The sequence below is a fragment of the Shewanella sp. W3-18-1 genome (assembly GCF_000015185.1).
GTDB lineage: Bacteria > Pseudomonadota > Gammaproteobacteria > Enterobacterales > Shewanellaceae > Shewanella > Shewanella putrefaciens.
This window is the reverse complement of record NC_008750.1, coordinates 1-461,373: the sequence shown is the minus strand read 5'-3', so window position 1 is coordinate 461,373 and position 461,373 is coordinate 1. Positions and strand designations below refer to the sequence as shown.

Here is a 461,373-nt window from a genome sequence, read left to right as displayed (position 1 = left end):
GCTGGCCTCAGCTATGCCAGCGTTATTCACTGGCACGATTGCTGGGTTTTACTGGAAAAGCAGACGCTGATTACCGCCCTCGCCCGGGAAGTAATGGAAAGACAGAACATCAAACTAATATGGCAGGAGTAATGCAATGCAACTGGCGAAAGTCGTAGGGTCAGTGGTGTCGACGCAAAAATCTGCGTCCCTGACAGGTAAAAAATTGATGGTCGTTACTTTAGTTAATCTGGACGGCTCCACACCGCTTTTCCAGGAAAACACCCTGGAGGTTGCTGTGGATTCTATGGGAGCAGGTGAAGGTGAGCTGGTTCTGGTCAGCCGTGGCTCTTCAGCCAGAAAGATCTTTCCGGAACCAAATCAGGCCATTGATCTTGCCATCGTCGGCATCGTCGATACCATCGACCGGTTTTAGCCCCGGTCGGCTGTTACAGGAGAAACAGAGCTATGCCAGAACAGGATATAGCATCCCTTATCAGCGAGCATCGCATATTGCTGGAGGAGGCCGTCCGCGAAGTTATCCGTCGGTACCCGCAGTCACTTTCGCCATCGGAAAACTTCAGTAAGCACATTTTCAGTTCAGAGCAGTTGAAAAACATTATCGATACTGTTCTGGCAGAGGCGTGGCAGCAAAGCGCCATGGTAGTTATCACCTTGTGTGACGAAAAAGGCGAATGTGTTCTGACTTACCGCATGCCAGGTACATCGGCAGAAGATATTGCTGTCGCCGGGCGTGCAGCCGAAGCCGCGGTAAGTTTCGCTAAAGAAAATAAACAGATCATTGACCCCACACTACATAACGTTATTGGCGGGATTGATACCTCCCGCGGAGGCTGTGTCGTGTATTGTGCGGGGAAAGTGATCGGCGGGATCGGAATTAGCGGCGCATCCGCTGAAAAAAATCATCTTATTGCATTACGGGCTGTCGACAGCCTTAAATCAGGGAGTCAAAAATGAATACCACTGAACTGGAGAATATGATCCGCAATATTCTTGCTGATAATCTGAAAGGGACCGCTACTGCCCCTGGAAACATTCAGCACACTATCTTCGCTCGTGTGGAAGATGCTATCACTGCCAGCTACGATGCCTATAAAAAATACATGGCAGAACCTCTGGCACTTCGAACCAGGATCATTACAGCCCTGAAGGAAGAGCTGGCACCCTGGATCAAAGAGATGTCCGAACGCGCCGCAGAAGAAACCGGCATGGGTAATGCACCCGACAAAATCAGTAAAAACACTGCGGCACTGAATAATACTCCGGGGATTGAGGATTTGACCACAAGCGCCCTGACTGGTGATGGTGGCATGGTTTTATTCGAACTATCTCCCTTCGGAGTCATTGGCGCTATCGCCCCCAGCACCAATCCGACCGAAACTATCATTAACAACACCATCAGTATGCTGGCCGCTGGTAATGCTGTCTACTTCAGCCCCCATCCGGGCGCAAAAAAGGTATCCTTGTGGCTTATTGAAAAAATCGAAGACATCATTTATCGGGTAAGCGGGATCCGCAATCTGGTTACCACCGTAGCAGAGCCCACCTTTGACGCTACTCGCGAAATGATGTCAGATCCGCGCATTGCTCTGCTTGCGGTTACAGGTGGTCCGGCAATTGTCAATATGGCCATGAAAACCGGTAAAAAAGTTATCGGTGCTGGCCCTGGTAACCCCCCTGTACTGGTGGATGAGACTGCCTGTCCGGTCAAGGCTGCCAAAGATATCGTTGATGGTGCCTCTTTCGATCATAACGTCCTTTGTATCGCCGAAAAATGCGTCATCGTAGTAGATAGCATCGCCGATCGCCTCATGGATAATATGCAGAAAAACGATGCCTTTCTGGTAAAAACGCCCGGTGATATTGCCAGACTGCGCAAGGTCGTTATCAATGACAAAGGAGAAGCAAACAAGAAACTGGTAGGTAAAAGTCCGGCAGTGATCCTGCAGGCTGCTGATCTGAACACATCAACAGCACCGCGACTGATTATTGTAGAAGTGGAGCAGGACGATCCGCTGGTGATGGTCGAACAATTAATGCCAGTTCTGCCTGTTGTACGGGTCAGTGATTTCGAGACAGGACTGGCACTGGCTCTGAAGGTGGAAAACGAGCAGCACCATACCGCCATAATGCATTCTCAGAATGTTACCCGTCTGAACCTGGCTGCGAAGACCATGCAGACTTCAATATTTGTGAAAAATGGCCCTTCCTATGCCGGACTGGGCATAGGTGCCGAGGGTTTTACCACCTTTACTATTGCGACACCCACTGGCGAAGGGACAACATCAGCACGGAGCTTCGCCCGTAAACGCCGTTGTGTGCTGACCAATGGATTTTCCATTCGCTAAGTGGAGGATGTGAAGATGTCCCTGTTCACGGTAAAAACGCGGGTATATAGCGGAGCCGACAGTTTAACCTGGCTCAGAACGCTCCACGGTAAAAAGATCTGGATTGTCTGCGATGGTTTTCTGGCTGGCAGCCCCAATCTGAAAATGGTCACCGACAATATCCACGAGGACAACACTGTCGGTCTGTTTAGCGATATCATCCCCGATCCGCCTGTCGCTACAGTGGCGGCTGGTATTGAGGCTATGAGTGCGATACAGCCGGATGTAGTGATCGGTTTCGGCGGTGGGTCGGCACTGGATTCAGCAAAGGCGATAATTTTCTTTGGCCGCAAGCTTGGCATTATGGTTGAGAACTTCGTTGCAATCCCCACTACCAGTGGTACGGGTTCTGAAGTCACCAGCGCCAGTGTTATCAGCGATCCGGCCAGCAGAATAAAATACCCGTTGTTTGATGACAGTCTTTACCCTGATATAGCGCTTCTTGAACCGCGACTGGTGCTAAGCGTACCACCGGCAGTAACAGCCAATACCGGGCTTGACGTACTGACGCATGCACTTGAGGCATATGTGGCCAAAGGCGCAACGGACTTTACTGATGCACTGGCAGAAAAAGCAGCACAACTGGTCATCAGTTTCCTGCCCGTCGTATATCGGGACGGTAATGAACTGGAAGCTCGAACCCGGATGCATAATGCTTCCACGCTGGCCGGTATCGCCTTCAGCCAGGCCGGGCTGGGAATGAACCATGCCATTGCTCATCAACTGGGTGGTCAACTGCACATACCCCATGGACTTGCCAACGCGCTGTTGCTGTGCCACGTGATCCGGTTCAACAGTCGTGATTTAGCCGTTCGTGCAAAATATGCACGGTTAAGTAAACTGTGTGGCCTGGCAAACTTCCAGTCGGCGGATGAGTATTGTGTCGCGAGTCTAATCACCCATCTGCACAATCTCATGAAGCAGGTTAATGTCGCAGACAACCTTAGCGCATTAAACATCACTCGCGAACAGGTAACGACTGCTGAAAATGCCATGATTACAGCCGCTTTACAAGATGCCTGTCTATCCACCAATCCGGTAACCGTATCGGATACGGATATACGTGCTATTCTTAGAGCGATTATATAGAGTCAGGATCAGAAAATTTAAGCCGGAAAAAACTGTTAAGTTACGTGATTTTTTCCGGCTTCTTTTTTAATTTTCAATCCCCCGAACATGTTATATAAATCATATCCGTTTCCTGGATACTGGATTACCATTACAGAATAATCCCCTTTAAATCAATCCAACCAAATGATGGTCATTCAATGAAAATGACTCAGATCAAGAAATTAATACTTTAGGGTATACGGATTTAATGGTTGATGGGGCACCTTCACCCCATCAATCTGATACCACCCTCAGATGGTTGATAGATCGACTCCGTAGTTGAGTTCCTCTGCGAAGTCCGGCAGTCCGTAACCGATGGTTTTCTTGTAGAAAGGAGAGACCTTCGCAGTCGGTGCCTTCTTCTTGTGCTTCGTGGTGTAGAGCATTCGTGCCCGCATCACCTCGAAGGAGTAACCGCGCCCTTCACGGTTCTTGTCCTTGGCCAGTCGGTTGATGGACTCCGTGTAAGCGTTGGTGACGGGCATGTCCGTCTCGAAGTAGGTCATGGTCTCTTCGCGCCAGTTTCCCACTGCCCTGACCAGATCGCTCCAGACTTCCTTTTGGCCCTTCGGGATGGTGGCTATCCACTCGTCCAGGGCGGCTTCTGCCTGGAGCCGTGTGGTGGCGTCCCAGATGCCGTAGAAGCGCTCCTTGTGCTCGTAGGCGGCCAGCAGTTGCGGGAACGCGCCTGTCCAGGTCTCCATGATGAGGCGCTCCCGGTCTGAGACTTCGTGAGCGCGTTTCAGCAGGATTTTCCGGTCTCCCTTGAGAGTCCGGCTCTGGGACGGTTTCAGCTCCTTTCTGAGGCCCTTGCGCACTCTCTCTAGGGCATCGTTGGCCATGCGCACCACATGGAACTTATCGACCACGATACGGGCCTGGGGCAGCACAGCCTTGACCGCTGCCCGGTAGGGGTTCCACATGTCCATGCTGACGATCTCGACCTTCTGCCGGTCTTTCAGCTTCATCAGGTAGTTGGTCACCACGTTCTGGCGGCGGGTGGCCAGCAGGTCGAGCAGGGTTCGCTCCTCAATGTTGGTCAGAATGCAGCGGTAGCGCTTGTTCAGGTATAGCTCGTCAATGCCCAGGATGCGGGGCGTCTCGAAGCGGTGCCAGCGCCCCAGGAACTCGGCGCGGGCGTTGAAGATGTCGCGCACCGTCTTCTCGTCCAGGCCGGTCTGTGCCGCCACAAAGGTGTAGGGGTGGTTGAAGGATTCCTTCTCCACGTACTCATGCAGCCGCAGTGTCATACGGAATCCGTCCACCATCTCCGGTAGCTGGGGCCTGAATGTTGTCTTGCAGGCCCGGCAGGTGTATCGGCGGCGGACCACCCAGAGAGTGACCCGCTTGCCGTGGATGGGCAGATCACGATAGGGAACGTCACGCTTGCCGAACCGTACGAACTCACCCTGCACGCCGCATTCCTCGCAGGCGATGGGATCGGGCACGTCCACCTGGAAGTGCATTTCGTCGTCGGTTGATTTGCAGCCCAGTACTTGGTATTGCGGCAGGTGAAGGATGTTGTCGGGAAGTTCGGTCATGGTGTTGTATAGGCGTAGGTGTCAGTCAGATCCATCCGGCTCGGCATTGGTGTTTGCTTTTTTACCCAACAAGCTGCTGGAAACTAAAAGTAAGGCACCGAGGACAATTGCAATATCAGCCAGGTTGAAGGCCGGCCAATGCCAGTCTCGCCAATAGAAATCAAAGGAATCCACAACATAGCCGCGAAAGACCCGGTCAATCAGGTTGCCCATGGCGCCACCGAGGATAAGACTGCAAGCGATGGCTTCTCCTTTATGACGATTTTCAAGGATCAGCTTGATCAGAAAAATCGAGACCACTACCGCGATTCCGATAAAAAAGTAGCGCTGCCAGCCTCCACCATTCGCAAAAAGACTGAATGCGGCACCGGTATTCCATACGTGTACCCAGTTAAAGAATGAGGTCACTGAAATAGACTCGCCATATGCCATTGATTGTTGCACCAGCCATTTTACGGCCTGATCAGACGCTGCCAGCAGGCCGGAGATGGACAACAGAGCGTACGGTGACAGATGTTTGCCAAAAATGGACATTGCTTAATCCTTGAGCGCCAGAATGCGTCTAGCACCGTTAAGTACAATTACCCCCGCGATGGTGCCGATAATCAGATCCGGATAATTGGACCCGGTCCACGCGACCAGAGCGCCGGAGGTGATGACCCCCAGGTTGATCACCACGTCGTTGGCCGAGAATATCCAGCTTGCCTTCATGTGCGCCCCGCCCTCCCGATGTTTGGATATGAGCAGCAGACAACTGGTATTGGCAATCAATGCGACGAATGCGATAGCCATCATCACCAGCGATTCAGGCTCACTACCGAATACAAAGCGTCTCACCACCTCTACGAGCACGCCCACAGCCAAGATCAGTTGCAGTACACCAGCAAGATGCGCGGCACGTACCTGCATTTTCACGCTATGTCCAACCGCATAAAGGGCAAGCCCGTACACCGCCGCATCGGCAAAATTGTCCAGGGATTCTCCAATCAGGCCGGTGGACTGGGCGATCAGACCGGCAGTCATTTCCACCACGAACAGAAGTGCATTGATGCCGAGCAACCAGCGCAGGGTCCCGGATTCTTGCTTAGCAGAAGCTGCCGAAAACTCGGCGGCCTTGATGGTCTCCGGATTTGCAGCGACGGTTTCCTGAAGCGAGGCGCCTAGCCCCAAGGTCTTCAGTTTCGAGGTGACGGGCTCGACCTCGCCGTCATGCACGACCTTCAGCCGGCGGTTCGACAAGTCGAAGGACAGCGCCCGAATCTCCTCAAAGCCGTTCAGGGCTAGGCGAATCATTCGTTCTTCTGATGGACAGTCCATCTTCGGCACGGCATAAACACTGACCCATCTCCCTGGCGCCTCGGAGGAGGCCTGTATATCGGTATCCGCTGCGGACGTTGCATCACCGCCACAGGCGCCACCACAGGATTTGCTCATGATACGACTCCACTTGAACAATGTTGTGGTACCATTTAAAACTATAAAGTCACTATAAGGTCAATAGAGTAAAGAATCCGTTGGGGAGGAGGCTGATGCGCATTGGTCAGTTGGCGCAGTTGGTAGGGGTCGAAACACAGACGATCCGCTTCTATGAACAGCAGGGCTTGTTGCCGCCGCCTGATCGGCAGGACAACGGTTACCGTGTCTATACCGAGAAGCATGGTGAGGGGCTGGCCTTCATCCGTCGCTGCAGAATCCTGGGCCTGTCACTGGCTGAGATTCACGAACTACAGAGCTATCAGGACGACCCTCATCAGCCTTGTACCGCCGTCAACGCCTTGCTCGATGATCACATCTCTCATGTGCGGTCGCAGATAACCGCTCTGCAAGCGCTTGAGAAACAACTCGTTTCACTGAGAGCGAGTTGCAACGATGACCGGGAAGTTGAGGCGTGTGGGGTTCTTGCTGGAATTAGCGAAGGAAACATGCACCAGCAGTAGGTGAAGCATCAACCAGATAATCCGATGAGATGCCGGTCTGTCTCACTCTCATGCAAAGGTAAGATCAACCATTTAATCCGCTTACCCCTGATAAATAGGTCTTCGACTGAGTCGTTCCCCATTGGGCTAACGTAAAGCGGTGAATACCTATCAGATCAGATTGTGCATCGGGCGTTAAATGATAAGTTACCGGCATTAGTCATACTGCCCTGCGGCCAGCTCATCAAAAAAGGTATTACCATCAACCAAATTGCCCATTTTGATGTCAGTTATGGCTTTCACCGCTTTGGATTGAAGCAAATGTAATTTTAGTGTCTCGATACTTTGGTATGCATCAGCTGAAATAACAACGGCCACAGGCTTGCCATTTTTATTAATTTGGATTGGAGCTTGTTGAGCTTTGAGCAACAAATCTCCAAAGTGAATTTTTGCTTCATTGGCTGAAAGAGTGTTCATTTATCACCTTTAAACGAATCGTTCGATTCGCTCAATTTACACCAGTTGGGCGATAAAAGTCAAAAATGCACCCTATCAAAATGTATACTATTTGATAGCTCTGGTTATTACCTATCAAAACTACTATCATAAGTGCATTATCAAAACCTTTAAAGAGATATGGTGATTTATGTCCAAAGTTGGTTATGCTCGAGTGAGTTCCACGGGTCAAAGCTTAGAAGTGCAACTGGGCAAGTTACATCGAGCTGAGTGCAATAAGATATATCAAGAAAAACGCAGTGGGAGGACGGCTGAACGGTCTGAATTTCAATCTTGCATGAGTTATTTACGTGAAGGGGATACCCTAGTGGTAACCCGACTCGATCGTCTTGCTCGCTCAGTCGTCCACTTAGCCCAGATTGCTTCGCGTTTTCAAAGTGAAGGTATTGATTTGCTCGTTATCGATCAGAACATTGATACGAGCACTTCGACTGGGAGACTCATGTTCAATATGTTGGCTGCTATTGCTGAGTTTGAAAATGACTTGCGGACAGAGAGGCAAGCTGAAGGTATCGCAAAAGCACATGAAAATGGAGTTAAATTTGGTAGGCCTGTAAAACTTACGGACACCTTAAAACAAGCAATTTATGATAAAAGAGCTGAGGGGGCCACTATTGGTCAGCTTGCCAAGGAGTATCACCTTGGAGAAGCTTCTATTTATCGGGCAATAAATTCAGTTAAGCAATCAATTGTTTCCCCCTACTCGATAGATGTTAAAGAGCTGCGAGATTATGGAAAATATAAAACGTGATTGATACTGACTATTGTATGTATTGACGTTTAAAATTAGCCTTACTGTATTAACGTAACATCAATAGGTATGATAAATTTTCCTTATCTAAAGAGCCTTAGCCTAACATTAATATTTCTACGAACAGTTAATGCAGCGAGTCACGGTAGGATCAAACATAAGCCGATTCAAATCGATATCTTCACCACAGACAAAACAGCTGCCATATTCATCGCTATTTATGCGCAATAATGCACCTTCAATAACTTGTAACTGATGCTGCTTGCGTCTCGCAGTTTCTAATTCCATTTGCTGTCCTTGCAATGCATCTATACGTGAAAGACGTCCGAGTCGTGATTGGTCAAGTTCGACAACTTGCACATCACTCGTTTGTGCTGCAATCTGCGCTAACAAACTTTCCAGCATTTGCTGTAACTGTAAATGCAGTTGTTGCTTTAGCTGCTCGTTCATTTCACCTCCAAACTTAAGCGTCAGAACCTATCTCTATTACTATGCACTAACCAGCGTCTTGGATACTGATTAGTGCAATATCAATAGCTGTTAGCGCAATAATAATAATGGGATATGGCTTTTACTGATCATCTTTGTGGTATTGCTTCCCACAAAAAACTCTCTTATCCGCGAATGGCCGTAGGCCCCCATCACCATAAGATCGATGTGATGCTCAAGTTGATAGATCTCAAGAGCCGTTTGAACTTCTCCCTGACAAACAGCGGTAACCACATTGAAATTCGCCGCCATCAGAGATTCGGTCACCAACGCCAGTTCTGCTGTCGCCTGTGATTGAGCATCAGACACCATCACCAAATGACATTCAAGCCCTTTTAAGAGTGGACTTGTTAGCACTTGATTAAGGGCTTTTTTCGCAGTAATGCTGCCATCGTAGGCAATCATAAATCGTTTCGGTGCTTCAAACTCTGTCATCACCACTAAAATAGGCTGCTTAACTGTGCGAATGACGTTTTCTAGATGGCTGCCAATCGCCTGCGCTTGATCTTGATGTTGCTCCCCTTGACGCCCCATCACCACCAATCTGGCATGGGATTCTTGCTCTAACAGGGTTTCGACTAAATCGCCGTGACGCTGCAAGGTTTTAACCACGACTGCAGGTTGTGCCTCCACGATGCGCGTTTGCGCATCTTGCAACATATACTTACCCTGCTCGAGTGCCAGCTTGCCCCGGCGCGCTTCGAGCTCAACCATTTCATTGAGCAAGTGCTCCCGTGTACCTAGGCCAATATTTCCCGACAGATCTGACTCTATCGGATAGGCTGACTTATCCAATACATGTAATAGGATTACAGGGGCATTCAGTTGAAAGGCGGCCCAGCCACTGGCATCACATACAGCGGATGTCACATTTGAACCGTCAATACAAGCAATCACATTTGTCATCGTTTTATTCCTTTGTTGTTGTGTTGCTAATGGCTTAGTGACCAGACATCATTTTTTCAACTTCTTCTGGCTTATCGTGTACCCCAAATTTATCGACTATGGTGGCACTGGCTTCGTTAAGGCCAATCAACTCAACCTCAGTCCCCTCGCGGCGGAATTTAATCACTACCTTGTCGAGGGCCGATACCGCGGTAATATCCCAAAAATGTGCTTGAGATAAGTCGATAGTCACTTTATCAACCACTTCCCTAAAATCGAATGAATTACTGAACTTATCTGATGAAGCAAAAAAGACTTGTCCAATAACCTGATAATGGCGACCAGTGTCAGCAGCAGTCGTTGTACTCTTAACCACCATAAAACGTCCCACTTTATTAGCAAAAAATAGGGACGCGAGTAATACACCTACAAATACCCCAATTGCTAAGTTATGGGTAGCGACCACGACCACAACCGTCGCCACCATCACAAGGTTGGTTGACATAGGATGATGCTTAAGATTACGGATTGAATCCCAAGAGAATGTACCGATAGCCACCATGATCATCACGGCAACCAGTGCCGCCATAGGAATAAGCTTTAACCACTCTCCTAAAAACACCACCATCACAAGTAAAAAAACGCCTGCAGCGAAGGATGATAAACGTCCGCGACCACCCGATTTAACGTTGATGATCGACTGACCAATCATAGCGCAACCAGCCATACCGCCCATTAAACCCGCGCCGATATTGGCAATACCTTGGCCCTTACACTCGCGATTCTTATCGCTTTGGGTATCGGTTAAGTCATCAACTATGGTGGCGGTCATCATAGATTCCAGCAAGCCCACCACGGCAAGGCCGGCCGAGTAAGGGAAGATGATCATCAGAGTTTCAAGGGTCAAGGGCACTTCAGGCCAGAGGAAAATAGGTAAAGTATCAGGCAGTTGTCCCATGTCGCCGACAGTACGAATATCTAACCCCATATAAACCGCAAAAAGCGTTAATCCGACAATACACACGAGAGGCGAAGGTACGGATTTACCAATCACAGGGATGAGTGGGAATAGGTAAATGATACCGAGGCCAGCTACCGTCATCGCATATACGTGCCAAGTCACATTGGTCAGTTCGGGCAACTGGGCCATAAAGATCAGAATCGCCAGTGCATTCACAAAACCCGTCACCACAGAGCGGGAGACGAAACGCATCAAGCTACCGAGTTTTAAGTAACCCGCAGCAATTTGCAGCACACCGGTTAATAAGGTCGCCGCGAGTAAATACTCAAGGCCATGTTCCTTTACTAAGGTCACCATTAACAGTGCCATCGCGCCTGTTGCGGCAGAGATCATGCCAGGACGGCCACCAGTAAAGGCAATAACCACAGCGATACAGAATGAAGCATATAGGCCGACCTTAGGATCGACACCTGCAATAATAGAAAAGGCAATTGCCTCAGGGATTAACGCCAGCGCTACCACAATACCGGCTAACAGATCTCCGCGTATATTGGAGAACCACTCTTTTTTCATGGTTTGAATCATGTTACTCACTCTGATTAAAATTAAATCAATAACAAAAGCTAACGCTAGCCATATACACAGATGTGCAAAGACAAGAGCTTTTTCGTCAACGTGACGAATCAATATTAGATTTATGGAGGTACAACAAAAGCTACCGAAGGGTAGATACTACGAACGGATCTGAGCGATCCAAAATGAAGGGGGTTAAACTAATGCGGCTTAAAGCTCATTACAGAAATTATCCTTACAACAGGTAAAATGAGTAAAATTTTGATTTTTAGCTATATACAGAAACACAATATAGAGTTAGGTAAGGATACCGTTCAGGTCGTTGAAAGTCAAAGGACCAAAATCAGATTAACTATGATCCGGTAAGCTGTAACGACTTAAATTCAGTGTTAATGAGCGTAACCAGATAAATTCCACATTAAAAACAAAAAAAACAGTGGCTTAATTTAGCTCAAGAGCTTAGTTATAAAGCTAACTTTACATTTTCGGCGCGTTGGGCAAATTTAGCCTACATGATATGTCGCCCTACTGGGTGGCCGTGTGGCGCGCCTTGCCAGCGGGGATATTAATGTTAATGCTGCGTCCTCGTTTGCCAACGCTGGTGTGGTCAAAGCTTGGTTTGCTCGCTTTTTGTAATATCGGCGCTTTCTTCGCTTTGCTATTTATCGGAGCTTATCGTTTGCCGGGCGCAGTGGCGGGAACCTTAGGGGCGACGCTGCCACTCATCTTCTTAATGCTGGCTTGGCTTATTGATAAAAAAAGGCCAGGAATAAAGTGGTTACTCTTAGGTTTGATGGGATTAGGTGGGGTCATTTTACTGCTTAACCCGTCGGCGGATCTCGATCCTATCGGTGTACTTTGCATGCTGAGTGCCACCACTTTAATCGCTTTTTCTTCTCGCTGGATGCAAAAGTGGGATGTGGGTGACTTTTTAGTACTGACCGCGTGGCAGCTATTATTGGGCGGCTTGATGCTGATCCCACTGGCTTGGTTTATGGCAGGGCCACCGCAGCTACCGAGTATGACTTTGGTGCCGTCGCTGATATGGTTAGTGATTGCTAACACCGCCGTTGCCTATTGGGCTTGGCTGTGGTCGATGCGAAACTTAGGTCCAGAAATCATGGGAATGGTCGCTTTAGTCAATCCAGTAGTTGCCGTATCATTAGGCGTATTAATTGTGGGTGAAACTTTAGATATGCGCCAATGGATGGGAATAGCGGTGATTTTATTGTCACTGTTATTGATGAAGTTGCCGCAGAATTTAAGGTTAAATCCATTTAAAAAAGTGCAACCCTAGTCATTATTTTGGTACGAATGAGGCATAAATGCTAAAACGTTTGGATCTGAATTTACTGCCCGTACTCGAAATCCTACTTGAGGAACAAAGCGTGACCGCCGCTGCGGCGCGGTTGCATTTGAGCCAGTCGGCGGTGAGTAAACAGCTCACACGTTTGAGAGAAGTGTTTGACGATCCTTTATTTGAGCGTACCGCCTATGGCCTAAAACCGACGCCCAAGGCCTTGTCACTCGCGCCTGAGTTGCGCCAATGCTTACAGCAGCTGGCGCAATTTACTCGCCCCAACACCTTTGAACCGGTCTTGAGCCAACGTCAATTTAGAATGCATTTGGTTGAAACCACCTATTCGCTGACCTTTCCCCATTTTATGCCCACGTTGCTTACCCAAGCGCCCGGTGTGAGTCTCAATTGTCAAACATGGCGACTCGATACTATGGACAAATTACTGCGCTGCGACATCGACTTAGCCATAGGTTGTCGCGAGTGGGACGAGCGCTCGCCCATGCATGTGAATAATATTCCCGATGACTTATGTCATGCTGAGTTAGTGCAGGATTATCCAGTGTGTTTGATGCGCCGTGATCATCCGGCGTTAACGCAAGAGTGGAATTTAGATACCTTCTTGAGTTATCGTCATCTGCAAGTGGCTTTTGGTGGTTTAGAGCATTGGTTGCTGGATGATGTGTTGCAACTCGAGGGCCGTAAACGGGATATTGCCGTGAATATGACCGACTTTCAGAGTGCTCTCACCCTGTGTGAACAGAGCGATTTGATCCTCTGTGCACCTTCGCGGTATGCCTTGGCTGTGATGAAGTCTTTTGAGCTTCAGTCTTTACCATCACCCATCAAGCTGATCCCCGGTGCGTATTTATTGATGTGGCACAAACACTTCGAACACGACTTAAGCCATAAATGGCTGCGAGAGTTGATTATCAATCGAGTGCATCAATCACACTCGCCTCAAACTTAGCCACCTTCAGGCTTCACTAGCCAAGTAAGCAAGGTGGGCAGAATAGCATTCCCATCGGTAAGCCCTTGCTGATAAACAGCGGTCACTTTATCAATATTACGATCAAGTCTTGATAAATTAAGTGGCTTGTCGGGACGGATCACAAAGGCTTTACCTGCGATAACGGCTTGGTCGATATCGAGTAACGCGCGGTTGTAAACTCGATGGCGCTCGCTTAATGCATGGGCAACTGCGGGATAGCGTTTATAGGTTTTGCGCGCTAACCAATTCATTTTCATGGGTGATTTTTGGTAGTGCTGATCTTGAGTCAAGATCACTACTTGGCGAGAATAACCGTCTTTTTGAGCCTGCAGCACAGGTATAGGTTCAGCAATCCCACCATCAAGGTAAGGATTGTGGTTGATTACGCAGGGTTTAGACATAAAAGGCAGGCTAGAGGAGGCAATAAGTACATCCAATAATTTATCATGGCAGCTAAAATCTACTCTGCTAAAGTAATCCGTTTTGCCTGTGTTGCAGTTAAAAGCCCCTACTTTAAATTCAGTGTCACTCTTTAAAAATGTCTCAAAATCAAATGGCAGCAACTCATAAGCCATACGACGGTAGGTAAAGTCAGTGTTGACATAGTTGCCTGTCGCCAGCCAATGACGAACGCCCATATAGCGTTTGTCATTAAGATATTGCTGCTGGATTTGGAGATTACGGCCAAACTGACGTGACACATAGGATGCAGGATAAATCGCTCCCGCCGACACACCAATCACATAACTAAAGTTGAGTGACTGCTGTAGAAACGCGTCTAATACACCTGCGGTATAAATGGCTCTGAGGCCGCCACCTTCTAATACTAAGGCCACATCTTTCATCTATTGGGTACATCTTTTTATTGATTCATATCAGCAGAATACCCCAGCTTGAGTAAGAAATGAATGTGCAAACTCTACACCTTCGCTGGCAACATAGTGACAAAACTTACACTCTCATCATAACGAGTAGGCTAAGTGCCTAACCTGTGCTCTTTACCACTTTTAATATGCTCTGTTTGATAACTCCCACCTTTCAATTGATCGGCATGGTTAAAATCAGTTTGACTAAAATATTGGCTGAGCGCGTTTAAGGCTTCTTTGACTTTAGCAGGCTGCCTATCCCGTGCAGATGTCACACTGTAAACACTGTAAGTATTGAATGACCATTCGGGTAACAAGGGGACTAATACACCTTTATCAAGATAATCAAGCACTTCAGGTTCTGGTAAGGCGGCATATCCTAACCCATCAAGCGTAAGCTGGATTAAGGTCTGCATATTGTTAACGCTGATCCGCTGCCCCGTGAGCTCAAAACACTCAAGACTAGGATGATGGGTTAAAAGTTCGCCTTTAGTGTAATTGTGATTGATTCGATTAAATGCCGCTAATTCAGATGGATGCTTGATATTATGATGCATAGGCAAGTAATCAGGTGAGGTACAGAGCAACATACGCCAATCGGCTAAGTGACGGGCAATTAAGTTTGAGTCTGAGAGTGGACCAATGCAAATCGCCAGATCGATACCGTCGTTGACTATATCTATGGGCCCATCCTGCATAACGAGGTTCAAACTTATTTGTGGATGAGTTGCAAGTAAATACTGAAAAGGTTCACTTAATAAACCACCACCAAATCCTACAGGCGCCGCAATCTTCAATTCTCCAGAAGGAATACCTTTTAAGTTATTAAGTTTTTGCTCTGTGCTATCAACGATACTGATCACTTTGCGGCAATTCTCATAGAACAAACTGCCTGCCTCGGTGAGCGTGAGGTTGCGGGTATTTCGGTGAAATAGACTTATCCCCATATCCATTTCGAGCTTGGTCACTTGCTGACTTACCGCAGACGAGCTGAGATTTAATTGCTGCGCAGCGGCACTCATCGATCCCTTTTCCGCAATAGTCGCAAAAACGATCATCCCCTTGATCATGTTTTTATTCATTCTTAAGTAACTCTTAAAAGTGATTACCCAAATTCTAACTTGAGTCAATTGTAACATAGGAATACATTTCCGTATTGAAAATTGTTCTCATTTGCAAAATGTTCTCTATGGAGACTTGTTGGTTATGTTGTTGAGTCGTAAGAAGTATCTCGCCCAAGTAATTAGTGTTTTATGTTTGTTACCCACAATACCTGTGACAAATGCCCTTGCGGATACCGCGCCTGATAAAGAAAAGATGATGGAAAGAATCGTGGTGACCGCCTCGGGATTTGAACAGCAAATTCGCGATGCGCCAGCTTCTATCAGCGTGATCACCCGTGAGGATCTGGATAACCGCTTCTACCGCGACTTAACCGATGCCATGTTAGAAGTGCCTGGCGTGGTAATTACGGGCGGTGCGGATCGTCAGGATATCAGTCTGCGTGGCATGGGTAGTCAATACACGTTAATTTTAGTGGATGGTAAACGTCAATCCTCGCGCGAGACACGGACTAACAGCGATGGTCCTGGTGTTGAAGGCGCTTGGACACCACCATTGGCTGCTATTGATAGAATTGAGATCGTTCGTGGGCCTATGTCGTCACTTTATGGTTCGGATGCCATTGGTGGGGTAATTAACATTATCACTCGCAAAGTGCCGAACGAGTGGCAAGGTGAACTGCGACTCGACACAACTCTGCAGGAAAAATCAGACTCGGGAAATGTGTATCAAGGTAACTTTTTTGTTAACGGTGGCTTGATCAAAGATCTGCTAGGGATGCAACTTTATGGTCAATATACTCAGCGTGAAGAAGATAATATTTACGGAGGTTATCGTGGCCGCGATGCGACTAACTTGACCGCGAGATTTGCGCTCACGCCCAATGAAAATCACGATATCATGTTCGAAGTTGGTACCTCTAACCAAGAACTCGACAGTAGCTTAGGCAAAACCGTTGCACCTTTAGCACCAGGTGCAAGCTGTGGCCGTAATGGTTGCCCAGCCTCCTCTACCACTGAATATGAAAATAGCACTTTCTCACTTTCCCATACTGGTCGTTGGGACTTTGGTACTTCCGATACTTATATAAAGCATGAGGAATATGACAATAAATCCCGCAAGATGAAAATCACTAACACGGATGCGCAATCTAGCCTAATCACAACCTTAGGCCAAAGCCATACAGCGACCTTTGGCGCAGCATTCAATCATCAAGATCTGACTGACGAAACAGGTAACCAAGTGAGTGACTTAACCGATATTAGTCGCAAACAGTGGTCGGTATTTTCTGAGGATGAATGGCGCATTGTCGATAACTTTGCTCTGACCATGGGTCTGCGTTTGGATGACGATGAAAACTTTGGTAATCATGTCAGTCCGCGCGTTTATGGGGTGTGGGGATTAACCGACAGCACCACCTTAAAGGGCGGTGTGTCAACGGGCTTTAGGGCGCCGAGTTTGCGCCAGACAGTACCCGACTGGGGACAAGTCAGCCGTGGCGGCAATATGTACGGTAATCCGGATCTTGAACCAGAGACCTCCGTCAACTATGAGCTTGGTTTATATTCAGATCTGACCGAAAGCATTACCGCCAGTGCAGGTGTATTCTATAACGAGTTTAAGGACAAAATAACCCGCGTAGCCTGCCCTGCGACTCAATGTACCGCTGGCCCAAATCAATTTGGTTCCGATCCTACAACCTATGTGAATATTGACGAAGCAGTGACCCAAGGGATTGAACTAAGTATCGACTATCGCATTCGCTCGAACTTAAGCTTAACAGGTAACTATACCTATACGGACTCAGAGCAAAAGACAGGTGTTTATAAAGGTAGCCCATTGAATCAATTGCCTAAGCATTTGATCCAAGCATCTTTCCACTACGAACCTATTGATAATTTAAGCACTTGGCTGAGAGTGAACTACCGTGGCGAAGAGAGCCAACCGACGACAGGCCCCTCATCGAGCAGTTTAATCGCACCTTCTTACACTCTGCTGGATTTGGGGGCTAACTATCAGTTGAACGATAGCCTGAAATTTAGCGCGGGTATCTATAACGCCTTCGATAAGGAAATTACCCAAGAAGAATACGGTTATATTGAAGATGGCCGCCGTTATTGGTTAGGTATGACCTATAGTTTTTAAATTGAAAATAGTGAGTTATAAAGAAGCCAGCTACATGCTGGCTTCTTTTTTGATTATTCAAAATTCGGTTTACGAATAAACAGGATGCTAAGATCTTGCTTTGGCGTGAACTGTTTTTGCTGGAATTCAAAGGTGAGTGGATCGGTTTTTTTGAGCTCACCATCAAAACACAAGCTAATGAGATCTGTGGGCTGGGATTTTTTTAGGATGAGTTTGAAGTCCTTAATCGGCCCTTGCCAGTTATTAGCCGTGACCAAAATATAGCTAAGGTGGCTCCATTCCACGCCAATCTCCTGATCTTCACCGTCTTGTTTAACGATAAGGTTGCGCTTCCTAATGCCTTGCTTTGCACTTTCATCTAAACAGGCCAGTTCAGTGTAAGTATCAATAATACTACTGGCAGTATCGGGGATACCTGTTGAGAGGCTTGGCGTGTAGCTATGGCTGATAGCGACAGATTTACCCGCGGGAAAAGTTTGTTCCCACACAAAGTAATCACTTAGGGTAAAGGCGATTTGTTGGTTCTCATCCAACCATTGCTTGGGGAGCGCGGATTTACCCTTGGGGACTTCGGCATATTCGGCAAAGTAAGCGACTTCATCTACACCCCAGCCAAGCTGTTTCAACTCGGTTGAAATATCGGTTTTATCGGCAAGTTGGGCAACAAGCCTGTGCTGAGTTGGCTGGGTTTTGCCATTCACTTTAAGGGTGAAGTTATCAATGCTGCTGTGATCGGCGGAGCCAAAAAACATCGGTGGCATGGGGAAGGCGATGGGGACGATAAGATCCTGCGAACTGGTGTTGGTAAACATATAATCGACCCTGACTTCGGTCTCGCTGATAAAGAGAGACTCTTTATCCATACTGATATTAGGCTGATATTTCAAGGTAATAGAGCCATTAGCATCGCCAAAACTGCTGTCGTTGGCAGAGGCTGTTTCTCCGTAGACGAGTAAAACTATAGCAAAAAGGGGTATGGCTAAGTGTGCTGACATAAACTTCTTAACTCTAGTTGGATGTTTTAGTATCAATGGGGAACGATTATTGCGCGCGGGCGAGGTCGATGGCCGCACTTATCGCATTTCGCGCTTGTGGGCTATTTTTCCAGCAAGTGGTTCGCAGCATACTGGCGACTAAGTTAGCAATATCATCCACTTCGTGTTGGGCAAGTTGTTGCAGCGAGCTGATACCAATTTCTTCGAAGCGTTTAATTACCGTCGGGCCAACGCCTTTGAGTGCTAATAAGGCTTGTTTTTCTTGTTCATTAAAACCCATAACGAATACTCCTTTATTACTGGGTAAGTGGCTCATGCGAGAGTTGTGGCAAGAATAAACTGAAATCACACTAACAAAAAGGCCCATAAAGGGCCTTTAGTGGTTAACTGTGCTTACATATCGCAAGGTTTGAGTGGTTTACGCAATTGAGCGCGTACGTTATCCATACCTGCGTAGAACTCTTTCATCATCAATAGCCCCATCATCTTGCCGTTATCGGTTACGATCAGATTATCGGGATCCGTTGGGTCATTTTTAATCGCACCAATGAGTTTCATTGACGTCATTTCTTTAAATAATGCGGTATCTAAATTGACGCCAAAGGTTTCGCGGAAATATTTACGCGATAAACGGCCTGAGAACATGCCCAGCAAAAAGCGATATTGCATCACGTCTTTTTTACTGTAGTTCTTTTGTTGCTCGACACCCATTTGACCCGCTGCAATACGCTCTTGGTACTTACGTAGTGAGAAAGTGTTCACATAAAGCGTGTCATTCAAAAAGCTAAATGAACCTGAGCCGACCCCTAAATACTCATCGTAGTCGATCACATACTCATCAAAACCTTCGTCATTCGCTTTACCAAATGCCCATGCAGATAACTGATTATATTGACCATTGAGGCTGTTTAAGATCTGGCGATATTGGTTTGCCATATCCGCTTGCGGCGCCGCTAATTTGCCTTTAACGCTCTTACGGGTTTGATGAGTGATCATCAGCGGATAGGTGGTAATTTGTCTTGGATCTAAGCGCGATGCCATGTCGAGATCGTGTTGGATCACTTCATCAGTTTGGCCGCGGAAACCAAAAATCAGGTCGACATTGATAATAGGGAACAACTCTTTGGCGCCCATGATCTTGTCGAAGGTTTGCTGACCTGTACCGAATTTATCAAGTCGGTCGGTCATTTTTAAAATATCGTCATTAAAGCTTTGCACGCCGATAGACATGCGATCCACTAAGCCTTTGAGTTGCTTAAAGCCTGGGCTGTCTAAATGCTGCGGATCGGACTCACATGAGACTTCTTTAATGCTAGGAAATAGGGTTTTAGCGTGTTCTATAGTGCGGGCTAATTCGTCTTCTAATACTGTGGTGGTTCCGCCACCAATGTACATAGATTCAAAGTCATAGCCGAGGGATTTGACCATTTCCATCTCTTTCCGTAATGAGATGAAGTAAGCACGCGCCTTGTCTTCCTTGAACATAAAACGGTGGAAGGTGCAGTAGGAACAAAGCGTATGGCAAAATGGAACATGAGCATACAACATGTATTTTTTGCCCTCAACAGGTGCAGGCATCATCTCTGCCGACAAGGTATCTAAGCGAAGATTCTTATCGACATAGTACTGCATGACCCGTTCCATCGAGCCGAGCATCCAGTTAGGGACGGTAATATTCGCTTGATAAGGCGTTGCGATAGCGCCGTTGAGCGTTTGAATAACTGATGACATAACGATTCCTATCTGAGAGTGCTAACCGTAAACACCGAAATAGCTTTAGGTAATTCACGACCACCTAGCGCAATTAGACTACCCTGTATGAAAAAGATAAAACGTGAACTGGTTATAAGTTACGGTTTCCTAACAAGGAAATCACGGTTTTTTTGTTAAGCAGATCATGTTTTAGTAATCTTAAATACATTTATCGCAAAGCCGCTTTCACAAAATTGGTAGAAGTTTTGAATAGTTAAAACCAGACGTCAGTCGAAATACTGAAAATAATTTATTCAACCATATATCCGTATCTGATTTGCCCTTGTCTATCGGTAAGTGGACTGTCATTATCCAGCACAATAAAAATAACTTATTATTTTTAAAGGCTTACTATGCTATCTAATATGAACAGATTCTTCCCACTACTTGCACTATTAGGGGCATTCGTGGCATATCTGATGCCACATTGGTTTACTGATCTTAGATCCTCCATAGTTCCCCTGCTGATGATGATTATGTTATCTATGGGGCTTACCCTAAATCTGCAGGATTTTACTAATGCATTCAAACAGAAACGTGCCGTAGTCACGGGGCTTATATTACAATTCTCTGTGATGCCACTAAGTGCACTACTGATAAGTTTTTTATTAGGATTAGACAGAGATCTCACCATAGGCATGGTGTTAGTAGGTAGCGTTGCAGGTGGCACCGCCTCTAATGTGGTCTGTTACTTAGCAAAAGGGGATGTGGCTTTATCGATAACCATGACGGCATTGTCAACATTAGCGGGCGTGGTGTTAACACCACTGATTATTAAGCTGTTGGTTGGCGAAATGATCGATATACCCTTCGCAGATATGCTGCTGAGTTTAGTGAAAATGGTGCTAATCCCTGTCAGCGTTGGCGTGATTATCAATCATTTTTTTAAATCGCTGGTGGCTAAAGTCGCTCCTGCATTGCCATTGATTTCTATCTTGGCAATTGTGATGGCGATAACCATTATCGTAGCGTTAAATGCCAATCAGTTTGATAAAGTTGGCCCGTTTATTCTACTGGCCGTGTTCTTACATAATGGCCTTGGTCTCGCCTTAGGCTATTTCTGTTGCCGTTTATTAGGCTTTAACCACACTGTTTGTAAAACTATCTCCATCGAAGTTGGCCTACAAAACTCCGGTCTCGCCACTGCTTTATGTATCAAATTCTTTAGCCCAATCTCAGCCATCCCCAGCGCTATTTTTTCTATATGGCATAACCTGTCAGGCGCTATTCTGGCAAGTTATTGGGCCAATTTAAAAGAGAGCACAAAATCAAATCTATAGCCCGTAACCTATTGAGAAATTAGTGTTATACCAATCTAGAAGCGTAGATCGCTGGACGCTTACAGATAACTCGCGAATTGAGAGCAAACTAGACGTAATCTAACAAATCACAGACGCAAAAAAGCCAGCTTATTCAGCTGGCTTGGTTACATCTTTACAAGATAATTAGGCGCTTGGCGATGACCTACTCTCACATGGGGAGACCCCACACTACCATCGGCGCGATTGCGTTTCACTTCTGAGTTCGGGATGGGATCAGGTGGTTCCACAATGCTATTGTCACCAAGCATATTCGATTTTAAACAAGACTCGAGAGCGCACTGCGTGCTGCTAGATTCTAGGTTCTAGGTACTAAAACCTGCTCTTATCTTATTTAATAATTCGGAAAACTGATTGTTTTTTGAGTTCAAGTACACGGATGTACTGTGTGTCATAAATGCAGGAGCATTTTATGACCACACTTCATTAAGTGTTTATATTCTGTCTAAGGCTTCTTTGTAAAACCCATCTGGGTTGTATGGTTAAGCCTCTCGAGTCATTAGTACATGTTAGCTCAACGCCTCACAACGCTTACACACCATGCCTATCAACGTCCTAGTCTCGAACGGCTCTTTAGTGGACTTATAGTCCAAGGGATGACTCATCTTGGGGCTCGCTTCCCGCTTAGATGCTTTCAGCGGTTATCGATTCCGAACGTAGCTACCGGGCAATGCCATTGGCATGACAACCCGAACACCAGCGGTTCGTTCACTCCGGTCCTCTCGTACTAGGAGCAACTCCCCTCAATCATCCAACGCCCACGGCAGATAGGGACCGAACTGTCTCACGACGTTCTGAACCCAGCTCGCGTACCACTTTAAATGGCGAACAGCCATACCCTTGGGACCGACTTCAGCCCCAGGATGTGATGAGCCGACATCGAGGTGCCAAACACCGCCGTCGATATGAACTCTTGGGCGGTATCAGCCTGTTATCCCCGGAGTACCTTTTATCCGTTGAGCGATGGCCCTTCCATTCAGAACCACCGGATCACTATGACCTACTTTCGTACCTGCTCGACGTGTATGTCTCGCAGTTAAGCTGGCTTATGCCATTGCACTAACCGTACGATGTCCGACCGTACTTAGCCAACCTTCGTGCTCCTCCGTTACTCTTTGGGAGGAGACCGCCCCAGTCAAACTACCCACCAGGCACTGTCCCTAACCCCGATTAGGGGTCTAGGTTAGAACATCAAAACTACAAGGGTGGTATTTCAAGGACGACTCCATCAGGACTAGCGTCCCAACTTCATAGTCTCCCACCTATCCTACACATGTAGGTTCAATGTTCAGTGCCAAGCTATAGTAAAGGTTCACGGGGTCTTTCCGTCTAGCCGCGGGTATACGGCATCTTCACCGCAATTTCAACTTCACTGAGTCTCGGCTGGAGACAGCGTGGCCATCATTACGCCATTCGTGCAGGTCGGAACTTACCCGACAAGGAATTTCGCTACCTTAGGACCGTTATAGTTACGGCCGCCGTTTACCGGGGCTTCGATCATGAGCTTCTCTTGCGATAACCCAATCAATTAACCTTCCGGCACCGGGCAGGCGTCACACCGTATACTTCCTCTTGCGAGTTTGCACAGTGCTGTGTTTTTGATAAACAGTTGCAGCCACCTGGTATCTGCGACTCCCGTCAGCTTAGAGAGCAAGTCTCATCACCAACAGGAGCGTACCTTCTCCCGAAGTTACGGTACCATTTTGCCTAGTTCCTTCAGCCGAGTTCTCTCAAGCGCCTTGGTATTCTCTACCCGACCACCTGTGTCGGTTTGGGGTACGATTCCCGCTAACCTGAAGCTTAGAAGATTTTCCTGGAAGCATGGCATCAACTACTTCAGTCCCGTAGGACCTCGTCATCAGCTCTCAGTGTATAGCAACCCGGATTTGCCTAAGTCACCCACCTACCACCTTAAACGCGGACTACCAACGCCGCGCTAGCCTAGCCTTCTCCGTCTCTCCATCGCAGTTAGCGGAAGTACAGAAATATTAATCTGTTTCCCATCGATTACGCCTTTCGGCCTCACCTTAGGGGTCGACTCACCCTGCCCCGATTAACGTTGGACAGGAACCCTTGGTCTTTCGGCGAGGGGGTTTTTCACCCCCTTTATCGTTACTCATGTCAGCATTCGCACTTCTGATACCTCCAGCGTGGGTTACCCCTTCACCTTCAACGGCTTACAGAACGCTCCTCTACCGCGCAACCCTAATGGGCTGCACCCGTAGCTTCGGTGGTATGTTTAGCCCCGTTACATCTTCCGCGCAGGCCGACTCGACTAGTGAGCTATTACGCTTTCTTTAAATGATGGCTGCTTCTAAGCCAACATCCTAGCTGTCTAAGCCTTCCCACATCGTTTCCCACTTAACATACACTTTGGGACCTTAGCTGACGGTCTGGGTTGTTTCCCTTTTGACGACGGACGTTAGCACCCGCCGTCTGTCTCCCGAGTAGTACTCATTGGTATTCGGAGTTTGCAAAGGGTTGGTAAGTCGGGATGACCCCCTAGCCTTAACAGTGCTCTACCCCCAATGGTATTCGCTCGAGGCGCTACCTAAATAGCTTTCGAGGAGAACCAGATATCTCCCGGTTTGATTGGCCTTTCACCCCCAGCCACAAGTCATCCGCTAATTTTTCAACATTAGTCGGTTCGGTCCTCCAGTTGATGTTACTCAACCTTCAACCTGCCCATGGCTAGATCACCGGGTTTCGGGTCTACACCTTGCAACTAAACGCGCAGTTAACACTCGGTTTCCCTACGGCTCCGCTATTCGCTTAACCTCGCTACAAAATGTAAGTCGCTGACCCATTATACAAAAGGTACGCAGTCACGGTCTCAAGTACCGCTCCCACTGCTTGTACGTATACGGTTTCAGGTTCTATTTCACTCCCCTCACAGGGGTTCTTTTCGCCTTTCCCTCACGGTACTGGTTCACTATCGGTCAGTCAGGAGTATTTAGCCTTGGAGGATGGTCCCCCCATATTCAAACAGGATGTCACGTGTCCCGCCTTACTCGTTTTCATCTACGGTTAGTTTTCGTGTACGGGGCTATCACCCTGTGCCGCTGGACTTTCCAGACCATTCCACTAACACCCCATAGACTTAAGGGCTAATCCCCGTTCGCTCGCCGCTACTAGGGGAATCTCGGTTGATTTCTTTTCCTAAGGGTACTTAGATGTTTCAGTTCCCCTCGTTCGCCTCATGTAGCTATGTATTCACTACATGATGACCGCTTATGCGGCCGGGTTCCCCCATTCGGACATCGTTAGCTCAAATGCTTGTTACTAGCTCGCCAACGCTTTTCGCAAGTTACTACGTCCTTCATCGCCTCTGACTGCCAAGGCATCCACCGTATACGCTTAGTCGCTTAACCATACAACCCAGATAGGTTTCTTTTTCGCTTGCCACTCCTCTTGTTATGCGGCGTTGCAAGTCTCATTCCTCAATCATGTAGTGCTGCTACACTCATTCGTCATTCAACTTACGGCCTTGCCTAACAAGCGATTGGCTGCGCTTATCTTATCGAAATAAGAAAAAACACATCTCGAATTGTATTGCGACCAGCTGGTTTTACTTGTCTCACTTCTGACCAAAGAAGTGGACGCGCCTTAGACTTGAATATTCAAGACACTTAATAAAGTGTTTGAGAACTCAATGTTCAATGCTTTCGCATTAAACTTTTTGTAATTAATCACATGACAGACTCATGCCATTAATTACTATCAGCTTTCCAAATTGTTAAAGAGCGGGCTTAAAAAAGCCAAAGATAATTTTTCAGTTTATCTTTGGCATCTCTAACCATAATGCAATAAATGGTGGAGCTATGCGGGATCGAACCGCAGACCTCCTGCGTGCAAGGCAGGCGCTCTCCCAGCTGAGCTATAGCCCCATTTACATGCAGTGCGAGTAAATAAGATGTTCCAAACCTCTTAAAGGATTGGTTTGCCAATCATTTCTTATCAAGGCGGACAGTGGCGACGTTTAGTTCACTAAACGAGTCACTTTCCAACGCTGAGAAGGAAGGATTGGTGGGTCAGAGTGGACTTGAACCACCGACCTCACCCTTATCAGGGGTGCGCTCTAACCAGCTGAGCTACAGACCCATCTTATTGATAAATCTACAACCATCCAGAACCACTGACCTCACCCTACTCTTTATGAGGGAATTGGGGTGCTAACCAGCTGAGCTACAGACCCATCTTTGATAAACCTATTTAACTAGGTCCATCTTTTACTCTTTCTTCTATCAAGCAAATCTGTGTGAACACTCAAAAGGTACACGGATGTACCGAATGTCGAAAATGCAGGAGCATTTTTCGACCAAGCATCGAGTTAGTCGTATAGGTAAGGAGGTGATCCAGCCCCAGGTTCCCCTAGGGCTACCTTGTTACGACTTCACCCCAGTCATGAACCACAAAGTGGTGAGCGCCCCCCCGAAGGTTAAGCTACCCACTTCTTTTGCAGCCCACTCCCATGGTGTGACGGGCGGTGTGTACAAGGCCCGGGAACGTATTCACCGTGGCATTCTGATCCACGATTACTAGCGATTCCGACTTCATGGAGTCGAGTTGCAGACTCCAATCCGGACTACGACGAGCTTTGTGAGATTAGCTCCACCTCGCGGCTTTGCAACCCTCTGTACTCGCCATTGTAGCACGTGTGTAGCCCTACTCGTAAGGGCCATGATGACTTGACGTCGTCCCCACCTTCCTCCGGTTTATCACCGGCAGTCTCCCTAGAGTTCCCACCATTACGTGCTGGCAAATAAGGATAGGGGTTGCGCTCGTTGCGGGACTTAACCCAACATTTCACAACACGAGCTGACGACAGCCATGCAGCACCTGTCTCACAGTTCCCGAAGGCACCAATCCATCTCTGGAAAGTTCTGTGGATGTCAAGAGTAGGTAAGGTTCTTCGCGTTGCATCGAATTAAACCACATGCTCCACCGCTTGTGCGGGCCCCCGTCAATTCATTTGAGTTTTAACCTTGCGGCCGTACTCCCCAGGCGGTCTACTTAATGCGTTAGCTTGAGAGCCCAGTGTTCAAGACACCAAACTCCGAGTAGACATCGTTTACGGCGTGGACTACCAGGGTATCTAATCCTGTTTGCTCCCCACGCTTTCGTGCATGAGCGTCAGTCTTTGTCCAGGGGGCCGCCTTCGCCACCGGTATTCCTCCAGATCTCTACGCATTTCACCGCTACACCTGGAATTCTACCCCCCTCTACAAGACTCTAGTTCGCCAGTTCGAAATGCTATTCCTAGGTTGAGCCCAGGGCTTTCACATCTCGCTTAACAAACCGCCTGCGCACGCTTTACGCCCAGTAATTCCGATTAACGCTCGGACCCTCCGTATTACCGCGGCTGCTGGCACGGAGTTAGCCGGTCCTTCTTCTGTAGGTAACGTCACAGATAAGGCGTATTAAACCTTACCCTTTCCTCCCTACTGAAAGTGCTTTACAACCCGAAGGCCTTCTTCACACACGCGGCATGGCTGCATCAGGGTTTCCCCCATTGTGCAATATTCCCCACTGCTGCCTCCCGTAGGAGTCTGGGCCGTGTCTCAGTCCCAGTGTGGCTGATCATCCTCTCAGAACAGCTAGGGATCGTCGCCTTGGTGAGCCATTACCTCACCAACTAGCTAATCCCACCTAGGTTCATCCAATCGCGGAAGGCCCGAAGGTCCCCTCCTTTCCCCCGTAGGGCGTATGCGGTATTAGCAGTCGTTTCCAACTGTTATCCCCCTCGACTGGGCAGATCCCTAGGCATTACTCACCCGTCCGCCGCTCGCCACCTCAGGAGTAAACTCCCTTGTGCTGCCGCTCGACTTGCATGTGTTAGGCCTGCCGCCAGCGTTCAATCTGAGCCATGATCAAACTCTTCAATTAAAGTTTTGTTGTTTGACTTACGTCAAACGGCTCAATGAATTCTGTCATTTGTTTCCGCTTTTAAAAAGCGAAATCAAAATTATGTACATATTGCTATGAACACTCATTGTTACATTGATTAATTCTTTGACTGCCAACCCGAAGGCTAAGCAGTTTCGATTAACTCAACACCTGTGAGTGTCCACACAGATTTGCTTGATATATTGTTAAAGAGCGTTGACCATTCGCTTACACACTTCAGTGTTTTCAGCGGGTCAGGGCTGCGTATTCTACGCATTCCCGTTAGTGCGTCAAGTAGTTTTTTCAACTTTCTCAACACTCATCGTTTAGCTTGCTAACCGATGAACTGCTTGGCTTTCTTTCTTTGCTTAACTTGCGTTTCGCTGTCTGCCCTGTCAGTGGATGCGCATTATAGGGAGATTAACCAAGTCCGCAAGGGCTTTTTTGAGAAAATTAGATCTTTTTTTAATACTTTCAGTTAGTCACACTATACCCCCACTTTATCCTCAGACTTATCCACAAAATGGTTTTTAACGGTTAAATTTACGACCACGACAGGTTTACTTTAATGGCTATTGATAAGAGTGAAACTATGTTCAATGGGGAATAACAACGATTCGCTATAAAAGAAGAGTAAGAAAATACAATCCAGATGCAATCAGATTAAACGTAAGGTTTATTAAAGGAAAATAAAAAGGCAACTTCGATAAGTTGCCTTTAGTGTTCTAATCAATCTATTCGATAGAAGTAATGTCAGTAAGTCGTGCAGCAGATTAGCTTAACTTACCATGGCATTGCTTATACTTACGTCCTGAACCGCATGGACAAGGATCGTTACGACCCACTTTATCACCGTCACGGATCATCGGTGTATGTGCAGCGATAGATTCGTCATCTTCATCACCACCACCGACTAACGCTTCTGCGGCTGCATGTTGATAGTCGCGTTGGATCTTAGCATCTTCTTCACGACGACGCGCTTCCATTTCTTCAACATCTGACTGAGCTTGCACTTGAACTTTAGACAACACGCTAATCACGTCATGTTTCAGCGTATTCAGCAATTGTTGGAACAGCTCGAATGACTCACGCTTATACTCTTGCTTTGGATTCTTCTGCGCGTAACCACGTAAGTGGATACCTTGACGTAAATGATCCATTGCTGCTAAATGCTCTTTCCACAAGCCATCGAGGGTTTGTAGCATCACTGCTTTTTCGAATTGGCGCAGTACTGAGGCACCGACCATTTCTTCTTTCGCCTTATAAGCATCAGACCAAGAGGTGATAATACGCTCACGCAGACTTTCTTCATGTAAGTCGTCTTCTTTATCTAACCATTCTTGAATTGGCAGTTTAAGCATAAATTCTTGGTTTAGGCGCTGCTCTAAACCTGGAACATCCCATAACTCTTCTACTGATTGCGGTGGAATATACTGATCTATAACTGCGCCAATCACATCGTCTTGGATGTTTTTAATAGTATCTTCAATACTTTCAGCATCCATTAACTCGTTACGCTGAGCGTAAACCACTTGACGTTGATCGTTTGCTACATCGTCAAACTCAAGTAATTGCTTGCGGATATCGAAGTTACGCGCTTCAACTTTACGTTGTGCGTTTTCGATTGCGCGTGATACCCATGGATGCTCGATGGCTTCGCCTTCTTCCATGCCCAGCTTTTTCATCATGCCAGAGACACGATCAGAGGCGAAGATACGCATTAAGCTATCTTCCATAGATAAATAAAAACGTGAAGAACCTGCGTCACCTTGACGACCCGCACGTCCACGTAATTGGTTGTCAATGCGGCGAGATTCGTGACGCTCAGTACCTAAAATATGCAAACCGCCCGCAGCGACGACAGCATCATGTCGCACTTGCCAATCGGCTTTGATCTTGGCTTTTTGCTCTGGAGTTGGATTATCGAGGGCATCTATTTCCATATTCCAGTTGCCACCGAGCACGATGTCAGTACCACGACCCGCCATGTTAGTAGCAATAGTCACGGCGCCAGTACGACCTGCTTGCGCGACAATTTCCGCTTCTTTTTCATGGAACTTGGCGTTAAGCACTTGGTGCGGGATCTTTTCCTGCACCATTAAGCGTGCTAATAGCTCAGACTGTTCGATTGATACTGTACCCACCAATACTGGCTGACCACGTTCGCGGCAATCTTTAATATCTTTAATAATGGCTTGATACTTTTCATTGGCGGTTAAGTAAACCAAGTCGGCCATATCTTTACGGACCATTGGACGGTTGGTTGGTACAACGACTGTATCTAATCCATAAATGTGCTGGAATTCGAACGCTTCAGTATCGGCTGTACCTGTCATACCTGCCAGCTTCTCGTATTGACGGAAGTAGTTCTGGAAAGTGATTGAAGCTAACGTCTGGTTTTCGTTCTGAATATGCACGCCTTCTTTGGCTTCTACGGCTTGATGTAAACCTTCAGACCAACGACGACCTGGCATAGTACGGCCAGTATGTTCATCAACGATAATTACTTCGCCATCTTGAACGATATAGTCAACATCACGCTCAAATAGTGTATGTGCCCGTAGTGCTGCATTAACATGGTGCAGTAGAGAGATATTGGCAGCAGAATAGAGAGAGTCACCTTCTGCTAACATACCGCGCTCGATCAGCAAGTTTTCTACTTTCTCTTGACCGCGCTCAGTGAAATGCACTTGTTTGGCTTTTTCATCAATACTGTAATCGCCCTCTCCCACATACTCTTCGGAATCTTCTTTATCCTGACGAATAAGATTTGGGATAAGGGTATTAATCTTAGTGTATAACTCAGAGCTATCTTCAGCGGCGCCAGAGATAATTAATGGCGTACGCGCTTCGTCGATTAAAATTGAGTCAACTTCATCGATAAGGGCGTAGTGCAATGGGCGTTGTACGCGATCCTGTGGCGAAAATGCCATATTATCGCGCAGATAATCGAAACCAAATTCATTGTTAGTACCGTAGGTAATATCGGCATTATAAGCAGCTTTCTTTTCTTGCTGACCAATACCTGCGACGTTAATCCCAACGGTTAAACCAAGAAACTCAAATAATGGGCGGTTATTCTCAGCATCACGACGTGCTAAGTAGTCGTTCACAGTGATCACGTGAACACCTTTGCCAGTCAGCGCATTGAGATAAGCTGGTAAGGTTGCCGTTAGGGTTTTACCTTCACCCGTACGCATTTCAGCAATACGGTTGCTATCAAGCACCATACCACCAAGTAATTGCACATCGAAGTGACGCATTTCAAACACACGCTTGGATGCCTCACGAACTGTAGCAAACGCTTCTGCCATGATGTCATCGAGAGTTTCACCTGCAGCTAATCGCTCACGGAACTCAGCCGTTTTTGCTTTTAGCTCTTCATCGGTTAACTTTTCATAATCAGCTTCGAGTGCATTAATTTTAATAACGACCTTTTGCAACCCTTTAAGGGTACGATCATTACGGCTACCAAATACTTTTGTCAGTAATTTACCAAACATCTGAATCACTTATTCTCTGTAGGCCAAGTCCATGATGGAAACTAGAAGCCAATGTTTCAATTAACTTGCTTTGCGGTAGACAAACTTTTGTGGATCTATCTGTTGTCCGCCACGCAACACTTCATAATGCACATGAGCACCAGTAGAGCGCCCAGTGCTTCCCATACTGGCGATAGTATCGCCCTTTGCGACTACATCACCTACAGTCACTGACAAAGCTTTATTATGGCCATAACGAGTTCGAAAACCATTACCATGATCAATTTCAACTAATTCGCCATAACCAAACATATTCCCAGCCCAAGTCACCACACCAGCAGCAGTCGCCACGACTTTAGCACCTTCTCGACCCGTAAAATCAATTCCTTTGTGCACAGATCTGCGACCATTAAAAGGATCATTACGCAATCCATAAGGCGACGATAACCAACCTTTATCGAGTGGGATACCTGATATATAACGCTCATCATCTATATGGTGGTTAGATGACACAGTTTCAAGTAGTGAAAGTTGAACATTATTGTTGTCAATTCGTGAAGCCAACTTATCCATATCATCGATAAGCTGACCAAGCTCGATATTGGTGCCTAACTCGCTTAATCCGCCCACCCCAACTTCTGAGGAAAAATCAAAATCCTCAGCCAGTTTATTCTGTTGGGCAACCTGTTGGCCTAAAGCTTCGAGACGGGTGATTTTGGCTTGCATACGTGCAACATGAGTCGCTAGCATGGCTAGTTGAGACTCGGTGGCACTTTTTAGCTCTAAGACTTGTTTCTTTTGTTGTTCGCGTACGAGACGATCATTATCCACACTGGCTTGCTGATTTTCAAATCGAGCAGAGTTGTGCTGATAAATACCCGTCCCCGTTGCCAACAATAATATAGGAAGTAGCAACCAACGTTTACTGGGTTGCCAGCGTGTGACGCCATTCCGACCTTGAATAAATACTGTTACACTCATAGCCTAATTCAGCCATCTTATTATCATATGAAAAAGCCCCCTCAAGATCTCAGCCAATTACTACATCAATCAGGTAAATTACCTGACATCGCTGAGAAAGCGGAACTACTTTTATACCTGGATCAGCACGTGAAGCAAATTGTCGCAGGTCCTGTTGCGGAGCAGCTGAAAGTCGCTAATTTCCGCCAAGGTGTTCTTGTGATTGAAACTACTTCGGCGGCTTGGGCTGCACGAATTAATTTCCAAAAGCCGAAGCTATTAGCACAGCTTCAAGCAGAAACGCTCACAATCCTTACCGCAATTGAGGTTAAAGTCAACCCGAGATTAGCAATGTATGATGCAAAGCCTAAACAAGCGCACAAAGAACTGAGCCCTGCGGCCGCTGAACATATTGCTGCACTTGCGGAAAATATTAGTGGAACGCTGGGTGAAAAACTAAAACGGCTGGCCTCATTGGCCAGCCGTAATAAATAAATCAACCCTTTTTAGGCAAATACTGCGCCACTAGGTACACTAAAGCTGACGGGAACATCAGCTTCTTTTTCAAAGCTAACCAATTCCCATGCATCTTGTTGTGCCAGCAATGCTCGTACTAATTGGTTATTTAACGCATGACCCGTTTTATAGGCCGTGAACTCACCTAAAATCGCGTGTCCTGCGACATAGAGATCACCAAATGCATCTAAAATCTTGTGCTTAACAAACTCATCCTCATAACGCAGGCCATCGGGGTTGAGGACGCGGTATTCATCAAGCACAACCGCATTTTCCATGCTGCCACCTAAAGCAAGGTTGTTCGCACGCAGATACTCAATATCGCGCATAAAACCAAAAGTACGGGCTCGACTGATTTCTTTTACAAATGCAGAGGTTGAGAAGTCCATCACCACATGCTGTTGACTACGAGCGATCTCTGGATGAGCAAAGTCAATTTTAAAATTAACTCTAAAACCTTTAAACGGTTTTAACTCAGCCCATTTATCACCATCTTCAACGCGCACAGGGCGTTTAATCTTTAAGTACTTCTTAGGTGCTGCCTGCTCTTTAATGCCAGCAGACTGCAATAAGAAGACAAATGGGCTCGCACTGCCATCCATAATAGGAATTTCAGGCGCGTCCACTTCGATTACGGCGTTATCTATGCCTAAACCCGCGAGTGCTGCAAATAAATGTTCAATAGTTGAAATTCGAATACCTTCGTCATTAACAAGAGCCGTGCACATCGTGGTTTCGCGAACTTGTTCTGCCTTCGCTGGAATAGCAACAGCAGGACTCAAGTCGGTACGCACAAGTACGATCCCTGTATTAACTGGTGCGGGCATAATGCTCAAGGTGACCTTGTTGCCAGAGTGTAATCCGACCCCGGTAGCTTTCACCATTTTTTGAACAGTTCTTTGAAATATCATTCAGTTACCCGTTTAAATTTCTATTATAGCGCTTAATATTTACACACTCAGCAGTGGCGAAACGGCCACACTGGTATGACATGGTAACATAACTTAACCATGTCATACAAATGCAGCTATGTTGTGATATTGCTCAATCAAACAATATCACCACATACACGCTGAACTCAAATACCGTCTTTAATCAGCTTGTTTACGCAAAAATGCTGGAATATCAAGATAGTCCAGTTCATGCTTTGTCGAGGGCGCTGGAGTCGGTGCTGGCTGTGCTGCCGTTGGTAACACGTTACCTTTCGGTGCAGCATAGTTTACATGAACTGCTTCTTCGACATAAGCTTCAACTTTTGGTTCCACAACCACAGGCTCTGGACGCGGCGCAGGTTTAGAAACCAATTGGATATCAGGGCGTTTTTCAGCGCCAATACCAGTAGCCACAACGGTTACACGCAGTTCGTCGCTCATTTCAGGATCGATAACCGCACCCACAACCACAGTCGCATTGTCAGAAGCATAGGCCTTAACATGATTACCGACAGTTTCGAATTCTTCGATGCTCATGTCCATACCTGCGGTAATGTTAACTAACACACCACGGGCACCGGCTAAGTCGATATCTTCTAATAATGGGCTGGCAACGGCAGCTTCAGCGGCTTCTTCAGCACGATCTTCACCACGCGCAACGCCTGTACCCATCATGGCATTACCCATTTCAGACATAACAGTCTTCACATCGGCGAAGTCGACGTTAATCAGACCTGGACGCGTGATAAGCTCGGCAATACCTTGCACCGCTCCGAGTAACACGTTATTCGCAGCAGCAAATGCATCGAGTAATGAAGTGCCACGGCCCAATACTTTTAATAATTTTTCGTTCGGGATCGTAATTAGCGAGTCCACGTGCTTAGCGAGCTCGGCAATACCTTGCTCGGCATAAACCATACGTTTTTTGCCTTCGAAGGGGAAAGGCTTAGTCACAACCGCAACGGTCAGAATACCTTCTTCACGGGCGATTTGTGCAACGACCGGCGCAGCACCTGTACCCGTACCACCACCCATACCCGCAGCGATAAAGATCATGTCTGAACCTTTAATTGCGGCACGAATGTTTTCGCGATCTTCTTCAGCTGCTGCACGACCCACATCTGGGTTCGCGCCTGCACCTAGGCCTTTGGTCACATCACGGCCTAATTGAATTGTTGAGCCAGCACTTGATTTACGCAGTGCCTGCGCGTCTGTGTTGGTAACGACAAACTCAACACCTTCAATGTTGTGTTTGACCATATGTTCGACAGCGTTACCGCCGCCGCCGCCAACGCCGATGACTTTAATCACCGCGTCGTCTGAGTGAGTATCCATGATCTCAAACATTGTCTGATCTCCGTGTTGCCTGCGTTATGAAAATTAAAATTCGCCCTTAAACCAGCTTTGGACCCGATTCCAAGCGCTAGTTACCCCTTGGCGCTCAGGACGCTCGAATTGACGTTCAAGCACCCTTCTTGCACCGTAATGAAGCAGCCCAACTCCCGTTGAGTAAATGGACTGATCCACGTATTCATATAACCCTTTGATCGGTAACGGTGACGCTACCCGAACTGGCATGCCAAAAGTTGCTTCCGCAATATCCACCACACCTTGAATCGACGCGGTACCGCCCGTTAGCACAATACCTGCGGCGATCTGATCTTCTAAACCACTGTCTTTCAACTCTTTGAGCACTAGCTCAAACAACTCTTGATATCTTGGCTCCACCACTTCGGCCAGCGTATGACGCGACATACTGCGCGATGGGCGACCACCTACCGATGGCACTTCAATACTGTCTTCGCGACTCACCATGGAGCTGCGAGCACAGGCGAATTGCACTTTAATTTGTTCAGCATGCGATGATGGCGTGCGAAAAATCTTCGCAATGTCGTTAGTCACTTGGTTACCCGCAACGGGCACGACCGCACAGTGGCGCAGCGCACCATTGGTATACACTGCAATATCGGTAGTGCCACCGCCGATATCGACGATACACACACCTAAGTCTTTCTCATCGAAGGTCAGCACAGCGTCGGCTGAAGCAATACCTGAAAATACTAAGTCATCGACTTTTAAACCGCAGCGTTCAACGCTTTTAGTGATGTTCTTTGCCATATCATTGGCACAGGTCACTATATGTACCTTGGCTTCCATCCGCATGCCTGACATGCCGATTGGGCTGCGAATACCGTCTTGGACATCAATGGCATATTCCTGTGGCAGTACGTGCAATATCCGACGTTCAGTCGGGATCTTGACCGAGCGCGCAGTGTGGATCACATTGTCCACATCTTCCTGTGTCACTTCTTCATCGTTAATAGACACCATGCCGTTTTCGTTTTGGCAGGCGATATGTTTACCGGAAATGCTCAGGTAAACCGATGAAACTTGGCAATCTGCCATTAATTCTGCTTGGTCGAGCGCACGTTGTACACTGCGAACGATGGAGTCTAAATCGTTAACGCCACCTTTATCCATGCCCCTTGAAGGATGATTGCCAAGGCCGACTATGCTGATTTCGCCATCGGGCAGAACTTCGCCTATGATCACTGCGACCTTAGAGGTTCCTATGTCCAATCCGACGATCAGATTTCTATCTTGGTTTTTGGTCATTAATTATCAGTTCTCTTGTTTGTGCATCGCCCCAGCCTACGGCCAACCCTGTGTCGTAGCGTAAATCCACTCTGGCAATCGGTTTATCTTGTTTTGCCAAAAGAGGATAAACAGTAATAAATCTTTGTATCCGAGCAATTTTATCTTCTCGACCCAAGTCTAAAACGATACCGTTCTCTAGGGTCGCGTGCCACGCATGACGCGGCGTTAAATTCAAGCTAGCTAAAGTAAAACCATTAATTTTAAGCAATGAATTAACCTGTGCATACGCGGTTAATACTTCGACTCCCATATCATCAGGCCCTGATAGCTGTGGCAAATACTCAAGCTCTGGGCGCGCTGGCGCTTCAAACACTTCACCATGCACATTTAACCACGATGCTCCATTCCAATGGGCGACGGGTTGTTGTTCTTGCAAATACACCCTGAGTTTCGCTGGCCACTCGCGCCTTACTGACGCACGATATACCCAAGGCAAGGCTTCTAATGCCTGCTGTACTAAGGAGATATCAGCACTAAAAAAACTTCGCTGCATCAAATCCTGTAGTGCTATTTGTATATCTCTATCTGTGGTGTAAGTCCGTTCACCTTTGATGGCAACCGCTTCTATCGGCAGTGTACTGGCATCATTCAAAAACTTATGTAATTGGTAACCTGCAAAGACGAAACTACCAATCACTAAACTTAAAAAGCCAATCCCACTCCACAGATACCAATTGACCCGTGACATTCTCGCCCACCAGTGCCGCCTCTTATCACTCCAAGACACGTTTGATCCCACCTTTAACGACACTTACCAAAAACCACAGAAAACCGGCCATTATATAGAGCGAAACCTTTTGGTCAAAATTTCCTTTTAACCACAGTCCAAACACCATACATCACGCTGGCACCTGCGCGATTTCTACCTTTGCAAAGCCTAATTCTGTTACCGCTAACTGGCGCGACAGGGCGCCTATATTACCCGCACCTTGGGTCAACAATAAATCCCCCTCCTGCAACACATCGGGTAGCACTTCGGCTAGCTGATCTGGGCTGGCAATAAAGATGGGATCAAGCTGGCCGCGAAGACGAATCGAGCGGCACAATGCCCGACCATCGGCACCGGTAATGGGTGCCTCGCCTGCACTGTAGACATCGAGTAACAGCAGGCAATCCACCTGAGATAACACCTCAATAAAGTCTTCGTACAAATCACGGGTACGTGTATATCGATGGGGCTGATAGGCCATGACTAAGCGTTTTTCTGGCCAGCCTGCTCGTGCTGCTTTAATGGTTGCAGCCACTTCACTTGGGTGATGACCATAGTCATCAACTAACATCACTTCACCCTTAGGTGTGGCAAACTTACCTAAATGCTGGAAACGACGACCAATGCCTTGGAACTCAGCTAGGGCTTGAATAAGGGCGCTGTCATCAATTTCATCTTCGGTTGCTACCGCAATCGCAGCCAGCGCATTTAGCACATTGTGCTGACCTGGCAGGTTAAGCAGCAGATCTAAATCTTCCTTACCTTTGCGTCTTACCGTAAAACGGCATTGATGGCCTTGCTGGCTAAAGTTTAATGCTTGAACATCAGCGTCATCACTAAAACCATAAGTCACTAAGTGACGACCAATACGCGGCATAATTTCACGAACAACAGGATCATCAATACACACGACTGCCACACCATAGAATGGCAAATTATGCAGAAAATCCACAAAGGTCGATTTCAGTTTTTCAAAGTCACCGCCATAGGTATCCATATGATCGGCTTCAATATTGGTTACCACGCTGACCATAGGCTGCAGATGCAGGAAGCTTGCATCACTTTCATCAGCTTCGGCAATCAAGTAACGACTGGTGCCCAATCTTGCATTAGTACCTGCGCTATTAAGTAAGCCACCAATAACAAAAGTGGGATCTCGCCCTGCTTGCCCATAGACACTGGCAATAAGACTGGTTGTGGTAGTTTTACCATGGGTGCCCGCAATCGCCACACCATGGCGATAACGCATTAACTCCGCCAGCATTTCGGCACGGCGAACGATAGGGATCCGTAACTCTTTAGCGGCGATAATTTCAGGATTTTCAGCGTTTATCGCGGTCGAAACCACAACAACATCAACTTGCTGTACATTGTCAGCAGCATGACCAATTTGGATCTTCGCACCGAGTAAACACAATCTGTCAGTCACGGTATTTTGGGCGATATCCGAACCACTCACCTGATAGCCTTCGTTCACTAACACTTCAGCTATCCCGCCCATGCCCGCGCCGCCAATGCCGACGAAGTGAATACGCTTAATACGGCGCATTTCGGGGATCATGCTTCTTAGCTGTATGTATCTTTCTGTTTTAGTCATGCTTATCCTTTCTCAGCAAGGCTAATGCACACGGCTGCAACTTGTTCTGTGGCATCCAGTACTGCAACGTCTCTTGCTCTTTGGCCCATACGGGCTAATTCTGTTCTGTCATTAGCGAGCAATTGTAATTTACCCACTAGCTTATCTACGTCCAAGATGGCTTGCGGCAATAGGAAAGCAGCGCCAGCCTCAACCAATACTTGACCGTTACGTGTTTGGTGATCATCCACCGCATGGGGATAGGGCACCAAAATACTCGGTAATCCCACCGCGGCTAGCTCTGATACTGTTAGTGCACCTGCTCGGCATAGCACCACATCGGCCCAACGGTAGGCGGCTTCCATATCATCAATAAATTCAGCAATGTTGACCCCACCCTCTTGTCCTTGTTGCTGATATGCCGCTTTTACACCTGCTAAATTATCTTTACCTACCTGATGCCAAACGGTAATAGATTGCTGCTTACTTAAGGCCGCCACCACAGAAGGCATTAAATCGTTAAATATTTTGGCGCCTAGGCTTCCACCCACCACAAGCACTTTTAAAGCATCATCGGCAAGGGGTTTTGGCTCAGCGCCTAGCGCGATTAGCTCACGCCGAATGGGATTGCCCACTACCTTGGATTTCACTGTGGTAAAGGTGTTTTTAAAAGCACATAACACTTGAGTTGCGATACGAGAGAGCAACTTATTCGTCATACCAGGAATCGCATTTTGTTCATGCAACACTAACGGAATACCCGCAAGTCTTGCTGCAACGCCACCAGGCCCACTGGCAAAACCACCCATGCCTAGCACGACATCTGGTTTAAATTCCGCTATCACAGCTTTGGCCTGCAAGATAGAGCGGATCACTTTAAAAGGGGCAGCCAATTTGCGAACCAAACCATTACCACGAACCCCTTTGATATCAATAAAATCAATATCAAATCCGTATTGCGGTACTAAACGCGCTTCCATACGATCGGCCGTGCCCAACCAACGGACTTGCCATCCCTGTTGCGCTAAATACTTGGCCACCGCTAGTGCCGGGAAGACATGCCCGCCCGTACCACCTGCCATGACTAGAATACGTTTACCCTCTTGGGTCATTACTTCAATCTCCCTTGCACGGCCTGAACTAAACTCATGCGCCGTTCATAATCAATGCGTAGCAATGTCATTGCCGCCGCCGTCATGACCCATAAACTACTACCACCGTAACTTACAAAGGGCAGTGTTAACCCTTTAGTAGGTAACATACCAATGCTTGCTCCCACATTAACGACGGTCTGAAAACAGATCCAAATGCCGATGGCATAGGCCAGATAACCTTCGAAGGCTTTGTCCATCACTAGGCATAAATTGCCGAGGCGAATGGCCCTCAATGCCACAAACAGCAACACGGATAACACTGCAATAATGCCGATAAAACCTAACTCTTCCCCTATAACAGCAAAGATAAAGTCGGTATGGGCTTCGGGCAAATATTCTAATTTTTGAATACTATTACCTAACCCCTGACCAAACCAATCGCCACGGCCATAGGCCATTAAAGATTGGGTTAACTGATAACCACTGCCAAAGGGATCTTGCCAAGGATCCATAAATGAGGTGACACGGCGCATACGGTAAGGTTCGAGTAATACCAGCGCAACGAAGGCTAAAACCCCAGTAAAAATCAGTGCAAAGAAATCGAGTAACCGCGCACCGGCAAGGAACAATAACCCCACTGTTCCAACGAATAGCACCACGACTGTACCTAAGTCAGGTTGCATTAAGATCAAAATGGCGTAAATCGCGAACACAGCTATTGGCTTATAGAAACCCTTCGCATTTTCACGAACTTCTTGATGCCGACGCACAAGATAACCTGCCATATACACAGAGAAAGCAAACTTAGCCAACTCTGCGACTTGAATACGAATAGGCCCGATAGATAACCAGCGCGTGGCACCATTAACTGTGGTACCCACCAGTAACACTGCAACCAACATCAAACCGACAACTAACAGCATGATTGGACTCAAACGCTGCCAAGTTTGCATATCTACCCGTAGCACGAAAGCCGCAATGACAAAACAACCCATTAAATAACCCACATGGCGAGTCATAAAGTGAAACGGATTTCCGGTTAGCGTTTGAGCCTCTGGCATCGATGCCGACATCACCATCACAAAACCAAAAGCGATTAAAGACAATACAGCCGTGAACAAAGCACGGTCGTACAATTGCACGCCCGGCACTTCAGTATCACGTTGCCAGTTTGGCATTGCGGATAGCAAGCGACCAAACAGGCTGAATTGCCTTGTATCACTCGCCATCGAGCAGCTCCACCAGATTGCGGAAATCATCGCCACGCGCCATAAAGTTACTGTACATATCTAGACTCGCACAGGCGGGAGATAATAAAACGATATCGCCTGAGGTGGCTAATGCAGCCGCCTTGGCAACGGCTGCAGCCATAGAGTCGACTTTAATAGCCCCTTCCTTCAGCGCAGCAATCTTATTGCCATCACGACCTAAGGTAATCAGATGAGTCACCTTGCTCAGTGGCTCAACCAGCGGGCTGAAATCCGCCCCCTTGCCATCACCGCCAGCAATTAAAATAATGTCGCCTAAGTGATCGCTTAAACCATCAAGTGCGGCAACTGTTGCGCCCACATTGGTGGCCTTGGAATCGTTCACATAAGTCACACCGCCTTTTATCCCAACCACTTCACAGCGGTGTGAGAGCCCAGTAAAGGTGCGAGCTACCTTCGCCATCACTTGCTTATCTACACCCACGGCATAGACTAGAGCCATGGCTGCAAGTAAGTTGGCATGGTTATGACTGCCAATTAGCGACACTTCGGTAATTGGCATAATTTCGCTGCGACCATGATAAATCTTACTATCACAAATACCCCACTCGTCGCCCTCTGGCGGCGCTAAACCAAAGCTGTTTTGGTTCATAGGTTCGGTAGGTATAGTCAGCGCATCATCACGGTTAAAAATGATGGAGCGACTTTGATGGTACAGACGCAGCTTTGCTTTGCGATAGGCATCCATATCGCTGTATCTGTCCATGTGATCTTCCGTCACGTTCAAGCAAGTTGAAGCCACGCAATTCAAGCTGTGAGTGGTTTCCAGTTGGAAGCTCGACAGCTCAAGCACAAAAATCTCTGCATTCTCGCTCAGCAGATCTAGTGCAGGAACACCAATATTGCCCCCCACAGCGACAGCCATGCCTGCTTCACGCAGCATTTCACCGACTAAGGTTGTGACCGTCGACTTGCCATTAGAGCCAGTAATACCAATCACGCAGGGTTTTCGGTCTGCGATTTCTCTGGCAAAAAGTTCAACGTCACCAATGACCTCTATTCCCATATCTAACGCTGCACGCACTTCAGCGGTATCGAGAGCAATGCCTGGGCTAATAATAATTTGGCTGGCTTGTACTAAATAGCGACAATCAAAACCACCCGTAATTAACTGTACTTCAGGGAAAGAGGCCGCAAGAGTATCCGCCCCCGGAGGTTGTCTACGGCTATCCATCACCAGTGGCGTAATGCCCTTTCCACACAAATAGCGTACAACGGACAACCCCGTTGCGCCCAAACCTAACACTATGTGTGAATACTGACGTTGCATACCCTATTACCTTAACTTTAATGTGGCTAAACCGAGCAAAACGAGGAATATCGAGATAATCCAAAAACGCACTATCACTCGAGGTTCAGGCCAACCTTTCAATTCATAATGATGATGAATAGGTGCCATACGGAAAATTCGTTGCCCGCGTAATTTATAGGAACCCACCTGTAGGATCACAGACACCGTTTCCATCACAAACACACCGCCCATAATGACAAGTAGAATTTCTTGGCGTACAAGCACAGCGATAGCACCTAAAGCAGCACCTAGCGATAATGAGCCAACATCCCCCATAAACACTTGTGCTGGGTAAGTGTTAAACCACAAAAAACCTAAGCCAGCACCAACAATGGCAGTACACACAATCACGAGTTCACCAGAACCTGGCAAATGTGGAATATGCAGATAATTTGCAAACTGCACATGACCAGATAGATACGCAATTAACGCAAATGCGGCGGCAACCATCACAGTCGGCATAATCGCCAAACCATCCAAACCATCAGTTAAGTTCACCGCATTGCTCGAACCCACAATAGTGAAATACGCCAACACGATAAACACGCCGCCAAGCTGTGGCATCACATCCTTAAAGAAAGGAACCACTAACTGGGTTTCACCCGGGTTAGCTGCGGTTGCATATAAAAAGAAGGCGATTAACAATGCAGCTAAGGATTGCAGAATATATTTCCAACGCGCAATCAAGCCTTTAGTGTCTTTACGTACCACTTTACGGTAATCGTCGATAAAACCGATCAGACCAAAACTGCCCAGTACAAACAGCATCACCCACACATAGCGGCTACCAAGATCGCCCCATAGCAATACGCTAATGAAAATAGCGGCCAATATCAGTAAGCCACCCATAGTCGGCGTGCCACGCTTACTAAAATGTGACTCTGGACCATCGTTACGCACAACCTGACCAATTTGCAATAATTGCAAGCGTTCGATAAGTTTTGGTCCCCACCATAAACTAAAAATCAACGCGGTTAATAAGCCTAAAATGGCTCGAAAGGTCACATAGGAAAACACGTTAAACCCAGTATAAAAACGGGTTAAATACTCAGCCAGATATACCAGCATTTACACTAACTCCCCACGCCCGAAGGCTACTGTTAGGCCATCCACGACCCGCTCCATAGCGGCGCTACGTGAACCTTTGACTAAAACCGTCACCTGTCCCGGCAACTGGTTAATGTGCTTTATCAATTTTTCTACTAACACAGCCACGCTCTCATGGTGCTCCGCCCCAAAAGCTTGGCTCGTATGCTGACTCAACGCTCCTGTACAAAACAGCGCATCAATCCCCTGCTGTTTGGCCAGTTGTCCGAGTTCGGCGTGTAAAAGGGGCGCATTGTCGCCTAATTCGCCCAAATCTCCCAGTACCAAACAGCGATTTTCAGAAATTTCCTTTAACCAAGCGATAGCGGCGCCAACAGATACAGGATTTGCATTATAGCTATCGTCGATTAAACGAATTCGTCCTAATTGACTCGGCTGCATACGCCCCTTTACAGGCGTTAATTGGCTTAGGCCATGGGCGATATCAGTCAAACTTAATCCCAGTGCAATACATACGCTTGCTGCAGCTAACGCATTACTGACCTGATGACGCCCCGCCAGCGGTAACTTAACGTCACAAGATTCACCTAAGTAGTTGAGCATAAAACGATAACAGCCATCGGCATCTGCTTTATGTCCTGTAGCAATAACGTCAATACGACGCTTTGCTGCGCCCTCTTGTTGAGAGAAATGCAATTGTTTATAAGGTCTTGCTTTAACACTCATCACATCGGCGAAAGCATCATCAGCATTGATAATTGCAGTACCGTCGGCCTGCAGATGGTTAAAAATTTCCGATTTAGCTTGGGCAACACCCGCTTGCGAGCCAAATCCTTCTAAATGGGCACTGCCAACATTATTGACTAACGCCACATTTGGACGGACTAGCCCAGAGGTGTAATCAATCTCACCTTTATGATTAGCGCCCAGCTCAAACACCCCATACTCATCCGCAGGCGTTAAGCGCAGCAAGGTTAAGGGCACACCGATCTCATTATTAAAATTACCCGCGGTGTAAAGCACTTGGTATTTAGCCGACAAAATAGTGGCGATCATTTCTTTTACGCTGGTCTTGCCGTTTGAACCCGTCAACGCCACACAAATGGGATTAATTTGGTCACGGACATAAGCTCCTATCGCGCCCATCGCTTTTTGACAATCTGTCACTATCAGTTGTGGAATATTCAGAGCGAGCTCACGTTCAACCATTAATGCTGCGGCGCCATTCTCAATAGCGGTTGCTGCGAAATCATGGCCATCGAAACGCTCACCTTTTAAAGCGACAAATAGGGTTGCGTCGCCGACTTTGCGGCTATCACTGCTTAAATCTTGGATGGTAACGTCGTTACCGACTCGATGCGCACCTAAATGTTGACTTAGCACTTCGAGTGAAAGAGGGATCATTTTGATTGCTCCGCTAACTGGCGTGCCAAAGCGCGTTCATCATAGTTATGACGCACGCCTGCCGCCTCTTGGTAAGTTTCGTGGCCTTTGCCCGCAAGTAAGATCAGATCGCCAGATTTAGCCAATCCCACAACGTCTTTAATTGCTGTGATACGGTCAACCTGAGTCAATGCTCGTTCTGGAGTGACAAGCCCTTGGATAATATCGCTAATAATTTGTGCAGGATCTTCGCTGCGTGCATTATCACTGGTCACCATAATACGGTCTGCATATTGCTCAGCGGCACGCCCCATCAAAGGGCGCTTGCCCTTATCGCGGTCTCCACCGCAACCAAACACGCACCATAAATCCCCCGCACAATGGCGGCGCAAGGCCGTTAATGCCTGCTCTATCGCATCGGGTGTATGTGCATAATCGACGACTAAGGTGATGTTATCCGCCGTAGTAAAACGCTCCATACGACCCGCAACAGGCGTTAAATATTGCACTTGCTCGGCTAAGGCTTCCATATCAAAACCTTGCAGATACAAGGCCGATAACGCCGCGAGTAAATTAGAGAGATTAAAGGCACCAAGAAGTGGTGAGTGAATTTGAGTTTCGCCCTCGGGCCACACTAAAGTTGTACTTACGCCTTGATCGTCAAACTGAGTATTTTTGGTATAAAAAGCGGCGGCTTGGTGGCCTTCGATACTAAAGCCCCAGATCTGTGCAGCCATGTCTTTAAGCTCAATCAACCAAGATGCACCAACGGGGTCATCGAGATTCAATAAACCGTGACCTAAGGTACTGAAACGAAATAGGCTCTGCTTAGCGGTGGCATAGCTTTCCATGTCGCCGTGGTAATCGAGGTGATCGCGCGTTAAGTTAGTGAACACGGCGACATCGAATGGTACTGCATCGACGCGGCCTTGCACTAGCCCGTGGCTCGACACTTCCATAGCACAAACGCTCGCGCCTTGGGCTTCAAATTCATGCAACTGACGCATTAGGGTAATCGCATCGGCAGTGGTATTACCGCTATCAACTAGTTCACCCCATAGGCCATTTCCCAATGTACCCATAACAGCAGCTTTTCGCCTCAATGACGTCACTAGCTGTGCAATGAGTTGACTAGTTGAGGTTTTACCATTGGTGCCGGTAATGCCGATAATGCCAAGGGATGGCGTAACGGCAAACTGGTGCGCTAAGGGATAACGCTGGGCTGCTATCGCTGATACCTGACGATTTAATTGGAAAAAATAAATCTGCACACCACGCTCAGCATTATCGCCAAGCAACACTTTGCCATGTTGGTCAGCATCATCCGTGTGAACTAATACGCCTGCGGCACCTAAATCTAAGGCTTTATCAATAAACTGTCTGCCATCGACCCTATACCCTGGCAACGCCAAAAACACATCGCCGCGGCGTATTGCGCGGCTATCTAAGGTCAACTCATTGAAAGACTGATCACCCGAATATATAAACCAAGGCGCTAACAGGTCCCGTAGCAACATCATTCTGCTCTCCCTGCAATTCCGGCCAATTGCACCTGTTCTTTATCGGAAATAGGTTCGACATTTAACATTTGCAGTGCGCCAGACATTACCTTGGCAAATGCCGGCCCTGCCACTGAACCACCATAATACAAATCACCCTTAGGCTCGTTGACCACAACAACTATGGCTAACTTGGGATTATTCGCTGGCGCAACGCCCGCAAATAACGCAACATAATCATCACCATAGCCACCTGCAACGGCTTTACGACTCGTCCCAGATTTACCCGCGACAGGATAACCATCAATATGCGCTAAGGTGCCTGTGCCACCTTTTTCAGTCACAGTCACCAGCATCTGTAATACATCGCGGGCAACCTTAGCTGAGATAACTCGCTCACCTTCAGGTGGTTTTTTCAATTTTAAAATCGACACTGGATACAAAGTACCGCCATTGCCTAAAGTGGCATACATACGCGCAAGTTGTAGCGTTGTTGCCGTTAAACCATAACCAAAAGAAAGCGTTGCACGCTCAAAGTCAGACCAACGATGACGATCCTGAATAAGACCCGCACTTTCACCCGTAAGATTAATCCCCGAAAAACTACCTAACCCCATGGACTGATAAGTACCTAGCAGTTGTTGTACCGGAATGGACAGGGCTAACTTACTGATCCCTACGTTACTGGATTTCGCCAGAATACGCGCAAGGCTCATATCACCATAATTATTAGGGTCACGTACTTGACGCCCACCTAAACGCATCCAACCTGGAGAAGTCGGGATAATATCCGTTGCCTTAACAGTGCCAGCCTCAAGCGCCGCCGCCACGACAAAAGGTTTAATCGTCGACCCCGGTTCAAAAGTGTCTGTCATAGCGCGATTACGCATTCTGAAGGTTTGCAGATTATCGCGAGAATTGGGGTTATAAGAGGGGGTGTTTACCATGGCAAGCACTTCACCCGTATGGATGTCCAGTACGACAATCGAGCCAGAGGTGGCTTGGTTCATCTCTGTAGTACGTTTAAGCTCACGGTAGGCTAACTGCTGAATACGATGATCAATACTCAGTACAAGATCATTTGGACTCTCGCCTTCTTGTACTATATCGAGGTGCTCAACGACATGACCATCACGCGACTTGCGCACCTTTTGTTTGGATGGCGTGCCTGTCAACCAACTATTGTAGGCATTTTCAACGCCTTCAATCCCAACATCATCAATGTTAGTGATACCAATAAGCTGAGCGGTAATTTCACCACCTGGATAATAACGGCGGGATTCTGATTTTAAAAACACCCCAGGTAACTTCAGCTGAGTAATGTAATCCGCCACTGCGGGGGTGACTTGACGTTTAAGATAGGTAAAGCGTTTAGTGGGGTTACTACGAACTCTATCTAGCACATCTGCTAACGGTTCATGTAACACATCGGCCAACGCTTGCCAGCGGCGCATATCGGCAAAACTATTGCTGTCATTAACTTGCTTTGGATCGGCCCAAACCGCACGCACTGGCACGCTCACGGCAAGCATATCACCATTTCGATCTGTGATTAACCCTCGCTGAACCTCACGGCTCGTGGTACGCAGAGTACGCATATCACTTTCATGGCGTAACTTATCTGGCTCGATAATTTGAATATAAGCAGCCCGCCCCACCAAGCTCGAAAATAGCGCAAACACAAACCCAACCACCACGTATAAACGCCAATGGATAAGTTGCGGTTTTTGCTTTTTACTCGCCTGTTTGGTTTTTGCTTGCCTAATCATATCTTCCCTATACTCACGGCACCTTTACCACAATTTCTTCGCTGGGTAACGGGCGACTCATGTTGAGTTCTTTCGATGCAATACGCGTAATACGGCTATGCTCTGTCTGCGTTTGTTCTTCCAACAATAAATTGCGCCATTCAATATCCAGCCTATCCCGTTCCTGTAACAGTTGATCCCATTGTGTCGCGAGATTACGGCTAGCGTGGCTGATATAAACAACAACAACCGCGTTACTGAGCACGAGTAAAGCCAGTAACAAAATCCATTTGTGTGACCACAAATCATGTAGTACCACTCGTGGTAAATTTAATGAGGGCTTACTCACAGTTCGCCCCTTAGTAATCTAAACGCTCGGCAATGCGTAATACTGAGCTGCGAGCCCTGGCATTGCGTTCAATTTCCTCATCGGATGGCATAATCGCCTTACCAATGGCGCGTAATTTACGCGACTTATTAATTTGATCTTCAGTGATCGGCAAACCGTACGGCACACTCTCACCTTGGCTATGACGACGGATAAAACGCTTCACGATACGATCTTCTAAGGAATGAAAGCTAATGATGGATAATCGCCCTTGGGGAGCGAGTACAGCTAATGCCCCTTCAAGCGCCTGATCAATTTGGTCTAATTCACTGTTGATATAGATACGTATCGCCTGAAACACTCGGGTTGCTGGGTGCTTATTGCGTTCTTTATTCTTCGTGATACGCGCAATTAAATCGGCCAAATCTTTAGTGCGTAAAAATGGCGTTTTGTCACGGTCAGCAGCAATACAACGGGCGATATGACGGGCGTTTTTTTCCTCACCATAGGTTTTAAATACCCAAGCCATATCTTCAATTTCAGCGTGAGCCAACCATTGTGCGGCTGTTTGGCCTTGGCTGTTGTCCATCCGCATATCGAGTGGGCCATCTCGCAAAAAGCTAAAACCGCGCTCGGCATCGTCAAGTTGAGGTGATGACACACCTAAATCGAGTAATACGCCATCAATTTTGCCCACAAGCCCAAGATCTTCGACGTAATCGGCTAATTGGCCAAAACCGCCATGCACAATTTGAAAGCGCGGATCATCACTAAATTGTTTTGCCGCCTCAATCGCTTGGGGATCGCGATCAATTGCAATCAATCGACCATTGTCACCGAGCCGCTGCAATATCTGTCTTGAATGACCACCGCGGCCAAACGTGCCATCGATATAGATGCCATCGTCTTTGATGTTTAAACCGCCAACCGTTTCTGCTAACAGAACGGATAAATGGGCAAATTCCTGACTCATACTCTCTTCTTAATATAATTAGCGCGACTCGTTAGAGTGAAAAATCTGCCAGGCGCTCGTTATTAGCAAGCTCCTCACTTCGAATAGTTTCCTGACATTCATCAATTTGCTGCAGCCAAGCTTGCTCATCCCACAGCTCAAACTTATTCAGTTGTCCCACCAGCATAATGCGCTTATCTAAATTGGCGTATTGCCTCAATGGTGGTGGCAGTAATATTCGCCCGTTACCGTCAAGCTCCACTTCGTGGGCATAACCCAATAACAGCCGTTTTAAAGATCTTTGGGTCTTATCGGTATCGGAAAGCTTCAATAATTTTGCTTCAATCAATTCCCATTCATGGATTGGATACAAGAGTAAACAGGCGGATTGAATATCAACGGTAATCACGATGCGGCCTTGGTGCTCAAGCTGCAAAGGTTCGCGGTATCGCACTGGAATAGCGATCCGTCCCTTTGTATCTAAGTTGATAGCACTGGCTCCACGAAACACGCTAATTCATCCCATCCTGTGATTTTTGATCCACAAATATCCACTATTTCCCACAACTGCTAAGTTTAGGGACAGTAGACAAGCATTGTCAAGGGATGGAATCCTTTTATAAAGCCAGTCGGCAAGCGGGTTAGCAGCATGTCATGCCTATGGCTTAGTGACAAAGTTTTGACAAAATATCGCACCCAAATTAGCTAAACGATGGAAAGCATAGGAATAAATAGAGTTGAAAAAAGCAGCAACCTTTAGCTTTCAGGTAGTTGAAAGATGAATTTGAGTATTTATCTCTATTTAGTAATAAGGCAATCGACTAATAAAATGACCTTTAATCACCCATCAGCAGCAAATAGTTGCTTCAATGTGTAGATAGCGTTTTGAAGAATAACATCACATATAGTCTAAATATTAACCAACCTCTGCCGATATAAGGTTAAGATAGATAGAACTAAGGAGGCGTTATGAGTGGATTGGATAGCATTTATGCCATGCTGGCACAGCCAGTAAAAGCCGTATTGAACCCTAAACGGGTCGTCGACCAAGTGCATAGTGCCACAGCAAATGCCCCTGATAGCCATGAAGCACCGCAGTCACAATTGCCTCCGACGCTAGAGCGCCGAGATGCCAAAGTCAGAGATAGGCGCAAAGAGTCTGAAACCAATAAGAACAAAAAACGGCGCGCATCAGATAAAGCTAAAGAGTTAAAAGAAGGCGCTGTACTTGAAGTCACTGATGATAGTGCTGAAATTAAAAAACCACAGACTCAACATATTATTGATGTTGAAGTATAAATTCTTATTACACAAAAAGAAAAAGGCGCAATCCACAGGATTAGCGCCTTTTTCTTAGCAACAACCAAACAATACACCAAATCTAAGCATGCTAAAATTCAATGAGTTATGTTCGAGTTCTGGCCACCGCATCCTGCCAACCTGCATATAGCTGCACTCGAGTCTGGGCATCGATATTAGGGATAAAATGCTTATCGATGCAGGCTTTGTGCTCAAGCTCTATCACACTCTCCCAAAAGCCCACGGCCAACCCAGCTAAAAATGCCGCGCCCAAAGCGGTTGTCTCACAAACGCTTGGCCTTAACACTTCGACATCGGTAATGTCGGCTTGAAATTGCATCAAAAAATCATTAGCGACCGCGCCACCATCCACTTTTAAACGCTTAAGGCTGACGCCACTGTCTTTGATCATGGCATCGAGTAAATCTTTACTCTGGTAAGCGATAGATTCTAACGCCGCCCGAATAATATGATTACGATTCGCCCCGCGTGTCAGACCAAATAGCGCACCACGGGCATTGGGATCCCAATAGGGCGCACCGAGTCCCACAAAAGCGGGTACCAGATATACGCCATTAGTATCGGCGACCTTAGAGGCAAAGTATTCGGTATCACTGGCATCGCGAATAAGCCCGAGTTCATCCCGCAACCATTGAATGGTCGCGCCGCCCATAAAAACTGAACCTTCGAGGGCATAGTTCACTTCACCCTTAGGCCCCACGGCAACTGTAGTCAATAAGCCATGGTTTGAGCGCACCGCTTTGGTCCCAGTATTCATCAACAAAAAACAACCAGTGCCGTAAGTATTCTTCGCCATGCCGGGCTCGACACATAACTGACCAAAAAGCGCAGCCTGTTGATCGCCCGCCATTCCTGCAACTTGGATTTCACTGCCTTCACCGGCAATCCGTGTGGTGCCATACACGCTGCAGGAGGGTTTAACGTCAGGCAACATAGACAAGGGAATATCTAAGGCTTCGAGTAACTTATTATCCCAAGTCAGGCTATGGATATTGAATAGCAACGTGCGGGCAGCATTGGTGGGATCGGTGACATGCACCTTGCCCTCGGTTAACTTCCACACGAGCCAAGTATCGATAGTGCCGAACAACAACTCACCACGATCGGCTTGCTCACGGGCATTGGGCACATTATCTAAAATCCATTTGATCTTAGTGCCTGAAAAATAAGGGTCGAGTAATAAACCGGTATTCTCACGCACATATTCTTCTAACCCTTGAGCTTTGAGTTGCTCACAAATCTCAGCGCTGCGACGGCACTGCCACACAATCGCGTTATAAATAGGTTTACCTGTGGCCTTCTCCCAAATAACGGTGGTTTCCCGCTGATTGGTTATGCCAATGGCCGCCACTTCATCGCTGTGAATACCCGCACGCGCCAGCGCTTCAACTAACACTGAACTTTGGCTTGCCCAAATCTCCATGGGATCATGCTCGACCCAACCTGGATTAGGATACAACTGGGTAAATTCCCGCTGGGACACGCTGACAATGTTTGCGTCGTGATCGAACACTATCGCCCTTGAGCTTGTCGTGCCTTGATCTAAGGCCACCACGTATTTTTTCTGCACGCTACTATCCTATCAGGATCCTCTGTCGACATTTATATCAGCGAGAATCGAAATGACTTACTACTTATGCAGTGAATATATTCGGAATTTTCCGCCGTGACCAGTAAGCTAACCCGACGAACTTTATTCTAGCCATAAAAAAGCCCTGAAGATTCAGGGCTTTTTTTAACATACCGAACTTACATCTTGTAGCTCATTTGAATACCCGCAAGCCATACATTGCCGCTCGCTTCGCCGTTAAAGTTAACTGTCGCTAAGTTTAATAGATTTTGCTGTTCGTTGATGGGCGCATCGCCTGTCGCTTTGATATACGTCACTGCAAAATCAACATTCAGATTTTTGGAAGCCTGATAACCTGCGCCCACAGAGAACCACAAACGGTCAGAGTCAGGAATTGTAGTGGTACGCCACTCATCTGTTGCCGCCGTTTTATCTAAAGCGACACCGGCACGCACTAACCAAGCATTATTCACTTGGTAGGTCGTTCCCAGCGCGAAACGCCAGTTATCTTCAAAGTGTTCTTCTTTCACTAAATCAGACTCTAAGTCACCCTTAGGTTTAACCTCGCCGGGGAAATACGCCACTAACTGATCAAATACACTCCAATCGGTCCAGTTCACACTCGCATGCATGGCCCAGTTATCGGTCAGTTGATGGTGGGATGCAATTTCTGCAAATGCGGGTAATTCAAGCGGTAAATAACCTTCGATAGACACATCTTGGCCACCCGTATAAATCACACCTGAAGCATGACCATCAAGATCTAGCTTAACGCCGCTATGGTAAGCCAAACCTAAACGGTGAGCGGGGGTAATCTGCCAGCTTGCGCCTAACTGCCAGCCATAGCCAATATCATCACCCTTCATACTCTTCAGCTCAGTACCGCCTGGGGGCAACATGGCAGCCACTTGCGCAGGTAAACTCGGTTTAATACCATCGACCCAACCGGGTAATGAAGCACCAATTTCACCTTCACCATAAACGATTCGCACACCACCGCCTACACTGACTGCATCATTGATGCGATAAGCAACATTAGGATTAAACTCAACGGTCGTTACCGAGGTCTTATTACCAAAAATGGCCGCGGCGTGGGTTGCAGGTAATTCTGTGGCGAGGCCATAGTTAGAGTTTACCGCTAGGCCCCAAGTCCATTGATCATTTAACTGATTTGAATAATAAAAGTTTGGCACCAACGCGCTATCGGCCACATCCAGAGCATCACCGCCTTGCATTTTAACGGGATCTGGCCCCAGTAACGGCGAGCTTAGGCTCACATCACCTTTCACATCGACGTTTGGCATCACATAAATACCACCCGCAGAAAGCTGACGTCCTTCTAAATAAGTGAGCATGGCAGGATTTCGACCTTGGGCAGAGGCGTTATCCGCCATAGCAGCTTCCCCTGCAAAGGCGCGGCCTAAACCTGTAGAAGAATATTCGGCCAATTGGAAACCAGCGGCATGGAGTTGAGTCGTTGAACTTAACAAGGCTGCAGTGACAGCCAAAGTCAGAAGACGTTTTTTCATTATCATTCTCTAATTATCTTATTGTTATCTGTACTACTTAAATAAGTACTACGGCATTCAGGCAAAATAGAGTAAACACTCCAGATTGAATGCGCTGCAGTTTACTTATGCAGAAGATGTTTGCAACCAGAGGAAATAAAACAGATAAAAAAACTACAAACACTTGCTCGATTAAAATTTTTAGTGATAAAAATCACTTTTCAGATCAAAAACAACTAACAAATTGGCTAGACACGTTCGCTCAATGTAGTTCCAAAAATGCAACAAAAATAAAATAATTGAATACAAACAAATAGATAGCAAAAAACAACAACAGCACAAGCGTTTATCATTATTCATTGGCAATATCAGCACAAATCACTACCTCTTTTTAAAATTAGACATCCATAATAACAAATAAATAAATTATCAATTTAATACATGCACTTAAATTAAGGCTCAACAAATGTGCTAACAAAAACGCCTAGACTTTCGTCAAGGCATTTTATTATTGCATCATCATAGGTACAAGTGTTCGCTGAAATTTTAACTCCGCCAGCCTTGGATTTGGGTTTCGTACTGACTGATTTGCGCAGCATGGGACAAGGTCAGCCCAATGGCATCTAACCCATTGAGTAACTTATGTCTCGCCGACTCTGCCAGCGTAAAACTAAACTCGGCACCTGACGGTGAAATCACTTTACAGCTTGTGAGATCGACCGTGATTTGCGCACCTTCTTCTGCCGCCACTTCATCCATCAACTGACGCACCTGCGCATGGGTTAACGCCACAGGCAATAGGCCATTATTGATTGAGTTGCCGTAAAAAATGTCGGCAAAACTCGGCGCTATAATGGCGCGCAAACCAAAGTCCGCCAGCGCCCAAGGCGCATGTTCGCGGCTTGAACCACAACCAAAGTTTTCCTGCGACACAAGAATTGAAGCGCCTTTATAACGAGGCTGGTTCAATGAAAACTCAGGATTGGGCACATCGCCCGCATCATCTAAATAACGCCAGTCATGAAATAAGTGCACGCCAAAACCATCGCGCGTCACTTTAGACAAAAACTGTTTCGGAATGATCTGATCCGTATCGATATTGGTGCTGTCGATCATGACCGCAAGCCCGGTATGGGTCGTAAAAGGTTGCATTAACTTCTCCTCTTGGGTTTACGGTAATTAGTAAGGTTTACGAATATCGACAAAATGCCCAGCCACCGCAGCGGCGGCGGCCATTGCAGGGCTCACTAAATGGGTGCGACTGCCGCGGCCTTGGCGACCTTCGAAATTACGATTACTGGTCGAAGCGCAGCGATCACCCGCTTCTAATCTGTCATCGTTCATCGCTAAACACATAGAGCAACCCGGTAAACGCCACTCAAATCCCGCTTCGATAAAGATTTTATCTAAGCCTTCGGCTTCGGCTTGGGCTTTCACTTGACCAGAACCAGGTACGACAATCGCGGTGACGCCACTCGCGACTTTGCGGCCTTTAGCATGTACGGCGGCGCTGCGTAAATCTTCAATCCGTGAGTTAGTGCAAGAGCCGATAAATACCTTGTTGATACTGATGTCTGTCATCGGCGTGCCCGCACTCAGGCCAATGTATTCTAAAGCCTTCTCCATACTGGCACGGGTGCTTGGGTTGGCTTCATCAAGAGGATTAGGCACTTTACCATCGATCGCTACGACTTGGCCGGGGTTAGTGCCCCAAGTCAATTGCGGTGCGATATCAGCGGCATCTAATTCAACGACAGCATCAAATACGGCGCCATCATCGGTTTTTATGGCTTGCCAGTAAGCGACAGCCTCTGCCCAATCTTCGCCCTTGGGTGCAAACTCACGGCCTGCTAAATAGTCGAAAGTTGTTTGATCCGGCGCGACCATGCCCGCCTTAGCGCCCATCTCGATCGCCATGTTGCACACTGTCATTCGGCCTTCCATCGACAGGGCTTCAATCGCCTCACCACAGAACTCCACCACATAACCCGTGCCGCCATCCATACCGATTTTGCCAATAATAGCGAGTACGATATCTTTGGCGGTCACGCCATCGCTAACATGACCACGCACTTCAATCTTCATGGTCTTAGCTTTTAACTGACGCAGGGTTTGGGTTGCTAAAACATGCTCAACTTCCGATGTGCCAATGCCAAACGCCAATGCGCCAAAGGCGCCATGGGTCGCGGTATGGGAATCACCACAGACAATCACAGTGCCCGGCAAGGTAATACCCAACTCAGGGCCCATCACATGCACAATCCCTTGATTAGGATGATGAATGTCGTATAAACGCACGCCAAAGTCTTTACAGTTTTGCGCTAAGGTTTCAACCTGTGTGCGCGCCATTGGGCTTAGGGCATCCAAGCTGGCGCTACGGGTCGAAGTATTGTGATCCATAGTAGCAAAGGTTTTTTCCGGTGCACGCAGTTTGCGGCCCGCCACTTTTAAGCCACTGAATGCTTGGGGAGAAGTCACTTCATGGACTAAATGTCTGTCGACATAAATGATCGGCGCTTCACCTTCAGGAGTCGCTACAACGTGGGCATCCCATACTTTTTGATACAGCGTTTTTGCCACCGCGTTTTTTGGCACAGTCGTCATTACACACCTTCCTTTATAGCATTGGCGATAAAGTCACCCATCTCGGCGGTTGATTTAGCTTGGCTACGCTTGTCGCTGCTCAATAGCTCACCAGTTAAGTAGCCAGAATTTAATGCTTTGCTTACGGCGCGTTCAATCGCACAGGCGGCTTCTTCTTGCTTTAAGCTGTGGCGCAGCATTAATGCCGCCGACAGAATTTGGGCGATAGGGTTTGCAATGCCTTTACCTGCGATATCCGGCGCACTGCCACCCGCAGGTTCGAATAAACCAAAGCCAGTGCTGTTCATGCTCGCCGATGACAACAAGCCCATAGAGCCCGTTAACATGGCGATTTCGTCGGATAAAATATCGCCGAACAGGTTAGAACATAGCATCACATCGAACTCATCGGGACGACGTAGCAACTGCATGGTCGCATTATCGATATAGATGTGTTCAAGCTCGACATCGGGGAAATCTACCGCGACTTCTTCAACCACTTGGCGCCATAACACTGAACAGGCGAGCACGTTGGCTTTATCCACTGAGGTCACTTTTTTACGGCGACCACGGGCGGCTTCAAAGGCTATGCGGGCGATACGGCTAATTTCGCGACGGCTATAACGCATGGTATCGAAGGCTTCTTCATTTTCGCCTTCACCTTGACGACCCTTTGGCTTACCAAAATAAATGCCGCCAGTTAACTCGCGTACACATAAGACATCAAATCCACGGGCAGAGATATCGCTACGCAGCGGTGACATATGTTCTAAGCCATCATGCAATTTAGCTGGGCGCAGATTACAAAACAGTTCGAAGTGACCACGCAAGGGCAGTAGTGCACCGCGCTCAGGTTGCTCATTTGGCGGTAACTTTTCCCACTTAGGGCCGCCTACCGAGCCAAATAGGATCGCATCGGCCGCTTCACAGCCCTTTAGCGTGGCATCGGGTAAGGGACAACCGTGGTTATCAATGGCAATACCGCCAACATCATATTCAGTGTATTCGATATTTAAATCGAATCGCGCTTCCACTTCACGCAGCACTTTACGCGCCTCTGCCATCACTTCAGGACCGATCCCATCCCCTGCTAATACTGCTATTTGATAACTCATACGCCAGCCAACTCCTTTAAATGTAAATGCTTTATGCTCGACCTTGCTATTCTTTGGATGCTTTTAGCGACTAGACGCCGCCTAGCTCTCGATTTTTTTGCATGCTTTGTTTGTAATCGGCGACCTTGTCTGCGCGGCACGTTAAGTTCATCACATGCACTAAAGCGCGCGCCGAGGCTTCGACCACATCGGTCGCTAAACCTACGCCGTGAAAGTTCTGCTCGTGGTAAACCGCGGTAATGTCCACTTGGCCTAATGCATTTTGACCTACGCCCTTAGCGCCTAGCTTGTAGCTGATGATATCGATTCGACGATCGGTTGCGCGGGCAATCGCGTTATAGGCAGCATCAACAGGACCATTACCCGTTGCGGCTTCGGTTTTAATTTCGCCGCCCACTTCGATACGCACAGTCGCCGTAGCAACGCCTTCAGTTGAGTCAGACTGCACCACTAATTGCTGCAATTGATAGTGATTGTCTTCTTCGGCCTGCGCTTCCATAAAGGCTAAGGCTTCTAAATCATAATCAAATACTTGGCCTTTTTTATCTGCCAATTTTAGAAACTCTTCATACAGAGTATCCATATTGTAATCGTGCTCGCTATAGCCCATTTCTTCCATGCGATGCTTGATCACATGGCGACCCGAGCGAGAGGTCATATTCAAGTTATTGCGATTCAAACCTATGCTTTCTGGCGTCATGATTTCATAGGTATTTTGTGCTTTTAACATGCCATCCTGATGGATACCTGACGAATGAGTAAAAGCATTAGCACCGACAATTGCTTTGTTCGCCTGCACTGGCATATTGCATAACTGGCTGACCAAATTAGAAGTACGGTGAATTTCTTTAGCATTAATGCCTGTTTCTAGCCCTAACATTCCCTTACGCGTCGCTAAGATCATCGCGATCTCTTCCAGTGAACAGTTACCCGCACGCTCACCTATGCCATTGATGGTACATTCAATTTGACGCGCACCGTGCTGTACAGCGGTAATCGAGTTAGCCACAGATAAACCTAAGTCATCGTGGCAATGCACTGAGATCACCGCTTGGTCGATATTCGGCACCCGATTAAACAAAGTCTGAATGATATTGCCAAACTCGCTTGGTACTGTGTAACCGACCGTATCGGGAATATTAATGGTGCGCGCGCCAGCAAGAATGGCGGCCTCTACCATGCGACATAGATTATCGATGGGCGTACGCCCCGCATCCTCACAGGAAAACTCCACGTCATCAGTAAAACGGCGGGCATACTTCACTGCGCCCACCGCCATCTCTAACACTTGATCGAAAGAACGCTTCAACTTGCTCTCAACGTGAATCGTTGAGGTCGAGATAAACGTATGGATACGGAATTGATCTGCGACAGACAAGGCCTGCGCCGCGGCATCGATGTCCTTTTCCAATGCACGGGATAAGGCACAAACGCGGCTATTTTTAATGGTACGCGCTATGGTCTGCACTGACTCAAAATCACCGGGTGAAGAAACCGGAAAACCCACTTCCATCACATCCACACCGAGACGTTCCAGCGCCATAGCGATCTGTAGTTTTTCTTTGACCGACAAACTTGCGGCTAACGCCTGCTCACCATCACGCAAGGTAGTATCAAATATTATGACTCTGTTAGACATCTCGCTTCTCCATGGAACGTCACCGTTCGTTAGTTAATTTTTGCCGTATTCAGATACAAAAAACCCCGCAACATTTGTGCGGGGTTTGTGAATGCTTTGCCTCTTTATCGAGCGTGCAACACTAAGACCTCCGCGTATAAACCGCGAGGAGAGAGAGGAGGAGGTCGAGTTTGCGGCTAATAATATTCATTTAATCTGTATATTTATTCTGTTTGAATTATTGAGGACGGTTAATATTTAACTTGCCTAGCCGATAGTGTCAACCCCAATTTTTTCATGTTCTACTGATTTGACTTGTCATCAGCCAAGTAATTGCGAGTTTTATCCTTCAATTAGTGATCGCTCCCACAGAATTAACCCGCTGTTTGGGTTCAGAAATCATTCAGATGTGTTAATTTATCTCACTTAGAAAAAATAGTTTTTTATGCAAAAAATGATTAAGAAAAGTTATAATCCAGCCTCACTGATTATGGATAATAGAGTTTACGCATTCTATGGAGCACAAAATGGATTTTCGCGTCTTGGCACTGAGCATGCTCTTATGGCTTGTTACTCTTAATGCCTGTGCTAACAGTCAACTCGATGAATTGACCGAAATCATCTACCAATATCCGACTAAAGCCTTTAATCAAATAGCAACCCTTGAAAAACAACCCGTAACGGAAAAAGCATCAGACATTGATCAGCTCCGTCTCAGTATTTTGAAGTGCCAAAACTTGCTGCAATTAGGGGAAAATAAAGCCGCGATTAATCTCGCCCAGTTGGGTGAAGCAAAAGCTAAACGACTGAAACTCGATCAAGCTCGTCCCTACTTTTTAACATGCCAAGCCGAAGCACACCTTAATAACAATAATATCCAGAATGCTCTGCCGTTACTCGACTCAGCCATTACACTCGCTAGACGCTACCAACAACCTCAGTCTTTAATTGATAGTTTAAGATTACGAGGACAACTCGATACAGACACAGACAACTTCTCATCGGCCATCGAAGATTTACGACTTGCGATTGATATTTATCCTGATATTCATAGCCAAACACAAAACTGGATTTGGCCGCCGCAGGCTTACATATATGCCGCTATGGGTAATTTACTCTATGCCACCCATGATTTTCCACAGGCCATGTATTACACCAATTTAGCGCTGCAAAGTTCTGATGCAAAAGGAAAAGTACTGCATGTCATTCTTCGTAATGCCTCACGTATTGCATTCGATAATCAAGAATTTGATTATAGTGACCAACTCGAAAAACAAGCAAAAGCCTTACTTCCTGAAATAGGCTCCCCCTTAGAACTCGCTTACAGCTATGCAATTTTGGCCTCTATCTCCTTAGATAAAGGACGTATAGATACAGCCGAAGAATATATTTCCATCAGTATCAATAGCTTTCAAAAACAAAACCAGCTCGTTGCCGTGATGCGCTCTACTCGTCTCTTGGCACAGATCCGTTTCGCCCAATCTCAAGATGAGGCAGCATTAACCCTAATGCAATCCGCAATTGAACAGGGAGAAAGTTTAAAGCAATACTCAGATTTAAAAGAATTCTACCGAATATTAAGTGACTATTACGTAGATAAAGGAGATTTTAAACAGGCATATGACTTTCTACTAAAACGTCATCAGGCTTCAGAATTCGCAAATGAAGCGATGAACAATACTCGTATATTGCAGTTCAAAGCACGCATCAATCAACAAGATTTACCGCAGGAAACTGCGCCTAACACGCAAAATCCTAACATCCTTGATGAACTCAATCTAGATTGGGCATATAGCACTCTTTTTTTACTTGCGATGACAATACTGGGCGGTGCTATTTGGTATTTTATTGATAAACAAAATAATCGCGCCCCAGCAACGGATAATGACAGCCAGTCATTATCCCCAATACAACAATTGGAATCGGCACTAAACAGCGCAAAACAAGGCAACTATCCCCTGGCACTACTGCTCTTTAATGCCAGCCAGATCCGTCAAGTGGACCTGCCACCACTGCAAGATGAGCTACAACATAAATTACGTGAGCACGATAAACTCATCCGCTATTCCATGGATGAAATAGTAATTGTATTACCCCATACCTCAGCGATGGGGGCGCAGCGTGTTGTCAATCAGTTAACGGCAGCGATTCAACCTTGGCAGGGGTCGAATAGAGTTTATATTGGCATTGCCGCATTGCAGCAGTTTGACACTTTAGAATCTCTGATTAAGCGCGCTGGCATCAATCAATTAGGTAAGATTAAGATCAGTGAAAATAGTCAGGATAATCACTCTCCAGCTAAATAAGCTGCAATCTCATCAAGGAAATCGTCACCAAAACGGCTGAGTTTACGCTCGCCAACCCCGTTAACAGCGAGCATTTCACCCGCACTCGTTGGCATCATGGCCGCCATTTCTGCGAGTGTCGCATCGTTAAACACTAAATATGGCGGCACGTCCTGCTGTTCGGCAATGGTTCTTCGCAACAATTTTAGCCGCGCAAATAACTTACGGTCATAATTAAGCGGTGCTTTAGACTGACTCGCCTTACGTTTTGTGGTTGTTAACTGAATACGCGGTTCAGCAAGCATTAACGCCACCTCCCCTTTGAGCACAGGTCGTGCCGATGGGTTTAAGGTAATAGAGGAGCCACGAGTCACATCTTGGCTTGCTAATCCCAGATGAATGAGTTGACGGATCACACTCAGCCAATATTCATGGCTTTTATCTTTACCAATCCCCCAAGTCGTGAGTTTGTCATGCCCTCGATCGACTATCGGTGCGCCTTTCGAACCGCGTAACACTTCAATTAAGTGATTGATACCAAATCGCTGTCCTAGTCGATAAATACACGACAGCACCTTTTGCGCATCTTCGGTGCCGTTATAGCGCTTAGGCGGATCGAGGCAAATATCGCAGTTACCACAGGGTTCTAATGCACTTTCATCAAAGTAATGCAGCAGCACTTGGCGGCGGCAGGTTTGCGCCTCAGCAAAGGCCGCCATGGTATTGAGTTTGTGGAATTCGACCTGCTGCTGCGGCCCAGGTTCAGACTGTTCAATCAAATGTCTGACCCGACCAATATCGGCGGGATCGAACAACATAAAAGCTTCGGCATCGAGCCCATCACGGCCTGCTCGGCCCGTTTCCTGATAATAGGCTTCGATACTTTTCGGGATATCGTAATGCACCACAAAACGCACATTCGACTTATTGATCCCCATACCAAACGCCACGGTCGCAACGACGATATCAATTTGATCTTTAAGGAAACTGTCCTGTACTGCACCGCGGTCTTCCTGCGTCATTCCCGCATGATAGGCCTTGGCATTAAAACCTTGCAGACATAAACGGTCGGCCACTTCATCGACACGGCGACGACTGCTGCAATAAATAATCCCACTGCTACCATTTTGTTGTAGTAGAAAATGTCGTAACTGGTTAGCGGCATTGAGTTTTTCGGCCACTGTATAGCGAATATTCGGCCTATCAAAACTCGATAATAGTCGGTAAGGATCAATACCTAAACGCTCACAAATACTTTGGCGCGTTGCCTGATCTGCTGTTGCAGTCAGCGCCATCATAGGCACATAGGGGAAGAGTTGTTTTAACTGGCCGAGTGCTGCATATTCAGGGCGAAAATCATGGCCCCACTGACTAATACAGTGCGCCTCGTCGATGGCAAACATCGCCAGCTGCAGCGACTGCATACGCTCAATAAAATCAGCGGTTAATAGGCGCTCAGGTGACACATAAAGTAGTTTTAACTCACCGTGGCGTAGCTGCCTTAATACTTCGGCACTCTGCTCTCGCGGCAAAGAAGAATTCAGATAAGCCGCAGCAACACCGGTTTGCAATAAGCTATCGACTTGATCTTTCATCAAAGAAATCAATGGGGAGACGACAATAGTGATGCCATTCATCATCAAAGCGGGTAACTGATAACACAGACTCTTACCGCCGCCCGTTGGCATGATCACTAAACAATCTTGCCCGCCGCAGATACGTTCTATCACCTCCCGCTGACCGTCCCTAAAGTCACGGTAACCAAACACCTGTGCTAAGCGTTGCGAGAGCGGATCATCATGCGTGTCGAGTACGAGCTTTTCCATGGATCTTCTATGTCAAAAGTGAGGGGGCCTATTCTATACCCAAACGACCTCAAAATGCAGGATTCAGCGGGAATTTAAAGTACTTTAAAATCCGCCATGGCCTCATCAGAGTCACGTCGCCTGAGTCACTTAGCCTGAGCACTTAGCATTAGTGGCACAGTTGCATTCGTAGTGAGGTTCACTGTAGATTAATTGCTCTAAGCCGCACTTTCCTAATCTAAGTGTTGATAACAAATCCAATTACGCCTAATGCAGTCACTCCTAATGCAGTCACTAAGTGACAAGGACCAGAAACCATGACAAACCCAATCCAAGCCGAAATATTAAGCCGAGTGGCAGAAGTCTTTGATCAACATGTCCCTTTTCATAATCTGCTCGGGCTCGATATTAAACGCTACGATGTCGACGGTGTCGAAGTGGTCATTAATATGAAACCAGAACTTATTGGCAATATCCATCAACAGATCCTCCACGGCGGTGTCACAGCTACAGTACTGGATGTGGTCGGCGGACTCACCGCATTTGCAGGACTGGTCGCCAGCCGTGAAGATTGGACGATTGAAGAATTACAACAACGCCTCCAAACTTTAGGGACGATTGATATGCGCATCGATTATCTGCGGCCAGGACGCGGTCTCACCTTCACGGGTACGGGCAGCGTCATTCGTGCGGGTAATCGAGTTTCAGTATGCCGCATGGAACTGCATAATGAGCAAGGTACGCATATCGCTTTTGGAACAGGGACTTATATGGTTGGTTAGGAGATTAACTCTAGATGTTTATTGCTGTCTTATGGTTCAAAACGGACTAAGGTAAACATCTTGATGATGACTTTAATCGTCCATTCAATCTCTGGCAGAGATATTCTGTAACGAAAAGAACGCGGCGATGCCCTTGAGTCAGCGGTCAGACACACCTACAATCGCCACCTTGTTGTTCTTCGAAGATGTCTCATGCCAGATCGTGAATACCGCAAAGGGATCCTACTTGCCGTCAGTGCTTACTGTATGTGGGGTTTTGCGCCTTTATATTTCAAATTACTCAACCATGTTTCCGCCACCGAAATTTTGCTTCATCGGGTGATTTGGTCATTCGTATTTATGCTGATCATTATGCAATTTATCGGCGGTTTTTCTCGTTTACGCTTACTGTTTAAACAGCCTAAGCAGCTTATCGTCCTCGTCATTACCTCCATCCTGATCGCGGGAAACTGGCTACTATTTATCTGGGCGGTAAATAACGACCACATGCTCGATGCCAGCCTAGGCTACTTCATCAACCCTCTACTTAACGTCTTGCTCGGTATGCTATTTCTAGGTGAGAGGCTGCGTAAATTACAATGGTTCGCGGTCGCACTCGCCAGTGCTGGCGTATTGATCCAGTTAATCTCTTTTGGCTCAATTCCCATCGTCTCACTGGCACTCGCTGGCACTTTTGGCTTTTATGCACTGCTGCGAAAAAAGGTCAATGTAGATGCCAAAGCAGGCTTATTAGTCGAAACCGCAGTGCTATTACCGGTTGCACTGGTTTATCTCGTCGCAACCTTAGACACGGCCACGGCGAGCATGCTGACTAACGATTGGCAATTGAATCTGATGTTAATGGCTGCTGGGATAGTCACCACGATTCCTTTGCTCTGTTTTGCAGGGGCAGCGGTACGTATTCCATTGTCTATGCTCGGCTTTTTCCAATATATTGGCCCGAGTATTATGTTTATCCTCGCGGTGAGTCTGTTCAATGAGCCCTTCGATGCCGAAAAAGGCGTGACCTTCGGTTTTATCTGGAGCGCGCTGTTAGTCTTCACCTTAGATATGGCCTATAAACGCAAACCAGCGTAAACATTATCACGCCAATAAACACAGTGGCAGAAGTGATGACTGATGATTACTTCTGTAACTGTGCTAAAAACTCACTCCCTTGTGGTACTGTCAGTAATAAACTGTAGCCTTTAGTCGTTGGCACTAACACTAACTGCGATTTATCTGTTATCGCCAAAAATGCTTTAGTCTTCCCCTGTAAGTTAAACCAACCTAATTGAAATCCAGGCATACCTATACCATTCGTTTTAAAGCTCGGTGTTAAATCTGCCTCTTGCTGCAAATCGACTATGCGCGCCTCGGCAGGTAATAAATCCGCGCGGGATAACTGCACTTTATAGAAGGGAACATCCAATGTGAGCTCTGTATCGGTTAACACTAATTCGGCGCTATTGGATTGATAAAAGACCCAAGAAAATCCGCCCATCATCACCAGCAATATGCCTAAACTCGCGGATTTTGCTATTTTAGGCATGTTTTTTAGCCACAACATCAGCAAGATACCTACGATCCCGAGCAATAAGACGATAAAGCTGAAGATAGAGGTTTGGGTTAAAGGGGCGAGTTCAAAAAATTGAGGGCTCATTGGCAGCATCTCCCGTGCAGTGAAGCCTTAATCTGCCAACAAAGACATATTATGTCAATAAAAATGCCAGCGCTAATATGAGTACTAGGCTGGCATTCGTTGAATGTTGAATAACTTAGAGATCGAGTGCGAGAATTTTTGAGCGGCGTTGATAGTTATACAACTGCTTTTTCTTCTGCGGCAATGCATCAACATCTTCAATCACAAAGCCATGTTCTAAAAACCAGTGAATGCTGCGAGTCGTCAATGCAAACAAACGGGAATAACCACGGCTACGAGCCTGGCCAATAATATTCTTCAGCAGTAGGCTACCTCTGTCGGCATCACGATAATCAGGATGTACCACAAGACAAGCAAACTCCCCGGCATTATCCTCTTCAAAAGGGTAAAGCGCGGCACAGCCAATCACTAAGCCATCACGTTCAATCAGCATAAACTGTTCGATTTCAATCTCGAGCTGCTCACGGCTGCGACGCACCAGAATACCTTGCTCTTCCAATGGGCGAATAAGGTTCAATACGCCACCAATATCGGCGATAGAAGCACGGCGTAAACGCTCGGCACTCTCGGTCACTATTTGCGTGCCTATGCCTTCACGGGAAAACAATTCTTGCAGTAAGGCGCCATCTTCAAGATAACTCACTAAATGACAACGCGGCACGCCATTACGACAGGCATCAATACTCGCCTTCAAGAAGGCCATAGTGCCCACACAGGCAGAACCTTGTTCGGCCAGCTTGTTCATAATGTTTTGCGCATCATTTGGCATCAGCTCGGCAATCACATCGCCGTTACGATCGAGAATACCGTTCTGTGAGCTAAAACCTATCATCTTGTCGGCTTTAAGCTTAATCGCCACTTGAGTCGCGATTTCCTCAGCGGTGAGATTAAAACTTTCACCAGTAACCGAAGCCGCAATCGGCCCCATCAATACGATGCAGTGATTATCTAACTGACGTTTTAAGCCTTGCACATCGATACGACGCACTTTGCCACTCAAGCAAAAATCCACACCATTATCCACACCCAGTGGTTGAGCAATCACAAAGTTGCCGCTCACTAAGTTAATTTGCGCACCTTGCATCGGCGTATTACTTAAACTCATGGATAAACGCGCCGTGATATCAAATTGCAGTGCACCCGCCACTTGCTTGATCACTTTGAGCGAATCTTCATCGGTGATACGCACACCTTCGTGGTAGGCAGGCGCAATACCGTTGGCGGCCAATGCAGCATCAATCTGCGGCCGAGCGCCATATACCAACACCACTTTAATCCCTAAACTGTGCAGCAGGGCGACATCATTTAAGATGGCGCGGAATTGATTTTGAGCCAAAGCTTCACCACCCAGCATGACCACAAAAGTTTTACCTCTGTGAGCATTAACATAGGGGGCAGAATGACGAAATCCATCAACCAGTTCAGTGGTACGCACGCGTTATTTACACCTCATTTTGTGCTGGCAGCATCACGATGACGCGCCAAGAGTGAATCGCTAATTTTCGCGTATGGTATTGCATTTTAATTCACATATAAAGAATTTATTCTCACTAAAATACAGTTTTAATGAATTAAAGTGCTTATAACCGCACTATTTTATATTTTCCGCGAGTATTCACAATTTTTTAACTTCACAGGAGATGATTCAGCAGCTTAAGTTTGCGAGGAAATAATCTCAACTTGATGACGAACCACTAAAAAAAACGCAAAAAAAAATACATGTAACTAAAAGTTAGATTTGAAAGTTAGTAAAGCCAATGCTGGCGGGGCTTGTGGGCCAATTATCTAATTTTCATCAAAGTCATCTAACTTTTAACTTATTTTTTGTTCTTAACAGAAGTGAGTCGAGAGAAAAAAGTTAGATCAAATAGGAACAGTGCTCATCTAAATTTTTAGCTTTGCTACAGATTAGATGTATGACAAACCAAAATGAACGCTACATCATCCGAGATAACTCACTTTGGGACAAAAGAGCGTTAAATATTGGAAGACGAATATCATTGCTTGGTTATTGAATGCAGACCATATTTAAGGGCGAACCATGATATTTGCTCAACGACACGCAGCAAGTCCTTCCTTGGATGCTCGACCGCTCCATCCATGGGGCGGACGGTCGTCTCGCTAATCACCATGGCTCACCTGTTTAGCATTAGCGTGGTCTGTAAGTTTTAAAGAAATACGAAGCACGCTTTTGGACATAATTGCGTTAGAGTATTGAATCTAGTTAATCTGTTTTGGATTAGACAAAGTACGAAAATTTATTTTAAAACCATAATCTCTTACGCCCTCTTTTGTCTTACCAAGTACAAGAACTGGCCCTAAGGCTCTCACAAATTTATGGAGACATGAGACTTTCTGACTGTTAGTTAAGCGTCGAAAAGAACACTGACCTCACTTTTTTGGTAGATTGAATGGTAAGCCTATATTATTAAAGGAATAAAATGAGTAGAAAACTAGCCTTTGTTACTTCTAAAGACGACGGTAATGTAGATTTTCATGTTGCAAAAGCTGCAATTAGTAAGGACGTTTCGAGAGTCTATGACGACAATAGTCATATATTAACTGATTTCTTATATCCTCTGTATCTAATACATAAGGTAGTGAGCTCAAATTATGAAGAACTTGATAATATTGTAGATCGTGCTCAACGAGAGTTGGACTTACAATCAAGCAAGCCATTAATTACCCTCGACCCATATGACCAAGCCATTGAATTGATGGTGGAGTTAAATCGATGCCTACTCAATATACTTACCTCACAAAGTTTATTTTTATTAAAAGCTAGGCAATTAGTTAAAGATCAATTCGGAGAAAATTCGGAAGAGTACCAAGAATTCGAATGCCTAAGAAAGCAACTGCACAAGGCAAGTGTTAGTTACAGGTTTTGTTATGAATTAAGGAACTATGCGCAGCATTACGGAATACCGTCTAATAAATTAGCTATCGATTATATTTCAGGTGAGCAACCTGTTTTAACTGTATCAATTGCAAAAAATAAGCTTCTTAAAGGGGGATATGAGTGGAAAACTCATGGCTTGGAGGCGCTTAATAGAATGGAAGACATGTTTGATTTAATGCCCCACATTAAAAATTATAGAGATGTAGCTAACAAGTTGTTTTTGCAACTATACAACTCCTGTGAAGATAAGCTAACTCAGTTTCACTCTATCGTAGCTGATATCAAGGAAAAAGCTCAAGCACCGCAGAAAGTGCGATTCTTCTTTGTCTGTAACTTTGATGATAATGATAGCCAAATAGACACGGAAGAAATTCCTTATACTTTCGCGAGAAAACTAGAAAACTACATATCAACCTTCAAAGACATGAGCACTACTTGCAATAAGTGATTGATTCATTTATTCAAAAATGATGTCGTGACCAACTGAATATAGCCACTGCCTTACCATAATATTGCATATGCTAGCTTGTGAACCAGACTAGGCAAAGCCTGCAGTAGAGTAATTAAATGGCTCACTTTTGACAGAAACTTGTTAGAAGTTCAACTTTGGTAGTGAGTTTCGGATAACAATTTTGATGGATTAACTTTTACTTATGGGACTGCGTAGCAGTCACGTTTGCCTTTATTTACTCAAAAAACTCTTTCAATACCGTTTTGGTACCAATTTTTTTCCAGCTATCAGCATCAAAATTTGGACACCAATCACAACCTAGGTCAACAGCTTTAGCTTGAATTTGATCTTCTGGACAAGAAGGATGATCACATTGAAACCTAAATCTATGGAATATATGTTTACAAGGAAATGCATACCGGTCTATTTCTATTTCTTGCTTAATAGTTGGCGTCTCTGTGATTTTTATTACAAATGCGATACCACCAATTTTTTCAATTTCGGTATTAAATGGATCATCAATGACGGTTTGGCAATGAGCTTTATAATCCCTACAAGATTGTGATTTCAGGTAGCAATTCAGAACTTCAACAATATGATAACTTGATGGAATTAATTTTCCTTGTGAGAAAATTTGGACTCCTTTCCAAGAAGCTGCATAGTCTAAAAATGCGATTGCCCTTGCTGCATCTACCTGATTGCCACCAAAACAAACGCTATATGTTGTTTTTCCTGACACTGTGGTCTCTACGAATTTTTCTGCTCCTTGAGCAATGTTCAGTGCTAAAGGAAAGTTTTTCGAATTACTTTTAGAAAATACAATTACTAACAAGGATGAAAATGACGCTGAAAACGGATCTATTTGCTGTTTTTTCATCAATAAGTTATCACTCGACATTTTCATATCTCCTTGTAAAAAATAACGAAACACTAAGGTATGACGCAATGCTTACCATACTACGAAGCGAATCTGGCAAGCGTTTCGGAATAGCTCTTAAACGCATTTTATTCTTGATGCTCATGCCCAAAGCCAATTCTATGCCAGGCTTCTTTAAAATTTGAAGAGTCATATGATGTTGGCTGCAACCAATATGAAACAATCCCATTTTTCTCGCCACGATGAGCTAAGTTTCTAATTTCCTCAGGAAACATTACAAAAACATTTGGTTCCTTACCAACATTGTTTATTATTAGCCAAAAATCTCCCATAATTTTTTCAAGAGAATTTCCTAGTGGTACTGGATTTCTTTTGGTAAGTGATTTGACCTGAACTCCAATAAATTTGGTACCTGATTTGTTGTAAGCAATAATCCGTCATTCCGCAGCTAATTCCAGAATTTAAATAGTGTGATCTGGCGATCAGCTTTTCATAAAAACTACGACACCATCTTGACCGCGATCGACAGTTTTGATCTATTACTGCTATTTGACGGTCTCAAAATATGTCTACCCATCCTGTTATTAAACGCTTAGATCACCTTGGTCTCATTGCCGCCTTTTGTCACGAAATTGGCCTGCCACGGATGATAGATGCCGTTATCCCAAAATATTCTGACCACAATGTTTCTCATGGTGACGCGGTATTGGCCATGCTCCTAAATGGACTTGGCTTTCATAGCAGAACACTGCACATGTTCTCGGACTTTTTTAAGACCAAGCCTGTATCTAAGCTACTCGCCAAAGACATTGAAGCACACCACCTGACTGATGATGTACTAGGCCGCACATTAGATGCTCTATACGAAGCCGATGTCTCAGCGCTCTATCAGGTTATTGCTGAGCGTGTTGTTGATAAACTGGGCTTGACGACCGATTCTGTTCATCTTGATATCACTAGCTTCCACGTTGATGGTGAGTATGCACAAGATGAAAACACCAACGTGATTAAGCTTGTAAGAGGTTATAGTCGGGATCATAGGCCAGAGCTTAACCAAGTCGTGCTTGAACTCATCTGTGAAAACCAAGCAGGTATTCCTGTTTACATGCAAGCACTGAGTGGTAACACCAATGATGCCAAGGCATTCGCTGAAGTCACTAAAAGACACATACATTGCCTAAAAGCCGCGCAAAATAGTCGTTACTTTATCGCTGATGCCGCTTTGTACACCGAAGAAAGCATCTCCTCGCTAGATGAGCAAAATCAAAAATTCATTACCCGTGTCCCCATGACCATCAAGCTCGCAAAACAAGCACTACTTGCGCTAGAGCCAGAGCAATTAAGCACTATCGGTCATGGCTACTCAGGATGTTGGATAGACTCGGATTACGGAAAGGTCAATCAACGTTGGTTGCTCGTTCACAGTGAACAGGCCACCAAGCGGGAAGAAATCACTTTCTTCAAGAACTTAGAGAAAAACATAGCAAAAGAAATCAAAGCGTTGGAAAAGCTAAGTAAAAAACCATTCGCTTGTGAAGTTGACGCAGAATTAGCGTTTAACGATTTCAAGAAACAATGTGACTTACTTGGGTTTGAACAAGGCACTCTCATCAAACAGCCGACTTACTCTCATTCGGGCCGCCCAAAGACAGATGAAGCACCGACAGGATACCAATACTTTATCGAAGCCGCCCCCTTCACCGACCTAGAAAAAGTAAAACTGGCTAAGCTCAAAGTAGGCATGTTTATCCTCGCGACGAATGACACCGACAATGAAGCACTCACCATGGCGGCTCTTCTAGCACATTACAAATCGCAACAAAAAGTCGAGCGCGGCTTCCGTTTTCTAAAAAGCCCTGAGTTTTTAACCTCTTCCATCTTCTTGAAAAAGCCTGAGCGCATTGAAGCGTTGCTAATGATAATGACGTTGAGCTTGCTTGTTTACGCTAGTTTAGAACACAAAATCAGAGAACAACTCGCACAAACCGAAGCGTTCTTCCCAAGTATGGTAAAGAACAAGACGACCTCCAGACCGACGGCACGTTGGGTCTTCTTGCAATTCGAAGGCATAGATACGCTAGAGATTAACGGCCAAAGGTTCATCACTGGACTTCAAGATCACCAAACACAACTACTCAAATTACTCGGTAGATTCTATGAGGTAGTTTATTCCTAAATTAGCTGCGGAATGTCGGATAATGTCTATGCCTCTAGCATTTCTTGCTGTTGGCATAACATTCCAACCCATGCAAGAAAGCTTATAGCACGCGTAATACATTCCTATATTTCCAGTTACCTGAGTTTCTAGCTTCATTATTATTGCCTTACATTTCATTAGTGCGAATGCGAGTTGGCTCACAACAAACTAAAAAGGTTAGCTTCTGCATATGAACCAAACGAGGTAAATCTGATTCATCTACTCATTTTTGGACAGGAATGAGTTATCGGCCTTACTAAATTAACTATCGATGGATTACTTCAAGTATGGGGAAATATACAAAGCAAAAAAACAAGACTTTCTATACATTAACCTAGACTTTGAAATACTTGTCCTCCTGAGATAGCTCTAGAACTATATAATTTTTGTACTTCTCATAATCATTATCTTCGAGTTGACTCACCAACATCGATACGACCTGCTGGCCAGACAGTTTTATCGACTCATCGAACAATTGACGTATATGCTTAATGTCAACTTCGTCTATAGAGTCGTGTACAACAAACGTTGGTCTTTTAAGACCAAGTGAATCAACTGTTTTTATATAGGACAAGTCAAAAGTGATTACTTCAAGACGTTTCAATCCTCCATCATTGTTTGACTGGATATCATCTACAGTTGGTTGGCAATTGCCATTTGTAGCATCTAAGTTCAGATTGAAGTTATATTCGACCCCATAGAAGGTATTGGTGTAAGCCTTAAAGTGTTTTTTAAACTCGGTTTCGAATATGTGAACGTTTTGAAGTTCAGCAGCGAGCCTTCCTGAAAGCCCTTCTAGTCTTTCAGTCTCTTTTTTTAATCTGTCTTCTATACTATTCTTCTTCTCGACAATAGCATTTAGCTCAATTAGCGTTTTATTTAGCTCACCAATAGTCTTGACGGACTCTGAGATCTCTTCAATTTTCTTCTTAGACTTCAGTTCATGGTAAAGCGAAGATTTATTTTGCTCTAAAGCCTTGAGTTTAAGAGTATTATCAAGAAGTTGATCTTCAAGCTTATCAAGACCATCAGTAACAAATTCTGTTTTCGTCTCGACCAAATAATTATGAAATTTAAGCACATTATCATAGTCATTAATAACAGCCCCTAGCTTAACAGATGCATAGCCATAGATAGTCTCGAGTTCACTAAGTAGTTGATGGTTTTTGTTGCTTTCAAGTAGTTTTTGAGTCTTCTTTATATTATTTACTTTTAGATCTAACGATAGAATCTGGTTAGATAATTTATTTTGTTCATTATCGATGTGATTAATTTCACCGATTATCGCTAGCTTATCTATATTGTTTTCGCTCAGTAGTAGTGATCTTTCTAGCTTTCGGAGCTCTTTTTGAGTGCTATTAATAGTACTAAGGATTTTATCATCCTTTATAATGCCATTAAATGATTTTAACTTATTATCATAGTTACTAAGGAAGGTTTTAATACTCTGAATTGCACTCAGAATTTCAGTATCACCAAAGTTAAATAGGTACAAGAACAGAGTATTTCTATCTGCTTGAGATATCTTAAACTTATCATCATTGAACTTGACTGTCTTTGTCATTCGATGAGTATCTGTTCTCAGAAACTTTGGAGCTAGCTTTCTAAGGGTAGGCTTGTCAGAATATACATTGAACATAGTATTCAATATATGATTGTTGTACTCTTTTTTGCTCTTAACTTCATCGTTAACATAATAAGATCTGTCAGTACTTTCAATGGCAAGGTTTCGTTTGATCTCAGCGATGTTACCGTCCAACCCAATATACGCAAGGGTACAGGTCACATTGTGTTCATTAAATAACTTATGAATGTGCGGTTCAGCTGTGTCGAATTCTTCATCAATATAAATAGGGCCAATAGAACCGTCTAACAAGAAATCGATGATACGACCAGGCACAGACTTACCGATCTGGTTACCTGATAAACTCGAATCTCTCTTATTGGTGATGATATTTAGAGTATCTTTGAATTCGATCTCTCGAATTATACATCCATCAACCTTTGTCGTTAATTTGAGCAGTTTCATTGATGGAAACCTCATTGTTATTTTGTTTAATAGCAGAAATAGTGTATAGCCAGTCAAGAGTTAGGATCATATGGTCGATGGAAATAGAAAGCTCACTTTCTCCCAGCTTCATTAGGCGAGTAATCTTCATTTTACGACCTCTTGACTCTTGAAGTCGTTTTATTACGAATGCTCCAATATAGACAACGTTGATTTCTGGATTAGCACCTTTAGTCAGTATCATTAGGGTTCTCCAACACGTAACACTCAACAAAAGCATGAGCAATTACTATGTCAACTCCAAGAGCCATCTGTTCTTTGGTGAAATTGATGTTTGAAGACTTGTACAGGAATTTTGTTAGTTGAGTTCTGATATCATCTATTATTCCGTCTGCATGTTGCTTAATAGCGTCCATGTCAGGTTCCCAAACATCGATGTTGAACTTATGTAGTGCTTTTTCATACATATCATGAAGAATCAGCAAAGCCGTTTGTTTACCATTAACAATGTTCTTCTCAACCGTACCATACGCAGACTCAATATGTGATGAATAGCTCTTGTACTTTAGAACAATGCTTCTATTGTTCCTCAACTGATTATGTTTGATCTTCTTAGAGACTTTAGAGGGAAATGTACGATCCTTGATGTCTATAGTAACTTGAACTTGTGAGAGCTCGCTAATGACGTCATTGATGATAGAGTCAACCTTAGACTCTGGTGGCTCCGAGTTATTGAAGTCACCGTTCACCTCTTGGATTTGAACTAACGTTCCTGTCATACCTTTACTTTACCTATCTCATTGATTGAGATTGAAGTTACCATTCAATACACCTGTATTGATGTTTGAAGTGGTCAACTAAATTTGGCCACGGCTTTAGAATCTTCCCAAAATCTTCGCTCTGATTCATTTGGGCTTAATCCTGCATTATAATGATGTGGCCTGACTTGGCTGTAATAGCCAATAATATAATCAGTCACATCTTGTTTAGCTTCAATAAAACTCTTATAGCCTTGCGTTGGCACCCATTCCGTTTTTAAACTCCTGAAAAATCGCTCCATTGGCGCATTATCCCAGCAGTTACCTCGGCGACTCATGCTCTGGGTTATTTGATATTTCCACAGCCGTTGACGGTATTTAAGGCTAGTGTAATGACTGCCTTGGTCTGAGTGAAATATCAGGTTTTTAGGCTTACCCCGTGATTCAAATGCCATTTCCAGTGCTTTGCTGTTAACTCAGTATCTGGTGAAAATGACATTGCCCAACCCACCGCTTTTCTGGAAAATAAGTCCAGCACAACCGCTAAATAACACCAGCGATTACCCGCCCAAATGTAAGTGACATCGCCACACCAGACGGTGTTTGGTTCAACCACTGCAAATTGTCGTTCGAGTATATTGGGGATAGTGACATGCTCCTTCCCAGTCTTCTTGTAGTGATGTTTAGGTTGTTGGCAACTGACTAATCCTAGCTTTTTCATTAGCCTAGTGGCCCGATAACGACTTAGTGCAAAACCCCGTTCAGAAGCAATAGTGGCAATGTTTCTCGCACCAGCAGACTGGTTACTTTGTGCATGTAGCGCTTTGATTTCACATTCTAAACGTCGCTGCTCTGACGTCACAATATGCTCATGACTCACCCAATAACGGTAACTACTGCGGTTCACGTTAAATGCATGGCATAACACTGAAATAGGGTATTTACTGCTCTCATTGAGCTCCTCGATTATCGAGAATTGTTCAGCGAGTCCGACATCAATAGAGCAGTAGCCTTTTTTAAGATTTCTTTCTCGAGATTTATGCGCTCAATTTCACGTTTAAGTGCCCTAATCTCAATCTGCTCAGGCGTCATGGGTGAGGCTTTAGGAGTAAGCCCTTTGCGTTCAACCTGAAGTTGCGTTACCCACTTACTGACCGTTGATTTACCTACGTTCATGGCTTTGGCAGCCGCTTCTTGTGTATAGCCTTGGTCAATGACTAATTGGGCAGTTTCGAGTTTAATCGCTGCGCTATATCGAGCACGTTTACTTTTATTCATTTTGTCACCTAAATTTGCTATGAATGAGATCATAACATTTCTTATTAGGTGGCCAAATTCAGTGTGCCACTACAGTTGGTAGTACCTTCTTGCTTGACATCTTGTTGGTTGTCATGGGTGCTGTTGTTTTTGATGCTAATAATCTGCTGTTGTAGTTCGTAGTTATTCGCTTCAAGCTTTTCGCACTTAACCTTAAATTCATAGTTACTGGCTTGATAGCTTTCACACTGAACTTTAAGCTTCTTCTTTTCGTTTCGTTGTGATAGCGAAAAAATGAAACCAACAACCGTGCAAAACCAAGCAATTGTCGTCCCTAGAGGACTGGTATACCAAGCTAAAAACTCATGCATATACTTTCCTATCGATAAATAATTAAATTCTATAGGGTTTTTCGCCAATTTAACAGGTTGAAGTTATACATTTGTGTTTTTAATCAATGGTTTTAACATCTAATGTTCGACAATCTTATAGGGAGGTGAGAGCAATCGGTAGTGCTCACTAATTCCCCAGAATATCTGCAATCATTAGCAAAAATATCGGTAAACGAACAACCAAGACTTTATAGAGCTAAAGAGCTGAGTTGTTTTGGGGCATAAACGTGCCAGAACTGATCGGCCTGACACGAGTTTGAACCAAAGCGCGCTAGCCCGAAGCCAGCGCAAAAATGCGCTGGGTTTTAGCACGTGAACCAGACTAGGCAAGTCTGATTCGTTGAATCACTCTGGGGTAGAGTGATTCGCGGGCTCAATTTTAATGTCCGAATCTTTATCTAGATTAGTACGCTCATCTTTTAGATTGTCTTTATACAGCTAGAGTAAACCATCAAAATATTATTTTTTTAGGTTTAAACTTTTACCTCCTTTAACTAAGTACTGAGCGAGCCTATCACTTTCTTGAGGAAGAGAACTTGTGTTCATTTTGTACCCCAAACTTTTTACATCTTCAATAAGTTCTATTGCTCGTAACACTCCTATAGAAGAATCGATATCGTATACACTTAGTCCTGTAGTTTGAGATATTTTCCCTCTGGAGACTGATACTTCACTGAGGCTATTTTGGCGTATAGACAAAAGATAGAGAAACAACTTTAACGCATCTCTTTCTGATGGGTATCGATTCTTCAACCCTGTAAAGGAAACCACACGACCGTTTGGACCTAATAACGCTCGGCAAGGTAACTTACACCATCCTGAAATTGATAAGCCTACAATCTCATATACTACCTTCCTTGTAGTACCTTGTTTATGAATTAAGCCGCAAGAGATTAACTTCTTAAGGCCCCTTGACACTAAAACCCGACTTAAAGAGCAGTATTCTGAAAGTTGATCATACGTCAAACTAGACCCAATCAACTCCCTTTCCCTCAACACTTTCAAGTGAACCTGTAATATTGGCGGGTACGGAATCATTTTTCGGTCACTATATAAGCACAAACAGATATAAATTTTTAGTGCTGAAATTTCACCGGAAATATCTTTCTCTCTTCGTGAACTAAAGTGTTCACGAAGTATTCCTTTACCAAGCCAATCCGAAGGCATTTTAACCCACAGTAAAGTTGGCATATTTAGAGTTTTCCTAATATTGAACCAATAAACTCAACACCATATCCACTGACCAATGCAATTACTGTTATTAATAATAAAATCAGTTCCTTATGAATCTTTGCTAGCCTCTCAAGAAGAGTTATAAACTCATCAAGATATTTCAAAACTATGCCCATGATATAAACCTCTAAGTGTCCCCAATAAGTGCATCATTGAGTAAATGATTAAAGATGTCTATAACTGGACGCAATGTCTTTCTAGAAAGTAAAAATGATTTAAATCCTTTAAACTTATGTTTTTACTGTCTAATTAAATAGCAATTAAAAACAAAGTTAGTTCACAGCAATACCAAGTTAGTTCACGATGATGAGCAATAATCACCCACCTTAATCCAATTAAAGCATTACGATTACTCACTGTAATCGTATTTAAGGAGCGAAAGCATCAAATAATGAAAAATAGCGCAAGCGAAAAATGGCAGGATTGTATGCATGAATCAGACTAGCCAAGTCTGATTCGTTGAATCACTCTGTCTTAGAGTGATTCAATGGCTCATTTTTGGACATTTCCGCGTTAGAATTTTAACTCTAATTCCACAGATTCGAATTACCAAAAGTATGGCAATGCTCGATCTAACAATAAGTGAAAATATATATTCAAGAGGGATATCTATGGCACTGTCTAATGCGTACTAGACAGCATCATATCGGGATATTAGAACTTGTTTGTATCTTTAACTTCCAATAATTCACCGTTACTGGCGATTTTCAGAAAGACCTGTTTTTTAGTGGTGGGGTTAACAGCGCTTATTACATAAAAATTACCTTCAAAGGTCACAATGGATAATTGTGATTCAGGTACCTCTTTCCATGAGCCATCTAATTTACCTACCTCAAAACCAAAGTCTTTAAATGTCATTTGATTGAGTGACTTAGCGGCAACCTTTATTGCACCTTGCCCACTAATCACACCATGATCAGCATGGGCTAAAGCACTACCATTCATTAATAGGCCACATAGGGCGACAACTGTTATCAATTTTTTCATAGCATTCTCCAAATTATGTCAATTATTATTTAAGGCCAATGACGTCATACTGCCCTTTAACCAGTAGCTGTACGGCTATCGGTTTATCCGATTTATTTTTCCAATACCAACCATGGGAACCCGCGAAAGGTGCCGTAAAGCTCCCTTTCATTTCGTTTGATGTTGCTATGGTGTAACTCTCAAAATAACCTGTAGTATCTCCCTCTGGTTCACCATGGAGGTCAAAATACAAAGCGTCGCCATCAGTTAACCATTCATAGGTCATTTTGGCATACTGTGGCATAGCAAACTTATATTCGACGCCTCGACCAGCGGGAACAACCACTTCAATCGTTTGAAATTCTTGGCTGTTTTTCTCACCTAAGCCCTGCGTTGAAACCACACCTTCGGCTTCAGCGGCTTGTGCAAGTGTCGTTAATCCCAATTTTTGGCCTACGCCTGTCGGGTCAATGTTGTACTCGGCAGGAAGGATAAAAGTCACCAGAGCAACGGCCGCAATGACAGTTGCGGAAATACTGGCTTTGACTAAAGTGGTTGAACTCACAGTGTGTTGCATAATCTTCTCTTTTTATTAGTTAATTTACAAAATAACCAGTAAGCTGATAGCCCATCAGCATGATCCCGGCACTCATGAGTGCCGTGTTTGTGAGCGTTGAAAATCGCTGAAATGAAGGAAAGTGACGCCAAGCGTTAATCACTATCAAAATAAAGGCCAACGCAGCAAATTGCCCGATCTCCACCCCGATGTTAAATGCCAATAAATTGGTAAACAGGCCTTCCTGTGACAGTTCAAATTCCTGTAATTTGGTTGCCAGTCCAAAGCCATGGAACAAACCAAAGATCAACACCGCCATTTGGGTATTGGGTTGCCAATTAAAGCAGCGCTTAAATCCACCTAAGTTATCAAAACCTTTGTAGATCACTGATACGCCGATAATGGCATCGATCAAATACGCATTGACCTGAACATCAGTCATAACGCCAAGTAACAACGTTGTGCTGTGACCAATAGTAAACATGGTGACATACAACAACACATCTTTGCTGCGGTACAAAAAGAAGATCACCCCCACTAAAAATAGTAAGTGGTCGTATCCGGTGATCATATGCTTAGCCCCGATATACAAAAACGGAATAAATTGCACCCCTTGGTTTTGTTCTAAAAAGGCTCGGGTATTGTCATCGACCCCATGGGCCAATACATCGACACTGATAAAACCTAACAGTCCAATTAAGAGGAATAGGCTGATTTTTAATAGCTTATTTGGCATCAACTAACTCCATTGCTTCTACTTCAGTCAAAATAGACTCCTTTTCTTTGTGTAAAATTCGATATAGCGCGGGGATAAGAAATAGCGTTAATAGCGTAGAGGAGATAATGCCGCCAATCACTACGGTAGCCAGTGGCCGTTGCACTTCAGAACCAATACCGGTATTGAGGGCCATCGGAATAAAGCCAAGCGAGGCGACTAATGCGGTGGTTATGACCGGACGCAGCCTTGTAAGTGCCCCTTCAAAAATGGCGCTATCGAGTCCCATCCCTTCTTTACGCAATTGGCGGATAAAGGACACCATTACCAGACCGTTTAAAATCGCAATGCCCGATAATGCAATAAAGCCAACCGCGGCCGAAATTGAGAACGGAATATCGCGCAGCAACAGCGCCGCAATCCCACCAGTTAACGCCAGAGGCACACCAGTAAAGATAATCATTGCGTCTTTAAAGGAGTTAAGCGCCAACATCAGCAACCCGATAATCATCAACAAGGTAACAGGCACCACAATACTGAGGCGTTTTGAAGCCGATTGCAGTTTCTGATAGGTGCCACCGTACTCCAGCCAATAACCTGCGGGAATTGCTACTTTTTCACCAATAACAGTCTGAATATCGGCGACAAAGCTGCCTAAATCTCGTCCACGTACGTTAGCAGTAACGACCATTCGGCGTTTACCGTTTTCACGGTTTATTTGGTTAGCACCAGAAACCAGCTCTAAGGAGGCTAATTCTTGAAGTGGAATGCTTTGACCGCCAGGCAACGTAATTGGTAGATAACTGAGCGCATCGATGTTCTGCCTACGCGACTCATCAAGACGCACCACGATATCTGAACGCACATCCCCTTGGTAGAATTTACCCGCCACAGTCCCTCCCATCGCGGTTGCAACCTGAGATTGCACCTCCATGATACTGATACCATGCTGCATCAGCTTTTGACGATTAGGAATGATGTTCAGCATCGTTAGCCCCGTGCTCTGCTCAACCTGAATATCTGCAACGCCTTCGACTTGAGCGATAGCGGACTCAATTTCTGCACCCAGTGCTGTGAGCGTATCAAAATCATCACCAAACACTTTGATGGCAAGTTCTGCCCTTACCCCTGCCAGCAGTTCATTGAAACGCATCTGAATGGGTTGCAAGAATTCATAACGATTACCCGGAATGGGGGCGACTAGAGCAGCAAGTTCTTCGACGATTTGTGCTTTAGATTTGTTAGGATTGGGCCACTGCTCACGTGGTTTTAAGATAATGAAGTTATCCGCCACGCTGGGAGGAACCGCATCGGTAGCGACATCAGCCGTACCGATTTTGGCAAACACCCGCTCAACTTCTGGCATTTGTTTAATTTTATCTTCCAGTGTTTCCTGCAGGGCGATTGCCTGACTCAGCGAGGTTCCCGGAATTCGAAGGGCGTGCATAGCAATATCCCCTTCATCTAGATTAGGTGCGAATTCACTGCCTAATTTCGTCGCCTGATAACCAAAGATTGCCACTAACAGCGTGGCAGCGATGACAACCATCCAGCGCCCTTTAATAACCCAACTTAAGGCCGGGCGATATAAGAACACTGCGCCACGAATAAGTGGACTGTGTTTCTCTTTCACCGGTTTTTTAAACAGCAGTGCAACCATTGCAGGAACAAAGGTGACGGAAAGCAGCATTGCACTTAACAGTGCAATCACCACTGTAATGGCCATTGGATGGAACATTTTGCCTTCCACGCCTTCCAGCGCAAAAATCGGCAAATAGACCGCCGTTATGATAAAGACACCAAACAGTGCCGGGCGAATAACCTCGCGAGTGGCCTCAAAGACGAGTTCTAAACGTTCTTTTAATGGTAAGGGATCATCCCCCGCCTGACTTAAACGCCTCAGGCAATTTTCAACAATGATGATCGCGCCATCCACTAATAAACCAAAGTCCAGAGCCCCTAAGCTCATCAAGTTAGCACTAACACGAGTCTGCACCATGCCCGTAATGGTCATCAACATGGCAAAAGGGATGACTAATGCGGTTAAAAATGCCGCCCGAAAGTTTCCTAGCAAGACAAACAACACCACGATCACCAGAATTGCGCCTTCAAGTAGATTGGTTTGTACTGTCTGTAACGTTTTATCTACCAAGGTGGTGCGGTCATATACGGCAGTGGCCACAATCCCTTCTGGTAAAGTCGCATTGATTTCTGTGAGCTTTTCGCCCACGGCATGGGCTACGGTGCGGCTATTTTCACCAATTAACATAAACACGGTACTCATAACCACTTCACGGCCATTCTGCGTGGCGGCACCGTTTCGTAGACCTTGGCCATTTTCAATCTCTGCCACATCTTTGATGGTCAAGGCTGATCCATTGGCCGATTTCAGCGGGATATTGCCAATCGTGGCCATATCCTCTGCCTGACCGGGCATTCTCAGTAGCCACTGCGCGCCGTTTTGCTCAATAAAACCCGCACCTTGATTTTGATTATTTTTAGCAATGGCATCGACAACATCCGCTTGGGTTAAGCCAAAGGCCAAAAGTTTTTCTGGTTTGAAAGCCACTAAAATTTCACGTTCAAAACCACCAATAGGATTCACTTCAACAACGCCGGGCACTCGCATCAACTGCGGTCTAATCGTCCAATCGTGCACAGTGCGTAAATCCATTGGGGTGATCGGCGAACCATCGGCGTGGGTGGCATCAGGCAATGCATCCACCGTAAACATAAAGATTTCACCTAAGCCTGTCGCAATAGGCCCAAGCTGCGGCTCAAGTCCTACAGGCAATTCAGCACGGGCTGCGGATAATCGTTCGTTCACGAGCTGGCGGGCAAAATACACATCCGTGTCGTCACTGAATATGGCAACCACTTGAGACAAGCCATAGCGAGAAACGGAACGTGTGTAAGTTAGCCCAGGTAAACCTGCCAAAGCGGTTTCCAAGGGAAAGGTGACCCGTTGCTCAATCTCAAGCGGGGTATAACCTGGGGCTTCGGTGTTGATCATCACCTGCACATTGGTGATGTCCGGCACCGCATCAATCGGCAATTTAGTGAAGTTCCATATGCCTAATCCGGCTAAAGCTAATACCATCACCAGCACTAGGAATTTTCGCTTTATCGAAATGCGTAAAATCGATTCCAACATGACTTACACTCCTAGTGATCGTGGGATGCGCCAGACTTTTCAATGTCGGCTTTTAAGATATAGCTATTTTCGGTGACGTATTCAGTGCCAGGTTTCAAACCGCCCAGTACCTCAACCCATTCACCGCCTTGACGGCCTAGCTCCAGCATACGCACTTCATATTGCTCACCGACTTTGGCAAACACTACGGTGAAATCACGAAACCCTTGCAATCCAATTCGTTTAACCGCCAAAGACACCTCAATGGTGGCCACTTCAATCTTGGCGTGAACAAAACTGCCGGAGGTAAACGCTCCCTTTTCATTAGCAAGTTTTACCCACACGATACGGGCTTGATCATCACGCACTTGGGGCTCGATAAATGAAACAGTACCTTGATAAGTCTCATCCGAGCCCTCTATCTGCAAAGTGACGGCAGCACCGATGCTAACCTTTTGATAATCAATGGGGTATACCGCCAGTTTAGCGATATAATGACTGTTATCGGTGAGCGTCAGCAACGAACGGCCAAGGGTTTGCTCGCCACTGTTAGCGAACTGCTGGGTGACTACGCCATCGGATGGCGCTTTGATTTGATATGGCTTCAAACTTTCGTTACTTTCTATGGTTAACAAGGGTTGGCCTTTTTTTACCCTGTCACCCAGTCCAACATACAACTGCGTAATTTCTCCTTCAAAGCGAGCGGCGATGGCACGCTGCGACTCTACCGGTAGCGCCAATGTGCCATAGGCAGGGATTGTTTGGTGCAAAGTGGCTGGACCTGCAATATCGGTTTGAATATCCATCGCGGTGGCGACGGCTTGCTCTATCGTGGTGCGACCTTCAAAGTTGTCATACTGCCAAAGGTACGTTTTACCTTGGTATTTAGCCTCAATCGTGACCACAAACGAATGGGGTTCATAGATCTCCATATCACCACGGAGGAAATCCCCTTGCGCGTTAAAGCGAATGTCATCCACGACATTGCCTAAGCGAGTCAATTTAACGCTCAAATCAACAGTTTTGGGATCTAGTGGTTTCCCTTCATAGGTCAACCACACTCGAAACTCTGGAGGGACACCCGTTTCAAAAATGGACAGCTCTAAAGCAAAATTCCCCTCACGCAGCATACGTCCACGATGCGGACCTTTTTCTGGCTCAGCCTGCTCAGCAACAGGGGCTGAGGAAGCCATTACAGGTGTTGGGATGACGGCGTTCATACCCATACTGAGCAGTATCGCCAAACTCAGTGACGAAAGGATGTGGTTATTTTTCATAAGTAATCTCACTGAGAAATGGACGTACCCGTCAGGCGTTGAATTTCGATGTGTTGCAAATGCAGGCTTTCAAAGGCATCCAGCAACTGATATTGAGCACTGAGTAATTCCCGATACACATCATTGTATTGGTTGTAACTGAGTTGACCTTTATCAAAAGCATTGCTTGCCTCTGACAGGGCTTTTTCGAGGGTGGGCACTATGCTGTTGCGCACTGTATCTATCACATGCGCAGAGTGTGCCATTTCCTGTAGCAGTACATAGAGTTGAGCATCTTGAGCTTGCATTAATGCGCTTTGTTCGTTGGCCAACACATCCTGCTGAGCGTGGAGGGCTGCGATTGTCCCTGCATTACGGTCACTTGTGCCCCAAGGGATAGAGACGCCTGCCACTAAACCAAAGTCATCGCTTGCCTCATAACGACGGACCCCAGCGGTAAATTGCCACTGGGGTTTGGCTTCAATTCGTGCCAGTTCCATTTGTGACTGAGCAATACGCTGAGCACTGGCAAACTGTTGAAAACGCGGATTCTGCTTTAGCAGGGTAAGCTGACTGTCAACCGACGGCACAGTTGGCATGTCCAGCAGATCACCGTTGAAATAATATGATGCTTGAGGCTTTCCCCAAAAAGAGGCTAGTTGATACTGGCTCGCTTGCAGCTCGTGTTCGATATCTTCGACCGCCAGTCCTCGGCGGATAAATTCAGCCTTTGCCAACTGCATTTCAACCGCCGAACTTTTACCTACTTGCACCCGCTTGGCAATCGTACCAACAACGTTCTCAGCCTGAGCCTTTGCCATCACATTGAGCTTAAGGCGCTCCTGTTTAACCAGTATATCGATAAAGTGCTTAGCCACCTGTGAAGACAAATCGAGCGCCTTGATTTGCTTCTCTATGGCCAGTTTAGTGGCTTCTGTTTTTGCCGTGTTAACACGACTATCAATTAAATCCTGTTGCAGCAACCATGAGAAGGTGAGCGTAGATTGCATACTTTTCAATGCACTGTGTTCCCCTGTGCCTAACGCATCCTCAATCATCAGCCCAATTTCTGGGCGTTCACCGACACTCGCTTGCTGAATACGCCCCTCCCAGACTCGCTGCTGCGATACAAAAGCTTGTAAATCAGGATGATGAGTGAGAGTCATGGTAACCGCATCAGATAAACTGATTTTTTGTGGGTTTTCATCTGTCGCTGCGGATACCGACAGGATAATACTCATTCCTATCAATGCAGCAGAAAACCGATGGCCTATCGGTTTTTTGGCTGTGCGTTTACAAAGAATAGCTTTCATTCCCAATCCTTACTTAATGGGTGAAAAAAGTTTCGATAATATGGTGGAGGCTATCCACCGTGGAGGCGGTTAATACTGGTGCTATGACTAACAACACAATAGCTAAACCGATTGCCAATCGAGAAGATGTACATACAGGATAAATTAGGCGCTGCACTCGCACGCTGGTTTGATCATTGCCGAAATAGCTCGTTTGCAACCCATCACAACCTAGCGTTACGCTTCGTTGCATTCTGGCAACGTTAACCAGAGCCTGAGCGACGTCAAGATTGTCGTGTTCATTTGTCACTGCATGATCTGCTATCTGTTCAGTAAGCAAGGTAAATTGCCTGACAAAATGTTGTTTCATCCCGAGCGGGAAAAAGCCTGCAAAAGTCGCGAAGATCACTTTAAACAGAGGATCTCGGGCAGCGACATGCGCCATTTCGTGCCGGATAATAATATCTAATTCCTGCTCATTAACCCGTTCTTGTAATGCCGTGGTTAGATAGATTTTGGGAGAAATAAGCCCTGTGGTAAAAGCTGCAGGTATTGCCAAAGGTAATAAATAATAACGATGCTGAGAGTTGGCTTCTTGGGGGTAAACATCTGAGAATCCAAGCAGAGACGCCATTGTTGATGATTGTTTTTTGCGAGAATAAACAGTCTTTATCATCGACCAAATCAAAAATCCCGAGGCCGAAAGCAAGGTAACTGCGTGCCAACTGTCAAAGCTAAAAATATCCACATGGTGCCAGTGAACAAATTCATTTAACCAAGCTGCAGAAAACAAATCTTGCTGCTTCGGCCAGAAAAAGACAACACAATTAATCGCTATCCACCAAGGCGCTGTGACTAACGACCATAGGATAACTTTACGTAACCTGAAAGTGAGATAATCTAATCTAGGCAGAGTGAATCGTAGAGCGATCGAGATGAACACAACACTGATAGCAAATGCCAGCACTGCCACACTCAGTAAATTCAGTGTAATCGCTAAATCGCCAACAAACATAAGCCTAATTATCCTTTCCGAAGTTGACGTTGTTCTTCAATTAAATGTTCCAAGATATCTAGCTGAGCATCATTCAGATTAGCTGATACTGAACTAAATGCCGCGATCAGACTGTGCTCACCCTCTTCGACAAAGTCGCTAGTAACATTGGTAATAAGTTTGGCGATCAAGGCTTCTCTGTCGACTTTTGCTCTATAAAAGTAGGCATGACCCTGCTTCGTTCGACTCAGTAATCCTTTTTTAAACAAGCGATCTAAGGTGCTCTGAATGGTATTGAGTGAACTCTCTCGAGACAACCCAAGCACCGCATGTACTTGCTTAGCATCCGCTTCAGACTCAGTCCAAAGATGTTGCAAAACCTGCTTTTCTAATTCACCTAACTGCATAACACTTTTCTCTTGCCATAATGACCGCTATAGTGGCAGAACAAAAACCGATAGGCAATCGGTTTTTAATAACTCATAGTGAGGGTGGAATGGGCTGGCTACTAACAAAGTATATGATCACCGCTGCAGTCGTTGTTGCAGCTTCTGAGCTTGCAAAGCGTAGTGATAAACTTGGAGCGCTGATCGTGGCATTGCCGCTGGTCACCATTTTAGCCATGGTTTGGTTATATGTTGAAAAACAGCCAATGGAAAAAATAGCGAACCATGCTTGGTACACGTTCTGGTATGTCATACCTACATTACCTATGTTCCTGATATTTCCATCACTGTTACAACGTTTGGGTTTCTGGCCATCGTTACTAGTGAGTGCCACGATAACCGTAATTTGCTTTTGGTTGTTTGCGTTATTCGTAAAAATATTTGGAATCGATCTAATTTCATGGCACTAGAAAAATGATGTGATTCAGTAATAGTGGGAACTTTATACATTACAAAAATTTGGTCAACCTGTGCACAGTTGGTATCAGGTCCTTTGCTACTCCTGAAAAGCTTTGGGGCATAAACATGCTAGGTAAGTTCTAAAATAGTGGCCAGTTTTCATTGGCCACTACAGTAATTGGGCTGAAGAAGAGATGGATAGCTACTACCTATCAAGCAAATATGTCAGTGACTTCTACGATGTTCAACGTGAACTCCTGAAGAAAGAAGTAAGCAACTAACTAAGTTCATGAAGGATACTATTACGAAGAGAGATTCACATTTCTATCGCACTGCATCAGTCATTCAAGCCATCAGCTTTAAGTAGGCAGGGCGAGAGCACACTTTGTTAAATCAAGTAACAAGCCCGATTTTTGCTCATTAAGCACACAACCCAAGAGTAAATAGCACTTGGTTTTACACCGTGGAGTGAGCAATATTTATACCTATTGATGTTGTTTTGCTCTGCCTGCTCATTTTTTAGGTTAGTGTGCTCTCACCCTGTTTAAGTAGGAATCCATGAAGTATTTAATGCCTCTAACTCTATTTATGTCATTTTGTAGTGGCTGAATTTGGCCACTATATTGAAAGTTATAATAGATAGCTTAGGTTAAGTACAAACAGCTAAACTTCAATATATCTCTATTTCAAACACACTTTGGGACAAAAACGGCTTAAGGCATCAACCCTCTTTTGGGCAATTTCGAGTTAGAGCTGATGTTCAAAATTGAATGCTTCACATAAGAAAAATTTAGAAAAAGCAATGCTAGAATCCACAGCAATCGCTAATGATATTTCAGTTTTTGCTTAGATCTGTTCCATTCTGACAACTGAAACGTTGGCTATTCCAAGTCCAGTTAGAGTGTCACAGTGCACTTCCTCATCATCAGAGTCATAAAAAGTCGCAACCCATTTGGCATCAGGTCTGACTGATTGCTCCAACTTCTGGAAGTAGGGTAAATCTACGTCAGCTAATGAGTGGCCGAGAACATATACTTCATCAATATTGCCGAGCTTTGCAAAGAAATCTTCGTTGTTTTTTATGATCTGGTCTGTTCCCTTGAAAGTTGCTGAGAAATACTGATTGATGGCATCCTTGCCACGCTCGAATGAATAGTCATATTGATCAGATTGATATTCCATCCAACGTTCTAAATCTTCATCACTCAATCCTAATGGTGGTTCGGCAAGTCTCTCTTTGAAATTTTCAGGATCAACACCATGACCGAGAATTAATTTATCAACATGCTCATCGGCTTTCCCGTGAATGAATAGCAGGTTTTCATCGGGGATTGCGTAGTATTTAGAAAGCGTATCTGTGTAGTTGAATGTGAGGTAAACAGCGTCTCTATCAATGTTTACTGATCGGCTGTGATCAAACTGAGGAAACTGCACAGACAAAATGAACTCTTTGAATGCCTTATACAGATCAGTGGTTAGAAGCCCAAGTATTCGCTCCATCTCAATTTCAAGCGTGTATCGGTCTCTGTCTCGAAAGTCATCTGAAGAATAGCTTGGCATTGCATCCATGTTTGCTTCCAAAACTGAATCTTTATCAAGCAGTGACATACTCGTTTCAAATTCAGACCATAAAAGGTCTGACATTGATGTAGGGTAATCTGGATTGAGATCACCGAATCCATAATGCTCGATCAATAAGTCATAGGTTTCCCAATAGTTGTTTTTAAGATATAACCCAAATGATGTGTATTTTGTGTCGAGACCATGATGAACATCAAAGCCATTACCAATTACATATAACTTCATGTTATTCCCCATTGATATCTAGTTCTTTGAAGTGAATGATTTCAGAGTCATTATCAGTCAGTTCGAAGTACGCATCTTGGAAATACAGCTCTTCAATATATGCTTTAGCCTTTAATCCGTCGTCGTAAGCAAGAGTTAAGTGGGCAGTGTAAGTTTCTTTATGTTTTACTGTTGATTCATTACTCAAGACAAAGACATACTGCTTATCTTCAGGATCCCAAGGTGAGCGGTCATAATCTGAGACGCGATAGTTTGCGGTAACAACCACCTCAAATTCTACTTCGTATTCAGCCCACTCAGCATCGACATTCTGTAAGTTTTTCTTCTCAACATTCACCGAGTTGATTTCTATAGAATTTATAATTTCATCGAAAGGATCTGCGTCTTCATAGTTGAACTCACCATCTTCGAGAGCTTGTAGGGCATCTGCTTTGATTTGTTCTAGGAGTTGTTCGAATACTTCATCAGCAAATTTTGCTGGTTCTTCGTACGCTTTGTCGCTTCGAACAATCAAGTCAATTAAGTCATCGACGTTTTCAAGATGAATGAAGTTATCTTCTTGATCACAGAATGATTTCATATCGCCATCGTCACTAACTATGTAGGCTAAATGTCCTCTAGCCAAGCTCACCTTTTTAATAGCTTCTAGCGCAAATGCATCAGGAAACTCGTGCTTTTTTGATTCTTTGCCAAAGGGAGGGAGGTTGTTGAAGTAAGCATGAAATACAACTTGAGGGTTAACAGTACTTACATCAATAGTTTCCACATGGCCGTTTTCGACGAAATCATCAAATTTTTCACTGATAACAGCATAAATATCATCACCTTTAACCTTGGTGAAGATGCCATGACAATCAAGGTCGGGGGTGTTTCTTAGGAACATCGCATCTCTTTGCATCTTCTTTATCATAGAAGCTGCTTCTTCAGATTTGCGTTTGAGATGGGCATTGATCTCTTTCTTTGTCACATCAGTAATGAGCAAGTGGATTTTCTTATCTTCAATTAGTTCTTGAAGACGACCAAGAGCGTGTTGTCCAAATTGATAGTTTTTCTCTTCAAAAGCGCTTGTATCGATAAACACTAGCCTTGTCTGTAATTCCATAATCAATACCTTGAACACATGGTGTAAATTGTTATCAAATAAAGTGATAAAATAATCGAGTGGTTAACCAACTAATGGCATATTGATTCATTACAAAAATTCGGGCAAGTAATGAGTTAGCAAGGTGTGATGAGAAATAGCTATAAATGATTTAGGGGCAGAATCGAGTTGGTTCAGTTAACTAACTCGCCTATGGACAGAACTGAGTTGGGCAATCTATCAGTTCTGCTTTTCGGCTTTACACCTTAATATTCTTCACATTAATAGAGTGCTGTCTTGTTGATGTTTTGTAGCGGTGCAACTCCCATGTTAACTGTGCTACGAAAGTTGCCATGACCTTCATTTCATCTCTAAACTGGCCACTCTCAGCTCTCAAGCGCTTGTTAGATTCTTCCAAGTCATCATACCGCTCCTTATCAATATGCTTTTTCTGCCTAGGTTCCCCCTTCTTAGCAACAGTGGGGTTAGGGTGGTAGCGAGCCTTTTCATCCAAAATAATCTCTAATACTGCGGGGTGATTTTTGCATGAGCCGTTCGCCACGCCCGCTCGTTTTTCGACAGCGTAAGGGCTAATTTTTTTGCCTTCACTTTTGAGCGACTCAAAGGCATTGAGCAACTTAGTTTTTACGTTTGCCATTACAAAGCCCCTAATTTAAATCGTTTAAATTCGATGTTGTGATCACGCATGACCTTTTCAGCGGCACGGATATCCGTCAACTCACGAGCAAGTGTGTTCTGGTTGTAGAACCCCATCTCCTTCATTTGCTGTAATCGTACCGCGATTCGTCCGTGACGCGCTTGCCAGCGCAACGCTTCATCCTTATTGATATTTAAATTTTCACAGTCACGACCAAGACAACTCGATTGCTCAAACAGGTGTTCCATTTTGCACTTAAAACCAGCAAAGCACCGTCCATAACCAGTCGATTTATTTGCCTCTTTGGTTTTCTGAGCAAGCTCTTCAAATTGCTCTTCTGTCATTACACGAGGGTCACCCTCAAACACCTTCATAAACCCACCTGACTGCTCTTCGGGGTGGGCTATCATGTCCCGTAAGTACGTTTTGTGGCTTTCCATCTCTGCGTCTTCAACCGCTTTTTTAATGTTGGCAGGATTCTCTATACCAAGCAGCGTTAAGACTTCTGCATGACTGGCATAGATAGCCGTCATTGATAGTCTGATATGTTTAAACTGGTGCTTCAAAGCGGCAAGAGATACCAGGCCATTCCCCACCACAAAATGAGCAAAGGTACGCCTCAACGAGTGCGTCGTAAAATGCCAGTAAATTGAGCCATCTCCCCGTTCTTTAATAGGGATATATATCGCGGGTACAACAGGGTTAAGCAAGCCATACACTTCATCCATTTCATCTGGGTCGTAAGTAATATCTAAGTGCTTTGAGTAATATACGAAGAGGCTACTAAGGTTTTGTTTGTTTAACACGACATCTTCTAACTGACTAGAGATGTTGTCACCTTTCCCAGAGCTACCATCAAGACGAAATCGCGGTGAACAGTGAATGCTCCCCTTATTAGAGCGATAGCTGTCGTTGAGCACGGTTAAGACCTCTAGCGCCTTTTTACAGATAGGAGCGCAGGCCCATGCGTCTTCTCTGGGTAATTTATCTAACTTACGAGTCCAAGAGCGCAGGGTGCATAGTTTAATACCATCAAGGTCAACTTCTTTGTAAGAGGTGGAGTCAATTTGGGTTAGCTCGCTAATTCGCATCCCCGTAAATGCAGAAAGCGTCATAAAGCAAGCGCCTCCTATCGCCCTGAATTCATCATAGGCTTGGCGCTCTGTTACGACATATTTCTTGGCATAAGCTTTTACATCGCCAAGGTCTTCCAGCTTATTATGAGCCGTGGTGACATTTTCTATCAAGCGCCCCATCAACTGTTCATAAATAACAGGGATAACCGTAGGGTAATGCCCACGGCCTGCCGCTGAATACTGCTTGGCCATTTTTTTGATTGTTTTACCTTCAGGAAGGCCAAGTGAAAAGCGACGCGGTTCTGGGAAATGTTGATTTAGTTGCGTAAGGACGCTCAGTGCTTTTAAGCGATGAGATACCGTTTCTTCACTGTGCTTTTTTCCCTCATACAGCAATTGACCAAAGACCAGTTCATTGCTGAGCAAGGGAAAGGAATCGATGGGGGTACCTTTAAATACCCTCAGGGCAGCGTTTGACCACCTTGCTAAATCATGGCAATGGCTGAACTTACGAAACGCGTCTCCTTCCATGTGTAGCAGGCTCCCCTGCGACCCCCAAATCAAAAAATAGATCCGTTGTTTGAGTTCGATAAGCAGCTCGGGGTTGTGCTTTTTAGGATGGAAATTTATCTGGTATAGCGATTTTGATTCGTTGGTGAGATTAAAAAACGCATTAAAGTCCCAAATGTCATCTTTGAAATAGGAGACGGGGTTACCATCCTTATCCACGCTCACCACCGTCTCATCGCAAGGCATGGGGAACGAGCCCGGCATTGATGGGAATGCATATTGTTCAAACTTACCAACATCATAACTGACGCTATACATGGTTTATCCTCTGAATATGTCCATGACTGAATTTTCGTCCCACAAAGGGTGACATTCGCGCTCTAGTAGCTTCATTGCAGCTTTGAGATGAGCCTTTTTAAAACGCGCCTTGAGCTTATTTAGATTGGCCTTGACTTCGCCAAAGTTGGTGATGAAGTGCTCTACGTTTTGATGCACCACCATGGCTTCATTCAATCGCTGCTCAAAAGACAATAACCGCCATATATCATGTGGGTCATCCACAACGCCAAAGTTAGAGCAACCAAAGCATTTCACGACAAACCCGCAGCCTAGTTGAGACTTTTCTTCATCGGAGAGGAAGTCACTCTTGTCTACGTTTTTTTGGAATTCTTTTTTCTGAGGTGTGTTGGCCCCCTTACAAAAACCACCGTTTTGATTCTTAACGACACCGTACTCAGCAGCTGCTTCCTTCAAGACCTCCCATTCCTCGTGCGAAATGACAAGTCCAACTGCTTCTTTGGCCTGTGCGACCGCGATTACAGTTCCACCGTCAGGATTCTTGCCCAAGTTGTGCAAAGCCGTTAACCCTAGCGCCAATTGACTTCTGGCTTCGCCCTTAGAGACCTTGCCATATTTGGAGTTGTCATAAGTCTGCGGTGCATTACGGGTGTTTTCTGCCGCCTTGCTACGTCCTAGCTTCTGCTCCGCATACTGTTTAATGGAAGATTTCAGCAGATTGCAGTTCAAGCGGAAATCAGGGTTTTCTTTAATTAACAACTGAATACGCTCGGAGTAGTTAACCAAATAATTTTGAGAATAATTATTAAAGTTATTGCTGTTTGGCACCATGCCATTCGCTTTTCGAAACAGGTAATGCTTATCCAACCCCAGAGAAACAGAGTGTGCCTTTGACAGCGAGAGGTGTGATTCAAAAAAGCGCTTACAAGATGCTCTCGGGGTGAAATAGCGTTGTTCAACTTTGTTTCCGCGAGCCTTGAATCCCTCTATGCTAATGCGGCCAGCGCCTGACTTTTTGCACACCCATTCATCATCCAAAAACATACTCAGAGTTTCTGTTCGGCCAGTCCCAAGATAATAAATGGTTATAAACATCGCATTGTAGACCAACCTATTAAACGCAGTCCGTCTTTGAGCTTCGGGTAGTGACTCATCCTGATAGCGTGCTAACAACGCCTTGCGGTCAGCCAATAAGGCAAACGCGATTGAGCGCAATTGCTTTGGCGTGTAGTTATTTGAATCTAATGAGGCTGAACGGGTATCAAGGTTGCGAGCTGCTTTAGGGATTGTTCCAAACCCAAACTTCTTGCAAATCGAATTCAAGTTCGAGCTCAGCCAACCAAGTGTCTTTGCTTTGATAGGCTTGCCATTAAGACCTACACCTGTACTTGCCATCGATAGGTAGGCAGCATGAATGTACTGGGTGCATGTCTCAGGTGAGAGCTGAACCTTCACCTTTTGCTTTCCACTTTGAGTATTAAAAGCACGGCTAAGCACTTGACGGATATATCTAAAATTCGTCGATTTTGATGTTTCGCGCCACCCTGACTGCTGGAACTTGGAAATCAACAAACGAATGTGCTCATCAGTGGCATATGCTTTTAGCTGCGCAAAGTCACACGTTGAATTGCCACCACCACTATTCTTCCAGACATATTTCCACTTAGTAATTGCTATCAGTGTGTTATCGGTGACCATTTCGGTAGTCGGTGTAGAACGATAGGTGCGAGCTCTCTCTGTCTGTTCTGTATCAATCACTTCGGTCACGATAGCATCTCATCCTCTAGCAAGTTCATGGTTATCTCTGGGATATGATTCTTTTCGGGGTTGCCCTCGTAGTGCTTGAGGTACAGCATGGTGGTTTCTAAATCTTTATGACCCATTTCATCTTTGAGCATCTTCAACGCCTGCATCATCGACAACTCTTTGATTTGCGTCAGAGACTCAAGCTTGTAAGCCCCAAACGTTGCCCTGCAATCATGCTCTTTGTGCTTAAAGTGAGGGTTGCTGTTTTCTTGTATCGCGGTGCGTAACTTACTCCACAATGAATTGAGGCTACTGGTGGTGAATGGGTCTCCATCCTTATTGATGAAAGCGGGAGGGTTCGTATCCCCCGTCTTCATGAAGTACAGTTGCTGCCGCTTTTTGTATCGTTCACTGCCATGGTATTCATGAACCGACTCCATCAGCCAAACGGGCATTGAGACCTGACGATTGATGTCATATTTGGTTTTACAATCGTGATCAGGGCCAATCCAAATCCCCGTTAGCGTCTTTCCCTTAAAACCTTTGGGGATAGCAAAGTGTCTGGGTTTAATGTCTGTGACCTCAATAGCGCGAAGCCCCACAGAAAGTGCCACGCTAATCATTAGGCGAAACTCTTGGGATAGCCCGTTGCAACGCCAATTGTCCCTTACATGCTGTAGATCAAGGTCATTCAATGGCTGTAGATTGGTTTCTCTGATTGCGCTTCGGATTGAGCAATCCGTTAACGTCTGTCCATATTTGGTAGTGCCTGTGATTTCAAAAGGCAATTGAGAGATGTACCCATGACGGTAGCAAAACAGGTAGAAGCGCCTCACAATCGAAAGGGCAGCAACGGCTGTGCTGCGACTCAAATTTCCTTTCTCTATCTCATTATCTAAATAGGCACGATAAAGGAAGATTGGATAGCGTTGGAGTCGTTCTTCGTGGTCCTCCCAGTTTAGATTATTTGCATCCAGGTAACGGTAATATCTCAACAGATGAAAGCAGGTTGGTTTGACATCCTTTGTGCCCTCGACGATGCGGCGACTAAGGATGTAGGCATTAGGCTCAAACACTGGCTTACCTTCACTGGTAAACAGCATAAAAACGCCTTTGAATGACATTGGCTTATCAACTGTAAAAAAAAACTGGATTTCTTCGTATGACACCGATTTTTCAGTATGATAGGAATTGATAAACTCATCAGTGATTTCAACGTCACCAATCTCAAAGTATTCGTCTGTCTCTACCAGATGATAGAAGTGCTCCATACCTGACACGTCCCCACTTTTATATCTAAATTTAAGTATGGATTGCCATCTAAATTTGTCAACATAAATGAATCGCTAGTGTCAATCTAAGTATTACTATTGGAATTTTAAGTCGAATGAAAAAAAAGCCCCTTAAATAAGGGGCTTTTCTCGAAACACTAACCAAGGATTACTTGATTTTGGCTTCTTTGTAGATAACGTGCTGACGAATAACTGGATCAAATTTTTTGATTTCCATTTTTTCAGGCATGTTACGCTTGTTTTTTTCAGTTGTGTAGAAGTGACCAGTCTTAGCGCTTGAAACTAATTTGATCTTCTCACGATTACCTTTAGCTTTAGCCATGATCTATTATACCTTCTCGCCACGGGCACGAAGTTCAGCAACAACAACTTCAATACCTTTCTTATCGATCAGACGGATACCTTTAGTAGATACACGTAACTGTACGAAACGCTTTTCTTCTTCTAACCAAAAACGGTGGTTTTGTAGGTTAGGTAAAAAACGACGACGGGTCGCGTTTTTTGCGTGCGAACGGTTGTTACCAACCATCGGCTTCTTGCCAGTAACTTGGCATACTCTTGACATGTCAATCTTCTCCAAAAACAATTTTAACGCTCGAGCATTAATGTGCCTCGTATGGCCGTCGCCCGAGGCACAAAGAGGGCGCATTTTATACACGATCACAGAGTGAAGATCAAGTGTTAGATTAATTAATCCAGCCTCGTTCCGCAAAAGAAACTATCTCTCGATCACCTACAACCATATGATCCAATAAGGATACATCTATGGTTGCTAACGCATTTTTTAATCGCTCAGTTATTCGTCTGTCAGCCTGACTGGGCTCGGCAATACCAGACGGATGATTGTGACACACTATAACGGCAGCTGCCTTTTTTTCAAGCACTAAGCTCACCACTTCACGTGGATACACTGAGGCTGAGTCTATTGTGCCGCGGAATAATTCGACAAACTGAATCACTCTATGCTGGCTATCTAGCAGCAAAATTGCGAACACTTCATAGGAGCGGTCAGTTAATTGTCTCATTAAATAGTCCCGAGTTAAATCGGGATTTGTCAAAACCTGACCTCTTTGTAGATTTTCTTGTGCGACACGCCGCGCTAATTCAGCTGCAGCTTGAAGCTGAGCGTATTTTACAGGCCCTACGCCAGGAAGTCGACACACCTGATTTTTAGGGGCGCAAAGTAGATTTCTTAATCCTCCAAACTCACTGATCAACGATCTAGCTAGATCGACAGCGTTAAGACCCGCTAAACCATTACGCAGCAATACGGCCAGTAACTCTGCATCCGATAAATAGGCAGCTCCTTTTTGTAGTAGTTTATCTCTAGGCCCCTCTCCCTCTGGCCAATCTTTGATGCCCATGTGACCTCCTTGTTACCTCACATATTTTCACTTTACTGAGTATGGACGAGATTTTTTGAACTGGGATAGTCACTAAAATTCACCGCGTTGTGGTATCGTTGGTGGCATTATTTCAATCTCGGATGATGTCTGTGAGTCTGACAAATAAAAACGTCCTGCTGGGCATTGGCGGCGGCATTGCCGCCTATAAAAGTGCCGATTTAGTGCGACGCTTAAAAGAGCGTGGTTTTGATGTGCGCGTCGTGATGAGCCAAAGTGCGATGGAATTTATCACGCCTCTCACGCTGCAAGCGTTATCTGGACATCCTGTGGCATCTAGCCTACTGGATCCTGCGGCAGAAGCTGCCATGGGCCATATAGAACTTGCTCGTTGGGCAGATCTCGTCATCATAGCCCCTGCAACCGCAAACCTATTGGCGCGGATTAATGCAGGCATGGCCGATGAGCTAATCACCACCACATGTCTTGCCACTGAGGCGCAAATTGCCCTGTGTCCAGCAATGAATCAGCAGATGTACCGCAATCTGGCTACGCAGGCGAATTTAACTAGCCTAGCATCACGTGGTTTGACACTTTGGGGACCCGCCAGTGGCAGTCAGGCCTGTGGTGAAGTGGGTCCTGGACGCATGCTCGAACCGCTAGAAATTGCCGAGCTAGCCAGTGATTTTTTTGCAACAAAAGAAGTCTCTGCGCAGCCTCTTGCAGGCCAGTCGGTGCTGATTACCGCCGGGCCAACCCGTGAAGCGATAGATCCCGTCAGATATATTTCCAATCACAGTTCTGGGAAAATGGGCTTTGCACTCGCCAAAGCCGCAGCGGATATGGGCGCAGCCGTCACCTTAGTCTCAGGTCCTGTGAACCTAAGTACCCCTGAAGGCGTAGCACGCATCGATGTTGAATCTGCGCAAAATATGCTCGATGCTGTTATGGATAATATTGATAAAAAAGATATTTTTATTGGCTGCGCCGCCGTTGCAGACTACCGCATTAGCGATATTGCTACTTGTAAGATCAAAAAATCGGCAGAAAAAATGCAACTTGCGCTAGAAAGGAATCCTGATATCTTAGCCACGGTTGCGAGCTTGCCCAACCGTCCTTTTGTGGTGGGATTTGCCGCCGAAACCCATGATGTTGAAACCTACGCCCGCGATAAACTCAAACGTAAAAACTTGGATATGATCGCCGCTAATGACGTTTCAGTTACTGGCCAAGGCTTCAATGCCGATACCAATGCCCTGTGTGTATTCTGGCCGCTCGGCAGTCAAGATTTGCCTGCGACCGACAAACTCACGCTAGCACGGCAATTACTTTCGTTGATAGTGAAAGAAAAAACAAATACATGAAAACACCGATTGAATTAAAAATTCTCGACTCTCGAATCGGCTCAGAATTTCCTTTACCTGCTTACGCCACACTAGGTAGTGCAGGTATGGATCTTCGTGCCATGATAGATACCACAATGACGATAGCCCCCGGTGAAACCCAGCTTATCCCCACTGGCATTGCCATCCATGTGGCCGACCCAGGATTAGCCGCTGTGATTTTACCGCGCTCAGGTCTAGGTCATAAGCACGGTATTGTACTTGGAAATTTAGTTGGACTTATCGATTCCGACTACCAAGGGCCATTGATGGTATCTTGTTGGAATAGAAGCAATAGTCCATTCACTTTAGACATTGGCGATCGTCTCGCACAACTGGTATTTGTCCCTGTGGTGCAAGCACAATTCAAACTCGTTGATGAGTTCGACAGCTCAGACCGTGGTGAAGGTGGATTTGGCCATTCAGGCACGAAATAACTACCAGTCGTTATTGAGCGAAGGATACTGCAATGGCTGTAAGCCCAAAAATTAATCGTCGTGAGCATATCTTGCAATGCTTAGCACAAATGCTAGAAACCAGTCCTGGGCAAAGGATCACTACGGCAAAACTAGCCTCAGAAGTGGGGGTTTCGGAAGCCGCACTTTATCGTCACTTCCCTAGTAAAGCGCGAATGTTTGAAGGGCTCATTGAGTTTATCGAAGAGTCACTGCTCTCACGCATCAACATCATCATGGATGATGAGAAAGACACCATGAAGCGCTGCCAGCTCATGCTACAACTACTACTTATTTTTGCTGAACGTAATCCAGGGATCTCTCGAGTACTCAATGGTGATGCACTGTTAGGTGAAAATGAACGTCTGCGAAGTCGTATTAGTAGTTTATTTGCAAAAATTGAAACCCAGTTAAAGCAAATTTTACGGGAAAAGACACTTCGGGAAGGTAGAGGCTTTAACTTAGATGAAGCCATATTAGCCAATTTACTGTTGGCCTTTGCCGAAGGTAGAATTGCGCAATTTGTGCGAAGTGAATTCAAACTCAAACCGACCACCCACTTCGATGAACAGTGGCGTTTTATTCAACACCAGCTACTCCAAAGCTAACTCTCGATTAAATATTCATATTCAAACAGCCGATAGCGATTAGAACTATCGGCTTTTTCATCGGTGCGGTGAATGATTTTCGGTATGAATTATCTGCAATTCGCGTTATCCTCCTCCCCCTTATTCTTGCCCCACAAGAATAACCCAATTTGTATCCTAGGCTGGATGATCGATGCCAGTATAGGTTTTCAATGATAGCCGCTGCAACGTAGTGGAGGATAAGATGGCATTAAGTGAAGCAGCAGTAAAAGTACAAGCCGCGTTATTAGAACGTGGACTTGAAACCCCCATGCTCCCCAGCGTTTACAGCAGTGAAGAACGTAAAGACAAGATTGAACATCATATGAAGGAGATACTGACATTAATGTCATTGGATCTGTCAGACGATAGCCTTGCCGATACGCCACGCCGCATTGCTAAAATGTACGTCGATGAAATATTCTCAGGCTTAGACTATGAAAATTTCCCTAAGATCACAGTTATCGACAATAAAATGGGCTTCGATGAAATGGTGCGAGTGCAAGATATTAGCCTCACCAGCACCTGCGAACATCATTTAGTGACGATCGATGGCACAGCAACCATAGCTTATCTGCCACGCAAAAAAATCATTGGTTTATCAAAGATTAATCGTATTGTGCGTTTCTTTGCTCAACGTCCACAGGTACAGGAACGTTTAACTCAACAGGTGTTAGTCGCCCTGCAAACCTTACTTGAAACTAAAGATGTTGCAGTAAAAATGGATGCAGTGCATTACTGCGTAAAGTCCCGCGGCGTAATGGACTCCACCAGTTCGACCACTACCACAGCGCTGGGCGGTATTTTTAAATCTAACCCAGCAACTCGCGCCGAGTTTTTGCATCAATAAGACATAGAGGGCCTAGGTTCTAGATTCTAGAGCCTAGACTCTCGAGCCTAGGTTCCTCTTAAATCCCGTATTGCTCGCGGTACTGGCTCACGGCAGCAAGCTGCACTTCCATCCCTGGTTTTTCAGACAGATAGCTGATCAGATCGGCGAGTTTAATAATCGCCACAATACCGCAACCAAAATCACGCTCAACCTCTTGGATAGCCGATAACTCGCCCTTACCTTTCTCTTGCCTGTCTAAGGCAATCAACACGCCGGCTAATTGCGCTTTATGGGCTTCGATGATTTCCATCGACTCACGAATCGCAGTACCCGCAGTAATCACATCGTCCACCAGCATCACACGGCCTTTTAGCTCGCTACCGACTAAGCTGCCACCTTCGCCGTGATCTTTCTTTTCTTTGCGATTAAAGCAGTAAGGGATGTCGATATCGTGATGCTCACACAAGGCAACCGCCGTAGTCGTCGCAATCGGAATGCCTTTGTAAGCGGGACCAAACAGCAAGTCATAATCAATGCCAGAATCCACTAACGCAGCGGCATAAAAACGGCCAAGACGCGCTAAATCTCGGCCGGTATTGAACAAACCCGCATTGAAGAAATAAGGACTGATACGGCCCGATTTAAGGGTAAACTCGCCGAATCGCAGTACCTGACGCTCTAAGGCAAATTCAATAAACTCACGTTGATAGGCTTTCACAATCTCTCCTTACGACTTTGTATGTAACTAGTTTTTATTAGGAAATATTTTATAAAATTTTATTAGGTACAGGGTTGGATCACGCTAGCCTCTTGTTACAGACAAAAAGCGACAGCTAATAAAAAGCCCCGCACTTTATCAATGTCGGGGCTTTTTATCAGTACACATTAGTTTAAAGCGGCTTTTTGCACATCGACGATTTCACGAATACTGTTCTTCGCCAATCCGAGTAGCTCAATCAACTCTTCGTGAGTAAACGGCTCACCTTCAGCTGTACCTTGGATTTCAATAATTTTACCCGTTTCTGTCATCACCACATTCATATCAGTTTCAGCGGCGCTGTCTTCGATATATTCGAGATCGCTTATCGCTTCACCCTTGTAAATACCTACGCTAACTGCAGCGATAAGGAATTTCAAAGGGTTAGATTTAATGATCCCTTTACCTCGTGCCCAGTTCAATGCATCCACTAAGGCCACACAGGCGCCAGTGATTGACGCAGTACGCGTGCCACCATCAGCTTGGATCACATCACAATCGATAACGATAGTGTTTTCGCCTAGGGCTTTCATATCCACACAGGCGCGCAGCGCACGACCGATAAGACGTTGAATTTCTTGTGTACGACCAGATTGCTTACCGCGAGCTGCTTCACGATCCATACGGCTATGGGTCGAACGTGGCAACATGCCGTACTCTGCCGTCACCCAGCCTTGACCCTGACCTTTAAGGAAACGTGGCACACCTTCAGTAAAACTGGCGGTACAAAGCACTTTCGTTTCGCCAAATTCCACTAACACAGAACCTTCGGCATGGGCCGTAAACTGGCGAGTGATAGTGATGGGACGAGTTTGTGCTGGCGTTCTGTTACTTGGACGCATGCGAGATTCCTGTATTCTGAGTCATTGACCGATTTTGGCTGCATATTATAGGGGCTTGTGCCTTAGGATACCATGCTTAGGGTGATTCTCTGGCAAACTCATCACACTCAAACGCCTAATCCGTGTCCTTATACCCAAACAACCTGAAGATGCAGAATTCAGCGGGAGTTTAACGCACTTTAGGCAAGGCGGTTATTTGCGGACCTAGTGGACTAAGTTAAAAATAACCAACGCAGCATAAAGTGCGTTAAAACCCGCCGGGACGGAACGCCTAGGGCACTTCACTTCCGTGTTGCATCAATTCAAAAGGTAGCCGACATTCTGTCATTGCTGCGCCTTGAATTGAAGCACCCTAGGCGCTCTGAAACTCGTATCTTCAGGTAGCTTGGGTATATTTACTGTATGCCTTTAATCCTACAGCCATTGACTCTATAATCGCCTCTCATTATGACGATTACACCATTAGGACAACCCATGATTCAAAGCATGACAGCCTACGCTCGCATCGAGCACAAAGCACAATGGGGCACTGCCTCCTGGGAAATTCGCTCAGTCAATCAACGTTATCTCGAAACCTATCTACGTTTACCCGAGCAATTTCGCAGCTTTGAACCCGTACTTCGCGACCGCCTACGCAAACGCTTAAGCCGTGGTAAAGTGGAAGTGAATCTGCGCTATGAACTTGCCGACAACAGCAACAACGAACTGCAATTGAATCAAGCACTGGCAAAACAGCTATTAGATGCTGCCACTTGGCTCAAGCAAGAAGCGGGACAAGGCGATGTCAATCTGACCGACATCCTACGTTGGCCAGGCGTGCTAGCAAGCGGTGAACAAGATATGGATGCAATCGGTGCAGACTTAATGACAGCCTTCGACTCAGCCATAGATCAATTCATCGAAGCCCGTGGCCGTGAAGGCGAAGCCATCAAAGACATGCTGCTAAGCCGCTTAGATGGCGTGAGCGAGCAAATCGCCATCGTACGCGAGCACATGCCAACGGTTATGCTGTATCAACGCGAAAAGCTCACCAACCGCCTTGCAGAAATCAAAGGTGAACTCGACCCAGCCCGCATCGAGCAAGAAATGGTGCTTCTGGCGCAGAAACAAGATGTCGCCGAAGAAATGGACAGGCTCGAAGCCCATGTAGCCGAAGCGCGCCGCATCCTAAAAAAAGGCGGCAGCGAAGGTCGCCGTCTCGATTTTATGATGCAGGAATTTAACCGCGAATCGAATACCCTCGCCTCTAAATCCATCAGCACTGAAATCACCTCAGCCGCAGTGGAGCTTAAGGTCCTTATCGAGCAAATGAGAGAGCAGATCCAGAACGTCGAATGATGTTTTTAGGTGTTTAATACTGTTTAAAAACCACTATAAAACCATGCACTTGCATGGTTTTATGTTTTTACATGTTCGCCATTGTTTGCTATTGTTTATGAAAAAGTGGGACTAAAGTGGTGACTAAAATCGCTTGAAACCACTAAAAATGGCCCCAAATAGGCCATTTTTAAGTTTAGTCACCACTTTGGACTTAACTACATGAATGACAAGCAAATTAAATCTTTTTTAAAAAGCAAAGAGCTTGGACGTAAAGCAGTGGGGGACGGGCTCTATATCAGAGTCCAAACTGAAGGCGTCGCATATTGGGAAGTCAGGTACAGCGTTAACGGCAAACGTCGTTCAATGGTACCCAATGGTGGCATTTACCCTGCAATGTCTTTAGTCGAAGCTAAAGCCGAAGCCGCAAAAGTTAAACTGCTTGCCAAGCAAGGGATAGATCCTCTCGCCGAACGGGAACGGCAACAAGAAATTACCATTAAGACCGTAAATGATCTTTTTGACGATTGGTATCAATGCACCGCCCCACGTTTAAAGCATCCAGAAATCCCGATGCGGATGTATACCAAAGACATAAAACCCGCCATAGGCCAATTAAAAGTAACCGACGTGAATGCCCGCGATATTAGGGCCATTCTTCATAAGGTCGTTAAAAGTAATCGCCCTACTGTTGCGAATAAAACACTGCTGTTTTGTAAGCAGCTATTTAACCACGCTTGTAAGCTTGATGTCGCCTCAGGCAATCCTGCGGCCGCATTTAACACTGCCGATGCTGGTGGACTCGAAAAAAATCGTACTAGGGTGTTATCCCTAAATGAAATCGCCGCAGCATTTCCCGTATTGAGAAATAGCAGGCCCATTTTTAGTCATGAGAATTATCTTGCTGTCGCCCTTTTGCTATGCCTAGGAGTCAGGAAGGGTGAGCTAATCGCCGCCAAATGGAGTGAGTTTGATTTCAACCAACAGGTTTGGCGTATGCCGAAAGAACGCAGCAAAACAGGCGTAGGAATAACCATTCCATTGTCGGAATTTGTCATTGAATGGCTAAAGGAATTAAAAATCATCGCTTGTGGCTCTGAGTATGTATTCCCAGCGCGTAAAGCCAGTAAGCGTCGAGAATATATCGCAAACGATACTTTAAACCATGCATTAGCCAAGCTGTTTGGTCAAAAACATGACAGCAATAAACAGCCATTCGAAAATTTACTCGGGAAGGTTGGTGTTGAGCATTTCACCGTTCACGACCTACGCCGTACCTGCCGCACTTTGCTCGCAAGCCTTAAGGTTCCCCCTCATATTGCCGAGCGGTGCTTAAACCACAAGCTTAAGGGCATTGAAGGCACTTATAACCACCATGATTATTTAGAAGAGCGTCGAGAAGCGTTAGATAAGCTAGCGGCTTTGATCAGCCCAATTATAAACAACCAAACGAATGTCATCTCATTCATCAAACCACAATCAGCGAAATAGGTAACAAACATGGCCGTTATGCCTAAAAACGTAAAAAAAGCTCGAATTTGTGACCTTAAAAATATGATTTTGCCAGAGATGGCGCCTGACCAATTGAAGATCTTAGGGGTCAAACTCGAAGATTTCTATCCTGATAATCTGGCGGATACTCAAGCCAGCAATGCTGGTGGCATAGAGCTAATTAAACTGCTTGAACGCAGAACAAATGAATTACTGAGGCTTGGGAGCGAACTTTACGTTAACAAAAACCACCATTCATCCTCGCAAATTGAATTGGTACAGCAAAACATACACGTATTTATGACTCAATGTATGACGCTATTAAAGCTCGCCTCACCTTCAATGCCAGAAAGTGAGCCCTATTACAAAATAATAGATCGACTCGTCGAAACGGCGGTTTATATTGGCTATTACGCAGGTAGCAATGACACTTTAGCCCTGACTGATAGATACACAGATTTAGGTTTCGAGGCAACTGTAACTAGAACGCAAGCTGGCGGCCAAGGCAAAGCGAAAAAAACTATCTGCCTAAAAGAATTAGTGATTGAAATGGCAAACTGTATTTACCTTGACCCTGATTGTGTTGCAGCCTCAAAAGAAAATGTAGCTGAAGCCATATATTGGATTATTCGAGACTTCTCGGCGAAAGGCACAAACAAGGGCATCTCTGCATTATTGAAATTTAGCGACCGTCACCCAGAGCAACACACAATCTACAACTGGATTAAAACTATCACAAAACCAGTCAATCGATTAAAAACGCCCAAACCGAGTCTCGCCGTAATCAAGGCAAAATTAAAAAGATCCTTCACAGATAAACAAATCTCATCAAAAATAAAATAGCTAATATTAACAACATCTTGAACCTTATTTTAAACACTTCTGCTTAGCAGAAGGGCTAGCATCACTCCTACATCTCGACAAAATCACTCCCGAACTAACCTAAACGGGAGTGAACATGAACCCATCAAATCACGAATCCTCAGATCGCCTTGTACGCGAAGCCGAACGTAAAAGTATTACCTCGATCTCACGTACAACGGCATGGCAACTAGAGCGTAAAGGCCTTTTTCCAAAACGCCGCCAGCTATACCCACAAAGCAATCATGTCTGCTGGCTATTATCCGAACTCAATGCATGGGTATCCAACCGCGAAAGTATCAATTAGGAGAGATAAATGATTAGTAAACCAGATGCGCTACTTGCCATGTATTTAGACGACAACAGGCTCATAACAAAGAGTGAAATTCAACAAGCCTTAGGTATCAGTCGCTCGACTTTGTGCAGATGGATTTCTTCAGGGAAATTTCCAGCGCCGAAAATAAAAAAACATGGCTTGCAGCGCTGGCTATTCAAAGATGTGCATGAGTGGTTAAACGAATAAAACCAAAAAGCAGGTTAAGCCTGCTTTTTTTAGCGCAGCTCGTGACACACTTTGAGTCAATCTGTGCACAGCGCCAAACAACGTCAATGAGCTGCAAACCTTAACCAACAAGCCTAATCAATACTTCACAGCCCCGAACAGCGGCGGATATTAAATAATATACCCGCGCCAATCGTTCAGGCTGTCAAATATTCAAGAATAATAAAATGACAAAGCAAACAGCAACTACCAACGCCCTATCGACTTCGAGAAATCAAAACCGTCACTTTTGCATTAATAGCCATAACTCGGCCTTATTCCCATATAAAAATCACGCATACGAAGTCTACAAACCTAAGGCCCTAGACCTTGACTATCGTTCACTTAAAACCATTATCGCTGACTACGAGATAATGCTAAGCCATTACTGTAGGGTGTTAGTTTGTCGAATTGATTTACATCCCCAAACGGCCTCAGCAGATAATCAAGCCATCAGCCTGTTTCTCAATAATTTGGAGAGCACGCTGTCATCAAAATACCGAACAAAAATCATTTTTCACTGTGCTAGAGAGCAAGACGGTGCAGACAAAGAGCATTACCACCTAGAACTAATGCTGAGCGGTCATAGGGTCCAGCACTCATCGAAACTCCTTTCCTTAGTCAAAAATATGTGGAAAGAGCAAGGCACTGTAGCCTTCGTTGATAAGCCATATTGCATTATTCGACGAGGCAACAAAGCCTCAATAAAAGTGGCCTTTTACCGCTCCAGCTACCTAGCTAAGGAGCATACTAAAGAATTAAATGGAAAGGCGAAGGGCTTTATCAGCAATAAGCTCAAGCCTTCTGCACGCTTTGATTTATCGACGGATCTCATGCTGGTTGATCCACATATCACCTTCGAACAAAAGCACCGTAAGCAATTATATAAAGCTAATCCACCCGCTACCTCATCAGCTAACCCTAAAGCAGCGACAAAGACCAAATATGGCTGGTTTGTGACCTTGGACCATAGTCAACAGTTGAAAGAATGTATCGCATCAAGAACCAGCAGCCTATCGCACCTGCTCGATGCAACCGAACTCGAACATGCCATGCCGCTTGATCACACATATAGAGGCTTACAAGCACCCCATGAACCGAGAAGCGGCCACATACCACTCTAAAAAATGATCAGCTTGCCGGTGATTTATTAAACAACGACAAACAATCTCGAACAGGAGTTAGGAGGGTGATCAAAAACAACCCATTGATCATAAATAAACAACGCTTAGCAAAAGAGGACGGCAGCAAGCATCTCTCATTCCATACCCAAACCCATATATGCCCCCCCATTTTTTTTGCATCGACTGAGCTAACACCAAGTCAATTCGCCGCACAAATGACATTTGATATGAGGGCTCAACGCAAACATGGGGATAATTACAGCCATCGAGTACGCAATTGCGCTTTCGTCCGCAATTATCAAAAGGAATTTAAACAGCATCAGATGACACTATGGGATTAAAGCAAAGCGCTTGACTAGGCTTAGACCGAAATCGCTTATATGTGCCGTTTAACGCCTCTACGCTTAAGGCTAAACAAGCCAAACTTCAACAATCTGCGTTGTACCCTGCTCAGGTCTAATCGTTTTTAGGCCTGAGCCATTACCACTACAGCGCTTTAAATCGCAAATCTCTAGTAGACTATGCCCTCGTCGCGCTCTTTCTTGATATCAGCCTGCCTAGCGCGTTTTTGCGCAGCGGTAAGTGGAATAGCCGCCAGCTCAAGCATCGTATCGTAGTTTTCATCTGGGGTGACGTCACAACCCATGCCACGTAATACTGAAATCATTCTAGGTATCGAGCAAATTACTTCACAACCACCCTCATGGGATATATGCCCACCTAGCAAGACGCCATCTAGAATATGAGAAAGGCGACGGATGAACTCAGGGGGAACTGAGTCAAATAGATAAGCTGAATGGAGCTCCTTCTCATAGGACCGGCGTGTTCCCCAGGGCTTTGCCACCAGTACAAACACATCAATGTCACCACTCACTAGCAGCTTAACGAACGCCATCCTCCACCTCCATTTGAATCATTAGTCTGATAAAAAGTTGAGCCAACGGCCTTTTAAAACTCCAGAATCCACACCGAGTAAAACGTTAATTAATTCCGATTTGTCGGCACCATAATTTAACCTGCATCTTGGTGTCATCGGTAAATCCTATTCGTGTTTTGTTAATCACGATATTGTTAGCCCTATGAGGTGTCTGTAGCCCCCACAATTGAGAAGAACGGCACATCACCAACAGAATTTCTTCTCTCAAAGCTTGCGGGATTAGTGTCCGCCTCAGGTATTCTTGTGCCGCCCAAACACTTGGCAAGCTGGTGGCAAAACTTTGTACTTGGTCCATATTGGTAGAGGCATAAGGGACTAAATTAAACACACTGATATGCTTTGATGCCAGTTCACAATTCCCATCAAACAAACTATTGGCAACTGGCTTAAACCATTTATCCCAACCCGGTATCTGATAAGGATAAGACTGTAAACCATCAAGTTGAGCAAACAACCGCTCTTTCAATGCTGTCGATGCGACAACCTCAGCAGTGCTTTCATCACGGCTAGGATTGGCGTAGCACAACACGATTTTCGCTGTTTTTAAAGGGCCAAAGAAAGGCCCCGGTGGCAAGCCAAATTCAAACTCGCAATCAATGGCTTTATTTAAATCATGATGAAGCTCATCAAGCACTACTAGATCATCAGGGTGCTTAGTCAGTCCCATTGCTAGGCAAGAGTTCCAATATTCAAAGAAGTCCATGCTCTATCCATCCTTAAAAACTTAACCACCAAGGTGACATTCCTTAATCTCGACATCCCGAATTAAGGAAAAGAGTGGCTATTTTTTCTTTGCATTTCCTTTAAAAATCTGCTCATTATGGTATTTCATATAATGAGCCTGCTCTTTTTTAAGAGTATCAATAGATGTACCCTGCTCTATGCCCCACAATTCTAATACTCTTTCCACATTAGCATTGGCACAAAGCAATGCTCCACTTGAGCAATCAAAGGTTATCCACCCTCTGTCGAACAAACGATCAATATGAGGGGCTAACCAAAGGCCGTTGTATCCATCAAGACACTCTTTATCATTGCAATGACGCCACGGCTTTATATGACTTGCTGTAAGGAACTTTTTATCCTTAATTTTCGTGATCCGGCAATCAGTTTCAACTTTCGATAAGTTTTTTCGATACTTACCGTGTCCATTGCGAGCTTCGATAAGCTGCTTCTTATTTTTATCACTTCTGCTACTCTGCTCGATTTCCTTGCTTCGTTGCTCTTCATCTTTTATTGCTTTCTGCTCATCACTTATATCCTGCTCATCCTCAGTCATAATTTCTGAGTCAACTGGATCCCATACCTCTTTCAGCGGTGAACGATAAAATTCAATATCATCTGTACCTAACCGCTTAGATTCTCGTTTTCGAATACCCAGTAAAAGCTCATCAATTTGCCAACAAAACAACTTATTAACTTGCCTTGATGTTATGTTCTCAAAAGCTTGTACAATTTGCTTACGCTGCGTATTACTGGTTATCCGCTCAAATTGCTTGGGGAACAATAAAAACAGAAGGATATGCCTGAATTGACGGTTAGAAGTATCTTCTATTCCTTCTAACCATTGCGCTAAGGTCTGCCCCTCAGCAAGTAACTCGCCCCGCTTTTCTGGTTTCTCTTTGTAAAATGCCAACATCACATTGATAAAATAAGTGAGTTCTCGCCAACGATTGGTATTAAAACTTACCCCCGTTTTTGCGTATCCACCTAAAACGCCATCTGTGAGTAGTTGATGCCCCTCATCAAATGCTTCTCCACTCCATTCCCACACTCGTTTAATGTTGCTTCTTTTTGTCCTTGTCGAAATGTTTATTGAAGCCAAGGACATAAACCAAAGCATTTCAGCTGCGAGCCTTATAGTATTTGCTGATGAATTCCTCAGTTGGTGCTCAAGTTTGGTAAAAAAATCTTTATCAGAACTAGGATCTGGGTGTTTGACAAAATCCTCATATAACTTTTCAAAATTCGCGTAATTCCATGTTCTTGTATTAGAAAAAACCCCTCGGGATTGGAGCAGGCATTGCTCTTTCCATACATTTACAGCACTGAGGATGACTTTTAACTTTTGGTCGCTTTTTCGAAAACTCATTTATTAATTCCCTTTATATAATGGATTTGAACGATTGCCCCACTACACCACCAGCAATTGAGCGTGATCTCTCAACCACTCTTTGCACTCACGGTAATCGGGCATCACCCGCTCAACCTCTTTCCAGAATTGTGGCGAGTGGTCGTGATGCAGCAAATGGCAAAGCTCATGTACGACAACATAATCAACGATGCGGTTAGGTGCTAACACAATCAGCCAGTTAAATTCTAAGTCGCCGTAAGGGGTACAACTGCCCCAACGACTCTTAAAGTCCTTGATGCGCACTACAGCCGTTTCAACCCCCACAACCGATTGATAGCGGTCTACCTTTTCACGGATTTTCTTATCAGCGTTGCGCTTATACCAGTGGACTAACGCACGGCGCACAAAATGCGCTTGCTTGGCATATTCAGGCACAGTAACTGTAATTTTCCCATCAACCAATTTGGTCGGGCTCACTTTGCCGCTAACGACTTTCAAGCGATAGTTACGACCTAAATAAGGGAATGCTTCGCCAGAGACATACTCCTTGCCACGCAATGGCCGCGCCTCCGCATGAATCGCCAACTTTTCGAGAATCCATTGATGCTTAGCGGCCAGCAGCTGGTGGACTTTCTCCGATGGCAGCGCTTTTGGCACTACCACCGCAACCACGCCCTCCTCCACTTTAATGGTGGCGGATTTTCGACGCGAGGTACGTTCAACCCGCACCTCGTAGCCCGCTTGTTTAATTACTTCAATCTCTTGCATCGCGGCGGCTGTCACTTATTGCCAAACTTGTGCTTAGCCAGTTCAACAAAGCGGTCTTGCAGCGTTGCCACCAGCGCTTTATCGCCAAAAGGCTGCTCCAATATCACTCGCTTAATCTTTTTCTTCATCCGTTTAATTTCGTCTTCTTTATTGAAGAAATCGACGATCTGAGTCGCATCATCCAATACTTGTACTAGCGCTTGTGTCGTTGACTTAATTTGCTCATGCAATGCTTCATCAATCATATCGCCGTCATGGATACGGGTGACTTCCGCTAGCAGAATATTGTAAAAGGCGAACTCGGTTTCACTCAGGCCAAAATTTTGCGCCGCTTGCTTATGTGCAGTGCTCAAGTCATTGGTCATGTCCAACAACAACTCTAGCTGGCGCTCCCAATTACCCGCCGTCTTCTCAATAATATCGCGTAAGCGCAAGCTCAACGAACGGTAATACTCGGGGTCATCCTCTAAATTAATATTGATGTGATGCTTAAGCGCACTTTCAATTTCGGAGGCCTTTGACTCAGGCGATTTAATCTTTTGCACATGCTCTTTAAAGTTAGCGGCCAGTAAATCCACGGGCGGGATTTTCGGATCTACGCCAGTACTCAAAATGTGCTCGTCCACCAGCTGGCGCACCTTCTCGCCCACATCCAGCAAATCCATACCATCGTCACGATAACGATTACGCGCCGCATGATGCACCTTGCCAAAGAAGGTCATATCCGGGATATAAGGCTTAGCTGAAGCATCAGGCAAAATCACGTTCAATTGCTTGGCAAAACGCTTGTAAGCCACCTCAAACTGCGCCCGAACAGCATCGTCTTTCAAGACGACAACATAATCATCAACGTCATCACTGGTCACGCCTTTGAAAAACGCCTTAAGCCGCGTATGCGCAGCTTGCAGTTTAGGCAACTCATCTTTAAGGCTTTGGTACGTGCCTTCGATATCATCGCTACTAAACAGCTCTAATGCATCGGTGAGATAACTGGTTAAACCGTAGTAGTCCACCACATAACCGCACTCCTTGCCTTTGTAGTTTCGGTTCACCCGCGCAATCGCCTGCATCAACGTATGGTCTTGCAGCTTACGGTCGATATACATCACCTGCGCAATCGGCGCATCAAAGCCGGTGAGCAGCATGTCTTTCACGATCAAAAAGGCAGTGTTATCAAACTTGCGCTGTTTCTCATCTGTGCCCGGTGCATCTGTACCAAACGGCTTCTTAAAGTTAGCGATAACCTTCTTCTGGTGAACCTTATCGGTGTATTGGGCAATGTACTGCGGGTCATTATGATCACCGGAGATAATCACCTCTGATGGCGGCGCCTTTAACTCGTCTAAGGTCTTTTTGAAGAGGGTTGCCGCGTGGCGACTGCCAACGACGATCATCGCCTTAAATCCATCAGGCCGAATGCGCTCACGGTAATGTTTCAACAGGTCGATACACACCCAACGAATGCGTGCGGGCGCTTCTCGCACCGCCTTTTCAACGCCATATTTACGCTTAATCTCTTGCTGTTCTTCTTTGGTGTAATCACCGAAATACTCTTCAAACAGAGCATCGAGCGATTCCCCCGCCACAGCGGTTTTTACCTCACGGCCTTCATACAGCAGCCTTACCGTGGCGCCATCCTCGACAGCCTCATTGATTTTGTATTTATCAATGTAACCACCAAAGGCGGTATCCATCTTTTGGGTTTTCAACAATGGCGTGCCGGTAAAACCGATTTTGGGCGCGTTCGGCAAAGCGGCGTTAATGGTAGTCGCTAAGCCACCAAACTGGGTACGGTGCGCCTCGTCCGCCAGCACAATAATCTTGTCGGAGGTATTGATGTTAACAAAGCTCTTGTCGCCCTGTTGCTGCGCCTCTTTTTCTGCGTCTTGGAACTTCTGCACCATGGCAGTCACCAAGTCTGAGCTGTCTTTTTTCAGCAGGTCACGCAGCGCGGCAACCGAATCCGCGTTATATACGGTTTCACCTTGGGCACCTTGAAAGGTGGTAGATAGCTGCTCATCTAGTTGCGTTCTATCGGTAACAAACACCAACTTATATTGCTTAAGCTCGGGGTCATGGCGCATTTTTACCGCCAGCATCACCATAGTCAGCGACTTACCACTGCCTTGGGTATGCCATACCACGCCCGACTTCTCCTTGCGGGTTTTGCCAGTCTTTAATTGATGAATCACTTTATTCACCGCGCGGAACTGCTGATAACGCGCCACTTTCTTAATTAAGCGGCCATCATCAGGTTCAAACAGAATGAAGTTACGCACGATATCGAGAAAGTTCTCACGGCTAAACATCCCCGCAAGTAGCCGTTGCTGCGCGGTAACCTTCGCGACTTGGTAATCTGCTGGTGGCTCAGCCACTTGTGGCTGCTCACTACCCGCAGCGTCAACGCTGGCAACAGGCTGCTCTACCGTTAACTTTTTAGCTAATGGCACCACGTTATCGCTATCTACTTGGGCAATCTGCGCATCAGTCAGCGGATAAGCATCTTTCCAATCACCATAATATTGTGCGGGCGAGCTAATAGTGCCCACACGGGCGATATCCCGGCAGGTCGATACCATCAGTTGGTTATACCAAAACAGCTTTTCTGCGCCCTCAAAATCTTCAGGATGGCGCTGATTAGCGTAGCGCCGCAGTTGGTCAATGCCACACGCAACCGGCGTAGAGATAAACGGCGATTTACACTCAATCACCGCCAGCGGCAGGCCATTCACAAAACAGACGATGTCAGGAATGATGGTTTGCTTTGTACCTTCCACCTTAAACTGATTGGTGCAGATAAATTCGTTATTGCTGACATCATCAAAATCAATCAGCTTAACCGTTTGGCCTTTCTTGCCCTTGCCAATGTCTTGTTCGACCGAGAGATAGCCCACCATGGTTTGATAAAAGCCGTGGTTATACTCCATCAAGCCAGCGCATTGCGGGTGCGTAATCTCGCGGACTACCTTGCGCAAGTTCTCTTCATTGATCCACGGGTTAATGCGTTCAATGGCCTGCGTTAAGCGTTTAACCAGCACTACATCGCGTAAGTAATCACGCTCTTGATTGCTATGCTCTGGTGCCAGCGTTTTACCGGGAACGTAACGCCAGCCTAGCTGATGGAGCTGCGCAATGGCGGGGCGTTCTACCTTGTCAAATTCATCATTGCTCATGAGGCAACACCCTGCCCACCAGCAACACGTTCATGCTCGGCTTCGGCAGCGGCGACGGTGCTGGAGATGTGTTGTTGAATACGTTCAACCACCTGCTCTACGCCATTCTTCTGCATTAGTTCACCAAGCGAACACTCGAAGCCACAAACGAAACATTCCACTTCATTTTCATCTTTTTGGGGATTAGGTTCTAAAGAAAACTCTGGGTAAGCAGTGGCCGCCCACACCGTGTTATACAAGTTGTAATCAAACAATTTGTAAGGCGCGCAGATCGTGACTCTAAGCAAACTCAGTGCGTTATCAACATTTGGGGTCAACTCCAATGCGTCTAACTCATTGGAATGACCATCACCATGGCTATCAACACCGGTATCAGAGATCACGGCAAACTCTACAAAATAATCACCTACATCAATTTTATTCTTATCTTTATCAGCGAACTTGTAATAGAGATATGAAGTATTCATCGCGGGCAACAAACGCCATGGGTCGTATGTTGTGACGTTATATTGTCCACTTGGGACGCTATTAAAATCAGCATTACCCCAGTAATAGAAATCAAGCTCTAGCATGCTCGCCATATCACCTATTGCGGGCACAATACGTTGATAATACGCCGCCAATAAACGGTGTGCGGTACGTACCTGCAATAGCAAATCATCTACTTGTTCCATGTGCTGATGTCCTTGAGTGAAATGGGGTGCGCTGTGGCAAACGCGGCGAGGTCGTGCCAACTGTGTGGTGCTTGGGTCGCTGAAAACGGTTGCGGTTCTGGTTGAACTGGCGCTTTGGGGGGCGGTTTATCGCGCAATAGCGCTTGCTGTAAGCTGAGGCGTGGTAGCGGGTGGTCAAGTAACGTTTTCCAGCTATAGAATTGTGTTCTGAGCTGATACAAGCCCGCGGTTTGCAGAATGTCAGCAATTATGCGCTTATCTTGTGTATTTGGCTCACACGCTAACTTACCATTATCGAGTTCCAGTAAGTCGTTAACGACTCGTTGCCACGCCACGGCATTAATACCATCAAGTTTTTTACTGAGCTGTTTAGCCCAGTTACCAAACACGAATTTGTTTGGTATACGCCCAATGGCTAAAAAAAACAGTGGTAGCTGGCTGCGCTCTCCAGACAGAAGAAACGACTCAACCTCACGCTGCCACTGGTCAATGTCTTGGTCTCCACCATTAGGTGGCTTGATCTCCAAAATCACGGTAGCACTAGCAAAATTAAGGACTACATCTGGCTCAACCCTTCTCTTTTGGTCATTACTCACCAATTGATAACTAGGCCAGAAATCGATCTTTTCAAAGTCATCAAACGCTGGCTCAGTCACACCAAGCCAGCGTTGCATAAGCGTTGCTTGCACTGGCGCAGACAGATAGGCAAAGCGGCCAAATACCGCCGCTGTCATCAAGTCTTCCCGTCCCTTGAATACTTCACGCCAACTTATCGACTGGACTTTGTCGCCGTCGATACGTCCCGCCTTTCCATGGAGAATTGCCTGTAACATTACCCGTCCTTGCTAGTCGATATTTACCCGCACCTTACCCGTTAACAGATCCTGCATCAGGGCTTTTTTAGTATCATTCAGTTTTGACAACTTATTTTCAGTCAATTCTAATTTTCGAAAAACACTATCAAAAATATCTACTAACTTTTGTTGCTCAGTGACCGAAGGAACCCCAACCAACATTTTGTCTACTACGGTTATGTAAATATGCTTGATGGTTGAACCACCAGCATTTTCTAACATCTCTTGCTGATATCGGGGTGAAGCAAGTAGATAGAGAAGAAACTTAGGGATTACTCGCTCATTTGGTGTTAAAACCGCAACAGATTGATTGATGCAACAATTACTGTCAGTTACTAAAGCAACGCGCCCCAATGTTCCATCTTTGGTCAACAAGATATCATTGACCTGTGGGCGACTTTTACGAGTAAGCAAATTATCAAAAGCTTCTTGGGTAGTTTTACGCGACGTACTGTACTGAACCTTGAGGTCATTCACATCTTTAGCCGTGATCATATATGGGCCAACTTCGGCCTCAGGCATTGGGTTTGTAAACCCATAAGATATAAATGTCGTGAAATTTGCGAGAGGCTCTAAATCCCACGTCTTAGGAATCCAGCCGACAGGGGAATCCTTAAACTCAGTGTGAGGTTTGCCATCGACGCCGACACCTTGGGTTAACAGCTCCTGCATCATGCCGGTTTTCAGGTCTTTGAGCTTGTCGATTTGTGCCTGTGTCTTCTCAATCACCTGATCCACCGAGGTCAGAATCTTGGCGATTTTTTGTTGTTCAGGGAGTGGTGGTAACAAAACATCTAGATCACCTAATATCGCAAGGTTTAACCCTGCGCGACCGCTTCCCCCAGAGACCCCTCTTAACTCTTCATAGCGGCTATCAAGATTGTGATACAAAAAATCGGGATAAACTGATTTATCCTTGACAATAATTGCAGCAATAGATTGATTTGTCGTTAACTCTATCTCACTGATAGCAACCGTTCCACGCGTTTTCCCCTGTCCAGCTAGAGCCACCAATATAGACTTTGAAGGAAACATTTTCGCACTGCTATTTTCTAAGCCGAGCGTTGTTATACAATTATCAACACTATGCACGCGTTTTTTGTGCACTTCTCCAGAAGACATCCATGGAATAGTACCATTCTCCCAATATTCAGTTACTTGCGTGCTAGGTGTTCCTCCTGCTGATAATTTAGAAGTATCTCTAACAATTTTTAACATCCAACCATCTGGAACCCGCTCACTCATAACCCAGCTCCTTGAGATAGCCTTGCATCACGCTCTCGGCGGTTGCGACTTCATCATCGAGTTGCTTGAGTGATACGTGGTACTTGTCCCACCAGCGCTCTAATTGGCTGATGATGGCGGATGTGGCATCCGTGGCAAACTCGCGGATCTGCTCTTTGGCGCTGATATCGGTGCGGAACTGATAGTAGCCTTCGGACTTCAGCGTAAACACGCTACTGACATCGAAGCCTTGCAGGATCTCTTCTTGAATGTATTCGCTCTCGACCTCGCGCACGGGCACGCCGCCATGGAGGATGGCGCGGACATCAAAGATCTCTGCTGGTGGCGCGGTATCGACGTAACGGCGAATATTGAGGTTGTAGTCGTTGTCAGCTATCTCGCTAATGTCGACCACTTGGGCGTAACGCTTGATGTTTTGGTAGTTGTTAAAGGTGGTGACGATTTTCTCAATATCTTGCGGGCGCAGTTTGTTTTGATTTTTGCCCTCTTCGTACTCCAGCTCGCCATTGATAAACAGCACCTTGCCTTTACGGTCAGCCGCTTTGCGTTTATTGATAATTAGTAGGCAAGCAGGAATACTGGTGCCATAGAACAAGCCAGATGGCAGACCAATGACTGCTTCCAGCAAGTCATCTTCTAGAATGCCCTGACGGATCGCCTTTTCACTGGAGCCACGAAATAGCACGCCGTGCGGCATCACCACGCCAACCATACCCTCGGCATTAGTGCTGGCAATCATGTGCTGCACAAAGGCTAAGTCACCGGCATCTTTTGGCGGAGTGCCATAGGGGAAACGGCCAAAGCCGTCGTTATCGCATTCATCCTTGCCCCATTTCGCCAGTGAGAATGGCGGGTTGGCAATCACGCGGTCAAAGGCCATAAGCTCGCCGCCTTCGGTATGCTTAGGCTCGCGCAGGGTATCGCCCTTACGAATATCGGCACTGAGCACGCCATGCAGGAACATGTTCATCTTACAGATGGCCCATGTGTTTAGGTTCATCTCTTGGCCGAACAGCGACAGGTTGCCGGGGTTCTCGCCATGGGCTGCTAGGTAGTTACGGGTTTGCACCAACATACCGCCGGAGCCGGAGGTTGGGTCGTAGATACGCATGCCCGCTTTAGGCTTGAGTAAAGCCACCAGCAGCGATACCACTTCACTTGGGGTGTAGAACTCACCGCCCTTTTTACCCGCGCTGTCGGCAAACATTTTGATGAGGTATTCATAGGCGGTGCCGAGCAAGTCTGGCCGCTCAAAATCTTCATTACGCAGGCGGTATTTGCTGAAATGCGACAGCAAGTCGCGCAGCTTTTTATCAGACAGCTTGTTTTTAATGTTGAAGTCGATAGTGACCAACACCCCTTCGAGGCTGCTGTTGTACTCTTCAATCGCTTCGGTGGCTTTGTTGAGCGTGGCACCGATATCGTGTTTAAGGTCTTTCAGCTCTGACCAACGGGCCGTTTGCGGCACAAAGAAGGTTTTATCGTATTCGTCTTCATCTTGCGCCAGCGCCTCGGCCTGCTCTTGGGTTTTGCCTTTATCGAGATAATACTGCACCACGCTTTCTTGCGCTTCTTCGAAAGCATCAGACAGGCGTTTTAAGAACATCATGCCGAAGATGTAGTCTTTGTATTCTGAGGCGTCCATATTGCCGCGCAGGATATCAGCGGCTTCCCACAGGAAGGATTCAAGCTGTTGGAGAGTGAGTTTCTGGGTCATTGAACAATGCAACCTTAAAATGATTCTGGGCGTATCTTAACACCTACGAACCAAATTGGATGTGTGAAATGTATCGATTTCAGTCTGTTAATTGTAGGGCCTAATTGACAGGCATAGACGCGGTTCAAACGACGCCGATATATTGCCCAAAGCATATATGGAACCGAACAAAATCCGCTTAAAAGAGAAAGGCTGGTAAATATCTCGCTTCACCAAAAAATAGCTTTAGTGAATCACGAGTATCTTGAACAAATGATATTAGCGGGACTCAGCTCACCACAGCACACAAAAATCGTTCACTCAGCCCCAGTCTTACGTTCTAAAGCTGCTTCGGTAAAGATCTTAGTAATTGCTGAGTCGGCAAGAAAACCCTCGCTAAATTGCTCTTTGTTTCTCAGAATAAACCCTCTCAACGCGGGGGGAGATTTCAGGTTATAAATTCCTAGTTCTTGCCGCGCAGCTGCCATATTGAAATGATGTTTTTTGATGATGGTTTCCACTTCACTGAATATTTTGCTAACAGTTTGCTCGCTTTGAATTGGCACGGCCTCAATAAATGCGCTTGGAATGCGGGAATTTTCCTCTCTCAGTAGACGCTCAATAAGGTCGTTGGTCACTACGACACTTTCGCCGAGTACAAAGAATAGATCCCAGGCAAAACGCTCCAACTGGCGGAAATTTCCCGGCCAAGGAGCCCTCATTATTTTTTCAAGGACACCGTCTTCATAAATGATAAAAATCTGTGAAAGCACCTGTTTCGCTTTACCATCAGTACTAAATGCTGGAAGTTCAAGTGATTTCCAACGGTAGAACGTCAGAATTTGTGTTAAAAACGCTTGGCCGTTTTCTTGTGCAAACAGCTCGTTGAGTGATTTAAATTTCACCACGTCACGAATGCGATGAAACAGATCAGGCCTTAACCGGCCTTCGGCCAGCAGACGTGAGACGGGCTCATTGACGGCAAGTACCACTTTTACATTGAATTTTTTCTTTGCCGCATCGTCCCCTACTTTACTAATCCAGACATCATTGCTGATGGCAGAAAGTAAATCCAGCAGCTGTGTTTGCGAGGCTAGGTTTGCACTTTGTAGCTCATCAAGGAAGAGCACGCCGTTGTCAGCCTCTTCAAAAAAACCTTTTTTGTTAGTCGCACCAGTAAATGCCCCTATTGACGAGCCCCGCATACGGGTTTCCAGCAATGTTTCACTGACGGCGGCAAGGTTAATCTCAACCATTGTTTTACCCATCTTCATAGACAGATGTTTAGCCGCAGCGCTTTTCCCTGTACCAGTATCCCCCTCAATAAGTAGGGGGCCAGGCTTGATGTGAATGCCTGTATCTTCATCTAACCTTAGCTGCGAATTTCTGGCAAAAAGTGACGCTAGCACGGCGTTAAAAATAGAACTATCACCACTGGTTTTATAACCGGATTTTGCCAGTGCGATAGAGGTATTCCCCGCGCTAAGTAATGCTGAAAACGAGCGTATAAATACATTACGCTCATCCGCACGATGCAGCACTGAGTTCGACGGCGAGCTATCTGGCAACAAAAAGACCGTTTTGCGCGCCAAGATAGCTCGCGCCTGGCTGACAAAATTGCGGTCCTGGGCCACGTCGTACCTATCTGTTATATATAAGCCAGAAAAGAGGTTATGTTCATTTTGCAAAACAGCCTCAGGTCCCTTCTCTGCAATGTTTTCAACCCAGGGCATAAAGTCTGAGTACTTCTTTGCCAGCTCTTTGATATTTTCACTGCCTACGATCAATGCCAGCGCCTGCTTCCATTCACTCATCACGGCCTGTGAAATGATGTCGCTAATATACGGTGTAAACGAAACCGTTTGTTGGGTAGATTCCAGGCTGACTTGATGCCAATAAGGAGCCAAATCCTTGGGGGATTTTTCTTCGCTAAAATTGATAACCCTAAATTCCATTATATCGACTTCATCATTTAGTGAACCACCAAATGATGATTCCATCATCAAACAACAAAGTCAATCTAAGCCATAAACAAATAAAGCATTGATAAATAAATATTATTTTCAATTTAAAAACTTGGCACGCGATTAGCAATCGTAATGTCACTAAACAACAAAGGAGATATAGCTATGAATATACAAATTGTGACTCCAGACCAAATCAGTAAACTGTTAGCTTTTATTTCAGTTCAAGCCAAAGGGACAAGCTTCGAAATCCCTGCTAGCTTGCTTCACAACGTTGAGAGCGAACTGCGTGATTTCTGCAAAGCACGTCGTATTAGTGTTGAGTTTGAAGATCCGTCAAGCGACCGTATTTTTGTCTTTTGCGCCACAGGAGCAGCGACCGGCACGGTGATGGGCGCTATTTTAGGCGGTATGATTGGCGCGTTGACAGGGGCATTGCTAGGAACGGCAGCAGGGGCAGCCTTAGCGCAAATACGTATTACTGTCGCCCCAATAGGTGACAGCGACAATCTAGTCCTGACGTTAGCCTAACTTTTTGCAGTGAACACTGGTGCTGCATGGCACAGCACCTCCTTACAAGGAATTATTATGAGCAAAGCTCTTTCACTCGTTGATGTTTTACAGCGGTCTCTGGCCCAAAATAAGGAAGACATAACACCACTGCTTGGCTACCTTGGCACCAACCAAGATGAACTGGCTCTGGAAATGAAACGCCACACCACTGGCGCTGATGCGAATAAAATCGCCGATTATCTGCGCAAAATGGGCAGCAACGACTTTGCCAACCTATTTCGCAGCGGTCCTGGCGTCGAGTATAACGAAATCGTCTGTGACGTTGGTGAAAAGCTCAAGGTTAAAGGTGTAAGTGAAGGCAAGTCAGTAGAGGTCAACGAAGAATTAATTATTCAGCATCTCTTTTCCGATGCATTAAAACAAATGAGCGATGAAGAACGCAGCGCTCTAATGCGTTCAATGAATCTTTCAGAAAAAGATCAAGGAGCGATAATCGCTGGCGCTTTATTGGCCTCGCAGGTGATGCTTAACCAGTTTGGTGGTTTCGCGGTGTATCGGATGTCCGTCATTCTGGCCAACATGCTGGCTCGCTCATTGCTAGGCAATGGTCTCAATTTTGCTGCAAATGCAGCATTGGTGCGCGGCGTGGGAGCATTCCTCGGTCCAATTGGCTGGATTGTTTCCGGTGCATGGTTGGCTGTAGAAATTGCGGGCCCAGCTTTTCGTAAGACGGTCCCTGCAATAGTACATATAGCCATGTTGCGTCAGAACGTATTGAAACGTATAACCATTAGCGTGGTGGGAGATGGTTCCGTCGGCAAAGATGCGCTCTTCAAAAGCGTATTCGGTGTCGATACCGGTAATATAAGCCCCATTGCTGGCTCAACATCCGATACAAAAGTGTATGACCTTGGCCCTACAGGCAGCATTAAACTAATTAACTTCCCAGGATTTCACGACATTCGCTCTGAGGTTAATGACTTGGTGAATGACAATATCAAGCATACGGATTTGTTCTTACTGGTGGTCGACGTCAACCGTGGTGTATCGGATCATGACAAGGAGACACTGAAGAAATTACAGGCAGAGGGAAAACCTATATTGATCTGTCTGAACAAAGTAGACATGCTTCGTCCGGACGATAAAGAGGAGATGCTTCAGGTAGCAAAAGCACGCTTGCAGAACCTCTATCTGATTGAAACAGCGTTTGACCCAGATCCGCGCTTGTCACAGGATGGCCCTATTGGTACACAAGCCGTGTTTGACTGGGTTGTAGATCAGTTAGAGGCCCAGGGTAAAGAGACTACGCACCTAAAAGCTGATCAATAATAAGTACTTTGCAATGCAACCAGGGGCTAGCCCTTGGTTGTCATACGTTTGTCTTGAACGCTCTATCTAAGATGCTGAAGCTCGCGGTTTAAATTTAGATTATCATCATAAAAACATCGTTAAACCATGCGAGATCGGCACAATCCCGACCTTAAGACCTAAAGGCTTAAATAGTCGGTCGAGAATATCACCTCCATCCAATTATGTTGGCATCCCAATACCCAACTTAATCAATACAATGCTCTCTTTCTGCCATTACGCAACCTCGGGATTCGGTTTAAATTGTGAACCTAACCAGCAAAGCGCATAATTGCTCGCAACGGGTTAATCGGTAACGTCATATATGAATATTGCGCGAGTAAAAAAGCTGGTGGACGACTTACAAGCCGAAATGCCATTTATCCGTCGGCTCAACAGCAAACAGGATTATTTAGCGGCACTCAACTTAGTTGAAGCGCTAATTGACGACTTAGATGCTAATGGGCTGCTGCTCGATTTACTCGTATTAAGGATTAACGAATACGAAGAACAGAGTGACGAATTCAAAGATTTTAACAACGCGGTCAAAAATACCGATAAAGGTACCGCCGTGCTGCGCGTGCTAATGGATCTGCACGGACTTAAGGTTACCGATTTTCAACATGAAATCGGCGACGCCACAACCGTTTCCCTGATAATTGATGAAAAGATGCCATTAAGCCTTGCCCAGCGCCATAAATTAGCCGTGCGTTTTAATATCCCCTGCGCAGATTTCATTTAAATCGTTCACCCCATAACGAGAGTTGCCCTCGTGATTGAGAATCGATTGCTTGCAACTCAGTACTGAAAAAATCACTCAAAAGGAATGGCTATGTTATATCCAGTAGCAATCGAAATGGGCGACAACGAACACGCCTACGGGATTATCTTTCCCGATCTACCGAATTGCTTTTCCGCAGGCGACACGCTAGACGAAGCGCTTAACAACGCTCATGAGGCTGCTGAAATGTATCTCGAAGATTTGGCTAAACGCCAAATACCACCGCCACAGGCAAGCAATTTAGAAACGTTACAAATGGTTCCTGAATACCCTGGCTGGTCGTGGGCGATTATCGACATAAACATCCAGCCCTATTGCGCTGTTCTGGTCTAATACCATCGGACACTTAATTTTGAGACAGTATGGTCAATAAATTAAGAGGTCTATATGAGTCTGAAGAAATCACATAAGAGTTATCCGCAGGCATTTAAAGATGAAGCTGTCTTGATGGTGCTAGAACAAGGTTATAGCGTTGCCGATGCTGCAAAGTCTCTTGGAGTTAGCACGAGCCTACTTTACAACTGGAAGGAAAAACACGAAGCCAAGAAACAAGGTGTCTCCACAGAAGAGTCTGAGCGTGATGAGTCATTAGGGGTCAGTGATGACGAGGTGAAATTTTACGATGCACTCGCCAACAACGAAGCCGCGGTGCTTGAGCTAGGCGATGAAATCTTAAAGAAAATCGCCCATGAGCCAACCGATAACCTAAGGGCCAATATCAGTGTGGATTGGTCACAACGTGAAAGCGTTCGCGCTAAATTACGCATTATGGTGAAGCGAATATTACGTAAATACAAATATCCGCCCGACCAAGCTGATGGCGCAGTGCAATTGGTTTTACAACAAGCCGAGGCCTTAGGCGAGCAATGGGCCGCCTAAGGCCCAACAGAGATAGGCACAATCCCGACCTTAAGACCAAAAGGCTTAAATAGTCGGTCGAGAATATCGGTCTTAAAACTACCACGGTCGTTCTCAACGTCCGAGAGGGTCTTGCGCGATACTTTAACCAAGTTTGCATACTCATCTTGCGTGAGTCCTAGCACCTCAACTCGCAGAGCTTTCAGAGCTTGCCCTTGGCTTAGCTCACTGCGTAAGAGCCGTTGTGTGATAGCGTTAATCGCATTCTTGCGTTCTACCGTATTAACACCGCCTGATTGCTTAGAGGCGCGTTTAGGGGTTGGCTTTATTGGAGCATCTCCAATATTTACGGGTTGCCGATGCTGTGACGCCTCAATCGCAATATCACTCCGTTGCTGACGATTAGCTCTAAGACGGGCGATGGTATCTTTAGCCGTTTCAGTAGTCGTTTGTTTATCACTCATGCTAATCCCCAACGCGTTAGTTTGTCTTCGAGGTAAGCAAAGCCAATTGCTGGCATGTCGATAATGCGCAGTGGCACACCACGCTCTATTAAGCGTTGCTTTAAGCCAAGGCATTGCTGGGCTGTACGTTTTAAATCTATCAGTAGCTCCTGAGCAGGCACCAAATCAGTTAATACCTCAGCAATGCCCAGAAAGTCATACTCTCCCCCGATTTCAAGCGGGGCTTCCCACTTTGTGGTTCTAGCTATGCCTTCTGGGTCAGCTTTCATCGGTGCAAAGTCATAGATAGGCGCAAGCCTTATCCAACCATCGCCCCTAAGAAACGCGGTATTACGCCCGTGATTATCACTATTGCCAAATAGGATATTGAGTAAGTCTCGCCGCACCCACTCAATGACAAAAGCACGCACATCAAACTGATAACCTTGCTCTAAGACCATATGGCTATGAGTGATTTTATCGATCAACGCTCTTATGGTTTGCTCATGGTCTAAGGTAACGCCCGCGCCTTTACCCAAAATCGAATAGACCGACTCCATCGCATAACGTTGTTGGCCTAGTTCGTTGAAGTAAATATCAAAGCGCGGCAACCATAGCGATGGGTAGGAATGGCCTTCTTCGAGCCGCATATTAGCCGTAGGAATGGTCTCAAAGCCCATTTCAGCCAATTCGTGATAATAGTGGTATTCCGCGCGTAAGATATCGCAGTCAATAGGCAACCGAGCGCCTCTTGGGTATTTCACCAGATAATGAAGGTCACGGTTTTGCGGTTCGTCTTGATAGCTATCAATCCAGATATTTTGCTCATCGTCGCAACGTAACAAAAGCTTGGGCGCTTCGCCGCCAGCCCCTGTTGCGCCACCAGCGGCAGCGCCTCGATGTTGCGCATAATCCAAAAAGTCAGCAGCTCGATTCCTAACGTCGTCTACGGTGAATTTCAGTGTATCAGCGATAGCGGTGCGCTTAGGCAAAGATTCCTTTACCCGCAAATTACCCACGGGAGCGATGGTCCCAAACTTCAAAAGTACAAAATTTTGCTCGTCTAAGGTCAGGTCTGCGATATCTAAATACTTAAGCCAATAGCGACGGCTTGCGCCGCTAGGCATGATGTCATCAAGAAAGCGTAACCATCCTGGTCTACCTAGATCGTCGAAAAAAAGGCTAACAGGATGGTTTAGCGAGACGGCGTGCAAGTCGTCTTTATCTAGCTCAGCTAATGCATATGCTTGCTCGTAATCTAACGAGGTAAGCCGATAATTACCTTGTTCGCTCTCAGGGAATGAGAGCTGTGCAATATCGCTCCATTGGCCATTAATGTACGCCTGAATGGTCAACTGTTCCATGAAAGCTCCCAAAGACATTATGAGTAGATAATTACTCATTAAACCCAAAATAAGTGATTAATGAGTAATTATTTACTCAAATACTACTTCAGCCTAGGAAAAATACAAAGTTTTTATGAGCTACTGACAGCGCCTACTCTGCAATAAGCCCAATAGCCACCATCGACCTCATGCCCGAGTGGCCTGCGCCATTCCCCTCCCAGGAAAATTGTTCGTCAGCTTTAACGTTTAAAAGGCCTTAACCAATAAAACAACGAATAGCCCTATCATTACACGCTATAACAGGTAAAACTTTTTTTACACGCTATAGGCGGTAAACACCTGCGACAATATGAAGGCTGCTTGTTCGCAAAAGATAAGCTGGTGGATAGAAAATAAGCCGATAAAACTTTTATCAGAGCACTCTACAGGCTTCACAAAGTGGGACTAATGTGGTGACTAGAATTAGCGACCTGGACAAATAAGCAAAGTAACATATTGTTTAATATTGAATTATTAAATATGCGCTACAGTCAGATCCAGAACGTCTAATGATGTTTCCGACTCATTACTAAAGCTTTAAAAAAGCAATAAATTGATTGGATTAATCTTTTTTATTTGAGATTGTTTGCTATTTTCTATGAAAAAGTGGGACTAAAGTGGTGACCAAAACTACTTAGCCCCACTCAATACAGTGCCCCAAATTCCGCTCAGTCATTGTTTTAATGAATTCGCCCACTAAAACGAGACTAACTTAGCGACTAAATCAATAAAAAGGCTAAATACCAAAGATTAACTAAATGTATTTTAAGCAGAATTAAAAAATACAAGATTCAAATCTATGATTGTAGATACACCTTACCAATCGATTACTATAACGCTACTCATTTTCCCAAATAGACAGAGGCTGGATAGAGCACCATTGCCAGAATTTTTGTTCGGCTAAATCACTGGTCTCTAAAGGAATTCGTCCTTCAAACAGACGCCAATTATCCTCGGAAAATTTCAATGCATACTGATAAAGGTGTCCCTTAGCATCCTCAAAATCGGATGAATCCTTGCCAAAGGCACTACCATCACGCATCAACTCCCAAGGGATACCTAACTTCTTCTTATGGTTTCTGAAAAAAGCTTCGGTAAACACACTGGCGGAGCCTCCGACCTCTTTACAGTTATTCCATCGCTGACAACGATAGTAAAGCTGGTAACCTTCGGCAGAACCATCTTCAGCTTCCAACGCAACATATGGACATGGGCGTTCCCAAGCCTTTTACTGGCCTCTGCGACGCCTTTACGAGCCAGATCAACCTCATGGGGCTTAGGAATGGCCATTTCCAATAGCAAGTCATAGCCGGATTTTTCCTCAGCGATGGAAATAGAGGCGACGCTGAGCAACGAGACTCAAAGTAAAAGATTCATGCTAAAAGGAAATGAGCGAAATGACATCTTTACAGCGCTTCGTTTAAAGAAGTTATTGTGTGGATTAGCCAAAAAAAGGATAAGGCCATCACCTGATAGCCTTTGCCCCATGTGCCGTTGTTATTAACGAATACTCGTCTTCGAAGCGGTTTAATAATTTTACGCTTAAACATAGTTTCACTCCTTGAATCATAAAAAGAATTCCATGGTTATTACTAAAACAATGTAACGATGATTAAATCACTCAGAAAGATAAAAATAAATTAAGCTATAAACTCTAAAAAAGTAATTATTTAGTATGACGACATTAGTTGAATTCGTCCCTTTAGATTGTTTTTGCGATAGATATTTTGAAGATGCATTTTCACTGTGTTAAGTGAAACATTCAATGCTTTGGCAATCTATTGCTGATAAATGTGAGACTAAAGAACTATTTCTGACAACTTGCCCATGAAATCCAGCTCTTAGCAATGTAATTTCTATTTGAGTATCGTGATGATTGACGACAGCGACATAAACTGTTGATTTTTCATGTCGCAATACCAATGCGGGAGATGTTTTTTGTGTCCAGTCGACAAAAATAACTCGATTAATATATTGTTGTTCATTGTTTGATAGTGCCTTTCGTAAACACAATCCATTCGTAAAATAAATTTTTTTCAACTCTGGTAACAAGTCAAAACCTTCTCCCTCCAGACGAATACCATTTCGTATATTCATATTCATACGTACATTCTCATATATCCATATATATCACTCGGGAAAAACATTACTCTAGTTAAACAAACTCTGAGTATGACATTTCAATTTTTTTATTGTACGATCCTTCGCCTAATTAATAAGCTAAAGTAAAACCTCCCCACTGAAAAGGATTTTTTATGGGACAAAATACATTATTGAGTGCTGTACTATTAACCACCACTGCCTTTGGTGCCAATGCAGAACAGTTGTTCATTCCTTTCTCGGATGCTAAATCTCCTGAAGAAAAACGCATCCACTTTACGCCCTTTGATATTATCACCGCAGTAAATGACAATAAGTTGACTCTTTTGACTGTCTCTGGACAGTTGACTCGGCAAAGCGTTGAACTACCTGAAAGTTATAGCCCTGAGCATGTTATCAATAATTATTTGGCTCAGATGAAAAAGCTCAATGCTGAGGTTTTATTTAATTGCAAGGCTGCATCCTGCGGAGATGGCCAAGCAATGCAGAGTCAACTAAAGCCACTTAGAGAAGTGAATGCCGACTATCACAGTGCTTACGTGGCAGCAAAAATGAAAGGTACAAGTGGTGATGTTTACAGCAGCATCTATGCCGTTAATCGTGAGGGCAGGTACACCTACATACAGGTCGATATTCTTGAGGTAATCCCAGAGCCGCTTGATCTGATTCAGGCAAACAACAGCTTTTTGCAACAGGCGCCAAAGGAGATTGAGATTAAAGACAAACGCAGTGAGGATGCACAAGGATCGGCTGATCATCCTTTGCTGGGTCGCATGCCCGGCAGTTATATCGCTCACTACAAACAAATCAATTTTACGCAGGTGCCTGTGATTGTGGGAATGACCGGAAGCGATTACCAAACCAAGCCACTAGCTGCCAAGCTCACCCAAATCAGTTATCGCATGCCAGAGAGCTATTCTCTATTTGAAATCAACAGCAATTATGCCGCAGCGGCACAAAAACTGGCCGCAGAACGAATATTCCATTGTAAAGGTACCGCCTGTGGTGACGATGACAGCCTGATAAAAGCCATGGGCTTATTTAAAGATGATCAAGATGATGAGGGGCAAGAGTACCAGCTGTTTCAACTCAGCCATCCGCAGGGCGATGTATATTTCGATATCTATTCACAGGGATATTCCAATGGTACACCGACTGACACTACTGTTAGAGTAATGGAACTCTCGGCACTGAAGGATGATCGGGTGGCGATTAATCTCGATGCGTTAACCGATGCTATCTCGCAAACAGGTAAGGCGACGTTGGAGGGCTTGCTGTTCGATTACGACAGTGAGCGCATGCTGCCCGAGTCCAAGCCAGTATTAGAGGTGCTAGCAACTTATCTTAAGCAAAATCCTGCTCTGAGTTTTTATGTGGTCGGTCATACCGATGATAAGGGCGAGCGGAGTTACAATCAAAGCCTGTCAGAACGCCGTGCTGCTGCCGTGATTAAACAACTGAATGAAACGTTTAACATTCCATCCGTCCAATTAACAGCCCATGGCAACGGTGAATACAGCCCAGTCGCGAGTAATGCTAACGACACGGGGCAGCGTTTGAATCGCCGAGTCGAGCTGGTGCTTAGATCTGACAAAAAATAGTCAATAACCTGAACTAGTGTAAGCAAAGTTGAGCTAATGGCTCTCCCCGTGATCGGAGCTTTCGAATAAGAGAAACTCCATCACTCAGGAGAGTAAAGCGGCTGCTATAGCAGATCTCAAATAGCAAGTGGCTGGGGAGAAATTAATGACGTAGGGCTATCTCCCATTTCAAGTGCTGTCTTTTGGATTAGTGGCGTATGGAAAACCGGATCCTGTGCCACTTCTTTTATGCCGTTAATACAAAATTGCATTCCCATACACACCAATAGAAACCCCATAATCCGCGTCATAGCATCAATACCCGTAGCACCGAGGATTTTACAAACGGGATCTGCCAGCTTAAGTACGCCCCAACTGATCAGGCTCATCAAAGCAAAAGCCGTCACCATAGCGCTATAAATCGTAAAACGGCTGTATTCATCGGGCAGCTCAGCAATTTGGGCTGCACCACTAATCACCAACGCCATAGTGCCAGGCCCACACATACTTGGCATCGTCAGCGGCACAAAAGCAATACTTTCATTAATATCGACATTATTAGCCTGTGCTGGCGTAGGAAATAGCATTCTAAAACCAATAAAGCCGATAATCAGCCCACCCGCTAATCGCAAACCAGGGATTGAAATACCAAATAGCTCTAAGATTGAAGAGCCAATAAAAAAGCAAACACAAAGAGTGCAAAATAGGTAGATAGCAGCCAAGTTAACCTGATGCCGAACATGTTCGCGAGACATCCCCTTACTCAGCCCCAAAAGTAGAGTGGCCGTAGTAGGCGGATTAACCATCGGTAATAATGCTAATAAAGCAAGAACCACGACTTGGAAATACATCCTGCACCTCGTATGAGAAATGATAAATAAAACTTATCTAACCAAGACTAATTTTATGTGTAACAGATGAAAACTCAAAATATCTGTATTTTTATGTATCGATACAAAACAAAGCGGTTAGGCAGCCAATTTAAAAGAGCACAACCTTTACCCTCCTGCACTTTTATCGCGTTACGTCCTAAGATTGCCTTACGCTTATTCTCTGTTAATATATGTATAAATTCACAGTGATTGAGTGCTAACGACTTGCAGCAATTGGATCTTGTTCCGATCACCGACCTCAAAGGCGTCGCCAAAAAGGTCGCGGAGAAACTCGCAAAGCTCGGCATCACAACAGTACAAGATCTGCTGTTTCACTTACCCCTGCGCTACGAAGACAGAACCCAAATCTATCCGATTGCCGCCCTCAGCCCTGGTAGTTACGGCACGATAGAAGCAGAAATCCAATCGACACAAATCATCCAAGGCCGCAAGCGCATGCTGGTCTGCAATGTGCGCGACGATACGGGCAGCTTAAGCCTGCGCTTCTTTAACTTTTCCGTTGCTCAGCGTAATGCCATGCAAAATGGTTTGATGATCCGCGCCTATGGTGAAGTGCGCCGTGGTAGTCATCAAGCTGAGATAGTGCATCCAGAATATAAAGTGGTGTATCCCGGTGAAGATGTTCACCTGAGTGATACCCTAACGCCGATTTATCCCACAACTGAAGGCTTAAAACAGGCGAGTTGGCTAAAGCTGACGGAGCAAGCCTTAGTATTGCTGAAAGAGGGTGGCTTAACTGAGCTGCTGCCACCGCAATTGCAACCTAACAACATCAGCCTTAAACAAGCACTGCAGACGTTACATCGCCCTCCTGCGGGGATCTCTCAGTTCGATTTAGAGCTAGGTCAACACCCTGCCCAGCAACGACTCGTGCAGGAAGAATTACTCGCCCATAATCTCAGCATGTTGCGCCTACGGCAGCGCAGTAATTTAGACGCTGCCGTCACCATGCAGGCCACGGGGCAGTTGCTCAATCCCTTCCTCGCAGCTCTGCCCTTTAAGCCGACTGGCGCCCAGCAAAGAGTCGTGGCTGATATAGGCAAAGATTTAGAAAAACCACACCCTATGATGCGCTTAGTGCAAGGGGATGTTGGCTCAGGCAAAACCTTAGTCGCGGCGATGGCGGCATTGCAAGCGATTGAAAACGGTTATCAAGTTGCCATGATGGCGCCAACCGAATTATTAGCAGAGCAACATGCGACTAACTTTGCCGCTTGGTTTGAGCCACTCGGGCTTAAAGTCGGTTGGCTTGCAGGGAAACTGAAAGGCAAGGCCAGAACCCAATCCCTTGCGGATATTGAATCTGGCGCAGCCCATATGGTGATTGGCACCCATGCCATCTTCCAGCAGCATGTGGTCTTTAACAAACTCGCGTTAATTATTATCGATGAGCAGCACAGATTCGGCGTACACCAACGCTTAGGTCTGCGGGAAAAAGGCATGAGCCAAGGCTTTCATCCACATCAGTTAATCATGACTGCAACCCCCATTCCACGCACATTGGCGATGACGGCCTATGCAGATCTCGACACCTCCATTATCGATGAACTGCCACCGGGGCGTACACCCGTCACCACAGTGGCAATTGCCGATTCCCGCCGTAACGAAGTGCTTGAACGGGTGCGCAACGCCGTCATCACCGACCAACGTCAAGCCTACTGGGTGTGTACTCTGATTGAAGAGTCTGAAGTGCTCGAATGCCAAGCCGCCGAAGACACGGCCGAAGAACTGCGTCTCGCACTGCCAGATCTCAATATCGGCCTAGTGCATGGCAGATTAAAAAGTGCCGAGAAACAGCAAATCATGGCCGACTTTAAGGCAGGCATGATTCATCTACTGGTAGCGACAACCGTGATTGAAGTCGGCGTCGACGTGCCCAATGCTAGCCTAATGATCATCGAAAACCCTGAACGTTTAGGTCTAGCACAACTGCATCAACTGCGCGGACGAGTCGGTCGAGGCGCCATCGCAAGCCATTGTGTGTTACTCTACAAGGCGCCGTTGAGCCATACCGCCACCCAACGACTGAGTGTCCTCAGACAAAGCAATGATGGTTTCATCATAGCGCAGAAAGATTTAGAAATTCGTGGCCCGGGTGAAGTGCTTGGCACTAAACAGACGGGGCTCGCCGAGCTCAAAATTGCCGATCTGGTGCGCGATCAAGCTTTGATCCCACACATTCAGAAACTGGCAAATCATGTAATGACGCAGGCACCTGAAAAGGTCGATGCAATTATTTTACGTTGGCTCGGGCACAGACAGCACTATGTGCAGGCTTAATTAGATAGGAAGCGAATCGCTTCATAGTAAAATAAATCATGTATGTTCAGCTAGGTGCTATAGACAAGCGCATGGAAACTTGCACAATAAACCTGCGGCCCTCGAATAAGTCCGTTATTGCACTTTAATGTTAGCTGCATGTATTCACCACGTTACCTTGAAACTCAAGCTAAGGATGTAAAATGCAAGTTAATCAAGACGATAGAATAAACCCTCAAGAGACTTCTTCTAGCAGCAATCGCTTTGCTCTTTTTGCGATAGTGCTCGTCGTGCTACTTTCTGCCGGAGGATATTATTACTACAGCGGTGATTCAGACTCACCCAAACGCATCCCTAACGCGCCCATTGTATTACCTGAAACACCATCATCTGAACCTATGACACTGGAAAGTGCTACGGAGCCAGAAGAAACCACAGAAACAACACCAACAACCACTGAAACAAACACCAACAGCACAGAGTCATCCGTAACGACTGAGCCTGAGGTCGTCGTTGAACCCGTACCCGCCTTGGCTGAAAGTGATACTTTTGTACAACAAAAAGCACTCGCCATCATTAATAATAATCTGCTTGCATCTTCATTAGTGCAGCAAGACATTATTCGTCAATTCGTTGTGTTTGTAGATAACCTGGCTCAAGGTGAATTAACCCGTAAGGTAAGCCCAATTAAAGGGCCAGAAAAACTGTTTACAGTGTCTGAGATCACGAATAAAGTCTATTTGAATCCAGATAGTTATCATAGATACGACGCTTATGTTGACTCAATTACTAAGATGGATGAGCAGAGCCTAATCCGCACCTATAAGCAACTAACGCCGCTGTTGGAAGAAGCTTTTAGTGAGTTGGGTTATAGTAATGCGAAGTTTAATGACCGAATGCAACAAGCAATTAAAGTTTTACTCGCGGCACCTATCGTTGAAGATCCCATTGAATTGAGTTCAATTAGCGTTAACTATCAATTTGTTGACCCTAATTTAGAAGCACTACCCAGTGCACAAAAATTGTTAATCCGCATGGGTCCAGAAAACACCCGTAAGCTCAAAGTTGCGTTACGTAAACTTGAAAATCAATTAGCACAATAACCTTAAACCCACTCAACAAAAGGCGCCCAGTGCGCCTTTTGTAATCTAAAACTCACTATATCAATATGTAATACCACTTTGTTTCTTATTACCCTACCTCATGAATAATATGTTACCAATGAGTTGAAATTTCCGATTTGGTTGCATTTTGTTAACCAGCATAATGCAAATGGCTTCATTAAAACTAAAGACTTAGTGTAGAATGCACGACACAACTGAGGGAGTATTTGGCGCGATTTATCCAACGCGTAGGTAGCCCAATATTAATTAAATTTATTAATGTTTTTAACTTAGTTAGGGATAACTAAGACAGCTTTAAACTAGTGTCGAGGCAAAGTAGTGCAACTAACATTCAGCATTCTCTCTTGGGGCGCATGGGCTCCTCAATATCCCCTTAATGATAGCTGGCAATGTTGGCGCAAAAACTCGGCTGAGCAGACCTCAGGCACAAGCACTACATCAGAACTGGACACCACTTCCCCACCCCTGACACACATTCCTTCCATGCAACGCCGCCGTTTTAGTCGATTAACTAAAATGATGTTAGAGGTCAGTTTTCGTTGCAGCGTAACACATAATTGTCGCTCTATTTTTGCCTCGCGCCATGGAGAGTTACAGCGCACCATTGGCCTGCTCGAAGATATTATCGCTAAACAGCCCTTATCGCCCTTAGGTTTTAGTCAGTCGGTGCACAACACCGCCAGCGGCATTTTTGGCATAGTAGCGGCCAATACCGCGCCTTCAACCTCAGTTGCGGCGGGCACAGAAACCCTGTCCCAAGCTATGGTCGAAGCCTTCGCCCAATTACATCAATCGCCAGAACCATTGCTATTGGTTTTCGGTGATGATCCAGTGCCTCCTGTGTACGATGAGTTTACCCAAGAATTTGAATTACCTTTGGCCCTAGGCCTACAACTCGCGCCCTTCGATACACCCGCTTCGACCAAGCTCACGGTGAGCCACATTTCTAAGGCAACAGCTTTAAATCCGCTGACCTATGGTGCATTTATCCACGCCCTAGCAACGGCGCAAAATATTTCAGGCTGCTTATCCCAATGGCATTGGAGACTTGAGCATGTTTGATGCAGCCCACAGCCATGACGCCGCTAAGGATCATCAAGATTCAATGCTCAATGCCGCTTATACCTTGCCGGAAACTCGCCGCAAAGGGCTGAATTATGTGCCACGTTGGCTAGGTGGCGTGAGTTGTTATATCGCCTTTGGCTTAGGCGGCTTATTAAGCTCCTTGACCATTCTGCCGCTACTGCGTTTTTGGCCAGGCACACCAGAGGCGCGGATTATTCGGGTACAAAAGGCCGTGCATTTTATGTTCAAAGGCTTTGTCGCCATGCTCACTTGGGCAGGTGTGATTAAGGTCAGCAGCCACGATGCCCAAAAATTACATGATGCCAAAGGCGTTATCGTCATTGCCAACCACCCCAGTTTAGTGGATGTGGTGGTATTGATAAGCCTCATGCCCAATGCGGGCTGCATAGTCAAACAAGCTTTGTGGCGTAATCCATTTTTGCGTGGTGTGGTGTCCTGCGCGGGTTATATTCCCAATCGCGGCGCCGAACTCATGCTAGAGGATTGCCGCGAAGTGCTCGCAAGAGGCACCAATTTAATTATCTTCCCCGAGGGCACGCGTACGGTGGTCGGTGCTACCATTAACCACTTTGCCCGCGGCGCCGCCAATATCGCCTTAAGGGCCGAAGCGGATATTTTACCTGTGGTGCTACGTACCAATGTCCGTGGTTTGACAAAGGAGCAACCTTGGTATGAAATCCCAAGGCAAACCATGGGAATGGCCGTTGAAATCGGCACAATCGTTTCTTACCAGAAGTACCAAGCGGCTTTAGGTGAGCATGCAAAAATGGCCCGGCAGCTGACGCGGGATCTTGAACATTACTATAAACAACAACTCGAAAATAATTATGAACTTAAACAATGAAATAAAGCAGTTAATCATCGACTGTCTCGATCTAGAAGACGTCAGCATTGATGATATTGAAACCGATGCGCCGCTATTTGGCGAAGGTTTAGGCTTAGATTCTATCGACGCCCTCGAGCTCGGCTTAGCCATCAAGAAAAAATTTGACGTCAAAATCGAAGCCAATTCGGATGCCACTAAGGCCCATTTCCACAGTGTTGCCAGCTTAGCTCGCTTTATCGAATCACAGCGTCCATAGGAGAGGAATATGCAAAATCGTGAACAAATCCTCGCTATGCTGACCACTATTTTAGTGGACGAATTCGAAATTGATGCCGAGGCGATTACGCCTGAGGCCAACCTGTATGAAGAGCTCGATCTCGACAGTATTGATGCCGTCGACTTAGTGATAAAGCTGCAGCAACTGACAGGTAAAAAGATCCAACCCGATGAATTTAAATCAGTTCGCACAATCAACGATGTGATTAATGCTATCGAAGGTTTAGTTAAAACCTAATGCGAGCCTTGCTACAGGTCTTAACCGCCCTAACTTTGCTGGCCTACCCCGTTGCCGTGTACTTAGGGCTCAGTTACTTGCCTGCTGGCACCATAGCGCTCGTGCTGTGTTTATTGCTGATAGTGCGGCTAATGCTACAAAAGCAAAAGGTTAAGACATTAGTTTTACCACTATTAGTGGGGATTGTGCTCACGGCAGGCAGTTATCTTGCCAAGCGCAGTGACTGGCTGCTGTATTACCCAGTAGTGATAAATCTCACTATGCTGGCGCTGTTCAGTTATTCACTGCACACTGGCCCTAGCATGATCGAACGTTTAGCCCGTTTGAAAGAACCAGATTTACCGGATGAAGCCACTGGGTATCTTAAGAAAGTCACGCTACTTTGGTGCGGCTTATTTATCTTCAATGGCACTATGGCGGCTTACACCGCTGGCTTTACTAGCTTAGCAACCTGGACCTTGTATAACGGTTTGATTGCATACGTACTCATGGGACTGCTCCTCGGTGGGGAGTGGTTATATCGCAGCTTTTGGTTGAAGAAAACATGACACAGCTACTCAAAAACTGGTTAACCCAAGGGCCCTTTGCCCAACAACTGATCAGCTTTAATCACCACGACATAGTCACAGGTGCATTATTTACCAATCAGGTGGCGTATTTTTACGAGCAACTGCTGGCCGCGCCAGAGAAAAAATGGCTGCTCGCGAGTGATACCAGCGATCTGTTTGCTGTGGGTTTATGTGCGGCGCTGTTAGCAGGCAAGGAAATTATCTTACCAGCCAACACCCAAACGGGCACGCTAAGCGAATTAACCCACCAGTTTGAAGGTATATTGTCGGACAAGCCATTGTGTGAAAGTCAGGCCTTTATTCTACTGAGAAAAGAGCTGAGCCTGCCGAGTAAACCTTGGCCGGCGAGCGAGGCTATCGGCGAACTTGTGCTATTTACCTCCGGCAGCAGCGGCGAACCTAAGGCGATCCGTAAAACACTTCAGCAATTAGACGTTGAAGTCTCAGTGCTCGAACATACCTTTGCCGAACATTTACCCCATTGCAGTGTGGTTTCAACGGTTTCCCATCAGCATATCTATGGCCTGTTATTCAAGATTTTGTGGCCACTCGCCGCCAGTCGGCCGTTTTTAAGCGAGCAGATTGAATACCCAGAAACCTTAAGCTATTACACTGCCTTACTGCCAAACCTGTGTTTGATCAGTAGCCCTGCCCAGCTATCGCGTTTACCTAAGGCCTTAGAGCACGAGCGGCAACTGCGCTCACCTAGCTTAGTGTTTAGCTCTGGCGGGCCCTTAAGTTTTGCGGCGGCTCAGGGGATCAGCCAATGCTATGGCCATTTGCCCATCGAAATTTTTGGTAGCACAGAAACGGGCGGCATCGCCTATCGCCGTCAGCATGAGGCCGATGAACCTTGGCAAGTGTTTGACAGAATATTGATAGATCAAGATCCTAGCGACGGAGCCTTGCTACTTAAATCACCCTATTTGGTCGACGATGAATGGTTGCGCTGCGAAGATAAAATCGAACCAACCGAAAATGGCCAGTTTAGACTCAAGGGCCGACTCGATCGCATCGTTAAGATTGAAGAGAAACGCTTGTCACTGGCGCAAATGGAAACGCTGTTAGGCAGCCACGCCTATGTTGAGCAAGCCGCACTTGTCGTATTGCCGCAGTTTAAATCCCAACTGGGCGCGGTCGTGACCCTCTCCGCACTTGGCCGCAGCGTGCATCAAGAGCAGGGAAAACTCAGCATTAACAATGCCCTAAAAGCACATTTACTGACGCAATTTGAGCGAGTCACCCTACCACGCCGCTGGCGTTATCCCGATATTTTGCCGCTGAACACTCAGGGTAAGCGTGTCACTGCCCAGTTAGTCGAGTTATTTGATCATGATTAAATCGAGTTTACCGCCGATCCTGCATTCCAATATCGGCATGGATAATATTGAATTACGTCTGTTAGTGGCGGCCGACCTTGAATCTTTTAAGGGACATTTTCCCGAGCAAGCCGTACTGCCAGGCGTGACGCAATTAGATTGGGCGGTGCGTTTAGGCTGCCAATATTTCGGCTATTGCGAAACCGTAGCCAACTTAGAAGTGCTTAAGTTTCAGCAACTCATTCTGCCAGGGCAAGAAGTCACCTTAAGCATTAGCAATAATGCGGCTAAGGGGAAACTCACCTTCGCCTATAGCGATGGTGAAAACCGCTACGCATCAGGTCGTATCGCCTTTGATATCTCGCCAGTTAACAGCAAGCCTTCTGCTGCCAATAATAGCGATGGGGCGAGCCAGTGCTAACACCTCCCAGCGACTTAGTTGAGTCCGCGCCCATCAAGCTCGCCCTAGTGATCCCCAATTACAATCACAGTGCCGCAATTGCCCAGACCTTGGCCGAACTCGCCCAATTTAATCTACCCTGTTATTTGATTGATGATGGCAGCAATGATGAAACCCGTTATCTACTGCAATCCTTAGCCCAAACCTATCCTTGGGTGACTTTGCTGCTGCATCCTTACAACCGTGGTAAAGGCGCTGCTGTGATGACGGGCCTACGCCGAGCCTACCGCGATGGTTTTAGTCATGCACTGCAGGTCGATGCCGATGGTCAACACAATCTAGCCGATATTCCAGCTATGGTAGCAAGGGCGCAGGCTAAACCCGATGCGCTGATTTCAGGCAAACCCGAGTACGATGAATCCGTGCCTAAGGGCAGGCTCTATGGCCGTTATATCACCCATTTTTGGGTGTGGGTCGAAACCTTAAGCTTTGATATTCAAGATTCTATGTGTGGCTTTCGCGTTTATCCCCTCGCCGCCACCGAGCGATTACTGTGCCAGCAAGCATTAACGGAGCGAATGGATTTTGATATTGAAATCCTCGTCAAACTCTACTGGCAAGGGGTGGAAATTTTATTCCAGCCGACTAAGGTGATTTATCCCGAAGGTGGTGTTAGTCACTTTCAAGGTGTGGCCGACAATGTGCGCATCACTAAACTGCATACCAAGTTGTTTTTCGGCATGCTCAAACGCCTGCCTTGGCTGCTGAAACGCAAACAATCGCAGCAACAAGCCTATGTTTCAGAGACCTCATCGAAGCCGCAAATAACTGCGACCACCCATTGGTCGGGCATGAAGGAGCGCGGCAGTTACTGGGGCATAAAACTGTTAGTCGAGAGCTATCGCTTTGGCGGCCATTGGTTGTGCCGCGCCATCATGTATCCGGTGATTTGCTATTTCTTTCTCACGGGCAGAGTCACCCGCGAAGCCTCGTTAGATTTCCTGCGCCGCGTGCAAACGCTTGAGCCGCAACATCCTAAGCTGAATCAGCCTGTAGGCTGGCGCGATAGCCTGAATCACTTTTTAGCCTTTGGAAATGCCGCACTCGATAGAATCGATGCATGGTGCGATCGCATCCAATTGAGCCAAGTGGATTTTCCGGATCGCCAAGTGCTGGCAGGTCAACTCGAAAGCGGCAAAGGCGCGGTGTTATTAGTGTCTCACCTTGGCAATTTAGAACTCTGCCGCGCCATTTCCATCCACCAGCGCAAGGTCAAAGTGAACGTCATGGTGTTAACTAGCCATGCGGAAAATTTCAATAAGGTACTCAAACAGTTAAACCCAGATAGCACGCTTAATCTTATTCAAGTGACCGATCTTAACCCCGCGACATCTATGCTGTTGCAGCAAAAGATAGAAGCCGGTGAACTGGTGGTGATCGCGGGGGATAGAACCTCATCCAATACCCAAGGTCGCGTCATTTACGCGCCGTTTATGGGGCAAGATGCAGCGTTTCCTCAAGGGCCGTTTATTTTGGCAGGCTTACTCGATTGCCCTGTATTTTTAATGTTTTGCCTGCGGGAACAGGGCCGTTATCGGGTGCATTTAGAGCACTTCGCCGAAACACTAAAAGGCCCGCGAGCGGGCAGAATGGACAGATTACAGCAGGCGGTAAATCGCTACAGCGAACGCTTAGAATACTTTGCCAGACGCGAGCCTTTGCAATGGTTTAACTTCTTCGATTTTTGGCGCAAAGACAGCGAGTTAGAACGCGTATCAGCCAATTCAGTACAAACCGATGCTGTAACAGCAGAGTCAACATCACCGCAGATCCCAGAGCAGGATCATAAGACAGACAGGACAAGTCATTCATGAGCCACACCCAAGCCGCCGACTCAAAGAATCAATCAGACTTAAAGACTGTTGAGTTCGGCCGTCAATTTCTTACCTTAGAACAAGTGGTTGCCGTCGCTAAAGGCGCACCAGTCAAGCTCTGTGATGATGCGGATTATCAAGAATATATTCAAAAAGGTGCGCGCTTTATCGATAGCCTGCTGCACGAAGAAGGCGTGGTTTATGGTGTAACAACTGGTTATGGTGACTCTTGCACAGTCAATGTGAGCTTAGATCTGGTCCACGAATTGCCACTGCATTTAACCCGCTTCCACGGCTGCGGTTTAGGCGAGACCTTAAGCATAATGCAGGCCCGCGCTGTGATGGCTTGCCGTTTAAACTCCTTAGCCATTGGTAAATCTGGCGTGACCTATGAGCTATTAAAGCGAATCGAAACTTTGCTCAATCTCAACATAATCCCTGTAATCCCAGAAGAAGGTTCGGTCGGTGCCAGCGGTGACTTAACACCGCTGTCGTATTTAGCCGCCGTGTTAGTCGGTGAGCGCGAAGTAATCTACCAAGGTGAACGCCAAGCGACTCAAGCTGTGTACGCTAAGCTCAACATCACTCCGCATGTCCTGCGTCCAAAAGAAGGCTTAGCCCTGATGAACGGCACGGCTGTGATGACGGCCTTGGCCTGTTTAGCCTTCGATCGCGCCCAATATCTTGCCCGCTTAAGTAGCCGCATTACCGCTATGGCTTCGTTAACGCTAAAAGGCAACTCGAACCATTTTGATGAAATCTTATTTGCCGCTAAACCGCATCCAGGGCAAAACCAAATCGCCACTTGGATACGGGAAGATTTAAATCACCACGAACATCCGCGCAATTCGGACAGGCTGCAGGACAGATATTCCATCCGCTGCGCACCGCACATTATCGGTGTGTTGCAGGATGCTCTGCCGTTTATGCGTCAGTTTATCGAAACCGAAGTCAACAGCGCCAACGACAACCCGATTGTCGACGGCGAAGGCGAACATATTCTCCACGGTGGCCATTTTTACGGCGGCCATATCGCCTTTGCGATGGATTCACTGAAAAATACTGTGGCTAACTTGGCCGATCTTATCGATCGCCAAATGGCACTGGTAATGGACCCTAAGTTTAATAATGGCTTGCCCGCCAACTTATCCGGCTCAATAGGAGCCCGCCGTGCCATTAATCACGGCTTTAAAGCGGTGCAAATTGGCGTATCGGCTTGGACGGCAGAAGCGCTCAAGCACACTATGCCCGCCAGCGTGTTCTCACGCTCGACCGAATGCCACAACCAAGACAAAGTCAGCATGGGCACCATTGCCGCCCGCGACTGTATGCGCGTGCTGCAATTGACCGAACAAGTCGCGGCGGCAGCCCTGCTCGCCATGACCCAAGGTATTGGTTTACGTATCGCCCAAAATGAACTGGACGAAGCCTCGCTCACGCCTTCATTGGCGAAAACCCTCGCTCAAGTGCGCGGTGATTTTGAGACCTTAATTGAAGATAGGCCGCTCGAAGCCGTGCTGCGCAAAACCGTTGCCAAGATCCAAGCTGGCGAATGGGAAGTGTGCCGATGAAATCATTGCTCAGTGTCGATATGGAGATGCAAATCCCCTTCCACGATGTGGATTCCATGGGGATCACTTGGCATGGCAATTATCTGCGTTATTTCGAGATTGCTCGCTGCAAACTGCTCGATGAGCTGGGCTATAACTACCGCCAAATGCAAGCATCTAACTATGCGTGGCCTATTATCGATTTGCAGATTAAATACGTCAAAACCAGCACCTTCGAGCAAAAAATCACAGTGCGCGCAGAGTTAGTCGAGTGGGAAAACCGCTTAAAAATCAATTATCAAATTCGCGATGTTGAAACGGGTGCGCGCATCACTAAGGGTTATACCATTCAAGCGGCGGTCGATATGTGCACCCAAGAATTGTGCTTTGTTACCCCAGAGGTGTTCCGTGACAAAATAGCCACCCTGTTCGCTAAGGTTGAAGACTAATGAACTCAGTACTCGCCAAGAGCTCTGCGCTGACGAAGAATCCTGTGCTGGCGAAGTGTGCATTACTCCTCTGCTTAGCTTTTGCTTTGATAAGCCTGCCACTCAAGGCTGAGACTTTAGCCTCGCCCGGCGCTTATCAAACACTTTTTAGCCAAAGTGCAGATACTGCGCAGCTTGTCGCCTTAAGCCAAAAACTTAACTTGGGCGAAACGGTGCGAGGTCACTTTGTGCAATCTCGGCAGTTAAAAGTGCTCAAAAAGCCGTTAATCAGCCAAGGCCAGTTTATCTTCGATCAGACCCAAGGGCTGATATGGCAACAGATAAAGCCCTTCGAATCCCTGCTGATTTTAAAAGATAAGCAGCTTATTCAGCGCGATAGCCAAGGTCGAGTACAAGTCAGCAAGGCTGATGCATCGACGAGCGCCGCCGCTATGGGCGATTTATTGCCCAGCCTAGTGCGCGCTATGCTCGGCGGTGATATTTCCGGTTTAAGCGAAAACTTCGAGCTGCACTTTCTCATCACAGACAGGTTAAAAATAGAAAGCTTGAGCACAGACGGCCAATGGCAATTAGGCCTAACGCCCAAAGATCCCTTAATGAAAAAAGCCATCGCCAATATGGTGTTAGAAGGTAGCGATGTGTTGCAATCCTTAGTGCTGCTTAGCGCAGCACCGAGTGTGAGCCCGCAGGATATGACCCGCATCGACTTTAGTGCACTTTCCCAAGGCACACTCAGCGAAACCGAATTAGCGCAGTATGCGTTGGCGGTAGAGGCGAGTAAACCTTAGCAATGGCCTCCAACTTCGCCGCGCGCGCCAATCAAGCGCTAATACAATCTTCCCCTAAGTGGCGCCTCGCCATTTGGTTGCTATTGATGCTGTCTGCCAGTCTGTGGACGCTGCAACTTTGGCAAAACGGCGCACGGGTGCAGAGCGATATTCTCGCCATGCTGCCGCATTTACAGCAGGACAAACTCACAGAGCGCGCCCTTAACCAAGTTGAAGCGACGCTCGCCGATCAAGTCTATATTGCGCTCGTCGCCAAGGATGAAACCACGGCAATCGCTGCGGCTAAGCTGTTGATGCAAAAGCTTGAAACTGACCTTGTTGCTACTGGAAAAAATGCTGCACTTACAGATATTCGTAGCGCCGATATGCAGCTCGGTGAAGCCTTGGGGCAATACTATTTCCCCCACAGATTTAAATTACTGACAGCACCACAAGCTGAGGCGTTAGCAACGAAAGACATTGGAAATCTGATTGAAGCGGCCACCGCACAGCTTTACAACGCCTTTAGTTACGCCAATAGCAACTTGCTTGCCCAAGATCCGCTGCTGTTATTCCCCGCCAATTTACTCTCCCTCGCGCCGAGTTCAAAAGTCAAAGCCAGTCAAGGTATTCTGCTGGCTAATCAAGGCGATAATGTCGCTGCGGTTGTTATGGCAAAGGGGCGAGAAAGCGCTTTTAATCCCAATGCGCAATTGGCGCAGATGACGGCATTAACCCTAGGATTGGATGCGGTTAAACAAAGCTATCCCGATATTACCCTGCTTAAGGCTGGTGCCCTGTTTCACGCGATTGCAGCGACCCAAACGGCTAAGAGTGAAATCTCGATCCTCGGTCTTGCATCCTTACTTGGGGTAATAGCTTTAGTCTGGCTGGCGTTTCGTTCTGTGATGCCGCTACTGTTGGCAATCGTTACCATTTCCAGCGGGCTGTTGCTGGCCGCGACTTTTACCTTAAGCGTGTTTGGCGAGCTGCATTTACTCACCTTAGTGTTTGGTACTAGTTTGATTGGCATTGCCATCGACTACAGCTTTCATTTTTACTGCGAGCGCTTAAGCGATACCGAACGGAGCGCTCAGGCGACGGTCGCGTATATCTTCCCCACTGTGACACTTGCCTTTATCACCAGTGCGTTAGCTTATGTGGGCATAGGTTTAGCGCCGTTTCCTGGGATGCAGCAAGTGGCGATTTTCTGCGCCGCGGGACTACTCGGGGCCTATCTCACCCTCATTCTCGCCTACCCACAGTTAGCGGGAAGTCGTTTGCCATCGGGCTCCCGCCCATTAGCGTTAGCGGGGAAGTACCTTGCCAACCTCACTCAGTTATCCAACCGATTGACCACGCCGTTAGGCATGGGCATGTTTGCTTTAGTGATAGTGGTGTGGTGTCTGGTTGGCGTAACCAAGTTAACCGTCGATGACGATATTCGCCATTTGCAGCAAAGCCCCGCGAGCGTGACTGAACCTGAAAATAAGCTCAGGCAGCTACTCAGCGGCGGCACAGATAATCAATTCTTACTGGTACGCGCCGCGAGTGAAGAAGCACTACTACAACAGCTTGAGCGAGTGTCGCCACTGCTGGATGCCGCTATCGCCAATCAAGAGTTAGGCAACTACGTCAGCCTCAGCCGTTATCTGCCCAGCCATCAAAGGCAAGACACGGCTTATCGCTTACAGGGTGAAATCTATCAAACTCAGATAGATACTGTGCTCACAAACCTTGGGTTGGATGAGAACTTAAAGCCAGAGCTGCAAGCAAGCTACTTAGCGGCTAAAGACCAATATATCGCCCCAGCGGATTTCTTTAAGCTAGAGGCAGGCAAGCAACTCGCACCGCTGTGGCTAGCACCAAATGGCAAGGCCACCGACTATGACGCGCTAAATGATGGCGGCGCGAGCGCTGAGTATGGTGCCATTGTCTTGCTTGGCGGCATTCAGCAGATCGACGCGCTCAAGGCGCGCTTTGCCCATGATGAAAGCGTACAACTTATCGATAAAGTCGCGGATATCTCCGCCGTCATGGGCCATTACCGACTGTTAACCCTAAAGCTGTTAGCGCTCGCACTCGGTATCGCACTCTTGTTGTTTAGCCTGAATTTTGGCATTAAAAAAGCCGCGGTTGTCGTTGCCGTTCCAGCCCTTGCGGCCTTGCTAACGCTTGCAACCTTAGGCTTAACGGGCTCGCCACTGAGTCTGTTCCATGCACTCGCGCTCATTTTAGTTTTCGGGATTGGGATAGACTACAGCTTGTTCTTTGCCTCTGCTCAACAGCACGGCAAGGCAGTGATGATGGCGGTATTTATGTCCGCCTGCTCGACCCTATTAGCCTTTGGTTTACTCGCCTTTAGCCAGACCCAAGCGATTCATTATTTTGGTTTAACCCTGTCGCTAGGTATAGGTTTTACCTTCTTACTTTCGCCACTGATTTTAACGACTAAAAAGTCCTGATAACGACAAGGAACGTACTTTACATGCCTACACCCGCTCACGATTTATCGGCTATGCCAAATTCACTTGCCGTCGATGTGGCTATTATCGGCGCAGGACCTTCAGGCGCCATCGCCGCCAGCTTGCTACACCAACAAGGTAAACGCGTGCTGGTGTTAGAAAAACAACATTTCCCCCGTTTTTCCATCGGCGAAAGTTTACTGCCCTGCTGCATGCAGTTTATCGAAGAAGCCGGCATGTTAGACGCACTCAATGCCGCTGGATTCCAGCATAAAAATGGCGCCGCCTTTCGTCGCAATGGCACTTACACTACCTTCGACTTTACCGATAAATTTACCCCTGGGCCGGGCACCACATTCCAAGTGCAGCGCGCCAGTTTTGATAAACTGTTAGCCGATACCGCCCAAAGCCAAGGGGTCGACATCCGCTACGGCGAAACGGTCGAGGCGATAGATTTAACCGAGAACCCACGCTTAACGGTGCGCAATGAACAGGGCGAGCTTTATCAAATCAGCGCCCAATATGTGCTTGATGCCAGTGGTTTTGGCCGTGTGTTACCCCGCTTGCTCGACTTAGAAAGTCCGTCTTGCCTACCACCGCGTAGCGCCATCTTTACCCACGTGGAAGACAACATCAGCGATCCCAGTTTCGATCGTAATAAGATTTTAATCAGCGTCCACCCAGAGCATAAAGACATTTGGTATTGGCTCATTCCCTTTAGCAATGGCCGTTGCTCACTCGGCGTGGTTGCCGAACCGCAATTACTTGCGCGTTTACAAGGTTCGCTTGAGCAACAATTGATGAACATAGTCAATGAAGAACCAGGACTAAAAGCCCTACTGGCAAACGCTAAGGTGGTGCAAGAATGCGCCACGCTCAAGGGTTATTCAGCCAATGTGTCACGGCTTGCGACCGACAAGTTCGCCCTACTGGGTAATGCCGGCGAGTTCCTTGATCCGGTATTTTCCTCCGGCGTCACTATCGCCATGCAATCGGCATCGATGGCAGCAAAATGTGTGACTAAACAACTCAATGGTGAAACGGTTGACTGGCAAGCCGATTACTCAGCGCCTTTAATGCAGGGGGTGAATACCTTCCGCACCTATGTGCAAGCTTGGTATGATGGCCGCTTTCAGGATGTGATCTTCTATGAAGAACCGAATCCACGCATCAAGCAAATGATTTGCTCGATTCTGGCGGGCTACGCTTGGGACCTCAATAATCCCTTCGTTAAAGACTCGGAGCGCCGCCTGAATATGGTGGTCGAATTGTGCCAAAACCAAGTTTCCACTCCTGAATTTTCAGAGGCGTAACCGCATGTCGCTCAACTTTAACGCGAAATGGCGAGTGTTCCCCGCGCTACTGATCATCAGTCTAGGGCTGACTGGATGTAGCGAACTGCTGTTCAGGCAAACCTGTGTCGGCCTCGCTAAAGACATGCGTTATTGCTTGGCGCCACTGCCCCATGATTTTGCCCCCGCAGCCGATAAGCCTCTGACTAAGCCGACGGCCAAACCCGCCGACATTAGCAGCCCGCAAACCGACAGCAAAGTTAAGCTAACTTCGCCCCAGTCCTTTAGCCAAAAGGTCAGCATTAAAGTGGGTGATAAATCCCACGAGCTACTCACTCAATTAGAGTTAGAGAATGAGCGCATGACGCTCGTTGGCTTAGCACCACTCGGACAGGCTTTATTTACCTTAGTTTATGATGGTAATACACTCAGCAGTGAACAAAGCGTGCTGCTAGGGGACAATTTTAAAGCTGAGTATTTAATGGCGATGATGCAACTGATCTATTGGCCTGAGCAGAGTATTCGCGCCCATTTAGAAGGTGGTCATTTAGTCACAGGCCTTTGCGATACGGTTGGGGGAAATCAGGGCGATGCACTTGTAGGCACCCGAGTGAATACAATCCCTTGTCGCCAGATCTATAGTCAAGACACCTTGATCAGTAAAAGCGGCCAGCAAACCCATGTGGTGCAAATCCGTTATCAGCAAAATATCGGCGATGCTCTTTGGCAAGCCCACATCAGCTTAACTATGCCACAAGCTAAATTTGAGCTAGAAATCGAACCTATTTAATCTGTTAGCATCCGCACTTAACTGTGCCATGGTAAAAAGACACACAATGATGAACAGAGTAGCTATTACACAGATTGGATTGTGTACCCCGCTAGGGCAAGATCCCCAGCAGGTTTTAGACCGCCTGATCGCCGGTGATACCAGTGCGATGCTGCGCAGTGACACTCTCCTGTTCGAGCACCCAACCTTAGTTGCCCCCGTGACGGCAGCGCTACCAACCATTCCCGAAAAACTCATTCAGTTCGATTGCCGTAACAACCAATTACTGCTGTGCGCCGCACTGCAAATTGCGACCACAGTTGAACAAGCGAAACGGGATTTTGGTCATGCCCGTATTGGTGTAGTGCTAGGCACGAGCACGTCAGGGATTTCAAAAGGTGAAGCCGCGCTGAGCTACCGCAATCAACACGGATACTTTCCGGCGGATTACCACTATTTCCAGCAAGAACTCGGCAGCACCAGCGACTTTTTACGCCAATATTTTGAGCTCGATGGTCCCTGCTACACAATTTCAACCGCCTGCTCATCCAGCGCCAAAGTGTTTGCCAGCGCTAAACGCCTATTACAGGCTAACCTCTGCGATATGGTGATTGTCGGCGGTGTCGACAGTTTATGCCAACTCACAGTCAATGGTTTTCACGCCTTAGAATCTGTCTCGAAAGGCCACTGCAATCCTTTTAGTATCAACCGTGATGGCATCAATATCGGCGAAGGCGCGGCGTTATTCACCCTCACTTTGGGCGAGTCAGAGGTCATGCTAGCGGGTATTGGCGAGTCGAGCGATGCGCACCATATGTCGGCGCCACACCCCGAAGGCGCAGGCGCCATCACTGCCATGCACGCGGCATTGCAAGATGCACACATTGCAGCAAAAGACATTGGTTACATTAACTTGCACGGTACAGCCACGCCTAAAAATGATGCGATGGAAAGCCGCGCCGTGGTTGAAGTGTTTGGCGTGAACACGCCTCCTTGTAGCTCGACCAAGCCCTTAGTCGGCCATACCTTAGGTGCCGCTGGCGCCATTGAAGCCGCCTTCTGTTATTTATTACTTTCAGCACATAATCACCGCCAAGCCCTGCCGCCCCATCAATGGGACGGACAAGTCGATCCACAGGATCCGCCCATTGCATTGATCGAGCGCCATCAAGTCGCCGCTAAGGGCGCGCTTAATTATGTGATGAGCAATTCCTTCGCCTTTGGCGGCAGTAATGCCAGCCTGATTTTCTGCCGTAACGAGGCCTAGTACCATGCAGTTACTTAAGATCAACCAACCCTTTGCCGAACAGAATATTGCCGATTTTATTCCCCATAGGGCACCGATGATTTTGCTCGATAAAATCATTGGCTATCGGCGCGATAACCTAGAGACCGAAGTCACTATCACGGCCAAGAGCCCCTATTTCGATGACAAACATCGAGCCGTACCCAATTATGTGGGTATCGAATATATGGCCCAAAGTATTGCCGCCCTTGCTGGGGTTGAGGCAAAGCTTCGCAATGATAAAATCCGCGTGGGTTTTCTATTGGGATCGCGCAAATTAACCTTGTATGCCAAGCAATATGAGCTCGGGCGCACCTATCGCACCCAAGTCAGCCGCCTCTATCAAGAGGGATCGGGATTAGCGGTATTCGATTGCCAAATTTATCTGCTGCCCGAAGCCGGCTCTAACCTAGAAAAGAGCTTAGTGGCCCAAGCCAATGTAAATGTGTTCCAACCTCAGGACACACAAGCCTACCTTGCAGGCAATCAAGACGCGGCAAATAGAAGCCTTGGGCACTAAAGCAATGATGTAGATAAAAAAGCCTTAAAGCGCCTTAACAAGCGACCTTTTTACCATAAATACATGAAACCCCATACCGACACATAACGATAAAATGGGGTGGAGAAAACAGATGAATAACAGAGTATTAGTTACCGGTTCGAGCCGCGGCATTGGTAAAGCCATCGCCCTAAAACTCGCCGCTGCGGGTTTCGATATCGCCCTGCATTACCACAGTAACCAAACGGCTGCCGATGCCACCGCCGCAGAAGTTCGCGCGCTTGGAGTGAATGCGAGCCTGCTGAAATTTGATGTCGCCGACCGCGCAACCGTCAGAGCCGCCATTGAAGCCGATATCGAGGCCAATGGTGCCTATTATGGCGTGATCCTCAATGCTGGTATCAACCGCGACACCGCCTTTCCTGCTATGACAGAAAGCGAGTGGGACAGCGTCATCCACACTAACTTAGACGGCTTTTATAATGTCATCCATCCCTGTGTGATGCCTATGGTACAAGGCCGCAAGGGCGGGCGTATCATCACCTTAGCTTCGGTTTCTGGGATTGCTGGCAACCGTGGCCAAGTCAATTACAGCGCCTCAAAAGCGGGTATTATCGGCGCAACTAAGGCATTGTCGTTAGAGCTGGCAAAACGCAAAATCACCGTCAACTGTATCGCTCCCGGCTTGATTGAAACCGACATGGTGGCCGATATTCCTAAAGATATGGTCGAGCAATTAGTGCCGATGCGCCGCATGGGTAAACCCAGTGAAATCGCCGCCTTAGCCGCATTTTTAATGTCTGACGATGCCGCCTATATCACTCGCCAAGTGATATCGGTCAATGGAGGCATGATCTAAATGAGCGAAGCGACAAATCAAACCCGCTTAGGGAAACGAGTGGTCGTCACTGGCATTGGCGGCATTACCGCCCTAGGCCATGATTGGCCGACGATAGCGGCGAGTCTTAAGGCGCAGAAAAACTGTGTTGTCACTATGGGCGAATGGGATAAATACGATGGCCTCAATACCCGCTTAGCCGCGCCCATTAGCGACTTTGAAGTGCCAAGCCATTATTCGCGCAAGAAAATTCGTTCTATGGGTCGGGTTTCTATCATGGCGACCCGCGCCAGTGAACTTGCATTAATCGATGCGGGATTGTTAGACGATCCTATCGTGTCCTCTGGTGAAATGGGTATCGCCTACGGTTCATCCACGGGCAGTACCGATGCCATCATCGCCTTTGGCGATATGTTGAAAACCGGTGATATGTCGGGCGTTACCGCCACGAGTTATATCCGCATGATGGCACACACCACAGCGGTAAATGTCGGGGTATTTTTCGGCTTAAAAGGCCGAATTCACACCACCAGTAGCGCCTGTACCTCGGGGAGCCAAGGCATAGGTTACGCCTATGAAGCCATCAAATACGGTCATCAAACCTTAATGTTGGCAGGCGGCGATGAAGAACTCTGTCCCACAGAAGCTGTCGTGTTCGATACCTTATTTGCCACCAGCACTAAAAACAGCACTCCCGAACTCACGCCACGCCCCTTCGATGCAAGCCGCGATGGCCTCGTGATTGGCGAAGGCGCCTGTACGCTGGTGCTCGAAGAGCTCGAACACGCCAAGGCGCGTGGCGCCAAGATTTATGCCGAACTCGTCGGTTTTGGGACGAATTCAGATGGCCAACACGTCACTCAACCGAACGCACAAACCATGGAAATCGCCATCAGATTAGCCCTCAAAGATGCACAGCTTGAGCCCAGCGCCATAGGCTATGTGAACGCCCACGGCACGGCAACGGATCGCGGTGACATCGCCGAAAGCCACGCGACCCACGCAGTATTTGGTGCTGGTATGCCGATTTCATCCCTTAAAAGCTACACGGGCCACACCTTAGGCGCATGCGGCGCGTTAGAGGCTTGGGTGAGTATTGAGATGATGAATGCAGGCTGGTTTGCGCCGACACTCAACCTTGAAAGTATCGACCCACAATGCGCCGATTTGGACTATATCCGTAGCGATTTACGCCCAATCGATACAGATTATGTGATGAGTAATAATTTCGCCTTTGGCGGTATTAATACCTCGCTGATTTTTAAACGCTGGGCCCAATAACAACATATAAAAACCACATAAGGACATCACCATGAAACCACTGTTTGCAGGTATGCTGCTTAGCATCAGTTTATTAAGCTCGCCTTTATTGGCTCAGGAATATACGGTTGAAACCTATCAAGAAATCTTTAGGGGTGATAACCAATTCAAGCAAAAAGAAGCCATTGAATCACTCACCATCGCTGGTTTATCCGATCCTGCCATTTTTGATGCGCTCGAAGCAAAGCTACTCGCATCTTTGCCCCAAGCCACTGAAAAAAATGCCATTGACTACAGTGCTTGGTTAGTCAAAGGCTTAGCTTATTCAGGCAATGATAAGTACAGCGAAACCATCAATAAGATTGTTAATGGTGATTATCCTAAAAAACTCAAAAAATACGCAGGTCAAGCTTTAGAAAACATAACGATATATAAAAAATGGAATGCGATTCTTGCGGATAAAAGCCAATATGCCGCCGATCAGAGTCAGCAAAATAATGCCTTTGCCAATGCCCTACGCAGCAATGATTTAGAATTAATGCGTCTCGCGGCTAAACGCATCATGGATGACCGCCAGTACGATGATTTTATCCTAGCCGTACTCAGTAACGAATTGAAAACACCACGCTTAATGGCCAATGACAAACTCGCCATCGATACCTATGCCAACATGGCAAAAGCGCTAGCTAGTTCGGGGAATACCGCTTACCGCGATGTGATTGAAAATATGGCAACCGCGAGCTCAAACAAAAAACTCAAAAACTACGCCGAGAGTTATTTGAAGAAATACTACTAAACCTACCCGCTTTACGCTTAATCGAGCAAATCATGGCCGAGCTTATCCTCGGCCATTTTTATATTCGTTTGGATAATGTTGAGAATCGGAAAGGATAATTAATAGTGAGCGGATTAGGGGACTCGCACAACGTGGTTGATCTTGTAGCCTGTGCCTTTTACTGGCGATAAAAATTTATAACCCGCTTGTTTTCGGAAATATCGCACGATTTAATCGTTTTGTGCGTTTTGCACAATGCACTATACTGCCACTGTATTTCCAAATAAGAGGGCTTAATCGTGCAAACATTAACAGCCAATGACGCCAAACGAAATTTCGGTGAGTTACTGCTAAACGCTCAACGTGAACCTATCAAGATCAGCAAAAACAGTAAAGATGCGGTTGTTGTGATGTCTATCCACGACTTCGAACAACTTGAGGCGATGAAAGCGGATTACCTTAAACACTGCTTCAACGCTGCTAAAGAAGACTTAGCGAAAGGTAATATTGTTGATGGTGAAGATTTTCTTAACGCCCTGTAGCAACTTACATGAAAAATAAACGCTATAAACTGAGTAAGTTAGCTCAAACTCACTTACTAAAGATTAAAGACTACACCCTTCAACACTTTTCTGAGTCGCAGTGGCACAAATACAAAGAAAGCCTAATATCCGGCTTGCAAATGTTAGCCGATAACCCCGGATTAGGCAGAAGCTGCGAAGATATTTACCCCAACGGATTCTACTTTCCGATTGCTAAACACACCGCCTACTTCACAAAAGAAGACGACTTCATCCTCATCGTTGCCCTGTTAGGCCAGCCACAACTACCACAAAACCACTTGAAATAACCTCACCCCTGATCGTTTACTGGTACACCCGCACAGGCTTGCCATGGCACTCACTTGCCGACTCAGTGAAAGAAACCTAGAGGGTCTAAGTTGATAAACGAGAGAATTAGGGAAGGCGAAGAAACTGTTAAAAATAGATATTATTCAGAGTGAGGCCAACCATGGTACTGGCTCGACTACCCGCAGCAAGTCCATCCTTGGATGCTCGACCGCCCCGTCCATGGGGCGGACGGTCGTCTCGCCAATCACCATGGTTTGCCTTTCGAGCATTAGTGCCATCTGTTGGTTTATATGACTAGTGTCACAGTAACACTGTAAAAAAATAAGTAGTTATAGCTGATAGCTAACATAATCAATGGTGAACAGCTTAGTTAATTCTCAATAAAATTCAATTTTTTATAAATAGTACGTAACATAGAACGATCTTAAATCATGCGCACTTTCTACCCAGAATGATTTTTGCTATCGTAGAAATCAAATTCTAAATCAGTGGGTTGCGACTTATGCTGTCAAGCGATCGGTGGTGAGATTTTGCGAACGATACAAATGTTAGAACAAAAGTGGAATTAGAGAATAAATGATGGATCAGAAATTAAATAAGCGAAGGATTCCGTCGGTTGCAATGCGGGCAAAACTAATTGCAAAGCACAATAATCAATGTGCAATGTGCACCATTTCTGGAGAGGAAATCCCTCTAGAGCTAGCTTCGATTACCCCTTTTAATGAAGGTGGTAGTATGACGGAAGAGAACTTCCTTCTGCTATGCCCGAATTGTCATAGATATATGACTATGGGTCCAAAAGAAATTGAATTTGTGAACTTCCTTTATCAGGTTATTAAGGAAACAAGCCCAGATCAAAAAATCCAACTGGAAGCGATAATTGGAGAGTCACAAAGAGCTAGAGCAGACATTCTCATAGAAGATAGTCGGAACGCGAAGATTCTTATTGAGTGTAAATCCAATAAAGCAATTACAAGAAGTCACAGCTCTAAAATAGTCGAACAGATTTTGGAATATGGCAAGCTAATAGGTGAATGTAAGAAGGTCCTAGCCATACCTGGTAGATTACCGAACGAGATAAAGCAAAACATAGAATCTAATGATATAGAAGTGTGGGACGCAGACTATCTCATTAAGAATTTTAAAGCGGGAATACAAAAGGCAGACAGTAGCTACTTTAAAATGCTTCTAACTGCCATTACTGGGGGAAAAGAAGGCAGTAGAGGTCAAGATTTGCTTAGCAAGTTAAAGTCATGTAATCCGGGCCGTAAAGATTGCTACATATATCAGCGCCTCATTGGTGAAATCATAGAAGAACTATTTTGTCCTCCACTTGATAAGCCGATTCAAGAAGTTAATGATTTTACCAAGTCAAATCGAAGGGATTTCATTGTCCCAAATTATGCAACTGATGGTTTTTGGTCATTTTTGCGCGAAAAATACTCTGCAGACTATGTAGTGATTGATGCCAAAAATTACTCTAGAAAAGTTAAGAAGAGTGATGTCCTTCAAATTGCGAATTATCTAAAACCTCATGGGGCGGGTCTGTTTGGCATTATCTTTTCTAGAAAAGGAGGTGATTTTGCAGGTTGTTTACACACTATTCGAGAACAGTGGATGGTGCATCAAAAATTGATCCTCGTACTTGATGATACTGATGTAGAAAATATGCTCTTATCATCTGGCGGTGCGGCAGATTTAATCGGAGCAAAAATTGAAGAATTCAGGCTATCTATGTAAATAAATCTGGCCATCCATTTCAAATCAAGAAAAGATCCGACAGGCATAACTTTTATTCCTTAAAAATTTACCAATAACACTTGAACCAAAGGAGTACACCATCCCCTCGGAGTTGCCGCAGGGCATTAGCGTTCGTTGCGTGATCGAGGCATGGATGCCGAGATAGCGTCAGTCGAATCAGGGACGAGCGTCTGACGCGATAGCATAAGGACGCTTAATGCCCAAGAGGCTTTCAACTCCGTTGGGGACGCCGAGGGATATCCAAAAGGGGAACAGGCGCTTTTCCCCTTTTGGTCGGGTGTGGGGTGAAACCCCACGACTTTGATTTTTGCTTTGATAAAAAGTTTGTGGCCTAGCATTTGCTTATCCACCACGGCGCATTGGCAAACAGATAACAAAGCGATGACGCCATTATGGATAAGCCACAATAATAGGGAGCACCCGATCTGCCATGAAATCCACAATAAGAGCCATGAAAATCACCTTAGATGACCTTAAAGGGCCAGAGATAGCGGCATTACTGCAGGAACACCTCAACGATATGCAGGCAACCTCACCGCCTGAAAGCGTTCACGCATTAGATCTTGATGGCCTGCGTCAGCCCAATATTCGCTTTTGGACCCTCTGGGATGGCAACAATTTAGCGGGCTGTGGTGCACTAAAATGGTTAGATACCGAGCACGCCGAGATCAAATCCATGCGCACCGCCGCGCCCTATAAGCAGCAAGGTATAGCGTCTAAGATATTGCAGCACTTGATTAACGATGCCAAAAGCGCTGGCGTCAAACGTCTGAGTCTAGAGACAGGTTCGATGGACTTCTTTAACCCCGCTCGCTTGCTCTACTGCAAATTTGGTTTTGAAATCTGCGGCCCCTTTGCCGATTATCGACTCGATCCCAATAGTGTGTTTATGACGAAGAGAATCTAAAACACATGCGCCTTAGTCTTTGAAATTCATCTCTAAGGCGCTTTGCTGCAGTTAAGTATTCGCTCGCTTAACTACTGATGCAGTTCTGTGCCCGTTCCACCAATGGATAATAAACCCAAGTAACAACCCCCAAAATGCGCTGCCGATGCCCAGCACACTAAAACCCGATGCAGTGACCAAGAAAGTGATAATTGCTACTTCGCGATCTTCCGTTTTAGCTAATGCAGCGGTCAGACTATTGGCAATAGTGCCGAGCAGGGCTAATCCGGCGATGGCCAGTACTAATTCCTTCGGGAAAGCGGAAAACAGTCCAACCACAGTGGCACCCAATAACCCAGTGATAAAGTAAAACACCCCGCCCCATACCGCCGCCCAGTAGCGGGTAGCCGGATTTGGATCGGCCTCTTTACCCATGCAGATGGCCGCTGTGATGGCGGATAAGTTAAAGGCAAAACCGCCAAAGGGCGCGAGAATAACCCCGATTAAGCCTGTGCTCGTGATCAAAGGCGAAATAGGCGGCCTGTAGCCATTACCGTGCAGCGCAGCAACGCCCGGCATATTTTGCGATGCCATAGTCACCACAAACAGCGGTAATGCTACGCCAATTACACTCGCCAGCGAAAACTCAGGTGTCGTCCACACTGGCATCGCCAGTTGCAACTGAACGGCATCTAGCTTGAGCAAATCTAATTGAAAACTCATGCCTATGCCCACCAACAAGGTCAGCAAGATGATGTAGCGCGGCGCAAAAGGCTTAACGACTACAAACACCAACAGCATGATCAAAATTAGACTCAACTGGGTTTGCATCGCCTGAAATAGCCCTAGGCCAAATTGCAGCAGGATCCCCGCTAACATGGCGGAAGCCACCGACTGCGGCATGATACGAATAAGTTTATCCATCCAGCCCGCAACACCGCAAAGGGTGATTAGAATTGAACTCACCAGAAAAGCGCCTATGGCTTGGTTGACGCTCAATCCCGCAAGGCTAGTCACCATTAGCGCTGCGCCCGGTGTAGACCAAGCCGTTAGAATAGGATTCTTGTAGTAAAGCGATAACCCTATGCTGGTCACACCCATGCCCACACCTAAAGCCCACAGCCATGAACTGATCTGTGCTGGTGTCGCCCCCACAGCTTCCGCCGCTTGAAAGATGATCACAGCCGAGCTGCTATAACCCACTAATACCGCAATAAAACCCGCTGATATTTTTGACAAACTTCCTGCATCTCGCCACATACCCACTCCCTTTTTCTGCAATTGCTGTCGCCACCACGTTGTGCGCTATAACTTATAAAATGAACAAGATAGCCTTTGTGCGCTATAACGTACGAGATGGACAAGATAACACCTGTGCGTTATAACGTACAAACTAAATTTTCATAAAAATGATGGGGCCATTGTGCAGACGATAAACAGCTATCTCGCCACCACGCTTAAAGCACTTCGCAACCAAAAGGGATGGAGTTTAGATAAAGCCGCCCAAGAGACGGGCGTTAGTAAGGCCATGATAGGACAAATCGAGCGCGGTGAATCAAGCCCAACCATTGCGACTCTGTGGAAAATAGCCAGTGGATTCAATATCTCGCTGTCGACCTTTCTCGAACCCACACCCCAGAGCCAAGGCACAGTATTCCGTAAGCCCGACGAGTTACGCCAACAACCCGCTACCGACGGTATGCTAGTCGCCTCACTCTTCCCCTTTGAAGAGCGCTTCGGTTTCGAGATGTTTGAACTCACGCTGCTGCCAAACTATGAGCGCCTTTCTGAGCCCCATGAAACGGGTGTCACTGAGCATGTCATTGTCTTGAGCGGCACTATGGAAGTGCTAGTCGATGGCGAGTGGCAAACACTTAAGCAAGGTGAAGCAGTACGATTTTCGGCCGACAAACCCCATGGCTATCGCAATCTAAACGAGCAAGCCGTGGTATTCCACGACATCATTCACTACCAACGAGGTAGTATCTAGTAACCTCGAGCTAATTACCCCAGAATAGCGTCTGCGGTAAACCAAGGGTGCAACCGAAGTGAGATAGGTTATTGGCACTGCTCAAACAAAAATGCAGCTTATATAAGCTGGCATTTTATTAAATTTATTTGACTATTAAGCAGTTAACAAATCAATACTGTGTTTGGCTTCGCTCATGCCTTTATCGTGTGCTTCTGGCCCCATATTCAGTGCTTCGGCGTAAACCACTTCAACATTGGTGATACCTATAAAAGCTAAAACCGTTTTCAAGTAAGGTACAACGTGATCGGTTGGGCCATCTTTGTGGGCGCCGCCACGAGTCGTCACCAACACGGCGCGTTTACCTTCCACTAATCCTTTTGAACCGGTTTCAGTGTAAGTAAAAGTCACACCGGCGCGGGCAATAAAATCGATCCAGTTTTTAAGTTGGGCTGGAATGGTAAAGTTATACATAGGTGCCGCGATAACGATAGTGTCGTTCGCTTTTAATTCAGCGACTAAGGTATCTGATAAGGCGAGCATTTCTTGCTGACGTGCCGATAATTCTGCACCACCGCGTAACCCAGAAGCGATTTCACCGTCTACCATAGGCAGTACGTCTTTACCGCCTAAATCACGTACTGTAATAGCGGCGCCTTGGTTTTCCCAGTGGCTCGCTAAGTGGTCAATTAACACGGCAGATTGTGAATAACCGCCAAGAATGCTTGATTTTAAAATTAAGACTTTAGACATAATCTGCTCCGAAAATAGGTAAATGACTCAGAGTCAGATGGAATATCTCAACTCTATGACGCTAGTGTATTAGCTCATAAAAAAGAAATAAAGCGGATAAAATCTGAGATTAGCTTCGATTTTTTAGAAAGGTTACACCAAAGGCTAGCACAGCTAGCCTTTGACATTTGAAAATCAATCGCTCAAAACTATTGAACAAAATAATAGTTGTACTCGTTAATGAGATGGGATAATTCAGGGACTTTTTGAATATCTTCAATAAACTTATCCGTAGTTGTCATCGCCCAGGCCAAACTATCTTTATCAAGGCTATACAATCCCTCGTTAGAATACATATTGTGAGCCTTGGTGAAATTCTCACGATAACTGACACTGGCAACCACCTCATTGTGGACCCTAAACTCATAGGTCAGCACCAAATCATTATTGGTCACCATAGGCAACAGCCCTAGGGAACCACCCGCTAAAATAGCCGAGGTCAATCCCGCGGCCTCTCCCCCTGCTGTAGGTTCCATGTTATAAGTCACAATGAGCTTTAGTGGATTACCGATATTCTCTTTATCCATTTTTTCAAATAAAGGTGTGCCCTTGAGTTTGTTATAAAAGTCTGTTGAATCAATGGTACTGATAAAAAACACTGGTGGAAGTACCGTTGTTTGCGCCTTAACGAATGGGCTGATTAGCAACAAACCCAGCATTAAAATACGAAGCATAAATGGCATTGGAAACATCCTTATTGATAGCAATTTAGTTGTACTACAGCACCAAGCGCAGCCGCATTTGCCGTTCGAATATCACCCTTCATATTGGGCTCTACCGACTGATAACTAATGTGGTGTTTATCTAAAAAGCGGGCAGCATATTTCGCATCGAGGGCAAAGTTAACATTCTGCGGTAGCGCGCCCGATTCACGCAGACTCGTCACATTTAACGTACTGACGGTGATACCTAATAACTCCCCGCCGTCAGAGACCACTGGGCCGCCACTAGAACCAGGTTGGATCGGTGCCGAAAACTGGAACTGTCCAACCGCGCCTTTTAATGCCTCGCGCGAACTAATATTGCCTCGCGTTAAATTAGGTGAAGCCGCCAATAATCCCTGTAAGGGATAACCAACATTGGTAATGGCCTCACCAAGAAAAATCTCTGTACCTTTACGCAATGGCAAGTATTGCTCCACTGGTGTGCCCGTACTGACAACAGCTAAATCTAATAGGGTCGAGCTAGCCTCTACGACCGCATCAAAGGATTTATCGCCAACATTCACCTGTGTCACCATGCAATTTTTGAGTACATGGGCCGCAGTAACAATTTGTCCCTGCGGATTAATATAAAACCCCGTCCCGGTACTGACTGGTTTTTTCATATTTGCGAGTAAATTCGCCGATACATCTTTCATTGCATACTGCGCAGGGTAGTTACTTGCAGAAGGCGTTAACGCATTTAGCACATCGACAATCACTAACTGAGTCGCTCGCAATGATGCGTTATAAAGCCCTAAACCATCCCCAAGATAACCAATATCTGTCTTAAAGGATTTTTGTCCCTCTCGAATAGGCTTATCGGACCCATTAAATACCCGATAACTCATGATCATTTCTGCTTTGCCCGATTCAAATTTCCACTCGGGATCGATATCGATCAATAACCCATATTGATTCGCTTGCGTGCGGTCTAACAGCTTAGCATTTGAAAAATAAGCACCAAAACCATCCTTCACACCATCACTGAGTGATTTTCCTGGATCGACCCAAATATTCCATTTCTCTAAATAAAAACGGTTATTTAACTGCGAATGGGGCAAATAATAGGCAACACTCACATCCACAGGGAGCGTAATGGACTTATTCAGTACCACACCCTTAGGCAATTTATTTGCATTTAATTTGGTATTCGCGCAGCCACTAAGATGAAAACAGAACAGAACAATAAGCACACTGGAGAGAAATCGCATCGGTTATCCTTAATATCAATGCAAATAGCACTATACAGCGTAAACGAACCGTACAGACTATGGAGGATGCAATCTAAGTTGCATTAAGCCAAAGATTCTATTGCAAGATTAAAACAACATCAACGATGAAAGCCCACAAAAAGCAAACAATGACAACTATTTAGTAATATTTGGAATGCTAATATAGAGGCCCGTAAATTCAGCGCATCGTTGCTCACCACAGTAAAGTTCAACCACAAGTCGGACTTTAGCTTTTCGTCCTGCAGATAATCCAGCTAAATTGGCATCCTGCCATACCACGCGTGCAACAGGTTGTGAACTCACAGGTGCGAGATAACGCATATGGGCATCAGCGAGCACAATATCACCCGCCACGCCTATCAATTGTTGATTAAGCCACACGGCCCCCCAGCCTGTTAAGGTCATCAGTGTATAAATGCTGCCCGCAAACATGGTCTGATGCAGATTAATATTGGGCGTTATCGGCGCTGTGACTCGAAACTCTCCCTCACTGTAATCGAGTGGCACAATCTGCATAAACTCGCTAACGGGGATCGTACTGTGCCAAGTCTGGCGTAATTTGATGAGTAATTGATCCATGCGCATTTCCCTTAATACTCCCTCTTGGTACAAGCGACATTGATTATGTCTAATACTCAATCACCGGGGCCCCAAGATAAACATCTCGATAGAAGTTACACCTGCAGATTAAAGGTCACTGGGCCATCATTGACTAAGGACACTTGCATATCGGCACCGAACTGTCCGGTTTCTGTAGTAACACCCTTATCGCGGCAAAAAGCAACAAACTCTTCATACAATGTCAATGCCTGATCTGGCGTACCTGCCCCAGAAAAACTCGGCCTCAAACCTCTGCCTGTATCGGCGGCCAAGGTAAATTGTGACACGACTAATAAAGATCCACCGACTTGTTCTAAATTGAGATTCATCTTGCCATTTTCATCGGAAAACACGCGATAACTCATCACCTTAGTGGCTAATTTTTCCATTTTTTCGCGGTTATCTTCCCGCTCAACCCCAAGCAAGACTAACAAGCCTTTATCAATTGAACCTAGGGTTTGGTTATCGACCACCACGCTGGCACGGCTCACTCTTTGAATTAACGCTATCACAACTTTTCCTTTATATTGATATGGTTATATTGCCAACATAAAACCTATTACCGCAATTAATCGGCAAAAACTTAAGTTTTCGTACTCGCTTCGTCCTTATCGAAACTCGATTCATAATCGAGATACTCGGGCATAGCCGCGGTAATTTCTGCCCCCAGTAATACAATCATCCATGACAGATACACCCACACAAATAAGATAGGAATTGTTGCTAAGGCACCATAAATAGCCTCATAACTTGGGAACTGAGTGACATACAAAGCAAAAGCTTTTTTCCCTAACTCAAACAGCAGCGCTGCGACTAGTGCCCCTAATAATGCATGTAAAAACTTCACCTTTTGATTGGGTACGACCATGTATAACAACAGAAATGCTGCGACAGAAAACAGCATAGGTAAACGCTCAATAAACAGAGGGACAACACCAGAAAAAGTATCATCTTCAAACAGTTTTAACGAAACAACATAGGAGGTCGCCACCAAACTTGCACCAACCAAAACAGGGCCAAGCGTGATCACCATCCAGTACATTGAAAAAGCCACCACCACAGAACGCTTCTCTTTAGTGCGCCAGATATTATTAAGCGACTTATCGATAGCGGAAATCAGCATAATCGCCACCACAACAAGTGCCGCAATACCGACTGCGGTGCCCTTAGAAGCATTTCCTACAAATTCATTGATATAGATTTGCACTGTATCGCCAGCAGCGGGGAGAAAGTTCTCATAAACAAAGGCTTCAATCTGTCCACGTATTCCCTTAAATACAGGGAAGGCCGATAGCATAGACATAGTCACCGCCACCAAAGGAACAAGTGATAGCAAAGTGACATAGGCTAAATGTCCCGCCCGAATATTGATTTGATCTTCCACTAAGCGCAGCCTTAAATGCTGTAAAAAGCGCCAGATCCCAAGGAATAAGACTCGAATTTGTGCTACTTCTATCTTCTTAGTCACGGGTTTCTCTTGATTCTGTTGGTATAGACTCGTTATCTTCGTACAATAAACACTTAATTTACAAGTCTAAGGAGTGAATTGATGTCTCAACAAGGATCCGCTGGTAATGTTATCGCTGCCATCGCTAGTCTGTTTTTCCCCGGATTAGGCCAACTGCTACAGGGCAGAATAATAGCTGCACTGCTATTTTTTGTGATTACCGTTGTAGGTTACGCCCTGTGGTGGCTAATCGTACCCGCCGTTATAGGGGCAATCTTTCACCTATGGGCTATTATCGATGCGGCGAGATTTAAGGCTGACTAAGTTCACTTCGCAATAGTATAACCACTGAAAAGACTAATAACGGCAGTCTTAACTCAAAAGACAAACAAATCGAACAGCTATAATAAAGCTAAAAATCAATAAGTTAATAAACCAATCAATATTGAATCCAAGCTGTTAGTTTCAAACCAAAACTAACGGCTTAGTCTGATCCATTTAAGGGCAAAAATGGATTGGTAAATAATCAAAAAAATGAGTAACACTCTAGCCTCTAGCCTCTAGCCTCTAGCCTCTAGCCTCTAGCCTCTAGCTTCTAGCTTCTAGCTTCTAGCAAATAAATTAGCTTTTCTCCCCCTGCAACTCATGTTGCTTTTGTGCAACCCTAAAATGCATAGCTTTGTGAGCTATCACGCGCTTTAGTGGGTTGATGGCGTAAATTTTGGATCTGCTGCACAATTTCGTTTAGTACTCAAAAACTTATCTTCCATCCACCCCTCATAGTTTGTACTTGTAACTTATTCGCTGTATTCATCACTATGACTTTTATCGAATCACTCACGTTGATGTTGGCATTGATGTATCTCGCTTCTCTTAGTTATTGGAGCGGCCAAAAGTGGGGAGCTATCGCCACCCTCTTGTGTAGTTTAGCTGCCGTCGCCATTAGCCTATATTGGCCCTTAGCTCTAGGTTTACTGATTGCATTACCTGCGGCTTTTGCCGTTAACAAATTTGCACCAGACTCCTTAAAGCAAGAAATTAAAATCAATACCTTGCGTGAAGGTACTCAGCATCTTTTAGCACTGTCCTTACTCTTGGTCGCTATCCAATACACCATTAACACGATATTACTGAAACAAGGCATAACACCTTGGCTAATGCGCCCAGATGTAGTCGATGCCTTTTTACCCATAGCGGGTGGCATTGAGCTTAAGGCCATTATTAGTCTCAATTTGTGGGATCAAACCCATCCTGCGGCGGCGGTTATGTTGGCTGCAGTCTTAGTTACGGGTTTGCTCTGCAAGCGAGCATTTTGTGGATGGGCTTGCCCATTAGGTTTAGCAGGGGAATATCTCTATGCATTTAGAAAACGCTTTATTAAAGCGGAATTAGCCCCACCCGCTTGGCTCGATTGGCCACTGCGAATGCTCAAGTATCTCTTATTGTTCGCACTCTGCTATATCGTGATCGGCATGCCAGCCCAAACCATACCCTACTATCTTGAAGGGAATTACCATAAAATCGCCGACTTAAAGATGGCACTGTTTTTTATCACGCCAGGACTTGTCACCCTGTTATGCTTTGGATTGATCCTCGCGTTAGCCGCATGGCGTCGTCAGGGATTCTGCCGTTATTTGTGCCCCTATGGTGCCATGCTTGGGATTTTAAGCTTTGCAAGCCCACTTAAAATCCGCCGAGATACTCAGCACTGCTTGATCGACGCCAAAGGAATGAAATGCGATAAATGTACCCGCGCCTGCCCTGCAAATATCATAGTGCACACTAAAACTACGGTTCGCAGTGATGAGTGTCAGGCCTGTATGCGCTGCGTTGCCGCCTGCCCTAAATCAGCGGCGCTTGGCTTGAGTCTCAAATCTGGCCACCGATTGGGCCATAAAGGATTACTCGCACTGGTACTACTGGCATTATTTGCATTACCACTTGGGGCCTATTTAGGCGGTTTTTGGCATAGCCAAACTCCAGATAATATTCGGATGGAACTTATTAAAGTCATAGATAGAGTCGGGCATTAAGCTAAGTTTGACATAAAAAACAAGGTGCAGCTCAACTGCACCTTGTTTGTTTTATCTCAATACTCAGCCATTAAGCGAGGTCAAATCTGTCGGCATTCATCACCTTGGTCCATGCATTCACAAAGTCATGCACAAACTTCTCTTTGGCATCGTCTTGAGCATAAATTTCAGCGTAGGATCTCAGCACCGAATTAGAACCAAATACAAGATCGACTCGGGTAGCAGTCCATTTCACTGTTCCGGTTTTACGCTCAATAATCTGGTACAGATTATTGCCAGCAGGTTTCCAGTTGTAAGACATGTCAGTCAAATTAACAAAAAAGTCATTACTGAGTACACCCACACGATCCGTAAACACACCATGCGCGCTACCTGCATAGTTGGCACCTAATACCCTCATGCCACCAATCAACACTGTCATTTCGTGGGCTGTGAGTCCCATAAGCTGAGTGCGATCTAACATAAGTTCTTCAGGTTGAACAACATAATCCTTTTTCTGCCAGTTGCGATAGGCATCGTGTAAGGGCTCAAGCACGGCAAATGATTCTATATCCGTCATCTCCTGTGAAGCATCACCACGGCCAGAAGCGAATGGTACTCGAATATTCACCCCTGCATCTTGGGCCGCTTTTTCTACGGCTGCGGTTCCACCCAATACAATTAAGTCGGCAATACTGACTTTTTGACTCAAACCAGTCTGAATATCGGTTAGCACTTTGAGTACTTTTTGCAAACGGACGGGTTCATTACCTTCCCAATCCTTTTGTGGTGCGAGACGAATGCGGGCACCATTGGCACCACCGCGATAATCAGAGCCGCGGAAAGTGCGTGCGCTATCCCAAGCGGTTGTTACAAGCTCAGCAATACTCAATCCTGATGCCAAAATTTTCGCTTTTAATGCGGTAATGTCATCATCAGAGAGGCGGTAATCCACCTGTGGAATCGGGTCCTGCCAAATTAAATCTTCTGCAGGCACTTCTGGGCCGAGATAACGGCTTTTAGGACCTAAATCGCGGTGGGTCAATTTGAACCAAGCACGGGCAAAGACTTCAGAGAAATAAGCAGGATCTTTATAGAACTTCTCAGAAATTTTCCGATATTCAGGATCCATTTTCATCGCCATGTCGGCATCTGTCATTATTGGATTGTGGCGAATCGTCGGATCTTCAACATCGACAGGTTTATCTTCTTCTTTGATATTAATGGGTTCCCATTGCCACGCACCTGCAGGGCTCTTTTTCAGTTCCCAATCATAACCAAGTAACAATGAGAAATAGCCGTTGTCCCATTGGGTCGGATGGGTGGTCCAAGCCCCTTCAATACCGCTAGTGACAGTATTACGGCCAACGCCTCGACCGTGCTTATTAAGCCAACCTAAACCTTGGGCTTCAACATCCTCAGCCTCGGGCTCGGGACCAAGATTCTGCGCCTTACCATTACCATGGCATTTACCCACAGTATGTCCGCCCGCGGTCAGGGCAACCGTTTCTTCATCATCCATCGCCATACGAGCGAAGGTTATTCTTATATCTTGTGCGGTTCGAAGAGGATCAGGATTACCATCTACGCCTTCAGGATTCACATAAATTAGCCCCATCATCACAGCGGCCAATGGATTTTCGAGATCGCGCTCCCCAGAATAACGGCTGTTGGGATTATCGCTCGGTGCAAGCCATTGTTTTTCTGAGCCCCAGTAAATGTCTTTCTCTGGATGCCAAATATCGGCACGGCCACCTGCAAAACCATATGTTTTCAAACCCATAGACTCATAGGCAACATTACCTGCAAGTATGATCAAATCAGCCCAAGACAGCTTATTGCCGTATTTCTTCTTGATCGGCCAAAGTAAACGGCGAGCCTTGTCGAGGTTAGCGTTATCGGGCCAGCTATTAAGTGGAGCAAACCTTTGATTACCCGTACCTGCACCACCACGGCCATCGGCAATACGGTAAGTACCCGCAGAATGCCACGCCATACGGATCATTAATCCGCCGTAGTGTCCCCAGTCCGCTGGCCACCAGTCTTGGCTATCTGTCATTAAGGCATATAAATCTTGTTTTACCGCCGCAAGATCGAGCGTTTTAAATGCTTCGCTGTAATTAAAAGTAGGATCCATTGGATCCGTTTTTTTGTCGTGCTGATGCAAAATATCGAGATTTAATGCCTTAGGCCACCAGTCCATATTATTGGTTGTGACGGAGGTATTACCACCATGCATTACTGGGCATTTACCTTGAGAGCTGTGAGTCTTATCCATGAGATCTTCCTTTATTGATGACGAACGAAGGGCGTATAGCCTGAATCATTTTTGTGTAATCTAGACTAATCACTTTCTGCCACCCCCTAAAGCGACTTTAACAGTTTGTATTAATCTGTTTTTATGATTAGTGATACCGTCCATACTCTCGATAAATGGGGAGAATAAACGAGCATCATGACAAAAAAGCCTGAACTTAAGGAATAAAACTAGGTTACTTTCGCGAAAAGACAACACGATAGATCTAAAAAACACCATAACAAATGCGCAAGATCACTATCTGAGCTCCTAGTTTAGTTTTTACAAAACTATATTGATTTTAATCAGACTGCAGAACCATTTTATCGTCAATACTTATTCTATAAGGGTATCGAAAACACGTTATATCCTCTCATTTGGAGTGAGTCTATGCGACAGAGACGCCTGCAACTTATGCAATCACTTTTTGACGAATATATTGAGATGTACTCCTCACGGAATGACAAGCTCACGACGCGTTTTAGCGATAATTTTAGTGGTTATGCGGGCAGTAGTGATGTTCTGATCACGAATAAAGAAGAGTGGATACGAATTACTCGCCAAGACTTTGCACAAGTACCAGAGCGGATCCACATCGAAATGCTAGATTTATCATTGCAGGATCTTGCAGAGGATATCCTTGTTGTTACCGCTTTTTTCCATATACATTTGCCGATCCCTGAATCAATACTCTGCCAAGAAACCGCAAGGTTAGTGCTCATTTTTCATCAAGAAAACAAGGATTGGAAAATTGCCCATAGCGGCATATCTATCCCATATGGTTTAGCCAATAACGGGGAGATCTACCCCATGACGAGCCTAGAAGAAAGGAATCGCGAACTTGAGTCTATGATTGAAGCGCGCACCCGTGAATTGGCAGAAGCAAACAGTCGATTAGAAAAACTGAGTAACACAGACGGCTTAACCAATATTGGTAACCGTAGGCTCTTTGACCATATACTGCAAATGGAATGGAGCCGCGGACAACGCAGCAGTGCACCACTCGCGCTAATCATGCTCGATATTGACCACTTTAAATTGTTTAATGACCACTATGGTCATCTCGCAGGAGATGACTGCCTTAAACTACTGGCTAAGGGGTTATCTCAGTCAGGTCGTCGGGCGGGTGAATTGGTTGCACGCTATGGCGGTGAAGAATTTGTCATTTTACTCCCCAATACAGATCAGCAAACAGCACTCGATACGGCGCAATACATTCATCAACTTATCCAATCGCTTGCTATCCCCCATGTCAAAACCGACCTTGGTACAGTCACTGTGAGTCTTGGTGTCACCTGTATAGAGCCCTCAGAGCAACACAGCGCCTTAGAATTGGTACGCCAAGCAGATGCCGCGCTTTATCTTGCCAAATCGGCAGGTCGTAATTGTATACGTTATATGTCGCCATCAGTGAACAAGCTTGAAACGTAAAATAAAAAAGCCCCGTCAAATTTCTTTAACGGGGCTTTCATAAGGTGGCTCACCGAAGTAAGCCGCTTTTGTTAACCGCGGTTATTGCGCTTACGATCGTTTTCAGTCAAGTGTCTCTTACGAACACGGATGCTTTTCGGCGTCACTTCAACTAATTCGTCATCATCAATAAACTCAAGCGCTTGCTCAAGCGTCATGGTAATTGGCGTAGTCAGCACTTGCGCTTCGTCAGTACCAGAGGCACGCATGTTGGTTAGCTGCTTACCTTTCAAACAGTTAACTGTTAGATCGTTTGAGCGAGCGTGGATACCAACCACTTGGCCTTCGTAGACTTCAGCCGCATGGCCGATAAAGAGACGACCACGATCCTGTAGACCGAACAGTGCGAAGGTCAACGCCTTACCCGTTGCGTTAGAGATCAATACGCCGTTAGCGCGTTGACCAATATCGCCACCTTTATGTGGACCGTAATGGTCGAACGAGTGGTAGATTAAACCAGTACCTGAAGTAGCAGTCATAAACTCAGTTTGGAAACCAATCAAACCACGGCTTGGGATGATGAAGTCGATACGTACACGACCTTTACCATCAAGCTGCATATCTTTCATTTCAGCTTTACGGGTACCCAACTTCTCGATCACTGTGCCTTGATGTTCTTCTTCAACGTCAACGGTCAACGTTTCAAATGGTTCACACAGTTCACCGTCAATGGTTTTCAGAATCACTTCTGGACGTGATACGGCTAACTCGTAACCTTCGCGACGCATGTTTTCAATCAAAATTGATAAATGCAATTCACCACGGCCTGATACGCGGAAGCGATCTGGGCTGTCAGTTTCTTCAACACGCAGTGCCACGTTGTGGACTAATTCTTGTTGTAAACGCTCAAGAATGTTACGTGAAGTCACATACTTACCTTCTTTACCTGCGAAAGGTGAAGTGTTGACTTGGAAAGTCATGGTCAGTGTAGGCTCATCAACAGACAGTGGCGGCAGCGCTTCTACATTACCAGCGGCACAGACAGTATCAGAGATTTTCAGTTCGCCTAAACCCGTAATCGCCACGATATCGCCAGCATTAGCAACCTCAACCTCAGTACGGTCAAGGCCCATGTAACCTAATACTTGGCCCATTTTACCGTTACGCGTCTTACCATCGGCACCGATGATAGTCACTTGTTGGTTAGTTTTGATGCTACCACGATTGATACGGCCCACACCGATCACACCTACATAAGAGTTGTAATCGAGCTGTGAAATTTGCATCTGGAACGCGCCATCGGCGTCAGCATCAGGGAAAGAGACTTTTTCAACGATAGTTTGGAACAGTGGCGTCATATCTTCACTGACGACATCTGGATCTAAAGTTGCAAAACCGTTTAACGCTGAAGCGTAAACGATTGGGAAATCTAATTGTTCGTCGGTCGCACCTAAGTTGTCGAACAGGTCGAACACTTGGTCGATAACCCAATCAGGGCGAGCACCTGGACGATCAATTTTGTTGATAACAACGATTGGCTTTAGGCCTTGGGCGAACGCTTTTTTGGTTACGAAGCGAGTCTGTGGCATTGGACCATCAACGGCATCAACCAGCAATAATACTGAGTCAACCATAGACAGAACACGCTCAACCTCACCACCGAAGTCGGCGTGGCCTGGGGTATCAACGATGTTGATACGATAATCGTTCCACTTGATGGCAGTATTCTTTGCCAGAATCGTGATTCCACGTTCCTTCTCAAGATCGTTGGAGTCCATCACCCGCTCAGTAGCTTCTCCCCGGGTTGCAAGGGTTCCTGATTGCGACAGCAACTTGTCTACCAGGGTCGTTTTGCCATGGTCAACGTGTGCAATAATGGCGATGTTACGTAAATTCTCTAGCACGGATAAACCTCTTACCATCAAACAAAAATAGGGGATATTACAATATTCGTTACAGCAATCTACGTTGAGTCGCCATAAAAAAGCGTGCCATTCTACTCCAGAGCGGCCTTGGCGCACAGGATTATTTTTGAACACTTATAAAACAATACACCTTGGCAAAGGGCTTCTCGTTTGGCAACACACTAAGCCGAATAGTCTAGTCGCACCGTAAAAGCGCAAATAAATGGCCGTTTTTGGCAAATACTCATAAGTTAAACAGCTGAATTCACTATTCTTCATCTTATGGCGCGCTCACAAGAGTAGGCATTTCCATCGTAATATCCAGATACTGTCACACACTATTCCCAAAGATTTTGGAATGCTAAATCCGCAATGACAGGGTATAGACAACAGATGAGTACACCGGTTAAATACACCGCATCTTTACAACTCGCCTTCCACAACATTTCATCTAAACGCTACTGGCTCATAAGCCATAAACTTATTTCGCTCTAGAGAACGAAGCTAGTGCTAATAACATGATCTTAAACACCTATTATAATTTTGCACACGGCTATGATTAGAACCTTAGCCTGTTACTTTCACATTATTTTATGACATTAATATGGCCAAAAAATAATCTCACAATAGGATTAGAATTAGCGCCCTGTTCTCTGTATGTTATGTGTAAGACCTATCATGCACACTGTCATGAAAGTAAATCTTGTTGTGTTGAGTCGTATTATTAAATGAGTCACTTAGATTCTAATCCGTGTCAGTAACATGCAAAAAAACGACAGTGCCGTTAGCATTAGGGCGTATTGCCACTGCGCACCAAAATAGATTTATGCACCAAAATGCCACACACAAACGCACCATTATAGTGCATTTGAAAAATCAATTTAGTGCAATGTTTTTTATAGCCATTAATTATCAACACGTTACATTGTTGGCATGGATATCGCTATATAGCTCGTAAGTTTGGCTCAGTAATATACACTTGAGTTAAAAGATTATAAGAAGGGTCATCCCTTTACCCTACCGGAGGCTTGAGAATGTCAGTTGAATCAGTTTTAAAGCAACTTGAAGAATTAGAAGTTAAGTTTGTTGATTTACGTTTTACCGACACCAAAGGTAAAGAGCAGCATGTATCTATTCCTACTCATCAAGTAGATGCTGACTTCTTCGAAGACGGTAAAATGTTTGACGGCTCTTCAATTGCAGGCTGGAAAGGCATTAACGAATCAGACATGGTACTGATGCCAGATCCAACCACTTTTGTACTGGATCCCTTCACCGAAGAAACCACAGCCTTGATCCGCTGTGACATTCTAGAGCCAGGCACAATGACAGGTTACGACCGTGATCCACGCTCTATCGCTAAAAAAGCGGAAGAATACCTACGCTCTACCGGTATCGCTGACACTGTATTGATTGGCCCAGAACCAGAATTCTTCCTCTTTGACGATGTCCGTTTCGGTACTGACATGTCAGGTTGTTTCGTTAAGATCGACGCTAAAGAAGCGGCTTGGAACTCAGGTACAAGCTACGAAGGTGGCAACACAGGTCACCGTCCATTCGTTAAAGGCGGTTATTTCCCAGTTGCACCTGTTGACTCATCACAGGACTTACGTAGCGCTATGTGTTTAGTGCTTGAAGAAATGGGCCAAGTGGTTGAAGCGCATCACCACGAAGTGGCGACTGCGGGTCAAAACGAAATCGCCACTCGCTTCAACACACTGACTAAGAAAGCGGACGAAATCCAAATTCTGAAGTACGTAGTTCACAACATGGCACACGCCTACGGCAAGACTGCGACTTTCATGCCTAAACCAATCGTTGGCGACAACGGTAGTGGCATGCACGTTCACCAATCTTTATCTAAAGATGGCGTTAACCTGTTCGCAGGTGACAAATACGCTGGTCTGAGTGAAACCGCTCTGTACTACATTGGCGGTATCATCAAGCACGCTCGCGCGCTGAACGCTTTCACTAACCCAAGCACTAACTCTTACAAGCGTTTAGTACCACATTTTGAAGCACCTGTTATGTTGGCTTACTCTGCCCGTAACCGCTCTGCATCAATCCGTATTCCAGTGGTACCAAGCCCTAAAGGCCGTCGTATCGAAGCGCGTTTCCCAGATCCACATGCAAACCCATACTTAGGTTTTGCTGCACTGCTGATGGCAGGTCTTGACGGTATCCAAAACAAGATCCACCCAGGCGAAGCGATGGACAAAGACTTGTACGATCTGCCAGCCGAAGAAGCGGCTGAAATCCCACAAGTGGCCACTTCATTAGAAAACGCCCTTGAAAACCTGCAAGCAGACCATGAGTTCTTAACCCGTGGCGGCGTATTCAGCGAAGATTTTATCCAATCTTACATTGCACTGAAAACTGCTGAAGCTGAGCGTGTAGCACGTACAACTCACCCATTAGAGTTTGAAATGTACTACAGTCTGTAATGGCTAGCGCTATACAACCAGCTCGCTTTATGTAATTGATACAGAAAATATAAAAGCCTCGATAGCAACGCTATCGGGGCTTTTTGTATTTTGAAGGTATATACAACTTTGATTCTGATTCAATCATCGCGTTGTTCTCTAAATAGGCATCATCGCCAACCACTCATTTATCATTCAGAGAAGGCGCGCCAGGCACCGAGGCAACAGCAATAATAGAGATAGATGGTTAAAGACTGATCTAAATTAAACGAGGGTGCGGCATAAAAACCACCTATATAGTCGAAAGTTAACTACCGCGCCATTGTTGTTAAGTGTCCACGCTTTATTCAACTAGGCTGGGGATTGTCAGGGGCGAAATCTGACAGTTGGGCAGGTTCGCCTGACTCAAATGACGCAAATGGTACGCCATCTAACACGCGCTCATTTTTAAATACACGGATTTCAGAATCAGGTAACTGCGTCATCAGCAATGACAAGATAATGTGCATCTTATCCAATGGGCAATGAAGACGAATACTTGCACGTAAGCCCATTGTTCGTACATCCGATTGGCAGGCAATAAATGGACGATTCCGCGTTACCTTAATCAAATGACGATGCCCATTTTTTATAGGGCTCTCATAAGTTGTCTCTACATTTTTAAAACCAGTAAAGAAAAATGCCCCCAGAGCCATTCCGCCTGCACCAATCAGCGCTGCTGGGCCTAAAAAGGCCACCCCGACAATACAAACCACCACCCCAAACCAAGCCAGCCCCCGCACTACCGCGTAAGCTGCATCCGGAATCGCGTCATGATAGGTGGTAACTAAACCCTCGGAGGTGAGCCGATAATGGTACTGTTTGTCTGCAAACCAGAGGTAACGAGCAGATAAGCACATAATTGAAGCCATGATAATTAACCCTATACCCAAGCTAGTATCGCCAGATAGCAAATAGCACCCTATAAGTGCTAAGCAACCACATGGGATCAGGAAGGTTAACCAAAATAGACCATAGACAGTCGCTACCTTAATATCCCACTCATAAAGCGTGGGCGCCTCACGCACCCGCTGCTGACGTAGCTTATTGAGCCGGTCTTGCTCCTCTTTGGGTAATTGCAGGAACTCACTGCGCGGCAGGTCTTCATATCGACTGTCGTCCAACGGTTGTGTCTCTTGCTCTGTCGACGCCGACTGCTGCGGCGCTGCTCTCTTATTCATATAGCTATTCCTTTGCTGTACCCACGGACTGCACGGTCATCGTTAACCTACCCACACGGCTCGTACTTAATGTCTTCTCGCCCTTGACGATCTTGCCGCTATAAGGCCAGTTAGCATCTTGGTGGCAAAGCTGCCACTGATGACACCGAATCTCACGCCAATAACAGGCGCGAGAAAAAACGTTAACTGGGCTGGGGATTCTCAGGGGCGAAATCTGACAGTTGGGCAGGTTCGCCTAACTCAAATGACGCAAATGGTACGCCATCTAACACGCGCTCATTTTTAAATACACGGATTTCAGAATCAGGTAACTGCGTCATCAGCAATGACAAGATAATGTGCATCTTATCCAATGGGCAATGAAGACGGATACTTGCACGTAAGCCCATTGTTCGTACATCCGATTGGCAGGCAATAAATGGACGATTCCGCGTTACCTTAATCAAATGACGATGCCCATTTTTTATAGGACTCTCGTAAGTAGTCTCTACATTTTTAAAACCAGTAAAGAAAAATGCCATCACGGCAAAACTACCTGCACCGACCAAGGCGGCCGGGCCTAAAAAGGCCACCCCGACAATACAAACCACCACTCCAAACCAAGCCAGCCCCCGCACTACCGCGTAGGCGGCATCCGGTATAACGTCATGATAGGTAGTAACTAAACCCTCGGTGGTAAGCCGATAATGGTACTGTTTGTCGGCCAACCAGAGGTAGCGCATAAATGGCCCAAAAATCATCACTATGATGAGAAAATAATACCATTGCTCAAATCCATACCAGTATGTCACCAACCCAACTAGAGCCGTAATCCCGCACGGAATAAGGACCATGATCCACCCAATGCCATACACAGTCGCTACCTTAATATCCCACTCATAGAGGGTGGGCGCCTCGCGAACCCGCTGCTGACGTAGCTTATTGAGCCGGTCTTGCTCCTCTTGGGGTAATTGCAGGAACTCACTGCGCGGCAGGTCTTCATACCGACTGTCGTTCAACGGTTGTGTGTCTTGCTCTGTCGACGCCGACTGCTGCGGCGCTGCTCTCTTATTCATATAGCTATTCCTTTGCTGTACCCACAGACTGCACGGTCATCGTTAACCTACCCACACAGCTCGTACTTAATGTTTTCTCACTCTTGACGATCTTGCCGCTATAAGGCCTGTTAGCATCTTGGTGGCAAAGCTGCCACTGATGACACCGAATCTCACACCAATAACAGGCGCGAAAGAAAGCGTTAGACGGCATGGGTATTCTCAGGGGCAAAATCTGCCAGTTGGGCAGGTTCGCCTGACTCAAATGACGCAAATGGTACGCCATCTAACACGCGCTCATTTTTAAATACACGGATTTCAGAATCAGGTAACTGCGTCATCAGCAATGACAAGATAATGTGCATCTTATCCAATGGGCAATGAAGACGGATACTTGCACGTAAGCCCATTGTTCGTACATCCGATTGGCAGGCAATAAATGGACGATTCCGCGTTACCTTAATCAAATGACGATGCCCATTTTTTATAGGACTCTCATAAGTTGTCTCTATATTTTTAAAACCGGTGAAGAAAAATGCCATCACGGCAAAACCACCCGCGCCGACTAAGACGGCTGGGCCTAAAAAGGCCACCCCGACAATACAAACCACCACCCCAAACCAAGCCAGCCCCCGCACTACCGCGTAGGCGACATCCGGAATCGCGTCATGATAGGTAGTAACTAACCCCTCGGTGGTGAGCCGATAATGGTACTGTTTGTCGGCCAACCAGAGGTAGCGGATAAATGGCGCAAAAATCAGTGCCATGAAAAAAAAACCATACCATTGGTCAGACTCATACCAGTACGCCACCAAGCCAATCAGCACCATTATCCCGCAGGGAATAATGACAACGAGCCACCCCATGGCATACACGGTCGCTACCTTAATATCCCACTCATGGAGGGTGGGCGCCTCACGCACCCGCTGCTGACGTAGCTTATTGAGCCGGTCTTGCTCCTCTTGGGGTAATTGCAGGAACTCACTGCGCGGCAGATCTTCATACCGACTGTCGTCCAACGGTTGTGTCTCTTGCTCTGTCGACGCCGACTGCTGCGGCGCTACTTTATTGTTCATCCTGTTACCTCTCGGTAGACTCTACTTGTAGCGTGGCCATCGCCAAACAGTAAATCCAGCCATCCATTTTAAATCAGCAACATAATATGCTCTCGGCCTACCCTCAAGCGAATATTTACTGAAACAGTTTTAAGGAAAGTAATAAAAGTCGCTAGATGGCCAGCGAGGGAAGTAGAGACTGATTTTAAAGAGTATGTTCAAAACTTATCAAAGTTCTGCGAGGGCGCGGCAAACAAACCTCCATGATTAATACCAATCGTATTAAATATCTGTTCATTCAGCGGGAGTTCAACGCACTTTAGACAAGGCGAAGGCTTGAAGGCATAGTGGTGCTCTGTCGAAAGCCTTAAACGCAGTATAAAGCGCGTTGAAACCCGCCCTTCGGGAGCCACACAAGCATCCCACTCCGGTGTTGCATTGACTTAAAAGGGAATACCATTTCTGCGTCAATGCGCCTTGGATTGAGATGCTTGTGAGGCTCTGAACTGATGAGATATTTAATGTGATTGGTATAATACTTATCCAAAACAAGAGTCGCCGTTAACAACTAGGTTATTGAGCTTGGTTGTCTCTCGTTTCTGTTGATGAATAATTGACAGATATAATCATATAGTTAGAATGCCAAGTTGTTGAAACAGAAAAGATTGGCATCGAATGAAATCAGATCTGGTTCCACACCACTGACGCTCTCAGTTGATCAAGTGAGTAGATCATACCGAAGCAATGCAGTTTTTCACATATAAACAATGGAGTGGTTATGCGTTGGTTGATTTGGTCGGTCGTGTGCTGTTCTCTGACTGGATGTGCGACAATAACATCGAGGATGGGAGAAAATTCAACTTGGGGTCATTCTTTCTCTAGTGTTCAGACGGCTGTTGATAATGGCGAGGAGTGTATGGTTATCTCCGCGTTGGCGGCCCCGCCCTTGCTGCTCTTTACCATCCCGCTGACTCTGGTGGATATGGGCAGTGCGCTGCTCGTCGACGCTGTTATGCTACCTGCAGATTTAGCGATCACGCCCAGCGATCCCAAGCTCCACACCCCACGACCTATGGTCTGCCGCTATGACTACAAGATTTAAGCATGATCGCACCCAATAAATAACCTCAAATCCAAGCACCGCTGCCTGTGTGACGATGAGTTAACGCCGCCATTTTAAATCATTTACGTTAGCGATGAGCCTTGATCACACTCAATAGCAACTGAATATCGGCTTTATCATTATAAATATGCGGCGAAATACGTATCCCCATACTACGAGCATCCACACTGATATTTGCCTTGGCAAGGGCTGCCATTATTTGCCCTTGTTGTTCACCAAATTGCAAAACTAAGGTGCCACTGCGTTTTTCTATCTCTCTAGGTGATACAAACTCTTGATCTAGCGCCTCGGCAACGATATCAATCAATAGCTGGTTCCCTTTACGCAATTGTTCAACCCCTATATCGGCAAAATAATGAATACTGTGGGCGGCAATGGCATAGGGCGCAATAGAGGGCGTTCCACCCCAAAAACGCAGTGCCGAGTTGTGATAACGAAAATCATGGATATTAAATTCAAAGGGATTTTCATGGCTAAACCAACCCACATCCTTAGGTTGGCAACTGTCTATAATGCTAGGGTTAACCCAAAGGTAAGCGGCTCCGGGGCCAGAGCAAAGCCACTTCACACTCGACCCTATCAAAAAGTCAGGTTGTAACTGAGCTAAATTAAGCGGAATAATTCCAGCGGATTGCGCAACATCGACCACACTTAAGCAGCCATATTGACGTGCCATCGCCAAGATATTCGCAAGCGGAGCCTGCTGCCCAGTATTGGAATATGCATGGCTAACAAACACTAAATCGATATCCGAGCCCATATGGGCATCCCATACATTGGCATCGGTTATATCTAACGTTTTAGGAATAAAACGCACTTCACAACTGGCGGGTAATGCCTTTTTAATAGCAAAACCCATGCTAGGGAAATCAATTTCACTCATCAACACCACGGCATGTTCGCGGTTTAGGCGTGCCAAAGACATCAGGATTTTTGCTAACGCACTCGACAAATTAACCTGAGGGCAAAAATCCTTTTGGTGACCGTTAAATAACTTAGATAAAGCAAAGGTAAAATCATCAATCACGCTTAACCATTGTCCCCAAGGTTCACGCCCAGAGTCCTGCCATGGTGCAAAAAATGCTTCTTTAAAGACTTGTTCGGTTGACTTAAGTGGACGCCCTACGGAGTGGCTCAACAAATAACCGGGATTGGCGAGACAAAAATCCTTTTTAAAATCGCTAAACATGGTATTACCTCAAACTCTCTTTTAAACAGTTAAGATCATCATAGCGGGTACGAATATCACTGCGTTTAGTGGCTGCACGCCTATCTCGAAGTTTTTCGAGGGAACCCAGCAGCACAGATAATGGTTGCCCACTTGCAGTGACCTTAGCCAGATGTTGTTGAGCCATAGTCGTAGAAGGCTCGGCAATATATTTAGTGACTAATTGATTATGGTGCTGAATTGCGGTCGCACCATGCAATTCACAAACCTCGATAAAGAGTTTGAGATTTTGCTGATACCAATCTTGGTTAACACTATTCTTTGCCTGCAAAAAATCATCCATTAAGTTAGGGCGGCGCATGCATTCCCGTAGTAGCTGCTGATCTTCTGGCATCATATATAAAAATTTATCCACCAGCATTTGCGAGTAGGAAGACTCGTTGGCAAAACAAAGCCCTAATGTCAGATCAATAACATTAATCCCCGCAAAATCCCCAGCATTTGCCCCACGATAAACAACGGAGCCTACACGATAAGGTTTGTAGTAAGGACGCACACAATAAAAGAAGCGGTCTGTATCTAATCGATTAAATAATTGGGTATTCGATTCAATTACATCCTGTAATGCCTGTTTAGCGACACGCAGTAAATCCAAACTTATTGGATGGGAAATTCCTAGCGGTTGGATCTTCAATAACGCATCCGCGGCACGTTTATAGGCTAAGATCCCCTTAGTGTTATAATCCACAAACAGTTTTTCATCAGGCAAATCGGTAAAACGCTTATAGATACCACGATGAGCACGATTGTGTGTGGTTAAATGCGCGGTGGCAAAGCGTGGCGTAACGCCAATGGAGGCACCAATATGCATCGCCAGTGCAGAGGCTTCGGCCAGTGGTGAGGTGGTTTCCCGCGACGGTTCGGTAATTTCATGGCGACGACAGGCCGCCATATGCAGGCCAACATTACCGAGTAAATCAAATGCACTATCAAAGCCTTCATCGGTATTGCCTTCATCGAGCAAGGTTTTTATCAGTTCTCGCCCTTCAGATTCGAGCCGCTGTTTCGCTTCATCGCCGATATTGAGCACATTGGCGCGGTCTGATTGCAGGTAATAAAGCCGTTCAAGCTCGGAGTTTAGCTCGACGAAACGAGTGCGGATCCAATCATCGAACGCTTCGGTATTGTAGGTGGCAGGTTTCACTTGGACATCCTTGGATATTGTTATCGTTATTTTGGATGAGATGTTTTCAGTCTAACGGGTTTACACATTGCAATAAACTGAATTCACCGAGTCAAGTTAACAAGAATGCAACTTATCACCGTCTGTTGCTAGAGCTTGGCCAAATTTGCTAAAGATCTAATGCCACTTTTTATTTACACCTTGTACTTAAGTATGAATCTCATCCCGTTAACGCCTTTCCCTAGACGCTCACACACTTAGAGCTTAAAATACTTGGGCGATGTATCTTACTGAATTTCAGATATTAATTTCTTGAGTTTGCCTTGTTAATGATTAAACGTATCTCCATTCTATTTTTGGGTTTAGGTATTCTCCTCAGTCTTATCTATTGTGCCTATCGTCTTATCACCCAGCATAACTTTAATACCAAATACCAAGTGGGTGACGTTATCGACTCCCTCAATGGTGTCGAGATCTATTATAACGGTGGTGTAAATACCAGTGACGGCCGCAATTTGTCTATCGATGGTTATAATTTAGGCATTAAATATCAATGTGTTGAATTTGTGAAACGTTACTTTTATCAGCGTCATCAACACAAAATGCCTGACACCTACGGTCATGCTCGCGACTTTTTTGATAACAGCTTGGCTGACGGTGCGTGGAATGAAAAACGTGCCATGCTGCAATATGTCAATGGCAGTCAATTAACGCCTCAGGCTGATGATCTACTCGTTTTTGCTCCATGGCTTTTTAATCCCTATGGCCATGTCGCTATTATTGCTGAGGTCCATGACCATCAGGTTGAAATTGTTCAGCAAAATCCAGGGCCTTTTGGACCTTCAAGAGAATATTTCCCACTAACTCAACACGATGGGCTCTGGTATATTGATGCTCCTCGGTTAAAAGGCTGGTTAAGATTGCAAACACCGACTATCGCGCCCTCGCTCTTTAGCAACCATGCCGCTGAGGAATAACACCAATGTCATTGCTCGCTTGGTTTACCAAATGCGTTAACTTGATTAAATCATCCAAGCAAGACGTGGCATTGCCCGAGGTTTTTAATCAAATACAAATGCCCTATATCACCATACCTCTGCAGCAGACTTATCCACTGGTGATGCCTATGGCACAGGATGATATTTATGCTTATCAAATACATTGCTTACTCACACTCGAAGGGAAACAAGCCATCGATACCCTGATAAACAATGCAGGTTTTAAAGCACTGCCGGAGCACTCCGCTCCGTTTAATGGCTTAATAATGCATTCAAACCAATCGAGCTGTGTGTTTTTAAATAAATATGCAGACTTTGCAGGTATTTGCCTGAATTTAATCACTAACGATCAAACCCTACTTGAGCAACTAATTAGCTTCAAGTCACCATTACCTGATCCGTGGAAGAGTTTTCCTGATATCGATCCTGATACTCTCGGTAGCTTGCAAGGAAATCTCGATTTTTGGTGTCATTATTTTTGGCGCCCCTATTGGCTGTCACTCTCACAAAAAGAACGCTTACAATATCCCGAACCTTGGCGAGAGTTCAGCGAGTTCCATTAAAGTCTGAGGCATTTACAGAGGCTTAATTCAGGATAAATAATGAAATTGAAATATATTGGATTAGCGCTAGTGTTACTGTTAATCAGCGGTTATCTGGTCCCTGAGTCACCCATCATCCCCGTGAAAGGCGCAAGTAGTAAAGATTGGAATAGTCAAACCTTCTGGTACGAGCCTTGGGGAGCTTCTGGCGTACATAAAGGGATAGATATTTTTGCCCCAAAAAATACCGCCGTGATAGCCCCCACATCGATGCTGATCATTTATCGAGGCGGCTTCTTCCAAGGAGGTAAAGTCGTGGTAGGTCTTGGCCCTAAATGGCAAATTCACTATTTTGCCCATTTGGCGACAATTGCCGCCGATACAGGGTTAATTGTAGCAAAGGGAGAGACTCTTGGCGCGGTTGGTGATACGGGGAATGCGCAGGGAAAACCGCCACATTTACACTATTCAATATTAAGTTTATTACCTAAACCTTGGTTGATAGATACATCGACTCAGGGATATAAAAAGGCATTTTATCAAAATCCTATCCGCTATTTAGAGGCGCAATAGTCTTTTTAAACAGGCATTAAGCAGCCGCATCACTAGGCTCTGATTCGGGTAACACTGCTGGCACTAATGCTTCCCTGTCTGCCTTAGCAATATATTTGGGTTTATTGCAGGTTTGCAGCTTAGCATTGGCTTTTTTAGCCTTATTCTTCAACGTTTGATTTATCTTCTTTTTGCGATTCATATCGACACCAATACAGCATAAAGTGGGCAATTATATCCACTAGCTAACACTTGAGACAATCGAAAGAGCCCAAACGATGCTCAGGTGTTGCATCTAAACGTCTAAGCCCAAATAACCACTCGAAATAGTCGTTCATTATTTATAGATACTGCGACATAACAAAACGATTTCATTTACGACACGACTAGACAATCTATTCTTCCTCCCCTAGAATCTCGCCATTAACGAAAATCGTTATCATTTGCAATGTTATTTAACGGAATATGACCCATGCCAAGGAATCCGGTGTAACACTCTTACTCGCCTAGCAGGAAGTTATATGACGTTTAAAAGCTCACTTGTCGCCTTAGCAATATTGACTGCATTAACCCAATCCGCCGCCGCACAAGATGCCTCGGACAACAGTAATAAAGATCAAGAAATTGAAAAAATCACTGTCACCGCAAGCCGCATGGACAAATCCCCAAGTGCTATTCCAAATACAGTCACGATTATTGACCGTCTGCAGTTAGAGGAACAGTTCCGTACCACTAAGGATTTATCAACCATTATCGGTAACTTAGCCCCCAGCTTTTCCCCTAGTCGCCAAAAAATGAGTAACACTGGCGAAACACTGCGCGGTCGCCCTCCACTCATCATGATCGATGGCGTACCGCAATCTAATCCTTTGCGTAGCGGCGGGCGAGAAGGGCAAACCATAGATCCAGCCATGATTGAGCGTATTGAAATTATTCACGGTGCCAATGCAATGCACGGCCTAGGTGCACAGGGCGGGATTATCAACTACATCACGAAGAAACCCTCAGGCCATAATGAGCATGTGGTCAGTTTTGATGTCACCGTACCAGACTCAATGAAATCCAATGGCATGAGTTTTGGCACCAGCTATGCATTTTCTGGGGAGTCAGAATTGGTTGATATGCTGGGTTCGGTGAGTTATCGCAATAATGGCGTTTACTATGACGCTAACCATGATCTCGTGGGAGTCGATACAACACAAGGCGAGTCAATGGACAGCCAAAGTGCAGACTTCTTTATCAAGCTAGGCCATAACTTTGCCGAATCACGTATAGAGTTAATGGTTAACCACTACAACATGGATAACAATGGCGATTGGATGCCCATTGCTGGCGATAAACCTAATGGTGTACCAACAGGTGCAATAAAACAAAACCAACCTTGGGAAGCGGCTAACAACCAAGTGACGACTACTAGCTTAACTTATACCCACGAAAATATTGCAGGACAACAACTCAACCTCCAGCTTTTTAATCAAGACTTTAAAGCTGTGTATGGTGGCGGTTGTTTTGAAAGCTTCTACGATCCAGCCTTCGAGGGCAGCGACCAAGTTATCCAATGCGGCGTTGGTAGCAAAGGTGAAAGCTTGTATTATGACCAATCACGTAATTCTTCGGTCAAATGGGGCTTAAAAAGTGCGTTAATTGCTAAGGATATTGCTGGTTCAGGGATTGATGCGGCCTATGGTATCGACCTTTTCCGAGATACTACGGAGCAAGATTTAGTGAAAACAGGTTTTTCATGGGTGCCTGAAAGCACCTATGACAATATCGCCCCCTATTTACAGTTAGATTATGATTTAATTAAAAATTTAACCCTATCTACGGGCATTCGCTATGAACATGCCGAACTGAGTGTCGATGATTATAAAACCCTATGGGGCGCGGGCAATAAGCAAATCGCTGGGGGAGAAGCCTCCTTTAATAAAACCTTATTGAATATCGGCATATCCTACAAAATCACACCTGATATTCGTATTTATACTAGCTATAACGAAGGTTTTGGTATGCCTGATATAGGCCGCATTCTACGTGATGGTAAAAGCTTTCCTGGAGCAAATCCCAGTATCAGTGACTCACTTGCGCTCACGCCCATCGTTACAGATAACGTGGAAGTCGGTGCCGATTACCAAGGTAAATACCTGCGAGCTAAGATTTCCTACTACCGTTCGGCCACCGATTTCGGCTCACGTTTAGCCTTAAATAGTGATGGTTTTTACGATGTGAAACGGGAAAAAAGTGTTATCGATGGCATTGAAGCCAATGTGACCGCTTATTTGACCAGCAATGACGATTTAGGTATGAATATCGCTATCCAACAGGGCGAATACGATTCTAACGGCGATAATAAAGTGGATACCGATCTTGATGGTGCCAATATTGCTCCAAACCGTATCAACCTCTATTGGACGCATAATTTTGATAATGAAATGTCCACTCGCGTTCAAGCCAACTACTTTATGGACCGCGACTTTAAAAATGCTGCGGGAACGCAATATGCCGAATTTGATGGTTACACTACCGTCGATGCTTCCTTCTCTATGCCACTCTATACAGGCACTTTAAGCTTAGGCCTGCAAAACCTGCTAAATAAGGATTATTTCAACTATTACTCACAAACTATGGGGACAAATGATCGTTATTTCAAAGGGATGGGACGAACAGCGACCATAGGCTATACACTACCTTTTTAAACTGCTCTGATTTTTATCCATCAAAAAGCGCAATAAATATAGGTTGCGCTTTTTGATTGGGATATTGGGATCACTAATCCTTAGTAACAACCCACAGTGCGTGCAATAAACCGGGAAACCAGAAAAATAAACACAGAACGATGTTAATTAACAGATCCTTACCCGCTCCCGCTTTCAAGAATACCGCAACGGGCGGTAAGAGGATCGCAATAATAACTAAAAGTAATTTGTTTGTATCCATAGATAAGCTTGCTCCTGTAGAGGGGAAATCATTACACAGCTAACTTCGCAGGAAGACTCAGGATTTGCAAATACTTTATCCCAAAGCAGACTCATGTTCGCCAGTACTCGCTCTGTAAAGTTACTCCTTAGAGGGCCATGCCAGAGTCTCTGGCTTATGCCAAAGAGCCAGCGCGTCACTTACAGCCTCTAACTGAAAGGCTTCGCCCTGCTGTGATATATTCAGATAGGTATAATCCCGCCAACCAGTTACCGCATCCTGATAGCGGAAATGCAGGCAATAAGCGTGTAAATAGCAACGGTCAGCCACAGCACCACCATATAATTCATCGCCTAAAATCGGTACACCTAAGCTTGCCAATGCCACTCTCAATTGATGGGTTTTTCCCGAATGGGGTTTGAGAAGATAAAGTCGCAATCCATCTCCTACACTGACTGAAAAAAATTGGGTGATGGCAGGGTTTTCTTTGGTTCGCAACAGCTTAAACATACTACGGCGTGACTTTGCCATATCACCAATTACCCAGCCTTGTTTCTTTTTCGGCTTACCTTTTGCGAGGGCGAGGTAATATTTCTGCACTTTATGGGCGGTAAATAGCTCAGTAAATTGTTTTGCCGCGGCAGTACTCTTAGCCAGAATCAATAGACCAGATGTGGGCGTATCGAGTCGATGCACAGCAAAGAGCTTAATCCCTAAATCTTGCTCAACCTGTGCTACTACACCCGCGGTTCCGTCTTGACTGTGAAAGTGCACCTTAGGGAATTTTGAAATAACAAGAAAATCAGCCTCATCAGCTATGATTTGGTACATGGAACTCTCGACGCGGTAGTGCGGATCATTGACTTAGAATTGGATAGTAACGACTAAGCCGGGATGATTATCGCTAAGTTTAATTTGCGCATTGTGCCGTGAGAGAATCGCTTTGACCATAGATAATCCTAATCCTGTGCCCTGTAAATGTCGGCTAGGATCGAGTCGCACTAGGCGCTCAAACACTTTATCTTTACTCTCATCGGGTATCCCAGGGCCATTATCACGGATCTGAATTTGTGCGCCTGATTGAATAATATCAATCCGCGCACCCTGCCCAGAATATTTCATCGCATTGTCGACCAAATTATATAAAGCTTGGAATAATAAGTACTTATCACCCAACACTGTATGGTCTGATAACAAAGATAAACTCAATGTTTGTTCGTTTGACTCGGCAACCGCATCGGCCATTTCCAATAAATCGGTACAAAGTTGAGCTAGGCTTAGCTCCTGCAAGTCGAGAGTCTGCTGACCTTCCTCAATACGGGTGAGCGATAACATAGCATCAAATGTCGCCAAACAATGATCAAGCTCCTCAATTAAAATGGCACAACCTTCGCTGATATCATCATGTGACTTAGTGGCCAATTCTTCTAGCCCAATACGGATATGGGATAACGGTGTACGTAAATCATGGGCAATATTGTCAGTGGCTCCGCGCACTGCCATCAGATTATTTTCGAGAATATCCAGCACATTATTAAATTGCAGCGCCAACATATCAAACTCATCCTGACGCCAACTTAGCGGTAAACGCGTATCGTAATGACCGCGCTCAATCTGTTCACTCAATCGGTTGTACTGCACAAGCCGACGCAAAATGGCCTTAGAAAACAGATAGCCCAACGCTAAGGTTAATACTATAGTCAACATCACCGCGGTTGCAGCAGCACTGATAAATTTGTCGATTAATGTGGCTAAGTTATCGGTGCGAGTCGCAATCAACACTGGGCCGTAGCGGGTCATCACCAGACCGCCAGTGAGGATATGCAGTTTATCCGGGCCACCAGTTAAGATAGGAAAATCCCGCGTTTGCGGCAGCATGGGCATGCCTTCGGGCATAAAGCTCAAGGCACCGACCATATCGTAACTATTACGCCAAGCGATCAGAGCGGTTTGTGGATCGGCGGCGCGGATTTGAGCCGCAAAACTACGGCGATCAACAGTAAGGGCAAGCTGCTGATAGCGTTGGGTTTCAGACTCAAGATACTGAGTGACTTGATACTGCTGCTCGATGATCAGTTGTCGATAAAGCGCAAATAACAACGCACCTATAATCACAGTCACTAAGGTTGAAAAGACAATTGTGATGCGCCAAGCGCTACTTTGGTAAGGCTTAATGCCTTTGGCGTAAGCGATAACCCGCTCCCCTTACGGTTTCAATAAGCTCTCCGTGACCTAACTCCTCAAATTTACGCCGTAATTTTGCAATATGTACATCAATTACATTGGTGCGAGGGTCAAAGTGATAATCCCACACAGCTTCAAATAATAGTGTGCGGCTGATGACCTGATTAGCATGTTCCATCAAATACTTAAGCAACTGAAACTCTTTAGGTTGCAACATTAACTCCTGTCCGTCCAAGGTCACATTGCGGGTCAGTAATTCCATCTTGAGCCCACCAACCACTAAGTCGGTCGAAATGGGCGTGGATTGACCACGTTGCATCAGTTTTTCAGCGCGTACTAACAGTTCAGAAAAAGCAAACGGCTTAGTCATATAGTCATCACCGCCCGCCCGCAAACCTTTAACCCGTTCATCAACATGGGCTAAAGCCGACAAAATCAGCACAGGGGTTTGATTACCCGTAGCCCTTAAAGCCGCTAGTAATTTTAAGCCATCAAGCTGGGGTAACATTCGGTCGAGGATCACCAGATCATATTGACAGCTTGTGGCGAGAGATAAACCTTGGTGGCCATCATTCGCCGTTTCGATATTGTGCCCCTGCTCAAGAAATCCTTTGACGATGTAATCAATCGTCGTCGCATCATCTTCAACTAAAAGTATTTTCATCTGTATGTTGCGCTCCCCAATCGTCACGGATGCTGCGGGCATTAATCCCACTTGAGTAAAGGTAATTGACGTAAATTATCAACATCAAAAGCCAATTTATACTTACCTGTGTCATCCAGCAACTTAAGCTCTAAATAGCTAATGCCTAGATCATGATCCAATTTAGCATCAGTTAAGAAACCTTTATGATCTTTAATTGCCATGGTAATTAAACCTGAAAATGTCTGGTGTTTGCTCGTGATTAAGCGCGTTGCTTCAACTTCGCCTAAATCGTCAGCGCTAACCTTTCCTGCTTTTTGTTTCAATAACTTGCCATCTCGAGCACGATATTCAAAATGAGTAATCGCGTTAGCCAACGGGTTAATCAACTCAAACTGATAGACCAACTCACCTTCCTGCATTTCCATTTCAAACTCGGCAATCACGCCAGGAAAGTCTTTTTCAATCTGCTGCATCACTTTTAGTGGTGGCTGATACTGCCCACTCCCCAACATGGAATACAAGCTCTGGGCAGCAGAGACCGCCCCCGATACCAAGATGAATCCTAGCAACCATAATCTCATGGCCCCTCCATATAAATCAGCTAAGTTTGTATCTTATGAGACAATCAGTTAGAAGTCGATGGACCATATTGTCCCTCTCTTATCTTCCACCCTCACTGCATTAAATCCGTCAAAGATAGCCGCAAAATAGGGATAGTCTACCTAATGGCGACTAAAACACCGATGGAAACAAGATTAACCTTTGATCATCTAAAACATTTTGTGCTTAGAAAGGGACTATTCCAGAATATGAATTTGTTCAGATTTGAGTGCCACTGTGGTTTGCATTCCCTTAGTGAGAGCAAGCTTTTGGGCAAAATGCAGCGAGACTTCGGTGTTAATTTGTAATTGGGTGCCGGCGACATAGCAGATAAGCCGAACAGATTCGCCCATCACCAGCATAGCGTCTATCGTGACAGTTAACTTATTAAAACTGCGGCATAAACGTCCTTTGGATATCGAATTAAAACGAATACCTTGATTGGGGATAACCCAACGGACTCGACTTCCCACTGGGCGATCTTTACCATAATCGCAGGCAATTAACTGCTCACCAAACTTAAGCCAAGTGAGGTTTTTAGTGCTGTCTTGAAATACCACTTCACCATCAAAAATATTTCTTAGCCCCATCTGCCTAGCTACAGCTTCATTACGTGGTCGCGATAACACTTCAAATGGAGCCCCCTGCTGTAACATCTTGCCTTGGCTGATCAAAATCATCGAATCAGCCAGCAGCAAGGCTTCATTTAAGTCATGGGTGACCATAATCACTGGACAAAGTAACTGCTCTTTGAGGCGCGCAAGCTCAAGGTATAAACGCTCACGGGTTTCCCTGTCCACCGCAGAAAAAGGCTCATCCAACAATAAAACCGACGGTTCGCGTGCAAGTGCTCTTGCTAAGGCGACGCGCTGGCGCTGGCCGCCCGATAAATGTGCAGGTAATCTATCGGGTAATCCCTGTAGATTAACCCTTTCGAGCCAATCTTTCGCGCGCGGTATGCGCTCCGCCTTGGGAATATGATCAAGCCCTGCCACCACGTTTTCTAGGGCGGTAAGATTCGGAAATAAGCCAAAATGCTGCGGCATATAACCGATATGGCGTTGCTGCGGGCTTAAGGCGATACGCGCTTTATCATCAAACCAAGGCCGATCGCCAAAGTGGATTTGTCCCGTATCGGGATGATTCAACCCAGCGATCATCCGCAGTAGCGTGGTTTTTCCACCGCCAGATGGCCCTACCACAGCAAGTACTTCACCCGCTTTACAGCGAAAATCAGCGCTCAGATTAATGTGTTTATGATTTTGGATCTGACACTGCAGATCAGCGATGATTTGCGCCACGCTGACCTCCTAAACGCCGCGATAGACTGGTCGTGAGTGCTAAGGCCGTCACGGCAAACAGCAATAAGACTAATGACATAGTGCCTGCTGCATTAAAATCGAATGATTGCACACTGTCATAAATTGCAATCGAAATCGTTTTAGTCTCGCCAGCAATATTGCCGCCCATCATCAGCACAACGCCAAACTCGCCGAGCACATGGGAGAAGCACAGCACTAAGGCAGTCAATACTCCCGGCCATACCATAGGCAGTTCAATTTTAAGTAAAATTTTAAGTCGACTCATGCCGCAACAAGCGGCTGCATCGCGAACATCATTAGGTACAGTTTCAAAGGCGCGCTGTATCGGCTGCACGGCAAAGGGAATATTAACTAATACGGAGGCGATAACCAGACCAGAAAAGTGAAACACGAGTTGCTGACCAATGACTTGTTCAATCCATTGTCCGAGCCAACTTTGACTACCTAGCCCCACCAGCAAGTAATAGCCAATCACTGTTGGCGGTAATACCAAGGGCACCATGATCAGTGCTTCAACCCAGGATTTGCCGACAAATTGGCGATAGGCTAATGCCCGTCCAGCGAGAATAGCTAAGGGGATAAGCACTAAAACAGTGATGCCACTCAGCTTGACCGATAACCAAAGTGCCTGCCAATCCATCATGGTTGCTCTGGTAATGAAAAACCATAATCGGCCAAAATACGACGAGCGCTATCGGCTCTTAAATAATCATAAAAATGCTGGGCTGTTTCACCCGCCTTGGCCATTAATGCCATACGCTGAAACAGCGGAGTATGCATTTTTGCTGGCACTATGGCGTAATCACTCAGTTTAGAAAACGTGGGTGACATAGCTAAAGACAGTGCAATAATTCCCCCCTGGGTTGAACCACTTATCGCAAACTGCCCGGCTTGGGACACATTTTCCCCAAGGATCAATTTAGGTTGAATCGCATCCCACAACTGCACAAACTGCAATGCTTCTTTGGCCTTTTCGCCATAGGGAGCGTGATCAGGATTAGCAATAGCAAAACGGGTAATTTTTCCTGCAGCGAGTGCTTCAGCGAGCCCCTTAAGTTCAGGGTCAACGGACAAACTCCCCGCTTTCGGTACAACAATCGCGAGTTGCCCTTGGGCATAAAGCACACCAGCATCGCGGGCGATACCGGCACTGTGCAATTGCTGAATATATTTTTCATCCGCAGATAAAAATAGCTCAAAGGGCGCACCATTTTGAATTTGAGTGGCAAAATTACCCGATGACCCATAGGAAATGTTAACTTTCAACCCCGTTTCATGGGTGAATTTTTGGCTAATCTCATCTAGGGCAAAACGTAAATCAGAGGCAGCGGCAATCGCTGGAACCGATGCGGTACTGGTATTCGTCGCCGCTTGGATGCTCAAAGATAAAGTAGATAATAAACAACAAACAGATAAAAAAACTGAGTTAAAAAAACGAGTTAAACCCACCATGTTGTCAATCTTCCATTAATTTGTGTTAGCAATATACGCCTGTTTGTCGCCAGCTTTTATGCTTGCCACAATTTAGCCGCCTGCTCATCGGCATCTTTCGCCTCAACCCAACTTTTACCTTGCTCGCCCGCTTCTAATTTCCAGAAGGGTGCTTTGGTTTTTAAAAAGTCGATTAAGAATTCACAGGCAGCAAAAGCGGCCTTACGATGGGCACTCGTCACGCCGATAAATACAATTTGCTCGCCCAGCGACATAGTACCGACACGGTGGATAACAGTGACCCGATTCAACGGCCAACGGCTACGCGCTTCGGCAACAATTTGTTCGAGTACAGCTTCTGTCATGCCAGGGTAATGCTCTAAGGTTAAGTCAGTCACCGCGGCGCCATCGTTAAAATCACGCACTTTACCGACGAAAGTGACTACGGCACCATCGCTATCATCTTGGGCGAGTTGGCGATATTCGTCAGAAACACTAAAATCGACCTCTTGCACTCGAACTGCGGGTAGTAAACGCATATTAACCTCCTGTAACTGGTGGGAAAAAGGCGACTTCATCACCATCCTTTACCGGTGTATCCCATTGGCTAATGGTCTGATTTACCGCCACCAGCAATTTGTCAGAGGTTAATACTTTAGCCCATTTGTCGTCGGTGGCCGCCAGCGTTGCCCGTAATGCTTCGGCAGTTTGTGTCTGCTCGCTCGCCTCTAGACTTAATTTAGCTGTACCCAATAATTCTCGAACTTGAGCAAAAAACAACACGTTAATCATAGTCTTCTCTCATTTTTGATCCGCTAAACCTTAAAATGTCCCGACTTGCCGCCACGCTTTTCCAACAGACGGACTTGGGAGATCACCATATCTTTTTGCACGGCCTTGCACATGTCATAGATAGTTAACGCCGCCACTGAAGCCGCAGTTAACGCTTCCATCTCTACACCCGTTTTACCGGATAATTTACACAGGCTAGTGATGCGCACACGGTTATGTTCAGGCTGCGCCTCTAAATCGACCTCCACTTTAGTGAGCATTAATGGATGGCATAAAGGGATAAGATCTGAGGTTTTTTTTGCGGCTTGGATACCCGCAATACGCGCGGTCGCAAACACATCACCTTTGTGGTGGCTGCCACTCATGATCATCTCGAGTGTCGTGCTCGCCATCTCAATAAAAGCTTCGGCGCGGGCTTCGCGTTCAGTGACGGCCTTTTCGGTCACATCGACCATATGGGCATTGCCATCGGCATTAATATGGGTAAATACATTGCTCATTGGAGCGATCCTTTCATGTGAGGTCAAAACAAAGTGCAAGGAAAATTGGGCTTATACTCGCGCTACATTAGCGATGACAAAACACCTAAATACAGATCTAGCCACCAATAGAGGCAAGATGCTGAGTGACACCAGTGATGCCTTGATGCAAGTAATGGGTTTCTTTCTTCTGGGCTAATTGGCCGTGCAGGCGTTCGATTAATTCCGCTTGCTGATCAGCATGCTGCAGTAGATCACGCAAATCGACACCGGACTCGGTAAAGAGGCATAAATGCAATTTCCCCTTTGCCGATACGCGTAAACGATTACAGGTAGCGCAGAAATTATTGGCATAGGGCATGATCAAGCCAATACGCCCCTTATAATCCGAGTGACTAAAGTTTTGCGCAGGACCATCGGAGGCGCTTGGCGTATCAAATTGCCAACCATCGGCCAATAATTGCGCCTTAATATCGGCACCCGCTAAATGGTGGGCCTGAAAATACTCACGACCCAAACCCGTTTCCATCAGCTCGATAAAGCGTAGGTCAATTGGCGTGTGTTTAATCCAGTGTAAAAATCGCGGTAAATCTTTATCGTTTAAGCCTTTAAGCAGTACGGCATTAATTTTTACTCGCTCGAAACCTGCCGATAAAGCAGCATCAATCCCCCGCATCACTTCATCGAATTTATTTTCGCCCGTGATCTGGTAAAACATTTTGGGATCTAAGCTGTCAACGGACACATTAATACGACGTAAGCCCGCATCGAACCATTCTTTGGCATGCTTTTCGAGTCTATACCCATTAGTGGTAGTCGCAACAGTGTGAATGCGCGGGTTATCGGCCACAACACGAATAATGTCGGTAAAATCTTTACGTAGGGTAGGCTCACCGCCCGTTATGCGGATTTTTTGAGTACCCACTTGGCTAAATGCAGACACGAGGTTTTCTATCTCATTAAGAGATAAGAATTTTGGTTTACCATCAGGATGATAACCATCGGGGAGACAGTAGCTGCATTTGAAGTTACAAACGTCTGTAACAGACATCCGTAAATAGTGAAATTTTCGACCAAAGCTGTCTTGTAATTGAGACATGATCACCTTTCCAAGTGTGGGAGGTGAGAGCATTTCTTTACTCACCCCGGTGGCATTATTACCACGGCTACACCTCCATATCTATTGACGTAGGTAGGCAAGCTCGGAGAACCGTCGCTGGTGATTATAAGCCTAAAGTCGTCCCTAGCTATACCCCTAAACAGGTATTTATTGGCCTAGATCAAACTAGCGTGAATAATCTGTGACAGTCCTCACCCAAAGATTTGTATTGAATTAGACTAAACAGCAGGTTGATACACTGTGCCCTAAGCCCTTTTTAAGGTAAGGTGAACATCAGTAATAAAACGCCCGTTTACAAACTACAACACCCAATAAAAATTGGGGAAACGTGAAGGAAGAGGTGAACAGATGGAACGCGAATCAATGGAATTCGATGTTGTTATTGTCGGTGCAGGGCCTGCTGGCTTGGCAACTGCGTGTCGATTAATGCAAATATCACAGGATTCAGGTAAAAAAATCACTGTTTGCGTGGTCGAAAAAGGCTCAGAAGTGGGCGCGCATATTCTATCAGGCGCAGTGTTCGAGACAAAAGTGCTCGACGAGCTATTCAGCGACTGGCGCGAAAAAGATGCCCCAATAAAAACCGCTGTCACCCACGACGAAATCTACCTGCTCAGCTCAGCCACCGACGGCCGAGTCATGCCTAATGCTTTTGTGCCAAAAACCATGCACAACGATGGCAATTTTATTATCAGCGTCGGTAATCTGTCCCGCTGGCTGGCTAGCCGCGCAGAAGAACTCGGTGTCGAAATATTCCCAGGGTTTGCTGCAAGTGAGTTGTTGTTTAACGAAGATAACAGCGTTAAAGGCATTTTAATTGGCGATATGGGCATAGGCGCTGACGGCGAGCCAAAAGATAGCTACATGCCAGGTATGGAACTGCACGCTAAATATACTGTATTTTCTGAGGGTTGCCGTGGCCACTTAGGCAAGCAACTTATCGAAAAATACCATTTAGATAATGGTAAAACACCTCAGCATTATGGCTTAGGCTTTAAAGAAATTTGGAAAGTCCCCGCCGAGCAACACGAGCAAGGCAAAGTCGTTCACACTGGTGGCTGGCCATTAACTGAAGGCGCATCGGGTGGCGGCTTCCTTTATCACATGGAAGATAACCAAATTGCGGTCGGCCTTATTATTGATTTGAACTACAAAAATCCGCATCTGAGCCCATTTGACGAATTCCAGCGCTATAAAACCCACCCTGTGATTGCTAAGTATTTAACGGGTGGCGAACGCCTTAGTTATGGCGCCCGCGCGATTACTAAAGGCGGCTTAAACTCGCTACCTAAGATGAGCTTCCCCGGAGGCCTTATCATAGGTTGCAATGCGGGCACCTTGAACTTCGCTAAAATCAAAGGTACTCACACTGCGATGAAGAGTGGAATCGTTGCCGCTGAAACCTTAGCTACAGCCATGATGGCAGGCGTTGAGGGCGGTAAAGATCTCGACTGTTACCAAACTCACTTCGAAGAAAGCTGGCTGCACGAAGAATTGTATAAATCACGCAACTTTGGCCCTGCAATGCACAAGTTTGGCACCTATTTAGGCGGCGCCTTCAACTATATCGATCAAAACTGGTTTGGTGGAAAGTTCCCTATCACACTGCGTGATGAACACCCTGACTATGCGCAAATGGCACCTGTGAGCGCTTACAGCAAGATTGATTATCCCAAACCCGATGGCAAACTCAGTTTCGATAAACTCTCCTCAGTATATCTGTCGAGCACTTACCATGAGGAAGATCAACCCTGCCATTTACGCCTAAAGGACAGCAGCATTCCACTGGGCATAAACCTCACCCAATTTAATGAGCCAGCACAGCGTTACTGCCCTGCCGGCGTATATGAAATTGTCGAAGAGGCGGGTCAGCCTAAGTTTGTGATTAATGCGCAAAACTGCATTCACTGCAAAACCTGCGATATCAAAGATCCCAGCCAAAACATCACTTGGGTTACGCCTGAGGGTGGTGGCGGCCCCAACTATCCGAATATGTAACAAATTAACAAAAAATGTAAACGAAGGCGCTCGATAGGGCGCCTTTTTTTCACCTTTAACACAAACAACTCACTTTTTTTGCTTGCCCTAACTCGCGACATTGGCCACAATTGCCGCACAAAAAGAGTGCGTTAAAAATCACCATTTCATTTCCGTCTATACTCTACATAATTAGATCTACCGCAAGACCAACAGGTTAGGTCAAATAAGTGTTCTATACGCTGTTTTATTCGGCAACTGACCCAGACTAAGGTTAACTTTTAACATTTCTGTCCGATAATAAATGTCGTACAAGAGTGCGTCGACCGATATCTCAAAACGTCCAACACAGGCATATTGATATTTATGATATTGAATAACCTCACTATTAAGCAGAAAATTCTGCTAACCGTGACATTTGCAGTACTGCTGTCGACCATACTCGTTGGAGTATTAAGCCAGAACAGTGCTAAGCGTGTCGTAGAACAACGTATGCTTGGGTCAGAAATGCCCAGCTTAATGATGCAAATCCGTAATAAAATTGAGTTGGATATCTCCAGCTTAATGAACGCCGCTGAACAACTCGCTAGCAGCCGCATGCTGCTTCAATGGCTAGAAAACGATCGACCTCAGGAGCAAGAAGCTCAAGTCGTTGCTCAGTTAAAGGACATCACCCTCCAATATAAGCTGGCACAAGCCTCTTACGCCGACAGACAAACGGCGGCTTATTACACTCAGGATGGGTTTCTACGCGTACTCACTCCTGCACAAGACGGTTGGTTTTTTGGTTACCGAGACAGTGGCCAAGAACGTATGCTAAACGTCTTCACAGAGGCAAATGGCGAGGTAAAACTCTTTATTAACTACCAACAACCTAACGGTCGTGGTTTAGTTGGTCTAGCCAAATCCCTCGATGATATGGTGCGTTTGCTTGGATCTTTTAAGATTGAAAAGACAGGTTTTGTTTATCTTGTTGATGCCAAAGGTGAGGTAAAACTGCACCCAGATACCAGCCAAATTGGTAAGAGCACCCTAAACAATCTTTATAAAGATGCGAGTTCAAACTCCTTATTAAATCGCGGCGATTTCAATCTGATCAATACCAAGATCAATGGTAAAGATATGCTAGTTGCCAGTAGTTATATCGCATCTATGGATTGGTATTTAGTGGCACAAGTGCCTGAAGCAGAAGTCTTCGCACTATTAGCAGATGCCGCTTATCAGATCTTAATCTGGACTCTGCTCATTGCTGCTGGCTTTATTGTGCTTGCAATCGCTGTAGCTGGATCGGTCAGCCGCCCAATCGCCCAAGTTGCCGCCATGTTCCGTGATATTGGTGAAGGTGAAGGTGATTTACGCCAACGCTTACCCGTCAATGGTGAAGATGAAATTGCGCAGCTTGCCAAAGGATTTAATAGCTTTATCAGCAAGATTCAAGAGTCTGTCATCGAAGTAGCACAAACCAGCGAACAGCTTGGTTTCTCTGCGAAGGATGTCTCGAATCAGGCGCAGCAAACCTTAGAAGATAGCCACGAACAGAAAGATCGCACCATGATGGTGGTAACGGCTATTAATGAGATGGGGGCGACTGTTAACGAAATCGCCAGCAATGCTGCCCAAGCTGCGGTTGCCGCCAGAGATGCAGATACCGAAGCCAGCAGCGGCCAAGTGGTGGTAACCCGTGCTCGCGATACCATTAACCAATTGTCGAAAGACGTTGGCCAAGTGGGTGAAGTGATTGAGTCCCTCGCGACCCACACTAAATCCATCGGTGGTATTTTAGATGTGATCCGCGCTATCTCTGAGCAGACTAACTTGTTAGCCCTCAACGCAGCCATTGAAGCTGCACGTGCAGGTGAAGCCGGACGCGGTTTTGCGGTCGTAGCCGATGAAGTGCGTAACTTAGCATCACGTACTGCGGCATCGACCAATGAAGTACAAGGCATGATAGACAAGTTGCAATCAGAAGCAACCCGAGCCGTTAATGCGATGGCACAGAGTCGCACACGCTCCCACGAAGGTGTTGTAGCCGTTGATGAGGCAAGCCAATCTTTAGTTGGGATTAGTGATCGTATCGGCTTGATTAGCGATATGAATATCCAAGTGGCCGCCGCAACGGAAGAACAATCCACAGTGGTGGAGGATATCAACCGTAACGTCACTGAAATCAATGATATTACTCAACGTACGGCCAACACCGCACAAGCAGCGGCACAGGCAAGTTTAGCGTTAAACCAATTGGCCCATCGTTTAGATACTTTAGTGGCTAAGTTTAAGGTATAAACTTTATCCCATAAAAAACGCCTTAGATGCATCCATCTAAGGCGTTTTTCTTTGATGTCCAACAACATTAATCCATGGAAATAAATTTAATCGTGAGTGGATAGCGATACACTTGCCCTTCACTGGCTTTAATAATCCCAAGCACTGTACACACTAGATCCAAAATAGCGAGCACAATTAGGAAGATAAACCCAATACCGATAAAGGCCAGCACACCGCTGATAATCACATAAATCAGCAAACTCAATTTAAAGTTTAAACAACTACGACCACATTGATCGACAAATGCGGACTCTTCACGCTTCATCAGCCAAATGATCAAAGGACCAAGAATAGAGCCCAACGGCACTAAATACCCAATAAAACTCGACGCATACACGAGTAAGCCAAAATCTTTATCACTCTTTGTCACGGATTCAATCATAGGTCATCCCTGTTTTATCATTTTGAATATCAATACTTATATACCACTTGGCCCATATAAACGCATTTGCCAATCTTCTACTGTCTGCGAGGCTAAGCGGCGTTGCAAACTATTGATCCAACTCAGTGCCAATCCTTCGCATGAAGCTAAACGATCATAGGCACTGGCATTGAATGTTGGCGAAAAGTACAGTGACATAGCCTCGGCAACGCTGATATCAGTGCGACGCTCAATCAATTCAATCCTATCGTGTAGCTCAATAACCCCTGGAGTTAAAATTCTATAAAACCAACCACATAATTGGCTTTGCTGCATGGCGAGAGCAAATTCTCTGTGACCAAATTGTAGATTCAACTTAAAGCAAGGTGAACGTGGTTGAGTCACTTGCACTTTTACCGCGCCAATCTGTAAGATATCGCCAATATTAACTTGGGTTTCGTTCAGTCCAACGGTACTGATATTTTCTCCCATACTGGGTGCATCTTCGAACTGAGTGATTAAATCCCAACGACGATATTGGCCGTAATGCTCTCGGGGAAAATGATGTAGTACGCGATCAAGCCCGCCATGGTGTTTTGGATCGGCCTGAGCGTCCCCTTCTACATGGTCGATATGCACTAACAGTTGTTGAGCAGCTTGCTTACCATCAATCCCTGTCGCGACTCCTGCGACTTCTTGAAGCTGGGTTCCTAAGTACAATCCTGACAATTTATTAATTAACAGCTTTGACATCTGCAACTCCCAATCCATGACTCCTTTCGCATAAAGTCAGAGTGTAAACCGCGACATAACAGTAGCACAATCAAGCAACGCAATAACCCTAAACGACTCAATATGACTCAAAGCAGCGCCGAACAGCATCATGGATGATTCAATACCACTTGATTTCGACCCGCTGCTTTTGCCTGATACAAGGCCAGATCGGCACGTTTGATAAGATCTTCCGCTGGCTCTTGTGCTTGGTGCTCTGCGACGCCAATACTGGCAGTAATAGAGATGTGCAATCCATTCACTTTGATTTCCCGTAGAGAGATAAGGTCACGGATCTGTTCAGCAAATTCTGCAGCCCGACTTAAGTCCATTTCTGGAAGCAAAATTAAAAACTCCTCACCACCCCATCGACATAGGATATCCTGCGGCTGTAGTAAACCACGTAGCATGTTAGCCATGGTTTTTAACACTAAGTCCCCCATTCCATGCCCATAACTGTCATTCACTTTTTTAAAGTGGTCGATATCCAGCAAGAGTATTGAAATGGGTGATTGTGTCAGCTTCGCTTTATCTAACGCCTGCCTAAAGTACTCCTCAAACACCTGACGGTTAGCGGCGCCAGTGAGCTTATCGGTAGACGCCATCATTTCTAGCTTGCGCTGATAACGACCTAAGGTCATGTTTGAGATAAATAAAATACCCATAGTCACAATCAAACTCAGCGCCAGATTTCCCCAAAAAGTGTTAAGTAAATCTTGCTCTTGGGGAGCATCTTCCTGCTCAACAATCAAATACCATTTAAATTCAGATACTAAACGACTATTGAGATAAACTGTTTTTCCATTTTTCTTATAACTAAATGCCGCACTCGGACTCGTTAAAATACGTGTCGCCAATTGTTCTAGCCCAGTACTGGTCTGGAGTGAATCCGAACCATCATAGGCATCACCATGTAATGTGACATTACCTAATCTATCCGTGAAAAAAACGCGGCGGTTATAACGTTTTTGATAAAGTTCTACCAGTAATTTGACTTTCTCAACTGCTAAACCAACACCGGTCACCCCAATAAATTTACCTTCAAAATCAAAAACTTTATAGTTTACAAATACAGTTGTCTTACTACGGTCTGCCGTATCGGCATCGATATTAATCTCATAATATTCGGATTCAGGTAAAGATCGCACCCGAAAATACCAAGCATCATCCGGTTCAACATCTTGAATTTGTTTTAAAATACCCGTGGAATGGTAATAATTTCGACTCTTCTCTGACACAAAAAAACTCGTAACTGTGCCGTATTTTTCTTGAATTTCCTTAAGGTAACGAATGAGTTTTTCAGGCTCTTGTTCATGGTTTAAGGTCCAATCACGAACAAAGGTATCCTGCGCCATCAAAGATGAAATAAAGATCGGTCGTAACAAGTCCTGCTGAATTTCTGAGTAAATATTGTCACTCGTCAGAGGTAAAGTATTGCTCTCAATTTGTTGGCTGAGCGAATCGTGAGCCACTTTATAACTGATGCTACTGGTCACTAAAAAAGCAAATAATAACAATATAGATAAAAGCCAAATAAACTTCCTTCGCTCATTCCAAACATTATTGCCCATTCTCAACTCCAACCGCAGCGCGACACTTTGAGTAGCTTATTCTTTTTAACGCTTTTTCAGTTGCATAAATGTATCTCAATTGTGCAAGTACCGCACAACATTTCAGTAATGTGGATGTTCTGCGACAAAATCACTTTATGCTGTACAAAAAAATGCCCCGTTGGGGAAACGGGGCAAAACATGCGTACCACTAAGTGGGAGAGAAACACAGAAAAATGTTAAGGGACAATAGCGAATCGCCACTGTGGTCAAATTTACCAAGCCTAGATGACAAAAAGATGACTAATCCCAATCCATGCATCATTTATGACAAGGAGCCCTTAACCTCTAAATACCCTTTCAGTGCGTCCCCAGGGATAGAACTATCAGTTGCTACCGCAAATGCAGCCCATATAGCGCCCTCAGCCATTGCATCAGTGATCGATTGTCCGGAACACAGGCTGTGAATTAATCCGGCGGCATAAGCATCTCCTGCCCCCGTTGTGTCGACCACTTTTGCGGGGACCGCTTGGACATGTTGTACTTTATCTTTGGTATAAACATTTGCGCCATTAATACCATCCGTCACAATAAAATAACGTAATGAGTCACCGCCAATGCTTTTGCCATATTCCCAAAAGGCGCTATCACAACGCCCTTGCATATCACTCATCGATGCGAGTAGTACATGGCAGGGTCTAGGTCTATCATCTTTCGCTAACTGGGCAACAACGAGACAATGCTCTAACGCTGTCTTTGCCCAACTAACAGTACCCTCGGCCGAAGTATTAAAATACAACGCATCCCACTGCTGCCACTTAGGTGGAACAGACAATTCAAAAATAGGTCTTTGTGGACGAATAATCGTGCGTTCGCCATCAGGAGTCATAACAAGGAGCATTTCACAGGTATTTCCCGATCTTCGTTGCACTAAACGGCAATCGAGCCCTTGGGTGCTCGCTTCAGCAATGGCCCAATCTCCCATCTCGTCGCGCCCGACTTGACTGACCAGCGCCACTCGATGCCCAGCCCATACCAGTCCAAGCCCAGTATTAGCGCCTCCACCACCAAGCCTTTGACCACCATCTTGATAATGAAAGCGTCCTCCTGTTTTGAGTGGTTTATCCAGCAATAAAATTCGATCACAATTAAGATTTGCAACCAGTAAAATATTCGCCATTACAAGGCTCCATAGGACGATAAAGTAAAGCGCCTAAATGCAAGCCCCAATCTAGATCAAAACAGTGATAGGTACAATTCAATCCGTCACTGTGGATCTTACTGCGCCAACAAAACAGCCTAACACTATGACTAACATCGCTTTCGAGCGGCCTAAAACACAGTTTCATCAATAAAATAGCCTATGCTCAATACTGGCTAATGGAGATATTTCATAACGAATAAAATCATGGGAGGTCGCGGTAATGATCTGCATGGTCAAAAAGAATATGATATGTCGAATAACAGAAAATAAGCATTTTTATCAATTTGTTAAATAAAACCAAAGAGCAGTCGGTCATAACTAAAGTAAACTAACTGCCCCTTGGAACCATTAACTAATCGACGGATGTGAGTGGCGATAACGAAGTAAACTTGACCTCTAATTGCCAATCTGAAATCGTCATCTCCGAAGGCTGCCAACTATCATCAACCCACTCATAGATTAAACCAGGATCTTCCTCTGCGTTAACCAACAAACGGCGCCCATCCTTCAATACAATTGTATAATCAAGGCCCTGTGCATCAACACTCTCTATATCCCCCAAAACAGCGTGATAAATGCTCGAAATGGCGCCTGTCGCTCTCACGGCATCGATATTTTCTGCACCACTGTAAAATCTTAATGCCCCATTGGTAGTAGGTTTATGAAATATAAACTCTTCAGTAACGCCCACAACGATCGACGGATCAAGTTCATACCAAGCGGGTATCCATAATGCGTTAATTGTCATCCCGTTATATCCTGCATAATAATTTTACGGACAGGTTCATTCTGCCTTAACCTCAACAGAGAAAATACTCTTCTGGGATAAAATAGTTTTTATTATTAAGCTCCGCTGTAAACCACAATTCCGTTATCTCACCTAGATAAATAACCCTTCTCTTAACCAAAACGGCTTATCTCTAAACCACTGGGTACAAACCCATTTATGTCCAGAAGTGACTTCACAGCCACGATGTAATGAGGAAGGAATCGGCTTGCCGGCTTGATCTGTATTGTCAAAAACCAAAATAGAGGCTGCCTCAGGTCGGTGTTTTTCAAGATAGTTGTCACTCTTTGTTTAAATATTAAGCTGCATTTATTACGCCTTCTTCTGGTGCCTTATCTGGGTTGAGTGTTACAGCGCCAACCGCTTCACAATTTCTGATCTCTGTAGACCAACGCATCGGTTTTCTTTCCTTCGCCGCCTCAAGCACTTTCTTGCGCTTCGCTAAAATAGCGCCATCTTGCAGTGCATGACGTTGCCCTGGTGAGACAAAATTTAGCTGGCTGTGTTTATGCTCATCGTTGTACCAGGTTACAAACTTTTCCACCCATTCTCTTGCTGTTGCTAAGCAGCTAAAACCTGATGCCGGCCACTGTGGGCGGTATTTCAACGTTTTAAATAACGACTCTGAAAAGGGGTTGTCATTACTCACCCGCGGCCGACTTAATGATGCCGTAATACCAAGCTCTTCCAGCTTGGCTTTCATGGTCAGTGACTTCATCGGCGCCCCATTATCAGAATGCAGCACTAATGGCGTGTTAAAGCATTGCTCGCGTAACAGACAGCGTTGGATTAGCGCAGCGGCATATTCCCCACTTTCTTGCTCATGAACTTCGTAACCCACTATTTTTCTACTGTAAATATCTTCAAACAGGTACAAATAGTAGAACTGGCCTTTGACGATTGAGGCTAAATAAGTGATGTCCCATGACCACACTTGATTCGGCCCATCTGCCCGATAACTCAACGGTTTGCTTCGATTGACCGCAGCCTGAGTGCGGCCACGATGGTTAAGTTGACCATGAGCATTTAACACTCTGTAGAAGCTGGATTCCGAGGCGATATAAATCCCGTTATCTAATAATGTTGGCACAATTTGCGACGGGGGTAAGCTGGCGTACTCCGCTTGATTGCACACACTTAATATCTGTTGTCGCTCATGTTCTTCGAGTTTATTTGCTGGCTCTGGTCGAGCTGCTGTTGGCCTTAAATCAGCTTGCACTTGACCTTCTCGATACCAACGTCGATAGGTACGCTTACTGAGGCCCGTTTCAGCACAAGCCTTATAAAGGCGAGCACCCTGGGTATACGCCTCTTGGATTAAGGCAATCAATGCTATGCGCTCAGGCAAGGGGGTTAGCTCTCCTCGCTGTCGTCCCCCCAGAGCGCATTGAGCTTTTTTCTGAGCACCAGTAACGCAGCAGCTTCAGCCAGCGCTTTCTCCTTATAGCGCAATTCCCGTTGCAGCGATTTGATTTCGGCTTTGTCAGCCTTAGCCTGCTGTTTAATGGTTTTAGTTTGTACTTCTGAGGTTTGAAAACCAGCTAAACAATCCTGTTTCCACTGCTGTACTTGCTCGCGGAACAAGCCCTTTTCACGGCAATACTGGTTTATCTCCGCTTCCGACAGCGGCGCTGTTTCAATAATCACGGCAAGTTTTGCTTCAGCCGACCAATCATCGGCTGTTAATGTTTTACCTGGCACGGGGCGACCTTCTTTTCTGGCAATATCTCGCCAATGATACAAGGTTTGCACCGCGATGCCTTCTTCCCGAGCGACCTCTGCGACCGTTAAGTTGTGAGGAGGTAATAATTTTTTAAGGATCGCCTCTTTACGTTCTGGTGAATACCGAGCCATATCGTTCTCTTTTGCCGCACCCTGTCTTTAAACATAATGATTATTTAGGGGTGACAACAATCCTGACACAGGGGGAGGTTTAACTTGAATATATGGTGCCTTGAACTCCGTTTCTCCCCCTTGAAAATCATCGTTAAGATACAAAATAGCCGTTCTAGATCTTTGACCAAAACGCTCCAACTCTGCTTGAATTTCATCCGTATATGCATGTATTGCATCATAATGCCATTGATAGAACTGGCCAGTTTCGTACCTTAGTACAACGATAGGTTCTGCAAATGCCAATTTAATCCCTGCAAATTTCGCAATCACTCTTTCTGCACACGCCAGTGCAATATTGTCATTAGGTATTGGGGTTGGGTAATGCATGTTGTTACGAACCCCTGTTTCGACACTCCCCTTCCCCTGATGTCCATATACAGTAATAGGCCGCAAATGGGGCAACGACAATCTCTTGATATCGTCCAATAAATTCACTGGGAGTTGAGTGTAGGATAGGGTTGCCGATTGCAGTTTTTTCCCTACAGATGTGGGCCTGCGATCAAAAGCTAATAACGCAGAAAACACACGTATCGCATCTGCATGACGAGGGGAGATCGTTTTTAGCCAAGGTAAAAAATAACAAAATTGCGTTTTAAAACTCTGCTCTTGCTGAAGATCTGCCATCACAACATAGGAACCCCAGAATGATTTTAAACTCGCCAGTTCTTCTAATTCCCACTCAGCACTAAAAAATAAGGCAATGGCAAGCTCCCTTTCAGAAACCATACTACGCAGGCAATGAACTAGCCAAAAACGGACAAAATCAGCCGACTCTGTTGCAAACTTGAGCACTAACGCCTCAGGTAACCGATTGAAATAACGCTCTTCTAATAATTGGACAAATAACTGCTGCATATAAAGACCTATTCACAATACAACTCTATTATGCTCATTAATAACTTAATCACACCAACGAAGAAACACTTTATTTACAATTAGCCGTTTTATCGCCTTCAAGTCTATCAATCTTGAGCAGATCTTGGCTTCATCTCAAGCTTGGTTTCTGTTAGCTTGAAAGCCCGAGTAAAGAACAGCCACATTTTGTTGATAAAGTGATCCTATAACCAACTGTGACGTATTGAGCCTGACAACCCATGGCAACAACAATGGCACCCGCTTGCCCTATGGAGAAATCGAACATGCCTGTTTTGCAAACACTCAAACTTACGGGTGAGAATGAAAGATTAAAACGTCAAGAGCTTAAGCAATATTTTAATCAGACATGGGCTTTATATGAGTCACTGTTTGACTTGATCCAAGATGATAGCGCCTATTACCTCAAAGCTGAGCCGCTGCGCCACCCGTTAATCTTTTATTTTGGCCATACAGCCACTTTCTATATCAACAAGCTCAAACTCGGCAAATTTCTCGATGAGCGTGTAAACGACAACTTCGAATCCATGTTCGCCATTGGTGTAGATGAGATGTCTTGGGATGATTTGAACGAACAACATTATCCGTGGCCAGATGTGGCAGAAGTGCGAAGCTATCGCCAGCAAGTTAACGCCGTCGTCAATCGCGTTATTGATGAAATGCCCCTGACGTTACCTATCACTCAAAATAGCCCAGCCTGGATCATTTTGATGGGCATTGAGCATGAACGTATTCATTTAGAAACCTCATCGGTGATCATCCGCCAACTGCCGCTGGAATATGTCGCGCCCAACCACCTCTGGCCTGCGTGCCAAGACACCGCCCCTGCCGAGACCAACAGTTTATTGGCTGTAAAAGGGCAAAAAGTGACCTTAGGTAAAACCGAGCAAGACCAAACCTACGGCTGGGACAATGAATACGGCCATAAAATATTTAACGTTAACGACTTTAAGGCTGCTAAATTCTTAGTCTCGAATCAAGAGTATCTCGCATTCGTCGAAGCTGGCGGCTATCGCTCACCCCAATTTTGGAATGAAGAAGGCCAAGCTTGGCTTGCCTATACCCAAGCACAAATGCCGCGTTTTTGGCGCTTAAGACAAGATAAATGGTGGCAACGTAATTTAGCGGAAGAAATTCCGCTGCCATTAAACTGGCCTGTTGAAGTGAATCAGCTCGAAGCTAAAGCCTTCTGTAATTGGAAAGCCGAACAAAAGCAAAGCAATATACGTCTATTAACTGAAGCTGAGTGGTACATCTTACGCGAGAATGTGCCCGCCGATGCGCCCGATTGGCATGAAGTGCCGGGCAATATTGCTTTGGCTTATTACGCCTCTTCTTGCCCAGTGAATCGCTTCGAACATAATGGCTTTTTCGATATTGTCGGTAATGTTTGGCAATGGACAGAAAGCGCAATCGACGGTTTTGACGGCTTCGCCGTACACCCACTTTACGATGATTTCTCCACTCCAACCTTCGATGGTAAACATAATCTCATCAAAGGCGGCTCATGGATCTCGACGGGTAATGAGGCAATTGCTTCATCACGCTATGCGTTTCGTCGACATTTCTATCAACACGCGGGCTTTCGCTATGTGGAATCCACCCAAAATCCAGCTCAAATGGCCGAGGTCAATGTGTACGAAACGGATGAACTGATTTCCCAATACCTTGAATTCCACTATGGCGCCGAATATTTCGGGGTGGCTAACTTCTGCGTCAATGGTGTGCAGCAAGCGCTCAGTGAAATTCAGCTTAACCATACCACCAAAGCCCTCGATATCGGCTGCTCCGTTGGTCGCGCGAGTTTCGAACTGGCAAAAGTGTTTGATCATGTTGATGGTATCGACTTCTCGGCGCGCTTTATTCAACAGGCCTATGCGCTGACAGAACAAGGTGAAAAACGTTACACCATACGTACCGAAGGCGACTTACAGGAATTTAAGAGTGCGAGTCTCGCGAAACTGGGATATGAGCTTGAGGCTAAAAAGGTCAACTTTATGCAAGGTGATGCCTGTAATTTAAAGCCCATCTACACAGGTTATGACTTGGTTTATGCCTCAAACCTTATCGACAGGTTGAACGATCCTAAGCACTTTTTAACCAGTATTGCCCAGCGGATTAATCACGGTGGATACCTTGTCATTGCCTCGCCATACACTTGGCTTGAAGATTATACGCCCAAGGATAAATGGTTAGGTGGCGTTAAGATCAAAGGGGAGAACTTCACCACCTTAGATGGCTTGACCGAAACCTTAATTGGACAATTTGAGCTGGTCGCAGTGAAGGAAATCCCCTTCGTGATCCGCGAGACTAAACGTAAATTCCAACACTCCATTTCGGAAATGACAATTTGGCGTAAGCGTTCATAATTCTTTATTAGATAACTTAAAAGGTAAAAAATATCCGCCAGAGCTCCATTTCTGGCGGATATACAACATCGAGCTCAGTCACATTTACAGCACCAACTAAGGTGAGAACACTGTAAATGCAGCGAAAAATACCTACACCTTAAACTGTGCCGTTGTTAAACCAAGCTGATTTGCTAACCCCAACAGACTCCGCGTACTCGCTGCCACTTGGCTGATAGCCGCACTATTTTCCTCCGCCGCCACGCTTAAGCCAGCAATTCCCTGCGCAATCGTCGCTGAAACCGTTGTTTGTTCTTCCGCAGCGGTTGCGGTTTGAATCATTAATGCCTTTAAGGTTTCTAAGCGCAAAGCAATATCATCCACAGCCGCTTGCATTCCATCGGCATCTTCTGCAGTTTTAGAGGCTTCAGTGGAACACGTTACGCTATGCAACGCCAGCACACCTGACTGTTGCTGAATACCTTTTAACACTTGCCCAATATCCTGAGTTGCTAACTGAACCTTCACCGCTAACTGACGCACCTCATCGGCCACCACCGCAAATCCACGACCATGCTCGCCAGCTCTCGCAGCTTCAATCGCCGCATTAAGAGACAAGAGATTAGTTTGTTCTGCAATCGCATTTATCACCGCCAATACTGAACCGATTTTCTGACTATCCGCCTCAAGACTGCCCACCTGTTGATGAATAGTCGCAAAACTGTTCAAGGTTACTTTTAAGCTTTTACGAGTACTGGCTAAGTTTTGTGAAAGAATTTCACTCGAATGGGTACAGGCAGACACTTCATCGGAGGACCTCATCGTATTGGTGCTGATTTCGGCTGCGGCATAACTCATTTCTTCAACTGCAGTGGCCAACATATCGGTTTCTTTAGCCTGCATCTGAATACTGCAATCGGCTTGACTCATAGCTGCAGAGTTTTGTTCGGCGGCGGATTCAAGTTCATGCCCAACACCCACCAGCTGACTGATGATTTCTTTAAGCTTAGTTTGCATCCGCGCCAACCAACTCATCAGGTGATTATCCGTTTGAATATGCGGTAAATGATGAGTTAAATCACCAGAGGCGATCATACTGGTCAAGTTGCACATGTCCTCAGGCTCACCGCCGAGCGGCTTTAATACAAATCCTGTGACTAACTTCGCGGCAGCGAACGCCAACACTAAGGCGGCCACACATACAGATAAACCAATAAACAGCATGCGGTAGGCGGGAGCTGCAATTTCACTCACATCAATTTCAGCCATCAACCCCCAACGTAAACCAAGCTCAACGACGGGAGAATAAGCAGATAATACAGGATTATTATTGTAATCACTCACTTGCATCACCCCTGTTTTACCTGCCAGCGCCTCTTTGACCGCTTGTGTATCGACACCATTCTGAGCTACCGTTCCCGCAAAAGAAGCCGTAACAGTGCGATTAACTGGGTCGAGAAAAGAATCGGAGCGCATACGATTATTTGGACCTATGAGATAAGTTTCACCGCTTTGCCCCATACCTTCACGAATTTGCATAACTCGATTAATGCGGTCGATAGATACCTGAGCCGCCACGACTAACCTTTGCTGATTGAACTGAATCGACTGGCCAATAAATGCCGCTGGTTGACCATTTGAAGGCGCGTATGCGGAAAAATCTTGCAACAATACAGTACCCGCCGATCCCAATGCCTTATTAAATAATTGTGCTAATCCAGAATCATGGAAGGGCCCTGTACGCAAATTGGTACCGAAATCAGACTCTTTCTCAACTGTATATAAAACGGTGCCATCATCACGAATAATAAACAGATCATAAAAACCGAGAGATTTATTTAAGGACTGCAAGGTTTGATCTATGTCGGTAAGAGTATCGAGGTTTTTTTGGCTGGCGATTACGGCGCTGACGGCCTGAAGATTATCGGAAAAGTCCTGAAACATACTCACAATTTGCCGCTGCTTGATCTCACGCACAGCCACTAAACGAGACTGAGCCTCGGCAAACAATTCATCCCGAGCAATATAAGTTACTATTGCTGTAGCAAAAATGAGGGGTAATAGGACAATTAATAAACTGATAAGCTGAATTTTACGAGTAAAACCCATGGAGGACTCCTTGTCATGCTTCGAATTCTATTCCTTCGCTCTTTACAGAATCAAACCTGCCATAACACTATAGGAGAAGAATCTCAGCGAAACAAAGTAGCGCCGACTATTTTCATCAAAAGCTGACTAAAATGCCACCAAGTTATTATTTTTAAATAAAAATAATGATTAATAACTTTAAATGACAATCAACTGTCGTCGACCACTTCAACTAAAATAATAAAGTGGGAAATTGGCGATAAACCGGACATTAGCATCAGCGTATATTGAATGCGTACATCCACGCGGCAAACAACGCATTGAAATTTATCAAAAATGCATATAAATTCATCTAAAGCCAATTTATAGAGGATTAATAATGAGTTTACTCGAGCAAGTGTCAGTATCGAAAAAAGCCAATATCTACTTTGACGGCAAAGTAGCTAGCCGTAGTGTATTTTTAGCAGATGGAAGCAAGCAAACCTTAGGTGTTGTATTACCCGGGGAATATGAGTTCTCGACTTCCCAAGGCGAAGTCATGGAAGTCACCAGTGGCCGCTTTGAGGTGTTGTTACCGGAGAGCACTGTATGGCAAGAGTTTAGTGAAGGAACGCAATTTGAGCTTGCCGCGAATGTTAGCTTCAAAATCCGCAATACTGCCATTGCTGAATATTGCTGTAGTTACCTCTAATCATCTTAATTAATTTCAATACTAATGGTTAATCGAACGCTCACAGTGAAAATTTTCTCTGCACTGTGAGTATGCTGCTCCACCCGACGATTTATCCTTTCCACAATTTCACCATCTGTATGCCTTATTTATCTGATATCTATCAATCTGGTTGCTTTATTAAGTAACTGTTTTATTATGCAAAACTAGGTCAACGTAACACTCCCAACGTAAAGCTGGCTAATCGAGCGCGTTAACGTCACCGATAAAACCAACACTAGACGACCGGTCTAATTTGATTTATGCTAGGCGCCATGAAAACTGAAACTCAATCCACTCGCCAGCACATTCTGGACATCGGCTATAAGCTGATTGTACGAAAAGGCTTCTCCTGCGTCGGCCTCTCTTTGCTATTGCAAGAAGCCGAAGTGCCTAAAGGCTCGTTTTATCATTACTTCAAATCCAAAGAACAATTTGGTGAAGCACTCATCACTGATTATTTCGAAAAATATCAGTTAGATTTAGATACATTGTTTAATAACTCAACACTAACAGGCTATGAACGTTTGATGCAGTACTGGCAACAATGGTTGCATGTACAGACAGATGGATGCGTCGATCAAAAGTGTTTAGTCGTCAAACTCAGCGCCGAAGTGGCCGATTTATCCGAAGCCATGCGCCTGGCTTTACTTCAAGGTTCCGCAGGCATCATCGACAGGTTAACCACTTGTGTTCAAGTGGGCATAACCGATAAATCAATCGCCGAGCAAGATCCACAATCGACCGCTGAAATGTTATATCACATGTGGTTAGGCGCCAGCTTAATGAACAAATTAGGCCACAGTCCTGCCGCGCTCGAACGTGCACTCGTAACGACTGAAGCCATTTTAACACCCAAAACGGTTCCTTAATTTAAACCGACTCAAAACTAATATTGGCTGATATCGATTGGCCTAGATTTTTAAAGAATTTATTTTTACGCCCCCAAATTAGACGACTGGTCTACTAATATAAGGGGCAACTTATTAACGAAATAACAGGAATACATCATCCATGCTAAATTTTAACTACTACAACCCGACCCGCATCCGTTTTGGTAAAGACACTATCGCCGAAATTGATTCCTTAGTACCGAGCGATGCTAAAGTGATGATCCTCTTTGGTGGCAGTAGTGCTAGAAAAACAGGCACGTTAGACGAAGTTAAACAATCATTGGGTAATCGTTTCGTTGTCGAGTTCGATGGCATTGAGCCAAACCCAACCTATGAAACCTTAATGAAAGCCGTCGCCCAAGTGCGTGAGCAGAATATCGACTTCCTCCTCGCGGTTGGCGGTGGTTCGGTTATCGATGGCACTAAATTTGTTGCCGCTGCAGCGGTATTCGAAGGTGAACCTTGGGATATTCTCACGAGCTGGGGCGCAAAAGTGACTCAAGCCATGCCTTTTGGCTCAGTGTTAACCTTACCTGCGACTGGTTCAGAGATGAACAATGCCAGCGTAGTGACCCGTAAATCACTACAGGCTAAACTGCCATTCCGTAATGATTTGGTTTATCCACAATTCTCAATACTCGATCCAACGAAAACCTTCACTCTGCCAGAACGCCAAGTGGCTAACGGTGTGGTCGATGCTTTTGTACATATCACAGAGCAATACCTCACTTACCCAGTTAATGCCGCCGTGCAGGACAGATTTGCCGAAGGTCTTTTACAAACCTTGATTGAGCTTGGTCCACAAGTGCTAGTTCAACCCGAAGATTACGACATTCGCGCGAACTTAATGTGGGTTGCCACTATGGCACTCAACGGCACGATTGGTGTCGGTGTTCCTCACGACTGGGCAACCCATATGATTGGCCATGAACTGACTGCACTTTACGATATCGACCATGCGCGCACATTGGCAATCGTACTGCCTGCCCTGTTGCAATGTACAAAAGAGGCTAAACGCGAAAAGCTACTCCAGTACGCAGACCGTGTGTGGCACATCAACACAGGTACAGATGACGAGCGTATCGACGCCGCTATCGCAAAAACCAAGGCTTTCTTCGAAGCCATGGGCATACCGACGCATCTATCTGCCTATGATCTTGATGCCAGCCTCGTTGATACTGTAGTGAAACAGCTTGAACTGCACGGCATGGTGGCACTAGGCGAACATGGCAATATTGACCCAGCCATGAGCCGTGACATTTTGACCTTAGCCCTATAACGTCAAATGGTATCCTGATTGCACTAAACCCAAAGCTCACACATATTGATGTGAGAAACTAAGGTAACGGTATGAAAATGAATATATTAATGGTACTCACGTCGCACGATAAACTCGGTGATACGGGTTTAAAAACCGGCTTTTGGCTAGAAGAATTCGCCTCACCTTTTTATGTTTTTAAAGATAAAGGTTTTGACATTACCTTAGCCTCGCCACAGGGCGGTCAACCACCACTCGATCCTAAAAGTGATGAGCCAGACTTTCAGACCGAAGCCACTGCGCGCTTTAGCAAAGATCCTGAGGCGCAAGCACTGCTAGCAAATACCACTCGCTTAAGTGCAATCAATGCAGCCGATTATGATGCGGTTTTCTATCCTGGCGGTCACGGCCCACTGTGGGATCTTGCCGAAGATAAACATTCTATCGCCTTGATTGAACAGTTTTATCAAGCCAATAAACCCCTAGGGCTCGTATGTCATGCGCCTGCTGCATTGCTGCACCCTAAAACCAGTGATGGCAAGCCATTGGTCAGCGGCAAGCGTGTTACCGGTTTCAGCAACTCTGAAGAAGAAGCCGTACAACTCACTCATGTCGTGCCATTTTTGGTTGAAGACATGCTGCAGAAAAAGGGTGGCAATTATGTCAAAGGTGATGATTGGACAAGCTTTGTCGTCGCAGATGGCCATTTGATCACAGGCCAAAATCCGGGATCATCCGAAGCCGTAGCCGAAACCATAGTTGCGCAATTGAATGCGAGAGGCTAAGCGATAAATACGCGACGCTCAGCTTAAAATGAACAAAGGCAGGCGCACAAGTGTACTAAATGCGTTAAAAAGGGCTATCGCACCATAATGGTGCAATAGCCAAAATGTACTCTCACTGTTCAAAGGAAAGCCCATGATCACCTTGCACCATCTCAATAAATCACGCTCTAAACGTATCATCTGGTTGCTAGAGGAACTCGGTCAACCTTATGAAATTAAGCGTTATCAACGTGATAGCCAGACTTTTCTCGCGCCACCCGAACTTAAGCAAATTCATCCGCTAGGCAAATCACCCGTTATCGAAATGGACGGTCAAGTGATCGCCGAGTCGGGTGCGATTACCGAATATCTTATTGAAAAATATGCGGCGGATACCTTAGCCCCCGCCAGAGACAGCGCAGACTATGTATACCCAAGCTACCTGAAGATACGAGTTTCAGAGCGCCTAGGGTGCTTCAATTCAAGGCGCATCAATGAAAGAATGTCGGCCACCTTTTGAATTGATGCAACACGGAAGTGGAGTGCCCTAGGCGCTCCGTCCCGGCGGGTTTTAACGCACTTTATACTGCGTTGGTTATTTTTAACTTAGCCCGCTAGGTCTGCAAATAACCGCCTTGCCTAAAGTGCGTTAAACTCCCGCTGAATCCTGCATCTTCAGGTTGTTTGGGTATAGTTATCTGCAATGGCTACACTTTGCCGAAAGCTCAGCCATGCTACCTTTGTTACTGCGTATGTTCGTGCAAAAGGACGGTTGTAAAACCAATTTCCTTGAAGGTTATGCGGCGATAGAAGTCAGTAAGATAAGTCATTACTTCAATGATATGTTGGCCGATAAAACCTACCTTGTTGCAGACAAGCTCACGGGTGCGGATATTATGATGTCCTTTGTGGTAGAGCTACTGGCTAACAGTGGCGATCTCGTGAAATTTGAACATATTCAACGGTATGCTATTCAATTATCTCAACATGCCGCTTGGGTCAAAGCAAATGAGATCGAGAAACAACTCGACGCAAGCCTGTAATCTATAACTCGAGTTCGGGTGCATGGTGCCCGAACTTCACCTCATTCAACCTAGTCAAGTTTCAGCACCTTTCCAGTCTCACTTTACACCTTCCATGTAACGATGCCGTACAACAAAACCATGATATTTGATGGAAAAGGGACTAATCTTGATTAACTCTATCTCAAGGCGACAAGGACTTTAGCATGATGCGTTCACTCACACTCATCGGCTTACTGCTATTTAGCATGTTAGCACAAGCGACGGTTTACAAATGGGTCGATAAAGATGGCAAAATCCACTACTCAGATGAGCCCAGAGCCAATGCAGAAGTCGTTGAACTAAATGAAAAAACACTCAACCAAATTGCCTTACCTCCTGTAAAAATAGGATCAGATAATAACAATCAAGTGATTGAAGACATTCAGTATCAAATCAACATCATCTCTCCGGAAGAAGAAGCCACAGTTAGAGATAATAATGGGGATTTTGAAGTGGTTGCGACTGTCAGTCCAGAAATAAAAAGCCAATTCCTAATGCAGTTAAAACTCAATGGCCAAATCATTGCGCCCCCTCAAGTTGGCGGTAGATTTAAGTTGACCAACATTGATAGGGGCGAACACACCATTATTGTGGACGCCATGACTCAAAACGGCAAAGTCTTTGCATCAAGCTCACCAAGAAAGATATTTCTTCATCAAGCAGCAATGGCTCCGCATCCAAAGAAACAACCAAAATCCAATTAAAACATATAATAACAACGGATTAGGTTACTCAGGAAAAATTGAACTGTTTGATGAAGTCGAGTTGCAGCTTGCACCAAATCGGTGCATCATGTTGATGCAACCCTATTTATAGGAACGGTCAATGGATAAAGAGACTCTGCTCAATCATTTAGTTACCGCTGTACTGGTTATAGATAAGGATCTCAAGCCTTGCTATGCCAATGCTGCAGCAGAACAACTACTTGGCGTTGGTAGCCATAGGCTTATAGAACAAGCTTTGCCAGCACACTATCAAATTCTCGGTATTGATACACAATTATTAAGTAGCGCAGTCAAAGCTAGCCAAGGATTAACGGTTAATACCGCAACCTTAGTCACCTTAGATGGTCAACATCACACTGTCGATCTTACCCTAGTCCCACTCGAAGATGAGGCAGAGTTAAGTCTGCTCGAACTACGCCAAGTCGACCAGCAAAGACGTATCCACCAGCAACTGAGTCAAGATGCACAGCAACAAGCGGCGCAGTTTTTGGTACGTAACTTAGCCCACGAGATCAAAAACCCCTTAGGCGGCCTTCGTGGGGCGGCGCAGCTGTTATCGCGGGAACTTGACGATCCGGCACAAAAGGAATTTACCACGCTTATTATTGAACAAGCAGATCGTCTACGTAACTTAGTTGACCGCTTACTCGGCCCCCAAAGGCCGACACAGCACAGCCTGCACAACATCCATAAAGTCGTGCAAAAGGTTTATAAGTTAGTCGAAATGGCGTTGCCCGCTAACATCCAACTCAAACGGGATTACGATCCATCCATTCCCGATATTGAGATGGATCCCGATCAAATGCAGCAAGCTGTGCTCAACATTTTGCAAAACGCAGTGCAAGCACTTGAACATACAGGTGGCGAAATTTTGATCCGCACTCGCACCCAGCATCAAGTCACCATAGGTTCACAGCGTCACAAGCTAGTGTTAACCCTATCGATTATCGACAACGGCCCCGGTATACCGCCTGAGCTAATGGACACATTATTTTATCCCATGGTGACAAGTCGCGAGCAAGGTTCAGGTTTAGGCCTCTCGATTGCCCATAATATTGCTCGTTTACACTCGGGCAGAATCGATTGTCTCTCCAGTGCAGGACATACCGAATTTACCATTTCGTTACCCATTTTAAATGCCAAATAATTTCACAGTACCTACCCATACCGCATGAGGAAGCAAGATGCGAATTAGTGAACAAGTGTGGATCCTCGACGATGATAGCTCGATACGTTGGGTGCTAGAAAAAGCACTTCAAGGGGCCAAACTCAGCACCGCCAGTTTTGCGGCGGCAGAATCCCTGTGGCAAGCCTTAGAAATATCCCAGCCTCGCGTAATAGTGTCGGATATTCGTATGCCGGGCACCGATGGGCTCAGCCTACTCGAACGGTTGCAAATCCATTACCCGCATATTCCCGTGATCATTATGACCGCACACTCTGATTTAGACAGCGCTGTAAGCGCCTATCAAGCAGGGGCTTTTGAGTATTTACCTAAACCCTTCGACATTGACGAAGCCATTTCCCTCGTCGAACGCGCCCTTACCCATGCCACTGAGCAAAGTCCTGCGCCAGTGCAAGAAACACAGGTAAAAACCCCTGAAATCATTGGTGAAGCACCTGCAATGCAAGAAGTGTTTCGCGCTATTGGCAGGTTATCTCGCTCGTCTATAAGTGTACTGATCAATGGTCAATCGGGTACGGGTAAAGAGTTGGTTGCTGGCGCATTACACAAGCACAGCCCGCGTAAAGATAAGCCGTTTATCGCGCTGAACATGGCTGCGATCCCTAAGGATTTGATCGAATCTGAGCTATTCGGCCACGAAAAAGGTGCCTTCACTGGTGCCGCCAATGTCCGCCAAGGTCGGTTCGAACAAGCTAACGGCGGCACCCTCTTTTTAGATGAAATCGGCGACATGCCGTTAGACGTGCAAACACGGTTACTCAGAGTGCTCGCCGATGGCCAATTCTACCGCGTCGGTGGTCATAACGCAGTGCAAGTCGATGTGCGTATTATTGCTGCAACACACCAAGATCTTGAGTTATTGGTACAAAAAGGTGGCTTTAGGGAAGACTTATTTCATCGACTCAATGTGATCCGCGTACACTTACCTCCACTATCACAACGGCGCGAGGATATTCCACAACTTGCGACTCATTTTCTTGCTTCTGCCGCCAAGGAAATCGGTGTTGAACCAAAAATCCTCACCAAGGAAACTGCAGCTAAACTTTCACAACTCCCTTGGCCAGGTAACGTACGACAACTTGAAAATACCTGTCGTTGGTTAACAGTAATGGCTTCAGGACAGGAAATTTTGCCACAGGATTTACCGCCTGAGTTACTTAAGGATCCCGTGAGCATCACTCACGCGACTAAAGTTGGCCAAGACTGGCAATCGGCGCTAACCGAGTGGATAGATCAAAAACTCTCTGAAGGAAATAGCGATTTATTAACCGAAGTACAACCGGCCTTCGAACGCATATTACTCGAAACAGCGCTGCGTCATACCCAAGGTCATAAACAAGAGGCGGCGAAACGTTTAGGCTGGGGGCGAAATACCCTAACGCGTAAATTAAAAGAACTGTCGATGGATTAATGGAGTGTTGATTTATAGCACTCTTCATATTTATCAGTGAAAAGCGATGAATATTTAGGACGGGTCAGTTGAAACAATTAGCGATTTTAACTTAGCACCCGCAACAATCCTATAAAACTTGCATATAGCCAACGGATGAGGGAACGACGCCTTCTCACATCCAAACATTCGGATACGACAACTCTGCCAGTCGCCACACAAGTAATACGTGTACGCCAAAGAAATAATGGCCAGATGTGCACTCGATAACTTTGATTGGCAATATTAATATCGATTTTCTGCGGTAAGTAATAAAGGTGTTTACGTAAGACTAACTGACTCCAGGCCCTTTTTATCGCTGGAGAAGCTGCTCTATCTACTTGAATCGGTATGGGAATCATAGGCAGGTTTTCCGCTAAAGTAGTAAGAGTCGCATCTTCAGGAGCGCTAACATCATTAAGTAGCGACTCGGCTATCAATTCAAAACGAGTAGATAGCCAATGGTAACGGCAGATAAGTTTTGTAGAATAATCTAATCTGTGACTTTGCTTTTGCATCCATGCCATCATTTGCTCCTATTTTATATTTCACTCTTCAAGTTTCACCGGATCTTGGTGAATAATGACCTCAGCATCCTCAAATGCAGCCTTGACTCGCAAGCCTGTAGTATCGGCGATACTGTGGGCTTCATTTAAACTTAAATTGCCATCGAGTTCTAAATGAAATTGAATAAAAACAGTTTTGCCTGCTTGACGAGTTCGTAAATCATGTAGCCCTTGCACCCGAGGATCTTCCTTCGCAATCTGCTTGATTTGCTGACGTGTTTCTTCGTCTAATTCTCGATCTAACAGTGCTTGAATTGAACGATAACCTAATCCAAAGGCTTGATGACCAATATAAAATGCAATCAGGACGGCAAATAAACCATCGGCCCACCACCAGCCATATTGGGATAACACTAATGCTAATAACACAGCGGCATTGAGGAATAAGTCGGACTTGTAGTGTAATGAATCTGCTTCCACCACTGTGCTATTAGTTGCGGCAAGCGCCCGTTTTTGCAACATGACCAGCGCCAATGTCAACGCTATAGCAACTACAGAAACCACAACCCCTAGGGTGGCATACTCCACTGGTGCAGGAGTAATAAGGCGTTCTCCGCCATAAAACAGCAACAAAAAGGCTGAACCCATAATAAAGGCTGACTGCGCAAGGGACGCTAAGGGCTCTGCTTTTCCATGACCATATCTGTGATCCTGATCGGCAGGAACGATTGCGTAACGAATAGCAATAAAATTAACAATAGAAGCAAGTGCATCTGCAAAGGAATCCGTCAAGGAAGCCAACATACTGGCAGAGCCTGAATATAACCAAGCTAAGAGTTTGATAATAATAAGGGTCAAAGCGGTAGCCACAGAGGCGCGGCTAGCCAATTTGACCCAAAAATCGTATTGGGAAGTTTGAGTCATAAAGGTCTATATCGGGAAGCGATGACCCTATTGTATATCAGCTTAGACACTTAACCGCGAGGTTCTTTACCAGCTTGTGCTTCAAATCGTGCTTTAAACTTCGCTTGTTGCTCTGGCGTCAGTAGATTATAAATTTGATTCTGAATCTTCATACGTTCAATTGCTTGCGCTTGGCGTTTATCTTGCCGAGCATTGAGTAATGCTTTAGCTTGAGTTTCATCGAAGGTGGCTGCGGTGATAACTGCTTGCATCTCATTACGATGTGCTAACAACTCTTCTTTCGTTGGACGTTCATCTGAACGAGACGATTTTTGCTCTGCAAAAAGTTTTTTAATATCCGCCTTTTGAGCATCTGTTAAATCAAGTCCTTCAAACATTTTATGCATACCGCCATGTTCCATTCTGTTGCCTTTTTTATGGAACTCACCCCTTGAATGATCACAGCCTTGGGTTGGCTCTGCACTGACCGTCGTCGCGAATACGGTTGAACTCGCTAAAATAGCAAATAAACCTGCTTTCAAAGGAGATAATGTTTTCATCATGTTAACCTCAATGTTTAGATAGATAAGACACAGTGACGACCCTTTTTCAAGCCGAATCACTTTCGACCATCACAGTCTATAGCGCTATACGTAAGCGAGGGCGTTGTCTGAGTAAATCACTGTAAAGTTGCGGCAATAACTCTATTCTTTACTTTGGCTTACATTGCTACACAGCAATTGACATCAAAACGGGTATACTCAGCCAAAGTACAACATTGCCAGTGATAAAAGCACATAAAGCCATATCACAAAGATTAAGGAACATTATGAGTCGGATATTATTGATCGATGACGATCTCGGTTTATCGGAATTACTCGGGCAGTTGCTTGAACTGGAAGGCTTTACCTTAACGTTAGCCTACGATGGTAAGAAAGGATTAGATCTTGCCCTCACAACCGATTTTGATCTGATTTTACTCGATGTCATGTTACCTAAATTAAATGGTTTTGAAGTGCTTCGAGCCCTGCGCCAACATAAACAAACTCCTGTATTGATGCTAACAGCCCGTGGCGATGAAATAGACCGCGTTGTGGGTCTTGAAATTGGCGCTGATGACTACCTGCCAAAACCCTTTAATGACCGAGAGTTAATCGCCCGTATTCGTGCAATTATCCGCCGTGCCCATTTAACCGCCCAAGAAATTCATGCGGCGCCAGCCCAAGAGTTTGGCGATTTGCGTTTAGACCCTTCACGCCAAGAAGCCTACTGTAATGAACAACTGATTATTCTTACGGGAACAGAGTTCACGCTATTGCATACCCTAGCATTACACGCTGGTGAGTTAATGAATAAAGAAGAGCTAAATGAAATTGTGCTTGGCAAAAAACTTATGCCCTTCGATCGCAGTTTAGATATGCACCTGTCCAATTTACGGAAAAAGCTCCCCGAGCGTAGCGATGGCAGACCGAGGGTAAAAACCATCCGAGGTAAAGGTTATATCTGGCTACCATAAGGGCGGAATATATTGTGCCTAATCGTTTATTTATCAAATTATTGCTCGGATTCTGGCTCTGTAGCTCACTGATCATTGCTTTGGTCGGCCTGTTGCCATTACTACAACAAAAGCACGATAGAGCACCGATTCCACCTCATCTTGAAAATGCGTTATCCAATATTGCGATACGATTCCAAGAAAATCCTTCCCTGTTCGAGTCTGACTTTTTACGTCGATGGGAAAGACAAAGAAATATGGAAGGAAAACCGCTCCGTATTTATCTCGCGAACAGCGAAGGGCAAGTGATTAATACCCAAAAAATTAGCCGTGGTGTTCGTAGCTTTATGCTGATGACGGATGAAGATAAACGACCCATTAGCCATCAATTTAAAGATGAATTGGTATTTGGCCCTTACCACTTCAATGTTAATGGTGAAACCTACTCATTATACGGCCGCTTGCCGGATCATCATCCACGGCCTTGGTTCTTCTTTTTTGTCGAAAACAAACTGTTAACCTTAAGTCTAGCAATTCTACTTTCGGGGTTACTCTGTGGTTTACTCGCGTGGCATTTAGGTAAAGCGCTAAATTCCCTTAAAAAAAGTGCTAATGCTCTCGCTGAGGGCGATTTAAGTAACCGTGTTGATAAAGCCACGACTAAGCGTAATGATGAAATAGGCCAACTCGCCAGCGCCTTTAATAGCATGGCGGATTCTATTGAAACTATGGTTAAAAATCAGCAAAGGTTAATGGGAGATATCTCCCATGAATTACGCACCCCATTGACACGTTTACAATTATCTTTGGCACTTGCGCGCAAAAAAGGCCAGCAAACCACAGAAACTGACCGCATAGGATATGAGGCCGAACAACTTGAAAAACTTATCGCGGAATTGCTAGAGCTTTCACGAGTCAAACTCAACACCAACGAAACCAAAGTGCGCTTAGGCCTAGCCGAATCCTTAAGCCAAGTTCTAGACGATGCGGAATTTGAGGCCGATCAACAGGATAAAAAAATCACTATCGATATAGATGAAGATATTGAATTAACACACTTTCCAAAATCGCTTTCCCGCGCCATCGAAAACCTGCTGCGTAACGCGATTCGTTATGCCAAAAACGATATCTATATACACGCCAGCGCCACGGCTGATGAAGTCTATATCACCATTAAAGATGATGGGCCGGGCATTGATGCCTCTGAGCTTGATGCTATTTTTAAGCCTTTCTACCGTCCCGATTCAGCAAGACAGAGAGAAAGTGGTGGTTGGGGTTTAGGACTTGCCATTACCGAAGCTGCCATTACTGCCCATAAAGGAAAAATTAAGGCGAAGAATAGAGTACCACATGGGCTTGAAGTCAATATTACCCTACCCGTTTAAACCTTAAATCAATCGACATGGGATTAAAGCTTACCCTTATGGCTAAGCTTTAAGTCCCATCTGTTTCAACTTACGATACAAGGCATTACGGCTGATCCCTAAGCGTTTAGCGCATTGGCTCACATTGCCATTACAGGCCTGAAATGCCTGCAGCACATTGCTATAAATCGCCTCATTTAGGGAATCCGATTGAACCTTTGTGACATTCGGCTCCACAGCGAGCTTACCACTTGGCAGGGGTGATGCAGAACGTTGACGGCTTACCTCTTTAAATTCATCACATAAAGATGCAGCTTGTAACAGGTCTCCTTTTAACGGCTCGCATGTGAGTTTGGCCGCCAGATAATCGGGTAAATGTTGCCAATTGAGGGTATTGTCCCCTTCTGCCATCAAGCAAGCGACTTGCATGAGATTATCCAGCTCGCGCAAATTCCCCGGCCAGTCGTATTGCATCATTTGTCCTAACAATTCAGGGCAGATATCCTGCGCAGCAATACGATGTTTACGGTGTAATTTATGGATAATACGCTCGATATCCTGCCGTTCACGCAGCGCAGGTAAACGCACCTGCAAGCCATTCAATCGATAGAACAAATCCTGTCGAAACAGCCCTTGAGTCACCTGTTGTTCTAAATCCATATGGGTTGCGGCAATGATTTGGATATCGACTTTAAAGCTTTGATTACTGCCAACGGGTACCACTTCGCGCTCTTGCAATACTCTGAGTAAACGACTCTGGGCCGCCAGCGGCATTTCACCGATCTCATCTAAAAACAAAAAGCCACCGTGGGCTTGGCGAATTTTACCGATAAATCCAGTGCGGTTTGCCCCAGTAAAAGCGCCTGCCTGATAACCAAAAAGTTCAGATTCGACTAATTCAGCGGGCAATGCGGCGCAGTTCACTGCCACTAAAGGCTCGGTGCGACGTGCACTCTGGGCATGGAGCTTTTTAACAAACTGCTCTTTACCGACGCCCGTTTCTCCGAGCACTAACAGCGGAATTTGCTTGGTGATCACCTTATTGGCATGTTGCCAAGCGCGTTCTAATTGAGGATCGCGAAACCGAACCCCCAATTGATTGAGCGATTTATTGCTAATCGCAACTCGACCCTTAGCGCTGGGAATATTTAAGGATTGAGTCTGTAAATGCAAAGCTAAATGTTGATTAAAGCCACCCACACGGCTCCAATTATCGCCTAAGTACTGTTCGACAGCATCGCCCACCTTGGCATGATTAAGTAATTGTTTCGCCATGGGATTACAACCCACGATGCGGCCATCGCTATCGGCAATCACTATACCCTGCCAACCCGAATTGAGCAGATTGGGTTGCGCAGCTAAATCGATTCGATAATGGCTATCGGGCAGATGGCACAAAAGCGCGGTCTCGACCTGCTGTGCCAAACTGGACACTAACATTAGCGTCTGCTGGGTGTGCCTTTGCTGCTCGCTGGTGATATCAATCACCCCGAGCATCTCACCTTGGGGGGAAAATATCGGGCAAGCAGTGCAACTCATAAAACGATTCTGGCGAATAAAATGTTGCTCACCCACCACAGATACTGCTTGTTTGGCGGTGAGTGCCGTCCCTATCGCATTGGTGCCCTTGTGCTGCTCAAGCCAATTCACCCCAATATCCAAAGCCACGTCCGCCAGTTTTGTAGAGTAACGGCTCACGCCCCAATGCCTAAGCACATAACCCTCGGCATCGCTGAGCAGGAGTCGGCTATTAGAATGCGCCATCAACTGATTGAACAAAGGCAAGGCATGGGATTGCACTAATGCGATGAGCATTTGATATTGCTCATGTTTCTGCTTTAGTTCACTAGCATCGAGCCTGAGCTCCTGGGGTAACTGAAATTCTGACAAGCCAGCGCCAATGCTGCGCTGCCACGAATCGGCCAACCACGCCTGTGTCGATGGTAAATGCGGTTTAACTGTCATAACCGTGCCCCCCCGAGCTGTGTTCCGTTTCGGCACAATTGCTGTGTGCCACTCAATGACAAAGTAACCACAGGACACACTCCTATCCCTGAGTGCCCATACTTATTCAAATCTGCAAAATTAGCTTTTCATCATACTGTTAGCGCAACAAGTGTACAACTCCTGCCAGTTTGGCACTCTCCTTGCGATATCCATTTGTATGCAACGCTAAAGTGTTACGCAAGAGAACACTAAGCCAATCAACAAGAAGGAATGATTCTATGATTTATGCTCAACCCGGAACCGCAGGCGCAATCGTTAACTTCAAAGAAAAATATGCCAACTTTATCGGTGGTAAATGGATCGCCCCAGTCAATGGTAAATACTTCGACAATCGCTCTCCCGTGAATGGCCAAAACTTTTGCCAAATCCCACGCTCCGATGCCCAAGATATTGAATTAGCCTTAGATGCCGCTCACGCAGCGAAAGAAGCATGGGGTAAAACCTCAGTTACCGAACGCTCAAACCTGTTACTGCGCATTGCCGATCGGGTCGAACAAAATCTCGAATATTTAGCCGTAGCCGAAACCTGGGAAAACGGTAAAGCGGTGCGTGAAACCTTAAACGCCGACTTGCCCTTATTCGTCGATCACTTCCGCTACTTTGCTGGTTGTATCCGCGCACAGGAAGGCAGCGCCGCCGATATTGATGGCAACACAGTCAGTTATCACTTCCCAGAGCCTTTAGGCGTGGTCGGCCAGATCATTCCTTGGAACTTCCCGCTCTTAATGGCGGCATGGAAAATCGCCCCTGCGCTGGCGGCTGGTAACTGTGTGGTACTCAAGCCTGCAGAGCAAACACCGGTATCGATTTTGGTCTTGCTCGAACTGATTGAAGACCTATTACCCGCGGGTATTCTTAACGTAGTCAACGGCTTTGGCGCCGAAGCGGGACAAGCGCTCGCCACCAGCAAACGCATCGCTAAGCTTGCGTTTACGGGCTCCACCGAAATTGGCTATCACATCTTAAAATGCGCCGCCGAATCCTTAATTCCATCGACCGTTGAGCTTGGCGGCAAGTCGCCTAACGTGTTTTTTGCCGATGTGATGGACCATGAAGACGAATATTTAAATAAGGCCGTCGAAGGCATGTTGCTGGCCTTCTTCAACCAAGGAGAAGTCTGTACGTGCCCATCTCGGGTGCTAGTCCAAGAATCGATTTTTGATCGCTTTATCGAAAAAGTGCTCGCCCGTGCGCAAACCATTAAGCAAGGCGATCCCTTAGATACCGACACTCAAGTGGGCGCTCAAGCCTCTAAAGAACAGTTCGATAAGATCTTAAGTTACTTAGCCATAGGTAAGGCTGAAGGTGCAGAAGTGCTATTGGGAGGCACACTTTGCCAACTCGATGGCGGCCAAAGTGAAGGTTATTACATCAGCCCAACCATTATGAAAGGCCACAATAAGATGCGTATCTTCCAAGAAGAGATCTTCGGCCCCGTCATTTCGGTCACCACCTTTAAAGATGAAGCCGAAGCCTTAGCGATCGCGAACGATACTGAGTACGGCCTAGGCGCTGGCGTGTGGACGCGGGACATGAACACGGCTCAACGTATGGGACGTGGCATTCAAGCGGGCCGCGTGTGGATTAACTGTTACCACGCCTATCCTGCCCATGCCGCCTTTGGTGGTTACAAAAAATCCGGCATCGGCCGCGAAACCCATAAGATGATGCTCAACCATTATCAAAATACCAAGAATCTCTTGGTGAGTTACGATGTGAATCCTTTAGGTTTCTTCTAAGGTTTTGGTGCTCAAACAAGCTGATGTGAGGAAGCTTTTATTAGGTTTTTAAACGTCTTTGTAAGCAGGCTTATAAAACTTTCCGCATGAGTAATAGATACAAGTGATAAACATGAAAGGGCGAATAGCCCTTTCTTTTTTAACTCAATTTAATTCAAACCTCACTCAGTTTATATTATTAATCCGCGCTAAACGCTGAGCTAATTCAGCAAGAGAGGAGGCTGTTTGTGGATCGCTTTGTGGATCGACAACTTCAACCAGTTTAAGTTTTGGCTGAAAAGGTAACCAAGAACTGCCCGTTGTCATCACTAAATCCAGCACAAACTGACCGTAATAGTGCAACCTCAGTCGGTTATCCGTCATAGGCCAATGGGCATAAAGCAGAAAAGAATCGTACATTTGCGCCAAAGAGGTTGTCGCAATGAGCTTAAACCCTTCATCAAGCAGACTAAACTCGGTCGATTCTTCGAAGGGACAATCAAAAGAAGTGATGACCAAATACCCCGAGGTTTTATTGGGTAAAACGCAGCGATATTGGCCTTCAATCACTAAGCCAGCAATAAAGGTATGAGTAGGTTGGCCATTGAAATACAAAGGCATTTTCAATGGATTAGGCTCAAGTCCATCGGTATGCTCTGTTAGCAGTGAAAACCCCGTTATCGGCTGCATCCCTTACCCCACTTATCTCGCCTACCTATCTCGCCTACCCGCGAACACACACATCACGCGGCTCTTGCAAATTCAAATCACTAGGACTGACGGCTTTTCCAATAACAGCTCAGTAAGATCAAATAGCCGACAAAATACGCCACGAGATCGAGTGGATCAAAATGGCTACCTATCACTATTCGCGCCAAGCGATTTCCGCCCAAGCCTAGCTTGTCGACTAAACCCCAATACTGACCAAACTCGATAGCAAAGGCAAACAGCAATACCGAAAACGCCAACCAAGGAGTTTGAAAAAAACGCTTCATGCCCTCGCCTGCGTTTTGTGCTAGGGACTTTTCTGCTGGGCTGTCAACCGGAACGACAGCCCGCACCATACAAAACAGTAAGATCACTACTAGTACATCACCCACAAAACCACGAATAAAACCCGCAGGTGCATATAAAGCGATTAAGACTTCAGTCAAAAATAATAAAACGGCATAAATACAAAAGGATTTACGACTCGGATTGCGGCTGATAAAAGCGCGAATAACGGCGGTAGACATAAATAAGTTAATCCCTTCACTCGGTTGAGATGGCAGAATTTACCGTAATACCAATAGGTTAACAAGTGAGTTTTCGTTGACATTTAAAGCTCACCACACGAGCAAGCGCACCACTCAAACCCATCAATTCGACAAATGTTCGCCCCTCAAAATTTAAGCGAGGTTTAAGTTTGGGTTAAGTAGCCTACATCTAAACCTACTTAGGAGCGTCATACCATGTCATCAAACACACTGCAAACCATCAAAGTCTGGGACCTGTTGATCCGCATATTCCATTGGTCACTCGTCGGCTTTTTTACCTTAGCCTACCTCACTGAAGGCGAAGACGAATGGATGACCATCCACAGTTACGCAGGTTATAGCATCTTAATTTTACTGGTGTTTCGCCTACTGTGGGGCGTGATGGGTACCCACAATGCGCGCTTTAGCAACTTTATCACTCGCCCTAAAGAAGTGCTTGTGTACCTCAAAGGGCTCATCACGGGCAAAGCCAAAGACTACATAGGCCATAACCCCGCTGGGGCAATGATGATAGTGGCCTTGATTGCCAGCATCGCCATCACGGGGTTCTCGGGTATGGCTCTGTACGCCACCGACGTATACGGCCCATTAGCCACGAGCTTTTTCGCCACTTGGCCCGAAGGCGCCATAAAAGAAGTCCATGAATTATTTGCCAACTTTACAGTGTTCCTTGTGGTCATCCACGTTGGCGGCGTCATTGTCAGCAGCCTATTACACAAAGAGAACTTAGTCAGAGCCATGGTCACGGGCAAGAAACAACGCCCAGTGGAACAAGAAGATTAATCCCTTAGCCATTTTGCTTAGCAATAAGACATCCAGCCCAAAAGGAATGCCCTATGAACAGATTAACCAGACACACGAATAAAAGTCGCCTTGCCATAATAGCGATTTCCACCTTGCTGCTGACTAGCCTTAGCGTTAGCGCCGTCAACAGTAAAGTGCAAAGCCTGCCACTTAGCGCTGAGCGCATTGGCACGCAGTTGCAACGCTATCAAGCCCAAGGCGCGGGACCCTTTACCGCCGCCGCAGGACAAAAGCTTTGGCTACAGGACATGGACGGCCGCAGCTGCGCCAGTTGCCATACCGCCAAAGTCACCGACATGGGGATGCACCAAAATACCCGTAAACCCATTGACCCTATGGCGCCGTCGATTACCGCAGATCGGTTAACCGACTCAGCCAAAATCGAGAAATGGTTTACCCGTAACTGTAACTGGACCTTTAAACGCGACTGCACGCCGCAGGAAAAAGGCGATGCCTTACTCTGGTTAAGCCTGCAATAACCGCCAAATGTCTACCTTATAACTCATTCAATTAGCTCATTTAATTAGATCAATTAATTTCAATACCTTCCACAGAAGGTAACGGCACAAAAAGGAAGATGTCATGACTCAACAAGCACACCCTATTAGTTGGATCTTAGGTTCATCACTCACAGCTGCGGCATTAGCCATTGGCGTTATCGGCATCAGCCTAACCTTAACTGGCACAGGCTATGCGGACGATGGCCGCGAGCTCAGCCGCGCCATTCCACAGAATGCGGAATACATTGCAGAATGTGGTAGCTGCCATATGGCCTATCCAGCCAATTTACTCCCCGCCGACAAGTGGCGCGCCATTACGGAAAATTTAGAAAATCACTTTGGTGACAACGCCAGCGTAGATCCTCAAGTCACTGCTAGAATTGAGGAATATCTAGTTCAACATGCAGCGCAAAATGGTAAGGTGATGAAAAACAGCACGCCGCTGCTCGCGGGCATGGGGCCGCAAAAGATCACAGAACAGGCATTTTTTATTCGCAAACACGATGAGATCCCAAGGCGAATGGTGCAAGATAACCCAAAAGTCGGTTCATTCAGTCAATGTAGCAATTGTCACAACCTCGCAGAGAAGGGCATATTCGATGAAGATACCGTTAATATTCCTGGCTTTGGCCGTTGGGATGATTAGCAGCCCAAGCACTGATGCCCACGACGATGATCTTTCCAGCAAGGTGGTCGAGTGGGTTAAGGAGGGCAAGGTTTTACCCTTCGACACCATAATGCAACGCTACGAATCACGCCTACAGGGGCGGCTGCTGGACTTAGAAGTCGAACAAAAACATGGCAGGATCATCTACGAGCTCGAGATCCTCCGTGACGATGGCATAGTGTATGAAATCAAAATTGACGCCAAAACTGGCGAGTGGCTAAAGGAAAAGGTCGACTGATGCGTTTGCTATTGATTGAAGATGATACCGATCTGGTCGCGCGCCTCATTCCCGCCCTCAACAAGGCGGGTTATACCGTCGAGCACGCCGATAACGGTATTGATGGCGCCTTTTTAGGCGAAGAAGAAAACTTCGAAGCCGTGATCCTCGACCTCGGTTTACCCGGCAAACCCGGTTTACAAGTCCTCGGCCAATGGCGACAAAAAGGCTTAGCCATGCCAGTGCTGATCCTCACCGCACGTGATGCGTGGCACGAGCGGGTCGATGGCCTCAAGGCGGGTGCCGATGATTACCTCGGCAAGCCTTTTCACATTGAAGAACTACTCGCAAGGCTCGAAGTGTTGATCCGCCGCCACTTTGGCCGTGCCGACAATGTGTTGCAGCATGCAGGCGTCTCCCTCGATGTCGACAAACAAGCCGTCACTAATGTTGATGGTGCAGTGATAGAGCTGACTAAGATTGAATATCGTCTGCTGCATTATTTAATGGTCAATCCCAGCAAGATCGTCTCTAAGTCAGAGCTCAGTGAACGCATTTACGAAGAAGATCAAATCAAAGACAGCAATGTCATCGAAGTGTACGTCAACCGCCTGCGCCAGCGCTTAGGCAAGGATTATATCGAAACCCGCCGCGGCCAAGGTTATCGACTCAAGGAGTAAAGGCGTGTATTCACTCAAGGGTTATCTGACGCGCAATCTGCTGATCACGCTCACCTTTGCCATGGTGCTGTTACTGTATTTTCTGTACCAAGGTATCCAAGTATTAACCCAAGACTTTGTCGCTTCGCGTCTACAACACGATGCCGACAGCCTGATCTCCGCCCTGAATCACAATCCCGATGGCACATGGGCGCTCACCACCGACCGTTTACCCAATGTGTACCACAGGGTTAATTCTGGGCATTATTTTGCGATTCAAATCGGCGAGCAAACTCTGCGTTCACGCTCCCTTTTCGACCATAACGTGAACATGCCAAAACTGACCGCTGGTGAGCAACACCAAGCCACTGAGTTTGTCAGCAAAGAGCATTGGCTGATGTTCAGTCAGGCCGTTATCAAAGATGATCAATTAGTTACTCTGTGGGTGACAGAAGATATTAGCGCGCTTGAACAAACCCAAATCCACTTTTTAGTCTTTGCTAGTGCAGCCGTGTTGCTCACGATTGTTATTCTATTAATGGCGCAGTATCAGCTACTGAAACGCGGCTTTAAACCCTTAGAGCGGATGCCAGAAGCCATACGGCAGATGCGCACCCAAGGGCAAGAAATCAATCCTGACCAAGTGCCAAGCGAGATAGTCCCACTGATCGAAGAGATAGATCGTTTAGTCAATCAATTGGGCCAAAGAGTACAACGCTCCCGTAATGCCTTGGGTAACTTAGCCCACGAAATGAAACGTCCGCTACAAGGGCTGCAGTCCTACCTAGAAAGCCTTCCACCAGAACAGCGGAGTGAGGGCAGCAAGGTGCTCGCAAACCTGCACCACATCATTGAGAGAGAGCTTAAGCGCACTAAGATTGTCGGCCTGTCCACACCAGGGCGTTATACCGTGCTCGATGACGATCTTGCGCCGCTGATTCAAGTAATGCAGCGCATTTACCCAGACCGCATTATTCATAGCCATTACACGAGCGGCTTAGTGATGCCATTTGATCGGGATGACTTACTCGAACTCTTAGGCAACTTGCTGGATAATGCCTGCAAGCATGGCCGCAAGAACATTGAGATCCGTATTAGTCAGCAGAACGTGCCAACCACAGGCTATGGGATAGAAGTGAGTGATGATGGCGAAGGCGTCTCCGATGCCGCGCTGTCAGTTATCATTGAGCGCGGCATCCGGCTAGATGAAAGCATCCAAGGCCATGGTTTAGGATTGTCTATCTGCAAAGATATCGTCGACAGTTATCAAGGCGAACTCGGTTTTAGCCATGCGAAACAAGGCGGACTTAACGCCAGCGTATTTCTGCCGCTCCCGAATTAAACGGTATACTCACTCAGCCTGTGCCCACTGAGTTCATGCAAGCCAATAGAGGGTATAATTTGCCCATTCAACCCCCTTTCCCCAATCAGTCTAGAGATTTATATGAAAGTTATCGACCTAAAATCGGCCCCGCAACACATTCCACAATTGGCGGAGTGGCATCATCAAGCATGGGCACATTTGAGTTCTGCGGATGCTTCAGTCACTACGTTGATTGAGGAAATGAACGAGTATTTAACTGACGCAGCTATGCCTAAGATGTTTATCTGCGAACAGGCAAATCAAGTAATGGGATCATCTTCATTAATCGCCGCAGATATGGACAGCCGAACTGACTTAAGCCCTTGGCTTGCCAATGTGTATGTGAATGCCAACCATAGAAATAAAGGACTGGGTAAGTTGCTCGTCAATGCCGTCGTTGAGCATGCTAGAGCGATTGGTTTACAGAAAATCTATTTGTTTACCGCAGATAAAGCCGATTTTTATCAGGCACTGGGTTGGTCAATGATTTCACGGGAAGAGTATAAGGGCGAGATGGTTACGATAATGGAATATCAATTAACGCCCCCAAGGAGATAGCAGCACTAATTAGAACATGCCGCCAGTTTTTGCTGGCTCGGCAATTTCCAGTTGTTTTGTTTTTGTGATAACAATTTAAGTTAATAAGGATAAATAAGTTACAAAAGCGCACTTAGTTTCAATATCGCCTACCCCCAGTTTTAGGATTTTTGCCGTTGTTATACTCACCTCGAAAATAAATCAGACGACAGATCCACTCAAGAAACATCATTTATTGATTGAGTTTTGATGATTCCGAGATACGAGTAAAAACGCGACCCTACCTATACCGTCCGTTTTGAACAGATAAACATCATTCCTGCTGGAGGGATAATTTTGAAAACCATAACCACAGATGTGGCGGTCATCGGCGCTGGTGGCGCGGGTCTTCGCGCAGCAATTGCTGCAGCAGAGGCGAATCCAAAGCTAAGTATCGCTCTCATTTCCAAAGTATATCCAATGCGCTCACATACCGTGGCTGCCGAAGGCGGTTCGGCTGCGGTAATTAAAGATGAAGACAGTCTGGATAACCATTTCAATGATACGGTTGCCGGTGGCGACTGGCTATGTGAACAAGACGTTGTCGAGTATTTCGTCGAAAATGCACTACGTGAAATGACCCAGTTAGAACTCTGGGGTTGTCCGTGGAGCCGAAAACCTAACGGTGAAATTAACGTGCGCCGTTTTGGTGGAATGAAGATTGAGCGAACTTGGTTTGCGGCCGATAAAACGGGTTTTCACATGCTACACACCCTTTTTCAAACATCAATGAAGTACAGCAATATCGTGCGCTATGACGAATTCTTCGTGCTGGATCTCATCGTTGTCGATAATGAAGTGCAAGGTGTTATCGCCCTATGTATTGCTGAAGGCGAGCTCGTTTGCTTTAAAGCCAAATCGGTGATCCTAGCAACAGGTGGCGGTGGCCGGGTCTACCACTTCAACACCAATGGAGGCATAGTCACTGGTGATGGAATGGCGATTGCCTATCGTCATGGCGTGCCACTGCGTGATATGGAGTTTGTGCAATATCACCCAACGGGTTTACCCGGTACGGGGATTTTGATGACGGAAGGATGTCGCGGTGAAGGCGGTATCATGGTCAATAAAGATGGTTACCGTTATCTGCAGGATTATGGTCTAGGGCCAGAAACCCCCGTTGGTCAACCACAAAACAAATACATGGAATTAGGCCCTCGCGATAAGGTTTCTCAAGCATTTTGGCATGAGCAACGTAAGGGAAATACCATCAAACATCCTCTGGGAGATGTAGTTCACTTAGATTTACGCCACTTAGGTGAAGACTACCTCAAAGAGCGCTTACCTTTTATCTGTGAACTAGCAAAGGCCTATGTCAACGTAGACCCCGCGAAAGAACCCATTCCTATTCGCCCTACCGCCCATTACACCATGGGAGGTCTTGAAACCGATCCTCAAACTGAAACCCAAATTAAAGGCTTGTTTGCCGTTGGTGAATGTTCTTCAGTTGGCTTACACGGTGCTAACCGCCTTGGTTCTAACTCGCTGGCAGAGCTTGTTGTGTTTGGCCGATTAGCTGGTGAAACCGCGGCTAAGCGCGCCGCAGAATTTCAAGGATGGAACTACGATGCGATTAATGAACAAGCCGCAGCCGTTGAGGCCCGTCTCGATGCGCTATTAGCTCAGAAAGGTACAGAAAACTGGTCTGATGTACGTACTGAAATGTGTAAGAGCATGGAATCTGGTTGTGGCATCTACCGCGATGAAGCAGGTATGCAAGCAACGATAGATAAGCTCGCTGAGCTGCGCTTACGTTATAAAAACATCCAAATCACCGATAAAGGCAAAGTATTTAATACTGATTTGCTCTATGCCATTGAAGTCGGCTTTAGCTTAGATGTTGCCGAGGCCATGGCACACTCCGCAATTCAGCGCCGAGAATCACGCGGCGCCCATCAACGGCTCGACGAAGGCTGTAACTCGCGCAATGACAAGGATTATCTAAAACACTCCCTTGCACTCTATAACCCTAATTCTGTGCCAACCATCAAGTACAGCGAGGTGAAAATTACTAAGTCTCAACCTCAAGCTCGCCTGTATGGTGATGCCGCAAAACAGCAGGAGAAAGTCTAATGACAGAGCATAATATTCAGACGGTTAATATCCTTCGATATGATCCAGAAAGGGACAATGAACCCTTCTTGGAGACGTTCAAAGTCCCTGCGGATAACACAACCTCCATACAAGATGCATTAACTTACATTAAAGATCATATGGATAAATCTTTATCCTATCGCTGGTCTTGTCGCATGGCGATTTGCGGCTCCTGTGGCGTAATGGTTAACAAAGTGCCTAAATTGGCCTGTAAAACCTTTTTACGCGACTACCCAGAAGGTATCACGCTTGAGCCACTCGCTAACTTCGCCATTGAGAAAGATCTGGTGGTCGACAAAGCCCCCTTCCTTGAGCGATTAGAAGCAATGAAACCTTATATCATTGGTAACGATCGCAAACCCGAAGATGGACCAAATCGACAAACGCCAGCACAAATGGCCAAATACAAGCAGTTTGCAGGCTGTATCAACTGTGGTTTGTGCTATGCAGCTTGTCCGCAATTTGGTTTGAACCCAGAGTTTATCGGCCCTGCCGCCATCACGCTTGCCCACAGATATAACTTAGATAGTCGTGATCTGGGCAAAGTCGAACGGATGAAGCTTATCAACGGTAAAGACGGTGCTTGGGGTTGTACCTTCGTTGGATACTGTTCAAAGGTATGTCCAAAGCATGTCGATCCTGCGGCGGCCGTAAACCAGAGCAAGGTCGAGTCAGCTAAAGACTTTCTCATTAATATGATAACGACAAAGGAGGCATAAGATGCAAAACCGCAAACCCTATGTTCGTCCTATGCAGAGAACTTGGTGGTCCGAGAATAACTTCTTCAGTTGGTATATGGTGCGAGAATTAACCATAGTACCGCTGATCCTATTCACACTTAATCTTTGCGCGGGTTTATTTGCGCTGGTCTCAAGCAGTGATGCTTGGAATAACTGGCTCTATTTTTCATCTCACCCTGTCATGTTACTTATCAATGTATTGGCATTGATCGGAGCACTTTATCATGCAAAAACATTTTTTGGCATGATGCCGCAGGTGATGCCAATTAAGCTGGGTGAAAAAGTCGTGCCAACGGGTGCCATCGTTACGGTTCAATGGCTACTGTTAGTGCTAGTGTCACTCGTGGCGATTGCTTGTATTTAGTAGGAGTACATTATGATCAATTATTCACCAAAACGCTCTGATGAACCCATTTGGTGGGGCCTGTTTGGCGCGGGTGGCGTTTGGTTTGCCATGATTACACCGGTAACCGTACTTCTGATGGGGATCCTGTTGCCCTTACATGGATTTGGAGTAGTGGATATCGGCTACGACAAAGTTTATGCATTTGTCAGTCACCCAATTGGTGGTGCGTTTACCGTGCTCTCTTTATCACTCCCTATGTGGCATGCCATGCACCGAGTTCATCACGGTTTACATGACTTACAAATCCATTTAGGTACCGTTGGCAAATACGCTTGCTACTTAGCCGCGGCATTGGTAACAGTACTGGCTACCGTTTGGGTGATACAACTAAGTTAACGATATCGTTAAGTTGATAATTTAAGAGGTATGATAGGCAGAATTTTTCTGCCTATTTCTGTTAACTAAACAGCCCCAAAATGAGATTTTCCGCATTTCGGGGTTGTTTCGTTGTTTAAAAATCCTAATCGCAGGTAATAGCTAAGATATTATTGATGTAAACACTCACCCACAGGATGGTCTATGCTTTCCACCAATAAGCGATTTGGCTTAGTCAAACCGATGAAATTCAAGAAACATTTGATTACCAGTATTTTTATGGCAATGGTGTTGATCTTGACTATTATGGTGGCAGCCACTTTTCATCTCCTCAAATCCACCCATGATGAGAGCCTTAAGCAGCGAGGATTAGAGTTAGCCAGTATTCTTGCATTGGATCCCGTGGTCATTGACGCTGTTGAACGCGCCAATGTTACACCTGAAGTATCTATCCGATCGTATATTGAAAACCTACGCGCTCAGACTAGTGTCTCTTTTATTGTCGTGGTCAATAAAGAGGGAATACGCTTAAGCCATCCAGAAGAATCAAAACTACACCATCCCTTTGTGGGAGATGATCTCAAACCCGTATTAAGTGAAGGCATTAAAGTCAGTACCTTTGCCGAAGGTTCGCTTGGCCCTGCCATTCGCAGTTTTTCCCCCGTCATGAGTAACGGTAAAGTCATTGGTGCAGTCGCTGTGGGCATTCTGACCAAAGAAGTCAGCCTGCTTTTTCTTCAAAGCCACGCCAATCTGCTTTTTGTCGTTATCTTAGTTTTAACGATTGCTGTATTGCTAATTATCGTAGTGTTATCAAAATTAAAACGTACCATGCAATACCTTGAACCAGAATTAGTGATGAAGCGATTGATGGAACATGATCGTATTTTCAATGCTATCCATGATCCCATTATTTCAGTCAGCAATGATTTTACGATCTCGGCCATCAATGATATCGCGACTCAAGTTTTACCTATGGGTAGCATGAGTAAGCAAGACTATATCGGACAGCCATTGGCACATTTTTCGGCGGCGCTAAGTCAAATAACCAAAGCGAGCCATAGAGAAGCCTCCTCCGAAAGGCTTCGCTTAGGAAAGCTTGATTACCGAGTATGTATATATCCATGGCAAATAAACCAAGAACAACATGGTTATGTGATTATTTTCCTCGCGGATATGGAACTTAACGACCTAAGAAAAGAATTACTTCATTATAAAAACTATTCTGAACAGTTACGTAGTAAAACCCACGAGTATTCAAACAAACTCAATGTATTATCTGGCATGCTACAGTTAAAGCATTATGATGAAGTCATAGAGTTTATTGACCGTGAGAGTAAGGGCCATCAACGTATTATCGGTAATATTGTACGCTCCATTCATAACAGTTTAGTGGCCTCTATCTTGCTGGCAAAATATAACAAAGCAACAGAAACCAACGTAAAATATGTATTAGATGAGGACAATAACCTTCTTAATTACAGTAAGTTAGTCTCTGAAAAGTTAGCAACCATACTGGGGAATCTTATCGACAATGCGATTGTTGCAGCTTGGAATAATCGCAGCAATGTACCACCAGAAGTGCAGGTTTATGTCAGCGATCGTAGTCAGCATATTATTTTAGAAGTGCAAGATAGTGGTTCGGGCGTAATACCAGAGATAGCCGATACCATTTTTGACTTTGGGGTTACCAGTAAAACCGATCAGGAACAATCAGGAATAGGCTTATATCTGGTTAACGAACTTGTAAAACAGTTTAGTGGTAGCCTCGATTGGGAACGCACCGAGGATAACACCACTTTATTCTCCATTTACATTGAGAAGAGCGAAGTAAAACGCTATGAGGCAGAAAGTCACCACCATGATTATTGAGGATGATCCCAAGGCCAGTTATGCCTTGGAATCCATCATTCACCAACATCCAGATTTTGAAGTCGTTGTCGTCAGTGAAACCTATCAAGATGCTCTGATGCACTATGACCTCTATAAACCCCAGCTGGTTTTTGTGGACATCACTCTACCCGATGGCAGTGGCATAAATGTCATCAAACAACTGCGCAGTCAAGGCGCTAATTGTTATTTTATTATGACCACCGCTGAGCGCGAGGCCACAACCGTTGAGCAAGTCGTTCAACTCGGTGTGAGTGATTACCTTGTAAAACCACTGCGCATGTCGAGGGTTCGCCAAGCTCTTGATGATTACAAGCTGTATCGACAAAAATTGGCATGCCATGAAACCATGGACCAATGTGTGATTGACCATATCCTAGGCAAGCGCACAAATCTCCCTATGCGGCGAACACCAAAAGGAATCGATGCCAATACTCTCGATACGCTAAAAGATATCTTAAGAAAAGAACAACTCACTGAATTTTCTGGGGATGATATTAGTGATCGTATGAATGTTAGTCGCATCACTATCCGCCGCTATCTGGAATATCTTGAATCAGAGGGGGTGATAAAAATGGTATTGAACTATAAAACGGGTGGACGCCCCAGTAGAGTCTATCAATTGATTGATGTGGATTTGCTTGGCTAATAAAAAACGGTAACCAACAGATGTTTGTCTGTTGGTTACCGTTAGTATTGCTTCTAACCGCCTAATTTGCAGGGGTAAATATATTAGGCAGTCATTTCGGCAATTTTGAGTTTCCAGGTTTGTGGCCCGGTTTCGTGCACATTTCCGCCGAGGCTGTCCACGGCGACAGTCACTGGCATATCTTCAACATCAAACTCGTAAATGGCTTCCATTCCAAGATCTTCAAAGGCGAGGATCTTGGCTGACTTAATCGCTTTTGCCACTAAGTATGCGGCGCCACCGACAGCCATCAAATACACGGCTTGATTTTTCTTAATCGACTCAACCGTAGCAGCACCACGTTCCGATTTACCAATCATACCCATTAAGCCCGCTTGCTCTAGCATCATATCGGTGAACTTATCCATGCGGGTCGAGGTCGTTGGGCCTGCAGGGCCTACCACTTCATCACCTACAGCATCCACTGGACCGACGTAGTAGATAAAACGATTCTGGAAATCAACAGGGAAGGATTCTCCCCGTGCAAGCATGTCTTGAATGCGTTTATGGGCAGCATCACGACCGGTAAGAATTTTACCTGAGAGTAGGACGGTTTCACCAGAGCGCCACTCAGCGATATCGGCTTTTGTAAGTTTATTTACATCGACTCGGCGCACATTTTTACCGACTTCCCAGGTTACCTCTGGCCAATCGGCAAGCTTAGGTGGCGTTAACTTAGCAGGCCCATTGCCATCTAACGTAAAATGCACGTGCCGCGTTGCCGCACAATTCGGAATAATACAGACAGGTTTGGATGCCGCATGTGTCGGTGCGGTTTTGATTTTGATATCCACAACAGTGGTCATCCCACCTAAACCTTGCGCGCCAATACCGAGTTTATTAACACGTTCAAAAATATCTAAGCGCAGCTCTTCTTCGGTAGTCTGTGATCCCCGCGCCTGTAATTCGTGGATATCAACAGAGCCCATTAACGCTTCTTTAGCCATCAATGCCGCTTTTTCTGCCGTACCACCGATGCCAATACCCAACATGCCAGGAGGACACCAACCCGCGCCCATTAGCGGTACGGTTTTTTCCACCCATGCCGCAATATCATCCGATGGGTTTAGCATTGCCATTTTGGTCTTATTTTCTGAACCGCCGCCCTTGGCCGCGATCATAATATCAACCTTATCACCGAGAACCATTTCGATATGGACGACCGCAGGGCCATTGGTATTCGTATTTTTACGCGCGCCAGCGGGATCGGAGACAACCGACATCCGCAATGGATTAGTTACGCAGTTGTAGGCTCTTTTTGTGCCTTCATCAACCATTTCCTGTACCGTCATATCGGTATCCCACTGCACTTGCATACCAATTTTGACAAAACAAGTCACAATGCCCGTATCTTGGCAAATAGGACGCTTACCTTCTGCAGCCATTCTCGAATTAATCAATATTTGAGCAATAGCATCTTTAGCCGCGACACTTTTCTCGGCGTGGTACGCCTTTTCCATCGCACGAATAAAATCCAGTGGATGATAGTAAGAGATGTATTGAAGCGCATCTTCGATACTGTCAATAAAATCGACTTTCTTTATAGTTGTCATAACGTTCCCTTGTATTTATTTACAGCAAGCTAGAGCGGGGGAAAGAGTTACCCCGCCCGACACATGATTAATATAGCCCGATCACTTTCCACCAAATTCCGCCCACAAGGGTCCAAATGGCAATTTGTAAGAGCCCCATGGCAAAACCCACACTCCACCATTTAGGCAGCGACACATGACCCGCGCCAAAAAGGATAGGTGCAGGGCCTGTTCCGTAGTGAGTACCACACGCATATAAATTAGAAGTAAAACCAAAGATAAGCGCAGCTAAAAGACCAGGGGCCCCCAGCTGTATCGCCACAGCAAGAAACACAGAGTAAAGTGCAGCAACATGAGCGGTTGCAGATGCAAAGGCGTAATGGATATAAAAGTAGATTAATACCAACGAAAACAGTGCAACTGGCCAATCTAACCCGCTCAGGTTAGTCGCGATATTGGTGCCGAACCATGTGATTAAACCTAGTTTGTTTAGGAAGGTTGCCATCATCACCAACGCAGAAAACCAAACCAGCGTATTCCAAGCCCCTTTTTCCTTCAGCACATCATCCCAACTCAACACATTAGCAGTGACAAGTATAATTAAACCAACCATAGCAGCCGTTGTACCACTGACACCAAGTGCAGGACCACCAATCCACAGAGCAATCAAGGCAATAAAGGTCCCCAGTGTAACCCACTCAGTTAGCTTCATTTTGCCCATATCAGCAAGCGCTTTTGCAGCAATCTGAGGGGCTTGTGGAGTAGATGTAATGCTCGGTTTATTTAGCATGTAAGCAAATAATGGCATTAATATCAGTGCGATAATTCCTGGCACTAATGCAGCTAACGCCCATTGACCCCAAGTGATCTCCACTCCCATATCCGCAGCTAATTTAGCCGCGAGTGGATTCGCAGCCATACCAGTTAAAAACATAGCGCCAGTGATAGTGGTGCCATGAAAAACTGTTGTCATCAAGAAGCTGCCTAGCTTACCTGACGTCCCCTCTTCCGCTTTTGAACCATAAGCATCTGCGACTGAGTTTGCCAGAGGGAACACAATCCCACCTGTCCGAGCAGTATTAGATGGAATCGCTGGCGCTAAGATCAAATCTGTTAACAGCAAGCCATAGGATAGACTCAGTGTTTTTTTGCCAAGTAATCTCATAAATACAAAACCAATGCGCGCTCCCAGCCCGCTCTTGATAAACGCTCTTGAGATAAAAAAAGCTGTCACAATTAACCAAATAACATCATTAGAGAACCCGGTCAGCGAGTCTTTAATTGTTAATGTTCCAGTCAATGCCGTTATTGTTATTCCCCCGATAGCAACGGCACCCATTGGAATAGGCTCTAGGATAAGACCTAACACAGTTGCAGCGAAAATGGCTAACAAGTGCCAGGCAGTTGGATCAACGCCCGCTGGTACGGGAGTCAACCAAATTCCACCACCTACTGCCAATATAATCAGCCATGAGATGATTTTTTTATTCATGGTAAGCACCAATTTAAATTTATTTGAAGTTATTGCTGCACAATGGTGAAACATCATCGTTTTCCACTGCTACAACATAGGTTTGAGTTACGCTGTAACCTTAACCAAAATCGAAAATTAAATAGGCGAGGGGGAGTTTTATGTAACTTTGTTTGTTTTTTGTTTCTTAAAAGTAGTTATGTAACTTTTTATGAGGATTAAGAAGCCACAATGGCAGCCTTAACATAAAGATAATGCTTACACTTTGCTAAATGGATTTTGGATCCTGATCGGGATCATTGGTATTGCAAGGGCCGGTGGGGTTATTCATTGAGATGTAAATAAGGTTGTTATCCTTGATGGTAATAGTGTGATCTATTCTTCGCGTCACAATCAAGATAACTTCAGTAGATTGCTAAAAATAGGCCCACACTCAACCACAGTCTGGGCCCTGAACATTATGACAAAATAATCGCTATGGCTACATTAGTCAATTTCGATATCCACACCGAAACGATTAGATAGTTGACGTTGCTCATGCAGAATTTCAATTCGCCGACGAGTATCTTGAGTCAACTTATCCTTAATCCGCAACCCACTGGCAATAGCGACTTTTTTAGCTTTTTTGCTCTTCATTGGCAAATCAGTTACCGTTACTCCAGTAGGACTCTCAATGACATGTGATTCGATAGACATGGCTAACTCCTTTAATTAAAGCCTCAATCGGCTCTTCCAGTAAATTTCTGCTCTAACGAACAAACAGGTCATTTTCAATGAGTCAACTCATCATTAAACCTTTAATGATTTAATTCGCTAAGAATATGACGACTCATAAACTTACGCCAAACATAACTCACCTAAGCAAACAAGATTGAAGCGCATGCTAACGGTGTACAAATGAACAAAACGTAAGGCATATGAAAAACAGCGCGTTAACTCATTGAGACAAAAGAGCCTTAGACTAGGCTCCAATTCATCGATGAAAAGCGGCATGCTACAGATAAAGAAAAAACAGGTGGTAATGCAGAAAGGTTGACAAACTCGAGCGGCAAAGCCGCTGTTGCACAACAATTAAGCCATGCAACAGTACTACATCTAGCCTAGATTTACGACTTATATGGCATAGCACCAAGGTAATCTTTCTTTCCAATTTCGACACCATTATGGCGCAAAATTGCGTAGGCTGTTGTTATATGAAAGTAAATGTTCGGGATAGCATGCTCAATGGCAAACTCATAACCTGTCAGATATTTTCCTTCCCAACGTGGTTGTGAAACATGAATTGCCGCCGCATTAGCAAAATCCTCCGCTTTAAACGTCGCTAAGTAATCTAAAACTGAGCTAATACGTGCTTGTAACTCAGCCAGCGTCGTTTCGCTATCATCATGCTTTGGCACTGTATCCAAGTTATCTGTCAAACGTGCTACGCCAATTTTGGCTGTATCACAGGCAATTTGAACTTGGCGAATAAGGTTAAATTGATCTGGAGCTAAACGGGAGTTTAACAGCACCGCCATATCGACTTTCTTGAGGTTTGCGAAGCATTCGCCCTTTTCAAGAATAACGCTTAAGTTTTTTAGCATCTTGCTAAATTGTACAACCGTTAAATCATAAAGCATGGCATGGACCTCGGTGGTGGACGCTACAAAACTGCAGCACTTCATACTATCTTGGGGCAAATTACTCAATTTCAATTGTCTTTAGAATTTAAGTGTTCACTTAATTATAAAAGCATCAAGATAAACACAACAAAGAAAGCGAAACAATGAAAAGAGTTCGAAACTCACCCAAACCGATATAATCACTAGCTCGAGAAGGTAGAAAAATACAATATCAGCATAACCGATAATACTATCAAGGATAAAAGAGGGAACCTTGGGCACCTTATCGGTGCTCATTTTCATTTATTTTACAACGAAAAAAGCCTCATCTTTCGATGAGGCTTATCTCTTAATGTTGGCGGAGCGGACGGGACTCGAACCCGCGACCCCCGGCGTGACAGGCCGGTATTCTAACCAACTGAACTACCGCTCCTTTAGTCTAACGTTTGCACGTTAACCTAAATTAGGCGCTTGGCGATGACCTACTCTCACATGGGGAGACCCCACACTACCATCGGCGCGATTGCGTTTCACTTCTGAGTTCGGGATGGGATCAGGTGGTTCCACAATGCTATTGTCACCAAGCAAAAAATTGTCCGGAACAATTTTTAACGCGCTTTAGCGCGGCCCGTTAGGGTCAACTACATGGATGTAGTTGATAAATTCTTATTCCAGTGAATTCGGAAAACTGATTGCTTTTTGAGTCCACACTTCATTAAGTGTTTATATTCTGTCTAAGGCTTCTTTGTAAAACCCATCTGGGTTGTATGGTTAAGCCTCTCGAGTCATTAGTACATGTTAGCTCAACGCCTCACAACGCTTACACACCATGCCTATCAACGTCCTAGTCTCGAACGGCTCTTTAGTGGACTTATAGTCCAAGGGATGACTCATCTTGGGGCTCGCTTCCCGCTTAGATGCTTTCAGCGGTTATCGATTCCGAACGTAGCTACCGGGCAATGCCATTGGCATGACAACCCGAACACCAGCGGTTCGTTCACTCCGGTCCTCTCGTACTAGGAGCAACTCCCCTCAATCATCCAACGCCCACGGCAGATAGGGACCGAACTGTCTCACGACGTTCTGAACCCAGCTCGCGTACCACTTTAAATGGCGAACAGCCATACCCTTGGGACCGACTTCAGCCCCAGGATGTGATGAGCCGACATCGAGGTGCCAAACACCGCCGTCGATATGAACTCTTGGGCGGTATCAGCCTGTTATCCCCGGAGTACCTTTTATCCGTTGAGCGATGGCCCTTCCATTCAGAACCACCGGATCACTATGACCTACTTTCGTACCTGCTCGACGTGTATGTCTCGCAGTTAAGCTGGCTTATGCCATTGCACTAACCGTACGATGTCCGACCGTACTTAGCCAACCTTCGTGCTCCTCCGTTACTCTTTGGGAGGAGACCGCCCCAGTCAAACTACCCACCAGGCACTGTCCCTAACCCCGATTAGGGGTCTAGGTTAGAACATCAAAACTACAAGGGTGGTATTTCAAGGACGACTCCATCAGGACTAGCGTCCCAACTTCATAGTCTCCCACCTATCCTACACATGTAGGTTCAATGTTCAGTGCCAAGCTATAGTAAAGGTTCACGGGGTCTTTCCGTCTAGCCGCGGGTATACGGCATCTTCACCGCAATTTCAACTTCACTGAGTCTCGGCTGGAGACAGCGTGGCCATCATTACGCCATTCGTGCAGGTCGGAACTTACCCGACAAGGAATTTCGCTACCTTAGGACCGTTATAGTTACGGCCGCCGTTTACCGGGGCTTCGATCATGAGCTTCTCTTGCGATAACCCAATCAATTAACCTTCCGGCACCGGGCAGGCGTCACACCGTATACTTCCTCTTGCGAGTTTGCACAGTGCTGTGTTTTTGATAAACAGTTGCAGCCACCTGGTATCTGCGACTCCCGTCAGCTTAGAGAGCAAGTCTCATCACCAACAGGAGCGTACCTTCTCCCGAAGTTACGGTACCATTTTGCCTAGTTCCTTCAGCCGAGTTCTCTCAAGCGCCTTGGTATTCTCTACCCGACCACCTGTGTCGGTTTGGGGTACGATTCCCGCTAACCTGAAGCTTAGAAGATTTTCCTGGAAGCATGGCATCAACTACTTCAGTCCCGTAGGACCTCGTCATCAGCTCTCAGTGTATAGCAACCCGGATTTGCCTAAGTCACCCACCTACCACCTTAAACGCGGACTACCAACGCCGCGCTAGCCTAGCCTTCTCCGTCTCTCCATCGCAGTTAGCGGAAGTACAGAAATATTAATCTGTTTCCCATCGATTACGCCTTTCGGCCTCACCTTAGGGGTCGACTCACCCTGCCCCGATTAACGTTGGACAGGAACCCTTGGTCTTTCGGCGAGGGGGTTTTTCACCCCCTTTATCGTTACTCATGTCAGCATTCGCACTTCTGATACCTCCAGCGTGGGTTACCCCTTCACCTTCAACGGCTTACAGAACGCTCCTCTACCGCGCAACCCTAATGGGCTGCACCCGTAGCTTCGGTGGTATGTTTAGCCCCGTTACATCTTCCGCGCAGGCCGACTCGACTAGTGAGCTATTACGCTTTCTTTAAATGATGGCTGCTTCTAAGCCAACATCCTAGCTGTCTAAGCCTTCCCACATCGTTTCCCACTTAACATACACTTTGGGACCTTAGCTGACGGTCTGGGTTGTTTCCCTTTTGACGACGGACGTTAGCACCCGCCGTCTGTCTCCCGAGTAGTACTCATTGGTATTCGGAGTTTGCAAAGGGTTGGTAAGTCGGGATGACCCCCTAGCCTTAACAGTGCTCTACCCCCAATGGTATTCGCTCGAGGCGCTACCTAAATAGCTTTCGAGGAGAACCAGATATCTCCCGGTTTGATTGGCCTTTCACCCCCAGCCACAAGTCATCCGCTAATTTTTCAACATTAGTCGGTTCGGTCCTCCAGTTGATGTTACTCAACCTTCAACCTGCCCATGGCTAGATCACCGGGTTTCGGGTCTACACCTTGCAACTAAACGCGCAGTTAACACTCGGTTTCCCTACGGCTCCGCTATTCGCTTAACCTCGCTACAAAATGTAAGTCGCTGACCCATTATACAAAAGGTACGCAGTCACGGTCTCAAGTACCGCTCCCACTGCTTGTACGTATACGGTTTCAGGTTCTATTTCACTCCCCTCACAGGGGTTCTTTTCGCCTTTCCCTCACGGTACTGGTTCACTATCGGTCAGTCAGGAGTATTTAGCCTTGGAGGATGGTCCCCCCATATTCAAACAGGATGTCACGTGTCCCGCCTTACTCGTTTTCATCTACGGTTAGTTTTCGTGTACGGGGCTATCACCCTGTGCCGCTGGACTTTCCAGACCATTCCACTAACACCCCATAGACTTAAGGGCTAATCCCCGTTCGCTCGCCGCTACTAGGGGAATCTCGGTTGATTTCTTTTCCTAAGGGTACTTAGATGTTTCAGTTCCCCTCGTTCGCCTCATGTAGCTATGTATTCACTACATGATGACCGCTTATGCGGCCGGGTTCCCCCATTCGGACATCGTTAGCTCAAATGCTTGTTACTAGCTCGCCAACGCTTTTCGCAAGTTACTACGTCCTTCATCGCCTCTGACTGCCAAGGCATCCACCGTATACGCTTAGTCGCTTAACCATACAACCCAGATAGGTTTCTTTTCGCTTGCCACTCCTCTTGTTATGCGGCGTTGTAAGTCTCATTCCTCAATCATGTAGCGCTGCTACACTCATTCGTCATTCAACTTACGGCCTTGCCTAACAAGCGATTGGCTGCGCTTATCTTATCGAAATAAGAAAAAACACATCTCGAATTGTATTGCGACCAGCTTGGTTTTACTTGTCTCACTTCTGACCAAAGAAGTGGACGCGCCTTAGACTTGAATATTCAAGACACTTAATAAAGTGTTTGAGAACTCAATGTTCAATGCTCTCGCATTAAACTTTTTTCGTATCAACACAACGACAGACATCATTGTGTTTAATACTATCAGCTTTCCAAATTGTTAAAGAACTACATCGACCTGCTAGAGGGATGTTTCGCTCTGACTTCTCGTGAGAGAAGCTAAACAAGCAATCTGTGTGAACACTCAAAAGCATCGAGTTAGTCGTATAGGTAAGGAGGTGATCCAGCCCCAGGTTCCCCTAGGGCTACCTTGTTACGACTTCACCCCAGTCATGAACCACAAAGTGGTGAGCGCCCCCCCGAAGGTTAAGCTACCCACTTCTTTTGCAGCCCACTCCCATGGTGTGACGGGCGGTGTGTACAAGGCCCGGGAACGTATTCACCGTGGCATTCTGATCCACGATTACTAGCGATTCCGACTTCATGGAGTCGAGTTGCAGACTCCAATCCGGACTACGACGAGCTTTGTGAGATTAGCTCCACCTCGCGGCTTTGCAACCCTCTGTACTCGCCATTGTAGCACGTGTGTAGCCCTACTCGTAAGGGCCATGATGACTTGACGTCGTCCCCACCTTCCTCCGGTTTATCACCGGCAGTCTCCCTAGAGTTCCCACCATTACGTGCTGGCAAATAAGGATAGGGGTTGCGCTCGTTGCGGGACTTAACCCAACATTTCACAACACGAGCTGACGACAGCCATGCAGCACCTGTCTCACAGTTCCCGAAGGCACCAATCCATCTCTGGAAAGTTCTGTGGATGTCAAGAGTAGGTAAGGTTCTTCGCGTTGCATCGAATTAAACCACATGCTCCACCGCTTGTGCGGGCCCCCGTCAATTCATTTGAGTTTTAACCTTGCGGCCGTACTCCCCAGGCGGTCTACTTAATGCGTTAGCTTGAGAGCCCAGTGTTCAAGACACCAAACTCCGAGTAGACATCGTTTACGGCGTGGACTACCAGGGTATCTAATCCTGTTTGCTCCCCACGCTTTCGTGCATGAGCGTCAGTCTTTGTCCAGGGGGCCGCCTTCGCCACCGGTATTCCTCCAGATCTCTACGCATTTCACCGCTACACCTGGAATTCTACCCCCCTCTACAAGACTCTAGTTCGCCAGTTCGAAATGCTATTCCTAGGTTGAGCCCAGGGCTTTCACATCTCGCTTAACAAACCGCCTGCGCACGCTTTACGCCCAGTAATTCCGATTAACGCTCGGACCCTCCGTATTACCGCGGCTGCTGGCACGGAGTTAGCCGGTCCTTCTTCTGTAGGTAACGTCACAGATAAGGCGTATTAAACCTTACCCTTTCCTCCCTACTGAAAGTGCTTTACAACCCGAAGGCCTTCTTCACACACGCGGCATGGCTGCATCAGGGTTTCCCCCATTGTGCAATATTCCCCACTGCTGCCTCCCGTAGGAGTCTGGGCCGTGTCTCAGTCCCAGTGTGGCTGATCATCCTCTCAGAACAGCTAGGGATCGTCGCCTTGGTGAGCCATTACCTCACCAACTAGCTAATCCCACCTAGGTTCATCCAATCGCGGAAGGCCAGAAGGTCCCCTCCTTTCCCCCGTAGGGCGTATGCGGTATTAGCAGTCGTTTCCAACTGTTATCCCCCTCGACTGGGCAGATCCCTAGGCATTACTCACCCGTCCGCCGCTCGCCACCTCAGGAGTAAACTCCCTTGTGCTGCCGCTCGACTTGCATGTGTTAGGCCTGCCGCCAGCGTTCAATCTGAGCCATGATCAAACTCTTCAATTAAAGTTTTGTTGTTTGACTTACGTCAAACGGCTCAATGAATTCTGTCATTTGTTTCTCGCACTCCTTATAAAAGAAGCACTGAAACAAACTGTACATATTGCTATGAACACTCTTCATCATTGATTAATTCTTTGACTGCCAACCCTAAGGCTAAGCAGTTTCGATTAACTCAACACCTGTGAGTGTCCACACAGATTTCTTGTTTTATCTTGTTAAAGAGCAACTCAACCTCGTAAGAGAAGGTGAGTACCACACTGAGCGTCGAACGCTTCCAGTTGGCTAGGGCTGCGTATTCTACGTATTTCCCGTTTCGCGTCAAGGAGTATTTTTCAACTTCTTGCTGCGCTTGAATTAAGTGCTTAAAAGCTGTTCAATTCAACCTAACTCGTCAGCTTGCTTTCGCTGTCTGCCGTGTCAGTGGATGCGCATTATAGGGAGCGAAACTTTTTCTGCAAGCGCTTTTTAAAAGAAAAAGATCGCATGGCGATCTTTTAAACGATAGAACTCTTTTTCCAGCAAATTGATGATTAATCAGGCTTGGCATGCCCTTTATCTATGAATCCTTGGATGAGTGTCACAGCCTTGGCGTCATCCCAATCAACAAATGATCGCACAAATGCAATCAGCTGACCGTTTTGATCCAGAATAAAGGTGGCAGGAATAGTATCAAGTGGAAATACTTGTCCTAGGTTTTGTTCAGGATCGTAATAAGAGTTAAACCCTGCCATCCCTAGTGTGTTCAAAAACGGTTGCACTTGTTGTTTACCATCAGCATCAATCGATATAGGTAAGAGTGCAAAATCCTCTGCTTTGAATTTAGTCGCTAATCTTTCGATCGCTGGTAACTCTCTGACACAAGGCGGACACCAAGTTGCCCACACATTAACCATGACAACCTTGCCCTTATATTGGCTAAAGTCGATGGATTTACCATCGACATCATTAAAAGGCGCAGGCTCAATCGGAAAAGCTTTAGGTAAAACACTGATCAGATCAATTGTGGATGTTACTGGATTTGTTCCCTGTTGCATCCCAGGATAGGCATGCACAACTCCAACTGTAAATCCTAATAAAATAGATGACAGCATGAACGCTATCGCTAATTTATGCTTCATTTGCTATTACGCTTTAGTAAGGCATCTAATGCTTGTTGATCTTCAGCGCTGATCTCCTGAGGTGTGTTGCCACTGATGCGCTGTTTGCGGATAAAAATATAACCAATCGCTAAGCCGATGATTAACAAACCTATGGGCCCTAACCAAAGTATATAGGTTTTGGCTTCCATTTTAGGTTTATACAGCACAAACTCACCATAGCGACTTGTCATAAACTCAATGATTTCATCATCGCCTTTACCTTCATCGACCATTTTAAAAACTTCCAGCCGCAAATCACTGGCAACTGGAGAATTCGAATCAATTAAGTTTTGGTTTTGACACTGCGGACAACGCAAAGAGTGAGCGAGTGATAAAGCGCGCTTTTGATTATCCGGCGATTTAAATTCATAAGTATCGACAGGTGTAGCAATAGCACTAGTGACCATACTCAATACCAGCACTAACCCGCTTACTAATTTGAGTAATATTTTCACGATACATTATCCTTTGCTGCTTCTGCCTGTAATTGCTGGATCATTGGGAATAGTGTTTCACTCCAGACATTTTGATCAATAGGGCCTGCATAGCGGAAGCGAATAATACCGTTATGATCAACAATAAAACTTTCTGGAGCGCCATAAACGCCAAGGTCTAGACCCAAGCGTCCATCTTTATCAAAGATATTCAATGTATATGGGTCACCTTGGCGTCTCAGCTCAGCGATTGCAGGCGCACGCTCATCCCGATAGTTGATACCGTATATGGGTAGAATATTTTTCCGCGATAACATATTTAAAAAAGGGTGTTCATATTTACAAGATGGGCACCAAGTCGCCCATACGTTGAGTAATGCTACTTTCCCTTTTAACTGTTCATTGGTAATCAGCTCATCAGGTGTTTCTAGACGTTCTAGCTGGAAAGCCGGAATAGGCTTTCCTTCTAGTGCTGAATCCAATTTTTGAGGATTCAAAAACAACCCTTTATATAAAAATACTCCCATGGCAAGAAATAGCACCAGAGGGATAAATAGAACTAACTTCTTCATATATTCCTCAACTATTGAGCGGTTGCCAGTTTAGCTTTATCTACTTGTGGCTTAACAATCGCCGCCACTTTTGAGCGATAACGCTTATCTGATGCAGCGAAGAAACCACCAATCATCATAAAAATCGATCCAAACCACAACCAACGGACAAAGGGTTTATAGTTCAAACGTACCGCAAACTCTGTTGCACTGATAGGGTCACCCATAGTCACATACAAATCACGGAACAGACCCCAATCAATACCAGCTTCGGTCATATCCATGGTTCGTACATTGTATTGACGGCGATCAGGCTTTAGCAGTGTTAACAATTTGTCATCTTTATAGATTTCAATTTGCCCCTGCTGAGCTGTGTAATTTGGGCCAACGACATTTTTTGTCTCTAAATACTTAAAGGTATAACCAGCTAACTCTTGACTAACCCCTGGTCCCATACGGACACTTTTCTCAACTGAATAGTTAGATACCATAGTGGCACCAATAACAGAGACGGCAATGCCGAAGTGGGCCAAGATCATCCCAAATTGACTGCGCCCCATACGAGCAACACTAATATCACCTTCTTTAGGTTTAACAATATTATAAGCGGCTCTTGCCGTAGCAAGTATGATCCATACCGCCGCTGCAATACCAAATGCAACCCACGCGTTAAATGCACCATCAACTATAAATGGTGTCACTATCCCTATCGCGACAGAAATTAGAGCTGGGATCAGTAGTTGGCGTCTAAGCTCGCCAGCCTTCGATTTTTTCCAGCGAATAATTGGACCTACACCCATAAAAGCAAACAACACTAAAACGATAGGCACAAATACAGCATTGAAATATGGAGGCCCTACAGAAATTTTACCCATACCAAGTGCATCAATCAGCAGTGGGTATAAAGTGCCTAATAACACAGTACCTGTAGCAACAGTCAACAGAACGTTACAAATCAGCAGCATAGTTTCTTTAGACTTCAACTCGAAACGTGCTGGGCTACTCATTTCGCTGGCACGGAAAGCAAAGAGTGTTAAAGAACCACCAATGGCTAAACCAAGTAACAACAGAATGAACATACCACGGCTTGGATCTGCCGCAAATGAATGCACTGAGGTTAATACGCCAGAGCGAACAATAAAGGTACCAAGCAAGCTTAAAGAGAAAGCAAAGATGGAAAGCAATACCGTCCAGTTACGGAAGGCACCGCGTTTCTCGGTCACAATCAAAGAGTGCACAAGCGCAGTACCCACTAACCAAGGCATGAAAGAGGCATTCTCAACAGGATCCCAGAACCACCAACCACCCCAGCCTAATTCGTAATATGCCCACCAAGAGCCTAAAGAAATACCGCCCGTGAGGAATACCCATGCAGCCAAGGTCCAAGGACGAGACCAACGAGCCCATGCAGAATCAAGACGTCCACTCATCAATGCCGCAATAGCAAAAGCAAAGCTTACAGAAAAACCAACATAGCCCAAATACAGCATAGGTGGATGGAATATTAAGCCCACATCCTGCAGCATTGGGTTTAAGTCACGACCTTCTGCAGGCATGGGGAATAAACGCTCAAATGGGCTTGATGTGAGCAACATAAACAAACTAAAACCAATCACGATTACTGCCAGAACTGCAAGTACACGTGCGGTGAACACTTCTTCTAAACCTTTACTGAATAAAGCAACAGAAGCGGCCCAAGTTGCTAATGAAAACACCCAAAATAGCAGCGACCCTTCGTGACCGCCCCATACGGCCGCAATCTTAAAGAAGATAGGTAACTGGGAGTTAGAGTGATGAGCCACATAAGCGACGGAGAAATCATCAACAGCAAAGCTATAACCAAGTGAAACAACGGATAAACTGATAAAAAAGAACATTCCGTAAGCTAACGGCCAAGCATACCTCACAAGATATTGATCTTTACGGGCAACACCAATAAGGGGAACGCTGACGAGCAGAAAGGCAAAAGCCACTCCGATTATCAACGAAAAGTGTCCAAGTTCTGGGATCATGGGTTTTCCTCAGTCTCTAATAATATGTTGATCTAGAACGACTCTACATCAACGCACAACATGTTATTCACACAAACGTACAAGATTTGGTTCATTTTAGTATTTGCTATTGTTCCTGTCTGCCTATTTCATACAAAACTGGGTGACTTGTCTCATTACTCAAATATTGAGAAAACCGCCGCATAGAACGATAGTTCTGCATGTGACAGATAAAAGGCACTTAAGTTTCATACAAAATTTACAATAAGAATCAATTTGTGAACCAGTGCCCAACTATAAGCTTTCAGTGCAATGAATGCCTTATATTACTGTTCAATGAATAATCTTTACGTATAATCTTGCTTCCAAGCCGGCGGTAACACCGCTTTTATGCAAACTAAAGTGAATATAGAAACAATGACAACATTTTGGATTTTTATTGCGCTTGTTGTGTTAGTCAGCCTAACGTTGATTTGGATCCCGCATTTCAGACAACAAAAGTTGTTACGTACTGAAGAAGCTGGCGTTCGTAAACAAACGAACCTCGAGTTATTCAATGAACGTCTTGCAACACTAGAAAAAGAACTGAGCGAAGAACTGCTCGATCAAACAGAATTTGATGCTCTTAAAAAAGAATTAGAAATCAGCTTACTGCAAGATATCAAACAGGCAGGAGATGATTCACTGGTTAATCAAATTAAACCCAAAACCATACTCTGGCCATCAATAATGTCAGTGGGTTTACTTGCTATTTCAGGTTACCTGTATCAGCACCTAGGTGCTTTCGAAAATATTGGAACAGCCCAACCCGCTAATCCACATGCTGGAATGGATACAGCCCAAATCATGGGGCAACGTATTCAGGCAATTGAAGCACAAGTACAAGCAGAACCTGAAAATAGCCAAGCTTGGTTTAGCCTAGGCCATGCATATATTTCTGCAAATCAATTCGATAAGGCAATTGCCGCTTTCGATAAAGTCATGGAATTAGTCGGTAAACATGCGGAGTTATTAGGTCCAAAAGCGACAGCTATGTACTACAAAGCTGGACAGCAGATGACGCCACAAATCCAAGCGATCATTGATGAATCCTTAGCGATGGATCCACAAGATCCTTCAACACTGCTACTCGTTGGAATGAATTCTTTCTTTCTCGCTGACTACAAAAAAGCAATTACCTCATGGCAAACCATTCTTGATAGCGACCGTACTGATGTGGATCGCGCAGCGTTAATGAATGCAATTGAAACTGCAAACCTACGCATGCAAGCAGAAACCACAGGTATGCCTGATGATGACGTGCATAAACAAGCTGCAGTGGGAAAAAAATCAGTCAGTATAGCGATTTCAATCTCTCCGGAACTTGCAGCTAAGGCGAGTCCAGAAGACACTATTTTTGTGTTTGCACGTGCAACTGAGGGTCCAAAAGTCCCCTTAGCAGCAACAAAAGTGAGCGCAAGCGCCTTACCCGTTACTGTAACGTTAGATGACAGCACTGGCATGGGAGGAGATGCAAAATTAAGTCAGGCGACTAGCGTTGAAGTGATCGCCGTACTTTCCAAGCATGGCAATATCAAACCTCAAGCTGGTGATATTCAAGGTAAGATCAGCAAAGTTATTGTAGGTGAAACAGCAAACCTCGTACTTGATACCCAAGTACAATAACCTATCGTTTATTTTTGGTATAAAAAAACCGGCTTGCACCGGTTTTTTTATACCTGAGTAATTACTTAGCTGTAGACATAAATTGGATAGCAGCTTTGTAATCATCATCAGTACAATCAGTACACATGCCACCTGGCGGCATAGCATTCAGACCGGTTTTAACACTGTGTAACAGCGTATCAATACCTTTAGCTAAGCGTGGTTCCCATTCAGCAGTATTGTGAGTTTTAGGAGCACCGGCAACACCCATGCTATGGCATACGGTACATGCCTTATTATAAATAGCCTCAGCTTCTTGAGCTGAAACGTTGACTGACATAGTCAAAGCAGCGACTGCAGTCATTGCTAACAGTTTTTTCATGTTCAATGTTCCTAATGCAAATACGTACAAAGCTCGACGCTGCCCTTGGTGGAGGCAGACTCATTATAGCGGGCTAAGATTACTACAAACTTCAATAAATCTCATCTTTTTGTGATTAGAATCTCAGCGTAACCGTTGTAAAGCGACAAGCGTGACAAATTCGTTAATATATTAGCAAGTCGTAAAAAAGTTCGATAAATATTGCGGTTATTGGAACCACATCAAATTGCTGACATCTAGAGTAAAGCAAGTGTAAACCCCGCAATAATGTTTGTGTTAGAATCACTTGTGTTTCCTTCCGGCTTGAGATAGAGGGTTCAGTGACAAATATAACTTCAGTAAACACACTGGTATCAGCGAGCAAGCTGACATGTATCCGCGAAGAACGTATCCTGTTTGATGAGTTAAGTTTTAATATTAATGCTGGTGATATCGTCCAAATTGAAGGCCCTAACGGCGCAGGCAAAACGAGCTTATTGCGTATTTTAGCGGGGCTTTCGCGTCCCTATGCAGGACAAACCTTTTATCTTAGTGAAGATATCAATCGTTGCCGTGACGAGTACAACGAAGACCTACTGTATTTAGGCCACCTTGCAGGCGTTAAATGTGAATTAACAGCCGAAGAGAACCTTAATTTCAATTTAAGAATCAGTGGTTATGATGAATTCGACACAGCCTCTATCTTAGCCAAAGTTAATTTAACTGGATTTGAAGAAGCGCTGGCTGGCCATTTATCTGCAGGTCAGCATCGTAGAACTGCACTGGCAAGACTTTGGCATAGCAACTGTAAAATTTGGATCCTTGACGAACCTTTTACCGCTATTGATAAAAAAGGTGTTGAAGAACTTGAGCAACTGTTTATTGAGCATGCAGATAATGGTGGATGCGTTATTCTTACCACTCACCAAGATATGAGCATTATCACAGATGATAGGCTTCGTAAAATTCGTCTAGATTATCGCTTCATATAAGGTCAAGCATAATGAAAAGAGGCATCAGCTTTACTCAGGCATTTTTTACCTTGTTACAGCGGGATCTAAAAATTGCCGTACGTCACCGCGGTGATATTTTTAACCCATTGTTATTTTTTATTATGGTTGTCACTCTATTCCCCCTTGGTATTGGTCCAGAGCCGCAAATGCTAGCACGCGTTGCTCCCGGTATTATTTGGGTTGCAGCATTATTAGCCTCCATGCTATCGCTTGAACGACTTTTTAAAGCAGATTTTAGCGATGGTAGCTTAGAGCAAATGCTGCTGAGTCCACAGCCATTATCAATTCTTGTATTAGCAAAAGTATTGGCACATTGGATATTGACTGGCGTTCCATTAATTATCATTGCACCGCTACTCGCGGTATTGCTAAATTTAGATACCAATAGCTATGGTGCACTGATTGCAACCTTAACGCTGGGCACACCTGTTTTATCACTATTAGGTGCGATTGGCGTAGCTCTAACCGTCGGATTACGCAAAGGCGGCGTTTTGCTCAGCCTACTGATTTTACCCCTGTATATCCCAGTTCTCATCTTCGCAACGAGTGCAATCGATGCGGCGGGAATGAATTTACCCTATGATGGTCAGCTCGCTATAATAGGCGCTATGTTGATCGGTTCGTTAACCTTAGCACCCTTTGCAATCGGTGCATCTCTGCGAGTGAGTACTAACTAAAATGTGGAAATGGTTACACCCTTATGCGGATCCTGAACGCGCATATAAATTATCAGGAACATTATTCCCATGGTTTGCAATCTTGGCTTGTCTGTTTATTGCAGTAGGGACTATTTGGGGATTAATCTTCGCCCCGACAGATTATCAACAGGGTGATAGTTATCGCATCATCTTTATCCATGTACCTGCAGCATCAATGTCAATGGCAGCCTACATGGGCATGGCAACTGCAGCATTTATTGGTCTGGTATGGCAAGTCAAGCTCGCTGATTGGGCCGCAGCATCTATTGCACCTATTGGTGCGGTGATTACTTTTATTGCACTGTTCACAGGAGCTGCATGGGGTAAGCCTATGTGGGGAACTTGGTGGGTATGGGATGCTCGTCTAACCTCAGAGCTTGTACTGCTCTTCTTATATTTAGGCGTAATCTCATTATATGCCTCATTCGAAGATAAAGTGCTTGCGGCTCGTGCTGCAGGGATCTTAGCGATCGTGGGTGTCATTAATATCCCTATTATCAAATACTCAGTTGAATGGTGGAGCTCATTACATCAGCCATCAACTATTCGCATTACTGAAAAATCAACGATGCCAGCAGAGATGTTGTATCCACTTTTAATCAATATTTTAGGTTTCGGCCTTATGATAGGCGCGATTACTATCGTCAGATTCAAAGCTGAAATTTTAGCAAGAAACGGAATGCGCCCTTGGGTGCGTGAACTTGCTAAGGCTGAGGAGGTCAAATAATGCAATTCGATTCTATCAGTGATTTTTTTAATATGGGCGGCTATGCATTCTATGTATGGCTTTCCTACGGAGTGACGTTCTTCTGCCTATCGGTACTCATCATAACAAGCGCACGCCAAAAGCGTAAGGTTCTGATTGAAATCGCTAAAAAGATGAATCGTGAAGAGCGCCTCAAAGAAACTAGGAGTACCAAATCGTGAACCCAAGACGCAAAAAAAGACTGACATTAGCGGTAGCATTAATTGGTGGTGTTGCTGCCATTGCATCGCTTCTACTGTATGCGCTCAACTCAAATTTAAATTTATTTTATACACCGTCAGAAATCGTGAATGGAAAGACCGACACAGGGGTCAAACCTGATGTTGGACAACGTATCCGTGTAGGTGGGATGGTAACCGTTGGCTCTATGGTGCGCGATCCAGATAGTCTACATGTACAGTTCGCTGTACATGATTCTTTAGGCGGTGAAATTTTAGTCACCTATGATGACCTATTACCAGATTTATTTCGTGAAGGACAAGGTATTGTTGCTCAAGGAGTATTAACAGCAGAAGGTAAACTTGAAGCAACTGAAGTATTAGCGAAGCATGATGAAAATTATATGCCACCAGAAGTAGCAGAAGCTATGGGGCAAAAACATGAAAAGCTCGACTACAGCCAACAAAAAGCACCTGATACTAAGTAGTAATATAAACCACCAATAAAGCCTCTTCGCGAGGCTTTTTTATTACCCTTACTCAGATGCTCACTCCTACTTATCCAAGGTTTGTTGCCTAAGACCGTGCAAAGATGAATATTAGTCATTTTTGACCAAGGTGAAACATCTAGCATTACCGCAGACTACATCAGTAACCAGCTATCACGTATACTGGGAGATGTGGAAGTCACTGTCTTCAACTTGCACGCCTAAAAGATTGGCAACAACATGTACTATCAGGTATAACGCCATAGTCGTCGCACTTGATCAGGCAGTGAAAGATGATGAAAATCAGTCAGTGAAGCGAATCAACTCATAAAATGGATAGCCAATAATACACCTGTACCTAATTTCGGCTTTTGTGACTTCAGTATCTCGGCTGAAGGGGGGACATTTGAGGCTACGTGCTTGAGGTTATAACCACTGCAAGATCGCAGCAGCTATGGCGGCAAGGATCCTTACAAGCGAAAAACCCGCATATATCTTCCCTGTTATAGATGGCCTTGGTAAGTTTGTGTTCAGTCGGCAAGGGCTCGCAAAATGGGAAATTACACTACCTCAATAAATTGAGAAACAACCCACTTGGGCAGAGGAGTTGTAAATAATTGACATAAAAAAACCGGGCAATTGCCCGGTTTTTTAATTATGTAACCTTAATTACTCAGCAGCTTCAACATCAACAGCTTGAGCAGCTTCTGGGCGACCAACTAGCTCGATGTAAGCCATAGGGGCTTTATCACCAGCACGTAAACCGCACTTAAGGATACGGGTATAGCCACCAGGACGTTCCTGGTAACGTGGACCCAACTCAGTAAATAACTTACCTACGACTTCAGCGTCGCGAGTACGTGCAAACGCTAAACGACGATTTGCAACGCTGTCACTCTTAGCAAGTGTTATCAGAGGCTCAACTACGCGACGCAGTTCTTTCGCTTTAGCTACGGTTGTCTTGATGATCTCATGACGAACCAGTGAGCTTGCCATGTTACGGAACATAGCTTGGCGGTGGCTGCTGTTGCGGTTAAGTTGACGACCACTCTTACGATGGCGCATGACCTAATCCTTATAACCTAAATCTGTACAAACCTGAGACTTATAGGTCGTCTGCTAAACTGGCTGGAGGCCAGTTTTCCAAACGCATACCTAACGACAGTCCGCGAGAAGCCAAAACGTCCTTAATTTCTGTAAGAGATTTCTTACCTAAGTTAGGGGTCTTCAGCAGCTCAACTTCAGTACGCTGTACCAGATCTCCGATGTAATGAATCGCTTCGGCTTTCAAGCAGTTAGCCGAACGTACAGTTAGCTCTAAATCGTCGACAGGACGCAACAGAATCGGATCGAACTCCGGCTTCTCTTCTTTCAATTCTGGCTCAGTCACGTCACGCAGCTCAACAAACGCATCTAGCTGTTCAGCTAAAATAGTTGCGGAACGACGGATAGCTTCCTCAGGATCGATAGTACCATTAGTGGTCATATCGATAACAAGTTTATCCAAGTCAGTACGCTGTTCAACACGAGCTGCTTCTACATTGTAGGCAATACGTGCAACTGGCGAGAAAGAAGCATCAACCAGCAAACGGCCGATTGGGCGATCATCGTCTTCGGTCTGTGCACGAGCAGATGCTGGCACATAACCACGACCACGCTCAACGCGAATACGCATGCTGATATCATTGTTACCCGTCAAATGACAGATAACATGATCAGGATTCACGATAGTGACATCACCATCATGCGTGATATCTGCTGCGATGACAGGGCCTGCGCCGGACTTGCTCAACGTAAGCATAGCCTCGTCTTTACCCTCGATAGTCACTGCTAACCCTTTCAGGTTTAACAAGATCTCAAGGATATCTTCTTGTACGCCTTCCTTACTGCTGTATTCGTGCAGTACACCGTCAATCTCGACTTCGGTAACCGCGCAGCCGGGCATAGACGACAATAGGATGCGACGCAACGCGTTACCTAAAGTGTGGCCGAAACCACGCTCAAGTGGTTCCAATGTAACCTTGGCACGTGTTGAGTTAACCTGCTCGATATCAACGAGACGCGGTTTAAGAAATTCTGTAACAGAACCCTGCATTGTGTCCTCTCTTGTTTGTTAGCTTTACTTAGAGTAAAGCTCGACGATCAGCTGTTCGTTAATTTCCGCAGACAAATCGCTACGTTCTGGAACGCGCTTGAAAGCACCTTCCATTTTCGCGCTGTCGACTTCAACCCATGTAGGCTTCTCGCGTTGAGCTGCCACTTCTAAAGCCGCTTTAATACGAGCTTGAGTGCGTGACTTCTCGCGGATGCTCACAACATCATTCGCAGACACTTTGAATGACGGAATGTTAACAACACGACCGTTAACCATAACTGATTTATGGCTTACTAGCTGACGTGATTCTGCACGAGTAGCACCGAAGCCCATACGATAAACAACGTTATCTAAACGGGTTTCTAAAAGTTGCAACAGGTTTTCACCAGTGTTGCCTTTCAGACGTGCAGCATCTTTGTAATAGTTACGGAATTGTTTTTCTAACACACCGTAAATACGACGAACTTTTTGTTTTTCGCGTAACTGAGTACCATACTCAGACAGACGTGGCTTACGAGCGCCATGTTGTCCAGGTGCAGTTTCCAGTTTACACTTTGAATCGATTGCTCTCACACCGCTTTTTAAGAAAAGGTCTGTACCTTCTCGGCGGCTGAGCTTGAGCTTGGGACCCAAGTATCTTGCCATGATCTTTCTCCAACAATCCTAATGAAACGGCGTTATACACGACGCTTTTTAGGAGGACGACAACCATTATGAGGGATCGGCGTCACATCGGTAATGTTGGTAATTTTATAACCAACAGCGTTCAGCGCACGAATGGCTGACTCACGACCTGGACCTGGACCCTTCACAAACACTTCAAGGTTTTTTAAACCGTAGTCTTGAGCAGCAGCACCTGCACGCTCAGCAGCTACCTGTGCAGCAAATGGAGTAGATTTACGTGAACCACGGAAACCTGAACCACCTGAAGTAGCCCATGACAACGCATTACCTTGACGATCTGTAATGGTGACAATAGTGTTGTTGAAAGAAGCATGGATATGAGCCATGCCATCTGCAACCTGTTTACGTACGCGCTTACGCGGAGAACGTGACGGAACTTTAGCCATTGCTTTACCTTCCCGTTACTTTCTAATTGGTTTACGTGGACCTTTACGCGTACGCGCATTGGTCTTAGTACGTTGCCCACGGAGAGGCAGGCTACGACGATGGCGGAGACCACGATAACAACCAAGATCCATAAGACGCTTGATGTTCATTGAAATCTCACGACGTAAGTCACCTTCTACTAAGTATTTGGCAACTTCTTCGCGTAGTGTATCTATTTGAGCTTCGCTCAATTCCTTGATCTTAGCTGTTTCAGCGATTGCTGTAGCCGCGCAGATTGCTCTTGCACGAGTACGACCGATGCCGAAAATTGCAGTCAATGCAATGACTGTATGCTTTTGATCAGGAATGTTAATGCCAGCGATACGGGCCACTATGCACTCCTTAAGTTAAAGGCCAACTGCGAAAAGCCCGAAAGGATACTCGACAGTTGACAGATTTGCAAACAATATTTTGTTCAGCCCAAGATTGGGCTGAACAAATTTCTTTATTAGCCTTGACGCTGTTTGTGTTTTGGTTCAACACAGATAACGCGTACAACGCCACTACGCTTGACGATCTTGCAATTACGGCAGATCTTCTTCACGGAAGCTCGAACTTTCATTTCATCACTCCGTAAAGCTAATTAGCGACCAAAACGATCTAAATTCGCTTTGTTTACTAGGTTAGCTTTCTTCATCACAGACTCATACTGATGAGACATCATATGGGTCTGAACCTGAGCCATGAAGTCCATGATCACGACTACCATAATTAGTAGTGAAGTACCGCCAAAATAGAACTGTACTTTCCACGCAATTAACATGAACTCCGGAATTAAGCAGATAAAGGTTATGTATAACGCGCCTGCCAATGTCAAACGGGTCATTACTTTATCAATGTAACGCGAAGTCTGTTCTCCAGGACGGATCCCAGGGATGAATGCACCACTCTTCTTCAAGTTATCTGCAGTTTCACGTGGGTTAAACACCAACGCAGTATAGAAGAAACAGAAGAAAATAATTGCTGCTGCATACAATAATGAGTAAAGCGGTTGTCCAGGTGACACAGCCAGTGAAAAATCACTTAACCATGACATAGACTCATTTTGACCGAACCACTGAGCCAGTGTTCCAGGAAACAAAATGATGCTTGACGCAAAAATTGGGGGGATCACACCCGCCATGTTTATCTTTAGTGGTAAATGTGTACTTTGCGCAGCGAACACCTTACGGCCCTGCTGACGCTTAGCGTAGTTAACAACGATACGACGCTGACCACGCTCCACAAATACGACAAAATAAGTCACGGCAAATACAATGACCGCAAGCAACAACAATACTAACACATTCAAGTCACCTTGACGCGCCTGCTCAGCCGTTTGGCCGATAGCGGAAGGTAATCCAGCAACAATACCTGCGAAAATAAGAATCGAGATACCGTTACCTATACCACGTTCGGTAATTTGCTCACCTAGCCACATTAGGAACATCGTTCCCGTCACTAAGCTCACAACCGCAACAAAGTAGAATCCAAAACCAATGTTGACCACAAGGCCAGGCACTAAATTCGGTAACCCAGTTGCAATACCGACCGACTGGAATGTACCCAGCACTAAGGTACCCCATCTTGTATATTGACTGATTTTCTTACGTCCTGATTCGCCTTCTTTTTTCAATTCAGCGAGTGCAGGATGTACGACTGTCAATAACTGCATAATGATAGATGCCGAAATGTACGGCATAATACCTAATGCAAAGATAGAAGCACGCTCAAGGGCACCACCCGAAAACATGTTAAACATGCTTAGGATGGTCCCGCTTTGCTGAGCAAACAGCTCTGCTAATACAGCTGCGTCAATACCAGGAATTGGCACAAACGAACCGGCCCTAAAGACGATAATCGCACCAATCACGAACAGGAGGCGAGCTTTCAGTTCTGAAAATCCGCCTTTCGCGCTTTTTAAATCAAGTCCTGGTTTTGCCATCGACGTATTATTCCTCGATCTTACCGCCAGCAGCTTCAATTGCTGCACGTGCACCTTTGGTTACCTTTAGACCTTTAACAGTCACTGGGCGCTCAATGGTACCTGAAAGAACAATTTTCGCAAACTGGATGTTGCGAGTAATAACGTTCGCATCTTTCAGAGCGTTTAAGTCGATAACATCACCGTTAACTTTTGCCAGTTCGAGTACACGAACTTCAGCTGTTACCATAGCGCGACGCGAGGTAAAACCAAATTTAGGTAAACGGATCTTCAGTGGCATTTGACCACCCTCGAATCCAGGACGTACACCGCCACCAGAACGAGATTTTTGGCCTTTATGACCACGACCCGCAGTTTTACCTAAGCCTGAACCCATACCACGGCCTACGCGCTTTGGTGCATGCTTAGAGCCTGCAGCTGGAGATAGAGTATTTAAACGCATCTATTAATCCTCCACCTTAACCATGTAGTAGACCTTGTTGATCATACCGCGAACAGAAGGAGTATCTTCTAATTCAACAGTGTGACCAATGCGACGCAGACCTAAACCTGTTAAGGTTGCACGGTGCTTCGGTAAACGACCGATACCGCTCTTAGTCTGAGTAACTTTTACAGTTTTAGTTGCCATGGTGCATTACCCCCGAATTTCGTCAACATTCAGGCCACGCTTAGCTGCGATTTGCGATGGTGACTTCATGTGCACCAATGCATCGACAGTCGCGCGAACGATGTTGATCGGGTTAGTAGAACCGTATGCTTTTGACAGAACGTTATGAACGCCTGCTACTTCCAATACGGCACGCATTGCGCCACCGGCAATAATACCGGTACCCTGTGATGCTGGTTGCATGTATACACGTGAACCAGTATGACGACCTTTAACTGGGTGATGCAGAGTACCTGCGTTCAACTCCACGGTCACCATGTTACGACGGGCTTTTTCCATAGCTTTTTGAATTGCTGCTGGAACTTCGCGCGCTTTACCATAGCCATAGCCGATCTTACCGTTACCATCACCCACTACTGTTAGTGCTGTGAAGCTAAAGATACGACCGCCCTTAACTACTTTAGAAACACGATTAACTGCAATCAATTTTTCTTGCAGATCGTCTTTTTGCTGAGCTTCTAATTTAGCCATTTTTATAACCCCTTAGAACTGGAGGCCAGCTTCACGAGCAGCATCTGCTAGAGCAGCTACACGACCGTGATACTTGAAACCAGAACGATCGAACGCAACAGAAGTTACGCCTTTTTCGATCGCGCGCTCAGCAACAAATTTACCTACTGCTTTCGCCGCGTCTACGTTACCGGTACTCTTCAGTTGCTCTTTAACCGCTTTTTCCACGGTTGAAGCAGCTGCCACCACCTGAGCTTCAGGATTGATCACCTGAGCATAAATGTGACGCGGTGTACGATGTACAACCAGACGGTTCACGCCCAGCTCTTGGATCTTCTTACGAGCGCGAATAGCGCGACGTAAGCGAGATGTTTTCTTATCCATATCGCGTTACCTACTTCTTCTTAGCCTCTTTACGGCGTACTTCTTCGTCGTCATAGCGAACACCTTTGCCTTTATACGGCTCTGGTGGACGGTATCCGCGAATCTCAGCAGCGACTTGACCAATTAACTGTTTATCAACGCCACGAAGGACGATATCAGTTTGGCTAGGGCACTCTGCAGTAACGCCTGCGGGCAGTTTGTGTACTAACGGATGAGAGAAACCTAGAGTCAGGTCAATATCAGCTCCGACGAGTTTCGCACGGTAACCAACACCAACTAACTTCAGTTTACGCTCAAAACCTTGAGATACACCAACAACCATGTTGTTTACTAATGCACGAGTAGTACCAGCCTGTGCCCAAGCGTTAACAACGCCTTCAACAGGAAGAAACTTAACTACGCCATCTTCAATAACAACATTGACCGCATTGTTGATCACTCGAGTCAGACTACCTTTCGCGCCTTTGACGGTCAGGGTCTGTTCGTTTAAGGTCACCTCTACGCCAGCTGGAATAGATACTGGTGCTTTTGCTACACGAGACATTCCTAGCTCCTTATGCTACGTAGCAGATAACCTCGCCACCCATGCCAGCAAGGCGGGCGGCACGATCAGTCATCAAGCCTTTAGAAGTGGACACAATTGCGACACCCAGTCCGCCCATCACCTTTGGAAGTTCGTTTTTACCTTTGTAAATACGAAGACCAGGACGACTTACGCGCTGGATAGTCTCAACGACTGGTTGGCCTTGGAAATACTTTAACGTAATTTCCAGTTCAGGCTTGGCTTCATCTGCTACGGCGTAATCAGCGATGTAGCCTTCTTCTTTAAGCAGTTTCGCAATAGCGACTTTCAACTTAGCAGAAGGCATCTTCACAGATACTTTGTTAGCAGCTTGGCCGTTACGAATACGGGTTAACATATCCGCAATAGGATCTTGCATGCTCATATTAGCTTACTCCGTGACAAGTGCTTACCAGCTAGCCTTACGTAGGCCAGGAACTTCACCACGCATGGTTGCTTCACGTAACTTAATACGGCTTAAGCCGAATTTACGTAGGAAACCATGTGGGCGACCAGTTTGATTACAGCGATTGCGTTTACGCGAGGCGCTGGAATCACGTGGTAAAGCTTGCAGCTTTAATACTGCATCCCAACGATCTTCATCAGAAGAAGCTGGGCTGACAATAATAGCTTTCAGAGCGGCACGCTTTTCAGCATACTTAGCTACGAGCTGTGCACGTTTAACTTCACGTGCTTTCATTGATGTTTTTGCCATTACGCTACCCTTATTTCTTGAATGGGAAGTTAAAAGCGTCTAACAAAGCACGACCTTCTTCATCAGTCTTCGCAGAGGTAGTGATAACAATATCCATACCGCGAATTTTATCGATTTTATCGTAATCGATCTCTGGGAAAATGATCTGCTCACGCACGCCCATTGCGTAGTTACCACGGCCGTCAAACGCTTTAGCGCTTAAGCCACGGAAGTCACGAATACGTGGGATTGCGATATCGACTAAACGCTCTAAGAATTCCCACATACGCTCACCGCGTAGGGTCACTTTACAGCCAATAGGGTAGCCTTCACGGATTTTAAAACCAGCAACTGATTTACGAGCAACAGTTACAACTGGCTTTTGACCAGCGATCGCAGTCATATCACGGAGCGCGTGCTCCATAACTTTTTTATCTGCAACAGCTTCGCCAACACCCATATTCAGGGTGATTTTCTCAATCCGAGGGACTTGCATGACACTGGTATAACCGAACTTTTTAGCAAGTTCAGCGACAACAGTCTCTTGGTATTTATCATGCAGTTTCGCCATCGTTTACTCCAATTACTTAACGAGTTCACTGTTCGATTTGAAGAAACGCACTTTTTTGCCGTCTTCAAAGCGGAAACCAACGCGATCAGCTTTGCCAGTGGCAGAGTTGAAAATCGCTACATTTGATGCTTGTATTGGCGCTTCTTTCTCAACAATACCGCCAGCTACACCCAATTGTGGGTTTGGCTTTTGGTGTTTTTTGACAAGATTGATGCCTTCAAGAATCAATTTACCAGTAGGAAGGACTTGAGAAACTTTTGCACGTTTACCCTTGTCTTTACCTGCTAATACAATCACTTCGTCTTCACGACGTATTTTAGCTGCCATTATGAAGCTCCTTACAGTACTTCTGGTGCCAGCGAGACAATTTTCATGAATTGTTCATTACGCAATTCACGTGTCACTGGTCCAAAGATACGAGTACCAATCGGCTGCAGGTTGTTGTTCAAAAGAACCGCTGCATTCCGATCGAAGCGAATGACAGAACCGTCTGGACGACGTACGCCTTTCTTAGTACGGACTACCACCGCGTTATACACATCACCTTTCTTCGCTTTAGCGCGAGGAATCGCTTCTTTTACAGAAACTTTGATAATGTCGCCGATACCGGCATAACGACGATGAGAGCCACCCAAGACCTTAATACACTGAACTCTGCGTGCGCCGCTGTTACATGCGACGTCAAGAGTCGATTGCATTTGGATCATTTTAAGTGCTCCGCTATCGTTACTACACAATTCCCACTATGGGACTATAAACGCCAATTTTTGCTATGAATTTAGTCAAAAATGGCGCGCAAATATACCACCATAAAAGTGGAATGTATAGTATTAAAAAACAAACGGCCCCACATTCTGGAGCCGTTTACCTAAATACCTAATTAACTTAGGCCTTTGATACTACTTCAACCAGGGTCCAAGATTTAGTCTTAGACAAAGGACGACATTCGCGAATCGCTACTAAATCGCCTTCATTGCACTGATTAGTTTCGTCATGTGCATGGATCTTAGTCGTACGCTTAATGTATTTCCCATAAATTGGGTGTTTCACTTGGCGTTCGATAGCAACAGTAATGGACTTGTCCATTTTGTTGCTAGTTACACGACCCTGCAAAGTACGGATTTTATCAGACATTATGCACCCGCCTTAGAAGTAATAATGGTCTTAACGCGCGCAATATTACGGCGCACTAATTTCAGTTGATGAGTCTGAGTCAACTGACCAGTGGCGTGTTGCATACGCAGGTTGAACTGCTCACGCAGCAGACCAAGTAGTTCAGCGTTCAGTTCTTCAACGCTTTTTTCTCTCAGTTCGCTCGCTTTCATTACATCACCGTCTTAGTTACGAAGGTAGTCTTAATTGGAAGCTTGGCAGCAGCTAAAGCAAACGCTTCACGAGCGATCACTTCAGAAACACCATTCATCTCATAAAGAACCTTACCAGGTTGAATCTGACATACCCAGTATTCAACGTTACCTTTACCTTTACCCATACGCACTTCAAGAGGCTTAGAGGTAATCGGCTTGTCCGGGAAAACTCGAATCCAAATTTGTCCCTGACGCTTAATGTGACGTGTCATGGCACGACGTGCAGATTCGATCTGACGTGCAGTTAAACGGCCACGGCCGACTGCTTTCAGACCAAATGTACCAAAGCTAACTTCGGTACCGTTCGCTAGACCGCGGTTGCGGCCTTTGAACATCTTGCGAAACTTCATACGTTTAGGTTGCAGCATTGCCGGCTCTCCTATTTACCACGAGGCTTGCGCTTAGGTTGCTGCTGCTTCGGCTCTTCAATCTGTGGCAGCATTCCATCTAGAACTTCACCTTTGAAGATCCAAACTTTAACGCCAATCACACCGTATTGAGTGTGACTTTCAGATGTTGAATAGTCGATATCAGCACGCAAAGTATGTAAAGGTACGCGACCTTCACGATACCACTCATCACGCGCAATCTCAGCTCCGCCTAAACGGCCACTAACTTGAACTTTGATACCTTGAGCACCAATACGCATTGCGTTTTGTACTGCGCGCTTCATAGCACGACGGAACATTACGCGACGCTCTAATTGCTGTGCAATTGAATCAGCAACTAACTTGGCATCTAGCTCAGGTTTACGGATCTCAGCGATGTTAATTTGAGCAGGAGTACCAGCCAGCTTTGACACTGCGGCACGCAATACTTCAACGTCTTCACCTTTCTTACCAATCACAACGCCTGGACGGGCAGTGTGAATCGTAACGCGGATGCTTTTCGCTGGACGTTCGATAACAATCTTAGATACTGACGCAGCTTGTAACTTCTCTACAAGAAACTTACGCACTTCCCAGTCGCTGTTCAGATTATTTGCATAATCTGACTTATCTGCGTACCAGGTAGAGATCCAAGGCTTGGTGATACCCAGACGGATACCATTAGGATGTACTTTCTGTCCCATTGCTCTCTCCTAGCGATCTGATACAACCACAGTAATGTGGCTGGTACGCTTCATGATACGATCAGCGCGGCCTTTAGCACGTGGCATGATACGCTTCATAGTTGGACCCTCGTCTACAAAGACGGCTCCTACTTTTAGCTCATCAATATCCGCACCTTCGTTGTGTTCGGCGTTTGCGATAGCTGAGTCAAGTACTTTTTTAACCAGTACGGCGGCTTTCTTCGGGCTGAAAGTCAATATTTCGAGGGCCTTAGCAACAGGCAAACCACGAATTTGATCGGCAACCAGACGGGCCTTCTGCGCAGACGTACGGGCAAAACGATGTTTAGCTAAAACTTCCATCTTATTCCTCCCGTATTAGCGCTTCTTCGCTTTCTTATCTGCAGCATGGCCGCGATAAGTGCGAGTTGGTGAAAATTCACCAAGTTTGTGGCCGATCATTTCGTCAGTTACGAACACAGGAACGTGCTGACGACCATTATGGACAGCGATGGTCAAACCAATCATATTTGGAATGATCATAGAGCGACGTGACCAAGTCTTAATAGGCTTTTTGTCACCGGCTTCCATCGCTTTCTCTACCTTCTTCAGCAAGTGCAGGTCAATGAAGGGACCTTTCTTGAGAGAACGTGGCATGGCGAATCCTCTTACTATTTATTACGACGACGTACGATGTACTTGTCAGTGCGCTTGTTACTACGAGTTTTATAACCCTTAGTTGGCACACCCCATGGAGTCACTGGGTGACGACCACCAGAAGTACGGCCTTCACCACCACCGTGTGGATGGTCTACTGGGTTCATTGCAACACCACGCACTGTAGGACGTATGCCTCTCCAGCGCTTAGCACCTGCTTTACCTAACTGGCGTAGCATGTGTTCAGCATTACCAACTTCACCAAATGTCGCGCGGCAATCAACTGGCACTTTACGCATTTCGCCAGAGCGAAGACGTAGAGTGGCATATGCACCATCACGAGCAACAACTTGTACATAAGCACCTGCAGAACGAGCGATCTGAGCACCTTTACCAGGCTTCATTTCTACTGCGTGTACTACAGAACCTACTGGGATGTTGCGCAGTGGCATTGCGTTACCGGTTTTAATTTCGGCTTCAACACCAGACTGGATCTTATCGCCAGCTTGCATACCTTTAGCAGCAAGGATGTAACGACGCTCACCATCCGCATACAATACTAACGCGATGTTAGCTGTGCGGTTTGGATCGTATTCCAGACGCTCAATCTTTGCAGGGATACCGTCTTTATCGCGTTTGAAGTCGATTAGACGATAATGCTGCTTATGACCACCACCTACGTGACGGACAGTGATACGGCCAGTATTGTTACGGCCACCACTTTTAGATTTTTTCGCCAACAGGCCAGCAAAGGGTTTACCCTTATGCAGGTCAGTGTTCACCACTTTAACTACGTGGCGACGACCTGGAGAGGTTGGCTTACACTTAATAACTGCCATGATAATTCTCCTTTGCTTACTCAGCGCCGCCGACGAAATCGATGTCAGCACCAGCAGCAAGAGTTACATAGGCTTTTTTCCAATCGCTACGACGACCAGTACGGCCACCAGTGCGTTTAGTTTTGCCTTTGCTCACTAAAGTGCGAACAGAATCAACTTCAACTTCAAATAGCTTGGCAACAGCAGCTTTAATTTCAGCTTTAGTTGCGTCGATAGCTACGCGGAAAACAACAGTGTTGTGCTTCTCAGCGTTCACAGTGCTCTTTTCAGAGATATGTGGAGCGAGAATAACTTTTAGCAAACGTTCTTCGCGGATCATCATGCTAGCATCTCCTCGATTTGCTTCACTGCGTCAGCAGTCACAAGCACAGTGTTGAACGCGATCAGACTTACAGGGTCTAGACCCGCTACGTCACGAACGTCAACCTTGTACAGGTTACGAGCTGCTAAGAATAAATTCTCATCAACTTCTGCAGTCACAATTAGAACGTCTTCTAAGTTCATTGCTTTTAATTTCGCTTTCAGCTCTTTAGTTTTAGGAGCTTCAACACCGAAAGATTCAACAACAACTAAACGCTCTTGACGTACCAATTCAGACAGAATGCTTTTCAGCGCGCCGCGGTACATCTTTTTGTTAACTTTTTGGCTATGATCTTGGGTTTTAGCAGCGAATGTTACGCCACCGCCACGCCAGATTGGGCCTTTAACAGAACCAGCACGAGCACGGCCAGTTCCTTTTTGGCGCCAAGGCTTTTTGCCTGAGCCAGTTACTTCCGCACGAGTCTTTTGAGCACGAGTGCCCTGACGCGCGTTTGCAGCGTATGCTACAACTACCTGATGAACCAGTGCCTCGTTAAAGTCACGGCCGAAGGTAGTTTCGGAAACTTCAAGAGCGCTTTGCGCGTCTTTCAATACCAATTCCATTACTATCTCCTCAGACCTTAAGCTTTAACGGCAGGCTTGATAATCAAGTCGCCATTGGTAGCGCCAGGAACAGCGCCACGGACTAGTAGCAGGTTACGCTCAACATCTACACGAACTACAACTAGATTTTGAGTAGTAACACGCTCGGCACCCATATGGCCTGACATTTTCTTGCCTTTGAATACGCGACCAGGCGTTTGGTTCTGACCAATAGAACCATTCGAGCGGTGCGACAAAGAGTTACCGTGAGTCATATCTTGAGTACGGAAGTTCCAACGCTTAACGCCGCCTTGGAAACCTTTACCTTTTGATTGACCAGTAACATCAACTTTCGCTACATCAGCGAAAATATCAACATTTAGCTCAGCACCAACTTCAATGCCCTCGCCTTCACCGTCTTCCAGACGCACTTCCCACAATCCACGACCGGCTTCAACACCGCTCTTGGCAAAGTGACCTGCTTCTGGTTTAGTAATGCGATTGGCTTTTTTGGTACCAGTAGTAACTTGAAGCGCGCGGTAGCCGTCAGTTTCTAAAGTTTTCACTTGAGTAACACGGTTGCCAGCAACTTCAATTACTGTAACAGGTATTGAAACACCATCTTCAGTAAAGATGCGAGTCATACCAACTTTACGACCAATAAGACCGATAGCCATCTCTCAAACCTCTTCTAAGGATCTCAATTAACCCAAGCTAATCTGTACGTCGACACCAGCCGCAAGATCTAAACGCATTAGAGCGTCTACAGTCTTTTCAGTTGGCTCTACGATGTCAACCAGGCGCTTGTGTGTACGTAATTCATACTGGTCACGAGCATCTTTATTAACGTGCGGAGAGATCAAAATGGTATAACGCTCTTTACGCGTAGGTAGTGGAATTGGACCACGTACTTGAGCGCCTGTACGCTTAGCAGTTTCAACGATTTCCGCTGTAGATTGATCAATTAAGCGATGATCAAATCCCTTTAAGCGGATACGGATTCTTTGGTTCTGCATTGACCAGAGCTCCTAAAATGGACATATAAAAAATCACCCTCTAGCTTCTTCTAAATAGAAAAGCAGAGCGAGATGATTTAACCGTTCGACTCCCAATCGGAGCCGCTATGATAATGATTAACTTAATTGACTAATCATTTAATTCGTAGACCTAGGTCAACGAGGGGGCAATTATACTCATCTAAATCGAGATATCAAGCCCACTGTGTAAATAGTCATCAAAAAACTATTTAACGTCAGAGTGGCGAGCATTTTACACAAATTTATGGAGAAAACTAGCCCTTAAACAAAAAAGGAAGCCGAAGCTTCCTTTTCACACTAATCTCTATCGCTATTAAGCAATGATTTTAGCTACTACACCTGCACCCACTGTACGACCGCCTTCACGGATTGCGAAGCGTAAACCCTCGTCCATCGCGATTGGGCAAATCAGTGTCACTACCATCTTGATGTTGTCGCCTGGCATTACCATCTCTACGCCTTCTGGCAGTTCGATAGTACCGGTTACGTCAGTTGTACGGAAGTAGAACTGTGGACGGTAGCCTTTGAAGAATGGCGTGTGACGGCCACCTTCTTCTTTTGACAGTACGTAAACTTCTGATTCAAAAGTGGTGTGTGGGTTGATTGAACCTGGCTTCGCTAATACTTGACCACGTTCTACGTCATCACGCTTAGTACCACGTAACAAAATACCACAGTTCTCACCTGCACGACCTTCGTCAAGCAGTTTACGGAACATTTCTACACCAGTACACGTTGTCTTAGTTGTCGCACGTACACCAACGATTTCAACTTCGTCGCCTACGCGTACAATACCACGCTCAACACGACCTGTTACTACTGTACCACGGCCTGAAATTGAGAATACGTCTTCGATTGGCAGTAGGAACGGCTTATCGATGTCACGTTGTGGTTCTGGAATGTAAGAATCCAGCGCCGCTGCTAATTCAAGGATTTTTGCTTCCCACTCTGGCTCGCCTTCTAGCGCTTTCAGAGCTGAACCTTGGATTACCGGTAAGTCATCACCTGGGAAATCGTATTCTGATAACAGTTCACGCACTTCCATCTCAACTAGCTCTAACAGCTCTTCGTCATCTACCATGTCACATTTGTTCATGAATACGATGATGAATGGTACGCCAACCTGACGAGAAAGCAGGATGTGCTCACGAGTCTGTGGCATTGGACCGTCTGTTGAAGCGACTACCAGAATCGCGCCGTCCATCTGTGCAGCACCAGTGATCATGTTTTTAACATAGTCAGCGTGGCCTGGGCAGTCTACGTGGGCGTAGTGGCGTGATGGCGTGTCATATTCGATGTGAGAGGTATTGATGGTAATACCGCGCTCACGCTCTTCTGGAGCGTTATCGATTTGAGAGAAGTCTTTAGCTTCGCCACCGTAGGTCTTAGCCAGTACGTGAGAGATAGCTGCAGTCAGAGTGGTTTTACCATGGTCAACGTGACCAATGGTGCCCACGTTTACGTGAGGCTTAATACGTTCAAATTTAGCTTTTGCCACGATATATTCCTTTCTTTTCAGAATAGTCCAGTCAAAGCTGGACCATAATAACATTTATGTCGTAACTGGAAATTAGCTACGAGATTCAATAATCGCTTTCGCAATGTTTTGCGGTGCATCAGAGTACTTCAAGAACTCCATGGAGTACGAAGCACGCCCCTGAGTTGCAGAGCGCAAATCAGTTGCATAACCAAACATTTCAGAAAGAGGCACCACAGCATGGACTATTTTGATGCCACCAAAGCCATCATCCATACCTTCAATCAAACCACGACGACGATTTAAATCACCAACTACGTCGCCCATGTAGTTCTCAGGAGTAGTTACTTCTACTTTCATGCAAGGTTCGAGCAGCACAGGATTCGCTTCAAGCGCACCCTTTTTGAAGCCCATAGAACCCGCAATTTTGAACGCCATTTCATTCGAGTCCACATCATGATATGAACCGTCGAACAGAGTGACCTTCACGTCCAACACAGGGAAGCCAGCGAGAACGCCATTCTTCATCTGTTCTTGGATACCTTTATCAACCGCAGGTATAAATTCACGAGGAACTACACCTCCCACAATAGCATTGATAAATTCGTAACCAGCACCTTCTTCATTAGGCTCTAGTTTTAACCAAACGTGACCGAATTGTCCACGACCACCTGATTGGCGTACAAATTTACCTTCAGCTTCAACTGATCCTCGGATAGTTTCACGGTAGGCCACTTGTGGCTTACCGACGTTACATTCGACACCAAACTCGCGACGCATACGGTCTACAATGATGTCTAAGTGTAACTCACCCATACCGGAAATAAGTGTTTGTGATGATTCTTCGTCTGTTTCAACCCTGAATGATGGATCTTCAGCTGCAAGTTTTTGCAGCGCAATCCCCATTTTATCTTGGTCTGCTTTAGACTTGGGCTCAACGGCAATGGTAATTACTGGCTCAGGGAACTCCATACGTTCCAAGATCACTCTATGATCGTTATCACAAAGCGTATCACCCGTAGTGACTTCTTTTAACCCTATCGCCGCGGCAATATCACCGGCACGAACCTCTTTCAGCTCTGTTCGATCATTGGCATGCATTTGCACGATACGACCTATACGTTCCCGCTTCTGTTTAACAGAATTGTAAACGCCTGAGCCTGACTCAAGTACGCCGGAGTACACACGGATAAAAGTTAACGTCCCTACGAATGGATCTGTAGCAATTTTAAATGCCAATGCAGCAAAAGGCGCATTGTCATCTGATGGGCGCTCAACTTCTTGCTCATTCTCATCAATGCCCTTAATTGGAGGCACATCAATAGGCGCTGGCAAAAATTCCACGACCGCATCAAGTACCGCTTGAACGCCTTTGTTCTTAAATGCAGAACCACAAGTCGCTAAAACGATTTCATTATTTATAGTACGCTGACGCAGTGCTTTCTTAATCTCTTCTTCTGATAGCGTGCCTTCTTCAAGGTACTTATCCATCAGTTCATCAGAGGATTCAGCCGCTACTTCAACCAGATACTCATGCATTTCAGCCGCTTTAGCCGCTAATTCTGCAGGGATCTCCTCATGAGTAAAAGTCATACCCTGGTCTTCTTCATTCCAGTTAATGGCTTTCATCTTAATTAAGTCGATCACGCCTCTAAAGTTTTCTTCTGAGCCAATATTCAATTGAATAGGCACACAAGTCGCTCCAAGGCGAGTTCTGATTTGCTTCACTACACGTTCAAAGTCCGCACCTGCGCGATCCATTTTATTGACGAATACTAAGCGTGGAACACGGTATTTGTCAGCTTGACGCCACACGGTTTCAGATTGGGGTTCAACACCTGAAGAACCACAAAAAACCACAACAGCGCCGTCAAGAACGCGCAAAGAACGCTCAACTTCAATAGTGAAGTCAACGTGACCTGGGGTATCGATGATATTGATGCGGTGTTCAGTGAATTGAGCATCCATACCACGCCAGAATGTGGTTACCGCAGCAGAGGTGATAGTGATACCACGCTCTTGCTCTTGAACCATCCAGTCTGTGGTCGCGGCGCCGTCATGCACCTCACCGATTTTATGAGACAAACCGGTATAGAACAGAACACGTTCTGTTGTGGTGGTTTTACCTGCGTCCACATGAGCACAAATACCGATATTACGATAACGCTCAATTGGGGTTATACGAGCCACGATTATACCCTCTCCACCAAGACAATTGCCTTGGCAATATCAACAACAATGGTGTGGGCCTGAGCCCACACCATCAAATTACCAGCGGTAATGAGCAAAGGCTTTGTTAGCTTCAGCCATGCGATGCACGTCTTCACGCTTCTTAACAGCAGTACCTTTGTTTTCAGACGCATCTAGCATTTCACCTGCTAGACGTAAAGCCATAGATTTTTCACCACGCTTACGAGCAGCTTCAACTAACCAGCGCATCGCCAGTGCGTTACGACGCACTGGACGAACTTCACATGGTACCTGGTACGTAGAACCACCAACGCGACGAGATTTAACTTCGACTGATGGGCGAACATTGTCCAGGGCTGCTTCAAGGATCACTAAATGGTTTTCGCTTTTCTTTTCAGCGACAACATCTAATGCCTTGTAGATAATTTTTTCTGCAGTCGACTTTTTGCCGTCCTGCATAATGACGTTGATGAACTTAGCCAACAACTCACTGTGAAACTTTGGATCTGGTAGGATTTTACGTTGTCCTACAACGCGACGTCTTGGCATAACAATTCTCCGTATGCTTCAGGGATTTCCAAAACTGGAATTCTCAAAATAAACTAGCTTGGCCTTACTTAACGGATACGTTAAGACTTAGGACGTTTTGCACCGTACTTAGAACGACCTTGGCGACGTGAGCTCACGCCAGCACAGTCTAGTGCGCCACGAACAGTGTGATAGCGAACACCTGGTAAGTCTTTAACACGACCACCACGGATTAAGATCACGCTGTGTTCCTGCAGGTTGTGGCCTTCACCGCCGATGTACGAAGTTACTTCGAAACCGTTAGTTAGACGCACACGAGCTACTTTACGTAGTGCAGAGTTAGGTTTTTTAGGGGTAGTAGTGTACACACGTGTACAAACACCACGCTTTTGTGGGCACGCATTCAACGCAGGCACGTTAGTCTTGTCGACTTTTGGCGCGCGTGGCTTACGTACCAACTGGTTTACAGTTGCCATGTATAGCTCCGAGTCAGTTGAATCAAACTCAACGATAAGGTGTGAAAAATCTATATCCCACAATAGTGGGACGCGGAATTTTAGAAAGGTAATGCCTGACTGTCAAGAAATAGCCAACTTTTGCGGCATTTTACAATAAAAAAGGCGCCATTGGCGCCTTTTTGTTACAAACTGATTACTTAATCTTGGCTACCGGCCATGTTTAAGAGATCAGCGAGGTTCTGTTCAGCTTCACTAGCAGTGACTTTATTCACAACAACTGGCTCGTCTTTCTTAGCGCGAGCATCATTGCGGGTCTTGTGATAAGCATAACCTGTACCGGCTGGGATCAAACGACCAACGATAACGTTTTCTTTCAGACCACGTAGTTGATCACTCTTACCACCTACGGCGGCTTCAGTCAGTACGCGCGTAGTTTCTTGGAACGACGCTGCAGAGATAAACGATTCTGTTGCCAGAGACGCTTTAGTAATACCTAGCAGTTCACGTTCGAAGGTCGCAGGTACTTTACCCTGTGCGATAAGTTCGCGGTTTGCGATCTTAACGCGAGACACTTCAACTTGCTCACCTTCTAAGAACTCTGTGTCACCCGCAGAAGTGATCAAGCACTTACGTAGCATTTGACGGATGATGACTTCGATATGCTTATCGTTGATCTTCACGCCTTGCAGACGGTAAACGTCTTGAACTTCGTTCACAATGTAGTTTGCTACATTGTGGATACCGCGCAGACGCAGAATGTCATGTGCCGCTTCTGGACCGTCAGCGATAACTTCACCACGTTCGACTTTTTCACCTTCGAACACGTTTAAGTTACGCCATTTAGGGATCATCTCTTCATATTGATCGCCGCCATCAGCAGGTGTAATGACCAAACGACGCTTACCTTTGGTCTCTTTACCAAACGAGATGGTACCAGAGATTTCTGCCAGAATAGCAGGCTCTTTTGGCTTACGCGCTTCGAACAGGTCAGCAACGCGTGGCAGACCACCGGTGATGTCGCGTGTTTTAGACGATTCCTGTGGAATACGTGCTAAAGCGTCACCTACGGCAATTTGCGCGTTGTCGTCAAGGTTAACAATCGCACTACCAGGTAAGAAGTACTGTGCTGGCACTTCTGTACCAGGGATCATCAGATCGCTACCATTAGCGCCAAGCAGACGGATCATTGGGCGCATTTCTTTACCCGCTGTACCACGCTGACCGACGTCAAGGATCACGATTGATGATAGACCCGTTAGTTCGTCTGTTTGACGTGTCATAGTGACACCGTCAATCATATCGACGAACTTGATACTACCCGCCACTTCAGAAATGATTGGGTGAGTATGTGGATCCCAGTTAGCGATAATATCGCCCGCTTCAACCGCAGCTTCTTCCAATTTCTCAAGCACAGTACCGTATGGCACTTTGTAACGCTCTTTCTCACGACCTAACTCATCGATGATGGCCAGCTCAGAAGAACGAGAAACGATAACCAGTTTGCCGTCGCTGTTAGTAACATGCTTAGCATTATGCAGTTTCAATGAACCCGAGTTTTTCACTTGGACATTGTTTTCTGCAGACGCACGAGATGCCGCACCACCGATGTGGAACGTACGCATCGTTAACTGTGTACCTGGTTCACCGATAGATTGTGCTGCCACAACACCGATGGCCTCACCATGGTTGATGATATGACCACGGGCCAAGTCACGTCCATAACAGGCTGCACAGACACCGAAATCGGTATCACAGGTAATCACAGAACGCACAATCACTTCATCGATTGAATGCTCTTCTAACTTGTCACACCATGCTTCATCGAGCAGCGTGTTACGTGGTGCTAGTACATCTTCGGTGCCTGGATAGAACACATCAACGGCAACCACACGACCCAGTACGCGTTCACGTAACGGCTCAACCACATCACCACCTTCAATCAGCGGTTTCATGGTTAGACCTTCGTGAGTACCACAATCGTCTTCGATAACCACTAAATCTTGTGCAACGTCTACAAGACGACGAGTCAGGTAACCCGAGTTCGCTGTTTTCAATGCAGTATCGGCAAGACCTTTACGCGCACCGTGAGTAGAAATAAAGTACTGGAGTACGTTTAGACCTTCACGGAAGTTAGCGGTAATTGGCGTTTCGATGATTGAGCCGTCAGGTTTCGCCATCAGACCACGCATACCCGCCAACTGACGGATCTGTGCAGCACTACCACGAGCGCCTGAGTCAGCCATCATATAGATGCTGTTAAACGAGGCTTGTTTCTCTTCAACGCCATCACGGTTAATCACTGTCTCAGTTGACAGGTTTTCCATCATAGCTTTAGAAACTTTTTCGTTGGCACTTGCCCAGATATCGATAACTTTGTTGTAACGCTCACCGGCTGTGACTAGACCAGATTGGAACTGCTCTTGAATTTCAAGAACTTCAGCTTCTGCATCAGCAACTAAGGTGTATTTCTCGTCTGGAATAACCATGTCATCGATACCGACAGAGGCACCAGAGATGGTTGCAAAACGGAAACCGGTATACATCAATTGGTCAGCGAAGATAACAGTATCTTTCAGACCCAGTTGACGATAACAGGTGTTCAACAGTTTAGAGATCTGCTTTTTGCCCATGTTCTGGTTAACCAGATCAAATGACAAACCTGCTGGCAGAATAAGTGACAGCAGAGCACGACCCACAGTCGTATCAACGATACGGCGTTGTTCAGTGCGCTCACCATCATCACCAATAATGGTTTCAGTGATACGAACTTTAACGCGGGCATGCAGTTCAGCAGCGCCAGTTGCGTAAGCTTTTTCAACTTCAGCAACAGACATAAATGCCATACCTTCACCACGGCCGTTAATACGCTCACGGCTGGTGTAGTACAGACCCAATACCACGTCTTGAGACGGGGTGATAACAGGCTCGCCGTTCGCGGGTGACAGGATGTTGTTGGTAGACATCATCAGGGCACGGGCTTCAAGCTGCGCTTCCAGTGTTAACGGTACGTGTACCGCCATTTGGTCACCGTCGAAGTCGGCGTTGTATGCCGCACAAACGAGTGGGTGTAACTGGATGGCTTTACCTTCAATCAGTACAGGTTCGAACGCTTGAATACCTAATCTGTGCAGTGTTGGTGCACGGTTAAGCATTACTGGATGTTCGCGGATCACTTCATCCAGAACGTCCCAAACTTCCGCCACTTCACGCTCAACCATCTTCTTAGCCGCTTTGATGGTAGTCGCTAAGCCACGACCTTCCAGCTTGCCATAGATAAATGGTTTGAACAGTTCCAGTGCCATCTTCTTAGGAAGACCACATTGGTGCAGACGTAAAGTAGGACCGACGGTAATGACCGAACGACCAGAATAGTCAACGCGTTTACCCAACAAGTTCTGACGGAAACGACCTTGTTTACCTTTGATCATATCGGCCAAAGATTTCAGAGGACGCTTGTTAGAACCGGTAATTGCACGACCACGACGACCGTTATCTAATAGCGCATCAACAGACTCTTGTAACATACGCTTTTCGTTGCGTACGATAATGTCTGGCGCAGCTAAATCTAACAGACGCTTCAAACGGTTGTTACGGTTGATCACGCGGCGATACAGGTCGTTAAGATCTGAAGTCGCGAAGCGGCCGCCATCGAGCGGTACCAGCGGACGTAAGTCAGGCGGTAACACAGGCAGTACTTTTAAGATCATCCATTCAGGCTTGTTGCCTGAAGTGAAGAAGGCTTCCATCAACTTAAGACGTTTAGTCACTTTCTTGCGACGAGTCTCAGAGTTGATTGAAGGTAATTCTTCACGCATTTGTTCGATTTCTTTCGCTAAATCGATAGCGCGCAGCAGTTCTAGAACAGCTTCGGCACCCATTTTCGCTTCGAACTCATCACCGTATTCTTCTAACGCATCCAGATACGTTTCTTCTGTCAGCATTTGACCACGTTCAAGGCTGGTCATGCCAGGCTCGATCACGACGAATGATTCAAAATACAGTACGCGTTCGATATCACGCAGCGTCATATCGAGCATTAAACCGATACGGGACGGCAGTGATTTTAAGAACCAAATGTGCGCGACTGGGCTAGCCAGTTCGATGTGACCCATACGCTCACGACGTACTTTAGTCTGGGTGACTTCAACGCCACACTTTTCACAAATAACACCACGGTGCTTCAGACGTTTGTACTTACCGCACAAACATTCGTAATCTTTGACTGGGCCAAAGATACGCGCACAGAACAGACCTTCACGCTCAGGCTTGAAGGTACGGTAGTTGATGGTTTCTGGCTTCTTAACTTCACCAAAAGACCAAGAACGGATCAGATCAGGCGATGCCAGACCAATTTTGATGCCGTTAAATTCTTCAGTCTTGCTTTGCTGTTTCAGAAACTTTAATAAGTCTTTCACGTTTCTCTCCTGAAGGAGTTAAACCGGGTACTCCGCGACTGCGGAGTACCATTCTGTTGCCAAACGTTGCCTTTGGGCGACGCTTATTCCTGATCCAACTCGATATTAATACCGAGTGAACGGATCTCCTTCAGTAACACGTTGAAGGACTCTGGCATGCCAGGTTGCATCTGATGGTTACCGTCGACGATGTTCTTATACATCTGAGTACGACCGTTAACGTCATCCGATTTCACAGTGAGCATTTCTTGAAGCGTATAAGCGGCACCGTATGCTTCTAGTGCCCACACTTCCATCTCACCGAAACGCTGACCACCGAACTGAGCTTTACCGCCCAGTGGTTGTTGAGTCACTAAGCTGTACGAACCGGTAGAACGGGCGTGCATCTTGTCATCAACTAAGTGGTTCAGTTTGAGCATGTACATGTAACCAACGGTTACTTGACGCTCAAATTCGTTACCGGTACGACCATCATACAACTTCAGCTGACCAGAGGTTGGCAAGCCTGCAAGCTCAAGCATCTGCTTGATCTCTTTCTCTTTAGCACCGTCGAATGCAGGAGTCGCAATCGGGATACCACCCTTCAAGTTTTGGGCAAGACGCATCACTTCATCATCGGTGAATGAATCGATATCGACGCGCTGCTGCACTTCGTCACCTAACTCATACACTTGTTTGATGTAACCGCGTACTTCAGCCAGCTCGCGCTGTTCTTCAAGCATTGCAGTGATCTTGTTACCAATACCTTTAGCGGCGGCGCCCATATGGACTTCAAGTACCTGACCAATGTTCATCCGTGACGGAACACCTAGTGGGTTCAATACGATGTCTACTGGATTACCTTGTTCGTCATATGGCATGTCTTCGATTGGGCAAATCTTAGAGATAACACCTTTGTTACCATGACGACCCGCCATCTTGTCACCAGGTTGGATAGTACGCTTAACCGCTAAGTAAACCTTAACGATCTTCAGTACGCCTGGCGCCAAGTCATCACCTTGGGTGATCTTGCGACGTTTAATTTCAAACTTCTTATCGAAGTCTGCTTTCAGCTCTTCATGCTGCTCAGCTAATTGCTCAAGTTCAGTTTGTTTTGCTTCATCGTCAATAACTTGAACCAATACATCCTTACGTGGCATCGCTGCGATTTGTGTTTCTGTGAAACCTGCACCTAACAATAGGTTACGAGCACGGCTCAATACACCTTCTTCAAGGATCTTGAACTCTTCGCTTAAGTCTTTACGTGCTTGAGCGATGTGCATCTCTTCGATTTCAACTGCACGTTTATCTTTTTCAACGCCGTCACGGGTAAATACCTGAACGTCGATGATAGTGCCCTTAACAGAGTTAGGTACACGCAGTGAGCTGTCTTTCACATCAGACGCTTTCTCACCGAAGATAGCACGGAGTAACTTCTCTTCTGGTGTTAGCTGAGTTTCGCCTTTTGGCGTCACTTTACCGACCAGAATATCGCCACCCTTCACTTCTGCACCAATATAAACGATACCTGATTCGTCGAGTTTCGACAGAGCAGATTCACCTACGTTTGGAATATCAGCGGTGATTTCTTCGCTACCCAGTTTGGTATCACGAGCAATACAAGACAGCTCTTGGATGTGGATAGTGGTGAAACGGTCTTCCTGTGCTACGCGCTCAGAAATTAAGATCGAGTCTTCGAAGTTGTAACCGTTCCAAGGCATGAACGCGATGCGCATGTTCTGGCCAAGAGCTAAGTCACCTAAGTCAGTAGACGGACCGTCTGCTAACACGTCACCACGAACGACTGGCTCACCAACGGCACAACAAGGGCGCTGGTTGATACAAGTATTTTGGTTAGACCGGGTGTATTTAGTCAGGTTATAAATGTCGATACCCGCTTCGCCTGGACGTAGCTCATCTTCATTGACTTTAACAACGATACGGCTCGCATCAACGTAGTCGATATAACCACCACGCTTAGCAACAACTACAACACCAGAATCAACAGCTAGCGTACGTTCAATACCAGTACCGACTAATGGCTTTTCAGAGCGCAGTGTGGGTACGGCTTGACGTTGCATGTTCGCACCCATCAATGCACGGTTAGCGTCGTCGTGTTCTAAGAACGGGATCAGTGATGCAGCAACAGAAATAATCTGTTGTGGCGATACGTCCATGTATTGAATATCAGATGCGCGCATAAAGGTAGATTCACCTTTATGACGACAGGCGATCTGCTCTTCAACCATGCGGCCATTTGCATCAACTTCGATGTTTGCCTGTGCAATGACATAACGACCTTCTTCAATCGCTGACAAGTATTCCACTTCGTCAGTAATCACGCCATCAATCACCTTGCGGTATGGCGTTTCTAAGAAGCCGTATGAGTTAGTACGGGCAAAACTTGCTAATGAGTTGATTAGACCAATGTTTGGACCTTCAGGGGTCTCAATTGGACATAAACGACCATAATGCGTTGGATGTACGTCACGGACTTCAAAGCCTGCACGTTCACGAGTCAAACCACCAGGGCCAAGAGCAGAAATACGACGCTTATGCGTGACTTCTGACAGCGGGTTGTTTTGGTCCATGAATTGTGACAGCTGTGAAGAACCGAAGAACTCTTTCACTGCAGCAGAAATTGGCTTAGCGTTGATTAAGTCTTGTGGCATCAGCTCGTTCAGATCGCCTAAAGATAGACGTTCACGCACAGCGCGCTCAACACGGACTAAACCAACACGGAATTGGTTTTCAGCCATTTCACCGACGCTACGAATACGACGGTTACCTAAGTGATCGATGTCATCGACTTCGTCGAAACCGTTACGGATATGAATGATGTTCTTCATTACCGCGACGATGTCTTCTTTAGACAATACACCGCTACCTTCGTCATCGGGGATGCTCAGACGACGGTTGAACTTCATACGACCGACTTTAGACAGGTCATAGCGTTCTTCACTGAAGAACAAGTTCTGGAATAGTGCTTCTGCCGCATCTTTGGTTGGTGGCTCGCCAGGACGCATCATACGATAGATTTCAACCAGCGCTTCTAAGCGGTTAGTGGTTGAATCGATACGCAGCGTATCTGAAATATAAGCACCATGATCTAGCTCGTTGATATACAACGTGCTGATATCTTTAATGCCAGCCAGTGATAATTTCGCTAAGTCTTCTAAGCTGATTTCACTGTTTGCAGATACTAAAACTTCACCCGTGTCCGGATCGATATAATCTTGAGCAGCATATTTGCCCACGATATATTCAACTGGCACTTCGAGTTCAGTGGTATTAGTCTTTTCTAACTGGCGAATATGGCGCGCAGTAATACGACGGCCCGCTTCAACCAGCACAGAACCTTCAGCATCCTTGATGTCATAGCTGGCAGTTTCGCCACGCAGACGCTCAGGAACTAACGCCATGACTAACGTATCTTTCTTGATCTTGAACTCAACACGTTCGAAGAACAGGTCGAGGATCTCTTGAGTAGAGTATTCTAATGCACGCAGAATGATGGTCGCTGGTAATTTACGGCGACGGTCAATACGTACGAAAAGTGCATCTTTAGGATCGAATTCAAAGTCAAGCCATGAACCACGGTAAGGAATAATACGTGCGTTATACAGCACCTTACCCGATGAGTGGGTTTTACCACGGTCATGATCGAAGAACACGCCAGGGCTACGGTGTAATTGAGATACGATTACACGCTCAGTACCGTTGATAACAAAGGTACCGTTATCCGTCATCAATGGGATATCGCCCATGTAGACTTCTTGCTCTTTAATATCTTTTACAGTGCCTGCCGCTGCTTCACGGTCATACAACACCATGCGTAATTTAACGCGTAGTGGTGCTGAATACGTAACACCGCGGATCTGACACTCTTTCACATCAAAAACAGGCTCGCCAAGCTTATAGCTGACGTATTGCAGTTCTGAATTACCAGAAAAGCTCTTGATGGGAAAAACGCTACGGAAGGCGGCTTCAAGACCGCGCTCACCGGTAGGATCTTGATCGGTGAACTTCTTAAAAGAGTCTAACTGAATAGACAAAAGGTAAGGAATATCCAACACCTGTGGACGCTTACCAAAGTCTTTGCGAATACGCTTCTTTTCAGAATAGGAGTAAACCATGGGTTTCCTCTGCTTACGAGATGTGACCAAGACTGAATCAATAACTTAAGTTATTACATTCAGCACGTTTGCCCATCACCGTTGATGGCAAGAACCTAACCAGTAATCTCTGCTAGGGACTGCAAAATCTGGCGATAAACGGTGAAAAAAAATCGCCGGCGCATATAGCGCAAAAAAGGCCGACGGTTAAAAAACCGCCAGCCTCCACCCAATTGGCTTGGGTGAGTAAGCTAAAATAGCTTACTTGATTTCTACTGAAGCACCAGCTTCAACTAGTTCTTTCTTCAGAGCTTCAGCTTCTTCTTTAGAAACGCCTTCTTTAACTGCTACTGGAGCAGCTTCAGACATTGCTTTAGCTTCTTTCAGGCCTAAACCAGTTGCGCCACGGATGGCTTTAATTACTGCAACTTTGTTGTCGCCGTGTGCAGTCAGAATTACGTTGAATTCTGTTTGCTCTTCAACAGCAGCAGCAGCTTCGCCACCACCAGAAACAACAGCAGCAGCGGCAGAAACGCCGAACTTCTCTTCCATTGCTTCGATCAGTTCAACAACTTCCATTACAGACATAGCTGCAAAGGCTTCTAAGATTTGGTCTTTAGTGATAGACATAACAAATGTTTCCTATTGTTCTGAATTCAATTCTATTAAGCAGCCAGCTTGAAATTAAGCGGCTTCTTGTTTTTGATCGCGCAGGGCGGCCAGTGTACGAACGAACTTGCCAGCAGATGCTTCTTTCATAGTCATCATTAACTGTGCTAGTGCTTCTTCGTATGTTGGCAGTTTCGCCAAACGATCAATTTCCGCTGCAGGGATGAAATTCCCTTCAAAGGCTGCGCCTTTAACTTCGAAGTTAGCTTGCTCTTTAGCAAAGTCTTTTAACAGACGAGCTGCAGCACCTGGGTGCTCTAAAGAAAAAGCAATCAAAGTTGGGCCAGTGAACGTTTCTGCTAGGCACTCAAAAGCTGTACCTTCAACAGCACGACGAGCTAGTGTGTTACGTACTACACGTACATAAACACCAGCTTCGCGCGCTTTTTTACGCAGACCGGTCATAGCACCTACAGTTACACCGCGAGAATCAGCGGCAACTGCAGATAGCGCACCTTTGGCAGCTTCGTTGACTTCAGCAACAATCGCTTTTTTGTCTTCGAGTCTTAATGCCATTGGCTTTACTCCTGGATTCTACCTAGGATATTTCCTAGTATTTACCATACTAAATACTTATGTATTTAGTGACTTACGGTGCAGATTATCCAGTAAAAAATTTAGCTGGGGCCTGACACCGTCTACGCAGGAAATTAAGTAAACGGTTTAAAGTAAACACCTGCGGTCTTGGACGGAAGCCTTATCTTCAACACAAAAAAGTGCTAAAAATAGGCTTCAACCCACAAAGTGCGCGCATTATAGACTAATGCGCTCACCTTGTAAAATTAGTTAGCTGTATCGAGAGTCGCTTGGTCGACAGCAACACCTGCACCCATAGTGGTGGAGATGCTTACTTTCTTCACGTATACACCTTTAGCAACTGCAGGCTTAGCCTTTTTCAGTGCAGAGATTAACGCTTCCAAGTTTTCTTTCAACTGAACTGGTGTGAAATCCACTTTACCGATAGTAGTGTGGATAATACCGTTCTTGTCGTTACGATAACGAACTTGACCAGCCTTGGCATTCTTAACAGCTTCAGCAACGTTTGGTGTTACTGTACCTGTTTTAGGGTTAGGCATTAAACCACGTGGGCCTAAGATTTGACCTAACATACCAACAACGCGCATTGCATCTGGAGATGCGATAACAACGTCAAAGTTCATTTCACCAGCTTTGATTTGCTCAGCCAGATCATCCATACCAACAAGCTCAGCACCAGCAGCTTTAGCGGCTTCAGCATTTGCACCTTGTGTAAATACTGCAACGCGAACGTCACGACCAGTACCGTGTGGTAACACAGTTGCACCACGAACGTTTTGGTCAGATTTACGTGGGTCAATACCCAAGTTAACTGCTACGTCTACACTTTCAACAAACTTTGCAGTTGCTAATTCTTTTAACAGAGCAACAGCATCGTTGATTTCGTATAATTTAGTACCGTCAACTTTCTCGCGAATTACGCGCATGCGTTTAGTTAGTTTTGCCATTATATTAATCCTCTACAACCAAACCCATTGAACGCGCAGTACCTTCGATTGAGCGAGTCATCGCTTCAATGTCAGCACCAGTCATATCGGCAGCTTTAGTTTCAGCAATTTCCTGAATCTTAGCGCGAGCGATAGTTCCAACTTTCTGAGTATTAGGACGTGGAGAACCTGATTTCAGGCCTGCAGCAGTCTTCAGTAAGAAAGACGCTGGCGGAGTCTTAGTTTCAAAAGTGAATGAACGGTCACTGTAAACAGTGATCACGACAGGAATAGGCATGCCTTTTTCCATTTTTTCTGTACGGGCGTTAAACGCTTTACAGAATTCCATGATGTTCACACCTTTTTGACCCAGAGCTGGACCAACTGGTGGTGAAGGGTTCGCAGAACCTGATTTTACTTGTAGCTTAATATAAGCATCAATCTTCTTTGCCATCTGACATTTCCTCAGTTTGGGTTCAAACGCGCATCAGCGACATGCTGACATGCTCCCCCGAAAACAACGGGTGCGGATTATATAGAAATCCGCACCCGTTGCCAAACGGATTTTGTAGTTTATTTAATCAGCCTTTTTCAACCTGACTAAAATCGAGCTCCACTGGTGTAGAACGACCAAAGATCATTACTGACACTTTTACGCGGCTCTTGTCGTAGTCCACTTCTTCAACGGTACCGTTAAAGTCAGCGAATGGACCGTCACAGACACGCACCACTTCGCCCGGTTCGAAAATAACACGGTGAGTTGGTGAAGCCGTGGTTTCTTGCAAGCGACGCAAAATAGCATCGGCTTCTTTATCTGAAATTGGGGCAGGACGATCAGAGGTTCCGCCAATAAAGCCTAAAACACGCGGGATGCTTTTGACTAAATGCCAGCTGTCATCGTTCATTTCCATCTGGACTAACACATAACCAGGGAAAAACTTACGCTCACTCTTACGACGCTGACCTGCACGCATTTCGATAACTTCTTCAGTCGGAACTAATACTTCACCGAAGTACTGCTCCATGCCGTGCATCTTAATGTATTCAATCAGTGACTTACAAACTCGGCCTTCATAGCCTGAGAATGCCTGCACTACATACCATCTTTTTTTAGCTTCTTTAGCTTCAGTCATTCGAGGTGCCTATACGCCAGTGATAAAATTGACAATTCGCATTAACACAGCATCCATCCCCCACAGAACCAGAGCTAAGATACCTGTTGCAGCAAGGACAATAAAAGTGGTGTTAAGCGCTTCTTGACGCGTTGGCCATACAACCTTACGCACTTCAATTTGCGACTCGCGAGCAAAAGCAAAAGCTTTTTTACCCTTTTCTGTCTGTAGAGCAATAAAACCAGCAATAGCGAATGCAACGATAACACCAAGTGCACGTATGACAGCACTCGCTTCGCTAAACATTTGATTGCCAATAACAGCAGCGGCTAGCAATACAATCACTACGCCCCACTTCACGATATCCAGAGAATTGTTCTGGTTTTCAGTATTTGTTGTCATCGGTTATTCCGTTACTCAATACGGCCTGAGCTTGAGCACAATAATTAGGGACATAAGACCCAGTTTCAATACGCTTTTTTATACTCTGCATTTCCGAATACCCTTAGAAACGCAAATAGCATAAGCTCAGGGTCAAAAATCGGCCATAGATTGTATTCTTATTCGACTTTGTAAGCAAGGATACACAGCAAACGCAAACCACAAATCACAGCAAATAATTGACTTAAACAAAAAAGGAAGCCGAAGCTTCCTTTTCACACTAATCTCTATCGCTATTAAGCAATGATTTTAGCTACTACACCTGCACCCACTGTACGACCGCCTTCACGGATTGCGAAGCGTAAACCTTCGTCCATCGCGATTGGGCAAATCAGTGTCACTACCATCTTGATGTTGTCGCCTGGCATTACCATCTCTACGCCTTCTGGCAGTTCGATAGTACCGGTTACGTCAGTTGTACGGAAGTAGAACTGTGGACGGTAGCCTTTGAAGAATGGCGTGTGACGGCCACCTTCTTCTTTTGACAGTACGTAAACTTCTGATTCAAAAGTGGTGTGTGGGTTGATTGAACCTGGCTTCGCTAATACTTGACCACGTTCTACGTCATCACGCTTAGTACCACGTAACAAAATACCACAGTTCTCACCTGCACGACCTTCGTCAAGCAGTTTACGGAACATTTCTACACCAGTACACGTTGTCTTAGTTGTCGCACGTACACCAACGATTTCAACTTCGTCGCCTACGCGTACAATACCACGCTCAACACGACCTGTTACTACTGTACCACGGCCTGAAATTGAGAATACGTCTTCGATTGGCAGTAGGAACGGCTTATCGATGTCACGTTGTGGTTCTGGAATGTAAGAATCCAGCGCCGCTGCTAATTCAAGGATTTTTGCTTCCCACTCTGGCTCGCCTTCTAGCGCTTTCAGAGCTGAACCTTGGATTACCGGTAAGTCATCACCTGGGAAATCGTATTCTGATAACAGTTCACGCACTTCCATCTCAACTAGCTCTAACAGCTCTTCGTCATCTACCATGTCACATTTGTTCATGAATACGATGATGAATGGTACGCCAACCTGACGAGAAAGCAGGATGTGCTCACGAGTCTGTGGCATTGGACCGTCTGTTGAAGCGACTACCAGAATCGCGCCGTCCATCTGTGCAGCACCAGTGATCATGTTTTTAACATAGTCAGCGTGGCCTGGGCAGTCTACGTGGGCGTAGTGGCGTGATGGCGTGTCATATTCGATGTGAGAGGTATTGATGGTAATACCGCGCTCACGCTCTTCTGGAGCGTTATCGATTTGAGAGAAGTCTTTAGCTTCGCCACCGTAGGTCTTAGCCAGTACGTGAGAGATAGCTGCAGTCAGAGTGGTTTTACCATGGTCAACGTGACCAATGGTGCCCACGTTTACATGGGGCTTAATACGTTCAAATTTAGCTTTAGCCATGGTAATGCCTCAGTCCAAGAATCTTGGTGATGAAAACTTACATATAGAAAAAATCCGATGCATATAAATTACATCGAACCGATTATGTTAGGTATAGGAGCTTAATTTAGAAAGGCTGGTGCTGATAGGCAGATTCGAACTGCCGACCTCACCCTTACCAAGGGTGTGCTCTACCAACTGAGCCATATCAGCATACAAATTTGGAGCGGGCAGCGGGAATCGAACCCGCGTTATCAGCTTGGAAGGCTGGAGTAATACCATTATACGATGCCCGCGCAACCTAACTAGGCTACCTAACTACCTTGAAAAAATGGTGGAGGGAGAAGGATTCGAACCTTCGAAGGCTGAGCCGTCAGATTTACAGTCTGATCCCTTTGGCCACTCGGGAACCCCTCCAGTAAAATGGTGCCGGCACCAAGAGTCGAACTCGGGACCTACTGATTACAAGTCAGTTGCTCTACCAACTGAGCTATGCCGGCAAATCATTTCGGAACGGGATATTAGGTAAATGTGCTCCCGAGTGCAAGTAAAAAACGCCTATTTGATTAAAAAAACTCGTTAAACGATGTTTTTTTACACGCCAGCCACTATCGACGGCTAATTATCAGGCAAATGGGACAGGTAGAGAATCAAACAAGGTTGAAATAACTGATTTTTTATTGTCGATGATAATGCCATGGTGTACTGTGCCTTTCCTAGCCGAGGAAAGCCTATGACTTCTAAAAATCCAATTCAAAAAGCGCTCTATCTTACCTTTGAACGTGCACAATGGTCAGAGCTAAGAGATTCAGTACCGCTAACATTAAGTGAACGGGATTTAGAAAATCTTAGGGGTATTAATGAAAAGGTATCGCTTTCTGAGGTTACTGATATTTATTTACCCCTCAGTAGGCTACTTAATTTGATTGTAAAATCGAAGCAGCAACGCGGCTTAGTGCTTGATGAGTTTTTGGGACAAAAACCATTTCACAGTCCCTATATTATTAGCATTGCGGGGAGTGTTGCGGTAGGAAAAAGTACGACCGCACGGGTTTTACAAGCACTTTTACAACATTGGCCAGAACACCCTAAAGTCGATCTGGTTACCACGGATGGCTTTCTTTACCCATTAGCCGATCTCAAGCGTAAAGGTTTGTTGCAACGTAAAGGGTTTCCCGAAAGCTACGATATGAAAATGTTGGTGGAATTTATTTCGGCCGTAAAATCGGGACAACCACATACAAAAGCACCGATATACTCCCATGTGACCTACGACCGTGTACGTAATCAGCACCAAATTGTCTCGCAACCCGATATTTTGATCCTTGAGGGTTTAAACGTGCTCCAAACGGGTTTAGATTCACCTGTCGACACTCGTAGACCTTTTGTCTCTGACTTTGTTGATTTTTCTATCTATGTAGACGCCGAAGAATCATTACTTAAGCAATGGTATCAAGAGCGTTTTCTGCAATTTCGTAAAGGCGCATTCAGTGATGCTAAGTCCTATTTTCATCATTATGCGAATTTAACTGATGATGAGGCAAATGCGATTGCTGCTAATATTTGGGACACGATCAATGGCCCGAATTTGCAACTGAACATTCAACCCACGCGGGAAAGAGCACATTTGATCCTACAAAAGGGGCAAGATCATTTGATGTCCCATGTGCTCATGCGCAAGTAGTACCCCTAAGCTAACGGGGTCTAAGACTAATTTCTCCGCCGATAAATGCTTGAATACCATCGGCGGTGTCGAGTAATACCGCCCCTTGCGCATCTACGCCCATGCAAATGCCATCAATATGATTTTCCCCCATGAGTAAACGGATTGGTTTACCATAAAATAAATCTGCAGCTTGCCATCGCGTTTTAAATGCATTCAGCCCTTCACGTTCAAATAACTGAATATCTCGCTTAAGTTGTTTTTGTAATTCAATCACTAGGTCTGTCTTATCTGGCATAGTCGCTAATGTTGATAGATCACTCCAAGGTTGGTCTATTCCTTTTCCATGATCCTCAGACATCGCCATATTGACGCCAATTCCGATAATAAGCTGGCACTCGCTATCCGCTTGCCCTGCCATTTCAATTAAAATCCCAGCCAGTTTTTTATGATCCAAATAGATATCATTGGGCCACTTAACGCCAATATTCTCAACGCCATAGGATTTAAGTACTTCAACCAACGTACAGGCTACGACTAAACTCAAGCCCATTGCCTGCGCCATCCCCTGTGGAAATGACCAAAATAGTGAAAAATACAAATGATGGCCATAGGGCGACACCCAAGTTCGTCCTCGACGTCCTCGACCTGCCGCTTGATACTCGGCTACACAAACATCTCCACTCTTCAGCTCGTTTATGTGACTGAGCATAAATCCATTAGTGCTTGGAATTTCATCAAAATAAAAACAGCGATGATCAATCGATTGCACTAAACGTGACGCATCAATCAATGAAATCGGATTCGCAAGTTTATAGCCACGACCTTTGACACTATAAATTGCAACACCATAGGTTTCTAACGCATCTATATGTTTACTCACAGCAGCACGAGATATGCCTAACTCGCTCGCAAGCTGTTCGCCCGAGACAAAATGCTCGCTAGATAATAGCGTTAAAATTTCACGCTTTCTTACCCAGTTATCAGACATGCAGATCTCCTTCACCTGTGACTCCGATAATTTTTGGTTCCGCTTCTAGCAATACACCAAACGTATCATTGACGCGCTCAATAACATGTTGCGCTAAACGGCAAATATCCTGCCCCGTCGCACCACCACGATTAACTAAAACTAAGGCTTGTTTATCGTGTACGGCAGCTTTTCCTAAGATAAAACCTTTTAACCCTGCCTGCTCAATTAACCAACCAGCCGCGAGCTTCACACTACCATCGGCTTGAGCATAACCAACAATCGTCGAAAATCGTTGTGCAAGCTCAAGGTAGCAAGCAGCACTCACTATTGGGTTTTTAAAAAAACTACCTGCATTGCCTAATACATTAGGATCAGGCAACTTTTCTCGTCTAACTTGGCATACCTTATTAAAGATATCTGCAGCGGTTACAGATGCGGGATCAAACGATTGTAAAGGACCATAGGCAAGATGCGGTTGCCACTGCTTAACAAGGCGTAATCCCACTGCAGTGATCACCGCACGACCACGCAACGCTCCTTTAAAAATCGACTCACGATAGGAGAACTGACATTCAGTAGCCGTCAGGCGGAAAAAATCACCGGAATCAAGATCAAGATATTCGACCCAATCACAAACGTCACAGAATTCTACACCATAAGCACCAATATTTTGGATTGGTGCTGCACCGAGGGTACCAGGGATCAGTGCGAGATTTTCTAAACCTGGCATTCCATTAGCTAAAGTAAACTCCACTAATTCATGCCAGTTTTCACCCGCCTCAACCTCAAGATAAAAATATACAGCATCTTCGCTGACTTTTATCCCCTTAGATAACACTCGCACCACAGTGCCGTGAAAATCATCGGTGAAAACGACATTACTGCCGCCACCTAAAACAAGTAATGGTTGCTGGTCCTGCCATAATGGCAAGCAAATATGTTTAATATCTTCTTTTGAATGAGCTTCAACAAGGGCTGAACAGCACTGCGAAAGACCAAAAGTATTGAATGACTTAAGACTATGAGACAAAGACATGCGATAGATCGGTAGCGAGAAATATCTTATTGTAACGACTAAAAGCCGCAATTGCAGCCAAATAACGGTATTCCCTCTACGGCTCAAACACTGAAATAGCAGGGGCTATTTATTTTAGCGAAGATTCAAGTTACTCATATATGATTGACTGTTCACAATAACTCAAAAATAAGCCTCTGTAATCCTAGTGCTTGTGTGTACCATGAGCTTGATACCAAAGCGACTCGATTCACCACCACAGATAAGGATGCCATCGAATGACAATGCCATTGCGTTTGACCGCAAGCCCTAAGCGTTTACAGCAAGAGCTTTTGCGCCAACCATTAATGTTATATCGCATAGTCAGCATATTGCTCCTAGGAATAACCCCTGCAATCGCCGCTCCTGCTTCTGGTGAATTTATATCCAATAAGCGCTGTGAACTCTTTCAATCTAAGAATAAACAAACCAACCCAGAGCAGTTACAAAGCAATATTGGTGAACGCTATACAGTACAGGAAATTTTAGGGAACACGACCAATCCTCAATGGCTAAGAGTCAAAACTAATGCTGCAACTTCACCTTTGCGCTGGATAAGCGGTAGTTGTGGCCAATATCTCACCAGCGTAACGAACAATGACCTTTCCACACCAGTGTCAGCAATGGAACCCTCACAAACCACGACAGCATCAGATATTAAAGCAATCAATCGCGATAGCCTTAAAGAGCACAGTACAAAAGATCAACGCCAAGTTAGTCATTGTCAACTCGAAGGAAACTTAGACTCCCACGTTCTAGCATTGAGTTGGCAAAGCACTTTCTGCGAACTCAATGGCAACCGTAAAGCAGAATGCAGTGACCTCAATAAAACGGATGAATCTCCACTGTGGCAACAGTTTAGCTTGCATGGACTTTGGCCCAATAGGAAACAGTGTGGAACTCGTTATGGCTATTGCAGTACAGTAAAGCTACAGCCTAGCGATTTCTGTAGCTACCCTGAAATTGAGCTTAACGCTTCGGTGCGCAAAAATTTAGAAGAAGTGATGCCGAGCGCTCGCTACGGCACCTGTTTAGAACGGCATCAATGGTGGAAACATGGAACTTGTCGCAACCAAGAACCTAACGATTACTTTTTGTTAGCCACCCAGTTAACCCAAACAATAAACGCTTCTGCATGGGTTAAAAACTTCATCCATGGGAACATAGGTAAACAGGTAACTCGACAGGAGCTAAATACCAGCTTTGATAAAAGCTTTGGTCAGGGTGCTCATACCAAAATGAGCTTAGAATGTGCTAAAGGACTGTTAAGTGAAATCCGCATTAATCTACCCGAAGTGATTAAAGGTTCTGATTCAATACCCGCTCTCCTCGCGAAAGCCAACAAAGCGGGGAAAGGCTCTTGTCCAGACACAATCATTATAAATAACTCCAATTAAGCAGCTAAATACAGATTTATAAGAGCCAAGATGGAATCGTCAAAAACACAAAAGCCCTCATTTAAACGAGGGCTTTATTAGTAAAATGGACTAGGAATACTGAGGCAGCAAATTCGCCATTGCCAAAAGATGACACGTACCTGTGATGATTCCAAATAAGACGACGATGACGATAATGGGTGTACCTCCCTTCACTTTAAAACCTGTACTTTCAGGGAATAACTGCCGAGACTTATAAGCCATCAGCGCAGGCACAATCACAGCCCAAACCGTTGCCGCCAATGCCGCAAAACCAATAGCAATCAAAAAACCATCAGGAAATAACAGCCCAAAGACCGTCGGAGGAACAAAAGTAACAGCAGCCGTTTTTATCCTTCCATTACGGGAGTCATCAAAACCAAATAAGTCTGCAAGATAATCAAACAAACCCAAAGTTACACCGAGGAACGACGAGGCCACCGCTAAGTTTGCAAACAGGGTTAACATACTGTTTAACCAGCTACTTGCCATCACCTTAGACAAAGCACCAACCAACACACCCATATTGCCGCCTTGGGCGATAATATCGCTAAACTGGCTGCGGGGAATATTGCCCATAGTGGCGACTAACCAACAGGCATAAATGATAAGCGCGATAAAAGTACCGACAAAGATAGCTTTGATAATAGTGGCGGAATCTTTACCGTAATACTTCACTAAACTAGGCACATTGCCATGATAGCCAAAGCTAGCAAGGCCAAAGGGCAACGCTGCCCACAAATAAGGTGCAAATCTTGTGGTACCATCGGGCTCAAGCAGCTTAGTGACGTCAATCTCTATCAGTAAATTACCGATAGCAAGAAAGAAAGTGATGATCATACCGCCCAGCATTATCGTTGTAATACGATCCACAGCTTTGGTGCTGATCAGCACAATACTCGCTAGCACTATGGCAAATACTAACCCTGCCACACTTTGAGGTAATTCAATCCCCATACCCTGCAAGCTGTGATTTACAATCGAGCCACCACCGCTGATATAGGCATAGGTTAAAATGTAGAGCACAAAGGCGATTGACACGCCATTCACTATGCGCCAAAACTGGCCTAAGGTTTGTTTTGTTAACGTATCGAAACTCGCACCAGGTTCAAAGTGTAAGTTGGTTTCAAGCAGTAATAAGCCCGACATCAACATGCAAAACCAAATACCTAGCAGCATGACAATGGAATACCCAAACCACATGCCAGAACCCACCACAGGTAAGGAAAACATGCCCGCCCCTACGGTCGTCCCAGCAATAATCATGGCGCCACCGAGCAAAGACTTACCTGCGGTTTTATGCTTAACCGCATTCATATGATTTGTCATTAACTAATATGCTCCGCAGTGACACTCGCAACTATCGTCTGTCTCACTGAGGCTCTCAATAGGCTATTGGCTTGATCTCGAATACGCTTAACATCAGATTTATCATCTTTATCAGAAAGATAACCTAACTCTTTTAACTTAACACTCAAAGTGCCGTAGAGTTTTTTATCGTAAAACTCTGGTGCTGTAATGCCATGCAATGCCCCTAAACGCTGAGCAAGTAAATGGCTTTCAGACTCGAGTTCTGAACGTTCCATCTTAGGACGATGTGCTAGCAAATTAAAAATGATGGCATAGCGTTGCAATGTCTCACTGACCGATCCTGAGAGCAATACCAACTGACTGGAATGTTCCGTTACAACTGATAAGTTATCTGACTCAGTTATTAAGCCTTGCTCAATAAAGAGATCCAGCACTTGATTGACATAGGAAGGTATATCCTTAATTCCCATAAACAGCTCAGCCTTTAGCAACGGATAAAAGTCATTCACGATTGCCACAATTTGCTGTCGCTGACTTTGCTCATTATGGGTCAAACAACTCGCAATAAGAGAAGGAATAATAAATAAGTGGATAATATTATTGCGATAATAGGTCATCGAAATGGCCTGATTAGCATCGATAGACACTATCTCACCTAAAGGATCACTGGATACTGAAAACTTATTTAAATCAATACCCTGCTGAACAAGATGCTTACCATCACCTTCCGCGACAGAAGTAAAAGAGGTATAAGGCACCCGCTTCAGCAGCGTGAGGTACAAATCTAACTGACGTTCTAACAAACAACGCTCAAGCGCATTTTGCTCAGAAGCCAATAAAGCTAAACTGGTGAGCGTGACGGAACTGGCCGCTGCCGCATCATTAATACGTGTCATCACCCGATTTGCTAACACGTTAACCGCTGGAGTTAACCAAGTTGGCTTTTGTTCAGGATCATCGGCAAGCTCTGCGCGCCAGTTAGGTGCCATTTCGTTTAAAAAGGTTTGCAGGGTAATCGGCTCTCCAAAGTTCACATAACCTTGACCAAAATTACCTAACTTGCGAATAGCTCCAAAAACTTGCCAAACGGATTCTTTTTGTTTTTTCTTGCCACTTAACTCTTTGTGATACGTGGCGACTTCCATCACATGGTCATAACCTAAATATACGGGAACCAAAGTAACTGGGCGCTCAATTCCGCGCAGCACGCTGTTCATTGTCATTGCTATCATGCCCGTTTTGGGCGCTAACAAACGCCCCGTACGAGACCGACCGCCCTCAGAGAAATACTCCACCGAATAGCCCTTGGCAAACAGTTGATCTAAATATTCACGAAAGACTGCGGTATAAAGCTTATTACCATTAAAACTACGACGGATAAAGAACGCGCCACCACGGCGGAACAATGGTCCCGCGGGCCAAAAGTTAAGGTTTATCCCTGCTGCAATATGCGGCGGCACCATACCTTGGTAATACAAAATGTAGGATAGCAATAGATAATCCATATGACTTCGATGACAAGGCACATAGACAATTTCGTGACCATCATGGTGTAACTGACGAATATGTTCGGCACCTTTAATATTGATGCCACTGTAGAGCTTATTCCATAACCAGGTTAAAAAACGCTCGGCAATGCGCACTAAACTATCTGAATAATTTGCTGCTATTTCATCAAGATACTCAATTGCAGTTTCACGAGATTGAGTTTCAGAAATCTTTTTGCTCACAGCCTCTTCTTGAATCGCCTTACGTAATGACTCCGATTTGAGCAACGAATCAAATAATGCCTGACGATTTGGCAGTAAAGGACCCGTCATCACCTTACGTTGGCGGCGAAAATGCACCCGTGCCACACGCGCTAATTTATGGGCTATCCCCATATCAGTACCGTGTTCATCTGCCATATAACGCAGTGAAACTGCATTCGAAAACTGTACAAAATTATGACGGCCTAGAAACAAAATCATGAAGCACTTACGTAGCCAAGTTGGATTTTCACGCTCCAACACAGCCGCTTTCATCGTATCGTCTTCTTTACCTGGAGTACGTCCCCAATAAAGACTCACTGGCACTAACTGAATATCAAGCTCCGGGCGCTCCTTATGAACAGCCAAGAGACGCATAAAACACTCAAGGAATGGCTCGTTACCCGCACGTTCACCAAACAAAGGTTTACGTCCTTGAAGGCAAACAACCCGTGGCGCAACAACACCGTTAACAACTAAAGGTTCGTAGGGGCTTGGCAAGCCTAATTTTTCGGTGACTTCACTTAGTGCCGCAATGTCACTCAGCGATTCTGTTTTCATGACATAAGCAAGTGGTCTGGAGGTATCCAGATTCAGATCGGCAAAAGGATCCTGAGGCACCACAATAGTGTGGACTAAGTGTTTTTGGATCCAACGTAATGATTTCAACCAAAGAGAGTCTTGTTTAGGCATTATTCTTATGCAATTAAGTACGTTTACTAGCCCAATAGAATACCAGACTCTGGGGAGTATTCGCTAATTCTCTCCTATATATCCCTAAATCGCCCTAACATCAGGCGTTTTATAAGCCTATAAAACAATATATGCATCCCATCGGGATAAAATAAATACTCTTAAAAAATTAAACACTTAAAATTAAATAAGAAAATATAAAACGCCTTATCTTCCATAAAAACTCAACCAATAGATCAGGCTGAGATTTGCCGATTTAAAACACTTTACGATCTAAAAATGGTTAATACTTGCACTACAAACAATACTGTATATACTAACAGTAACTGTATAGAAAAACAGGAACAGCCATGAGACCCTTAACGCCACGCCAAGCTGAAATTTTAGAGCTAATTAAACGTAATATTGCCGATACAGGAATGCCACCCACCCGAGCAGAAATTGCCACTCGTTTAGGCTTTAAAAGTGCTAATGCTGCTGAGGAGCACCTCAAAGCTCTCGCCAAAAAAGGCTGTATCGAAATCATGCCAGGTACCTCTCGGGGTATCCGTCTCCCAGCAGAGGAAGAGGTCGTGGTTGAATATGGCCTGCCACTTATAGGCCAAGTAGCCGCTGGTGAGCCAATCTTGGCTCAAGAACATGTTGAACAGTACTATCAAGTTGACCCAAGTATGTTCCACCCTACCGCCGATTTTTTACTGCGAGTAAAAGGTGACAGCATGAAAAACATCGGCATTCTTGAAGGTGATTTGTTAGCGGTGCATAAAGTACAACAAGCGAGAAATGGTCAAGTAGTTGTTGCAAGAGTCGACGATGATGTCACGGTTAAACGCTTCGAAAAAAAAGGCAACTTAGTCTATCTATACGCAGAAAATGAAGACTACTCACCAATTAAAGTGGATTTAAGTTGTCAAAGTTTAACAATTGAAGGACTCGCTGTTGGTGTGATCCGTAATGGAGATTGGCTATGAGTAACCTATTAGGCAATGCCCCACGTCATCCGGGGTTGTGGCTCGACAACATTCGAGAGCCTGATGCAAACTGGCAGTATGCACCGATCAGCTGTGTGCCTACACAGACTCAAGGCCGTACTGAGTTAATCCAGCTCAGTACGCAGCTCGCACAACTCAGTCAACAGGGGCGTTGGGTTGTACTCATCAATCCACCAAGTATTGGCTATAAACAGTTACTCACATCAGCAGGTGTGCGCATGGATCGTATATTACTCGTTCATGCAAAAGATGAGGTAGAAACCCTATGGGCGATGGAGAAAGCCTTAACAAGTGGTACGTCCAGTGCAGTCATTACTTGGACGACCTCACTCGATGCCCGTGATAATCGACGCTTACAAATTGTGGCAAAAAGTGCCAGAGCGATGGGTATTGTATTAGAGGAAGTAAATAACCACTTACAGGATAAGGTCCGCCTTGAGCAACATACACACTTTAAGCAAGCCACTTTTTTTAGCCCTGTTCATTAGTTTTACAAAAGATTTTTTAGCCGTGAAAGCCGCCTCACATATGAATGTGAGGCTTTTTTTTAGCAATTTTTCAGACAATTAGAAAAATAAGTGATCTTGATCAATATTTAAACAGCAAGTATGGTTGATTAAGCTGGTGACTCTATATCTCTGGCGATGGTAAAAACCGAGCTGTTATCCCAGCCAATTTTCCATCAATAATTAAAATGACAGATTTTTTCAGTAGTATGTGCCAGCGTGGCGAATTAACAGCAGTAACAGTACAAAAGTAAGCCATCAACGCACATTGAAGTCAAAAACGCTTTTTTGGGAACTGAAGAGTTTGCATAGAGTTGAGACTTACTGTGTGACTCTTCTTTGTAGTTGCAATTTGCAATTAGCAGAGGAGAAGTCTTGTGAAGCAATTGTTGTATTGTTTACTCGTGGTGTTATTCGCACCACCGTTGAACGCAGCGGATTCGCGGTTCAATATGACCACTGGTGTAACCGAGATAAGTGGCAAGGTTTATCACTTGCATATGACTATCTTGTATATCTGCTGTGCTATTGGCCTCGTGGTTTTTGGCGTAATGATTTATGCCATGATAAACCACAGAAAATCCAAAGGCGCAGTTGCCGCCCATTTCCATGAAAGTACCAAAGTTGAAATTGCTTGGACCATATTGCCATTTATTATCCTGATCCTAATGGCCATACCTGCAACCAAAACCTTAATCGCAATGGAAGATACGAGCAATGCTGATATCACCATCAAAGTCACTGGTTCTCAGTGGAAATGGCATTACAGCTACTTCGATCAAGATATTGATTTTTACAGCATACTCTCGACACCTAGAACACAAATTGATGGTTCAGAACCTAAGGGCGAGCACTATCTCCTTGAAGTCGATAAACCGCTTGTTGTTCCAATAAATCGCAAAATCCGCTTCCTAATGACATCAGAAGATGTCATTCATTCATGGTGGGTTCCAGCCTTTGCGGTGAAAAAAGATGCGAATCCTGGTTTTATTAATGAAGCATGGACACGTATCGATAAACCAGGCATTTATCGCGGCCAGTGTGCTGAACTTTGCGGTAAAGATCACGGCTTTATGCCCATAGTCGTAAAAGCCTTACCAGAAGCAGAATTTGATGCTTGGATTACCGAGCAAAAACAAGCAGCACAAACCGCTGCCGCTACAGCTCAAGCCGCCCTATCACAAACCCTTAGCCAAGCAGACTTAATGACCCAAGGTGAGCAAGTCTATATGGCTCGATGCGCAGCATGCCACCAACCTAATGGAGAAGGATTAAAAGGTGTATTTCCAGGTTTGAAAGGTAGTCCTATCGCAACAGGCCCTCTTACTCCCCACCTTGAAATTATCATCCATGGTAAAGCTGGTACGGCAATGCAGGCTTTTGCTAACCAATTAACTGCCCAAGAAATTGCCGCAGTGACAACCTATGAGCGAAATGCGTGGGGAAATAATATGGGGGATGCTGTTCAAGCCAAAGATGTGAACGACTATATGAATGGTGATCGCCAGCCTAAGACATCGACAACACAAACACAGCAAGTCGCCGCGTTGCCTACAGAGCCAACAGTCCAAGGTGCTAGCATCGATCCCGCTAGCCTGCCAACACTGACCCATGACGCGCTAATGACGGAAGGAGAAGCCATCTATATCTCAAGTTGTGCAGCCTGCCATCAAGTAAATGGCTTAGGTATTCCGCCTGCTTTTCCATCGTTAGTTAATAGCAACATTGTAACGGGGCCAATTGCCAACCATATCGAGATTGTGATGCACGGCAAAACGGGAACGGCGATGCAGGCATTTGACAAACAACTCAGCCCACAACAACTCGCCGCGGTCATTACTTATGAGCGAAATGCTTGGGGTAATAATACAGGCGATACAGTTCAAGCCGCCGATATCGTTAAACATGGACAGTAGGGGATTAGGATGAGCACTATGACTCAAGAACACACCGCAGTCCATGATGACCACCATCATGGGGCACCGAAGGGCATTATGCGCTGGTTGCTAACCACCAACCATAAGGATATTGGCACCCTTTATTTATGGTTTAGTTTCATTATGTTTTTAACGGGTGGCGCCATGGCAATGGTGATCCGAGCTGAATTATTTCAACCCGGATTACAGCTAGTTGAGCCAAATTTTTTCAATCAAATGACCACTGTTCATGGGCTGATCATGGTCTTTGGAGCCGTTATGCCCGCGTTCACAGGATTGGCCAATTGGTTAATTCCTATGATGATTGGCGCGCCAGATATGGCGTTACCTAGGATGAATAACTGGAGTTTTTGGATCCTTCCTTTCGCCTTCGCTATTTTACTCGGTTCATTATTTATGGAAGGAGGAGGCCCAAACTTTGGTTGGACTTTCTATGCACCGCTCTCAACAACTTATAGCCCTGACAGCACTGCTCTCTTCGTGTTTTCTATCCATATCATGGGAATAAGTTCGATCATGGGCGCAATTAATGTGATTGTGACCATAGTGAACTTACGTGCGCCAGGCATGACATGGATGAAACTGCCGCTATTTGTATGGACTTGGCTAATTACGGCATTTTTGCTAATAGCAGTCATGCCTGTACTCGCAGGTGTAGTGACTATGGTGCTCACCGATAAATTTTTTGGAACCAGTTTCTTCGAGGCGGCAGGCGGCGGCGATCCTGTGATGTTTCAACATATCTTTTGGTTCTTCGGCCATCCAGAAGTTTACATCATGATTTTGCCTTCTTTTGGCATCATCTCGGCCATAGTTCCGGCTTTCAGTCGTAAAAAACTCTTTGGTTATGCCTCTATGGTGTATGCAACAGCCAGTATTGCCATTTTGTCTTTCCTTGTGTGGGCACACCATATGTTTACAACGGGTATGCCCGTGTTTGCAGAACTGTTTTTTATGTACTGCACTATGCTGATTGCCGTGCCGACAGGAGTGAAGGTCTTTAACTGGGTAGCAACCATGTGGCGAGGCTCGCTGACCTTTGAAACACCGATGTTATTTGCCGTGGCTTTTATTATCCTTTTCACTATTGGTGGTTTTTCGGGACTAATGCTTGCAATTACCCCCGCTGACTTCCAGTACCACGACACTTATTTTGTAGTCGCACACTTCCATTATGTACTTGTAACAGGTGCGATTTTTTCCATTATGGCGGCGGCCTACTACTGGCTCCCAAAATGGACTGGTCATATGTATAACGAACGTTTAGCACAGTGGCATTTTTGGTGCTCAGTGATTTCCGTCAACGTACTCTTTTTCCCTATGCATTTCCTCGGGCTTGCAGGAATGCCGCGACGGATCCCTGACTACTCCATCCAATTTGCCGATATAAACCAAATCGTATCGATTGGCGGTTTTGCCTTTGGTCTATCGCAATTGATTTTCTTAGTACTGGTAATCAAGTGTATCCGTGGCGGTGAGAAAGCGCCCGCTAAACCTTGGGAAGGCTCCGAAGGGCTAGAATGGACATTACCAAGCCCTGCGCCTTACCACTCATTTACGACACCTCCTGAGGTGAAATAAAATGACCAGCACAACTAGGTCAAATCGTAAACTTATCAGCTTGTTAGTTCTAGGCTGTGTGGGTATGTTTGGCTTTGGGTTCGCACTCGTCCCCCTGTATGATGTTCTGTGTGAGAAGCTAGGCATCAATGGTAAACCCGCAAGTACAGCCAGTAATTATCAAGCGATAACTGTCGATACAAGCCGCACTGTGACTGTGGAGTTTATTTCCCAGGTGCAAACGGGTATGCCATGGAAGTTTGAACCGCAAATTAAGCGGCTTGTGGTTCATCCTGGCGAGCTTGTCCATACAGCATTTTTGGCTCGTAATGAGTCAAACCATGCCACAGTTGGGCAAGCAATACCCTCAGTTTCCCCAGGCCAAGGGGCGGCCTATTTCAATAAAACGGAATGTTTTTGCTTTAATAAGCAACCCTTGGCCGCGGCGACCAGTGCTGAGTTACCGCTTATTTTCTTTGTGGATCCTCAATTACCCGAGTCAATCCATACTTTAACCCTCTCTTACACCCTCTACGACATTACCGACAAGCAGTTAGCGTCTGCCATAGAGCAAGGAGCTGCCAAATGACCACGAAACATCAAACCTACTATGTTCCATCCCAAAGCATCTGGCCCATTGTCGGTGCCATTGGATTATTTTTTATTGCCGTTGGCGCAGGACTTTTCGTCCAACAGATGAAATCTGGCGCTTCTGGTGGCGGTTATTTACTGCTTTTAGGCATAGCGGTCATTGTATTTATGTTGGTTGGCTGGTTTAGTGCGGTTATCAAAGAGTCGACAACTGGACTCTATTCCGCTCAGATGGATCGCTCTTTTCGCCAAGGTATGAGTTGGTTTATTTTCTCAGAAGTAATGTTCTTTGCGGCTTTTTTTGGTGCGCTGTTTTATGCCCGCGCAATTGCCGTACCTTGGCTTGGCGGTGCATCTAACAATGCCATGACCCACGAAATACTTTGGCCAAGTTTTGAAGCGGTTTGGCCCCTTATCTCTACGCCGGATGGTACCAAGACAGAGGCTATGCCGTGGACGGGTCTCCCCCTGATCAATACCCTTATTTTACTGACCTCATCAGTGACCTTACATTTTGCCCACATTAGTTTAGAAAAAGCCAAACGCTCAGCCGTCGTGCTATGGCTAGGAATTACGATTTTATTGGGTATAGGTTTCGTTGGGTTGCAAGTAGAAGAATACCGTCACGCCTATCAAGAGATGGGTTTAACCCTCACCTCGGGGATTTATGGCAACACTTTCTTTCTGTTAACTGGATTTCATGGCATGCATGTCACGCTAGGAACGGTATTCCTCGTGGTTTTATTTATCAGAGTATTAAAAGGACATTTTACGGCAGATAAGCATTTTGCATTTCAAGCAGGGAGTTGGTACTGGCACTTCGTTGATGTGGTCTGGCTGTGTTTATTTATCTTCGTTTATGTACTGTAACTGGCACTCAGTAGGGTCTAGGGTTCGGGCTAATAAGTCCAGACCCTAACGCCACCAGCAGTAAGAGGATGACCAATACAGAGAAAATCACACGACGACCGAGATAACGACTCATAGGGGCTGAGTTGTCATCTTTCACCATCATAAATAAGGCTCTACCTAAATTAAAAATGATAAACAGCAACAGCAGAACCAAAACTAACTTAAAGATAAACAGGGCATTCATGAGATATCCTTACTGTCTGCTGAATAAATTAACCGTTTTTTTGCTGGTCTTGACTGTGACTGTATTCGTGATTCTGGTCAAGCTAGGGCTGTGGCAACTCCATCGCGGAGAAGAAAAAGCCTTGTTATTAGCTCAAATGGAATCCAGACAAGCCTTAGCGCCGCTGACCTTTAAACAACTTTTACAAAAAATCCATCTAGAAGATGTCACAGGTTATCGCCTCAGTATCACTGCCTCACCTGCCAATGCGCAAATCTGGCTACTCGACAATCAAGTCTATCAGGGGCAAGTGGGATATCTAGCATTTCAAGCTCTGGAAGTTGAGCCGGAAAAACCTTGGCTACTGGTTGAATTAGGCTTTATCGCCGCAACCTCAAGCCGTGATGAACTCCCCCAAATCGAACCTCTTAGCGGAAAACTGAGTCTTGTCGGCAAGCTATATCAAAAACAAACCAATCCTTTAAGCCATGCCTTAATGGCAGAAGCCGGAACACACATTCGTATCCAAAATCTTAATATTCCTGAAATAACTCAGCTAGTAGGCCATCCTTTAGTAACGGCAGTACTGCAACCTGATCAACTCCCCAACCTTGAGTTAGCTCACCCTTGGCAACCATTTCCACTCTCGGCGCAAAAACATTGGGGTTATGCATTGCAGTGGTTTTCAATGGCTGCGGTATTTGCGGGCCTGATGCTGTGGCAAGGGGTTAAGTATGTAAAACATCATCACAGTGCCAACTCTATGGGTAAATAGTAAAAATCACAGCCGACTTAGATTCAGATAAATAGCAAAACAATATATTAGGGATAATTTACATGAGAGGAGCAAGCATGAACTCCCAGTCCAAATCGACACACAAAGCGTTGGGATTATTGCTCGTGGCGTTTATCGCACCGGTAGTGATTGCCAAACTAGTATTGAGCCTTAATTTATACCACGGCGGTGCAACCAACTTTGGTGAACTGATCAATCCCGCAACCAGCTATACCAGTCTTGGGGTTACCAATCCTAAACCCAAAGAATGGCAACTACTCTATTTATTACCCTCCCAATGCGATGATAATTGCCGTGAACGCTTGTATATTTTACGCCAAAGTCATACCGCACTCGGGCCAGATCAAGCAAGGGTAGAGCCACTTATCCTTGTCAGTCCTGAGAGCGATATTAATGCCTTAAAGGCATTTCACTTTAACACTAGCCCAATCAATAACCGCTTAAACGAGTGGTTAAATGCACAACAGTTGATCATAGTCGATCCCCTCGGCAACTTAGTATTACGCTACCCTCAAGCACACAGCAAAGAAGCACATCTCGCCCAAGGTAAAGCACTGATTGCGGATCTGCGTAAGTTATTAAAACTGTCGAGGGTAGACTAATGCAACTGACTTGGATCTTGCGCTTAACCTTAGTCTTTACCTTAATGGTCATTTTAATGGGGGCTTACACGCGACTATCGGATGCTGGCTTAGGCTGCCCTGACTGGCCGGGTTGCTACGGCCACATTAAAGTGCCCACCCAAGACCATGAAATCGCCCGTGCTCAAACCATGTTTCCTGATCATGATATTCAAACTGAAAAAGCATGGTTGGAAATGATCCATAGATATATTGCAGCGGGTCTTGGGCTGCTCATACTGTTCATTTTTATCAAATGTCTAAAAACACCAACAGCACCGAAGAAATTGCCCACATTTATATTATTACTGCTTATTTTTCAAGCCGCTCTAGGCATGTGGACAGTGACAATGAAGCTTATGCCAATAGTAGTAATGTCACACCTGATTGGTGGCTTTAGCCTGATTTCACTCCTGCTCATCCTTTATTTACGTATCAGGCAAAAACAGGTCGATATTAGTGGTTTGCAGACACAAAACCTTGCCATTTTAGCACTTGTGAGTTTAATCATCCTTATCGGTCAAATCATGCTAGGCGCTTGGACCTCCTCAAACTACGCGGCACTCGCCTGTACCACCCTGCCCATTTGCGAAGGTAATTGGATGGATAATCTCGCCATTGCCGATGCATTCTCCCCCTTCCAAGGCCAGCACCCAAGTTTTGAGTTTGGGGTATTAGATTACCCAGCACGAATGACCATCCACATAGCACACAGATTCGGCGCCATTATAACAACAGGGGTTCTGTTACTACTGGCATATAAATTATTTGTTAGCACTAGAGCATTAAAAAAGCTAAGTCTCTTATTGGTTGCCCTAGTGATATTGCAAGTCGCACTAGGCATTTCTAATATCGTCATGCACTTACCACTCGGCATTGCGGTTTCTCACAATGGCGGCGCAGCACTACTGCTACTGACCTTAGTGACAATTAACTACTTTTTATGGCGTAAAGCATAAGCGAGGGATCCAAGATGGCAAAACCACTCACAATCACCAGCAGCCATTCCCATTTTAGCTTGGCATGGCGCGCCTATTTTGAAATGACCAAACCCAAAGTCGTCGCCTTAATGTTGCTCACGGTATTAGTCGGCATGTGTTTAGCGGTACCCACTGCCGTCCCCGTACAGCCATTAATCGCAGGTATGTTCGGTATTGCCTTAATGGCAGGCTCGGCTGCCGCTTTAAATCATCTGATCGATCGACGCATCGATGGCATGATGGCTCGCACCTATAATCGCCCATTGCCCAAGGGACGAGTTTCGGCCAAGCGAGCCTTAATTTTTGCTGCCAGCATTGGAGGTTTAGGTTTTGTGGTTTTATATGTTTTGGTTAATCCGCTCACTGCATGGCTCACCTTCGCGAGTCTCATCGGCTATGCGCTGGTTTACACCGCTTATTTAAAGCGGGCAACCTCGCAAAATATTGTTATTGGCGGTCTTGCGGGGGCGATGCCGCCATTGCTGGGATGGACGGCTGTTACCAACCAATTCCATGGGCATGCATTGCTGTTAGTGATCATTATTTTTACTTGGACTCCGCCTCATTTTTGGGCATTAGCCATTCACAGACGAGCCGAATATGCCAAAGTAGATATCCCAATGCTTCCCGTTACCCACGGGGTCGAATTTACTAAAACCTGTATCTTGCTCTATACCGTCTTACTAGCAATCGCTTGTCTCTTGCCAGTGTTGGTTGGTATGTGTGGGCCAATGTATTTTGTGTGTTCTAGCTTGCTGAGCAGTGTATTTATTTATAAGGCTTGGCAACTGAAATATCGGGATCACGATGGCTTGGCGATGCAAGTATTTCGCTTCTCTATTTACCATTTAATGTTGCTATTTATGGCATTACTAATCGACCATTACCTGTGGAGCTAATGCTATGCAGAAAAACATGCTAATCATCGCCATTTTATTGATTGGCCTTGGTGGTTTATTCGCGGTTAAATTTAATCCCCCCAAGCCTATAGAACTTGATAACGGATTTATATTTCCACAAGCCTTTGAGATAGCGCCTTTTGAACTAATCGATCAGCACGATAAGGCATTTACTAATGCGGATCTGCAAGGAAAATGGAATCTATTTTTTATCGGATTTACCTTTTGTCCCGATATTTGTCCGACAACCTTAAATAAACTGGCCGCGGCATACCCTGAACTTAATAAGATTGCGCCAATTCAAGTGGTATTTTTATCCGTCGACCCTAACCGAGATACACCGGAAAAATTACTGACCTATGTCAACTTTTTTAATACAGAATTTAAAGCCGTGACGGGTGAACATACGCAGATATTTCCACTCACCCGTAGTCTAGGCCTAGCCTATGCCATGGTGGGTGAAGGTGATAATTATCAAGTTGACCACAGCGCTGGCTATGTACTGGTATCGCCTCAAGGAACACGAGTCGCCGTATTCAAACCTACGGCGACATTAGGGCAACCGCCGCAAATATTGAATAACGAACTCATTAGCGATTTTGGCAAAATAGTCTCGCAATACAAGTCAAATCTATGATTATTCTTTAATCCAAGAGCCGTCATCCCTAGGTCTTACCCAAGGCTGAGAGAACCAATAATAACCATTACGAGTTTTACTGGGTGCAGTGCAGTTATAACGGGAGCGTCCCGCAGGCAATGCCGAATCAGCCTGTACGCTAAATTCAGTTTCGCTAAGCCAAGTCGGCGATTTTGCTCCTTGACCTTGGATATAACACATAACTTGTTTGGCAGAAATATCACTCATATCAAGCGTGAGCCTCAACTCTGGTCGCCATTGCCCATTTTTTAACTCTGGGTCACTCACGTTTTGGGAAAGCACTGGCATATTAAGGCTATAAAGTTTGGCCTTTAGACTCTTTAAATCCGCATATTGTCCTGCCACGGGAAAACGCGGTAAAGCGGTCAGAGGTGAATAAGGTCCCGAGGCGCCAGATTGCTGACCAAAAGCGACAAAGCCATTTTGCGTTAACATATCTTGCAGTGCTTGATTATATTCGCCATAGGGATAGGCGAGCATTTTAAAATTGTGACCCGTCGCATCCGCAAGCGCCTTCTCAGTCTCGAGAATATTCGTTGTTACCCGCGCTAACCACTGTGCCTGTGATTCATTGTCTAATCTGCGGATCAAGTGCTCATGCGCCCAACTATGGTTGGCAATATCAGCCCCTTCCTTTGATAATCTGACGAGTTCATCCCAGGTCATCATCTCGGTAAACTTTTGTTTAATTGGCTCTATTGCCACAAACAAGGTGTAGGGGAATCCAAATTCCTTTAGGATAGGATGCGCCGTAGTGGCAATGCTGCGATAGCCATCATCAAAGGTAATCGCCACGGTTTTAGCGGGTAAATCTTGTTTTTGCTTTATCGCCTCAACCACTTGAGTAAGTGGGATTACCTTAAAACCGTCATCAGCCAAAAACTGCATTTGCTCACGAAATTGCGCGGGTGTCACGCTGGTTGCCGCAGGCGTAGTTTCCGACACATGATGATACTGTAAAATGACCACGGCATTGGCCGAAAAAGTCATCAACCCGAAGAGTGCCAATAACGCACGTTTAACCATAATGTGAATACCTCCAATATCAATGACTACTGCAAAATCAACCGCACTCGCACTACTGTTAAATGGCAACAAAAATCGCCAACTGTTCGCGCTTGCCCTACCGATGATCCTCTCAAATATCACCATTCCACTCTTAGGATTAGTGGATACGGCTGTGATAGGTCATCTAAGTGACGCCTATTATTTAGGTGGGGTAGCACTTGGGTCAACGATTATCACCTTAATCATTTGGTTATTAGGTTTTTTACGAATGGCGACCACAGGGTTAGTCGCGCAGGCTTATGGTGCAAATGATATTCACGCTCAACATAAACTCTTAGTTCAAGGTGCTATTTTAGCCATATTGCTGGGAATGGGTGTTATTGCTTTGCAAGCTCCAATACTGAATTTGGCGCTGGGCTTGTCCGAAGCAAGCCGTGAGGTCGAGCATTATTGTCGCGAGTATTTTCAGGTACGGATTTGGTCCACACCCTTCGCCCTGCTCAATTTAGTGATGTTAGGTTGGCTCCTAGGGCGACAACAACCTAAAGCCGCCATGTGGCAACTTATACTCGCAAACTTAGCCAATATTATTCTCGACTTAGTGTTTGTGCTTGGCTTAGGCTGGGGCGTAAAAGGTGCCGCCCTCGCATCGATATTTGCCGATATCACCGCCTTCTCAGTTGCATTCACTATGGTGCGACAACAACTCAAGCGTGCTCCCGATTTTCACCTATCTCAGCTATTCCCCCATGTCACCCTGATGGGTTATGGCAAGTTACTGAGGCTCAATACCGATATTTTTATCCGCAGCCTTTGCCTGCAGACAGCTTTTGCGTTTATGACATTCCATGGTGCTGGCCTAGGTGATAATACCGTTGCAGCCAATGCAGTGTTATTGAATTTACTGCTATTAATCTCCTATGCCCTCGATGGCATAGCCTATTATGCCGAAGCAGAAGTGGGCAAAGCCTATGGTCAAAAGCGCGCGCAGCAATTACATGAAGCCGTGGTGCTGGCCTGGTGTTGGTCTGCCATCACTGCACTTGGGTTTACACTGATATTTAGCCTTTGGGGAAGCCATATAATTGAACTATTGACCAGTATTGATGAGGTCAGAACCACAGCACAGACTTATCTGATTTGGCTGGTATTGCTACCGCTTTGGTCTTTTAGCTCTTACCTATTCGATGGGGTTTATATCGGTGCGGCGCAGGGAAAAGTGATGCGTAATAGCATGATACTGGCCACCTTTGGGGCGTTTTTCCCAACATGGTATTTATTGCAGGCGTTATTATTACCCGAGCAAGCCAATCATGCCCTCTGGGCCGCCATGACCGTTTTTATGCTCACTCGCAGCCTCACTCTCGGGGCGCATTATCGCTTCAGTAAGACGTTCCAACTGCACTCTTAGTGCATGTAATAATCTGAATTATTGAGTGATTTAGCACAGACTTAACCTGTCAAGATTCACATCAAGATGCAATTAGACCCGACAGGTTGATTTAACTCACTTCTGCCCCAAAGCAAGATAATTGTATCGTCAGTTGTGCTGTATTTATTGTCATTGTTTCCCCAGTGACTCGCCGTGAATATATCCTATAGGCTCGACGGCGACATCCATGTCGCCAACGGTCACTGTTGCAACAATGCCAATCTTAACTAACCCTATCGCTGTTCGTTTAGCTAAAAAGCTATTGCCCCTAAGTGTGCCACGGCTCGAAGATCAGCCCTTTGTTATCTGATAATTTGAGATACATAAAGTAATGGGTACCCAAAAGTAAGACCTGACCATGAGGGATTGCAAACATCGTTACAGTGAATCAGACTTGCCTAGTCTGGTTCACGCACTGAATACGATCATTTTTCACAGTTTCTGGATAACTAATTTTTGCTATCACTTGTTGAGTGAATCGAAAACTGACGAACGAGTTGTCCGACAAAATCTCATCTGTGTGCCTAATGTTTGGCTCTATCGTAAAGCGGCTAACAATGCATGGATATACAGTCGTATTTAAATGTCGATGCTTTTGAGTGTTTTTAACTCTTTAGCTTGCGCGTTTTTACTGGCCTAATGAGGGAGAAACGCATACTAATCGATAAAACTTTATGAAAATCAGAAGGTTGCATGGAATTAAAAGAAGCATTCTTAACAATATTAGCTGCGGCTGGTAGTTCTGCTGCGATAGGCTTTCTTGCTATGTTGTTTGCTAACTCATTAGCGTCAGCTGCAATAAAAAGGTATGAACTAGTAAATGCCCAAGCGTTGGAAGATCAGCGGTTAAGTCATCAAAAAGAGCTAGAAGATGTTAAATCACAGTTAGCTAAAATCCAAAAAGAGCACGAAGTTGTGTTCAGTAACCTTTATGTGAAGCGAGAGACAGTAGTAATTAACCTCTACAAACTTATGAGTGAACTTGCGCTTTTAGCGGATCACAAGCTCCGAGATTCCAGTATCGAAATTGACGACAAATGTAAGGCATTAATTGATTACTTTGAATTAAATCGTTTGTACTTCCCTTGCGATGTGGCGCTTGATATTAACAATGTAATAAACACGGTATTCTTCCTAAGTAACGATCCAGGTAAAACTGAATACGAGCAGTTAGTTTTCAAGTTAAAAATACAGGTATATGACGAAATGGAGTCTACGTTCAGGGAGTTTCTCAAAATTGAAGATTATCGATAGTCTGTTTCATAACAAACGCTTCAAGAGGTACGGCCAACGCACGGCATTTTTACTATGCTTTGGTTTGTGTGATTACGGTGTTATGCGGTAAGTAGCGTTGGCTGCTCCTTAAGCGGGCGTTATGCATTTTTCTTGAGAGTGGAGAGCTCGTTTGAGAGTTAGAAAACAAAACCGTCACGACTTTAAGCGTATGAATGATGGTTACCCTTTATACGCGAGGTTACTTGCCAAAGATATTTATAAGATCCCTGAACTACCTGACTTTAGCGCTGATGATGGGCTATTTATAATGTCTGATTTTGGTGGTGAGCATAAAGGTTCCGATTTCTCTACTTACGCATTCCTTATTCTTTCTGCTGATAAACGCTTTGTATTTGAAAGATATATAAAAGAACTTCGGGGGAAACACTCTTTGAATGAGCCATTCAAAGAGCTCAACTATAAAGACTTGAGATATGGTCCAATCAAAAGGGCATTATCTGAATATCTCGACTTAGTGGATAAGTACATACATGGAGCGCTGGTAACGGTTTCAATTGATCGGAGTATTGAAACTGTTTTTGGATTAGATGCAAAAGCATCTCATAAGCAACTAGTGGAACAACTGTCTAATCATGGCTTTTCTGGTTGGAAAGGAAAGGATGCAGAGAAGCTTTTAAGGGTATTGCATCCACTATGTATGTTTTTAAGCTTGCTTGGTCATCAAGGACAAAAAACCTTGTGGCTTTGCGACAATGACGCCATTAATGAAGATGGTAATGAACGCTCTTTTGAAGATACTCAAAAGATATACGGCAATATCTTAAAAATGTACTGCGATTATGAATTTGAGATTCTTGGTTTTGCTAAACCTTTTAAGGATGATCCCTTAACAAGTGACTTGTTAAGTGTTACAGACTTCGCCGCAGGCACGATACAAGATATTTTGCAGTCACATGTAAAAAAGAAAGATTACAAGGGTAACGATTCCAAGATTAAGTTGGTCAAGTGGATGGCTAAAGAGAGTAGGTTCCTAACAAAAATAAACCTTGTTATAACTAAGCAAGATGACGGTAACTGGGGATGTGGGATAGTGCAGTTGGGTGAAAAAATATAACAAACGGCTCAAGAGGGATTGCCAACGTGTGGCGACTTTACTGTAAACCTGAAGTTCAGTGTTTACAGTGTGTTTTTGAGTTCGGCGGTGTGTTGTCAACCCCTTAGGCGGGCGTCAAAATGAGCCAGTGAATCACTCTACACCAGACTGATTCACGCCAACCGCTAAAACCCGTCCCGATCCCCCGTTTGCGGCTATTCTGGGGCGGTTTTTTCCCTTAAGATGAATCAAATCTCTAGAGAACTGATTCATGTCCCTGTTATACCTATTCCGACTGGTTATATCGAGCGTTGATTAGTTTGTAGCTAAACGAAGCATTACTAATAGAATAGCTAATCCGAATCTGGCTAATAACAGTGAATTATCTAACAAGGTTTTGTCCCAAAACAAGTCGCATATCTACTGTAAAACAAACAGGCTACACCGATGTTAAACTGGTGAGCCATGGTGATTGGCGAGACGACCGTCCCATGGACGGGGCGGTCGAGCATCCACGGATGGACTCGCTGCGTGTCGGTGAGCGAATGCCATGGCTCATCATAAGCCAGCACTTAAAGAATTAAATGACAAAGTTTGATCCTCAGCAGTGCTATCCAGAAATTCTTAAAGTGCTTTTGTCCAAAAGTGAGCTATATGGTTTCAAGTGGTGGTTGTACGATTAAGTCACACTATATAAATAATCAAAACTGTCAGTTCGTGCATGAGTTAGTACAAATTAAGAGATATAAAAAACGCGACTCCGGGTCGCGTTTTTTATTTGCTCAACTCAAAAGATTAAGCGTAAGAATGCTCACCGTGTTGGTGATCAGTTACGTCACGCACACCGGTTAATTCACCGGGGAACATGTCTAACAGTTGTTTTTCGATACCATCCTTTAAGGTGATATCCACTTGAGAACAACCGTTACAACCGCCGCCAAACTGCAATACCGCAACACCTTCGCTGGTGATTTCAACCAACATGATGTTACCGCCATGGCTGGCCAACTGCGGGTTAATTTCAGATTGAATAACATATTCAATACGTTCAACTAAAGGCGCATCGCCTGATACTTTACGCATTTTGGCGTTAGGCGCTTTAAGTGTGAGTTGCGAACCTAATTGATCGGTCACAAAATCGATTGTTGCTTCTTCAAGGAAAGGTGCGCTCTTTTCATCAACCATAGCGTTAAAGCCATTGAACTCAAGTTCAATATCATCACTTTCAACCGCATCAGGTGGACAATAGGACACACCACACTCTGCTTGCGCGGTACCAGGACTTATCACAAATACACGAATATGAGTGCCTTCAGGTTGATCTGCTAACAACTTAACAAAATGGGCTTGGGCCGCATCGGAAATCGTAATCATGGAAACCAGCTCCGTCAGGGGATACCTGAGTGTTTTAGTAAGAATTAGCCGTATGATACTCCGACTCACTCCCGCTTTGTAGTCCCTTGAATACCAAGTTTGTGGATTTTTGCAAAAGTGATCACGATTTATATGCCCTAATAACACACTAAAATGCAGATTAATTAATGAATCAGTTGCGCCTATATTAGCAAAAAGCGACCCAAGTGGGTCGCTTAAGCTAGAGGATCAAACTATTACTATTTAGCCGCTTCTTGTCCTGCGATACGGCCAAAAACAATAATGTCTGTATAAGCATTGCCACCGAGTCGATTGGTTCCATGGGTTAACCCCGTCACCTCACCCGCAGCAAACAAGCCCGGAATCACCTTTCCTTGTTCATCAAGTACACGAGTACGTGTATCAACCACAAGGCCACCCATAGTATGGTGCACAGAAGGTGTCGCTTTTAAAATCCAATAAGGTCCTTTACTTAAATCGACTAATCCTGAGCGATGATTAAAGGCTTCATCCTTTCCTGTTGCGGCATAACGATTAACGTCTTTAATGGTTGATAACAACGTGTCTTCAGGAATATTAAAGACTTTAGCGGCTTCTTCTAGGGTATCGACCTTATACATTAGCCCATCTTTTGTGAATTCCTTAAGTTCGCCTTGGTGCATTTCAACTGTATGAGCAACGTTTTCAATGTCTTGATTCCAGAGCACATAAGTATAACGGCCTGGTTGGTCTAAAATAGCATGTGAAATAACATCACGACGTTCCAATTCCTCAACAAAACGCTCACCCTTCTGGTTAATTAACACGGCACCAAAAAAGCGAGAGTCCGCAATCAAGGCTATCGCACCAGAGGTTGGGCTACAAATCGGATATGACTGGATATATCCCATATTTTTTGCTGCTGCGTGAATTTTCTCTGCCATCACAATACCATCACCGGTTCCTCCAGGATGACCAGTACTACCATAACGCTCGTCGAGTTCTGGATTGTATTTCTTGCGCATCTCCATATTCGAGGAGAAGCCGCCCGTTGCAACCACAACACCGCGCTTAGCATGGTAGGTGATGGTTTTGCCATTATGTGTCGCTTCTACACCAACAATTCGACCCGTTTGATCTTGGATTAACTTTTCAGCCTTAGTATTGGTATGGATCGGTAAACCGACTTCATCAGCTTTAATCGAAAACTTACTAATGACTTCAGCCCCAGTATGACCTTTAGGGATTAATGCCCGTTTAACACTATGCCCACCAAACTGAAATAACTGATCTGGATAAAATTCTACTTTAACGTAATCTCTTAACCACTCCGCGGCATCAACTGCATTATCAACCATGGTTTTAACCATCTCAGGATCGCCTTTAAAATCACCGCCTTTAAGCGTATCGCTGATAAATAGTTCTTTGCTATCGGTGATCCCCATAGTCTTTTGTACCCAACTACCGGCCACATTCATCTCTGCACCAGAAATCAATGAGTTACCACCGATAATAGGCATTTTTTCAATAATAACGGCGGAGCGGCCTGCGGCTATCGCTTCTAAACCCGCGCTAAAACCTGCCCCACCGGAACCAATAATCACCACATCGTAGGTATATTCTGCAGGCGTTAATGCTTCACTTTTCTTAGCAGAAGCCGTTGCAACAAGAGTGACTCCTGCGGCTTCAATACTTTTACCCACAGCTTCTTTAAGCGCTTTAGACGTTACTGTCGCGCCTGTAATACCATCGACTTCAACAGAATTATTATCAATAATTGCCTGTTTAACATCTTTAAATACTGCTCCTGCAAGCACTTTATTTTCTTTTTGTTTAATAATATCAATAGCTACAATATGCCCATCTTTGAATGTGGTTTCGACCTGCACTTCGCCATGTTTGCCTTGAGCAGTTCCTTGGCTTTTTACTATTTGATGGGTAGCTTGACAACCAGCAATAATCGCTGTTGCCGTGACAGCAATACCAATAATGGATTTTTTATAATGCATTACAATTCCCTTATTATTCTTGATAAAAAATAGAACAACATCCAATTAAATGAGATTCTATATATTAAAAATTCAAACAATCTGATAACCCATTAAAACTGATAACCAATAGATATACCGTATTCAAACCCATCATTATATTGAGACCCCCAACTATCATAATGAGTGAGATATAACTTTGAAAATATTGAATCTGTGATGTTTGTTTGTAATGTTGTGATTATCTGATGGCCATAGCTGTTATATGAAAATAATGCTTGATGCGCTTTATCCCTATCAATTTGCGCTTCATAATTCAAACTTAAACTATGTTTTAACCCTAACAATTCAAGGGGGTACTTTGCATTTAAAACAACAGCATAGCCTGATAAATCGTTAAACTTCTCTGATGTGGGTGAAAAATTACCAATGGTATAATTGAAACCAACACCATAGTTTAATGATAGATTTTGAACTTTTGCGTTATGAGTCAAACCTAGGTAAAGGTTATCTTCAACTAGCGTTTCACTCGCAGAGATAAAGTTCTGAGTCCAGAAGTTAAACTGCGATTCCCCCAGCTTATTTTCCAGTATCAATAATGACTTAATCGTCGTCTTACCATCAACATGCTTCTGATTTTCCGCGATTTCTGCTGGGTTTTCTAACTTAAGATTAGCAAAGTAAGTCCCCCAGTCAGCAATTCCCAAATGATTTAACTTTACAAAGGGTTGATTAAAAACACCTGGGTTATCATCTTTTGTGTCACTGGTATAAAACTTATAACCTAAATCCACGCTTGTTTTATTTATATCAGCATACACGGAACCACTAAACAGGATTGCACTGACTAAAATAGATACCACATTTTTATTACACATAGAGCCCCTCTCAACCATGTTTATGAGGGAATATATTTAAATACCCCCACATCTCGTAAACTTTATTTAATAAAGTTACTACGAACCGCATGATTACTATGTGATCTAAGCCCAAAGGCGCTTTTGCATTTTAAAAGTGTGTGGTTTAATGCAGTAAATTTACAGTCACTATTATTGATTTATTTAGAGATTACCAACCTAGCAGTAAATAAATTATTTTCTGATGAGCAAGTAAAAATCCAGCCCAGTTGATTAGCAAGACGCTTCACCAGTAATAGCCCTAAACCAAACCCATGACGGCCATTACTATTGTAGGAATTGGTTATTTCTATACAACGAGCAATTTGAGTAATGCTAATATCTGCTCCACCATGCTCAATACTATTCCTTAATAAATTGCTTAATATGATTTTTAACGGATGAAGTTGAACGGAAAAATAAGTATCGTCAGAAAATAATTGAATTTTTTGCTCATGACCATGTACCCGTTGCTGCTCCTCGATAATACTGGCAAGTAAAGGCGATAACGCGACGTTTTCCTTTTCTAAACTGGAACACTCTTTATTGGTCAACCATAGCAAGGTTTCAATGAGTGACTTCATTTGATTGGTCGCTTGGGAAGCATACAGAGTTGCACCAGTAAGCTCACCTTGTTGTAATGCGAGGATTTCGAATGAGGATTGGCATATGGCAACTGGTGTACGTAACTCATGGCTAGCAAAGCGTAAAAAATTGAGTTCGCGTTGCTGAGCCTCTTGAAGCTGTAAAATCGAGTTATCTAGAGCATCAACAATGGCTTTTAGTTCTGCATATTCTTGTTGCGGCAAACTCAGTTTGCCTCCTGCCTCCCAATCATGCTGCTTAATCGCTTGGCTAATTTGATGCACAGGCGTAATCACTTTACTTTGCATATAAAACGCTAAGCTTGCACTGGCACAAAAGGTTATCAATACCAGCAGCAAAATGGCGGTCATGTTTTTAGGGGCAAATTGCAAATCATGGGTAACACTAAACTGCAGCCAAACGTATAGCGGCTGGCCAGCTTGTGTGTAGTACACACTTAACGCGTTTACAATGGGACCTTCTGCATGCTCATAGAGAATTTTGCTCGCATCAGTTAAAACTTCATTGTTACTTAACTCACGAATTTGCAGCGGAATATCTCGCCAATGAGGATAGACGGTTAAGTTATCGGTTTTTAGAAGTGGTTGATGAAGTAATGATTGCTGAGTTGGCTCCGCCATCTTCAGTAACGCTTCGGCCGCTTGCCCTGCATTGTGCATTGTGACTTCATGCATAGAAATCATACCTGCACACATCATGCAAAGCGGGATAAAACTATTCACACCTAAGGTTATTAATAGAAAAATAACGCCCCACACTTGATAGCTACGCTTGAGGCTAAGTTTAGGCGCTTGCATTGATTTCATCCCTAAGACTTAAACCGACACCACGAATCGTATGTAATATTTGCCGCTCAAAGGGGCGATCGATCACTCGGCGCAAAAGATGAATATGACTGCGCAAACTGTCACTATCAGGTGCGCTGTCGGGCCAAAGCATTCGTTCAATCTCTTCTCTACTCACTGTTTCTGGGCTGCGCCTTGCTAACAACGCCAAGATCTGCCAACCGGTTTTAGACAAAACCAGCAGTTGCCCTTGCCGATACACCATGTGATTTGCAAAATCGATTTCGAGGTCGCCAATAATCAACCGTTGGGGCGCGGGACGACGCTGAGCGACCACTTTTAATCGTGCGACCAGTTCCTCCATCGCAAAGGGTTTTATTAAATAATCATCAGCGCCAACGGCAAAACCAGCCAAGCGCTCATTCAAACTGCTACGGGCGGTTAGCATGATGATAGGTGAAGTAAAACATTGCGCTTTCCAGCGTTCACACGCTTCAATGCCATCACCGTCCGGTAAATTAAGGTCAAGAATGATAGCATCGAACTGCTGCTGACTAATGAGCATATCCGCTTGTGCTAGGTTGAACGCGTAATCGCACTCTATGCCACTCAATTCAAGATATTGAATGATATTGTTAGAGAGAAGCCGATTGTCTTCAACCAGTAATACCAACATATTTAGATCAACTCATATTGATGGGCGAGATGAATTAAGTTTGCTCGATTCGTCGCCCCAAACTTCCTACGCATTGATTCCATATGGTATTCAACGCCTCTGATACTTATCGGGAGCTGAGTTGAAATTTCGTCATTCTGCAGGCCGTTTGCGACCATAAGTAAGATATCTCTCGCATTATCTTTAAGTAGAGAACTTTGAAGAAATGGATTAAACAATGGCTTATTACATTCAAATAGCTTGTTTTGAGCCTCTTTTAAGGTTGCACTCAAACCCGTTAATAGGATGTCTGAATCACTCAGATGACTCAGCAATATAAAACGACCCGCCCAATGTCGATTGCTATGACATGTAACGGGCCAACTTAATACGGTTTGAATATGATGCTTACTAAAAAGTAGGCTAGCTTTATCACTTTTATCACACGACAAGCGATACATATAAGATTTTGAAGTATCTAACGAAAAACCAAAATTAAAATCATTAGCGGCAACCTGACTTAGATAAAAACGCTGCAGTTCAGCAACTACAGGTGATGAAGCTACGCTGGCATTAGGTTTACGCAGCGAAGCTTGTGAGAACAGATTGGTTTCTTTTGGAAAGTGATAGTTTTCATACGCGCAATGAGGGACTCCTTGAAACCAGAATCCACTAAAACCGTGCAGCTTCAAAGCTGCCGTTATTGCCTGAATAACCTCTTTTAACGTAGATGCCGTATTGGCATTTGATAGCGCCTGTTTAGCGTCCATAAATACCCCCAAACAAAATGATATTAGAAGGTATCTCAATACAAACAATAAACAAAACTCACAGATACATATACTTACATTTGATCGCAAAATTAAAACTTATTTTTTATACCCCGTGTTTTTGACATAGTTTTGACGTTCGTAACGCTAAACTACCGCGATCTGTTTTATAAGTCCGTTGTATCCAACAAACCTGGCGCTTCGGCTCGTGCAAGACACCATATTTGAACATGCACGTATCGCGCTTCAAATAAACGGGCAATTTCAGCGACTGTGGTCCCCGTTGTGACGACATCATCTACCAGTGCAATACGCTGATAAACAAAGTCGTCATCTAACATAAATGCATCCTGTAGATTCCGCCGCCGCTGCGCACCGTTCAATCCAGCCTGCGGACGGGTATCCTGTCGCCGCGTTAATCCTTGGTCAACTAAGGGCAACTGTAAGCGTTGAGACAACTCATGGGCAATCAACCAAGCCTGATTAAACCCTCTTTGCTGTAAGCGTTTGGGGTGCAATGGCACTGGTACTATCGCTTGGGGAAGCGTTAATAAGCCCAACTGCTCAAGGTGGTTAATTCGCGCAACCAAGGCACGACAGAGTACGGGCAATGCCGCAAGTTGACCTTGGTACTTAATTGCACCAACCCAAGTCCCTAAACCTTGGTGATAACTGCAGGGGGCAATGATCTTATGGGGTGAATATTTTTGGCATGCACCGCAATAATCCATTTCAAGCAGCATTGACCTGCCACAACCAAGACAAATGGGACTATGGTATAGACCCGTTTGTAGGCAAACCATACAAATCCCCGTTTCTGGTGCTTGCATGGATTGGTGGCACAGAAGACAACGGTTAGGTAAACTGCCCGCCAACCAAGTTATGCAGAGTTGATATCCTAGACGCATTATCCGCAAAGCAGATTGCGGCCAAATCCCTTTGACAATGTGCGGCATATATCCACCTAATCCATTTAGAGGCACTCAAGTGAGCCAAGTGATTCCCACAAACCCAGTAAATTTGCATATTGAAACCAGAGGCAAAGGGCCAGATCTGGTCATGCTTCATGGTTGGGGAGTGAATAGCACTGTGTTTACCCCATTATATGAGTCACTCTCTCAGTATAGGGTGCACTATGTCGACTTGCCGGGCTTTGGATTGAGCCAATCTGTTGAAGGTGACATAGGTGCTTGGGTTGATATATTGGTGCAATCTCTGCCAGCAAATGCTATTTGGGCAGGTTGGTCATTAGGCGGCTTAGTCGCCACGCAAGCCGCATTAAGCTATCCCTCATATATTAAAGGACTTATCACTATCGCATCGTCCCCCTGCTTTATGGCAAGGGAAGATAAGGCTTGGCCAGGTATTCCACCTCATGTGCTAAGTCAGTTTAGTGAGCAACTTGGGCAAAATCTCCCTCGTACCATAGAACGTTTTCTCGCTATTCAGGCTATGGGCAGTGAAACTGCGAAAGAAGACATTAAACAACTACGCGATCTTGTGCTTTCCCGCCCTTTGCCAGATACCAAAGCCCTAAGCCAAGGCCTGAGTATGCTGACCAAAGTAGACTTAAGGCCACAACTTTCAGCACTTCAACAACCTTGGCTTAGGGTGTGGGGGCGACTCGATGGTTTAGTGCCAAAACGTGTACAACCCCAAATGCCAACAGGTGACCAAATTGAAGATGCGATGCTAGCCAAAGCTTCGCATGCTCCCTTCTTTTCGCATCGCGACGATTTTTTACAAGTATTTTTGCCTTGGTTAGCAATACACACCCGCTGATGCTTTATCTTTAAGCAATTAGTGGCTAGTATTTAACCATTAGTGCTTCAAGGAATTTTCCATGTTAGTTGTCAGTAATTACCCACAAGTGCCGCTAGCGACCAGCAATGTCGCGACGGACTTAGCTCGGGTCGACAACCAACTCAAGCCTGTGGTCATTCCTCCCCAACAGGCAACGAAAGCGCACGAAGAACGCGCCTTTAATCCACAGAATGAACGTACAGCGGATCAAGCTCAGCAACAGGCACGACTGCTTGAGCATAATCAGCAACAAGTTCAAGATAAACAGCAGCAACAGCAATCATCTCAGCAGCAAAACCAGCAACAACAAGAGAAAAAAGCCCCTGTTGTCATGGCTGAACGAGTGCAATCAAAATTAGTAAAGATAGCGACTCGAGGTCAAGCAGCATTGCAGCGTAAGGACATACGCTTAAAAGTCGCTCAAGGGGATACTACTCATATAAATACTCGCCCTAAAAACAATAATACGAGCACGACTCAGCCGTCGATTCAGGGCGAATCTATGCAGTTTTATCAACAAGTTGGACAACGTATTAGTCAATTTTATGAGCAACAGACTCGACCAGAGCCTGAATCTGCCATGTCAACTTGGATTTAATGTCTACCATTTCGTCCAACAAAAATGCCGCGAAGTTGCGGCATTTTTCATTAAGAATAAACCTTATTTTGGTAACCGATACAGCTCTTGCTGATAAGCTAAACTACCCCACAGTGCCCAGCTTAAGGCTTTTTTCTCAAGCATTTTAGCTGCGGGAATATAGGGCGTTAATTGCTCCGTTTTCTGATTATATTGAAAACCTTGCGCAGCTTTTTCTGGTTGCAAAATGACGACATCTTTTCCTTCCATCAGTGCAAAGTTTTTATCGTATTGCATCAAAGCTCGCCCAGCCCAATCATCACTGACTTTGGTTAAATCACGACCAAGCATGGGGTATGAATCTGAAATACCCATCAAAGACAACAGTGTTGGTGGCAAATCAATTTGACTCACGATTCGATGATCACGTTTTGGTGTAACACCATCCCCTATAATCAACCCAGGAATACGAAAACGCGAAACAGGTACGAGATCAGCACCTACGACTCGACTATCATGATCGGCAACCACGATAAAAATCGTATCCTTCCAATATGCAGCATTCTTGGCAAGCTTGAAAAACTCACCAATGGCATAGTCTGCATATTTGGCGGCGTTATTTCGAGTCTGCTTTGGTTGTTCATAGAGTTCGATACGATCATCAGGGAATTCGAATGGGTCATGGTTCGTTGAACTGAACACTAAACTAAAGAATGGCTTACCTTCATTATGTAGCCGTTCAAACTCACTGTTTGCCTTACGCATAAGATCTTCATCTGAAACACCCCAAGACCCCACAAAAGCAGGCGACTTATAATCCTTTTGCTCTATGATATCGCTAAAGCCATTACCTAAAAAAAAGCTACGCATATTATCGAAATGGCTCTCACCACCATAGATAAACTGCGTTGTATAACCATGGTTTTTAAGAAGTTCAGCGATAGAGAAAAAACCTGTTTGACTCTTCCCTAGCTTAACCACAGCCCGTGCAGGTGTCGGCGTAAACCCCGTTGTTACCGCCTCGATTCCACGGACTGAACGTGTACCTGTGGCATATAAATGATCAAAATACCAACCTTCTTGAGATAAAGCATCGATATTTGGTGTCAGTGGTAAACCACCCAAACTGCCTACAAATCGTGCACCTAAACTTTCTTGCAATAGGATAACTAGGTTCTTTGGTTTACCAGTATAACTGGCTTGGTTAAAGCTAAGTGAAGGCACATCTGTTGATGTAAACGCACTTGCTGGACGACCACTCTCTTGTCTTATCGTCGCGATAATCTCAGCATCATTTAAATCACCATAAACTTCCGCTGCATCTTCTTCGTTTCCCATTTGCTTGATGGCAAAAACTAAGGAATAGGATGAGTTAGTGACAAGTGAATTCACCAGTGGATCATCGGCAAAAGCCACCATAGCAGGATTAAGTGGTCGATGGCCTAATGTTGAGCGAGCACCAAGAAAAGCTAAAACCACCACAACGACAGCTAACACAGGACGCCAATACCAACCAGGAAAGCGTAAATAGCTTGTTAGCTTGCCACTTAACACCCATCCTCCCCAAAGTGTTGCCATGCTAACGATCACGGAGAAAATCAGTTCAACTTTTCGACCTGCCCACAGCATAGAAAGCACTTCTTTGGGATAAATCAAATACTCCACATACAAGCGATTAGGACGAATACCATATTCTTCGATGAAAGTTGGCGTTGATATTTCTAAAAATACAATGACCCATAGCCCAAAAGTTAGCCATATCCGTAAAATGGGTTGCCATAAACGGCCAACAAAATGATCTCCAGAAAACAAAGCGGTACCAAGTGCAGCTATACCCCACAACCAGCACAAAGTAGCAATATCAACACGTAGCCCTTGTAATAGAAGGTGTGACCAGCCTTCGACAGCCACCACGCGTTCAGCTTGCCATAGGCCTAAACAAATACGGCTAACGGTAGTAACGAACAACACCAATAGGCAGAAAATAAGGATGGCGTGAAAAGGCCCGTAGGCGTGACCACGTCCGCGAGCAGATAAAACTGACAACATCTATTACCCCAAAACAATCAATGTCCACTCTGCTTTGGAGTGTCTATTTGAGAAAAATCAATAAAGAAGTGCTTGTATGACACCCGACTTTTCTTAAGGTTGCATTAAGCGTCGACTTTATATTCTTTAATGACACAATTTTGCAACAGTTTTGTAAATAATAGATGGAAAGTGTCGACTCGGACACAGGATTGTCCGAGTCTGAGTCAGCGAGGTTTACTTTTTCAGTTTAGCGAAAGCATCGGCAAAAGCGTTACCCATAGCCGCATTCGCGGGCGCTTTCGGCGCGGGCTTTTGAGCTGGGCGAGCGGTTTTACCTGACGAAGTCAATTTGTGATTGGCTTTGGTTTGCGATGAATGCTTAACCTGAGCATTGTTTTGATCAATCGCCTCGTCCAAACGCATACTCAAACCAATACGACGGCGCTCAACGTCCACTTCCATCACTTTAACCTTCACCACATCACCCGCTTTCACCACTGTGTGGGGATCGCTGATAAATTTGTCGGTCAATGAAGAAATATGGACTAAACCGTCTTGATGCACACCGATATCGACAAAGGCACCAAAGTTAGTCACGTTCGTCACTACACCTTCGAGGATCATTTCGGGTTTGAGATGCTTAAGTTCTTCAATCCCCTCTTTAAACTTAGCGGTTTTAAACTCACCGCGGGGATCGCGTCCCGGTTTATCCAGCTCGGCTAAAATATCGGTCACGGTAGGGAGACCAAATTCCGGCGTGATAAACTCCTGTGCATTAATCGTTCGTAACAGTTCTGAGTTACCAATAAGACTCGCTAATTCAACCTGTTTAGCTTTGGCTATGGTTTCCACCAGCGAATAAGCTTCTGGATGCACGGCAGACATATCGAGCGGATTATCTCCTTCACGAATACGTAAAAAACCCGCGGCTTGCTCATAAGCCTTTGGCCCTAAACGAGGCACTTTAAGTAGCTCTTTACGGTTTTTAAACTGACCATTGGCATCACGGTAATCGACCACATTTTTCGCTAAGGTCTTATTTAAACCAGCGACTTGCGACAATAACGGCACTGAGGCCATATTCAAATCAACACCCACACCGTTTACACAGTCTTCGACTACGGCTTCAAGCGAGCTAGATAATTGGCTTTGACTAACATCATGCTGATATTGACCGACTCCGATAGACTTAGGCTCAATTTTCACTAACTCAGCCAGAGGATCTTGCAGACGGCGGGCGATAGAAACTGCGCCGCGAATAGAGACATCGAGTTCAGGAAATTCTAGCGCCGCTAATTCTGAAGCAGAATAAACCGAGGCACCCGCTTCACTAACCATCACCTTAGTTAAATGTGGATGAGTGTCCGTAAGGCTGGCAATTAATTCAGCGGCAAGTTTGTCGGTTTCGCGGGAGGCGGTACCGTTACCAATTGCGATCAGTTCAACCTTATGCATATTCACAAGGTTGGCTAAAGTACGAATCGATTTTTCCCATAAATTTTGCGGTGCATGGGGGAAAATTGTCGCATGGCTAAGGAGCTTACCCGTATTATCCACCACAGCCACTTTAACACCAGTACGTAAACCAGGATCGAGTCCCATGGTGGCTTTTGCACCAGCGGGGGCCGCCATCAGTAAATCGCCCAAGTTACGGGCAAAGACCTTAATGGCTTCGGCTTCAGCACGTTCACGCATTTGCGAAATAAACTCGGTCTCCATTTGCAGGGCTATCTTGATGCGCCATGTTGCCGTCACTACGGTTTTTAACCATTGGTCAACACTGCTATCACCCAGTTTTAGGCCTAAGTGGTCAGCAATAATCACTTCACAGTAACTGCCTTGACCTGCTTGTGCATTAGGGTCGGCATTCATTGATAAGGATAAAAAGCCTTCATTGCGACCACGTAACATAGCTAAAGCGCGGTGTGACGGCACTTTAGATAACAACTCATTGTGCTCGAAATAGTCACGGAACTTAGCGCCCTCTTTTTCTTTACCCGCGATCACACGGCTTTCTAATACGCTGTTTTGGCTTAAATGCTCACGCACTTTGCGCAATAGTTCCGCATCTTCGGCATAGCGTTCCATCAAAATATAACGGGCACCTTCGAGCACGGCTTTAGTATCGGCAAAACCAGCATTTTCATTGATATAATCCGCAGCCAGCGCTTCGGTATCGGCATTGCGATCCGCAAGCAGTGCATCGGCTAATGGTTCAAGACCCGCTTCAATGGCGATTTGCCCTTTAGTACGGCGCTTAGGTTTGAAGGGTAAATAGAGATCTTCGAGGCGAGTCTTACTGTCGGCACTATCAATAGCAAATTGCAGCTCTGCGGTTAATTTACCTTGAGCCTGAATACTGGACAAAATCACTTGGCGTCTATCGTTCAACTCTCGCAGATAGGCTAAACGACTATGTAGGGTACGTAATTGGGTATCATCTAAGCCACCGGTAGCTTCTTTACGGTAGCGCGCCACAAAAGGAACGGTAGCCCCATCGTCGAGCAATGCTATGGTCGCGGTAACTTGCTGCTCACGAACATTCAGTTCTTGGGCAATGATTTGAGCGATGTTATGTGCAATGGTTTGGGAAGTCGTTTGCATAAATAAAATATCGTGTTTAACGGATGAGTCGTAATTGCGCCCACGATACCACAGGCGCATGATCAATTTCATGCTAAAGCCAGCATCAAATCACAGAGTTTGATCTTCTGCGCAATGATAATCGGACACCTAAGCCATCCTACATATAACCATCGAGGGTTAATCCGTTACGCTGGCCGAAGGATTTTCAAATGGTGTATAACGGATCTCATTGATATACCACTCTTTTGGGCCAGATGGTGTTTGCACAACGACTTCATCATCTACTTGCTTGCCAATTAAAGCGCGCGCCATAGGCGAGTCGATAGTGATATAACCCAGTTTAGTATCGAGCTCATCTTTACCGACGATCCGATAACGCACCCGCTCGCCCGCGTCGTTTTCAAGCTCAAACCAAGCGCCAAAGTAAATTTTACCTTCCTGCTGCGGCGAATAGTCGACAATCTTTAACTCTTCTAATCGCTTAACTAAGTATCTGACACGGCTATCAATTTGTCTTAACAAACGCTTGTTATAAGTATAATCCGCGTTCTCACTTCGATCGCCCTGTGCCGCGGCCTCTTGGACTTTAAGAGTGATCTGCGGCCGATATTCTTTCCACAAATATTTCAATTCTTTATCTAAGGCTAACCAACCTTGGCGGGTGATCAAATGCGCTTTCATGTTCTGACTCGATAATTAAATAAAACTGCCGCAATTGATAAGGGCAAATATGGACAGATGATACTCAGACTAACAGCTAAAGTTAACCACCTACAGAAAAGCATTCCGACACTTCCGAGGCTACAATGCCAATTTAGTTACAATTTCATACCGATAGTGAATAAATGCCATGATTATCATGCATTTTCATTTGCTTAGTATTAACATTGAACGGAAAATTTCAGCATTAATCGCATATCAGCCAATATGATGCGCTAGTCGCTTAGGCTGAATGCGGCTATATTAGGCAGATTCGTTTTCAATTTCAGCCAGTTACTCTTTACTGCATCAAGGCAGCAAGAATAAAGCATTAATCCGAGCAATTAAAGGATACCCCATGGGACAAGAAACCTCGAAAATCCTCGTCGTCGATGATGATATGCGCCTAAGAGCGTTACTCGAGCGTTACCTGATGGAGCAAGGCTATCAGGTACGCAGTGCGGCCAATGCCGAGCAGATGGATCGCCTATTAGAGCGGGAAAATTTCCATCTTTTAGTGCTCGATTTAATGTTACCCGGCGAAGATGGTTTATCGATTTGTCGACGCTTACGTCAACAGGGTAGCCTCATTCCAATTGTGATGCTCACCGCTAAAGGTGACGAAGTGGATCGTATTATTGGCCTTGAGTTAGGTGCCGATGATTACCTGCCAAAGCCTTTTAATCCACGGGAATTACTCGCCCGAATTAAAGCCGTGATGCGCCGCCAAACCTTAGAAGTGCCTGGCGCACCAGCACAACAAGAAGCCGAAATCAGTTTTGGTGAATTCTCACTGGATCTCGCCACCCGCGAGATGTACCACGGTGATGAAGCGATTGCGCTCACCAGCGGTGAGTTTGCCGTGCTTAAGGTGTTAGTCACCCATCCCCGCGAACCTTTGTCTCGGGATAAGCTGATGAACCTTGCACGCGGCCGCGATTATTCCGCATTAGAGCGTTCTATTGACGTTCAAGTGTCGCGTCTTCGCCGTTTAATTGAGAAAGATCCTGCCAATCCTCGTTATATTCAAACAGTTTGGGGCCTAGGTTATGTGTTTGTGCCCGATGGTGCGGCGCGTCGATGAAGTGCGTTGCGTGCTTAATTTTGTCCCCTTATTGGCACGACTATGAAACGTAAGTTGTGGCAGCGATTTCTACCACGTAGCGCGTTTAGCCAAACCGTGATGCTGATTGGTTGCTTATTACTGATCAATCAGCTGGTGTCTTACGTTACCGTTGCTGTTTATGTACTCAAACCCAGTTACCAGCAAATTAATCAACTGATTGCCCGTCAAGTCAAACTGCTGTTTGTGGATGGCATTGATATCGGCCGCGAACATTTAACGATAGTCGATGCACTCAATGCTAAAGTCCATGATGATGGAATGAAGATTTACAACCAACAACAGGCCCGTGAAGCTGGTATTGAGCAAGCAACTTATTATGGCTTCTGGTCGTCACAGATGTCGGAATATCTTGGTGGCGAAGCGGAGGTTAGAGTAACCCACGGCAGCGTACTGCAGATTTGGATTCGACCGCCACAGGCACCTTCGGTATGGATTAAAGTGCCATTGATTGGTCAAAATGTATCGGATCTTTCACCACTGACTCTGTATCTAATCGTGATTGGTGCGCTTAGCGTGGCCGGTGGTTGGTGGTTTGCCCGCCAACAAAATCGCCCTCTTCGGCGGCTACAAAAAGCGGCCATTTCGGTCTCCCGCGGTGAATTCCCCGATCCCTTGCCGCTCAAAGGCTCAAGTGAAATTGTCGAAGTGACCAATGCCTTCAATCAGATGGCACACAGCATGAAGCAATTGGAGCAAGACAGGGCGCTGTTGATGGCGGGCATTTCCCATGACTTGCGTACTCCACTCACGCGAATTCGTCTCGCTTCGGAAATGATGGTTGAAGAAGACCAATATCTTAAAGACGGTATCGTCAACGATATTGAAGATATGGATGCCATTATCAGCCAATTTATTGCTTATATACGTCAAGATCAGGAAGCCAACCGCGAGTTAGCCCAAATCAATAAACTTATCCAAGATATTGTCCAAGCCGAAGCAAATCGTGCTGGTGAAATTGAAATGGTCCTGACCGATTGCCCTGAGACACTATTCCAAGCTATCGCCATTAAACGAGTACTGAGCAACTTAGTCGAAAACGCCTTCCGCTATGGATCTGGCTGGATACGCATTAGCTCACAATACGATGGAAAGCGAATCGGTTTTAGTGTTGAAGATAATGGCCCAGGGATTGATGAATCACAAATACAGAAGCTATTTCAACCATTTACTCAAGGAGATATCGCTCGCGGCAGTGTGGGATCAGGCCTCGGGCTTGCCATTATTAAACGAATTATTGACCGTCACCAAGGGCAAATAACACTCTCAAACCGCAAGGAAGGAGGATTAAAGGCACAGGTTTGGTTACCACTGGAATAACCTACGTCACATATCAGCAGATCAAATGACAATGTAGGTATTCAACTCAGCTTCTGTAATATTTGTGTCACGTTAAATTCATAAACTCAGGGCAGTTAACTGGCTCTGACCATTATGAAGATTGCAATATGAAAATTTCAACGCTATCACTTTCTGCCTCTGCCCTATTGCTATTACTCGCGGGATTATTAGCGGCAGTAGTGCTATGGAGCAGCACTCAGAGACAGCAAATTGAGCAACAAACTCATTCACTACAAAACATTCAACAGGATTTCCTTGTCGGTGTCCGCCGCGATCTCGATGGCTATTTAGTCACTGGTAATGCCGGTCAACTTGAGCAAGCCAAAACCAAACTCATCACCATTAAGGATCAGCTCGCGCAGTTAAATCTCGCCACTGTGGGGGCGACAGATAATGAGTTGCAGATAGGCTTAAGCAGCTTCATCCAAGATTTAGAGACTAAGTACCTCGCCGCAGGCAAACTCGCGGGAGATCCTCGGAAATTGCTTGCCCATGCGGAATCAGAAATGATGGGGTACAACCGCCGCCTGAGCCAGTATGCAGATAAAGGAGCAACAATTAATGCCCTTGTCGCCGAGCAATATCTGCAACTTAGCCGTGATTTACCTTCAATTGTGTATGAACTCTCCCAACTTACCGAAGGTTATTTGATCGGGAAAAATCAGAAACTAAAGGGAATTTTGGATAGCACAATAAAAGAGCTGGATACTTGGCGGGAGACCCTAAATGCTCTGCCATTGATTGGCATATATGAAATTCAAGAAGCCGATGAATTTGCCCTTGGTGGTAGCGAGCCAGAACAAATTGAAATCGGTGAGAATGACCGCAGTGAGCTATTAAGCCTGAGCAATAGGTACAGTAAAGAAGTCGCCAACACCCACCAACAACTGCAAACCAATCAAGAAATGCAGGAACAGCTTATCCAAGCCATTAGCAAAGTGGAACAACAGCTTATCGCTCTAGGTGATGCCCAAGCCGCAAAAAATCAGCAACTCAAATCTGAGCTACAACTGATCCTCTATACCATGGTGTCCATCATGGCACTATTCGCCATAGGCTATTTAATCCTGCAACAAAATCGCGTTGTGAAACCGCTTAAACGCCTTAATCAAGCCTTTATGAAATTAAGCGAAGCGAACAGTCGTGAGAGATTAGATATCAATAGACGTTGTGAAACAGGGCAAATCGCGGGACACTTTAATCAATTATTACAACGCTTTGAATTGGAAGATGAAACACAACGCCAGCAGATAACTAAAGTTTCACAGTCCTTGCGTCAACTGGTGGCACGGATCAACCAACTCTCTGTGCATACCGAAAATACACAGACGATAGTGACAGAAACTCAAACACAAACTGAACATATCCGCAGCCTCGCCAATGAAGTCAGCCATACCTCAGCACTCGTGGAAAATAGCGCCGCAGAAACAATGCGCCAAATGCAATCGAGCCAAACTGAAGCTGAAGCGGTACTCAGTGCAACCGAGCAGACTCAAACTGCGGTCGGGCTATGCCATGCCTCCCTCGAAAGTTTAAATACCTCTGTCACTGATGTATCAAAAATCATTGATGTGATTAGTAATATTGCTGAACAAACTAATTTACTCGCCCTTAATGCTGCCATTGAAGCGGCAAGGGCGGGTGAACAAGGCCGCGGTTTTGCCGTCGTCGCCGACGAAGTACGTAATTTAAGCCAACGCACTCAAACATCCTTGAACGAAATCGTGAAGATTCTGCAGCAACTGACCCAATCGAATCATGCGCTCAGTGAGAGTGTCAATGGCATAGCGCAGGCCACCAGCAGCCAAAAACTGCGGGCTCAGAGCCTGTGGCAAGTGGCGCAAACAGTACAAAACCAAGCCAGTGAAATGGCTAATACCGCCAAACAAGGCTCGCTCAATGCCAAAGAGCAAGTCGATTATCTCGATGAATTTGTACGTACTATGGATAATTTAAGGCAACAGGCGCAGACCAGTTCACAACAGAGTGACGTCATCGCCCAAGAAGTACAGCAGAGTGTAGAAGATATTGAGACTAGCCTAGGAATAGCCAATAAAACTAAAGCACCACCCCATTTGCGAGCCGCTTAAATATAAAAAGGGAGCCTAGATTAGGCTCCCTTTTGACTCTTTAACCAGTTAAGTATAGATACTAAGTATCAATACCTAGCTTACAGCGCTGCTAAAACCACTTCGGCTTTACTCACTTCAAATGACTTCGGTGCTTCAACATTTAGCAATGTTACTACGCCATTATCGATGATCATGGCATAACGCTGCGAACGTATACCGCCGAAACCCGCTGTATCCATCTCTAGCCCTAAAGCTTTAGTAAAGCTGGCATCGCCATCGGCTAACATCATTAATTCAGAGGCATTTTGAGCCTCGCCCCACGCTTTCATCACAAAGGCATCGTTTACAGCAACACAGGCAATCAAATCCACGTCCTTAGCTTTAAATTGATCGGCTAATACCACATAGCCAGGTAAATGCGCTTCAGAACACGTTGGAGTAAACGCACCAGGCACGGCAAACAGTACGACTTTTTTCCCCGCGAACAGTTCGGTAACTTTGTGATTTACCGTGCCATCTTTAGTCTGTTGGCTTAACGTACCTGCGGGTAATGCTTGACCTTGAGCAATCATTTGTCTCTTCCTTTAGTTAAAATAGCTTACCCATACTAGCCCTATTTACCTAAGATAAATACCGAGATAAAGAAGGAGTGATTATGTTCGACCTCGACTCATCCGTAGCGCACCACATAAGCCTATGAATAACAGGATATATCCAGAAACAGCGCCACCACTTTCTTCGACAACGATAATGTCTGGCCCCCTGTCTCGATCGCTACTTTCCAGCGGTAGTGCATACAGACTATCTATCTCGTCGGCACTAATAGTTGCAACGATATCGCTGTAACCTACCTCATAAACATCAATTAACACATCGTAGTGATCCGTTGCATAGCCCGTATAAAGCGTCGTCAACACTTCATAATCATCCAGAGTTGAATCGCCATAAATAGTAAATACATCTGTGGTGTAGTACCGCACCCAAGGGCCACCATTACGACTAAGATAGAGCTCCGCAAATAGATCGGCTCTTTCATTAAGATAACTACCGTAAACATCCACATCAAAGGTCACACTAAAGGTTTGATAAAAACCATCATAGTCAAAATCTTCGAACAAACGACTACTGGCATCAAAAATCGAAAAGCTATGGTACACAGGCGAGCGATAGGGATTCTCAGTCTCGGCGCTTGAACGGGGGATAGATTGACTCTCATACTGGGCTATCACTTGGTCACGCGTCATAGGTTTTGCGCCAACAAGCTGTACTTTTTTTGTCGTTCCAGCCTTTGACGATAAACTGGGTGCAAGCGATTTAACCACCGCGGCGGCAGCATCTCCTACATTGTTCGCGGGAGCAGCCTGTTGCAGTAACGCTAAGGCTTGCTGCTCCTGAAATGCCGCTTGCTCTGCATCATCGGCTTTTTTAGCAATACCAATACTTGCAGCAGAAAAGGGCGCTATAGGCATTAACGACTCACCATCACGGGATTGCGCATGGACGTTAACAGATCCCAAAAACAGTAAAGTCATTGCTGTTAGCTTAAATAAACTTGTTCTGGATCCTGTTGCCACTATTTGCCTGTTAAGTATGTTCATCTTGAAGACCCCATGGATAATCCGTTCAAATTGGAGACATTAAAGTGCAATGAAAGTGAACATAAGCTGAACATTCGATAGCAAGATGTCGACCACAGCCACAGTAATCACAAAATGCCTAAATGTAGCTAAAAGGTGGCTTACTAATATGTTCAGCCCCAATTCATCTGCCATGGATAACACTGTCTAAACTGAACCCACCTAAATGCCTAGGCATAGGATAAGACTGACTAACTGATATTGAGTTCAGCCCGTTAGCAAAGGAAATTGCCAACGATAATTCCACAGGAATTACGCTAACCAATTGACGGATCTCTATAGTGATGGGGTATGCTTAGTCGACTCGATAGGCTATCTCTGTAGCTCATTAATTTAAGATCGCTGAACATTCGCGGGTAACGAATATGAAACTTGGTATGACATTGGCACTGATCGTCTGCTTATGTGCCTCCTTTGGCAGTATGGCGGCAAATGATAAACGCACCGATCGCAATCAGTCTCGCAACCAAGGCGTGCAGAATGAACAGCGCCGTTTAGCCGTTAATAGTCCAGACCAAGCCGTTGCTATGGCTCAGCGCCAATATCAAGGCAAAATATTGAGCGTACAATCAAGTGGTTCGGGTTATCGCGTCAAAATTCTCGATCCTAATGGTCAAGTGTTTTCAGTATCAGTAGATGCCGCAACGGGCAGAGTATCGAGGAACTAACCATGCGCTTGCTATTAGTCGAAGATGATCTAGAGCTACAAACTAACTTAAAACAGCATCTGCTTGATGCCCATTACAGCATTGATGTTGCAAGCGATGGCGAAGAAGGATTATTTCAAGCACTCGAATGTAACTATGATGCTGCAATTATCGATGTAGGTTTACCTAAACTCGATGGCATCAGTTTAATTCGCAGCGTCCGTCAAAAAGAGCGCGATTTTCCCATCCTTATTTTAACGGCAAGGGACAGTTGGCAAGATAAAGTGGAAGGACTCGATGCTGGGGCAGATGACTACCTCACTAAACCTTTCCATCCCCAAGAGCTGGTTGCGCGACTAAAAGCCTTAATCCGTCGTTCGGCAGGTAAGGCCAGCCCATTGGTTTATAACGGCCCTTTTAGCCTCAACACCAGCAGTTTAGAAATCCGTAAAGGGGATGAATTGATCAACCTTAGCGGCTCTGAGTACAAGCTATTCGAATTTTTAATGCTACATCCGGGTGAAGTGAAATCTAAAACTGTGCTCACTGAACATATTTACGATCAGGATTTTGATCTCGACTCTAATGTCATCGAAGTTTTTATCCGTCGCTTACGTAAAAAACTCGACCCAGATAACCAATACAATCTGATAGAAACCCTTCGGGGACAAGGTTATCGACTCAAAATATTAGCACCAGAATCCAGTGTAAATGAGTAACTCTTCTTTAGCATGGCAAGTGATAAACTCCCTTAAGGCTCGGTTAGTTGCCAGTTCACTACTGTTTATTTTAGTGCTATTACCTTTGATTGGTGTCGGCTTAAATGATGCCTTTACCGAGCAAGTGAAAAGTGCCGCAAAAAATGAACTCAGTGCCTATGTTTACTCAATACTCGCAGTAACAGAAGTGGAAAATACGCAGATCTCCATTCCTGAATTAGTGTTAGAAAATCGCTTTAATCTCATTCAATCAGGGCTCTACGCCATAGCAACCACACAAGATCTCAATGGCAAACAAAGTATTGTATGGCATTCGCAGTCTTTTATGGGCATCACTCCTCCGGCATATTTTACGATTCCCGACATGGGCAAAAGTACATTTGAGCAAATCAAGCTCGCCGATCTGCCCCATTGGATTTACAGTTTTAGCGTTAGCTTTGCCAGCCAAAATCAGAACGTACCTGTAACCATCCACATCATTAAAGACGAACAAGAATTCCAGCAGCAAATTGACCAATTTAATCAGCAGCTTTGGACTTGGTTGTTGATCCTGATGTTAGTCATGCTGGTATTCCAGTTAAGTTGGTTACTCTGGACGCTACGCCCGCTAGCACGTTTTACCCAAGAGCTGCACGAGGTTGAACAAGGTAAATCAATGCAGTTAAGTAGCCAATACCCCACGGAGTTACAAGCAGTTGCACGCCAACTCAATATTCTGCTCAATACCGAACAAACCCAGCGAAAACGCTATCGCAACGCCTTAGCCGATCTTGCCCATAGCCTAAAAACACCGCTCGCAGTGATCAAAAGCCAAGCTGATTTAAGCGAAGCCTCGAGTGAACAAGTGTCGGTGATAAGCAGAATCATTGGGCACCAACTGAAACGTGCTCAAACTGCAGCGGCAGCCTCCTGGCATTTAGGGATCCGCGTCGATGAGGTGGCGGCTAAGCTATTGCGTACTTTGGCTAAAATTTATCAAGAGCCGCAAATCCATCTCCATTCTGAAATTGCCGAACAAGCAGTATTCAAGGGGGATGACGCTGACCTCACTGAAATGTTGGGCAATTTACTCGACAACGCCTGTAAAGCGGCAAAATCCACTGTTAAATTAACTGTAACGGGTGATGCCTATCAACTGCAGATCTGCATAGAAGATGATGGCCCCGGAATCAGTGAATTATTGAAAAATCAAATATTTGAACGTGGAATTCGAGCAGATTCCTATCGCCAAGGTAATGGTATAGGGCTTGCGATCGTTCGAGATTTAGTCGACAGCTATAATGGCAGAATTTCAGTGTCGCATTCAGAAACCTTAGGTGGGGCCAAATTTAGCGTGAGTTTTGTGCACTCTATTTAATCTATTAGTTTCAAAATGATACATTAAATCCCCTCCTTTAAATTCTCCCTATAAAGCCTTAAAACATTTTCAGCTTATGTTCATATTCAAACGCCTATGATGCCAATAACATCCTCACATAGGATTATTGGAGCGAACCATGAACAGATTACATCGATGGAATTGGCTAGTGTTATCGGCAGTATTATTTGCTCTGCCCTTCACGCCCACAACTCAAGCCGCTGGCGTATCCGTAAGCCAAGGTTCAAGCGCGTCGGTAAGCCAAGCCGAGCTCGAACAAATGTTAGCGCCTATCGCACTGTACCCCGATAGCTTGTTGACGCACATTCTTATCGCCTCGACTTATCCACTCGAAGTCGTACAGGCACAACGCTGGCTAGCACAACGCCCTAAATTATCACTCGACCAGATAATGTCGCAGGCTGAAGACAAGGATTGGGATCCTAGCGTAAAAGCACTATTGGCTTTCCCCGTTGTATTACAAAAAATGAGTGACGATCTCGACTGGACGCAAAGATTAGGTGAAGCATTCCTTGAAGATGAAGGCCAAGTAATGAATGGTATTCAATCTCTTAGACAACAGGCAGATAAAGCCAATAGTCTTGCTAATATGGATAATATGGCCATCACCAGAGCAAATAATCACATCATCATAGAACCCGTAAGGCGGGAAATTGTATACGTCCCCTATTATGATCCTCGCGTGGTGTATGGCACTTGGCGATGGGGTGTGGCTTATCCACCCGTTTACTGGGAGTTTAGTGGTTATGCTGGCTATCCTTACCGTCCAAGCCATAGCCATTTTTACTGGGCACCTGGTATTCATATTTCCTTTAACTACTTTTTCAGTTCCTTCCACTGGCATCGCCATAGAGTGGTTGTGATAGATCACAGGCATTCACATCACTACCGCCCACGGGAAAGATACAGTGTTAGCCACGGTGCACAACCATGGAAACATAAGCCAGAACATAGACGTGGAGTGGTTTATCATAATCCTGTTGTTAAGCAACGCTACTATGCCGATAGCAAGTATCGTGGCCGCGATTCACACTCCAGCGGCAGTGCTCAGCACGCTACCAGCCAATATTCAAAGTCCAACCAAGATTTACGACATAATCGCCAAGACAATAAGGACTGGAATAATAAAGAGACTCACAATTACAACAGTCGTGAGCGTGATAACCGCGCTCCAACTTATCAGAATACTAAGGCAGAGTTAAAAGAGCGGCGCTCAGCCAATGCGGAACAAATGCCCGCGACTAAGGGACGTAGTGATCCTGTGCATACTCAAAGGGAGCGCAGTGATGCCCAAGCAAAACAAATGCAGGCCAACAAGGATATACAACAAAAACAATACCAAACTAGGGAGCCACAACGACAGGAAAACTCACGGGCTATAACACCAAGAGTGGAATCCCCACGCCAAGAGATTAAACGGTCTGAACCACAACGCATGGAACAACCGAGACAATCGGTGCCAAGACAACGTGAGGAAGTTAAAGTGAGGCAGAGTGAACCACGCCAAAACCAGAATATGCAGGCGACTCGCGCTGTAGATCAAAATAAAGGCAGATCGACCCAAAGCCAAGAACGCCGTAATAGAGAGTAATATGAATGGCCAAATTAGTCGGCCATAGCCCTAAGCCTAAAAGCACGATAAAACGTGCTTTTAGGTTAAAACTTTAAGGTTAGCGACTGGCCTTCACCTAAGCCTTGCCATTCGACTGTCAGATCCATAATTTCGTTAAGAATATGATCAAAATCCACTTCGCTAATTTGGGGGAGCGCCAGCTTACGGCTGCTGCTAGCCTGCTCTAACAGATAAATAAACTCGTCGTAGGTCGGCGTATCGCCCGGCCACAGCAAGGACTGCAAGGTTTCAACGATAGACTCAACTTGCCATATCTCAGCTTTATTGGTAACAGCACGGGAGGCTTGATTATGCTCAAGTGTAAAACTGATATTTGCACCGGCTTTCACCTGTGAAAAAAAGGCCCCTTGGATCTGTAGCCGTTTTTCAACCACATAGTGAATCATATCGTGGGGTGCAATCCCCTGCTCAGGCATTTTAGTTTCTGTAGCACTGCCATCCATACGCACACAACGTAACTGACCATAACGCTGAGTTCCTTTAGTGAAGATAACTTGCATATAACCATCCTTAGCACATTAACGAGCACAAACTTATATGCTCAAGTATAGACTATGGCCAGGCAGCGCCAACCAAGGCTATAAGTTACGCTGAATAAAACGGAAACATTCTTCGGCTGGCAAGGGTTTACTGAAATAATATCCCTGCACTAAATCACACCCCATACTCGATAATAGAACGAGTTGCGCTTCATTTTCGACGCCCTCAGCAACAACCGTTAGTCCTAATTCATGTGACATAGAAATAGTCGCAGCACTAATGGCTGCATCGTTAGGGTCGGTCTCAATATCCTTTACAAAGGAACGGTCAAGTTTGAGCCTGTCTAGGGGTAAAAGTTTTAAATAGGATAAAGAGGAATAACCTGTACCAAAGTCATCGATAGCCAGCTCAATACCATGTTGGCGTAGTTCCGCCAATAAACGTGCATTTTGCTCAGGGTATTGCATGGCAACACTCTCGGTGATTTCTAACTCTAACGCCCCCTTACCAAGTTGATGCTTAAGCAAAACATTGGTGATATCGGCAACAATCGTGTCTTTCCGCAATTGGTGTGCCGATAAATTTACCGCCATTCTAAGCCTTGTCGCTCCCGCGGCACGCCAAGCGGCTAGTTGTGCCATCGCCGTTTCAAGTACCCATTGGCCGATAGGAATAATCATGTCAATTTCTTCTGCTATCGAAATAAAGCGGTCTGGTGAGATAAGACCAAACTCGGGATGCTGCCAACGCACTAGGGCTTCAACACTCACCACTTGTCCTGTACGAATATCGATTTGTGGCTGGTAATGTAATTGCAGTTCTTCATTTGCCAGTACTTGCCTTAATCCCGTTTCAATATGTTGACGTTCGGTAATCAAGGTATTCATTGCCGCTGTAAAGAATTGATAGTTATTGCGTCCAGCCGCTTTTGCGCGGTACATCGCCATATCCGCATTTTTCATTAACGCTTCGACAGTATTGCCATCAGTCGGAAATAGGCTAATGCCAATACTGGGAGAAGAGTGCAAAGAATTATTGTCAATGATATAGGTTTGGCTAAGGCCACTACGCAGTGCTTCAGCTAAACTCGCCACTTCATCGTGGTTAGTATCGGACAATACCACTACAAATTCATCCCCACCTAAGCGCGCAACAATGTCATTATTATCAACAATATTTTTTAATCTCCGCGCCACTTCAAGCAATAATTGGTCACCCACATGATGTCCTAGGGTGTCATTAATATTTTTAAAATGATCCATATCGATAAACATGACCGCTATTTGGCTTTGTGAGGCCAATGCTTCGCCGAAGACAATTTCAAGACTCGACTGTAAACTCAGGCGGTTAGGCAACAATGTTAGGGAATCATGGTGAGCGAGAAAATGGATCCGTTCCTCACTCATTTTCCGTTCACTAATATCGGTAAAACTCCCAATGTAATGACTAACTGCGCCTGATTCATCACGCACGACGGACATCATCAACCATTTGGGGAAATCGTAACCGTCTTTATGTCTATCCCATACCTCACCCTGCCAGAATCCCGTTTGTTCGAGGGCTGCACGGACTTGAGGATCGATACTTTTATCCGTACGTTTAGCCTCTAAAAAGCGGCAGTTTTTACCAATAATGTCCTCTCGTGAATAACCCGTGATCTGGGAAAACGCGGTGTTCACATCCACAATAATGTCATTGGCATCTATAATCGTGATGCCCTCACCGCTCTGCTGGAATACCTGCGCGAGCAGATTCACTCTAGCAACAGTACGTTCCTGCTCGGTAATATCCTCCACAATAAAAAGCACAAGTTGTTCACCATTGGCACCTGTAACCAAAGCACCATTGAGGCGAACTGCCACTGATTGCCCATTCTTGTGTAGATAATGTTTCTGATAAGGGCCATAACGGCGAGTTTGCTTTAAGCGTTCTAATTGCTCAGCTTCACTTAATTGATAGCGCTTGGGGGTTAACTCCCAAGGATCGAGTTGATTAAGTTCATCGAGTGAGTAACCCGTAATATCGGTAAAGGCTTGGTTAATGGCGACAAATCGACCATTGTCCACTTGTTTCAGCACATGCCCCACAGGGGCTTTATCAAACAAGTTTCGATATCGCTGCTCACTTTCAACTAAGGTGGCTTGGAAAGCCTGACTACGTGCTATCTCTTTAGACAGTGCCATGGTTTTTTCTTGCACTTTTTCTGCAATCCGATGGTGCTCACCGGAATACACTAAGGTCAAACCTCCGATAACTGCACAGGTTGTAAAGGCAAGGAGCAACATCAGCAACGACAAACTAAAGGTATCGCCCATTAGCATCGTATAGGACTGGTAAAGCACTATGTGCCAATGGCGATCGGCAAACATTAGATTAGCTTGAAAAAAATGCCCATTCTTATCGCTAAATATATAGTCCGAAAATATTGGGAAATCTTTGTCGGTATTTGAGTAGAGCAAAGACCCGCCCGCACTCATATCAATAAGCTTCCACTGCAATCCCTGTACTTGCTCAACTTCATTGATGATCTGTTGTAAGTCGATAACGGCTGTACAAAAACCCGCTATTTCTCCTAAGCGATCAAACACTGGTGCAAATAACAAAGTACCGCTAGGACCTGTGAAATCCGGCGCTAATTGGACTTTAGCCGTCATTACAGGGGCTTGGGTGGTTCTGACTTTTGCAATCGCAGCAGCCCGAATAGGCTCGCTATTTAGATCCATTCCCAACACGGCTTCATGGTTGGTGAGTGGCTGTATATACATAACAGGCACTAACCAACCATCGGTATTAACTTGCCAATTTTGTGGACGCTTCACATTATAAGCACCAGAGATCGCCGCACTTGCCGCAATCTCAAAGCTTTCCTGTTCTGTTGCGGCAACAAGAGGTGCCCATACCCACGCATGGACACCATCCGTTGGTAATAACGTACGCTTACCAAACTGTATAAACTCGTCGACAGAAACCTGTTCGCTATTATCAAACAAACTGGCTAATGCAATAATTCGCTGCAAATTGGCATCTTGAAAACCTTCAATACGGCTGATGATCGCATTCGATTGGATCTCAAATTTATCCTGTAATTGCTGCCTTTGATTCATATCGGAATAGCTATAAATCCCTACGCAACATAAAAATCCCACAAACATCGGTATCCCCGTTTGGATACGACGGGATCGCCAAATATCCCGTTTGTCGAACACTAACATAGTCAATGGGATAAAAATGATCGCACCGAGTAAGTCTCCCATCCACCAATTAACAAGGCTTTCGAGAAAGTCAGACTGTGGGATAGTGCCACTAATAACTAAAGCAAGGTTGCCACAAACCGTTGCGACTATGCAGGTTAAAGCGAGACCCAGACAGGATTTGATAACAGTATGAGGACTATCTAAGGTGACAAGATGATCGATTCGACTCATCATTTTGGCGGCTAATATTGCTTGAATGCTGGAACCCATAGCGATAACAACGGGTAGCCAACTCCAGTGAACAAATCCTCCCATATTGGCATTAATGAGAAAAGATCCAATAAAAACCCCAATCCAAGGAGTGTACTCTTTCCATAAAATACAAGCGGCAATGGCTATCCCTGCCGCAGGCCAAATTGCCGCCGAATATCCAGGCGGTAAGGCAATCATTAAACCTATTTTCCCTACAACGACATAGGCTAAGGTTATGAGAAAATTAACCCTAAGAGAGTGAGTAAACGATTTGATATTCAATCCCTTTATGCTGATATGCATACTGTTTTATTGTGCATCATGCCCTATTAACCAAATCAACCTCAAGCTAGCACTGCTCCGATGATTTCAGACTCGCTATAATTTTTTGGCGCATGGCATAACAGTGTAGCACTGTCATGCTGATGGATAAGTCACTTCACCACAACCAACGAATGCCTAACGTCACACTTTCACGCATTTTTGAGACCTTAACAGGTTTATATTTGGTTAATTATTAACATAAAATGTTTCAAGTTGGTTTTAATTAAGGTTTTTTTAATATAAATGTCGCCTTAGATAGGTGATCTACTTTCATTCACTCGTCGCTTCTTGGTATCCTCCCGTCGCATAAAAAAGTTGCATGCTGAATATTTTTTGTTCTGCCAACTGACTCTTTTTCCCGTTCAACCGGACTCATTAATTGAAATTAGCTCTTAGCCAATTTATTGCTGAAAGATTGAATCTGATGATCAGGTTCACCAACTTTAGCATGACAAACCTTATCCTGTTTTTTGGGGTATTGTTTGTTCTGCCTATCGTTGATCTTTTATCAATATTGATTGGTGGTTATGTCGATATAGGCGAACTGCTAGTATTCAGTGATAGCTTTTTAGTCGAGTTTATCGGCGCCAGTCTGCTTAGCCTGTTATTGCTCAACCCCCTCGTTATTCTGCAGTTATGGCATTTAATCGACTGCTGCTTCAAATTTTTCAATAATCTTGATTTAACTAACGCTTCACTTTTTTTAGCACCCCCAAGGCTAAAATCCCTCGAATATACCGCCCACGGTTGTCGCGCCCCACCATTTTAACCCTCTGTTTTTAAATTCAAATTAAGCATTAAGCGCTGAAAGCGGATCTTCGATTTGCCTCGGAATGGCGGCACATTGTTGTGTCATACCTCTTGGGTCTCAGGATTTGCGCTCAGATAACGCCGCTTAGTGTGACTGCCGGTTAACGCTTGGCAGAGTTGTAAACCTTAGGGTTAGAGGAATCTTCCTTTGTTAATTCGAAAATTAAGTAAAGCAGCAATCGCGGCAGTAGCACTCATGCTCGCGGGTTGTGATGGCGGTGTGTTGGACCCTAAGGGCCAAATCGGTATCGATGAAAAACACCTGATTATCGTCGCCACCCTACTCATGCTCATTGTCGTTATCCCTGTGATTGCCATGACATTGTACTTCGCGTGGAAATACCGCGATGGCCGTGATCAGGAAATCTATGCGCCTAAATGGGCACACTCAACGGCGATTGAAACCGTAGTGTGGATAGTGCCGATTGTGATCGTAATAGTGCTAGGTGTGCTCACTTGGGGTTCGACCCATGATCTTGATCCATATAAACCTTTAGAACACGAAGCGAAACCCGTCACGGTTGAAGTGGTGTCGCTGGACTGGAAATGGTTATTCATTTACCCAGAACAAGGCGTGGCATCGGTCAATGAGTTGGCGTTCCCAGCCAATGTGCCGGTGAACTTTAAGATCACCTCTGACACTGCGATGAACTCCTTTTTCATCCCGCAGTTAGGCAGCCAGATTTATTCTATGGCGGGCATGACCACTAAGTTGCATTTGATCGCTAACGAGCCAGGCACCTTCGACGGTATCTCGGCTAACTACAGCGGCGCCGGATTTGCGGGCATGAAGTTTAAAGCGATTGCCACTCAAACACCTGCCGACTTCGAGGCATGGGTTGCCAAGTTAAAGCAACAGGGTAAGACATTGGACTCAGCGGCCTATGCCACACTGGCTAAACCGAGTGAATACCATCCGGTTGAATACTTTGGCTCAGTCAGCAAAGGGATGTTTGACCAAATCGTGATGCAGTACATGCACATGGACTCACATGAGGGCATGAAAGGTCACGAAGGAATGGACATGCACGCAGGCATGGAACACATGGGCACTGAGCACACATCTGACATGGCACATATGGCAGGCGAGCACGCGATGGAAAATACACAGAACATGGCCGACATGGATAGCTCAACACCTTCTGCACCGTCATCAACACAGGATTCATCCACAGAACCTTTATCCTTAGAGCACTCATCCACTCACAAAGTGGAGGCGGAGTAATCATGTCATTTCTCGGTAAATTAAGCTTAGATGCGATTCCGTATCACGAGCCTATCATCATGGTGACCTTAGCGGTCGTCGCGGTGGTGGGTTTGTATATCGCAGCCTTGATCACTAAACACAAAAAATGGAGCGTACTCTGGCACGACTGGTTAACCTCTGTTGACCATAAACGCCTTGGTATCATGTACATAGTGTTGGCTTTGGTGATGCTTATTCGTGGCTTCTCCGATGCCATTATGATGCGTACCCAGCAAGCACTTGCCACCAACGGCGCCGCAGGTTATCTGCCGCCTGAACATTACGACCAAATCTTCACCGCCCATGGCGTGATCATGATTATCTTTATGGCGATGCCATTTATGATAGGTCTAATGAACTTAGTCGTGCCGCTGCAGATTGGCGCACGCGACGTTGCCTTCCCCTTCTTGAATAACCTCAGTTTCTGGCTGACCGCCTCTGGCGCTGTGCTGATCAATATTTCATTGGGTTTAGGTGAATTTGCTAAGACAGGTTGGGTGGCGTATCCACCACTCTCAGAACTGGCTTACAGTCCGGGGGTTGGGGTCGATTACTATATCTGGGCACTGCAGATTTCGGGCATAGGGACAACCTTAACCGGGGTGAACTTTATCGCCACCGTACTGAAGATGCGCGCCCCCGGCATGAAGCTGATGCAAATGCCAATCTTCACTTGGACTTGTACTTGGGCGAACATTTTGATCGTCGCGTCGTTCCCTATCTTAACCGCCGTGTTAGCCATGTTAACGCTCGACCGTTACATGGATTTCCACTTCTTCACCAATGACGGTGGCGGTAACTCCATGATGTATATCAACCTATTTTGGGCGTGGGGGCATCCTGAAGTTTACATCCTGATTTTGCCTGCTTTTGGTATTTTCTCCGAGGTGATCTCAACCTTTACGGCTAAGCGTTTGTTCGGTTACACCTCTATGGTGTGGGCGAGCGGTGCGATTTCAATTTTAGGTTTCATCGTTTGGTTACACCACTTCTTCACTATGGGCTCCAGTGCCAACGTCAACGCCTTCTTCGGGGTGATGACTATGGTGATTGCGGTTCCAACCGGGGTGAAACTGTTTAACTGGTTGTTCACTATCTACCGTGGCCGCCTAAGGTTAACTGTACCTGTGTTGTGGACGCTAGGCTTTATGGTGACTTTCACCATAGGCGGTATGACAGGTGTGCTATTAGCCTTACCGGGAGCCGATTACGTTCTACATAACAGTTTGTTTTTAATCGCGCATTTCCATAACACTATTATTGGTGGTGCGGTATTTGGTTACTTAGCTGGCTTTGCTTACTGGTTCCCGAAAGCGACAGGTTTCCACTTGAATGAACGTTTAGGTAAAGCGTCATTCTGGTGCTGGCAAATCGGTTTCTACGTGGCCTTTATGCCGCTGTACGTACTGGGCTTTATGGGTATGACGCGCCGAATTAGTCATACGGATAACCCAGCATGGAACCTGTGGATCTACTTAGCCGCCGTGGGTGCTTGCATCATCATGGTCGGTATCATTCTGCAGTTTATCCAACTGTACGTGAGTATCCGTGACCGCGACCAAAACCGCGATACTACGGGCGATCCATGGAATGGCCATACTTTAGAGTGGTCAACCGCTTCCCCACCCCAGTTCTATAACTTCGCTAAGCTGCCACAGGTTGCTGATATCGATGCCTTTACCGATGCGAAAGAAAAAGGCTTGGCTTATGAAGGCCTCAAACACTATCAGCCAATCCATATGCCGAAAAATACCTCAAGCGGTATCTTAATGGCGCTGGGGATCACTGCCGCGGGTTTTGCCGCTATTTGGCACATTCTCTGGTTAGCCATTGTGGGCTTAGTGGGCGCGTTTATCGTGTTCTTATTCCGTGCCTATAACAATGACGTCGACTATTACGTGCAACCCGATGAAGTGGCTCGCATTGAAAATGCCCACTTAAACAATGTAGTAAGGGGCTGATATGAGTATTGCAATCCCAGCAGATTTAGAAGTAGCTCACGCAGAAGATCATCACGAACACCATGATACGAGTGGCAACACTCTGTTTGGTTTTTGGATTTACCTGATGACCGACTGCATTTTGTTTGCCTCGGTTTTCGCAACCTATGCTGTGCTCTACATGAACACGGACGGTGGCGTTTCGGGTAAAGACATTTTCGAATTGGACTTTGTGCTGATCGAAACTGCCGCCCTGCTCGTTAGTAGTATTACCTATGGCATGGCGCTGATTTTTGCTAAGCGCCACAACAAAGCCGCGACCTTAGCTTGGTTACTCGTGACCTTCGCCCTCGGTTGTGTGTTTATCGGGATGGAAGTCTATGAATTCCATCACCTGATTGAACACGGCAATGGCCCACAGCGCAGCGCTTTCCTGTCGTCCTTCTTCACCCTTGTCGGTATGCACGGTTTGCACGTGACCGCAGGTCTGATTTGGATGGCGATTATGATGATTGAAGTGGCGAAAACCGGTTTAGGTCATCGCAGCATCACCCGCCTGAGCTGCTTAAGCTTGTTTTGGCATTTCCTCGACATAGTGTGGATTTGTGTATTCACGGTCGTGTATTTATTGGGAGCACTGTAATGAGCGCACATAGTCATACTGATAAGCCTAGCCATGGCACTGACGATCTGGCCGCGAGCATTAAGTCATATCTAATGGGCTTTGTGCTGTCAGTGGTATTAACCGCCATTCCATTTTGGGCCGTAATGACCCATCACTTCGAGAAAGCGACCACCCTTAGCTTAGTGCTAGTGATGGCGATAGTGCAGATAGTGGTACATCTTAAGTACTTCTTGCACTTAGATTTCTCGAAAGAAGGCAAAGTAAATACCTTCTCCTTCCTGTTTACCGCCCTGATCATTGTCATGGTAGTCGGCTTGTCGGTGTGGATCATACTCGAAGCCAACGCTTTGATGATGTAACGAGAAACAGTCTATGTATACACAAGACAGATTTATGTCACCGCAATACAAAGCACGCTTCAAAGGGTATGTGCAGGTGACTAAGCCTGGCATCATTTTCGGGAATCTGATTTCCGTTGCTGGCGGTTTTTTATTAGCCGCCAAAGGCGACGTAAATCTGGCCTTGATGCTAGCGAGCTTAGTGGGATTGTCCTTGGTCGTGGCCTCGGGCTGCGCTGTCAATAACTGTATTGACCGTGATATCGACGCCAAGATGCAGCGCACCTGCAAACGCGTGACCGTCACGGGCGAAATTGCCGTGGGTAACGTACTCGCGTTTGGACTCGCCTTAGGTGTGTTAGGCTTTAGCATCTTAGCCTTGTTTACCAATGCATTAGCCCTGCTATTTGCCGTTATTGGTTACATCGTTTATGTGGGGGTTTATAGCCTCTACATGAAACGTAACTCAGTGTATGGTACTTTGGTTGGCAGCTTCTCGGGCGCAGTACCGCCCGTGGTTGGCTATTGCAGCGTGACAGGGCAAATGGACATGGGTGCAGCTATTTTGCTGTTGATGTTCAGTCTATGGCAGATGCCACATTCCTATGCCATCGCGATTTTCCGTTTTAATGACTATGCGGCAGCCAATATTCCAGTACTGCCGGTTGCAGAGGGCATGACCAAAGCAAAACTGCATATCGTGCTTTATATTGCTGTGTTCGCCTTAGTCAGTGCGCTGTTGCCACTCGCGGGTTACACAGGTATCGCCTTTATGGCGGTCACCTGCGCAACCAGCCTGTGGTGGCTTGCCATGGCATTAAAAGGTTATCGTCACGGCGTCGATATCCAACGCTGGGCTCGCCAAGTGTTTGGTTTTTCAATTATCACTATCATGGCGCTTAGCATAACCATGGCGCTGGATTCTCAAGTGATAAAGGAGCAAGTCATAGGTCAAACAAACCTATTCACCTTAGTAAAGTAGCCCAGTAAAGTCGTACTCATAAAAATGATTGGTGAGGCTAACTCTTACCATAAATCTTAATGTTAGCTAATTGCAAATGGGTAAAAATGAGGACTGGTGGTCAACCTTAGGTGACCACCAGTTTGCAGCAAGTAAACCTTAGAAACGATAGTTAAAACTAACAGTTACATTTCTAGGGGTACCATAGTGATATATGCTGTATGAAAGTCCAGAAGCTGACATATAGGCATAGTATTTTTCATCCAGCAGGTTTTCGAGGTTCAGTTGCAGATCCATATTTTCCGCTAGATTATAACGAGCCATCAGGTTAACAAGCGAATATGCCTCCTGCTCAATGACAACGCCACCGCTCTGCGAGTAACTGTCGCTCTGCCAGTTAACACCACCACCCACGGTCAACTCAGGTAAATGGTCAACAAACTGATAGGTAGTAAAGAGTTTAAACTGTTTACGAGGGCTCGTGGTCTCCACTTTACTGCCTTCGGCATCTTCAGCGGTGAATTGAGAATAACCAGCCGAAATATTCCAGCCATCAATAAATTCACCCACAACTTCTAACTCAAAGCCAGTACTTTCAGTACCTTGAGCAGCCTTGTAATTAGTCACTGGTTTGCCGTCAATGGTGACAGTTCCATCTGGCGTTGCCAGATTGTCCTGATCAATTTTGAACAGCGCTACTGTAGTATGTAGACGATCGTCCAAATAAGCGCTCTTCAAACCCACTTCATAGGCTTTGCCTTTTAAGGGATCTATATATTCTCCGTAGGCATTAGTCACATTCTGCGGATTAAATATTTCAGTATAACTGGCGTAAACCCGATGCTCTTCGTTAATGTCATACAGTGCGCCAACATAAGGTACAAATACACCATCATCACCAAAATTAGTGCTAGTACCATAGCTGACCCCTTCACGATTCCAGCTAGAAATACGACCACCAGCAATGATTTTAAAATCATCGGTAATCGTCAGCCGAGTTGCCGCGTAGAAACCTTTCTGTTCAGTATCCATATTTAACTGACGATTAGCGTCCGTTGACCACTGCGGCTCATCGAAGGTGTTACTGCGCCAATCATAAAAGTTTTCAACCACCTTTGAGTCCCAACCCGTCATGTCTTCACGGATAGGCTCATAGGTATCAGCATAGGATTTCTGTTTGCTGTACAAAGCCCCTGCCACAAATTGATGCTCACGGTTAAAGAGCTGGTAATCCCCTTTCAATTGGAAATCAAAATTATCGGAGTTACTTTCACCATGGCTGTGATAACGCTGACCACTTAATCCTGCACCGGTTTCTTTATCCAGCAAACCGGACATATAGATCATTTTGGTGGTAGTTTCGTATTCCATGCGATTATAGTTCGCCACCAATTGCCAACCATTACTGAAATAATGATTCAAATTAGCAAAATAGTTGATGTTGGTGGTTTCCCAACGACTCCAGTCTGCGGCCGTTGTGGCAGAAACATCCCAATCTGTCGCAGAACCATCGCTGAACATTGCGGGTAAGGCGCCCCACATCGCTCCTTTGGGGTTATTGTTATTGTAACTACCGCCGACGCGCAGCATAGTGTTTTCAGTGATGTCTGAATCCACTACACCATAAAGAATGGTCTTACGATCTTGATAAAGATCCTGATAGGAATCGCTATTGACATATTTAGCCACCATACGACCACGCACACTGCCACTGTCGTTAAGGCCATTGGAAACATCCGCTGTAATTTGTTTTTTATCCCAGCTACCCGTAGCAACATCAACATAGCCCTTAAGCTCGGCACTATCGGCATGTTTGCGCACTAGGTTAATAGACGCGGAAGGATCTCCTGCACCCGTCAATAATCCTGTGGCACCACGAACGACTTCAACGCGTTCATATAAGGAAATATCGGATACTGTCTCACCCGCATCACCGCCTAAACTCCAAGACAATGGCACACCGTCTATCTGGTAATTCTGCACCGCAAAACCACGGGCCATAAAACCATTTCGGACGTTATCTGTTTTAGAGGAAGATAAACCTACGGTATTGTTAACAACATCGACAACGGTATTGAGTGCCTGATCTTGAATCCGCTCAGCCGTCATAATACTGACAGACTGCGGAGTTTCCTGCAGTGACAGCCCCAAACCTGTGGCAGTGTCAATGGTTCTACTGACGGTATATTTACCCATCACAGTAATTTTTTCGATATTCTGATCTTTTGTTTCTGTAGAAGATTGCTCCCCAGCCAAAACGGACAGAGGATTTAACGCCAAAGTAATAGCTGCAGCGAGAGGAAGTAGATTGAAGCGCATAGTCATTTCAGTAGTGTCTTTAGGATACGCATACGGTAACACTATTACGAATAGTTTTCATTTGTATTTTGTGTGATATAGATAACAAACCTGCCACGATTCAGTAGCAGTTAAAGCATGATGGGAGATATTTAAGGATTGAAGATTCATTTAGGATAAATAAGAACAAGGGATCCGTGAGGTATCCACAATCATTTATCGCTAAAAAACCCAAAAGATGACGATTAATATCTCATCGCCATCCATTGTCATTCAAAAACCAAATGACCAGAGTGCGGGAATAAGGCTCACCAGGGTTATCCCAGCCAGCAGTCGTTCGCGACCACTGAGCCGCTGATGGTCACCAAGCTGTCGGCGGCTGTAGAGAAACAGCAGCAGGCCCGGCCCGTACAGCAGCAAGGAGAGCAGCAGGTATTCCACACCGGCGGCATAGAGCAGCCAGAGGCCATAACCGCTCGACACCAGTGCCACTGTCCGCATCAGGCCATTGCCCTCGCCACTCAAGGAAAGCTTGAGCAGGAACAGGCCGATCAGCAGATAGGGCACCAGTATCATGGAGGTGGAGATGAGCAGCAGGTTGGTATACCCCTTGCCGAGCAGCCACACCAGCAGCAGGCAGCCCTGCACCGTCAGGCTGGTGAGCCACAGCGACGCTATGGGGGTGCCGTTGCGATTCTGGCGTCGGAAGATGGCCGGGAAGGCACCGTGGCGGGCAGCGCTGTAGGGCACCTCTGCCGAGAACAGGGTCCAGCTCACGTAAGAAGCGAGTACAGAGACGATGAGGCCGACACTGATCAGCACCTTGCCCCAGGAGCCTGTCATCTGGGCCATCAGCCCCGCCATGGAGGGATTGGGCAGGGCCGCGAGCTCGGGGCGACTCAATATCCCCAGCGCCAGTACCGAGATGAGCACATAAAGCAGCAACGCCAGCACTACCCCGAGCACTGTGGCCGTGCCCACGTCCCGCTTGTTTCTCGCACGGGCCGACAGGACGGCGGCCCCTTCGATGCCGGTAAAGACCCAGAGGGTGATCAGCATGGTGTTGCGCACCTGCTCGGAGACCGGCACAGCAAGCGTGCTGCCCCCCTGATCCGCCGCAAAGGTCACAGGGTCAAACCAGTAGCAGGCGAACAGGATGAACAGCAGCAGCGGCAGGCTCTTGGCCAGGGTTGCGACCAGATTGAACAGGGCCGCCTGTTGCACGCCACGGGCCACCAGCAGATGCACCGCCCAGAGGATGCAGGACTCGCCGATAAAAGCCGCCAGGGTATTGCCGTCACCAAACCAGATCTGCTCAGGGGTATCGACGAAGCTGCCAAGGGCGGCGAACGCGATCACCAGGTAACCCACCACACCTATGGTGGCGCACAGCCAGTAGCCCCAGGCGGAGAAAAAACCCACCAGATCGCCAAAGCCTGCGCGGGCATAGCTGTAGATGCCGCCATCGAGATCCGGTCTTAGCCGCGACAGGTAGAGAAAACTCGCGGCGAGCGCCAGTATGCCCACCCCGGTTACGCCCCAGCCAATCAGCACGGCGCGAGCACCGGCCACTTCGGCCATGTTCTGGGGCAAGCTGAAGATGCCCGCCCCCACCATGGAGCTGAACACCAGCGCAGTGAGGGACCAGAGGCCTATTTTGCTCTCTTTCATGTGCTCTCCTTAGCGCAACCGGCTGGCCAGTGCCTGAATATGCTCGGGGCCGATGCCGCAGCAGCCGCCGATGAGAGAGGCCCCCACGGCGCGCCAGCGCTCGGCCCAGCCGAGGTAATCCAGCGGCCCAAGATCGGCGCGGATCTCGTCCAGCCCGTCGTTGGCGGTCGCCTCTTTGGGTTGGGGCGGAAAGGCGTTGGCATAGGCGCCGAGGCGAATATCCCCTCGACCCAGCACCTGCAAGCTGTCACCGGCCACCGTCAGCGCGGCCTCGATCACCTCGGGCTGACAGCAGTTGAACAAGATGGCATCCACACCGGCCGATGCCAGTGCGGTGACGGCATCCGCCACCCGCTCACCGGAACGAAGCGCAGGCTCGCAGCCCGGCGCTTCATCTTCCAGCGTGAAGGAGACCCAGAACGGCTTGCCATCCTGTGGCAACAGCGCCTTGAGGGCCAGCGGCTCGGCAATCAGGCTCATGGTTTCGGCCAGCCAGATGTCCACATGGGGCGTCAGCGCCCGAATGAGCGGTGTGGCCAGCTCGCCCACTCTGTCCGCCTCGAACAGGTCGGCGCGGTAGGAGCCAAACAGCGGCGGCAGGGATCCTGCGACCTGCACCGAGCCCGGTTGCTCATTGGCAACCTCACGGGCCAGCTGGCCAGCCAGCGCCGCCAGCGCTTCCCCTTCGGCGGCAAATCGCTCGGCACCGATATGAAACGGCACCAAGGCATAACTGTTGGTGGTGATGATACGGGCACCGCTCGCCACATAGGCCTGATGTACTTCGCGCACCGTCTGTGGTGCCTCCATCAGCGCCAGCGCCGACCATTCAGGTTGGCGAAAGGGCGCCCCTCGCCGTGCCAGCTCGCGTCCCATGCCACCATCCAGTACCCACAATGCCTGCTTCTTCATCAGCGTAATATCTACCTTTTTTGTACAACGTCATCTATCAAGGTACTGATTATTAAAATAAAAACCTTAATAGCCGCAAAAACATCCAGATGTTTAGATGGCTGTATAAGTTAAAGGAATGCGGATGCTAGTGCAATTGGTATTGCTATAAATGGATCTAAACAAAACAGACAAATTCATAAGGCATTGTTATTAAATGAAATACACTATTTAGTATATTTATCGTGAAAGGTTTTAATCTGATTAATGATAGAAAAGTAAGCCTTAGCTCCCTATAAATTTAAGCAATAGGAGAAAGCATAATTTCAATGCCACACTGAAAAGCGTGTATTGCGATATGATTGGGCTGAGCCAAAAACGATCTTAAATTAATCCTCACCACACTGGGACTTGCCAGTTTGATAGCAACTGGGTTGGCGAGGACACACTGCGCCGCGAGAGCAAATTAAGCGGGCATCATTTATAATCCCACGCTCAATCCAATTGATATTTAAGATCTTAGCAACGCTGACTAAATCACTTTTAATGTGTTTGGGGATCTTAACTGAACCACCGCTGGCAACGCAGGCATCCTTTAAATCGTGGGCAATAGATAAAGCATCCTTACCTTGGGCTTCAATTGCCGGATTTAAATCAATGCCGGCGCAGAGCACATGGGGATTACCCGCCGAATCTTCGACCTTAATCGACTCACAGCAGTAAATTCGTGGCTCATTGCCGACATTCAAAATTGAAATCTGTGCCGAAGTGCCCACCGTCGGCTCGCTGATCATCCTAAATACTGCCCAATGCTGGCAGGGGTCTTCCACTAAACGCATATTGCCCCAAGGCAATGGAATACCATTCCCACGGTAAACCGCCTTTAGTTTTCCTGGTGCGTAAGCGTCGAAATAATGCCAATGGGGATAAGGAGAAACGACTGTCATGCGCCGCATGGCAACCGAAGCAGACACTTGTAGTTGCTTATGTACTTCAATCTCATAACCGTGGCGGTCGAGCAATTGGCGATAAGGTACTTTAGGGCACAATAGTGCACCCGCGAAAAAGCTCGATTCAAAATCGCGCCACGCATGCAAAATATCCTGCGCATTAAGGGTATTGGACTGCATTCCGACCTCTTCATCAACCTCCAATTTGCGACCGGAAATCATTACGCTCTTTAAGCCGTCCTTATTGTGCAACACACAATGACCTATATGGGCGGCGAGATCATACTTGAGCCGACTGGGGCGATTTTTAAGCACTTTATTGACGTAAATTGTACTAGGCGGCTCGATATAGGAAGTCACTAATTGGCGTGAACTTCCGCCCACTTCATCAATCACCTCCTGTGGAGCACTATCTATCCATTTGATTTTAAGCCCCATTCCTTTAGCAATATCCAGCATGTCCTCCAATGACAATGGCATACGCTTAAGACCAACCTCTTCGGCAGCCCGCTCAAGATCGGGAAAATGGTTTTGATGATGTTCCTGATGGGCTCGGATCAGTAAATGGGCAAATTGCCGACCCGATATCCCCGTTTGTGACAGCATCTCAGGAATTGCAATTTGCAAAATATCATTTGAAAACAAAAAGCTGGGTTCGAGCGCCATACCACTAATACCACCTCGGCGGCCTTTGTCTGGCGTAATGGCGCTTTCTTCAGGCGCATCATCAAGGAACCAATCAACCTCTTTTTGAAAAACTGCGGCAATGACAGCTAACATGGCAGCACTTGGCACACGCTTTCCGCGTTCGATCATCGACAAATATGACACAGAAGGCGCACTACCCGCATCGACTCTAATACAACGAGCAGACAAATCTTCCATCGTTAAGTTATTACGTTTCCGTAGGTTACGTATTTTCGTCCCGAGGAAGTGTGATTTTCTCATTAAGCTCTGGTCATTGCGCATTTTGTAAAATTCACATTGTAAAATTTTTATTGTGAAATTGTAGTCAAAAAAAGACTAGACTACAAATCAAGCAATCAAGGAAAGGCTAATGCGAACAAGCTAAGCCATTCCGATGTAAGAAATGCTTAACCACTCACACTTGAAGTGGGCAAGTACTCAAAGTGGACAAACTAAATTGAAGACAAACTTCGATAGGCCAAAAGTTAAATCAAAACCCTAAATGTTTAAATTGAAAGAGTGAGAGGAACGAGCGATGAATATGTCAATTATCAAGAGCAACCAGATCCAATCGAATCTAAACAGTCTCATCGCAGAAGAAGTATTTGCCGTGGCCCAAGTGAATGTTGCAGAACACGAGAAGATCGCCAACGCAAAACAGTTTCTTGACCGAGTGTTTCCGCTCAACTCTGGCTCACATCAAGATGTCAGTAGCTATGTCGTCTACTACCAACATCTCTTAGCATTTTTTGCCGATGGCAGTCACAGTGGTTTACGTCAGCCAAAACAATTTGTCGCCTTTGGTGGAACGAAAGACTCACCCAGCGCCGTAGTGTTACAGGATCAAGGTTGCCATGTTGAGCTCAGTTTCGATCGCAATGGCATGATAGGCACCAGAGATGTGGCTAATCTGGAGGATATCCAAATCGAGACACCATTAAATATGGTGGCAGGAACACCAGAGTCACGCTCAGCCGCATCACGCCATTGGCTAAGTCTGTTGCACGCAGGAATGTCCAGCGCCAACGACACGCTAGAGAAGCAATTCACAGCCAAAGATGGCAGCGATTACAGTTTGAAAAGTATAGTAAATTTATAAAATCATTCTTTATAATCTAGCAGTTACAATCTAGTAGAGGAGATGAACTGAGTTATGTTCATCTCCGCTGATTTACCTCTTTGCTCCTACGCCTCCCTCTTTAAGTCAATAAAACTGACTAGCAAGATAAGTTTAATTGATTTTATTGAAGCGAATACTCACCGCTATAATGCCCCCAAACATCTGCCTCCATAATTAATTTAAACTAAAAGTAATTTAATATCAGTTACTCAGCATGAAGATTTATAGTGAGCATGATAAGACCGAATCGCTCCCCCTAAGGCGTTATGAATTTATTCTCGACATCACACCAATTTAACAAGCGCCATAGCATTATTTTCGTCTGTGTAGGCTTATTCTGTCTTACGCCTTTTATCTCATCGCCCATGGCACTAGTGTTAGGTTTTACCTTAGCCAGCCTTGGCTGGGTACCAGTGCAATGGAATATCGCCGCGCTCACCAAAAAACTCCTGTCTTATTCGATCATCGGCTTAGGGTTTGGGATTAACTTAAACGCGGCGATAGAAGCGAGCACCCACAACTTTGGCCTGATTGTAGGCTCAATCTTTTTTACCCTCAGCCTTGGTTTTCTGCTCACCCGTGCGCTGAAATTTGATCAGATTACAGGCCATTTAATTGCCTCTGGTACCGCTATTTGCGGTGGCAGCGCTATTGCCGCAGTGGCGCCGGCCATCAATGCGCGCAACGATCAAACCGCAACGGCGTTAGCCTGTGTGTTTGTGCTGAACTCAATCGCGCTGTTTTTATTCCCCGCACTGGGTCACTTGCTCAATATGAGCCAATACGATTTTGGTGTGTGGAGCGCGATTGCCATCCACGATACCTCATCGGTTGTTGGCGCAGCTTCGGCCTACGGTGATGAGGCCTTAAAAACTGCAACGACGATTAAACTCGCTCGCGCCCTGTGGATTATCCCAATCGCATTAGCCAGTGCTATGCTGTTTGGGGGCGATAAGCGCAAACTTAGCCTGCCGTATTTTATCGGTTTTTATTGCTTAGCCATTGCTGTGGCCCATTGGTTACCGCAATTCCATGCCATTTATGACACCTTATTTATGGTATCGAAACGAACATTAGTGCTGTGTTTGTTTTTGATTGGAGCAGGAATTACCGTACAGAAAATGCGGGCAAGTGGCCCCAAACCTTTGTTGCTTGGGGTGATGCTATGGGCAGCAATTGGCATAACGTCTTTAGTGTATATACTGTATTTTCAATAAGTAAGAGTTAGTTCAACAACTTACTCTGCTGTAGGTTTTATGCGCCAAGCCCAGTAGAGGACGCCAACGAAGGCGGAGAATTCGATAAGTGAGCGCACGAGTCCAGTGGTTTGCGTCGAAGCGACCAAGGCAATCAGGCAAAACACGATAATCAGCCAGTTTTTCAATGGTATCTTCCTACAAACTTAGGGGATGCTCATTATTGTTTAGAACTAAAAGCTCAGCCAATATCAATTTTCAATAACAAATAGCTATAACAGCTAAGCTTATCTTCCGCCTCTCTTATAATTTGGCACCACTGCTCTCACGACAAGATCTTGATGATGCTAAACCAATGTTCAGTACCGCTAGCCACTTTAAATCTGAGGCATACTGACTTTATCGCTAACGTTAGTCTGCCTTTACTTTAAAATATCTACAAAATTGGCGTTGGGCGACGCACTAAATAACCACTCAGGATCGATAAAATGCAGTAAGCGGTAAAGAAGTAAAAACCGTTTTCAAATTGCGCCTGGGTTTTTAACATTTCCCCCATGCCGCCAGAAGCATTTCCCGCCATAAACGTAATGATCAGCGCCACCACAAACACATCGGCCATCGACCACTTGGCGAGCGCATTAACAAGGGCATTAACCCGCAGTTTCAACCCAATAGAGCTAACACATTGCTGTGCTAACATTAAACTTAACTTCAACGCAGGAATGACCACGCTAAACAACATGACTAATGCTGCGACCAATCCATTGCCAGTGGTGTAAAGCTCGGTCACTGTCCCCCATATACTGCGGGTTTTCTGCAGCACTTCGACTTCACCCTTAAGGCTGTTGAGCCCAAGTAAACTACTGACCATGTTTAGCATGCCGCGGGCATGGTCACGCCCCGCATCTTCATCAAACCTTTGGGTAACTTGTTCTATGCCTTGCTCGGCAAGCTTAGCTTTATCGATACTGCCGCTAATGCTCAAAATAGGTTGAGTCACCCCAGGAACTAGCAATGCCAAGGATAAGAGAATAATGAAAATAGATAATAACGGTTTCATAATACTGCCCAACAAGAGAGATGGGTTCAGTTTACGGTTTTTAACTCGATAACCACAACGCCAATCATAGATATGATTGGCAAGACATGATTAACTTTGATGATTTAATAGAAAGGAGTCGGATCGATATCCAAAGAGCTAGGTGAAACTCCACGCTCAATATTAAGCTCAGATTTTAGCAAATCCACCATAACAATATCCGTATAACGCTTGGATTTTAAAGAGTAAAAACATTTAACTATTGGATGTAACGCATCTCTATCTTTTGACGTCCAAACAATTCCCACACGACCATCCGACAACTCAACCAAGGACCCAACAGGATATACGCCGATACAACGGATAAACTCATAAACCAATTCTTGATCTAAATGAAATGGCGTGAGACTGAGTAAAATTTTAAAAGCGGCGGCCGGGCTCATGGCTTCTTTATAGCAACGTGTTGCCGTTAAAGCATCAAAAATATCGACGATACAACTCATACGACCGTGGAGAGGGATTTCATCGCCCTTCAATCCCCTTGGATATCCCCGACCATCTAACTTTTCGTGATGCATTAGGCAGATGTCTTTGCTCATCTGCGATAATCCTTTAGCTTCATTCATAATATCGAGTGCAAACACTTGATGCAGTTTCATGTGTTCGAACTCTTCTGGGGTCAGCTTGCCCGGTTTATGTAACACTTTATTATCGACCTTAATTTTGCCGATATCATGCAAAATACCGCCAATCGCCATTTCTCGCAGCATGGAACGATCAAGTTGTAAATATTTGCCAAACGTCACAAGTAAAAATGCCACATTGACAGAATGTTCGAGTAAATACGCATCCTTTGAACGCAGAGCAGACATGCATTTGAGTGCATCAGCATCTAATAAAGCCGACTCAATCATGCTGTCGGCAAGCGCGCCAAAAGGAGCCACTTCAATCGCTTTGCCTTCAAAGGTTTCTGACAATACTTTACGAATTAAATCTTTAGCTTCAGTAAGAATAACCTTAGCCTGCGCTTGTTGTTTCTCTCGCGTGAGTGACGACTTTTTGGATTCTAACTGGTTATCCTGAGATGCCTTTTTTTTAAAACCACAATGATCGGCTGACCGTTCGGTATCGACCCAAACATACTTAATACCACTTTGAGTTAATCGAGCAATTGCATCCCTATGCTTGATTTGCCCAGCATTAGCAATAGCAAGTTGGCCTTGGTCATGTTTGTCTATTGCACTAACAAACATTCCTAATGTCAGTCGTGATACTGGCAACTTGATTAGGTCAACGGATTCGACCGACTCACTCATATCTGCAACCCCGAGAATGACTTAACTTAATTAAAGTACAGCAATGTCCACTCGATACGGACAGGCTTGGTTTACTTCCTTTGGTAGTATAGAACAAGTCTAGAACTCATTCTAAGCTGTGCATTAGAAAATCACCATGTACTTTATATACGAGTAGACTAAAGAATAACGGGAGGGAAATAACATAATGGTTATCATTGGTTAACACTTTAAAGCTTATCGTCCTGCTGAAGTGTCAAACATTCGAAACTATTCATTACCCATCTACATTGATTCCAACACCAATTGCCTATTACGCAAACTCCATTGTCGTGAAACTGCATCATGTTTAATGTTTCTATGGCTACTGAGTAAAATGGCACTGCCTTGAGAGCTTAGACCTGTCAGCAGGTGCCAAACTTTACCGTAGTAATCTTTATCCATACCCGCTAAAGGGTCATCCAATAACAACACCCGAGGACGTAAACAAACAATGGATGCTAAGGCGATCAAGTGTTGTTGGCCGTAGGACAGTTTGTGGGGGGATAATTCTGCTAAAGAGGATAACGCTAGCTCATCTAATATTTGGATTGCGCGTTCCTTCGGAAGCTTAAATCGCTTTAAACGAAATTGCATCTCGGCTAGCACGCTGGTTTCAAACAGTTGTCGACTTGGTCTTTGCATTAATAAGCCAAGTTCTGCCCCATACACGCCGAGTTTTGGCCTTCTTCCTAACACTTTGATAGGTAGTCTTTGTCTTATATTAAGCACCCCGGCGAGGATTTTTAGTAGACTCGTTTTACCTGAAGCGTTATCGCCAACTAATGTCACAATCTCCCCTGACTGTAGTTGAAATCCCTGCGGGCAACTAAATAAAACAGGGTTATTATCGTAACCAAAATCAAACGCATCAGCCTTCACGAGTACTTTACCTAAGTGTTCTCGTTTACAGTAGTTTTGCCACTTAAATACCTCAACTTGCGCTGAATCAGTGGCAGGATAAATCCCTTCGGAGAGTTTGCCCCGCTCTAACTGCCAGTAATGCTGGATAATATCGGCAAAAGCATGGGCGTTATGTTCAACCAATACCAACGCCATACCCTCTTGCAGTAAATTCCGCATAACCCCCAACAGTTCGCTTACACCATGATTATCAAGCTGTGCCCAAGGCTCATCGAGTAACAGCAAATGTGGTTCACATACCAGTTGGGAAGCGATCATCAGCCGATATTTTTGCCCAAGGGAAAGCGTACTCACTTGGGTATCAAGGCTCAGAAATAACCCGACTCGCCTCAATGCTAACTGCACTTTTGGCAGCATACTCTCGGCAGGAATACCAAAATTCTCCAATGCAAAGGCGACTTCTGCACCGACCGTTTGCCGAAGTAGTTGGAGTTGTGGATCCTGCATAACCAAACCTGTGACTAGCTCAGGGTGCCGCCAAATATCCCCCTCATGCGGACGAGTCAATACGCCCGCAAGGAGGTTTAGTAGGCTCGATTTACCCGACCCCGTAGGTCCACTCACACAATGGCATTGGCCAGTGCGAATGCTGAGGTTAACCTCCTGAAATATGGTAGTTAACTGACAACCATAGTTAAAGCTAACATCTTGGGTTTCTAGAAGTTTCATTTTAAACCTGCCAATTGATATCAATAGGATATTTAAACTCTTCTCACTACCACCTGATGACCTGATAGATGCAAATATCGTTACCATCCGTGGTTAAGCAGTGCCTAGGCTTGAACCTCTGTCAGTTAACCCACTACAACATTGTGAACATTTTTACCCGCTCAAAAAACAACACCCGAAAGAAGATATTCATGATCATCATATTATTGTTGTCATAGGTAAAAAATGAAGATGTACCCTCTATTGTGGGCAGAGATTGTCCAGCCTCAACTGAAAAATCATCAAAAGCCAACTCTGATCGACTAATTCAAACAAAAGGGGAAGGTGATTACGGTGACAAAAGACAAAATGTCTAGATAAGTTAGCTTTCACGACAAAAAGACCCATTTCAATCACATTTTTTATCGTCATAAAATGAGACTATGGCAAAAGTCACATGCTTAGGGCTTATATCTTGACACCTGCGGCAACGGCCTTTAATTTTAGCGAAAGATTCTTATTTACATACTCGAATTATCAAGATGTAAAGTACTTGAAAAAACGCATTAACTTGAGTCAAATTCACCGTTGCTAACAGCGTTATTTAGCCTTCACCTTTACAATTGATGACCCTTGGAGTTCTATTTGCCCGTTCATGCGCTGTCTAAAGACCTCAAGTCTCTTATCGACAAACTCATTCAACTGAAGCAAGTTTCGCCGACAGAACCGATAGTGCAGTTGTCCATAACAACTGTCTCTATGCCTTTAATTTCATGGCTTGCCTCCCAGACTCAGTACCCACGTATCTACTGGCATGGACGCGATAGAATTGAAGAGGTCGCAGCAATCGGTGCCTGCAAAGATTTTAGATTTGAAACAGGTGTCGACGATCAACAACTCGCCATGGTATACCAACAACAACGGGCATTATCGACAAATCAAGATATTCGTTACTATGGTGGTGTCGCCTTTGATCGCACCATTGAATCTTGGCCAGAGTTCGGTAATAGCCGTTTTGTATTACCTCGTATCGAATTTAGGCGTAGTGGTACACATTTCAGTTTGAGAGTGAATCTGAACTTTGCCGATAATGCTCCCCATACTGAAATCGACAATGCTATTGCCGCTATCGAAGCCGTCATGCCAGCCAAGCCACTTGCCCCACCGACAAAGTTAGCGTTGTTAGGACGTAGCGACAGACCCGATTTTCAGCGCTGGAAAACATTAGTCGAACAAGTCGTTGACCCTAAATTTAATGCAGATACGCCAAAGGTAGTGCTATCACGACTCACTCAACTGGAAGTCAATGAACCCGTTGATCCTTGGATGGTGCTTGCCTGCTGGCAAGGTCGTAACCCCAACAGTTTTCAATTTGGATTTCAATTTAGCCCTGAACGCACCTTTATTTCCTGTTCGCCAGAGCGTTTATTTCGCCGGCGCCAACAGGAGTTGTTCACCGAAGCGCTAGCAGGAACAACAGTACGTGGTTTAAACCAAGAAGAAGATATAGCGCTGGCAAATGCCCTGCTCGAAGACAATAAAAATAGTGTTGAAAACCAACTTGTCCGCAGCCATATAGTTAATATGCTCACGCCGTTGAGCCATTATGTGGGTGCCGATGAACTGGCTACAATTTTTAAACTTAATCATATCCAACATTTACATAGAGCTATTCGCGCTGAACTCAAAGCTGGAGTGAACGATTTTCAACTGTTGCAAGCATTGCATCCCACACCTGCAGTCGGAGGATTACCTCGGCATTCAGCCATGAACTTTATTCGGCAGCGTGAAGGCTATATGCGCGGTTGGTATGCTGGCGCCTGTGGCTATTTCAATAAGTACGAGAGTGAATTTTCGGTCGCCATTCGTTGTACCCTGATTGAACCAGGTAGGATTAATCTATTTGCTGGTGCGGGAATTATCGCAGGCTCAGATCCTGAGGCCGAATGGCAGGAACTTGAGAATAAACTCGCCACCATTATGTCCATTCTTATCGAATTATAGCGCCCAATATTAAATCCTTTAGATATGAAGGTTTTAATTGTTGTTCGCCTTTAATTTTTCGATGGTTTCAAGGTGGAGCCTCTCTTGTTCCCCCGAATCAATTAAGCGCTTATGCTCACGATCAAAATGCTGTTTAAGCATCATGCCTTTGTCTGTATCAGCAAAAGCAAAATAGGCTTCAGCCTTAATAACCCCTTGAATAATATTAAAGTTCTTGGGTGACTTAAGTCTTGGCACTAAAGCAAGAATATCTTTTTGGTAGTCTAAAACCGCATCAATACGACCCGCATTTAAACTGTTAAGCATAGTGAGCATATTACTGCTTTCTTCGTAGTACATAGGTACTGACGTCAGCATGTTATAGCGATAGGCCAGCATAGCTTGCACTTTTTTATGGGATAAACTTTCAATCCCAACCCAGCTTGCCGCTATCTCAGGCGTAACGGCCGCATCGATAGAGTCGATTTCCACTGGATTATCGCTCAGCAAACTATGTTTAATATCGCCCGGATAAACACTGAGAGCCATATCGGCACGCTGGTGCTCGATAAGATAGAGTGTTCGAGCAAAAGGCATAAACTGCACATTAAGTTGCCATTGTGATGCAGGGAAAACCCGCTGAAGTATATCAAAGTAATAACCTGTCCCATCAGGATTAGCATAACCTTCCCAAGTAGAGGTCACCACATTGACCACCACAGGATTCGCAGCCGCGGCAGATGATAACGCAGCCAAGCATAAGTAAAATATGGCAAGAAATCGTTTCATCGCTTTCCTCCTTTGGCGTCTTAAAAGTGTAGGATAGTTTCGCATAGATAGCTCAAAACGTCCCGAGTCATCGTTTCATCTTCTAAATTGGTGAAAGAATAATAAGTGAGCTTGCATCTTAAAAAGCGGCCACTATAATAGCGGCCCCGATTTCAGTAAGCTGTAATCGGTCAGCGTAAAAATAACAATTGAACATTAGCGGGTTCCCTCACCCCGCCCTACACAACTAAAAAGGCCACAAATGTTAATGTTAACTACAGCGCAGCTCCGCCGCGCCTTACTCCTATTAGTAGGATTCCATATACTGATTATTTGCGTCAGCAATTACTTAGTACAATTACCATTTCAGCTGTTTGGCTACCATACCACTTGGGGTGCATTTAGCTTTCCATTTGTGTATTTAGCGACCGATCTCACAGTACGCATTTTTGGCCAACAGGCCGCCCGAAATATCATCCTCAAGGCGATGGTCCCTGCGTTGATGATTTCCTATGTAATGGGGGTGCTATTCCATCAAGGTAGTTTTCAAGGCGCTGATTCACTTGCACAATGGAACACATTTGTTTTCCGCATTGCCTTTGCCAGCTTTGCGGCTTATTTGATTGGCCAACTGATGGATATCACAGTATTTGCTCGCATACGAAAAAGTCGTTCTTGGTGGGTTGCGCCAGCGGCATCCACTCTAGTGGGTAATTTCGTCGATACTTTAGTCTTCTTTAGCGTGGCTTTTTACGCTTCATCCGATAGCTTTATGGCATCTCACTGGCCTGAAATTGCCACTGTCGATTACAGTTTTAAGCTACTCGTCAGCTTAGGACTATTTTTACCCGCCTATGGTGTGTTGCTCAAAGTCTTACAAGATAGGATTTTGCAAACCAGTCCGCAAAAATCACTTTCCTGATTAACTCAACTGGCCAGACCTGTTACAATTTGACCAGTTAATAGCTCAGCCTTACTCAGGTTTACACTTGAATAAGGCTGATTTTCATGAGAGATCATTATGTATTCTATTGAAATTAAAGCTGAGACAAAACTCACGTCTGAGCTAGCCATACAACTAATTGAACTCAGTCAGCAAATCCCTGAACTCAATCGCCCTCTTGCACATGAAGTCTTGGCTGAACGACTAGATGACAAAACCAGTTTAATTTTATTGGCTTTTGTTGAAGGAGAACTTGCAGGTTTCAAACTGGGTTATGAGCAAGAAGAAACTATATTTTACAGTTGGTTAGGAGGTGTAGCCTTAGACTTTCGCCGCCTAGGGCTAGCTCAAAGCCTCCTTGAATACCAAGAAACATGGGCACGTCGTCAAGGCTATAACCACATTCAAGTTAAGACGATGAACCGTTTCCCTGGAATGCTTAATTTATTGATAAATAATCGATATATGATTACAGAACTCAAAGCTGATCCTAAAAGTCTTGTCGATCATAAATTACACCTCAGTAAGACGATCTAAATCGACGAGGCGTAAAGGCAATGTCTATTTTGTAAAGATCTGCTTTTTTTTGGATAAATAACTTGCAAACACAATTGAGAATGATTATCGTTAACGTGCGTTCCAAAACTCATCTTTAACACCGATGACTGGTAATCTGAAGTTGTTAAAGTGCTCCTGAGTTTGCAAGCACGACATTGCTCACACACTCTTTTGTGGCCGGACTCATCATCCGGCTTTTTTTTGCTTAAATTTCAGATCCAGAGAAATGTAATCCGTCATAGGGATTATTCTCCTGCTCTTCTTTCGCCTCATGGTATAAACCAATCGTGAATACAGTACCTTTACCTAAGGTTGAACTGACCTCTATTGTCCCACCAATTCGTTTTATAATTCCATAACTTAAAGAAAGCCCTAACCCAGTACCATCCTTACGGGTGGTATAAAATGGGTCAAAAATTCGACCCAATAACTCAGGCGCAATTCCAGAGCCTTCATCTTCAACCTCAATTTTAACGCCTATGGGCACATCTTGTTGCAACCAGTCGTAAGTCCTTACCCAAATACGACCTTTACCGTCCATTGCATGCGCTGCGTTTACCACCAAATTAATCAAGACCTGCAATAGCTGCGGTCGATTGACTTGCACAAGGCAAGTCGCACTCAACTCAGTGATCAAGATAACTTCTTGTTTTTTAATCGAATGACGAACCAGCACCATAGTCTCTTCAATAATGGGAGTAATAGACTGCATTTCTAGTGGCGCATTAAATTCACCGGGACGGCTGTACTGTAATAAGCTGCGAATAATGGTGCTGATACGCATCACTTGCTGGATGACTAAATCAATTTCTTCTTTAACGAGGTCCGCATTATCCCCAAGCTCGTAGCGCATTAGCTCCATATTACCGAGAATAACCGCGGTGGGATTATTAATTTCATGGGCTATGCCTGCGGTTAACTCACCGAGTGCGGTGAGTTTTTCGTTAGTCACAAGCTGCTGGCGGGTTTCATTTAGCAGTGCGACGTTACGTTCTAACTCTAAGGTTTTGTCCTGAAGACTACGGGTACGTTCTTCGACCTTCATCTCAAGCTGCTCAGCAGCAGATTGGATCTGTGCATTACGACGTTGCAATAAGTCGAGCATACGATCAAACTGCTCGGCCAAATTCGATAATTCGTTTTCTCTGTCCAAACCTAAGGCGCCGATACGAATATTGCGCCCAGACTGCACCGCCTGCACGACATGATGGATCCGTTCTATCGGTAGCAACAGGCTATAGGCCCCGCGATAAACCAGTAAACCTGATACGAGTAGCACCAACATCAGAATTGTGCCTAGCTCAATGATATTCAAAAGATAATTATGAATAAAGGGTGACTCAGAGAACCCTGTGTAGATCATGCCCACTCGCTGGCCTCGAATATCCTCCAAAGGCGCATAGGCAGAAATAAACCAATCATTGAACACAAAGGCACGATCCACCCATAGCTCACCACGATTGAGCACTTTCTCACGTACCTCCTCAGACACTAAACTACCTAAAGCTCGACCTTGAGTTTCATTGCCTTGAGGAAAAAAGTGCAACGGCACATTAGTAGAAATACGAATGTTATCTAAAAAAATGGTAACCGTACCAATTGAACGCTCAGGGAGCGTGCCTTTGTCGTATACCAAATCCCGAATATGATCAACGATGCGTGTATCGCGGTTAAATAAGATGCCACCATCCAAATACCAAGCAACCTTACCCGCTAAATCAGGTACTGGCAGTAAACTACGACTGAGTAAACCACGCCCTTCCACCCCTTTATCCGGATTTTGGGCCCGTAAGGTTGCAACAATGGGAATACTCGCGGTAACGGCTAGCTCAGGATCAATTCGAGCTAAACGCTCCGGCGATAACACCATCAGGCCAGAATAAGGCAATAGACCGCCCATTTTGGGTAAAATCAAGCGTAAATCGGGATCTGTCGCCGCCTCTGAGACACTGACTAAACGTAGATAATCGAGATTAAGCAGTTGTTTTTGTTCATTCAGAAAAGCATCAATATTGGCCCTATGATTCATTTCTCCGTTCAATATAGGGCGAAAATCATTTTGAAAAGTCCAAGATGTCATCACCTTTTCGAGCTGTTTTTCCTGACGAACTTGCACTTGTTGTAGGGTATTTTCAGCCACTGCTAAGTCAGCTTTTACCTTCATAAATAGCTGCTTACCTGTGTAACTAATGTTCCAGTAAATGGTGATAAAAACTAAACTCACCAGCGTCAGTAAAATAGGCAATAAGGTAAGGATTAATATGCGATAACGCACCTTGGCCTGCATTTGCTGCCAACTGACACCAAAAAAGTGAGTAAAGAAAGACACCCTAAGACTCCTGTTCGTCGCTTAAGCCAAACCACTCTTTATATTTACGATCTAAGGTTTTACGAGAAACACCTAAGTCTCTCGCTGCCGCAGATTTATTACCAGAATGTAAATCTACCACGCTGGTGACATGATGTTTTTCGACATCCTTTAATGGCCAATCTAAGGGATAACCTTGGGAAGCTGAAGATTCACTCTTTACCTGTTGTTTCCAATATTCCGCGGGGGGTTTACCAAGTAAAATACAACGCTCGATCATATTACGCAGCTCACGGATATTACCCGGCCATTCATGCTGTTGTAGCTTAACCATATCCTCATGGCTCCACACTACTTCCCTGACACCAAGCTCAGCGGCAAGCTGACGAGTAAAGTGATGGGTTAGCTCAACGATATCCTCAGGGCGATCCCTTAACGGCGGAATTAAGATGTCGAGCACATTGAGTCGATAATACAAATCTCGACGGAAGTTCCCAGCATCAACCTCTTCCAAGAGGGTTCGGTTGGTTGCAGCAATAACCCGAACATCAATATTCACTTCTTTTTCACTGCCGACAGGTCGGATCGCTTTTTGCTCTAACACTCTAAGCAACGCTGTCTGCATTTTCAGTGGCATTTCACCTATTTCATCCAGAAAAATCGTCCCACCAGAGGCGAAACTAAATAACCCCTCTCGATTTCCCTTCGCCCCCGTAAATGCACCCGCAACATGGCCAAAGAGTTCACTCTCGAGCAACTCAGGGGCTATAGAGCCGCAGTTAACGGGTACAAATGGCCCTTGTCGGCCACTCAATAAATGCAGTTGTCTTGCGACGAGTTCTTTACCCGTACCTGATTCACCTTGTATAAGCACAACGGCATTAGTTGGAGCCACACGTTCTATCACATGTTTTACTGACTCCATGGCCTCGCTACTGCCAATAATGGTCGATGAATACCCAATAGATACCTCACGGCGCAGCATCAGATTCTCGCGCTTGAGTAAACGACGCTCAATGCAACGATCTACAGCCGCCATCATCTGATCAAGATGAAAAGGCTTCATAATAAAATCGGAAGCACCCGCCCGCAGCGCAGTGATTGCCACTTCCATATCGGCATAGCCCGTCATAAAGATAATATCCGAGCGACGCCCCTGCTCATCTAATGCCTCATGCCATTCAATACCAGAGCGCCCCGGCAAACGAATATCGACAATCAGCAAGTCGAAATGGCAGCGGCTACGTAATTGCTCCGCATCCTCAATACTGCCAGCGGTTTCGACTAAGGCGAACTTCTTCGAAAGGGCTTTATTTAAAAAACTTCGCATTCCGGGTTCATCATCAACAATCAGTACCGATACTGCCGATGGAAGAGGCTTGAGGTTATTATCTATCTGGCTCATATTGTCTGCTTCTGGACATTTTGACTCATTTGCGACCAATTCTAGCACTGAAAATAGATGAATAGGTCACTATGAACCATCAGAAGTTTGTCCTGAGACAATTTGTCTGTAGAGTATTTGTTAAGCTTGGGATCAAGCTCACAAATTAGGTTAAGCTGTGAAGAAAATGACCGCATTCTCAGCTTGGCATCTAACTTGCTTTCAACCGAACGTATTACAATTTACGAGACCTTCCACTCAGTAGGCATTTGAGTTGGAATCCTATTTTTTCGCCAAGGAGTATCCATGCTAAACATGAAATCCCATATGAAGTCACTGTTAGGTCTAGTTGTTACCGCCAGTTTGCTCACAGTGTTACCTGCTCAATCGACAGAAATTATTAAGCTCGCCACCACAACAAGTACCGAAAACTCGGGTTTGTTACAGGATTTACTGCCTAAATTCGAAAGTGAATCTGGTTATAAAGTACAAGTTATCGCAACGGGTACGGGTAAAGCCCTCAAACTGGGCGAGCAAGGGGACGTTGATTTAGTGATGACCCACGCCCCAAGTGCTGAGGCAAAATTTGTGGCAGACGGTTTTGGTGTCGAACCTCGTGGCATCATGGAAAACGATTTTGTGGTATTAGGGCCTAAAAACGATCCTGCAAAACTGCGTGAAAGCAAAACTGCCGAAGAAGCTTTTGCTAAAATTGCAAAATCCGGTTTACCTTTTATCTCTCGCGGTGATAATTCAGGCACTCACATTAAAGAGTTAGAAGTATGGAAAGCAGCGGGTGTCACTCCTGATTTCAAAGGTTATACTTCCGTTGGTCAAGGCATGGGGAAAACCTTACTGATGGCAAACGAGCTACAAGGTTATACTCTGTCGGATCGCGGCACATTCGTCGCTTATAAAACTAAACTGGATCTCAGTGTCGATTTTGATGGGGGTAAAACCTTAGCCAACCCATACCAAGTGATCCTAATCAACCCTGCTAAGTATCCAGATCTGAACCATAAAGGCGCTAAAGCTTTCAGTGATTGGTTAAGCAGTAAAGAAGGTCAAACCATGATTAACAACTTCAAAGTTGAAGGTGAGCAATTGTTCAAGGCAACTTATAGCGAATGAACGACGGTTGGCTAGCCCTGTTACAGCAGGCCCTAAACCTGCTGTTTTCATTGGACCCTGAAGTCTGGTCCATCATTTATGTCTCGTTTTCAGTATCTTTCGCGGCACTGCTAATCACCCTGATCCCGTCGATGGTACTCGGGTTCGTACTGGCATTTGCGCCATTTAGGGGGAAGTGGTTAATCACCAATTTGGTTCAAACACTGCAATCTATTCCCACTGTGGTTATCGGCCTGTTGGTATATTTGCTCCTCACCCGAAATGGCCCTCTGGGCGATTTAAAGTGGTTGTTCACTCAAGAAGGGATGATCCTCGGACAAATGCTCATCTGCGCCCCCGTGCTTATCGCCATGAGCCAAGCCGCCTTTACCAGCGTTGATCGCAGAGCCTGGGAAACCTCTCAAACCTTGGGCGCTTCATGGGTACGTGCCGTATGGACCGTCTGCCGCGAGTTACGCATGCCACTACTTCTAGCGATTGTTGCAGCCTTTAGTCGCATTCTCACAGAAGTGGGCTGCTCAATGATGGTGGGGGGCAATATTCTTAACCTAACTCGTAACATTCCAACAGCTATCGCCCTCGAAACCAGTAAAGGCGATTTCGCCCAAGCTATCGCCCTAGGACTCGTGCTGCTAATCTTATCCTTGATCCTTAACTTTGCCTTAGGTAGTTTACGCGGCAAAGCCATGCCAAGGAGCCACTAAGCAATGACTAAGGTCAAACTGATCGCCCGTGACGTAGAAATGTCCTTTGGCGCGCGCCTGCTATTCAAAGCCGACGTATTATCGTTCTGCCAAGGAGATGTGATTTATCTGCAAGGCGACAATGGCACAGGCAAATCAACCTTGATGAAAATTCTGGCGGGCTTAATGCCACCAACCAAAGGCCATATTGAGGCTGTCGGTTTTGCCCAAAATGCTTGGTGGCGACGCAATCCATTGTTAGGTAAGGCCGTTTATCTGCACCAACATCCTTATTTGTTCGACGGCACAGTGGAATATAATCTCACCTATGGGCTGAATTTCAGCTCAGAAACAAAAGCCAAGGCGAAACAGCGGATTACTCAAGCAATTGAGATGGCGCAGCTAGGGTCGCTGCTGCAGGCAAGGGCCAGTAATCTCTCTGGCGGCGAAAGACAGCGCCTCGCGATTGCGCGCGCTTGGATCCTACAACCTAAACTATTAATGCTCGATGAACCCACCTCCAATATGGACAAGGATTCCCAAGAGCTAGTATTAAAAATGATCCAACAACTCAAACACGAAGGCACAGGAATGTTACTGAGTAGCCATCAGAATTGCGCGCTAACCGCCATCTGCGAACAACAGTGGCACATAGAAGGTGAGCGCGTGATGACCTCTTATCAACAGCCAGAATCTTTGCCAGCACAGGAGCCTTTGTATGTCATCGCAAATTGATGCCGTTATTCTCGCCGGTGGTATGGCCCGTCGCATGGGTGGCGACGATAAAGGTCTCGTCGAATTAAACGGCGAAGCCATGATTAAGCACACAATAGATAGAATAAAACCTCAGGTTAAGGAGATCCTGATCAACGCAAATCGTAACCAAACACGTTATGCTGAGTTCGGTTTTAAGGTGATAAGTGACGAGCATAGTGGTTTCCTCGGACCTTTAGCGGGTATGATCACCGCTATGGGCCAAACAGATGCAGACTACTTATTGGTAGTACCCTGCGACTGTCCACTCCTGCCACTCGACCTTGTTCCGCGTATGTTGGCAGCAATTGAAGCAGAAAAAGCCGAGATTGCTGTCGCCAGTGACGGTGAGTATGAACAACCCGTTGTTTTACTCTTAAAACCTAGCTTACGTGACTCGATGAAAGCGTTTCTTGAGGCGGGTGAGCGTAAAGTGGACTTTTGGTATATCAAACATCACTTCGTCGTAGCGTCATTCGCCGACCAGCCCAATGCTTTTGTGAATGTAAATACGCCAGAACAAAAACAACGACTAGCGATAAAAATCACCCAATAGCTAAAAAGGCTCCAATAACCCAAATTAGAGGTGCAAATGAGTAACCCCTTCGTCAATCCGCTCGCCATTCCCGTTCTCGGATTTTGTGCCTACAGTGGCACGGGGAAAACCACCTTACTCAAGCAATTGATCCCCGAATTAAATCAACGTGGCCTACGCTTAGCCGTAATCAAACATGCCCACCATAATTTCGACGTAGATATTCCCGGCAAAGACAGTTACGAAATGCGTAAAGCGGGCGCACGACAAATGCTGGTCGCCTCCCATGTACGCTGGGCGCTGATGACAGAAGACGCGCGCGATGGCGATCCTGAGTTAGTCCATTTACTCAAGCAAATCGAAGCCGACAAAGTCGATATCGTCCTCGTCGAAGGCTTTAAAAAGCTCGCATTACCTAAAATTGAATTGCACCGCGCCGCCCACGGCAAACCTTTTATCTACACCCAAGATGAGAATATCCTCGCCATCGCCTGTTGCGATGATACTCAGTTGCCAAACGACGCACTCCCGAGTGAGCTGCGCCGACTCGATCTCAACAATATCAGCCAGATTGCCGATTTTGTGATGGAGTACGCCCAAAACTGGGAAGCGCCACTCCAATACCCCATTTCGGCCGTGGATGCCTGCGCCATAGGCGACAACAAAAACCTCAGCGTCAGCCAAGGTTTAGCGCAGATTTTATCCCATGTATCACCTGTGGCAGAGATTGAAGACATTGAGTTAGATGCCTTAGATAACCGCGTACTGGCCAGCGACAGCATTTCTCCCGTCGACGTGCCACAACAAACTAATTCGGCGATGGATGGCTACGCCTTTGTCTATCAAGACCCAATGCCTACCACCTTAAAATTGGTGGGAGAGGTTCTTGCCGGTCATCAATATTCGGCCACGCTTAAAGTCGGCGAAACCGTGCGTATCATGACGGGCGCAACAGTGCCTGCAGGTGCCGATACTGTGCAGCCCCGAGAGCTTGCCAAGGAAGTCGATGGCATTGTTAGCTTTGAAGGCCGCATTCTTTCTGGCCAACACGTTCGCCTCGCTGGAGAAGATATTGCTCAAGGCCAAGTCGCACTCGCAAAAGCCACTCGCCTAAGCGCCGCCGAACAAGGTTTACTGGCCTCACTCGGGCTCAATCACGTGAGTGTATATCGCCGCCCAACTGTTGCAGTATTCTCCACCGGCGATGAAGTGAGCCAGCCTGGCGAAGTACTCAAAGCTAACTGCATTTATGACTCAAACCGCTTTACCATCAAAGCGATGGCAAAACGTCTCGGTTGTGACGTTATCGATTTAGGCATTATCGAAGATTCCGAAGCCGCCCTTGAAGCAACTCTCGCTAAAGCCGCCGACCTTGCCGATGTCGTCATTAGCTCGGGTGGTGTATCTGTCGGCGATGCGGACTACATCAAAACCGTGCTTGCACGCCTCGGAAAAATTGATTTCTGGCGGATTAGCATGCGTCCGGGTCGGCCACTCGCCTTTGGTAAAATCGGTGATAGCTTATTCTTCGGACTGCCTGGCAACCCTGTGGCCGTCATGGTGTCTTTCCTGCAATTTGTGCAGCCAGCTTTACGAAAATTAGCAGGTGAAGTGAATTGGCAAGCGCAGCTATTCCCTGCAATAAGTGATGAAACTCTACGAAGCCGTCAAGGCCGCACCGAATTTATTCGCGGGATTTATCAGCTTGGTAAAGATGGACGCCTACACGTGAGTAGCACGGGCAACCAAGGTTCTGGGATGTTAAGTTCAATGGTTAAAGGGAATTGCCTCATCATCATAGGGGATGATGCAGAAGCCGTGAATGCAGGTGAAACTGTGTTTATTCAACCCTTTGCGGATCTGCTTTAAGATCCAGTGAGTTTTTATGAGTCTAATTGTGGATTCCTTTGGCCGTAAGGTCGAATATTTACGGCTCTCGGTCACCGACCGCTGCGACTTTCGCTGTGTTTATTGCATGACGGAAGATCCTTGTTTTCTGCCAAAGGACCACGTACTCCACCTCGAAGAATTAGCTTGGATTGCCCAAGCCTTTACCGAGCTTGGTGTGACTAAAATTCGCCTGACCGGCGGTGAGCCCTTAGTTCGCACCGATTGCGACCAGCTAGTGGGTCTGCTTGGCAAACTGCCTGGGCTGACGGATTTATCCATGACCACTAATGGTTCAAGGCTGACAAAATTCGCTAAACCCATGTTTGATGCAGGATTAAAGCGCCTCAATATCAGCCTAGATACCTTAAACCCCACACTGTTTACTCAGCTAACGCGTAACGGCAAATTAGACAGAGTCATAGATGGTATTGATGCGGCTATTGCGGCGGGATTTGAACGTATCAAGATTAATGCGGTGATTTTAAAACAGCAGAACGATAATGAAGTTATTGATTTAGTTGATTTCTGCCGTGGCCGTAACTTAGACATCGCCTTTATCGAAGAAATGCCACTTGGCGAAATGGATGAGCGGAAACGCGCCCGTCATTGCAGCAGCGATGAAGTAAAAGCCATCATCAATAGTCACTATCCGCTACAGCTTTCCAACAAACGTACCGGCGGCCCAGCACGTTATTACACTATGGCTGACAGCCCAATCCATATCGGCTTTATCTCGCCCCACAGCCACAACTTCTGCCACGAATGTAATCGCGTGCGCGTCACAGTCGAAGGCCAATTATTGCTGTGTTTAGGCAATGAACATGCCGTTGATCTCAAAAGCATAGTCCGGGAATTTCCGGCTGATATTGAAAGATTAAAAGTCGCTATTCTCGCGGGAATTAATCTCAAGCCTAAGCAACACGACTTTGGCAATAATGAGGTACAAATCCTACGCTTTATGAACGCCACTGGCGGTTAAGCATCACCACTCCATCGCTTAAGGGCTAGCATCTCAATTTGGCCGTGATAAACTCGAAGCATCACCCCATACTTAGCGTTACACATTTCTATGGCATTAACTCGTAAGCAATGGAATAACATCATCATAGTCGCCTGCGCCTTTATGGTCGCCGTGCTGACTTTTATGGATAACAATACCAATAATGTTCCGAGTGATGCTCAGCGACTGTTTGACGATAATGCACCGCTTTCACAGCTGCAACTCGACGGGTTATGGCTGCACAAGCAAGCATCACAATGGGAGTGCGACACTAAAGTCCTCAACTGTGATGAATGGGCAAAGGCGTGGCAAACCATACGGGTATCCCCCTTAACCGCCGCGCCAGAAACCACAGATAATCCACAAGAATTAGTCATCCAGATTGCAGATATCCGCGATGCTCAACTGTGGATCTATTTTCCCAATGAAGGCGCCTTAAAGTCTCCCGCAGGTAATTGGTATTTAGTACCACCGAGTTTAAGAGCTAAACTGCAACCGATCCTCGATGCGAAACCCGCAACTTAATGTCACCCAATTTTACTTAAGATAAGAAAGAATCCATGCCGGAATTACCAGAAGTTGAAGTCACCCGTCAGGGTATTGCCCCCTACCTTGTCGAGCAAACCGTAATAGATCTTGTGATCCGCAATGGCTCTTTGCGCTGGCCTGTGCCTGACATCGCCAAACAGATTATCGGTCAAGTTATACGCCAAGTGCGACGCCGTGCTAAGTATCTGTTAATCGACACTGATGCGGGCACTAGCATAGTGCATTTAGGCATGTCGGGGAGTTTACGGATTTTGCCCCACGATACCCCAGTGGAAAAGCATGACCATATCGACTTAGTGCTCGCCAACGGCCGCATTTTACGTTTTAACGATCCAAGACGATTCGGTGCTTGGCTATGGTGTGAACTCCCAGAAGAAGCGCATCCATTACTTGCCAAACTGGGGCCAGAGCCACTGACTAATGCTTTTAATGTCAAACAATTAGCAGCAGCTTTAACGGGCAAGAAAAAAGCGATCAAACTCTGTCTGATGGATAATCATATCGTAGTGGGAGTGGGCAACATTTACGCCAATGAAGCCCTGTTTGCGGCGGGCATTCATCCAGAGGCCGAAGCAGGTAAAATAGATATAGAGCGTTTGACCGTTTTAGTTGCCGAAGTGAAGCAAATCTTAGCCCACGCCATTAAGCAAGGCGGCACTACGCTCAAAGACTTTACCAATGCCGATGGCAAGCCGGGCTACTTCGCCCAAAAACTGCATGTCTACGGTCGCGGCGGTGAAACCTGCACCAGCTGCGGTAACCTACTGAGTGAGATCCGTTTAGGCCAGCGCACCACAGTATTCTGTGGCATTTGCCAGACACGCTAACTATCACTCGCTAATAGCCGTAAAAATGCCTGCAATTGCAGGCATTTTATTCATTATATTGGTTACTCTTTTAACCAGCGCCCAGGATGATCGGTAAAGTAACGATATTCGCGTTTAGGCTTTTCGCACTGCGGCTTTAGCTCAGTGGCAGATAACAAAATCCACTCATCACGATGGGCCATTCCCATGCTCTTGCCGCCTTTAATATCGAAACAACTCAGCTCAGCCCCGCTCGGCACTAATAAATAACGTTGTTTATTTTCCTGCATCCATTGCCATGCATTACGCTCTTGTTCCTCAACCGAAGCAAGATAACTAAAGTGCGTCACACTCATGGGAGAGAACAAAATAAACTGCTCTTTAAAGTTCACTAGGCCTAGCTCAGCGTCTTCGCCAATCACCTCCGCCGTATGCAGCATCAAGCTTCTAGGAGTGCGCATTTCATCGAGCATAGAATACCCCCAAGTACTGATCAGCACCCAGCCTAAGGCAGAGACAATCCCCATCTTAACGAGAGCAAACTGTTTACGGGCGAGCCAAAGCAGCAGGAACCAGAGCAGACCAAGCAGGATAAATAGGTAGCCAATACCCGTTAAATCATCGGTATAGTCGGCAAGGGCTTTGACTAATGCGGGATGGTGAATAAGCGCAAGCACACCCGCCAGCAAGACCACTCCACCTAAAAACCACAGTAATCCGCTGACGAGTTTTTCAAACCACACTTTAGGCGCAACACCCGTTAACACCGCTGAGGCCGCCAGCGCCAACATAGGCAAAGCCGGCAGAATATACACATTACGCTTACCCGGACTGATGCTGAAAAACAACACAACCAGTGCCACCCATATCAACAACATTGCAATAGTAGGATCGGCCTTCACCTTCTGCACCCATTGTTTCCAGTAAGCAACCACCAGCAGCGAAATAGGGAACCACATCCAAGGAATGACACTTAAGACAAAGAAATACCAAGGCTTAATATGATGCCAAGCGTTGACATAACGCTCACCGGTTTGCTTAAACAAGATGTTGTTTTGATAAGCAACAAGTTCGGGCGTGCCATGGGTTTGCACTGTCAGCACCATGGGCACCAACCAGCAGGCAATCACGGCAAGCATAGCCAAAGGCCCAGCAAGACATAACCAAGTTAAACGACCTTGAAAACGGCTTTTGTCTTTAACTGCATAAATACCAATAGGGATCAGCATTAATAAAGGCAAAAAGCCGACGCCCTTAGTAATCACCCCTAGCCCCATAAATGCCCAGCCAACAAAATACCAACGCCAATGGGGACCGAGCATAAAGTGGCGGATCAAGCCGTAGCATCCCACAGTGATCCAACACATCACCATGGCATCGATCTGGGCATTTTTAGCCTGCATTAAAAACTGCGGCACAATTAACAGTAACAGGGCGGCATTGCGGCCAACACGTACATTCCACAATCTGGCGCCAAGATCGTAAACCAGGAACACAGTCAGCAGGCCGCACAAGGCGTTAGGGAGGAGGAAAGCGAGCTTAAGGGAACCCGTCAGCTGGTAAAATAGCGCGATAGCCCACATGAATACCGGCGGTTTATCAGGGTAGTACTCGCCGCCACGGGTAGGAAATAACCATTGCCCCGAAGACACCATTTCCCGTGCGACTTCCACAAACCGCGGCTCATCTGCAGGCCAAGGGGATCTAAAACCCACTCCTACCAGCAAAACCAGCAAGCTTATCAAGAGCAAAGGCCAGAGTACTTGGTAGTAATCCTGACGATTGAAACGGCGACTAAGAGCTTCCATCCTGAATCCTTATGCTTCGGTTTCCAATTCATCAACCTGTTTACGCAGGCTAGAACGGTACAAATACGCGCCAATCACGCTTGATAGGATAAATAATCCGATACTGATCCCTAGCTGATGATGATCCGATAAACCTATACCCGCGCCCGCAAAGCTAAAAATCAACATCTGCGGCAAATAGCCTAATACGCTGCCCAGCATAAAGCCACGCGCAGGAACATGAGTTGCACCAGCAAATAGATTGGTGAGTAAATTACTGCCGACGGGCAGTAAGCGTATCATCAGCACTTTCAACCAGGTTTTGTCGCTGATAAGAGCTTCAAACTTTTGCAACCTACGGCCAAAGCGGCGCTGTAAACTGCTGCGGATAGTTAATCTCGCCACATAAAAGGCCGATACACAGCCCAGTAAGGCAGCTAGAGTCGAAAACAGCCCACCATAGATGCCACCCAAAGCAAAACCAAAAACAAACGCGATGACTTGTCTTGGACCACCCACAGCGGTAAACAAGGCTCCAATAGCTAACAACACTAAAAATGCAAACCTGCCTTTATCAGCAATAAAATGCGCGACCCAGTTGCTATCAGTAACGTGCTCGAATAATCCCTGTTGGGCGGCAAGCATCAATACCAGCAAAATACATACGATAAATATCGCCTTATAGAGTCGCTTCATCTTAGTCGCGCCAGCTCGATTCACTGCGTGCAATCTTGGCGACTTTGGCTCTGCGCCCAAGCCAGATCACGCCCATAATATCGACGATACCAACCCAGACACGATTCCAAGCCGTGTACTTAGAGATACCCACTTGACGATCCCTATGATTCACCACCGAAATAAAAATCTCACCGTCCATACGCCGCACTAAAGCAGGAATATACCTGTGCATATGGTCGAAATAGGGCAAGCGAAGGAAGGTTTCACGGGGAATTAACTTAAGGCCGCAGCCCGTATCAGGCACGCCATCGTGCAGAAGCGCATCGCGAACTTTATTCGCAAAGCGAGACTGGAATCGCTTCCAGGCCGTATCTTTACGATTTTTACGGTAGCCCGCAATACAGAAGTGCTCGGCTTGGATCTGAGGCAACTGGGCAAACATGGCCGGAATATCGGCGGGATCATTTTGACCATCGGCATCTAAGGTCACAATATATTTGCCGCGCGCATGTAAAACGCCAGTCGAAATGGCGGTACTCTGCCCTGTGCTACGCTCATGGCGAATCGCTTTCGCATCACATTGCTGTTCAGCTGCGGTACGCATCACTTCACCAAAGGTATCGTCTTGGCTGCCATCATCTACGACAAGGATTTCAAACTCAGTCAAACCTTGGAGGGCTTGGCATATCTCTTCCATCAGGGGGCCAATATTGCCCACCTCATCTTTAGCGGGGATCACAATAGAGATCAATTCAACGCTCCACAACTTTATGACAAAAAATACGGTAGCACATAATTATTGCAAAATTAAAATCTGGAAAAATAGGGATGATTGGCAAAAAAAACACTAATTCAGAATTATAAACTGGCCAAACAATAAAGAAACAGCACTTAATTTGGAACTGTGGATTTCATAGTATGGACATATTTATCGATAAAATAAGTGTTAGTTTATTAAGCAAAACGCATAACCTTAAAATAATCTATGAATATTGTTGTTGTGGGGATGGGCTATGTGGGCCTATCAAATGCCGTCTTATTGGCGCAGCAAAACCAAGTCACTGCAATTGATTTAGTTCCTGAACGTGTCAAGCAAGTTAACGAGCGTAAATCCACTGTGGTCGATGAATTAATCGAAGACTATCTGCAAAACAAACCGTTGAATTTAACTGCAACAATGGAAAATGTGGCCTTTCAATCGGCTGACTTTGTGATTATTGCGACTCCAACAGACTACGATCCTCAGACTAATTATTTTAATACCCATTCGGTTGAAAGCGTCATTCGTGATGTACTCGCTGTTAATCCTGATACGACGATTATCATCAAATCGACTGTCCCCGTCGGCTATACCGCAGCATTAAGGCACAAGTTTAAGAGCGACAACATACTCTTTTCTCCAGAGTTTTTACGCGAAGGTAAAGCCTTGTATGACAACCTTCATCCCTCACGGATCGTCGTCGGTGAACGCTCGGCGCGTGCCCAAGTCTTTGCAGACCTTTTAGCCAAGGCGGCAATCAAGCAAGATATTCCTATTTTGCTGACCGATAGCACCGAAGCTGAAGCGATTAAGTTATTTGCTAATACATTTCTCGCCATGCGGGTCGCCTACTTTAACGAGCTCGATACCTATGCAGAGAGTCGAGGATTAAATACTCGCCAGATTATTGAGGGGGTTAGCCTCGATCCGCGTATTGGTGATTATTACAACAATCCTTCTTTTGGCTATGGCGGGTACTGTCTTCCGAAAGACACTAAGCAATTACTGGCTAACTACAATGATGTCCCAAACAATTTAATCAGTGCCATTGTCGACTCAAACACCACACGTAAAGACTTTATCGCCGACGCTATTATCCGTAAGCAGCCAAAATGTGTAGGAATTTATCGTTTGATCATGAAAGCCGATTCAGACAATTTCCGCGCCTCAGCAGTGCAAGGCGTGATGAAGCGCATTAAAGCGAAAGGCATTGAAGTCGTCGTGTTTGAGCCTGTACTTAAAGAAGATTATTTTTTCAAATCTCGCGTGATGAGAGACTTAACTGAATTTAAGTCACTATGTGATGTGATCGTCTCCAACCGTATGGTTGATGAACTCAATGATGTTGCGGATAAAGTCTATACCCGAGATCTATTTCACCATGATTAATACACTTTAAATAAAGGTCATAAATGAAATACTTAGTCACAGGCGCTGCGGGTTTTATCGGCGCCAAAGTCAGTGAACGCCTTTGCTTGCTTGGCCATGAAGTTATCGGCATTGATAACCTCAATGACTATTACGACGTCAATCTCAAATTGGCACGTTTAGACCTTTTACAAACTTTAGATAATTTCCATTTTATTAAACTCGATCTCGCAGACAGAGAAGGTATTGCTGCGCTTTTTGCGCGGCATGCATTTCAACGTGTTATCCACCTTGCGGCTCAAGCTGGAGTACGTTACTCGCTCGACAATCCGTTAGCCTATGCCGACAGTAATTTAATTGGCCATCTCACTATTTTAGAAGGATGTCGCCACCATAAAATTGAGCATCTCGTGTATGCCTCATCTTCGTCTGTATATGGGTTAAATCAGAAAATGCCCTTCTCCACTGAAGACAGCATAGATCATCCCATTTCACTCTATGCCGCCACGAAGAAAGCCAATGAGTTGATGTCGCACACTTACTCACATTTATATCAATTACCGACGACAGGTCTGCGCTTTTTTACCGTCTACGGCCCTTGGGGCCGTCCCGATATGGCTTTATTTAAATTCACCAAAGCCATACTAGCAGGTGAAGTGATCGATGTGTATAACCATGGCGACCTCAGTCGAGACTTTACCTATATTGATGATATTGTTGAGGGAATCATTCGGGTACAAGCCAAACCACCTCGCCCAAATACGGACTGGACAGTAGAAGCTGGCACGCCGGCCACCAGCAGCGCACCATATCGCGTCTTTAATATTGGCAATGGTAGCCCAGTGCAGTTACTCGACTTTATTACAGCGCTAGAAGATGCCTTAGGCATTAAAGCGAACAAGAACCTGCTACCGATGCAGCCGGGCGATGTGCATTCGACATGGGCCGACACAAGTGACCTATTTGATGCCGTTGGCTATAAGCCATTGATGGATATTAATACTGGGGTCGCACAATTTGTGGACTGGTATCGCCAGTTCTATAACAAATAAGTTAGCGCCCAAAAGCCAAACAAAAAGGCCTGCAAGAATGCAGGCCTTTGCTTTAGTCATGAATGTTAGAAGCGATACTCAAAACTACTGAAGAGCGTGGCATTAGTATCATTTTCTTGAACATCAAATTCCGATCTCGATACCGTTCCACCTAAGCTCCACATGCCTTTCCATACAGGCATACGGTAAGAAAGCTCAAGCATCAACAAATCTTCCTTCGGTGGTTGTGGCGCCCAAGTGCTCGCCACATTAGTGCCATCTTTATTCAACTTCGCATAACGCAATAAAGAGGTAAAACCTCGGCTGTTACTAAACTGGCCGACTAATCCCACCACAAACGTTTGAGCATCGCTATCATAGGTTGAGCCTAAAGCACGGCCATAATAACGAGAACCACTTAGATAGACAGGATCTTCATAGAAACAATTGGCACTATCGCCATCGCATTTTACATAGGTATCTGAATATTCCATAAACAGCTTAAACTGCTTACCCGATGTGCCAAAATGGGTATCAATCCCCCAAAGTGAGCCGCAGTCACTACCATTCTCACAACTATGTTCGAGATATAATCCCACAGGAATATCCTGCAAAGAGCTGGTATAGCGCATATCGATACTTTGGGTTCTATGGCCTGCATCGCGGCGCTCATCTGGCGTGCAATTACTTGTACCATCGAGGCAAACTGAATTACTGGCAACCGAATCCCACCAAGAATTGAAGTTACAATCTTGGCCCTCTCCGCAAAACAATGTCGACCACGACAGACCCACTTCTAGCTGCTTAATCGGTCTTGCACTTAAGCGCATATCCCACTCAGCCGTTTTAGGCACAGCACGATCAACTTCCGTTAAGCTAAATCCGGTTTTAAAGGTCCAAGGGCCAATCCAAGATAACCAAGGTGTTTCAAAAGCCGCGGCATTGTTACGGCTCAAGGTTAACGATGACATAGGGCGGGCATTATTAGAACGATGTAGAGCCGAGTCAAACCCCGGTCCCCACCACTGCTCAACCGCGCCTAAGGTTGCGATCCAATTGCCAAAAATGATGGCAAAATAAGACTCATCAAGGCGGAAGTTTTTATTATCTTGCGGATCATAGGTTTCTGCCACAGTCGCCTTATAAGCAACACGCGATCCTAAATACTCGTAGGAGCCCAGCACTTCACCTTTCTCGCGATAGTCAGAACCATAATGTTGAAAGCGAGCAGGATCAGATGCTGCCGATACTTTTATCCGTGCATTACCACGATTATCGACAGCATTTTGATAATAAAAATTAACCCGTGCAAAGGCTTGTACTAAAGAGGGAGAAAGCAGCTCTGGCTCAATTTTCGCTAAATCACCACCAATGCCTGACCACATCAATGGATAAGTATTCACTGGCACAGTGATCACACCCGCATCAGCAAGTGCTTGAATGTCAGCTCTAAGATATATATCAGAGGCATCGACCCAAGGTGCAGCAGCAAGCATTGAAGAAAAAAATATGCCAGAGGCAATGCTAGTAGCAAGGATCGTGGGGGAAAAAAAAGCCTTCATAACATCCTTTTAAGTATCATCACAAGGCAAAAATGCCTCAAAGTTAACACAAAACTCCTACGTAAAAACTATCTAGTTCGCAGGTAAAATCTAAGGTTTAACCAACTTAAGCTTTGCCGCCAATGCAGCCGTTACTTCAGGGTGAACAAACTGGCTCACATCGCCACCATGCAAAGCGACTTCCTTTACTAAGGTTGAAGAGATAAATGAGTTTTCCTCGGCAGGCGTTAAAAACACGCTTTCCAGATCAGGGCTCAATCTGCGATTCATATTTGCTAATTGGAATTCATATTCAAAGTCGGATACCGCGCGTAACCCACGCACAAGTACACTGGCCTTTTGCTCCTTGGCAAAATCCACTAGCAACCCAGAAAACCCCACCACCTCGACATTATCCAAATGAGCAGTTACCCGATTGACCAATTCAACTCGCTCTTCAAGGGTAAATCTAGGCTGCTTGGAAGGGTTAGCCGCAATGCCAATAGTCACATGTTTAAATAGTTTAGCCGCACGCTCTATCAAGTCCACATGACCATTAGTGATAGGATCGAAAGTTCCTGGATAAATCGCTCTTGTATGCATAGAAAAGTACATCCTCACTGTCATAATTCATTAAAGACACCAAAACACCCTTTCAATCCGTCGCAGACTCAACGTGTACCCGTTGAATACAATTATTTTTTAACTAATTAATTCTATTGATAAAAATAGCCGCGAAAACATAACGATGACTTTAATTTTTAAGCGTATTATATACAAATTTAATACAGATATCTGATAATCGTCACCCAAGCGTAAATCGTTAAAAATGACTTTCGGCACAATCCAAACTAAGGCGCGTAGCTAACCGAATAAAAAAAGTTTAAAATATACAGAATTCAAATGAAATACAAAAAGTTACGATGTTACTTTGCTATTCACAGCAAGAGTCATATTAAGAATCTGCAATTAAAGGTGTTCAAGTGATAGACCACTCCCTTAAATTAAAACTTCATTCTCATGGGGCATTAATACTCGTTAATGCACTCATAGCGATGGTCATTGCTAGCCGCTATTTTGCTTTTTTACCTGAACTACCTAGCGATAGTCTCGGGATTTTCTTCTTGCTTGTGAGTACATTCTCGCAAATGGCTCTACTAGCAGGGATTTTAGGGTTAGTGACACTGCCATTAGTTTATTTACCCACCACATTAAGGCAATGTCTCCAATCCGGATTGGCGGCATTAGCAATTAGCGTCTTAGTCATTGATACCTTTGTCTTTGCCCAATATCGTTTTCATATCAATTCTGTTGTACTCGATCTTATTCTCGCGGGCCAAATTGTCAGTTTCCCGTGGTCAACTTGGGTAATGGTCTGCGTTGGAGTTGGAGTCTTATGGATGGGGGAATGGCTGCTTATCCGTTGGTTAGAAAGCACTCCTTTACGAAAAAAATCATTAAATCGATATTTTTTATCGTTAACTATCATAGCATTACTGTCAACCCATAGTGTACATATCTGGGCGGCAGCAAATGCATACCAGCCCGTCACCCAGCTAAAGCGTTACTTGCCTTTGTTCTATCCTGCAACAGCAAACAGCCTAATGCGTAAATATGGCTATATCAACGAATCGGCTATTGCTCAACAAAAGGCGCTTACCTTAAAAAGTCAAAGTGACTTACGCTATCCCATTGAACCACTGAGTTTTACAGAAGTATCAAAGCCGACCAATATTTTATTGCTCGTGATTGACTCTTGGCGGGCGGATACTTTTAACGCAGAAAATACACCTAACCTATGGGCGCTCGCACAATCCGGTGTCATCTTTAACCAGCATATCGCTTCTGGCAACTCAACAAGGGCGGGTATTTTTGGTCTTTTTTACGGTATACCTGGTACTTACTGGCACGCCATGTTAGCCAATCAGCAAAGTCCCTTAATCGTAGACCGATTACAACAACTCAACTACCAGATGGGCATCTTTACTGCCGCGCAATTGCACAAACCTGAATTTGATCAAACCGTGTTTGTGAATATTGATAATTTACGTATTGGCTCATCAGGCACAAGCCCATCGGCACTGGATGCGAATCTGGTTAACGATTGGACAGCATGGTATGCACAACGTGATAAACAACGGCCTGTATTTTCATTTTTATTTTTTGACTCGCCACACGGTTACGATTTCCCCAGTGATTACCCTCATCGCTATGAACCCATGCTAAGTGAAATTAACTACTTACAATTGAATAATAACTCAGATCCAGTCCCATTCTTTAATCGCTACAAAACCAGTGTTCATTATGTTGATAGCTTAGCCAAACAGGTATTAGAAACACTTAAGTCATCTGGTGAACTCGATAATACTCTAGTGATTATAACGGGTGATCATGCTCAAGAAATCAATGACAATAAACTAAATTTCTGGGGTCATAATAGTAATTATACTGACGCTCAAGTTAAAGTACCATTTGCAATAGTGGGGCCTAAAGTTAATGTTGAAATGATATCAAAGAGTAATAATAAACTCACAAGTCACCAAGATGTAGTACCGACATTAATGGAAAACTATTTGGGTGTAAAAAGCCCAATAAACCATTACTCTGTAGGTAAAAATCTTCTCAATCAAATAATGGAACGTCCCTGGATCATATCCACGGATTATAATGGTTTCGCTATAATAACTGACGAGTCAATTTTAGAAGTGGGAGCCAGTGGTCAATATGAGCTATTGGACAAAACTAATCGACCACTTAAAAACCAACAACCTAACTTTGACTATTTACAACAAGCATTGGAACAATTAAGTCGTTTCAACAAGTAATAAAAAAGTTAAGGTTTTTAGTATATGCAGTAGATAAGATAAACACTCAATTACGTTCAGATTGCTAGGATCAGCGGTTACAATATTCCCAATTAACCGCTGTTCTAGGCTGACTTACCTAGGTTGTTTTGAAGGATACGCCCCGTTACCCATGATCCAATTTTTAAAATAACGTAGCCTCACACTCGGTTAAATCGGCACAACCATAAGGCATCAAAGCGCCTAAATCACAGCCCTAAATAAGCTTCACGTTGTGGGTTGTGACTAAATTTGGGGAACACTCAACTCCTGACTATGAATCCAAAATTGAGGCTCATAAGCCTAATGCGCCCCTTCTTTATGCGGTTTACAGCAGATGTTGCGCTATTTTGAACAGTTGTTTAGGGCAAGATACTCTTGTATCTACTTTGCTAACTCAACTTACATAAATACCATAAATTTATTGCTCGCCAGTCTACTCGTTTTAACCTAATGAGTGAATAATCAGAGCTACCCCCCCTTCAAATACCCTCCAAAACTTAAACAGAGCTAACAATTCCGGCGATTAACCCCACGTAAAGGCCTTAACTGATATAATGTCGCCACTCAGTATATTGAATTAACACAGATCAAAGACAGCCGCGGTTTCACTCAAGTTCATTGTTTAGCCAAGCTTGATTGAAAGTAGCGAGATCCAGATCCACGCATTAGAGCACTTATATGAAGAAAATCGCGATTTTTTGTCATAACTTTTTCTCCAACGGTACTGTCAAAGTAGCCTTATCCCAAGCTGAAGTGTTACAGCAAGCTGGGCAAGATGTATATTTGTTTGTGTTTCACAAAGAAGGTGATTTTATGCCACCGCAAAATGTAACGATTCATTATCTGTTTGAAGCGGGCCAGAAACCTTCGTTACATGAGCAGAGACAACAGCTGAAAGCGAAAGTAACTGAGGTCGAGAAAACAGGTAAATTCTCACTCTTTTTAAGTAATTCAACTGACTGTGATATCGTTGTTTCCGGTTGTGATTTCGAACCTTGTTACTATTTCTGTCACTGCGCTTTAAAACAAGAACTACTGATGGAGCTAAAGCGCGGCCCAGTACATTTCTGGCGCAGATGGAAAAAAGCCAAGGCTCTAATTGGCAAAAAAATCATTACTGTATCAAATGGTATCGCAGACGAGCTCCGAACCACCTCTTGGTTAAAGCCAAAGAGCGTGCAAACTATTTACAATCCTTTTCGCTTAGAGGAAATACAAAAGAAAGCTAAAGAAGTGATCGCAGACATTCCGACCGAACCTTATATGATCCATGTAGGTCGAGTCACTCGTCAAAAGCGCCATGACATCCTCTTTAAAGCACTTAGGGACATGCCGACAGCGCCTAAGTTAGTACTACTGTGCAATAGACCAAACAAGGCTCGTAAATTAGCCAAAAAATATGGTGTTGAACACCGGATTATCACCCCAGGTTTTCAGCATAATCCCTATGCTTGGATTGCCAGAGCAGAATTGATGCTATTGAGTTCCGACTTTGAAGGCTTGCCCACTGTAATTATTGAAGCTTTGGTCTGTGGCACGCCAGTTGTTAGTACTGACTGTCCCCACGGACCGAATGAAATCCTTACAGGACACTTAGCCAAATATTTAGTACCCGTTCGCCAACCAGCGCTACTGGCGCAAAGGGCTTTTGAATGCCTAACATCGCCCCCATCACTTGAAGATCTTGAGATTCTTAAAGCCGTAGATAGCCAATTTATTGCCCAGCAATATATTGAGTTAAGTAGGGATTAAACCAAACTATGACTTCGTAACTCACCTGAACTGTACATAAAAAGATCACAAAAACCCCAAGCCTCGATCTGATTGATCATTTGTCTAGAACTATCAATCGTAAGGGACTTGGGCATGAATAGTATCGAGCATTCAAGGCATAGTAGCTGCGTGAACTTTATAGTGCATCGTAGGGCACATTATTTATACATTTCAGCATAAAAATCAAATTATTAAAGTCACTCGACTAGAAAATCCATCCTAGTGTAGATCTAAAGCTAACTAGGTTGATTTCATCTTATTATAGCCGAGCTGTTCTCATTAACTTTTTATAAGCTATATACAGATAAATACGATGTCCACGCCATGTAAGCAAGCCCTTAGCATCTAGATCTCTTAACTCTTCAGCAAAAGCTTGCAACATTGCAGATCTCTGTTCTTGATCTGCTTGTTTACACTTTTTAAATTGATAACTTAAAAGAGGTCGCATTAGGTTATTTTTTATATGTTTTAATTCCTTGCTGCCCATACTTTTTTTATAAGTTTCATATATTGAATCTATTGCTATATGATAATCATTAATAATTTTCAACGTCGGTTTTTGTTGCGTTATCGACTCTTCAAACTTCGTATATAAATATAACGGCGTTGGAATAATTACGATTTTAGGACGTTTAGCGATGACAGAAAAACTAAATGAAATATCTTCATAATGTATTCCAGGGATGAAAAATATATCTTTTAGCAATTCTCTTTTATAAAGTTTATTCCATACAACTGAACCTATTTTATTATGACGTTTACTTTTATGATATAAAGGATCTGTGATTATTACTGCATCTATTTTTTTGAGATCAAATATCTTATCTGGTTTCCCTAAGCCATTAGAGTAAACCCTTTGCCACACGACTAAATCAGCTTGATGTTTTTTTGCCAAAAGGAAAGCTATTTCTAATGTCTGTGGTTGTATCGCATCATCAGGATCGATGAAATATACATAATCCCCTCTAGCCGAGCTTAAACCAGCATTACGAGCAACTGATGGACCTTGGTTGACTTGGTTAATGACTTTAATTCTATTATCATTTTTTTCATATTCTGCTAAAATTAAGTCACAATTATCTGGTGAACCATCGTTAATACAAATAACCTCAAAATCATTATAGGTTTGGGCCAGCACACTATTCAAACACCTTTCTAAAAACCTCTCAACCTTATAGATAGGAATAATAATTGATATTATAGGTTGCATTTTTGTCATTACCACATCCCTTTAAATCCTAATAAATTTGGTTTTCAACTACTGACAAGACCATCGAATATCATAAAAATAATTTCGCACTCAAAATATTATACAATAACGATAACACCCTACAGTTTATTATGAATATTCAACTTAAAAAAACATAAACATTATAAAAATATTTAGCTACAAAACTTCCAATAACCTAGCTTGCGTCGCATTTTAAAATGCCGCAATAAGTTCAATGGCTTAGGTTTAAGCCAATCGGTGCCCTTATCAATGAGTGCATCTGTGGCAGCCAAAACACGCTGACTAGATTGACCATCACCCGTTGGGTGGATCTGACTGCAATAATCGTGAATATGCACCATTAAATCGTCAGGCCGGCTCAGGGCGCGCACTAATGCAGATTCAATATCCTCAACTCGACTAATATCGATTAAATAATCCTTCGGTGACTGGTTTTTAAAGGTGACTACTGGCTTATGTTGCATCAAGAACATCAATAGAATCGATGATGTGTCACACAACATCACATCCCCAGCTTGCAACAATGGGATCACATTATCGGTTTCAACAAACTGTAAATTCTCATTCTCCAATGCCTTGTATTGCTCGACAATACTAGAATTCATCTTGGGATGAAATTGCACTAACCATCGCCATTGACTCTTTTGCGACAGCGCTTTAATTTGCTCAAACACCACAGGAGCACAGGTCAAGCTTCTGGAGAAGGTCGAACAAAAAAGCACAATAGGTCTTGGATCATCATGTTTAATATACGGATTTTCTTTGTTTTCAAGAAATAGTGGATCAAGCGCTGGCCAACCCGTTTCGGCTACAGTAAAAGTTCCAAACGTCTTCACAAGCTTTAGAAAAGGCAGGGTCGTCGCGGGACCTTGAGTACAATATAAGTCAAAACAACCTCGAATTTCGAAGTGATCCTCGCGGCCCTTGTGATTCATTTTTCCCGCATTAAAGCCATGAAATACACCGACTTTTACGCCAGGAATAAAGCTAGGCACCACGTTACCAGGAACAAATACCGCGTCGGGTTTCCATGCTTTCACAGCATCAACATTGGGTAATCGTTGCTCATAGTCTCTCAGAAACTTAGGATCAACCTCGTCCCCTTCTAAAAACCAGCTAACCTCATCGCCTCTATCCCAAATAACTTGTTGTAGCGGCCTTAACATCGCATAGGAATAGTTCTGCGCTATGTACAATAAGTAACGTCTTTTGGCTTGTTTAACTTCTTCCACAAGCATGCTCCTAAAACACAAACGAATAAATTATTTTGCCAACGCTAAATATTGTTCGGCAATTAAGGTCGCATCGACTTTGGCCAAAATCTCAACCTGCTCGAGGGATGGCGGCTGGCTAACAACCTCGTCTATCATTTTGGACAACGCTTTTGGATCGCGACGCGGTACGAGATAAGACACTAAATTTCCAGTTAAAATTTCATTCGGCCCATGAGGGCAATCCGTACTCACAACAGGAGTCCCACAAGCTAAAGATTCAATCAAGACTGTCGGTAGACCTTCAAAATCTGAGCTGAGCACTAATGCCTTAGCCTGCTTAATCCATGGAAAGGGATTGCTTTGAAAACCGGGGATAATCAAACGTTTTTCAATACCGAACTTTTTCGCCGCTTTAATCGCTTTTTTGTGGTTATGACACAAGAGCACTACAGGAAGTTGATTTCGCGTTAGCTTAAGGGCTTCAAACAACACATCATGGCGTTTTTGCTTGGCAAAGCGGCCGACATGAATAAGATAATCACCCTTAGGAATTTGTGGATTATCTTGCTGTGATTGAGATGTGATTTCATTAAATTCAAATGGATTATAGATAGTCTGCATAGATGCTGGATGCAAGCGGCCTTTATCTTTGATCTCTTTTGCTATGCCATTTGAGACTGTAATCAAATGCTGACCATTGAGCGCTTTTTTAGCTCTTAACTTCTTAAAATAAGCAAACGGCCCCAATTTGAATTGGCGACTAAGCTCTTCTTCTACTGAAGAATGGACTATAACATAAAGTGGTGAAACATCTGTTTTGGTCATCATCAAATTGGTTTTATCTAAGTTAGATAAAAACAAGTCGAACTTACCCACTTGAGATTCGATTTCAGCGATTTTTGCGCTGAGTTTGTGTACCGAAGCATTTAACCGCCCAAAATGGTCGAAATCTTTATCCTTAGGGGCAAAACATTGATGAATGGGTAAGTCTTCCGGCGTTTCATAATACCGATTATCTTCCATGACTAAAAAATGCGGTTCATGCCCTAGCCGAATAAATTGCTTGGCTAAGGTAATCATGACTTTTTCGGCTCCGCCACCCGCTAAACTGTCGATGGCAATGGCTATCCGCATGATTTATCTCCTAAACGATATTCTAAATACCAACCGCTAATGCAGCGATACATCTAGAGTGCTGAAGAATGCACTACACTAACATGTCTTATCTGAGTGCCTGCTCAACCACAAGTTCAAACTTCTCAATTACGGCTTCAACACTAATCAATACCATCAAGTTCTGGCCTTTCGCACGGGTTCCCCACTTCACCTCGTCGCGATGCTGGGATGCAATTGCCTCTTCATAGACACTAACCACATATTGCTGTGATAAATAAGGCCCGGTACGCCCCGGGTTTGAATGGGCATATAAACCTATCACAGGCGTGCCTTGAGTTACTGCCATATGAGCAGGCCCCGTATCTGGCGCTAATACTAAGCTTGAACGTTTTAACAGTGCCAATAATTGAGTCAGACTGGTTTTACCCACTAAATTATCGATTTTTGAAGGGCAAGCTAACAAGATTTGCTCGGCTAAGTCCTTTTCAAGTTGAGTCGGGCCACCACAAAGGATGACCCTAAAACCTTTAGAAATCGCATGACTCGCCACAGCAGCATAGCGCTCAGGTAACCAATTGCGTTCCGCCTTACTGGCTGCGGCGCAAATCATAAAGACTCTTTCATTGTCTTTAATGTGCATTTGCGCAAACTCGGTGTCGGCAATTGGCACAGGGATATTCCACTGCGGAGTAAGATCTTTAACACCTATTGCCTTTGCAAATCCCATAAAACCTTCAAGCACATGGGGCTTAGCCAAGGGCTCAACCCTATGGTTAGTCACCAGCCACTGGCCTTCTTTAGCGCGAGCACGGTCAAAACCTATGCGCACTTTTGCCGAAATAGCCACCGAAGCCAAGGTCGCACGCAGCGCCACTTGCATATGCAGTAGCACATCAAAATGTCGCCCTTTTAGGGCTTTGCGCAAATTAAAATAACTGCGCCATCCTTGGGATTTATCAAAAATAACAAACTCAATACCGGGTAAATGTTTTAGCAATTGATATTCAAGCTTGCCTATCACCCAAGTAATATTGAGTTCGGGGTATTGCCGTTGAATCGCCTGCACCATAGCCACGGCATGGCATACGTCACCGATAGCAGATAGCCGAAGCAGACAGAGTGAATTCATGCTATTTGGATTTAAACTCATTGGGATTGAAGCTCATGGCTTTTTAGGTTATTTGGCGCAAGCCAACGATCTTAATGTAGAATGCCCCTAGGTGCCACGCTTAAGTCAACAAATCTCCGATGAACGACCAAATAAAAATCATAAAAACCGCTAATGGCCATATGGCACTTTGCCAAGGAATATCTGAAGCTATCACCCCAGCTTGGTTCTCCGTGGACTTTTGGCGTACAAAAAATGCCGTTGTCGGCTCATCCAAAGGCCGCTATACCACTTGGTTTGTGGCATGCGAGCACAGCCATTGGGTGTTACGTCATTATTGGCGTGGCGGCTTAATGGAAAAATTCAGCAAAGATGCTTACGTTTATACAGGTCTCGCCAATACCCGCGCTATGGGTGAACTACGCTTATTAGACATTTTGTATCGCGAAGATTTTGCCGTACCTAAACCCATTGCCGCCAATATAGTGCGCGATGGATTATTTTACCGCGCCGATATCATTATCGAGCGGGTCGAAGGCGCCGAAGATTTAGTCGCCAAACTCGGCAAAGGTACAATGAGTACAACACAGTGGCAGGCGTTGGGTGCCACTATTGCGCAATTCCACCAGCGCGGTGTGTACCACGCCGATCTCAACGCTAAGAATATCTTATTTCAGCCAATGCAGGCTGAAGGAACACAAGAACGCTTCTATCTTATCGATTTCGACCGTGGTGAGTTAAAAACACCTAGCTCGCAGTGGCAGAAATCGAATCTAGACCGACTGTTACGCTCCTTCAATAAAGAGCAAGGCAAATTACCAAACCTAGCCTTCAACGCTGATAACTGGACCTCACTAATGCAAGGCTACCAAGCTGCAATGCAAAGCGCTTAAATTCGCCAGCTTTAGGTATATATCTGCTCAATAGCGCTTAATTAACAGAATTAATGGCTTAATAAGGATTGTACCAGTGTGAATTGCCGCTCAAGTGCACCGCGATTTGCCTCAACCACAGCTAATCCCGCGTTAGCAGCCTGTTGACGTAGCTCTGGCTCTGCAAAATATTCGATCAAGTTAACCCCTAACTCATCTGCCGAGACCACGATTCTTAGCCCTCCAGCATCGGCCAACATTTGGGTAATTTGGGCAAAATCTCGGTAATTTGGCCCAACCATAACAGGTACACCCATAGCAATAGGTTCCAATGGATTGTGACCACCATGGTGAATCAAACTCCCGCCCACAAAGGCTTGATCCCCCGCGCCATAAAAAGTTAAGAGTTCGCCCATAGTATCGCCCACTAGCACTTGAGTCGTTACTGTAACGGGCTGATCATCACTGCGCCGAACAAATTCAAAACCTTGACTCGCAACAACCTCGACAACGGCAGTAAACTTTTCCGGATGGCGCGGAGCTATGATCAGCAAAGCATCGGGCCATCGAGCTAATAATTGCCTATGGGCCGCGAGTATGGCGTCAAATTCACCTGGGTGCACACTGCCCGCAACCCAAATTGGCGAGGTTTCTCGCCCCCAAGTCTGGCGTAACAACTTAGCATTGGCTAAACGCTCAGGCGTAATACTGAGATCAAACTTCAAGCTGCCGCATACAGTCACCCTCTCTGGCGAGACACCTAATTCGATAAAACGCTGCGCTTCCACTTGAGTCTGCGCCGCAATGACATCGAGTCGTTGCAACATAGGTCGACTGAGTTTAGGGCGCTTAGTATATTGCGCCGCCGACTTTGCCGATAGGCGAGCATTAGCCAACATCAAGCGTACACCTCGTTTTGCCACAATGGCGACTAAGTTAGGCCACAGCTCAGTCTCCATAATCACGCACCACTTGGGCGAGACTTGGCTTAAGAAACGCTGCACACACCAAGGTAAGTCAAAGGGTAAATAGCAATGCTGCACTGAGTCACCAAAGGCTTTGCGCACTTCGGCGGATCCCGTTGGGCTGGTTGTTGTGACGGTAATACTCAGTTCTGGGTGTGATTGCTGGATCAAGCGAATTAATGGAATGGCTGCGAGTGTTTCCCCCATAGACACTGAGTGGATCAATAAATCCGTCGATTTGAGTGTTGTTAAGCCAAAACGCTCCCCCCAACGACCGCGGTAATCAGGGCTTTTAATAGCACGAAATGCTAAATAGACGATTAGCAAAGGGGATAATAAATATAAGATCGTGGAATAGAGAAAACGATTCATGAAAAACGTGCTTATGGGTTTTGCCTGATGAATAGCGGCAATGTTAGCATATGCACCAAATTAGGGATAATTTACCAGCAGTGCGGCGGTCGTTGGTTAGCTCTCTCTATTATGTGGCGTTCACTAGCAATTTGGATAACTTATGAAAACCCGCGACAAAATAATCTATGCCAGTCTTGAACTATTCAACGAGCATGGCGAAAGAAACATCACCACCAATCACATTGCCGCTCACCTGAATATGAGTCCCGGGAATCTTTATTACCATTTTCGCAATAAAGAAGACATTATTCGCTCTATTTTTAGCTTGTATGAAAACCACCTCGAATCCGGTTTTCAGCCCTATGAAGATAGGCGAGTCGATGTCGAGCTGTTAATCGGCTACTTCGATGCAATGTTCTATACCCTATGGCAATTCCGCTTTATGTACGCCAATCTTGCAGATATTCTCGCCCGTGACGAAGAGCTAAAAAAGCGTTATCTACACGCCCAGCAGCAGGTATTAACGCGCTCGAGCCATGTGCTCCACAAACTTAAGCAAGATGGCTTTTTAAGTGTTGATACAAACAAAATCACGCAGCTAGCGGATACCATCAAGATGATCGTCAGCTTTTGGATTGGTTACCAACTCACTCAATCCAGCACGTCGACCATCACTAAAGCGACCCTCTATGAAGGCGTTTTAAGGGTACTGATGATTTTTAAAGCCTATGCAACACCAACTTCAGTTGCAACTTTTACCCGTCTTGAGCAGCATTACCACGCGCTAGCGGATCAAGAGTCCCTATAGAATCATCCCCAACGTCGATGCTGGGAACTCGCATTCGGTACTAGCCTCAAAGCAATCTTAGCGCTGAAAGCGAGCCAATATTTCGCGCTAAATCCATCAAGCCTGTACTCAGCCCAACAGTGGCAAGCTTATGTTGCACATTAGTTTTTATAATGTAAAAACCACTTTAGCCCTAAACTAATTTATCTTGCTAACCTGCATAAAAAAAAGGCTGTAGGCCGATTAGGTTTAGAGTTAGAATGCCGCCACTCCCAGAATCAGAATAAAGTTAACTAAGGAGATATCAGGTGGCCTCTACCTCATTCTACGCACAGATTAATCAACAGCTTGCAGACATCAAAGCCGAAGGCTTATATAAAAGCGAGCGTGTTATTGCCTCACCGCAACAAACTGCCATTCAAGTTAATCACCAAGAAGTTGTTAACTTTTGCGCGAATAATTACCTAGGCCTAGCGAATCACCCCGAGCTAATCAAAGCCGCCCAACAGGGTTTAGACAGCCACGGCTTTGGTATGGCGTCGGTGCGCTTTATTTGTGGCACCCAAGACATACATAAACAGCTCGAAGCTAGCCTGAGCGAATTTCTCGGCATGGAAGACACGATTCTGTACTCTTCTTGTTTCGATGCAAACGCCGGGCTGTTCGAAACCTTGTTAGATGCAGAAGACGCCATCATCTCCGATGCGCTCAACCATGCATCTATCATCGACGGCGTACGTTTATGTAAAGCCAAGCGTTTCCGTTATGCCAACAACGACATGGCCGATTTAGAAACTCAGCTGATCGCCGCTAAAGCAGCGGGCGCACGTAACATCTTGATCGCCACCGATGGCGTATTCTCGATGGACGGCGTGATTGCTAACCTACAAGGCGTATGTGATTTAGCCGATAAATACGGCGCACTGGTGATGGTCGATGACTCTCATGCTGTGGGCTTTATTGGCGCGAACGGCCGTGGCACCCACGAATATTGTAATGTGATGGACAGAGTCGACATCATCACTGGTACTTTAGGCAAAGCCTTAGGCGGCGCATCGGGCGGTTTCACTTCGGGTAAAAAAGAAGTCATCGACTGGTTACGTCAGCGTTCACGCCCTTACCTATTCTCTAACTCACTCGCGCCTTCAATCGTTTCGGCCTCTATCCATGTGTTAGAAATGCTTAAATCGGGTCAGGCGTTGCGTGAAGCGGTATGGGAAAACAGCCGTTATTTCCGCGAGCAAATGTCGGCGGCAGGTTTTACCTTAGGTGGCGCCGATCACGCGATTATCCCTGTGATGATTGGCGATGCTAAACTGGCAGGTGACTTTGCGAATCGGCTATTAGCTGAACATATTTATGTGATTGGCTTCTCCTTCCCCGTCGTGCCTAAGGGGCAAGCCCGTATCCGCACCCAAATGTCAGCGGCTCATACCCGTGAGCAACTCGACAAAGCGATTTCAGCATTTATCCGTATTGCCAAAGAAATGGGCATTATTTAGGACTTAAGACAATGAAAGCACTAAGCAAGTTAAAAGCCGAAAAAGGTATTTGGTTAGTCGATGCGCCTAAGCCAGTCATGGGCCACAACGATCTACTGATCAAAATTAAGAAAACCGCGATTTGTGGCACCGACATGCACATCTACAACTGGGATGAATGGTCGCAAAAAACGATTCCAGTACCTATGGTTGTTGGCCATGAGTATGTTGGCGAAGTGGTTGATATCGGCCAAGAAGTCCGTGGTTTTAACATAGGCGACCGTGTCTCTGGCGAAGGTCATATCACCTGCGGCCACTGCCGTAACTGCCGTGCTGGCCGCACTCATTTATGCCGCAACACCTCAGGTGTCGGTGTGAACCGTGAAGGTTCATTCGCCGAATATCTGGTTATTCCAGCCTTTAACGCCTTTAAAATTCCTGATGATATCAGCGATGATTTAGCGTCCATCTTCGATCCGTTTGGTAACGCTGTGCACACTGCACTGTCATTCGATTTGGTCGGTGAAGACGTGCTGATCACAGGCGCTGGCCCCATCGGCATTATGGCTGCGGCCGTATGTCGTCACGTCGGTGCTCGCCATGTAGTGATCACCGACGTCAACGAATACCGTTTAGAGCTGGCCCGTAAAATGGGGGCCACTCGCGCAGTGAACGTGTCTAAAGAAAGCCTGAAAGATGTGATGAAAGAACTCGGTATGACCGAAGGTTTTGATGTCGGGTTAGAAATGTCTGGTGTACCATCGGCCTTCCACGCCATGTTAGATACCATGAACCACGGCGGCAAAATCGCTATGCTCGGTATTCCAGGTGGCGAAATGGCCATCGACTGGAGCAAAGTGATCTTCAAAGGTTTAGTGATTAAAGGTATCTACGGCCGTGAAATGTTCGAAACTTGGTACAAGATGGCAAGTCTTATCCAATCGGGTTTAGATATTTCACCCATCATCACTCACCACTTCAAGATTGATGATTTCCAACAAGGTTTCGACGCTATGGGCTCGGGCCAATCGGGTAAAGTGATCCTCAGCTGGGATTAATCCTCCTAGGATTTAAGAACCTTACCTAGATAGGGGCTGTACACTCGCAGCCCCTTGTTGCACACTTATCCCACCTTGATTTCCATCTCTTAGCTTTGTCAGGTTTTATTATGTCTTCCTTTAAACACTTAAGCGTTAATCAATTACTGCAAATGACCGAAGCACAACCTGTGCAAATCGTCGATATCCGCGATGGCAACAGCTTCACCAATGGCCATATTGCTGGTGCAACCAATCTGAATAACGAAAACCTAGCACAATTTATTAGCCAAGCCGATATGGATAGCCCACTTGTGGTGGTTTGTTACCACGGCATGAGCAGCCAAAATGCGGCACAATATTTATGCGAGCAAGGTTTTGATGACGTTTACAGTCTAGATGGCGGTTATAGCGCCTGGCATGAGGCAAATGCATGATAGAGATAGGTCGACTCCCCAACAGTAGAGCCGCGCAGGCATTTGTCGATTACCTCAAAGGTGAAAATATTGACTGCCAAATCGAGCCGCTGGTTCAAGGTGTCGCCATTCTTGTTATCCATGACAAAGATGTGGAACAAGCACGCCAAGAGTTTGCCCATTTTATTGCCCACCCTTACGACAATAAATATCTGCAAGCCTCATGGGAACATGGCGATACTCAGACCAAACTCGATTATGGCGCCCCTTCGCTACAGCTCTTTACCCAATTTATTACCGGTGCAGGCCCAGTCACGCTGATTGTATTTGCGGTTTGTGTACTCATCTTTGCAGCGATGAACTTAGGATTCGCCAATCCAATCTACGAAACGCTGTCCTATTTTGGAGCAGTATCTCAATCAGATCTCAGCCAGTTCTGGCGTGTTTTTACACCCAGCCTGCTACATTTTTCCGCCATGCACGTCATCTTTAACTTGCTCTGGTGGTGGTATTTAGGTGGCCGAATCGAAACCCGTATCGGTACTACACCGTTGCTCATCCTACTTTTTATGGCGGGCACATTACCAAACATCATCCAATACTATGTCAGCGGTCCTAACTTCGGTGGCCTATCGGGCGTTGTGTATGCAGTGGTGGGTTACACTTGGATCATGGGAATACGTAAACCTGCCGCAGGCATAGGATTACCGCCTGCATATATGGGATTTATGATGATTTGGTTGGCATTAGGGTTCACGGATATTCTAGGGGTTTCGGTTGCTAATGGTGCCCACATTGGTGGCTTATTTATAGGTTTAACCCAAGGGTTATTCGATAGCCGCAAGTCCCCGAACTCAATCTAATTTCGTTATACCAAGATAAATCCTGAAACGCATGGGGATTTATCTTGGTTCAATGACGCGCTCTCACACGCAACAAGCGGCTCAAACTAACGCTCGTCAGTCATCTCCAGCACCTTGGCAACCAGCTTCTCGATGCCTGAGTGCGCTTCAGCAATACTGCCTGCCAACATATAAGCGGGAGTGCTAACAATCCGATTCGCTTCATCCACGACTATCTCATGCACTGTTGCAATATGATGCTCACCGCCCATCAAATTAAACGCTGCGACAGTCTCGCTATCATTACCGATCGTGCCTTTTACGCCATGGGGATATAAACGCGGGATCATCATAGGGGCAATACAGATAAAGCCAACGGGCTTTTTCGCCAGAATGAACTCATTGATAAAATCGGCCACCAGTGGCTCCACTTCACACTCACTACCATTAGTCGCAAAATTACATAGGTTTTTAGCCGCGCCAAAACCGCCAGGAATAACTAATGCGTCAAATGCTGCAATCTCTAGCTCAGTGGTTGACTTTATTTCCCCACGGGCGATACGTGCCGATTCCACCAATACATTACGCGTCTCGGTGACATCGACTTCTCCAGATAAGTGATTAACTACATGCATTTGATTGATATCAGGAGCAAAACATTGATAATGTGCGCCAGCTTTCGATAGAGATAATAGGGTTAAAACCGATTCATGGATCTCTGTTCCATCGAAAACACCACACCCGCTGAGTAACACTGCGATTTTTTTCATTAAAAATATCCCTCTTATGTGATTTGGTTTTAACAAACTGCAAACAAATTGGTTGATCTGATTAAAAATCGTGCTAACTTAATTCGTCGAATCTGAGCGATGTCGAAAATTAAGTCAATCTTAGATGTATTCTACGGAGTCAATAAAAAATCCACAAATTAGGAAAATTTTTCAAGAAACAGTATTGAACTCACAAAAATCAATTTTAAACATAAAAAACAACAACTTAAAAATATCGCACTTAGTCGTATACAAAGCCATTATTCATAGTTGACTTTTTCACTCACAGACTTATCCACAGGCTGAGTGTCAATTTGCCATGGCTGAAATAGTGCTTCTGTGGCATGCTAACCGCCATCTAAGTCATCGATAAACGAAAAATACTTATGCCTACCATTGCAAATAACCCACTTGTCCTTGTGGATGGATCTTCTTATTTATACCGCGCCTATTATGCGCCTCCTCACCTGACAAACTCAAAGGGCGAAGCAACGGGTGCCGTCTATGGCGTAGTAAATATGTTACGCAGTCTATTGAGCCGTTACCAACCGAGCCATATCGCCGTCGTATTCGATGCTAAAGGTAAAACCTTCCGTAATGATATGTACAGCGAATACAAAGCACAGCGCCCACCGATGCCGGATGATCTTCGTTCACAAATCGAACCTCTGCATAGGATTATTCACGCCCTTGGTTTACCCCTTATCTCTATCCCTGGCGTTGAAGCGGATGATGTTATCGGCACAATTGCCCGCCAAGCAAGCCGTGAGAATCGCGCCGTACTCATTAGTACTGGTGATAAAGATATGGCCCAATTGGTTGATGAAAATATCACGCTGATCAATACCATGACAGATACCATCATGGGGCCCGATGAAGTTGCAGCAAAATATGGTGTAGGTCCAGATCGTATTATTGATTTCTTAGCCTTGATGGGCGATAAGGCCGATAATATTCCTGGCTTACCTGGTGTCGGCGAAAAAACGGCATTAGCTATGCTGACTGGCGCAGGAAGCGTGGCCAACCTACTCGCCGCTCCCGAAAAGGTCTCTGACTTAGGCTTCAGGGGCGCAAAAACGATGGCGGCAAAAATCACTGAAAATGCCGACATGCTTAGACTCTCCTACGAACTTGCTACCATTAAAACCGATGTGGAACTTGAGCAAGATTGGCATGAGCTCACTGCCAAACCCGCAGATAGAGACGAACTGATCAAATGCTACAGCGAGATGGAGTTTAAGCGCTGGCTTGCCGAGGTCTTAGATAATAAAGCACCAACGACCGTAGTCGCGGATGCGGCTAAAGTCGAAACCCAAGAAAGCTCTATGCCAAATCCTGCACTTGAAACTCAATACGACACGATTTTAACCGAAACTCAGCTTGATGAATGGATTGCCAAGCTGAAACAGGCATCATTAATAGCCGTGGATACAGAGACCACGAGTCTCGACTATATGGTCGCGGAACTGGTTGGCATGTCTTTCGCTGTGGAAGCAGGCAAAGCCGCTTACCTGCCTTTAGCTCACGATTATGTTGGCGCGCCTCAACAGTTAGATAAGCAATTTGCGCTCGAAAAACTACGCCCCATTTTAGAAGACGACAAGGTCAAAAAAGTCGGCCAGAACCTGAAATATGACATCAGCGTTTTGGCTAATGCGGGCATTAAATTACAGGGTGTCGTATTTGATACCATGCTCGAATCCTATGTTTTTAACTCCGTGGCTTCACGCCATGATATGGATGGATTAGCGCTCAAGTATCTAGGCCATAAAAACATTGGCTTTGAAGATATTGCAGGCAAAGGGGCGAAACAACTTACCTTCAATCAAATCCCGTTGGAAGTTGCAGCCCCGTATGCTGCGGAGGATGCGGATATTACTCTGCGTTTACACCAGCACCTATGGCCAAGGCTAGAAAAAGAACCTCAATTGGCCTCAGTATTTACTGAAATTGAATTACCCTTAATCCAAGTACTATCAGACATTGAGCGCCAAGGTGTATTAATTGATAGCATGTTACTCGGCCAACAGAGTGATGAGCTAGCGCGTAAAATCGATACCTTAGAAGAAAAAGCCTACGAGATTGCAGGTGAAAAATTTAATCTCGGTTCACCCAAACAACTGCAAGTGCTATTTTTTGAAAAACTAGGTTATCCAATCACCAAAAAAACACCAAAGGGCGCGCCATCGACCGCGGAAGAAGTATTAGTCGAATTAGCCTTAGATTTCCCACTGCCAAAGGTGATCCTCGAGCATCGCAGCCTATCTAAGTTAAAAAGTACTTACACAGATAAACTACCGCTGATGGTCAATGCCAAGACTGGGCGCGTTCACACAAGTTACCACCAAGCTAATGCGGCAACAGGGCGCTTATCGTCAAGCGAGCCTAACCTGCAGAATATTCCTATTCGTACCGAAGAAGGTCGCCGCATTCGCCAAGCCTTTATCGCCCCTGCAGGCCGTAAAATTTTGGCCGCTGATTATTCACAAATCGAACTGCGGATCATGGCACATCTATCCCAAGATGCGGGTCTGCTCAAAGCCTTCGCCGAGGGTAAAGACATTCACAGAGCCACCGCTGCCGAAGTATTTGGAACTGACTTTGATGCTGTAACAACAGAACAGCGACGCCGCGCTAAAGCCGTAAACTTCGGCCTTATTTATGGTATGTCAGCCTTTGGTTTAGCTCGTCAACTGGATATTCCTCGTAACGAAGCTCAAACCTATATTGATACTTACTTCGCCCGCTACCCGGGAGTGTTAAGGTATATGGAAGAAACGCGCGCAGGAGCAGCAGAATTAGGATATGTTTCAACACTATTTGGTCGTCGCCTCTACTTGCCCGAAATCCGGGATCGTAATGCAATGCGCCGCCAAGGCGCAGAACGTGCTGCGATTAACGCACCGATGCAAGGCACGGCTGCCGATATCATCAAAAAAGCCATGATCAATATTGCCCAGTGGATCAAGACAGAAACCCAAGGCGAAATCGCCATGATTATGCAAGTCCACGACGAATTAGTATTCGAAGTCGATGCCGATAAAGCAGAGACGCTCAAACAAAAAGTATGTGAACTCATGGCGAAGGCTGCAATCCTCGATGTAGCATTACTCGCAGAAGCTGGCATTGGTGATAATTGGGATGAAGCCCACTAACCCAATCTGAGCGACATCTTTTACAAAAAACTTAAAATCAACACAATGAAAACAAAGATAAATCTGAATCTACTATAGCAATAGCATTCAGATTTATCTTCTTGTTAATCAACACCTTTAAGTGTCGTCATCAAATAATAAGTAAGAATGTGTGCTCATTCTTACTTTTGACTGCTAAAGCCGAGCCAATATTTTAGAGTAAAAACATTAAATTTGATGCTGTGATCGTTTTTGTATAAAAATTTCTATTCATTCATTAAAAACAGCGTGTTAAGTTCTTTAAATGAAATTTTTAGATCAAAACAAGATGTTTTTTCACACATAACTTGAGATCAAACGCACATAATTACCTCTTTTTTGAAAAAACTGTTTTCCATTTAAAGATAAATGCCGTATTATTCTCTGCGTAGGGTACAGAGGTTAAGATGTTCTATCTTTCAGACCTTTATTTCACTTATAGTGATGAGCCAAATTCTGGCGCCTCAGCAACTTGTTTGCTGAGGCTTTTTTTTGCGTATTTTTTAAAAAATTCATCACAAAATTTAGAGCATTTACTTTAATAAACAGTAAATCCCATGTATGCTGTCTTCATTGAGAACCATTGAAGCTAATTTTTAATGGTGCTTGAGTCTTGTTGAATTTAGCTTCTCCCCAAAAGAGCTAATATTATTTAGGCCGATAACACTGTTATCGGCTATTTTTTTACCTGAAATCTGAAAAGTGGCGGGAAGTACTGCCAGAAGATAGAAAGAAGGCACAAAGCAAACTACACAGCTTAAGTTAGGCTGCGTAGTCTTTGTTAATAAAAAGATTAGTTAGATTGTTCTGCGGTATCTAACTCATCCCTCAACCACTGGGGATGACACCATTCATTTAAGATACTTAAGACTTTAGGCTTACCAGTTCCCTTCAAAGCAGAGAAAGGCTCTACCAGAACCCAATCACCAAAATCTGCCAGAGCTTTACGCACTTCATTCACCGTTTTCATTTTGGCACTTTGAGCTAACTTGTCAGACTTTGTCAGTAGAGCCAGAACAGGGATCTCACTCGCAACTGCCCACTGGATCATCTGCATATCTAAATCTTTTAAAGGATGACGGATATCCATTAACACCACTACGCCACTTAAACAGGCACGCTTTTGCAAATATTCACCCAAGGCTTGCTGCCATTTGTTTTTCATTGCCAGTGGTACTTGTGCAAAACCATAACCAGGCAAATCCACCAAACGTCGCTGAGAATCGAGTTCAAAGACGTTAATTAGCTGAGTCCGTCCAGGTGTTTTACTGGTTCTCGCCAAACTCTTTTGCTCAGTTAAAGCATTGAGTGCGCTAGACTTTCCAGCATTAGAGCGGCCAGCAAAAGCAATCTCAACACCAACATCGCCGGGCAGATATTGATCCAAGTGTGCAATGTCTGGTGCACTAATTAAAAACTTCGCCCTGCGAAAATCTATATGAGATTCAGTCACTATTTACTCCAAAATATTTGCTGCGCAATACCATAATTAATGAAGAATTGCTTACTTTTCCACGTTTTCGTGTAAAATATTACTCCGATCACATTAAATACATTTTACCACGCTTGCGGGTCACCCTAGTAAGCTCAGGATAATAATCTTAACCAGAAGTTGGAACGCCATGAAAAAGTTAGCTCTTGCGCTGTCTGTTGTAGTTGCCGCCATATCTTCACCTGCGATTGCTGAAGGTAATGCTGAAGCGGGAAAAACTAAAATTATCGTTTGCTCAGCCTGCCATGGCATGGACGGTAACAGCATGATCGATATGTACCCTAAGCTTGCTGGCCAACACGGCACTTATCTCCAGAAGCAACTACACGATTTCCGTAGCGCAGCGCAAACTGGTGGTAAAAACGGTCGTATGGATCCTATCATGGGTGGTATGTCTATAGCTCTAAGCGATCAAGATATTCTCGACATTAGCGCATATTTTGCGAGTCAAACAGTTCAAGTTGGTGAAGTAAAAGATATCCCAGAGCTCGGCGCTCAACTCTACAAAGGCGGTGACGTTTCCCGTGGTATTACCGCCTGCATGGCATGTCATGGTCCTGATGCAAAAGGTGCTGAATTAGCAGGTTTTCCAACGCTTGCAGGCCAACATGCAAACTATATCAAAATTCAACTCACCAAATTTCGTGATGCTGGACGCAATAATGACTTGAATGGCATGATGCAAGATGTAGCTAAAAAGTTAAATGATAACGATATTGATGCGTTATCCAAATATCTATCAAATTTAAAATAAGTTCACAGTATTAAAAAGGGTGTTTTGTCACCCTTTTTTTACACCCGAAGTTTACGTTCACGTAAACTGCAAAAGATTCAGGCTTGACATAGATCACGTATTTAGGTTTAATTAGCCCCGTACCGAGATAAACCCATCTGCTTGTACAAATAAATTAATCATAACTTGCAGATTTCGGTATAATTAACATTAAAGATATAAGAATAAAAAGACTCAATAACAATAATATAATTAAGACTACTCTCTAATAATAACAAGAGTCGTGGTTTCGCTTTGAAATCCAAGTCAGTACATTTTTGTAAGGGATGGCCGATAACGCCAATTTGCGCTAAGCAAAACGCCTTACACTCAGGGTAACTTGCCCCATCAGGACACAGTTTGAATGATTCAAATTGTAGCAAAGGAAGCTAATTAGCTTAGGATGCACTGGCTGGAAGCTTGTTATCACTGGAAGGTACTTTAAGCAACATGGATGGTTAACTGAACGTCAATGATGACGCTGCTATACAAGATGTGTCTTGAGACCATCTACAGAAACTGTGGTCAGGATGGCGACAGAAAATGAATTAAGTGTCTGGAAGACCGATAACGAAAATGTTGCAGGGAAAGCAGTAAAAAAAAGAAGGATACCGACCGGGAAAGTCGCATAGCAAGTATGGATACTTGGAATCAGGATAAGGTGCTAAATGCACCCTTTGTAAGGCGGCAGTTAAACTGCCGCCTTTTTTCTTTTGTAACACACCATCAGTGTCTAAAATGTGCACTCAACCAATATAATTGGTACAATCAAAGCCTTAATAACCACTTCAGCAGACTCAATGCCCAGATGCCCTCTTTGTCATAACAGTCAGACACAACTCCTTCATCAAGATAAAAAGCGGAGTTTTTATGTTTGCAAGACATGTGAGTTAACCTTTGCGGATGCGAATAGCCATTTACCCCCCGCGGCAGAGAAGCAAAGATACGGTCGTTCACGCATAGCGTCGAAGCAAAAGCAGTTATCGCAATTTATTTTGCCGCTGTTAGCGCAATTAGAGCAGCAACAAGCTGGCAGTTTATTAGGATTGAATTTTGGTCGCATACTCGATGATGAGAGCCTGACGACCATAGAAAATGCGGGCCACAAATTAAACCAATATGATCCCTTCTTTGCACCAGACCATGAAACACTCAAGCAGGAGTATGATTTTATTTGCTGCTATCGTGTCTTTGAACATTTTAAAAACCCCATAAAAGAATGGAGTCTGCTCTCACGCTTATTACGTTTAAGAGGATGGTTAGCAATTAGTACTCCATTACTAATTGATTTAGATGGTTTTGCTAAGTGGCATCATAAAAATAATCTCACTCATGTAAGCTTTTACCAACGACAGACCTTTGAGTTCCTAGCAAACAATAGCGATTTTGAACTATTATTTGCCGCGAAAGACCTCGTTTTGATGCAAAAAACATCATAATCTGGTATAACACCCGGCCTAATTTAGCACCTTATAGATAGCATTATTTAGTATCTGTAAGGCCACACGTTTTAAATAATTGAGAAAACCATGTCTCGTAGCAAGAAAACACGCAAGGGCGGCGAGAACAGCCCTAAGTTGCAGCCAAGAGTGAAAAAGCAAGACCGTGCTGTAGCAACTGGCAAACGTAAAGAAAGCGGTAATAAGTCAGGTAGTCGTCATAATGAAGGATTGATCCTTGCTCAGGCTCCGCAGCAAACTGCAACGCAAAAGAAAGATCCACGCCATGGCAGTAAAAAGCCCGTGGCTTTAGCCATTCCAGCGGCAACAGAGACAACGCAAACAGCAAAAGCTAAACAACCTAAACTAACTGATGAACAAAAGCTGTTGAAACTGGAAGAAGATCCAAGACTAAACCAATTACTCGATATGCTAGAAGAAGGTCGCAACCTTAATGACGCAGATCAAAAATGGTTAGATCAACAGTTAAATAAGATTGAAGCTCTGATGATCAAACTTGGAATAAGTGATGAACTAGATGAGGATGTGCCTGCCTCAGCTAAAGCGCTCTCCGATGATGAGTTGTTCGATAAATTTGAGTCAGGCGCAGATTTACTTAAAGATTATCAAGATAAATTCTAATTTCTAATAATGCATAAAAGCAAAGGCATAATTTCCTTTGTTTTTATGCCTGTTACATAAGGAATATTTGTGTCTACGGCTCTCATTGTCCTCGGTTTTATCATCATAGTGGCACTCAGTAGCTACGCAACCTTTTTACTCTTAAAACTCAAGCAGCAAAAACAGCGTCAACAGGTAGCACATGCCGAACGAGAAGTTGCTGCAAATGCGAAAAGAGCTCAAATTTTAGGAGATATTCGCTATATAGCGACAGCAATGATTGAAGATCGGTGCGAAATATCTGAAGGCGTGGTGAGAATTGGCCGTTTATTCGAGATTTTATCCCTCAGTGAACGGGTGGCTCCAGAGTTTCCTTCATTATTCCAACACTTTGAGCTAATTAAAGGTCATCCCATAATGGAGGCTCGCCAAGCATTGCCTAAGCAGGAAAGGATGAAGTTAGACTTAATCAGAATGAAGTCAGAAGCTGAACTAGCTGAGGGCATCAATGATGATGCAAAAAAATTATCCGACTACCAACTCAAAGCAACACACTAAAAAGACCCCGAAACCATAAATGGTGACTTTTGAGGTCATCTACATCACATTATTTTGTACCGCCCAAAACATCTTCCCGTGAACCTGTGCACAAAACCTCCAAAAAATGACAGACATTGAAACCTTTTTCATAGATATTGCGTAACTTCTAAAAATGCAGACTTCATTTTTACAACCTAGATCAAGGTTATTTACTATAGAACCTTGCATACTTCGCTTGTTGCTAATTTACCCTCGGAGGACACGCCTTGAAGCAGCCCACTCAGATTAGTTGGGATCAGTCGATGATCGAAAAATATAACTACAGCGGTCCCCGTTATACCTCTTACCCAACGGCATTAGAGTTCGATGATACATTCACCGAACAAAATCTGCTGACGGCCATTGAAAATAGCAAAAGCGATAAACTGTCGCTGTATATTCATATCCCGTTCTGCGCCAAGCTTTGTTATTACTGCGGCTGTAATAAAGTCATCACCCGCCACCAACACAAAGCCGATCAGTACATTGAATATTTAAGCCAAGAAATTATTAAACGTGCCCCCCTGTTCAAACATTACAGTGTGACCCAAATGCATTGGGGCGGCGGTACACCCACTTTCTTAAATCCAGAGCAAATTTTAAAGCTGACATCATTGATTAAAGCCAACTTTAACTTTGCGGATGAAGGTGAGTTTTCAATTGAAGTCGATCCCCGCGAGATTGAGCTTTCAATGCTCGACACGTTGAAAGAAGCGGGTTTTAACCGAATCTCTATCGGCGTACAAGATTTCAATAAAGAAGTGCAAATTGCCGTTAATCGCGAGCAAGACGAGCAATTTATTTTCGACTTAATGGCTAAAGCGAAAGCAATGGGGTTTGTGTCAACCAACATAGATTTAATCTATGGCTTGCCACACCAAACACCAGAAACATTTGCCGCAACAATGCAGCGCGTTTTAGATTTATCGCCTGATCGTTTATCGGTATTTAACTATGCTCACTTACCTGCACGCTTTGCCGCTCAGCGTAAGATCAAAGACGAACATTTACCTTCGCCAAAACAAAAACTCGAAATGCTGCACCAAACTATCGAGACCTTAACTGGCGCGGGCTACCAATATATTGGTATGGACCACTTTGCTAAGCCCGATGACGAGTTAGCCAAGTTACAGCGTGAAGGCAGACTACACCGCAACTTCCAGGGTTATACCACCCAAGAAGAATGCGATTTGTTAGGTCTTGGCGTATCGTCCATCAGTCAGATTGGCGATTGCTATGCACAAAACCAGAAAGATATCCGTCCTTACTATGAAGCCATAGATAAAGACGGCCATGCCCTGTGGAAAGGTTGCAGCCTAAACCGTGACGACGAAATCCGCCGCGTAGTGATTAAACAGCTGATTTGCCACTTCGATTTAGATATGGCCAAAATGGATGAAAAACTGGGGATCCAGTTTGAAGAATACTTCGCCGAAGACTTAAAACTACTGCAAACTTTTATCGACGATAAATTAGTTGAAGTGGTCGACAGAAAAATCACTATCAGCCCAACAGGCCGTTTATTGATCCGCAATATCTGTATGTGCTTCGACCTTTACTACCGTCAAAAAGCGCGTCAGCAACAGTTCTCGCGCGTGATCTAAAGGCTCTTTGCCGTACTCACAAGTGCTGCACAAAAAATCCGACTCTAAGTCGGATTTTTTATTGATGGCAATTTTTATTAACGACTCAGAATCGACTTATACCTTAGCGGCATAGAGTGCTTTGCGCTCACTATCGGATAAAAATGCCATTTCAACCCCGTTGCGTTGCACCTGCGCTAACTCAGCATCGGTTAACTTGAGTTCAGATTTAGCGATACGATACTCATGCTTAATATCGATAGCACTCACACCAGGATCATCGGTATTTAGGCTTATCAACACGCCTGCATCCATAAAGGTTCTGAATGGATGCTCAGCGTAAGAAACCACTGTAGAAGTATGCAAGTTACTGGTCGGGCAAGATTCGATGCCAATACGGTGCTTAGCGAGATATTCCATCAGCCTAGGATCGTGAATCGCGTTCACCCCGTGGCCAATTCGCGTAGCGCCTAGTTCTTGAATCGCTTGCCACATACTTTGTGAGCCCGCAGCTTCACCGGCGTGAGCCGTAATCGCAAGGCCAGCATCACGAACACGTTTAAAGTGATCGTTAAATAACTCACCTGGGAAACCCAATTCATCACCTGCCAAGTCCATCGCCACGAGATGTTGTTTATGGGCAAGTAAGCCTTCAAGTTCTTGAGTACAAGCTGCTTGACCAAATGAACGTGACATAATGCCAATTAAATTGATCTTCACGTTATAGTCTTTTAAACCCGCTTTAACGCCGTCAACTACCGCCTCAACTACGCCTTCAATCGGTAACTTATGGTTCATCGCCATATAGTAAGGACTAAAACGTAACTCAGCGTAATCTAAGCCAGATAACGCCGCATCGGCAACGTTTTCATAGGCGACGCGTTTCACCGCATCCAAATCAGCGAGTACGGCAACCATCCAATCGAGTTTCTTTAAGAAGGCGACTAAGCTAGTTTCTTTCCCCTGAATTTGCACAAAAGGTGCGAGCGTCTCTAAAGAATCGGCAGGTAGCGCAATGCCGTGTTGGTGTCCTAGTTCCCAAATGGTATTTACCCGCACATTACCGTCTAGGTGACGATGCAGATCCACCAATGGAATAGATGTATCAATCATATTTAACCCCTATTTGAACTACCCAGCCAATGCTTTTGTTATTTGGTCGCGGGCGGACACTAAGTTTAACACGCATTTTCAGGGGCATTTATGGACCAGATGCATTTAAATTCACATTTAGTCACAATTCTGCTTAATATCCGTACAAGGAACTGCCGTATTCATCAGGCATAATGACTTCAATAACAACGAAAATATCAGAGATCTAACATGCATAAACTCTTAACCCCCAGTTTATTGATATTCGCATTAGCCGCCTGCAGTGCCACTCAAACCACAAAAAATATTCAAACCCCATCGTCACAGACAATATCAGCAGCACAGTCGCAAGTTGAGCCAATCGCTCCCGCGCTGCAAGCGATTATCGACCAAAGCTGGCAATTACAGCTCAGCGCGAGTCCTGAAATGGCTTACAGCATGGGCGATACCAGTGCCGCAGGAAAATTAGCAGATCTCTCGCCAGCCGCGCTCGCTAAGCTTAATCAAGGTCAAATCGCAGTATTAGCGCAGCTCAAAGCACTCGACCGCAGCAGCTTGAGTAAAGAAGATAAGATTAACGCTCAAATACTGGAAGATCAGATCCAAAACGATGTCGACCTATATCGCTTCAAGGATTATTACCTGCCCATTACGGCGGAAAGTGGCTTTCACGCGTATATCACATCAATTGCACAGGGTAGATTTAACACCTTAGAGGATTACCGCAACTATATTGCCAAACTCAATGCACTCCCGACCTATTTCGCCCAGCAAACCCACTGGCTAAAACAAGGATTAGCCGAGGGAATAACGCCGCCAAAAGTGACACTCTATGGCTTTGAAGACAGTATCAGTGCTTATATTGTCCCTGTTGAAAAGAGCGGTTATTTCAAACCTTTTACGCAATATCCCAGCTATTTCACTGAGGCACAAAAAACTCAGCTGACCCAAGAAGGCCGCACTTTAGTTGAGCAAAAAGTTCTACCTCTGTACCAAAACTTTTATGATTTTATGACTAAAGAGTACATTCCCAATGCACGGGAAAATATCGCAGCGAGTAGCTTACCTAACGGCGCAGAATTTTATGAGAATAGAGTACGTTACTATACGACCTTGAATATGACGTCGATGCAAGTGCATGAACTGGGCTTAAAAGAAGTACAGCGTATCCGCCAAGAAATGGAACAAATCATCGCGTCGGTAGGCTTTAAAGGCAACTTTGCCGACTTCTTACATTTTTTGCGGACCGATCCCAAGTTTTACACCACCAGTGCCGATCAGTTACTCAAAGAAGCGGCATTTATTGCCAAAAAAGCCGATGCCATGCTGCCTAAGTACTTCGGCAAACTCCCCCGTAAACCCTATGGCATTGCACCAGTACCCGCCGAAATTGCACCGAAATACACCACGGGGCGATATTCAGGATCTAACAGCGATGACGAGCCTGGTTACTACTGGGTCAACACTTATGCATTGGATAAGCGCCCACTCTACGAGTTAGAAGCCTTAACCTTGCATGAAGCCGTACCCGGTCATCATCTGCAAATTTCATTGAACTCTGAACTAACTTCACTCCCCGACTTTCGTCGTTATAGCTATATCTCTGCCTTTGGTGAAGGATGGGGCTTGTATAGCGAATACTTAGGCTTAGAGGCCGGTTTCTACCAAGATCCATACAGTAACTTTGGTCGCTTAACCTATGAAATGTGGCGTGCTGCACGTTTAGTTGTAGACACAGGCATGCATGCCCAAGGATGGAGTCGTCAACAAGCCATCGACTTTATGGCTAGCAATACCGCACTATCACTGCACAATGTCACTACTGAAATTGACCGCTATATTTCGTGGCCAGGACAAGCCTTGTCCTACAAGATTGGTGAGTTAACAATCAAACGATTACGTGCCAAAGCAGAACAGGAACTCGGCGACAAATTTGATATTCGTGCCTTCCACGATGCTGTGCTCGAAAATGGCTCAGTGCCTATGTCGATCCTCGAACAGCAAATCAATGATTTTATTGAAGCGAAAAAAGTGACACGCTAAGTTAATCAAGTCCATGGGAGTCGGTATTTTCAGACTCCCATGGTTGTCTGTTACACTCTAGCAAACCATTCAAGCCAAATGATTTGCGACTGAGTATGAGCCAAGCCAAAGCGACATTTTCAACTGAACACGATTTAAATACCTCAGAGCAGCAAGCCTTCTGGCAAACCGTTGTCCAAGATACGCTGGCCACTGCCGACGGCGTCATGCTGGCCTATATGATGGTAAAACATCCCCAAGCGCATACCGCAATTGTTCTCAGCAGTGGTCGAGTCGAGTCCTATTTAAAGTATCAAGAATTGATCTTCGACTTATACCAACAGGGTTACTCTGTTTATGCCATAGATCATCGTGGCCAAGGGCTATCGGATCGAATGACAATCAACCCACATATGGGACACGTGCGAAGATTTAATGATTATATCGATGACTTTGCTCTATTTATGCAGAAGATAGTGTTACCACAAAACGACAAACAACTCATGCTACTCGGCCATTCAATGGGTGGCGCGATTGGCACTTTGTATCTCAAACAGCATCCCGATATTTTTACTGCGGCGGCATTTTCGGCGCCCATGTATGGCATTAAATTACCTATGCCCAAAGGGTTCGTGCGTTGGTTAGCCAGTAAACTCGATACCACACTCAATGGCGGCGAGCCTAATTATGTGCTTGCAGGACAAAACTATAAACCTGTTCCATTCAAAGGGAATGAGCTAACTCACAGCCAAACCCGATACCAAGCCTACCGAGAATTGTATGATGCCGCGCCTAAGTTACAACTCGGTTCACCCACTAACCGTTGGTTGACTGAATCTTTAGATGCCGCAGATACTTGCGTACTGGCAACGGCACAAATTCGCACTCCGATACTGATACTGCAAGCGAGTGAAGATAAGATTGTTGATAATGCGGCCCAGAATCTCGCCGTGAGTACCCATTGCCAATTGAAAGTAATCGCTGGGGCTGCCCATGAGATTTTTATGGAAAAAGACGCCTGCCGAAACCAAGCCTTAAACTATGCACTCGATTTTTTTAAACGCTACGCAACAAAGAATTCGAATGGAAAAGTTGTTTAAAATCAGCAAAATTTAGTGCTCGGCTATAATAATAGCCTTGATAAGCATGGCAACCTAATGCCGTAAATATCTGTTGTTGCTGTGCTGACTCTATACCTTTAGCCACTAAGCATAGGTCGAATGGTAATACTGATTGAATTAATGCTTTTTGCCATATCTGCGTCGAGGTAATAGAAGCGACACAACTCAGATCTAACTTTACTTCGCTTATCGGATACTGATTTAAGCAGCTTAACGCAGCGTGACCTGAACCAAAGTTATCTAGAATGACTGGCACCCCAATCTCCACTAACTGGGTAATACGTTCATTCACAAAAGCATCTTGTAAGAGTAGTGCAGATTCATTTAATTCAATGCCAAGTTGATTAGTACGAATTGAATACGTACGAATCAAAGCAATTAAATGCTCAATAAAATCAATCTGACAAAATGATAACGCGCTAATATTGATCGTTATACGAGGAAGAGATAAACCCTGCTCATCTGCTTGCTGTAATAATATACATATTCGTTTAGCAACGCTTAAATCTAACCCTGCAATCAAACCACAACGTTCAGCAAGAGCAATAAACTCAGAAGGAGGAACAACATCACCATTAGCTAAATACCAACGTGATAACACTTCTGCAGAGAGAATTTCGCCCGCTACATTCACAATCGGTTGAAACATTAATGATAGCTTTTCATGTTCTATCGCTAACTTAAGCTCATGTTGTAACAGCTCATCACGGCTCTGACGTACATCTAACTCCGAATGATAAAAAGCGCAACCGCATTGCCCTAACAGTTTTGCATGTTTTTGGGCTAGCTCGGCGCGGCGTATCACAAGTAGGGGCTCTAATGTTTCTACTGGATCGAGCAGATAAATACCGACATTGGCATTTAATTCAAAGTGATGATCTCTGTAATGAAATGGTCTTGCAATGATTTGCCTCAACTCAGTCGCTAGGGCTAGAGTTCGACGTGCAGCCACTTCTGCATCAATCGACAATTCTTTAGCAAGCAAGGTGAAACGCCCTAACCCCAAATGTCCAACAATAATATTGTCTGTGAAGTAGCTCGAGAGTCTCGCGCCAATCTGTGTAAATAAACGCTCAGCTTCATGTGAAGTTAGCGAGTTCATTACCCCTAAACTCTCAACCTCAATAAAAAATAATCCTCCCCAATGACCAGAATTATCTTCTTGAGTCAGAAATTGGGACAAACGTTCCATGAATACTGCTGGTAACATTCGATGCCCTGCAACTGAATGTTCAACTAACTCTGCAATTGCTGCATGGTTTTTCTCACTTTCAGATACATCAACATGGATACCTATCATCCGCATTGGACGGCCTAAATGATCCCAATCAACAAGCATGCCACGATCGAGCACCCATATATAATGACCATCACGATGCCGCAGTCGATGGACACTCTCAAACTCTTTACTTTTACCGCTAATATATTCCTGCAAACAATCTAAAACAGTCTCTCGGTCTTCCGGATGCAGCCGCGACTCCCAAGTCTTAAAAACACACTCTAATTCATCAGGGGCATAACCAATCATCTCTTTCCAACGATCGGAAAGAAATACTTCACCAGTGCTAATATCCCAATCCCAAATACCATTACGAGATCCCTCAACGGCAAATAGCCAACGCTGCTCACTGTCATTTAGCTGTTTTACTGCACGTCCCAAACGGGCATGTACCTCCTGTAAACTGCTTTGCAGTGACAAAACCTCTGAAGAACTCCAAGGGATCTGAGTTGAAAATTCAGGTGTACCTATATGCTTTGCACTTTCACTTAAAATCCGAAATGGCTTAATTAATAAAAAATATAAAATGAGAGTAAAACCAATCAATAGCAATCCACCCAAGCCCCATACACGGATAAATCGCTGTTGTAACTTAGCAGAGGCTTCTGAAACTAAAGGAGCCAAGTCAGATTCGAGGTAAATTAATTCAACTGCACCAGGGTATTGAGAAATAACAGGATAATAAGCCTGAATCGTTAAACGCTCCATATTGACAGATACTTGCGGGAGAGAGGATTGAGCAACGGTATGATGTCGAACAACATCATAACCATCAATAACTTGAATAGCATTACTATCGCGCCAAACGGTATGATTAGCAAAGCGGATCCGACTATCCATATCCACCAATATATACACCATTGTGTTCATATCCAGTGCAGCCAATGATACCTCTTGTTCTATACGCTCAATATCCTGTAAAACTTGTGCCGATTGTACAACCGCCTGCATTCTCAAAAGCTGTTGTTTTATTTGAGTAACCTGACGTCCAGCGAGCTCACTGCGTATTTGATCACTCTCATACAAATACTCTCCTATGACTAACACCAAATAAAGTATTAGCATACAAAGAGGAATTAGAACTGCGAGTGAAAGTTTTCTAAGCATCTGCGCTAGGCAGCCTTCTACTGAACAATGAATTATTCGTATGCTAACGGGAAATAGGATACTAAGCAAAAGGACTTAACGAAGTTATCGAGATCTTCTGCTAATTAATGGAGTTCAGCGATAATTTAATAATCTAGGAATAAATATTATGCGTCATCAAGCGGGTATAGCTAAAAGTGAAATGCAAAAAAGCCAGCTTATTCAGCTGGCTTGGTTACATCTTTACAAGATAATTAGGCGCTTGGCGATGACCTACTCTCACATGGGGAGACCCCACACTACCATCGGCGCGATTGCGTTTCACTTCTGAGTTCGGGATGGGATCAGGTGGTTCCACAATGCTATTGTCACCAAGCATATTTGGTTTTAAACAAGACTCGAGAGCGCACTGCGTGCTGCTAGATTCTAGGAACTAAAACCTGCTCTTATCTTATTTAATAATTCGGAAAACTGATTGTTTTTTGAGTCCACACTTCATTAAGTGTTTATATTCTGTCTAAGGCTTCTTTGTAAAACCCATCTGGGTTGTATGGTTAAGCCTCTCGAGTCATTAGTACATGTTAGCTCAACGCCTCACAACGCTTACACACCATGCCTATCAACGTCCTAGTCTCGAACGGCTCTTTAGTGGACTTATAGTCCAAGGGATGACTCATCTTGGGGCTCGCTTCCCGCTTAGATGCTTTCAGCGGTTATCGATTCCGAACGTAGCTACCGGGCAATGCCATTGGCATGACAACCCGAACACCAGCGGTTCGTTCACTCCGGTCCTCTCGTACTAGGAGCAACTCCCCTCAATCATCCAACGCCCACGGCAGATAGGGACCGAACTGTCTCACGACGTTCTGAACCCAGCTCGCGTACCACTTTAAATGGCGAACAGCCATACCCTTGGGACCGACTTCAGCCCCAGGATGTGATGAGCCGACATCGAGGTGCCAAACACCGCCGTCGATATGAACTCTTGGGCGGTATCAGCCTGTTATCCCCGGAGTACCTTTTATCCGTTGAGCGATGGCCCTTCCATTCAGAACCACCGGATCACTATGACCTACTTTCGTACCTGCTCGACGTGTATGTCTCGCAGTTAAGCTGGCTTATGCCATTGCACTAACCGTACGATGTCCGACCGTACTTAGCCAACCTTCGTGCTCCTCCGTTACTCTTTGGGAGGAGACCGCCCCAGTCAAACTACCCACCAGGCACTGTCCCTAACCCCGATTAGGGGTCTAGGTTAGAACATCAAAACTACAAGGGTGGTATTTCAAGGACGACTCCATCAGGACTAGCGTCCCAACTTCATAGTCTCCCACCTATCCTACACATGTAGGTTCAATGTTCAGTGCCAAGCTATAGTAAAGGTTCACGGGGTCTTTCCGTCTAGCCGCGGGTATACGGCATCTTCACCGCAATTTCAACTTCACTGAGTCTCGGCTGGAGACAGCGTGGCCATCATTACGCCATTCGTGCAGGTCGGAACTTACCCGACAAGGAATTTCGCTACCTTAGGACCGTTATAGTTACGGCCGCCGTTTACCGGGGCTTCGATCATGAGCTTCTCTTGCGATAACCCAATCAATTAACCTTCCGGCACCGGGCAGGCGTCACACCGTATACTTCCTCTTGCGAGTTTGCACAGTGCTGTGTTTTTGATAAACAGTTGCAGCCACCTGGTATCTGCGACTCCCGTCAGCTTAGAGAGCAAGTCTCATCACCAACAGGAGCGTACCTTCTCCCGAAGTTACGGTACCATTTTGCCTAGTTCCTTCAGCCGAGTTCTCTCAAGCGCCTTGGTATTCTCTACCCGACCACCTGTGTCGGTTTGGGGTACGATTCCCACTAACCTGAAGCTTAGAAGATTTTCCTGGAAGCATGGCATCAACTACTTCAGTCCCTTAGGACCTCGTCATCAGCTCTCAGTGTATAGCAACCCGGATTTGCCTAAGTCACCCACCTACCACCTTAAACGCGGACTACCAACGCCGCGCTAGCCTAGCCTTCTCCGTCTCTCCATCGCAGTTAGCGGAAGTACAGAAATATTAATCTGTTTCCCATCGATTACGCCTTTCGGCCTCACCTTAGGGGTCGACTCACCCTGCCCCGATTAACGTTGGACAGGAACCCTTGGTCTTTCGGCGAGGGGGTTTTTCACCCCCTTTATCGTTACTCATGTCAGCATTCGCACTTCTGATACCTCCAGCGTGGGTTACCCCTTCACCTTCAACGGCTTACAGAACGCTCCTCTACCGCGCAACCCTAATGGGCTGCACCCGTAGCTTCGGTGGTATGTTTAGCCCCGTTACATCTTCCGCGCAGGCCGACTCGACTAGTGAGCTATTACGCTTTCTTTAAATGATGGCTGCTTCTAAGCCAACATCCTAGCTGTCTAAGCCTTCCCACATCGTTTCCCACTTAACATACACTTTGGGACCTTAGCTGACGGTCTGGGTTGTTTCCCTTTTGACGACGGACGTTAGCACCCGCCGTCTGTCTCCCGAGTAGTACTCATTGGTATTCGGAGTTTGCAAAGGGTTGGTAAGTCGGGATGACCCCCTAGCCTTAACAGTGCTCTACCCCCAATGGTATTCGCTCGAGGCGCTACCTAAATAGCTTTCGAGGAGAACCAGATATCTCCCGGTTTGATTGGCCTTTCACCCCCAGCCACAAGTCATCCGCTAATTTTTCAACATTAGTCGGTTCGGTCCTCCAGTTGATGTTACTCAACCTTCAACCTGCCCATGGCTAGATCACCGGGTTTCGGGTCTACACCTTGCAACTAAACGCGCAGTTAACACTCGGTTTCCCTACGGCTCCGCTATTCGCTTAACCTCGCTACAAAATGTAAGTCGCTGACCCATTATACAAAAGGTACGCAGTCACGGTCTCAAGAACCGCTCCCACTGCTTGTACGTATACGGTTTCAGGTTCTATTTCACTCCCCTCACAGGGGTTCTTTTCGCCTTTCCCTCACGGTACTGGTTCACTATCGGTCAGTCAGGAGTATTTAGCCTTGGAGGATGGTCCCCCCATATTCAAACAGGATGTCACGTGTCCCGCCTTACTCGTTTTCATCTACGGTTAGTTTTCGTGTACGGGGCTATCACCCTGTGCCGCTGGACTTTCCAGACCATTCCACTAACACCCCATAGACTTAAGGGCTAATCCCCGTTCGCTCGCCGCTACTAGGGGAATCTCGGTTGATTTCTTTTCCTAAGGGTACTTAGATGTTTCAGTTCCCCTCGTTCGCCTCATGTAGCTATGTATTCACTACATGATGACCGCTTATGCGGCCGGGTTCCCCCATTCGGACATCGTTAGCTCAAATGCTTGTTACTAGCTCGCCAACGCTTTTCGCAAGTTACTACGTCCTTCATCGCCTCTGACTGCCAAGGCATCCACCGTATACGCTTAGTCGCTTAACCATACAACCCAAATGAGTTTCACTTGAATTGTTGCGACCAGCTGGTTTTACTTGTCTCACTTCTGACCAAAGAAGTGGACGCGCCTTAGACTTGAATATTCAAGACACTTAATAAAGTGTTTGAGAACTCAATGTTCAATGCTTTCGCATTAAACTTTTTGTAATTAATCACATGACAGACTCATGCCATTAATTACTATCAGCTTTCCAAATTGTTAAAGAACTACATCGACCTGCTAGAGGGATGTTTCGCTCTACCCGTCCTAAGACAGGATAAACAAGCAATCTGTGTGAACACTCAAAAGGTACACGGATGTACCGAATGTCGAAAATGCAGGAGCATTTTTCGACCAAGCATCGAGCTAGTCGTATAGGTAAGGAGGTGATCCAGCCCCAGGTTCCCCTAGGGCTACCTTGTTACGACTTCACCCCAGTCATGAACCACAAAGTGGTGAGCGCCCCCCCGAAGGTTAAGCTACCCACTTCTTTTGCAGCCCACTCCCATGGTGTGACGGGCGGTGTGTACAAGGCCCGGGAACGTATTCACCGTGGCATTCTGATCCACGATTACTAGCGATTCCGACTTCATGGAGTCGAGTTGCAGACTCCAATCCGGACTACGACGAGCTTTGTGAGATTAGCTCCACCTCGCGGCTTTGCAACCCTCTGTACTCGCCATTGTAGCACGTGTGTAGCCCTACTCGTAAGGGCCATGATGACTTGACGTCGTCCCCACCTTCCTCCGGTTTATCACCGGCAGTCTCCCTAGAGTTCCCACCATTACGTGCTGGCAAATAAGGATAGGGGTTGCGCTCGTTGCGGGACTTAACCCAACATTTCACAACACGAGCTGACGACAGCCATGCAGCACCTGTCTCACGGTTCCCGAAGGCACTAAGCTATCTCTAGCGAATTCCGTGGATGTCAAGAGTAGGTAAGGTTCTTCGCGTTGCATCGAATTAAACCACATGCTCCACCGCTTGTGCGGGCCCCCGTCAATTCATTTGAGTTTTAACCTTGCGGCCGTACTCCCCAGGCGGTCTACTTAATGCGTTAGCTTGAGAGCCCAGTGTTCAAGACACCAAACTCCGAGTAGACATCGTTTACGGCGTGGACTACCAGGGTATCTAATCCTGTTTGCTCCCCACGCTTTCGTGCATGAGCGTCAGTCTTTGTCCAGGGGGCCGCCTTCGCCACCGGTATTCCTCCAGATCTCTACGCATTTCACCGCTACACCTGGAATTCTACCCCCCTCTACAAGACTCTAGTTCGCCAGTTCGAAATGCTATTCCTAGGTTGAGCCCAGGGCTTTCACATCTCGCTTAACAAACCGCCTGCGCACGCTTTACGCCCAGTAATTCCGATTAACGCTCGGACCCTCCGTATTACCGCGGCTGCTGGCACGGAGTTAGCCGGTCCTTCTTCTGTAGGTAACGTCACAGATATAGCGTATTAAGCTACACCCTTTCCTCCCTACTGAAAGTGCTTTACAACCCGAAGGCCTTCTTCACACACGCGGCATGGCTGCATCAGGGTTTCCCCCATTGTGCAATATTCCCCACTGCTGCCTCCCGTAGGAGTCTGGGCCGTGTCTCAGTCCCAGTGTGGCTGATCATCCTCTCAGAACAGCTAGGGATCGTCGCCTTGGTGAGCCATTACCTCACCAACTAGCTAATCCCACCTAGGTTCATCCAATCGCGGAAGGCCCGAAGGTCCCCTCCTTTCCCCCGTAGGGCGTATGCGGTATTAGCAGTCGTTTCCAACTGTTATCCCCCTCGACTGGGCAGATCCCTAGGCATTACTCACCCGTCCGCCGCTCGCCACCTCAGAAGTAAACTCCCTTGTGCTGCCGCTCGACTTGCATGTGTTAGGCCTGCCGCCAGCGTTCAATCTGAGCCATGATCAAACTCTTCAATTAAAGTTTTGTTGCTTCCGTCTTGCGACTTCAGCGGCTCAATGAATTCTGTCATTTGTTTCCGCTTTTAAAAAAGCGAAATCAAAATTATGTACATATTGCTATGAACACTCATTGTTACATTGATTTAATTCTTTGACTGCCAACCCTAAAGCTAAGCAGTTTCGATTAACTCAACACCTGTGAGTGTCCACACAGATTTCTTGTTTTATCTTGTTAAAGAGCAACTCAACCTCATAAGAGAAGGCGAGTACCACACTGAGCGCCGAACGCTACCAGTTGGCTAGGGCTGCGTATTCTACGCATTTCCCGTTTCGCGTCAAGGAGTTTTTTCAACTTCTTGCTGCGCTTGAATTAAGTGCTTAAAAGCGACTCAATTCAACCTAACTCGTCAGCTGGCTTTCGCTGTCTGCCGTGTCAGTGGATGCGCATTATAGGGAGATTGAGAAAGTCCGCAACCCCTATTTTTAAGATAATTGCCATTTTCTCACTGTTCGTTGGATATTTGACCTGACCCGCTAGTTTTTAACCTTTATAATGCTAAAAACCACTCAATCAGGGACTTTTCTATGTCAGGGCCACTCAGAACTTACCAAGGTATTCATCCTCAATTAGGCAATAACGTATATGTAGATGAAGCTTCGGTGCTTGTTGGCGATATTGCGTTAGATACTGATGCCAGTATTTGGCCTATGGTGGCGGCGCGTGGTGATGTTAACCATATTCGTATTGGTAAGCGCTCGAACGTACAAGACGGTAGCATATTGCATGTAACGCGTAAGTCAGCTGCTCGTCCCGAGGGTCATCCACTAATTATTGGTGATGATGTGACTATTGGTCACAAGGCTATGCTTCACGGTTGCAAAGTCGGTAACCGAGTATTAGTGGGCATGGGTGCGATTATTCTCGACGGTGCGATTTTAGAAGATGATGTGATCTTAGGTGCGGGTTCTTTAGTGCCACCGGGCAAGGTATTACAGAGTGGCTATTTATATGTAGGGAGCCCAGTTAAGCAGGCTCGCCCATTAACGCCTGCCGAAATTGCCTTTTTGCCAGAATCTGCCGACAACTATGTCAGACTGAAAAACGAATACTTAGTTGAGTTACAAAACATCTAGTCACTTATAGCTAATCTCTTATAGTTAGTCGCTTATTGTCACTATAGCTATATAAGAAAGGCGGTAGACACTCATTGAGTCTCTACCGCCTTTTGCTATTCGCTGATTCAGAAGCTATCTAAGCTCGATGAGTTTAGCCTAAGTGTACTGCCCCAAACTCATCGAACTCCTCTGCTTCGATTAACTCTTCCGCCATTTCTTCGGCATCAAATCTCACTGCATCAAACAAAGCCAGGATAGCGGCGGCTTCATCGGTACTCGGCTGCTTGGAGAAATCATTCAGCTCGGTTAACTTATTCGCACTGATATAGCACTTGATGTTCATCCCTTGTGACTGCGCGATAAAGCAGACTCGCTTGTGGGCGTCGTCCCAATATTGCAGTTCGGGGAAAAGAATACTTTGATTCATGCTTCCTACTTAGGCTCAGCCTTTAATTTGTCCCGCAAAAGAGTCAACACCACTTGAGTATCTGGCTCAACACCTCGCCATAGGGTAAAGCTTTTAGCGGCTTGTCCGACTAACATACCGAGTCCATCAATAACCTTAGCTGCACCTTGGGATAGCGCCCATTGGTTAAAAGCGGTAACTGAGGCACCATACATCATGTCATAGCAGACAGTTTGAGGGGTAATGATATGCGCTGGCACGGGTGGCAACTCGCCCGCAAGGCTAGCCGAAGTTGAGTTAATAATGATATCGAATTCGCCCACAAGCTCATTCATTTCTACGGCGGTGACTCTATTTGCGAAAGCACCGTTATCCACCGAAGTAAAGATATCGACCAGAAGCTGTGCCTTAGTGTGAGTGCGATTGCTAATCGTTAGCTGCGCAATTCCCGCATTTAATAATGGCAGAATACAACCGCGCGCCGCACCACCAGCACCTATAAGTAACACGCGCTTACCTTGCAGGCTGCCTAAGTTAGCGATGAGATCAGCCACCAGCCCTAAACCATCGGTGTTATCACCGCGAATAGTGCCATCGGCCAATAAACTTAAGGTGTTTACCGCGCCGGCAAGCTTGGCCTCTGGGCTGAGACTGTCACACAGCGCAAAAGCTTGCTCCTTAAAAGGCACTGTCACATTCGCGCCCTTGCCGCCCGCATTGAAAAACGCCGTCAGTGAGGCTTCAAAACCATCGACCGGAGCAAGAATGGCTTCATAGGTTAATAACTCTTGGGTGGGCGCAGCAAATTGTCCATGAATGAACGGCGATTTACTGTGGCTAATTGGATTGCCAAACACTGCGTATTTGTCTGTCATAGCGATATTAAATTTTAGGTTCAATGGCTTTGCAGTCTACCGCGCTTTTGAGCCTAGGCAAGACGAATTATGCTCAACTAAATTTCACGCTATAATGCGCCATCGGCTCAATGCTCTCTATTTTAGTGAACTACTATTCCAATGAACTGGCTTAAAAAGATTTTTAGCAAACACACTCCACCGCAGGATGATCGCGATCCGATCCAATCTAACGCTTACGACTTAATCGGCGGCGAAAAAGTGATCCGCGCTATCACCAAATGTTTTTATCAGAAGATGGCAAGCTCAGCAGAAACGACAACACTGCTTGCCATTCATAGAGCGCCAATTGCGGAATCAGAGCAGAAGTTGTTCGAATTTTTAAGTGGTTGGCTCGGCGGGCCACAACTCTACCAGCAAAAATATGGTCACCCCGCATTGCGAGCACGACACATGCATTTCGCCGTCGATGAGGCGATGCGGGATCAATGGCTGTTTTGTATGAAATTTGCGATTGAAGAAAACATTAATAAGCCAGAGCATCGAGCCGCCATCTTTGAGGCGATTTCAACTCTGGCTGATCATATGCGTAATCAATAAAGTGGATGTTGTATCCACTTCATAAGATTACTGGCTAAACCCAGTCGCGGGGTTTGAGGTAGTTATCGTACAAATCTGCCTCTGGGCTTCCCGCCTCTGGTGTATAAGCATATTGCCAACGCACTAATGGCGGCATCGACATTAAGATAGACTCGGTACGGCCGCCTGTCTGCAGGCCAAACAAAGTGCCCCTGTCGTAGACTAAGTTGAACTCAACATAACGACCACGACGGTAGAGTTGGAACTGGCGCTCACGCTCACCGAATTCAGTCTCTTTACGACGCTCGACAATCGGCGCATAGGCCGTTAAGAAGCCATTACCTACAGCTTGCATAAAGCTAAAGCTTTGCTCGAATCCGTCTTGATTCAAGTCATCGAAAAACAATCCACCCACGCCGCGAGTTTCATTACGGTGCGGCAGGAAGAAATACTCATCGCACCATTTCTTATACTTGGGATAAACCTCATCCCCGAAAGGCGCGCAAATATCCTTAGAAGTCTGGTGCCACTCGCGCACATCTTCCTCGAAAGGATAATAAGGCGTTAAATCAAAGCCACCGCCAAACCACCACACGGGATCGGCGCCCTCTTTTTGAGCAATAAAGAAACGCACATTGGCATGAGTCGTTGGGATATAAGGATTATTAGGATGAATAACTAAAGAAACGCCCATAGCTTCAAAACTACGCCCCGCCAATTCTGGGCGATGCGCCGTAGCCGACGCAGGCATAGCAGCGCCAGTCACATGGGAAAAGTTAACCCCAGCTTGCTCGAACACTGCACCTTGAGTTAATACTCGGCTCGTACCACCACCGCCTTCGGCGCGAGTCCATGAATCGGCGGCGAACGTGGCTTGGCCATCCAGCGCCTGTAAACCGGCACAAATTCGGTTTTGTAGATCGATTAAAAACGCTTTTACCACTGCAACATCAGGCACACTCATCTTGTTATCCTTATTATTGGTTTGCTCATTGTCCATTTCGTAAAATCTTACCGCTTCGCGCATCGATAATGGTCGAGGGCTGACGTTGCTCACCAAGTTCACCTAATACGAGTGCATCAATTTTACCTGTAAAATCGGCGAGGATTTCAGCGGCAGTTAATGCGGGATCTTCACCTGCAAGGTTAGCGCTGGTCGACACTAAAGGTTTATTAAGTGCGCGGCACAGGGCTTGTACTCCAGCATGGGCCGACACTCGCACTGCGATAGAGTCAAATTCACCACAGAGGTATTTTGAAACCTGCGCTTTGATTGGCATGACAAAGGTAAAAGGCCCCGGCCACTTGGAAAATGCAAACTCGAGCTGCTCAGCAGTTAATTGCGATTCATCAACATAAGCCAAAAGCTGCTGAAAATCACTGGCGACTAAGATCAGTCCCTTTTGCCATGGGCGCTGTTTTACAGCCAATAACTTTTGGATAGCAGTGTCATTATCTGGGTCGCAACCTAGGCCATAAACGGCCTCGGTTGGATAAGCGATAACACCACCGTTAAGCACAATATCTTTTATGTCAGATGGGTGCAGCTGCAACATCTTAGGATCACCTTTTGAGTATTGTCGATTTCAACAATCAAATTATTGGATAAATTCGAATACTGACCGCCCCATCAGCGGTCAGCCAAGGATTATACGCAAGCCACTTTCATCGGCCAAATATTAAGATGCAGGTCACACAATAAACTAAAGTGGTCTTTTGTATTTACAGCTTTTTTGCGGGCATTCTAAACGCATCCCTGCCGCACCTTTACGCTCGACTAAGATCCCAAAACCACAACTCGGGCAAACTTCAGCAACCGGAGGATAATTCACAATAAATTTGCACTTAGGGTAAGCACTGCAGGCATAAAAACTCTTTCCGAAGCGACTCGTTCTGTGCTCAAGCTTACCCGCTTTGCATTCTGGGCAAGGGATATCTGGTTTATTAGCTCCTTGATCCTGTTTTTCAATATGCGTGCAGCTAGGATATTGAGTACAACCAATAAAGATCCCAAAGCGCCCAGACTTTACCGCCAGTTCGTGACCGCATTCTGGGCATACAGAACCGTCAATCACTTGAGTTTCAATAGATTCGTGCTGCACTAAGGGGCGAGTGTAATTACAGCTAGGGTAATTATTACAGCCAATAAAACCGCCGTGCTTACTATGTTTGACCGATAACTCGCTGCCACATTCAGGGCAAAGTTCGTATTCTTTTTCCAGTGCGTGTTCGTGGGCACTAAATAATTGTTCATCAATCTTAGACATAATCATTCACCACCTGTCGTAGCGCATTAGGATATCAAGCGCGGTGCCATCAAGGAATTTATGGCATCAAAAAAGGAGGTCTTAGCCTCCTTTCTCTCATAATTCATCTTTCACAACAATTAAGAATGCAGTCGGCCTTCGGGCTGTTCGAAGATTAAATCTTCCATTTGCTCATAAGCGGACTCATGGCCAGGAGCATTAAACAGTACCATTAAGATAACCCATTTGAGATCTTCTAAAATCAGGGTTGGTTCATCCAACTCCATCACTCTATCAATCACCATTTCACGGGTTTCGACATTCAGCACTTTAACTTGCTCTAAAAACAACAAGAAACCGCGGGATTCTACATCCAGCTTGTCCATTTCGTCCTTTGTATAGATACGAAACGAATGCTGATCGTGATTACAAAGATAAGGTTTATCCCCTTCTTGTAATTCAGCTAAGCGCTCTAACCAAGTTAACGCTTTTAAAATCTCGGATTGATGAAATCCGGCACGAGTGAGTTCCTTGGTTAACTCGTCTTCATCAACTAGTAGTTCAACTTCACTGTGAACATAGTTTTCAAATAGATACATGAGGATATCAAACATGGCTAGCTCCTCTTTACTCTGACGTAACCACCGGGTACTGCTATTACCCAACCTTGCAACTCAAGTTCAAGCATTTGTTCTAACACCAGATCTATCGTTTTTCCACTATGTTCAACTACAGCATCAATTGTTGTAGTTTCATAACCTACACTAGCTAACAGAGACGAAAATGGCAAATGGCAAATGTCACTCTTCTGTATATGGTGGCATAAGTTTAATTCTTCAAGGTGGAAAGCCGTTAAACTTGCCAACTCTTCCACTATATCGGCAGCGGTTTCCACAAGTTTTGCCCCATCACGTAATAAATCATGACAGCCTTGATGGTAACCCCCTAAGATTGAGCCTGGAACAGCAAATACTTCGCGCCCCTGCTCCATCGCCAACCTCGCTGTGATTAAAGATCCGCTTTTACGACAGGCTTCAACCACAAGTGTACCTAAAGATAGACCGCTAATAATGCGATTTCGTTTCGGAAAATTGCCCGCAAAGGGGCCTATATCGGGCCAAAACTCGCTGAGTATACAACCTTGCTGCTGAATATTCTCATAAAGCTGTCGATGTCTGCGGGGGTACACAATATCAATACCTGTTCCCAGTACAGCAATCGTCCTTTTATTATGGTCAACACAGGCTTTATGCGCAGCACCATCAATGCCCATTGCCATCCCACTACAAATACCAAAACCAAGGGATGACATCTCTGTAGCTAGTTGATAAGCGACCTGTAAGCCTCCAGGCGAAGCATTACGACTTCCGACAATAGCAAGGTAAGGAGGCACCAATGCCTCCAAACACCCCTTAACAAAGAGGATGGAAGGCGGATCGGGTAATTGCTTTAACAACGGTGGATAAAGCGGATCAGAAAAACAAATCAGGTAATGCTCAGAGGAGTGTTGCTGCCATTCTAGGGCTGCATCCACTTTTTGATAATCAATCACAAGGCTATGGAGCAGATGATCAGATAAAGGTAGCGCTTGTCTCTCGTGCTCTAACCTTTGCCTGAGGTCGTCCACTTCCATGTGCATTAATAATTGTTGGGTCCGAGCAGGTCCAAGCCCAGATACAGCACTAACAATTAACCAATCGACCAAGTTTTCAGTAATTTATTGACCTCTAAACGCTAAATAATCGGGCGAAATTAGCTTATCATCAACTCGAACTGGGCGTTCTGTAGAGACAATTAAACCCAGACTCACTTTATCGAATACTTTAAATACCATTAGTTTACCATGATAAACGTCCGGCATTTTAATCGAACGCTCCGATGAAACGGACGCTATGATGTTATCATAGGCGGTGCGTTCTAGCGCAGGAACCGGTGAACCATCATGGTTAATGACAATTTCTTCACCATCACGGTAAATTGAGAACACATTACCAGGCTCAACACCGTCTTGGGTTCCTTTATCTAAATAGACTACATTCAGCTTACCCGCTTCACGCATTGCAGATTCTGTTGCTAAAACTGAAGCATGGTTTACTAACTGTGCAGGCTTGGGGGTAAAGTACGCAGACATCAGGGAATCATCCTCCATTGGTAGCACCTTAAAACCCGCTTTAGTCTCTCGAAAACTACTCAGTAATTTTATCTTTGAAACATTTCCAGACTCAATAACTTGACCAGTAGATACCAAGATAGCCTCTTGCCCCAACGCCTCACCGGACTCTTTATTAAAAAATGCTCGACCACTTTCGTAAACACCATACTTTTGGTGTAAAGGTAATATGTTATTGATATAAACCACGTCACCAATAATATGGTGACGTGAAGGACTTTCACCCGCCAATATCATTGGCTGCTCAGAAAACCAGTTAGAATCGACAACTCGATTTTGCACAAGATAGTTTTTGATAAGTGCAAGATCGATGGCAGGAACAGCATTACTCTTAGCGATAATGCGCCCTTCAGGGCTCTTTTTTACAAAAGGTTTTCCCGCACTCGAACTATCACGTACAAGCCGAGGTTGACCATCAATAAAGATTAATGTCAGTTGATCACCGGGATAAATAAGATGAGGGTTCGCAATCTGTGGGTTAACATCCCAAAGACGAGGCCATTTCCACGGATCATTTAAGAAAGTCGTAGCGATATCCCATAAGGTATCACCTTTTTTCACCACATATGACTCGGGATACCCCGCTTTAAGCGTAAGAGTATCAGCGGAAACAAACGTGCAACTAAATGTCATTAACACGAGTAAAATTAACCGTTTCATGGTGTGGTCCATGTTGTTTTGGCTCGAAATAGAGCTTTTACTATTATTGATAGACACTAAAGACTAAAATTAGCCCATTAGCATTAGTCAGTATAACTAACTGACCAAAATTTGACAGACTTGTTAAGAGTTTAAGTATGGCACTATTAAATGTTTTACGCTTTCCTGATGAAAGACTAAGGATCCAAGCCAAACCTATCACTGAGTTTGACGCAGAACTACAGACTCAAATCGATAACATGTTTGAAACAATGTACCAAGAAAAGGGTATAGGACTTGCTGCAACGCAAGTCGATTATCATAAACAACTTATCGTCATGGACTTACAAGACGAAATCGAGCGCCCAAAGGTGTTTATCAATCCTGAAATTATCTCGAGTAGTGGCGACTTTTGTAATGAAGAGGGTTGTCTATCTGTTCCAGGTATCTATGCCAAAGTGGATCGTGCCGAATTTGTCACGGTAAAAGCATTGGATAGGAATGGTTGCGAATTTATTGTTGAAGCCGATGAGTTATTTGCCATTTGTATTCAACATGAAATGGACCACCTCAAAGGCAAATTGTTTGTCGATTATTTGTCGCCGCTAAAACGTCAGCGGATCAAACAAAAACTTGAAAAAGCGGCCAGATTGGACGCCAAAGAAGCATAGGATTTGGATTTGAAATCACTCAACATCATTTTTGCCGGAACACCGGATTTCGCTGCTCGCCATTTGCAAGCTTTGCTCAACTCACAACACAATGTGATTGGTGTTTACACTCAACCTGATAGACCCGCAGGGCGCGGCAAAAAACTCACCGCCAGCCCAGTAAAAGAACTCGCTGTCGCCAACAATATTCCTGTATATCAACCGGGATCATTACGTAAAGAACCTGCACAACAAGCACTTGCCGCTCTCAATGCCGATATTATGGTGGTGGTTGCCTATGGCCTGATTTTACCCAAGGTTGTACTAGATACGCCGCGCTTAGGTTGTATTAATGTTCATGGTTCTATTTTACCTCGCTGGCGCGGTGCCGCACCCATTCAGCGTGCCCTATGGGCGGGCGACAAAGAAACGGGGGTGACCGTCATGCAAATGGATGTCGGTCTAGATACGGGCGACATGCTGCTTAAAACTTATTTGCCGATTGAAGATAGCGACACTTCAGCAAGCCTTTACGAGAAACTGGCTGAACAAGGTCCCGTTGCCCTATTGCAAGCCCTTAAAGGTTTGGCAAATGGCACCTTAGCCGCTGAAAAACAAGATGAAGCCTTAGCGAACTACGCAGAAAAACTCAGTAAAGAAGAAGCCAGACTCGACTGGAATAAGTCTGCCAAACAATTGTGGCAAGAAGTCCGTGCCTTTAATCCTTGGCCTGTAAGTTATTTTGAGCACCAAGGAAACACGATTAAAGTGTGGCAAGCACACGTTAGCGAAACCATCAGCACAGCCGCTCCAGGTACTATTATCAGCGCCAGCAAAAGAGGCATAGAAGTGGCCACCGCCGATGGCGTGTTAACACTGTTGAGTATGCAGCTTCCGGGGAAAAAGCCACTCAATGTTGCCGATATTCTTAATGCCCGCGGTGAATGGTTTAGTCCGAATACTCGTCTCGCAAACGAGGCCGAATAATCATGAACTTGCGCGCGCTAGCTGCGAAAGCCATCTTCGAAGTATTAGAAAAAGGCGTGTCACTGTCAGTGGCATTGCCTGATCAACAAAAGCATCTTGCCAGCGGCAAAGATAAAGCCCTACTTGCCGAGATCTGCTATGGCGTGATGCGCACTCTGCCGCAAATAGAAAAACGCATCAGTGAATGCCTAGAGAAACCACTTAAAGGCAAACAAAGGATTATCCACCAGCTCCTGATCGTAGGTTGCTACCAACTGTACTTTACCCGTATTCCAAGCCATGCCGCAATTTCAGAAACCGCCGAAGCCTGTCGCCAACTAAAATTTGAAGGCATGGTCAAAGTGGTTAATGGTGTACTGCGCAACATTCAGCGCCAGCTTTCGCCACTGAGCACTGAATCAGACACCTTAAGCTACAACACACCAGCTTGGTTGATTAAGCGCTTAAAAGAAGCCTATCCCGAGCAGTGGCAAGACATCATTCAACAAAGCCATGAACGCCCACCGATGTGGCTGCGTAACAATCGCTTATCCCAGAGCCGTACCGAATACCTTGCAGCCTTAGCCGAACTCGACATTGAAGCGAGCGAAGGCAGTAGTGCTGATGCCATTCTCTTAGCCCATCCAAAGGATGTGGCGACACTGCCACGCTTCCATGAAGGTGCGGCATCAGTGCAAGATGGCGCAGCGCAATGGGCGGCGACACTGCTCGCGCCACAAGTGAATGAGTTAATACTCGATGCCTGCGCAGCCCCCGGTGGTAAAAGCTGCCATCTACTCGAACTTGAACCGAGCATCAAATTAGTCGCTGTTGATTTTGATGCCAAACGCCTTGAGCGGGTGCAACAGAATCTTGATCGCCTATCATTAAAAGCGGAGCTTATCCATGGCGATGCGGCCAATATTGGCTCATGGTGGCAAGGTGGACTATTTGATCGTATCTTACTGGATGCCCCCTGTTCAGCCACAGGGGTGATCCGCCGTCATCCCGATATTAAATGGTTGCGAAAAAACCATGACATCGAAGAATTGGCTGAACTTCAACAGCAAATTCTCGATCATTGCTGGAAGTGGCTAAAACCAGGAGGCACGCTTCTTTATGCCACATGTTCGATTTTACCGCAGGAAAACCGCGACCAGATCAGTGCGTTTTTAGATAGAACGGTAGATGCTAAGCTAGACATACTCGCCCAGCAAAATTCGCCACAGGATATAGGTTGGCAAATCACGCCAGGACAAGACAATATGGATGGGTTTTATTACGCCCGTTTATTGAAAGCGACCCACAAGTAGGAAGTAAGCAAGGCCATGAAGATTATCATATTAGGTGCGGGTCAGGTTGGGGGAACTTTGGCCGAGAATTTGGTGGGTGAAAATAATGACATCACCATAGTCGATAGCGACAGATCAAAATTACGTGCCCTACAGGATAAATATGACCTTCGCGTTGTGGCAGGCCATGGCGCTCATCCAGATGTGCTAAAAGAAGCCGGTGCCGAAGATGCTGATATGCTAATTGCGGTCACTAATAGCGATGAATGTAATATGGCCGCCTGCCAAATTGCCTACAGCCTATTTGGCACACCAACAAAAATCGCCCGTATCCGCTCAGAACCCTATCTGGCTATGCGTGATAAACTCTTTATTGATAGCGAAACCAAGAACAGTGACGGCCGTCCACGTGGTGGCTTTGTAATTGACGAACTCATTGCTCCTGAACAGTTAGTGACCGCTTACATCCAGCGCCTTGTTGAATATCCAGGTGCATTGCAAGTGCTCGAGTTTGCCGAAGGCAAGTTAAGCTTAGTCGCAGTGCGCGCCTATTACGGTGGTCCATTAGTGGGTAATGCACTAGCGGCGCTACGCGAACATATGCCCAATATCGATACCCGAGTCGCAGCAATTTTTCGCCAAGGTAGACCCATTATGCCGCGCGGAACGACAATTATTGAAGCCGATGATGAGGTATTTTTCGTCGCCGACAGTCGCCATATTCGCGCCGTTATGAGCGAAATGCAAAAGCTCGATAATACCTACCGCAATATTATGATCGCTGGCGGCGGTAACATAGGATTAGGATTAGCAAAACGCCTAGAACGTACCCACTCGGTAAAACTTATCGAACACAAATTTGAGCGAGCAGAATCGCTTTCGGAACAACTCGAAAATACAACTGTATTTTGTGGTGATGCTTCGGATCAAGAATTACTACTCGAAGAACATATTGACCAAACAGATGTGTTTATTGCCGTCACTAATGATGATGAAGCCAACATTATGTCGGCTCTTTTAGCAAAGCGTATGGGCGCAAAAAAGGTCATGGTGCTTATTCAGCGAGAAGCCTATGTGGATATAGTGCAAGAAGCCAATATCGATATCGCGATTTCTCCGCAACAGGCAACCATTTCAGCCCTACTCACTCATATTCGTCAAGGTGATATTTGTAACGTCTATTCCTTACGCCGCGGCGCCGCCGAGGCGATTGAAGCCATAGCACATGGCGATTCAAACACCTCCAAGGTAGTAGGTAAAGCCATTGGTGATATTAAATTGCCACCGGGAACGACCATAGGTGCAATTGTCCGCAATGATGAAGTGCTGATGGCCCATGATAAAACCGTGATAGAACAAGGAGATCATGTCATCTTGTTCCTTGTGAATAAAAAGTTTGTCGGTGAAGTCGAAAAACTTTTCCAACCTAGTGCTTTCTTTTTTTAGGTCATTAAAGTCACTACTTTATGCTGAATTTCAGACCACTATTGTTTATTTTAGGGCTGTTTCTTTCCATGTTAACAGCCTTTATGTTTATCCCCCTGCTCCTTGCCGCTTTCAGTGGCGAAGAAACTGTAGGCTCTTTTATGGTATCCGCACTAGCAACAGGGATCTGCGCTAGCCTTTGTTTACATAATGGCCAAAGTAAAACTATTCACCTCAATATCCGCGATATGTTTCTGCTGACGAGCCTAACGTGGTTAATCGTCAGCCTATTTGCGGCCATGCCCTTTACCCTGTATCACGGTATTGGCTATACGGATGCATTTTTTGAAACCATGTCCGGTATTACCACGACGGGTTCCACCGTCCTTTCAGGCTTGGATACCATGGACCATAGCATTCTAATCTGGCGATCATTACTACAATGGCTTGGAGGTATTGGTTTTATTGTTATGGCCGTTGCAATTTTGCCTTTCTTAAACGTCGGAGGTATGCGGCTATTTCGTACTGAATCTTCTGATTGGAGTGATAAAGCCGTACCCAGAACACAAAATATGGCTAAGCATTTATTTTTTATCTATATTTTATTAACCATTGTTTGTTGTGTTGCCTACCACTTGGCTGGTATGACTTGGTTTCAAGCAATTAACCATGCGATGACCACAATATCCACTGGTGGTTATTCCACTTCAGATAGCTCAATGGCAGCTTTTTCAAACTCAGCACACTGGGTAGGTATTGTATTTATGGCGGCTGGTGGCTTGCCACTATTACTGTTCGTACATACGATTCAACAACGGAATCTTCATATTTGGAATGATGCACAAGTTAGAGGATTTTTATTCTTTCTGACCTTTGTCTCCTGCTCCATTGGATTTTGGCTCTGGCAAACCCGTGACATTGCGTTATTAGATGCCCTACGCTTATCCAGTTTTAATGTGGTTTCTGTTGTAACAACAACAGGATATGGCTTAACTGATTACGGATCTTGGGGGGCTTTTGCTAATATCGCTTTTTTATTTTTAATGTTTGTGGGCGGTTGTTCAGGCTCAACATCGGGGGGAATTAAGATCTTCCGCTTTCAAATCGCAGGTGCCATTATGCGCGAGCAATTAAAGCAACAGTGTCATCCAAACGGTCTATTTCGAGAGCGCTATAATAATCGCATTATCAGTGAAGATATTGTCCGCTCGCTCATTACCTTCGTCTTACTATTTATGCTCGTCATTGTTGGATTATCAGTAATTTTAGTACTTACAGGGCTCGACCCTATGACTAGCTTTACTGGTGCCATCACTGCCGTCACCAATGTAGGACCAGGTTTAGGCCCTATTATTGGCCCTGCGGGCAATTTCTCAACCTTGCCCGATGTCGCCAAATGGGCATTAGCACTCGGTATGTTACTTGGCCGCTTGGAAATCTTAACCGTGGCAGTATTATTCCACCCAAGTTTCTGGAAATACTAACGGCAGTCATAAAAATGCGCTAATAACATGCATTTTCCATTACGTTGTTGCTGTAACCTCTGTCAGATCTAACAGATGATCGGCATAAATTTTCACATCTTCCCAGTCGGTATAATCGATCACTGATTTAGGATCGGTTGGACCTTTAGTCATCTTCATAATCAACTGAATCGCCAATCTGTCGTACCAAGGCCATGAAGGATAATCCACTTTACCTGCAATGATCTTCAGATCTGCGGGAGTCCATGGTGATAATGCAATAAACTTTTGCAGGTATTTATTATTTTCTGGGATACGTTTTTCAGGATTTCTGGCGACCACATTGACACAGAAGAAACTGTTCGGTAAAGCGCTTAATGCTTGATTATGCTGTTCTATAAACTGGAATACTGTTTTATCGTAGGTACCGTAGAGAACACAAGCCCCCAGAGCAACAACCTGATAATCCGGCCAATTAATCCGAGTGGCTGCGGCACTATTGATATCAACTAAGTCAACCTGCGCACCACGGTTTTTTAATTGATCAGCAATTGCACTAGCAATCTTGGCTGTATGTCCACCACGGGTAAAATAAAGTACGAGGACGCGTATCATTGGAAGTTCTCAATTCGCTGAAGTAATGTCACCATTGTGGCGTTATTCCGCTAAATAATCCTCTGATAGGATCACAAATCAGCGGTATCTCATATTCTGTTATGCAAAAATTGAGATCTGTATTGTCGAGCAGTATGATTGCGTTTACAGGTATGTACAATTAGAATTATCTAATAAAATAAGCGATAAAGTGAGTGACCTTATGCAAAATGATATAGATGTAGATGCAATGGTAACTAATGCGGAAAGTGCAGCTAAATGGCTTAAAGCCATCGCGAATCCTTATCGCCTAATGATTTTATGCCTATTGCTAGATAAAGAGTTAAGCGTAACTGAGCTCAATGCCACGGTGCCATTAAGCCAATCCGCACTATCCCAGCATTTAGCTGTGTTACGCGCAGAAGATTTAGTGGATACCCGTAAGAGTTCGCAAATTGTTTATTATAAGCTTAAGAATGAGCAAGTTACCCAAGTCATTTCTATTCTACACAATCGCTACTGCGCGGGGTAATGCTAAATTTAAGCCCCTCTCTATTTTAAGATTTGGGGCTTAAATTTTTTTTACTGGTGACTAAAGTCAGTGCCAAAAGCATCAACCTTAGCCCAATCGGTAAACTCAAAGGTTCCGTTAATATCGGTCGGCCCTTTAGTCATCCACATAATAAAACGTATCATAGTGCGATCAAAGAAACTGTACTTTGGATAATCAATCTTACCTGCAAATACCGCCAAGTGCTGAGGTTGCCATAGGGAAAGTTTTAAAAACTTTTGCATATAGGGATTGGTTTCGGGGGTATTTTTTAAGGGCTTGCGTGCCACAACATTAACGGAAAAAAATCCGTTAATTTTGGTATCTAATACGGCATGGTGACGATTAACAAATTGATATAACTCGGGCCTATATTTTCCATAGCGAATACTGGCACCGATCAACACTTTATCAAAATCAGCCAAACTCAATGCTTCTGCCTGCTCTAACGTGACTAGCGAAACATTTTCTCCCGCCTGCTCTGCAAACAGTTTTATTTTTTGGCAGATTGCCAATGTTTGGCCATCAATGGTTGAGTAGATTATTAACGTCTGCATCTTTAATTTTTCCAAAAGGTTGGCGTGAATAAAATCAGTAAGGTAAAGACTTCGAGGCGTCCAAACAACATAGCGACCACCAGCACCCACTTTGCTCCATCACCGATACTGGCGTAATTACTCGCCACCTCGCCTAAACCTGGGCCAAGGTTGTTTAAGCAAGCCGCGGTAGCACTAAAAGCGGTAATATCATCTAAACCCATCGCCATCAGTGCAAGCATACAAATCACAAACACTAGCGCATAGGCAGAAAAGAATCCCCAAACAGCATCAACCACGCGGTCTGGTAAGGCTTTAGAGCCTATCCTAATTGAAAACATCGCCTTCGGGTGAACGAGTCGTTTCAATTCGCGCGACCCCTGTAACAGCAGCAAAATCACCCGGATAACTTTAATCCCCCCCGCAGTTGAACCGCCACAACCACCAATAAAGCTCGAGAATATTAATAACATCGGTAAAAATAGCGGCCACATATGAAAGCTATCCGTACCGAATCCAGCCGTTGTCGCCACAGAAACTGCTTGAAACAGCGCCTGATCTAAGGTTTCTTCGGGTGATTCATAAATACCAGAATGATAAAGCGTCAGAAAACAAATCGCGGTAAGAATAAGTTGAATCGCCACCAGCATTTTAAATTCAGTATCTTTAAAATACACTTTAACGTTAATACCTCGCCGCGAAAATGCCGCAAAATGCACGCTAAAGTTAACCGCAGAGACAATTAGAAAGAACACACAAATCAGATTGATCACAGGACTATCGAAATAGCCCATACTGGCATCATGGGTCGAAAAGCCACCAATGGCTATGGTTGAAAAAGAATGACAAATTGCATCAAAAATACTCATTCCTGCCAACCAATAGGCGCCAGCACAGGAGATCGTTAACAGTAAATAGATATACCACAGTGCTTTAGCTGTTTCAGCTATCCTAGGTGTCATCTTACTGTCTTTCACAGGCCCTGGGATTTCAGCACGATAAAGCTGCATCCCCCCAACACCAAGTACAGGTAAAATAGCCACAGCAAGCACAATGATCCCCATACCACCGAGCCATTGCAGCATGTGCCGATAAAACAGAATAGCTTTGGGCAAGGAGTCAAGACCAACAATCACTGTCGCCCCAGTCGTGGTCAGCGCCGAAAAAGATTCAAAAAAACTATCTGTCCAACTCAGATCTGGCTGATTAGAGAAAATAAATGGAAGGGATCCTATAGAACCCAGTACTGTCCAAAATAATACAACAATCAAAAAACCCTCTCGGGTACGTAACTCTTCTTTGCAGCGGCGATTGGGATACCAAAGCCAAAAACCAATAAATAGACTCACAAAAAAGGCTTGGATAAATGCCGTACCGCCACCATCGTTATACCAAATAGCGATCAGTGCTGGTGGCAGCATAGTGATGGAAAATAAGCCGATTAATAGACCTATTATTCTTATTATGGTTTTATATTGCATTAAGCGAGTTCAATTATTCCATTGGCTGTAAAGGTATTTTCAGCATTTTGGCTATTTTGGCATAATTTGCGCGGGCATCACAGTTCAAACTCGGCACTTAAGCTGCCTTGGCTCAAGGTCATCAATAATTCGCTGAACCTTTCTTGCTGTAGCTTTCCTATTTCAAACTCAATATAGACAACTTCAGCAAACTGCTTATTGATCATAACGGCATCAACTTGCTGTAATGAATATTCTACATCCCTTAGTTGCGAGTAGTCACACTGTAGCCTTGCAGGATAACGCAGCTGCTTTGTTTGCATTGATAGCTTGGTCAATCCAAGTCTTAAACCAGAAGTATAGGCTCGAACTAAGCCTCCCACACCAAGTTTAGTACCGCCATAATAGCGCACAACCACAGCAGCAACTTCACCAATATTTGCACCTTGTAAAACAGCGAGCATAGGGCGGCCAGCACTGCCAGCGGGTTCACCGTCATCACTTGAGCCAATCAATACAGTGTCGATTGGTGCGCCAGCGATAAAAGCATAGCAGTAGTGGCTTGCGCCGGGGTAATCACGCTTTATGTCAGTGAGCACTAACTTTAATTTATCAATACTATCGCAATGAAAGATAAAAGAGATAAAGCGGCTATGCTTTATCTCTTCTTCAATCTGAATATTTTCACTCGGGATAAGGTAACTGTCGAGCACAAGATCGTCCTAAACTTTGCCCTATGATCAATCGGCTAAGCCGAGCTCGCGGGTCATATTCTCGTTTCTATCTTGATGCACTATGACGTTATCTTCGATACGAATACCGCCAAAAGGCCTTAACTCATCAACGGTTTGCCAGTTGATCTGCAGGCCACGACTATCTTGTTTAAGCTCATTAAGCAAAGTATCTATGATGTATAACCCAGGTTCCATAGTCAGTACTTGGTTTGGCGCTAAAATGCGGGTGCAGCGCAAAAATGGGTGGGCCTCGGGCGCCGCGATATGGGTACCGCGCTCATCGTGGGAGAAGCCACCCACATCATGCACTTGTAAACCTAACATGTGGCCTAAACCATGGGGGAAGAAAGCACTGGTAATGCCTTGATCAACCAAACCTTGGGCATCCCCCGTGGCTAAATCAAAATCCAATAGCATTTGCGCGACTTTAGCGTGAGTAGCTAAGTGTAAATCAGGATAACGCACACCGGGACGCATCATGTCGATGAGCTCAAGCTGCGCCTTATTCATCGCAGCGATCAACTCATCGAAACGATTCTTCTCGAAGGCATAGGTTCTAGTAATATCAGACGCATAGCCAAAGTAACTCGCGCCCGCATCGATAAGAAAAGACAAACGTTTCGCGGGGCTTTGATGCTCAAGCGCGGTGTAATGCAAAATCGCCGCATTTTGATTAAGAGCGATAATATTGCCGTAGGGCACTTCATTTTCGCTCTGGCCCACGGCAGATAAATAGTGCTGTTGGATCTCGAACTCACTCGCACCGTTATAAAACGCATTTTTAGCCGCCAAATGTCCCTGCACCGCAATTTGGTTGGCGCGGCGCATACATTCCAGCTCATATTCAGTTTTAGTGGTTCTGTGGTAATGCAAATAGCTCATCACAGCATCGGGATTGCGACTGGTAAAACCCAGCACTTCGGCTACATCTAAATGCTCGCCCAAATAAGCCCAATTAACAGTGTCTTTGGGCAACAGTTCAGCGACCTTATCAGCCTTAGTTAACAACTTAATATCAAAATGCTCGGTCCAGAACATATCCGGCACATCGGATACTTTGTGCCAAAAATCCACAGGACGATAAAAAATCAGCTGCGGCTTATCGCGACCATTGACGACTAACCAGCAATTCGGATTATCCAACACTGGCAACCATGCCTTGAAGTGCGGGTTTGCTTTAAAGGGATAATTGATATCATCCAAAAACATCCGATGCGGCTGACCCGAATGGATCACTAAACCAGACAAGGCTTCTCGAGACAAAATCTCTGCGACTCGGCGGTTTAACTCGGCAATATGGGCACGATAGTGATGAGCCAACTGATCCATTTGTCATCTCCTGCAATGAATAAAAGTTAATATTATGAGCCAAATTTGCCCACATAATCTTAATCTGATCATGAACAACAGATTCAATCAAAACGTTAAACTGTCACTCAATCTAAAATACATGGCTGCTAAACAAAGAACATAAAAGCGATAACATCATGATTATTTTTAATAATTCTATTCAACCCTAGCATGGCTACAGCGTTTAAACGTCTAAGGAAAACAGCCACAAAGACCTATTTATCCACAAAGTGATTTAACGCATTCTAGGCGTTCTACACTCTGTGCAGTGTATCACAAAGGTGAAAAATCACCCTAGCCGACAAGAAATTAAACAGTCGTTTAAATTGGGTGTTGTAATTTATCGAATTTCGAAGCACACTGGCACACAACTGGTCAAATGATGGCCGAAGCTGCTGTGAGATAGAGAGTCGTACTAGCACCAACACATAATGGTGGGTATCACTTTTAAGCCAAAAGGAAGCAAGCAATGATCTACCAAAGTCCTACAATTCAAGTTGAGTTACTCGAGGATAATATTGCCAAGCTGTGCTTTAACGCACCCGGTTCGGTGAACAAATTCGACAGAGAAACCCTCGCTTCGCTCGATGCCGCATTAGACAGCATCAAGCAAAATTCCAATATCAAAGCGTTAGTGCTGACCTCCAGTAAAGATACCTTTATTGTGGGTGCCGACATTACCGAATTTTTAGGCCTATTTGCACAAGATGATGCTGTACTGCTCTCTTGGGTTGAACAAGCCAACGCTGTCTTCAACAAACTCGAAGACTTACCTTTCCCAACCGCATCTGCAATCAAAGGCTTTGCCTTAGGTGGCGGCTGTGAAACCATTCTGGCAACGGATTTTCGTATCGCAGATACCACAGCCAAAATCGGTTTACCTGAAACTAAACTCGGCATCATCCCAGGCTTTGGCGGCACAGTTCGTCTGCCACGTGTAATTGGTGCAGATAACGCACTTGAATGGATCTCCACAGGTAACGACCAACGCGCTGAAGATGCACTGAAAGTCGGTGCTGTGGATGCTGTGGTTGCGCCAGAAGCATTAGAAGCGGCTGCGATTCAAATGCTCAAAGATGCTGTTGCAGAAAAGCTGGATTGGCAAGCGCGTCGTAACCGTAAGCTGTCTGCCCTAACGCTGCCCAAACTTGAAGCTATGATGTCATTCACCACAGCTAAAGGCATGGTATTTGCTGTTGCGGGTAAACACTACCCAGCACCAATGGCCGCAGTAAGCGTGATTGAGCAAGCATCGACTAAAGGTCGTGCTGAAGCATTACAAATCGAACATCAAGCCTTTATCAAGCTGGCTAAAACCGACGTTGCTAAGGCACTTATAGGTATCTTCCTTAATGATCAACTCGTTAAAGGCAAAGCGAAAAAAGCGGGTAAGTTAGCCAAAGAAGTGAAAAACGCTGCCGTATTAGGTGCTGGCATTATGGGCGGCGGCATCGCCTACCAAAGCGCCAGCAAAGGCACACCGATTGTCATGAAAGACATTGCCCAGCCAGCATTAGATTTAGGCCTCAATGAAGCCGCCAAACTGCTATCGGCGCAAGTTGCTCGTGGCCGTTCAACGCCAGAAAAAATGGCCAAAGTGCTGAACAACATCACGCCTTCATTAGATTATGCTGCGCTCAAACACAGTGATGTCGTCGTTGAAGCCGTTGTTGAACATCCAAAAATTAAAGCACAGGTTTTAGCCGAAGTTGAAGGTTATGTGAGTGAAGATGCGATTATCGCGTCAAACACCTCAACGATTTCAATCAACTTGCTCGCTAAGAGCATGAAGAAACCTGAGCGTTTCTGCGGTATGCATTTCTTCAACCCAGTGCACAAAATGCCGTTGGTAGAAGTTATCCGTGGCGAGCACAGCTCTGAAGAAACCATCGCCTCTGTTGTGGCTTACGCCAGCAAAATGGGCAAAACCCCAATCGTGGTTAATGATTGCCCAGGCTTCTTCGTTAACCGCGTACTCTTCCCTTACTTTGCAGGCTTTAACGGCCTACTTGCCGAAGGTGGCGACTTTGCTGCAATCGACAAAGTTATGGAAAAACAATTTGGTTGGCCAATGGGCCCAGCTTACCTACTCGACGTAGTGGGTTTAGACACAGGTCACCATGCCCAAGCAGTAATGGCTGAAGGTTTCCCTGATCGTATGGGTAAATCTGGTACCGACGCGATTGATGTGATGTTTGAGAACAAGCGCCTTGGCCAGAAAAATGGCAAAGGTTTCTATGTCTATTCAGTTGATAGCCGTGGCAAACCGAAGAAAGATGTCGATCCTACGAGCTACGGCCTATTGAAAGATGCCTTTGGCGAGTTAAAAACCTTTGAAGCCGATGACATTATTGCCCGTACTATGATCCCTATGATCATAGAAACCGTGCGCTGTTTAGAAGAAGGCATTGTCGCATCACCTGCCGAAGCGGATATGGGCCTGGTTTATGGCTTAGGTTTCCCGCCATTCAGAGGAGGCGTGTTCCGTTACTTGGATACCATGGGTGTCGCAAACTTTGTGGCCTTAGCAGACAAATATGCTCACTTGGGCGGTCTGTATCAAGTCACAGATGCGATGCGTACAAAAGCCACCAATAATGGTAGCTACTACCAAGCCTAATTAGCGGGAAAGGAATTTAATCATGAAACAAGCTGTTATCGTAGACTGCATCCGTACTCCGATGGGCCGCTCAAAGGCTGGCGTATTTCGTAATGTACGTGCAGAAACTCTGTCTGCCGAATTGATGAAAGGTCTGTTGCTGCGTAATCCGCAACTCGACCCAAACCTAATTGAAGACGTGATTTGGGGTTGTGTGCAACAAACCCTAGAGCAAGGCTTCAACATTGCCCGTAATGCTTCACTATTAGCCGGCATTCCAAAGACCGCTGGCGCGGTGACGGTTAACCGCCTATGTGGTTCATCAATGGATGCTATCCATCAAGCGGCGCGTGCGATAATGACTGGCATGGGCGACACCTTTATTATTGGTGGCGTAGAACATATGGGCCATGTACCTATGAGCCATGGTGTCGACTTCCACCCAGGTCTTGCTAATAACGTGGCAAAAGCCTCTGGCATGATGGGGTTAACTGCTGAAATGCTGGGTAAATTGCACGGTATTACCCGTGAACAGCAAGATGCTTTTGCAGTACGTTCTCATCAACGTGCTTATGCCGCGACGATTGAAGGCCGCTTTGCTAAGGAAATCTATGGCATTGAAGGTCACGATGCTAACGGTGCCTTAATTAAAGTACTGCAAGACGAAGTGATCCGCCCAGAAACTACTATGGAATCTCTAGCAGCACTGCGTCCGGTATTTGATCCAGTCAACGGTACTGTGACTGCAGGTACTTCTTCTGCACTGTCTGATGGCGCTTCAGCCATGCTGATCATGGAAGAATCTAAAGCGCGCGCACTTAGCTTACCGATTCGTGCACGTATTCGCTCGATGGCGGTTGCGGGTTGTGATGCGGCGATCATGGGTTACGGCCCTGTTCCTGCCACGCAAAAAGCGCTGGCTCGTGCCGGTATCACAGTTGCCGATTTAGATGTGATTGAACTGAACGAAGCATTTGCAGCTCAGTCTTTACCTTGTGTAAAAGATTTAGGCTTAGCGGATGTGGTTGACGACAAAATCAACCTCAACGGCGGTGCGATTGCACTAGGTCACCCACTGGGCTGTTCAGGCGCACGTATCTCTACTACGCTGATCAACTTGATGGAAGACAAAGACGCGACCTTAGGTTTAGCGACCATGTGTATTGGTTTAGGCCAAGGTATCGCCACTGTTTTCGAACGCGTTTAATCATCCTGCGATTTATTACATTGGTAGATAAAGAATGCCGGAATTAATTTCCGGCATTTTGATATCAATAGCTCTGACATATATGCAGATGTTCCACGTGAAACATCAATCAAATAATATCAAAATATAAGCACCTTAATACCTATCACAAATTCAAATAGCCAGCTTGGTTTATCATGATCGCTAGAGTAACATTAGCCAATTCTGTTTGACCGTTCTGTAGAGGTAATATGAACGACGCTTTCTCAAACGCACAGCATAAACTCGATGCCCTAGGTTTACGCTGCCCAGAGCCTGTAATGATGGTGCGTAAAACAGTAAGACAAATGGCTGCTGGTGAGACACTGCTCATCATTGCCGATGATCCAGCAACAACTCGCGATATTCCCAGCTTTTGTGAGTTTATGGACCACACCCTTATCGCCAGCGAAACGGCTCAAACGCCATACCAATATTTGATCAAAAAAGGACTTTAGGTCGTATAACCTGTCATTAAACAGTAAACAGAGGATATGATGCTATGCCAAAGCTGCTGGGGATTGCCTATAAAACCGTAAAGAATGGCTTAATGAATGAAGTTCTGTACGCCAATGTCACCCAACTCAGCGGTGTCGAAAAAGATATATTTGGCCGCCCAGGCAAACGCCAAGTCACAGTACTATCCAAACAGCAATGGCTGACTGCATGCCAAAGTATCAATGTAGATTTACCTTGGACGACTCGCAGAGCAAATCTATTCGTTGATGGTCTGGTATTTAGCAGTGCTGATGTTGGTAAACATTTGCAGATTGGTGAGTTACTACTTGAAATCACGGGTGAGACAGATCCCTGTAAAAAAATGGAAGTGGCCCATATTGGTTTAGAGGCTGCACTTTCTCCCGATTGGCGCGGTGGTGTAACTTGCCGAGTCATCGTGGGCGCGATGATCCATCAGGGTGATACAGTCACGTTAGTCACTGAATCACTCTCATAAATGGGTATATTCTGCACAAGACTCAAACTACAGCCAAGTCTCTAACTTGGCTTACTATATAGCTTCCTATCCGCTCGTATTTTTCTCCGATCACTAATTGAAACAGTATTTACGTTTTCCTTCCTACCTATTTATGCGATAACTACACCAAGTATTAACAAAACTTTATCTTGTGATTAATACGGATCATGTAATCCATAAAAACGATAACAGGAAGTGACATGTTGAACGCTAAACTTACCCCGCTTTATATTGCCCTCATTCTTGGGATGAATACCTTCACAGTTAACGCCACAGAAACGAAAGAATCGACTTGGCATGTTAACGCTCCAGCGAATGCTCCCTTAGAGCAAGTCAAAGTTGATGTTAATGAAGGCACTTGGATGAACTTGAGTGTCAGTCCAGATGGTAAGCATATCGTCTTCGACTTACTCGGTGACATCTACCAAATTCCAGTAACAGGCGGTGAAGCTAAGCCATTGGCCCAAGGCATAGCTTGGCAGATGCAACCCGTCTATAGCCCTGATGGCAAGCACATTGCTTTTACGTCCGATGGCGATGGTGGTGATAACATTTGGATTATGGATGCCGATGGTAAAAAACCAAGAACAGTCACCAAAGAAACCTTCAGGCTACTAAACAGTCCAGCTTGGAGCCCAGACTCCCAGTATCTGGTTGCCCGTAAGCACTTTACCGCCAGCCGCAGTTTAGGTGCGGGCGAAGTGTGGCTATATCACGTGGCGGGGGGCGAAGGCGTCAAATTGACCGAACGTCCAAATGATGAGAAAGATTTAGGTGAACCCGCATATTCACCCGATGGGCGCTATATCTACTTTAGCCAAGATGACACGCCGGGTAAAACCTTCCATTACTCAAAGGATTCAGTCAACGGTATCTACAAAATCAAACGTTACGATACTCAAACTGGTGAGATTGAGATCTTGATTGAAGGCACAGGTGGTGCCATTCGGCCAACGCCAAGCCCAGACGGCACTAAGCTCGCCTATATTAAGCGCGATGATTTTCAGTCATCACTCTACCTACTCGACCTTAAGTCGGGAGAGACGACTAAGCTGTTTGGCGAACTTGACCGTGATATGCAAGAGACGTGGGCGATTCATGGCGTCTATCCAACAATGGCATGGACACAAGATAGCAAGGATATTTTCTTCTGGGCTAAGGGAAAAATTAATCGCCTGAATGTTGCCAATAAGACACTCACAGATATTCCCTTCAGTGTAAAAACCGAGTTAGCAGTACAGCCCTCGGTACGCTTTAAGCAAGATATAGATAAAGACGTTTTTGATGTAAAAATGCTACGTATGGCGCAGGTCTCTCCCGATGGCAGCAAAGTCACCTTCGAAGCTCTTGGCAAAATTTGGTTAAAATCCTTACCCGACGGCAAGATGTCACGCTTAACAGAACTGGATAAAAATATCGCAGAGCTTTATCCACAATGGTCGCGCGATGGTAAAAATATTGTTTTCACTACTTGGAATGACCAAGACCAAGGCACGGTACAAGTGATTAGCGCCAAAGGCGGCAAACCTAAGCAGCTAACATCTGAGCCAGGAAAGTATGTCGAACCCACCTTTTCACCCAATGGTGAACTCGTGGTGTATCGTAAAACTCAAGGCGGTAATCTTACCCCGAGAACTTGGTCGCAGGAACCTGGGCTATATAAAGTCGATATTAAAGGTAAACAAAATAGCAAGCTCAGTGCCGATGGCTATCAAGCTCAATTCGGTGCCAATGCCGATCGCATCTTTTTTATGAATAGCAGCGAAGATGAAACGCCGCAATTATCATCGATCAACTTAGACGGCTTCGATAAGCGGGTTCATTACAGCAGCAAACATGCAACTGAATTTAGGGTTTCACCCGATGGTGAGCAACTCGCCTTTGCTGAACGCTTTAAAGTTTGGGTAACACCTTTTGCTAAACACGGCGAGACAGTTGAGATTGGTCCCAATGCCAGCAATCTACCCGTAAGCCAATTGAGTGCCCGTGCGGGCGAAAGTATCAGTTGGAACAGTAAAAGCGACCAACTATATTGGACGCTTGGCCCCGAACTTTATCAAGCCAAGGTTGACACTCAATATCGCAACAAAGATGAAAAGGCACAACCAAGCATTATCGATTTAGGCTTTACCGAAAAGGCCGATGTTCCACGTGGAACAATCGCGTTTATAGGTGGTAAAGTGATTACCATGGAAAATGACCAGGTAATTGATAATGGTGTGGTCATAGTTAAAGACAATCATATTGTCGCCGTAGGCGATGCCAATGTTGCGATTCCTAAGGATGCGCAGATCATCGACATCAAAGGCAAATCCATTATGCCAGGACTATTCGATGCCCACGCCCATGGACCGCAAGCAGATGATGAAATTGTACCGCAACAGAACTGGGCGCTCTATTCTGGATTATCTTTAGGCGTGACTACGATTCACGATCCATCGAATGACACCACAGAAATCTTTGCCGCATCTGAGCAACAAAAAGTAGGCAATATCGTTGGCCCACGCATATTCTCCACCGGCACCATACTTTATGGAGCCAATGCACCGGGTTACACGTCACATATCGACTCGCTGGATGATGCCAAATTCCATCTTGAACGCCTTAAAAAAGTCGGGGCATTTAGTGTAAAAAGTTATAACCAACCACGCCGTAATCAAAGGCAACAAGTCATAGCCGCTGCGCGTGAACTTGAAATGATGGTTGTCCCAGAAGGTGGCAGTTTGCTGCAACATAATTTAAGCATGATCGCCGATGGCCATACCACGGTTGAGCACTCGCTCCCCGTTGGTTCAATCTATAACGATATCAAACAGTTTTGGAGCCAGACTCAAGTTGGTTACACCCCAACCTTAGTGGTCGCCTATGGTGGTATTTCTGGTGAAAACTACTGGTACGATAAAACCGATGTATGGGCACATCCACGCCTATCCATGTATGTCCCCGCCGATATTTTACAAGCCAGATCAATGCGACGCCCGCATGCGCCAGAGAGCCACTATAATCATTTCAATGTTGCCAACGTCGCTAATGAGCTCAATAAGTTAGGGGTTCATCCTAATATTGGCGCTCACGGCCAACGAGAGGGTTTAGCGGCACACTGGGAAATGTGGATGTTTGCCCAAGGCGGCATGAGCAATATGGAGGTATTAAAAACGGCCACCATTAATCCGGCGACAACCTTTGGCTTGGAGCATCAGCTTGGCTCAATCAAAGAAGGTAAGCTCGCAGACTTGATCGTTATTGATGGTGATCCATTAGCCGACATTCGGGTCACCGACAGAGTCACTTATACGATGGTGAATGGTAAATTATTTAATGCAGAGACTATGAATAAGCTTAATGGGGATAAAGCACAGCGTAAGCCGTTTTTCTTTGAGAAAATCTAATCTCAGCAAATAGAAATAACCAAAAGCATGTTCCACGTGGAACATGCTTTTTTTATCTCTAGACTTCTAATACCACGACAAGTTCTAAACCCTACTTCAACATCGGCAATCTCTCGATTAATGTTGCTCGTGATTATGCAGTCCGGCACAAGAATCGACACAGGCCTGATAAGCAATACACTCGACAAGATGATCGTTCACCATTCCCACCGCCTGCATAAAGGCATAACAAATGGTTGGGCCGACAAAATTGAATCCGAGCTTCTTCAACGCTTTTGACATGGCTTCAGATTCTGGTGTTTGTGCCGGAACCTGCGACATTGCCCTAATCTGATTAACTATGGGTTTACCGCCCACAAAGCTCCATAAAAATGCAGAGAAATCCTTCCCATCGGCAGTATAGGCTAAATAACCTTTGGCATTCTTGATGATAGAGTTCACCTTCAAGCGATTGCGCACTATACCGGGATTCAACATAAGCTCCTCTACTTTTGTCTCATCGAAGGTGGCAATTATCTCAGGTTCAAAATTGGCAAAGGCCTGCTCATAGTTTTGTTGCTTCTTCAGGATCGTAATCCAAGATAATCCGGCCTGTTGACCATCTAAACACAACTTAGCAAACAACTCCTTAGAATCATAAACTGGCCGCCCCCACACTTTGTCGTGATACTCACGATACAAGGGATCATCACTTACCCAGCCACAGCGGATCTCTTCCATGGTATATAACCTTATTGTTTTAATTAAGAAGGTAAAAAATAACCTACATAAGCAGATATCTACAAGGTATAATCGAACCCATTTTCTATTCAGGCTGACGGCAGTAGACAAGTAGACATGACGACAAAACACGACGTAAAAACATTTCAGGGTTTTATTCTCACCCTGCAGGAATATTGGGCGCAGCAAGGCTGTGCAATCGTTCAACCTCTAGATATGGAAGTCGGTGCGGGAACTTTCCACCCACAAACCTTCTTACGCTCTCTAGGGCCAGAACCTATGAGCAGTGCCTATGTGCAGCCATCGCGCCGCCCAACAGATGGCCGTTACGGTGAAAACCCTAACCGTCTACAGCACTACTACCAATTCCAAGTCGTGTTGAAGCCTTCACCAGATAATATCCAAGAACTCTATTTAGGTTCACTGCAAGCACTCGGTATCGATACTCAAATCCACGATATCCGCTTTGTTGAAGATAACTGGGAATCACCAACACTCGGAGCTTGGGGTCTAGGCTGGGAAGTCTGGCTTAACGGCATGGAAGTGACTCAGTTTACCTACTTCCAACAAGTCGGCGGCTTAGAATGCAGCCCTGTCACGGGTGAAATCACCTATGGCCTAGAGCGTCTGGCGATGTATATCCAAGGTGTTGATAGCGTTTATGATCTCGTTTGGACCGATGGCCCAATGGGCCGCATCACCTATGGCGATGTATTCCACCAAAACGAAGTCGAACAATCGACCTATAACTTTGAACACGCAGATGTAGACTTTATGTTTGCTCTGTTCGATCAGTGCGAAAAAATGTGTCAGCATTTATTGTCGCTGGAAAAACCTTTACCTCTACCCGCCTATGAACAAGTGATGAAAGCCTCACACGCCTTCAACCTGCTCGATGCCCGCCACGCCATTTCAGTTACCGAGCGCCAACGCTACATCTTACGCGTTCGCACTATGGCTAAGGCTGTTGCTGAATCCTATTATCAGGCACGCGAAGCGCTTGGCTTCCCAATGTGTAAGTAGAGGTAAAAACATGAATTTTGAAAACTTACTCATAGAGTTAGGCACGGAAGAGTTACCACCCAAGTCACTGCGTAAACTGGCTGAATCCTTTTTAGCTAACTTTACTGAAGAACTCACCAAAGCCGATTTAGCGTTCAGCTCAGCCGTTTGGTACGCAGCGCCACGTCGTCTGGCAATAAATGTCACTGAACTTGCCCTTGCGCAAGCCGACAAAATCGTTGAAAAACGCGGTCCAGCAGTGAGTTCTGCATTCGATGCTGAAGGCAAACCCACTAAGGCAGCTGAAGGTTGGGCACGTGGTAATGGTATTACCGTTGAGCAAGCCGAGCGCTTAGTTACAGATAAAGGCGAATGGTTAGTCCATAACGCCAAAGTTGAAGGCGTCGAAACGAAAAGTTTGATCGCTGCTATGGCGCAACGTGCGCTGGATAAATTGCCCATTCCTAAGCCAATGCGTTGGGGCAATAATAAAACCCAATTTATTCGCCCTGTTCATACTGCCACTATCTTGTTAGGTAGTGAGTTGATTGAAGGTGAGTTGCTGGGTATTAAATCAGCTCGCACTGTTCGCGGTCACCGCTTTATGGGCCTCAAACAGTTTGAATTAGCCCATGCTGATCACTACCTTGCCGACCTAAAAGAGAAAGGCAAAGTCATCGCCGATTACGAAAGCCGTAAAGCGTTAATCAAAGCCGATGCCGAAAAAGCCGCCGCTAAGATTGGTGGCACCGCCGATATCGAAGATAGCCTACTTGAAGAGGTCGCCTCTTTGGTTGAGTGGCCAGTGGTATTGACCGCCAGCTTCGAAGAAAAATTCTTAAGTGTGCCGTCTGAAGCTTTGGTCTATACCATGAAGGGCGATCAAAAATACTTCCCTGTCTTTGATGACGCGGGCAAGTTACTGCCAAACTTTATCTTTGTGGCCAATATCGAATCTAAAGATCCCGCGCAAATTATCTCAGGTAACGAGAAAGTCGTTCGCCCGCGCTTGGCTGATGCTGAGTTCTTTTTTAATACCGATAAAAAACACACGCTGGAATCGCGTTTACCGAGTCTTGAAACCGTCCTGTTCCAACAGCAGCTCGGTACCTTAAAAGACAAAGTGAATCGTATTTCTGCCCTAGCCGCCTTTATTGCCGAGCAGACTGGCGCGAATGCGGTGGATGCAGCCCGTGCAGGTTTGTTATCTAAAACCGATTTGATGACCAATATGGTGATGGAGTTTACCGACACTCAAGGCACTATGGGCATGCACTACGCCCGCCTCGATGGTGAAACCGAAGCCGTTGCGGTTGCGATGGAAGAGCAATACAAGCCTAAGTTCTCTGGCGATACAGTGCCTAGTGCAGGCGTTTCTTGCGCAGTCGCATTAGCAGATAAGCTCGACACTTTAGTCGGTATCTTTGGTATTGGCCAAGCACCAAAAGGCGCAGCCGATCCCTTTGCCCTACGCCGTGCCGCCATCGGTGTGCTGCGTATTATCGTTGAGAACAAACTGCCACTGGATTTAGTAACACTGATTGCTAAAGCTCAGGAGCTCCACGGCACTCACTTAAGCAACGTCAATGCAAGCGACGAAGTGTTAGAGTTCTTAATGGCACGTTTTCGCGCTTGGTATCAAGATAAAGGCATTGGTGTTGATGTGATCTTAGCCGTGCTAGCACGTCGCCCAACACGCCCTGCTGATTTTGATAGCCGTATCAATGCGGTATCTCACTTTAGAAGCCTAGAAGCTTCTGGCGCACTTGCAGCAGCGAACAAACGTGTATCCAACATTCTGGCTAAGGTTGAAGGCGCTTTACCAACTACTATCGATGCGAGTTTGTTAACCGAAGCCGCAGAGCAAGCATTAGCGGCCAAGTTGAATGAACTGCAACCACAGTTGGCACCTTTGTTTGCCAATGCCGATTACCAACAAGCCTTAACTTTGTTAGCTGGCCTGCGTGAAAGCGTGGATCAGTTCTTCGAAGATGTGATGGTAATGGCGGATGATGAAGCATTGAAAAACAATCGCTTAGCATTGTTGAATAATCTACGCGAGCAGTTCCTGCACGTAGCGGATATCTCATTACTGCAATAATGTGCGCTAAGCACCAATAAAAAACGCGCTTTTAAGCGCGTTTTTTATTGGCCTGATTTCTTATACCAAACGTATTAAATTGCCCAATCAGAACTGCAGCAGCTTTTGATGTAAGCCATCAAATTGGGTCTGTTCCAAGTTAACTTGCTGCAGTAAATTCGCCAGTATCTCAGGGGATAATTGTCCTGCTTGATGCAGCATAGAAATCTCGCTAATCACATTCGCCCGCCATACCACTGCAGCAAGCCCCGCTTGAGGACGCGAGTTCACAGTGGCGAGCCTGTCTAATTCTGTTTCAAAGGTATTAGGTAACTGCCAATGCTTAGCAAGCAATGAACTCAAGGTTAACGATTTGGTCGTCATAACTTGTCTAAATAACCCAGAATTAGGCTGTTCTCCTGGCTCTGCCTGTACAAATGCATCGAGGAGCATTTTAAAAATAGCCAACTTGCCGACATCGTGTAATAGGCCCAATAAAAAAGCTGTATCTTGATCTTCATCGCTTAACTCACTGGCAAGAAAAGCGACCTGCATCGAATGGCGCCAAATTTCAGCCCCAAAACGACGGAAATAAATTGGTTTGATATCTAACATTTCACGCACTAAACAAGTGGTGACAAACTTTCTCAACTGTTCGCGGCCAAGCTGTACCAAAGCCTGTTGTAAACTGGTGATATCCCTATCGCTACGTTTAAACGCAGGGGAATTGCACAGCTTAAGCACCTCCACACTCAGTAAAGGATCTCGCTCGATAAGTGCTAATAGAGCCTTAATATCAAACTGTGGGTCAGCCAGCTTACGATCTAACTCCAATACCTTTGATGGCAGTTTTAACACTTTTTCGGCGATCACTTGTGGCGATGCTAAGGCATGCTCTATCTCCGTCATCACCCGACGTTCAAGATTGTTGGCAATTCCACCGGCATCATTCACTCGAGCGGGAAATAACAAACTATAAAAAAGTGCAGATAAATCAACGTAAACAACGTTAGCAGAAATACTTTCCTGCTGAGTGATATTTTTTGGAGAAATTGCTAGTGGCTTTCCCAAATCGGTGGCACTAAAGCTCTTAGGACGCTCAATTGGGTTATTTTCACGAAGATTAAATAATTTATTAAAAATGGACTTTATCAAGCAATATAACTCCCAGAATTAACAAATAAAAAGAGTTCAATATCAAGCAATGCAAGTCCATTGTAGTCAATGCTCAATAAAAGGTATTTGTCACTAACTTAATAACAACATAATAGCTGCTTTTATGAGATAAGTATTAATAATCCAAACAAAAAGGGAAAGCCTCAGCTTTCCCTTAATTCAATCAATCATTACAACACATTACACGTCTAAGTTAGCCACGTTCAATGCGTTCGCTTCGATAAACTCACGGCGTGGTTCCACTTGGTCACCCATCAAACAAGTGAACAACTGATCGGCACCCACGGCATCATCAATTGTGACTTGCAACATACGGCGTGATTCAGGATCCATTGTCGTTTCCCACAATTGCTCAGGGTTCATCTCACCCAATCCTTTATAACGCTGGATATACAAGCCACGTTTCGCTTCCGAAATCGTCCAATCTAGCGCTTCGAGGAAACTGCCGACTTCTTTAACCCGTTCACCACGTTGTACATAGCCGCCTTCTTCAATCATGCCATCTAACGCCGCACCTAACTTGCCGATACGTTGATAATCGCTTGATTGGAAGAAATCATAAGTAAACAGGTAGTTAGTATCGATACCGTGTTTACGAATAGTGATCTTAGGCAGATACACTTTACGCTCAGGATCGAGAATTGGCTCAGCCGAATACAATACACCGCTACTTTCCATTTCCACCAGCTCGTGGATAAAGGCATCGATCCACTCTTTCATCTTACCTTCATCAGCCAACATCTCGTTGGTGATCATTGGGTGATAAAGCATACGGTTAGTAATGTGCGTTGGATAACGCTGCTCTAAACGGGCAACAATCGCCTCTACTTCACGGTACTGAGTCACTAAACGCTCTAACGGCTCACCCGACATACCAGGTGCACCTTGCGTTGGATACACTACGGTGCCATCCAATGCTTGAGTCGTGAGGTATTGAGTCAGTGCTGGTTCGTCTTTCAAATACTGTTCTTGCTTACCCTTTTTCACTTTAAACAAAGGCGGCTGAGCAATATACACATAACCACGTTCAATCAATTCAGGCATTTGACGGAAGAAGAAGGTTAACAGCAAGGTACGAATGTGCGAGCCATCGACGTCAGCATCCGTCATGATGATGATGTTGTGATAACGGGTTTTATCTGGGTTATATTCGTCGCGACCAATACCACAGCCAAGCGCCGTGATAAGCGTCGCCACTTCTTGAGAAGACAACATCTTATCGAAGCGGGCTTTCTCAACGTTTAGAATTTTACCCTTTAGTGGCAGAATCGCTTGGTTCTTACGGTTACGTCCCTGCTTAGCGCTACCGCCAGCAGAGTCCCCTTCCACTATGTAAATTTCGGAAAGACCAGGATCTTTTTCTTGGCAATCGGCCAGCTTACCTGGCAAACCACCTAAATCGAGTGCGCCTTTACGACGGGTCATTTCACGGGCTTTACGCGCCGCTTCACGGGCACGGGCCGCATCGACAATCTTACCGACAATCAGCTTAGCATCGGCGGGATTTTCCAGTAGATAATCGTTCAGCTTCTCACCCATGGTTTGTTCAACCGCGGTTTTCACTTCACTAGAAACCAGTTTGTCTTTGGTTTGCGAGCTGAACTTAGGATCTGGCACTTTAACAGAGATAACGGCAGTCAAGCCTTCACGGGCATCATCGCCGGTCGCGTTCGTCTTACCTTTCTTGTTATAGCCTTCGTTTTCCATGTAGTTGTTGAGGTTACGCGTCAACGCACTACGGAAACCAACTAAGTGAGTACCACCATCACGTTGCGGAATGTTGTTGGTAAAACAGAAAATATTTTCTTGATAGCCATCGTTCCACTGCATAGCCACTTCAACGGTAATACCGTCGTCACGCTCTTGCATAAAGTGGAACACCTCTTTATTGACAGGTGTTTTATTACGGTTCAAATAATCGACGAATGCACTAATACCGCCTTCATATTTGAAAAATTCATTTTTATTGTCACGTTCATCAATCAGGCGAATACCGACACCAGAGTTAAGGAATGACAATTCACGCACCCGTTTTGCTAGAATTTCAAAGTGAAATTCAACATCACTAAAGGTATCTTCACTCGGCCAAAAACGGATTTCAGTCCCTGTTTTGGTTGCATCACCAATCTCTTTGATTGGCGCATCAGGCACACCATGGGTATAAAATTGTTCGTACACTTTGCCAGCACGACGAATAGTCATTTGCAGCTTTCGAGATAAAGCGTTTACAACCGAAACACCCACGCCGTGGAGACCACCAGACACTTTATAGGAGTTATCATCGAACTTACCGCCGGCATGTAATACCGTCATAATAACTTCTGCTGCCGATACGCCTTCTTCCTCATGGATAGCGACCGGAATACCACGCCCATCATCTTTTACAGAAACAGAACCATCTACATGGATAGTAATGGTAATATCGCTACAATGGCCGGCTAACGCTTCATCGATAGAGTTATCGACTACTTCGAACACCATATGATGTAGACCCGTACCGTCGTCGGTGTCACCAATATACATCCCAGGTCTCTTACGTACTGCATCAAGGCCCTTAAGGACCTTAATACTCGAAGAATCGTAACTATTCTCTGACATATTATTCTCTCAATGGTTATTCAACTACCGTTACACGTCCCTGTTCCACATGAAACATCCTATTGGGAGGCGTGTGTAACGAATCGACTATTGCAGCAGGATCGATGGCGGTCACAAATACTTGTGCTCCGGTATCCGTTAACTGCTTAAGCAATAGCTGCCTATGCTGTGCATCCAACTCGGATGGAAGATCATCCACAAGATAAATACTGTGTTTATCTATTTGTTGTTTGAGCAACTTTCCCTGTGCAATACGCAGTGCACAGACTAATAATTTCAATTGACCACGGGACAGGGCATCCTGCGCCGGCAAATTGCCTACACGAAGTCTAAGGTCAGCTTTATGGGGACCGCTGACGGTATGACCTGTGGCCAAATCTCTGGAATATTGGTTTTCGAGTAGTTCTGCAAAATCCGTCTTACTATCCCAGCCGCGAGTAAATGAAACCTTCACATCTACACTCGGTAAAAACTCCCCGATTATACCCTTAAGTAGCCCATTTAACGAGTCTACATAATGGTTTCGTATTTCGGTGACCTGCTCGGCATAACGCACAAATTCTTGGTCCCAAAATTGAATATGAGTGTAAACAGCACCATTCCTAAGCAATTGATTTCTCTGCTTAAGAACACGACGAACATTCGTCCAAGCACCATAAAACTGCGGATCGGCATGAAATGCGCCCCAATCGATAAATTGTCGACGGGATTTTGGGCCTTCAAACAGTAACGAAAAGCTTTCTGGTGTGATCACTTGAATAGGCAAGGTTTCGGCTAAGGTCGATAGCCGTTTGACCTTTTCGCCATCAATTTTAACTTCAGTCTCACCGCTACGAAATCGGCGCAAACCGATTTTACTGTCACCGCGCGCTAAGTTTAACGTCGCAAATAGAGTCAACTTATCGTTGTCGTTATTAATCACCCGCTGCGATAAATGGCTGCGAAACGAACGCCCCATACCGAGGAAATAAATGGCTTCTAAAATACTGGTTTTTCCGCTGCCATTTTGGCCATAAATCACGTTAATCCCTGGCGCAGGGATTAACTGTGCAAACTGAATATTGCGAAAAGCTTCAATATTAAGACGGGTTAAACTCATGCATTACCCATAGAGCCGAGCAATCGGCACAGTACAGAAATTCATAATAGCTATCATACCGCACTGACCTTAGTGAAGCCGCACCATACCAATGATGGATGGTTTAACAGGAGTATTTTGAGGAAATCTACGCCACTAACACGCGGCGTAGATAGCAAAGATAAACGGGTAAACATGGACAAGTATGTGACGTGAACTACAAACGCATCGGCATAACCACATACATGGAATCTTCTTCCAAATGGTTTTCAATTAAAGCGCTAGAGTTACCATCAATCAGCGTGATACGCACATCATCGGACTTAAGGTTATTGAGCACGTCCAGTAAATAACTGACGTTAAAACCAATTTCAAGTGATTGATTGTTATAGTCAACATCGATGATCTCTTCCGCTTCTTCCTGTTCAGGATTGTTAGCGGTAATCTTGAGCAAACCATTTTCGAGTTGAATACGCACACCACGGAATTTTTCGTTGGATAAAATCGATGCCCGAGTCAGTGCTTGTTTCAAATGATTGCGACTCGCGATCACAATTTTATCACCGCCCTTTGGTAATACACGGCGATAATCAGGGAAGCGACCATCCACTAATTTACTGGTAAAGACGGTGTTAGCGGTAGTCGCACGAATCGCATTATCACCGATAGCAATCGCAATATCTAAATCGTCCGACTCCAATAAACGCGCCATTTCCATCACGCCCTTACGCGGGACAATAACTTGTTTTTCAGGTAATTGGGCATCGATAACACGATGACTTAAGGCTAAACGATGACCATCGGTCGCAATAGCGCGCAACATATTACCTTCAGTTTCAAAGAGTAATCCATTGAGGTAATAACGCACATCTTGGTTCGCCATAGAAAACTGCGTCGAATCGATAATCGACTTCAATACGCCTTGCTTTAAACTAAATTCAATTTCAGCTTGGAAAGCTTCAACATTGGGATATTCTTCTGCGGGCAAAGTCGCTAAGGAAAAACGGCTACGGCCTGAACGCAGCAACCACTTATTATCCTGTTGCTCAACCTTTAATTCGCTTTGTTCTGGCAATGACTTTACGATATCTAACAGCTTCTTAGCAGGAACTGTTGTACGACCTTCTTCGATATCACCGTGAACCACAGCTTGACCAACAAGTTCAACTTCTAAATCTGTCCCCGTCAATTTAAGAGAGTGACCACTAACTTCTACAAGGAGATTAGACAAAATGGGCAAATTATGGCGTCTTTCTACCGCACCACAGACTAATTGAAGCGGCTTTAACAGGGCATCCCTATCAATTGAGAATTTCATAGTGTCCAAATTCCTTGTTTTTAAGAAGATAGCGTTCTAATCAAATTAGCATAATCTTCTTTTATGTCGTGGCTCTCTTCCCGTAGCTGAGCAATTTTACGACAGGCATGCAACACTGTGGTGTGATCGCGACCACCAAAAGCATCACCAATTTCAGGCAAGCTCTGGTTAGTTAATTCTTTGGATAACGCCATGGCAACTTGTCTTGGACGCGCGACACTGCGTGAACGGCGCTTAGACAACATATCAGCCATCTTGATCTTGTAGTATTCAGCTACGGTTTTCTGAATATTGTCTATAGTGACTAATTTTTCTTGAAGTGCCAAGAGGTCACGCAGTGCTTCACGAACAAAATCAATGGTGATTGGTCGACCAGTAAAGTTAGCGTTCGCAATAACGCGGTTTAACGCACCTTCTAGCTCACGCACGTTTGAACGTAAGCGCTTAGCAATAAAGAAGGCCACTTCATCGGGCAAGTTAATACCACTCTCTTGGGCTTTACGCATCAAAATCGCCACACGGGTTTCTAACTCGGGTGGCTCAATCGCCACGGTTAACCCCCAACCAAAACGCGATTTCAATCTGTCTTCAACACCATCGATCTCTTTTGGATAACGATCTGAAGTCAAAATAATTTGGTGGTTGCCTTCAAGCAAGGCATTGAAGGTATGGAAGAATTCTTCTTGAGATCTGTCTTTATTGGCAAAGAATTGAATGTCATCGATAAACAGTGCATCGACACTACGGTAGTAACGTTTAAATTCTTCGATGGCATTATTTTGCAGCGCTTTAACCATATCTTGGACAAAACGCTCAGAATGCATATAAACCACTTTGGCATTAGGATTATTTTTGATGATCCCGTTCCCGACAGCATGCAACAAGTGAGTCTTACCTAAACCTGTTCCACCATATAAGAATAATGGGTTATAGGCACCACCAGGATTTTCAGCCACTTGCAACGCTGCAGCTTTACCTAATTGGTTTGATTTACCTTCGACGAAGTTATCAAACTGATAGGTTGGATTGATATTGCTACGATGATTAGCATTAGCAATAGGCTCAGCTTGGGTATTAAAATAAGTACCGACAGTCGCTTTAGTTTGAGTATTAGGTGCACGCACAGTCGCTACTGGGGCGGGCTCAAACTTTTTAGCCGATGGACGACTACCAATATCGAAGCGTAATTTGGGTGCGTCGCTACCCATTTGCTCAGTAAAAAACTGATTAATGATATTAATGTACTTTTCTCTGACCCAATCGAGCACGAAGCGGTTGGGCGCATAGAGCACCAATGTATCACCATCCATTTCAGCTTGTAACGGTCTGATCCACATACTAAACTGCTGAGCAGGAAGCTCATCTTGCAGTCGTCCGATACATTGTTGCCAAAGTGAAACCGCCACTTAGTTATCCCCAAAAGATCATCAAAAAGAGGTGTATTCTATAGCGAGATCTCAAGGATCGCTATCCTTAAAAAATATTTATCCCCAGCAAGATCATTCTATGTGGATATCCTCGATCACCTAAGATCAAAAACGATCCTTTTATTCAA

At 45.4% G+C, this 461,373-nt stretch carries 419 protein-coding genes, 7 tRNA genes, 9 rRNA genes, 2 pseudogenes and 1 riboswitch (1 of these 438 only partly in view); of the genes and pseudogenes, 182 read left to right on the top strand and 255 right to left on the bottom strand.

The window, feature by feature from the left end; translation table 11 throughout:
- The 5 genes in view from pduM to SPUTW3181_RS02175 are tightly spaced (at most 32 nt apart) and all read left to right on the top strand, a layout consistent with a single transcriptional unit that may run on beyond the window.
- Positions 1 to 132 carry the end of a microcompartment protein PduM gene (gene pduM / locus SPUTW3181_RS02195; protein ID WP_011918379.1) on the top strand. 348 nt of this gene lie to the left of the window's left edge, so only the last 132 of its 480 coding nucleotides appear in the window; its start codon lies beyond the left edge, outside the window; it ends in the stop codon at positions 130 to 132.
- A gap of 4 nt (positions 133 to 136) precedes the next feature.
- A complete protein-coding gene (locus SPUTW3181_RS02190; RefSeq protein WP_011787812.1) occupies positions 137 to 415 on the top strand; it encodes a EutN/CcmL family microcompartment protein in 279 nt (92 codons plus the stop codon).
- Positions 416 to 447: 32 nt separating this feature from the next.
- The gene (locus tag SPUTW3181_RS02185; RefSeq protein ID WP_011787811.1) at positions 448 to 957 is read left to right on the top strand and encodes a heme-binding protein; all 510 of its coding nucleotides are present in this window, start codon (positions 448 to 450) and stop codon (positions 955 to 957) included.
- Positions 954 to 2,348 (top strand): aldehyde dehydrogenase family protein, encoded by a 1,395-nt coding sequence (locus SPUTW3181_RS02180; protein ID WP_011787810.1) that lies wholly within the window; start codon positions 954 to 956, stop codon positions 2,346 to 2,348. Before SPUTW3181_RS02185 ends, SPUTW3181_RS02180 begins: the two co-directional genes overlap by 4 nt.
- A gap of 15 nt (positions 2,349 to 2,363) precedes the next feature.
- Positions 2,364 to 3,476, top strand: a complete 1,113-nt coding sequence (locus SPUTW3181_RS02175; protein WP_011787809.1) for a 1-propanol dehydrogenase PduQ — start codon at positions 2,364 to 2,366, stop codon at positions 3,474 to 3,476.
- Between the two features lie 272 nt (positions 3,477 to 3,748).
- On the opposite strand, the gene SPUTW3181_RS02170 is transcribed toward SPUTW3181_RS02175, so the two are convergent.
- From SPUTW3181_RS02170 to SPUTW3181_RS02160, 3 genes are read right to left on the bottom strand one after another with little or no spacing between them, the layout of a single operon-like run.
- Positions 3,749 to 5,038 carry an ISL3-like element ISPpu12 family transposase gene (locus SPUTW3181_RS02170; protein ID WP_011918377.1) on the bottom strand — a complete coding sequence of 430 codons (1,290 nt, stop codon included), beginning with the start codon at positions 5,036 to 5,038 and terminating at the stop codon, positions 3,749 to 3,751.
- Between the two features lie 21 nt (positions 5,039 to 5,059).
- Positions 5,060 to 5,572 (bottom strand): signal peptidase II, encoded by a 513-nt coding sequence (lspA, locus tag SPUTW3181_RS02165; RefSeq protein WP_011787807.1) that lies wholly within the window; start codon positions 5,570 to 5,572, stop codon positions 5,060 to 5,062.
- A 3-nt stretch (positions 5,573 to 5,575) separates the two neighbouring features.
- Positions 5,576 to 6,472 (bottom strand): cation transporter, encoded by an 897-nt coding sequence (locus SPUTW3181_RS02160; RefSeq protein ID WP_011787806.1) that lies wholly within the window; start codon positions 6,470 to 6,472, stop codon positions 5,576 to 5,578.
- Positions 6,473 to 6,567: 95 nt separating this feature from the next.
- On the opposite strand from SPUTW3181_RS02160, the gene cadR reads away from it, so the two are divergent.
- Positions 6,568 to 6,975, top strand: a complete 408-nt coding sequence (gene cadR / locus SPUTW3181_RS02155) for a Cd(II)/Pb(II)-responsive transcriptional regulator (RefSeq protein ID WP_004364961.1) — start codon at positions 6,568 to 6,570, stop codon at positions 6,973 to 6,975.
- Between the two features lie 64 nt (positions 6,976 to 7,039).
- Here the strand turns inward: cadR and SPUTW3181_RS22210 are convergent, their stop codons facing one another.
- The gene (locus SPUTW3181_RS22210; protein ID WP_264636808.1) at positions 7,040 to 7,171 is read right to left on the bottom strand and encodes a hypothetical protein; all 132 of its coding nucleotides are present in this window, start codon (positions 7,169 to 7,171) and stop codon (positions 7,040 to 7,042) included.
- On the bottom strand, positions 7,171 to 7,431 hold the full coding sequence (locus SPUTW3181_RS02145; protein WP_011787805.1) for a type II toxin-antitoxin system Phd/YefM family antitoxin: 261 nt from the start codon (positions 7,429 to 7,431) through the stop codon (positions 7,171 to 7,173). The genes SPUTW3181_RS22210 and SPUTW3181_RS02145 overlap by 1 nt, the downstream gene beginning before the upstream one ends.
- A 169-nt stretch (positions 7,432 to 7,600) precedes the next feature.
- Between SPUTW3181_RS02145 and SPUTW3181_RS02140 the strand changes: the two genes are divergently transcribed.
- Positions 7,601 to 8,221: a recombinase family protein gene (locus SPUTW3181_RS02140; protein WP_011787804.1), complete on the top strand. Its 621-nt coding sequence runs from the start codon at positions 7,601 to 7,603 to the stop codon at positions 8,219 to 8,221.
- A gap of 117 nt (positions 8,222 to 8,338) precedes the next feature.
- On the opposite strand, the gene SPUTW3181_RS02135 is transcribed toward SPUTW3181_RS02140, so the two are convergent.
- The 3 genes from SPUTW3181_RS02135 to SPUTW3181_RS02125 all read right to left on the bottom strand — a co-directional run bounded on the left by SPUTW3181_RS02135 (position 8,339) and on the right by SPUTW3181_RS02125 (position 11,141).
- A complete protein-coding gene (locus SPUTW3181_RS02135; RefSeq protein WP_011787803.1) occupies positions 8,339 to 8,671 on the bottom strand; it encodes a TraR/DksA family transcriptional regulator in 333 nt (110 codons plus the stop codon).
- A 90-nt stretch (positions 8,672 to 8,761) separates the two neighbouring features.
- A complete protein-coding gene (locus SPUTW3181_RS02130) occupies positions 8,762 to 9,616 on the bottom strand; it encodes a universal stress protein (RefSeq protein WP_011787802.1) in 855 nt (284 codons plus the stop codon).
- A gap of 34 nt (positions 9,617 to 9,650) precedes the next feature.
- Positions 9,651 to 11,141: a SulP family inorganic anion transporter gene (locus tag SPUTW3181_RS02125; RefSeq protein WP_011787801.1), complete on the bottom strand. Its 1,491-nt coding sequence runs from the start codon at positions 11,139 to 11,141 to the stop codon at positions 9,651 to 9,653.
- Between the two features lie 469 nt (positions 11,142 to 11,610).
- Between SPUTW3181_RS02125 and SPUTW3181_RS02120 the strand changes: the two genes are divergently transcribed.
- Entirely contained in the window at positions 11,611 to 12,426 is an 816-nt protein-coding gene (locus SPUTW3181_RS02120; RefSeq protein WP_049824070.1) for a DMT family transporter, read from the top strand.
- Between the two features lie 28 nt (positions 12,427 to 12,454).
- Positions 12,455 to 13,396 carry a LysR family transcriptional regulator gene (locus SPUTW3181_RS02115; protein ID WP_011787799.1) on the top strand — a complete coding sequence of 314 codons (942 nt, stop codon included), beginning with the start codon at positions 12,455 to 12,457 and terminating at the stop codon, positions 13,394 to 13,396.
- Here SPUTW3181_RS02115 and SPUTW3181_RS02110 read toward each other — a convergent pair.
- Together SPUTW3181_RS02110 and SPUTW3181_RS02105 are read right to left on the bottom strand one after the other, a co-directional pair.
- Complete coding sequence (locus SPUTW3181_RS02110) at positions 13,393 to 14,262, bottom strand: patatin family protein (protein WP_011787798.1); 870 nt, start codon at positions 14,260 to 14,262, stop codon at positions 13,393 to 13,395. The two genes, SPUTW3181_RS02115 and SPUTW3181_RS02110, sit on opposite strands and share 4 nt — an antisense overlap.
- 131 nt (positions 14,263 to 14,393) lie before the next feature.
- On the bottom strand, positions 14,394 to 15,365 hold the full coding sequence (locus SPUTW3181_RS02105; RefSeq protein ID WP_041407907.1) for a LysR family transcriptional regulator: 972 nt from the start codon (positions 15,363 to 15,365) through the stop codon (positions 14,394 to 14,396).
- 124 nt (positions 15,366 to 15,489) lie between these two features.
- Here SPUTW3181_RS02105 and SPUTW3181_RS02100 point away from each other — a divergent pair, with 124 nt between their 5' ends.
- Positions 15,490 to 17,490: a ligand-gated channel protein gene (locus SPUTW3181_RS02100; RefSeq protein WP_011787796.1), complete on the top strand. Its 2,001-nt coding sequence runs from the start codon at positions 15,490 to 15,492 to the stop codon at positions 17,488 to 17,490.
- A gap of 53 nt (positions 17,491 to 17,543) precedes the next feature.
- On the opposite strand, the gene SPUTW3181_RS02095 is transcribed toward SPUTW3181_RS02100, so the two are convergent.
- The 3 genes from SPUTW3181_RS02095 to SPUTW3181_RS02085 form a co-directional block, all read right to left on the bottom strand.
- Positions 17,544 to 18,485, bottom strand: a complete 942-nt coding sequence (locus tag SPUTW3181_RS02095; RefSeq protein WP_011787795.1) for a DUF4424 domain-containing protein — start codon at positions 18,483 to 18,485, stop codon at positions 17,544 to 17,546.
- A 46-nt stretch (positions 18,486 to 18,531) separates the two neighbouring features.
- Positions 18,532 to 18,765, bottom strand: coding sequence for a hypothetical protein (locus SPUTW3181_RS02090; protein WP_011787794.1), 234 nt, complete (start codon positions 18,763 to 18,765; stop codon positions 18,532 to 18,534).
- A 113-nt stretch (positions 18,766 to 18,878) separates the two neighbouring features.
- Positions 18,879 to 20,216, bottom strand: a complete 1,338-nt coding sequence (locus SPUTW3181_RS02085) for a coproporphyrinogen III oxidase family protein (protein ID WP_011787793.1) — start codon at positions 20,214 to 20,216, stop codon at positions 18,879 to 18,881.
- A gap of 374 nt (positions 20,217 to 20,590) precedes the next feature.
- Here SPUTW3181_RS02085 and SPUTW3181_RS02080 point away from each other — a divergent pair, with 374 nt between their 5' ends.
- Positions 20,591 to 21,517, top strand: coding sequence for a bile acid:sodium symporter family protein (locus SPUTW3181_RS02080; RefSeq protein WP_011920064.1), 927 nt, complete (start codon positions 20,591 to 20,593; stop codon positions 21,515 to 21,517).
- Between the two features lie 171 nt (positions 21,518 to 21,688).
- On the opposite strand, the gene rrf (SPUTW3181_RS02075) is transcribed toward SPUTW3181_RS02080, so the two are convergent.
- The 7 genes from rrf (SPUTW3181_RS02075) to SPUTW3181_RS02045 form a co-directional block, all read right to left on the bottom strand.
- Positions 21,689 to 21,804 (bottom strand): 5S ribosomal RNA (gene rrf, locus SPUTW3181_RS02075).
- A gap of 230 nt (positions 21,805 to 22,034) precedes the next feature.
- Positions 22,035 to 24,927: ribosomal RNA gene (locus tag SPUTW3181_RS02070) — 23S ribosomal RNA — on the bottom strand.
- 440 nt (positions 24,928 to 25,367) lie between these two features.
- Positions 25,368 to 25,443 (bottom strand) — tRNA-Ala (locus SPUTW3181_RS02065).
- A gap of 137 nt (positions 25,444 to 25,580) precedes the next feature.
- Positions 25,581 to 25,657, bottom strand: a tRNA-Ile gene (locus SPUTW3181_RS02060).
- A 242-nt stretch (positions 25,658 to 25,899) separates the two neighbouring features.
- A 16S ribosomal RNA gene (locus SPUTW3181_RS02055) occupies positions 25,900 to 27,442 on the bottom strand.
- The 16S, 23S and 5S rRNA genes sit together here with 2 tRNA genes alongside, the layout of an rRNA operon.
- Positions 27,443 to 28,215: 773 nt before the next feature.
- Entirely contained in the window at positions 28,216 to 30,945 is a 2,730-nt protein-coding gene (secA, locus tag SPUTW3181_RS02050) for a preprotein translocase subunit SecA (protein WP_011787791.1), read from the bottom strand.
- Positions 30,946 to 31,005: 60 nt separating this feature from the next.
- Positions 31,006 to 31,905: a M23 family metallopeptidase gene (locus SPUTW3181_RS02045; RefSeq protein WP_011787790.1), complete on the bottom strand. Its 900-nt coding sequence runs from the start codon at positions 31,903 to 31,905 to the stop codon at positions 31,006 to 31,008.
- A gap of 27 nt (positions 31,906 to 31,932) precedes the next feature.
- On the opposite strand from SPUTW3181_RS02045, the gene SPUTW3181_RS02040 reads away from it, so the two are divergent.
- On the top strand, positions 31,933 to 32,379 hold the full coding sequence (locus tag SPUTW3181_RS02040; protein WP_011787789.1) for a DUF721 domain-containing protein: 447 nt from the start codon (positions 31,933 to 31,935) through the stop codon (positions 32,377 to 32,379).
- 11 nt (positions 32,380 to 32,390) lie between these two features.
- Here the strand turns inward: SPUTW3181_RS02040 and lpxC are convergent, their stop codons facing one another.
- The 15 genes from lpxC to mraZ form a co-directional block, all read right to left on the bottom strand.
- Positions 32,391 to 33,311: a UDP-3-O-acyl-N-acetylglucosamine deacetylase gene (gene lpxC / locus SPUTW3181_RS02035; RefSeq protein ID WP_011787788.1), complete on the bottom strand. Its 921-nt coding sequence runs from the start codon at positions 33,309 to 33,311 to the stop codon at positions 32,391 to 32,393.
- A gap of 180 nt (positions 33,312 to 33,491) precedes the next feature.
- The gene (ftsZ, locus tag SPUTW3181_RS02030; RefSeq protein ID WP_011787787.1) at positions 33,492 to 34,679 is read right to left on the bottom strand and encodes a cell division protein FtsZ; all 1,188 of its coding nucleotides are present in this window, start codon (positions 34,677 to 34,679) and stop codon (positions 33,492 to 33,494) included.
- Between the two features lie 33 nt (positions 34,680 to 34,712).
- Complete coding sequence (gene ftsA, locus SPUTW3181_RS02025; RefSeq protein WP_011718494.1) at positions 34,713 to 35,948, bottom strand: cell division protein FtsA; 1,236 nt, start codon at positions 35,946 to 35,948, stop codon at positions 34,713 to 34,715.
- Complete coding sequence (locus tag SPUTW3181_RS02020; protein ID WP_011787786.1) at positions 35,929 to 36,678, bottom strand: cell division protein FtsQ/DivIB; 750 nt, start codon at positions 36,676 to 36,678, stop codon at positions 35,929 to 35,931. The genes ftsA and SPUTW3181_RS02020 overlap by 20 nt, the downstream gene beginning before the upstream one ends.
- A gap of 151 nt (positions 36,679 to 36,829) precedes the next feature.
- A complete protein-coding gene (gene murC, locus SPUTW3181_RS02015) occupies positions 36,830 to 38,296 on the bottom strand; it encodes a UDP-N-acetylmuramate--L-alanine ligase (RefSeq protein WP_011787785.1) in 1,467 nt (488 codons plus the stop codon).
- Between the two features lie 2 nt (positions 38,297 to 38,298).
- A complete protein-coding gene (gene murG / locus SPUTW3181_RS02010) occupies positions 38,299 to 39,387 on the bottom strand; it encodes an undecaprenyldiphospho-muramoylpentapeptide beta-N-acetylglucosaminyltransferase (protein WP_011787784.1) in 1,089 nt (362 codons plus the stop codon).
- Positions 39,387 to 40,598, bottom strand: coding sequence for a cell division protein FtsW (ftsW, locus tag SPUTW3181_RS02005; protein ID WP_011787783.1), 1,212 nt, complete (start codon positions 40,596 to 40,598; stop codon positions 39,387 to 39,389). Before ftsW ends, murG begins: the two co-directional genes overlap by 1 nt.
- A complete protein-coding gene (murD, locus tag SPUTW3181_RS02000; RefSeq protein ID WP_011787782.1) occupies positions 40,588 to 41,907 on the bottom strand; it encodes a UDP-N-acetylmuramoyl-L-alanine--D-glutamate ligase in 1,320 nt (439 codons plus the stop codon). Before murD ends, ftsW begins: the two co-directional genes overlap by 11 nt.
- 6 nt (positions 41,908 to 41,913) lie before the next feature.
- Complete coding sequence (mraY, locus tag SPUTW3181_RS01995; RefSeq protein ID WP_011787781.1) at positions 41,914 to 42,996, bottom strand: phospho-N-acetylmuramoyl-pentapeptide-transferase; 1,083 nt, start codon at positions 42,994 to 42,996, stop codon at positions 41,914 to 41,916.
- Positions 42,997 to 44,379 (bottom strand): UDP-N-acetylmuramoyl-tripeptide--D-alanyl-D-alanine ligase, encoded by a 1,383-nt coding sequence (locus SPUTW3181_RS01990; protein ID WP_011787780.1) that lies wholly within the window; start codon positions 44,377 to 44,379, stop codon positions 42,997 to 42,999.
- Entirely contained in the window at positions 44,376 to 45,878 is a 1,503-nt protein-coding gene (murE, locus tag SPUTW3181_RS01985; protein WP_011787779.1) for a UDP-N-acetylmuramoyl-L-alanyl-D-glutamate--2,6-diaminopimelate ligase, read from the bottom strand. The genes SPUTW3181_RS01990 and murE overlap by 4 nt, the downstream gene beginning before the upstream one ends.
- Positions 45,875 to 47,626: a peptidoglycan glycosyltransferase FtsI gene (locus SPUTW3181_RS01980; protein ID WP_011787778.1), complete on the bottom strand. Its 1,752-nt coding sequence runs from the start codon at positions 47,624 to 47,626 to the stop codon at positions 45,875 to 45,877. Before SPUTW3181_RS01980 ends, murE begins: the two co-directional genes overlap by 4 nt.
- A 13-nt stretch (positions 47,627 to 47,639) precedes the next feature.
- A complete protein-coding gene (gene ftsL, locus SPUTW3181_RS01975) occupies positions 47,640 to 47,954 on the bottom strand; it encodes a cell division protein FtsL (protein WP_011787777.1) in 315 nt (104 codons plus the stop codon).
- A gap of 10 nt (positions 47,955 to 47,964) precedes the next feature.
- On the bottom strand, positions 47,965 to 48,906 hold the full coding sequence (rsmH, locus tag SPUTW3181_RS01970) for a 16S rRNA (cytosine(1402)-N(4))-methyltransferase RsmH (RefSeq protein ID WP_011787776.1): 942 nt from the start codon (positions 48,904 to 48,906) through the stop codon (positions 47,965 to 47,967).
- A 31-nt stretch (positions 48,907 to 48,937) separates the two neighbouring features.
- Complete coding sequence (gene mraZ / locus SPUTW3181_RS01965) at positions 48,938 to 49,396, bottom strand: division/cell wall cluster transcriptional repressor MraZ (RefSeq protein ID WP_011787775.1); 459 nt, start codon at positions 49,394 to 49,396, stop codon at positions 48,938 to 48,940.
- A 458-nt stretch (positions 49,397 to 49,854) separates the two neighbouring features.
- Between mraZ and SPUTW3181_RS01960 the strand changes: the two genes are divergently transcribed.
- Entirely contained in the window at positions 49,855 to 50,184 is a 330-nt protein-coding gene (locus tag SPUTW3181_RS01960; protein WP_011787774.1) for a hypothetical protein, read from the top strand.
- Between the two features lie 106 nt (positions 50,185 to 50,290).
- Here SPUTW3181_RS01960 and glpK read toward each other — a convergent pair whose 3' ends face one another.
- The 6 genes from glpK to leuA all read right to left on the bottom strand — a co-directional run bounded on the left by glpK (position 50,291) and on the right by leuA (position 58,620).
- The gene (gene glpK / locus SPUTW3181_RS01955) at positions 50,291 to 51,775 is read right to left on the bottom strand and encodes a glycerol kinase GlpK (RefSeq protein ID WP_011787773.1); all 1,485 of its coding nucleotides are present in this window, start codon (positions 51,773 to 51,775) and stop codon (positions 50,291 to 50,293) included.
- Between the two features lie 179 nt (positions 51,776 to 51,954).
- Positions 51,955 to 53,304, bottom strand: a complete 1,350-nt coding sequence (locus SPUTW3181_RS01950) for an outer membrane protein transport protein (RefSeq protein ID WP_041407899.1) — start codon at positions 53,302 to 53,304, stop codon at positions 51,955 to 51,957.
- Between the two features lie 525 nt (positions 53,305 to 53,829).
- Positions 53,830 to 54,435 carry a 3-isopropylmalate dehydratase small subunit gene (gene leuD / locus SPUTW3181_RS01945; protein ID WP_011787771.1) on the bottom strand — a complete coding sequence of 202 codons (606 nt, stop codon included), beginning with the start codon at positions 54,433 to 54,435 and terminating at the stop codon, positions 53,830 to 53,832.
- A 27-nt stretch (positions 54,436 to 54,462) separates the two neighbouring features.
- Positions 54,463 to 55,863: a 3-isopropylmalate dehydratase large subunit gene (leuC, locus tag SPUTW3181_RS01940; RefSeq protein WP_041408302.1), complete on the bottom strand. Its 1,401-nt coding sequence runs from the start codon at positions 55,861 to 55,863 to the stop codon at positions 54,463 to 54,465.
- A gap of 23 nt (positions 55,864 to 55,886) precedes the next feature.
- Positions 55,887 to 56,981: a 3-isopropylmalate dehydrogenase gene (gene leuB, locus SPUTW3181_RS01935; protein ID WP_011787769.1), complete on the bottom strand. Its 1,095-nt coding sequence runs from the start codon at positions 56,979 to 56,981 to the stop codon at positions 55,887 to 55,889.
- 70 nt (positions 56,982 to 57,051) lie between these two features.
- Complete coding sequence (leuA, locus tag SPUTW3181_RS01930) at positions 57,052 to 58,620, bottom strand: 2-isopropylmalate synthase (RefSeq protein WP_011787768.1); 1,569 nt, start codon at positions 58,618 to 58,620, stop codon at positions 57,052 to 57,054.
- A gap of 506 nt (positions 58,621 to 59,126) precedes the next feature.
- Here leuA and SPUTW3181_RS01925 point away from each other — a divergent pair.
- The gene (locus SPUTW3181_RS01925; RefSeq protein ID WP_011787767.1) at positions 59,127 to 60,905 is read left to right on the top strand and encodes a diguanylate cyclase domain-containing protein; all 1,779 of its coding nucleotides are present in this window, start codon (positions 59,127 to 59,129) and stop codon (positions 60,903 to 60,905) included.
- Here SPUTW3181_RS01925 and recQ read toward each other — a convergent pair.
- The gene (gene recQ / locus SPUTW3181_RS01920) at positions 60,887 to 62,710 is read right to left on the bottom strand and encodes a DNA helicase RecQ (RefSeq protein WP_011787766.1); all 1,824 of its coding nucleotides are present in this window, start codon (positions 62,708 to 62,710) and stop codon (positions 60,887 to 60,889) included. The two genes, SPUTW3181_RS01925 and recQ, sit on opposite strands and share 19 nt — an antisense overlap.
- 296 nt (positions 62,711 to 63,006) lie before the next feature.
- Here recQ and SPUTW3181_RS01915 point away from each other — a divergent pair, with 296 nt between their 5' ends.
- Together SPUTW3181_RS01915 and rarD are read left to right on the top strand one after the other, a co-directional pair.
- Positions 63,007 to 63,471, top strand: coding sequence for a thioesterase family protein (locus SPUTW3181_RS01915; protein ID WP_011787765.1), 465 nt, complete (start codon positions 63,007 to 63,009; stop codon positions 63,469 to 63,471).
- Between the two features lie 192 nt (positions 63,472 to 63,663).
- Positions 63,664 to 64,548: an EamA family transporter RarD gene (gene rarD, locus SPUTW3181_RS01910; RefSeq protein WP_011787764.1), complete on the top strand. Its 885-nt coding sequence runs from the start codon at positions 63,664 to 63,666 to the stop codon at positions 64,546 to 64,548.
- Positions 64,549 to 64,594: 46 nt separating this feature from the next.
- Here the strand turns inward: rarD and SPUTW3181_RS01905 are convergent, their stop codons facing one another.
- Both SPUTW3181_RS01905 and argA read right to left on the bottom strand, forming a co-directional pair.
- Positions 64,595 to 65,113, bottom strand: a complete 519-nt coding sequence (locus tag SPUTW3181_RS01905; protein WP_011787763.1) for a PH domain-containing protein — start codon at positions 65,111 to 65,113, stop codon at positions 64,595 to 64,597.
- Positions 65,114 to 65,228: 115 nt separating this feature from the next.
- Complete coding sequence (gene argA, locus SPUTW3181_RS01900) at positions 65,229 to 66,548, bottom strand: amino-acid N-acetyltransferase (RefSeq protein WP_011787762.1); 1,320 nt, start codon at positions 66,546 to 66,548, stop codon at positions 65,229 to 65,231.
- Between the two features lie 1,006 nt (positions 66,549 to 67,554).
- On the opposite strand from argA, the gene SPUTW3181_RS01895 reads away from it, so the two are divergent.
- A complete protein-coding gene (locus SPUTW3181_RS01895; RefSeq protein WP_011787761.1) occupies positions 67,555 to 68,460 on the top strand; it encodes a hypothetical protein in 906 nt (301 codons plus the stop codon).
- Between the two features lie 238 nt (positions 68,461 to 68,698).
- Here the strand turns inward: SPUTW3181_RS01895 and SPUTW3181_RS01890 are convergent, their stop codons facing one another.
- Together SPUTW3181_RS01890 and SPUTW3181_RS01885 are read right to left on the bottom strand one after the other, a co-directional pair.
- Positions 68,699 to 69,361 carry a hypothetical protein gene (locus SPUTW3181_RS01890; protein WP_011787760.1) on the bottom strand — a complete coding sequence of 221 codons (663 nt, stop codon included), beginning with the start codon at positions 69,359 to 69,361 and terminating at the stop codon, positions 68,699 to 68,701.
- Between the two features lie 107 nt (positions 69,362 to 69,468).
- Positions 69,469 to 69,672, bottom strand: a complete 204-nt coding sequence (locus SPUTW3181_RS01885; RefSeq protein WP_011787759.1) for a hypothetical protein — start codon at positions 69,670 to 69,672, stop codon at positions 69,469 to 69,471.
- Positions 69,673 to 69,905: 233 nt separating this feature from the next.
- Between SPUTW3181_RS01885 and SPUTW3181_RS01880 the strand changes: the two genes are divergently transcribed.
- Positions 69,906 to 71,516: an IS1634-like element ISSpu7 family transposase gene (locus tag SPUTW3181_RS01880; protein ID WP_011787758.1), complete on the top strand. Its 1,611-nt coding sequence runs from the start codon at positions 69,906 to 69,908 to the stop codon at positions 71,514 to 71,516.
- 355 nt (positions 71,517 to 71,871) lie between these two features.
- Here SPUTW3181_RS01880 and SPUTW3181_RS01875 read toward each other — a convergent pair whose 3' ends face one another.
- The 15 genes and pseudogenes from SPUTW3181_RS01875 to SPUTW3181_RS01805 form a co-directional block, all read right to left on the bottom strand.
- A complete protein-coding gene (locus tag SPUTW3181_RS01875; protein ID WP_011787756.1) occupies positions 71,872 to 73,566 on the bottom strand; it encodes a hypothetical protein in 1,695 nt (564 codons plus the stop codon).
- Positions 73,535 to 73,789, bottom strand: a complete 255-nt coding sequence (locus SPUTW3181_RS01870; protein ID WP_041407895.1) for an ABC-three component system middle component 6 — start codon at positions 73,787 to 73,789, stop codon at positions 73,535 to 73,537. The genes SPUTW3181_RS01875 and SPUTW3181_RS01870 overlap by 32 nt, the downstream gene beginning before the upstream one ends.
- Entirely contained in the window at positions 73,776 to 74,324 is a 549-nt protein-coding gene (locus tag SPUTW3181_RS01865; RefSeq protein ID WP_011787755.1) for a hypothetical protein, read from the bottom strand. Before SPUTW3181_RS01865 ends, SPUTW3181_RS01870 begins: the two co-directional genes overlap by 14 nt.
- Before the next feature lie 74 nt (positions 74,325 to 74,398).
- Positions 74,399 to 75,581, bottom strand: a pseudogene (locus SPUTW3181_RS01860) (IS3 family transposase).
- A 44-nt stretch (positions 75,582 to 75,625) separates the two neighbouring features.
- A complete protein-coding gene (locus SPUTW3181_RS01850; protein WP_041407892.1) occupies positions 75,626 to 75,931 on the bottom strand; it encodes a hypothetical protein in 306 nt (101 codons plus the stop codon).
- Positions 75,932 to 76,411: 480 nt separating this feature from the next.
- Positions 76,412 to 77,143 (bottom strand): hypothetical protein, encoded by a 732-nt coding sequence (locus SPUTW3181_RS01845; RefSeq protein WP_011787750.1) that lies wholly within the window; start codon positions 77,141 to 77,143, stop codon positions 76,412 to 76,414.
- A 2-nt stretch (positions 77,144 to 77,145) separates the two neighbouring features.
- A complete protein-coding gene (locus tag SPUTW3181_RS21815; protein WP_157037386.1) occupies positions 77,146 to 77,301 on the bottom strand; it encodes a hypothetical protein in 156 nt (51 codons plus the stop codon).
- Positions 77,302 to 77,839: 538 nt separating this feature from the next.
- Positions 77,840 to 78,172, bottom strand: coding sequence for a DUF6488 family protein (locus tag SPUTW3181_RS01840; RefSeq protein ID WP_011787749.1), 333 nt, complete (start codon positions 78,170 to 78,172; stop codon positions 77,840 to 77,842).
- 25 nt (positions 78,173 to 78,197) lie between these two features.
- Positions 78,198 to 78,728, bottom strand: coding sequence for a hypothetical protein (locus tag SPUTW3181_RS01835; RefSeq protein ID WP_011787748.1), 531 nt, complete (start codon positions 78,726 to 78,728; stop codon positions 78,198 to 78,200).
- Between the two features lie 19 nt (positions 78,729 to 78,747).
- A complete protein-coding gene (locus SPUTW3181_RS01830; RefSeq protein WP_011787747.1) occupies positions 78,748 to 79,443 on the bottom strand; it encodes a HupE/UreJ family protein in 696 nt (231 codons plus the stop codon).
- A complete protein-coding gene (locus SPUTW3181_RS01825; RefSeq protein WP_011787746.1) occupies positions 79,433 to 82,576 on the bottom strand; it encodes an efflux RND transporter permease subunit in 3,144 nt (1,047 codons plus the stop codon). The genes SPUTW3181_RS01830 and SPUTW3181_RS01825 overlap by 11 nt, the downstream gene beginning before the upstream one ends.
- Before the next feature lie 11 nt (positions 82,577 to 82,587).
- Complete coding sequence (locus SPUTW3181_RS01820) at positions 82,588 to 83,832, bottom strand: efflux RND transporter periplasmic adaptor subunit (protein ID WP_011787745.1); 1,245 nt, start codon at positions 83,830 to 83,832, stop codon at positions 82,588 to 82,590.
- Between the two features lie 8 nt (positions 83,833 to 83,840).
- Positions 83,841 to 85,124 carry a TolC family protein gene (locus SPUTW3181_RS01815; RefSeq protein WP_011787744.1) on the bottom strand — a complete coding sequence of 428 codons (1,284 nt, stop codon included), beginning with the start codon at positions 85,122 to 85,124 and terminating at the stop codon, positions 83,841 to 83,843.
- Between the two features lie 13 nt (positions 85,125 to 85,137).
- Complete coding sequence (locus SPUTW3181_RS01810) at positions 85,138 to 86,118, bottom strand: M56 family metallopeptidase (protein WP_011787743.1); 981 nt, start codon at positions 86,116 to 86,118, stop codon at positions 85,138 to 85,140.
- 8 nt (positions 86,119 to 86,126) lie between these two features.
- A complete protein-coding gene (locus SPUTW3181_RS01805) occupies positions 86,127 to 86,504 on the bottom strand; it encodes a BlaI/MecI/CopY family transcriptional regulator (protein WP_011787742.1) in 378 nt (125 codons plus the stop codon).
- Positions 86,505 to 86,593: 89 nt separating this feature from the next.
- Between SPUTW3181_RS01805 and SPUTW3181_RS01800 the strand changes: the two genes are divergently transcribed.
- Entirely contained in the window at positions 86,594 to 86,953 is a 360-nt protein-coding gene (locus tag SPUTW3181_RS01800) for a DUF3147 family protein (RefSeq protein ID WP_011787741.1), read from the top strand.
- An 835-nt stretch (positions 86,954 to 87,788) separates the two neighbouring features.
- Here the strand turns inward: SPUTW3181_RS01800 and SPUTW3181_RS01795 are convergent.
- The 9 genes from SPUTW3181_RS01795 to radC form a co-directional block, all read right to left on the bottom strand.
- Positions 87,789 to 88,748, bottom strand: a complete 960-nt coding sequence (locus tag SPUTW3181_RS01795; protein ID WP_011787740.1) for a bacteriophage abortive infection AbiH family protein — start codon at positions 88,746 to 88,748, stop codon at positions 87,789 to 87,791.
- 1 nt (position 88,749) lies between these two features.
- Complete coding sequence (locus SPUTW3181_RS01790; RefSeq protein WP_011787739.1) at positions 88,750 to 89,850, bottom strand: PIN domain-containing protein; 1,101 nt, start codon at positions 89,848 to 89,850, stop codon at positions 88,750 to 88,752.
- Positions 89,851 to 90,088: 238 nt separating this feature from the next.
- Entirely contained in the window at positions 90,089 to 90,487 is a 399-nt protein-coding gene (locus SPUTW3181_RS01785; protein ID WP_011787738.1) for a hypothetical protein, read from the bottom strand.
- Positions 90,487 to 92,391, bottom strand: a complete 1,905-nt coding sequence (locus SPUTW3181_RS01780; protein WP_011787737.1) for a site-specific integrase — start codon at positions 92,389 to 92,391, stop codon at positions 90,487 to 90,489. The genes SPUTW3181_RS01785 and SPUTW3181_RS01780 overlap by 1 nt, the downstream gene beginning before the upstream one ends.
- 3 nt (positions 92,392 to 92,394) lie before the next feature.
- Entirely contained in the window at positions 92,395 to 94,137 is a 1,743-nt protein-coding gene (locus SPUTW3181_RS01775; RefSeq protein ID WP_011787736.1) for a hypothetical protein, read from the bottom strand.
- Positions 94,134 to 95,387 carry a tyrosine-type recombinase/integrase gene (locus tag SPUTW3181_RS01770; protein ID WP_011787735.1) on the bottom strand — a complete coding sequence of 418 codons (1,254 nt, stop codon included), beginning with the start codon at positions 95,385 to 95,387 and terminating at the stop codon, positions 94,134 to 94,136. Before SPUTW3181_RS01770 ends, SPUTW3181_RS01775 begins: the two co-directional genes overlap by 4 nt.
- Positions 95,388 to 95,556: 169 nt before the next feature.
- Positions 95,557 to 95,730, bottom strand: coding sequence for a 50S ribosomal protein L33 (gene rpmG, locus SPUTW3181_RS01765; RefSeq protein WP_007651290.1), 174 nt, complete (start codon positions 95,728 to 95,730; stop codon positions 95,557 to 95,559).
- 6 nt (positions 95,731 to 95,736) lie between these two features.
- A complete protein-coding gene (gene rpmB / locus SPUTW3181_RS01760) occupies positions 95,737 to 95,973 on the bottom strand; it encodes a 50S ribosomal protein L28 (RefSeq protein ID WP_006079870.1) in 237 nt (78 codons plus the stop codon).
- A gap of 121 nt (positions 95,974 to 96,094) precedes the next feature.
- Complete coding sequence (gene radC, locus SPUTW3181_RS01755) at positions 96,095 to 96,772, bottom strand: RadC family protein (RefSeq protein ID WP_011787734.1); 678 nt, start codon at positions 96,770 to 96,772, stop codon at positions 96,095 to 96,097.
- 122 nt (positions 96,773 to 96,894) lie between these two features.
- On the opposite strand from radC, the gene coaBC reads away from it, so the two are divergent.
- The 4 genes from coaBC to folE all read left to right on the top strand — a co-directional run bounded on the left by coaBC (position 96,895) and on the right by folE (position 100,064).
- Positions 96,895 to 98,115, top strand: coding sequence for a bifunctional phosphopantothenoylcysteine decarboxylase/phosphopantothenate--cysteine ligase CoaBC (gene coaBC, locus SPUTW3181_RS01750; protein ID WP_011787733.1), 1,221 nt, complete (start codon positions 96,895 to 96,897; stop codon positions 98,113 to 98,115).
- Positions 98,112 to 98,570: a dUTP diphosphatase gene (gene dut, locus SPUTW3181_RS01745; RefSeq protein WP_011787732.1), complete on the top strand. Its 459-nt coding sequence runs from the start codon at positions 98,112 to 98,114 to the stop codon at positions 98,568 to 98,570. The genes coaBC and dut overlap by 4 nt, the downstream gene beginning before the upstream one ends.
- Positions 98,571 to 98,602: 32 nt before the next feature.
- The gene (gene slmA / locus SPUTW3181_RS01740; protein ID WP_011787731.1) at positions 98,603 to 99,196 is read left to right on the top strand and encodes a nucleoid occlusion factor SlmA; all 594 of its coding nucleotides are present in this window, start codon (positions 98,603 to 98,605) and stop codon (positions 99,194 to 99,196) included.
- Between the two features lie 223 nt (positions 99,197 to 99,419).
- Complete coding sequence (folE, locus tag SPUTW3181_RS01735) at positions 99,420 to 100,064, top strand: GTP cyclohydrolase I FolE (RefSeq protein ID WP_011787730.1); 645 nt, start codon at positions 99,420 to 99,422, stop codon at positions 100,062 to 100,064.
- Between the two features lie 58 nt (positions 100,065 to 100,122).
- On the opposite strand, the gene pyrE is transcribed toward folE, so the two are convergent.
- Positions 100,123 to 100,764 (bottom strand): orotate phosphoribosyltransferase, encoded by a 642-nt coding sequence (gene pyrE, locus SPUTW3181_RS01730; protein ID WP_006079863.1) that lies wholly within the window; start codon positions 100,762 to 100,764, stop codon positions 100,123 to 100,125.
- Between the two features lie 167 nt (positions 100,765 to 100,931).
- Entirely contained in the window at positions 100,932 to 101,645 is a 714-nt protein-coding gene (rph, locus tag SPUTW3181_RS01725) for a ribonuclease PH (protein ID WP_011787729.1), read from the bottom strand.
- A 474-nt stretch (positions 101,646 to 102,119) separates the two neighbouring features.
- Between rph and SPUTW3181_RS01720 the strand changes: the two genes are divergently transcribed.
- From SPUTW3181_RS01720 to SPUTW3181_RS01695, 6 genes are all read left to right on the top strand, one after another.
- Positions 102,120 to 102,983 carry a YicC/YloC family endoribonuclease gene (locus SPUTW3181_RS01720; RefSeq protein WP_011787728.1) on the top strand — a complete coding sequence of 288 codons (864 nt, stop codon included), beginning with the start codon at positions 102,120 to 102,122 and terminating at the stop codon, positions 102,981 to 102,983.
- 201 nt (positions 102,984 to 103,184) lie between these two features.
- Positions 103,185 to 104,453: a tyrosine-type recombinase/integrase gene (locus SPUTW3181_RS01715; protein ID WP_011787727.1), complete on the top strand. Its 1,269-nt coding sequence runs from the start codon at positions 103,185 to 103,187 to the stop codon at positions 104,451 to 104,453.
- 9 nt (positions 104,454 to 104,462) lie between these two features.
- Positions 104,463 to 105,296 (top strand): hypothetical protein, encoded by an 834-nt coding sequence (locus tag SPUTW3181_RS01710; RefSeq protein ID WP_011787726.1) that lies wholly within the window; start codon positions 104,463 to 104,465, stop codon positions 105,294 to 105,296.
- A 115-nt stretch (positions 105,297 to 105,411) separates the two neighbouring features.
- Positions 105,412 to 105,621, top strand: a complete 210-nt coding sequence (locus tag SPUTW3181_RS01705) for a helix-turn-helix transcriptional regulator (protein ID WP_011919784.1) — start codon at positions 105,412 to 105,414, stop codon at positions 105,619 to 105,621.
- 9 nt (positions 105,622 to 105,630) lie between these two features.
- Positions 105,631 to 105,837, top strand: coding sequence for a helix-turn-helix transcriptional regulator (locus tag SPUTW3181_RS01700; RefSeq protein WP_041407885.1), 207 nt, complete (start codon positions 105,631 to 105,633; stop codon positions 105,835 to 105,837).
- A gap of 206 nt (positions 105,838 to 106,043) precedes the next feature.
- Positions 106,044 to 106,979: an inovirus-type Gp2 protein gene (locus tag SPUTW3181_RS01695; RefSeq protein WP_011787724.1), complete on the top strand. Its 936-nt coding sequence runs from the start codon at positions 106,044 to 106,046 to the stop codon at positions 106,977 to 106,979.
- Between the two features lie 511 nt (positions 106,980 to 107,490).
- Here the strand turns inward: SPUTW3181_RS01695 and SPUTW3181_RS22050 are convergent.
- The 10 genes from SPUTW3181_RS22050 to SPUTW3181_RS21305 form a co-directional block, all read right to left on the bottom strand.
- Positions 107,491 to 107,646 (bottom strand): hypothetical protein, encoded by a 156-nt coding sequence (locus SPUTW3181_RS22050; protein WP_227498136.1) that lies wholly within the window; start codon positions 107,644 to 107,646, stop codon positions 107,491 to 107,493.
- 313 nt (positions 107,647 to 107,959) lie between these two features.
- Positions 107,960 to 108,550, bottom strand: coding sequence for a hypothetical protein (locus SPUTW3181_RS01680; protein WP_227498135.1), 591 nt, complete (start codon positions 108,548 to 108,550; stop codon positions 107,960 to 107,962).
- Between the two features lie 147 nt (positions 108,551 to 108,697).
- Positions 108,698 to 110,008 carry an HNH endonuclease gene (locus SPUTW3181_RS21315; protein ID WP_011787720.1) on the bottom strand — a complete coding sequence of 437 codons (1,311 nt, stop codon included), beginning with the start codon at positions 110,006 to 110,008 and terminating at the stop codon, positions 108,698 to 108,700.
- Positions 110,009 to 110,050: 42 nt separating this feature from the next.
- The gene (locus SPUTW3181_RS01670; protein ID WP_227498134.1) at positions 110,051 to 110,773 is read right to left on the bottom strand and encodes a M48 family metallopeptidase; all 723 of its coding nucleotides are present in this window, start codon (positions 110,771 to 110,773) and stop codon (positions 110,051 to 110,053) included.
- Positions 110,770 to 113,931: a type I restriction endonuclease subunit R gene (locus SPUTW3181_RS01665; protein ID WP_011787718.1), complete on the bottom strand. Its 3,162-nt coding sequence runs from the start codon at positions 113,929 to 113,931 to the stop codon at positions 110,770 to 110,772. The genes SPUTW3181_RS01670 and SPUTW3181_RS01665 overlap by 4 nt, the downstream gene beginning before the upstream one ends.
- Positions 113,928 to 114,605: a hypothetical protein gene (locus tag SPUTW3181_RS01660; RefSeq protein WP_011787717.1), complete on the bottom strand. Its 678-nt coding sequence runs from the start codon at positions 114,603 to 114,605 to the stop codon at positions 113,928 to 113,930. The genes SPUTW3181_RS01665 and SPUTW3181_RS01660 overlap by 4 nt, the downstream gene beginning before the upstream one ends.
- A complete protein-coding gene (locus tag SPUTW3181_RS01655) occupies positions 114,593 to 115,438 on the bottom strand; it encodes a hypothetical protein (RefSeq protein ID WP_011787716.1) in 846 nt (281 codons plus the stop codon). The genes SPUTW3181_RS01660 and SPUTW3181_RS01655 overlap by 13 nt, the downstream gene beginning before the upstream one ends.
- 12 nt (positions 115,439 to 115,450) lie before the next feature.
- Entirely contained in the window at positions 115,451 to 116,704 is a 1,254-nt protein-coding gene (locus tag SPUTW3181_RS21310) for a restriction endonuclease subunit S (protein WP_011787715.1), read from the bottom strand.
- Positions 116,697 to 118,421: a type I restriction-modification system subunit M gene (locus SPUTW3181_RS01645; protein ID WP_011787714.1), complete on the bottom strand. Its 1,725-nt coding sequence runs from the start codon at positions 118,419 to 118,421 to the stop codon at positions 116,697 to 116,699. Before SPUTW3181_RS01645 ends, SPUTW3181_RS21310 begins: the two co-directional genes overlap by 8 nt.
- A gap of 296 nt (positions 118,422 to 118,717) precedes the next feature.
- Positions 118,718 to 120,403: a sigma 54-interacting transcriptional regulator gene (locus tag SPUTW3181_RS21305; protein WP_011787713.1), complete on the bottom strand. Its 1,686-nt coding sequence runs from the start codon at positions 120,401 to 120,403 to the stop codon at positions 118,718 to 118,720.
- Positions 120,404 to 120,529: 126 nt separating this feature from the next.
- On the opposite strand from SPUTW3181_RS21305, the gene SPUTW3181_RS01635 reads away from it, so the two are divergent.
- The 5 genes from SPUTW3181_RS01635 to SPUTW3181_RS22045 all read left to right on the top strand — a co-directional run bounded on the left by SPUTW3181_RS01635 (position 120,530) and on the right by SPUTW3181_RS22045 (position 123,884).
- On the top strand, positions 120,530 to 120,895 hold the full coding sequence (locus SPUTW3181_RS01635; RefSeq protein WP_011787712.1) for a hypothetical protein: 366 nt from the start codon (positions 120,530 to 120,532) through the stop codon (positions 120,893 to 120,895).
- 57 nt (positions 120,896 to 120,952) lie between these two features.
- Positions 120,953 to 122,206, top strand: coding sequence for a GTPase (locus SPUTW3181_RS01630; protein WP_011787711.1), 1,254 nt, complete (start codon positions 120,953 to 120,955; stop codon positions 122,204 to 122,206).
- 343 nt (positions 122,207 to 122,549) lie between these two features.
- Positions 122,550 to 122,966, top strand: coding sequence for a helix-turn-helix domain-containing protein (locus SPUTW3181_RS01625; RefSeq protein WP_011787710.1), 417 nt, complete (start codon positions 122,550 to 122,552; stop codon positions 122,964 to 122,966).
- A gap of 90 nt (positions 122,967 to 123,056) precedes the next feature.
- Positions 123,057 to 123,338, top strand: a complete 282-nt coding sequence (locus tag SPUTW3181_RS01620; RefSeq protein WP_011787709.1) for a type II toxin-antitoxin system HicB family antitoxin — start codon at positions 123,057 to 123,059, stop codon at positions 123,336 to 123,338.
- A gap of 54 nt (positions 123,339 to 123,392) precedes the next feature.
- The gene (locus SPUTW3181_RS22045) at positions 123,393 to 123,884 is read left to right on the top strand and encodes a type I restriction enzyme endonuclease domain-containing protein (RefSeq protein ID WP_011787708.1); all 492 of its coding nucleotides are present in this window, start codon (positions 123,393 to 123,395) and stop codon (positions 123,882 to 123,884) included.
- Here the strand turns inward: SPUTW3181_RS22045 and SPUTW3181_RS01610 are convergent.
- The 5 genes from SPUTW3181_RS01610 to SPUTW3181_RS21410 all read right to left on the bottom strand — a co-directional run bounded on the left by SPUTW3181_RS01610 (position 123,881) and on the right by SPUTW3181_RS21410 (position 127,794).
- A complete protein-coding gene (locus SPUTW3181_RS01610; RefSeq protein ID WP_011787707.1) occupies positions 123,881 to 124,327 on the bottom strand; it encodes a helix-turn-helix transcriptional regulator in 447 nt (148 codons plus the stop codon). The genes SPUTW3181_RS22045 and SPUTW3181_RS01610 overlap by 4 nt on opposite strands.
- Entirely contained in the window at positions 124,324 to 125,670 is a 1,347-nt protein-coding gene (locus tag SPUTW3181_RS01605; protein WP_011787706.1) for a type II toxin-antitoxin system HipA family toxin, read from the bottom strand. Before SPUTW3181_RS01605 ends, SPUTW3181_RS01610 begins: the two co-directional genes overlap by 4 nt.
- Before the next feature lie 859 nt (positions 125,671 to 126,529).
- Positions 126,530 to 126,886, bottom strand: a complete 357-nt coding sequence (locus tag SPUTW3181_RS01600) for a hypothetical protein (RefSeq protein ID WP_011787705.1) — start codon at positions 126,884 to 126,886, stop codon at positions 126,530 to 126,532.
- Positions 126,887 to 127,361: 475 nt separating this feature from the next.
- Positions 127,362 to 127,430: a hypothetical protein gene (locus SPUTW3181_RS22305; RefSeq protein ID WP_227498153.1), complete on the bottom strand. Its 69-nt coding sequence runs from the start codon at positions 127,428 to 127,430 to the stop codon at positions 127,362 to 127,364.
- Between the two features lie 10 nt (positions 127,431 to 127,440).
- Positions 127,441 to 127,794: a hypothetical protein gene (locus SPUTW3181_RS21410; protein ID WP_011787704.1), complete on the bottom strand. Its 354-nt coding sequence runs from the start codon at positions 127,792 to 127,794 to the stop codon at positions 127,441 to 127,443.
- A gap of 152 nt (positions 127,795 to 127,946) precedes the next feature.
- Here SPUTW3181_RS21410 and SPUTW3181_RS01595 point away from each other — a divergent pair, with 152 nt between their 5' ends.
- Entirely contained in the window at positions 127,947 to 129,392 is a 1,446-nt protein-coding gene (locus SPUTW3181_RS01595) for an OmpA family protein (protein ID WP_011787703.1), read from the top strand.
- A 116-nt stretch (positions 129,393 to 129,508) separates the two neighbouring features.
- Here the strand turns inward: SPUTW3181_RS01595 and SPUTW3181_RS01590 are convergent, their stop codons facing one another.
- Positions 129,509 to 130,222, bottom strand: coding sequence for a MarC family NAAT transporter (locus SPUTW3181_RS01590; protein ID WP_011787702.1), 714 nt, complete (start codon positions 130,220 to 130,222; stop codon positions 129,509 to 129,511).
- 246 nt (positions 130,223 to 130,468) lie between these two features.
- Here SPUTW3181_RS01590 and recG point away from each other — a divergent pair, with 246 nt between their 5' ends.
- The 25 genes from recG (at position 130,469) to SPUTW3181_RS01465 (ending at position 155,703) form a co-directional block, all read left to right on the top strand.
- Positions 130,469 to 132,544, top strand: a complete 2,076-nt coding sequence (recG, locus tag SPUTW3181_RS01585; RefSeq protein ID WP_041407880.1) for an ATP-dependent DNA helicase RecG — start codon at positions 130,469 to 130,471, stop codon at positions 132,542 to 132,544.
- A 182-nt stretch (positions 132,545 to 132,726) separates the two neighbouring features.
- Positions 132,727 to 133,626, top strand: a complete 900-nt coding sequence (locus tag SPUTW3181_RS01580) for a DUF3014 domain-containing protein (RefSeq protein ID WP_011787700.1) — start codon at positions 132,727 to 132,729, stop codon at positions 133,624 to 133,626.
- A gap of 339 nt (positions 133,627 to 133,965) precedes the next feature.
- A complete protein-coding gene (locus SPUTW3181_RS01575) occupies positions 133,966 to 134,709 on the top strand; it encodes a beta-ketoacyl synthase chain length factor (RefSeq protein WP_011787699.1) in 744 nt (247 codons plus the stop codon).
- Entirely contained in the window at positions 134,702 to 135,577 is an 876-nt protein-coding gene (locus SPUTW3181_RS01570; protein ID WP_011787698.1) for a lysophospholipid acyltransferase family protein, read from the top strand. Before SPUTW3181_RS01575 ends, SPUTW3181_RS01570 begins: the two co-directional genes overlap by 8 nt.
- Complete coding sequence (locus tag SPUTW3181_RS01565) at positions 135,561 to 135,815, top strand: phosphopantetheine-binding protein (RefSeq protein ID WP_011787697.1); 255 nt, start codon at positions 135,561 to 135,563, stop codon at positions 135,813 to 135,815. The genes SPUTW3181_RS01570 and SPUTW3181_RS01565 overlap by 17 nt, the downstream gene beginning before the upstream one ends.
- Before the next feature lie 9 nt (positions 135,816 to 135,824).
- Complete coding sequence (locus SPUTW3181_RS01560; protein WP_011787696.1) at positions 135,825 to 136,073, top strand: acyl carrier protein; 249 nt, start codon at positions 135,825 to 135,827, stop codon at positions 136,071 to 136,073.
- The gene (locus SPUTW3181_RS01555) at positions 136,073 to 136,621 is read left to right on the top strand and encodes a hypothetical protein (protein ID WP_011787695.1); all 549 of its coding nucleotides are present in this window, start codon (positions 136,073 to 136,075) and stop codon (positions 136,619 to 136,621) included. The genes SPUTW3181_RS01560 and SPUTW3181_RS01555 overlap by 1 nt, the downstream gene beginning before the upstream one ends.
- The gene (locus SPUTW3181_RS01550; RefSeq protein WP_011787694.1) at positions 136,618 to 137,982 is read left to right on the top strand and encodes an AMP-binding protein; all 1,365 of its coding nucleotides are present in this window, start codon (positions 136,618 to 136,620) and stop codon (positions 137,980 to 137,982) included. Before SPUTW3181_RS01555 ends, SPUTW3181_RS01550 begins: the two co-directional genes overlap by 4 nt.
- A complete protein-coding gene (locus tag SPUTW3181_RS01545; protein ID WP_011787693.1) occupies positions 137,975 to 138,382 on the top strand; it encodes a thioester dehydrase in 408 nt (135 codons plus the stop codon). Before SPUTW3181_RS01550 ends, SPUTW3181_RS01545 begins: the two co-directional genes overlap by 8 nt.
- Positions 138,376 to 140,235: a glycosyltransferase family 2 protein gene (locus SPUTW3181_RS01540; RefSeq protein WP_011787692.1), complete on the top strand. Its 1,860-nt coding sequence runs from the start codon at positions 138,376 to 138,378 to the stop codon at positions 140,233 to 140,235. Before SPUTW3181_RS01545 ends, SPUTW3181_RS01540 begins: the two co-directional genes overlap by 7 nt.
- Positions 140,232 to 141,806 carry an HAL/PAL/TAL family ammonia-lyase gene (locus SPUTW3181_RS01535; protein ID WP_011787691.1) on the top strand — a complete coding sequence of 525 codons (1,575 nt, stop codon included), beginning with the start codon at positions 140,232 to 140,234 and terminating at the stop codon, positions 141,804 to 141,806. The genes SPUTW3181_RS01540 and SPUTW3181_RS01535 overlap by 4 nt, the downstream gene beginning before the upstream one ends.
- Positions 141,803 to 142,234 carry an acyl-CoA thioesterase gene (locus tag SPUTW3181_RS01530; protein ID WP_011787690.1) on the top strand — a complete coding sequence of 144 codons (432 nt, stop codon included), beginning with the start codon at positions 141,803 to 141,805 and terminating at the stop codon, positions 142,232 to 142,234. Before SPUTW3181_RS01535 ends, SPUTW3181_RS01530 begins: the two co-directional genes overlap by 4 nt.
- Positions 142,234 to 143,022 carry an outer membrane lipoprotein carrier protein LolA gene (locus tag SPUTW3181_RS01525; protein ID WP_011787689.1) on the top strand — a complete coding sequence of 263 codons (789 nt, stop codon included), beginning with the start codon at positions 142,234 to 142,236 and terminating at the stop codon, positions 143,020 to 143,022. The genes SPUTW3181_RS01530 and SPUTW3181_RS01525 overlap by 1 nt, the downstream gene beginning before the upstream one ends.
- A gap of 2 nt (positions 143,023 to 143,024) precedes the next feature.
- On the top strand, positions 143,025 to 145,466 hold the full coding sequence (locus tag SPUTW3181_RS01520) for an MMPL family transporter (protein ID WP_011787688.1): 2,442 nt from the start codon (positions 143,025 to 143,027) through the stop codon (positions 145,464 to 145,466).
- A 23-nt stretch (positions 145,467 to 145,489) separates the two neighbouring features.
- Positions 145,490 to 146,779, top strand: coding sequence for an NAD(P)/FAD-dependent oxidoreductase (locus SPUTW3181_RS01515; protein WP_011787687.1), 1,290 nt, complete (start codon positions 145,490 to 145,492; stop codon positions 146,777 to 146,779).
- 4 nt (positions 146,780 to 146,783) lie between these two features.
- Complete coding sequence (locus SPUTW3181_RS01510) at positions 146,784 to 147,548, top strand: DUF3261 domain-containing protein (RefSeq protein ID WP_011787686.1); 765 nt, start codon at positions 146,784 to 146,786, stop codon at positions 147,546 to 147,548.
- A gap of 46 nt (positions 147,549 to 147,594) precedes the next feature.
- The gene (locus SPUTW3181_RS01505; RefSeq protein WP_041407878.1) at positions 147,595 to 148,794 is read left to right on the top strand and encodes a beta-ketoacyl-[acyl-carrier-protein] synthase family protein; all 1,200 of its coding nucleotides are present in this window, start codon (positions 147,595 to 147,597) and stop codon (positions 148,792 to 148,794) included.
- Positions 148,795 to 148,798: 4 nt separating this feature from the next.
- Positions 148,799 to 149,332, top strand: coding sequence for a hotdog family protein (locus tag SPUTW3181_RS01500; RefSeq protein ID WP_011787684.1), 534 nt, complete (start codon positions 148,799 to 148,801; stop codon positions 149,330 to 149,332).
- 112 nt (positions 149,333 to 149,444) lie between these two features.
- Positions 149,445 to 150,170, top strand: a complete 726-nt coding sequence (locus SPUTW3181_RS01495; protein ID WP_011787683.1) for a 3-ketoacyl-ACP reductase FabG2 — start codon at positions 149,445 to 149,447, stop codon at positions 150,168 to 150,170.
- Positions 150,171 to 151,430, top strand: coding sequence for a beta-ketoacyl-ACP synthase (locus SPUTW3181_RS01490; RefSeq protein WP_011787682.1), 1,260 nt, complete (start codon positions 150,171 to 150,173; stop codon positions 151,428 to 151,430).
- A 31-nt stretch (positions 151,431 to 151,461) separates the two neighbouring features.
- Positions 151,462 to 152,205 carry a hypothetical protein gene (locus SPUTW3181_RS01485; RefSeq protein ID WP_011787681.1) on the top strand — a complete coding sequence of 248 codons (744 nt, stop codon included), beginning with the start codon at positions 151,462 to 151,464 and terminating at the stop codon, positions 152,203 to 152,205.
- 278 nt (positions 152,206 to 152,483) lie between these two features.
- Positions 152,484 to 152,726 carry a type II toxin-antitoxin system Phd/YefM family antitoxin gene (locus SPUTW3181_RS01480; RefSeq protein ID WP_011787680.1) on the top strand — a complete coding sequence of 81 codons (243 nt, stop codon included), beginning with the start codon at positions 152,484 to 152,486 and terminating at the stop codon, positions 152,724 to 152,726.
- A gap of 8 nt (positions 152,727 to 152,734) precedes the next feature.
- The gene (locus SPUTW3181_RS01475; RefSeq protein ID WP_011787679.1) at positions 152,735 to 153,034 is read left to right on the top strand and encodes a type II toxin-antitoxin system RelE/ParE family toxin; all 300 of its coding nucleotides are present in this window, start codon (positions 152,735 to 152,737) and stop codon (positions 153,032 to 153,034) included.
- A 577-nt stretch (positions 153,035 to 153,611) separates the two neighbouring features.
- Entirely contained in the window at positions 153,612 to 154,775 is a 1,164-nt protein-coding gene (locus tag SPUTW3181_RS01470) for an HNH endonuclease (protein WP_011787678.1), read from the top strand.
- 451 nt (positions 154,776 to 155,226) lie between these two features.
- Positions 155,227 to 155,703, top strand: a complete 477-nt coding sequence (locus SPUTW3181_RS01465) for a GNAT family N-acetyltransferase (RefSeq protein ID WP_011787677.1) — start codon at positions 155,227 to 155,229, stop codon at positions 155,701 to 155,703.
- A 51-nt stretch (positions 155,704 to 155,754) separates the two neighbouring features.
- Here SPUTW3181_RS01465 and SPUTW3181_RS01460 read toward each other — a convergent pair whose 3' ends face one another.
- Positions 155,755 to 156,942, bottom strand: coding sequence for a benzoate/H(+) symporter BenE family transporter (locus SPUTW3181_RS01460; RefSeq protein WP_011787676.1), 1,188 nt, complete (start codon positions 156,940 to 156,942; stop codon positions 155,755 to 155,757).
- Between the two features lie 163 nt (positions 156,943 to 157,105).
- Here SPUTW3181_RS01460 and SPUTW3181_RS01455 point away from each other — a divergent pair, with 163 nt between their 5' ends.
- Positions 157,106 to 157,672, top strand: a complete 567-nt coding sequence (locus SPUTW3181_RS01455) for a helix-turn-helix domain-containing protein (protein ID WP_011787675.1) — start codon at positions 157,106 to 157,108, stop codon at positions 157,670 to 157,672.
- A gap of 135 nt (positions 157,673 to 157,807) precedes the next feature.
- Here the strand turns inward: SPUTW3181_RS01455 and azoR are convergent, their stop codons facing one another.
- From azoR to SPUTW3181_RS01425, 6 genes are all read right to left on the bottom strand, one after another.
- On the bottom strand, positions 157,808 to 158,404 hold the full coding sequence (gene azoR / locus SPUTW3181_RS01450) for an FMN-dependent NADH-azoreductase (protein WP_011787674.1): 597 nt from the start codon (positions 158,402 to 158,404) through the stop codon (positions 157,808 to 157,810).
- A 188-nt stretch (positions 158,405 to 158,592) separates the two neighbouring features.
- Positions 158,593 to 159,126 (bottom strand): hypothetical protein, encoded by a 534-nt coding sequence (locus SPUTW3181_RS01445; protein WP_011787673.1) that lies wholly within the window; start codon positions 159,124 to 159,126, stop codon positions 158,593 to 158,595.
- 11 nt (positions 159,127 to 159,137) lie between these two features.
- Positions 159,138 to 160,358 (bottom strand): S1 family peptidase, encoded by a 1,221-nt coding sequence (locus SPUTW3181_RS01440; RefSeq protein WP_011787672.1) that lies wholly within the window; start codon positions 160,356 to 160,358, stop codon positions 159,138 to 159,140.
- 156 nt (positions 160,359 to 160,514) lie between these two features.
- On the bottom strand, positions 160,515 to 160,958 hold the full coding sequence (locus SPUTW3181_RS01435; protein WP_025008027.1) for a thioesterase domain-containing protein: 444 nt from the start codon (positions 160,956 to 160,958) through the stop codon (positions 160,515 to 160,517).
- Positions 160,959 to 161,053: 95 nt separating this feature from the next.
- The gene (gene dtd / locus SPUTW3181_RS01430; protein ID WP_011787670.1) at positions 161,054 to 161,491 is read right to left on the bottom strand and encodes a D-aminoacyl-tRNA deacylase; all 438 of its coding nucleotides are present in this window, start codon (positions 161,489 to 161,491) and stop codon (positions 161,054 to 161,056) included.
- A gap of 71 nt (positions 161,492 to 161,562) precedes the next feature.
- The gene (locus SPUTW3181_RS01425; protein WP_011787669.1) at positions 161,563 to 162,447 is read right to left on the bottom strand and encodes a virulence factor BrkB family protein; all 885 of its coding nucleotides are present in this window, start codon (positions 162,445 to 162,447) and stop codon (positions 161,563 to 161,565) included.
- An 81-nt stretch (positions 162,448 to 162,528) separates the two neighbouring features.
- On the opposite strand from SPUTW3181_RS01425, the gene SPUTW3181_RS01420 reads away from it, so the two are divergent.
- Both SPUTW3181_RS01420 and SPUTW3181_RS01415 read left to right on the top strand, forming a co-directional pair.
- A complete protein-coding gene (locus tag SPUTW3181_RS01420) occupies positions 162,529 to 162,750 on the top strand; it encodes a hypothetical protein (protein WP_011787668.1) in 222 nt (73 codons plus the stop codon).
- Positions 162,751 to 163,244: 494 nt separating this feature from the next.
- The gene (locus tag SPUTW3181_RS01415; protein WP_011787667.1) at positions 163,245 to 164,459 is read left to right on the top strand and encodes a 4Fe-4S binding protein; all 1,215 of its coding nucleotides are present in this window, start codon (positions 163,245 to 163,247) and stop codon (positions 164,457 to 164,459) included.
- A 70-nt stretch (positions 164,460 to 164,529) separates the two neighbouring features.
- On the opposite strand, the gene katG is transcribed toward SPUTW3181_RS01415, so the two are convergent.
- Positions 164,530 to 166,716 (bottom strand): catalase/peroxidase HPI, encoded by a 2,187-nt coding sequence (katG, locus tag SPUTW3181_RS01410; RefSeq protein WP_011787666.1) that lies wholly within the window; start codon positions 166,714 to 166,716, stop codon positions 164,530 to 164,532.
- Positions 166,717 to 167,124: 408 nt separating this feature from the next.
- Between katG and SPUTW3181_RS01405 the strand changes: the two genes are divergently transcribed.
- Positions 167,125 to 168,165 (top strand): GGDEF domain-containing protein, encoded by a 1,041-nt coding sequence (locus SPUTW3181_RS01405; protein ID WP_011787665.1) that lies wholly within the window; start codon positions 167,125 to 167,127, stop codon positions 168,163 to 168,165.
- Positions 168,166 to 168,236: 71 nt separating this feature from the next.
- On the opposite strand, the gene typA is transcribed toward SPUTW3181_RS01405, so the two are convergent.
- Positions 168,237 to 170,048 carry a translational GTPase TypA gene (typA, locus tag SPUTW3181_RS01400; RefSeq protein ID WP_011787664.1) on the bottom strand — a complete coding sequence of 604 codons (1,812 nt, stop codon included), beginning with the start codon at positions 170,046 to 170,048 and terminating at the stop codon, positions 168,237 to 168,239.
- A 1,034-nt stretch (positions 170,049 to 171,082) separates the two neighbouring features.
- Between typA and glnA the strand changes: the two genes are divergently transcribed.
- Entirely contained in the window at positions 171,083 to 172,492 is a 1,410-nt protein-coding gene (gene glnA / locus SPUTW3181_RS01395) for a glutamate--ammonia ligase (RefSeq protein WP_011787663.1), read from the top strand.
- Positions 172,493 to 172,818: 326 nt separating this feature from the next.
- Here glnA and SPUTW3181_RS01390 read toward each other — a convergent pair whose 3' ends face one another.
- The 4 genes from SPUTW3181_RS01390 to SPUTW3181_RS22040 all read right to left on the bottom strand — a co-directional run bounded on the left by SPUTW3181_RS01390 (position 172,819) and on the right by SPUTW3181_RS22040 (position 176,193).
- Positions 172,819 to 173,691, bottom strand: coding sequence for a hypothetical protein (locus SPUTW3181_RS01390; protein ID WP_011787662.1), 873 nt, complete (start codon positions 173,689 to 173,691; stop codon positions 172,819 to 172,821).
- Between the two features lie 182 nt (positions 173,692 to 173,873).
- Entirely contained in the window at positions 173,874 to 174,746 is an 873-nt protein-coding gene (locus SPUTW3181_RS01385) for a hypothetical protein (RefSeq protein WP_011787661.1), read from the bottom strand.
- 182 nt (positions 174,747 to 174,928) lie between these two features.
- Positions 174,929 to 175,801 carry a hypothetical protein gene (locus tag SPUTW3181_RS01380; protein ID WP_011787660.1) on the bottom strand — a complete coding sequence of 291 codons (873 nt, stop codon included), beginning with the start codon at positions 175,799 to 175,801 and terminating at the stop codon, positions 174,929 to 174,931.
- Positions 175,802 to 175,998: 197 nt separating this feature from the next.
- Positions 175,999 to 176,193, bottom strand: a complete 195-nt coding sequence (locus SPUTW3181_RS22040) for a hypothetical protein (RefSeq protein ID WP_011918503.1) — start codon at positions 176,191 to 176,193, stop codon at positions 175,999 to 176,001.
- Positions 176,194 to 176,558: 365 nt separating this feature from the next.
- On the opposite strand from SPUTW3181_RS22040, the gene SPUTW3181_RS01375 reads away from it, so the two are divergent.
- Entirely contained in the window at positions 176,559 to 176,882 is a 324-nt protein-coding gene (locus tag SPUTW3181_RS01375; protein ID WP_011787659.1) for a YceK/YidQ family lipoprotein, read from the top strand.
- Between the two features lie 88 nt (positions 176,883 to 176,970).
- On the opposite strand, the gene SPUTW3181_RS01370 is transcribed toward SPUTW3181_RS01375, so the two are convergent.
- Both SPUTW3181_RS01370 and SPUTW3181_RS01365 read right to left on the bottom strand, forming a co-directional pair.
- Positions 176,971 to 178,092: an aminotransferase class V-fold PLP-dependent enzyme gene (locus tag SPUTW3181_RS01370; protein ID WP_011787658.1), complete on the bottom strand. Its 1,122-nt coding sequence runs from the start codon at positions 178,090 to 178,092 to the stop codon at positions 176,971 to 176,973.
- A gap of 4 nt (positions 178,093 to 178,096) precedes the next feature.
- Entirely contained in the window at positions 178,097 to 179,275 is a 1,179-nt protein-coding gene (locus SPUTW3181_RS01365) for a PrnB family protein (RefSeq protein WP_011787657.1), read from the bottom strand.
- A 308-nt stretch (positions 179,276 to 179,583) separates the two neighbouring features.
- On the opposite strand from SPUTW3181_RS01365, the gene SPUTW3181_RS01360 reads away from it, so the two are divergent.
- Genes SPUTW3181_RS01360 through SPUTW3181_RS01350 form a run of 3 tightly spaced genes read left to right on the top strand, consistent with a single transcriptional unit; the run spans position 179,584 to position 181,367 of the window.
- On the top strand, positions 179,584 to 180,231 hold the full coding sequence (locus SPUTW3181_RS01360) for a CHAP domain-containing protein (protein ID WP_011787656.1): 648 nt from the start codon (positions 179,584 to 179,586) through the stop codon (positions 180,229 to 180,231).
- A gap of 5 nt (positions 180,232 to 180,236) precedes the next feature.
- Positions 180,237 to 180,815, top strand: a complete 579-nt coding sequence (locus SPUTW3181_RS01355) for a hypothetical protein (protein WP_011787655.1) — start codon at positions 180,237 to 180,239, stop codon at positions 180,813 to 180,815.
- Positions 180,816 to 180,854: 39 nt separating this feature from the next.
- Positions 180,855 to 181,367 carry a M23 family metallopeptidase gene (locus tag SPUTW3181_RS01350; protein WP_011787654.1) on the top strand — a complete coding sequence of 171 codons (513 nt, stop codon included), beginning with the start codon at positions 180,855 to 180,857 and terminating at the stop codon, positions 181,365 to 181,367.
- 16 nt (positions 181,368 to 181,383) lie between these two features.
- Here SPUTW3181_RS01350 and SPUTW3181_RS01345 read toward each other — a convergent pair whose 3' ends face one another.
- Entirely contained in the window at positions 181,384 to 181,548 is a 165-nt protein-coding gene (locus tag SPUTW3181_RS01345) for a DUF2986 domain-containing protein (RefSeq protein WP_011787653.1), read from the bottom strand.
- A 319-nt stretch (positions 181,549 to 181,867) separates the two neighbouring features.
- Between SPUTW3181_RS01345 and SPUTW3181_RS01340 the strand changes: the two genes are divergently transcribed.
- Entirely contained in the window at positions 181,868 to 184,039 is a 2,172-nt protein-coding gene (locus SPUTW3181_RS01340; protein ID WP_011787652.1) for a TonB-dependent receptor, read from the top strand.
- A 73-nt stretch (positions 184,040 to 184,112) separates the two neighbouring features.
- Here SPUTW3181_RS01340 and SPUTW3181_RS21400 read toward each other — a convergent pair whose 3' ends face one another.
- The 12 genes from SPUTW3181_RS21400 to moaA (SPUTW3181_RS01280) form a co-directional block, all read right to left on the bottom strand.
- Positions 184,113 to 184,280 carry a YqaE/Pmp3 family membrane protein gene (locus SPUTW3181_RS21400; protein WP_011787651.1) on the bottom strand — a complete coding sequence of 56 codons (168 nt, stop codon included), beginning with the start codon at positions 184,278 to 184,280 and terminating at the stop codon, positions 184,113 to 184,115.
- 120 nt (positions 184,281 to 184,400) lie between these two features.
- Positions 184,401 to 185,090 carry a TIGR01621 family pseudouridine synthase gene (locus tag SPUTW3181_RS01330; RefSeq protein WP_011787650.1) on the bottom strand — a complete coding sequence of 230 codons (690 nt, stop codon included), beginning with the start codon at positions 185,088 to 185,090 and terminating at the stop codon, positions 184,401 to 184,403.
- Positions 185,091 to 185,123: 33 nt separating this feature from the next.
- Entirely contained in the window at positions 185,124 to 186,380 is a 1,257-nt protein-coding gene (locus SPUTW3181_RS01325; RefSeq protein WP_011787649.1) for a HAMP domain-containing histidine kinase, read from the bottom strand.
- Positions 186,381 to 186,429: 49 nt separating this feature from the next.
- Complete coding sequence (locus tag SPUTW3181_RS01320; protein WP_011787648.1) at positions 186,430 to 187,107, bottom strand: response regulator transcription factor; 678 nt, start codon at positions 187,105 to 187,107, stop codon at positions 186,430 to 186,432.
- Positions 187,108 to 187,148: 41 nt separating this feature from the next.
- A complete protein-coding gene (locus SPUTW3181_RS01315) occupies positions 187,149 to 187,670 on the bottom strand; it encodes a PepSY domain-containing protein (RefSeq protein WP_011787647.1) in 522 nt (173 codons plus the stop codon).
- Between the two features lie 216 nt (positions 187,671 to 187,886).
- Positions 187,887 to 188,990, bottom strand: coding sequence for an ABC transporter ATP-binding protein (locus SPUTW3181_RS01310; protein WP_011787646.1), 1,104 nt, complete (start codon positions 188,988 to 188,990; stop codon positions 187,887 to 187,889).
- The gene (gene modB / locus SPUTW3181_RS01305; protein ID WP_025008018.1) at positions 188,971 to 189,651 is read right to left on the bottom strand and encodes a molybdate ABC transporter permease subunit; all 681 of its coding nucleotides are present in this window, start codon (positions 189,649 to 189,651) and stop codon (positions 188,971 to 188,973) included. Before modB ends, SPUTW3181_RS01310 begins: the two co-directional genes overlap by 20 nt.
- Positions 189,651 to 190,463, bottom strand: a complete 813-nt coding sequence (gene modA, locus SPUTW3181_RS01300; RefSeq protein ID WP_011787644.1) for a molybdate ABC transporter substrate-binding protein — start codon at positions 190,461 to 190,463, stop codon at positions 189,651 to 189,653. The genes modB and modA overlap by 1 nt, the downstream gene beginning before the upstream one ends.
- A 56-nt stretch (positions 190,464 to 190,519) precedes the next feature.
- Entirely contained in the window at positions 190,520 to 190,981 is a 462-nt protein-coding gene (moaE, locus tag SPUTW3181_RS01295) for a molybdopterin synthase catalytic subunit MoaE (protein ID WP_011787643.1), read from the bottom strand.
- 1 nt (position 190,982) lies between these two features.
- Positions 190,983 to 191,234, bottom strand: coding sequence for a molybdopterin synthase sulfur carrier subunit (gene moaD, locus SPUTW3181_RS01290; RefSeq protein ID WP_011787642.1), 252 nt, complete (start codon positions 191,232 to 191,234; stop codon positions 190,983 to 190,985).
- Between the two features lie 23 nt (positions 191,235 to 191,257).
- The gene (gene moaC, locus SPUTW3181_RS01285) at positions 191,258 to 191,734 is read right to left on the bottom strand and encodes a cyclic pyranopterin monophosphate synthase MoaC (RefSeq protein WP_006079755.1); all 477 of its coding nucleotides are present in this window, start codon (positions 191,732 to 191,734) and stop codon (positions 191,258 to 191,260) included.
- Positions 191,735 to 191,831: 97 nt separating this feature from the next.
- Entirely contained in the window at positions 191,832 to 192,812 is a 981-nt protein-coding gene (moaA, locus tag SPUTW3181_RS01280) for a GTP 3',8-cyclase MoaA (RefSeq protein ID WP_041407870.1), read from the bottom strand.
- A riboswitch (molybdenum cofactor riboswitch) is annotated at positions 192,800 to 192,933 on the bottom strand. It overlaps the preceding gene by 13 nt.
- A 248-nt stretch (positions 192,934 to 193,181) precedes the next feature.
- Between moaA (SPUTW3181_RS01280) and SPUTW3181_RS01275 the strand changes: the two genes are divergently transcribed.
- Together SPUTW3181_RS01275 and SPUTW3181_RS01270 are read left to right on the top strand one after the other, a co-directional pair.
- Complete coding sequence (locus tag SPUTW3181_RS01275) at positions 193,182 to 194,831, top strand: electron transfer flavoprotein-ubiquinone oxidoreductase (protein ID WP_011787640.1); 1,650 nt, start codon at positions 193,182 to 193,184, stop codon at positions 194,829 to 194,831.
- 345 nt (positions 194,832 to 195,176) lie between these two features.
- Entirely contained in the window at positions 195,177 to 197,093 is a 1,917-nt protein-coding gene (locus tag SPUTW3181_RS01270; protein WP_011787639.1) for a methyl-accepting chemotaxis protein, read from the top strand.
- Between the two features lie 67 nt (positions 197,094 to 197,160).
- Here the strand turns inward: SPUTW3181_RS01270 and SPUTW3181_RS01265 are convergent, their stop codons facing one another.
- The 7 genes from SPUTW3181_RS01265 to SPUTW3181_RS01230 form a co-directional block, all read right to left on the bottom strand.
- Entirely contained in the window at positions 197,161 to 197,517 is a 357-nt protein-coding gene (locus tag SPUTW3181_RS01265) for a DUF4870 domain-containing protein (RefSeq protein WP_011787638.1), read from the bottom strand.
- A gap of 36 nt (positions 197,518 to 197,553) precedes the next feature.
- On the bottom strand, positions 197,554 to 198,249 hold the full coding sequence (locus SPUTW3181_RS01260) for an MOSC domain-containing protein (RefSeq protein WP_011787637.1): 696 nt from the start codon (positions 198,247 to 198,249) through the stop codon (positions 197,554 to 197,556).
- A gap of 128 nt (positions 198,250 to 198,377) precedes the next feature.
- Positions 198,378 to 199,838: a sensor domain-containing diguanylate cyclase gene (locus SPUTW3181_RS01255; RefSeq protein WP_011787636.1), complete on the bottom strand. Its 1,461-nt coding sequence runs from the start codon at positions 199,836 to 199,838 to the stop codon at positions 198,378 to 198,380.
- Positions 199,839 to 200,142: 304 nt separating this feature from the next.
- A complete protein-coding gene (locus SPUTW3181_RS01250; protein ID WP_011787635.1) occupies positions 200,143 to 200,997 on the bottom strand; it encodes a PfkB family carbohydrate kinase in 855 nt (284 codons plus the stop codon).
- A 376-nt stretch (positions 200,998 to 201,373) separates the two neighbouring features.
- The gene (locus SPUTW3181_RS01245) at positions 201,374 to 201,769 is read right to left on the bottom strand and encodes a hypothetical protein (protein WP_011787634.1); all 396 of its coding nucleotides are present in this window, start codon (positions 201,767 to 201,769) and stop codon (positions 201,374 to 201,376) included.
- Between the two features lie 337 nt (positions 201,770 to 202,106).
- Positions 202,107 to 203,662, bottom strand: a protein-coding gene (locus SPUTW3181_RS01240; protein ID WP_086022276.1) for an IS3-like element ISSpu6 family transposase whose coding sequence is annotated in 2 segments (ribosomal slippage) — positions 202,107 to 203,200 and positions 203,200 to 203,662 — 1,557 coding nt in all. Because the reading frame shifts where the segments join, the coding sequence is not laid out codon by codon here.
- Between the two features lie 27 nt (positions 203,663 to 203,689).
- Positions 203,690 to 204,559, bottom strand: coding sequence for a 2OG-Fe(II) oxygenase (locus SPUTW3181_RS01230; protein ID WP_011787631.1), 870 nt, complete (start codon positions 204,557 to 204,559; stop codon positions 203,690 to 203,692).
- A 284-nt stretch (positions 204,560 to 204,843) separates the two neighbouring features.
- Between SPUTW3181_RS01230 and ovoA the strand changes: the two genes are divergently transcribed.
- On the top strand, positions 204,844 to 206,946 hold the full coding sequence (ovoA, locus tag SPUTW3181_RS01225; protein ID WP_011787630.1) for a 5-histidylcysteine sulfoxide synthase: 2,103 nt from the start codon (positions 204,844 to 204,846) through the stop codon (positions 206,944 to 206,946).
- 132 nt (positions 206,947 to 207,078) lie between these two features.
- Here ovoA and SPUTW3181_RS01220 read toward each other — a convergent pair whose 3' ends face one another.
- A complete protein-coding gene (locus SPUTW3181_RS01220) occupies positions 207,079 to 209,034 on the bottom strand; it encodes a methyl-accepting chemotaxis protein (protein WP_011787629.1) in 1,956 nt (651 codons plus the stop codon).
- Between the two features lie 358 nt (positions 209,035 to 209,392).
- Between SPUTW3181_RS01220 and SPUTW3181_RS01215 the strand changes: the two genes are divergently transcribed.
- The 9 genes and pseudogenes from SPUTW3181_RS01215 to glnG all read left to right on the top strand — a co-directional run bounded on the left by SPUTW3181_RS01215 (position 209,393) and on the right by glnG (position 217,023).
- Positions 209,393 to 209,704 (top strand): pyrimidine/purine nucleoside phosphorylase, encoded by a 312-nt coding sequence (locus SPUTW3181_RS01215; protein WP_011787628.1) that lies wholly within the window; start codon positions 209,393 to 209,395, stop codon positions 209,702 to 209,704.
- A gap of 293 nt (positions 209,705 to 209,997) precedes the next feature.
- Positions 209,998 to 210,594 (top strand): TetR/AcrR family transcriptional regulator, encoded by a 597-nt coding sequence (locus tag SPUTW3181_RS01210; protein ID WP_014609619.1) that lies wholly within the window; start codon positions 209,998 to 210,000, stop codon positions 210,592 to 210,594.
- 142 nt (positions 210,595 to 210,736) lie between these two features.
- Positions 210,737 to 211,894, top strand: a complete 1,158-nt coding sequence (locus tag SPUTW3181_RS01205) for an iron-containing alcohol dehydrogenase (RefSeq protein ID WP_011787626.1) — start codon at positions 210,737 to 210,739, stop codon at positions 211,892 to 211,894.
- A gap of 71 nt (positions 211,895 to 211,965) precedes the next feature.
- Complete coding sequence (locus tag SPUTW3181_RS01200; protein WP_011787625.1) at positions 211,966 to 212,658, top strand: type 1 glutamine amidotransferase domain-containing protein; 693 nt, start codon at positions 211,966 to 211,968, stop codon at positions 212,656 to 212,658.
- Between the two features lie 133 nt (positions 212,659 to 212,791).
- Positions 212,792 to 213,106: pseudogene (locus SPUTW3181_RS01195) on the top strand (glutathione S-transferase N-terminal domain-containing protein); the annotation flags it as partial.
- 262 nt (positions 213,107 to 213,368) lie between these two features.
- Positions 213,369 to 213,680 carry a glutathione binding-like protein gene (locus SPUTW3181_RS01190; protein WP_227498133.1) on the top strand — a complete coding sequence of 104 codons (312 nt, stop codon included), beginning with the start codon at positions 213,369 to 213,371 and terminating at the stop codon, positions 213,678 to 213,680.
- Positions 213,681 to 213,868: 188 nt separating this feature from the next.
- Positions 213,869 to 214,405 (top strand): DUF4124 domain-containing protein, encoded by a 537-nt coding sequence (locus tag SPUTW3181_RS01185; protein WP_041408290.1) that lies wholly within the window; start codon positions 213,869 to 213,871, stop codon positions 214,403 to 214,405.
- 121 nt (positions 214,406 to 214,526) lie between these two features.
- The gene (glnL, locus tag SPUTW3181_RS01180) at positions 214,527 to 215,573 is read left to right on the top strand and encodes a nitrogen regulation protein NR(II) (RefSeq protein WP_011787621.1); all 1,047 of its coding nucleotides are present in this window, start codon (positions 214,527 to 214,529) and stop codon (positions 215,571 to 215,573) included.
- 37 nt (positions 215,574 to 215,610) lie between these two features.
- The gene (gene glnG / locus SPUTW3181_RS01175; protein ID WP_011787620.1) at positions 215,611 to 217,023 is read left to right on the top strand and encodes a nitrogen regulation protein NR(I); all 1,413 of its coding nucleotides are present in this window, start codon (positions 215,611 to 215,613) and stop codon (positions 217,021 to 217,023) included.
- A gap of 86 nt (positions 217,024 to 217,109) precedes the next feature.
- Here the strand turns inward: glnG and SPUTW3181_RS01170 are convergent, their stop codons facing one another.
- From SPUTW3181_RS01170 to SPUTW3181_RS01160, 3 genes are read right to left on the bottom strand one after another with little or no spacing between them, the layout of a single operon-like run.
- Entirely contained in the window at positions 217,110 to 217,568 is a 459-nt protein-coding gene (locus SPUTW3181_RS01170; protein WP_014609615.1) for a hypothetical protein, read from the bottom strand.
- Between the two features lie 21 nt (positions 217,569 to 217,589).
- Positions 217,590 to 218,471: a cation diffusion facilitator family transporter gene (locus tag SPUTW3181_RS01165; protein WP_011787618.1), complete on the bottom strand. Its 882-nt coding sequence runs from the start codon at positions 218,469 to 218,471 to the stop codon at positions 217,590 to 217,592.
- Between the two features lie 50 nt (positions 218,472 to 218,521).
- On the bottom strand, positions 218,522 to 219,010 hold the full coding sequence (locus SPUTW3181_RS01160) for a Spy/CpxP family protein refolding chaperone (protein WP_049824083.1): 489 nt from the start codon (positions 219,008 to 219,010) through the stop codon (positions 218,522 to 218,524).
- Between the two features lie 269 nt (positions 219,011 to 219,279).
- Here SPUTW3181_RS01160 and SPUTW3181_RS01155 point away from each other — a divergent pair, with 269 nt between their 5' ends.
- Positions 219,280 to 219,966, top strand: coding sequence for a response regulator (locus SPUTW3181_RS01155; protein WP_011787616.1), 687 nt, complete (start codon positions 219,280 to 219,282; stop codon positions 219,964 to 219,966).
- Between the two features lie 14 nt (positions 219,967 to 219,980).
- Positions 219,981 to 221,330: an ATP-binding protein gene (locus SPUTW3181_RS01150; RefSeq protein WP_011787615.1), complete on the top strand. Its 1,350-nt coding sequence runs from the start codon at positions 219,981 to 219,983 to the stop codon at positions 221,328 to 221,330.
- Between the two features lie 42 nt (positions 221,331 to 221,372).
- Here the strand turns inward: SPUTW3181_RS01150 and SPUTW3181_RS01145 are convergent, their stop codons facing one another.
- Positions 221,373 to 223,274, bottom strand: coding sequence for a sigma-54-dependent Fis family transcriptional regulator (locus SPUTW3181_RS01145; RefSeq protein ID WP_011787614.1), 1,902 nt, complete (start codon positions 223,272 to 223,274; stop codon positions 221,373 to 221,375).
- A gap of 260 nt (positions 223,275 to 223,534) precedes the next feature.
- Between SPUTW3181_RS01145 and SPUTW3181_RS01140 the strand changes: the two genes are divergently transcribed.
- The gene (locus SPUTW3181_RS01140; protein WP_011787613.1) at positions 223,535 to 225,055 is read left to right on the top strand and encodes an aldehyde dehydrogenase family protein; all 1,521 of its coding nucleotides are present in this window, start codon (positions 223,535 to 223,537) and stop codon (positions 225,053 to 225,055) included.
- A gap of 165 nt (positions 225,056 to 225,220) precedes the next feature.
- Here SPUTW3181_RS01140 and SPUTW3181_RS01135 read toward each other — a convergent pair whose 3' ends face one another.
- A complete protein-coding gene (locus tag SPUTW3181_RS01135; RefSeq protein ID WP_011787612.1) occupies positions 225,221 to 225,724 on the bottom strand; it encodes a hypothetical protein in 504 nt (167 codons plus the stop codon).
- An 80-nt stretch (positions 225,725 to 225,804) separates the two neighbouring features.
- Entirely contained in the window at positions 225,805 to 226,269 is a 465-nt protein-coding gene (locus SPUTW3181_RS01130; RefSeq protein ID WP_011787611.1) for a DUF2809 domain-containing protein, read from the bottom strand.
- A 216-nt stretch (positions 226,270 to 226,485) separates the two neighbouring features.
- On the opposite strand from SPUTW3181_RS01130, the gene SPUTW3181_RS01125 reads away from it, so the two are divergent.
- The 13 genes from SPUTW3181_RS01125 to SPUTW3181_RS01065 all read left to right on the top strand — a co-directional run bounded on the left by SPUTW3181_RS01125 (position 226,486) and on the right by SPUTW3181_RS01065 (position 237,170).
- On the top strand, positions 226,486 to 227,073 hold the full coding sequence (locus SPUTW3181_RS01125) for a cytochrome b/b6 domain-containing protein (protein WP_011787610.1): 588 nt from the start codon (positions 226,486 to 226,488) through the stop codon (positions 227,071 to 227,073).
- Positions 227,074 to 227,126: 53 nt separating this feature from the next.
- Entirely contained in the window at positions 227,127 to 227,573 is a 447-nt protein-coding gene (locus SPUTW3181_RS01120) for a DUF1924 domain-containing protein (protein WP_011787609.1), read from the top strand.
- Positions 227,574 to 227,676: 103 nt separating this feature from the next.
- Positions 227,677 to 228,240, top strand: coding sequence for a diheme cytochrome c (locus SPUTW3181_RS01115; protein ID WP_011787608.1), 564 nt, complete (start codon positions 227,677 to 227,679; stop codon positions 228,238 to 228,240).
- Entirely contained in the window at positions 228,233 to 228,499 is a 267-nt protein-coding gene (locus tag SPUTW3181_RS01110; RefSeq protein ID WP_011787607.1) for a PepSY domain-containing protein, read from the top strand. Before SPUTW3181_RS01115 ends, SPUTW3181_RS01110 begins: the two co-directional genes overlap by 8 nt.
- Complete coding sequence (locus SPUTW3181_RS01105) at positions 228,499 to 229,158, top strand: response regulator transcription factor (RefSeq protein WP_011787606.1); 660 nt, start codon at positions 228,499 to 228,501, stop codon at positions 229,156 to 229,158. Before SPUTW3181_RS01110 ends, SPUTW3181_RS01105 begins: the two co-directional genes overlap by 1 nt.
- Before the next feature lie 4 nt (positions 229,159 to 229,162).
- A complete protein-coding gene (locus SPUTW3181_RS01100) occupies positions 229,163 to 230,479 on the top strand; it encodes a sensor histidine kinase (RefSeq protein ID WP_011787605.1) in 1,317 nt (438 codons plus the stop codon).
- Positions 230,480 to 230,581: 102 nt separating this feature from the next.
- Positions 230,582 to 231,058 carry a GNAT family N-acetyltransferase gene (locus tag SPUTW3181_RS01095; RefSeq protein ID WP_011787604.1) on the top strand — a complete coding sequence of 159 codons (477 nt, stop codon included), beginning with the start codon at positions 230,582 to 230,584 and terminating at the stop codon, positions 231,056 to 231,058.
- 315 nt (positions 231,059 to 231,373) lie between these two features.
- Entirely contained in the window at positions 231,374 to 233,149 is a 1,776-nt protein-coding gene (gene frdA, locus SPUTW3181_RS01090) for a fumarate reductase (quinol) flavoprotein subunit (protein WP_011787603.1), read from the top strand.
- Positions 233,149 to 233,889, top strand: a complete 741-nt coding sequence (locus tag SPUTW3181_RS01085; RefSeq protein WP_011787602.1) for a succinate dehydrogenase/fumarate reductase iron-sulfur subunit — start codon at positions 233,149 to 233,151, stop codon at positions 233,887 to 233,889. The genes frdA and SPUTW3181_RS01085 overlap by 1 nt, the downstream gene beginning before the upstream one ends.
- Position 233,890: 1 nt before the next feature.
- Positions 233,891 to 234,274, top strand: a complete 384-nt coding sequence (gene frdC / locus SPUTW3181_RS01080) for a fumarate reductase subunit FrdC (protein WP_011787601.1) — start codon at positions 233,891 to 233,893, stop codon at positions 234,272 to 234,274.
- Between the two features lie 12 nt (positions 234,275 to 234,286).
- The gene (gene frdD, locus SPUTW3181_RS01075; RefSeq protein ID WP_011787600.1) at positions 234,287 to 234,652 is read left to right on the top strand and encodes a fumarate reductase subunit FrdD; all 366 of its coding nucleotides are present in this window, start codon (positions 234,287 to 234,289) and stop codon (positions 234,650 to 234,652) included.
- A gap of 183 nt (positions 234,653 to 234,835) precedes the next feature.
- Positions 234,836 to 236,503, top strand: a complete 1,668-nt coding sequence (locus SPUTW3181_RS01070) for a sensor histidine kinase (RefSeq protein WP_011787599.1) — start codon at positions 234,836 to 234,838, stop codon at positions 236,501 to 236,503.
- A complete protein-coding gene (locus tag SPUTW3181_RS01065; RefSeq protein ID WP_014609600.1) occupies positions 236,472 to 237,170 on the top strand; it encodes a response regulator in 699 nt (232 codons plus the stop codon). Before SPUTW3181_RS01070 ends, SPUTW3181_RS01065 begins: the two co-directional genes overlap by 32 nt.
- A gap of 83 nt (positions 237,171 to 237,253) precedes the next feature.
- On the opposite strand, the gene SPUTW3181_RS01060 is transcribed toward SPUTW3181_RS01065, so the two are convergent.
- The 12 genes from SPUTW3181_RS01060 to SPUTW3181_RS01000 form a co-directional block, all read right to left on the bottom strand.
- Positions 237,254 to 238,762, bottom strand: coding sequence for a fumarate hydratase (locus SPUTW3181_RS01060; protein ID WP_011787597.1), 1,509 nt, complete (start codon positions 238,760 to 238,762; stop codon positions 237,254 to 237,256).
- Between the two features lie 67 nt (positions 238,763 to 238,829).
- On the bottom strand, positions 238,830 to 240,233 hold the full coding sequence (locus SPUTW3181_RS01055) for an anion permease (protein WP_011787596.1): 1,404 nt from the start codon (positions 240,231 to 240,233) through the stop codon (positions 238,830 to 238,832).
- Between the two features lie 465 nt (positions 240,234 to 240,698).
- Complete coding sequence (locus SPUTW3181_RS01050; protein ID WP_011787595.1) at positions 240,699 to 240,908, bottom strand: hypothetical protein; 210 nt, start codon at positions 240,906 to 240,908, stop codon at positions 240,699 to 240,701.
- A gap of 410 nt (positions 240,909 to 241,318) precedes the next feature.
- On the bottom strand, positions 241,319 to 241,831 hold the full coding sequence (locus SPUTW3181_RS01045; RefSeq protein WP_011787594.1) for a DUF1993 family protein: 513 nt from the start codon (positions 241,829 to 241,831) through the stop codon (positions 241,319 to 241,321).
- 338 nt (positions 241,832 to 242,169) lie between these two features.
- A tRNA-Asp gene (locus SPUTW3181_RS01035) sits at positions 242,170 to 242,246 on the bottom strand.
- A gap of 36 nt (positions 242,247 to 242,282) precedes the next feature.
- Positions 242,283 to 242,398: ribosomal RNA gene (rrf, locus tag SPUTW3181_RS01030) — 5S ribosomal RNA — on the bottom strand.
- 182 nt (positions 242,399 to 242,580) lie between these two features.
- A 23S ribosomal RNA gene (locus tag SPUTW3181_RS01025) occupies positions 242,581 to 245,473 on the bottom strand.
- Between the two features lie 478 nt (positions 245,474 to 245,951).
- Positions 245,952 to 247,494: ribosomal RNA gene (locus SPUTW3181_RS01020) — 16S ribosomal RNA — on the bottom strand.
- A 527-nt stretch (positions 247,495 to 248,021) separates the two neighbouring features.
- On the bottom strand, positions 248,022 to 248,609 hold the full coding sequence (locus tag SPUTW3181_RS01015; RefSeq protein WP_011787593.1) for a TlpA disulfide reductase family protein: 588 nt from the start codon (positions 248,607 to 248,609) through the stop codon (positions 248,022 to 248,024).
- On the bottom strand, positions 248,606 to 249,085 hold the full coding sequence (gene nrfF / locus SPUTW3181_RS01010) for a heme lyase NrfEFG subunit NrfF (RefSeq protein ID WP_011787592.1): 480 nt from the start codon (positions 249,083 to 249,085) through the stop codon (positions 248,606 to 248,608). Before nrfF ends, SPUTW3181_RS01015 begins: the two co-directional genes overlap by 4 nt.
- Entirely contained in the window at positions 249,082 to 249,636 is a 555-nt protein-coding gene (locus SPUTW3181_RS01005; protein ID WP_011787591.1) for a DsbE family thiol:disulfide interchange protein, read from the bottom strand. Before SPUTW3181_RS01005 ends, nrfF begins: the two co-directional genes overlap by 4 nt.
- Positions 249,637 to 249,647: 11 nt before the next feature.
- The gene (locus SPUTW3181_RS01000; RefSeq protein WP_011787590.1) at positions 249,648 to 251,627 is read right to left on the bottom strand and encodes a heme lyase CcmF/NrfE family subunit; all 1,980 of its coding nucleotides are present in this window, start codon (positions 251,625 to 251,627) and stop codon (positions 249,648 to 249,650) included.
- A gap of 396 nt (positions 251,628 to 252,023) precedes the next feature.
- Between SPUTW3181_RS01000 and ccmI the strand changes: the two genes are divergently transcribed.
- A complete protein-coding gene (gene ccmI, locus SPUTW3181_RS00995) occupies positions 252,024 to 253,271 on the top strand; it encodes a c-type cytochrome biogenesis protein CcmI (protein ID WP_011787589.1) in 1,248 nt (415 codons plus the stop codon).
- 61 nt (positions 253,272 to 253,332) lie between these two features.
- On the opposite strand, the gene SPUTW3181_RS00990 is transcribed toward ccmI, so the two are convergent.
- Complete coding sequence (locus tag SPUTW3181_RS00990; protein WP_011787588.1) at positions 253,333 to 253,632, bottom strand: c-type cytochrome; 300 nt, start codon at positions 253,630 to 253,632, stop codon at positions 253,333 to 253,335.
- Positions 253,633 to 253,952: 320 nt separating this feature from the next.
- Here SPUTW3181_RS00990 and ccmA point away from each other — a divergent pair, with 320 nt between their 5' ends.
- From ccmA to ccmE, 5 genes are read left to right on the top strand one after another with little or no spacing between them, the layout of a single operon-like run.
- Entirely contained in the window at positions 253,953 to 254,603 is a 651-nt protein-coding gene (ccmA, locus tag SPUTW3181_RS00985; protein ID WP_011787587.1) for a cytochrome c biogenesis heme-transporting ATPase CcmA, read from the top strand.
- Positions 254,604 to 254,614: 11 nt separating this feature from the next.
- Positions 254,615 to 255,301, top strand: a complete 687-nt coding sequence (gene ccmB / locus SPUTW3181_RS00980) for a heme exporter protein CcmB (protein WP_011787586.1) — start codon at positions 254,615 to 254,617, stop codon at positions 255,299 to 255,301.
- A 1-nt stretch (position 255,302) separates the two neighbouring features.
- Positions 255,303 to 256,049 carry a heme ABC transporter permease gene (locus tag SPUTW3181_RS00975; protein WP_011787585.1) on the top strand — a complete coding sequence of 249 codons (747 nt, stop codon included), beginning with the start codon at positions 255,303 to 255,305 and terminating at the stop codon, positions 256,047 to 256,049.
- Positions 256,049 to 256,249 (top strand): heme exporter protein CcmD, encoded by a 201-nt coding sequence (gene ccmD, locus SPUTW3181_RS00970; RefSeq protein ID WP_011787584.1) that lies wholly within the window; start codon positions 256,049 to 256,051, stop codon positions 256,247 to 256,249. Before SPUTW3181_RS00975 ends, ccmD begins: the two co-directional genes overlap by 1 nt.
- The gene (gene ccmE / locus SPUTW3181_RS00965; protein ID WP_011787583.1) at positions 256,246 to 256,734 is read left to right on the top strand and encodes a cytochrome c maturation protein CcmE; all 489 of its coding nucleotides are present in this window, start codon (positions 256,246 to 256,248) and stop codon (positions 256,732 to 256,734) included. The genes ccmD and ccmE overlap by 4 nt, the downstream gene beginning before the upstream one ends.
- A 669-nt stretch (positions 256,735 to 257,403) precedes the next feature.
- Here the strand turns inward: ccmE and rplQ are convergent.
- The 45 genes from rplQ to SPUTW3181_RS00740 form a co-directional block, all read right to left on the bottom strand.
- On the bottom strand, positions 257,404 to 257,799 hold the full coding sequence (rplQ, locus tag SPUTW3181_RS00960; RefSeq protein WP_007644470.1) for a 50S ribosomal protein L17: 396 nt from the start codon (positions 257,797 to 257,799) through the stop codon (positions 257,404 to 257,406).
- Positions 257,800 to 257,839: 40 nt separating this feature from the next.
- Positions 257,840 to 258,829 carry a DNA-directed RNA polymerase subunit alpha gene (locus SPUTW3181_RS00955; protein ID WP_007644468.1) on the bottom strand — a complete coding sequence of 330 codons (990 nt, stop codon included), beginning with the start codon at positions 258,827 to 258,829 and terminating at the stop codon, positions 257,840 to 257,842.
- A 24-nt stretch (positions 258,830 to 258,853) separates the two neighbouring features.
- Positions 258,854 to 259,474 carry a 30S ribosomal protein S4 gene (gene rpsD, locus SPUTW3181_RS00950; RefSeq protein WP_011787582.1) on the bottom strand — a complete coding sequence of 207 codons (621 nt, stop codon included), beginning with the start codon at positions 259,472 to 259,474 and terminating at the stop codon, positions 258,854 to 258,856.
- Between the two features lie 32 nt (positions 259,475 to 259,506).
- On the bottom strand, positions 259,507 to 259,899 hold the full coding sequence (gene rpsK, locus SPUTW3181_RS00945; protein WP_006083577.1) for a 30S ribosomal protein S11: 393 nt from the start codon (positions 259,897 to 259,899) through the stop codon (positions 259,507 to 259,509).
- 15 nt (positions 259,900 to 259,914) lie between these two features.
- Positions 259,915 to 260,271 carry a 30S ribosomal protein S13 gene (gene rpsM, locus SPUTW3181_RS00940; protein ID WP_011787581.1) on the bottom strand — a complete coding sequence of 119 codons (357 nt, stop codon included), beginning with the start codon at positions 260,269 to 260,271 and terminating at the stop codon, positions 259,915 to 259,917.
- Positions 260,272 to 260,387: 116 nt separating this feature from the next.
- Positions 260,388 to 260,501: a 50S ribosomal protein L36 gene (gene rpmJ, locus SPUTW3181_RS00935; protein WP_006083579.1), complete on the bottom strand. Its 114-nt coding sequence runs from the start codon at positions 260,499 to 260,501 to the stop codon at positions 260,388 to 260,390.
- Positions 260,502 to 260,522: 21 nt separating this feature from the next.
- The gene (secY, locus tag SPUTW3181_RS00930; RefSeq protein ID WP_011787580.1) at positions 260,523 to 261,863 is read right to left on the bottom strand and encodes a preprotein translocase subunit SecY; all 1,341 of its coding nucleotides are present in this window, start codon (positions 261,861 to 261,863) and stop codon (positions 260,523 to 260,525) included.
- Between the two features lie 7 nt (positions 261,864 to 261,870).
- The gene (gene rplO / locus SPUTW3181_RS00925) at positions 261,871 to 262,305 is read right to left on the bottom strand and encodes a 50S ribosomal protein L15 (protein WP_006083581.1); all 435 of its coding nucleotides are present in this window, start codon (positions 262,303 to 262,305) and stop codon (positions 261,871 to 261,873) included.
- Between the two features lie 3 nt (positions 262,306 to 262,308).
- Entirely contained in the window at positions 262,309 to 262,491 is a 183-nt protein-coding gene (rpmD, locus tag SPUTW3181_RS00920; protein WP_006083582.1) for a 50S ribosomal protein L30, read from the bottom strand.
- A 6-nt stretch (positions 262,492 to 262,497) separates the two neighbouring features.
- Positions 262,498 to 263,001: a 30S ribosomal protein S5 gene (gene rpsE, locus SPUTW3181_RS00915; RefSeq protein ID WP_011787579.1), complete on the bottom strand. Its 504-nt coding sequence runs from the start codon at positions 262,999 to 263,001 to the stop codon at positions 262,498 to 262,500.
- Between the two features lie 12 nt (positions 263,002 to 263,013).
- Complete coding sequence (gene rplR, locus SPUTW3181_RS00910) at positions 263,014 to 263,364, bottom strand: 50S ribosomal protein L18 (protein WP_007644436.1); 351 nt, start codon at positions 263,362 to 263,364, stop codon at positions 263,014 to 263,016.
- A gap of 10 nt (positions 263,365 to 263,374) precedes the next feature.
- Entirely contained in the window at positions 263,375 to 263,908 is a 534-nt protein-coding gene (gene rplF, locus SPUTW3181_RS00905) for a 50S ribosomal protein L6 (RefSeq protein WP_011787578.1), read from the bottom strand.
- A gap of 10 nt (positions 263,909 to 263,918) precedes the next feature.
- Positions 263,919 to 264,311 (bottom strand): 30S ribosomal protein S8, encoded by a 393-nt coding sequence (gene rpsH / locus SPUTW3181_RS00900; RefSeq protein WP_007644434.1) that lies wholly within the window; start codon positions 264,309 to 264,311, stop codon positions 263,919 to 263,921.
- Positions 264,312 to 264,335: 24 nt separating this feature from the next.
- On the bottom strand, positions 264,336 to 264,641 hold the full coding sequence (gene rpsN, locus SPUTW3181_RS00895; RefSeq protein WP_011787577.1) for a 30S ribosomal protein S14: 306 nt from the start codon (positions 264,639 to 264,641) through the stop codon (positions 264,336 to 264,338).
- Positions 264,642 to 264,651: 10 nt separating this feature from the next.
- Positions 264,652 to 265,191, bottom strand: coding sequence for a 50S ribosomal protein L5 (gene rplE / locus SPUTW3181_RS00890; RefSeq protein WP_011787576.1), 540 nt, complete (start codon positions 265,189 to 265,191; stop codon positions 264,652 to 264,654).
- A 12-nt stretch (positions 265,192 to 265,203) separates the two neighbouring features.
- A complete protein-coding gene (gene rplX, locus SPUTW3181_RS00885) occupies positions 265,204 to 265,518 on the bottom strand; it encodes a 50S ribosomal protein L24 (protein ID WP_011787575.1) in 315 nt (104 codons plus the stop codon).
- Between the two features lie 11 nt (positions 265,519 to 265,529).
- Entirely contained in the window at positions 265,530 to 265,898 is a 369-nt protein-coding gene (gene rplN / locus SPUTW3181_RS00880; RefSeq protein WP_006083590.1) for a 50S ribosomal protein L14, read from the bottom strand.
- Positions 265,899 to 266,076: 178 nt separating this feature from the next.
- The gene (gene rpsQ / locus SPUTW3181_RS00875; RefSeq protein WP_006083591.1) at positions 266,077 to 266,325 is read right to left on the bottom strand and encodes a 30S ribosomal protein S17; all 249 of its coding nucleotides are present in this window, start codon (positions 266,323 to 266,325) and stop codon (positions 266,077 to 266,079) included.
- Complete coding sequence (rpmC, locus tag SPUTW3181_RS00870) at positions 266,325 to 266,516, bottom strand: 50S ribosomal protein L29 (protein ID WP_007644429.1); 192 nt, start codon at positions 266,514 to 266,516, stop codon at positions 266,325 to 266,327. The genes rpsQ and rpmC overlap by 1 nt, the downstream gene beginning before the upstream one ends.
- Positions 266,516 to 266,926, bottom strand: a complete 411-nt coding sequence (gene rplP, locus SPUTW3181_RS00865; protein WP_006083593.1) for a 50S ribosomal protein L16 — start codon at positions 266,924 to 266,926, stop codon at positions 266,516 to 266,518. The genes rpmC and rplP overlap by 1 nt, the downstream gene beginning before the upstream one ends.
- A gap of 11 nt (positions 266,927 to 266,937) precedes the next feature.
- Positions 266,938 to 267,630 (bottom strand): 30S ribosomal protein S3, encoded by a 693-nt coding sequence (rpsC, locus tag SPUTW3181_RS00860; protein WP_011787574.1) that lies wholly within the window; start codon positions 267,628 to 267,630, stop codon positions 266,938 to 266,940.
- Positions 267,631 to 267,639: 9 nt separating this feature from the next.
- Positions 267,640 to 267,972: a 50S ribosomal protein L22 gene (gene rplV, locus SPUTW3181_RS00855; RefSeq protein WP_006083595.1), complete on the bottom strand. Its 333-nt coding sequence runs from the start codon at positions 267,970 to 267,972 to the stop codon at positions 267,640 to 267,642.
- A 15-nt stretch (positions 267,973 to 267,987) separates the two neighbouring features.
- The gene (gene rpsS, locus SPUTW3181_RS00850; RefSeq protein WP_006083596.1) at positions 267,988 to 268,266 is read right to left on the bottom strand and encodes a 30S ribosomal protein S19; all 279 of its coding nucleotides are present in this window, start codon (positions 268,264 to 268,266) and stop codon (positions 267,988 to 267,990) included.
- Positions 268,267 to 268,280: 14 nt separating this feature from the next.
- Positions 268,281 to 269,105 carry a 50S ribosomal protein L2 gene (gene rplB / locus SPUTW3181_RS00845; protein WP_011787573.1) on the bottom strand — a complete coding sequence of 275 codons (825 nt, stop codon included), beginning with the start codon at positions 269,103 to 269,105 and terminating at the stop codon, positions 268,281 to 268,283.
- 16 nt (positions 269,106 to 269,121) lie between these two features.
- Positions 269,122 to 269,424: a 50S ribosomal protein L23 gene (gene rplW, locus SPUTW3181_RS00840; RefSeq protein ID WP_025008843.1), complete on the bottom strand. Its 303-nt coding sequence runs from the start codon at positions 269,422 to 269,424 to the stop codon at positions 269,122 to 269,124.
- Positions 269,424 to 270,029 carry a 50S ribosomal protein L4 gene (gene rplD, locus SPUTW3181_RS00835; protein ID WP_006083599.1) on the bottom strand — a complete coding sequence of 202 codons (606 nt, stop codon included), beginning with the start codon at positions 270,027 to 270,029 and terminating at the stop codon, positions 269,424 to 269,426. The genes rplW and rplD overlap by 1 nt, the downstream gene beginning before the upstream one ends.
- 17 nt (positions 270,030 to 270,046) lie before the next feature.
- Positions 270,047 to 270,685 (bottom strand): 50S ribosomal protein L3, encoded by a 639-nt coding sequence (rplC, locus tag SPUTW3181_RS00830; RefSeq protein WP_011787572.1) that lies wholly within the window; start codon positions 270,683 to 270,685, stop codon positions 270,047 to 270,049.
- 27 nt (positions 270,686 to 270,712) lie between these two features.
- Positions 270,713 to 271,024 carry a 30S ribosomal protein S10 gene (rpsJ, locus tag SPUTW3181_RS00825; protein ID WP_006083601.1) on the bottom strand — a complete coding sequence of 104 codons (312 nt, stop codon included), beginning with the start codon at positions 271,022 to 271,024 and terminating at the stop codon, positions 270,713 to 270,715.
- A 334-nt stretch (positions 271,025 to 271,358) separates the two neighbouring features.
- A complete protein-coding gene (gene tuf / locus SPUTW3181_RS00820; RefSeq protein ID WP_011787562.1) occupies positions 271,359 to 272,543 on the bottom strand; it encodes an elongation factor Tu in 1,185 nt (394 codons plus the stop codon).
- A 72-nt stretch (positions 272,544 to 272,615) separates the two neighbouring features.
- Positions 272,616 to 274,712, bottom strand: coding sequence for an elongation factor G (gene fusA / locus SPUTW3181_RS00815; RefSeq protein WP_011787571.1), 2,097 nt, complete (start codon positions 274,710 to 274,712; stop codon positions 272,616 to 272,618).
- A 78-nt stretch (positions 274,713 to 274,790) separates the two neighbouring features.
- The gene (rpsG, locus tag SPUTW3181_RS00810; protein ID WP_011787570.1) at positions 274,791 to 275,261 is read right to left on the bottom strand and encodes a 30S ribosomal protein S7; all 471 of its coding nucleotides are present in this window, start codon (positions 275,259 to 275,261) and stop codon (positions 274,791 to 274,793) included.
- Positions 275,262 to 275,341: 80 nt separating this feature from the next.
- Entirely contained in the window at positions 275,342 to 275,716 is a 375-nt protein-coding gene (gene rpsL / locus SPUTW3181_RS00805; protein WP_011787569.1) for a 30S ribosomal protein S12, read from the bottom strand.
- Positions 275,717 to 275,895: 179 nt separating this feature from the next.
- Complete coding sequence (rpoC, locus tag SPUTW3181_RS00800; protein WP_011787568.1) at positions 275,896 to 280,113, bottom strand: DNA-directed RNA polymerase subunit beta'; 4,218 nt, start codon at positions 280,111 to 280,113, stop codon at positions 275,896 to 275,898.
- Between the two features lie 83 nt (positions 280,114 to 280,196).
- The gene (gene rpoB / locus SPUTW3181_RS00795) at positions 280,197 to 284,228 is read right to left on the bottom strand and encodes a DNA-directed RNA polymerase subunit beta (RefSeq protein WP_011787567.1); all 4,032 of its coding nucleotides are present in this window, start codon (positions 284,226 to 284,228) and stop codon (positions 280,197 to 280,199) included.
- A 240-nt stretch (positions 284,229 to 284,468) separates the two neighbouring features.
- Positions 284,469 to 284,837, bottom strand: coding sequence for a 50S ribosomal protein L7/L12 (gene rplL / locus SPUTW3181_RS00790; RefSeq protein WP_007644333.1), 369 nt, complete (start codon positions 284,835 to 284,837; stop codon positions 284,469 to 284,471).
- A 54-nt stretch (positions 284,838 to 284,891) separates the two neighbouring features.
- The gene (rplJ, locus tag SPUTW3181_RS00785; protein WP_006083609.1) at positions 284,892 to 285,392 is read right to left on the bottom strand and encodes a 50S ribosomal protein L10; all 501 of its coding nucleotides are present in this window, start codon (positions 285,390 to 285,392) and stop codon (positions 284,892 to 284,894) included.
- Positions 285,393 to 285,658: 266 nt separating this feature from the next.
- Positions 285,659 to 286,360, bottom strand: a complete 702-nt coding sequence (rplA, locus tag SPUTW3181_RS00780) for a 50S ribosomal protein L1 (protein ID WP_011787566.1) — start codon at positions 286,358 to 286,360, stop codon at positions 285,659 to 285,661.
- 4 nt (positions 286,361 to 286,364) lie between these two features.
- Positions 286,365 to 286,793, bottom strand: a complete 429-nt coding sequence (gene rplK, locus SPUTW3181_RS00775) for a 50S ribosomal protein L11 (protein WP_011787565.1) — start codon at positions 286,791 to 286,793, stop codon at positions 286,365 to 286,367.
- Positions 286,794 to 286,920: 127 nt separating this feature from the next.
- On the bottom strand, positions 286,921 to 287,472 hold the full coding sequence (nusG, locus tag SPUTW3181_RS00770) for a transcription termination/antitermination protein NusG (protein WP_011787564.1): 552 nt from the start codon (positions 287,470 to 287,472) through the stop codon (positions 286,921 to 286,923).
- Positions 287,473 to 287,481: 9 nt separating this feature from the next.
- Positions 287,482 to 287,853, bottom strand: a complete 372-nt coding sequence (secE, locus tag SPUTW3181_RS00765; RefSeq protein WP_011787563.1) for a preprotein translocase subunit SecE — start codon at positions 287,851 to 287,853, stop codon at positions 287,482 to 287,484.
- A gap of 275 nt (positions 287,854 to 288,128) precedes the next feature.
- Positions 288,129 to 289,313 carry an elongation factor Tu gene (gene tuf, locus SPUTW3181_RS00760; protein ID WP_011787562.1) on the bottom strand — a complete coding sequence of 395 codons (1,185 nt, stop codon included), beginning with the start codon at positions 289,311 to 289,313 and terminating at the stop codon, positions 288,129 to 288,131.
- 116 nt (positions 289,314 to 289,429) lie between these two features.
- Positions 289,430 to 289,505: transfer RNA gene (locus SPUTW3181_RS00755), tRNA-Thr, on the bottom strand.
- Between the two features lie 9 nt (positions 289,506 to 289,514).
- Positions 289,515 to 289,588 (bottom strand) — tRNA-Gly (locus SPUTW3181_RS00750).
- Between the two features lie 36 nt (positions 289,589 to 289,624).
- Positions 289,625 to 289,709, bottom strand: a tRNA-Tyr gene (locus SPUTW3181_RS00745).
- 7 nt (positions 289,710 to 289,716) lie between these two features.
- Positions 289,717 to 289,792: transfer RNA gene (locus tag SPUTW3181_RS00740), tRNA-Thr, on the bottom strand.
- Positions 289,793 to 290,025: 233 nt separating this feature from the next.
- On the opposite strand from SPUTW3181_RS00740, the gene coaA reads away from it, so the two are divergent.
- Complete coding sequence (coaA, locus tag SPUTW3181_RS00735) at positions 290,026 to 290,976, top strand: type I pantothenate kinase (RefSeq protein ID WP_011787561.1); 951 nt, start codon at positions 290,026 to 290,028, stop codon at positions 290,974 to 290,976.
- A gap of 10 nt (positions 290,977 to 290,986) precedes the next feature.
- On the opposite strand, the gene birA is transcribed toward coaA, so the two are convergent.
- Both birA and murB read right to left on the bottom strand, forming a co-directional pair.
- Positions 290,987 to 291,946, bottom strand: a complete 960-nt coding sequence (gene birA, locus SPUTW3181_RS00730) for a bifunctional biotin--[acetyl-CoA-carboxylase] ligase/biotin operon repressor BirA (RefSeq protein ID WP_011787560.1) — start codon at positions 291,944 to 291,946, stop codon at positions 290,987 to 290,989.
- The gene (gene murB, locus SPUTW3181_RS00725; RefSeq protein WP_011787559.1) at positions 291,939 to 292,964 is read right to left on the bottom strand and encodes a UDP-N-acetylmuramate dehydrogenase; all 1,026 of its coding nucleotides are present in this window, start codon (positions 292,962 to 292,964) and stop codon (positions 291,939 to 291,941) included. The genes birA and murB overlap by 8 nt, the downstream gene beginning before the upstream one ends.
- A 257-nt stretch (positions 292,965 to 293,221) precedes the next feature.
- On the opposite strand from murB, the gene SPUTW3181_RS00720 reads away from it, so the two are divergent.
- Positions 293,222 to 294,379 carry a ribonuclease T2 gene (locus SPUTW3181_RS00720; RefSeq protein ID WP_011787558.1) on the top strand — a complete coding sequence of 386 codons (1,158 nt, stop codon included), beginning with the start codon at positions 293,222 to 293,224 and terminating at the stop codon, positions 294,377 to 294,379.
- Positions 294,380 to 294,469: 90 nt separating this feature from the next.
- On the opposite strand, the gene mtr is transcribed toward SPUTW3181_RS00720, so the two are convergent.
- Positions 294,470 to 295,726, bottom strand: a complete 1,257-nt coding sequence (gene mtr / locus SPUTW3181_RS00715; protein WP_011787557.1) for a tryptophan permease — start codon at positions 295,724 to 295,726, stop codon at positions 294,470 to 294,472.
- The gene (gene plsB / locus SPUTW3181_RS00710) at positions 295,726 to 298,149 is read right to left on the bottom strand and encodes a glycerol-3-phosphate 1-O-acyltransferase PlsB (RefSeq protein WP_011787556.1); all 2,424 of its coding nucleotides are present in this window, start codon (positions 298,147 to 298,149) and stop codon (positions 295,726 to 295,728) included. Before plsB ends, mtr begins: the two co-directional genes overlap by 1 nt.
- Before the next feature lie 350 nt (positions 298,150 to 298,499).
- Between plsB and lexA the strand changes: the two genes are divergently transcribed.
- The 6 genes from lexA to SPUTW3181_RS00680 all read left to right on the top strand — a co-directional run bounded on the left by lexA (position 298,500) and on the right by SPUTW3181_RS00680 (position 304,605).
- Positions 298,500 to 299,120: a transcriptional repressor LexA gene (gene lexA / locus SPUTW3181_RS00705; RefSeq protein WP_011787555.1), complete on the top strand. Its 621-nt coding sequence runs from the start codon at positions 298,500 to 298,502 to the stop codon at positions 299,118 to 299,120.
- Complete coding sequence (locus SPUTW3181_RS00700) at positions 299,117 to 299,629, top strand: cell division inhibitor SulA (protein ID WP_011787554.1); 513 nt, start codon at positions 299,117 to 299,119, stop codon at positions 299,627 to 299,629. Before lexA ends, SPUTW3181_RS00700 begins: the two co-directional genes overlap by 4 nt.
- A gap of 395 nt (positions 299,630 to 300,024) precedes the next feature.
- Positions 300,025 to 301,563, top strand: a complete 1,539-nt coding sequence (gene coxB / locus SPUTW3181_RS00695; RefSeq protein WP_011787553.1) for a cytochrome c oxidase subunit II — start codon at positions 300,025 to 300,027, stop codon at positions 301,561 to 301,563.
- A gap of 9 nt (positions 301,564 to 301,572) precedes the next feature.
- A complete protein-coding gene (gene ctaD / locus SPUTW3181_RS00690; protein ID WP_011787552.1) occupies positions 301,573 to 303,165 on the top strand; it encodes a cytochrome c oxidase subunit I in 1,593 nt (530 codons plus the stop codon).
- Position 303,166: 1 nt separating this feature from the next.
- On the top strand, positions 303,167 to 303,733 hold the full coding sequence (locus SPUTW3181_RS00685) for a cytochrome c oxidase assembly protein (protein ID WP_011787551.1): 567 nt from the start codon (positions 303,167 to 303,169) through the stop codon (positions 303,731 to 303,733).
- A complete protein-coding gene (locus SPUTW3181_RS00680) occupies positions 303,730 to 304,605 on the top strand; it encodes a cytochrome c oxidase subunit 3 (protein WP_011787550.1) in 876 nt (291 codons plus the stop codon). The genes SPUTW3181_RS00685 and SPUTW3181_RS00680 overlap by 4 nt, the downstream gene beginning before the upstream one ends.
- Before the next feature lie 7 nt (positions 304,606 to 304,612).
- Here SPUTW3181_RS00680 and SPUTW3181_RS00675 read toward each other — a convergent pair whose 3' ends face one another.
- Positions 304,613 to 304,831, bottom strand: a complete 219-nt coding sequence (locus SPUTW3181_RS00675) for a DUF2909 family protein (protein ID WP_014609585.1) — start codon at positions 304,829 to 304,831, stop codon at positions 304,613 to 304,615.
- Between SPUTW3181_RS00675 and SPUTW3181_RS00670 the strand changes: the two genes are divergently transcribed.
- The 5 genes from SPUTW3181_RS00670 (at position 304,830) to SPUTW3181_RS00650 (ending at position 308,742) form a co-directional block, all read left to right on the top strand.
- Entirely contained in the window at positions 304,830 to 305,585 is a 756-nt protein-coding gene (locus SPUTW3181_RS00670) for an SURF1 family protein (protein WP_041407852.1), read from the top strand. The two genes, SPUTW3181_RS00675 and SPUTW3181_RS00670, sit on opposite strands and share 2 nt — an antisense overlap.
- Positions 305,586 to 305,662: 77 nt before the next feature.
- Positions 305,663 to 306,208, top strand: coding sequence for a hypothetical protein (locus SPUTW3181_RS00665; protein WP_011920213.1), 546 nt, complete (start codon positions 305,663 to 305,665; stop codon positions 306,206 to 306,208).
- Positions 306,208 to 307,185, top strand: a complete 978-nt coding sequence (locus SPUTW3181_RS00660) for a COX15/CtaA family protein (RefSeq protein ID WP_011787547.1) — start codon at positions 306,208 to 306,210, stop codon at positions 307,183 to 307,185. Before SPUTW3181_RS00665 ends, SPUTW3181_RS00660 begins: the two co-directional genes overlap by 1 nt.
- Positions 307,186 to 307,199: 14 nt before the next feature.
- A complete protein-coding gene (gene cyoE, locus SPUTW3181_RS00655) occupies positions 307,200 to 308,105 on the top strand; it encodes a heme o synthase (RefSeq protein WP_011787546.1) in 906 nt (301 codons plus the stop codon).
- Positions 308,106 to 308,109: 4 nt separating this feature from the next.
- A complete protein-coding gene (locus tag SPUTW3181_RS00650) occupies positions 308,110 to 308,742 on the top strand; it encodes an SCO family protein (RefSeq protein ID WP_011787545.1) in 633 nt (210 codons plus the stop codon).
- On the opposite strand, the gene SPUTW3181_RS00645 is transcribed toward SPUTW3181_RS00650, so the two are convergent.
- Positions 308,743 to 309,789: a polysaccharide deacetylase family protein gene (locus SPUTW3181_RS00645; protein ID WP_011787544.1), complete on the bottom strand. Its 1,047-nt coding sequence runs from the start codon at positions 309,787 to 309,789 to the stop codon at positions 308,743 to 308,745.
- Positions 309,790 to 309,811: 22 nt separating this feature from the next.
- On the opposite strand from SPUTW3181_RS00645, the gene SPUTW3181_RS00640 reads away from it, so the two are divergent.
- From SPUTW3181_RS00640 to SPUTW3181_RS00625, 4 genes are all read left to right on the top strand, one after another.
- Positions 309,812 to 311,182, top strand: coding sequence for an MATE family efflux transporter (locus SPUTW3181_RS00640; RefSeq protein WP_041407848.1), 1,371 nt, complete (start codon positions 309,812 to 309,814; stop codon positions 311,180 to 311,182).
- 208 nt (positions 311,183 to 311,390) lie between these two features.
- The gene (locus SPUTW3181_RS22205) at positions 311,391 to 311,513 is read left to right on the top strand and encodes a hypothetical protein (protein ID WP_264636731.1); all 123 of its coding nucleotides are present in this window, start codon (positions 311,391 to 311,393) and stop codon (positions 311,511 to 311,513) included.
- A 383-nt stretch (positions 311,514 to 311,896) separates the two neighbouring features.
- Positions 311,897 to 312,457, top strand: a complete 561-nt coding sequence (locus SPUTW3181_RS00630) for a hypothetical protein (protein ID WP_011787542.1) — start codon at positions 311,897 to 311,899, stop codon at positions 312,455 to 312,457.
- Between the two features lie 151 nt (positions 312,458 to 312,608).
- Complete coding sequence (locus tag SPUTW3181_RS00625) at positions 312,609 to 313,553, top strand: hypothetical protein (protein WP_011787541.1); 945 nt, start codon at positions 312,609 to 312,611, stop codon at positions 313,551 to 313,553.
- A gap of 774 nt (positions 313,554 to 314,327) precedes the next feature.
- Here SPUTW3181_RS00625 and nfuA read toward each other — a convergent pair.
- The 7 genes from nfuA to SPUTW3181_RS00590 form a co-directional block, all read right to left on the bottom strand.
- Positions 314,328 to 314,906 (bottom strand): Fe-S biogenesis protein NfuA, encoded by a 579-nt coding sequence (gene nfuA, locus SPUTW3181_RS00620; protein ID WP_011787539.1) that lies wholly within the window; start codon positions 314,904 to 314,906, stop codon positions 314,328 to 314,330.
- A 239-nt stretch (positions 314,907 to 315,145) separates the two neighbouring features.
- Positions 315,146 to 316,894 carry a urocanate reductase gene (gene urdA, locus SPUTW3181_RS00615; RefSeq protein WP_011787538.1) on the bottom strand — a complete coding sequence of 583 codons (1,749 nt, stop codon included), beginning with the start codon at positions 316,892 to 316,894 and terminating at the stop codon, positions 315,146 to 315,148.
- Between the two features lie 92 nt (positions 316,895 to 316,986).
- Positions 316,987 to 317,751, bottom strand: coding sequence for an outer membrane protein OmpK (locus SPUTW3181_RS00610; protein WP_011787537.1), 765 nt, complete (start codon positions 317,749 to 317,751; stop codon positions 316,987 to 316,989).
- Positions 317,752 to 317,930: 179 nt separating this feature from the next.
- Positions 317,931 to 319,172 (bottom strand): sensor histidine kinase, encoded by a 1,242-nt coding sequence (locus SPUTW3181_RS00605; RefSeq protein WP_011787536.1) that lies wholly within the window; start codon positions 319,170 to 319,172, stop codon positions 317,931 to 317,933.
- Positions 319,159 to 319,836 (bottom strand): response regulator transcription factor, encoded by a 678-nt coding sequence (locus SPUTW3181_RS00600; RefSeq protein ID WP_011787535.1) that lies wholly within the window; start codon positions 319,834 to 319,836, stop codon positions 319,159 to 319,161. Before SPUTW3181_RS00600 ends, SPUTW3181_RS00605 begins: the two co-directional genes overlap by 14 nt.
- A 2-nt stretch (positions 319,837 to 319,838) precedes the next feature.
- Entirely contained in the window at positions 319,839 to 320,585 is a 747-nt protein-coding gene (locus SPUTW3181_RS00595; protein WP_011787534.1) for a response regulator transcription factor, read from the bottom strand.
- A 167-nt stretch (positions 320,586 to 320,752) separates the two neighbouring features.
- Complete coding sequence (locus tag SPUTW3181_RS00590; protein WP_011787533.1) at positions 320,753 to 321,541, bottom strand: amidophosphoribosyltransferase; 789 nt, start codon at positions 321,539 to 321,541, stop codon at positions 320,753 to 320,755.
- 31 nt (positions 321,542 to 321,572) lie between these two features.
- Between SPUTW3181_RS00590 and bioH the strand changes: the two genes are divergently transcribed.
- Positions 321,573 to 322,367: a pimeloyl-ACP methyl ester esterase BioH gene (bioH, locus tag SPUTW3181_RS00585; RefSeq protein ID WP_014609573.1), complete on the top strand. Its 795-nt coding sequence runs from the start codon at positions 321,573 to 321,575 to the stop codon at positions 322,365 to 322,367.
- 61 nt (positions 322,368 to 322,428) lie between these two features.
- Positions 322,429 to 322,986: a hypothetical protein gene (locus SPUTW3181_RS00580; RefSeq protein ID WP_011787531.1), complete on the top strand. Its 558-nt coding sequence runs from the start codon at positions 322,429 to 322,431 to the stop codon at positions 322,984 to 322,986.
- A gap of 63 nt (positions 322,987 to 323,049) precedes the next feature.
- Here the strand turns inward: SPUTW3181_RS00580 and SPUTW3181_RS00575 are convergent, their stop codons facing one another.
- The 3 genes from SPUTW3181_RS00575 to greB all read right to left on the bottom strand — a co-directional run bounded on the left by SPUTW3181_RS00575 (position 323,050) and on the right by greB (position 328,263).
- On the bottom strand, positions 323,050 to 325,014 hold the full coding sequence (locus SPUTW3181_RS00575; RefSeq protein ID WP_011787530.1) for an LTA synthase family protein: 1,965 nt from the start codon (positions 325,012 to 325,014) through the stop codon (positions 323,050 to 323,052).
- Positions 325,015 to 325,230: 216 nt separating this feature from the next.
- Entirely contained in the window at positions 325,231 to 327,600 is a 2,370-nt protein-coding gene (locus SPUTW3181_RS00570) for a Tex family protein (protein WP_041408289.1), read from the bottom strand.
- 159 nt (positions 327,601 to 327,759) lie between these two features.
- Positions 327,760 to 328,263 (bottom strand): transcription elongation factor GreB, encoded by a 504-nt coding sequence (greB, locus tag SPUTW3181_RS00565; RefSeq protein WP_011787528.1) that lies wholly within the window; start codon positions 328,261 to 328,263, stop codon positions 327,760 to 327,762.
- Between the two features lie 376 nt (positions 328,264 to 328,639).
- Between greB and ompR the strand changes: the two genes are divergently transcribed.
- From ompR to SPUTW3181_RS00550, 3 genes are all read left to right on the top strand, one after another.
- Positions 328,640 to 329,365: a two-component system response regulator OmpR gene (gene ompR / locus SPUTW3181_RS00560; RefSeq protein WP_011787527.1), complete on the top strand. Its 726-nt coding sequence runs from the start codon at positions 328,640 to 328,642 to the stop codon at positions 329,363 to 329,365.
- A gap of 42 nt (positions 329,366 to 329,407) precedes the next feature.
- Positions 329,408 to 330,724: a two-component system sensor histidine kinase EnvZ gene (envZ, locus tag SPUTW3181_RS00555; protein WP_011787526.1), complete on the top strand. Its 1,317-nt coding sequence runs from the start codon at positions 329,408 to 329,410 to the stop codon at positions 330,722 to 330,724.
- 128 nt (positions 330,725 to 330,852) lie between these two features.
- Positions 330,853 to 332,835 carry a methyl-accepting chemotaxis protein gene (locus SPUTW3181_RS00550; protein WP_011787525.1) on the top strand — a complete coding sequence of 661 codons (1,983 nt, stop codon included), beginning with the start codon at positions 330,853 to 330,855 and terminating at the stop codon, positions 332,833 to 332,835.
- Positions 332,836 to 332,915: 80 nt separating this feature from the next.
- On the opposite strand, the gene SPUTW3181_RS00545 is transcribed toward SPUTW3181_RS00550, so the two are convergent.
- A complete protein-coding gene (locus SPUTW3181_RS00545; protein WP_011787524.1) occupies positions 332,916 to 333,389 on the bottom strand; it encodes a peroxiredoxin in 474 nt (157 codons plus the stop codon).
- Between the two features lie 81 nt (positions 333,390 to 333,470).
- Positions 333,471 to 334,415, bottom strand: coding sequence for a choice-of-anchor H family protein (locus tag SPUTW3181_RS00540; RefSeq protein WP_011787523.1), 945 nt, complete (start codon positions 334,413 to 334,415; stop codon positions 333,471 to 333,473).
- Positions 334,416 to 334,819: 404 nt separating this feature from the next.
- Here SPUTW3181_RS00540 and SPUTW3181_RS00535 point away from each other — a divergent pair, with 404 nt between their 5' ends.
- The 4 genes from SPUTW3181_RS00535 (at position 334,820) to SPUTW3181_RS00520 (ending at position 338,789) form a co-directional block, all read left to right on the top strand.
- The gene (locus tag SPUTW3181_RS00535) at positions 334,820 to 335,122 is read left to right on the top strand and encodes a PepSY domain-containing protein (protein ID WP_011787522.1); all 303 of its coding nucleotides are present in this window, start codon (positions 334,820 to 334,822) and stop codon (positions 335,120 to 335,122) included.
- Between the two features lie 2 nt (positions 335,123 to 335,124).
- The gene (locus tag SPUTW3181_RS00530) at positions 335,125 to 335,820 is read left to right on the top strand and encodes a response regulator transcription factor (RefSeq protein ID WP_011787521.1); all 696 of its coding nucleotides are present in this window, start codon (positions 335,125 to 335,127) and stop codon (positions 335,818 to 335,820) included.
- Positions 335,813 to 337,177, top strand: a complete 1,365-nt coding sequence (locus SPUTW3181_RS00525; RefSeq protein WP_011787520.1) for an ATP-binding protein — start codon at positions 335,813 to 335,815, stop codon at positions 337,175 to 337,177. Before SPUTW3181_RS00530 ends, SPUTW3181_RS00525 begins: the two co-directional genes overlap by 8 nt.
- 139 nt (positions 337,178 to 337,316) lie before the next feature.
- Positions 337,317 to 338,789, top strand: a complete 1,473-nt coding sequence (locus SPUTW3181_RS00520; RefSeq protein WP_011787519.1) for a DUF3300 domain-containing protein — start codon at positions 337,317 to 337,319, stop codon at positions 338,787 to 338,789.
- A 65-nt stretch (positions 338,790 to 338,854) separates the two neighbouring features.
- Here the strand turns inward: SPUTW3181_RS00520 and SPUTW3181_RS00515 are convergent, their stop codons facing one another.
- The gene (locus tag SPUTW3181_RS00515) at positions 338,855 to 339,331 is read right to left on the bottom strand and encodes a hypothetical protein (RefSeq protein WP_011787518.1); all 477 of its coding nucleotides are present in this window, start codon (positions 339,329 to 339,331) and stop codon (positions 338,855 to 338,857) included.
- Between the two features lie 78 nt (positions 339,332 to 339,409).
- Positions 339,410 to 343,060 (bottom strand): EAL domain-containing protein, encoded by a 3,651-nt coding sequence (locus SPUTW3181_RS00510; protein ID WP_011787517.1) that lies wholly within the window; start codon positions 343,058 to 343,060, stop codon positions 339,410 to 339,412.
- 400 nt (positions 343,061 to 343,460) lie between these two features.
- Here SPUTW3181_RS00510 and SPUTW3181_RS00505 point away from each other — a divergent pair, with 400 nt between their 5' ends.
- From SPUTW3181_RS00505 to cyoE (SPUTW3181_RS00480), 6 genes are all read left to right on the top strand, one after another.
- Complete coding sequence (locus tag SPUTW3181_RS00505) at positions 343,461 to 343,850, top strand: hypothetical protein (protein WP_011787516.1); 390 nt, start codon at positions 343,461 to 343,463, stop codon at positions 343,848 to 343,850.
- Positions 343,851 to 344,039: 189 nt separating this feature from the next.
- On the top strand, positions 344,040 to 345,116 hold the full coding sequence (gene cyoA, locus SPUTW3181_RS00500) for a ubiquinol oxidase subunit II (RefSeq protein WP_011787515.1): 1,077 nt from the start codon (positions 344,040 to 344,042) through the stop codon (positions 345,114 to 345,116).
- A gap of 2 nt (positions 345,117 to 345,118) precedes the next feature.
- Entirely contained in the window at positions 345,119 to 347,098 is a 1,980-nt protein-coding gene (gene cyoB / locus SPUTW3181_RS00495; RefSeq protein ID WP_011787514.1) for a cytochrome o ubiquinol oxidase subunit I, read from the top strand.
- 1 nt (position 347,099) lies between these two features.
- Positions 347,100 to 347,720 carry a cytochrome o ubiquinol oxidase subunit III gene (cyoC, locus tag SPUTW3181_RS00490; RefSeq protein ID WP_011787513.1) on the top strand — a complete coding sequence of 207 codons (621 nt, stop codon included), beginning with the start codon at positions 347,100 to 347,102 and terminating at the stop codon, positions 347,718 to 347,720.
- Positions 347,720 to 348,061, top strand: a complete 342-nt coding sequence (gene cyoD, locus SPUTW3181_RS00485; protein WP_011787512.1) for a cytochrome o ubiquinol oxidase subunit IV — start codon at positions 347,720 to 347,722, stop codon at positions 348,059 to 348,061. Before cyoC ends, cyoD begins: the two co-directional genes overlap by 1 nt.
- Before the next feature lie 13 nt (positions 348,062 to 348,074).
- A complete protein-coding gene (cyoE, locus tag SPUTW3181_RS00480) occupies positions 348,075 to 349,022 on the top strand; it encodes a heme o synthase (protein WP_011787511.1) in 948 nt (315 codons plus the stop codon).
- Between the two features lie 138 nt (positions 349,023 to 349,160).
- Here cyoE (SPUTW3181_RS00480) and SPUTW3181_RS00475 read toward each other — a convergent pair whose 3' ends face one another.
- The 4 genes from SPUTW3181_RS00475 to SPUTW3181_RS00460 form a co-directional block, all read right to left on the bottom strand.
- Complete coding sequence (locus SPUTW3181_RS00475; protein ID WP_041408288.1) at positions 349,161 to 351,320, bottom strand: TonB-dependent siderophore receptor; 2,160 nt, start codon at positions 351,318 to 351,320, stop codon at positions 349,161 to 349,163.
- Positions 351,321 to 351,572: 252 nt separating this feature from the next.
- Positions 351,573 to 352,970: a basic amino acid/polyamine antiporter gene (locus tag SPUTW3181_RS00470; protein WP_011787509.1), complete on the bottom strand. Its 1,398-nt coding sequence runs from the start codon at positions 352,968 to 352,970 to the stop codon at positions 351,573 to 351,575.
- A gap of 9 nt (positions 352,971 to 352,979) precedes the next feature.
- Positions 352,980 to 353,882: a homocysteine S-methyltransferase family protein gene (locus SPUTW3181_RS00465; protein WP_011787508.1), complete on the bottom strand. Its 903-nt coding sequence runs from the start codon at positions 353,880 to 353,882 to the stop codon at positions 352,980 to 352,982.
- Positions 353,883 to 354,250: 368 nt separating this feature from the next.
- Positions 354,251 to 355,780, bottom strand: a complete 1,530-nt coding sequence (locus SPUTW3181_RS00460) for a DUF3612 domain-containing protein (RefSeq protein ID WP_011787507.1) — start codon at positions 355,778 to 355,780, stop codon at positions 354,251 to 354,253.
- Positions 355,781 to 356,033: 253 nt separating this feature from the next.
- On the opposite strand from SPUTW3181_RS00460, the gene SPUTW3181_RS00455 reads away from it, so the two are divergent.
- Together SPUTW3181_RS00455 and SPUTW3181_RS00450 are read left to right on the top strand one after the other, a co-directional pair.
- On the top strand, positions 356,034 to 356,597 hold the full coding sequence (locus tag SPUTW3181_RS00455) for a malate synthase (RefSeq protein WP_011787506.1): 564 nt from the start codon (positions 356,034 to 356,036) through the stop codon (positions 356,595 to 356,597).
- Positions 356,598 to 356,884: 287 nt separating this feature from the next.
- Positions 356,885 to 357,835 carry a YeiH family protein gene (locus SPUTW3181_RS00450; RefSeq protein ID WP_011787505.1) on the top strand — a complete coding sequence of 317 codons (951 nt, stop codon included), beginning with the start codon at positions 356,885 to 356,887 and terminating at the stop codon, positions 357,833 to 357,835.
- A gap of 20 nt (positions 357,836 to 357,855) precedes the next feature.
- Here the strand turns inward: SPUTW3181_RS00450 and SPUTW3181_RS00445 are convergent, their stop codons facing one another.
- The 4 genes from SPUTW3181_RS00445 to SPUTW3181_RS00430 all read right to left on the bottom strand — a co-directional run bounded on the left by SPUTW3181_RS00445 (position 357,856) and on the right by SPUTW3181_RS00430 (position 361,780).
- Positions 357,856 to 358,002 (bottom strand): hypothetical protein, encoded by a 147-nt coding sequence (locus SPUTW3181_RS00445; RefSeq protein ID WP_011787504.1) that lies wholly within the window; start codon positions 358,000 to 358,002, stop codon positions 357,856 to 357,858.
- A 248-nt stretch (positions 358,003 to 358,250) separates the two neighbouring features.
- Positions 358,251 to 358,874 carry a paraquat-inducible protein A gene (locus SPUTW3181_RS00440; protein ID WP_011787503.1) on the bottom strand — a complete coding sequence of 208 codons (624 nt, stop codon included), beginning with the start codon at positions 358,872 to 358,874 and terminating at the stop codon, positions 358,251 to 358,253.
- A gap of 104 nt (positions 358,875 to 358,978) precedes the next feature.
- Positions 358,979 to 360,169 carry an HD-GYP domain-containing protein gene (locus tag SPUTW3181_RS00435; RefSeq protein WP_011787502.1) on the bottom strand — a complete coding sequence of 397 codons (1,191 nt, stop codon included), beginning with the start codon at positions 360,167 to 360,169 and terminating at the stop codon, positions 358,979 to 358,981.
- 264 nt (positions 360,170 to 360,433) lie between these two features.
- Positions 360,434 to 361,780, bottom strand: coding sequence for an ATP-binding cassette domain-containing protein (locus tag SPUTW3181_RS00430; RefSeq protein WP_011787501.1), 1,347 nt, complete (start codon positions 361,778 to 361,780; stop codon positions 360,434 to 360,436).
- A gap of 624 nt (positions 361,781 to 362,404) precedes the next feature.
- On the opposite strand from SPUTW3181_RS00430, the gene SPUTW3181_RS00425 reads away from it, so the two are divergent.
- Positions 362,405 to 363,763, top strand: a complete 1,359-nt coding sequence (locus SPUTW3181_RS00425; RefSeq protein ID WP_011787500.1) for an isochorismate synthase MenF — start codon at positions 362,405 to 362,407, stop codon at positions 363,761 to 363,763.
- A gap of 33 nt (positions 363,764 to 363,796) precedes the next feature.
- Here SPUTW3181_RS00425 and SPUTW3181_RS00420 read toward each other — a convergent pair whose 3' ends face one another.
- A complete protein-coding gene (locus SPUTW3181_RS00420) occupies positions 363,797 to 364,531 on the bottom strand; it encodes an ABC transporter substrate-binding protein (protein ID WP_011787499.1) in 735 nt (244 codons plus the stop codon).
- A 241-nt stretch (positions 364,532 to 364,772) separates the two neighbouring features.
- On the opposite strand from SPUTW3181_RS00420, the gene SPUTW3181_RS00415 reads away from it, so the two are divergent.
- On the top strand, positions 364,773 to 365,432 hold the full coding sequence (locus tag SPUTW3181_RS00415) for a 7-cyano-7-deazaguanine/7-aminomethyl-7-deazaguanine transporter (protein WP_011787498.1): 660 nt from the start codon (positions 364,773 to 364,775) through the stop codon (positions 365,430 to 365,432).
- Between the two features lie 99 nt (positions 365,433 to 365,531).
- Complete coding sequence (locus SPUTW3181_RS00410) at positions 365,532 to 365,990, top strand: GNAT family N-acetyltransferase (RefSeq protein WP_011787497.1); 459 nt, start codon at positions 365,532 to 365,534, stop codon at positions 365,988 to 365,990.
- Between the two features lie 226 nt (positions 365,991 to 366,216).
- Here SPUTW3181_RS00410 and SPUTW3181_RS00405 read toward each other — a convergent pair whose 3' ends face one another.
- Positions 366,217 to 368,340: a cache domain-containing protein gene (locus SPUTW3181_RS00405; RefSeq protein WP_011787496.1), complete on the bottom strand. Its 2,124-nt coding sequence runs from the start codon at positions 368,338 to 368,340 to the stop codon at positions 366,217 to 366,219.
- Position 368,341: 1 nt separating this feature from the next.
- Positions 368,342 to 369,724 (bottom strand): sigma-54-dependent transcriptional regulator, encoded by a 1,383-nt coding sequence (locus SPUTW3181_RS00400; RefSeq protein WP_041407830.1) that lies wholly within the window; start codon positions 369,722 to 369,724, stop codon positions 368,342 to 368,344.
- Between the two features lie 285 nt (positions 369,725 to 370,009).
- On the opposite strand from SPUTW3181_RS00400, the gene SPUTW3181_RS00395 reads away from it, so the two are divergent.
- The 8 genes from SPUTW3181_RS00395 (at position 370,010) to mutM (ending at position 377,071) form a co-directional block, all read left to right on the top strand.
- Positions 370,010 to 370,834: a substrate-binding domain-containing protein gene (locus tag SPUTW3181_RS00395; RefSeq protein WP_011787494.1), complete on the top strand. Its 825-nt coding sequence runs from the start codon at positions 370,010 to 370,012 to the stop codon at positions 370,832 to 370,834.
- Entirely contained in the window at positions 370,831 to 371,538 is a 708-nt protein-coding gene (locus SPUTW3181_RS00390; protein ID WP_011787493.1) for an ABC transporter permease, read from the top strand. The genes SPUTW3181_RS00395 and SPUTW3181_RS00390 overlap by 4 nt, the downstream gene beginning before the upstream one ends.
- A 3-nt stretch (positions 371,539 to 371,541) precedes the next feature.
- Entirely contained in the window at positions 371,542 to 372,252 is a 711-nt protein-coding gene (locus SPUTW3181_RS00385; RefSeq protein WP_011787492.1) for an ATP-binding cassette domain-containing protein, read from the top strand.
- Complete coding sequence (gene mobA, locus SPUTW3181_RS00380; protein WP_011787491.1) at positions 372,236 to 372,826, top strand: molybdenum cofactor guanylyltransferase MobA; 591 nt, start codon at positions 372,236 to 372,238, stop codon at positions 372,824 to 372,826. The genes SPUTW3181_RS00385 and mobA overlap by 17 nt, the downstream gene beginning before the upstream one ends.
- Positions 372,827 to 372,862: 36 nt before the next feature.
- Positions 372,863 to 374,674 carry a bifunctional molybdopterin-guanine dinucleotide biosynthesis adaptor protein MobB/molybdopterin molybdotransferase MoeA gene (locus SPUTW3181_RS00375; protein WP_011787490.1) on the top strand — a complete coding sequence of 604 codons (1,812 nt, stop codon included), beginning with the start codon at positions 372,863 to 372,865 and terminating at the stop codon, positions 374,672 to 374,674.
- A gap of 16 nt (positions 374,675 to 374,690) precedes the next feature.
- Positions 374,691 to 375,674 (top strand): GTP 3',8-cyclase MoaA, encoded by a 984-nt coding sequence (moaA, locus tag SPUTW3181_RS00370; RefSeq protein ID WP_011787489.1) that lies wholly within the window; start codon positions 374,691 to 374,693, stop codon positions 375,672 to 375,674.
- 90 nt (positions 375,675 to 375,764) lie between these two features.
- Positions 375,765 to 376,220, top strand: a complete 456-nt coding sequence (locus tag SPUTW3181_RS00365; protein ID WP_011787488.1) for a hypothetical protein — start codon at positions 375,765 to 375,767, stop codon at positions 376,218 to 376,220.
- Positions 376,221 to 376,255: 35 nt separating this feature from the next.
- Complete coding sequence (gene mutM / locus SPUTW3181_RS00360; protein WP_011787487.1) at positions 376,256 to 377,071, top strand: bifunctional DNA-formamidopyrimidine glycosylase/DNA-(apurinic or apyrimidinic site) lyase; 816 nt, start codon at positions 376,256 to 376,258, stop codon at positions 377,069 to 377,071.
- A gap of 62 nt (positions 377,072 to 377,133) precedes the next feature.
- Here the strand turns inward: mutM and SPUTW3181_RS00355 are convergent, their stop codons facing one another.
- From SPUTW3181_RS00355 to SPUTW3181_RS00345, 3 genes are read right to left on the bottom strand one after another with little or no spacing between them, the layout of a single operon-like run.
- On the bottom strand, positions 377,134 to 378,858 hold the full coding sequence (locus SPUTW3181_RS00355; RefSeq protein WP_011787486.1) for an ArnT family glycosyltransferase: 1,725 nt from the start codon (positions 378,856 to 378,858) through the stop codon (positions 377,134 to 377,136).
- Positions 378,859 to 378,867: 9 nt separating this feature from the next.
- A complete protein-coding gene (locus SPUTW3181_RS00350) occupies positions 378,868 to 379,533 on the bottom strand; it encodes a TVP38/TMEM64 family protein (RefSeq protein WP_011787485.1) in 666 nt (221 codons plus the stop codon).
- A gap of 1 nt (position 379,534) precedes the next feature.
- Positions 379,535 to 380,266 (bottom strand): glycosyltransferase family 2 protein, encoded by a 732-nt coding sequence (locus SPUTW3181_RS00345; RefSeq protein WP_011787484.1) that lies wholly within the window; start codon positions 380,264 to 380,266, stop codon positions 379,535 to 379,537.
- A gap of 234 nt (positions 380,267 to 380,500) precedes the next feature.
- On the opposite strand from SPUTW3181_RS00345, the gene SPUTW3181_RS00340 reads away from it, so the two are divergent.
- Together SPUTW3181_RS00340 and SPUTW3181_RS00335 are read left to right on the top strand one after the other, a co-directional pair.
- Positions 380,501 to 381,664, top strand: coding sequence for a nucleotide sugar dehydrogenase (locus SPUTW3181_RS00340; RefSeq protein WP_011787483.1), 1,164 nt, complete (start codon positions 380,501 to 380,503; stop codon positions 381,662 to 381,664).
- A gap of 23 nt (positions 381,665 to 381,687) precedes the next feature.
- Positions 381,688 to 382,695, top strand: a complete 1,008-nt coding sequence (locus tag SPUTW3181_RS00335; RefSeq protein ID WP_011787482.1) for an NAD-dependent epimerase — start codon at positions 381,688 to 381,690, stop codon at positions 382,693 to 382,695.
- Between the two features lie 65 nt (positions 382,696 to 382,760).
- Here the strand turns inward: SPUTW3181_RS00335 and SPUTW3181_RS00330 are convergent, their stop codons facing one another.
- Positions 382,761 to 384,236: a capsule assembly Wzi family protein gene (locus SPUTW3181_RS00330; protein ID WP_011787481.1), complete on the bottom strand. Its 1,476-nt coding sequence runs from the start codon at positions 384,234 to 384,236 to the stop codon at positions 382,761 to 382,763.
- 90 nt (positions 384,237 to 384,326) lie between these two features.
- Complete coding sequence (gene coaD / locus SPUTW3181_RS00325) at positions 384,327 to 384,818, bottom strand: pantetheine-phosphate adenylyltransferase (protein WP_011787480.1); 492 nt, start codon at positions 384,816 to 384,818, stop codon at positions 384,327 to 384,329.
- Between the two features lie 380 nt (positions 384,819 to 385,198).
- On the opposite strand from coaD, the gene SPUTW3181_RS00320 reads away from it, so the two are divergent.
- Positions 385,199 to 387,040 carry a DUF3413 domain-containing protein gene (locus SPUTW3181_RS00320; protein ID WP_011787479.1) on the top strand — a complete coding sequence of 614 codons (1,842 nt, stop codon included), beginning with the start codon at positions 385,199 to 385,201 and terminating at the stop codon, positions 387,038 to 387,040.
- 699 nt (positions 387,041 to 387,739) lie between these two features.
- Positions 387,740 to 388,813, top strand: coding sequence for a glycosyltransferase (locus SPUTW3181_RS00315; RefSeq protein WP_011787478.1), 1,074 nt, complete (start codon positions 387,740 to 387,742; stop codon positions 388,811 to 388,813).
- A 280-nt stretch (positions 388,814 to 389,093) separates the two neighbouring features.
- Here SPUTW3181_RS00315 and SPUTW3181_RS21300 read toward each other — a convergent pair whose 3' ends face one another.
- The 4 genes from SPUTW3181_RS21300 to SPUTW3181_RS00295 all read right to left on the bottom strand — a co-directional run bounded on the left by SPUTW3181_RS21300 (position 389,094) and on the right by SPUTW3181_RS00295 (position 393,545).
- Positions 389,094 to 390,053 carry a glycosyltransferase family 2 protein gene (locus tag SPUTW3181_RS21300; RefSeq protein ID WP_011787477.1) on the bottom strand — a complete coding sequence of 320 codons (960 nt, stop codon included), beginning with the start codon at positions 390,051 to 390,053 and terminating at the stop codon, positions 389,094 to 389,096.
- A gap of 164 nt (positions 390,054 to 390,217) precedes the next feature.
- Positions 390,218 to 391,303 carry a CDP-glycerol glycerophosphotransferase family protein gene (locus tag SPUTW3181_RS00305; protein WP_283104050.1) on the bottom strand — a complete coding sequence of 362 codons (1,086 nt, stop codon included), beginning with the start codon at positions 391,301 to 391,303 and terminating at the stop codon, positions 390,218 to 390,220.
- A gap of 24 nt (positions 391,304 to 391,327) precedes the next feature.
- Positions 391,328 to 392,413: a glycosyltransferase gene (locus SPUTW3181_RS00300; protein WP_011787475.1), complete on the bottom strand. Its 1,086-nt coding sequence runs from the start codon at positions 392,411 to 392,413 to the stop codon at positions 391,328 to 391,330.
- An 88-nt stretch (positions 392,414 to 392,501) separates the two neighbouring features.
- The gene (locus tag SPUTW3181_RS00295; RefSeq protein WP_011787474.1) at positions 392,502 to 393,545 is read right to left on the bottom strand and encodes a glycosyltransferase family 9 protein; all 1,044 of its coding nucleotides are present in this window, start codon (positions 393,543 to 393,545) and stop codon (positions 392,502 to 392,504) included.
- 98 nt (positions 393,546 to 393,643) lie between these two features.
- Between SPUTW3181_RS00295 and SPUTW3181_RS00290 the strand changes: the two genes are divergently transcribed.
- Positions 393,644 to 394,396 carry a 3-deoxy-D-manno-octulosonic acid kinase gene (locus SPUTW3181_RS00290; RefSeq protein WP_011787473.1) on the top strand — a complete coding sequence of 251 codons (753 nt, stop codon included), beginning with the start codon at positions 393,644 to 393,646 and terminating at the stop codon, positions 394,394 to 394,396.
- A gap of 50 nt (positions 394,397 to 394,446) precedes the next feature.
- On the opposite strand, the gene waaA is transcribed toward SPUTW3181_RS00290, so the two are convergent.
- On the bottom strand, positions 394,447 to 395,712 hold the full coding sequence (gene waaA / locus SPUTW3181_RS00285; RefSeq protein WP_011787472.1) for a lipid IV(A) 3-deoxy-D-manno-octulosonic acid transferase: 1,266 nt from the start codon (positions 395,710 to 395,712) through the stop codon (positions 394,447 to 394,449).
- A gap of 142 nt (positions 395,713 to 395,854) precedes the next feature.
- Between waaA and SPUTW3181_RS00280 the strand changes: the two genes are divergently transcribed.
- The 5 genes from SPUTW3181_RS00280 to glpG all read left to right on the top strand — a co-directional run bounded on the left by SPUTW3181_RS00280 (position 395,855) and on the right by glpG (position 400,278).
- The gene (locus SPUTW3181_RS00280; protein ID WP_011787471.1) at positions 395,855 to 396,502 is read left to right on the top strand and encodes a TetR/AcrR family transcriptional regulator; all 648 of its coding nucleotides are present in this window, start codon (positions 395,855 to 395,857) and stop codon (positions 396,500 to 396,502) included.
- Positions 396,503 to 396,789: 287 nt separating this feature from the next.
- Positions 396,790 to 397,983, top strand: coding sequence for a glycine C-acetyltransferase (locus SPUTW3181_RS00275; protein ID WP_011787470.1), 1,194 nt, complete (start codon positions 396,790 to 396,792; stop codon positions 397,981 to 397,983).
- 11 nt (positions 397,984 to 397,994) lie between these two features.
- Complete coding sequence (tdh, locus tag SPUTW3181_RS00270; RefSeq protein ID WP_011787469.1) at positions 397,995 to 399,020, top strand: L-threonine 3-dehydrogenase; 1,026 nt, start codon at positions 397,995 to 397,997, stop codon at positions 399,018 to 399,020.
- 110 nt (positions 399,021 to 399,130) lie between these two features.
- Positions 399,131 to 399,436, top strand: coding sequence for a thiosulfate sulfurtransferase GlpE (glpE, locus tag SPUTW3181_RS00265; RefSeq protein WP_006084745.1), 306 nt, complete (start codon positions 399,131 to 399,133; stop codon positions 399,434 to 399,436).
- Positions 399,433 to 400,278 (top strand): rhomboid family intramembrane serine protease GlpG, encoded by an 846-nt coding sequence (gene glpG / locus SPUTW3181_RS00260; RefSeq protein WP_011787468.1) that lies wholly within the window; start codon positions 399,433 to 399,435, stop codon positions 400,276 to 400,278. Before glpE ends, glpG begins: the two co-directional genes overlap by 4 nt.
- 86 nt (positions 400,279 to 400,364) lie before the next feature.
- Here glpG and elbB read toward each other — a convergent pair whose 3' ends face one another.
- Positions 400,365 to 401,027, bottom strand: coding sequence for an isoprenoid biosynthesis glyoxalase ElbB (elbB, locus tag SPUTW3181_RS00255; RefSeq protein ID WP_011787467.1), 663 nt, complete (start codon positions 401,025 to 401,027; stop codon positions 400,365 to 400,367).
- Positions 401,028 to 401,413: 386 nt separating this feature from the next.
- On the opposite strand from elbB, the gene polA reads away from it, so the two are divergent.
- Positions 401,414 to 404,182, top strand: coding sequence for a DNA polymerase I (polA, locus tag SPUTW3181_RS00250; protein WP_011787466.1), 2,769 nt, complete (start codon positions 401,414 to 401,416; stop codon positions 404,180 to 404,182).
- Positions 404,183 to 404,993: 811 nt separating this feature from the next.
- Here the strand turns inward: polA and yihA are convergent.
- Positions 404,994 to 405,653, bottom strand: coding sequence for a ribosome biogenesis GTP-binding protein YihA/YsxC (gene yihA, locus SPUTW3181_RS00245; RefSeq protein WP_011787465.1), 660 nt, complete (start codon positions 405,651 to 405,653; stop codon positions 404,994 to 404,996).
- A gap of 169 nt (positions 405,654 to 405,822) precedes the next feature.
- On the opposite strand from yihA, the gene SPUTW3181_RS00240 reads away from it, so the two are divergent.
- From SPUTW3181_RS00240 to hemN, 5 genes are all read left to right on the top strand, one after another.
- Positions 405,823 to 406,446, top strand: coding sequence for a c-type cytochrome (locus SPUTW3181_RS00240; protein WP_011787464.1), 624 nt, complete (start codon positions 405,823 to 405,825; stop codon positions 406,444 to 406,446).
- Positions 406,447 to 407,264: 818 nt separating this feature from the next.
- Positions 407,265 to 407,903 carry a methyltransferase domain-containing protein gene (locus tag SPUTW3181_RS00235; protein WP_011787463.1) on the top strand — a complete coding sequence of 213 codons (639 nt, stop codon included), beginning with the start codon at positions 407,265 to 407,267 and terminating at the stop codon, positions 407,901 to 407,903.
- A 90-nt stretch (positions 407,904 to 407,993) separates the two neighbouring features.
- Positions 407,994 to 408,545, top strand: a complete 552-nt coding sequence (gene yihI / locus SPUTW3181_RS00230) for a Der GTPase-activating protein YihI (protein WP_011787462.1) — start codon at positions 407,994 to 407,996, stop codon at positions 408,543 to 408,545.
- 69 nt (positions 408,546 to 408,614) lie between these two features.
- Positions 408,615 to 409,082 (top strand): DUF2489 domain-containing protein, encoded by a 468-nt coding sequence (locus tag SPUTW3181_RS00225; RefSeq protein WP_011787461.1) that lies wholly within the window; start codon positions 408,615 to 408,617, stop codon positions 409,080 to 409,082.
- 248 nt (positions 409,083 to 409,330) lie between these two features.
- Positions 409,331 to 410,707 (top strand): oxygen-independent coproporphyrinogen III oxidase, encoded by a 1,377-nt coding sequence (gene hemN, locus SPUTW3181_RS00220; protein WP_082785939.1) that lies wholly within the window; start codon positions 409,331 to 409,333, stop codon positions 410,705 to 410,707.
- A 96-nt stretch (positions 410,708 to 410,803) separates the two neighbouring features.
- Here the strand turns inward: hemN and add are convergent, their stop codons facing one another.
- Positions 410,804 to 411,799 carry an adenosine deaminase gene (gene add / locus SPUTW3181_RS00215; protein WP_011787459.1) on the bottom strand — a complete coding sequence of 332 codons (996 nt, stop codon included), beginning with the start codon at positions 411,797 to 411,799 and terminating at the stop codon, positions 410,804 to 410,806.
- Positions 411,800 to 412,009: 210 nt separating this feature from the next.
- Between add and SPUTW3181_RS00210 the strand changes: the two genes are divergently transcribed.
- Together SPUTW3181_RS00210 and SPUTW3181_RS00205 are read left to right on the top strand one after the other, a co-directional pair.
- On the top strand, positions 412,010 to 413,821 hold the full coding sequence (locus tag SPUTW3181_RS00210) for a DUF885 domain-containing protein (RefSeq protein WP_011787458.1): 1,812 nt from the start codon (positions 412,010 to 412,012) through the stop codon (positions 413,819 to 413,821).
- 95 nt (positions 413,822 to 413,916) lie between these two features.
- The gene (locus SPUTW3181_RS00205; RefSeq protein ID WP_011787457.1) at positions 413,917 to 414,900 is read left to right on the top strand and encodes an alpha/beta fold hydrolase; all 984 of its coding nucleotides are present in this window, start codon (positions 413,917 to 413,919) and stop codon (positions 414,898 to 414,900) included.
- Here the strand turns inward: SPUTW3181_RS00205 and SPUTW3181_RS00200 are convergent.
- The 4 genes from SPUTW3181_RS00200 to SPUTW3181_RS00185 form a co-directional block, all read right to left on the bottom strand.
- The gene (locus tag SPUTW3181_RS00200; RefSeq protein ID WP_011787456.1) at positions 414,857 to 417,307 is read right to left on the bottom strand and encodes an EAL domain-containing protein; all 2,451 of its coding nucleotides are present in this window, start codon (positions 417,305 to 417,307) and stop codon (positions 414,857 to 414,859) included. The genes SPUTW3181_RS00205 and SPUTW3181_RS00200 overlap by 44 nt on opposite strands.
- Before the next feature lie 239 nt (positions 417,308 to 417,546).
- A 5S ribosomal RNA gene (rrf, locus tag SPUTW3181_RS00195) occupies positions 417,547 to 417,662 on the bottom strand.
- Between the two features lie 174 nt (positions 417,663 to 417,836).
- Positions 417,837 to 420,729, bottom strand: a 23S ribosomal RNA gene (locus SPUTW3181_RS00190).
- A gap of 374 nt (positions 420,730 to 421,103) precedes the next feature.
- Positions 421,104 to 422,646: ribosomal RNA gene (locus SPUTW3181_RS00185) — 16S ribosomal RNA — on the bottom strand.
- 566 nt (positions 422,647 to 423,212) lie between these two features.
- On the opposite strand from SPUTW3181_RS00185, the gene SPUTW3181_RS00180 reads away from it, so the two are divergent.
- Positions 423,213 to 423,761, top strand: a complete 549-nt coding sequence (locus SPUTW3181_RS00180) for a gamma carbonic anhydrase family protein (protein ID WP_011787455.1) — start codon at positions 423,213 to 423,215, stop codon at positions 423,759 to 423,761.
- Between the two features lie 133 nt (positions 423,762 to 423,894).
- Here SPUTW3181_RS00180 and SPUTW3181_RS00175 read toward each other — a convergent pair whose 3' ends face one another.
- The gene (locus SPUTW3181_RS00175) at positions 423,895 to 424,170 is read right to left on the bottom strand and encodes a DUF1488 domain-containing protein (RefSeq protein WP_011787454.1); all 276 of its coding nucleotides are present in this window, start codon (positions 424,168 to 424,170) and stop codon (positions 423,895 to 423,897) included.
- A 5-nt stretch (positions 424,171 to 424,175) separates the two neighbouring features.
- The gene (gene aroE, locus SPUTW3181_RS00170; protein ID WP_011787453.1) at positions 424,176 to 425,024 is read right to left on the bottom strand and encodes a shikimate dehydrogenase; all 849 of its coding nucleotides are present in this window, start codon (positions 425,022 to 425,024) and stop codon (positions 424,176 to 424,178) included.
- Positions 425,025 to 425,165: 141 nt separating this feature from the next.
- Here aroE and SPUTW3181_RS00165 point away from each other — a divergent pair, with 141 nt between their 5' ends.
- The gene (locus SPUTW3181_RS00165; RefSeq protein ID WP_011787452.1) at positions 425,166 to 425,603 is read left to right on the top strand and encodes a group II truncated hemoglobin; all 438 of its coding nucleotides are present in this window, start codon (positions 425,166 to 425,168) and stop codon (positions 425,601 to 425,603) included.
- Positions 425,604 to 425,637: 34 nt separating this feature from the next.
- Here SPUTW3181_RS00165 and hemF read toward each other — a convergent pair whose 3' ends face one another.
- The 6 genes from hemF to SPUTW3181_RS00135 all read right to left on the bottom strand — a co-directional run bounded on the left by hemF (position 425,638) and on the right by SPUTW3181_RS00135 (position 430,670).
- Entirely contained in the window at positions 425,638 to 426,546 is a 909-nt protein-coding gene (gene hemF, locus SPUTW3181_RS00160) for an oxygen-dependent coproporphyrinogen oxidase (protein WP_011787451.1), read from the bottom strand.
- A gap of 25 nt (positions 426,547 to 426,571) precedes the next feature.
- Complete coding sequence (locus tag SPUTW3181_RS00155) at positions 426,572 to 427,138, bottom strand: L-threonylcarbamoyladenylate synthase (protein ID WP_011787450.1); 567 nt, start codon at positions 427,136 to 427,138, stop codon at positions 426,572 to 426,574.
- A gap of 147 nt (positions 427,139 to 427,285) precedes the next feature.
- A complete protein-coding gene (locus SPUTW3181_RS00150) occupies positions 427,286 to 427,849 on the bottom strand; it encodes a type I DNA topoisomerase (RefSeq protein WP_025008554.1) in 564 nt (187 codons plus the stop codon).
- A 119-nt stretch (positions 427,850 to 427,968) separates the two neighbouring features.
- Entirely contained in the window at positions 427,969 to 428,442 is a 474-nt protein-coding gene (locus SPUTW3181_RS00145) for a DUF494 family protein (RefSeq protein WP_006083793.1), read from the bottom strand.
- Between the two features lie 2 nt (positions 428,443 to 428,444).
- Complete coding sequence (gene dprA, locus SPUTW3181_RS00140) at positions 428,445 to 429,461, bottom strand: DNA-processing protein DprA (protein WP_025008553.1); 1,017 nt, start codon at positions 429,459 to 429,461, stop codon at positions 428,445 to 428,447.
- Positions 429,462 to 429,545: 84 nt separating this feature from the next.
- Positions 429,546 to 430,670, bottom strand: coding sequence for a LysM peptidoglycan-binding domain-containing protein (locus tag SPUTW3181_RS00135; protein ID WP_011787447.1), 1,125 nt, complete (start codon positions 430,668 to 430,670; stop codon positions 429,546 to 429,548).
- Positions 430,671 to 430,795: 125 nt separating this feature from the next.
- Between SPUTW3181_RS00135 and def the strand changes: the two genes are divergently transcribed.
- Genes def through SPUTW3181_RS00110 form a run of 5 tightly spaced genes read left to right on the top strand, consistent with a single transcriptional unit; the run spans position 430,796 to position 436,454 of the window.
- Positions 430,796 to 431,308: a peptide deformylase gene (gene def / locus SPUTW3181_RS00130; protein ID WP_011787446.1), complete on the top strand. Its 513-nt coding sequence runs from the start codon at positions 430,796 to 430,798 to the stop codon at positions 431,306 to 431,308.
- A gap of 9 nt (positions 431,309 to 431,317) precedes the next feature.
- Positions 431,318 to 432,274, top strand: a complete 957-nt coding sequence (fmt, locus tag SPUTW3181_RS00125) for a methionyl-tRNA formyltransferase (protein WP_011787445.1) — start codon at positions 431,318 to 431,320, stop codon at positions 432,272 to 432,274.
- A 2-nt stretch (positions 432,275 to 432,276) separates the two neighbouring features.
- On the top strand, positions 432,277 to 433,566 hold the full coding sequence (gene rsmB, locus SPUTW3181_RS00120) for a 16S rRNA (cytosine(967)-C(5))-methyltransferase RsmB (protein ID WP_011787444.1): 1,290 nt from the start codon (positions 432,277 to 432,279) through the stop codon (positions 433,564 to 433,566).
- 15 nt (positions 433,567 to 433,581) lie between these two features.
- Entirely contained in the window at positions 433,582 to 434,991 is a 1,410-nt protein-coding gene (gene trkA / locus SPUTW3181_RS00115) for a Trk system potassium transporter TrkA (protein WP_011787443.1), read from the top strand.
- 20 nt (positions 434,992 to 435,011) lie between these two features.
- The gene (locus tag SPUTW3181_RS00110) at positions 435,012 to 436,454 is read left to right on the top strand and encodes a TrkH family potassium uptake protein (protein WP_011787442.1); all 1,443 of its coding nucleotides are present in this window, start codon (positions 435,012 to 435,014) and stop codon (positions 436,452 to 436,454) included.
- A 39-nt stretch (positions 436,455 to 436,493) separates the two neighbouring features.
- On the opposite strand, the gene hemG (SPUTW3181_RS00105) is transcribed toward SPUTW3181_RS00110, so the two are convergent.
- Positions 436,494 to 437,048: a menaquinone-dependent protoporphyrinogen IX dehydrogenase gene (hemG, locus tag SPUTW3181_RS00105; RefSeq protein ID WP_011787441.1), complete on the bottom strand. Its 555-nt coding sequence runs from the start codon at positions 437,046 to 437,048 to the stop codon at positions 436,494 to 436,496.
- Between the two features lie 202 nt (positions 437,049 to 437,250).
- Here hemG (SPUTW3181_RS00105) and SPUTW3181_RS00100 point away from each other — a divergent pair, with 202 nt between their 5' ends.
- A complete protein-coding gene (locus tag SPUTW3181_RS00100) occupies positions 437,251 to 437,559 on the top strand; it encodes an ArsR/SmtB family transcription factor (protein ID WP_011787440.1) in 309 nt (102 codons plus the stop codon).
- Positions 437,560 to 437,609: 50 nt separating this feature from the next.
- Here the strand turns inward: SPUTW3181_RS00100 and hemG (SPUTW3181_RS00095) are convergent, their stop codons facing one another.
- The 4 genes from hemG (SPUTW3181_RS00095) to pepQ form a co-directional block, all read right to left on the bottom strand.
- Positions 437,610 to 438,134, bottom strand: a complete 525-nt coding sequence (gene hemG / locus SPUTW3181_RS00095; protein WP_011787439.1) for a menaquinone-dependent protoporphyrinogen IX dehydrogenase — start codon at positions 438,132 to 438,134, stop codon at positions 437,610 to 437,612.
- A 2-nt stretch (positions 438,135 to 438,136) separates the two neighbouring features.
- On the bottom strand, positions 438,137 to 439,594 hold the full coding sequence (locus SPUTW3181_RS00090) for a TrkH family potassium uptake protein (protein WP_011787438.1): 1,458 nt from the start codon (positions 439,592 to 439,594) through the stop codon (positions 438,137 to 438,139).
- Positions 439,595 to 439,671: 77 nt separating this feature from the next.
- The gene (locus tag SPUTW3181_RS00085) at positions 439,672 to 440,286 is read right to left on the bottom strand and encodes a YigZ family protein (RefSeq protein WP_011787437.1); all 615 of its coding nucleotides are present in this window, start codon (positions 440,284 to 440,286) and stop codon (positions 439,672 to 439,674) included.
- A gap of 27 nt (positions 440,287 to 440,313) precedes the next feature.
- Positions 440,314 to 441,636, bottom strand: a complete 1,323-nt coding sequence (gene pepQ, locus SPUTW3181_RS00080; RefSeq protein WP_011787436.1) for a Xaa-Pro dipeptidase — start codon at positions 441,634 to 441,636, stop codon at positions 440,314 to 440,316.
- A gap of 490 nt (positions 441,637 to 442,126) precedes the next feature.
- Here pepQ and fadB point away from each other — a divergent pair, with 490 nt between their 5' ends.
- The 5 genes from fadB to SPUTW3181_RS00055 all read left to right on the top strand — a co-directional run bounded on the left by fadB (position 442,127) and on the right by SPUTW3181_RS00055 (position 449,846).
- Positions 442,127 to 444,277, top strand: coding sequence for a fatty acid oxidation complex subunit alpha FadB (gene fadB, locus SPUTW3181_RS00075; protein WP_011787435.1), 2,151 nt, complete (start codon positions 442,127 to 442,129; stop codon positions 444,275 to 444,277).
- A 22-nt stretch (positions 444,278 to 444,299) separates the two neighbouring features.
- Positions 444,300 to 445,463, top strand: a complete 1,164-nt coding sequence (gene fadA / locus SPUTW3181_RS00070; RefSeq protein WP_011787434.1) for an acetyl-CoA C-acyltransferase FadA — start codon at positions 444,300 to 444,302, stop codon at positions 445,461 to 445,463.
- 230 nt (positions 445,464 to 445,693) lie between these two features.
- Positions 445,694 to 445,939 (top strand): sulfurtransferase TusA, encoded by a 246-nt coding sequence (tusA, locus tag SPUTW3181_RS00065; RefSeq protein WP_011787433.1) that lies wholly within the window; start codon positions 445,694 to 445,696, stop codon positions 445,937 to 445,939.
- Positions 445,940 to 445,983: 44 nt separating this feature from the next.
- Positions 445,984 to 446,436 carry an MOSC domain-containing protein gene (locus tag SPUTW3181_RS00060; protein ID WP_011787432.1) on the top strand — a complete coding sequence of 151 codons (453 nt, stop codon included), beginning with the start codon at positions 445,984 to 445,986 and terminating at the stop codon, positions 446,434 to 446,436.
- 221 nt (positions 446,437 to 446,657) lie between these two features.
- Positions 446,658 to 449,846, top strand: a complete 3,189-nt coding sequence (locus SPUTW3181_RS00055) for an amidohydrolase family protein (RefSeq protein WP_011787431.1) — start codon at positions 446,658 to 446,660, stop codon at positions 449,844 to 449,846.
- Between the two features lie 117 nt (positions 449,847 to 449,963).
- Here the strand turns inward: SPUTW3181_RS00055 and SPUTW3181_RS00050 are convergent, their stop codons facing one another.
- Positions 449,964 to 450,566 carry a DNA-3-methyladenine glycosylase I gene (locus SPUTW3181_RS00050; protein WP_011787430.1) on the bottom strand — a complete coding sequence of 201 codons (603 nt, stop codon included), beginning with the start codon at positions 450,564 to 450,566 and terminating at the stop codon, positions 449,964 to 449,966.
- A 117-nt stretch (positions 450,567 to 450,683) separates the two neighbouring features.
- On the opposite strand from SPUTW3181_RS00050, the gene glyQ reads away from it, so the two are divergent.
- Positions 450,684 to 451,589 carry a glycine--tRNA ligase subunit alpha gene (glyQ, locus tag SPUTW3181_RS00045; RefSeq protein WP_011070431.1) on the top strand — a complete coding sequence of 302 codons (906 nt, stop codon included), beginning with the start codon at positions 450,684 to 450,686 and terminating at the stop codon, positions 451,587 to 451,589.
- A gap of 10 nt (positions 451,590 to 451,599) precedes the next feature.
- Positions 451,600 to 453,669, top strand: a complete 2,070-nt coding sequence (gene glyS / locus SPUTW3181_RS00040) for a glycine--tRNA ligase subunit beta (protein ID WP_011787429.1) — start codon at positions 451,600 to 451,602, stop codon at positions 453,667 to 453,669.
- 87 nt (positions 453,670 to 453,756) lie between these two features.
- Here the strand turns inward: glyS and SPUTW3181_RS00035 are convergent, their stop codons facing one another.
- The 5 genes from SPUTW3181_RS00035 to dnaA all read right to left on the bottom strand — a co-directional run bounded on the left by SPUTW3181_RS00035 (position 453,757) and on the right by dnaA (position 461,224).
- A complete protein-coding gene (locus tag SPUTW3181_RS00035) occupies positions 453,757 to 454,803 on the bottom strand; it encodes an HDOD domain-containing protein (protein ID WP_011787428.1) in 1,047 nt (348 codons plus the stop codon).
- A 201-nt stretch (positions 454,804 to 455,004) separates the two neighbouring features.
- Complete coding sequence (gene gyrB, locus SPUTW3181_RS00030; RefSeq protein WP_011787427.1) at positions 455,005 to 457,422, bottom strand: DNA topoisomerase (ATP-hydrolyzing) subunit B; 2,418 nt, start codon at positions 457,420 to 457,422, stop codon at positions 455,005 to 455,007.
- 16 nt (positions 457,423 to 457,438) lie between these two features.
- Positions 457,439 to 458,521, bottom strand: a complete 1,083-nt coding sequence (gene recF, locus SPUTW3181_RS00025; protein WP_011787426.1) for a DNA replication/repair protein RecF — start codon at positions 458,519 to 458,521, stop codon at positions 457,439 to 457,441.
- Between the two features lie 196 nt (positions 458,522 to 458,717).
- A complete protein-coding gene (gene dnaN / locus SPUTW3181_RS00020) occupies positions 458,718 to 459,818 on the bottom strand; it encodes a DNA polymerase III subunit beta (RefSeq protein WP_011787425.1) in 1,101 nt (366 codons plus the stop codon).
- Positions 459,819 to 459,838: 20 nt separating this feature from the next.
- Positions 459,839 to 461,224, bottom strand: coding sequence for a chromosomal replication initiator protein DnaA (dnaA, locus tag SPUTW3181_RS00015; protein WP_011787424.1), 1,386 nt, complete (start codon positions 461,222 to 461,224; stop codon positions 459,839 to 459,841).
- Between the last annotated feature and the right edge of the window lie 149 nt (positions 461,225 to 461,373).

Excerpts from the sequence above, each read along its gene's own strand:
- SPUTW3181_RS02190 (WP_011787812.1), top strand. The coding sequence starts at position 137 with ATGCAACTGGCGAAAGTCGTAGGGTCAGTGGTGTCGACGCAAAAATCT.
- waaA (WP_011787472.1), bottom strand. The coding sequence starts at position 395,712 with ATGAATCGTTTTCTCTATTCCACGATCTTATATTTATTATCCCCTTTG.
- hemG (WP_011787441.1), bottom strand. The coding sequence starts at position 437,048 with ATGATACGCGTCCTCGTACTTTATTTTACCCGTGGTGGACATACAGCC.
- SPUTW3181_RS00385 (WP_011787492.1), top strand. The coding sequence starts at position 371,542 with ATGACTAAGGTCAAACTGATCGCCCGTGACGTAGAAATGTCCTTTGGC.
- rpsJ (WP_006083601.1), bottom strand. The coding sequence starts at position 271,024 with ATGCAGAACCAAAGAATCCGTATCCGCTTAAAGGGATTTGATCATCGC.
- ccmD (WP_011787584.1), top strand. The coding sequence starts at position 256,049 with ATGCAATTCGATTCTATCAGTGATTTTTTTAATATGGGCGGCTATGCA.
- SPUTW3181_RS00455 (WP_011787506.1), top strand. The coding sequence starts at position 356,034 with ATGAATATGTCAATTATCAAGAGCAACCAGATCCAATCGAATCTAAAC.
- SPUTW3181_RS01465 (WP_011787677.1), top strand. The coding sequence starts at position 155,227 with ATGAAATCCACAATAAGAGCCATGAAAATCACCTTAGATGACCTTAAA.
- SPUTW3181_RS21315 (WP_011787720.1), bottom strand. The coding sequence starts at position 110,008 with ATGAGTTTTCGAAAAAGCGACCAAAAGTTAAAAGTCATCCTCAGTGCT.
- SPUTW3181_RS01570 (WP_011787698.1), top strand. The coding sequence starts at position 134,702 with ATGTTTGATGCAGCCCACAGCCATGACGCCGCTAAGGATCATCAAGAT.
- SPUTW3181_RS01510 (WP_011787686.1), top strand. The coding sequence starts at position 146,784 with ATGTCGCTCAACTTTAACGCGAAATGGCGAGTGTTCCCCGCGCTACTG.
- SPUTW3181_RS01360 (WP_011787656.1), top strand. The coding sequence starts at position 179,584 with ATGATTAAACGTATCTCCATTCTATTTTTGGGTTTAGGTATTCTCCTC.
- SPUTW3181_RS02085 (WP_011787793.1), bottom strand. The coding sequence starts at position 20,216 with ATGTCATCAGTTATTCAAACGCTCAACGGCGCTATCGCAACGCCTTAT.
- SPUTW3181_RS01960 (WP_011787774.1), top strand. The coding sequence starts at position 49,855 with ATGAGTGGATTGGATAGCATTTATGCCATGCTGGCACAGCCAGTAAAA.
- SPUTW3181_RS00675 (WP_014609585.1), bottom strand. The coding sequence starts at position 304,831 with ATGAATGCCCTGTTTATCTTTAAGTTAGTTTTGGTTCTGCTGTTGCTG.
- SPUTW3181_RS01475 (WP_011787679.1), top strand. The coding sequence starts at position 152,735 with ATGAAAAATAAACGCTATAAACTGAGTAAGTTAGCTCAAACTCACTTA.
- SPUTW3181_RS01495 (WP_011787683.1), top strand. The coding sequence starts at position 149,445 with ATGAATAACAGAGTATTAGTTACCGGTTCGAGCCGCGGCATTGGTAAA.
- SPUTW3181_RS01695 (WP_011787724.1), top strand. The coding sequence starts at position 106,044 with ATGACAAAGCAAACAGCAACTACCAACGCCCTATCGACTTCGAGAAAT.
- radC (WP_011787734.1), bottom strand. The coding sequence starts at position 96,772 with ATGGGCATCAAAGATTGGCCAGAGGGAGAGGGGCCTAGAGATAAACTA.
- secE (WP_011787563.1), bottom strand. The coding sequence starts at position 287,853 with ATGACAACAAATACTGAAAACCAGAACAATTCTCTGGATATCGTGAAG.
- SPUTW3181_RS00430 (WP_011787501.1), bottom strand. The coding sequence starts at position 361,780 with ATGAAACTTCTAGAAACCCAAGATGTTAGCTTTAACTATGGTTGTCAG.
- SPUTW3181_RS01890 (WP_011787760.1), bottom strand. The coding sequence starts at position 69,361 with ATGTCGAGTGATAACTTATTGATGAAAAAACAGCAAATAGATCCGTTT.
- pepQ (WP_011787436.1), bottom strand. The coding sequence starts at position 441,636 with ATGGATCAGTTGGCTCATCACTATCGTGCCCATATTGCCGAGTTAAAC.
- glyQ (WP_011070431.1), top strand. The coding sequence starts at position 450,684 with ATGACGACAAAACACGACGTAAAAACATTTCAGGGTTTTATTCTCACC.
- SPUTW3181_RS00645 (WP_011787544.1), bottom strand. The coding sequence starts at position 309,789 with ATGGTTAAACGTGCGTTATTGGCACTCTTCGGGTTGATGACTTTTTCG.
- SPUTW3181_RS01320 (WP_011787648.1), bottom strand. The coding sequence starts at position 187,107 with ATGAAAATACTTTTAGTTGAAGATGATGCGACGACGATTGATTACATC.
- hemG (WP_011787439.1), bottom strand. The coding sequence starts at position 438,134 with ATGCAGACGTTAATAATCTACTCAACCATTGATGGCCAAACATTGGCA.
- moaA (WP_041407870.1), bottom strand. The coding sequence starts at position 192,812 with ATGTCTCAATTACAAGACAGCTTTGGTCGAAAATTTCACTATTTACGG.
- SPUTW3181_RS01700 (WP_041407885.1), top strand. The coding sequence starts at position 105,631 with ATGATTAGTAAACCAGATGCGCTACTTGCCATGTATTTAGACGACAAC.
- SPUTW3181_RS01140 (WP_011787613.1), top strand. The coding sequence starts at position 223,535 with ATGATTTATGCTCAACCCGGAACCGCAGGCGCAATCGTTAACTTCAAA.
- SPUTW3181_RS01705 (WP_011919784.1), top strand. The coding sequence starts at position 105,412 with ATGAACCCATCAAATCACGAATCCTCAGATCGCCTTGTACGCGAAGCC.
- SPUTW3181_RS00630 (WP_011787542.1), top strand. The coding sequence starts at position 311,897 with ATGGAATTAAAAGAAGCATTCTTAACAATATTAGCTGCGGCTGGTAGT.
- SPUTW3181_RS00660 (WP_011787547.1), top strand. The coding sequence starts at position 306,208 with ATGCAACTGACTTGGATCTTGCGCTTAACCTTAGTCTTTACCTTAATG.
- SPUTW3181_RS00110 (WP_011787442.1), top strand. The coding sequence starts at position 435,012 with ATGCTGAATTTCAGACCACTATTGTTTATTTTAGGGCTGTTTCTTTCC.
- rplC (WP_011787572.1), bottom strand. The coding sequence starts at position 270,685 with ATGGCTATCGGTCTTATTGGTCGTAAAGTTGGTATGACTCGCATCTTT.
- glnG (WP_011787620.1), top strand. The coding sequence starts at position 215,611 with ATGCGAATTAGTGAACAAGTGTGGATCCTCGACGATGATAGCTCGATA.
- SPUTW3181_RS02170 (WP_011918377.1), bottom strand. The coding sequence starts at position 5,038 with ATGACCGAACTTCCCGACAACATCCTTCACCTGCCGCAATACCAAGTA.
- rplD (WP_006083599.1), bottom strand. The coding sequence starts at position 270,029 with ATGGAATTGGTATTGAAAGACGCGCAAAGCGCTCTTGAAGTTTCCGAA.
- SPUTW3181_RS00545 (WP_011787524.1), bottom strand. The coding sequence starts at position 333,389 with ATGATTGCTCAAGGTCAAGCATTACCCGCAGGTACGTTAAGCCAACAG.
- rpmG (WP_007651290.1), bottom strand. The coding sequence starts at position 95,730 with ATGGCTAAAGCTAAAGGTAATCGTGAGAAGATCAAATTAGTTTCAAGC.
- SPUTW3181_RS01710 (WP_011787726.1), top strand. The coding sequence starts at position 104,463 with ATGGCCGTTATGCCTAAAAACGTAAAAAAAGCTCGAATTTGTGACCTT.
- SPUTW3181_RS01505 (WP_041407878.1), top strand. The coding sequence starts at position 147,595 with ATGATGAACAGAGTAGCTATTACACAGATTGGATTGTGTACCCCGCTA.
- SPUTW3181_RS00395 (WP_011787494.1), top strand. The coding sequence starts at position 370,010 with ATGCTAAACATGAAATCCCATATGAAGTCACTGTTAGGTCTAGTTGTT.
- SPUTW3181_RS01170 (WP_014609615.1), bottom strand. The coding sequence starts at position 217,568 with ATGGCATGGATGCAAAAGCAAAGTCACAGATTAGATTATTCTACAAAA.
- SPUTW3181_RS00530 (WP_011787521.1), top strand. The coding sequence starts at position 335,125 with ATGCGCTTGCTATTAGTCGAAGATGATCTAGAGCTACAAACTAACTTA.
- trkA (WP_011787443.1), top strand. The coding sequence starts at position 433,582 with ATGAAGATTATCATATTAGGTGCGGGTCAGGTTGGGGGAACTTTGGCC.
- SPUTW3181_RS01915 (WP_011787765.1), top strand. The coding sequence starts at position 63,007 with ATGACAAACCCAATCCAAGCCGAAATATTAAGCCGAGTGGCAGAAGTC.
- tuf (WP_011787562.1), bottom strand. The coding sequence starts at position 289,313 with ATGGCTAAAGCTAAATTTGAACGTATTAAGCCCCATGTAAACGTGGGC.
- SPUTW3181_RS01115 (WP_011787608.1), top strand. The coding sequence starts at position 227,677 with ATGACTCAACAAGCACACCCTATTAGTTGGATCTTAGGTTCATCACTC.
- rpmB (WP_006079870.1), bottom strand. The coding sequence starts at position 95,973 with ATGTCAAGAGTATGCCAAGTTACTGGCAAGAAGCCGATGGTTGGTAAC.
- SPUTW3181_RS00550 (WP_011787525.1), top strand. The coding sequence starts at position 330,853 with ATGAAAATTTCAACGCTATCACTTTCTGCCTCTGCCCTATTGCTATTA.
- SPUTW3181_RS01885 (WP_011787759.1), bottom strand. The coding sequence starts at position 69,672 with ATGGGAGATTTTTGGCTAATAATAAACAATGTTGGTAAGGAACCAAAT.
- SPUTW3181_RS01420 (WP_011787668.1), top strand. The coding sequence starts at position 162,529 with ATGTCTCAACAAGGATCCGCTGGTAATGTTATCGCTGCCATCGCTAGT.
- rpmD (WP_006083582.1), bottom strand. The coding sequence starts at position 262,491 with ATGGCAACTAAAACTGTAAAAGTTACTCAGACTAAGAGCGGTATCGGT.
- SPUTW3181_RS02090 (WP_011787794.1), bottom strand. The coding sequence starts at position 18,765 with ATGGGTTTTAATGAACAAGAAAAACAAGCCTTATTAGCACTCAAAGGC.
- leuA (WP_011787768.1), bottom strand. The coding sequence starts at position 58,620 with ATGTCTAACAGAGTCATAATATTTGATACTACCTTGCGTGATGGTGAG.
- ompR (WP_011787527.1), top strand. The coding sequence starts at position 328,640 with ATGGGACAAGAAACCTCGAAAATCCTCGTCGTCGATGATGATATGCGC.
- SPUTW3181_RS00990 (WP_011787588.1), bottom strand. The coding sequence starts at position 253,632 with ATGAAAAAACTGTTAGCAATGACTGCAGTCGCTGCTTTGACTATGTCA.
- plsB (WP_011787556.1), bottom strand. The coding sequence starts at position 298,149 with ATGCCTAAACAAGACTCTCTTTGGTTGAAATCATTACGTTGGATCCAA.
- leuB (WP_011787769.1), bottom strand. The coding sequence starts at position 56,981 with ATGAGTTATCAAATAGCAGTATTAGCAGGGGATGGGATCGGTCCTGAA.
- rpoB (WP_011787567.1), bottom strand. The coding sequence starts at position 284,228 with ATGGTTTACTCCTATTCTGAAAAGAAGCGTATTCGCAAAGACTTTGGT.
- SPUTW3181_RS00475 (WP_041408288.1), bottom strand. The coding sequence starts at position 351,320 with ATGCGCTTCAATCTACTTCCTCTCGCTGCAGCTATTACTTTGGCGTTA.
- rplN (WP_006083590.1), bottom strand. The coding sequence starts at position 265,898 with ATGATCCAAATGCAATCGACTCTTGACGTCGCATGTAACAGCGGCGCA.
- SPUTW3181_RS00600 (WP_011787535.1), bottom strand. The coding sequence starts at position 319,836 with ATGTTGGTATTACTGGTTGAAGACAATCGGCTTCTCTCTAACAATATC.
- SPUTW3181_RS22050 (WP_227498136.1), bottom strand. The coding sequence starts at position 107,646 with ATGATTTCAGTATTACGTGGCATGGGTTGTGACGTCACCCCAGATGAA.
- SPUTW3181_RS02110 (WP_011787798.1), bottom strand. The coding sequence starts at position 14,262 with ATGAAAGATGTGGCCTTAGTATTAGAAGGTGGCGGCCTCAGAGCCATT.
- SPUTW3181_RS01415 (WP_011787667.1), top strand. The coding sequence starts at position 163,245 with ATGACTTTTATCGAATCACTCACGTTGATGTTGGCATTGATGTATCTC.
- SPUTW3181_RS01125 (WP_011787610.1), top strand. The coding sequence starts at position 226,486 with ATGTCATCAAACACACTGCAAACCATCAAAGTCTGGGACCTGTTGATC.
- SPUTW3181_RS01375 (WP_011787659.1), top strand. The coding sequence starts at position 176,559 with ATGCGTTGGTTGATTTGGTCGGTCGTGTGCTGTTCTCTGACTGGATGT.
- SPUTW3181_RS00335 (WP_011787482.1), top strand. The coding sequence starts at position 381,688 with ATGAAATACTTAGTCACAGGCGCTGCGGGTTTTATCGGCGCCAAAGTC.
- SPUTW3181_RS01490 (WP_011787682.1), top strand. The coding sequence starts at position 150,171 with ATGAGCGAAGCGACAAATCAAACCCGCTTAGGGAAACGAGTGGTCGTC.
- SPUTW3181_RS02115 (WP_011787799.1), top strand. The coding sequence starts at position 12,455 with ATGCTAAAACGTTTGGATCTGAATTTACTGCCCGTACTCGAAATCCTA.
- SPUTW3181_RS00525 (WP_011787520.1), top strand. The coding sequence starts at position 335,813 with ATGAGTAACTCTTCTTTAGCATGGCAAGTGATAAACTCCCTTAAGGCT.
- fadA (WP_011787434.1), top strand. The coding sequence starts at position 444,300 with ATGAAACAAGCTGTTATCGTAGACTGCATCCGTACTCCGATGGGCCGC.
- SPUTW3181_RS01795 (WP_011787740.1), bottom strand. The coding sequence starts at position 88,748 with ATGAAGTTATATGTAATTGGTAATGGCTTTGATGTTCATCATGGTCTC.
- rplF (WP_011787578.1), bottom strand. The coding sequence starts at position 263,908 with ATGTCTCGTGTAGCAAAAGCACCAGTATCTATTCCAGCTGGCGTAGAG.
- SPUTW3181_RS01645 (WP_011787714.1), bottom strand. The coding sequence starts at position 118,421 with ATGACCCAGAAACTCACTCTCCAACAGCTTGAATCCTTCCTGTGGGAA.
- SPUTW3181_RS01275 (WP_011787640.1), top strand. The coding sequence starts at position 193,182 with ATGGAACGCGAATCAATGGAATTCGATGTTGTTATTGTCGGTGCAGGG.
- SPUTW3181_RS01200 (WP_011787625.1), top strand. The coding sequence starts at position 211,966 with ATGAAAATGAATATATTAATGGTACTCACGTCGCACGATAAACTCGGT.
- SPUTW3181_RS01380 (WP_011787660.1), bottom strand. The coding sequence starts at position 175,801 with ATGAACAATAAAGTAGCGCCGCAGCAGTCGGCGTCGACAGAGCAAGAG.
- SPUTW3181_RS01790 (WP_011787739.1), bottom strand. The coding sequence starts at position 89,850 with ATGGAATTACAGACAAGGCTAGTGTTTATCGATACAAGCGCTTTTGAA.
- SPUTW3181_RS01190 (WP_227498133.1), top strand. The coding sequence starts at position 213,369 with ATGCTACCTTTGTTACTGCGTATGTTCGTGCAAAAGGACGGTTGTAAA.
- SPUTW3181_RS01835 (WP_011787748.1), bottom strand. The coding sequence starts at position 78,728 with ATGCAACACACTGTGAGTTCAACCACTTTAGTCAAAGCCAGTATTTCC.
- moaC (WP_006079755.1), bottom strand. The coding sequence starts at position 191,734 with ATGAGCAATGTATTTACCCATATTAATGCCGATGGCAATGCCCATATG.
- SPUTW3181_RS01880 (WP_011787758.1), top strand. The coding sequence starts at position 69,906 with ATGTCTACCCATCCTGTTATTAAACGCTTAGATCACCTTGGTCTCATT.
- SPUTW3181_RS01530 (WP_011787690.1), top strand. The coding sequence starts at position 141,803 with ATGAAATCATTGCTCAGTGTCGATATGGAGATGCAAATCCCCTTCCAC.
- SPUTW3181_RS01545 (WP_011787693.1), top strand. The coding sequence starts at position 137,975 with ATGATTAAATCGAGTTTACCGCCGATCCTGCATTCCAATATCGGCATG.
- slmA (WP_011787731.1), top strand. The coding sequence starts at position 98,603 with ATGGCTGTAAGCCCAAAAATTAATCGTCGTGAGCATATCTTGCAATGC.
- SPUTW3181_RS00050 (WP_011787430.1), bottom strand. The coding sequence starts at position 450,566 with ATGGAAGAGATCCGCTGTGGCTGGGTAAGTGATGATCCCTTGTATCGT.
- rpsS (WP_006083596.1), bottom strand. The coding sequence starts at position 268,266 with ATGCCACGTTCTCTCAAGAAAGGTCCCTTCATTGACCTGCACTTGCTG.
- cadR (WP_004364961.1), top strand. The coding sequence starts at position 6,568 with ATGCGCATTGGTCAGTTGGCGCAGTTGGTAGGGGTCGAAACACAGACG.
- SPUTW3181_RS00400 (WP_041407830.1), bottom strand. The coding sequence starts at position 369,724 with ATGAGCCAGATAGATAATAACCTCAAGCCTCTTCCATCGGCAGTATCG.
- SPUTW3181_RS01065 (WP_014609600.1), top strand. The coding sequence starts at position 236,472 with ATGAGGCAGAAAGTCACCACCATGATTATTGAGGATGATCCCAAGGCC.
- modA (WP_011787644.1), bottom strand. The coding sequence starts at position 190,463 with ATGGTGGGTTTAACTCGTTTTTTTAACTCAGTTTTTTTATCTGTTTGT.
- rpsQ (WP_006083591.1), bottom strand. The coding sequence starts at position 266,325 with ATGTCTGATAAAATCCGTACTTTGCAGGGTCGTGTAACTAGCAACAAA.
- frdD (WP_011787600.1), top strand. The coding sequence starts at position 234,287 with ATGATCAATTATTCACCAAAACGCTCTGATGAACCCATTTGGTGGGGC.
- rplV (WP_006083595.1), bottom strand. The coding sequence starts at position 267,972 with ATGGAAGTTTTAGCTAAACATCGTTTTGCCCGTACGTCTGCGCAGAAG.
- rplA (WP_011787566.1), bottom strand. The coding sequence starts at position 286,360 with ATGGCAAAACTAACTAAACGCATGCGCGTAATTCGCGAGAAAGTTGAC.
- SPUTW3181_RS01595 (WP_011787703.1), top strand. The coding sequence starts at position 127,947 with ATGGGACAAAATACATTATTGAGTGCTGTACTATTAACCACCACTGCC.
- SPUTW3181_RS00510 (WP_011787517.1), bottom strand. The coding sequence starts at position 343,060 with ATGCATATCAGCATAAAGGGATTGAATATCAAATCGTTTACTCACTCT.
- SPUTW3181_RS00340 (WP_011787483.1), top strand. The coding sequence starts at position 380,501 with ATGAATATTGTTGTTGTGGGGATGGGCTATGTGGGCCTATCAAATGCC.
- mtr (WP_011787557.1), bottom strand. The coding sequence starts at position 295,726 with ATGACAAATCATATGAATGCGGTTAAGCATAAAACCGCAGGTAAGTCT.
- SPUTW3181_RS01580 (WP_011787700.1), top strand. The coding sequence starts at position 132,727 with ATGCAAGTTAATCAAGACGATAGAATAAACCCTCAAGAGACTTCTTCT.
- SPUTW3181_RS02160 (WP_011787806.1), bottom strand. The coding sequence starts at position 6,472 with ATGAGCAAATCCTGTGGTGGCGCCTGTGGCGGTGATGCAACGTCCGCA.
- SPUTW3181_RS01620 (WP_011787709.1), top strand. The coding sequence starts at position 123,057 with ATGTTATATCCAGTAGCAATCGAAATGGGCGACAACGAACACGCCTAC.
- SPUTW3181_RS01485 (WP_011787681.1), top strand. The coding sequence starts at position 151,462 with ATGAAACCACTGTTTGCAGGTATGCTGCTTAGCATCAGTTTATTAAGC.
- mutM (WP_011787487.1), top strand. The coding sequence starts at position 376,256 with ATGCCGGAATTACCAGAAGTTGAAGTCACCCGTCAGGGTATTGCCCCC.
- hemF (WP_011787451.1), bottom strand. The coding sequence starts at position 426,546 with ATGAGTGTGCCTGATGTTGCAGTGGTAAAAGCGTTTTTAATCGATCTA.
- SPUTW3181_RS01270 (WP_011787639.1), top strand. The coding sequence starts at position 195,177 with ATGATATTGAATAACCTCACTATTAAGCAGAAAATTCTGCTAACCGTG.
- SPUTW3181_RS02135 (WP_011787803.1), bottom strand. The coding sequence starts at position 8,671 with ATGAACGAGCAGCTAAAGCAACAACTGCATTTACAGTTACAGCAAATG.
- mobA (WP_011787491.1), top strand. The coding sequence starts at position 372,236 with ATGTCATCGCAAATTGATGCCGTTATTCTCGCCGGTGGTATGGCCCGT.
- SPUTW3181_RS02130 (WP_011787802.1), bottom strand. The coding sequence starts at position 9,616 with ATGACAAATGTGATTGCTTGTATTGACGGTTCAAATGTGACATCCGCT.
- SPUTW3181_RS00700 (WP_011787554.1), top strand. The coding sequence starts at position 299,117 with ATGAGTAACCTATTAGGCAATGCCCCACGTCATCCGGGGTTGTGGCTC.
- SPUTW3181_RS00290 (WP_011787473.1), top strand. The coding sequence starts at position 393,644 with ATGAACGACCAAATAAAAATCATAAAAACCGCTAATGGCCATATGGCA.
- SPUTW3181_RS01390 (WP_011787662.1), bottom strand. The coding sequence starts at position 173,691 with ATGAATAAGAGAGCAGCGCCGCAGCAGTCGGCGTCGACAGAGCAAGAG.
- rplR (WP_007644436.1), bottom strand. The coding sequence starts at position 263,364 with ATGGATAAGAAAACATCTCGCTTACGTCGCGCTATTCGCGCTCGTAAG.
- SPUTW3181_RS00680 (WP_011787550.1), top strand. The coding sequence starts at position 303,730 with ATGACCACGAAACATCAAACCTACTATGTTCCATCCCAAAGCATCTGG.
- ctaD (WP_011787552.1), top strand. The coding sequence starts at position 301,573 with ATGAGCACTATGACTCAAGAACACACCGCAGTCCATGATGACCACCAT.
- SPUTW3181_RS00315 (WP_011787478.1), top strand. The coding sequence starts at position 387,740 with ATGAAGAAAATCGCGATTTTTTGTCATAACTTTTTCTCCAACGGTACT.
- SPUTW3181_RS01520 (WP_011787688.1), top strand. The coding sequence starts at position 143,025 with ATGGCCTCCAACTTCGCCGCGCGCGCCAATCAAGCGCTAATACAATCT.
- SPUTW3181_RS00210 (WP_011787458.1), top strand. The coding sequence starts at position 412,010 with ATGCATAAACTCTTAACCCCCAGTTTATTGATATTCGCATTAGCCGCC.
- SPUTW3181_RS00205 (WP_011787457.1), top strand. The coding sequence starts at position 413,917 with ATGAGCCAAGCCAAAGCGACATTTTCAACTGAACACGATTTAAATACC.
- SPUTW3181_RS00520 (WP_011787519.1), top strand. The coding sequence starts at position 337,317 with ATGAACAGATTACATCGATGGAATTGGCTAGTGTTATCGGCAGTATTA.
- SPUTW3181_RS01070 (WP_011787599.1), top strand. The coding sequence starts at position 234,836 with ATGCTTTCCACCAATAAGCGATTTGGCTTAGTCAAACCGATGAAATTC.
- SPUTW3181_RS01875 (WP_011787756.1), bottom strand. The coding sequence starts at position 73,566 with ATGAAACTGCTCAAATTAACGACAAAGGTTGATGGATGTATAATTCGA.
- SPUTW3181_RS01230 (WP_011787631.1), bottom strand. The coding sequence starts at position 204,559 with ATGCAGCAGTTATTTGTCCAATTATTAGAAGAGCGTTATTTCAATCGG.
- SPUTW3181_RS01370 (WP_011787658.1), bottom strand. The coding sequence starts at position 178,092 with ATGTTTAGCGATTTTAAAAAGGATTTTTGTCTCGCCAATCCCGGTTAT.
- SPUTW3181_RS00175 (WP_011787454.1), bottom strand. The coding sequence starts at position 424,170 with ATGAATCAAAGTATTCTTTTCCCCGAACTGCAATATTGGGACGACGCC.
- cyoE (WP_011787511.1), top strand. The coding sequence starts at position 348,075 with ATGTATACACAAGACAGATTTATGTCACCGCAATACAAAGCACGCTTC.
- rplK (WP_011787565.1), bottom strand. The coding sequence starts at position 286,793 with ATGGCAAAGAAGATTGATGCTTATATTAAGCTACAAGTAAAATCAGGT.
- SPUTW3181_RS00180 (WP_011787455.1), top strand. The coding sequence starts at position 423,213 with ATGTCAGGGCCACTCAGAACTTACCAAGGTATTCATCCTCAATTAGGC.
- SPUTW3181_RS01785 (WP_011787738.1), bottom strand. The coding sequence starts at position 90,487 with ATGGCAAACGTAAAAACTAAGTTGCTCAATGCCTTTGAGTCGCTCAAA.
- SPUTW3181_RS02140 (WP_011787804.1), top strand. The coding sequence starts at position 7,601 with ATGTCCAAAGTTGGTTATGCTCGAGTGAGTTCCACGGGTCAAAGCTTA.
- SPUTW3181_RS00535 (WP_011787522.1), top strand. The coding sequence starts at position 334,820 with ATGAAACTTGGTATGACATTGGCACTGATCGTCTGCTTATGTGCCTCC.
- moaA (WP_011787489.1), top strand. The coding sequence starts at position 374,691 with ATGAGTCTAATTGTGGATTCCTTTGGCCGTAAGGTCGAATATTTACGG.
- rpmC (WP_007644429.1), bottom strand. The coding sequence starts at position 266,516 with ATGAAAGCGAGCGAACTGAGAGAAAAAAGCGTTGAAGAACTGAACGCT.
- def (WP_011787446.1), top strand. The coding sequence starts at position 430,796 with ATGGCACTATTAAATGTTTTACGCTTTCCTGATGAAAGACTAAGGATC.
- SPUTW3181_RS01515 (WP_011787687.1), top strand. The coding sequence starts at position 145,490 with ATGCCTACACCCGCTCACGATTTATCGGCTATGCCAAATTCACTTGCC.
- murD (WP_011787782.1), bottom strand. The coding sequence starts at position 41,907 with ATGCAACGTCAGTATTCACACATAGTGTTAGGTTTGGGCGCAACGGGG.
- tdh (WP_011787469.1), top strand. The coding sequence starts at position 397,995 with ATGAAAGCACTAAGCAAGTTAAAAGCCGAAAAAGGTATTTGGTTAGTC.
- SPUTW3181_RS21400 (WP_011787651.1), bottom strand. The coding sequence starts at position 184,280 with ATGGATACAAACAAATTACTTTTAGTTATTATTGCGATCCTCTTACCG.
- SPUTW3181_RS00330 (WP_011787481.1), bottom strand. The coding sequence starts at position 384,236 with ATGAAGGCTTTTTTTTCCCCCACGATCCTTGCTACTAGCATTGCCTCT.
- SPUTW3181_RS00375 (WP_011787490.1), top strand. The coding sequence starts at position 372,863 with ATGAGTAACCCCTTCGTCAATCCGCTCGCCATTCCCGTTCTCGGATTT.
- gyrB (WP_011787427.1), bottom strand. The coding sequence starts at position 457,422 with ATGTCAGAGAATAGTTACGATTCTTCGAGTATTAAGGTCCTTAAGGGC.
- SPUTW3181_RS02145 (WP_011787805.1), bottom strand. The coding sequence starts at position 7,431 with ATGAACACTCTTTCAGCCAATGAAGCAAAAATTCACTTTGGAGATTTG.
- SPUTW3181_RS01810 (WP_011787743.1), bottom strand. The coding sequence starts at position 86,118 with ATGTTTGTTGGCGATTTAGCGATTACACTGAATTTACTGAGTGTGGCA.
- SPUTW3181_RS01715 (WP_011787727.1), top strand. The coding sequence starts at position 103,185 with ATGAATGACAAGCAAATTAAATCTTTTTTAAAAAGCAAAGAGCTTGGA.
- SPUTW3181_RS00200 (WP_011787456.1), bottom strand. The coding sequence starts at position 417,307 with ATGCTTAGAAAACTTTCACTCGCAGTTCTAATTCCTCTTTGTATGCTA.
- SPUTW3181_RS01800 (WP_011787741.1), top strand. The coding sequence starts at position 86,594 with ATGGGCTGGCTACTAACAAAGTATATGATCACCGCTGCAGTCGTTGTT.
- SPUTW3181_RS01470 (WP_011787678.1), top strand. The coding sequence starts at position 153,612 with ATGATGGATCAGAAATTAAATAAGCGAAGGATTCCGTCGGTTGCAATG.
- SPUTW3181_RS01815 (WP_011787744.1), bottom strand. The coding sequence starts at position 85,124 with ATGAAAGCTATTCTTTGTAAACGCACAGCCAAAAAACCGATAGGCCAT.
- SPUTW3181_RS00610 (WP_011787537.1), bottom strand. The coding sequence starts at position 317,751 with ATGTGTAATAAAAATGTGGTATCTATTTTAGTCAGTGCAATCCTGTTT.
- SPUTW3181_RS00410 (WP_011787497.1), top strand. The coding sequence starts at position 365,532 with ATGTATTCTATTGAAATTAAAGCTGAGACAAAACTCACGTCTGAGCTA.
- lspA (WP_011787807.1), bottom strand. The coding sequence starts at position 5,572 with ATGTCCATTTTTGGCAAACATCTGTCACCGTACGCTCTGTTGTCCATC.
- moaD (WP_011787642.1), bottom strand. The coding sequence starts at position 191,234 with ATGATTAACGTGTTGTTTTTTGCTCAAGTTCGAGAATTATTGGGTACA.
- dnaN (WP_011787425.1), bottom strand. The coding sequence starts at position 459,818 with ATGAAATTCTCAATTGATAGGGATGCCCTGTTAAAGCCGCTTCAATTA.
- katG (WP_011787666.1), bottom strand. The coding sequence starts at position 166,716 with ATGGATAAGACTCACAGCTCTCAAGGTAAATGCCCAGTAATGCATGGT.
- SPUTW3181_RS01385 (WP_011787661.1), bottom strand. The coding sequence starts at position 174,746 with ATGAATAAGAGAGCAGCGCCGCAGCAGTCGGCGTCGACAGAGCAAGAC.
- SPUTW3181_RS01085 (WP_011787602.1), top strand. The coding sequence starts at position 233,149 with ATGACAGAGCATAATATTCAGACGGTTAATATCCTTCGATATGATCCA.
- cyoB (WP_011787514.1), top strand. The coding sequence starts at position 345,119 with ATGTCATTTCTCGGTAAATTAAGCTTAGATGCGATTCCGTATCACGAG.
- SPUTW3181_RS00605 (WP_011787536.1), bottom strand. The coding sequence starts at position 319,172 with ATGCAAGCGCCTAAACTTAGCCTCAAGCGTAGCTATCAAGTGTGGGGC.
- SPUTW3181_RS01445 (WP_011787673.1), bottom strand. The coding sequence starts at position 159,126 with ATGCCATTTATGCTTCGTATTTTAATGCTGGGTTTGTTGCTAATCAGC.
- SPUTW3181_RS01215 (WP_011787628.1), top strand. The coding sequence starts at position 209,393 with ATGAGTTTACTCGAGCAAGTGTCAGTATCGAAAAAAGCCAATATCTAC.
- SPUTW3181_RS01435 (WP_025008027.1), bottom strand. The coding sequence starts at position 160,958 with ATGGATCAATTACTCATCAAATTACGCCAGACTTGGCACAGTACGATC.
- rpsG (WP_011787570.1), bottom strand. The coding sequence starts at position 275,261 with ATGCCAAGACGTCGCGTTGTAGGACAACGTAAAATCCTACCAGATCCA.
- rplB (WP_011787573.1), bottom strand. The coding sequence starts at position 269,105 with ATGGCAGTTATTAAGTGTAAGCCAACCTCTCCAGGTCGTCGCCACGTA.
- SPUTW3181_RS02080 (WP_011920064.1), top strand. The coding sequence starts at position 20,591 with ATGCTATCTAATATGAACAGATTCTTCCCACTACTTGCACTATTAGGG.
- glpG (WP_011787468.1), top strand. The coding sequence starts at position 399,433 with ATGATAGAGATAGGTCGACTCCCCAACAGTAGAGCCGCGCAGGCATTT.
- SPUTW3181_RS00055 (WP_011787431.1), top strand. The coding sequence starts at position 446,658 with ATGTTGAACGCTAAACTTACCCCGCTTTATATTGCCCTCATTCTTGGG.
- SPUTW3181_RS00575 (WP_011787530.1), bottom strand. The coding sequence starts at position 325,014 with ATGTTGTCAGTTTTATCTGCTCGCGGACGTGGTCACGCCTACGGGCCT.
- rpsL (WP_011787569.1), bottom strand. The coding sequence starts at position 275,716 with ATGGCAACTGTAAACCAGTTGGTACGTAAGCCACGCGCGCCAAAAGTC.
- rpsE (WP_011787579.1), bottom strand. The coding sequence starts at position 263,001 with ATGGCTAAATTAGAAGCTCAGCAAAAAGACGATCTGCAAGAAAAATTG.
- urdA (WP_011787538.1), bottom strand. The coding sequence starts at position 316,894 with ATGCATTATAAAAAATCCATTATTGGTATTGCTGTCACGGCAACAGCG.
- rpsC (WP_011787574.1), bottom strand. The coding sequence starts at position 267,630 with ATGGGACAGAAAGTACATCCTAATGGTATCCGTCTGGGTATCACCAAG.
- ovoA (WP_011787630.1), top strand. The coding sequence starts at position 204,844 with ATGCCTGTTTTGCAAACACTCAAACTTACGGGTGAGAATGAAAGATTA.
- SPUTW3181_RS01780 (WP_011787737.1), bottom strand. The coding sequence starts at position 92,391 with ATGTATAGCGTCAGTTATGATGTTGGTAAGTTTGAACAATATGCATTC.
- rpsN (WP_011787577.1), bottom strand. The coding sequence starts at position 264,641 with ATGGCAAAAACATCAATGAAAGCACGTGAAGTTAAACGTGCACAGCTC.
- tusA (WP_011787433.1), top strand. The coding sequence starts at position 445,694 with ATGAACGACGCTTTCTCAAACGCACAGCATAAACTCGATGCCCTAGGT.
- folE (WP_011787730.1), top strand. The coding sequence starts at position 99,420 with ATGGCATTAAGTGAAGCAGCAGTAAAAGTACAAGCCGCGTTATTAGAA.
- SPUTW3181_RS01460 (WP_011787676.1), bottom strand. The coding sequence starts at position 156,942 with ATGTGGCGAGATGCAGGAAGTTTGTCAAAAATATCAGCGGGTTTTATT.
- polA (WP_011787466.1), top strand. The coding sequence starts at position 401,414 with ATGCCTACCATTGCAAATAACCCACTTGTCCTTGTGGATGGATCTTCT.
- SPUTW3181_RS01185 (WP_041408290.1), top strand. The coding sequence starts at position 213,869 with ATGCGTTCACTCACACTCATCGGCTTACTGCTATTTAGCATGTTAGCA.
- SPUTW3181_RS01635 (WP_011787712.1), top strand. The coding sequence starts at position 120,530 with ATGAATATACAAATTGTGACTCCAGACCAAATCAGTAAACTGTTAGCT.
- SPUTW3181_RS01205 (WP_011787626.1), top strand. The coding sequence starts at position 210,737 with ATGCTAAATTTTAACTACTACAACCCGACCCGCATCCGTTTTGGTAAA.
- ftsW (WP_011787783.1), bottom strand. The coding sequence starts at position 40,598 with ATGGCGAGTGATACAAGGCAATTCAGCCTGTTTGGTCGCTTGCTATCC.
- SPUTW3181_RS02125 (WP_011787801.1), bottom strand. The coding sequence starts at position 11,141 with ATGATTCAAACCATGAAAAAAGAGTGGTTCTCCAATATACGCGGAGAT.
- SPUTW3181_RS02100 (WP_011787796.1), top strand. The coding sequence starts at position 15,490 with ATGTTGTTGAGTCGTAAGAAGTATCTCGCCCAAGTAATTAGTGTTTTA.
- SPUTW3181_RS21300 (WP_011787477.1), bottom strand. The coding sequence starts at position 390,053 with ATGACAAAAATGCAACCTATAATATCAATTATTATTCCTATCTATAAG.
- SPUTW3181_RS01770 (WP_011787735.1), bottom strand. The coding sequence starts at position 95,387 with ATGGAGCACTTCTATCATCTGGTAGAGACAGACGAATACTTTGAGATT.
- SPUTW3181_RS01355 (WP_011787655.1), top strand. The coding sequence starts at position 180,237 with ATGTCATTGCTCGCTTGGTTTACCAAATGCGTTAACTTGATTAAATCA.
- SPUTW3181_RS00975 (WP_011787585.1), top strand. The coding sequence starts at position 255,303 with ATGTGGAAATGGTTACACCCTTATGCGGATCCTGAACGCGCATATAAA.
- rph (WP_011787729.1), bottom strand. The coding sequence starts at position 101,645 with ATGCGTCCAAGTAACAGAACGCCAGCACAAACTCGTCCCATCACTATC.
- rplJ (WP_006083609.1), bottom strand. The coding sequence starts at position 285,392 with ATGGCATTAAGACTCGAAGACAAAAAAGCGATTGTTGCTGAAGTCAAC.
- SPUTW3181_RS01210 (WP_014609619.1), top strand. The coding sequence starts at position 209,998 with ATGAAAACTGAAACTCAATCCACTCGCCAGCACATTCTGGACATCGGC.
- glnA (WP_011787663.1), top strand. The coding sequence starts at position 171,083 with ATGTCAGTTGAATCAGTTTTAAAGCAACTTGAAGAATTAGAAGTTAAG.
- SPUTW3181_RS01405 (WP_011787665.1), top strand. The coding sequence starts at position 167,125 with ATGCGACAGAGACGCCTGCAACTTATGCAATCACTTTTTGACGAATAT.
- SPUTW3181_RS00670 (WP_041407852.1), top strand. The coding sequence starts at position 304,830 with ATGAGATATCCTTACTGTCTGCTGAATAAATTAACCGTTTTTTTGCTG.
- SPUTW3181_RS01000 (WP_011787590.1), bottom strand. The coding sequence starts at position 251,627 with ATGATCCCAGAACTTGGACACTTTTCGTTGATAATCGGAGTGGCTTTT.
- SPUTW3181_RS01560 (WP_011787696.1), top strand. The coding sequence starts at position 135,825 with ATGCAAAATCGTGAACAAATCCTCGCTATGCTGACCACTATTTTAGTG.
- SPUTW3181_RS02180 (WP_011787810.1), top strand. The coding sequence starts at position 954 with ATGAATACCACTGAACTGGAGAATATGATCCGCAATATTCTTGCTGAT.
- SPUTW3181_RS00450 (WP_011787505.1), top strand. The coding sequence starts at position 356,885 with ATGAATTTATTCTCGACATCACACCAATTTAACAAGCGCCATAGCATT.
- SPUTW3181_RS00135 (WP_011787447.1), bottom strand. The coding sequence starts at position 430,670 with ATGGACCACACCATGAAACGGTTAATTTTACTCGTGTTAATGACATTT.
- SPUTW3181_RS00240 (WP_011787464.1), top strand. The coding sequence starts at position 405,823 with ATGAAAAAGTTAGCTCTTGCGCTGTCTGTTGTAGTTGCCGCCATATCT.
- SPUTW3181_RS01135 (WP_011787612.1), bottom strand. The coding sequence starts at position 225,724 with ATGCAGCCGATAACGGGGTTTTCACTGCTAACAGAGCATACCGATGGA.
- SPUTW3181_RS00595 (WP_011787534.1), bottom strand. The coding sequence starts at position 320,585 with ATGGACGCTAAACAGGCGCTATCAAATGCCAATACGGCATCTACGTTA.
- SPUTW3181_RS22210 (WP_264636808.1), bottom strand. The coding sequence starts at position 7,171 with ATGCCGGTAACTTATCATTTAACGCCCGATGCACAATCTGATCTGATA.
- SPUTW3181_RS02105 (WP_041407907.1), bottom strand. The coding sequence starts at position 15,365 with ATGAATAAAAACATGATCAAGGGGATGATCGTTTTTGCGACTATTGCG.
- leuD (WP_011787771.1), bottom strand. The coding sequence starts at position 54,435 with ATGCAACCTTTTACGACCCATACCGGGCTTGCGGTCATGATCGACAGC.
- SPUTW3181_RS21305 (WP_011787713.1), bottom strand. The coding sequence starts at position 120,403 with ATGATGGAATCATCATTTGGTGGTTCACTAAATGATGAAGTCGATATA.
- rplX (WP_011787575.1), bottom strand. The coding sequence starts at position 265,518 with ATGGCAGCTAAAATACGTCGTGAAGACGAAGTGATTGTATTAGCAGGT.
- SPUTW3181_RS01345 (WP_011787653.1), bottom strand. The coding sequence starts at position 181,548 with ATGAATCGCAAAAAGAAGATAAATCAAACGTTGAAGAATAAGGCTAAA.
- SPUTW3181_RS01110 (WP_011787607.1), top strand. The coding sequence starts at position 228,233 with ATGATTAGCAGCCCAAGCACTGATGCCCACGACGATGATCTTTCCAGC.
- SPUTW3181_RS01440 (WP_011787672.1), bottom strand. The coding sequence starts at position 160,358 with ATGCGATTTCTCTCCAGTGTGCTTATTGTTCTGTTCTGTTTTCATCTT.
- SPUTW3181_RS01340 (WP_011787652.1), top strand. The coding sequence starts at position 181,868 with ATGACGTTTAAAAGCTCACTTGTCGCCTTAGCAATATTGACTGCATTA.
- dut (WP_011787732.1), top strand. The coding sequence starts at position 98,112 with ATGAAAACACCGATTGAATTAAAAATTCTCGACTCTCGAATCGGCTCA.
- SPUTW3181_RS00720 (WP_011787558.1), top strand. The coding sequence starts at position 293,222 with ATGACAATGCCATTGCGTTTGACCGCAAGCCCTAAGCGTTTACAGCAA.
- rplW (WP_025008843.1), bottom strand. The coding sequence starts at position 269,424 with ATGATCCGCGAAGAACGTTTGCTAAAAGTTATTCTCGCTCCACATATC.
- SPUTW3181_RS00435 (WP_011787502.1), bottom strand. The coding sequence starts at position 360,169 with ATGAGTGAGTCGGTCGAATCCGTTGACCTAATCAAGTTGCCAGTATCA.
- SPUTW3181_RS01805 (WP_011787742.1), bottom strand. The coding sequence starts at position 86,504 with ATGCAGTTAGGTGAATTAGAAAAGCAGGTTTTGCAACATCTTTGGACT.
- elbB (WP_011787467.1), bottom strand. The coding sequence starts at position 401,027 with ATGAAAAAAATCGCAGTGTTACTCAGCGGGTGTGGTGTTTTCGATGGA.
- SPUTW3181_RS21815 (WP_157037386.1), bottom strand. The coding sequence starts at position 77,301 with ATGGGCATAGTTTTGAAATATCTTGATGAGTTTATAACTCTTCTTGAG.
- SPUTW3181_RS02045 (WP_011787790.1), bottom strand. The coding sequence starts at position 31,905 with ATGAGTGTAACAGTATTTATTCAAGGTCGGAATGGCGTCACACGCTGG.
- nusG (WP_011787564.1), bottom strand. The coding sequence starts at position 287,472 with ATGACTGAAGCTAAAGAAGCTAAAAAAAGATGGTATGTAGTGCAGGCA.
- cyoD (WP_011787512.1), top strand. The coding sequence starts at position 347,720 with ATGAGCGCACATAGTCATACTGATAAGCCTAGCCATGGCACTGACGAT.
- SPUTW3181_RS01095 (WP_011787604.1), top strand. The coding sequence starts at position 230,582 with ATGAAAGTTATCGACCTAAAATCGGCCCCGCAACACATTCCACAATTG.
- yihI (WP_011787462.1), top strand. The coding sequence starts at position 407,994 with ATGTCTCGTAGCAAGAAAACACGCAAGGGCGGCGAGAACAGCCCTAAG.
- SPUTW3181_RS00685 (WP_011787551.1), top strand. The coding sequence starts at position 303,167 with ATGACCAGCACAACTAGGTCAAATCGTAAACTTATCAGCTTGTTAGTT.
- coaD (WP_011787480.1), bottom strand. The coding sequence starts at position 384,818 with ATGCATACAAGAGCGATTTATCCAGGAACTTTCGATCCTATCACTAAT.
- frdC (WP_011787601.1), top strand. The coding sequence starts at position 233,891 with ATGCAAAACCGCAAACCCTATGTTCGTCCTATGCAGAGAACTTGGTGG.
- SPUTW3181_RS00350 (WP_011787485.1), bottom strand. The coding sequence starts at position 379,533 with ATGAAGCGACTCTATAAGGCGATATTTATCGTATGTATTTTGCTGGTA.
- SPUTW3181_RS01850 (WP_041407892.1), bottom strand. The coding sequence starts at position 75,931 with ATGCATGAGTTTTTAGCTTGGTATACCAGTCCTCTAGGGACGACAATT.
- SPUTW3181_RS01045 (WP_011787594.1), bottom strand. The coding sequence starts at position 241,831 with ATGCTTTATGATTTAACGGTTGTACAATTTAGCAAGATGCTAAAAAAC.
- envZ (WP_011787526.1), top strand. The coding sequence starts at position 329,408 with ATGAAACGTAAGTTGTGGCAGCGATTTCTACCACGTAGCGCGTTTAGC.
- SPUTW3181_RS22045 (WP_011787708.1), top strand. The coding sequence starts at position 123,393 with ATGAGTCTGAAGAAATCACATAAGAGTTATCCGCAGGCATTTAAAGAT.
- SPUTW3181_RS01845 (WP_011787750.1), bottom strand. The coding sequence starts at position 77,143 with ATGCCAACTTTACTGTGGGTTAAAATGCCTTCGGATTGGCTTGGTAAA.
- moaE (WP_011787643.1), bottom strand. The coding sequence starts at position 190,981 with ATGCGTTTACTACCCGCAGTTCGAGTGCAAGAGGTCGATTTTAGTGTT.
- SPUTW3181_RS21310 (WP_011787715.1), bottom strand. The coding sequence starts at position 116,704 with ATGAGTGAGCGGGTTCCAGATGGTTGGATGTTAAAAATTGTTAGAGAT.
- SPUTW3181_RS01925 (WP_011787767.1), top strand. The coding sequence starts at position 59,127 with ATGGATTTTCGCGTCTTGGCACTGAGCATGCTCTTATGGCTTGTTACT.
- SPUTW3181_RS00470 (WP_011787509.1), bottom strand. The coding sequence starts at position 352,970 with ATGAAAGAGAGCAAAATAGGCCTCTGGTCCCTCACTGCGCTGGTGTTC.
- SPUTW3181_RS00640 (WP_041407848.1), top strand. The coding sequence starts at position 309,812 with ATGACTACTGCAAAATCAACCGCACTCGCACTACTGTTAAATGGCAAC.
- rpsH (WP_007644434.1), bottom strand. The coding sequence starts at position 264,311 with ATGAGCATGCAAGATCCTATTGCGGATATGTTAACCCGTATTCGTAAC.
- SPUTW3181_RS00150 (WP_025008554.1), bottom strand. The coding sequence starts at position 427,849 with ATGTCTAAGATTGATGAACAATTATTTAGTGCCCACGAACACGCACTG.
- cyoE (WP_011787546.1), top strand. The coding sequence starts at position 307,200 with ATGGCAAAACCACTCACAATCACCAGCAGCCATTCCCATTTTAGCTTG.
- SPUTW3181_RS01255 (WP_011787636.1), bottom strand. The coding sequence starts at position 199,838 with ATGGGCAATAATGTTTGGAATGAGCGAAGGAAGTTTATTTGGCTTTTA.
- SPUTW3181_RS00365 (WP_011787488.1), top strand. The coding sequence starts at position 375,765 with ATGGCATTAACTCGTAAGCAATGGAATAACATCATCATAGTCGCCTGC.
- glpE (WP_006084745.1), top strand. The coding sequence starts at position 399,131 with ATGTCTTCCTTTAAACACTTAAGCGTTAATCAATTACTGCAAATGACC.
- SPUTW3181_RS01005 (WP_011787591.1), bottom strand. The coding sequence starts at position 249,636 with ATGAAGAAGTTAGTTCTATTTATCCCTCTGGTGCTATTTCTTGCCATG.
- nfuA (WP_011787539.1), bottom strand. The coding sequence starts at position 314,906 with ATGATTACGATTTCCGATGCGGCCCAAGCCCATTTTGTTAAGTTGTTA.
- SPUTW3181_RS00390 (WP_011787493.1), top strand. The coding sequence starts at position 370,831 with ATGAACGACGGTTGGCTAGCCCTGTTACAGCAGGCCCTAAACCTGCTG.
- SPUTW3181_RS00100 (WP_011787440.1), top strand. The coding sequence starts at position 437,251 with ATGCAAAATGATATAGATGTAGATGCAATGGTAACTAATGCGGAAAGT.
- SPUTW3181_RS01535 (WP_011787691.1), top strand. The coding sequence starts at position 140,232 with ATGAGCCACACCCAAGCCGCCGACTCAAAGAATCAATCAGACTTAAAG.
- SPUTW3181_RS01050 (WP_011787595.1), bottom strand. The coding sequence starts at position 240,908 with ATGTCTATCGAATCACATGTCATTGAGAGTCCTACTGGAGTAACGGTA.
- SPUTW3181_RS01950 (WP_041407899.1), bottom strand. The coding sequence starts at position 53,304 with ATGAAAAAACGTCTTCTGACTTTGGCTGTCACTGCAGCCTTGTTAAGT.
- glyS (WP_011787429.1), top strand. The coding sequence starts at position 451,600 with ATGAATTTTGAAAACTTACTCATAGAGTTAGGCACGGAAGAGTTACCA.
- SPUTW3181_RS01550 (WP_011787694.1), top strand. The coding sequence starts at position 136,618 with ATGACACAGCTACTCAAAAACTGGTTAACCCAAGGGCCCTTTGCCCAA.
- SPUTW3181_RS00465 (WP_011787508.1), bottom strand. The coding sequence starts at position 353,882 with ATGAAGAAGCAGGCATTGTGGGTACTGGATGGTGGCATGGGACGCGAG.
- coaA (WP_011787561.1), top strand. The coding sequence starts at position 290,026 with ATGACTTCTAAAAATCCAATTCAAAAAGCGCTCTATCTTACCTTTGAA.
- SPUTW3181_RS02185 (WP_011787811.1), top strand. The coding sequence starts at position 448 with ATGCCAGAACAGGATATAGCATCCCTTATCAGCGAGCATCGCATATTG.
- coaBC (WP_011787733.1), top strand. The coding sequence starts at position 96,895 with ATGATGTCTGTGAGTCTGACAAATAAAAACGTCCTGCTGGGCATTGGC.
- SPUTW3181_RS01905 (WP_011787763.1), bottom strand. The coding sequence starts at position 65,113 with ATGAGCCCTCAATTTTTTGAACTCGCCCCTTTAACCCAAACCTCTATC.
- lpxC (WP_011787788.1), bottom strand. The coding sequence starts at position 33,311 with ATGATATTTCAAAGAACTGTTCAAAAAATGGTGAAAGCTACCGGGGTC.
- SPUTW3181_RS00305 (WP_283104050.1), bottom strand. The coding sequence starts at position 391,303 with ATGCTTGTGGAAGAAGTTAAACAAGCCAAAAGACGTTACTTATTGTAC.
- lexA (WP_011787555.1), top strand. The coding sequence starts at position 298,500 with ATGAGACCCTTAACGCCACGCCAAGCTGAAATTTTAGAGCTAATTAAA.
- SPUTW3181_RS02095 (WP_011787795.1), bottom strand. The coding sequence starts at position 18,485 with ATGTCAGCACACTTAGCCATACCCCTTTTTGCTATAGTTTTACTCGTC.
- SPUTW3181_RS00420 (WP_011787499.1), bottom strand. The coding sequence starts at position 364,531 with ATGAAACGATTTCTTGCCATATTTTACTTATGCTTGGCTGCGTTATCA.
- recQ (WP_011787766.1), bottom strand. The coding sequence starts at position 62,710 with ATGGAAAAGCTCGTACTCGACACGCATGATGATCCGCTCTCGCAACGC.
- rplL (WP_007644333.1), bottom strand. The coding sequence starts at position 284,837 with ATGTCTATCACTAAAGACCAAATCTTAGAAGCCTTTGCAGCTATGTCT.
- ccmB (WP_011787586.1), top strand. The coding sequence starts at position 254,615 with ATGAAAAGAGGCATCAGCTTTACTCAGGCATTTTTTACCTTGTTACAG.
- SPUTW3181_RS01130 (WP_011787611.1), bottom strand. The coding sequence starts at position 226,269 with ATGTCTACCGCCGTTATTCGCGCTTTTATCAGCCGCAATCCGAGTCGT.
- aroE (WP_011787453.1), bottom strand. The coding sequence starts at position 425,024 with ATGACAGACAAATACGCAGTGTTTGGCAATCCAATTAGCCACAGTAAA.
- SPUTW3181_RS01060 (WP_011787597.1), bottom strand. The coding sequence starts at position 238,762 with ATGACAACTATAAAGAAAGTCGATTTTATTGACAGTATCGAAGATGCG.
- SPUTW3181_RS01895 (WP_011787761.1), top strand. The coding sequence starts at position 67,555 with ATGAGTAGAAAACTAGCCTTTGTTACTTCTAAAGACGACGGTAATGTA.
- SPUTW3181_RS01165 (WP_011787618.1), bottom strand. The coding sequence starts at position 218,471 with ATGACTCAAACTTCCCAATACGATTTTTGGGTCAAATTGGCTAGCCGC.
- SPUTW3181_RS00570 (WP_041408289.1), bottom strand. The coding sequence starts at position 327,600 with ATGCAAACGACTTCCCAAACCATTGCACATAACATCGCTCAAATCATT.
- SPUTW3181_RS01500 (WP_011787684.1), top strand. The coding sequence starts at position 148,799 with ATGCAGTTACTTAAGATCAACCAACCCTTTGCCGAACAGAATATTGCC.
- SPUTW3181_RS01145 (WP_011787614.1), bottom strand. The coding sequence starts at position 223,274 with ATGACAGTTAAACCGCATTTACCATCGACACAGGCGTGGTTGGCCGAT.
- cyoC (WP_011787513.1), top strand. The coding sequence starts at position 347,100 with ATGAGTATTGCAATCCCAGCAGATTTAGAAGTAGCTCACGCAGAAGAT.
- rplQ (WP_007644470.1), bottom strand. The coding sequence starts at position 257,799 with ATGCGCCATCGTAAGAGTGGTCGTCAACTTAACCGCAACAGCAGCCAC.
- murE (WP_011787779.1), bottom strand. The coding sequence starts at position 45,878 with ATGATGTTGCTACGGGACCTGTTAGCGCCTTGGTTTATATATTCGGGT.
- rplP (WP_006083593.1), bottom strand. The coding sequence starts at position 266,926 with ATGCTGCAACCTAAACGTATGAAGTTTCGCAAGATGTTCAAAGGCCGC.
- rpmJ (WP_006083579.1), bottom strand. The coding sequence starts at position 260,501 with ATGAAAGTTCGAGCTTCCGTGAAGAAGATCTGCCGTAATTGCAAGATC.
- dprA (WP_025008553.1), bottom strand. The coding sequence starts at position 429,461 with ATGGAAGTGGACGACCTCAGGCAAAGGTTAGAGCACGAGAGACAAGCG.
- SPUTW3181_RS01265 (WP_011787638.1), bottom strand. The coding sequence starts at position 197,517 with ATGATTGAATCCGTGACAAAGAGTGATAAAGATTTTGGCTTACTCGTG.
- SPUTW3181_RS01220 (WP_011787629.1), bottom strand. The coding sequence starts at position 209,034 with ATGGGTTTTACTCGTAAAATTCAGCTTATCAGTTTATTAATTGTCCTA.
- rplE (WP_011787576.1), bottom strand. The coding sequence starts at position 265,191 with ATGGCGAAACTGCATGATAAATACCAAGAGACTGTTGTCGCTGAACTT.
- SPUTW3181_RS00955 (WP_007644468.1), bottom strand. The coding sequence starts at position 258,829 with ATGCAGGGTTCTGTTACAGAATTTCTTAAACCGCGTCTCGTTGATATC.
- SPUTW3181_RS00440 (WP_011787503.1), bottom strand. The coding sequence starts at position 358,874 with ATGAAACCGTTATTATCTATTTTCATTATTCTCTTATCCTTGGCATTG.
- rsmH (WP_011787776.1), bottom strand. The coding sequence starts at position 48,906 with ATGAGTCAGGAATTTGCCCATTTATCCGTTCTGTTAGCAGAAACGGTT.
- SPUTW3181_RS00165 (WP_011787452.1), top strand. The coding sequence starts at position 425,166 with ATGAACTGGCTTAAAAAGATTTTTAGCAAACACACTCCACCGCAGGAT.
- murG (WP_011787784.1), bottom strand. The coding sequence starts at position 39,387 with ATGACCCAAGAGGGTAAACGTATTCTAGTCATGGCAGGTGGTACGGGC.
- glnL (WP_011787621.1), top strand. The coding sequence starts at position 214,527 with ATGGATAAAGAGACTCTGCTCAATCATTTAGTTACCGCTGTACTGGTT.
- secY (WP_011787580.1), bottom strand. The coding sequence starts at position 261,863 with ATGGCAAAACCAGGACTTGATTTAAAAAGCGCGAAAGGCGGATTTTCA.
- rarD (WP_011787764.1), top strand. The coding sequence starts at position 63,664 with ATGCCAGATCGTGAATACCGCAAAGGGATCCTACTTGCCGTCAGTGCT.
- rplO (WP_006083581.1), bottom strand. The coding sequence starts at position 262,305 with ATGCGTTTAAATACTCTATCTCCAGCTGCAGGCTCTAAGCATGCACCA.
- SPUTW3181_RS01825 (WP_011787746.1), bottom strand. The coding sequence starts at position 82,576 with ATGTTGGAATCGATTTTACGCATTTCGATAAAGCGAAAATTCCTAGTG.
- SPUTW3181_RS01830 (WP_011787747.1), bottom strand. The coding sequence starts at position 79,443 with ATGCCAAATAAGCTATTAAAAATCAGCCTATTCCTCTTAATTGGACTG.
- SPUTW3181_RS00590 (WP_011787533.1), bottom strand. The coding sequence starts at position 321,541 with ATGCCGCACATTGTCAAAGGGATTTGGCCGCAATCTGCTTTGCGGATA.
- SPUTW3181_RS00650 (WP_011787545.1), top strand. The coding sequence starts at position 308,110 with ATGCAGAAAAACATGCTAATCATCGCCATTTTATTGATTGGCCTTGGT.
- SPUTW3181_RS01590 (WP_011787702.1), bottom strand. The coding sequence starts at position 130,222 with ATGTATTTCCAAGTCGTGGTTCTTGCTTTATTAGCATTATTACCGATG.
- SPUTW3181_RS00060 (WP_011787432.1), top strand. The coding sequence starts at position 445,984 with ATGCCAAAGCTGCTGGGGATTGCCTATAAAACCGTAAAGAATGGCTTA.
- rsmB (WP_011787444.1), top strand. The coding sequence starts at position 432,277 with ATGAACTTGCGCGCGCTAGCTGCGAAAGCCATCTTCGAAGTATTAGAA.
- rpsD (WP_011787582.1), bottom strand. The coding sequence starts at position 259,474 with ATGGCAAGATACTTGGGTCCCAAGCTCAAGCTCAGCCGCCGAGAAGGT.
- SPUTW3181_RS01655 (WP_011787716.1), bottom strand. The coding sequence starts at position 115,438 with ATGTTACAGGCAATTCTCCATGGAAAGGCGGGACGTATCGACGGCGAC.
- SPUTW3181_RS00460 (WP_011787507.1), bottom strand. The coding sequence starts at position 355,780 with ATGCGCAATGACCAGAGCTTAATGAGAAAATCACACTTCCTCGGGACG.
- murB (WP_011787559.1), bottom strand. The coding sequence starts at position 292,964 with ATGTCTTTGTCTCATAGTCTTAAGTCATTCAATACTTTTGGTCTTTCG.
- ccmI (WP_011787589.1), top strand. The coding sequence starts at position 252,024 with ATGACAACATTTTGGATTTTTATTGCGCTTGTTGTGTTAGTCAGCCTA.
- SPUTW3181_RS01160 (WP_049824083.1), bottom strand. The coding sequence starts at position 219,010 with ATGAAAACATTATCTCCTTTGAAAGCAGGTTTATTTGCTATTTTAGCG.
- SPUTW3181_RS01350 (WP_011787654.1), top strand. The coding sequence starts at position 180,855 with ATGAAATTGAAATATATTGGATTAGCGCTAGTGTTACTGTTAATCAGC.
- SPUTW3181_RS01120 (WP_011787609.1), top strand. The coding sequence starts at position 227,127 with ATGAACAGATTAACCAGACACACGAATAAAAGTCGCCTTGCCATAATA.
- modB (WP_025008018.1), bottom strand. The coding sequence starts at position 189,651 with ATGGATTGGCAGGCACTTTGGTTATCGGTCAAGCTGAGTGGCATCACT.
- SPUTW3181_RS01820 (WP_011787745.1), bottom strand. The coding sequence starts at position 83,832 with ATGAAAAATAACCACATCCTTTCGTCACTGAGTTTGGCGATACTGCTC.
- SPUTW3181_RS00665 (WP_011920213.1), top strand. The coding sequence starts at position 305,663 with ATGAACTCCCAGTCCAAATCGACACACAAAGCGTTGGGATTATTGCTC.
- SPUTW3181_RS02175 (WP_011787809.1), top strand. The coding sequence starts at position 2,364 with ATGTCCCTGTTCACGGTAAAAACGCGGGTATATAGCGGAGCCGACAGT.
- mraY (WP_011787781.1), bottom strand. The coding sequence starts at position 42,996 with ATGCTGGTATATCTGGCTGAGTATTTAACCCGTTTTTATACTGGGTTT.
- greB (WP_011787528.1), bottom strand. The coding sequence starts at position 328,263 with ATGAAAGCGCATTTGATCACCCGCCAAGGTTGGTTAGCCTTAGATAAA.
- SPUTW3181_RS00300 (WP_011787475.1), bottom strand. The coding sequence starts at position 392,413 with ATGCGGATAGCCATTGCCATCGACAGTTTAGCGGGTGGCGGAGCCGAA.
- SPUTW3181_RS01665 (WP_011787718.1), bottom strand. The coding sequence starts at position 113,931 with ATGAGCAATGATGAATTTGACAAGGTAGAACGCCCCGCCATTGCGCAG.
- SPUTW3181_RS22205 (WP_264636731.1), top strand. The coding sequence starts at position 311,391 with ATGTCGCCAACGGTCACTGTTGCAACAATGCCAATCTTAACTAACCCT.
- azoR (WP_011787674.1), bottom strand. The coding sequence starts at position 158,404 with ATGTCTAAAGTCTTAATTTTAAAATCAAGCATTCTTGGCGGTTATTCA.
- SPUTW3181_RS01980 (WP_011787778.1), bottom strand. The coding sequence starts at position 47,626 with ATGATTAGGCAAGCAAAAACCAAACAGGCGAGTAAAAAGCAAAAACCG.
- ftsZ (WP_011787787.1), bottom strand. The coding sequence starts at position 34,679 with ATGTTTGAGATCATGGATACTCACTCAGACGACGCGGTGATTAAAGTC.
- SPUTW3181_RS01565 (WP_011787697.1), top strand. The coding sequence starts at position 135,561 with ATGAACTTAAACAATGAAATAAAGCAGTTAATCATCGACTGTCTCGAT.
- SPUTW3181_RS01610 (WP_011787707.1), bottom strand. The coding sequence starts at position 124,327 with ATGAGTGATAAACAAACGACTACTGAAACGGCTAAAGATACCATCGCC.
- SPUTW3181_RS02020 (WP_011787786.1), bottom strand. The coding sequence starts at position 36,678 with ATGTCACGGGTCAATTGGTATCTGTGGAGTGGGATTGGCTTTTTAAGT.
- SPUTW3181_RS00540 (WP_011787523.1), bottom strand. The coding sequence starts at position 334,415 with ATGAACATACTTAACAGGCAAATAGTGGCAACAGGATCCAGAACAAGT.
- SPUTW3181_RS01865 (WP_011787755.1), bottom strand. The coding sequence starts at position 74,324 with ATGACAGGAACGTTAGTTCAAATCCAAGAGGTGAACGGTGACTTCAAT.
- SPUTW3181_RS01720 (WP_011787728.1), top strand. The coding sequence starts at position 102,120 with ATGATTCAAAGCATGACAGCCTACGCTCGCATCGAGCACAAAGCACAA.
- SPUTW3181_RS01055 (WP_011787596.1), bottom strand. The coding sequence starts at position 240,233 with ATGAATAAAAAAATCATCTCATGGCTGATTATATTGGCAGTAGGTGGT.
- SPUTW3181_RS01605 (WP_011787706.1), bottom strand. The coding sequence starts at position 125,670 with ATGGAACAGTTGACCATTCAGGCGTACATTAATGGCCAATGGAGCGAT.
- SPUTW3181_RS21410 (WP_011787704.1), bottom strand. The coding sequence starts at position 127,794 with ATGAATATGAATATACGAAATGGTATTCGTCTGGAGGGAGAAGGTTTT.
- SPUTW3181_RS00415 (WP_011787498.1), top strand. The coding sequence starts at position 364,773 with ATGTTAATGTTAACTACAGCGCAGCTCCGCCGCGCCTTACTCCTATTA.
- ftsA (WP_011718494.1), bottom strand. The coding sequence starts at position 35,948 with ATGACCAAAAACCAAGATAGAAATCTGATCGTCGGATTGGACATAGGA.
- SPUTW3181_RS02040 (WP_011787789.1), top strand. The coding sequence starts at position 31,933 with ATGAAAAAGCCCCCTCAAGATCTCAGCCAATTACTACATCAATCAGGT.
- SPUTW3181_RS00295 (WP_011787474.1), bottom strand. The coding sequence starts at position 393,545 with ATGAGTTTAAATCCAAATAGCATGAATTCACTCTGTCTGCTTCGGCTA.
- fadB (WP_011787435.1), top strand. The coding sequence starts at position 442,127 with ATGATCTACCAAAGTCCTACAATTCAAGTTGAGTTACTCGAGGATAAT.
- SPUTW3181_RS00580 (WP_011787531.1), top strand. The coding sequence starts at position 322,429 with ATGTTAGTTGTCAGTAATTACCCACAAGTGCCGCTAGCGACCAGCAAT.
- birA (WP_011787560.1), bottom strand. The coding sequence starts at position 291,946 with ATGTCTGATAACTGGGTAAGAAAGCGTGAAATTTTAACGCTATTATCT.
- SPUTW3181_RS01250 (WP_011787635.1), bottom strand. The coding sequence starts at position 200,997 with ATGGCGAATATTTTACTGGTTGCAAATCTTAATTGTGATCGAATTTTA.
- rpsK (WP_006083577.1), bottom strand. The coding sequence starts at position 259,899 with ATGGCTAAAGTTCCGTCACGTTCTCCGCGTAAGCGCGTACGTAAACAG.
- SPUTW3181_RS00280 (WP_011787471.1), top strand. The coding sequence starts at position 395,855 with ATGAAAACCCGCGACAAAATAATCTATGCCAGTCTTGAACTATTCAAC.
- SPUTW3181_RS01315 (WP_011787647.1), bottom strand. The coding sequence starts at position 187,670 with ATGAGATTATGGTTGCTAGGATTCATCTTGGTATCGGGGGCGGTCTCT.
- SPUTW3181_RS00145 (WP_006083793.1), bottom strand. The coding sequence starts at position 428,442 with ATGTTTGATATCCTCATGTATCTATTTGAAAACTATGTTCACAGTGAA.
- SPUTW3181_RS00090 (WP_011787438.1), bottom strand. The coding sequence starts at position 439,594 with ATGCAATATAAAACCATAATAAGAATAATAGGTCTATTAATCGGCTTA.
- SPUTW3181_RS00155 (WP_011787450.1), bottom strand. The coding sequence starts at position 427,138 with ATGTTGCAGCTGCACCCATCTGACATAAAAGATATTGTGCTTAACGGT.
- SPUTW3181_RS00235 (WP_011787463.1), top strand. The coding sequence starts at position 407,265 with ATGCCCAGATGCCCTCTTTGTCATAACAGTCAGACACAACTCCTTCAT.
- SPUTW3181_RS01870 (WP_041407895.1), bottom strand. The coding sequence starts at position 73,789 with ATGATACTGACTAAAGGTGCTAATCCAGAAATCAACGTTGTCTATATT.
- SPUTW3181_RS01990 (WP_011787780.1), bottom strand. The coding sequence starts at position 44,379 with ATGATCCCTCTTTCACTCGAAGTGCTAAGTCAACATTTAGGTGCGCAT.
- SPUTW3181_RS01260 (WP_011787637.1), bottom strand. The coding sequence starts at position 198,249 with ATGTCAAAGCTGTTAATTAATAAATTGTCAGGATTGTACTTAGGAACC.
- SPUTW3181_RS00355 (WP_011787486.1), bottom strand. The coding sequence starts at position 378,858 with ATGGAAGCTCTTAGTCGCCGTTTCAATCGTCAGGATTACTACCAAGTA.
- SPUTW3181_RS01155 (WP_011787616.1), top strand. The coding sequence starts at position 219,280 with ATGAGTCGGATATTATTGATCGATGACGATCTCGGTTTATCGGAATTA.
- SPUTW3181_RS01625 (WP_011787710.1), top strand. The coding sequence starts at position 122,550 with ATGAATATTGCGCGAGTAAAAAAGCTGGTGGACGACTTACAAGCCGAA.
- SPUTW3181_RS01105 (WP_011787606.1), top strand. The coding sequence starts at position 228,499 with ATGCGTTTGCTATTGATTGAAGATGATACCGATCTGGTCGCGCGCCTC.
- SPUTW3181_RS01330 (WP_011787650.1), bottom strand. The coding sequence starts at position 185,090 with ATGTACCAAATCATAGCTGATGAGGCTGATTTTCTTGTTATTTCAAAA.
- add (WP_011787459.1), bottom strand. The coding sequence starts at position 411,799 with ATGATTGATACATCTATTCCATTGGTGGATCTGCATCGTCACCTAGAC.
- secA (WP_011787791.1), bottom strand. The coding sequence starts at position 30,945 with ATGTTTGGTAAATTACTGACAAAAGTATTTGGTAGCCGTAATGATCGT.
- recF (WP_011787426.1), bottom strand. The coding sequence starts at position 458,521 with ATGAGTTTAACCCGTCTTAATATTGAAGCTTTTCGCAATATTCAGTTT.
- SPUTW3181_RS01555 (WP_011787695.1), top strand. The coding sequence starts at position 136,073 with ATGCGAGCCTTGCTACAGGTCTTAACCGCCCTAACTTTGCTGGCCTAC.
- SPUTW3181_RS01630 (WP_011787711.1), top strand. The coding sequence starts at position 120,953 with ATGAGCAAAGCTCTTTCACTCGTTGATGTTTTACAGCGGTCTCTGGCC.
- murC (WP_011787785.1), bottom strand. The coding sequence starts at position 38,296 with ATGACTAAAACAGAAAGATACATACAGCTAAGAAGCATGATCCCCGAA.
- SPUTW3181_RS01840 (WP_011787749.1), bottom strand. The coding sequence starts at position 78,172 with ATGAAAAAATTGATAACAGTTGTCGCCCTATGTGGCCTATTAATGAAT.
- SPUTW3181_RS01660 (WP_011787717.1), bottom strand. The coding sequence starts at position 114,605 with ATGGAACAAGTAGATGATTTGCTATTGCAGGTACGTACCGCACACCGT.
- SPUTW3181_RS01525 (WP_011787689.1), top strand. The coding sequence starts at position 142,234 with ATGAACTCAGTACTCGCCAAGAGCTCTGCGCTGACGAAGAATCCTGTG.
- SPUTW3181_RS01015 (WP_011787593.1), bottom strand. The coding sequence starts at position 248,609 with ATGAAGCATAAATTAGCGATAGCGTTCATGCTGTCATCTATTTTATTA.
- SPUTW3181_RS01245 (WP_011787634.1), bottom strand. The coding sequence starts at position 201,769 with ATGACAATTAACGCATTATGGATACCCGCTTGGTATGAACTTGATCCG.
- SPUTW3181_RS00515 (WP_011787518.1), bottom strand. The coding sequence starts at position 339,331 with ATGCAAGTTATCTTCACTAAAGGAACTCAGCGTTATGGTCAGTTACGT.